Annotated in this window: 415 protein-coding genes, 3 tRNA genes, 4 pseudogenes, 2 riboswitches and 1 other annotated feature (1 of these 425 only partly in view); of the genes and pseudogenes, 233 read left to right on the top strand and 189 right to left on the bottom strand. The window is 42.6% G+C overall.

Annotated features, from left to right (window positions below; translation table 11 throughout):
• A protein-coding gene (locus KP803_RS02090; RefSeq protein ID WP_248007171.1) for a LysR substrate-binding domain-containing protein crosses the window boundary here: on the top strand, positions 1-201 show its final stretch. Its footprint begins 678 nt before the window's first position; 201 of the gene's 879 nt are visible here — the last part of the coding sequence; the start codon falls outside the window, past its left edge; it ends in the stop codon at positions 199-201.
• Positions 202-329: 128 nt separating this feature from the next.
• The gene (locus KP803_RS02085) at positions 330-506 is read left to right on the top strand and encodes a hypothetical protein (RefSeq protein ID WP_248007170.1); all 177 of its coding nucleotides are present in this window, start codon (positions 330-332) and stop codon (positions 504-506) included.
• Positions 507-531: 25 nt separating this feature from the next.
• Here the strand turns inward: KP803_RS02085 and KP803_RS02080 are convergent, their stop codons facing one another.
• The 3 genes from KP803_RS02080 to KP803_RS02070 form a co-directional block, all read right to left on the bottom strand.
• Positions 532-1,455, bottom strand: coding sequence for a YeiH family protein (locus KP803_RS02080; RefSeq protein ID WP_248007169.1), 924 nt, complete (start codon positions 1,453-1,455; stop codon positions 532-534).
• Positions 1,456-1,587: 132 nt separating this feature from the next.
• Complete coding sequence (locus tag KP803_RS02075) at positions 1,588-3,462, bottom strand: MFS transporter (protein WP_248007168.1); 1,875 nt, start codon at positions 3,460-3,462, stop codon at positions 1,588-1,590.
• Positions 3,463-3,477: 15 nt separating this feature from the next.
• Positions 3,478-4,068 carry a TetR/AcrR family transcriptional regulator gene (locus KP803_RS02070; RefSeq protein ID WP_248007167.1) on the bottom strand — a complete coding sequence of 197 codons (591 nt, stop codon included), beginning with the start codon at positions 4,066-4,068 and terminating at the stop codon, positions 3,478-3,480.
• 177 nt (positions 4,069-4,245) lie between these two features.
• Between KP803_RS02070 and KP803_RS02065 the strand changes: the two genes are divergently transcribed.
• Together KP803_RS02065 and KP803_RS02060 are read left to right on the top strand one after the other, a co-directional pair.
• Complete coding sequence (locus tag KP803_RS02065; RefSeq protein WP_248007166.1) at positions 4,246-5,139, top strand: Tim44 domain-containing protein; 894 nt, start codon at positions 4,246-4,248, stop codon at positions 5,137-5,139.
• Positions 5,140-5,287: 148 nt separating this feature from the next.
• On the top strand, positions 5,288-5,608 hold the full coding sequence (locus tag KP803_RS02060; RefSeq protein WP_248007165.1) for a DUF1244 domain-containing protein: 321 nt from the start codon (positions 5,288-5,290) through the stop codon (positions 5,606-5,608).
• A gap of 144 nt (positions 5,609-5,752) precedes the next feature.
• On the opposite strand, the gene KP803_RS02055 is transcribed toward KP803_RS02060, so the two are convergent.
• Both KP803_RS02055 and KP803_RS02050 read right to left on the bottom strand, forming a co-directional pair.
• Positions 5,753-6,397 (bottom strand): outer membrane beta-barrel protein, encoded by a 645-nt coding sequence (locus tag KP803_RS02055; RefSeq protein ID WP_248007164.1) that lies wholly within the window; start codon positions 6,395-6,397, stop codon positions 5,753-5,755.
• Between the two features lie 206 nt (positions 6,398-6,603).
• Positions 6,604-6,852, bottom strand: a complete 249-nt coding sequence (locus KP803_RS02050; protein WP_248007358.1) for a YkgJ family cysteine cluster protein — start codon at positions 6,850-6,852, stop codon at positions 6,604-6,606.
• Between the two features lie 162 nt (positions 6,853-7,014).
• Here KP803_RS02050 and KP803_RS02045 point away from each other — a divergent pair, with 162 nt between their 5' ends.
• Positions 7,015-7,452 carry a YcgN family cysteine cluster protein gene (locus KP803_RS02045; protein WP_248007163.1) on the top strand — a complete coding sequence of 146 codons (438 nt, stop codon included), beginning with the start codon at positions 7,015-7,017 and terminating at the stop codon, positions 7,450-7,452.
• A gap of 98 nt (positions 7,453-7,550) precedes the next feature.
• Here KP803_RS02045 and KP803_RS02040 read toward each other — a convergent pair whose 3' ends face one another.
• The 5 genes from KP803_RS02040 to gap all read right to left on the bottom strand — a co-directional run bounded on the left by KP803_RS02040 (position 7,551) and on the right by gap (position 13,157).
• The gene (locus tag KP803_RS02040) at positions 7,551-9,437 is read right to left on the bottom strand and encodes a BCCT family transporter (RefSeq protein ID WP_248007162.1); all 1,887 of its coding nucleotides are present in this window, start codon (positions 9,435-9,437) and stop codon (positions 7,551-7,553) included.
• Between the two features lie 134 nt (positions 9,438-9,571).
• A complete protein-coding gene (locus tag KP803_RS02035) occupies positions 9,572-9,919 on the bottom strand; it encodes a hypothetical protein (protein ID WP_248007161.1) in 348 nt (115 codons plus the stop codon).
• Between the two features lie 213 nt (positions 9,920-10,132).
• Positions 10,133-10,951, bottom strand: a complete 819-nt coding sequence (gene rlmA, locus KP803_RS02030; RefSeq protein ID WP_248007160.1) for a 23S rRNA (guanine(745)-N(1))-methyltransferase — start codon at positions 10,949-10,951, stop codon at positions 10,133-10,135.
• Between the two features lie 122 nt (positions 10,952-11,073).
• Positions 11,074-11,958 (bottom strand): D-hexose-6-phosphate mutarotase, encoded by an 885-nt coding sequence (locus KP803_RS02025; protein WP_248007159.1) that lies wholly within the window; start codon positions 11,956-11,958, stop codon positions 11,074-11,076.
• Between the two features lie 203 nt (positions 11,959-12,161).
• Positions 12,162-13,157, bottom strand: coding sequence for a type I glyceraldehyde-3-phosphate dehydrogenase (gene gap, locus KP803_RS02020; protein WP_248007158.1), 996 nt, complete (start codon positions 13,155-13,157; stop codon positions 12,162-12,164).
• A 335-nt stretch (positions 13,158-13,492) separates the two neighbouring features.
• Here gap and msrB point away from each other — a divergent pair, with 335 nt between their 5' ends.
• Positions 13,493-13,915 (top strand): peptide-methionine (R)-S-oxide reductase MsrB, encoded by a 423-nt coding sequence (msrB, locus tag KP803_RS02015; RefSeq protein WP_248007157.1) that lies wholly within the window; start codon positions 13,493-13,495, stop codon positions 13,913-13,915.
• A 46-nt stretch (positions 13,916-13,961) separates the two neighbouring features.
• Here the strand turns inward: msrB and KP803_RS02010 are convergent, their stop codons facing one another.
• Entirely contained in the window at positions 13,962-14,783 is an 822-nt protein-coding gene (locus KP803_RS02010) for a DUF2989 domain-containing protein (protein ID WP_248007156.1), read from the bottom strand.
• 99 nt (positions 14,784-14,882) lie between these two features.
• On the opposite strand from KP803_RS02010, the gene KP803_RS02005 reads away from it, so the two are divergent.
• Complete coding sequence (locus KP803_RS02005) at positions 14,883-15,185, top strand: YeaC family protein (RefSeq protein WP_248007155.1); 303 nt, start codon at positions 14,883-14,885, stop codon at positions 15,183-15,185.
• Between the two features lie 135 nt (positions 15,186-15,320).
• Here the strand turns inward: KP803_RS02005 and ansA are convergent, their stop codons facing one another.
• A complete protein-coding gene (ansA, locus tag KP803_RS02000) occupies positions 15,321-16,334 on the bottom strand; it encodes an asparaginase (RefSeq protein WP_248007154.1) in 1,014 nt (337 codons plus the stop codon).
• Positions 16,335-16,598: 264 nt separating this feature from the next.
• Positions 16,599-17,309: a purine-nucleoside phosphorylase gene (gene deoD, locus KP803_RS01995; RefSeq protein WP_248007153.1), complete on the bottom strand. Its 711-nt coding sequence runs from the start codon at positions 17,307-17,309 to the stop codon at positions 16,599-16,601.
• Between the two features lie 106 nt (positions 17,310-17,415).
• On the opposite strand from deoD, the gene KP803_RS01990 reads away from it, so the two are divergent.
• Positions 17,416-18,069 carry a Crp/Fnr family transcriptional regulator gene (locus tag KP803_RS01990; RefSeq protein ID WP_248007152.1) on the top strand — a complete coding sequence of 218 codons (654 nt, stop codon included), beginning with the start codon at positions 17,416-17,418 and terminating at the stop codon, positions 18,067-18,069.
• 119 nt (positions 18,070-18,188) lie between these two features.
• Here the strand turns inward: KP803_RS01990 and sppA are convergent, their stop codons facing one another.
• Positions 18,189-20,054 (bottom strand): signal peptide peptidase SppA, encoded by a 1,866-nt coding sequence (gene sppA / locus KP803_RS01985; RefSeq protein WP_248007151.1) that lies wholly within the window; start codon positions 20,052-20,054, stop codon positions 18,189-18,191.
• A gap of 616 nt (positions 20,055-20,670) precedes the next feature.
• Between sppA and KP803_RS01980 the strand changes: the two genes are divergently transcribed.
• The gene (locus tag KP803_RS01980) at positions 20,671-22,683 is read left to right on the top strand and encodes an NADPH-dependent 2,4-dienoyl-CoA reductase (RefSeq protein ID WP_248007150.1); all 2,013 of its coding nucleotides are present in this window, start codon (positions 20,671-20,673) and stop codon (positions 22,681-22,683) included.
• Between the two features lie 156 nt (positions 22,684-22,839).
• Here KP803_RS01980 and purU read toward each other — a convergent pair whose 3' ends face one another.
• The gene (gene purU / locus KP803_RS01975) at positions 22,840-23,673 is read right to left on the bottom strand and encodes a formyltetrahydrofolate deformylase (RefSeq protein ID WP_248007149.1); all 834 of its coding nucleotides are present in this window, start codon (positions 23,671-23,673) and stop codon (positions 22,840-22,842) included.
• Between the two features lie 196 nt (positions 23,674-23,869).
• On the opposite strand from purU, the gene KP803_RS01970 reads away from it, so the two are divergent.
• From KP803_RS01970 to KP803_RS01920, 11 genes are all read left to right on the top strand, one after another.
• Entirely contained in the window at positions 23,870-24,070 is a 201-nt protein-coding gene (locus tag KP803_RS01970) for a hypothetical protein (protein ID WP_248007148.1), read from the top strand.
• A gap of 117 nt (positions 24,071-24,187) precedes the next feature.
• Positions 24,188-26,125 carry a DNA repair helicase YoaA gene (gene yoaA / locus KP803_RS01965; protein ID WP_248007147.1) on the top strand — a complete coding sequence of 646 codons (1,938 nt, stop codon included), beginning with the start codon at positions 24,188-24,190 and terminating at the stop codon, positions 26,123-26,125.
• A gap of 15 nt (positions 26,126-26,140) precedes the next feature.
• Positions 26,141-26,848 (top strand): tRNA (adenosine(37)-N6)-threonylcarbamoyltransferase complex dimerization subunit type 1 TsaB, encoded by a 708-nt coding sequence (gene tsaB, locus KP803_RS01960; RefSeq protein ID WP_248007146.1) that lies wholly within the window; start codon positions 26,141-26,143, stop codon positions 26,846-26,848.
• A 71-nt stretch (positions 26,849-26,919) separates the two neighbouring features.
• On the top strand, positions 26,920-27,249 hold the full coding sequence (locus KP803_RS01955; RefSeq protein WP_248007145.1) for a chromosome partitioning protein ParA: 330 nt from the start codon (positions 26,920-26,922) through the stop codon (positions 27,247-27,249).
• Between the two features lie 61 nt (positions 27,250-27,310).
• A complete protein-coding gene (locus KP803_RS01950) occupies positions 27,311-27,868 on the top strand; it encodes a Slp family lipoprotein (RefSeq protein ID WP_248007144.1) in 558 nt (185 codons plus the stop codon).
• A gap of 8 nt (positions 27,869-27,876) precedes the next feature.
• The gene (locus KP803_RS01945) at positions 27,877-28,728 is read left to right on the top strand and encodes an alpha/beta fold hydrolase (RefSeq protein WP_248007143.1); all 852 of its coding nucleotides are present in this window, start codon (positions 27,877-27,879) and stop codon (positions 28,726-28,728) included.
• Positions 28,729-28,828: 100 nt separating this feature from the next.
• Positions 28,829-30,523 (top strand): long-chain-fatty-acid--CoA ligase FadD, encoded by a 1,695-nt coding sequence (gene fadD, locus KP803_RS01940; protein WP_248007142.1) that lies wholly within the window; start codon positions 28,829-28,831, stop codon positions 30,521-30,523.
• Positions 30,524-30,730: 207 nt separating this feature from the next.
• Positions 30,731-31,849: a ribonuclease D gene (gene rnd, locus KP803_RS01935; RefSeq protein ID WP_248007141.1), complete on the top strand. Its 1,119-nt coding sequence runs from the start codon at positions 30,731-30,733 to the stop codon at positions 31,847-31,849.
• A gap of 252 nt (positions 31,850-32,101) precedes the next feature.
• Positions 32,102-33,019, top strand: a complete 918-nt coding sequence (gene rimK / locus KP803_RS01930; protein ID WP_248007140.1) for a 30S ribosomal protein S6--L-glutamate ligase — start codon at positions 32,102-32,104, stop codon at positions 33,017-33,019.
• The gene (locus tag KP803_RS01925) at positions 33,019-34,038 is read left to right on the top strand and encodes a succinylglutamate desuccinylase/aspartoacylase family protein (RefSeq protein ID WP_248007139.1); all 1,020 of its coding nucleotides are present in this window, start codon (positions 33,019-33,021) and stop codon (positions 34,036-34,038) included. The genes rimK and KP803_RS01925 overlap by 1 nt, the downstream gene beginning before the upstream one ends.
• 143 nt (positions 34,039-34,181) lie before the next feature.
• Positions 34,182-34,625 carry an ATP-dependent zinc protease family protein gene (locus tag KP803_RS01920; protein ID WP_248007138.1) on the top strand — a complete coding sequence of 148 codons (444 nt, stop codon included), beginning with the start codon at positions 34,182-34,184 and terminating at the stop codon, positions 34,623-34,625.
• 138 nt (positions 34,626-34,763) lie between these two features.
• Here KP803_RS01920 and KP803_RS01915 read toward each other — a convergent pair whose 3' ends face one another.
• The gene (locus KP803_RS01915; protein ID WP_248007137.1) at positions 34,764-35,132 is read right to left on the bottom strand and encodes a MaoP family protein; all 369 of its coding nucleotides are present in this window, start codon (positions 35,130-35,132) and stop codon (positions 34,764-34,766) included.
• Positions 35,133-35,375: 243 nt separating this feature from the next.
• On the opposite strand from KP803_RS01915, the gene KP803_RS01910 reads away from it, so the two are divergent.
• Positions 35,376-36,263, top strand: coding sequence for a LysR family transcriptional regulator (locus tag KP803_RS01910; RefSeq protein ID WP_248007136.1), 888 nt, complete (start codon positions 35,376-35,378; stop codon positions 36,261-36,263).
• An 88-nt stretch (positions 36,264-36,351) separates the two neighbouring features.
• Here KP803_RS01910 and minE read toward each other — a convergent pair whose 3' ends face one another.
• The 3 genes from minE to minC are packed head-to-tail and all read right to left on the bottom strand — an operon-like array spanning position 36,352 to position 38,111.
• The gene (gene minE, locus KP803_RS01905) at positions 36,352-36,615 is read right to left on the bottom strand and encodes a cell division topological specificity factor MinE (protein WP_248007135.1); all 264 of its coding nucleotides are present in this window, start codon (positions 36,613-36,615) and stop codon (positions 36,352-36,354) included.
• A gap of 4 nt (positions 36,616-36,619) precedes the next feature.
• On the bottom strand, positions 36,620-37,432 hold the full coding sequence (minD, locus tag KP803_RS01900; protein ID WP_248007134.1) for a septum site-determining protein MinD: 813 nt from the start codon (positions 37,430-37,432) through the stop codon (positions 36,620-36,622).
• Positions 37,433-37,448: 16 nt separating this feature from the next.
• Positions 37,449-38,111 (bottom strand): septum site-determining protein MinC, encoded by a 663-nt coding sequence (gene minC / locus KP803_RS01895; RefSeq protein WP_248007133.1) that lies wholly within the window; start codon positions 38,109-38,111, stop codon positions 37,449-37,451.
• A 152-nt stretch (positions 38,112-38,263) separates the two neighbouring features.
• On the opposite strand from minC, the gene KP803_RS01890 reads away from it, so the two are divergent.
• Together KP803_RS01890 and KP803_RS01885 are read left to right on the top strand one after the other, a co-directional pair.
• Positions 38,264-38,539 carry a YcgL domain-containing protein gene (locus KP803_RS01890; RefSeq protein ID WP_248007132.1) on the top strand — a complete coding sequence of 92 codons (276 nt, stop codon included), beginning with the start codon at positions 38,264-38,266 and terminating at the stop codon, positions 38,537-38,539.
• Positions 38,540-38,566: 27 nt separating this feature from the next.
• Entirely contained in the window at positions 38,567-39,538 is a 972-nt protein-coding gene (locus KP803_RS01885; protein ID WP_248007131.1) for a lytic murein transglycosylase, read from the top strand.
• An 87-nt stretch (positions 39,539-39,625) separates the two neighbouring features.
• Here KP803_RS01885 and folD read toward each other — a convergent pair whose 3' ends face one another.
• Positions 39,626-40,486 carry a bifunctional methylenetetrahydrofolate dehydrogenase/methenyltetrahydrofolate cyclohydrolase FolD gene (folD, locus tag KP803_RS01880; RefSeq protein WP_248007130.1) on the bottom strand — a complete coding sequence of 287 codons (861 nt, stop codon included), beginning with the start codon at positions 40,484-40,486 and terminating at the stop codon, positions 39,626-39,628.
• Between the two features lie 198 nt (positions 40,487-40,684).
• Between folD and KP803_RS01875 the strand changes: the two genes are divergently transcribed.
• Positions 40,685-40,761 (top strand) — tRNA-Arg (locus KP803_RS01875).
• Between the two features lie 156 nt (positions 40,762-40,917).
• Here the strand turns inward: KP803_RS01875 and KP803_RS01870 are convergent.
• From KP803_RS01870 to parM, 4 genes are all read right to left on the bottom strand, one after another.
• Positions 40,918-41,670 (bottom strand): substrate-binding periplasmic protein, encoded by a 753-nt coding sequence (locus KP803_RS01870; protein ID WP_248007129.1) that lies wholly within the window; start codon positions 41,668-41,670, stop codon positions 40,918-40,920.
• 181 nt (positions 41,671-41,851) lie between these two features.
• Positions 41,852-44,227: an EAL domain-containing protein gene (locus KP803_RS01865; RefSeq protein WP_248007128.1), complete on the bottom strand. Its 2,376-nt coding sequence runs from the start codon at positions 44,225-44,227 to the stop codon at positions 41,852-41,854.
• Between the two features lie 235 nt (positions 44,228-44,462).
• Positions 44,463-45,212, bottom strand: a complete 750-nt coding sequence (locus tag KP803_RS01860) for a hypothetical protein (protein WP_248007127.1) — start codon at positions 45,210-45,212, stop codon at positions 44,463-44,465.
• The gene (gene parM / locus KP803_RS01855) at positions 45,205-46,251 is read right to left on the bottom strand and encodes a plasmid segregation protein ParM domain-containing protein (protein ID WP_248007126.1); all 1,047 of its coding nucleotides are present in this window, start codon (positions 46,249-46,251) and stop codon (positions 45,205-45,207) included. Before parM ends, KP803_RS01860 begins: the two co-directional genes overlap by 8 nt.
• 893 nt (positions 46,252-47,144) lie before the next feature.
• On the opposite strand from parM, the gene KP803_RS01850 reads away from it, so the two are divergent.
• From KP803_RS01850 to KP803_RS01810, 9 genes are all read left to right on the top strand, one after another.
• Complete coding sequence (locus tag KP803_RS01850) at positions 47,145-47,873, top strand: response regulator (protein WP_248007125.1); 729 nt, start codon at positions 47,145-47,147, stop codon at positions 47,871-47,873.
• 38 nt (positions 47,874-47,911) lie between these two features.
• Entirely contained in the window at positions 47,912-49,357 is a 1,446-nt protein-coding gene (locus tag KP803_RS01845) for an ATP-binding protein (protein WP_248007124.1), read from the top strand.
• Between the two features lie 159 nt (positions 49,358-49,516).
• Entirely contained in the window at positions 49,517-50,764 is a 1,248-nt protein-coding gene (locus KP803_RS01840; protein WP_248007123.1) for an ABC transporter substrate-binding protein, read from the top strand.
• 148 nt (positions 50,765-50,912) lie between these two features.
• On the top strand, positions 50,913-51,836 hold the full coding sequence (locus tag KP803_RS01835) for a carbohydrate ABC transporter permease (protein WP_248007122.1): 924 nt from the start codon (positions 50,913-50,915) through the stop codon (positions 51,834-51,836).
• On the top strand, positions 51,833-52,690 hold the full coding sequence (locus KP803_RS01830; protein WP_248007121.1) for a carbohydrate ABC transporter permease: 858 nt from the start codon (positions 51,833-51,835) through the stop codon (positions 52,688-52,690). The genes KP803_RS01835 and KP803_RS01830 overlap by 4 nt, the downstream gene beginning before the upstream one ends.
• 5 nt (positions 52,691-52,695) lie before the next feature.
• On the top strand, positions 52,696-53,808 hold the full coding sequence (locus tag KP803_RS01825) for an ABC transporter ATP-binding protein (RefSeq protein WP_248007120.1): 1,113 nt from the start codon (positions 52,696-52,698) through the stop codon (positions 53,806-53,808).
• Between the two features lie 887 nt (positions 53,809-54,695).
• Positions 54,696-55,691 (top strand): DctP family TRAP transporter solute-binding subunit, encoded by a 996-nt coding sequence (locus KP803_RS01820; protein WP_248007119.1) that lies wholly within the window; start codon positions 54,696-54,698, stop codon positions 55,689-55,691.
• Between the two features lie 76 nt (positions 55,692-55,767).
• Positions 55,768-56,505, top strand: a complete 738-nt coding sequence (locus KP803_RS01815; protein WP_248007118.1) for a TRAP transporter small permease — start codon at positions 55,768-55,770, stop codon at positions 56,503-56,505.
• Positions 56,506-56,508: 3 nt separating this feature from the next.
• Positions 56,509-57,870: a TRAP transporter large permease gene (locus KP803_RS01810; RefSeq protein ID WP_248007117.1), complete on the top strand. Its 1,362-nt coding sequence runs from the start codon at positions 56,509-56,511 to the stop codon at positions 57,868-57,870.
• A gap of 197 nt (positions 57,871-58,067) precedes the next feature.
• Here KP803_RS01810 and KP803_RS01805 read toward each other — a convergent pair whose 3' ends face one another.
• A complete protein-coding gene (locus KP803_RS01805) occupies positions 58,068-59,408 on the bottom strand; it encodes a sigma-54-dependent transcriptional regulator (protein ID WP_248007116.1) in 1,341 nt (446 codons plus the stop codon).
• Positions 59,401-61,230 (bottom strand): sensor histidine kinase, encoded by a 1,830-nt coding sequence (locus KP803_RS01800; protein ID WP_427916912.1) that lies wholly within the window; start codon positions 61,228-61,230, stop codon positions 59,401-59,403. The genes KP803_RS01805 and KP803_RS01800 overlap by 8 nt, the downstream gene beginning before the upstream one ends.
• 530 nt (positions 61,231-61,760) lie before the next feature.
• Here KP803_RS01800 and tig point away from each other — a divergent pair.
• From tig to pyrF, 13 genes are all read left to right on the top strand, one after another.
• Positions 61,761-63,068 (top strand): trigger factor, encoded by a 1,308-nt coding sequence (gene tig, locus KP803_RS01795; RefSeq protein ID WP_248007115.1) that lies wholly within the window; start codon positions 61,761-61,763, stop codon positions 63,066-63,068.
• Between the two features lie 102 nt (positions 63,069-63,170).
• A complete protein-coding gene (gene clpP / locus KP803_RS01790) occupies positions 63,171-63,797 on the top strand; it encodes an ATP-dependent Clp endopeptidase proteolytic subunit ClpP (RefSeq protein WP_248007114.1) in 627 nt (208 codons plus the stop codon).
• Positions 63,798-63,878: 81 nt separating this feature from the next.
• Positions 63,879-65,159: an ATP-dependent protease ATP-binding subunit ClpX gene (gene clpX, locus KP803_RS01785; RefSeq protein ID WP_248007113.1), complete on the top strand. Its 1,281-nt coding sequence runs from the start codon at positions 63,879-63,881 to the stop codon at positions 65,157-65,159.
• Between the two features lie 136 nt (positions 65,160-65,295).
• Positions 65,296-67,641, top strand: a complete 2,346-nt coding sequence (gene lon, locus KP803_RS01780; RefSeq protein ID WP_248007112.1) for an endopeptidase La — start codon at positions 65,296-65,298, stop codon at positions 67,639-67,641.
• A gap of 191 nt (positions 67,642-67,832) precedes the next feature.
• On the top strand, positions 67,833-68,111 hold the full coding sequence (locus tag KP803_RS01775; RefSeq protein WP_345791540.1) for an HU family DNA-binding protein: 279 nt from the start codon (positions 67,833-67,835) through the stop codon (positions 68,109-68,111).
• 172 nt (positions 68,112-68,283) lie between these two features.
• On the top strand, positions 68,284-70,140 hold the full coding sequence (ppiD, locus tag KP803_RS01770) for a peptidylprolyl isomerase (RefSeq protein WP_248007111.1): 1,857 nt from the start codon (positions 68,284-68,286) through the stop codon (positions 70,138-70,140).
• Between the two features lie 183 nt (positions 70,141-70,323).
• On the top strand, positions 70,324-70,584 hold the full coding sequence (locus KP803_RS01765; protein WP_427916918.1) for a ComEA family DNA-binding protein: 261 nt from the start codon (positions 70,324-70,326) through the stop codon (positions 70,582-70,584).
• Positions 70,585-70,755: 171 nt separating this feature from the next.
• Entirely contained in the window at positions 70,756-71,436 is a 681-nt protein-coding gene (gene cmk / locus KP803_RS01760; protein ID WP_248007109.1) for a (d)CMP kinase, read from the top strand.
• A 109-nt stretch (positions 71,437-71,545) separates the two neighbouring features.
• The gene (rpsA, locus tag KP803_RS01755) at positions 71,546-73,216 is read left to right on the top strand and encodes a 30S ribosomal protein S1 (RefSeq protein ID WP_248007108.1); all 1,671 of its coding nucleotides are present in this window, start codon (positions 71,546-71,548) and stop codon (positions 73,214-73,216) included.
• A 122-nt stretch (positions 73,217-73,338) separates the two neighbouring features.
• Entirely contained in the window at positions 73,339-73,620 is a 282-nt protein-coding gene (ihfB, locus tag KP803_RS01750; protein WP_248007107.1) for an integration host factor subunit beta, read from the top strand.
• 143 nt (positions 73,621-73,763) lie between these two features.
• Positions 73,764-74,039 carry a LapA family protein gene (locus KP803_RS01745; protein WP_248007106.1) on the top strand — a complete coding sequence of 92 codons (276 nt, stop codon included), beginning with the start codon at positions 73,764-73,766 and terminating at the stop codon, positions 74,037-74,039.
• 17 nt (positions 74,040-74,056) lie between these two features.
• Entirely contained in the window at positions 74,057-75,226 is a 1,170-nt protein-coding gene (lapB, locus tag KP803_RS01740) for a lipopolysaccharide assembly protein LapB (RefSeq protein WP_248007105.1), read from the top strand.
• A 182-nt stretch (positions 75,227-75,408) separates the two neighbouring features.
• The gene (pyrF, locus tag KP803_RS01735) at positions 75,409-76,104 is read left to right on the top strand and encodes an orotidine-5'-phosphate decarboxylase (RefSeq protein ID WP_248007104.1); all 696 of its coding nucleotides are present in this window, start codon (positions 75,409-75,411) and stop codon (positions 76,102-76,104) included.
• Positions 76,105-76,164: 60 nt separating this feature from the next.
• On the opposite strand, the gene miaE is transcribed toward pyrF, so the two are convergent.
• Both miaE and KP803_RS01725 read right to left on the bottom strand, forming a co-directional pair.
• Positions 76,165-76,923: a tRNA isopentenyl-2-thiomethyl-A-37 hydroxylase MiaE gene (gene miaE / locus KP803_RS01730; protein WP_248007103.1), complete on the bottom strand. Its 759-nt coding sequence runs from the start codon at positions 76,921-76,923 to the stop codon at positions 76,165-76,167.
• A gap of 63 nt (positions 76,924-76,986) precedes the next feature.
• Positions 76,987-77,751, bottom strand: a complete 765-nt coding sequence (locus KP803_RS01725; RefSeq protein ID WP_248007102.1) for a DNA repair protein — start codon at positions 77,749-77,751, stop codon at positions 76,987-76,989.
• Between the two features lie 304 nt (positions 77,752-78,055).
• On the opposite strand from KP803_RS01725, the gene cysB reads away from it, so the two are divergent.
• The 6 genes from cysB to KP803_RS01695 all read left to right on the top strand — a co-directional run bounded on the left by cysB (position 78,056) and on the right by KP803_RS01695 (position 84,752).
• A complete protein-coding gene (gene cysB / locus KP803_RS01720) occupies positions 78,056-79,030 on the top strand; it encodes an HTH-type transcriptional regulator CysB (RefSeq protein WP_248007101.1) in 975 nt (324 codons plus the stop codon).
• 53 nt (positions 79,031-79,083) lie between these two features.
• Positions 79,084-80,277 carry a methyltransferase gene (locus KP803_RS01715; protein ID WP_248007100.1) on the top strand — a complete coding sequence of 398 codons (1,194 nt, stop codon included), beginning with the start codon at positions 79,084-79,086 and terminating at the stop codon, positions 80,275-80,277.
• Between the two features lie 159 nt (positions 80,278-80,436).
• Positions 80,437-81,402, top strand: coding sequence for an ABC transporter substrate-binding protein (locus tag KP803_RS01710; RefSeq protein WP_248007099.1), 966 nt, complete (start codon positions 80,437-80,439; stop codon positions 81,400-81,402).
• A gap of 58 nt (positions 81,403-81,460) precedes the next feature.
• Positions 81,461-82,405, top strand: a complete 945-nt coding sequence (locus KP803_RS01705) for an ABC transporter permease (protein ID WP_248007098.1) — start codon at positions 81,461-81,463, stop codon at positions 82,403-82,405.
• Positions 82,402-83,196: an ABC transporter ATP-binding protein gene (locus tag KP803_RS01700; RefSeq protein ID WP_248007097.1), complete on the top strand. Its 795-nt coding sequence runs from the start codon at positions 82,402-82,404 to the stop codon at positions 83,194-83,196. Before KP803_RS01705 ends, KP803_RS01700 begins: the two co-directional genes overlap by 4 nt.
• 95 nt (positions 83,197-83,291) lie before the next feature.
• Complete coding sequence (locus KP803_RS01695) at positions 83,292-84,752, top strand: sensor domain-containing diguanylate cyclase (protein WP_248007096.1); 1,461 nt, start codon at positions 83,292-83,294, stop codon at positions 84,750-84,752.
• Positions 84,753-84,761: 9 nt separating this feature from the next.
• On the opposite strand, the gene dusC is transcribed toward KP803_RS01695, so the two are convergent.
• Complete coding sequence (gene dusC, locus KP803_RS01690; RefSeq protein ID WP_248007095.1) at positions 84,762-85,721, bottom strand: tRNA dihydrouridine(16) synthase DusC; 960 nt, start codon at positions 85,719-85,721, stop codon at positions 84,762-84,764.
• Positions 85,722-85,852: 131 nt separating this feature from the next.
• Here dusC and KP803_RS01685 point away from each other — a divergent pair, with 131 nt between their 5' ends.
• The 4 genes from KP803_RS01685 to serS all read left to right on the top strand — a co-directional run bounded on the left by KP803_RS01685 (position 85,853) and on the right by serS (position 89,951).
• On the top strand, positions 85,853-86,467 hold the full coding sequence (locus KP803_RS01685; RefSeq protein WP_248007094.1) for a YecA family protein: 615 nt from the start codon (positions 85,853-85,855) through the stop codon (positions 86,465-86,467).
• 108 nt (positions 86,468-86,575) lie between these two features.
• Complete coding sequence (gene lolA, locus KP803_RS01680; protein ID WP_248007093.1) at positions 86,576-87,190, top strand: outer membrane lipoprotein periplasmic chaperone LolA; 615 nt, start codon at positions 86,576-86,578, stop codon at positions 87,188-87,190.
• Positions 87,187-88,539, top strand: coding sequence for a replication-associated recombination protein A (locus KP803_RS01675; RefSeq protein ID WP_282437148.1), 1,353 nt, complete (start codon positions 87,187-87,189; stop codon positions 88,537-88,539). The genes lolA and KP803_RS01675 overlap by 4 nt, the downstream gene beginning before the upstream one ends.
• Positions 88,540-88,643: 104 nt before the next feature.
• Positions 88,644-89,951 carry a serine--tRNA ligase gene (gene serS, locus KP803_RS01670; RefSeq protein ID WP_248007091.1) on the top strand — a complete coding sequence of 436 codons (1,308 nt, stop codon included), beginning with the start codon at positions 88,644-88,646 and terminating at the stop codon, positions 89,949-89,951.
• A gap of 133 nt (positions 89,952-90,084) precedes the next feature.
• Here the strand turns inward: serS and KP803_RS01665 are convergent, their stop codons facing one another.
• The 4 genes from KP803_RS01665 to KP803_RS01650 all read right to left on the bottom strand — a co-directional run bounded on the left by KP803_RS01665 (position 90,085) and on the right by KP803_RS01650 (position 93,350).
• Complete coding sequence (locus KP803_RS01665; RefSeq protein ID WP_248007090.1) at positions 90,085-90,582, bottom strand: YchJ family protein; 498 nt, start codon at positions 90,580-90,582, stop codon at positions 90,085-90,087.
• A 182-nt stretch (positions 90,583-90,764) separates the two neighbouring features.
• A complete protein-coding gene (locus KP803_RS01660) occupies positions 90,765-91,973 on the bottom strand; it encodes an EAL and HDOD domain-containing protein (protein ID WP_248007356.1) in 1,209 nt (402 codons plus the stop codon).
• Positions 91,974-92,082: 109 nt separating this feature from the next.
• Entirely contained in the window at positions 92,083-92,814 is a 732-nt protein-coding gene (gene lpxH, locus KP803_RS01655; RefSeq protein WP_248007089.1) for a UDP-2,3-diacylglucosamine diphosphatase, read from the bottom strand.
• 41 nt (positions 92,815-92,855) lie between these two features.
• The gene (locus KP803_RS01650; RefSeq protein WP_248007088.1) at positions 92,856-93,350 is read right to left on the bottom strand and encodes a peptidylprolyl isomerase; all 495 of its coding nucleotides are present in this window, start codon (positions 93,348-93,350) and stop codon (positions 92,856-92,858) included.
• 200 nt (positions 93,351-93,550) lie between these two features.
• Here KP803_RS01650 and cysS point away from each other — a divergent pair, with 200 nt between their 5' ends.
• Entirely contained in the window at positions 93,551-94,939 is a 1,389-nt protein-coding gene (gene cysS, locus KP803_RS01645) for a cysteine--tRNA ligase (RefSeq protein WP_248007087.1), read from the top strand.
• Between the two features lie 112 nt (positions 94,940-95,051).
• Positions 95,052-95,630: a thymidine kinase gene (locus KP803_RS01640; RefSeq protein WP_248007086.1), complete on the top strand. Its 579-nt coding sequence runs from the start codon at positions 95,052-95,054 to the stop codon at positions 95,628-95,630.
• Positions 95,631-95,727: 97 nt separating this feature from the next.
• On the opposite strand, the gene infA is transcribed toward KP803_RS01640, so the two are convergent.
• The 3 genes from infA to aat all read right to left on the bottom strand — a co-directional run bounded on the left by infA (position 95,728) and on the right by aat (position 97,445).
• Complete coding sequence (gene infA / locus KP803_RS01635; protein ID WP_001040192.1) at positions 95,728-95,946, bottom strand: translation initiation factor IF-1; 219 nt, start codon at positions 95,944-95,946, stop codon at positions 95,728-95,730.
• A gap of 81 nt (positions 95,947-96,027) precedes the next feature.
• Complete coding sequence (locus KP803_RS01630) at positions 96,028-96,726, bottom strand: arginyltransferase (protein ID WP_248007085.1); 699 nt, start codon at positions 96,724-96,726, stop codon at positions 96,028-96,030.
• On the bottom strand, positions 96,723-97,445 hold the full coding sequence (aat, locus tag KP803_RS01625) for a leucyl/phenylalanyl-tRNA--protein transferase (protein WP_248007084.1): 723 nt from the start codon (positions 97,443-97,445) through the stop codon (positions 96,723-96,725). The genes KP803_RS01630 and aat overlap by 4 nt, the downstream gene beginning before the upstream one ends.
• Positions 97,446-97,712: 267 nt before the next feature.
• Between aat and aroA the strand changes: the two genes are divergently transcribed.
• Positions 97,713-98,993 (top strand): 3-phosphoshikimate 1-carboxyvinyltransferase, encoded by a 1,281-nt coding sequence (gene aroA, locus KP803_RS01620; RefSeq protein ID WP_248007083.1) that lies wholly within the window; start codon positions 97,713-97,715, stop codon positions 98,991-98,993.
• A gap of 79 nt (positions 98,994-99,072) precedes the next feature.
• Here the strand turns inward: aroA and KP803_RS01615 are convergent, their stop codons facing one another.
• Positions 99,073-99,321, bottom strand: a complete 249-nt coding sequence (locus tag KP803_RS01615) for a YciN family protein (RefSeq protein WP_248007082.1) — start codon at positions 99,319-99,321, stop codon at positions 99,073-99,075.
• 351 nt (positions 99,322-99,672) lie between these two features.
• Here KP803_RS01615 and topA point away from each other — a divergent pair, with 351 nt between their 5' ends.
• The 4 genes from topA to KP803_RS01595 all read left to right on the top strand — a co-directional run bounded on the left by topA (position 99,673) and on the right by KP803_RS01595 (position 106,622).
• Positions 99,673-102,315, top strand: a complete 2,643-nt coding sequence (gene topA, locus KP803_RS01610; protein WP_248007081.1) for a type I DNA topoisomerase — start codon at positions 99,673-99,675, stop codon at positions 102,313-102,315.
• 614 nt (positions 102,316-102,929) lie between these two features.
• Positions 102,930-104,147: a glucose-1-phosphate adenylyltransferase gene (gene glgC / locus KP803_RS01605; RefSeq protein ID WP_248007080.1), complete on the top strand. Its 1,218-nt coding sequence runs from the start codon at positions 102,930-102,932 to the stop codon at positions 104,145-104,147.
• Entirely contained in the window at positions 104,137-105,591 is a 1,455-nt protein-coding gene (glgA, locus tag KP803_RS01600; protein ID WP_248007079.1) for a glycogen synthase GlgA, read from the top strand. The genes glgC and glgA overlap by 11 nt, the downstream gene beginning before the upstream one ends.
• A 233-nt stretch (positions 105,592-105,824) precedes the next feature.
• On the top strand, positions 105,825-106,622 hold the full coding sequence (locus tag KP803_RS01595; protein ID WP_248007078.1) for an alpha/beta fold hydrolase: 798 nt from the start codon (positions 105,825-105,827) through the stop codon (positions 106,620-106,622).
• A gap of 114 nt (positions 106,623-106,736) precedes the next feature.
• Here the strand turns inward: KP803_RS01595 and KP803_RS01590 are convergent, their stop codons facing one another.
• The 4 genes from KP803_RS01590 to torD form a co-directional block, all read right to left on the bottom strand.
• Complete coding sequence (locus tag KP803_RS01590; RefSeq protein ID WP_248007077.1) at positions 106,737-107,429, bottom strand: TVP38/TMEM64 family protein; 693 nt, start codon at positions 107,427-107,429, stop codon at positions 106,737-106,739.
• 136 nt (positions 107,430-107,565) lie between these two features.
• Positions 107,566-108,156, bottom strand: a complete 591-nt coding sequence (locus KP803_RS01585) for a TfoX/Sxy family DNA transformation protein (RefSeq protein WP_248007076.1) — start codon at positions 108,154-108,156, stop codon at positions 107,566-107,568.
• A gap of 112 nt (positions 108,157-108,268) precedes the next feature.
• Positions 108,269-108,372, bottom strand: a riboswitch (cyclic di-GMP riboswitch).
• 140 nt (positions 108,373-108,512) lie between these two features.
• Positions 108,513-109,520, bottom strand: a complete 1,008-nt coding sequence (gene purR / locus KP803_RS01580; protein WP_248007075.1) for a substrate-binding domain-containing protein — start codon at positions 109,518-109,520, stop codon at positions 108,513-108,515.
• A gap of 259 nt (positions 109,521-109,779) precedes the next feature.
• On the bottom strand, positions 109,780-110,427 hold the full coding sequence (gene torD, locus KP803_RS01575) for a molecular chaperone TorD (RefSeq protein ID WP_248007074.1): 648 nt from the start codon (positions 110,425-110,427) through the stop codon (positions 109,780-109,782).
• 239 nt (positions 110,428-110,666) lie between these two features.
• Between torD and torR the strand changes: the two genes are divergently transcribed.
• Positions 110,667-111,380 carry a two-component system response regulator TorR gene (gene torR / locus KP803_RS01570; protein WP_248007073.1) on the top strand — a complete coding sequence of 238 codons (714 nt, stop codon included), beginning with the start codon at positions 110,667-110,669 and terminating at the stop codon, positions 111,378-111,380.
• 109 nt (positions 111,381-111,489) lie between these two features.
• On the opposite strand, the gene elyC is transcribed toward torR, so the two are convergent.
• A complete protein-coding gene (gene elyC / locus KP803_RS01565; protein ID WP_248007072.1) occupies positions 111,490-112,284 on the bottom strand; it encodes an envelope biogenesis factor ElyC in 795 nt (264 codons plus the stop codon).
• 114 nt (positions 112,285-112,398) lie between these two features.
• Here elyC and cmoM point away from each other — a divergent pair, with 114 nt between their 5' ends.
• From cmoM to mukB, 4 genes are read left to right on the top strand one after another with little or no spacing between them, the layout of a single operon-like run.
• The gene (cmoM, locus tag KP803_RS01560) at positions 112,399-113,178 is read left to right on the top strand and encodes a tRNA uridine 5-oxyacetic acid(34) methyltransferase CmoM (protein ID WP_248007071.1); all 780 of its coding nucleotides are present in this window, start codon (positions 112,399-112,401) and stop codon (positions 113,176-113,178) included.
• Positions 113,179-113,193: 15 nt separating this feature from the next.
• A complete protein-coding gene (mukF, locus tag KP803_RS01555) occupies positions 113,194-114,531 on the top strand; it encodes a chromosome partition protein MukF (protein WP_248007070.1) in 1,338 nt (445 codons plus the stop codon).
• Complete coding sequence (gene mukE / locus KP803_RS01550; RefSeq protein ID WP_248007069.1) at positions 114,512-115,249, top strand: chromosome partition protein MukE; 738 nt, start codon at positions 114,512-114,514, stop codon at positions 115,247-115,249. The genes mukF and mukE overlap by 20 nt, the downstream gene beginning before the upstream one ends.
• Positions 115,246-119,751: a chromosome partition protein MukB gene (gene mukB, locus KP803_RS01545; protein ID WP_248007068.1), complete on the top strand. Its 4,506-nt coding sequence runs from the start codon at positions 115,246-115,248 to the stop codon at positions 119,749-119,751. Before mukE ends, mukB begins: the two co-directional genes overlap by 4 nt.
• A gap of 312 nt (positions 119,752-120,063) precedes the next feature.
• Here the strand turns inward: mukB and KP803_RS01540 are convergent, their stop codons facing one another.
• The 6 genes from KP803_RS01540 to KP803_RS01515 form a co-directional block, all read right to left on the bottom strand.
• The gene (locus KP803_RS01540) at positions 120,064-121,041 is read right to left on the bottom strand and encodes an alpha-L-glutamate ligase-like protein (protein WP_248007067.1); all 978 of its coding nucleotides are present in this window, start codon (positions 121,039-121,041) and stop codon (positions 120,064-120,066) included.
• Positions 121,042-121,043: 2 nt separating this feature from the next.
• Positions 121,044-122,549, bottom strand: coding sequence for an inactive transglutaminase family protein (locus KP803_RS01535; RefSeq protein WP_248007066.1), 1,506 nt, complete (start codon positions 122,547-122,549; stop codon positions 121,044-121,046).
• Positions 122,550-122,559: 10 nt separating this feature from the next.
• Positions 122,560-123,303: an ATP-dependent zinc protease family protein gene (locus tag KP803_RS01530; RefSeq protein WP_248007065.1), complete on the bottom strand. Its 744-nt coding sequence runs from the start codon at positions 123,301-123,303 to the stop codon at positions 122,560-122,562.
• A gap of 126 nt (positions 123,304-123,429) precedes the next feature.
• Positions 123,430-124,401, bottom strand: coding sequence for a tRNA 5-methoxyuridine(34)/uridine 5-oxyacetic acid(34) synthase CmoB (cmoB, locus tag KP803_RS01525; protein ID WP_248007064.1), 972 nt, complete (start codon positions 124,399-124,401; stop codon positions 123,430-123,432).
• Between the two features lie 137 nt (positions 124,402-124,538).
• Complete coding sequence (cmoA, locus tag KP803_RS01520; RefSeq protein ID WP_248007063.1) at positions 124,539-125,267, bottom strand: carboxy-S-adenosyl-L-methionine synthase CmoA; 729 nt, start codon at positions 125,265-125,267, stop codon at positions 124,539-124,541.
• A 143-nt stretch (positions 125,268-125,410) separates the two neighbouring features.
• On the bottom strand, positions 125,411-126,277 hold the full coding sequence (locus KP803_RS01515; protein ID WP_248007062.1) for a DUF72 domain-containing protein: 867 nt from the start codon (positions 126,275-126,277) through the stop codon (positions 125,411-125,413).
• A gap of 289 nt (positions 126,278-126,566) precedes the next feature.
• Here KP803_RS01515 and aspS point away from each other — a divergent pair, with 289 nt between their 5' ends.
• The 17 genes from aspS (at position 126,567) to KP803_RS01430 (ending at position 143,495) form a co-directional block, all read left to right on the top strand.
• A complete protein-coding gene (aspS, locus tag KP803_RS01510; protein ID WP_248007061.1) occupies positions 126,567-128,342 on the top strand; it encodes an aspartate--tRNA ligase in 1,776 nt (591 codons plus the stop codon).
• Positions 128,343-128,469: 127 nt separating this feature from the next.
• Positions 128,470-128,991 carry a crossover junction endodeoxyribonuclease RuvC gene (gene ruvC / locus KP803_RS01505; RefSeq protein WP_248007060.1) on the top strand — a complete coding sequence of 174 codons (522 nt, stop codon included), beginning with the start codon at positions 128,470-128,472 and terminating at the stop codon, positions 128,989-128,991.
• Between the two features lie 125 nt (positions 128,992-129,116).
• A complete protein-coding gene (locus KP803_RS01500) occupies positions 129,117-130,568 on the top strand; it encodes a methyl-accepting chemotaxis protein (protein WP_248007059.1) in 1,452 nt (483 codons plus the stop codon).
• A gap of 80 nt (positions 130,569-130,648) precedes the next feature.
• Complete coding sequence (gene ruvA / locus KP803_RS01495; protein ID WP_248007058.1) at positions 130,649-131,266, top strand: Holliday junction branch migration protein RuvA; 618 nt, start codon at positions 130,649-130,651, stop codon at positions 131,264-131,266.
• Positions 131,267-131,292: 26 nt separating this feature from the next.
• The gene (ruvB, locus tag KP803_RS01490; protein ID WP_248007057.1) at positions 131,293-132,300 is read left to right on the top strand and encodes a Holliday junction branch migration DNA helicase RuvB; all 1,008 of its coding nucleotides are present in this window, start codon (positions 131,293-131,295) and stop codon (positions 132,298-132,300) included.
• 344 nt (positions 132,301-132,644) lie between these two features.
• Entirely contained in the window at positions 132,645-134,237 is a 1,593-nt protein-coding gene (locus KP803_RS01485) for a cytochrome ubiquinol oxidase subunit I (protein WP_248007056.1), read from the top strand.
• Positions 134,238-134,251: 14 nt separating this feature from the next.
• Positions 134,252-135,388, top strand: coding sequence for a cytochrome d ubiquinol oxidase subunit II (cydB, locus tag KP803_RS01480; RefSeq protein ID WP_248007055.1), 1,137 nt, complete (start codon positions 134,252-134,254; stop codon positions 135,386-135,388).
• Between the two features lie 11 nt (positions 135,389-135,399).
• Positions 135,400-135,510 (top strand): cytochrome bd-I oxidase subunit CydX, encoded by a 111-nt coding sequence (gene cydX / locus KP803_RS01475; protein ID WP_248007054.1) that lies wholly within the window; start codon positions 135,400-135,402, stop codon positions 135,508-135,510.
• Positions 135,511-135,709: 199 nt separating this feature from the next.
• On the top strand, positions 135,710-136,141 hold the full coding sequence (gene ybgC / locus KP803_RS01470) for a tol-pal system-associated acyl-CoA thioesterase (RefSeq protein ID WP_248007053.1): 432 nt from the start codon (positions 135,710-135,712) through the stop codon (positions 136,139-136,141).
• Positions 136,131-136,814, top strand: a complete 684-nt coding sequence (gene tolQ / locus KP803_RS01465; RefSeq protein ID WP_248007052.1) for a protein TolQ — start codon at positions 136,131-136,133, stop codon at positions 136,812-136,814. The genes ybgC and tolQ overlap by 11 nt, the downstream gene beginning before the upstream one ends.
• Positions 136,815-136,816: 2 nt before the next feature.
• Positions 136,817-137,260 (top strand): ExbD/TolR family protein, encoded by a 444-nt coding sequence (locus KP803_RS01460; protein WP_248007051.1) that lies wholly within the window; start codon positions 136,817-136,819, stop codon positions 137,258-137,260.
• A gap of 14 nt (positions 137,261-137,274) precedes the next feature.
• A complete protein-coding gene (gene tolA / locus KP803_RS01455; protein WP_248007050.1) occupies positions 137,275-138,321 on the top strand; it encodes a cell envelope integrity protein TolA in 1,047 nt (348 codons plus the stop codon).
• A 55-nt stretch (positions 138,322-138,376) separates the two neighbouring features.
• Positions 138,377-139,693, top strand: coding sequence for a Tol-Pal system beta propeller repeat protein TolB (tolB, locus tag KP803_RS01450; RefSeq protein ID WP_282437130.1), 1,317 nt, complete (start codon positions 138,377-138,379; stop codon positions 139,691-139,693).
• 34 nt (positions 139,694-139,727) lie between these two features.
• Complete coding sequence (gene pal / locus KP803_RS01445; RefSeq protein WP_248007048.1) at positions 139,728-140,267, top strand: peptidoglycan-associated lipoprotein Pal; 540 nt, start codon at positions 139,728-139,730, stop codon at positions 140,265-140,267.
• A 29-nt stretch (positions 140,268-140,296) separates the two neighbouring features.
• Positions 140,297-141,082 carry a tol-pal system protein YbgF gene (ybgF, locus tag KP803_RS01440; RefSeq protein ID WP_248007047.1) on the top strand — a complete coding sequence of 262 codons (786 nt, stop codon included), beginning with the start codon at positions 140,297-140,299 and terminating at the stop codon, positions 141,080-141,082.
• A 165-nt stretch (positions 141,083-141,247) separates the two neighbouring features.
• Complete coding sequence (nadA, locus tag KP803_RS01435; RefSeq protein ID WP_248007046.1) at positions 141,248-142,309, top strand: quinolinate synthase NadA; 1,062 nt, start codon at positions 141,248-141,250, stop codon at positions 142,307-142,309.
• A 151-nt stretch (positions 142,310-142,460) separates the two neighbouring features.
• Positions 142,461-143,495, top strand: coding sequence for a potassium channel family protein (locus KP803_RS01430; protein WP_248007045.1), 1,035 nt, complete (start codon positions 142,461-142,463; stop codon positions 143,493-143,495).
• Between the two features lie 121 nt (positions 143,496-143,616).
• Here KP803_RS01430 and KP803_RS01425 read toward each other — a convergent pair whose 3' ends face one another.
• On the bottom strand, positions 143,617-144,186 hold the full coding sequence (locus tag KP803_RS01425; protein ID WP_248007044.1) for a UPF0149 family protein: 570 nt from the start codon (positions 144,184-144,186) through the stop codon (positions 143,617-143,619).
• A 127-nt stretch (positions 144,187-144,313) separates the two neighbouring features.
• Here KP803_RS01425 and KP803_RS01420 point away from each other — a divergent pair, with 127 nt between their 5' ends.
• From KP803_RS01420 to KP803_RS01400, 5 genes are all read left to right on the top strand, one after another.
• The gene (locus KP803_RS01420) at positions 144,314-146,734 is read left to right on the top strand and encodes a hybrid sensor histidine kinase/response regulator (protein WP_248007043.1); all 2,421 of its coding nucleotides are present in this window, start codon (positions 144,314-144,316) and stop codon (positions 146,732-146,734) included.
• Positions 146,735-146,960: 226 nt separating this feature from the next.
• A complete protein-coding gene (locus tag KP803_RS01415; RefSeq protein ID WP_248007042.1) occupies positions 146,961-147,410 on the top strand; it encodes an L-alanine exporter AlaE in 450 nt (149 codons plus the stop codon).
• A 144-nt stretch (positions 147,411-147,554) separates the two neighbouring features.
• Positions 147,555-147,642: transfer RNA gene (locus KP803_RS01410), tRNA-Ser, on the top strand.
• A gap of 223 nt (positions 147,643-147,865) precedes the next feature.
• Positions 147,866-148,153 carry a hypothetical protein gene (locus KP803_RS01405; protein WP_248007041.1) on the top strand — a complete coding sequence of 96 codons (288 nt, stop codon included), beginning with the start codon at positions 147,866-147,868 and terminating at the stop codon, positions 148,151-148,153.
• 426 nt (positions 148,154-148,579) lie between these two features.
• Positions 148,580-149,002: a GNAT family N-acetyltransferase gene (locus tag KP803_RS01400; protein ID WP_248007040.1), complete on the top strand. Its 423-nt coding sequence runs from the start codon at positions 148,580-148,582 to the stop codon at positions 149,000-149,002.
• A gap of 145 nt (positions 149,003-149,147) precedes the next feature.
• Here KP803_RS01400 and KP803_RS01395 read toward each other — a convergent pair whose 3' ends face one another.
• The 8 genes from KP803_RS01395 to KP803_RS01360 all read right to left on the bottom strand — a co-directional run bounded on the left by KP803_RS01395 (position 149,148) and on the right by KP803_RS01360 (position 156,371).
• Positions 149,148-150,437 carry a phosphopentomutase gene (locus tag KP803_RS01395; protein WP_248007039.1) on the bottom strand — a complete coding sequence of 430 codons (1,290 nt, stop codon included), beginning with the start codon at positions 150,435-150,437 and terminating at the stop codon, positions 149,148-149,150.
• Positions 150,430-151,596, bottom strand: coding sequence for a YhfX family PLP-dependent enzyme (locus tag KP803_RS01390; RefSeq protein WP_345791539.1), 1,167 nt, complete (start codon positions 151,594-151,596; stop codon positions 150,430-150,432). Before KP803_RS01390 ends, KP803_RS01395 begins: the two co-directional genes overlap by 8 nt.
• Positions 151,597-151,756: 160 nt before the next feature.
• Complete coding sequence (locus KP803_RS01385) at positions 151,757-153,058, bottom strand: YhfT family protein (RefSeq protein ID WP_248007037.1); 1,302 nt, start codon at positions 153,056-153,058, stop codon at positions 151,757-151,759.
• Between the two features lie 9 nt (positions 153,059-153,067).
• Positions 153,068-153,427: a DUF2620 domain-containing protein gene (locus tag KP803_RS01380; protein ID WP_108100820.1), complete on the bottom strand. Its 360-nt coding sequence runs from the start codon at positions 153,425-153,427 to the stop codon at positions 153,068-153,070.
• 33 nt (positions 153,428-153,460) lie between these two features.
• A complete protein-coding gene (locus KP803_RS01375; protein ID WP_248007036.1) occupies positions 153,461-154,336 on the bottom strand; it encodes a phosphotriesterase family protein in 876 nt (291 codons plus the stop codon).
• A 12-nt stretch (positions 154,337-154,348) separates the two neighbouring features.
• Positions 154,349-154,726 carry a hypothetical protein gene (locus tag KP803_RS01370; RefSeq protein WP_248007035.1) on the bottom strand — a complete coding sequence of 126 codons (378 nt, stop codon included), beginning with the start codon at positions 154,724-154,726 and terminating at the stop codon, positions 154,349-154,351.
• A 60-nt stretch (positions 154,727-154,786) separates the two neighbouring features.
• Positions 154,787-155,683, bottom strand: coding sequence for a GntR family transcriptional regulator YhfZ (yhfZ, locus tag KP803_RS01365; protein ID WP_248007034.1), 897 nt, complete (start codon positions 155,681-155,683; stop codon positions 154,787-154,789).
• Positions 155,684-155,933: 250 nt separating this feature from the next.
• On the bottom strand, positions 155,934-156,371 hold the full coding sequence (locus KP803_RS01360) for a carboxymuconolactone decarboxylase family protein (protein ID WP_248007033.1): 438 nt from the start codon (positions 156,369-156,371) through the stop codon (positions 155,934-155,936).
• A 128-nt stretch (positions 156,372-156,499) separates the two neighbouring features.
• Here KP803_RS01360 and KP803_RS01355 point away from each other — a divergent pair, with 128 nt between their 5' ends.
• Positions 156,500-157,399 carry a LysR family transcriptional regulator gene (locus KP803_RS01355; protein WP_248007032.1) on the top strand — a complete coding sequence of 300 codons (900 nt, stop codon included), beginning with the start codon at positions 156,500-156,502 and terminating at the stop codon, positions 157,397-157,399.
• A gap of 340 nt (positions 157,400-157,739) precedes the next feature.
• Here KP803_RS01355 and KP803_RS01350 read toward each other — a convergent pair whose 3' ends face one another.
• The 3 genes from KP803_RS01350 to KP803_RS01340 form a co-directional block, all read right to left on the bottom strand.
• Positions 157,740-158,018: a type II toxin-antitoxin system RelE/ParE family toxin gene (locus tag KP803_RS01350; RefSeq protein WP_248007031.1), complete on the bottom strand. Its 279-nt coding sequence runs from the start codon at positions 158,016-158,018 to the stop codon at positions 157,740-157,742.
• Positions 158,015-158,299, bottom strand: coding sequence for a type II toxin-antitoxin system TacA family antitoxin (locus KP803_RS01345; RefSeq protein ID WP_248007030.1), 285 nt, complete (start codon positions 158,297-158,299; stop codon positions 158,015-158,017). The genes KP803_RS01350 and KP803_RS01345 overlap by 4 nt, the downstream gene beginning before the upstream one ends.
• 155 nt (positions 158,300-158,454) lie before the next feature.
• Positions 158,455-159,384, bottom strand: a complete 930-nt coding sequence (locus KP803_RS01340; RefSeq protein WP_248007029.1) for a LysR family transcriptional regulator — start codon at positions 159,382-159,384, stop codon at positions 158,455-158,457.
• Between the two features lie 172 nt (positions 159,385-159,556).
• Between KP803_RS01340 and KP803_RS01335 the strand changes: the two genes are divergently transcribed.
• The 5 genes from KP803_RS01335 (at position 159,557) to arsJ (ending at position 164,455) form a co-directional block, all read left to right on the top strand.
• Positions 159,557-160,591 (top strand): DUF1214 domain-containing protein, encoded by a 1,035-nt coding sequence (locus KP803_RS01335; RefSeq protein WP_248007028.1) that lies wholly within the window; start codon positions 159,557-159,559, stop codon positions 160,589-160,591.
• 623 nt (positions 160,592-161,214) lie between these two features.
• Positions 161,215-161,556: a metalloregulator ArsR/SmtB family transcription factor gene (locus KP803_RS01330; RefSeq protein ID WP_248007027.1), complete on the top strand. Its 342-nt coding sequence runs from the start codon at positions 161,215-161,217 to the stop codon at positions 161,554-161,556.
• A 53-nt stretch (positions 161,557-161,609) separates the two neighbouring features.
• The gene (locus KP803_RS01325; RefSeq protein ID WP_248007026.1) at positions 161,610-162,611 is read left to right on the top strand and encodes an ArsJ-associated glyceraldehyde-3-phosphate dehydrogenase; all 1,002 of its coding nucleotides are present in this window, start codon (positions 161,610-161,612) and stop codon (positions 162,609-162,611) included.
• Between the two features lie 12 nt (positions 162,612-162,623).
• Positions 162,624-163,115: a cyclin-dependent kinase inhibitor 3 family protein gene (locus tag KP803_RS01320; protein ID WP_248007025.1), complete on the top strand. Its 492-nt coding sequence runs from the start codon at positions 162,624-162,626 to the stop codon at positions 163,113-163,115.
• 119 nt (positions 163,116-163,234) lie between these two features.
• The gene (arsJ, locus tag KP803_RS01315) at positions 163,235-164,455 is read left to right on the top strand and encodes an organoarsenical effux MFS transporter ArsJ (RefSeq protein WP_248007355.1); all 1,221 of its coding nucleotides are present in this window, start codon (positions 163,235-163,237) and stop codon (positions 164,453-164,455) included.
• Positions 164,456-164,568: 113 nt separating this feature from the next.
• Here the strand turns inward: arsJ and cra are convergent, their stop codons facing one another.
• Positions 164,569-165,549 (bottom strand): catabolite repressor/activator, encoded by a 981-nt coding sequence (gene cra / locus KP803_RS01310; protein WP_248007024.1) that lies wholly within the window; start codon positions 165,547-165,549, stop codon positions 164,569-164,571.
• 297 nt (positions 165,550-165,846) lie between these two features.
• On the opposite strand from cra, the gene fruB reads away from it, so the two are divergent.
• The 4 genes and pseudogenes from fruB to fruA all read left to right on the top strand — a co-directional run bounded on the left by fruB (position 165,847) and on the right by fruA (position 169,775).
• Positions 165,847-167,019 carry a fused PTS fructose transporter subunit IIA/HPr protein gene (gene fruB / locus KP803_RS01305; protein WP_248007023.1) on the top strand — a complete coding sequence of 391 codons (1,173 nt, stop codon included), beginning with the start codon at positions 165,847-165,849 and terminating at the stop codon, positions 167,017-167,019.
• A 3-nt stretch (positions 167,020-167,022) separates the two neighbouring features.
• Positions 167,023-168,000 (top strand): 1-phosphofructokinase, encoded by a 978-nt coding sequence (pfkB, locus tag KP803_RS01300; protein WP_248007022.1) that lies wholly within the window; start codon positions 167,023-167,025, stop codon positions 167,998-168,000.
• A 38-nt stretch (positions 168,001-168,038) separates the two neighbouring features.
• Positions 168,039-168,281 (top strand): annotated as a pseudogene (locus tag KP803_RS22000) (PTS fructose transporter subunit IIB); the annotation flags it as partial.
• 24 nt (positions 168,282-168,305) lie between these two features.
• On the top strand, positions 168,306-169,775 hold the full coding sequence (fruA, locus tag KP803_RS01295; RefSeq protein WP_427916917.1) for a PTS fructose transporter subunit IIBC: 1,470 nt from the start codon (positions 168,306-168,308) through the stop codon (positions 169,773-169,775).
• Between the two features lie 88 nt (positions 169,776-169,863).
• Here the strand turns inward: fruA and KP803_RS01290 are convergent, their stop codons facing one another.
• Both KP803_RS01290 and KP803_RS01285 read right to left on the bottom strand, forming a co-directional pair.
• Entirely contained in the window at positions 169,864-170,100 is a 237-nt protein-coding gene (locus KP803_RS01290; protein WP_248007354.1) for a DUF1496 domain-containing protein, read from the bottom strand.
• A 67-nt stretch (positions 170,101-170,167) separates the two neighbouring features.
• Positions 170,168-171,076, bottom strand: a complete 909-nt coding sequence (locus KP803_RS01285) for a 1-aminocyclopropane-1-carboxylate deaminase/D-cysteine desulfhydrase (RefSeq protein ID WP_248007353.1) — start codon at positions 171,074-171,076, stop codon at positions 170,168-170,170.
• 445 nt (positions 171,077-171,521) lie between these two features.
• On the opposite strand from KP803_RS01285, the gene psrA reads away from it, so the two are divergent.
• From psrA to fabV, 3 genes are all read left to right on the top strand, one after another.
• On the top strand, positions 171,522-172,148 hold the full coding sequence (psrA, locus tag KP803_RS01280; RefSeq protein ID WP_248007020.1) for a TetR family transcriptional repressor PsrA: 627 nt from the start codon (positions 171,522-171,524) through the stop codon (positions 172,146-172,148).
• Positions 172,149-172,227: 79 nt separating this feature from the next.
• A complete protein-coding gene (locus KP803_RS01275) occupies positions 172,228-174,510 on the top strand; it encodes an acyl-CoA dehydrogenase (RefSeq protein WP_248007019.1) in 2,283 nt (760 codons plus the stop codon).
• Positions 174,511-174,765: 255 nt separating this feature from the next.
• Positions 174,766-175,968: an enoyl-ACP reductase FabV gene (gene fabV / locus KP803_RS01270; protein ID WP_248007018.1), complete on the top strand. Its 1,203-nt coding sequence runs from the start codon at positions 174,766-174,768 to the stop codon at positions 175,966-175,968.
• A gap of 82 nt (positions 175,969-176,050) precedes the next feature.
• Here fabV and KP803_RS01265 read toward each other — a convergent pair whose 3' ends face one another.
• Together KP803_RS01265 and KP803_RS01260 are read right to left on the bottom strand one after the other, a co-directional pair.
• Entirely contained in the window at positions 176,051-177,733 is a 1,683-nt protein-coding gene (locus tag KP803_RS01265) for an aspartate:alanine antiporter (RefSeq protein ID WP_248007017.1), read from the bottom strand.
• Between the two features lie 169 nt (positions 177,734-177,902).
• Positions 177,903-178,166 carry a GrxA family glutaredoxin gene (locus KP803_RS01260; RefSeq protein ID WP_248007016.1) on the bottom strand — a complete coding sequence of 88 codons (264 nt, stop codon included), beginning with the start codon at positions 178,164-178,166 and terminating at the stop codon, positions 177,903-177,905.
• Between the two features lie 301 nt (positions 178,167-178,467).
• On the opposite strand from KP803_RS01260, the gene KP803_RS01255 reads away from it, so the two are divergent.
• On the top strand, positions 178,468-179,700 hold the full coding sequence (locus KP803_RS01255) for an iron-containing alcohol dehydrogenase (RefSeq protein ID WP_248007015.1): 1,233 nt from the start codon (positions 178,468-178,470) through the stop codon (positions 179,698-179,700).
• A 48-nt stretch (positions 179,701-179,748) separates the two neighbouring features.
• Here KP803_RS01255 and KP803_RS01250 read toward each other — a convergent pair whose 3' ends face one another.
• From KP803_RS01250 to KP803_RS01230, 5 genes are all read right to left on the bottom strand, one after another.
• Complete coding sequence (locus KP803_RS01250) at positions 179,749-180,606, bottom strand: MurR/RpiR family transcriptional regulator (RefSeq protein ID WP_248007014.1); 858 nt, start codon at positions 180,604-180,606, stop codon at positions 179,749-179,751.
• A 267-nt stretch (positions 180,607-180,873) separates the two neighbouring features.
• The gene (gene panP, locus KP803_RS01245) at positions 180,874-182,526 is read right to left on the bottom strand and encodes a pyridoxal-dependent aspartate 1-decarboxylase PanP (protein ID WP_248007013.1); all 1,653 of its coding nucleotides are present in this window, start codon (positions 182,524-182,526) and stop codon (positions 180,874-180,876) included.
• Between the two features lie 118 nt (positions 182,527-182,644).
• The gene (locus KP803_RS01240; RefSeq protein WP_248007012.1) at positions 182,645-183,169 is read right to left on the bottom strand and encodes a hypothetical protein; all 525 of its coding nucleotides are present in this window, start codon (positions 183,167-183,169) and stop codon (positions 182,645-182,647) included.
• An 87-nt stretch (positions 183,170-183,256) separates the two neighbouring features.
• Complete coding sequence (locus KP803_RS01235; RefSeq protein WP_248007011.1) at positions 183,257-184,162, bottom strand: LysO family transporter; 906 nt, start codon at positions 184,160-184,162, stop codon at positions 183,257-183,259.
• A gap of 150 nt (positions 184,163-184,312) precedes the next feature.
• Complete coding sequence (locus KP803_RS01230) at positions 184,313-185,236, bottom strand: HDOD domain-containing protein (protein ID WP_248007010.1); 924 nt, start codon at positions 185,234-185,236, stop codon at positions 184,313-184,315.
• A gap of 345 nt (positions 185,237-185,581) precedes the next feature.
• Between KP803_RS01230 and KP803_RS01225 the strand changes: the two genes are divergently transcribed.
• On the top strand, positions 185,582-186,169 hold the full coding sequence (locus tag KP803_RS01225; protein WP_248007009.1) for a TfoX/Sxy family DNA transformation protein: 588 nt from the start codon (positions 185,582-185,584) through the stop codon (positions 186,167-186,169).
• 150 nt (positions 186,170-186,319) lie between these two features.
• On the opposite strand, the gene KP803_RS01220 is transcribed toward KP803_RS01225, so the two are convergent.
• The 3 genes from KP803_RS01220 to KP803_RS01210 all read right to left on the bottom strand — a co-directional run bounded on the left by KP803_RS01220 (position 186,320) and on the right by KP803_RS01210 (position 189,496).
• A complete protein-coding gene (locus KP803_RS01220) occupies positions 186,320-186,859 on the bottom strand; it encodes a hypothetical protein (RefSeq protein ID WP_248007008.1) in 540 nt (179 codons plus the stop codon).
• Positions 186,860-187,049: 190 nt separating this feature from the next.
• Positions 187,050-187,547 (bottom strand): response regulator, encoded by a 498-nt coding sequence (locus tag KP803_RS01215; RefSeq protein ID WP_248007007.1) that lies wholly within the window; start codon positions 187,545-187,547, stop codon positions 187,050-187,052.
• Between the two features lie 2 nt (positions 187,548-187,549).
• On the bottom strand, positions 187,550-189,496 hold the full coding sequence (locus KP803_RS01210) for an ATP-binding protein (RefSeq protein WP_248007006.1): 1,947 nt from the start codon (positions 189,494-189,496) through the stop codon (positions 187,550-187,552).
• Positions 189,497-189,669: 173 nt separating this feature from the next.
• Between KP803_RS01210 and KP803_RS01205 the strand changes: the two genes are divergently transcribed.
• From KP803_RS01205 to KP803_RS01150, 12 genes are all read left to right on the top strand, one after another.
• A complete protein-coding gene (locus KP803_RS01205; RefSeq protein ID WP_248007005.1) occupies positions 189,670-190,932 on the top strand; it encodes a DUF945 family protein in 1,263 nt (420 codons plus the stop codon).
• A 152-nt stretch (positions 190,933-191,084) separates the two neighbouring features.
• Positions 191,085-192,179: a 3-phosphoserine/phosphohydroxythreonine transaminase gene (serC, locus tag KP803_RS01200; RefSeq protein ID WP_248007004.1), complete on the top strand. Its 1,095-nt coding sequence runs from the start codon at positions 191,085-191,087 to the stop codon at positions 192,177-192,179.
• Between the two features lie 180 nt (positions 192,180-192,359).
• Positions 192,360-192,968: a hypothetical protein gene (locus KP803_RS01195; RefSeq protein ID WP_248007003.1), complete on the top strand. Its 609-nt coding sequence runs from the start codon at positions 192,360-192,362 to the stop codon at positions 192,966-192,968.
• A gap of 16 nt (positions 192,969-192,984) precedes the next feature.
• On the top strand, positions 192,985-193,353 hold the full coding sequence (locus tag KP803_RS01190) for a response regulator (protein WP_248007002.1): 369 nt from the start codon (positions 192,985-192,987) through the stop codon (positions 193,351-193,353).
• 12 nt (positions 193,354-193,365) lie between these two features.
• On the top strand, positions 193,366-193,671 hold the full coding sequence (locus KP803_RS01185) for an STAS domain-containing protein (RefSeq protein ID WP_248007001.1): 306 nt from the start codon (positions 193,366-193,368) through the stop codon (positions 193,669-193,671).
• Positions 193,661-195,850: a chemotaxis protein CheA gene (locus KP803_RS01180; RefSeq protein WP_248007000.1), complete on the top strand. Its 2,190-nt coding sequence runs from the start codon at positions 193,661-193,663 to the stop codon at positions 195,848-195,850. The genes KP803_RS01185 and KP803_RS01180 overlap by 11 nt, the downstream gene beginning before the upstream one ends.
• Before the next feature lie 102 nt (positions 195,851-195,952).
• Complete coding sequence (locus tag KP803_RS01175) at positions 195,953-197,887, top strand: methyl-accepting chemotaxis protein (protein ID WP_427916916.1); 1,935 nt, start codon at positions 195,953-195,955, stop codon at positions 197,885-197,887.
• Positions 197,888-197,896: 9 nt separating this feature from the next.
• Positions 197,897-198,427, top strand: coding sequence for a chemotaxis protein CheW (locus KP803_RS01170; protein WP_248006998.1), 531 nt, complete (start codon positions 197,897-197,899; stop codon positions 198,425-198,427).
• Positions 198,424-198,960 carry a chemotaxis protein CheW gene (locus tag KP803_RS01165; protein ID WP_248006997.1) on the top strand — a complete coding sequence of 179 codons (537 nt, stop codon included), beginning with the start codon at positions 198,424-198,426 and terminating at the stop codon, positions 198,958-198,960. Before KP803_RS01170 ends, KP803_RS01165 begins: the two co-directional genes overlap by 4 nt.
• A gap of 26 nt (positions 198,961-198,986) precedes the next feature.
• Positions 198,987-199,790 carry a CheR family methyltransferase gene (locus KP803_RS01160; protein WP_248006996.1) on the top strand — a complete coding sequence of 268 codons (804 nt, stop codon included), beginning with the start codon at positions 198,987-198,989 and terminating at the stop codon, positions 199,788-199,790.
• On the top strand, positions 199,783-200,859 hold the full coding sequence (locus tag KP803_RS01155) for a protein-glutamate methylesterase/protein-glutamine glutaminase (protein ID WP_248006995.1): 1,077 nt from the start codon (positions 199,783-199,785) through the stop codon (positions 200,857-200,859). Before KP803_RS01160 ends, KP803_RS01155 begins: the two co-directional genes overlap by 8 nt.
• Complete coding sequence (locus tag KP803_RS01150) at positions 200,856-202,493, top strand: bifunctional diguanylate cyclase/phosphodiesterase (protein ID WP_248006994.1); 1,638 nt, start codon at positions 200,856-200,858, stop codon at positions 202,491-202,493. Before KP803_RS01155 ends, KP803_RS01150 begins: the two co-directional genes overlap by 4 nt.
• A 49-nt stretch (positions 202,494-202,542) precedes the next feature.
• Here KP803_RS01150 and KP803_RS01145 read toward each other — a convergent pair whose 3' ends face one another.
• Entirely contained in the window at positions 202,543-204,867 is a 2,325-nt protein-coding gene (locus tag KP803_RS01145) for a YgiQ family radical SAM protein (RefSeq protein WP_248006993.1), read from the bottom strand.
• A 235-nt stretch (positions 204,868-205,102) separates the two neighbouring features.
• Between KP803_RS01145 and KP803_RS01140 the strand changes: the two genes are divergently transcribed.
• The 4 genes from KP803_RS01140 to KP803_RS01125 all read left to right on the top strand — a co-directional run bounded on the left by KP803_RS01140 (position 205,103) and on the right by KP803_RS01125 (position 211,254).
• On the top strand, positions 205,103-207,616 hold the full coding sequence (locus KP803_RS01140; protein WP_248006992.1) for an EAL domain-containing protein: 2,514 nt from the start codon (positions 205,103-205,105) through the stop codon (positions 207,614-207,616).
• A 76-nt stretch (positions 207,617-207,692) separates the two neighbouring features.
• Complete coding sequence (locus tag KP803_RS01135) at positions 207,693-210,215, top strand: EAL domain-containing protein (protein WP_248006991.1); 2,523 nt, start codon at positions 207,693-207,695, stop codon at positions 210,213-210,215.
• A gap of 67 nt (positions 210,216-210,282) precedes the next feature.
• A complete protein-coding gene (locus KP803_RS01130; RefSeq protein WP_248006990.1) occupies positions 210,283-210,963 on the top strand; it encodes a hypothetical protein in 681 nt (226 codons plus the stop codon).
• A gap of 90 nt (positions 210,964-211,053) precedes the next feature.
• Entirely contained in the window at positions 211,054-211,254 is a 201-nt protein-coding gene (locus KP803_RS01125) for a DUF4250 domain-containing protein (RefSeq protein ID WP_248006989.1), read from the top strand.
• Between the two features lie 74 nt (positions 211,255-211,328).
• Here KP803_RS01125 and metR read toward each other — a convergent pair whose 3' ends face one another.
• A complete protein-coding gene (gene metR / locus KP803_RS01120; protein WP_248006988.1) occupies positions 211,329-212,240 on the bottom strand; it encodes an HTH-type transcriptional regulator MetR in 912 nt (303 codons plus the stop codon).
• 258 nt (positions 212,241-212,498) lie between these two features.
• Here metR and metE point away from each other — a divergent pair, with 258 nt between their 5' ends.
• The gene (gene metE / locus KP803_RS01115) at positions 212,499-214,805 is read left to right on the top strand and encodes a 5-methyltetrahydropteroyltriglutamate--homocysteine S-methyltransferase (protein WP_248006987.1); all 2,307 of its coding nucleotides are present in this window, start codon (positions 212,499-212,501) and stop codon (positions 214,803-214,805) included.
• Positions 214,806-214,892: 87 nt separating this feature from the next.
• Here the strand turns inward: metE and KP803_RS01110 are convergent, their stop codons facing one another.
• From KP803_RS01110 to trpL2, 15 genes are all read right to left on the bottom strand, one after another.
• Positions 214,893-215,450 (bottom strand): VC2662 family protein, encoded by a 558-nt coding sequence (locus KP803_RS01110; RefSeq protein ID WP_248006986.1) that lies wholly within the window; start codon positions 215,448-215,450, stop codon positions 214,893-214,895.
• A 182-nt stretch (positions 215,451-215,632) separates the two neighbouring features.
• Positions 215,633-216,019 (bottom strand): GspS/AspS pilotin family protein, encoded by a 387-nt coding sequence (locus KP803_RS01105; protein ID WP_248006985.1) that lies wholly within the window; start codon positions 216,017-216,019, stop codon positions 215,633-215,635.
• A 1-nt stretch (position 216,020) separates the two neighbouring features.
• Positions 216,021-216,317: a YciI family protein gene (locus tag KP803_RS01100; protein ID WP_248006984.1), complete on the bottom strand. Its 297-nt coding sequence runs from the start codon at positions 216,315-216,317 to the stop codon at positions 216,021-216,023.
• Between the two features lie 104 nt (positions 216,318-216,421).
• Positions 216,422-216,811, bottom strand: a complete 390-nt coding sequence (gene yciA / locus KP803_RS01095; RefSeq protein ID WP_248006983.1) for an acyl-CoA thioester hydrolase YciA — start codon at positions 216,809-216,811, stop codon at positions 216,422-216,424.
• A gap of 273 nt (positions 216,812-217,084) precedes the next feature.
• A complete protein-coding gene (locus KP803_RS01090; RefSeq protein ID WP_248006982.1) occupies positions 217,085-217,336 on the bottom strand; it encodes a hypothetical protein in 252 nt (83 codons plus the stop codon).
• 96 nt (positions 217,337-217,432) lie between these two features.
• Complete coding sequence (locus tag KP803_RS01085; protein ID WP_248006981.1) at positions 217,433-219,955, bottom strand: ATP-binding response regulator; 2,523 nt, start codon at positions 219,953-219,955, stop codon at positions 217,433-217,435.
• Positions 219,948-221,141 carry an acyl-homoserine-lactone synthase gene (locus tag KP803_RS01080; protein ID WP_248006980.1) on the bottom strand — a complete coding sequence of 398 codons (1,194 nt, stop codon included), beginning with the start codon at positions 221,139-221,141 and terminating at the stop codon, positions 219,948-219,950. The genes KP803_RS01085 and KP803_RS01080 overlap by 8 nt, the downstream gene beginning before the upstream one ends.
• Positions 221,142-221,360: 219 nt before the next feature.
• Complete coding sequence (locus KP803_RS01075; RefSeq protein WP_345791534.1) at positions 221,361-222,665, bottom strand: dicarboxylate/amino acid:cation symporter; 1,305 nt, start codon at positions 222,663-222,665, stop codon at positions 221,361-221,363.
• 300 nt (positions 222,666-222,965) lie between these two features.
• On the bottom strand, positions 222,966-223,772 hold the full coding sequence (gene trpA / locus KP803_RS01070) for a tryptophan synthase subunit alpha (RefSeq protein WP_248006979.1): 807 nt from the start codon (positions 223,770-223,772) through the stop codon (positions 222,966-222,968).
• Complete coding sequence (trpB, locus tag KP803_RS01065) at positions 223,772-224,962, bottom strand: tryptophan synthase subunit beta (RefSeq protein ID WP_248006978.1); 1,191 nt, start codon at positions 224,960-224,962, stop codon at positions 223,772-223,774. The genes trpA and trpB overlap by 1 nt, the downstream gene beginning before the upstream one ends.
• An 11-nt stretch (positions 224,963-224,973) precedes the next feature.
• Positions 224,974-226,389 carry a bifunctional indole-3-glycerol-phosphate synthase TrpC/phosphoribosylanthranilate isomerase TrpF gene (gene trpCF, locus KP803_RS01060; RefSeq protein WP_248006977.1) on the bottom strand — a complete coding sequence of 472 codons (1,416 nt, stop codon included), beginning with the start codon at positions 226,387-226,389 and terminating at the stop codon, positions 224,974-224,976.
• 1 nt (position 226,390) lies between these two features.
• Positions 226,391-227,389, bottom strand: coding sequence for an anthranilate phosphoribosyltransferase (trpD, locus tag KP803_RS01055; protein WP_248006976.1), 999 nt, complete (start codon positions 227,387-227,389; stop codon positions 226,391-226,393).
• Between the two features lie 13 nt (positions 227,390-227,402).
• Positions 227,403-228,029, bottom strand: a complete 627-nt coding sequence (locus KP803_RS01050) for an aminodeoxychorismate/anthranilate synthase component II (protein WP_248006975.1) — start codon at positions 228,027-228,029, stop codon at positions 227,403-227,405.
• Between the two features lie 4 nt (positions 228,030-228,033).
• On the bottom strand, positions 228,034-229,599 hold the full coding sequence (locus tag KP803_RS01045; RefSeq protein WP_248006974.1) for an anthranilate synthase component 1: 1,566 nt from the start codon (positions 229,597-229,599) through the stop codon (positions 228,034-228,036).
• A 126-nt stretch (positions 229,600-229,725) separates the two neighbouring features.
• Positions 229,726-229,827, bottom strand: a sequence feature (Trp leader region).
• On the bottom strand, positions 229,780-229,884 hold the full coding sequence (trpL2, locus tag KP803_RS22045; protein ID WP_248006973.1) for a tryptophan operon leader peptide: 105 nt from the start codon (positions 229,882-229,884) through the stop codon (positions 229,780-229,782). It overlaps the preceding feature by 48 nt.
• Positions 229,885-229,966: 82 nt before the next feature.
• Between trpL2 and rnm the strand changes: the two genes are divergently transcribed.
• The 3 genes from rnm (at position 229,967) to rluB (ending at position 232,555) form a co-directional block, all read left to right on the top strand.
• Positions 229,967-230,842: an RNase RNM gene (gene rnm / locus KP803_RS01035; protein ID WP_248006972.1), complete on the top strand. Its 876-nt coding sequence runs from the start codon at positions 229,967-229,969 to the stop codon at positions 230,840-230,842.
• 30 nt (positions 230,843-230,872) lie between these two features.
• Complete coding sequence (locus KP803_RS01030) at positions 230,873-231,493, top strand: L-threonylcarbamoyladenylate synthase (RefSeq protein WP_248006971.1); 621 nt, start codon at positions 230,873-230,875, stop codon at positions 231,491-231,493.
• A 111-nt stretch (positions 231,494-231,604) separates the two neighbouring features.
• The gene (gene rluB / locus KP803_RS01025) at positions 231,605-232,555 is read left to right on the top strand and encodes a 23S rRNA pseudouridine(2605) synthase RluB (protein ID WP_248006970.1); all 951 of its coding nucleotides are present in this window, start codon (positions 231,605-231,607) and stop codon (positions 232,553-232,555) included.
• 554 nt (positions 232,556-233,109) lie between these two features.
• Here rluB and cydC read toward each other — a convergent pair.
• The 4 genes from cydC to KP803_RS01005 all read right to left on the bottom strand — a co-directional run bounded on the left by cydC (position 233,110) and on the right by KP803_RS01005 (position 238,797).
• Positions 233,110-234,831: a heme ABC transporter ATP-binding protein/permease CydC gene (gene cydC / locus KP803_RS01020; RefSeq protein WP_248006969.1), complete on the bottom strand. Its 1,722-nt coding sequence runs from the start codon at positions 234,829-234,831 to the stop codon at positions 233,110-233,112.
• Positions 234,824-236,611 carry a heme ABC transporter permease/ATP-binding protein CydD gene (gene cydD / locus KP803_RS01015; protein WP_248006968.1) on the bottom strand — a complete coding sequence of 596 codons (1,788 nt, stop codon included), beginning with the start codon at positions 236,609-236,611 and terminating at the stop codon, positions 234,824-234,826. Before cydD ends, cydC begins: the two co-directional genes overlap by 8 nt.
• A gap of 129 nt (positions 236,612-236,740) precedes the next feature.
• Positions 236,741-237,703 (bottom strand): thioredoxin-disulfide reductase, encoded by a 963-nt coding sequence (gene trxB / locus KP803_RS01010; RefSeq protein ID WP_248006967.1) that lies wholly within the window; start codon positions 237,701-237,703, stop codon positions 236,741-236,743.
• Positions 237,704-237,972: 269 nt separating this feature from the next.
• Entirely contained in the window at positions 237,973-238,797 is an 825-nt protein-coding gene (locus KP803_RS01005; protein WP_248006966.1) for a DUF2797 domain-containing protein, read from the bottom strand.
• Between the two features lie 276 nt (positions 238,798-239,073).
• Here KP803_RS01005 and KP803_RS01000 point away from each other — a divergent pair, with 276 nt between their 5' ends.
• On the top strand, positions 239,074-240,390 hold the full coding sequence (locus tag KP803_RS01000; protein WP_248006965.1) for a GGDEF domain-containing protein: 1,317 nt from the start codon (positions 239,074-239,076) through the stop codon (positions 240,388-240,390).
• 59 nt (positions 240,391-240,449) lie between these two features.
• On the opposite strand, the gene KP803_RS00995 is transcribed toward KP803_RS01000, so the two are convergent.
• The 3 genes from KP803_RS00995 to KP803_RS00985 all read right to left on the bottom strand — a co-directional run bounded on the left by KP803_RS00995 (position 240,450) and on the right by KP803_RS00985 (position 243,292).
• On the bottom strand, positions 240,450-241,238 hold the full coding sequence (locus KP803_RS00995; RefSeq protein ID WP_248006964.1) for a SanA/YdcF family protein: 789 nt from the start codon (positions 241,236-241,238) through the stop codon (positions 240,450-240,452).
• A complete protein-coding gene (locus KP803_RS00990) occupies positions 241,211-241,534 on the bottom strand; it encodes a DUF3392 domain-containing protein (protein ID WP_248006963.1) in 324 nt (107 codons plus the stop codon). Before KP803_RS00990 ends, KP803_RS00995 begins: the two co-directional genes overlap by 28 nt.
• Before the next feature lie 69 nt (positions 241,535-241,603).
• Positions 241,604-243,292 (bottom strand): NAD-dependent malic enzyme, encoded by a 1,689-nt coding sequence (locus tag KP803_RS00985; RefSeq protein WP_248006962.1) that lies wholly within the window; start codon positions 243,290-243,292, stop codon positions 241,604-241,606.
• A gap of 203 nt (positions 243,293-243,495) precedes the next feature.
• Between KP803_RS00985 and KP803_RS00980 the strand changes: the two genes are divergently transcribed.
• The 3 genes from KP803_RS00980 (at position 243,496) to KP803_RS00970 (ending at position 247,267) form a co-directional block, all read left to right on the top strand.
• Positions 243,496-245,841 carry a helicase-related protein gene (locus KP803_RS00980; protein WP_248006961.1) on the top strand — a complete coding sequence of 782 codons (2,346 nt, stop codon included), beginning with the start codon at positions 243,496-243,498 and terminating at the stop codon, positions 245,839-245,841.
• 219 nt (positions 245,842-246,060) lie between these two features.
• Positions 246,061-246,438 carry a transporter gene (locus KP803_RS00975; RefSeq protein WP_248006960.1) on the top strand — a complete coding sequence of 126 codons (378 nt, stop codon included), beginning with the start codon at positions 246,061-246,063 and terminating at the stop codon, positions 246,436-246,438.
• Between the two features lie 205 nt (positions 246,439-246,643).
• Positions 246,644-247,267, top strand: coding sequence for a porin family protein (locus KP803_RS00970; protein WP_248006959.1), 624 nt, complete (start codon positions 246,644-246,646; stop codon positions 247,265-247,267).
• Positions 247,268-247,354: 87 nt separating this feature from the next.
• Here KP803_RS00970 and KP803_RS00965 read toward each other — a convergent pair whose 3' ends face one another.
• Positions 247,355-248,545 (bottom strand): amino acid aminotransferase, encoded by a 1,191-nt coding sequence (locus tag KP803_RS00965; RefSeq protein ID WP_248006958.1) that lies wholly within the window; start codon positions 248,543-248,545, stop codon positions 247,355-247,357.
• 208 nt (positions 248,546-248,753) lie between these two features.
• Positions 248,754-250,202 (bottom strand): HD-GYP domain-containing protein, encoded by a 1,449-nt coding sequence (locus KP803_RS00960; protein ID WP_248006957.1) that lies wholly within the window; start codon positions 250,200-250,202, stop codon positions 248,754-248,756.
• A gap of 333 nt (positions 250,203-250,535) precedes the next feature.
• Here KP803_RS00960 and KP803_RS00955 point away from each other — a divergent pair, with 333 nt between their 5' ends.
• Entirely contained in the window at positions 250,536-251,624 is a 1,089-nt protein-coding gene (locus KP803_RS00955) for a GGDEF domain-containing protein (protein ID WP_248006956.1), read from the top strand.
• 155 nt (positions 251,625-251,779) lie between these two features.
• On the opposite strand, the gene asnS is transcribed toward KP803_RS00955, so the two are convergent.
• Together asnS and KP803_RS00945 are read right to left on the bottom strand one after the other, a co-directional pair.
• Positions 251,780-253,180, bottom strand: coding sequence for an asparagine--tRNA ligase (gene asnS / locus KP803_RS00950; protein WP_248007351.1), 1,401 nt, complete (start codon positions 253,178-253,180; stop codon positions 251,780-251,782).
• 190 nt (positions 253,181-253,370) lie between these two features.
• Complete coding sequence (locus KP803_RS00945) at positions 253,371-254,990, bottom strand: methyl-accepting chemotaxis protein (RefSeq protein WP_248006955.1); 1,620 nt, start codon at positions 254,988-254,990, stop codon at positions 253,371-253,373.
• Between the two features lie 302 nt (positions 254,991-255,292).
• Between KP803_RS00945 and queD the strand changes: the two genes are divergently transcribed.
• The 3 genes from queD (at position 255,293) to KP803_RS00930 (ending at position 257,971) form a co-directional block, all read left to right on the top strand.
• Positions 255,293-255,655: a 6-carboxytetrahydropterin synthase QueD gene (queD, locus tag KP803_RS00940; RefSeq protein WP_248006954.1), complete on the top strand. Its 363-nt coding sequence runs from the start codon at positions 255,293-255,295 to the stop codon at positions 255,653-255,655.
• 104 nt (positions 255,656-255,759) lie between these two features.
• Positions 255,760-256,425, top strand: coding sequence for a hypothetical protein (locus KP803_RS00935; protein ID WP_248006953.1), 666 nt, complete (start codon positions 255,760-255,762; stop codon positions 256,423-256,425).
• Between the two features lie 391 nt (positions 256,426-256,816).
• Entirely contained in the window at positions 256,817-257,971 is a 1,155-nt protein-coding gene (locus KP803_RS00930) for an amino acid permease (RefSeq protein WP_248006952.1), read from the top strand.
• Between the two features lie 82 nt (positions 257,972-258,053).
• Here the strand turns inward: KP803_RS00930 and KP803_RS00925 are convergent.
• The 7 genes and pseudogenes from KP803_RS00925 to KP803_RS00895 form a co-directional block, all read right to left on the bottom strand.
• Positions 258,054-258,167: pseudogene (locus KP803_RS00925) on the bottom strand (class I SAM-dependent methyltransferase); the annotation flags it as partial.
• A gap of 150 nt (positions 258,168-258,317) precedes the next feature.
• Complete coding sequence (locus KP803_RS00920; protein ID WP_248006951.1) at positions 258,318-258,668, bottom strand: putative quinol monooxygenase; 351 nt, start codon at positions 258,666-258,668, stop codon at positions 258,318-258,320.
• A 195-nt stretch (positions 258,669-258,863) separates the two neighbouring features.
• The gene (speB, locus tag KP803_RS00915; protein WP_248006950.1) at positions 258,864-259,784 is read right to left on the bottom strand and encodes an agmatinase; all 921 of its coding nucleotides are present in this window, start codon (positions 259,782-259,784) and stop codon (positions 258,864-258,866) included.
• Complete coding sequence (gene speA / locus KP803_RS00910) at positions 259,785-261,695, bottom strand: arginine decarboxylase (protein ID WP_248007350.1); 1,911 nt, start codon at positions 261,693-261,695, stop codon at positions 259,785-259,787.
• A 348-nt stretch (positions 261,696-262,043) separates the two neighbouring features.
• Positions 262,044-263,405, bottom strand: a complete 1,362-nt coding sequence (locus KP803_RS00905; protein WP_248006949.1) for an L-serine ammonia-lyase — start codon at positions 263,403-263,405, stop codon at positions 262,044-262,046.
• A 78-nt stretch (positions 263,406-263,483) separates the two neighbouring features.
• Positions 263,484-264,737: an aromatic amino acid transport family protein gene (locus tag KP803_RS00900; protein ID WP_248006948.1), complete on the bottom strand. Its 1,254-nt coding sequence runs from the start codon at positions 264,735-264,737 to the stop codon at positions 263,484-263,486.
• Between the two features lie 315 nt (positions 264,738-265,052).
• Positions 265,053-265,658, bottom strand: a complete 606-nt coding sequence (locus KP803_RS00895) for a CoA pyrophosphatase (RefSeq protein WP_248006947.1) — start codon at positions 265,656-265,658, stop codon at positions 265,053-265,055.
• A gap of 89 nt (positions 265,659-265,747) precedes the next feature.
• Here KP803_RS00895 and KP803_RS00890 point away from each other — a divergent pair, with 89 nt between their 5' ends.
• Together KP803_RS00890 and KP803_RS00885 are read left to right on the top strand one after the other, a co-directional pair.
• Positions 265,748-266,290, top strand: a complete 543-nt coding sequence (locus KP803_RS00890) for a heme NO-binding domain-containing protein (protein WP_248006946.1) — start codon at positions 265,748-265,750, stop codon at positions 266,288-266,290.
• Positions 266,291-266,300: 10 nt separating this feature from the next.
• Positions 266,301-268,028 carry an ATP-binding protein gene (locus KP803_RS00885; protein WP_248006945.1) on the top strand — a complete coding sequence of 576 codons (1,728 nt, stop codon included), beginning with the start codon at positions 266,301-266,303 and terminating at the stop codon, positions 268,026-268,028.
• 11 nt (positions 268,029-268,039) lie between these two features.
• On the opposite strand, the gene pabB is transcribed toward KP803_RS00885, so the two are convergent.
• The gene (gene pabB, locus KP803_RS00880) at positions 268,040-269,458 is read right to left on the bottom strand and encodes an aminodeoxychorismate synthase component I (protein ID WP_248006944.1); all 1,419 of its coding nucleotides are present in this window, start codon (positions 269,456-269,458) and stop codon (positions 268,040-268,042) included.
• A gap of 183 nt (positions 269,459-269,641) precedes the next feature.
• On the opposite strand from pabB, the gene KP803_RS00875 reads away from it, so the two are divergent.
• The 14 genes from KP803_RS00875 to KP803_RS00810 all read left to right on the top strand — a co-directional run bounded on the left by KP803_RS00875 (position 269,642) and on the right by KP803_RS00810 (position 282,777).
• A complete protein-coding gene (locus tag KP803_RS00875) occupies positions 269,642-271,156 on the top strand; it encodes a fumarate hydratase (protein ID WP_248006943.1) in 1,515 nt (504 codons plus the stop codon).
• 34 nt (positions 271,157-271,190) lie between these two features.
• Positions 271,191-271,376 (top strand): hypothetical protein, encoded by a 186-nt coding sequence (locus tag KP803_RS00870; RefSeq protein ID WP_248006942.1) that lies wholly within the window; start codon positions 271,191-271,193, stop codon positions 271,374-271,376.
• Positions 271,377-271,499: 123 nt separating this feature from the next.
• Entirely contained in the window at positions 271,500-272,876 is a 1,377-nt protein-coding gene (locus KP803_RS00865) for a YcjX family GTP-binding protein (RefSeq protein WP_248006941.1), read from the top strand.
• The gene (locus tag KP803_RS00860) at positions 272,873-273,934 is read left to right on the top strand and encodes a YcjF family protein (protein ID WP_248006940.1); all 1,062 of its coding nucleotides are present in this window, start codon (positions 272,873-272,875) and stop codon (positions 273,932-273,934) included. The genes KP803_RS00865 and KP803_RS00860 overlap by 4 nt, the downstream gene beginning before the upstream one ends.
• Before the next feature lie 102 nt (positions 273,935-274,036).
• On the top strand, positions 274,037-275,581 hold the full coding sequence (gene tyrR, locus KP803_RS00855) for a transcriptional regulator TyrR (RefSeq protein ID WP_248006939.1): 1,545 nt from the start codon (positions 274,037-274,039) through the stop codon (positions 275,579-275,581).
• Between the two features lie 42 nt (positions 275,582-275,623).
• Positions 275,624-276,205, top strand: a complete 582-nt coding sequence (rimJ, locus tag KP803_RS00850) for a ribosomal protein S5-alanine N-acetyltransferase (RefSeq protein ID WP_248006938.1) — start codon at positions 275,624-275,626, stop codon at positions 276,203-276,205.
• Positions 276,202-276,792 (top strand): HD domain-containing protein, encoded by a 591-nt coding sequence (locus KP803_RS00845; RefSeq protein ID WP_248006937.1) that lies wholly within the window; start codon positions 276,202-276,204, stop codon positions 276,790-276,792. Before rimJ ends, KP803_RS00845 begins: the two co-directional genes overlap by 4 nt.
• A gap of 12 nt (positions 276,793-276,804) precedes the next feature.
• A complete protein-coding gene (locus tag KP803_RS00840) occupies positions 276,805-277,278 on the top strand; it encodes a DUF2947 domain-containing protein (protein WP_248006936.1) in 474 nt (157 codons plus the stop codon).
• A 106-nt stretch (positions 277,279-277,384) separates the two neighbouring features.
• Positions 277,385-278,377, top strand: coding sequence for a GGDEF domain-containing protein (locus KP803_RS00835; protein ID WP_248006935.1), 993 nt, complete (start codon positions 277,385-277,387; stop codon positions 278,375-278,377).
• A gap of 125 nt (positions 278,378-278,502) precedes the next feature.
• A complete protein-coding gene (locus tag KP803_RS00830; RefSeq protein WP_248006934.1) occupies positions 278,503-278,694 on the top strand; it encodes a hypothetical protein in 192 nt (63 codons plus the stop codon).
• Between the two features lie 305 nt (positions 278,695-278,999).
• On the top strand, positions 279,000-279,596 hold the full coding sequence (locus KP803_RS00825; RefSeq protein ID WP_248006933.1) for a GTP cyclohydrolase II: 597 nt from the start codon (positions 279,000-279,002) through the stop codon (positions 279,594-279,596).
• Between the two features lie 120 nt (positions 279,597-279,716).
• Positions 279,717-281,303 (top strand): L,D-transpeptidase family protein, encoded by a 1,587-nt coding sequence (locus tag KP803_RS00820; protein WP_248006932.1) that lies wholly within the window; start codon positions 279,717-279,719, stop codon positions 281,301-281,303.
• Between the two features lie 179 nt (positions 281,304-281,482).
• The gene (gene mepK, locus KP803_RS00815; RefSeq protein ID WP_248007349.1) at positions 281,483-282,025 is read left to right on the top strand and encodes a peptidoglycan L,D-endopeptidase MepK; all 543 of its coding nucleotides are present in this window, start codon (positions 281,483-281,485) and stop codon (positions 282,023-282,025) included.
• A gap of 95 nt (positions 282,026-282,120) precedes the next feature.
• Positions 282,121-282,777 carry an MBL fold metallo-hydrolase gene (locus KP803_RS00810; RefSeq protein ID WP_248006931.1) on the top strand — a complete coding sequence of 219 codons (657 nt, stop codon included), beginning with the start codon at positions 282,121-282,123 and terminating at the stop codon, positions 282,775-282,777.
• A 64-nt stretch (positions 282,778-282,841) separates the two neighbouring features.
• Here KP803_RS00810 and KP803_RS00805 read toward each other — a convergent pair whose 3' ends face one another.
• A complete protein-coding gene (locus tag KP803_RS00805; RefSeq protein WP_248006930.1) occupies positions 282,842-283,525 on the bottom strand; it encodes a DUF2982 domain-containing protein in 684 nt (227 codons plus the stop codon).
• A gap of 212 nt (positions 283,526-283,737) precedes the next feature.
• On the opposite strand from KP803_RS00805, the gene KP803_RS00800 reads away from it, so the two are divergent.
• The 7 genes from KP803_RS00800 (at position 283,738) to KP803_RS00770 (ending at position 291,539) form a co-directional block, all read left to right on the top strand.
• The gene (locus KP803_RS00800) at positions 283,738-284,103 is read left to right on the top strand and encodes a MarR family transcriptional regulator (RefSeq protein ID WP_248006929.1); all 366 of its coding nucleotides are present in this window, start codon (positions 283,738-283,740) and stop codon (positions 284,101-284,103) included.
• A 388-nt stretch (positions 284,104-284,491) separates the two neighbouring features.
• Positions 284,492-285,586 (top strand): TRAP transporter substrate-binding protein, encoded by a 1,095-nt coding sequence (locus KP803_RS00795; protein ID WP_248006928.1) that lies wholly within the window; start codon positions 284,492-284,494, stop codon positions 285,584-285,586.
• Between the two features lie 215 nt (positions 285,587-285,801).
• The gene (locus tag KP803_RS00790) at positions 285,802-286,353 is read left to right on the top strand and encodes a TRAP transporter small permease subunit (protein WP_248006927.1); all 552 of its coding nucleotides are present in this window, start codon (positions 285,802-285,804) and stop codon (positions 286,351-286,353) included.
• Positions 286,354-286,357: 4 nt separating this feature from the next.
• Positions 286,358-287,644, top strand: coding sequence for a TRAP transporter large permease (locus tag KP803_RS00785; protein ID WP_248006926.1), 1,287 nt, complete (start codon positions 286,358-286,360; stop codon positions 287,642-287,644).
• Between the two features lie 125 nt (positions 287,645-287,769).
• Positions 287,770-289,125: a cache domain-containing protein gene (locus KP803_RS00780; RefSeq protein WP_248006925.1), complete on the top strand. Its 1,356-nt coding sequence runs from the start codon at positions 287,770-287,772 to the stop codon at positions 289,123-289,125.
• Positions 289,118-289,759: a response regulator transcription factor gene (locus KP803_RS00775; RefSeq protein WP_248006924.1), complete on the top strand. Its 642-nt coding sequence runs from the start codon at positions 289,118-289,120 to the stop codon at positions 289,757-289,759. The genes KP803_RS00780 and KP803_RS00775 overlap by 8 nt, the downstream gene beginning before the upstream one ends.
• Before the next feature lie 187 nt (positions 289,760-289,946).
• Positions 289,947-291,539: a BCCT family transporter gene (locus KP803_RS00770; protein ID WP_248006923.1), complete on the top strand. Its 1,593-nt coding sequence runs from the start codon at positions 289,947-289,949 to the stop codon at positions 291,537-291,539.
• Between the two features lie 136 nt (positions 291,540-291,675).
• Here KP803_RS00770 and KP803_RS00765 read toward each other — a convergent pair whose 3' ends face one another.
• Both KP803_RS00765 and KP803_RS00760 read right to left on the bottom strand, forming a co-directional pair.
• On the bottom strand, positions 291,676-292,386 hold the full coding sequence (locus tag KP803_RS00765; protein ID WP_248006922.1) for a hypothetical protein: 711 nt from the start codon (positions 292,384-292,386) through the stop codon (positions 291,676-291,678).
• Positions 292,365-294,143, bottom strand: coding sequence for an ABC transporter substrate-binding protein (locus KP803_RS00760; protein WP_248006921.1), 1,779 nt, complete (start codon positions 294,141-294,143; stop codon positions 292,365-292,367). The genes KP803_RS00765 and KP803_RS00760 overlap by 22 nt, the downstream gene beginning before the upstream one ends.
• A 170-nt stretch (positions 294,144-294,313) precedes the next feature.
• Between KP803_RS00760 and KP803_RS00755 the strand changes: the two genes are divergently transcribed.
• The 5 genes from KP803_RS00755 to KP803_RS00735 all read left to right on the top strand — a co-directional run bounded on the left by KP803_RS00755 (position 294,314) and on the right by KP803_RS00735 (position 299,036).
• Positions 294,314-294,532, top strand: a complete 219-nt coding sequence (locus KP803_RS00755; RefSeq protein ID WP_248006920.1) for a hypothetical protein — start codon at positions 294,314-294,316, stop codon at positions 294,530-294,532.
• A 199-nt stretch (positions 294,533-294,731) separates the two neighbouring features.
• Complete coding sequence (gene trmY / locus KP803_RS00750; protein WP_248006919.1) at positions 294,732-295,331, top strand: tRNA (pseudouridine(54)-N(1))-methyltransferase TrmY; 600 nt, start codon at positions 294,732-294,734, stop codon at positions 295,329-295,331.
• Positions 295,332-295,595: 264 nt separating this feature from the next.
• Positions 295,596-296,591, top strand: coding sequence for an ABC transporter substrate-binding protein (locus KP803_RS00745; protein ID WP_248006918.1), 996 nt, complete (start codon positions 295,596-295,598; stop codon positions 296,589-296,591).
• The gene (locus KP803_RS00740) at positions 296,591-297,934 is read left to right on the top strand and encodes a diguanylate cyclase domain-containing protein (RefSeq protein WP_248006917.1); all 1,344 of its coding nucleotides are present in this window, start codon (positions 296,591-296,593) and stop codon (positions 297,932-297,934) included. The genes KP803_RS00745 and KP803_RS00740 overlap by 1 nt, the downstream gene beginning before the upstream one ends.
• Positions 297,935-298,016: 82 nt before the next feature.
• The gene (locus KP803_RS00735) at positions 298,017-299,036 is read left to right on the top strand and encodes an adenosine deaminase (protein ID WP_248006916.1); all 1,020 of its coding nucleotides are present in this window, start codon (positions 298,017-298,019) and stop codon (positions 299,034-299,036) included.
• Positions 299,037-299,340: 304 nt separating this feature from the next.
• Here the strand turns inward: KP803_RS00735 and KP803_RS00730 are convergent, their stop codons facing one another.
• Positions 299,341-300,690: a DEAD/DEAH box helicase gene (locus KP803_RS00730; RefSeq protein WP_248006915.1), complete on the bottom strand. Its 1,350-nt coding sequence runs from the start codon at positions 300,688-300,690 to the stop codon at positions 299,341-299,343.
• Between the two features lie 412 nt (positions 300,691-301,102).
• On the opposite strand from KP803_RS00730, the gene KP803_RS00725 reads away from it, so the two are divergent.
• Entirely contained in the window at positions 301,103-301,999 is an 897-nt protein-coding gene (locus KP803_RS00725; protein ID WP_248006914.1) for a 1-acylglycerol-3-phosphate O-acyltransferase, YihG family, read from the top strand.
• 258 nt (positions 302,000-302,257) lie between these two features.
• Here the strand turns inward: KP803_RS00725 and cspE are convergent, their stop codons facing one another.
• The 11 genes from cspE to KP803_RS00670 form a co-directional block, all read right to left on the bottom strand.
• Positions 302,258-302,467, bottom strand: coding sequence for a transcription antiterminator/RNA stability regulator CspE (gene cspE, locus KP803_RS00720; protein ID WP_017033441.1), 210 nt, complete (start codon positions 302,465-302,467; stop codon positions 302,258-302,260).
• Between the two features lie 319 nt (positions 302,468-302,786).
• Complete coding sequence (locus tag KP803_RS00715; protein ID WP_248006913.1) at positions 302,787-305,615, bottom strand: Hsp70 family protein; 2,829 nt, start codon at positions 305,613-305,615, stop codon at positions 302,787-302,789.
• 51 nt (positions 305,616-305,666) lie between these two features.
• Entirely contained in the window at positions 305,667-307,622 is a 1,956-nt protein-coding gene (locus tag KP803_RS00710) for an Hsp70 family protein (protein WP_248006912.1), read from the bottom strand.
• A complete protein-coding gene (locus tag KP803_RS00705; RefSeq protein ID WP_248006911.1) occupies positions 307,622-308,254 on the bottom strand; it encodes a DUF2760 domain-containing protein in 633 nt (210 codons plus the stop codon). Before KP803_RS00705 ends, KP803_RS00710 begins: the two co-directional genes overlap by 1 nt.
• Before the next feature lie 633 nt (positions 308,255-308,887).
• Positions 308,888-309,181, bottom strand: coding sequence for a nucleoside triphosphate pyrophosphohydrolase family protein (locus KP803_RS00700; protein WP_248006910.1), 294 nt, complete (start codon positions 309,179-309,181; stop codon positions 308,888-308,890).
• A 27-nt stretch (positions 309,182-309,208) separates the two neighbouring features.
• Positions 309,209-309,889: an outer membrane beta-barrel protein gene (locus KP803_RS00695; RefSeq protein WP_248006909.1), complete on the bottom strand. Its 681-nt coding sequence runs from the start codon at positions 309,887-309,889 to the stop codon at positions 309,209-309,211.
• Positions 309,890-309,901: 12 nt separating this feature from the next.
• The gene (locus tag KP803_RS00690; RefSeq protein WP_248006908.1) at positions 309,902-310,339 is read right to left on the bottom strand and encodes a hypothetical protein; all 438 of its coding nucleotides are present in this window, start codon (positions 310,337-310,339) and stop codon (positions 309,902-309,904) included.
• A gap of 2 nt (positions 310,340-310,341) precedes the next feature.
• Positions 310,342-310,755 (bottom strand): hypothetical protein, encoded by a 414-nt coding sequence (locus tag KP803_RS00685; protein ID WP_248006907.1) that lies wholly within the window; start codon positions 310,753-310,755, stop codon positions 310,342-310,344.
• Between the two features lie 2 nt (positions 310,756-310,757).
• Positions 310,758-311,552 carry a hypothetical protein gene (locus tag KP803_RS00680; protein ID WP_248006906.1) on the bottom strand — a complete coding sequence of 265 codons (795 nt, stop codon included), beginning with the start codon at positions 311,550-311,552 and terminating at the stop codon, positions 310,758-310,760.
• Positions 311,553-311,713: 161 nt separating this feature from the next.
• Positions 311,714-312,172: a hypothetical protein gene (locus tag KP803_RS00675; protein ID WP_248006905.1), complete on the bottom strand. Its 459-nt coding sequence runs from the start codon at positions 312,170-312,172 to the stop codon at positions 311,714-311,716.
• Between the two features lie 10 nt (positions 312,173-312,182).
• The gene (locus KP803_RS00670; protein WP_248006904.1) at positions 312,183-312,509 is read right to left on the bottom strand and encodes a hypothetical protein; all 327 of its coding nucleotides are present in this window, start codon (positions 312,507-312,509) and stop codon (positions 312,183-312,185) included.
• A 477-nt stretch (positions 312,510-312,986) separates the two neighbouring features.
• Between KP803_RS00670 and KP803_RS00665 the strand changes: the two genes are divergently transcribed.
• Positions 312,987-313,712: a hypothetical protein gene (locus tag KP803_RS00665; protein ID WP_248006903.1), complete on the top strand. Its 726-nt coding sequence runs from the start codon at positions 312,987-312,989 to the stop codon at positions 313,710-313,712.
• Between the two features lie 238 nt (positions 313,713-313,950).
• Here KP803_RS00665 and KP803_RS00660 read toward each other — a convergent pair whose 3' ends face one another.
• The 3 genes from KP803_RS00660 to KP803_RS00650 form a co-directional block, all read right to left on the bottom strand.
• Entirely contained in the window at positions 313,951-314,418 is a 468-nt protein-coding gene (locus tag KP803_RS00660) for a hypothetical protein (protein WP_248006902.1), read from the bottom strand.
• Between the two features lie 117 nt (positions 314,419-314,535).
• Positions 314,536-315,042 (bottom strand): SRPBCC family protein, encoded by a 507-nt coding sequence (locus KP803_RS00655; protein WP_248006901.1) that lies wholly within the window; start codon positions 315,040-315,042, stop codon positions 314,536-314,538.
• 108 nt (positions 315,043-315,150) lie between these two features.
• Positions 315,151-315,801 carry a TetR/AcrR family transcriptional regulator gene (locus KP803_RS00650; RefSeq protein WP_248006900.1) on the bottom strand — a complete coding sequence of 217 codons (651 nt, stop codon included), beginning with the start codon at positions 315,799-315,801 and terminating at the stop codon, positions 315,151-315,153.
• Positions 315,802-316,024: 223 nt separating this feature from the next.
• Between KP803_RS00650 and KP803_RS00645 the strand changes: the two genes are divergently transcribed.
• A complete protein-coding gene (locus tag KP803_RS00645; protein ID WP_248006899.1) occupies positions 316,025-316,555 on the top strand; it encodes a 3'-5' exonuclease in 531 nt (176 codons plus the stop codon).
• Between the two features lie 76 nt (positions 316,556-316,631).
• Here KP803_RS00645 and KP803_RS00640 read toward each other — a convergent pair whose 3' ends face one another.
• Together KP803_RS00640 and KP803_RS00635 are read right to left on the bottom strand one after the other, a co-directional pair.
• Positions 316,632-317,078, bottom strand: coding sequence for a tellurite resistance TerB family protein (locus KP803_RS00640; protein WP_248006898.1), 447 nt, complete (start codon positions 317,076-317,078; stop codon positions 316,632-316,634).
• 131 nt (positions 317,079-317,209) lie between these two features.
• The gene (locus tag KP803_RS00635) at positions 317,210-317,575 is read right to left on the bottom strand and encodes a VC1380 family protein (protein ID WP_248006897.1); all 366 of its coding nucleotides are present in this window, start codon (positions 317,573-317,575) and stop codon (positions 317,210-317,212) included.
• Between the two features lie 69 nt (positions 317,576-317,644).
• On the opposite strand from KP803_RS00635, the gene KP803_RS00630 reads away from it, so the two are divergent.
• The 5 genes from KP803_RS00630 to KP803_RS00615 all read left to right on the top strand — a co-directional run bounded on the left by KP803_RS00630 (position 317,645) and on the right by KP803_RS00615 (position 324,148).
• Positions 317,645-317,788, top strand: coding sequence for a hypothetical protein (locus KP803_RS00630; RefSeq protein ID WP_248006896.1), 144 nt, complete (start codon positions 317,645-317,647; stop codon positions 317,786-317,788).
• Between the two features lie 118 nt (positions 317,789-317,906).
• The gene (locus KP803_RS00625) at positions 317,907-319,151 is read left to right on the top strand and encodes a MipA/OmpV family protein (protein ID WP_345791538.1); all 1,245 of its coding nucleotides are present in this window, start codon (positions 317,907-317,909) and stop codon (positions 319,149-319,151) included.
• A 175-nt stretch (positions 319,152-319,326) separates the two neighbouring features.
• Positions 319,327-319,452, top strand: coding sequence for a hypothetical protein (locus KP803_RS21880; protein ID WP_282437123.1), 126 nt, complete (start codon positions 319,327-319,329; stop codon positions 319,450-319,452).
• 131 nt (positions 319,453-319,583) lie between these two features.
• Positions 319,584-323,552, top strand: a complete 3,969-nt coding sequence (gene hrpA / locus KP803_RS00620; RefSeq protein ID WP_248006895.1) for an ATP-dependent RNA helicase HrpA — start codon at positions 319,584-319,586, stop codon at positions 323,550-323,552.
• Between the two features lie 110 nt (positions 323,553-323,662).
• Positions 323,663-324,148 (top strand): outer membrane beta-barrel protein, encoded by a 486-nt coding sequence (locus KP803_RS00615; protein WP_248006894.1) that lies wholly within the window; start codon positions 323,663-323,665, stop codon positions 324,146-324,148.
• Between the two features lie 89 nt (positions 324,149-324,237).
• Here KP803_RS00615 and KP803_RS00610 read toward each other — a convergent pair whose 3' ends face one another.
• Both KP803_RS00610 and KP803_RS00605 read right to left on the bottom strand, forming a co-directional pair.
• Positions 324,238-324,693 carry an exoribonuclease R gene (locus KP803_RS00610; RefSeq protein WP_248006893.1) on the bottom strand — a complete coding sequence of 152 codons (456 nt, stop codon included), beginning with the start codon at positions 324,691-324,693 and terminating at the stop codon, positions 324,238-324,240.
• Between the two features lie 101 nt (positions 324,694-324,794).
• Positions 324,795-326,048, bottom strand: coding sequence for a leucine-rich repeat-containing protein kinase family protein (locus KP803_RS00605; protein ID WP_248006892.1), 1,254 nt, complete (start codon positions 326,046-326,048; stop codon positions 324,795-324,797).
• 158 nt (positions 326,049-326,206) lie between these two features.
• Here KP803_RS00605 and KP803_RS00600 point away from each other — a divergent pair, with 158 nt between their 5' ends.
• The 4 genes from KP803_RS00600 to KP803_RS00585 all read left to right on the top strand — a co-directional run bounded on the left by KP803_RS00600 (position 326,207) and on the right by KP803_RS00585 (position 331,844).
• The gene (locus tag KP803_RS00600) at positions 326,207-327,565 is read left to right on the top strand and encodes an ankyrin repeat domain-containing protein (RefSeq protein WP_248006891.1); all 1,359 of its coding nucleotides are present in this window, start codon (positions 326,207-326,209) and stop codon (positions 327,563-327,565) included.
• 176 nt (positions 327,566-327,741) lie between these two features.
• Positions 327,742-328,845 carry a DUF1254 domain-containing protein gene (locus KP803_RS00595; RefSeq protein WP_248006890.1) on the top strand — a complete coding sequence of 368 codons (1,104 nt, stop codon included), beginning with the start codon at positions 327,742-327,744 and terminating at the stop codon, positions 328,843-328,845.
• Between the two features lie 243 nt (positions 328,846-329,088).
• Positions 329,089-330,516 (top strand): sulfatase-like hydrolase/transferase, encoded by a 1,428-nt coding sequence (locus tag KP803_RS00590; protein ID WP_248006889.1) that lies wholly within the window; start codon positions 329,089-329,091, stop codon positions 330,514-330,516.
• Between the two features lie 875 nt (positions 330,517-331,391).
• Entirely contained in the window at positions 331,392-331,844 is a 453-nt protein-coding gene (locus KP803_RS00585) for a hypothetical protein (RefSeq protein WP_248006888.1), read from the top strand.
• A gap of 99 nt (positions 331,845-331,943) precedes the next feature.
• Here KP803_RS00585 and KP803_RS00580 read toward each other — a convergent pair whose 3' ends face one another.
• From KP803_RS00580 to KP803_RS00560, 5 genes are all read right to left on the bottom strand, one after another.
• Positions 331,944-332,282, bottom strand: a complete 339-nt coding sequence (locus KP803_RS00580; protein ID WP_248006887.1) for a hypothetical protein — start codon at positions 332,280-332,282, stop codon at positions 331,944-331,946.
• 171 nt (positions 332,283-332,453) lie between these two features.
• Positions 332,454-333,830, bottom strand: a complete 1,377-nt coding sequence (locus KP803_RS00575; RefSeq protein WP_248006886.1) for a sensor domain-containing diguanylate cyclase — start codon at positions 333,828-333,830, stop codon at positions 332,454-332,456.
• Between the two features lie 158 nt (positions 333,831-333,988).
• A complete protein-coding gene (locus KP803_RS00570; RefSeq protein WP_248006885.1) occupies positions 333,989-335,269 on the bottom strand; it encodes an ABC transporter substrate-binding protein in 1,281 nt (426 codons plus the stop codon).
• 42 nt (positions 335,270-335,311) lie between these two features.
• Positions 335,312-336,757: an ATP-binding protein gene (locus KP803_RS00565; protein ID WP_248006884.1), complete on the bottom strand. Its 1,446-nt coding sequence runs from the start codon at positions 336,755-336,757 to the stop codon at positions 335,312-335,314.
• The gene (locus tag KP803_RS00560) at positions 336,747-337,454 is read right to left on the bottom strand and encodes a response regulator transcription factor (protein ID WP_248007347.1); all 708 of its coding nucleotides are present in this window, start codon (positions 337,452-337,454) and stop codon (positions 336,747-336,749) included. Before KP803_RS00560 ends, KP803_RS00565 begins: the two co-directional genes overlap by 11 nt.
• 244 nt (positions 337,455-337,698) lie before the next feature.
• Here KP803_RS00560 and ptsG point away from each other — a divergent pair, with 244 nt between their 5' ends.
• Positions 337,699-339,141, top strand: a complete 1,443-nt coding sequence (ptsG, locus tag KP803_RS00555) for a glucose-specific PTS transporter subunit IIBC (RefSeq protein ID WP_248006883.1) — start codon at positions 337,699-337,701, stop codon at positions 339,139-339,141.
• 242 nt (positions 339,142-339,383) lie between these two features.
• Here ptsG and KP803_RS21875 read toward each other — a convergent pair whose 3' ends face one another.
• Positions 339,384-339,608 (bottom strand): GDCCVxC domain-containing (seleno)protein, encoded by a 225-nt coding sequence (locus tag KP803_RS21875; protein WP_282437122.1) that lies wholly within the window; start codon positions 339,606-339,608, stop codon positions 339,384-339,386.
• 77 nt (positions 339,609-339,685) lie between these two features.
• Here KP803_RS21875 and KP803_RS00550 point away from each other — a divergent pair, with 77 nt between their 5' ends.
• A complete protein-coding gene (locus KP803_RS00550; RefSeq protein WP_248006882.1) occupies positions 339,686-340,132 on the top strand; it encodes a hypothetical protein in 447 nt (148 codons plus the stop codon).
• A 355-nt stretch (positions 340,133-340,487) separates the two neighbouring features.
• Here the strand turns inward: KP803_RS00550 and KP803_RS00545 are convergent, their stop codons facing one another.
• The 4 genes from KP803_RS00545 to KP803_RS00530 form a co-directional block, all read right to left on the bottom strand.
• A complete protein-coding gene (locus KP803_RS00545; RefSeq protein ID WP_248006881.1) occupies positions 340,488-340,946 on the bottom strand; it encodes a hypothetical protein in 459 nt (152 codons plus the stop codon).
• A gap of 123 nt (positions 340,947-341,069) precedes the next feature.
• Entirely contained in the window at positions 341,070-341,567 is a 498-nt protein-coding gene (locus KP803_RS00540) for a GNAT family N-acetyltransferase (RefSeq protein ID WP_248006880.1), read from the bottom strand.
• 92 nt (positions 341,568-341,659) lie between these two features.
• A complete protein-coding gene (locus KP803_RS00535; RefSeq protein WP_248006879.1) occupies positions 341,660-342,553 on the bottom strand; it encodes a hypothetical protein in 894 nt (297 codons plus the stop codon).
• 272 nt (positions 342,554-342,825) lie between these two features.
• Positions 342,826-344,277, bottom strand: a complete 1,452-nt coding sequence (locus KP803_RS00530) for a vanadium-dependent haloperoxidase (RefSeq protein ID WP_248006878.1) — start codon at positions 344,275-344,277, stop codon at positions 342,826-342,828.
• A gap of 259 nt (positions 344,278-344,536) precedes the next feature.
• Here KP803_RS00530 and KP803_RS00525 point away from each other — a divergent pair, with 259 nt between their 5' ends.
• The 5 genes from KP803_RS00525 to KP803_RS00505 all read left to right on the top strand — a co-directional run bounded on the left by KP803_RS00525 (position 344,537) and on the right by KP803_RS00505 (position 360,682).
• Positions 344,537-345,052, top strand: coding sequence for a GNAT family N-acetyltransferase (locus KP803_RS00525; protein ID WP_248006877.1), 516 nt, complete (start codon positions 344,537-344,539; stop codon positions 345,050-345,052).
• 27 nt (positions 345,053-345,079) lie between these two features.
• Positions 345,080-345,838, top strand: coding sequence for a helix-turn-helix transcriptional regulator (locus KP803_RS00520; protein ID WP_248006876.1), 759 nt, complete (start codon positions 345,080-345,082; stop codon positions 345,836-345,838).
• Between the two features lie 158 nt (positions 345,839-345,996).
• Positions 345,997-346,734, top strand: a complete 738-nt coding sequence (locus KP803_RS00515) for a transglutaminase-like domain-containing protein (protein WP_248006875.1) — start codon at positions 345,997-345,999, stop codon at positions 346,732-346,734.
• A gap of 387 nt (positions 346,735-347,121) precedes the next feature.
• Positions 347,122-360,270, top strand: a complete 13,149-nt coding sequence (locus tag KP803_RS00510) for a retention module-containing protein (RefSeq protein WP_248006874.1) — start codon at positions 347,122-347,124, stop codon at positions 360,268-360,270.
• A 199-nt stretch (positions 360,271-360,469) separates the two neighbouring features.
• Positions 360,470-360,682 (top strand): hypothetical protein, encoded by a 213-nt coding sequence (locus tag KP803_RS00505; RefSeq protein WP_248006873.1) that lies wholly within the window; start codon positions 360,470-360,472, stop codon positions 360,680-360,682.
• Between the two features lies 1 nt (position 360,683).
• Here KP803_RS00505 and KP803_RS00500 read toward each other — a convergent pair whose 3' ends face one another.
• Positions 360,684-361,298 (bottom strand): alpha-ketoglutarate-dependent dioxygenase AlkB family protein, encoded by a 615-nt coding sequence (locus KP803_RS00500; protein WP_248006872.1) that lies wholly within the window; start codon positions 361,296-361,298, stop codon positions 360,684-360,686.
• Between the two features lie 85 nt (positions 361,299-361,383).
• On the opposite strand from KP803_RS00500, the gene KP803_RS00495 reads away from it, so the two are divergent.
• On the top strand, positions 361,384-362,142 hold the full coding sequence (locus tag KP803_RS00495) for a RecX family transcriptional regulator (protein WP_248006871.1): 759 nt from the start codon (positions 361,384-361,386) through the stop codon (positions 362,140-362,142).
• A gap of 17 nt (positions 362,143-362,159) precedes the next feature.
• Here KP803_RS00495 and KP803_RS00490 read toward each other — a convergent pair whose 3' ends face one another.
• Positions 362,160-363,053, bottom strand: a complete 894-nt coding sequence (locus KP803_RS00490; protein WP_248006870.1) for a helix-turn-helix domain-containing protein — start codon at positions 363,051-363,053, stop codon at positions 362,160-362,162.
• A 165-nt stretch (positions 363,054-363,218) separates the two neighbouring features.
• Between KP803_RS00490 and KP803_RS00485 the strand changes: the two genes are divergently transcribed.
• Entirely contained in the window at positions 363,219-364,121 is a 903-nt protein-coding gene (locus KP803_RS00485) for a DMT family transporter (protein ID WP_248006869.1), read from the top strand.
• Positions 364,122-364,167: 46 nt separating this feature from the next.
• Here KP803_RS00485 and KP803_RS00480 read toward each other — a convergent pair whose 3' ends face one another.
• A complete protein-coding gene (locus KP803_RS00480) occupies positions 364,168-364,479 on the bottom strand; it encodes a hypothetical protein (RefSeq protein WP_248006868.1) in 312 nt (103 codons plus the stop codon).
• A gap of 173 nt (positions 364,480-364,652) precedes the next feature.
• Between KP803_RS00480 and KP803_RS21870 the strand changes: the two genes are divergently transcribed.
• The gene (locus KP803_RS21870) at positions 364,653-364,784 is read left to right on the top strand and encodes a hypothetical protein (RefSeq protein ID WP_282437121.1); all 132 of its coding nucleotides are present in this window, start codon (positions 364,653-364,655) and stop codon (positions 364,782-364,784) included.
• Positions 364,785-364,815: 31 nt separating this feature from the next.
• Positions 364,816-365,514: a class I SAM-dependent DNA methyltransferase gene (locus KP803_RS00475; RefSeq protein ID WP_248006867.1), complete on the top strand. Its 699-nt coding sequence runs from the start codon at positions 364,816-364,818 to the stop codon at positions 365,512-365,514.
• Positions 365,515-365,579: 65 nt separating this feature from the next.
• On the opposite strand, the pseudogene KP803_RS00470 reads toward KP803_RS00475, so the two are convergent.
• From KP803_RS00470 to KP803_RS00455, 4 genes and pseudogenes are all read right to left on the bottom strand, one after another.
• A pseudogene (locus tag KP803_RS00470) lies at positions 365,580-365,858 on the bottom strand (carboxypeptidase M32); the annotation flags it as partial.
• A complete protein-coding gene (locus KP803_RS00465) occupies positions 365,855-366,412 on the bottom strand; it encodes an ECF-type sigma factor (RefSeq protein WP_248006866.1) in 558 nt (185 codons plus the stop codon). The pseudogene KP803_RS00470 and the gene KP803_RS00465, both read right to left, overlap by 4 nt.
• 7 nt (positions 366,413-366,419) lie before the next feature.
• Positions 366,420-367,853 carry a hypothetical protein gene (locus tag KP803_RS00460; protein ID WP_248006865.1) on the bottom strand — a complete coding sequence of 478 codons (1,434 nt, stop codon included), beginning with the start codon at positions 367,851-367,853 and terminating at the stop codon, positions 366,420-366,422.
• Positions 367,854-367,870: 17 nt separating this feature from the next.
• On the bottom strand, positions 367,871-369,193 hold the full coding sequence (locus KP803_RS00455; RefSeq protein WP_248006864.1) for a serine/threonine-protein kinase: 1,323 nt from the start codon (positions 369,191-369,193) through the stop codon (positions 367,871-367,873).
• A gap of 139 nt (positions 369,194-369,332) precedes the next feature.
• Between KP803_RS00455 and KP803_RS00450 the strand changes: the two genes are divergently transcribed.
• Positions 369,333-370,664 carry a hypothetical protein gene (locus tag KP803_RS00450; protein ID WP_248006863.1) on the top strand — a complete coding sequence of 444 codons (1,332 nt, stop codon included), beginning with the start codon at positions 369,333-369,335 and terminating at the stop codon, positions 370,662-370,664.
• A 271-nt stretch (positions 370,665-370,935) separates the two neighbouring features.
• The gene (locus KP803_RS00445; protein ID WP_248006862.1) at positions 370,936-371,748 is read left to right on the top strand and encodes a thioredoxin fold domain-containing protein; all 813 of its coding nucleotides are present in this window, start codon (positions 370,936-370,938) and stop codon (positions 371,746-371,748) included.
• 125 nt (positions 371,749-371,873) lie between these two features.
• Here the strand turns inward: KP803_RS00445 and KP803_RS00440 are convergent, their stop codons facing one another.
• The 3 genes from KP803_RS00440 to KP803_RS00430 all read right to left on the bottom strand — a co-directional run bounded on the left by KP803_RS00440 (position 371,874) and on the right by KP803_RS00430 (position 374,511).
• The gene (locus tag KP803_RS00440) at positions 371,874-373,355 is read right to left on the bottom strand and encodes a carboxypeptidase M32 (RefSeq protein ID WP_248006861.1); all 1,482 of its coding nucleotides are present in this window, start codon (positions 373,353-373,355) and stop codon (positions 371,874-371,876) included.
• Positions 373,356-373,432: 77 nt separating this feature from the next.
• Positions 373,433-373,867, bottom strand: a complete 435-nt coding sequence (locus KP803_RS00435) for a hypothetical protein (protein WP_248006860.1) — start codon at positions 373,865-373,867, stop codon at positions 373,433-373,435.
• A 218-nt stretch (positions 373,868-374,085) separates the two neighbouring features.
• Entirely contained in the window at positions 374,086-374,511 is a 426-nt protein-coding gene (locus tag KP803_RS00430) for a glycine zipper family protein (protein ID WP_248006859.1), read from the bottom strand.
• Between the two features lie 249 nt (positions 374,512-374,760).
• Between KP803_RS00430 and KP803_RS00425 the strand changes: the two genes are divergently transcribed.
• Positions 374,761-375,408 (top strand): LysE family translocator, encoded by a 648-nt coding sequence (locus KP803_RS00425; protein WP_248006858.1) that lies wholly within the window; start codon positions 374,761-374,763, stop codon positions 375,406-375,408.
• Between the two features lie 62 nt (positions 375,409-375,470).
• Here the strand turns inward: KP803_RS00425 and KP803_RS00420 are convergent, their stop codons facing one another.
• The 4 genes from KP803_RS00420 to KP803_RS00405 form a co-directional block, all read right to left on the bottom strand.
• Positions 375,471-376,994: a DUF3369 domain-containing protein gene (locus tag KP803_RS00420; RefSeq protein WP_248006857.1), complete on the bottom strand. Its 1,524-nt coding sequence runs from the start codon at positions 376,992-376,994 to the stop codon at positions 375,471-375,473.
• A gap of 168 nt (positions 376,995-377,162) precedes the next feature.
• Positions 377,163-380,027 (bottom strand): ATP-binding protein, encoded by a 2,865-nt coding sequence (locus KP803_RS00415; RefSeq protein WP_248006856.1) that lies wholly within the window; start codon positions 380,025-380,027, stop codon positions 377,163-377,165.
• A 6-nt stretch (positions 380,028-380,033) separates the two neighbouring features.
• Positions 380,034-380,243, bottom strand: coding sequence for a hypothetical protein (locus KP803_RS00410; RefSeq protein WP_248006855.1), 210 nt, complete (start codon positions 380,241-380,243; stop codon positions 380,034-380,036).
• A 138-nt stretch (positions 380,244-380,381) separates the two neighbouring features.
• On the bottom strand, positions 380,382-381,758 hold the full coding sequence (locus tag KP803_RS00405) for an alanine/glycine:cation symporter family protein (RefSeq protein ID WP_248006854.1): 1,377 nt from the start codon (positions 381,756-381,758) through the stop codon (positions 380,382-380,384).
• A 117-nt stretch (positions 381,759-381,875) separates the two neighbouring features.
• A riboswitch (glycine riboswitch) is annotated at positions 381,876-381,988 on the bottom strand.
• A 347-nt stretch (positions 381,989-382,335) separates the two neighbouring features.
• Between KP803_RS00405 and KP803_RS00400 the strand changes: the two genes are divergently transcribed.
• From KP803_RS00400 to KP803_RS00390, 3 genes are all read left to right on the top strand, one after another.
• On the top strand, positions 382,336-382,494 hold the full coding sequence (locus tag KP803_RS00400; protein ID WP_248006853.1) for a hypothetical protein: 159 nt from the start codon (positions 382,336-382,338) through the stop codon (positions 382,492-382,494).
• Between the two features lie 88 nt (positions 382,495-382,582).
• Positions 382,583-383,323 (top strand): chromosome partitioning protein ParA, encoded by a 741-nt coding sequence (locus KP803_RS00395; RefSeq protein WP_248006852.1) that lies wholly within the window; start codon positions 382,583-382,585, stop codon positions 383,321-383,323.
• 299 nt (positions 383,324-383,622) lie between these two features.
• Positions 383,623-385,389 (top strand): putative bifunctional diguanylate cyclase/phosphodiesterase, encoded by a 1,767-nt coding sequence (locus KP803_RS00390; protein ID WP_248006851.1) that lies wholly within the window; start codon positions 383,623-383,625, stop codon positions 385,387-385,389.
• Between the two features lie 6 nt (positions 385,390-385,395).
• Here the strand turns inward: KP803_RS00390 and KP803_RS00385 are convergent, their stop codons facing one another.
• Positions 385,396-387,357 carry an ATP-binding protein gene (locus tag KP803_RS00385; RefSeq protein WP_248006850.1) on the bottom strand — a complete coding sequence of 654 codons (1,962 nt, stop codon included), beginning with the start codon at positions 387,355-387,357 and terminating at the stop codon, positions 385,396-385,398.
• A gap of 128 nt (positions 387,358-387,485) precedes the next feature.
• Between KP803_RS00385 and KP803_RS00380 the strand changes: the two genes are divergently transcribed.
• Positions 387,486-388,241 carry a substrate-binding periplasmic protein gene (locus KP803_RS00380; RefSeq protein ID WP_248006849.1) on the top strand — a complete coding sequence of 252 codons (756 nt, stop codon included), beginning with the start codon at positions 387,486-387,488 and terminating at the stop codon, positions 388,239-388,241.
• Positions 388,242-388,336: 95 nt separating this feature from the next.
• On the opposite strand, the gene ribA is transcribed toward KP803_RS00380, so the two are convergent.
• Together ribA and KP803_RS00370 are read right to left on the bottom strand one after the other, a co-directional pair.
• Positions 388,337-389,389, bottom strand: a complete 1,053-nt coding sequence (ribA, locus tag KP803_RS00375; RefSeq protein ID WP_248006848.1) for a GTP cyclohydrolase II — start codon at positions 389,387-389,389, stop codon at positions 388,337-388,339.
• 271 nt (positions 389,390-389,660) lie between these two features.
• The gene (locus KP803_RS00370) at positions 389,661-390,767 is read right to left on the bottom strand and encodes a M20/M25/M40 family metallo-hydrolase (RefSeq protein ID WP_248006847.1); all 1,107 of its coding nucleotides are present in this window, start codon (positions 390,765-390,767) and stop codon (positions 389,661-389,663) included.
• A gap of 459 nt (positions 390,768-391,226) precedes the next feature.
• On the opposite strand from KP803_RS00370, the gene hppD reads away from it, so the two are divergent.
• From hppD to maiA, 4 genes are all read left to right on the top strand, one after another.
• On the top strand, positions 391,227-392,309 hold the full coding sequence (gene hppD, locus KP803_RS00365; protein ID WP_248006846.1) for a 4-hydroxyphenylpyruvate dioxygenase: 1,083 nt from the start codon (positions 391,227-391,229) through the stop codon (positions 392,307-392,309).
• 16 nt (positions 392,310-392,325) lie between these two features.
• Positions 392,326-393,480: a homogentisate 1,2-dioxygenase gene (locus KP803_RS00360; protein ID WP_248006845.1), complete on the top strand. Its 1,155-nt coding sequence runs from the start codon at positions 392,326-392,328 to the stop codon at positions 393,478-393,480.
• Complete coding sequence (locus KP803_RS00355; RefSeq protein WP_248006844.1) at positions 393,477-394,529, top strand: fumarylacetoacetate hydrolase family protein; 1,053 nt, start codon at positions 393,477-393,479, stop codon at positions 394,527-394,529. Before KP803_RS00360 ends, KP803_RS00355 begins: the two co-directional genes overlap by 4 nt.
• 81 nt (positions 394,530-394,610) lie before the next feature.
• Positions 394,611-395,255, top strand: a complete 645-nt coding sequence (maiA, locus tag KP803_RS00350) for a maleylacetoacetate isomerase (RefSeq protein ID WP_248006843.1) — start codon at positions 394,611-394,613, stop codon at positions 395,253-395,255.
• Positions 395,256-395,279: 24 nt separating this feature from the next.
• Here maiA and KP803_RS00345 read toward each other — a convergent pair whose 3' ends face one another.
• The gene (locus KP803_RS00345; RefSeq protein ID WP_248006842.1) at positions 395,280-395,990 is read right to left on the bottom strand and encodes a glycerophosphodiester phosphodiesterase family protein; all 711 of its coding nucleotides are present in this window, start codon (positions 395,988-395,990) and stop codon (positions 395,280-395,282) included.
• A 180-nt stretch (positions 395,991-396,170) separates the two neighbouring features.
• Between KP803_RS00345 and KP803_RS00340 the strand changes: the two genes are divergently transcribed.
• Positions 396,171-397,040, top strand: coding sequence for a DMT family transporter (locus tag KP803_RS00340; RefSeq protein WP_248007346.1), 870 nt, complete (start codon positions 396,171-396,173; stop codon positions 397,038-397,040).
• Between the two features lie 216 nt (positions 397,041-397,256).
• Complete coding sequence (locus KP803_RS00335; protein ID WP_248006841.1) at positions 397,257-398,210, top strand: lactate/malate family dehydrogenase; 954 nt, start codon at positions 397,257-397,259, stop codon at positions 398,208-398,210.
• Between the two features lie 67 nt (positions 398,211-398,277).
• On the opposite strand, the gene KP803_RS00330 is transcribed toward KP803_RS00335, so the two are convergent.
• Entirely contained in the window at positions 398,278-399,705 is a 1,428-nt protein-coding gene (locus tag KP803_RS00330; RefSeq protein WP_248006840.1) for a serine hydrolase domain-containing protein, read from the bottom strand.
• Positions 399,706-399,960: 255 nt separating this feature from the next.
• Here KP803_RS00330 and KP803_RS00325 point away from each other — a divergent pair, with 255 nt between their 5' ends.
• From KP803_RS00325 to KP803_RS00310, 4 genes are all read left to right on the top strand, one after another.
• Entirely contained in the window at positions 399,961-400,731 is a 771-nt protein-coding gene (locus tag KP803_RS00325; RefSeq protein ID WP_248006839.1) for an MBL fold metallo-hydrolase, read from the top strand.
• Between the two features lie 137 nt (positions 400,732-400,868).
• On the top strand, positions 400,869-401,852 hold the full coding sequence (locus KP803_RS00320) for a glutathione S-transferase family protein (RefSeq protein ID WP_248006838.1): 984 nt from the start codon (positions 400,869-400,871) through the stop codon (positions 401,850-401,852).
• 135 nt (positions 401,853-401,987) lie between these two features.
• On the top strand, positions 401,988-402,800 hold the full coding sequence (locus KP803_RS00315) for a crotonase/enoyl-CoA hydratase family protein (RefSeq protein ID WP_248006837.1): 813 nt from the start codon (positions 401,988-401,990) through the stop codon (positions 402,798-402,800).
• A 184-nt stretch (positions 402,801-402,984) separates the two neighbouring features.
• Positions 402,985-404,508, top strand: a complete 1,524-nt coding sequence (locus KP803_RS00310; RefSeq protein WP_248006836.1) for an EAL domain-containing protein — start codon at positions 402,985-402,987, stop codon at positions 404,506-404,508.
• 28 nt (positions 404,509-404,536) lie between these two features.
• Here KP803_RS00310 and KP803_RS00305 read toward each other — a convergent pair whose 3' ends face one another.
• The gene (locus tag KP803_RS00305) at positions 404,537-405,055 is read right to left on the bottom strand and encodes a lipocalin family protein (protein WP_248006835.1); all 519 of its coding nucleotides are present in this window, start codon (positions 405,053-405,055) and stop codon (positions 404,537-404,539) included.
• Positions 405,056-405,508: 453 nt separating this feature from the next.
• Between KP803_RS00305 and nirB the strand changes: the two genes are divergently transcribed.
• The 4 genes from nirB to cobA all read left to right on the top strand — a co-directional run bounded on the left by nirB (position 405,509) and on the right by cobA (position 410,419).
• Positions 405,509-408,082, top strand: coding sequence for a nitrite reductase large subunit NirB (nirB, locus tag KP803_RS00300; RefSeq protein WP_248006834.1), 2,574 nt, complete (start codon positions 405,509-405,511; stop codon positions 408,080-408,082).
• Between the two features lie 2 nt (positions 408,083-408,084).
• A complete protein-coding gene (nirD, locus tag KP803_RS00295) occupies positions 408,085-408,423 on the top strand; it encodes a nitrite reductase small subunit NirD (RefSeq protein ID WP_248006833.1) in 339 nt (112 codons plus the stop codon).
• A gap of 121 nt (positions 408,424-408,544) precedes the next feature.
• Entirely contained in the window at positions 408,545-409,393 is an 849-nt protein-coding gene (locus KP803_RS00290; protein ID WP_248006832.1) for a formate/nitrite transporter family protein, read from the top strand.
• A gap of 261 nt (positions 409,394-409,654) precedes the next feature.
• Complete coding sequence (cobA, locus tag KP803_RS00285; RefSeq protein WP_248006831.1) at positions 409,655-410,419, top strand: uroporphyrinogen-III C-methyltransferase; 765 nt, start codon at positions 409,655-409,657, stop codon at positions 410,417-410,419.
• A gap of 71 nt (positions 410,420-410,490) precedes the next feature.
• Here cobA and KP803_RS00280 read toward each other — a convergent pair whose 3' ends face one another.
• From KP803_RS00280 to KP803_RS00255, 6 genes are all read right to left on the bottom strand, one after another.
• The gene (locus KP803_RS00280) at positions 410,491-410,958 is read right to left on the bottom strand and encodes an OsmC family protein (protein ID WP_248006830.1); all 468 of its coding nucleotides are present in this window, start codon (positions 410,956-410,958) and stop codon (positions 410,491-410,493) included.
• Between the two features lie 84 nt (positions 410,959-411,042).
• Positions 411,043-411,486 carry a GNAT family N-acetyltransferase gene (locus KP803_RS00275; RefSeq protein WP_248007345.1) on the bottom strand — a complete coding sequence of 148 codons (444 nt, stop codon included), beginning with the start codon at positions 411,484-411,486 and terminating at the stop codon, positions 411,043-411,045.
• Between the two features lie 156 nt (positions 411,487-411,642).
• Entirely contained in the window at positions 411,643-412,329 is a 687-nt protein-coding gene (locus tag KP803_RS00270; protein ID WP_248006829.1) for a DUF4336 domain-containing protein, read from the bottom strand.
• Positions 412,330-412,449: 120 nt separating this feature from the next.
• Positions 412,450-412,863: a GFA family protein gene (locus tag KP803_RS00265; RefSeq protein ID WP_248006828.1), complete on the bottom strand. Its 414-nt coding sequence runs from the start codon at positions 412,861-412,863 to the stop codon at positions 412,450-412,452.
• A 334-nt stretch (positions 412,864-413,197) separates the two neighbouring features.
• On the bottom strand, positions 413,198-413,623 hold the full coding sequence (locus KP803_RS00260; RefSeq protein ID WP_248006827.1) for a bifunctional diaminohydroxyphosphoribosylaminopyrimidine deaminase/5-amino-6-(5-phosphoribosylamino)uracil reductase RibD: 426 nt from the start codon (positions 413,621-413,623) through the stop codon (positions 413,198-413,200).
• A 36-nt stretch (positions 413,624-413,659) separates the two neighbouring features.
• Positions 413,660-414,076, bottom strand: a complete 417-nt coding sequence (locus tag KP803_RS00255; protein WP_248006826.1) for a bleomycin resistance protein — start codon at positions 414,074-414,076, stop codon at positions 413,660-413,662.
• A 263-nt stretch (positions 414,077-414,339) separates the two neighbouring features.
• Between KP803_RS00255 and KP803_RS00250 the strand changes: the two genes are divergently transcribed.
• A complete protein-coding gene (locus KP803_RS00250) occupies positions 414,340-415,296 on the top strand; it encodes an IS110 family RNA-guided transposase (RefSeq protein ID WP_248006825.1) in 957 nt (318 codons plus the stop codon).
• A gap of 620 nt (positions 415,297-415,916) precedes the next feature.
• Here the strand turns inward: KP803_RS00250 and KP803_RS00245 are convergent.
• Positions 415,917-416,582, bottom strand: coding sequence for a hypothetical protein (locus KP803_RS00245; protein ID WP_248006824.1), 666 nt, complete (start codon positions 416,580-416,582; stop codon positions 415,917-415,919).
• A gap of 291 nt (positions 416,583-416,873) precedes the next feature.
• On the opposite strand from KP803_RS00245, the gene KP803_RS00240 reads away from it, so the two are divergent.
• Positions 416,874-417,665 (top strand): substrate-binding periplasmic protein, encoded by a 792-nt coding sequence (locus KP803_RS00240; RefSeq protein WP_248006823.1) that lies wholly within the window; start codon positions 416,874-416,876, stop codon positions 417,663-417,665.
• 62 nt (positions 417,666-417,727) lie between these two features.
• Here KP803_RS00240 and KP803_RS00235 read toward each other — a convergent pair whose 3' ends face one another.
• From KP803_RS00235 to gntH, 11 genes are all read right to left on the bottom strand, one after another.
• Positions 417,728-418,354, bottom strand: a complete 627-nt coding sequence (locus tag KP803_RS00235; protein WP_248006822.1) for a LysE family translocator — start codon at positions 418,352-418,354, stop codon at positions 417,728-417,730.
• Positions 418,355-418,448: 94 nt separating this feature from the next.
• On the bottom strand, positions 418,449-418,901 hold the full coding sequence (locus KP803_RS00230) for an NUDIX hydrolase (protein ID WP_248006821.1): 453 nt from the start codon (positions 418,899-418,901) through the stop codon (positions 418,449-418,451).
• A gap of 8 nt (positions 418,902-418,909) precedes the next feature.
• Positions 418,910-419,449, bottom strand: a complete 540-nt coding sequence (locus tag KP803_RS00225; protein ID WP_248006820.1) for a hydrolase — start codon at positions 419,447-419,449, stop codon at positions 418,910-418,912.
• Positions 419,450-419,460: 11 nt separating this feature from the next.
• Positions 419,461-419,874 carry a GFA family protein gene (locus KP803_RS00220; protein WP_248006819.1) on the bottom strand — a complete coding sequence of 138 codons (414 nt, stop codon included), beginning with the start codon at positions 419,872-419,874 and terminating at the stop codon, positions 419,461-419,463.
• Positions 419,875-419,936: 62 nt separating this feature from the next.
• Complete coding sequence (locus KP803_RS00215; protein WP_248006818.1) at positions 419,937-420,410, bottom strand: GNAT family N-acetyltransferase; 474 nt, start codon at positions 420,408-420,410, stop codon at positions 419,937-419,939.
• A 114-nt stretch (positions 420,411-420,524) separates the two neighbouring features.
• On the bottom strand, positions 420,525-420,725 hold the full coding sequence (locus tag KP803_RS21865; RefSeq protein ID WP_282437119.1) for a CPXCG motif-containing cysteine-rich protein: 201 nt from the start codon (positions 420,723-420,725) through the stop codon (positions 420,525-420,527).
• A 27-nt stretch (positions 420,726-420,752) separates the two neighbouring features.
• On the bottom strand, positions 420,753-421,112 hold the full coding sequence (locus KP803_RS00205; RefSeq protein ID WP_248006817.1) for a nuclear transport factor 2 family protein: 360 nt from the start codon (positions 421,110-421,112) through the stop codon (positions 420,753-420,755).
• A gap of 88 nt (positions 421,113-421,200) precedes the next feature.
• The gene (locus tag KP803_RS00200) at positions 421,201-421,620 is read right to left on the bottom strand and encodes a VOC family protein (RefSeq protein WP_248006816.1); all 420 of its coding nucleotides are present in this window, start codon (positions 421,618-421,620) and stop codon (positions 421,201-421,203) included.
• Between the two features lie 265 nt (positions 421,621-421,885).
• Positions 421,886-422,395, bottom strand: a complete 510-nt coding sequence (locus KP803_RS00195; protein ID WP_248006815.1) for a hypothetical protein — start codon at positions 422,393-422,395, stop codon at positions 421,886-421,888.
• 127 nt (positions 422,396-422,522) lie between these two features.
• Positions 422,523-423,047: a hypothetical protein gene (locus KP803_RS00190; protein ID WP_248006814.1), complete on the bottom strand. Its 525-nt coding sequence runs from the start codon at positions 423,045-423,047 to the stop codon at positions 422,523-422,525.
• Between the two features lie 118 nt (positions 423,048-423,165).
• Entirely contained in the window at positions 423,166-424,785 is a 1,620-nt protein-coding gene (gene gntH, locus KP803_RS00185) for a guanitoxin biosynthesis MBL fold metallo-hydrolase GntH (RefSeq protein ID WP_248006813.1), read from the bottom strand.
• Between the two features lie 245 nt (positions 424,786-425,030).
• On the opposite strand from gntH, the gene KP803_RS00180 reads away from it, so the two are divergent.
• From KP803_RS00180 to KP803_RS00170, 3 genes are all read left to right on the top strand, one after another.
• The gene (locus KP803_RS00180) at positions 425,031-425,870 is read left to right on the top strand and encodes a LysR family transcriptional regulator (protein WP_248006812.1); all 840 of its coding nucleotides are present in this window, start codon (positions 425,031-425,033) and stop codon (positions 425,868-425,870) included.
• Positions 425,871-426,006: 136 nt separating this feature from the next.
• Complete coding sequence (locus KP803_RS00175; RefSeq protein ID WP_248006811.1) at positions 426,007-426,723, top strand: hypothetical protein; 717 nt, start codon at positions 426,007-426,009, stop codon at positions 426,721-426,723.
• A gap of 62 nt (positions 426,724-426,785) precedes the next feature.
• Entirely contained in the window at positions 426,786-427,223 is a 438-nt protein-coding gene (locus KP803_RS00170; protein WP_248006810.1) for a glycine zipper family protein, read from the top strand.
• Between the two features lie 111 nt (positions 427,224-427,334).
• Here the strand turns inward: KP803_RS00170 and KP803_RS00165 are convergent, their stop codons facing one another.
• Positions 427,335-427,760 (bottom strand): GNAT family N-acetyltransferase, encoded by a 426-nt coding sequence (locus KP803_RS00165; RefSeq protein WP_248006809.1) that lies wholly within the window; start codon positions 427,758-427,760, stop codon positions 427,335-427,337.
• 242 nt (positions 427,761-428,002) lie between these two features.
• On the opposite strand from KP803_RS00165, the gene KP803_RS00160 reads away from it, so the two are divergent.
• Complete coding sequence (locus tag KP803_RS00160) at positions 428,003-429,607, top strand: ABC-F family ATPase (RefSeq protein ID WP_282437118.1); 1,605 nt, start codon at positions 428,003-428,005, stop codon at positions 429,605-429,607.
• Positions 429,608-429,700: 93 nt separating this feature from the next.
• On the opposite strand, the gene KP803_RS00155 is transcribed toward KP803_RS00160, so the two are convergent.
• Positions 429,701-430,501: an acyl-CoA thioesterase gene (locus tag KP803_RS00155; protein WP_248006808.1), complete on the bottom strand. Its 801-nt coding sequence runs from the start codon at positions 430,499-430,501 to the stop codon at positions 429,701-429,703.
• A 251-nt stretch (positions 430,502-430,752) separates the two neighbouring features.
• On the opposite strand from KP803_RS00155, the gene trhO reads away from it, so the two are divergent.
• From trhO to KP803_RS00100, 11 genes and pseudogenes are all read left to right on the top strand, one after another.
• Complete coding sequence (trhO, locus tag KP803_RS00150) at positions 430,753-431,742, top strand: oxygen-dependent tRNA uridine(34) hydroxylase TrhO (protein ID WP_248006807.1); 990 nt, start codon at positions 430,753-430,755, stop codon at positions 431,740-431,742.
• 477 nt (positions 431,743-432,219) lie between these two features.
• Positions 432,220-432,963 carry a hypothetical protein gene (locus tag KP803_RS00145; RefSeq protein WP_248006806.1) on the top strand — a complete coding sequence of 248 codons (744 nt, stop codon included), beginning with the start codon at positions 432,220-432,222 and terminating at the stop codon, positions 432,961-432,963.
• A gap of 106 nt (positions 432,964-433,069) precedes the next feature.
• The gene (locus KP803_RS00140) at positions 433,070-433,549 is read left to right on the top strand and encodes an iron chelate uptake ABC transporter family permease subunit (RefSeq protein ID WP_282437138.1); all 480 of its coding nucleotides are present in this window, start codon (positions 433,070-433,072) and stop codon (positions 433,547-433,549) included.
• Positions 433,550-434,075: pseudogene (locus KP803_RS00135) on the top strand (iron chelate uptake ABC transporter family permease subunit); the annotation flags it as partial.
• A 94-nt stretch (positions 434,076-434,169) separates the two neighbouring features.
• A complete protein-coding gene (locus tag KP803_RS00130) occupies positions 434,170-434,976 on the top strand; it encodes a DUF3450 domain-containing protein (protein WP_248006803.1) in 807 nt (268 codons plus the stop codon).
• Positions 434,973-436,409, top strand: coding sequence for a MotA/TolQ/ExbB proton channel family protein (locus KP803_RS00125; RefSeq protein ID WP_248006802.1), 1,437 nt, complete (start codon positions 434,973-434,975; stop codon positions 436,407-436,409). Before KP803_RS00130 ends, KP803_RS00125 begins: the two co-directional genes overlap by 4 nt.
• Complete coding sequence (locus tag KP803_RS00120) at positions 436,409-436,960, top strand: MotA/TolQ/ExbB proton channel family protein (RefSeq protein ID WP_248006801.1); 552 nt, start codon at positions 436,409-436,411, stop codon at positions 436,958-436,960. The genes KP803_RS00125 and KP803_RS00120 overlap by 1 nt, the downstream gene beginning before the upstream one ends.
• Positions 436,957-437,361, top strand: coding sequence for an ExbD/TolR family protein (locus KP803_RS00115; protein ID WP_248006800.1), 405 nt, complete (start codon positions 436,957-436,959; stop codon positions 437,359-437,361). The genes KP803_RS00120 and KP803_RS00115 overlap by 4 nt, the downstream gene beginning before the upstream one ends.
• Positions 437,361-437,984, top strand: coding sequence for an energy transducer TonB (locus tag KP803_RS00110; protein WP_248006799.1), 624 nt, complete (start codon positions 437,361-437,363; stop codon positions 437,982-437,984). Before KP803_RS00115 ends, KP803_RS00110 begins: the two co-directional genes overlap by 1 nt.
• Positions 437,981-439,165, top strand: coding sequence for a tetratricopeptide repeat protein (locus KP803_RS00105; RefSeq protein WP_248006798.1), 1,185 nt, complete (start codon positions 437,981-437,983; stop codon positions 439,163-439,165). Before KP803_RS00110 ends, KP803_RS00105 begins: the two co-directional genes overlap by 4 nt.
• Positions 439,166-439,246: 81 nt before the next feature.
• Positions 439,247-439,474 (top strand): hypothetical protein, encoded by a 228-nt coding sequence (locus KP803_RS00100; RefSeq protein ID WP_248006797.1) that lies wholly within the window; start codon positions 439,247-439,249, stop codon positions 439,472-439,474.
• Between the two features lie 86 nt (positions 439,475-439,560).
• Here KP803_RS00100 and KP803_RS00095 read toward each other — a convergent pair whose 3' ends face one another.
• Positions 439,561-440,976, bottom strand: coding sequence for an aminotransferase-like domain-containing protein (locus KP803_RS00095; protein ID WP_248006796.1), 1,416 nt, complete (start codon positions 440,974-440,976; stop codon positions 439,561-439,563).
• Positions 440,977-441,115: 139 nt separating this feature from the next.
• On the opposite strand from KP803_RS00095, the gene KP803_RS00090 reads away from it, so the two are divergent.
• Positions 441,116-441,307 (top strand): hypothetical protein, encoded by a 192-nt coding sequence (locus KP803_RS00090; RefSeq protein ID WP_248006795.1) that lies wholly within the window; start codon positions 441,116-441,118, stop codon positions 441,305-441,307.
• A 133-nt stretch (positions 441,308-441,440) separates the two neighbouring features.
• Here the strand turns inward: KP803_RS00090 and KP803_RS00085 are convergent, their stop codons facing one another.
• The 4 genes from KP803_RS00085 to KP803_RS00070 form a co-directional block, all read right to left on the bottom strand.
• Entirely contained in the window at positions 441,441-442,325 is an 885-nt protein-coding gene (locus KP803_RS00085) for a radical SAM protein (protein ID WP_248006794.1), read from the bottom strand.
• A 126-nt stretch (positions 442,326-442,451) separates the two neighbouring features.
• The gene (locus tag KP803_RS00080) at positions 442,452-446,156 is read right to left on the bottom strand and encodes a response regulator (RefSeq protein ID WP_248006793.1); all 3,705 of its coding nucleotides are present in this window, start codon (positions 446,154-446,156) and stop codon (positions 442,452-442,454) included.
• A gap of 164 nt (positions 446,157-446,320) precedes the next feature.
• Entirely contained in the window at positions 446,321-447,376 is a 1,056-nt protein-coding gene (locus tag KP803_RS00075) for a response regulator (RefSeq protein ID WP_248006792.1), read from the bottom strand.
• 342 nt (positions 447,377-447,718) lie between these two features.
• Positions 447,719-447,943, bottom strand: a complete 225-nt coding sequence (locus tag KP803_RS00070) for a hypothetical protein (protein WP_248006791.1) — start codon at positions 447,941-447,943, stop codon at positions 447,719-447,721.
• 359 nt (positions 447,944-448,302) lie between these two features.
• Between KP803_RS00070 and KP803_RS00065 the strand changes: the two genes are divergently transcribed.
• From KP803_RS00065 to KP803_RS00050, 4 genes are all read left to right on the top strand, one after another.
• Positions 448,303-449,919 (top strand): ATP-binding protein, encoded by a 1,617-nt coding sequence (locus KP803_RS00065; protein ID WP_248006790.1) that lies wholly within the window; start codon positions 448,303-448,305, stop codon positions 449,917-449,919.
• Positions 449,916-450,602: a response regulator gene (locus KP803_RS00060; protein ID WP_248006789.1), complete on the top strand. Its 687-nt coding sequence runs from the start codon at positions 449,916-449,918 to the stop codon at positions 450,600-450,602. The genes KP803_RS00065 and KP803_RS00060 overlap by 4 nt, the downstream gene beginning before the upstream one ends.
• Positions 450,603-450,725: 123 nt before the next feature.
• Positions 450,726-451,490 carry a substrate-binding periplasmic protein gene (locus KP803_RS00055; RefSeq protein WP_248006788.1) on the top strand — a complete coding sequence of 255 codons (765 nt, stop codon included), beginning with the start codon at positions 450,726-450,728 and terminating at the stop codon, positions 451,488-451,490.
• A 27-nt stretch (positions 451,491-451,517) separates the two neighbouring features.
• Entirely contained in the window at positions 451,518-452,495 is a 978-nt protein-coding gene (locus KP803_RS00050; RefSeq protein ID WP_248006787.1) for a chemotaxis protein CheV, read from the top strand.
• 173 nt (positions 452,496-452,668) lie between these two features.
• On the opposite strand, the gene KP803_RS00045 is transcribed toward KP803_RS00050, so the two are convergent.
• Positions 452,669-452,854 (bottom strand): hypothetical protein, encoded by a 186-nt coding sequence (locus KP803_RS00045; protein ID WP_248006786.1) that lies wholly within the window; start codon positions 452,852-452,854, stop codon positions 452,669-452,671.
• Positions 452,855-453,067: 213 nt separating this feature from the next.
• Between KP803_RS00045 and KP803_RS00040 the strand changes: the two genes are divergently transcribed.
• On the top strand, positions 453,068-453,727 hold the full coding sequence (locus tag KP803_RS00040) for a DUF2726 domain-containing protein (protein WP_248006785.1): 660 nt from the start codon (positions 453,068-453,070) through the stop codon (positions 453,725-453,727).
• Here KP803_RS00040 and KP803_RS00035 read toward each other — a convergent pair.
• Both KP803_RS00035 and KP803_RS00030 read right to left on the bottom strand, forming a co-directional pair.
• Positions 453,724-454,821: a GGDEF domain-containing protein gene (locus tag KP803_RS00035; RefSeq protein WP_248006784.1), complete on the bottom strand. Its 1,098-nt coding sequence runs from the start codon at positions 454,819-454,821 to the stop codon at positions 453,724-453,726. The genes KP803_RS00040 and KP803_RS00035 overlap by 4 nt on opposite strands.
• Positions 454,822-455,091: 270 nt before the next feature.
• Positions 455,092-457,383: a glycoside hydrolase family 9 protein gene (locus KP803_RS00030; RefSeq protein WP_248006783.1), complete on the bottom strand. Its 2,292-nt coding sequence runs from the start codon at positions 457,381-457,383 to the stop codon at positions 455,092-455,094.
• A gap of 276 nt (positions 457,384-457,659) precedes the next feature.
• On the opposite strand from KP803_RS00030, the gene KP803_RS00025 reads away from it, so the two are divergent.
• The 5 genes from KP803_RS00025 (at position 457,660) to KP803_RS00005 (ending at position 461,281) form a co-directional block, all read left to right on the top strand.
• Positions 457,660-458,679, top strand: a complete 1,020-nt coding sequence (locus tag KP803_RS00025) for an AbrB family transcriptional regulator (RefSeq protein ID WP_248006782.1) — start codon at positions 457,660-457,662, stop codon at positions 458,677-458,679.
• Between the two features lie 244 nt (positions 458,680-458,923).
• Positions 458,924-459,000 (top strand) — tRNA-Val (locus KP803_RS00020).
• A gap of 745 nt (positions 459,001-459,745) precedes the next feature.
• A complete protein-coding gene (locus tag KP803_RS00015) occupies positions 459,746-460,048 on the top strand; it encodes a hypothetical protein (RefSeq protein ID WP_248006781.1) in 303 nt (100 codons plus the stop codon).
• Positions 460,032-460,583, top strand: a complete 552-nt coding sequence (locus tag KP803_RS00010) for a hypothetical protein (RefSeq protein WP_248006780.1) — start codon at positions 460,032-460,034, stop codon at positions 460,581-460,583. The genes KP803_RS00015 and KP803_RS00010 overlap by 17 nt, the downstream gene beginning before the upstream one ends.
• 113 nt (positions 460,584-460,696) lie before the next feature.
• Positions 460,697-461,281: a hypothetical protein gene (locus KP803_RS00005; RefSeq protein ID WP_248006779.1), complete on the top strand. Its 585-nt coding sequence runs from the start codon at positions 460,697-460,699 to the stop codon at positions 461,279-461,281.
• The last annotated feature ends 92 nt before the right edge of the window (positions 461,282-461,373 follow it).

Below are 461,373 nucleotides of genomic sequence, written 5' to 3'. Positions count from 1 at the left end.
GTTAAATGCGCTTTGAGTGATGTTGGTGTTTCCATGGGGCGCCTTCACTTTGTCAGTGACTATATAAATTCAGGTGAATTGGTGGCACCTTATCCAAGCATGGAGACGGATTTAGGCTATGAATTACTGTGCCCCTTAGGTACAGAGAAAAGACCGAAAGTACGAACTTTCATTCAGTGGATAGAAGGGCAGTTAGATTAACCATTGCTCATTGAATAATCTGGTTAGTTACTTTTGATATTAAATAGTCCAAAACAGAATTTCACACTATATAACGATAACTCATAATAGATGCAGTGCGTTAGACGGATCAAGTATATAGGTGAGTTATGAAGGCTCTTTTAATAACAGCGGTGGTTTTACTGATCGCATTAGCGATTAATACCGAAGGGTTAATACGCTCTTTAGCTGAACTTACGGCATTTCTAGGTTTAATTTGTTTCGTAGTAAGCGTCAAGTACAACAAACGACGCTCGTCGATTACGCAAGAGGCTAAAGAGTTGTAGCTCTCTAAAGCCTCTGTCGCTCAGCTTATGCTAACGTTAACCAAGCGAGTGAAGTGATGGAAATGATGCTCCAAAGAGCGACACCAAAGAGCAATGGTTTAGGCCCCGCCGCCTTTAATTTCTCAATAGAAATCCCACAGCCGATTAAAAACAGACAAACCACGAGCATCTGTTTTGCCACCGCAAAGACCCCGTTATAGAGCATTTCAAACTGTGGCAGCAAGTCACTTACGACAATAGCGACGCAGTAGAAAATAATGAACAGAGGAATAGAGACTTTTTTCGACTCGCTACTAAAGATAAATGAACTTATAAGAGCGATAGGAACGATCCATAAGGCACGAGCCAGCTTTAAGGTAGTAGCCGTTGTTAACGCTTCCTCACCATAAGCTGAAGCAGCCCCAACAACCGAAGAGGTGTCATGAATAGCGATGGCAGCCCAAGTGCCGAAAGTCTGTTGATCGAGCCCTAGGGTATGTCCTATCACTGGAAAAATGAAGAGTGCTATTGAGTTCAACACAAAAATAACGGCTAAAGCGAGTCCGGTTTTATCGTCATCTGCTTTGATCGCAGGAGACACAGCCGCAATCGCGCTTCCCCCACAAATTGCGGTTCCTGCTGAAATTAGATAACCAGTGACTTTATCTAAGCCAATTGCTTTCGCGAAAAACCATCCGATAACGAGTGTACTGGCAATCGTTGTGATAATGATGCCAATCCCATTGGATGTGACAGCAATTGCTTCTTCCAGCTTAATCCCAAACCCTAAACCCACAATTGAAATGGCTAATAATTTTTTCGTCATTTTTCCTATGGCGATATTGTTAGGAATTAGGCCAAAACTTGCCAAGAGGAAACCAATCACTAACGCGGTAGGTGATGAAGCGTAAGGCGTTAAACAAAAAAGTCCGGCTAGCCAAAAGGGAATGTGATGTTTTATCTGGTTCATATTCATGTTCATCGACGAAAAGAGCGCTCAGTGTATATGAAAAATAAGATCAGTCAGTCTTAATGTTTTTAACAGGCGTTCAGTAAAACTGAACAGCCTTAATTAAGCCCTCAACTAGTTTCTCTTAACTTGCTAGTAGAAGTCGCCACGTAAAAGGGACACTTTCTCGCGCATGTGTTTCGCAGACGCCTCATTAGGTGCGACGGGTTCACCCGCTTCAATTTCAATCTTAGACCAGAAACGATTAGGTAGCCCTTTACAGGCGCTCCCTTTATAGCGACTAAAGTAGCTCCCCCATAAGCCTTTAAGCGCCATAGGAATGACAGGAACAGGACTGCGTTTTAATATGATGTCCATGCCTCGCATAAACTCAGCAACCTCTCCGTCGGACGTTAAGCTACCTTCTGGGAAAATACAGACGATATGCCCTTCCTTCAATGAGGCTTCAACTTCTTGAAATGCCCGTCGGATGGAGGTTTTCCGACTGGCTGAAATTGGGATAACACCAGCACGATTTAGGAACTTTCTCAGGGGAGGTAAATTGGCATAATCTTCTTCCATTACGAAGCGAATTAATCGTGGGCAAACGGCACTAAGAAGTAGCGCATCCATATAACTGACATGGTTACACACGATCAGAGCACCACCTTCTTTAGGCAGGTGGTGAAGATTTTTATGCTGAACTCGATACATAGTGTGGGTCAAAATCCACACCAGAAAGCGAACAACAAAGATCGGCACTTGAATGCACAAGTAGATAGCAATAATAAAGTTCATTATCGCCAACATGGTGAATAGTTGAGGAATGCTGAGTTCTAATACTGATAAGAAAACAATGCCTAAAATGGCACTGCCTACCATAAAGAGTGAATTATAAATATTGAGAGCGGCGATCACTTGGGCTCTCTGTTTTGGTTTGGCCGTTTGCTGTAGAAGTGCATAAAGAGGAACAATAAAAATCCCCCCTGATGCTCCAAGTAAAAGCAGACAAATAAACACCGGCCAAAGAGGTTGATAAGACACAAATTCTAGAAAGCTGGTAAATAGGGGCAGTGATTCCGGAATACTCGAAATCATCAGGTAACCAAAAATAGTAATCCCAAGGCTACCAAGCGGCACAATACCCATTTCGATTCTATGGTTAGAAAGCTTGTCACAAGCCAGAGAACCAATAGCGATACCAACAGAAAAAAGTGCCAATAGAAACGAAACTGCACTTTCTTGACCGTTTAAGTGCAACTTAGTGAAATTAGGAAACTGAGTTAAGTATGTCGCGCCCAAAAACCAGAACCAGCTGATGGCCATGATTGAGATGAAAATGACTCTATCAGACTTAGCAATGGCGAGTGTTGATTTCGTCTGCTTAATAGGTTGCCAACGAAACTCGAGCTCCGGTGCTGTGGCTGGCGCACTTGGAATAGATCTACTCGCACAGTATCCAATAATGGCAGAGACGACAACGCACAGTGCGGCAATGTACTTGGCATGATCTGCGGAGGCGATGACTCCAGCGGCGAGTGTACCGAGTAAAATGGCAAGGAATGTCCCTGTTTCAACTAAAGCATTCCCAGAAACCAGTTCTTCAGATTTTAGGTGCTGTGGGAGAAGAGCATACTTAACGGGGCCGAAGAAAGCCGATTGAGTTCCCATTAAAAAAAGCAAGATCAGTAAGATGGTATAACTTTCGGTAATAAACCCTACTGCGCCCAAGCACATGATGCCGATTTCAAATTGTTTAATAATTCGAATAAGCTGAGACTTCTCATATTTATCGGCCAATACGCCTGCAGATGCTGAAAATAAGAAGAATGGAAGAATAAAAAGGCCAGCCGCCAAATTAATAAACAGATTACTAGAAAATGGCAAGCTCCCAACCGCAGCGAAAGCGACAAAGAGCAATAGAATATTTTTAAATATATTGTCGTTAAAAGCGCCAAAAAACTGAGTGACAAAATAGGGTAAAAAGCGCTTTTTTGTTAGTAACGAAGCCTGAGGATGCTCTGGCATTGCAGGTCCTTATTGTTACCAGTTAGTGAGGTAGTTAGACAGTAAGTTCTCGATAAGCTCTTTACCATCTATTGGTGTGGCTGCGAAGAACTTGTCATCAACACTTAAAAGTGTAATACCATGAACACCAGACCACAATACACGGCTTGCTTGTAATACTTCGCTTTCTGTTCTTTGAGGCGCAATAATGCGCAGTAAGCTTTCAAGCATACCCGTCATATTGTCAATTCGTTCAGATTGCCACTGTGGCAGTGTTTCACCGTTCATATTATGAGCAAAAATTAACTGCCAACGGTGGGGGTGTTTTTGTGCAAAGTCATGATAACAATAGGCGAGTTCATAAAGAGCCGACTGAGGGTCACTGCATCTTTCCATGACATTGTGAGCCTCTTCTCCCAACTCATCAAGAGTCTGGGCAACAGCGTGAAGCAGCAATAAATTGTAGTTACCAAAAACGTTTACTAACGTACTTGGAACATAGCCAATCAAGTTAGCGATTTTTCTTAGACTCAGCTCATGATGAGGCTGTTCCGCCAAAAATTCTTTAACAGTGTTAAGGGTAAGAGCAACAAGCTCTTCGCGAGTGTGATCGTTTCTACGGGCCATGGTAACTAACTAATTATGAACAACGTTCAATATTCTAGGGAAGCAAAGGCAAAGCGTCAACTAACTCACACTATATTTGCAATATTCTGATACACACATTCTAATTTGATAGTTTGCATAGTGTTACGAAGTCGTTATGATTAACGTGCTTCTATAATTATTTCCTTGAGGAAAAGCATGAAAAAGATTTTTTCACTGGTAGCGTTACTTATGGTATCAGTCGTTGTAGCTCCCCTTGCCGAAGCAAAAAGGTTCGGTGGTGGTAAATCATTTGGTAAAAGTTTTAAAACGGCACCTGCACCAAAACAACAAACAACAAATACTAGCCGTGTAAACCGAGACCAAGGCGCAACACAGAATACAAGCCTTAAAGGTGGCTTAATGGGTGGCCTGATGGGCGGTCTATTAGCTGGTGGCCTATTGGCTGCATTCTTTGGCGGTGCATTTGAAGGCATTCAATTTATGGATATCTTGATCATGGGGCTAATTGCTTTCTTAGCGTTTAAGTTTTTACGAGGCATGTTGGGGTCTAAGCAAGGCAGCATGAACCAGCATCGCCAGCAACCGGCATTTGGTGGAACAAATCAAAAATTTGAGCAGCCAAACGTTCATAACTTTGAGCAAAAAACAGAAACCCCAAATCAAAGCACAGCAAACGCTACTGGTGGTTTTGGTGCACAAAGTGATGTGCCACATAACTTCCCGCCATCATTTGACCAAGCGGCTTTTGTTAATGGTTCACGTGAACACTACCGTACCCTACAAGGTGCGTGGAATCATAATGAGTTAGATACGATTCAAGAGTATGTATCTCCAAGTTTGTTTGAAGACCTAAAAGCGGAACGTGCAAAAGCAGAAGGTGAACAACATACTGAAGTTATGTATGTCGATGCTGAGATTGTACGTGCCGATTACGATGCGACAAAAGCTCAATTGAGCCTTAAGTTCAGTGGTCGATACCGTGATGCAGCAGAAGGTGTTGAAGAAGACATCGAAGATATCTGGCACCTAGAGCGTGACTTGACTCAAGAAAATGCACCGTGGTTGATTGTTGGTATTCAAGGCTCTTAGGCCGAGAGATTACCTTCGCGCTAGGCAACACTAAATTTAGTTTAAATTAAAACGCTCAGATCTCGGTCTGAGCGTTTTTTTATTTAAGTTTTCAAACGAATTGAACATAATCAAACGATAAATAAAACAAGTAAGTAAGGATTGTAAAGTGGCTGAATTTAAATACAAAAACCTATCTCAACAAGATCAAGACAAATTGGATGCGGCGGTATTTCGCCGTCTTTTAGCTCATCTAGATGCGAATAAAGACGTTCAGAACATTGATCTTATGATTCAGGCGGGCTTTTGCCGCAACTGTTTTAGTAAATGGTATAAAGCAGAAGCTGAGCAGAACAACCTAGAGATTGATATTGATGACGCTCGTGAGCGCGTTTACGGCATGACTTACGATGAGTGGAAGCAGAACCATCAGCCGAAAGCAACACCAGAGCAGATGGCGGCGTTTGAAGCGAAGCAAAATAAAGGTTAATGCAAAAACTAGATAGCAAAAAGCCCGCCTAATGAATATTGGGCGGGCTTTTCTTATTTTTGCTTTGCTGGACTAAATAAAGAAAAAATAATGCCTAAAGTACACTCCCTATACTTAAGGCATTAGGCAGTAAATTGTTCTCAATTAGAAACGGTAATCTAGTGAGATAGTGAATTCGCTGTTGTTCGGGATAGAGTACTTAACTACATCATTAGGACCAGTTTCTGAGTATGACTCAAACATGTGACGGTATTGAAGATCTGCTGAAATCTCGTTAGTTATTTTGTACTGAACGCCTGCTTGTAAGCCATATACAAAATCACTTTCATCGCCACTTTCTTTAAAAGAGTAATCTGAATCATCAAAGTCCGTATGATCTATAGTTAATTTATTCTTAACCATTCCGATAGTTGCACCACCGAATACAGAAAACTTTTCATTTAGATTATGTATGTAGTCATATGAAATTAAGAATTCAGTTTGTGCGAGGTCAATATTGGTTTCCATGTCGAAACCTTCACCTGAAATATCATATACACCTGAATTAATGAGGTCATTGTCGCCAGTAAAGTTTATTGTACCAGTCACACGGTGGTTTTCAGCTAGGTAAGCACCGCCACGGATATGAAAAGCCGACCCCTTTGATTTTTTGTCTCTACTTTCCCCACCAGCTTTAATTTCTGTCGTAGCAGAATGATAACCAAGACCACCACCGACGAAGTATTCAGTAGCCATTACAGAAGGTGCAGCAAGAGTTGCAATTGTTAACGCTAAAAGTGTGTTTTTCATTTTGTATATCCAAAGGTTGGGAGCGAGTGAGCGCTATTATGCATATGCGTATGTTATGCAACCAATGACCAGTGGGTATATCGGTGTTAACCAATGGTTATGAGGTGTTACTGGATTGATGTTAGAAGGTGATTAAATCAGAGCGTTTTGGGCAAATGAAACGTAATAGTGAAGATCTGGAAGGCTTCGTGAGTATTGCTAAACAGCTAGGTTAGTCGCTCAAGTTCAGTGAGAGACTTCATAGCGTGTTGGTTGGTTGTGCCGCAAATATCAGGGCAGGCTTTGAACATATGACAAACCTTAGGCCTTTCTGGCTTACCAAATAACTTACACAGGTTTTGGTCATCAAGCTGAATACAGCGCTCTCCAGCAGGCTTGCCGTTGGGCATTCCAGGAATTGAAGAGGATATACTTGGCGCGATACAGCAAGCACCACAATGAAGACGACAATCCATAATGTAATTACACCAGAAGCAAAGGGGAGCGGATAATAGCAAACGATCGCCCATCAATACCAGTGAGATGATACATTCTATATCTGATAGGGCAAAATAACCTTGAAGTTTATAGGCAGTAACGGTATAAAACGCATCCATTTCGAATTGAAGATAAAAGCTATGACTTCTCCATTTTGGCAATCAAAACCTCTCCATGATATGAGCGAGCAAGAGTGGGAATCTCTGTGCGATGGCTGTGGAAAGTGTTGCCTGCATAAACTCATGGATGAAGACAGTGACGAAGTGTATTACACCAATGTGGCGTGCAGCTGGCTTGATGATAAAACGTGCTCGTGTAAAGACTACCCAAATCGCTTTAATTCGGGTGAAGAGTGTTTAAAGCTAACTCGCGACAAAATCGATGAGTTTCACTGGTTGCCCGATACCTGCGCCTACCGTCTTCTAGCCGAAGACAAGCCGCTTCCTGAATGGCATCCACTAATTACCGGTTCTAAAGCAGAAATGCATGCGGCAGGTGAAACCGTTCAGAATAAAGTGGTTTATGAGATTGATGTCATAGATTGGGAAGACCACATACTTAATCATCCAAATCGATAGCTGTTCATCGCTTATCTTCAAATAAAAAGGCTCACAATATCGTGAGCCTTTTGCTTATCTAGGAATAGTCCAAATTAATGGATTTTGTCATGGCTAGTTCAGGCCGTTGTTGGGTTAGCAACAACCAGATCGAACGCGATACGAGCTTTCTGAGCAAGCTCAGATAACTCAATTTTTCTCTCTTGCGCAGCTTTTAAGCTACTTTCTGCCGATTCAAGGGCTTGTTGAAGCTCTTCAGGCAGTTGATGAGTCTCACTCTCCGAACCTTGTTCAAGAACGTAAGCGCGTACCTGTTTTCTGACTTCCATCAGTGCGTTGTAGGCTTCACGTTCGAGTACTGCAGCCTCTTGAGCGGCATCTTTTTCCTTCTCAAATCGAGCTAAAGCGATGCCTTCAGTCGACCAAGGGTCCATCTCAGGCAAGTCTTCGATATTAATAGTTGGCTCGATGTAGTCGTCTTGATGACGCAAGTCTAAGGTTGTTGCTCGCACTGCTGATACCATTAACATAACTGAGATAACCAGCAATGGTAATCCCCCCACAATCGCGGCTGTCTGTAGGGTGTCTAATCCGCCCAAAAACAATAGGATTGCAGGAAGAAATGACAGCGTGAATGCCCAAAACATTCGGTTCCAACGCATAGGTTCTTCCGTGACATTATTTTGAACCACAGACGCCAAAATATAAGAGATGGAATCGAACGTTGTTGCGGTGAAGATGATACACAGCAACGTAAACACAGCAATAACGAGTGTGCTCATTGGTAGCTGGTCGAGCATCGAAAATATTGCTTTGGTCGCGCCTTCATCATTTAAAATCGCGACGATATCTAGTTGACCGGAAAGCTGCAATGACAAGCCATAGTTACCTAAGATCATAAAGAATAGGAAGCAGCCAAGCGATCCAAAGAAGATTGAGCCCGACACCATTTGTTTAATGGTTCTGCCTCTAGAGATTCGAGCGACAAATAGCCCCATGCTTGGTGCGAAAACTAACCACCATGCCCAGTAAAAGATCGTCCAATCTTGTGGAAAGTGCGTATTTTCAAACGTGCCATAGCCGCCAAATGGTTCGGCCCAGGTAGCCATAACAAAGAAGTTAGACAAAAGTCGTCCAATGGAGTCCAGCCCTGTTTCTAGCATAAAGATCGTTGGACCCGCGATGAGAACAAAGGCGAGTAACCCCATAGCACCCCAGAAGTTGATATTGCTTAAAATCTTAATGCCTTTTTCAAGGCCAGCATACGACGAGTAAGCGAAGATCGCTGTGCAGACGAACAACACGGAAATCTGAGTAAGGTTGTTTTTTGGTAAACCAAATAGATGGTTAAGTCCTTCGGTAATAAGAGGAGCAGCCAAGCCTAAAGTGGTTGCCGCCCCGCCTAATAAGCCAAAGATAAAAAGAATATCTACGGTTTTTCCGGCAATACCACGGCTTCTATGCTCACCGAGTACTGGCATTAAAGCGCTAGAAATTTTTAATACAGGCTGCTTACGGACATAGAAAAAATAAGCGATCGGAATCGCCGGAATTAGATAGATAGACCAAGCGATAGGACCCCAGTGGAATAAACCATAGGTGGCCGCCCAGCGCACCGCTTCTTCACTTCCTGCTTCTAGTTGGAAGGGTGGGGATTGGTAGTAGTAAGCCCATTCGATACAGCCCCAGTACAAAATGCTAGCACCGATACCGCCGCAAAATAACATAGCGGCCCATGATGCCGTGGTAAATTCGGGTTTCTCATCTGCTTCCCCCAGCTTTATCTGCCCCATATCGCTAAAGACAACGTAAACCATAAAGGCGCAGGCCGCTAAGCCAAGAGCTAGGTAGAGGAATCCAAGCTTGTCGGTCATGAATGTTTTGGCGATGGCAATCCAATCGGCACCCTCTGCTGGGAACATGATGAGTGGAAAGACTATCGTGAGTAGAAGTGCAATAGCACCAAAAAAGGTAGGTTTATCAATTAACTCAAAAGCGTTTTTCACGAGTGTAACTCCATAAAAATAGGGGGTAATTATGGAGTGAAGGTGTTTTACAGGACAAATCGAATCCTTTGTCTTGACGACAAATTGATTTGTTAGGCTATGCGTGAAGTAAGCCTATGTAGACAAGCTTAGAATTAAGCTAGCATTAATAGAATGCCACCAATAGTTGCCGCTGCGGAAAGGTATTGCCCCGCGGAGTAAGAACCGTCGCTTTCTTCTTTAATTTTGTCAGGGTGGTCCATTCCTAATGCGCCATGGGCGAAGGACTCAACCTTAGATGTTGTTGATTTATCCGTTTCAATTCCTTCTTTCTCTAGATCTTTTAGGGCAGCAAGCAATGCTTTGCCTTCGTCTGACAAGGTCACTTTATTCTGTTCAACTTTAAGAGGGGCTGGGCCCTTATCTACTGCTGCTTGGTTTCCTTGAGGCTTAACCTGTTGGGCTTGAGACAGCGAAGCTGGCCCCATTCCTACTGGTGTCATAGATATCTCCTTTATACGCCTTCGGTAACTGTATCGACCGAATTATGAAAAACTTGTATAAAATTATCCATAATTTGTATATCTAATGATTAAGCAAAAACTGAGCCTATTTTTAGGGGTAGTAATGCTGCAGTAGAGAATTGAGAGCAGGGTCAAAATATAGGAAGCAGTGCTAGGTAAGACACTGCTTTAAGTGACGAGCGTTAGGGGCTTCTAGCGTTTCTTGTAAACACGAAGCATAAAATCGGATTCACAATCGAATTGCTCGACGTTCGCGAGTTCTTTTTTTAGTTCGTCGCTGGCTTTCCATGCGAATGGTGTCATTTGTAGCAGCTGTAATGCATCGCCTTTGGCTAGGTTCATTGTGTAATTTAGTTTTTCTTGATGCACTAATTCAAATCCATCTAATTCTTCTGGATCCTCACTATGTAGATGTACGTCAGAGTATATTTTTTCTCGTAATTGATATAGGTGTCTTGCAGCCGGTGTCACTGTAATGACTTTACCATCACTCTTTAGGGTACGAGCCAGTTCATCCGCTTTGCAAGGTGCGTAGATGCGCAGGATGGCATCTAAGCTATGATCAGCGAAAGGTAGGCGGTGGCTAGAAGCTACACTGAATTCACACTGTGGGTATTGCTTTGCAGCGTAACGAATAGCGACCTTAGAGATATCTAGCCCGTAAACTTGAGCTTGGGGTAAAGATGCTTTTAAGGTGGAGGCAACTTGGTCCGTGTAATAGCCTTCACCACATCCGATATCTAGTAATTGAGCTTGCTCTGATTCGATATTCATTTTGCAAAGCGTCGCAACGGCTTGACGCATTTGGTCATAGTAACCCGTCTGTAAAAAGGCTCGACGTGCTTGCATCATCTCTTTGTTATCACCAGGATCTTTAGAACGTTTATGGTGCGCTGGCATCAAGTTCACGTAGCCTTCTTTTGCTAAATCAAATTGATGGTTGTTATCACATTTAAACGTGCGTTGTGAAAGCACAAGAGCCTGGTGGCAAAGTGGGCATTGGTAAGCCATAAAGACCTCTAAAGAGTAGCGAAGGCGGTAAGTGTATCGGGTCTAGGTGTAAATAAAAAGAGCAGCGATGGCTGCTCTTTAGAGTATCAATCGAAATGAAACTCGAATTGATATCGATCTTGTTATTTAGCTGAAATAGTCGTCACGAGTTGGTGGCTTTCACTCGGTTGAAGTGTTTTTCCATCTTCGATTGTTTCGGCGTTAATCGTAGATTCGACACATAAGAAGCCCAAGTAGCCATCATCAGACATATCACCCATAGCGGTTGCGCCTTCTGCCCAAGGGTTCCATAGAACTGCAGAATTGTGGCCTTGGTTTTCAACGGTAATAGAGCGCTGAAGTTTTAGGTCGTTTACTTGAATCAAAGCTTCAGGCTTGGTGTAAACGCGATCAATAGTATCGGTTAAAACTAACTCAGAACCACCTTCGCAAACTTTATTCGCTTGCAGGCTATCGATGTACTCGCTGCCCATTCCCACAGTTGAAGACTCTCGAACATCGCCTAGATTTAGGTAAGTATGCAGTGCACCAGAGAATGTCCAAGCGTGATCGTCAGTATTGGTGACATCAAGAGTGACTTTCAGTGTGTCGGTTATTTCAACATTCAAACGAGCTTCAAATTGGTGTGGCCAGATAGACAATGTGTTTTCGTTTGGTGCTAGGCCCAAGCTGATAATAACACCGTTGTCATTTTCACGATGTTCAACTAATTCCCACTCGCTTGAACGTGCAAAACCATGAGCAGGCGCTGCGATACGACCAAACCAAGGCCAGCAAATAGGAATTCCACCACGAAGCGCCGCTTTGCCATCAAAGGCCGCTTTGTCACTCATCCAGATAAGCTCTTCTTGGCCTTGTGGCTTAAAAGAAACAACATGACCACCATGTAGGGCGATACCTGCGGTTGCTTTTTCATGAATGACACGCACAATCTTAACGCCATCTTTTTCTACGATTGTTACGTTGTCTGAAAGTACGGTTAATGCGGGTAGGGATAATAAGTCCATTGATATGACCTCGGATGTTGAAATTACAGTTCAGTACTCACGTTGAGAGTAATAGAGCAGTACATAAGCAGTGAACTGGATATTCGTTATTTAGGTATTAGAGTCACTAGGCAAAATTTGGATAACAAAAAGGCGACTCAAGAGTCGCCTTTTTCACGATTATGTGTCAAACACAAGTATCGCTAATTGATTACAAATCTAAATTACTTAGAGATGTGTGCAATTAGGTCAAGAACTTTGTTTGAGTAACCGATTTCGTTGTCGTACCAAGATACAACTTTAACGAATTTGTCAGTTAGAGCAACACCAGCTTTAGCATCGAATACTGAAGTTTGAACTTCACCGATGAAATCTTGTGATACTACTTGGTCTTCAGTGTAACCTAGAACACCTTTAAGCTCGCCTTCAGATGCTTCTTTCATAGCAGCACAGATTGCTTCGTAAGATGCAGCCGTCTTAAGGTTAACAGTTAGGTCAACTACAGATACGTTAGCAGTTGGTACACGGAAAGCCATACCAGTTAGAAGGCCGTTTAGTTCAGGAAGAACAACGCCTACAGCTTTAGCAGCACCAGTTGAAGATGGGATGATGTTTTGAGAAGCACCACGGCCACCGCGCCAGTCTTTAGCAGAAGGACCATCTACAGTTTTTTGAGTTGCTGTAGTAGCGTGAACTGTAGTCATAAGACCAGATTCGATACCGAACTTGTCGTTAAGAACTTTAGCAACAGGTGCTAGACAGTTAGTAGTACAAGAAGCGTTAGAAACAACATCTTCACCAGCGTAAGTGTCTTGGTTAACGCCCATAACGATCATAGGAGTTTTGTCTTTTGAAGGACCAGTAAGAACAACTTTCTTAGCACCAGCAGTGATGTGCTTACGTGCAGTCTCGTCAGTTAGGAAAAGACCAGTTGCTTCAGCAACTACGTCTACTGCGATAGCATCCCATTTTAGATCTTCTGGGTTACGCTCAGCAGTTACACGAACTGTTTTACCGTTAACGATTAGGTTTCCGCCTTCAACTTCAACAGTACCGTTGAAACGGCCGTGAGTTGAATCGTACTTTAGCATGTAAGCCATGTACTCAACATCGATAAGGTCGTTGATACCAACAACTTCGATGTCATTGCGCTCTTGCGCTGCACGGAATACAAAACGACCGATACGGCCAAAACCATTAATACCTACTTTGATAGTCATTATAGTTGCTCCACAACTTAATTTCTGAATAAAGATAACTGGTAGTAAAATTACAAAATCCAGTTTGCATCTGCAACTGATAATCAGGCTTTACTTGTTTAATGTCAAAAAAAACTGTCGCTTTTTTTCACATTTTGTCGCAAATGATGATTTTTTGTACTTAATTCTGGATTGTCTGTAAGTCAGCTATCGAAAAATGCTTTAAAATACTAAAGCGATCAAATTTTTCGTAACTCCCTTGTTACGGCTAGAAAGTATGTGCTACAAAAGCTTGGTTTCGCAAGTCTTTAGGATAAAAAGATTGTTTAAAATATGAGAGTAAGAGAGATTTATTTATGAATAACGATAACGGTGAATTTGTTAACAAGTCCGATGAGAACTGGCGTGAGCAGCTCTCTGATGCGGAATATAGGGTTTGCAGACAAAGTGGTACAGAGGCTCCATTTAGCGGCGCTCTACTGCATAACAAAGATACCGGTGATTACCATTGCACCTGCTGTCAAATAGCATTATTTAACTCAGAGAATAAATACGATTCTGGATGTGGTTGGCCAAGCTTTGATGCCCCAGTTGATGAAGCCGCTATTCGCTATATTGAGGATCTAAGTCACGGAATGAAGCGAGTAGAGATACGATGTAGCCAGTGTGACAGCCATTTAGGCCATGTATTTGAAGATGGGCCAGCTTCTACAGGTGACCGTTATTGCGTAAATTCAGTGTCGTTAATTTTCAACAAAAGTAATAAAAGCGGTGAATAGTCACCGCTTTTTGTTTCATTGTTACATGATCATACAGGTGGTTCGTTTATTTCAGATCTGCCGGGATCGTACGTTTATTGAATTGACCTGAGTCGATGGCATCTTCGACGGAATCCGCGATGTTATTGAGCCGTCTATATTTATCTTGTGTGAAACCATACAGTAGTTGTATTTCTTGATCAGACGCGATAGCGATATCGTATTCTTTTGCAACCATCGCCCAAATGTAAGCTTCTTCTCTGTTGTCCAACCGATATTGAGTGCTCGCTAAGGTTTTCAATATCTCGGTATTTACCGATCCTGCAGGGGTTAGTTCTAATGCTTTATAAAGCAGCTCTACCGTTTTAACATGGTTGCGATTGGTATAAAAGGTCGCTAAGGCATACTGCATGTCAGCGGTTTCTAATTGTGGAGAACCTTCCATCTGAAGAAACTCTCTGCGAGCTTGGTCATCGCCAATTTGACTCCATAAGAAGTAGAGCGTTTCTGCTGAGCGGGATTTTTGTAGCTGAGAAACGATGCGCTCTAATTCTTCCCCTGAGTGCATTAAGGCATTAAATCGTCTCTGTTTGAGATTCGACTGATCGATAGGTTGAATTTGTGCTGCGAGTTCAAGACAGCGTCGATACAGACGAGCATATTCGTACTCCTGTATGACATTGGCGTCTGATGGGTCTTTAAAAACTTCATAACGGTGCCATATGAGGTCGGTACGTGGTAGACGACACTGTCCGTCATTCATATTAAGTAATTCACAACGAAGCTCGGGCGTCCCTTCACAGAGCTGGTCGGTATTTTGGTTGAACTCAAAGCACCCAGCTAAAGAGAGTGAGGTTAAGGTCATTATTGTGATTTTAGAAAATTTCATACGGTCGCTTGTGATCGGTTACTCTTATTCTTCTACCTAAACTTGACTCAATAGACGAGCGTTATATTTTATTACTGTTTTATAACGTAAGGATAGAACATGGATGCTGAAAATTTAATTGAAGCGATTACTCCTGAAGTTTATCAGCGATTAAACTATGCTGTTGAAACTGGAAAGTGGCCAGAAGGCGGTCGGCTTACTCAATCTCAACGAGACTCTTGTATGCAAGCAGTAATGCTTTATCAATCTAAGCATAATGTAGACGCGCCACATATGACAGTCGCAGCAGGCGGAGAGATCAGCTTCAAGTCAAAGTCTGAACTAAAAAAGCAGTTTAATAAGAGTGAAAGTGACATTTTACGGGTTAACCCTAACAAAGAGCAGGGATTAAAGACCAACTAAACTGGATAACAGTTGTCGGAACTGAATAACAAAAAAGCTATCTTAGTCAGTGACTAGGATAGCTTTTTTAATTTTAAGGCGGTTTGCGTTTGATACAGTGCGCTTAAAGCGGGATGTATTGAATCGCGTTTAACCTTATAAACTCATCTCACCATGCAATACTTGTTGCATCTGTTCTTTCACCTCTTCATACGTTAGCCCTTGGCTTAACAAGTAGTGAAGTTTTGCGAGCGCCGCTTCTGGAGTCATATCAAAACCGCTAATTACGCCAGCGTCTTGCAATGCGCAGCCCGTGGCATAGCCGCCCATATTGACTTTACCTGCGAGGCATTGAGTGAGGTTTACGACAATAACACCGCGCTCTGAAGCCTCTTTAAGGTGTGCTAGGAGTTCTGGGTTTTGTGGAGCATTACCTACACCAAAGGTTAGTAAGATCATGGCATTCACAGGCTGAAGTAAGGTATTTCGGATTACTTCATGGGAAATGCCAGGGTACATCGTGATTACCCCGATAGGCTGTGGCGTAATATTATGAACTTTAAACTCACCTTCAGGTTTTTGGTCAACAACCACACCATTGCTTACCTTAATGCTAATCCCCGCTTCAAGTAGTGCGGGTAGGTTAGGCGAAGTAAATGCGCTAAACCCGTCTGCATGAGATTTCGTACTGCGGTTACCACGCATCAATTGGTTATTGAAGAATAAGGTCACTTCATTGATAGGGTAATTGGCGGCAATGTGCAGTGCATTAAGTAGGTTCGCTTGGCCGTCAGAACGCAGTTGAGCTAATGGGATCTGAGACCCTGTCACAATCACTGGCTTCCCAAGGTTTTCTAGCATAAATGACAGAGCAGATGCGGTATACGCCATGGTGTCTGTACCATGAAGAATCACAAATCCGTCGTATTTATCATAGTTTGTTCGAATGTCGTCAGCAATTTGCTGCCAATCCATTGGGGTCATATCTGACGAGTCAATTAGCGGATCATACTCATGGATAGTATATTCAGGCATCTCTGGTCGATGAAACTCAGGCATACCTGCTAACTGTTTTTCCATAAAACCTGCCACAGGTATAAAGCCGTGATCAGATTTTTGCATACCGATGGTACCGCCTGTATAGGCGATATAGATGTGTTTTCTCGTCATGTTGAAAACCATATGATGAATTGGGAACAGGCGGCGATTATAGACCGTTGTCAGTATTAAATTCTATGCTTGATGTATATTTTGTAAGTTAAAGTTCTATTTTCTGTTCATCGTCTATTAGTAGGAAGAGAGCTGAATCAAAATCGAAGTTATTAATGGATTTTTTGAATGCTGAAAATTCCGCTATTTTTCAGCTTCATTAGATTCATCGAGTGAAATATAGATGTTTGACTCTTCCCACTGTACCTTTTCAAAAAGAAGCGGCTATTTCGAGTTAATAGCCGTATCAAGCGCCAATCGAATCATTTGATCAAAGCTTGCTTGTCTCTCTTCTGGCGACATTTCCCCGCCTTTCACTACGTGATCGGAGACGGTAAGAATACTCAGCGCTTGAATGCGTTTTTCCGCGGCGATGGTGAAAAGGGCAGACGTTTCCATGTCCATGGCAAGAATATTAAAGCGCTGCAGAGCGGGGAGTAAGGCTTCTGGATCATCGTAGAAGAAGTCGTTGGTGAAGATGTTGCCAAAGGTTGGCTTGATCTCTAATTGTTCAGCGCTCGTCCAACACTGCCTTAGAAGTTCAAAGTCCGGTGTCGCGGGGTAATCGTAACCAGCGAATTTGGCTCGGTTCATTGCGTTGGCGGTTCCTGCGCCTGTGACCACAATGATATCTTTTAGATCTAAGTGATCCGCAACGCCTCCACAACTTCCCACACGTATGGCTTTTTTTACTCCATACACAGTGATCAGCTCGTGAAGGTAGATGGAAATTGAGGGGGTTCCCATTCCGTGTGCCATGATTGAAATTGGGGAGCTTTGATACTCACCTGTGTAGCCTAGAACATTACGTACATCGGTGACTAGGCGTACGTTATCAAGGTAGTTTTCAGCAATGAATTTTGCTCGTAACGGATCGCCAGGCATAAGGACGGTTTCCGAAAAATCACCAATGGCTGCATTATTATGTGGGGTCATAGGTTGGTCCTTTTTACATCATAAAATGCTAGATTAATTTATCGATTTCAGTACCAATAGGACATTTGTCCGCTATGCATCGCGCGAACTCAAAGTTTGAGGAAATATGAACGGTATAAATACATTAGCGGCACAAGGGCTAAGTGCATTTTTAGCTGAACTGGATAAGAGGCCATTGACGTCGCTTCATCTTGAGCAGGGCGATGTGTTGCTAACACAAGGGCAAGTGGTTGAACGTTTGTATTGGATAGAGCTTGGTGAGTTTGGCCTCGAGTGCGTGGCTGAAAATGGAAGGGCGTACAGTCTAGGCCGTCATTTCGTTTCTCAGCATTTATTTGGTGAAGTTGAATTTTTGAGCCAAAAGCCGTGCCAATTTACCGTGGTGGCAAATGAGTCTGTTGAGGTGTTTATTCTCCCCATTACTGTATTTGAAACCATTTTGAGGGAGAGCCCTCAGATTTCATGGTGGTTAAGCCATTCCCTAGCTTGTCGATATCAAGAAGGGATGAGCCTGACGATGAAACGTTTTCTCCACCCGCTCATTTATAATATTGCGTGGGATATTAAACTGCGAGAGCAGGGGTTAACAGAGCCCGTTAACTTTTCACAGATCAATAAAGAAGCGACGCGATTTGGCTGTTCGGAACGAGTTTATCGTCGCGTGTTGAAGCAGTTAATCGACATGGATCTGCTTATTAAGCGAGATGGAGTGGTGGTCATTAAGGATCATCAAGAGCTAGAAAACTTTCTTTTGAATTAGAGTTGCTCACTAAACAGTGTAGATAAGAATAAGGCCAGCTCTAGAATGACAGCTGGCCTTAATTATTTATGGTTACCGTATTTTACGATAACAGCACTCTTTCTATTACTGCTTTCTAATTACTGTACCTGACAGTTTAAACAGAAGGCGTATTGCCCCTTAGGATCGTTAAAGCTATCGAGTAAAGAGATATCGGCGGCTACTTGATTCATCATTGGCTGCCATGTTGACGGAATCCAAGATGCTGGTAACCAGCTAGATACATCGATATTGAACTGCACATAGACTTGATTCATCATCTCTTGGAAGAACTTCTGAGCTGGAGAAAGCGGCTCTTCTACCCAATAGATGTTGTAACTCTCAATCTCGGCAAGTTCAGCGGCAAGAGAGATAGCATCATCAAAGTCACCCATTTTATCGACAAGACCATGCTCCATCGCATCTCGCCCTGTCCAAACTCGACCCTCAGCAATACGTTCAAGTGCTTCTAGAGAAATATCACGGTTTTCACTGACGAGCCCAACAAAACGGTTATAGCCATGTTCAACACCCATTTGGAATGCATCTTTTGCGCCTTGTGACATGCCCGTTGTGATACCAACCCCTGAGAATGGTGAGGTTCCGATACCATCACTATAAACACCGAGTTTATTGAGTCCTTTTTCGAAGGTGGTAATCACACTGAATATACCAATAGAACCCGTTAACGTTGTTGGTTGGGCAATAATTTTGTCCGCACTCATTGAGATCCAGTAACCGCCTGATGCGGCAAGGCTCGACATAGAGACGACTACTGGTTTGTTGGCTTCTCTTAGAGCGTCAATTTCATTACGAATTACTTCAGAAGCAAACGCACTGCCACCCGGGCTGTCGACACGTAACACGACCGCTTTAACGTTATCATCGTTACGTGCTTGGCGAAGAAGGCTTGCCGTGGTGTCACCACCAACGTTATTGCGCGATTGCTTACCGTCCATAATGGCACCACTTGCAACGACAACAGCGATGTCGTCAGTTTCAATGCTCATTTTAGGAGACATAGTCGTACGGTATTCGTAATAGCCCATCGCTTGGTAGCTATCTTTACCATCACTACCAAAGACTTCTGCTAGTCCACTTCGAACCTGTTGTCTGGTGGCAAGTTCATCAACCAAGCCTAACTTAAGTGAAAGCTCAGCTAAATTGCCGTCAACCGCTTTGAGTTGGGCAAGGAATTCATCCATAGAAGGATTGAGCGTCTTAGCATCCATTTGGCGATTCGTCGCTACGTCATCGACGTAAGCACCCCAATGTTGTGTTAACCAACGAGCAGCAGACTCTTTGGCCTCTTCAGACATATCTTCACGAATGAAAGGTTCTATCGCTGACTTATAACTACCCACTCTAAACACATGGGTGTTTACATCGAGTTTCTCTAGTAGTGTTTTGTAGTATAAAGAATAGGCACTATAGCCTTTTAACAGCACCGCGCCATCTGGTGAAAGGAATATCTTATTGGCGTAACTGGCGAGGTAATATTGGCTCTGATTGTAGATTTCACCCACAGCGTAAATCGGCTTTCCAGACGCTTTGAACTCATTGAGCGCTTTGGCGATGTATCTTAACTTAGTCAAGTTCGTTTCTGGCAGGCTACGAAGTGACAGAACCAGTCCTTGAATTTGATCATCTTCTTGAGCGTGTCGAATGGTGTCTACGATATCAAACAAGACATTCTCTTTAGGTAAGTCTTGGCCAAATAGCGATCCCGTTAGAGAGTCCATTGGGTTGTTATAGGTTCTCTGCTCAACAATCGGTCCAGAGAGGTTGAGTACCAGTGCTGATTGTTGTTTTACTTCTGGAAGTTCACTGCCAGTACTGGTGAATAGGAAATAAACAACCACAAGGCTGAGAATAAAAATAAGATTTGTTAATGCAAGACGAATAAAGGTAATAAGTTTCCAAATGCCTTTAAATATCAAACCAATAAATTTGAATAGTTTTTTCATCGAATCTTCACTGTAGTTGACCTAACAGAGTCCATGATGCAGTTTGAAGGGCTTTTCATATCCTACGTGATCTCCATATACCAAACAACCACAGTGTTATCCGGTGTTTTAGATAAGATTCAATGATTAAGACGACGCCCGATGTGCAAGGGTCTGTTGTTCTTCCGTGGTTAAGTTTTGTTCGAGATAAAATCGTTTTAGGCGCGGCAATGAGTTTGTAGCCTAGTTATTCTAAGCAAATATTCATTAACAAAGCATAAAACGATTTTAGCTGAACCCTTCGGGCGGCACTTGTTGGTCATTTATTCTGCGTTATCGGCTTATCAGGTAGAGTGACTACCTATCAAAACCTCTGCCTTGCCTAAATACCCAACAAGTTACCGCAAAAATCAGCACGAAAGATCAACAGACCCTAGGTAATTTTTTCTTGTCTATCAATCATTGGAGAAAAAGTACGATAAAGCAAAATGATCATGGTTGAAACGCTCGCCCTGCGTTCATCGTTGCTCACATTTACCATGAACTTGACCGGTGTTGCAAAAATGTAAACACCTGTTTGATTTATTGCTGAAGTGTGAATACTCTGGTCAGACCACGAATTATAAAAGATATAGTGATGTCAGCCATGTACACAAATTTATTGCAACCGCTTGACCTTGGGTTTACTCAATTACGAAACCGCGTATTAATGGGTTCGATGCATACGGGTTTAGAAGAAGATAAACAAGGCCTACATAAACTCGCCGCGTTTTATGAAGAGCGTGCGAAAGGTGGTGTTGGGCTGATAGTCACAGGTGGCTTTTCTCCAAATCTTCGAGGTCGTCTTACCCCTTTTAGTGCGGAGTTTAGTAAACCTAAACACGCGCAAGCGCATAAAGTCATTACAGAATCTGTGCATAAATATGGCGGAAAAATCGCTTTACAATTGTTGCATGCTGGGCGCTATGCTTTCCATCCTCTTGCACAAAGTGCCTCGGGTATGAAGGCGCCGATTGCCAAGTTTACGCCTAGCGAAATGAGTCCAAGGCAAATCAATAAAACCATTGGTGCATTTGCAAACAGTGCAGAGCTCGCTCAGCTCGCGGGTTACGATGGCATCGAAATAATGGGTTCTGAAGGTTATCTCATCAACCAGTTCATCTGTAAGCGAACTAATATGCGTTACGACGAATGGGGTGGCAGTTATGAGAAGCGTATGCGTTTTCCACTCGAAATTGTCCGCTCGGTGCGTAAAGCCGTTGGCAAAGACTTCATTATTATCTTTAGATTGTCGATGCTCGATTTAGTCGAGCAAGGCAGTACATTTGAAGATGTTGTATTACTGGCTCAAAAACTTGAAGAGGCCGGTGTTACCATTATCAATACGGGCATTGGTTGGCATGAAGCGCGTATTCCAACGATAGCCACACAAGTGCCGCGTGGCGCCTTTACATGGGTTACTGAGAAGGTAAAACCTTATGTGAGTATTCCCGTTGTCACTTGTAACCGTATTAATACCCCTGATGAAGCAGAGAAAATACTCTGTTCAGGCCAAGCCGACATGGTTTCCATGGCAAGACCGTTTCTAGCCGACCCAGAGTTCGTTTTAAAAGCAGAGCGAGACCAAGCTCAGTTTATTAATACCTGTATCGGCTGTAACCAAGCGTGTTTAGACAATGCGTTCAATCGGAAACGAGCAAGTTGTTTGGTCAACCCTCGTGCGTGTTATGAAACTGAAATTGTTGTTCAGCCAGCGACGAAAAAGAAGAAGATTGCTGTGGTTGGAGCAGGCCCAGCAGGGTTGTCTTGTGCCACAACGTTGGCACAGCGCGGGCATGATGTTGACTTAATTGAAAAAAATGATCGTATTGGAGGCCAATTTAGGCTTGCTATGCAGATCCCAGGAAAAGAAGAATTTAGAGAGACCATTCGATACTTTGCCAATCAAATTGATGCAACGGGTGTCAATCTACTACTGGATACTGAAGCCTCTTTTGACAATCTATCTGAATACGACGAGGTGGTCATGGCCTCTGGTGTTGAACCGCGCAAAGTGACGATCGATGGCATAGACAATAGTGAAAAAGTGGTCGACTACCAGACCTTAATTCGCGAGAAAACCCCGGTGGGTGAAAAGGTTGCGATTGTTGGCGCTGGTGGTATTGGTGTTGATATCGCCACTATGATCACAGAGCCAGAAGATAATACCCTTGATGATTGGCTGCATGAATGGGGAATTGATAAAGAGATCAGTCATCCGGGCGGGTTATATCCGTATCCAGCCTCTTTGAGTGAAAAAACTGTCTGGTTACTGCAAAGACGACCAGGACGCGTAGGAAAAGGGCCAGGGAAAACAACGGGGTGGATTCATAAGCGCACGTTGGAGAAACGCGGTGTGAATCTATTAGGCGGAGTCGAATATAAGAAGATTGATGACCAAGGTTTGCATATTGGTCTTAAAGGCAATGAGCAGCTGCTCGACGCGGATAAAATCGTCATTTGTGCCGGGCAAGAGTCTGTTCGCCCATTTGAAAATAAATGGCATGAACTGGGTGATAAACTGCATGTCATTGGCGGCGCTGATCATGCTGGTGAGTTAGATGCTGTGAGAGCCATCAAGCAAGGTGTTGAACTCGCAATCCGTCTCTAAGTTTTGTAATCGGTATAAAAATGGCGCTGGCTCTACTATTAATCAGTAAAAGCCAGCGCCATTTTTCTTGATAAGAATCTGTATTAGCTAGGTCATCAAGCAACTAGATAACTCTTTGAGGCATAAACAGTGTTGAAGCCAAAAGAATGCTGAAGTCTAAAGGATGACGGTTTTGTTGCCATATACAAAGACGTGGTCATTAAGAACTTTATTTAACGCTTTACTTAAAACGTTCTTCTCAACATCGCGGCCTGCTCGTGCCATATCTTGAGCACTAAAGTTATGATCAACAGGAATAACGTCTTGTTTAATGATAGGACCTTCATCGAGATCGTTAGTCACAAAGTGAGCCGTTGCACCGATGATCTTCACGCCACGCTCATACGCTTGTTGGTAAGGCTTAGCCCCAATAAATGCAGGTAAGAAGCTGTGGTGAATGTTGATGATCTTATGGTTGTACTTTTCAACAAAACCCGGTGTTAGTACTCGCATATATTTTGCTAGTACTAAGTAGTCAGCATCATACTGCTCAATTACTTCAAGTACTTTTTCTTCATGCTCTTCGCGGTTTAGCCCTTCATGAGACACAGCGTGGTAAGGAATATCAAAACGTTCAGTTAGACTTTGCAGTGTATCGTAGTTACCGACAACGGCTGCAATATCAACATCTAAGCTGCCATCGAAATTCTTCATCAAAATGTCGCCTAAGCAGTGCGACTCTTTAGTTACTAGCACGACAATACGTTTACGTGTTGAGTTTACTAAGCTTCGTTTTGTACCTTCAGGTAAGGCTTGGTCAAGATCAGCGAGAAGCGTTTGGTCGTTGAAGTAACCTTCTAATTCAGTACGCATGAAGAAGTGACCACTGGTGTTATCAACAAACTCATTATTGTGGATAATGTTGAGTTGGTGCTTATAACAAATATTCGTGATTTTTGAAATGAGCCCAGGTGCATCTTTGCAATGGGTTAGGAGTGTTTTTTTTTCCATTTGTGTATTACTTCCATGAATTATTTTTTTGGGCTTAAAACTAATTTCGGGTTACGTGAACGGTGACGTGACCCGCAATATACCTGCTATAATTAATCTATTATCGAGCATGTTTCAACAAAAGATCGTTACCATTAATCAAGGTTTGCTCATTTTGTTGTGGTTTCTGTAGTAAGAAGTATCAGAGGTGCTATATATGGATAAAGAACTACTAGCGCGAAAATTGTATGTAGAGCGAGTAAATAAGCTTGTAGGCGATCATGATGTTGATGAAGCAATGTTAACTGAAATGTGGGAGAACAAAGCCTCACCAAGTGACGCGGCGAAAGCCATACTCAGCGACGATAACGGATTTGATGGACCAGCTTGGCTATCTCGCTATTTAAACAGAAAATAACTCTCTAAGACGCTCACAAACTAAAACCAAACACCTCCGGTGCGGATCATAATCTGATTCGCGCCGGCTCACTAAAGCTGACATAATCCCCCCATCTTTTATTGCTAGTCTTCTCTCATGATCTTAAAAACCTTCTCTGCCGATGGAGCGTTAGGTAAAGCGATTCCAGGATTTCAACCAAGACAGCCGCAGCTGGATATGGCTCAGGCCGTTTATGATGCGATTGATAAACAGAGTCAACTGGTTGTAGAGGCAGGGACTGGAACAGGAAAAACATTTGCGTACCTTGTTCCCGCTCTCATGAGTGGCAAGAAAGTTATCATCAGTACCGGATCTAAAAACCTTCAAGAGCAACTTTTCCACCGAGACCTGCCGTTAATGGTCGACGCGTTAGGGTTTTATGGTCAAGTGGCACTATTGAAAGGCCGTTCAAACTATTTGTGTTTAGATAGGTTGAGTCGTCAAATGGTGGAAAGCCACACTAATACCGCTGATCCCACGCTGCTCACTCAACTCATCAAGGTACGCAGTTGGGCCTCTCAAACCAAAAGTGGTGATCTTGGCGATTGTGATGAAATTGCTGAAGATAGCCCAGTTATTCCCACGATTACCTCAACCAACGACAATTGTCTTGGGAAAGAGTGTCCAAGCTTTACCGATTGTTTCGTGTTAAAAGCTCGAAAGCGAGCAATGGACTCAGACGTCGTGGTGGTTAACCATCATCTCTTTCTGGCGGATTTAGCGATAAAGGAAACAGGCTTCGGTGAGCTTATTCCTGAAGCTGATGTCTTTATTTTTGATGAAGCTCATCAGCTCCCAGATATAGCAAGTCAATACTTCGGTCAGTCAGTCTCGAGCCGGCAGGTTCAAGAATTAGCTAAAGATATCGAAATTGCTTATCGGACGGAAGCGAAAGACATGCGTCAGCTTCAAAAGGTCGGCGACAGCCTTATACAGTCGGCCAGTGACCTGCGCATTATTCTAGGCGATGCGAACTTTCGTGGTAACTGGCGTGAAGCGATGAACTCACCAGCCGTTGCTCGTGAAATACAACGTTTGCAAGATTCAATAGATTTTGCGATTGAAGTGCTAAAACTTGCTTTGGGAAGAAGCCAACTGCTCGACACGGCTTTTGAACGAGCTAATATGATCAAAGCGCGAATAGAGCGAGTGTGTGACGTTTCAATCACCGGCTATTCTTATTGGTTTGATACCACGCCACGTCATTTTACCCTCCATATTACGCCTTTATCGGTTGCTGACAAATTTCATGAACAGATTGAATTAAAGCAAGGCGCATGGATCTTTACTTCGGCTACACTGGCGGTAAATGAAGATTTTGGTCACTTCACTGCGCGTTTAGGTCTGGTTCCAAAACAAAAACTCGCTCTACCGAGCCCATTTGATTATCAAACCCAAGCGAGATTATGTGTGCCGCGTTACTTGCCTGAGCCGAATAGCCCAGGCATGGCCGATATACTGGTTGATATGCTTGGCCCTGTGATCGAGCAAAACCAAGGACGCTGCTTCTTTTTATGCACGTCTCATAGCATGATGCGCGAGTTAGGTGAGCGTTTTAGAGAAACCTTGTCGATCCCCGTTCTTTTGCAAGGAGAGACGAGCAAGCAGAAAACCTTGGCTGAATTTATGGAGTTAGGTAACGCGTTGTTAGTAGCGACGGGCGCTTTTTGGGAAGGGATTGATGTTAGAGGTGACGCATTAAGCTGTGTTATCATCGATAAATTGCCGTTTACCGCCCCTGATGATCCGCTATTAAAAGCACGCATTGAAGATTGTCGATTAAAAGGGGGAGACCCATTTGCTCAAGTTCAGCTACCTGATGCAGTGATTACGCTAAAGCAAGGGGTGGGGCGTCTTATCCGAGATAGAAGTGACCACGGTGCACTGATTATCTGTGATAATCGCTTAGTAACCAAAGATTATGGGCGACTGTTTTTAGCCAGTTTGCCGCCGATTCCGAGAACACGGGATCTCAATACTGTACAGGCTTTTCTCAAACAGCTTGAACAGCCAGAAGTTAACCAAATTAATTAAAAGATAGAGATATCAATGAGTGTAAAAATCCTTGCTTTAGATACCGCGACAGAAAACTGCTCTGTGGCTCTGATTTCAGGCGATCAAGTTTTCGCAAGAAGTGAAGTTGCACCTCGCGATCATACAAAAAAAATCTTACCTATGGTTGATGAAGTCTTAAAAGAAGCGGGTTTAACCTTAGCAGAGGTTGATGCATTAGCCTTTGGCCGAGGCCCGGGTAGCTTTACGGGTGTACGTATTGGCATCGGTATTGCACAAGGTTTAGCGTTTGGTGCAGAGTTGCCAATGATTGGCATCTCAACGTTGGCAGCAATGGCTGAAGGAAGTTTCCGCAAACACGGCCACACTGAGGTTGCCTGTGCAATTGACGCGAGAATGAGTGAAGTTTACTGGGGACGCTTTAGTCGTCAAGAAAACGGCACTTGGGCTGAAGTGGATGCAGAGTGTGTCATTCCGCCAAGTGAGCTTGTTCAACAGATAGAAAAAGATCAATCTGTTTGGCATCTCGCAGGAACGGGTTGGGGAGCGTACCAAGAAACATTGTCGGAGCTTTCGTTAGATTTAGGTAGTAGTGAAAGTGATGTTCTTTACCCAGAAGCGATCGATATTGCTTACTTAGCTCAATTTGAGTGGGTAAATGGCAATACCGTAGATGCAGAGCATGCAAGCCCTGTTTACCTACGAGATAAAGTGACCTGGAAGAAATTGCCGGGAAGAGAGTAGCGTTAAACGCACTTAGCGGATTTTAACCGTGGAATTGGGTCAGTTCGCTGGCCCATTAATAAGGGAAGAGTATGGTCTCTATTAATGGCTTACCTCCTTCGATAGTTCCAGGTAGTAATAAGACTACTAAGACTAGCAAAGCGAGTAAAAAAAGTGAGGTAAAGAAAGGGCAATCCTCGACAGCAGTCGGGCAAACCGCTGTAGGGCAAACCACACAGGTTGCTGATGCCGTTTCTAATTCCATTCGTCATGTTAGTGAATCTGAAATTCACCGTGCTCAAGTCCAATACGACCTTCCAGAAGGGCAAAGTCGCAAAGCGATGCAAGAGTACCTTTCAGTGATGACTCAATCTAAACGAGAGGAACTTGCTAAGTTACTTGGTGTCGATATCTATATCTAGCGCCAACCGTCCTCGCTATCTTGACACTTTTTCTTAACTCCCTTCAATCTAAGAGCCGACTATGAATCTTTCACTCTTTAAAACTGCTTTTGTCTCCTTTGCCTTATTATTTATCAGTGCTTGCTCCTCACTACCTGAAGTACTTTCTTCAGATGATGAGCAGCTGATTTCCGATTACGCGACTTGGATTAACATTGAACCCAAAACAACGCCTCAAGTTCGTTTGGGCGGTGTTATTGCTAACGTAACGAATCTTGAAGATAAAACCCGAATTGAAATCGTAAACCTTCCGATTAGCTCTTCTGCTAAACCGGACATTAACCAACAACCGAATGGCCGCTTTGTCGGGTACGTAGATGGTTTCTTAGAGCCAATGGCGTATGGGAAAGGACAGCTTATCAGCGTGATTGGTCAAAGCAGTGGTACAGAAGATTTTAAAGTTGGGGAGTCAGAGCAAGTCGCCCCTGTGATGACAATTACAGGTCACCACCTTTGGAAAATTCAAGAGCGCGTTGTGATCAACGAAGTTCGACTCTACCCATATCCTTGCCGCAGTTTACACTGTCGCCAAGCGTATTTCGGCCCAACTGATGGTCGAGTCATTCAAGAAGTGAAATAAAGTTTAGTATGCGTGAAAGTACGATCTCTATCGCCACTAGCGAGATAGCAACACTTGAGATAGGCGAAGCTAAAAGTGCCCATACTACGGTCGTTTTTTTACATGGCTGGTTAGATAACGCCGCGAGCTTTAGTACGATCCTTCCTCAATTATTTAGCAAAGATGAAAACCTTCACCTTTGCGCAGTCGATCTGTCAGGTCATGGTTTATCAAGCCATAAAGGAGAGGGGTATTATTACCCTTTTCATGACTATATTGACGATCTTCACCAACTATTGACCGTTTTATCACCGAACAGACTGGTGTTAGTAGGACATTCTCTTGGTGCTTTGATAGCAAGTTGTTATAGTGCCGCGTTTCCTGAGAACGTCGCAGGATTAGTACAAATAGAAGGGTTTGGTCCTTTGGCTGAATCGGCTGATAAAAGCTTAGAACGATTACGAAACGGGGTGCTGAGTCGCCAACGATTGAGGCGAAAACCTGTGCGAAACCTAAATAGCATTGAAGAGGTATCGCAGCGCCGTGCTCAGCTCAATCACTTAGACGCCGAGCTAATCAAACCCGTTGTTGAGCGGGGGATGATTCATCGTAACGGAGACTGGTATTGGCGACACGATAGCCGATTGCAAAGTGATTCTTTGTATCGCATGTCATTTGATCATGCTCTGCAAGTGATTCAGCGAATCGAGTGTCCTCAAACCGTGATATTAGGTGATGAAGGTTACCGCTACTTAAAGCATTCACAGCGCAAACTGAATAGATTGTGTGAGGTAGTGACGATTAAGGGCGGACATCATTGCCATCTACAAGATCCTTCTAGTGTTACTGATCTGATATTTGGCGTGCTTAACAAAATTTAAACAAGTGTTTGAGTCTTTCGTGCTCATACGCTTTGGCTGTGCTGTAATAGACGAATAATAATAACGGTCAATCAGCTTGCCGATAACGAGGAGTAATACTGTGGAAAACCCTTGGCTCTCACGCTACCCAGAAGATGTACCAGCAACAATCAACCCTGATCAATACACATCACTTGTTGAGATGTTTGAACAATCGGTACAAAAATTTGCCGACCAACCCGCGTTTATGAACATGGGCTCGGTCATGACATTCCGCAAATTGGAAGAGCGTAGTCGCGCATTTTCTGCTTATCTTCAAAACGAATTAAAGCTTAAGAAAGGCGATCGTGTTGCGTTAATGATGCCTAACTTGCTTCAGTACCCAGTCGCATTATTTGGTGTACTTCGAGCGGGCATGATTGCTGTTAACGTCAACCCACTCTATACGCCGCGTGAACTAGAGCACCAACTTAACGACGCCGATGCAAAAGCCATTGTGATCGTGTCAAATTTTGCGAACACCCTAGAGCAAGTTGTTGAGAATACGCCAGTCAAACACGTTGTTCTTACGAGTCTTGGTCAAATGCTACCAAGAGCAAAAGGTACTATCGTCGACTTTGTGGTGAAGTATGTAAAAGGCATGGTGCCAAAATACAATTTACCCGGTGCCATTTCAATGCGTCAGGCTCTGCAGAAGGGACGCCGACTTCAATATGTGAAACCCCATATGTCGGGTGATGACATTGCATTTTTACAATACACCGGTGGTACAACGGGTGTGGCGAAGGGGGCAGTCTTAACCCACCGCAATATGATAGCGAATGTTATGCAAGCAAAAGGCGCCTACGGCCCTGTACTTGCTGACGGTCGTGAACTTGTTGTTACGGCATTGCCGCTTTACCATATTTTTGCACTGACGGTAAACTGCCTACTTTTCTTGGAAATCGGCGGCAGTAACTTGCTGATCACTAACCCAAGAGATATCCCTGGCTTTATTAAAGAGCTACAAAAGTATCAGTTTACCGCGATCACTGGGGTAAATACGTTGTTCAATGCGTTAGTGAATAACGAAGATTTCAACGAATTAGACTTTAGTAATCTGCGCCTTTCTGTTGGTGGCGGTATGGCGGTTCAACGTGCCGTCGCTGAGAAGTGGAAAAAGATCTCAGGTTGTTATCTTCTTGAAGGTTACGGTCTAACTGAATGTGCGCCTTTGGTGGCCGCATATCCGTACGATCTAACTGAATATAACGGGTCAATTGGTTTACCAGTTCCATCGACGGAAGTCCGTATTGTTGATGATGAAGGTAACCCTGTGGCAAACAGTGAGGTTGGTGAGCTGCAAGTTCGTGGCCCACAAGTAATGCAAGGTTATTGGCAGCGCCCTGAAGCAACGAAAGATGTGATTAATACCGAAGGTTGGTTGTCGACGGGTGACATCGTGAAGTTCGATGATGAAGGCTTCTTACATATCGTTGATCGTAAAAAAGATATGATTTTGGTATCTGGCTTTAATGTCTATCCAAATGAGATTGAAGATGTGGTTGCGATGCACGGAAAAGTGTTGGAAGTCGCAGCTATCGGTCAGCCTCATGAAGTTTCAGGTGAAATCGTGAAAATCTACGTGGTTAAGCGCGATCCAAGCTTGACCAAAGAGGAAGTCATTGCACATTGTCGTGAGAACCTAACCGGCTACAAAGTACCGAAGCTTGTTGAGTTTAAAGAAGATCTACCAAAAACCAATGTAGGTAAGATCTTACGTCGTGTATTACGTGAAGAGAACGACGCGGAACTAGCAAAACGCGAAAGTGCGTAGGCTTATGTCGTGCCGAATCATGACAAATAATGCGTTTCCGCCGTTCAATACATCCATCAACGATGCAAATTGAACAGTGGTGCAGAAACTAACGTGTGATTAGTGCTAGAATGCCGACATTAGTGTCGGCATTTTTGTGTCATCTTTATGGCTAGTAGACCTTATTACTAAGGTTGAATGGCCACAGAAACCATTAGCGAGCGTTTTGTGAATTATCAAATTATTACCGAGCAGTCAGATTTAGAACGTGTCTGCCATCAAGCCCAACAAACGGATGTCGTCATGCTTGATACGGAGTTTGTACGTATCCGCACTTTCTATCCTTTGCTTGGGTTAATACAGCTGTTCGATGGAGAAAACTTGTCATTGATTGATCCTACCGTCTTTGATGATATGTCTCCATTTGTAGCGCTATTGAAAGACACATCGGTGCTAAAAGTACTGCATGCTTGTGGTGAGGATCTGGAAGTATTCCAAAACGCATTCGGTTGTACGCCTTTCCCTATGGTCGACACTCAAATCATGGCGGCGTTTTTAGGCCATGGTTTATCAACGGGTTTTGCAAGTTTAGTTAGTGAATATATTGAAGTTGAGCTCGACAAGAGTGAATCTCGCACTGATTGGATGGCACGCCCATTAAGTGTTAAACAGCTAGAATATGCTGCCGCTGATGTTTTCTATTTGATGCCACTTTATGAAAAACTACTAGAGAAAGTGAATGAAGCAGGCTGGTGGGACGCTGCTCAGCAAGAGTCTGATCTATTAGTTAGTAAACGCATTAAAGATATTGATGCTAATAATGTGTATCGCGATATTAAAGGGGCATGGCAGCTAAAACCAAAGCAACTTGCGATACTAAAACCGTTGGCAACTTGGCGCTATAAAGAGGCGATGAAGCGCGATTTAGCGCTTAACTTCGTGTTTAAAGAGGCGGACTTACTGCTTGTTGCTCGTGACGCAATCAAAAGTTCACAACAAATGGAACAAGAAGGCATTGATAGCCGAGCTGTGCGTCGTCACGCAAGTCGAATCATTGCCATGGTTAAGTCAGCGCAGCAGACACCTGAAGATCAATATCCTGAGCAGATAGAGCGGTTAATGGATAACCCAGGTTATAAGCAGTTGTTCAAACACCTGAAAGATGAAGTGAAAAAAGCCTCAACAAAGTCAGGTTTAGCTACGGAGTTCCTTGCTTCTAAAAAACAGCTCAACCAATTATTAACGTGGGTTTGGAAAAAAGATCGCAACCCAAGTGTCTTGCCAGATGTGATGCAAGGGTGGCGTTTAGAGTTAATGGGTGAAAACCTCGATAAGCTAGTGAAGTAATCACCACGATTGTTTTTAAATTACGACACATGTTGCCGATATTATTAAGAGCCAAATAGCTATGCTGTTTGGCTCTTTTTTTATCCTTTGATTCCGACAAGCGCAAGAATGCAGTGACCTCCTTTATAACAAATATTTCTTATCGTCATGACTAAAACTATTCGTTGTATTTAAGCTGAAATAACTCTTAAAGTTCGCCCACTTTCCGACGGGCCGAACCGACGGGTTAATTCATCATAAGAGGATACTGCCATGCGCATTGCGATTTTATCACGCAACGAAAATTTGTACTCGACTCGTCGTCTTAAAGAAGCGGGTGAGGCGAGAGGCCACCAAGTAGATATTATCGATACTCAACAATGTTATATGGATATCACAAGTAATGAGCCAAAGGTTCGCTACATGGGTGAAAACTTACCTTATTACGATGCGGTTATCCCACGAATCGGTGCGTCGATTACCTTTTACGGAACAGCGGTAGTCAGACAGTTTGAGATGATGAACACTTTTTGTGTGAATGACTCTACGGCTATTACACGCTCTCGCGACAAGCTGTCGTCTTTACAGCTGCTATCACGTGAAGGTATTGGGCTACCAAGAACAGGGTTTGCTAGTAAGCCAGATAAGATTAAAGACGTAATTAAAAATGTTGGTGGTGCGCCAGTGGTGATTAAGTTATTGGAAGGCACTCAAGGTATTGGCGTTGTCTTAGCGGAAACCGATAAAGCGGCAGAGAGCATCATTGAAGCGTTCATGGGACTAAATGCAAATATCTTAGTTCAAGAATTTATTCAAGAAGCGAAAGGCGCGGATATTCGTTGCTTTGTTGTCGGCGGTAAAGTGATTGCAGCGATGAAGCGTCAAGCGGGTGAAGGCGAGTTCCGCTCGAATTTACATCGTGGCGGTACTGCGCAGTTGGTAGAGCTGACCGAAGAAGAAAATGCAACCGCCGTTAATGCGGCAAAAATTATGGGGCTTCATGTTTGTGGCGTCGATATTTTGCAGTCAGAGCGCGGTCCTGTGGTTATGGAAGTCAACTCTTCCCCTGGTCTTGAAGGCATTGAATCAGCGACAGGAAAAGATGTCGCGGGTTTGATTTTTGAATTTATCGAAACGCAAGCGATTAGTAATAATCGTTTAGATAATGGCATCGTAAAGGCGGTCGCATAATGACTAAAAAGTTGATCATTGCCGGAGTTGAAATCTACCCTGGTGAACGTAAAAAGATTGAGATTCCGGTAGCGAAACTTTACACCGACGCAGACATGAGCTTACCGATACAGGTAATTAGGGCGAAGAAAGAGGGCCCAGTCGTTTTTGTGAGTGCGGCTGTGCACGGTGATGAAATAAACGGCATCGAGATTATTAGTCGTTTAATTCAAGAAAATTTAAAGCTGCAAGCTGGAACATTGATATTAGTACCCATGGTGAACGTTTATGGCGTACTTAACCAAAGTCGTTATATGCCTGATCGCCGCGATCTTAATCGCTGTTTCCCAGGGTCAAAAACCGGCTCTTTAGCAGGACGATTAGCTTATACGTTTCTAAATAGTATTGTCGCTCATTGTGACTATGGTATTGATTTACATACAGGGGCGATTCATCGATCGAACTTGCCTCAGATAAGAGCCAATTTGGAAGATGCTGAAACCAAGCGTCTTGCAGAGGCATTTGCAGTACCAGTGCTTCTTAATGCCAACATTCGTGATGGTTCATTGAGAGGTGCTGCGGTCGGTAATGGTACTCGAGTGTTGCTTTATGAAGCAGGGGAAGCGCTTCGCTTTGATGAACTGTCTATTCAGACCGGCGTTAAAGGTGTGATTCGAGTGCTTAGGGCGCTTGGAATGATCCGTAAGCGAATGAGTAAAGTGAATATTGAACCGTTTGTAGCAAACAGAAGTGATTGGACGCGAGCAAATGCCAGCGGCTTTGTTAAAGAGTTTGTGTCACTGGGTTCGGTGGTGGAAAAAGGCGACATATTGGCGGATATCAATGGCCCGTTGGGTAATCATATTAGTCAGATTATTTCGACACGGTCGGGGATTATTATTGGAAAACAAAATATCCCACTCGTTCAAGAGGGCGAGGCGATGTACCACATCGCCTATTTTGGAGGCAGTGCGGACGATGTTCACGAACATATCGAGATGATGCAAGAAGCGATTGTCGCGATAGAACCGGCAAACTAGAGCTAGCGATGTGCTTGAAATGCAAGCGCTAGCAATCTGAAGAAACATAGACTCGTCTTATCGTTTATCTCCTAACGTTAATACCTGACGTTAATTCCTTAACGTTAAGGCGAGCCAAATAGTAAGAATAAAAAGAGACAAACATGCCAGATACATTTAAAAAGCGGATGATCATAGGGAACCTAGAACTATGCTCGCTACCGGACCTAGGTATCCATGATTTAGAAGTACGTATCGATACAGGGGCTAAAACATCCTCACTGCACGTGGATAACATTGAACGAATCGTTCGAGAAGGCAAACTCTACGTTCAGTATGATTTGCACCCAGATACGTATAAGTTAGAAGAAGTGGTGCGTTGCGAGTCACTCGTGTTCGACTCAAGACGCATTAAGTCTTCCAATGGAAACGTTGAGCAACGTGTTGTTATCGAAACAACTTTCCAACTAGGAAAGAAATCTTGGCCGATTCAACTCACGCTAAGCAATAGAAATGACATGACCTATATGATGTTACTAGGGCGAGAAGCAATGGGTAATAAAGTGTATGTTGACCCGAGTCATACCTTTTTGGTTGGCGAAGGGTAGAAGATTGGTTGACTAAGGCTAGAAGAAAAACGGAGTTTAAATGCATTAGCGCTCCATCGTTATTGGGGGTCAGATAGAGCGCTAATATATTGATGTATTGGCTGTGGAGCAGCCTGAATATTTGGATTCTATTTCTCGCTACGCAACTTCAATCACTTCGTCATCATTGACGGCATGATCAAACTCTTGCGACGAAATATGAAATTTCGTTCGGCTATTGAGTGTATGGAACGCGCGTCGGCCACGAGCTAAGTTTACGTACTTAAGCCAAATATGTTCAAGCTTGGTTTTTGCTTTGGCTGGGTGTTTTAATACTTTTATAAAGTGTTTCTCGTCAGAATTTGCAGGGCTAATCTCTCCGGTTTCTAGTGCTAACATCGTTTCGCCATAGGTCATCAAAATTTCATTCTCTATGAGAGTGAAATCACCTGATTTAGCAAAACCACGTGGAAATTTCACCATATCGTAGAAGCGCTTTTTACCGTGGCGAAATTGAGTGTCTATCATGGGATCCTCGATACGCAATAAAATTACAAAATGAAAACCACATTGGTGGTACCACAAGAGCTGTTATTACTCTGGGGTTAGAATAGGGCACAGACGCTTATCATAAAAACGAATAATTTTTGTCGCCAAGATAAAACTAATTTTGTTATTTATTAGGCCATTGCCCCATAATATAAAAGAAGCTAGGCCGTTGATTTCTCAGTTTCTAAATCAATCATTGTTGTATTGGAGTTAATCGAAAGAATGGACGTAAAAGTATTCCAGACTTTTTTGGAAGTCGCGAAAGAAAAGCACTTTGGAAGAGCCTCTGAAAATCTCTATATTACTCAGGCTGCAGTGAGCGCCCGAATTAAACAACTTGAGGAGCACTTTGATGTGCAGTTGTTTATAAGGCACCGCAACAATATACAACTGACTTCCGCTGGGCAGCGACTGCTTGGCTACGCTGAAACCATGGTATCGACACTTAAACAGGCTAGATTTGAGTTGTCTTTAGAGTGCAACAAAGTGATGCAGTTAACGATTGGTGGCACGCCCAATATCTGGGATGCCTATTTGCAGAATTGCTTGAGTGTTGTGACGGAGTCATTGGAAGGCTATGGGTTTAATGCAGAATCATTGGGAAGAGAGCAGCTCCATCGTAATCTTCTTGATCACTCTTTAGATATTGCTTTCTCGTTTGATCCGTTAAAACTTGATGAGTTTAAAACAGAACAGATTGCTGATCTAAACTTAGTATTGGTGTCGACTACGCCTGTTTCTGTAGAAAACGCGTTTGAAAGTAAGTATGTGTATATTGATTGGGGAACTCGGTTTACCTTTGAGCATGCGGATAGGCATCCTAATATTCCAGCGCCTTATTTAAGAACATCAACTGGTAGAATCGCCCTTGATTTCATCTTGGAGAAGGGTGGTTGTGCTTATCTACCTTATTCGCTTGTTGAACCATTTTTAGAGGCTGAACAACTGTATCGCGTTGATGGTGCCGAGGAGTGGTCGCGCCCGATCTACATTAGCTACCGTAAGAATACTCATGCGATTCAGTCTATTGAGAAAGTGAAGTCTCTTGTGGGAACTATTGAGCCAGCAAGCTCGTTCTTAGTTCAACAAGTGAGTGAAGGGATGGAGTGATTTGGGTCTTCTCCATTTTATTTAATAGAACGATCTAAAAGAGCCTCCTAGAGGCTCTTTTGTTTTATTTGAGGTAGCGGATTGAGCTCTACTTCTCTTCGTCTGGCAGTGTCACATTGAGCTCTAAGACAGATATATCATCGTCTTTGTGCTCAAAGCTAAGATCAACCATGGAAGGGTCAACCTCTACATACTTAGCGATAACTTTTAGAATATCGTCTTTAAGCTGAGGCAGATAAGAAGGTGCAGGATCATTGTGGCTGCGTCTCTCGGCAACAATGATTTGCAGACGCTCTTTGGCCAAATTAGCTGAGCTTTTTTTCTGCGGGCGGAAAAATTCAATTAATGACATGTGGTTATCCTCCAAATAATCGCTTAAAGATTCCTTTCTTTTGCTCAACTAAAAAGCGGAAATCCACTTTTTCGCCAAGTAAGCGTTCTACCGTATCATTGTAGGCACAACCAGCATCTGACTCATCATCAAAGATTACAGGTACGCCCTTGTTTGAAGCGTTAAGTACAGCTTGGCTTTCTGGAATAACACCAAGAAGTGGAATGTGTAGAATCTCTTCAACATCTTCAACGCTAAGCATTTCACCAAGGTTAACGCGAGCAGGGTTATAACGCGTTAGCAGCAAGTGTTGCTGTACAGGTGTTAGCCCTTCTTCTGCGCGTCGAGACTTAGAATCTAAAATGCCAAGGATACGGTCAGAATCACGTACTGAAGAGACTTCTGGGTTAGTTGTAACAATCGCTTCATCTGCAAAGTAAAGTGCCATTAATGCACCTTGCTCAATACCGGCTGGAGAGTCACAGATAATGAAGTCGAACCCCATGGCATCGAACTCATCAAAGACACGGCGTACCCCTTCTTTGGTTAAGGCGTCTTTATCCCGTGTTTGAGATGCAGGTAAGATAAATAGGTTTTCCGTTCTTTTATCTTTAATTAGCGCTTGGTTTAACGTAGCTTCACCATTGATGACGTTAACGAAATCGTAAACCACACGGCGTTCACAGCCCATAATTAAGTCGAGATTTCGAAGACCAATATCGAAATCGATAACAGCGGTTTTTTTACCTTTGAGTGCAAGTCCTGATGCGATGGCAGCGCTTGACGTCGTTTTGCCAACCCCACCTTTACCTGACGTGACTACAATAATTCGAGCCATGATTTTTCCTTTTTAATTATAGTGTTAGAGTTTCGATCTTGAGTGAGTCATCATCCATGTTGATCATGACTTTCTTTTGCCAAAACGTCTCTTCAATTTTGTCGCTTAACCAATAATTCCCAGAGATAGAAATCAGTTCAGCTTGTAAATCATTGCAAAAAATTCGAGCTTGCTTTTGCCCGCTTGCACCGGCAATAGCGCGGCCACGAAGCGTTCCGTGAATATGAATTGAGCCATCAGCTATGACTTCTGCACCAGCGCTGACATGGCTTAATATGACGAGATCGCCATCTTTAGCATAAACTTGTTGCCCAGAGCGAACAGGAGTACGGATGACTTTTACAGGCGCCATTTCTGCGGGCGCTTGCTGGCGAGTATTCGTTGCTGACATCACCGCAAAGCCTGCGTCTGTTGCTAGGTTCTGAAGTCGTTTATCTTTGCTGCCGGTAATTCCAACGGGAATCATTCCAATTTCTTCGATACCAGATTTGAGCGCTACAAAGTCGATATCACCTTCCACTTTCGCAATATTGATAACAACAGGCGCTGAGGTAAAGAAAGCGGGTGCTTGAGAAACTTTTTCTTTAAGAAATGTAACTGTTTTGGTGACTTCACTATCAGAAAGGTGTAACACTGACAAAGTGAAGCTGCTGCCTTTTAAGTCGGGAGTACTGGACATTTTATTTCGGCCTTTACTACATGGGCGTTGCCGGATGCTATGGATATCATGTTATATTCCATCACTATTAACGGCAAGCGCTGTGGTCGTTAATTTTCAAAACTTTAACGTTATTTTTCTGAATGACTCAACATTTAATCAAAAGGCGACTTATGCTTTGTTCTATATATAAAAGTTCTAAGAAAGAAGGGACTTATCTGTACATTCCGAAGAAGGACGATTTTTCACAAGTTCCTGACACCTTGATGCAAATGTTCGGTAAACCTATATTCGTTATGGTGATTAAGTTAGACAAGCATAATCTTGCTCAAGTGAATAAAGAAGTGGTTGTTAAATCACTAGCAGAAGAAGGGTTTTTCTTGCAGCTTCCACCACGACAAGAAAACTTGTTAGATGAGTACAAAGCAAGAAAAGCACAACAAAAATAGTCGAGATAATTGCTCAAGGAGGGCAGTTTGAAAAAAATTCTGTCAGTAATACTAGGTTTAGGGTTGTCATGTTCAGCGATCGCGAACGAAGTGAGCTTTGAAGAATATGTCGATGCGTTAAAACAGCAAGCATTAGAACAGGGCATTTCTCAGGACACTGTCAATCAGGCCTTTGAAGGGGTTACTTATCGACCAAGAGCGGTGAGTTCTGATAGGAATCAGCCTGAGAAGAAGCTGACCCTTGATGAGTACATTCCAAGAGCAGTTCCAGATTGGAAAGTCAAACAAGCTCGAGATTTGTACAACAAGCACTACACCGAATTAAAACGTATTGGTGATGAGTATGGTGTTCAGCCACAATACATTGTAGCCCTATGGGGTGTTGAAAGTAATTTCGGTGCTCTCACTGGTGGCTATAGTGTGATTGATGCGTTATCGACGTTAGCCTATGAAGGCCGTAGAGAAGCGTTCTTTCGCAAAGAAGCACTGGCTGCACTGACTATTTTAGATGAAGGGCACATTACGGCTGAAGCAATGAAAGGCTCTTGGGCTGGTGCCATGGGGCAACCGCAATTTATGCCTAGCTCATTTTTAGCCTACGCTGCAGACGGTAATGGCGATGGTAAAAAAGACATTTGGAATACCAAAGCGGACGTGTTTGCCTCTGCTGCAAATTACCTAAGTCAATCAGGCTGGGATGATACCTACACTTGGGGCCGTCAAGTTCAGGTGCCAGAATCCGTTGATATAAGTATGCAGGGCAGAGAAGCAGAGAAGGGTAAATATCTTCAAGAGTGGAGTAAACTCGGTATAACTCGATATGATGGCCGACCATTACCAAAACTAGATAATGATATTCAAGCGTGGCTCATTATGCCCGATGATCATCATGGCCGAACTTATTTGGTTTATAACAACTATAACGTTTTGATGAAGTGGAATCGCTCTTACTACTTTGCACTAGCGGTGAGCCATTTAGCGGATCGCATTAAGTATTAATAGCGCATTGTTGTTACTGTTGAAGATGCTTAAAAAAGCTCCGAATTCGGAGCTTTTTTGTATTTACGATTTATAACGATGAAATGGTTATTTTTTTGTGTGGTATTGCTCGCACGCAATCATCGTATTTTCAATAAGACTCGCTACGGTCATTGGGCCAACACCGCCTGGTACTGGAGTAATGAAGCTTGCGTTTTCTTTGGCAACGTCATATTCCACATCACCGACTAACTTTCCAGACTCTAAACGGTTGATACCGACATCGACCACGATAGCACCTTCTTTAATCCAAGCGCCAGGAATGAAGTTAGGTTTACCTACAGCTACAACAACGACATCAGCTTGGCGTACATGACCTTCTAAATCTTTTGTAAAACGGTGACAGGTTGTGGTTGTACAGCCTGCTAGTAGAAGCTCAAGTGTCATTGGGCGGCCAACAATGTTTGACGCGCCAACAACAACCGCATGCTTGCCTCTCAGATCGATGTTATAACGATCTAAAAGAGTAATAATACCCTTTGGAGTACAAGAACGAAGCTTAGGAATACGTTGTGCTAGACGACCAACATTGTATGGGTGGAAACCATCAACGTCCTTCTCTGGAATAATGCTCTCTAAAACGTGAGTCGCATCAATACCGGCTGGAAGTGGCAGCTGAACAAGGATTCCATCAATCTCAGGATCGTTGTTAAGTGTTTCTACTAATTCAAGAAGCTCGCCTTCGGTAGCCGTTGCTGGAAGGTCGTAAGATTTAGAAACAAAACCGACTTCTTCACAAGCGCGACGTTTACTTCCAACGTAAACTTGAGAGGCAGCGTCTTCTCCAACTAAGACAACAGCTAGTCCTGGCGCTCGTAAGCCAGCATTAACACGTGCTTTTACACGCGCAGCAACTTCTGAACGTACGGTTTGAGAGATAAGAGTTCCGTCTATATTTTGAGCAGTCATGACGTTCCTTGATTAGGATGGTTAATACTTATAAAACTATTGTCGCAGAATTTGTTAACAAACTCCATAAGCAAACGTTTGCGTCAAGGTGAGATCGTGGAAAAAAACGGCGTATGACTCTTTTTTAGGCACTTGAACTATAAACAGCAATAAACCCATTGCTTTACTCAATTCAATTCGTATAATTCTCTCCATCGCGCACCCTTAGCTCAGCTGGATAGAGCACGTCCCTTCTAAGGATGTGGTCGAAGGTTCGAATCCTTCAGGGTGTGCCATATTTTTAAAGCCGAGATAACTTAATAAGTTGTCTCGGTTTTTTCGTTTATATAACCATATAACTAATAGGATGTGCTGGAGATCGAGTAGCGGTTTCAGATCTGTATCAATAAAGGTTTTGGCTGATAAGCCTCCTACGTTTAACTGTTATGAAATTAGCGATTGTCTAAAAATGGCATGCTTTCGAATAACAGCTCATTATAACGACCACTCTTTTTTATATTCCTTAAGGCCTGTTCAAGCTTTGGCACTAAGTCGGCATGTGACTTATGGAGATAGGGGTAGGATAGATTGCTCCCCACTTCACCTAAAATAATAACGCCAGAGTCGGTGAGAGTATGATGTTCTAATGCTCTGCGGCCGACGACCTCCAATACAATGAAAATATCAGATCGATTGTTGATGAGTTTCATAAACCCTTGATGGCTTCCATCAACGGCCTTCAGATTTTTGGGCAGAATACGAGGTTCTAGGTATTGTTTGCTCCACACTGAACCTCGAAGGTAGTCAACTCTAAAATCAGTGCCATTTAAACTGTCTATAGTTTCTATTTTTATTGTAGGGTCAGTGGAGAAGGCTAAGGTTCTATTTTCAAATATCGGTTCCTCGACTCGAATTTGATTGGGGTTACGGTTTGCATAATCAAAAATACGTTGTGGCTCTCCATCTACTTCACCTAAATCTGCTTTATGAGATGCTCGTAAACTAGGGTACAGCTCATACTCAAATGCATAGCCAAGTTCAGTGAAAACCTCACTGTAGACTTTGAGATAAAAGGAATACTGGGGGCTGGTTGCAGGATCTTGGCTGAAGGCCATTATAAATGTGTTGGTGGCTGACACAGTTGACGTAGATTGAAACCCTACAAATACGAATAACAAGCTAAATAGTGATATGCGGTTTAACATATAGCCCCCTATTTTGTGCATTACGCCCTATTTAAATTTAGTCAGTTGTTTGGCGTATTCAAGTTGTATAGGGGGTTATCTTCGTATCAAATCAAATCAAATCAAATCAAAACAGTATTCTAAAAAGCCAATACTAAATGTCTTAATTTATTAGGGAGTGAGCGTAGGTGTTGAGTCATACTTAATTAATATGGATGACATTTTGCAATATTGATTGCTCTGTAATATAAGCAATCAGATCTTGGTCATTTAGTGGGTAGCTGTAGTAGTAACCTTGTATATAGTCACAGCTAGATCCTAACAATATGTCTGCTTGTGTTTGTGTTTCAACGCCTTCGGCGACAACTTTCAAATTAAGTGCGTGTGCGAGCTGAATAGTTTGAAAGATCAACTCACGCTCTGAGTCTGAGTTAGATATGTCTTGAACAAAAGATTTATCTATTTTGAGTACATTAAATTTGTACTTGTGTAGATAACTCAATGATGAATACCCAGTACCAAAATCGTCCATAGCAATGCTGATGCCAAGCTCATTTAGTTTATTAAATGAGTCTACAATTTGTTGGCTCCCTTTAATTAATACACCTTCAGTGATTTCAAGCTCTAGACAGTGATAGGGTAAATTTTCTTTCGCTAATAATGTGGTTATTTGAGGAATAAGTTCGATGCTTTCGAACTGAACAGGAGATAGATTTACTGCAAGGTGAAGCTCTGTAAACCCTAAGATATGGAGCTTTTTGAGCATAGATAATGACTTTTCTAATACGAATAATCCGATCGCTATTATATTTCCAGAGCTTTCAGCGATAGGGATAAATTCATCCGGAGACACGCTACCTAATAGAGGATTATTCCAACGAATGAGGGCCTCTAGTCCAATGGGCGATCCAGACGCGGACTCAATCTTAGGTTGATAAACCAATGAAAATTCGTTGTTATCAAGGGCTGAATGGATGTGTTGTTCTATTTCAAAGCGTCGTGAGACTTTTTTGGCCATGGAATTTGAATAGAATGCTTTTTGATTTCGCCCATTCTCCTTTGCAAAATACATGGCGGTGTCAGCATGTCTCAGAAGTTCAGAAATTGTTTTACCATCCTCTGGGTACGACGAAACACCAACAGTTGACGTTAACACAATGCCATGTTCACCGACGTTGATAGGCCCTTTTATTTGCTTGAGAAGCGTGTCGATGATGAGTTCTATTTCTGTTTGGGACTCTATGTTATAGAGAGAAATAAGGAACTCATCTCCTCCAAGTCGAGCAATCGAACCTTTCTCGGGGATATTTTCTTTCAATCGCTTTGCAAGTGCGATCAAGACTTCATCCCCTGCCTCATGGCCTAAGGTATCGTTCACTTTTTTGAAATCATCTAAATCTAAGAACAGAACTTTGACGTTAGTTTGATGGTGTTGCGCCAATTTGATCTGTTCAGACAGCTTAGTCATTGCTTGAAAACGGTTTGCTAGCCCTGTTAATGCATCATAATTTGCTTGGTATTTGATTTTTTCTTCGACTTTTCTACGGTCGGTGACATCTCTCAAGGAAGCAATAGCGAATAGTTCACCTCTGTTTCGAATGAAGTTAAGGCTTATCTCAACAGCTATAACGTCGCCATGTTTTGATTCAGCGGTTAAGTTTGTTCGATTAGACATTGCGACGTTGGTGGGTTGTTTAAAAGATTGTGCAACAAGGTTTTTATGGCGTTTTTTTAACGAGGCTGGAAGCAGGATATCGACGGGTTGATTTACTATTTCCTCAACGGTATAGCCAAATAGTTGGACAGTCGCTGTATTCACTCTCACGATGTTACCGTCTTCATTGATGATAACAGTGGCATCGGGTGCGGCATTTAATAGACTGTCTACCCACTGAGTTACTTTCTCGGTTTCTTTGTTTTGACTTCTGAGTTCTCGTAGCGTGGAACGTAATTTACGTATTGCGAAATAGGATGTGAAAAGAGCTAATAACGCACTGGAAATGATTAAAGAAATTAGGATTACTTTGGCATTGGCCTCTGATTTTAACGCTTGGTTAAGAAAGAACTTTGCTTTGTTGTCTGCAAAATCTATGAGTCTTTGTGTTTCGGCATTTAATAACTCAACATGTTTTGCACCTTCATGGCGTGTAATATCAGATGCCTCTTTATCTTTTCCTTGCTTTTTTAAGTGGATAACTTTGTCTCGAATGGCTTTCCAGTCAATAAATGCTCTATGAGCGGTTTCAATATCTTCCACATCGCCAAGGTAGCTTCGAAAAATGACATGAAAGGACTTAAACACGTCCTTTTCGTGCATATCAACAAGGCTTGAAGCCAACGCTATCAACTCTTCACTTTCTGCCAGCGCGACGTCTTTCATATATCTATGCATAGATATTAAGTTCATGTTGATCGTGCGTGCAGCATTTGAGACGGTATAGGGGTGCTTATAGAGTTTGTCGGTATTGTCAGCAATCTTGTGCAGATAGAATACCGAAAGAATGCCTTGAAATAGCAGTAGAAATATTATCAGGCCAAAAGACCAGCTTATATTGTGATAACTGTATTTTCCAATCATACCTAATTCAACTGTTACCTAGGTTCAAGCTTCCTTATAAAGTTAGAAGTGTTTTAAAAGTAATGCAACTTGTATTGTATGCATTTTATTTTATATCATTGGGGTGGTCTATGCTGAACGATAGTTTATGGTGGAGCTTTAATGTGCGTATTTGAGGCAGGGGGATAGTAATCTGCTCGTTTAGCCTAATCATCAGAATAAACGAGCATTTCTAGCTAGCAAATGATTCGTTATTTTAAAAAATACCTTTCTTTTTCACTTTTTGAACGTGAGCAAGGCGCTCATTGAGATCAATCACTGGTGACTTTTCGCTGTTCGCTCCTTGTAATTTTTTTTCTGCGAAACCTGCGCTATCTTTTGAAAGTAAATCAATCAATGTACCTTGTTTTACAAGCATTGACTTTAATTGCTCAATTTCTCTGTTTTGATCTTGGATCAACTCAATCAAGTGATCGTTTTGCCCTTTGGTTGCCATAATAATGTCGGAGTCGACACGCGTTTGGGTTTGAATATGTTCGCTTGAGTCGCTATTTCTCTGTATAGCAAGAGAGTCGAACCCTTCACGTGTTAATGCTGACTCTTTGCTTATTTGGTCTGAGATTGTCTTGGCGAGAGATTCGAACTGACTTTCGAAGGTCTCATGGTTGATCTCTGCTTGCTGATTTAAACTCCCATACCCAAGACCTTGCAAAGTGGTCGTTAAGGTAAATTCTGATATTTGATTTTCAGTTAATTGAGCGCTTAAACGTTGGGACAACTCTGGATTAATCAAGTATAGAAATAAACCACTCAGGTAGACATGCTTATGTACATTTCGAGCTTCATGCAATGCATGACTATCTTTATTCTCTGACGCTAGCGTGAGCTCAGTGAGCTTTTCCGCCCACTGGTGCAAAACCTTACTAGCGTATAAGTCTGCCGCGTTATTTTGTGGATCAAGCAGGATTGAGTAACTAATACGTTTGCGCTTTAGTCGATCAGACATTCACAACCTCTTGAACAGGAAGTTCTTGAGCTGGCATTTCAACGGATTCGCCGTCAGAATGGTAGAGGCACAGTTCACGCGCCAATGCTTCTTGAGGCTCATCGACTAAAACCACTTTGTCACCAAGTGTGCTATAAGCCGCTTTGATAGCAGGGTAGATTAAGCTTGCGCCGCCACCAACAAGATAGACACGGTTAGGGTTTTTCGCGAACTTTTTAGCTTCGTGCGCAACTTGTTTTCCTAGCTCTTCAATCTTGGTTTCAATCTTGTTGATGATAAGCGATATTTGGCTCTCGTCATTCACCACTTCTTGTACGAAATCAAGGTTATCACGCTGTTTGATTAACTCATTCGCGACAAGGTAGCTTGAGTCACTGTCAGCGGCTGCCAAGTATTTACGAGCGACATCAGTCACCATGGAAACGCCAATTTCGTTATTTCCGTAGATAGCAGAAACATCATCAAATTCACCGACAATGACACCCATATCAAGAGTTGTGCCACCAATATCAACGACTAAAGAACGGTTGAATTGACTAACAGACTGCATTAGCAAGGTAGAGAGAACAGCTGGTAAGCTTTCTGGCATGACTTCAACATCGGTGATGTCAAAAAGTTCGCCTTTGTTCAGCTCAATCTTTCTCATTAAGTTTTCACGTTTACGCTCAATTTTGTCTTCGTTTTTTTGGCAGTCTTCCGCATCGTAATATTCAGTGATTGGTAGAGTAACCACCAGTTTTACGGGGCCTGGTTTAATGCCAGTCTGAAGCAAAGCATGGTGGACAGAAAGGAGGTTTAGATCATCGTATTGGTAGTCAACATGAGTGGTCTCTAATGCTTTGTCAGACGTCATGTCGTAGGTGTATTTGGTTGAGTTAATGGTGTAGTTAAAGACCTTTTTGTCTTTTCTTAATGCGGCACTTTTCCAGTTTTTACGAAAAGAGTTTGGAGAAATGACTGTGCGAATTTCTCCGTTTTCAATCCAGCTGATTTTTACATTGGTTGAGCCATCATCAACAGCAAACTTTAATGGGGTCATGAGGTTCCTACTTCTATTCTCAAAGGGTATCTAACTTGAGGGCAGTAAATAAAAATCTTAAGACCTAAGCAAATTAATCAGGCAGCTTTTGAAGAAGTGCGACAGAACAGGGAGAATTCTCATTTTAAATTTAAGTTATTCTTTTCTTGGGTCGTAAGGGGCCTAGGTGGCTAAAAGGAGAGATAAATACAAATTATTACTCAGGCTGTCATAAAAAGTTAACGTTAATGTGGTTGAGAAATTTTTGTAAATTCATCATATTGTAATGACACTGTCACACAAGTTCGGAGCGCATATGGAACAACACCAAGAGATGATTCAACCTTCAAATTTCGGCCTAGTAAGTCGTACATGCCTGTTTTCACTATTATCTGTCATTACTATTCTTGTCGCTATCTCATAGTCAACAAGTCTTGTTATCAACATTGACAGTAAGCCAAAGATAAGGAGAAGCCTAATATGAATGCATTGTCATTTTAGGTATCTTCTCCCAGCTCTTTCTAATTTCTATACTCATTATTTATTAAATACCTCTGTCATAGACCTCTAGTTCACTTTTATAATTCCTGTTTCAGCTCTCTTCATCGGGTTTTCTCTTTTTCTGCTACTTGTTTGAATCGCTAGATCAATCCCTTTTCTTTTAAGCCATGCTTAAAGTCTTGAGCGTTGTTAGGGTAGTCAGTTCAAATTGCTACACTCATTTTGTTATGTTCTGAGCCGTCACTAACCGCGAAGATATAGCAATATAAATAGGGGGGATTAATTAATGATAAGAGTTTGATGAGTTGTGATCGGTATCTGTCACTCAATCAAATTTTATAGAAATATCAATAATGGCCACTTAGTCTAATCTATACACTATGTGAAGATTTTGTTGTATTTAGGTAGCAAGGATGCAAGTGAAAACCCATATTTTGGTGGTTGATGATGATCTGGAGATCCGTGAGTTATTGGATGAGTATTTGAGTAAATCCGGTTTTAACGTCTCCACGGTAGAAGATGGTGAGTCTCTCAATCAGTATATAGACCAACAAGGTTTTCCTGACCTGATCTTATTAGACGTGATGCTTCCCGGTGACGATGGCTTCACGTTATGTCAGCAATTACGTAAAAGTTCGAACGTTCCGATAATCATGTTAACGGCGGTTTCTGACGAAATGGATCAAATTATTGGTTTAGAAATCGGCGCTGATGATTACATTGCAAAACCGTTCAATCCTCGCCAGCTTATTGCGCGAATAAAGGCTGTATTACGCAGAGTGAATATCACTCAAGAGCCGACCCATGACACCTTGCCCAAGCAGATTCACTTTGGTGATTGGAGTTTAGATACGCTGGCTCATCGAATTGTTAACCGTGAGACTGACCAATCCCATGATCTTTCTGGCAGTGACTTTTCTCTGCTCATGCTGTTTTTAAACCGGCCCAATGAAGTTCTCGATCGTGACACCATATCAATCGCCACAAAAGGCAGAGAGTCGTTACCGTTTGAAAGAGCAATAGACGTTCAGTTAAGCCGATTAAGGAATAGGTTAGGGGACAGCGCAAAATACCCTCACTACATAAAAACCATGCGTGGTAATGGTTATATTCTGGCGGTTTCTGTTGAGCAAGAGCGTTAGGCTGCATAAATAGAGAAGAACTGAAAATTGAGTAAATTATGGGTTTAGAGCAGCGATTAAAACCAAACTCACTGGTAGCGCGTACATTGTGGCTAACGTTGCTAGCCGTGATTATTGCCCAAGGTATTGCGACGTCAATTTGGTTTGTTGAATCCAAGCAAAAAGAGGTGGAAGGAATTCATTCTGCGTCTTCAAGTATGGCGACTATGTTTGCCTCTACAGTTACTTTTTTTCAATCACTTCCGGTGAATTATCGTCACATCGTTCTTGATCAAATACGAAACATGGGCGGCACCCGCTTTTTCGTTTCGTTTAATAAAGAGAAATTAATTGTTGAACCGATCGCCAATACTCGCTTAAAAGTGACTTCTGTTAATGCTGTTACTGAGGTACTAGAAAAAAAGCTAAATAAGGTCACTTCAGTCTCTGTTAACTTTTCTCGTCCTGAGCATCTTAGACTATTAAAAAATGATATTTTTCTCAGTGATTTACCTAAATCATGGGCGCACCATACCTTAACGTTAGAACCTATAAATCCACCGATCCTGGTCGTTCAAATAGAGCTTGCGAGTAACGAATGGCTTTATATTGCCGCGCTGCTTCCCGCACCTTACGTCACATTAGATGACACGATTTTAGGTCGTGAACAGATCATCTTTTTGCTGTTATCAACGTTGTTACTGCTTCTTCTCACCTACCTATTGGTTAAACGGCAAGTAAAGCCATTAAAACGTTTAGCGAAAGCCGCCAATGAAATGAGCATGGATATTGATCAACCGGCTCTGCAAGAAGAGGGAGCAAGCGAGCTTGTGACAGCGACGCGAGCTTTCAACCGAATGCAAAGGCGTATTCGACGTTATGTCTCAGATAGAGACCATCTGTTTTCGGCCATCTCGCACGATTTAAAGACCCCAATAACTCGCTTACGATTGCGGGCGGAGTTGCTTGAGAGTGATGTAAAAAGAGACAAGTTTAATAAGGATCTTGATGAGTTAGAAATCATGGTTAAAGGTGCCTTACAGTGTGTGAGAGACACCGATTTACATGAGAATAACGCACAAGTTGATATTTCAGAGGTTATTCAGTCTGTGATTGAGTCTCATAATTATTATGAGACCAAAGTGACTTTTTATCCGATAGAGCTTGGTATTATCGTTGCTAAGCCCCTAGCGATTAAGCGTGTGTTGACCAATATTATTGATAATGCGGTTAAGTATGGTGAGCATGCCGAAGTGGTGACGACGCAAACGGAAGAGTGGATAAAAATCATTGTCACAGATAAGGGGAACGGGATACCGAAGGACAAACTTGAACTGGTATTTGAACCTTATTTTCGTATCGCAACGGACACTGATGGGCATGGGTTAGGGCTAGGGATTTGCCGTAATATACTCCATGGACATGGTGGAGATCTCATTATTAGTAATCAAGAAAGCGGTGGGCTAAAGGCTCAAATCTATATACCGCGGGGTTTGGAAGTGTAATGTAACGAAGTTGTTACCTTGAGGTTACGGTTTGTTTCAGTGTTTTAGAGCGGTTTGGATAGACTCATTATTGTTCGGGCATGAATGCTCGTCTGTTTATTCTAAGTTGAGCATAGCTCTTCGTTGAGTGACGTCTAATCCAATACATGGAAGATAATAATGAAAATTAATAAAACCCTACTTACCTTATCCCTTTTATCTGCTGCCTCATTTTCTCAAGCCGGTGAAGTTGAAGTTCTTCACTGGTGGACTGCAGGTGGTGAAGCGAAATCGGCTGCTGTTCTTAAAGAGATGCTAGAAGAACAAGGCCACAACTGGAAAGACTTTGCAGTTGCCGGTGGTGGCGGTGAAAGTGCGATGACGGTTCTTAAAACTCGAGCAGTATCGGGTAATCCTCCGTCTGCAGCGCAGATCAAAGGTCATGATATTCAAGAATGGGGTGGTTTAGGCTTCTTAACGACCCTAGAAAAAACCGCACAAGCAGAAGAGTGGGATTCAATTCTTCCTTCGGTTGTGACTAACGTGATGAAGTGGGATGGCGAATACGTTGCTGTTCCAGTGAATGTTCACCGTGTTAACTGGTTATGGGCTAACCCTGAAGTGTTGGAAAAATCAGGCGTTTCAGTACCGACGACGCTCGATGAGTTTTTTGTTGCTGCTGAGAAAATCAAAGCGGCGGGATACATTCCTCTCGCACACGGTGGACAACCTTGGCAAGACGCGACTGTTTTTGAGGCTGTAGCCTTAGAAGTCTTGGGTAGTGAAGATTACAATAAAGCGTTTGTCGATCTTGATATGGATGTTTTATCAGGCGATAAAATGACCCAAGTATTTACTAAATTTAAAAAGATTCGTGACTACATCGATTCTAACTCACCGGGCCGTGATTGGAATGTCGCGACATCAATGGTGATTAATGGTGAAGCGGCAATGCAAATCATGGGTGACTGGGCAAAAGGTGAATTCACTGCAGCGGGCAAAGTACCGGGTAAAGATTACATCTGTGCACCAGCTCCAGGTACAAATGGCCAATTCACATTTAATATCGACAGTTTTGCGTTCTTTGAGCTAGGCGATAGCGCGAATCAAAAAGCGCAGCAAGATTTAGCGAAAACCATCCTCACAAAAGACTTCCAAGAAGTTTTCAATCTGAACAAGGGCTCTATCCCGGTTCGTCTTGATATGGATATGTCTAAGTTTGACCAATGTGCACTGGATTCAATGTCTACCTTTAAAGCAAGTGCTGAAACGGGTGACCTTGTTCCAAGTATGGCGCATGGCTTGTCGACAACCAGCTACGCTCAAGGCGCAATCTATGACGTAGTAACAAACTTCTTTAATGATCCAAAAGCGGATCCTAAGGAAGCGGCAGGCAAACTTGCAAAAGCTGTGAAAGCGGCAATCTAACCTTTCCCTCTTAGTCTTGGTAATACAAGGCATATAGCAACACCTCCCAGCGTGGATAGGCTGTCATGGCCTATTCACGCTATATCAAAACGTTTTGTGTCCGTATAAACAAGAGCGGTTTTGATTGGTTATATAACAAGGAAACGTTATGGAGCATGTTTTGACTCAGTCAAAGAAAAAGCCTACCGTGAAGCCTAGCTTTGCCGATAGGCTACAACATTGGCTACCAAAGATTGTACTTGCCCCAACAGTGCTCATCACCGTGGTGTGCATCTATGGCTACATTTTTTGGACTGCTACTCTTTCATTCACCAACTCTCGTTTTTTGCCTAGTTTCAACTTTGTCGGTTGGGCGCAGTATGAAAAGTTGCTAGAGAACGATCGTTGGATTACGTCCATTACTAACCTAGGCGTATTTGGCGTGTTATTCATGCTGATCGCGATATTACTGGGTGTCGGTCTCGCCATTTTCTTAGACCAAAATATTCGTAATGAAGGTGCGATTCGAACGATCTACCTTTATCCAATGGCCCTGTCTTTTATTGTGACAGGTACGGCTTGGAAGTGGATTTTAAACCCAGGCTTGGGCATTGAAAAAATGATGCACGACTGGGGGTTCACCGATTTCAAATTTGATTGGCTTGTTAACTCGGAAATGGCTGTATATACCCTAGTTATCGCCGCGGTTTGGCAGTCGTCTGGTTTTGTCATGGCGATGTTCTTAGCGGGTTTGCGCGGTATTGATTCTTCGATCATCAAGGCAGCGCAAATTGATGGGGCGGGGCTACCGTCAATCTATTTAAAGATTGTTCTGCCTTGTCTGCGTCCGGTTTTCTTTAGTGCAGTGATCATTACTTCCCATATCGCCATTAAGAGTTTTGATTTGGTGACAGCGATGACTGCTGGTGGGCCGGGATATTCATCCGACTTACCTGCTTTGTTTATGTACGCACACTCATTTACGCGTGGACAGATTGGTCTAGGCGCTGCGAGTGCAATGATGATGCTAGCGGGAATACTTGCGATTTTAGTGCCGTATCTCTATTCCGAACTTAGGGAGAAAAAGTCATGAGTAATCAAATGAATATGGGTCGACTGTTTATCTATTCGACACTAATTTTCTTCTGTTTAGTCTATTTAATGCCGCTGTTTGTCATGGCGATTACGTCGTTCAAAACGTTGCCGGATATCAAAGCCGGGAACTTGATGAGTTTACCAAAAGAGTGGGTGTTTGATGCGTGGTACAAAGCGTGGGACAGCGCTTGTACGGGCGTAAAATGTGAGGGTGTGAAAGGCTACTTTTGGAACTCTTTCCAAATGGTTATTCCAGCGGTTGCTATTTCGACACTTCTGGGCGCATTTAATGGTTACGTTGTGACCAAGTGGAAGTTTAGAGGGTCAAACCTGTTCTTCAGCTTGCTTTTGTTTGGATGCTTTATTCCCTTTCAAGTGGTGTTGTTACCAATGGCGGCTGTTCTTGGCAAATTGGGTTTAGCGAATACCAATACAGGGCTAGTGTTTGTACATGTGGTGTATGGCATGGCGTTTACAACTCTATTCTTTAGAAACTTTTATATGAGTATTCCCGATGAATTAGTCAAAGCGGCAAAGCTTGATGGCGCGGGGTTCTTTACTATTTTCTTTAAAATTCTATTACCTTTATCAACACCAATCATCATGGTGACGGTGATCTGGCAGTTTACGGCTATTTGGAATGACTTCCTATTTGGTGTGGTTTATTCGGGGTCCGAAACACAGCCAATAACTGTTGCACTGAATAACTTGGTGAACACCAGTACAGGTATTAAAGAATACAACGTTGATATGGCGGCCGCCATTATCGCAGCGCTGCCAACCTTGGTAGTTTATGTTTTAGCAGGAAAATACTTTGTTCGCGGCCTAACGGCGGGATCGGTAAAAGGATAATTATTATGGCAACACTAGAACTGAAACAGATCCGCAAAACCTACCCAAAAGCGGACCAGGAAACATTGAAAGGGATTGATATTAGTATCGATTCAGGAGAGTTCTTAATCTTAGTTGGTCCCTCTGGTTGTGGTAAATCGACATTAATGAATACCATCGCTGGATTGGAAGGAATCAATGAAGGTGAGATCGTTATTGATGGTACCGATGTAGCAACCGTTGAGCCAAAAGATCGTGATATCGCAATGGTGTTTCAATCTTATGCCTTGTACCCAAATATGACGGTTCGTGGAAATATTGCTTTTGGTTTGAAGATACGAAAAATGCCGCAAGTGAAGATTGATGCAGAAGTGAATCGAGTTGCGGAAATGCTTCAAATTGAACAACTTCTAGATCGTAAGCCTTCGCAGCTATCTGGTGGTCAACGACAGCGTGTCGCAATGGGACGCGCACTGGCTCGTAGACCTAAGTTGTATCTATTTGATGAACCGTTATCTAATCTCGATGCAAAACTGCGCGTTGAGATGCGTCATCAAATTAAACGCTTACATCAAAAGCTCAATACGACCATCGTGTACGTTACTCATGACCAAATAGAAGCGATGACATTGGCGGATAGAATCGCGGTAATGAAAGATGGCGAGCTTCAACAGCTAGGCACGCCTAAAGAGATCTACAACAAACCGAATAATATGTTTGTAGCAGGGTTTATGGGCTCCCCATCAATGAACTTTATTAAGACAATCGTGGACTTAGATAGTGAAGATAATCCTATCATTCGTGTCACGGGCTCCAACGACCAAGAGCATCATATTCGTTTGCCACAATCCATGCGTGAACAAGATGGAAAAGAGATTGTGATAGGGCTAAGACCAGAGCACATTAGCGATTCTCAAGGCGATGACATTACGGCGTCGACTAAGCTTGATTTGAAACTGGAAGTGTTGGAGCCAACAGGCCCAGATACGATAGCAATGATCAAAGTCAATGATCAAGAGATAGCGTGTCGACTATCGCCGGAATTTGAGGTGACGGTTGGACAAACGGCTCCGTTACACTTTGACCTTTCTAAAGCAGTCTTCTTTGACGCCAATACGGAGTGTCGAATCGACTTTTAAGTCATCGTATTAACTAAACAAAGAGTTACAACGAAGGCTGGTCAATTTTAAATGACCTTCCTCCTTTCTAAAGTGCACCTTCAATTTGGGTTATAACCTATTCCTCAATGGGTTATAACCAAATATTCGGGGGAGTATTCAAGTTATATTGAACTTGAATGAAGGTGCACTTTATTTTTAATCTTACCCAACGCTTACCCATGTTCTCCCTTTCTAAAGTTAAGCTAATCGAGCAATGACAAAATAATCCTAGTGATAAAACTGTAAATAGTGCTATTACTATAAGGTGCATGAACAAAACGGTTGTACGTTATTATTCAATTGAAAATGCATAGAAGTTAAACGAAACGATTCGCAATTTAGCGTTGCTAAGAGTAGAGCAACATCATGAAAGTTAACGTGTAAACGAAAAATATTGTAAGGAGGGAAGGTGGTGATTACAGCTCTCTTAATGATTCTCTTGATTTTAAAACACAGTTTGAACTTGAAAGAGCAGTTCAAAATGAAGAAAACTCTTCAACTTAATGAGAAACCGATCGTTCATCTGGGCTGGTATTAGTAAAACAAAAAGTAATTAGATAAACATAATATCCATCAGAACTAGGTGAAAGCTGATACTCCTTCCCAGCTTTCACCTTTTTTGTTTTTCAGAAGCATCTTGTTTGTTGTGTGTCATTATTCCCCCATATACCCATTTTAAATGGGTCATTTCCCGCTCATTTAATGAGTTATTGGTCATTTACAGATTGCTGATCTTCCCCCCCTAAATGTGAACAAACCGTTATTGCTAAACGCTTGTAGCGTAAATGTTAAACTCTGGCTTATTAATTGCTCTTTAAGAAATATCAGCCCATAGATGGCGCTGTTTATAACTAAGGAGAATAATAATGTTTAAACCTCTTACCCTACTGTCTGTATCTGTTCTGGCGATGACAAGTTTTAATGCTGCTGCGAATTGTGACCCAGGCGAAATCGTGATCAAATTCAGTCACGTAACCAATACAGACAAGCACCCGAAAGGGATTGCGGCTTCATTGCTAGAAGAGCGTGTAAACACGGAGATGAATGGCAAAGCTTGCATGCAGGTATTCCCTAACTCGACACTTTATGATGACAACAAAGTGTTAGAAGCAATGCTGAATGGGGATGTTCAATTAGCGGCTCCCTCTTTGTCTAAGTTTGAAAAATTCACGAAGAAATTCCGCATTTTCGACCTGCCGTTCCTATTTGAAGACGTCGAAGCGGTTGATCGTTTTCAAAACTCAGAATCGGGTGACAAGCTGAAGAATGCGATGCAACGTCGTGGTCTTCAAGGTTTGGCGTTTTGGCATAACGGTATGAAGCAGATGTCGGCGAATAAGCCATTAACATTACCTCAGGATGCGGAGGGCCTTAAGTTCCGCGTACAGGCTTCTGACGTGTTGGTTGCTCAGTTTGAACAGTTAGGTGCAAACCCTCAGAAAATGTCCTTTAAAGAAGTGTATGGCGGCCTACAGACTAAAGTTATCGATGGTCAAGAGAACACTTGGTCTAACATCTACGGTAAGAAATTCTTTGAAGTACAAGACGGTGTTACTGAGACCAATCACGGTATTTTAGATTATCTAGTCGTAACTTCTAATGATTTTTGGAAAGGTCTACCAGACGATGTTCGTGACCAGTTAGGTACGATTATTCAGGAAGTGACAGCAACTCGTAACGCGAAGTCTTCTGAAGTGAACCTAGCAAATAAGAACAACATCATCGAAGCGGGTGGGGAAGTTCGTACGTTATCCGACAGCCAACGCCAAGAGTGGGTGACTGCGCTTAAGCCTGTGTGGAAGAAATTTGAGAAGGACATCGGTTCTGATCTTATTGAAGCCGCTTTAGCATCAAATAACTAAACTTTTGCGCCTGCGATTGTCGTAGGCGCTTTTTCTTGCCGCGAGTTTATGCGTGGCGAGTGTATGTCCTTATCTCATGGAACTGAACAATCTCATGGAACAGACTAATTTCGTAGAACCGACTCGGCTACAAAAAATCGGTAAAGTGACCGACATAATTGAAGAGTCACTTATTGCTTTTTTTCTTGGAGCAATGACATTGCTCACCTTTGCTAATGTCGTGTTTCGATACGCCTTTAACGACAACATTTTATGGGCACTGGAACTCACCGTATTCATGTTCGCATGGATGGTGCTCGTTGGCGCTTCCTATGGCGTTAAAAAGCATTTTCATATTGGGGTTGATGTCGTCATCAATATGGCCCCTGAAAAGCTGAGAAAAGTGTACGCCGTCATCGCCGTGGTTAGCTGTCTCGCTTTTTCTATTTTGCTACTTATCGGTTCATGGAATTACTGGTATCCGTTTGCTACGGAACGAGCGTGGTATGAAACCGATGATATTCCAATGCCTGAAATACTGCAGTTTCTCTCAGACTGGCTAAATGAAGGGGAGCGGTATGAAAAGCTTCCTAGATTTATCCCTTACATGGCGTTACCGATTGGGATGGCGTTACTCACATTTAGGTTCATCCAAATTGCTTATCAAATCTTAACTGGAGATTTAGATCGCATGATCGCCGGTCACGAAGCCGAAGAAGATCTCGAAGCGTTGAAGGCGGATGTACTCGCAGGCAGTGATGAAATGGCCACTGCGCCCCTTGATTCGAAAAGCCAATCACAATCTGAGACAAAACCTAACGGGAAGGAAGACTGATCCATGGCCATGTTATTTCTATTTTTAATGGTAATTGCGTTTATGCTGATCGGTGTGCCAATCGCAATTTCCTTGGGCTTATCGAGCATCCTTTTCTTGTTGATGCACTCTGATGCCTCACTGGCGTCGGTTGCCCAGACGTTATTTAATGCCTTTGCCGGTCACTACACACTACTTGCTATTCCGTTTTTCATTTTAGCTTCGAGCTTTATGTCAACGGGGGGGGTCGCGAAGAGAATCATCCGTTTTGCTATCGCAATGGTGGGTTGGTTTCGTGGTGGTTTAGCGATGGCATCTGTTGTCGCTTGTATGATGTTTGCTGCGCTTTCTGGGTCTTCGCCAGCGACTGTCGTCGCGATTGGTAGTATTGTCATCGCAGGTATGGTGAAAAATGGCTATACCAAGGAATTTGCCGCAGGTGTTATTTGTAATGCAGGTACATTAGGTATTTTGATCCCACCGTCGATTGTGATGGTGGTGTACGCCGCAGCGACCGATGTGTCAGTAGGAAGAATGTTCCTGGGAGGGGTCATTCCAGGCTTACTCGCTGGTGTAATGTTAATGATCGCTATCTACATCACCGCTTGCGTTAAAAAAATACCTGCTCAGCCTTTTGTTGGCTGGGGCGAAACATTTGCAGCAGCGAAAGATGCGAGTTGGGGATTGTTATTGATCGTCATTATTCTTGGCGGGATTTATGGTGGTATCTTTACTCCAACAGAGGCGGCAGCGGTCGCTGCTGTGTATGCGTTCTTTATCGCAAACTTTATATACAAAGACATGGGGCCGTTTGCAGATAAGAATAATACTAAGCCTGTATTGGTAAAAGCAGTTGAAACTTTAGTCCATAAAGACACAAAACATACGCTTTATGAAGCGGGAAAACTGACGATTATGCTGCTGTTTATCATTGCGAATGCACTGATTCTAAAGCATGTACTTACTGAAGAACGTATTCCGCAAATGATCACAGAGTCGATGCTTTCTGCGGGTCTTGGGCCAATAGCATTCCTGATTGTGGTTAACGTTCTATTGTTAATTGGCGGTCAGTTCATGGAACCATCAGGTTTATTAATCATTGTTGCACCATTGGTCTTCCCAATAGCGATTGCACTGGGTATCGACCCCATTCATTTAGGGATAATGATGGTCGTGAATATGGAAATTGGGATGATAACGCCGCCTGTTGGGCTTAACCTGTTTGTGACTGCGGGGGTGGCGAAGATGTCGATGATGAATGTGGTGAAAGCCGCATTGCCATGGGTAGGCGTGATGTTCTTATTCCTAATCATTGTAACTTACGTGCCATGGGTGTCGACATGGCTGCCAACCACATTAATGGGGCCTGAAATTATAACTAAATAGAGGGTTCTAAGTGCACAGAGGTTTATTTTTCTATCATTATGCACCTAGATAGCCATTCTCAAACTGAAAAAGCAGCCCTGCTCCGAAGTGAACAGGGCTGTTTATGTTACAGATCATAGTGTTTATTTAGGGTCTTGAGGAGGCAATGTTTGGAATATCGATTATTCCATTTTATGACGTTTACTGGGGTTCTTCAGTTAGGGTTTATATTCTTCTTTAACAAGCTGGTATCGCTGCATTTTGTCGTAGAGTGTTTTTCTTGGCAGTTCTAGTAACACCATGGTCTCTTTGATACTGCCATTGGTTTGAATCAGAGTTTGCTCAATCACTCCCTTTTCGAATTCACTAACTTGCTGTGATAATGAGCAGTTCGCGTCCACATCAATGGGCGCTTCCCCTAAGTGCCCAAGCTGCCCTAATAAGACAAATCTCTCAGCGGCATTCCTAAGCTCCCTTACATTACCAGGCCAATTGTGGGATAGAATTTTTGCAAGTTCTGAATTGGGTAACGTTGTGGCAGCTTTGCCAAAGCGGGCAGCAGCGACCAACAGAAAGTGGTGAAAGAGAGTTGGGATATCCTCTTTTCTTTCTCTTAATGGCGGTAAGTCGAGAGTCACAACGTTGAGGCGGTAATAGAGATCTTCTCGAAATGTCCCTTCCTTTGCAGCCAGTTTTAAATCCACTTTCGTTGCGGCTATGACACGGATGTTGAGTCCATGAAGAGTATTGGATCCAACACGCTCAAATTGCCGCTCTTGTAAAACGCGTAATAGTTTAATCTGGGCTTGCATCGGCATCGATTCGATTTCATCTAGAAATAGTGTTCCACCTTGGGCGTGTTCGAGTTTACCAACTCGCAGCGCTTCTGCACCAGTAAACGCGCCTTTTTCGTGACCGTAAAGCTCACTTTCGATAAGGTTCTCTGGTACCGCCCCGCAGTTAATGGCGACAAAGTTTTCTTCTCTTCTGTCACTTTGCTCGTGCAAAGAGCGAGCGATAAGCTCTTTACCCGTGCCGGTTTCACCAAAGAGTAAAATATCGGCCTGTGTATTGGCGATGTGACTGATTGTTTCTCTGAGTGCCTTTATTGCTTGTGTTTCACCAATTATGCGTGGACCTAAGGTCTGACTTGCCTTAAGCGTCCGCTTCAACGCTTCATTTTCTAGGGTGAGATTGCGTTTATCGATCGCTCTATTAATCGTCTCTATCAGTCTGGATGGAGAGAAGGGTTTTTCGATAAAATCGTAAGCCCCATTTTGTATTGCGGCGACGGCCATTGAGATATCTCCATGACCGGTAATGAGGATAACAGGAACATCTGAGTGCTGCTTTAGTACTGTTGAGAGTAAATTCTCCCCCGAGATACCAGGTAAACAGATATCACTGACAATGACTTTTGGGGCACCTTCCTCTTTAATTGCTAGTAAAGCTTCTTCGGCTGATGGAAAAAAACGAGCATTTATATCCTCTAGCTCGAAGCTTTGTTCAATTGCGGTACGAATATCGATTTCATCATCAATAAAATAGACGTCACTCATTCGAATTCCTTTCATTTGAATCGTTAGGTATTTCTTCTGTATCTGGCACAGGGAGTTGAATCGTGAAGCAAGCGCCCCCTAATTGGGAGTCACAATAGCTAAGAGTGCCATTCATGGCTTGGATTATCTGATTGGAAATGGACAAGCCTAAACCAAGGCCGTTTTTCTTAGTGGTATAAAACGGTTCAAAGAGCTGTTGAGCCTGATGCTTTTTAATGCCTAGACCATTGTCTTCTATTGTCATGATCAAGTGACGCTGAGTTGCTACTGTGTTTAAGAGAATCACTTTATCTTCTCGCCCCTCTAAGGCTTGGACAGCATTGGTTAATAGGTTAACGAGCACTTGTTCAAGTTGAATTGAGTTTATGGTCACCTTCGGAATGTCAGGAGAAAGGGTCTTTGACAGCGTGATCATATTGGATTTAATCTGTGGGGCCATAAGTTCAATGGAGGCATCAAGAACAGGTTGTATAGAGGCCAGAGATTGCTCACTTTGATCACTCTTTCGGGCAAAAGATCGCAGTTGATCGCTAATCTTAGCCATTCGCTCTGTCAAAGCGGATATGCGAGATAGGTTGTCATCTACTCTGTCGAGCTTCTCTTTGGTCAAAAATCGGCGTCCGTTGTCTGCAAAGCTACGTATGGCTGCTAGAGGATTGTTGAGCTCGTGACTGATACTGGCAGACATTTGGCCCAATACGGCAAGTTTCGCTGCTTGAATCAGCTCTTCTTGGGTGTGTCTGAGTACTTTTTCTGTTTTGACTCTCTCGCCTATTTCCGCTTGTAGCTCAGAGGTGCGAGTCATGACTTGAAATTCTAGTTTTTGCTTTGCTTCATTCTGTAATTGTTCGAGTTGTCTGTGCTTTTGACGTCGATTGTAAACCAATAAAGTGGCTAGATAGGCGATACAAAAAATCAAAGTCAGCACGGTAATAAAGCCAGTTGAACTCCATACGAGTTGACGCTGAGACGTAAGAACTTTGATTGTTAATGGCAACGTTCCTAGTGTTCGAGATGAGACAAGATAATCGGACAGCAAACCCGTTTTATGTGGGGTCGTTAGTATGCTTTCAGTATTAGTAGATTCATCTTGGAATCCAAGTGAACGTATAACGGTATCAAGGTACTGTCGACTGTTTTTGATACGATTCCGCTGCGCGTCACTTAACGTCGTTAGGCTTTTAAATAACCAGCTTGGCTGATTCGACATAAACACAACGTTGTCAGGGTCAGTGACCACAAAGAAATTGTCTTTTCCTCGCCAACTCTCTTCAATTAAAGATAAGTCCATTTTAACCACCGCGACACCAATAACCTCGGCGGCGACAATAATGGGGTAAGAGTAGTAGTAGCCACGTTGCCCCGATGTTGAGCCGAGCGCAAAGTACTGACTTGTCTCTCCTTCCATTGCTTCTTGAAAGTAAGGTCGCCATGCAAAGTTCCGCCCCACAAAAGAGCGTGATATGTTCCAGTTACTAGACGCTATCGTGGTTCCATTTCGATCTAATAAATAGGTGTCGGCGGCTTGAATGACACTATTAACCTGTTCTAAATAGCGATTAGTGATGTCAATTTGAGCACTGTTATTGGGTGAGATAAGCGCGTCTTGAAGTTCCCTGTCTTTAGAAAGAAGTTGGGGGATATGAGTATATTTATCGAGCTTGGACGAGATGTATTCAGAGAAACGATCCAGTTGTGCTTGATGAGAATCGTAAATACGTTGTTTTTCTGTGTCCCAAACCGTCGTTGAACCCATCGATGCAATGAGGGCAAAGGTGACCATGAAAGATAGATTAATGTTCCTTATTCTCACCGTACGCATCCTTGCTAAGCTGAAACGACAGGATAATTGTTGGTATACATAGACGCTCAAAAAGTTATCGATTCTGCGGTCTAAAACAGGAGCAAGATCTCTTTTTGGTATTTTTGCTAAAAAAAACCAAACATTCTCTTGAAAATGACCTAGTCAGCCCCACTTTATTCATAGGTGTAATTTCCGATGGTGGAAATTACAGCAGTCAGTTAAAAAATTAGACTTATGCATCATCCTGTAGCGGTGAACGGCTCGACAGTGTGCTCTTCGCCCGTTAGAATGCTGCGTCTAAAATTTTGTCCTGAGACTAATAGGAGATACCTTCTATTTGCTGAAGTGGTTGTTTCGACGTGTCGCATCCAATTGCAAATGCAAATGAAAGTGAAGATATCACTGATTAGTCCAACGCTAGATGATTCTAGTGTTGATGCTCAATTTAATTAAGTACGGTATCAATGTCGTACAAAGATGCAGCTACTTATAGATATATATGTTGGCTCACCTGCTCAGATTACTGAGCCACTTTTGAGGTTTAAAAAATGCAAGTTACTGTTGAAACGCTAGAAGGCCTAGAGCGCCGTCTTAATATTACTGTTCCTGCTGCGAACATCGAAGATGCTGTTACAGCTGAACTACGTAACATCGCTAAAAATCGTCGTTTCGATGGTTTCCGTAAAGGCAAAGTGCCTATGAAAATGGTAGCGAAGATGTACGGCCAAGCAGTACGTCAAGATGTACTAGGCGAAGTGATGCAGCGTCACTTTATCGAAGCTATCGTTAAAGAAAAAACAAACCCAGCTGGCGCACCTACATTTGCTCCAGTAGAAAACAAAGCAGGCGAAGACCTAGTTTTCACTGCAACTTTTGAAGTTTACCCAGAAGTTGAGCTTAAAGGCCTAGATAGCATCACTGTTGAAAAGCCAGCAGTAGAAGTTAACGACAGCGACGTAGAAGAGATGATCGATACTCTACGTAAGCAACAAGCTACATGGGCAGAAGTTGACACAGCTGCTGAAGAAGGCACACGTGCAACTATCGACTTCGTTGGTTCTATCGACGGTGAAGAGTTTGAAGGCGGTAAAGCTGAAAACTTCCCTCTAGAAATGGGCGCAGGTCGTATGATCCCTGGTTTTGAAGACGGTATCACTGGTAAAACAGCAGGTATGGAATTTGAAATCGACGTAAACTTCCCAGAAGATTACCACGCTGAAAACCTAAAAGGTAAAGCAGCTAAGTTTGCAATCAAAGTAAACAAAGTTGAAGCTCGTGAACTACCAGAAATCAACGATGAGTTCGTTTCTAAGTTCGGTGTAGCTGAAGGCGGCGTTGACGCTCTTAAAACTGAAGTTCGTAAGAACATGGAGCGCGAACTTAAGCAAGCTGTTAAGAACCGCATCAAAGAGCAAGCGATTGACGGTCTTGTTGAGCAAAACGACATCGACGTTCCTGTGGCACTTATTGACCAAGAGATCGTTACTCTACGTCAACAAGCTGCACAACGTTTCGGTGGTAACCCAGAAGCTGCTGAGCAACTTCCACGTGAACTTTTCGAAGAGCAAGCTAAGCGTCGCGTAGTTGTTGGTCTTCTTCTAGGTGAAGTGATCAAGTCTGAAGAGCTAAAAGCTGACGATGAGAAAGTAAAAGCAATCATCCAAGAGATGGCGACTGCTTACGAAGATCCATCTGAAGTTGTTGCTTACTATGAGCAAAACGAGCAAATGATGAACAACATGCGTAACGTAGCTCTAGAAGAGCAAGCTGTTGATGCAATCATCTCCAAAGCTCAGGTTACTGAAAAAGAAGTTGGCTTTAACGAGCTAATGAACCAGCAGCAACCTGCTCAGTAAGCAATATATTGCGTAGGTAGTTGACTTGATGTGAACTATTCTGCTAACAATGGTCCGTATGATATTCATCATCCGGACCATTTATTTTAGGGACATAAGAATATGAGCTTACAAGAACAAAATGCAATGTCACCGATTCTAAACGCGTTAGTGCCAATGGTGGTTGAACAGACTTCCCGCGGCGAGCGATCTTATGATATCTACTCTCGCTTATTAAAAGAACGCATCATCTTTTTGACTGGTCAAGTTGAAGATCAAATGGCAAACCTTGTGGTTGCGCAGTTGTTGTTCCTTGAGTCAGAAAACCCAGATAAAGATATTTTCCTATACATCAACTCTCCTGGCGGTAGCGTAACGGCGGGTATGTCGATCTACGACACGATGCAGTACATCAAGCCTAATGTTAGTACTGTATGTATGGGACAAGCTTGTTCAATGGGCGCATTCCTACTTGCAGGTGGTGCTCCAGGTAAACGTCACGTATTACCAAACTCTCGTGTAATGATCCATCAGCCATTGGGCGGCTTCCAAGGCCAAGCATCTGATATTCAGATTCACGCACAAGAAATTTTAACAATTAAGCAGAAGCTAAATAAACTACTTGCTGAACATACAGGCCAACCTTTAGAAGTGGTTGAGCGTGATACTGATCGTGACAATTTCATGTCAGCGGATCAAGCAGTAGAGTACGGCTTAGTTGATTCAGTATTATCACGAAATGCAGAGTGATTTAATCCTAAAAGCTCCACGCATTTCGAGTAGATTTGATATACACTCAAATATAAAGAGTAAAGGCTAAGAGGTTAGCGAATGACAGACAAAAGCAAAGAGAGTGGTAGCAGTAAACTGCTTTACTGTTCTTTCTGTGGCAAAAGCCAACACGAAGTTCGCAAGCTAATCGCAGGCCCTTCCGTTTACATCTGTGATGAATGTGTCGATTTATGTAATGACATTATTCGTGAAGAGATCAAGGACGTTCTACCTAAGAAGCAATCTGAGGCGTTACCAACGCCAAAAGAGATTCGTGAACACCTTGATGACTATGTAATTGGCCAAGATTACGCGAAAAAAGTGCTAGCAGTAGCGGTATACAACCACTACAAGCGTTTACGCAACGGCGATACAACGAGTGAAGGTGTAGAGTTAGGTAAGAGTAATATTCTTCTTATCGGTCCTACTGGTAGTGGTAAAACGCTATTGGCTGAGACTCTTGCCCGTTTCCTTGATGTACCATTTACAATGGCTGATGCGACGACATTAACTGAAGCCGGTTATGTTGGCGAAGATGTAGAAAACATCATTCAGAAGCTTCTGCAGAAGTGTGATTATGACGTTGCTAAAGCAGAACGCGGCATTGTTTACATTGATGAGATTGATAAAATCTCTCGCAAAGCTGAAAACCCATCGATTACACGAGATGTGTCTGGTGAAGGTGTACAGCAAGCGTTGCTTAAACTTGTTGAAGGTACTGTTGCTTCAGTTCCGCCTCAAGGTGGTCGAAAGCATCCACAACAAGAATTCCTACAAGTTGATACATCGAAGATTCTATTTATCTGTGGTGGCGCATTCGCTGGCCTAGATAAAGTGATTGAACAACGAGTTGAAACGGGTAGTGGTATTGGCTTTGGTGCGGATGTTCGCTCGAAAGATGAAACTCGTACTATCGGTGAGTTGTTTAAGAAAGTAGAACCTGAAGACTTAGTAAAATATGGGTTAATTCCTGAATTTATTGGTCGTCTTCCGGTAACAACGACTCTGACTGAACTCGATGAAGAAGCTCTGATTCAAATTCTATGTGAGCCAAAAAATGCATTAACAAAACAGTATGGTGCGTTGTTTGACTTAGAAAACGTAGAGCTAGAATTTAGAGAGGATGCGTTGCGAGCTATCGCGAAAAAAGCGATGAACCGTAAAACAGGTGCTCGTGGTCTTCGTTCTATTTTAGAAGGCGTTCTTCTAGAAACAATGTATGAGCTACCATCTGCAACTGATGTGAGTAAAGTTGTTATCGATGAAACGGTAATTAACGGGGAATCTGAACCATTGCTGATTTACAGTAATACAGATAACCAAGCAGCAGGCGCTGACTAAAGCATCTAGGCATTTGTTTTAAAAGGAGGTAATCAATTACCTCCTTTTTTTATTTCTGTTATTGAATCCCAACTATTAGCCCCCATATAATCATAATCAGTCATACGTTAAATATGAAAGCGGAAGAGAGAATAATATGAACTTGGAACGTTCCGAGCGTATCGAGATCCCCGTCCTGCCTCTACGAGATGTAGTGGTGTACCCTCATATGGTTATCCCTTTATTTGTGGGTCGTGAAAAATCTATTCATTGCTTAGAAGCCGCAATGGATAACAATAAACAAGTACTGCTTGTGGCACAAAAGCAAGCGGATACCGATGAGCCAGAGCAAGAAGACCTATTTACAGTTGGCACCGTTGCAACGATCTTACAGCTACTAAAACTACCTGATGGAACAGTTAAAGTTCTTGTGGAAGGGCAGCAACGCGCAAAAATCACAGAATTCAAAGAGAATGAGTTTTTCCTAGCGGAAGCTCAATTTCTTGAAACCCCCGATCTTGATGAAAAAGAACAAGAAGTGGTTGTACGTAGCGCGATCAATCAATTTGAAGGTTTCATTAAGCTTAACAAAAAGATTCCACCTGAAGTACTGACATCATTAAATGGTATCGATGAAGCAGCGCGTCTAGCTGACACAATTGCTGCGCATATGCCACTGAAATTAGACGATAAGCAACAGGTTCTTGAAATTCTAGACGTTATCCAACGCTTAGAGTTCTTAATGGGACAGATGGAATCTGAAATCGACATACTTCAAGTCGAAAAGCGTATCCGTGGCCGCGTTAAAAAGCAGATGGAAAAATCTCAGCGTGAGTACTATTTGAATGAGCAAATGAAAGCGATTCAAAAAGAGCTGGGCGAGACGGAAGATGGCGTTGATGAGTTCGAGGTTCTGAAGCAGAAGATCGAAGATTCAAAAATGCCTCAAGAAGCAAAAGAGAAGACAGAGCAAGAGCTACAAAAGCTTAAAATGATGTCTCCTATGTCTGCAGAAGCAACGGTTGTTCGTAGCTACATTGATTGGATGGTTGGTGTTCCATGGACAAAACGCTCGAAAGTTAAGAAGAATTTAGCAAAAGCTGAAGAGACACTTAATGAAGATCACTATGGTTTAGAGCGTGTTAAAGAACGCATTCTTGAATACCTCGCAGTACAAAACCGTATTAATAAGCTTAAAGGCCCAATCTTATGTCTTGTTGGTCCTCCTGGGGTTGGTAAAACGTCCCTTGGACGCTCAATTGCAGCCGCAACAGGGCGTAAATATACGCGTATGGCATTAGGTGGTGTTCGTGATGAAGCGGAAATCCGTGGTCACCGTCGAACCTATATCGGCTCTCTACCGGGTAAGCTTATTCAGAAGATGTCTAAAGTAGGGGTGAAGAACCCACTATTCCTTTTGGATGAAATCGACAAGATGTCTTCTGATATGCGTGGTGATCCTTCATCAGCGCTTTTGGAAGTTCTTGACCCTGAACAGAATAATGCATTCAATGATCATTATTTAGAAGTGGATTATGACCTTTCGGATGTGATGTTCGTTGCAACGTCAAATTCGATGGATATTCCAGGGCCTCTTCTAGACCGTATGGAAGTTATTCGTCTATCTGGTTATACAGAAGATGAGAAGCTAAATATTGCTAAGAGTCACCTGCTTGATAAACAAGTTCAGCGTAACGGTCTTAAAGCGAAAGAAATTACCATCGAAGACTCTGCGATCATCGGTATCATTCGCTACTACACGCGTGAAGCGGGTGTTCGTAGCCTTGAACGTGAAATTTCTAAGATTTGCCGTAAAGCAGTGAAGAACATCTTACTTGATAAAGATTTGAAATCTGTTGTTGTGACAATTGATAACCTAAAAGAGTATTTAGGTGTGCAGCGTCACGACTTCGGTAAAGCCGATGAAAGTAATCGTGTTGGTCAAGTAACGGGCCTAGCTTGGACTCAGGTTGGTGGTGATCTGCTCACTATTGAAACTGAGTCAATGCCGGGTAAAGGTAAGCTGACACAAACAGGCTCTCTTGGCGATGTCATGCAGGAATCTATTCAAGCGGCGATGACGGTCGTTCGTTCGCGTGCTGAAAAATTGGGTATCAATACCGATTTTTACGAAAAGCGTGACATCCATGTTCATGTTCCTGAAGGTGCGACGCCAAAAGATGGCCCAAGTGCGGGTATTGCAATGTGTACCGCATTGGTTTCGAGCCTAACAGGCAACCCGGTTAAAGCAGAAGTTGCGATGACGGGGGAAATCACGCTACGTGGTGAAGTTTTACCAATCGGTGGATTAAAAGAGAAGCTTCTTGCAGCGCACCGAGGTGGTATAACTACAGTCTTGATTCCTAAAGACAATGAGCGTGATTTGGAAGAGATTCCAGACAATGTAATTGCTGATCTTAAGGTAATTCCAGTGCAGTGGATTGATGATGTCCTGAAAGTAGCACTCGAAAGTGACCCTTCAGGCATTGAAGTTACCGCCTAAAAGAGTGATGTGTAGCAAAAATAAGTAAAAGATTACGCTGATTAGCTTAAAAATGCTTGTCAGCGTTTTTTTTGGACGCTAACGTTATCAACTAAGGCTCAAGCCATACATATCAAGGCTTAAGCTATATTCAAAAACGTAAATGGAACGGAAACTACCGACACAATAATAATCAGGTAGTACAAAGGGGAATCACAGTGAATAAGACACAACTAGTAGAACAGATTGCAGAGAACGCAGACCTTTCAAAAGCATCAGCAGGCCGCGCTCTAGACGCTTTTATTGAAGCAGTAGGTGGAACTTTACAATCTGGCGATCAGGTTGCTTTAGTTGGCTTTGGTACATTCAGTGTTCGCACTCGTGCAGCACGTACAGGCCGTAACCCAAAAACGGGTGAAGAGATTCAAATTGCAGAAGCAAAAGTACCAGCATTCAAAGCAGGTAAAGCACTTAAAGACGCTTGTAACTAAGCTTTGCAATCTAGGCTTTTGTAAAGCTTACTTTTGTAAGATTAAGTAATCGCTTTATAGACCATGATATTTATGCGCATCCTACTGATGCGCATTTCTTTTTCTGGTATCATCACGCAAATAATTTTTCATGTCGAAGCTTGGTGCTTCGTCTTCAGAGAGCAATTAAATTATGATGGAACGGTTTCGCGAAGGCGTGAATGGCCCTTTTGTTAAAATAGTCCTTGGACTTATTATCCTTTCATTTGTTTTTGCTGGTGTAGGTAGCTATATCATCGGCGGAAACGCAAATTCAGCAGCGACCGTTGGCAATACTGAAATTAGCCGCGGCGATTTTGAACAAGCTTATCAAAATGAACGCAATCGCATGCAGTCTCAGCTAGGTGATTATTTCTCTAGCATGCTTGCTGACCCAGCTTATGTTGAGTCGTTTCGTAAATCTGTGTTAGACAGAATGGTTAACGACCTACTTTTAGAGCAACACGCAGAGTCTCTTGGCTTACGTGTTAGTGATGCGCAAATTCGAACCATGATTTTAGAAATGCCTCAGTTTCAAAACAATGGCCAGTTCGATCAAGAGATCTACCAAGCAGCGCTTCGTCGTGCAGGCTTCTCTGCTGAAAGCTTCGCTCTTTATTTACGTCGTGATCTAATTCGTAATCAGCTTCTTACCGCACTGCAAAATAGTGACTTCTCATTAGAAGGTGAAGTACAAGCGCAAAGCGAATTGATCATGCAAAGTCGTGAGGTTCGTACTGTTACTCTTCCTGTTGCGGAAATGGCGAAGAATATCGAGTTGTCCGACGCTGAAATTGACATTTTCTACCAGGAAAACTCAGTTCGCTACACGCGTCCTGAACAAGTTAAAGTTGGCTATATTGAACTTTCTGCTGAGCAACTAAAACAAGGTGTGGATGTTTCAGAGCAGGACGTTGAACAGTACTATCAAGATAATATTAATAAGTATTCAACTGAAGAGCAGCGTAAAGTTAGCCATATCTTAGTTCAAGGTGATAAAGCGCTTGCGGACAGTTTGTTAGCTGAGCTTAATTCTGGGGCTGACTTCGCTAAGCTAGCAGAAGACAATTCTCAAGACTTTGGTAGCGCAGAAGAGGGTGGGTCTCTAGGCTGGATTGAACGTGACGTTATGGACCCAACATTTGAAGAGGCTGCATTCTCTTTAGCTAATGTTGGTGATGTTTCTGAAGTGGTGGAATCTAACTTTGGTTACCACATTATTAAACTCGACGAGCTTAAAGACTCCCAAGCACAGCCCCTGGCCGATGTAAAAGAGGAAATCGCTACTGAGTTGGCTGAGCAAAAAGCGGTTGATGAGTTTTATGAGTTACAAAATGAACTTGAAAGAGTTGCGTTTGAATACCCAGATTCCTTAGACGATGCTGCAGAAGCCGTAGCGCAACCGATTCAAGCAACGGACTTCATTTCTGCTCAAGATGCGCCAGAAGTTTTACGTTCTCAAGCTGTTATACAGGCTCTCTTAAGCCCTGAAGTGAAAGAGGATGGTCTAAACTCAGAGGTTATAGAAATCGCACCTGAGCATATTATTGTGGTTCGTGTTGATGATATTCGCGATGAAACAGTTCTGCCTTTAGAAGAGGTTTCACAACAAGTAGTTGAAGCACTTAAGCAGGTTAAAGGTGAGCAAAAAGCGGTTGAGCTTGCTGAGACAGTTCTTGAGGGGTTAGTAAACGGCGATAATAGCGTTCTAACTCAAAATGGTCTCAACTTTAGTGAATCAACCAGTATTGATCGTCGTGACCCGTTAGCTGAAACGGTTTTTTCTATGGCAAAACCTGTTGATGGTAACGCTGTATATGGTCAAGCTAAGGATTTTGAAGGTAACATCGTGATTGTTGCTCTGGATAAAGTTGAAGTAAACATCGACAACCAATTTGTATCTCAGGTTGACGCACAGCTTACTCAACTGAATAACCAACAAGACCTTTCTGGTATCTTAAGTATTCTTCGAGCAAATACTGATATTGATTACTACATTGTGTCTCAGTAATAGAACTACTGCTAAGTCACTACTTTCAATGTAATTGATAGTTTAGTTAAAACGGGTCGCATTAGCGGCCCGTTTTGTTTTTCTACTATTTCTAAAATAGTTGTCAGCTAGACTTGTACGCTAAAGGCATGTGAATAAAGAGGAGTGACACACATGCTAATACGAACACTTTTATTGACCTTAATGCTTTTCCTGGTACCAAGTAGTTTACTGATGGCCGCAGGGTCAGAAAAATATGAGGGCATAGAAATAACGGTTAACGTTAATCAAGCGAGTGCTGAAGAACTGGCTACCTTACTTAGCGGAATCGGTATGAAAAAAGCCCAGGCAATTGTTGACTATCGTAATGAATTTGGTGATTTTACTCACTTAGATGAGCTAACGAAGGTCAAAGGTATAGGTGAGTCGATACTAGATAAGAACCGCACTCGTATCGAACTCTAATTTAGATAAACGCTTCCTCTGGTTGAGTAAGCGTTTGGTTTTTCTCCCTTCCCACTAATAATTACTAAAAACTCCAATCGTAACTAGCACCAAACTACTATAGGCATTATAATTTTCGGCCGATAACGCTGATACTAAATTGTGTCGCGATGAAATAACGTGGAGTAAAATATGCCTCTTGAAACACCAGTCATAACGGTAGACGGACCTAGTGGCGCCGGTAAAGGTACCCTTTGTATGTTACTAGCCGAAAAATTAAGTTATCAGTTACTTGATTCTGGTGCGATATATCGAGTGCTTGCGTTAGCCGCGATTCACCATGGCTTAGACACTGAGTCTGAAGATGTTCTTGTTCCTCTTGCTACTCACTTAGATGTGCAGTTTATTGCCGAAGGTGATTTAGTTAAAGTTATCCTCGAAGGTGAAGATGTCTCGCACGAATTGAGAAAAGAAGAGACAGGTATGGCAGCCTCAAAAGTTGCTGCTCTTCCCCGTGTTCGAGAAGCACTATTGAGACGCCAAAGGGCTTTTGCTGAGAAAAATGGCCTTGTTGCTGATGGAAGAGATATGGGGACTGTCGTTTTTCCTAATGCCACAGCTAAAATATTTCTAGATGCAAGCGCTGAAGAGAGAGCGAATAGACGCCTTAAACAGTTGCAAGATAAAGGTTTAGATGTTAAATTTGGCGACCTTTTGAGCGAGATTCAAGAGCGTGATGATCGAGACCGCAACCGTGCGGTAGCTCCTTTGCGCCCCGCTGATGATGCGCTTTTGCTAGATTCGACGTCGATGTGTATCGATGAAGTGGTCGAAACAGCAATGAAGTTTATAGAATCTAAATTGGCTGAGTAGTCTATACTCAGTCAACTGAGAACGTTGGTCGCAAGGATGATGACTGGCGAATTTATCAACCCCATGCGGTAGGATACCCATGGACGTTTAATTAATTGAAGATTAAATAATGACTGAATCTTTTGCTCAACTCTTTGAAGAGTTTCTATCTGAAACTGAATTTAAACAAGGCAGTATCGTTAAAGGTACTGTAGTAGCTATCGAGAACGGTTTCGTTCTTGTTGACGCTGGTCTTAAGTCTGAGTCTGCTATCCCTGCTGAACAGTTCAAGAACGCTGCTGGCGAACTTGAAGTTGAAATCGGTGCTGAAGTAGACGTTGCTCTAGACGCTGTTGAAGATGGTTTCGGTGAGACTCAACTTTCTCGCGAGAAAGCTAAGCGCCACGAAGCTTGGATCGTTCTTGAGAAAGCTTACGAAGAAGCTGAAACTGTTGTTGGTATCATCAACGGTAAAGTTAAAGGCGGTTTCACTGTTGAACTAAACGGTATCCGTGCTTTCCTTCCAGGCTCTCTTGTAGATGTACGTCCTATTCGTGACACTGCTCACCTAGAAAACAAAGAGCTAGAGTTCAAAGTTATTAAACTTGACCAGAAGCGTAACAACGTAGTTGTTTCTCGCCGTGCTGTTATCGAATCTGAAAACAGTGTTGAGCGTGATGAGCTTCTTGAAACTCTACAAGAAGGTAGCGAAGTTAAAGGTATCGTTAAGAACCTTACTGATTACGGTGCATTCGTTGATCTTGGCGGTGTTGACGGTCTACTACATATCACTGATATGGCGTGGAAACGTGTTAAGCACCCATCAGAGATCGTTAACGTAGGTGACGAGATCCAAGTTAAAGTTCTTAAGTTTGACCGTGAGCGCACTCGTGTTTCACTAGGTCTTAAGCAACTTGGCGAAGATCCATGGGTAGCTATCGCTAAACGTTACCCAGAAGGTCACAAGCTTTCTGGTCGTGTTACTAACCTAACTGACTACGGCTGCTTCGTTGAAATCGAAGAAGGCGTTGAAGGTCTAGTACACGTTTCTGAAATGGATTGGACTAACAAGAACATCCACCCTTCTAAAGTTGTTAATGTAGGCGACGAAGTTGAGGTTATGGTTCTTGAGATTGACGAAGAACGTCGTCGTATCTCTCTAGGTCTGAAACAGTGTAAAGCTAACCCATGGCAGTCATTCGCTGAAGCGCAAGCTAAAGGCGATAAAGTTACTGGTAAGATCAAGTCTATTACTGACTTCGGTATCTTCATCGGTCTTGACGGCGGCATCGATGGTCTAGTACACCTATCTGACATTTCTTGGAACGCAACTGGCGAAGACGCTGTTCGTGAATACAAGAAAGGCGACGAAATCTCTGCAGTAGTTCTTGCAGTAGATGCAGAGCGTGAGCGTATTTCTCTTGGCGTTAAGCAAATGGAAAATGACCCGTTCAATGCATACGTTGCTGATAACAAGAAAGGTACTCTTGTAAACGGTAAAGTAACTGCAGTTGACGCTAAAGGCGCTACTGTTGAACTTGAAGATGGCGTAGAAGGTTACATCCGCGCTTCTGAAGTTTCACGTGACCGTATCGAAGATGCATCTCTAATCCTAAGCGTTGGTGACAGCGTTGAAACTAAGTTCACTGGTGTAGACCGTAAGAACCGCGTAATCAACCTATCTATCAAAGCTAAAGATGAAGCTGAAGAGCAAGAAGCAATGGCTTCTCTGAACAAGTCTGAAGACGGCGGGTTTGGTAATGCTATGGCTGACGCATTTAAAGCTGCGAAAGGCGAATAATAGCTTCTCGATAAGAGAATATTAGCTGTTAGCTAAGAAAGGAGCCGAAAGGCTCCTTTTTTTTTTGCTTAATTTCTCGATAGGTCTATAATTTCTAAAAAGAAAAGCGAACGAGGAAAACTATGACTAAGTCTGAATTGATTGAAAGACTCTGTTCTGAGCAAACACATTTGTCTGCGAAAGAAATAGAAGATGCTGTAAAAGATATACTAGAACATATGGCGACGACTCTAGAGAGTGGTGACAGAATAGAGATTCGCGGCTTTGGTAGCTTCTCGTTGCACTTTCGTGAGCCACGTGTAGGTCGTAACCCTAAAACAGGTGATAAAGTTGAATTAGAGGGTAAATATGTTCCTCACTTTAAACCGGGTAAAGAGCTACGTGAGCGCGTTAACGCGTCTTAAATAGTAAATTATAAGATTGTTAAGAAACGACTAACTTTCCTGTTGGTCGTTTTTTTTATCAGTAGAATGTTACTTATAGCCATGGTTTGTGAGGTGTTTTTCCTGCATAATCGTACCTGCTATGAATATTGGGGTAACTGATTATGAAAATAATTAAAATCATTGTAGTTCTTGCTCTTTTCCTAATTGCACTGGCTTTAGGATCTCAGAATCAGGCAGTTGTTACTTTTAACTATCTGCTAGCTCAAGGGGATTTTCACCTATCAACGTTGCTCGGTGTCGTATTTGTTAGTGGCTTTTCTTTGGCTTGGTTGATTTTTGGTAGCCTACACTTTAAGTCTCAGCTCCAAGTTCGTAAGCTAAACAAAAAGCTAAACAAACTCAGCCCAGAAACACCTGTTGCTCAATCCAAAGTATAAACGGTAGACTCTTTTAGATGTTAGAAATCCTTTTCTTGTTATTACCAATTGCCGCTGCCTATGGGTGGTATATGGGTAATCGTAGTGCCCAACAAGATAAGCAAAAACAGTCCAACCAAATATCTCGTCAATACGTTACGGGCTTAAACCTCCTTCTTTCTGATCAGTCAGATAAAGCAGTCGATCACTTTATCGAATTGCTTCAAGTCGATGATAATACGATCGATACTCATCTTGCTTTAGGCAATCTTTTTCGCTCACGGGGAGAAGTTGATCGAGCCATACGAATTCACCAGAATTTAATTTCTCGCTCTGGCTTAACGATTGATCAGAAAAACATTGCGCTTCAACAACTAGCTAAAGATTACATGGTTTCTGGTTTTTTGGACCGTGCCGAGAAAATCTTTGAACAGTTAATAGAAGAGCCTGATCACCGAGAAGCCGCACTTCAACAGCTTGTTTCGATTTATCAGCAAACAAGAGAGTGGGGCAAAGCCATTTATTTAGCAGAGCAATTAGTGAAGCTTGGCAAGCCAAGGATAAAGAAATCCATTGCTCACTTCTGGTGTGAACTGGCCATCCAAGAGAAGCAAGACGGTAATATCAGCAAATCCATACAGTATTATAAGCGAGCTCTTAGTGAGGACACTAAGTGTGTCCGTGCTAGTATACTGCTTGGTAAGCAGTATTTAGAGTCTGAAAACTATCAAGAAACGATAGAGCATTTAGAAAACGTTTTAGAGCAAGACAGTGACTTCGTAGGCGAAGTATTGCCAATATTAGCAGACTGTTACCATCACCTAGGTAATGAAAATGGGTTAGTAGAGTTCTTGAGACGTTGTATTTCTCAAAAATCAGGTGTGTCGGCTGAATTAATGCTAGCTCAATTAGTCGCACAGCACGAAGGTACTGGAGCAGCCCAAGACTTGCTAACGCGTCAACTGGTGAAAAACCCGACCATGAAAGGTTTCTATCGCTTAATGGATTACCATTTAGCTGAGGCTGAAGAGGGACCAGCGAAAAAGAGTTTAAGCACATTGCAGAAACTGGTTGGTGAACAGCTTAAAGTAAAGCCTCACTATCGCTGTCGAAAGTGTGGCTTCTCAACACATTCAATGTACTGGCACTGCCCCTCTTGTAAAGGATGGGGAGTCATTAAGCCTATTAAGGGCTTAGATGGCGAGTAGGCTGATTTGTAATAATAGTTAGCCTTCAATAAAAATACAGATACAATGGCCTCGCTTAATGCGAGGCTATTACAATCTGACTTTTGAGTGACGCTCTTTATTAGAGCAAACGATAAAGATGAAGGTTGTAAAAAGTAACAATAGAAACAATTAACAATCGATATTTATACTTAGGAGTTAAGATGAACGACCAAAAAGTGATCGTTGCGCTAGATTATGACAAGCAAGCAGATGCATTAGCATTCGTCGATAGAATCGACCCTTCCTCTTGTCGTCTTAAAGTTGGCAAAGAGATGTTCACTTTGTTTGGGCCTGATTTCGTTCGTGAGCTTCATAAGCGTGGTTTTTCTGTTTTCTTGGATCTGAAGTTTCACGATATTCCTAACACTTGCTCAAAAGCAGTAAAAGCAGCGGCGGAGCTTGGCGTATGGATGGTTAATGTTCATGCTAGTGGTGGTGAACGCATGATGACAGCCTCTCGTGAGATTTTAGAACCGTATGGGAAAGACCGACCGATGCTGATTGGTGTGACGGTGCTAACGAGCATGGAACAAAACGATCTGGCGGGCATTGGTTTGAATGTAGCACCACAAGAACAAGTCATTCGTTTAGCGACGTTAACTAAAAACTCTGGCTTAGATGGCGTTGTATGCTCAGCGCAAGAAGCTTCGATGCTCAAAAGTGAGCTAGGCCAAGAGTTCAAACTCGTTACACCAGGAATACGTCCTGTAGGCGCATCTGTTGGTGATCAAAAGCGTATCATGACCCCAGTAGACGCTATTCAAGCGGGCTCCGATTACCTTGTGATAGGCCGACCAATTACACAAGCAGCTGATCCTGCATTAGTGCTTAGCGAAATAAATAAGACGCTAGCATAAAAGTTCAGTTCAAATGGAAAGGTCAGCGAAATGCTGACCTTTTTTATACCTTGGATGTCCTTATAAAGGACACCCACTGTGGAATTTAAAATCTTGGTCGCTACTTGAAATAAGCTCCCCTTCAATTTCAGCAAAATATTGAATTCTATCTGATATATCTTCACCTGCGATATCCTCCGCTAATGTTAGATAATCCCGATAGTGCCGAGCCTCGGAGCGGAGTAGTGAGGTATAAAACCGTTCCATATCATGATCAAGGTGTGGTGCTAGTAGCGCAAATCGCTCACAAGAACGCGCTTCTATGAATGCCCCAATAATCAGTTTATCAACAAGAGTTTGCGGCTCATGGGTTGCGGCTTTTGATAACATTCCTTTTGCGTAGCGTCCTGCAGGAATAGGGCGATATTCAATTCCTCGCGCTGTCATAATTTCTAAGACTTGATAAAAGTGGTGAAGCTCTTCTTTGATCAAGAGAACCATTTTATCAATCAAGTCTTGAGTATATGGAGAGTTATCTTTTGCGATCAAATTTTTGTTAATTTGGCTCTTCCCTTTCAAACTCTCTAATGACCCACGCTTCTTATAAGCGAATTCTTCAAATGGTTTGAACCACTCTAAAAGTAGATCAGCACTTGCTTTATTAACGGCGTACTTTCGTAATAGGTACATGGCGGACTGTCCGGCCTTGAGCTCGCACAGTAGATGGTCTATCAAGATGACCTCTATGCTTTCTGGCTGCTTAGCTTGCTCAATCCAGGATGTTGGAGTCGGGCAGTGTAAAAACTTCAGTATTGGTTCTAGAAGGGCTTTGTTGTCCATGATCTTAATATCTACTTTAAATAAAAAAGGCCGCTTTGCGCGGCCTTAGGATAGAAACTATCTTTACCACTTTTTCTTTTCGCCAAATAGCGCATCCATATCGTCTTCTTTCTCTTTTTCTTCGATATGTTGTAGTTCTTCTGCACTCTTTGTTTGACGTTTTTGCTCTAGATCGTCATACATTTTTTGCAGCTTCTCACGAGCTTGGTTTGAGTACGCATCGTTTTTCGAACTAAGCGCATCAATCCCTTTCTTCAGTAGCTGGATCGCTGTTCCTGGCTGGCCACGTACGATCGCATCGTTCGCACGCTTAATAACATTTTCAATATTGATGCGCACTTGAATAGATTCTAATCTTGCATTTTCGGCTACGTAAGATTGTGTTTCGAAGCGTCCTTTGTTGTGTTCACTACGAATAGTATCGCGCAACCTCTTAACAAGTTTAAGCATGACGATCGCCTGCTTATCACTGCTTGGTACTTTGAAGGTTGTACTGTCACCGCCTTGGTAGTTATCTCGCAGTTGATTGATTTGTTGCTTCATATTTTCAACACGTTGCGCTAACTGTTTGTTCTTTGGATCGAGCTCTTGCATATTGTTAAGAGCATCAAGGATACGAGTGTTAAGGCAAATAAGAAGCTCTTTGCTAAAAGGCATATGGTGAGCATTACCAATAAGATCTTCAGTTGCATCTATGATGGCAATATAGCGAGCAGACTCTTGTTTCTTAGCTGTTTCAACTTTTACTTTGTATTGCAGCATGATGTTATAACCAAGCACTAACACCAGTAAAATAGCCACTAGAGCAATAATTAATCCAATATCCATAAATTCCATATCTTTGTGTTTTAGATGGCTATCCCTTTAGGATACACGAACCGACTCAACATCGGCACCTATATAGCAACACTTTATTATCACTGTTTGTAATTTGATTATTAACCAAAAGTTTGAATTAGCACAGTAATATGAGGGTTAGCTTGCAAAAAATGAGTTTGCTTCGGATGACAAATGAGCGAACTCGATGCGACTTTCCAATTTGTCTACCAATTGTAGCGCATTAGCGTTATAACTAATAATTATAAACTATTAGTGCCTACTAGACCGTCGGCAAGGATTTCGAGGTCATATAATGAAACTACAGCAGCTTAAATACATTGTTGAGGTTGTAAACCATAACCTAAACGTCTCAGCGACAGCAGAAAGCTTATATACATCTCAACCAGGGATCAGTAAACAAGTTCGTTTGCTTGAAGATGAGCTAGGAATAGAAATATTTGAGCGAAGTGGTAAACACCTCACCCAAGTTACACCCGCTGGTCTCGACATTATTCGAATATCTCAAGAAATTTTATCTAGAGTCGAGAGTATTAAAGCCGTTGCTGGGGAACATACTCATCCTGAAAAGGGCACATTGAATATCTCAACGACGCATACACAAGCACGTTATGCTTTGCCAGATGTTATTAAAGGGTTTACGTCTCGCTACCCTAAAGTGTCTCTACACATGCATCAGGGAACGCCAAGCCAAATGTCGGAAGCGATAGCCAAAGGCACGGCAAACTTTGCCATTGCAACCGAGGCTCTCCACTTATATCAAGATGCGATAATGTTGCCTTGCTATCACTGGAATCGCTCAATTGTTGTAACCAAAGATCATCCTCTTGCGGCTAAGTCTCACGTAACAATACAAGACTTGGCCAATTACTCGCTGGTGACATACGTATTTGGTTTCACTGGGCGATCTGAGTTAGATACTGCATTTAATAAAGAAGGGTTAACACCTAGAGTTGTCTTTACGGCGACGGATGCTGACGTCATTAAAACCTATGTAAGAATGGGGATTGGTGTGGGTGTGATAGCAAGCATGGCGATCGACAAAGAGATGGATGACGATTTAGTTGCTATCGATGCTAGTCATATTTTCGAAGCAAGTACAACGAGTATAGGATTCCGTAGAGGGACGTTCCTACGTACTTACATGTATGACTTTATGGAACGCTTTGCCCCTCATTTGACACGACCTGTTGTCGAAAGAGCCACATCGCTGAAGTCGAATGCTGAAATTGAGGAAATGTTCAAAGATATTGAGCTTCCAGTTCGTTAAAACCTTTCTAATAGTATGACTTCCTCTTAAACTACCAGATTATGGGGGAAGTCATGCAAAACCACTTTAAAGAACTCGACCAATTTATACTTAATCACCAGCAATTTTGGCGAACTGAACCATTTCATCACAGCTTTTGCTCGGATTATCCTTGGGATGACTCCCATCCGAATCTCTCAACATGGCTAGACTCATTAACAAATACAGAGATCGAAGCTTACAAAGTCGATACTTCAAAGCTTACTCACTCTCTGAGCTCCTTTTTCCCTGAGCTCAACAGCATTACATCATTGATATCGTTACCGGCATTAGAGGCTCACGAATTTGATTTCTCTTCGCACCTATTTCGTGGCATTCCTGGGCGAAAGCTAGAACAAATTCTAGCAATGGGACACGCTTCAGTTAACTCGCATTATGGTAGTGAGTGGCTTGAGTGGTGTTCGGGAAAAGGCTACTTGGGAAGAGTGCTTGCTGCGAGCAGCGGTCAGAAAGTAACAAGTTTGGAGTATCAAGGAGCATTGTGTGAGTCAGGGCAAAGGGGGGCAAACTCTCTCGAACTTCCTATCTCTTTTGTTCAAGGTGATGCGCTATCTGAGAAAGCTCTTTCCATTATGACCCCTGATCAGCATGCGGTCGCTCTACATGCCTGTGGTGATCTACATTCTAGCCTTTTGTACAAAGCCTCTCAGTTAGAGCTGCCTGCCATCACTATATCTCCTTGTTGTTATCATCTTATTCAAGGCGATCACTATCAGCCAATGTCGCAATCAGGGCAGTCTTCCCAGTTAACGCTTTCGAAGCATGATTTAAGGATTCCATTGCAGGAGACTGTTACTGGTGGGGAGCGCGTAAAGAGGCATCGCTTTCAGGAAATGTCTTATCGATTAGGCTTTGATCTTATGCTTCGAGAGTTAGGTTTAACGGATGAATATATTCCGATACCAAGCATCAAAAAATCCCAATTGTCGTTAGGCTTCGAATCATTTTGTAATTGGGCTACGAATCTGAAATTAATCGATTTGCCCGATGTCAATTTTGAGGAGTACCAGCTAAGAGGCGAGGCTCGATTTTGGCAAATGGAGCGAATCAGTCTGATTCAGCAGCTGTTTAGACGTCCATTGGAGATGTGGCTTGTTTTGGATAAAGCGTTATATCTACAAGAGAGAGGTTATCAAGTGACACTTTCTCAGTTTTGCCCACGAGAGATGACGCCAAGAAATATTTTGCTGCACGCGTACCGTAACTAAACTGTCTTAATGTCTCTTTTTTGTTGCTCTAATGTTAACGCTTTCTTCCCTTTGTTTTAAGTAACTGGTAATAATATTGACTGTGCATACTAAATGTACAATTAAAATAATAACCAAATACAACATCCACTACTAAGTTGCTTAAATCAAGGAGTTAAGATGAAGGCAGGTAAAATTCTAGCAGCGGCAGTTTTTGCCAGCGCTGCGCTACTCTCATCAACTGGAGTCATAGCAAAAACGGCAAAAGTTGCAGTTTCACAGATCGTAGAACACCCAGCACTGGATGCGACTCGACAAGGGTTACTCGATGGTTTAAAAGCCAAGGGCTATGAAGAAGGTAAGAACTTAGAGTTTGATTACAAAACCGCTCAAGGCAATCCAGCGATTGCTGTTCAAATTGCACGTCAATTCATTGGTGAAAATCCTGATGTACTGGTTGGTATCGCAACTCCAACAGCTCAAGCATTAGTCGCTGCTACTCGAAACATTCCAGTCGTATTTACCGCTGTGACGGATCCAATTGGAGCGAAATTGGTTAAGCAGTTAGAACAACCAGGTAAAAATGTAACGGGCCTTTCTGATTTATCTCCAGTTGATCAACATGTACAGCTTATTAAAGAGATCTTACCTGAAGCTAAATCGATTGGTGTTGTCTATAACCCTGGTGAGGCAAATGCAGTGACGCTTGTCGATCTACTCAAAAAGAGTGCTAAGGCACAAGGTTTTGTTGTGGTAGAAGCAACGGCTCTTAAAAGTGCTGATGTTCAATCAGCGACACAGGCCATTGCTGCAAAATCGGATGTACTTTACGCGCCAACTGATAATACAGTTGCAAGCGCAATCGAAGGCATGATCGTTGCCGCTAACCAAGCGAGCACTCCAGTATTGGGTGGTGCAACCTCTTATGTAGAGAAAGGCGCGATTGCAAGTTTAGGGTTTGACTACTATCAAGTAGGCTACCAAACAGCGGATTATGTCGCGGCAATATTAGCAGGCGAGAAACCGGGAGACCTTGATGTGAAAATTGCAAAAGGGTCTGATTTGGTTGTAAATGCTTCTGCTGCAAAACAACTTGGGGTCACCATTCCTCAAACCGTTCTAGATCGCGCAACAAGCGTAAAATAGCACAGGACTAAGCCAGTAATCGGATTACTGGCTTTTCTATAGCAGAAAGGGAGTTGTTATGTCTGCTTTTGCGTTTTTTGGTGCCCTTGAGATAGGGCTTTTATATGGCCTTGTTGCTTTAGGGGTTTACCTAACTTTTAGAGTTCTTGATTTTCCTGATCTTAGTGTCGATGGTAGTTTTCCTATGGGGGCTGCCGTTGCTGCCACGGCGATTGTTGCCGGAGTTAACCCTTGGCTTGCGACTGGTATGGCCGTTATTGCGGGAGCGATAACAGGTTGGGTTACTGCATTTCTTGCCGTGCGTTGTGGCATTCTTCATCTGTTAGCATCAATTCTGACTATGATCGCTGCGTTCTCCATCAATATTCGTATTATGGGCCGCCCTAATATGTCTCTATTAGGAGAAGACACGATCTTAACGCCCTTTGAAGCGCTAGGTGATGCAATGTATATCCGCCCAGTTGTGGTTGGTGTACTTGTTCTTATCTCGGCATGGGGCGTCGTACGGTTACTCAATAGTGACTTTGGCCTTGGGCTACGAGCCACAGGTGTGAATGCTCGAATGGTCTCTGCACAAGGAGGCAGTACCTCGTTCTATACCTATTTTGGCTTGGCGTTGTCTAATGGTTTTGTTGGGTTTTCTGGTGCATTGTTTGCTCAAACGAATAGCTTCGCGGATGTCACTTCTGGTGTAGGTACTATCGTCGTGGGGCTGGCAGCCGTGATCCTTGGACAGACCCTCATTCCTGGTCGGAAAATATGGGTAGCAGTCACTGCGGTTATTGTCGGGTCAGTACTGTACCGCTTAGCGGTTGCCTTTGCTTTAAGTAGCGGGATGTTTGGATTACAAGCGTCAGACCTTAACTTAGTGACGGCTGTTCTTGTTGCAGTGGCACTCATTGCTCCAAAAATAAAAGGTAATCTCAAGTCAAAAAAGTCCGTTAGGCCTGCTAGAAGCCAAGTATCATCTAAGCAGGGGAAAGAGTCTGGAGAAGTAGTATGATTCGATTAGAAGATATTCAAGTGACGTTTAACCCTGGGACTATTTTAGAAAATCAGGCGTTAAAGAGTGTCGGATTGGAAGTTCCAGAGCATCAGTTTTTGACGGTTATTGGTTCAAATGGTGCAGGTAAATCAACACTTCTTGGTGCGGTCACTGGAGAAACGCCAATGATAGGTGGCCGCGTTATTATCGATGAGTTAGATGTGACGAGGCAAACAGTTGACCAACGTGCAAAACAGTGTGCTCGTGTATTTCAAGACCCTCTTGCGGGCACATGCGCTGATCTCACCATTGAAGAAAATATGGCTCTTGCCTACATGCGTGGAAAACGGCGTGGTTGGAACCTTTCTCTGTCGTCGAAGAGGCGCAAACTTTTTCAAGATCGGATCAGTATATTAGGGCTAGGCCTTGAAGACCGTTTATCCGATAATATCGGTCTATTGTCGGGAGGGCAGCGCCAAGCGGTTAGTCTGGTTATGGCGACCCTGTCTGATAGTAAATTACTGTTATTGGATGAACACACTGCGGCATTAGACCCACGTATGGCTGCCTTTGTTATTGATTTGACCAAGACGATTATCAAAGAGTTCAACCTAACGGTAATGATGGTGACTCATTCAATGAAAGACGCCTTAGCATGTGGAGATCGAACTGTGATGCTCCATCAGGGTGAGATAGTATTGGATGTCTCTGGTGAGCAACGTGCTAATATGAAAGTACCAGATCTACTTGAGATGTTCTCAAAAGTCCGTGGTGAGGAATTGGCTGATGACAGCTTGCTATTAAACTAGACAGCTAAGTGTTGATATTCAGTGTTGCCACAGACGAGCCCATCGTAATGTACCAGTTGCGATGGGTTTAATTTTATATTGGGTAATTTATTTTAATGAAGTTACAGCGACGATTTAGCCTCCGGTTTGTATTTCTGATACCACTGCTTGTATCAGTCGTGCTCAGTAGTGTGGTGGTGAAAAGTCATTATGATCTCGTTAACCGCAGCATTTCAGCGGAGTACGATCGATTAAAAGAGTCGCTGTGGCGTTCATCGAAAGTGATATCAGCACTCGATTATAGTTTTACCAATTACTATAGAACGGGTGGCAATATATTGGTTAAGCACAACACATTCCTTGAAAATGATTTGTGTAAAATCTGGCCGATTGACGCAGTGCTTAGGACCGAAAGTAAATCGAACGGTATTTCAGCGGTTGACATCAATTACATGCTCGTTGGTAATGAAGAGCTTTGTGACCCTACGAGTCCCATCTATAAAAGAGCCTCTAGCCAAGTTGCTTTGGCGCCAGTCCTCTCCTTTATGCATGATCTGGATAACTATTTGATTGGTATCCACTATTCAGATAAAGAGGGGTACATCGTCTCTTCTCCCGATACGTTAGCGCAAAATGTAACGTCAGAGTATTTGGATACAATGAAGGCGAGACCCTATTGGAGAGCGACCGATCAAAATCGAGGGGAAATAACCGTTTCAGGACCTGTAAACTCGATGGTATTGGGTAAAGAGATGATGAGTTTAACCGTTCCAGTTCACAGCGAAGAGAGCTATGAAGGTTTAATTTCATTAGATATCGATCTTGATACCTTGTTATACAGTGGAGATAAGTTAAGCAGTAAAATTCGAATTATCGACCGTGCGCGAGATAGTGTCCCTGGTTCTGCTTTTTGGGTGAGGGAGTTGGTTTTTGAAGGGGTAGTGTTTAATCATACGATTTTCTATGACTTTGATTTGGAGAAAGAAGTTAAACAGTTCTTTAGCCAAGAAAAATACAGCTTACTCATTATTTTACTCGTCTATATATTCTCGGTTTTGGTTCTTTTTTATGTCAACACTAATGCTGAGAGAAGCCACTTTAGAGATCTCGCCGCAAAAGACCCGATGACGGGTCTGTTGAATCGCCGGGGCTTTGAGGCATTTTTAACTCAATCGACCCACGAACATACTTTTGCCGTAGCTGTGTTTGATATTGATAATTTTAAATCCATAAATGACACCTACGGACATGATGTTGGGGATGATGTCATCTGTTATATCGCCGATCAGCTAGAGAAAAATATTAGAGCTGATGATGCAGTGGCACGCTTTGGTGGTGAAGAGTTCGTCGTGTATCTAAAAGGTTATGACGAGAAACAGTTGATACGAAGCTTAGAGCGAGTACGAATTGCGATCAGCGAAAAGTCGACAGAGGTGATTGAGCAAGGCTTTACCGTTTCGGGCGGTGCAGAAATTATGGGGCCGACGTTCGACCTTGATTTCGTAGAGCTGTTTAAACTCGCTGATGAAAAACTGTATCAAGCAAAAACGTCGGGCAAAAATAAGCTTATTTATTAGCCTATTAATCTAAAAGGCTGATTCCAAGCACTTAGCCTGATACAGCTTTATATGCTCAACGATAGGCTCCGCGGTTTTAAAAGTACGAATTTCGCGGAAAAGGTCATTAGCTTGAGGGTACTGCTGTTTTAAATACGCAAACCACTGCTTAACTCTATTTGGATAGTACATTCCTTTGTCTCCAGCCATTTCATAGCGGGAATATGCAAGCAGCAGTTCAACGACCTCTGCCCAAGGTAGTGGTTGGTGGTTGTATTTAACAACGTTACCTAAGTTAGGAACGTTAAATGCACCGCGACATACCATTAAAGAATCAATCCCTGTCGTTTTAATGCAATTTTGCCCGTCTTGATAATTCCATACCTCACCATTGGCGATTAACGGAATAGAAGAACTCTTGCGGATTTCGTTGATGTATTCCCACTTAATTTCGCTGGCTTTATAACCGCCGGCTTTCGTTCTGGCATGAACGGTTAGCTCATCGGCACCTGCTCGTTCAATCGCTTCCACTATTTTAAAGCAATCGTCAGGATTCTCCCAACCAAGGCGGATTTTTGCTGATACTGGAATATCATCTGAAACCGCTTCTCGACACGCTTGAACAACATCGTGGATTAACTCCGGGTGTTGCAGCAGTGCAGCACCGCCTCTGCTCTTATTGACTAAACGCGCAGGGCAGCCAAAGTTGAGGTCAATTCCTTTTGCTCCAAGAGCAGCAGCTCGAATGGCATTTTTAGCCATCCACTTAGGATGTTGACCTAGAAGTTGGATATGGACAGGCACACCGGACTTGGTTTGAGAACCGGTTAACAGCTCAGGACATAAACGATGAAATACGTGATCGGGAAGTTCTTGTTCACTAACACGAACAAATTCGGTGACACAGAGATCGTAATCATTGATATCTGTAAGAATTTCTCGCATTAAGTGGTCTAGAACGCCCTCCATAGGGCCAAGAATGACACGCATACACTATTGCCTTTTTACACGGTTGTGGATTTGTTTTGCCGCGCGATTGTAGTGGCTCACGATTAGATTGTCACTAAACCCTTGCTTCAGGGTATAATAATCGCTGTTTTTCACTGAATTTATTAAATCACATGACCTATCAGTTTCTAGATCTCGATGCTTTACCAATTAAAGAATCACCTGAATACATGGAAGGCGCTATTTTAGCGGCCAATTTTGCCGTTAAACCCATTGCTCCTGAAGCATGGTTAGGTGAAGTATGTTCGGATGTAACACCAGAAATCGTTGGTAAGGTGACAGAGCAGATACATGCACAATTTAATCGCCTTCAAAGAAGTGAATATGAACTGCTCACGTTATTGAAGCTCGATGAGAGCCACGAGAAGCTAGCTGATTTTGCAGAAGGCTTCATGACGGTTTGGCCTGTGATTGAAACTCATTGGCAAGATATCCAATTAAATGATGGTTCATTGCGCATGCTTCAAGCTTTGCTCACGACGTTCATGTTGGCAATTGACCAAGAGCAGACACAGCAGCAGATGAAAGATGCTGGAATTGAAGAGCCGCCTGTATTGAATGACTTTGTCGATCAAATAGATCTCATGGTTGCAGAGGTGGCATTGGCCGCTGATGAAGCGCTATCTGGTGGAAAAAGTCAAAGCGTGAATCCGTATAAAGAGATAGGCCGTAATGATGATTGTCCTTGTGAAAGTGGTAAGAAGTTTAAACAGTGCTGTGGGAAATAACGCTTTTAGCGCAGCCACACTGAATTTAAATGGCAATAACAACGAACGTTTCAAGAATCCGTTGTCTATATCCCATATATCTGTATTAAAGCATTCTGGAGTAAATAAATGAAAAAATGGTGTTTTCTTCTATTAGTAAAATGTTCAATGCTAATGAGCTTTTCTGCTCTAGCTACGCCTAAGGAAGAGCTGAGTGCTCGTCTGGCATTAAATGATGGGTTTACTGCAAGTTTTAGCCAGCAAATTATTAGCCCTGATGGTGACATTGTCATGGAAGGGGAAGGTAAAGTAGAAATTGCTAGACCAAGTCAATTTCGTTGGGAAACAACTTACCCAGATGAAAACTCATTAATCTCAGATGGTGAGACGCTTTGGTATTACAGCCCGTTTATCGAGCAGGTCAGCCTTTACTGGCAAGAGCAAGCAGTAGAACAAACGCCATTTGTATTACTGACTCGAAATGTAGAGAGTGATTGGAATAACTATAATGTTTCTCAACAAGACGATCGCTTCACATTAACCCCAACTGCTGTAGATTCAACTCAAGGCCAATTTCAAATCGATATCAATAATAAAGGTGTCGTGAAAGGGTTTAATGTCATTGAACAAGATGGTCAACGCGGGTTGTTTACCTTTAATAACGTGAAGCTTGATCGACCAAGCCCTGAGCGTTTTACCTTTAACATTCCTGAAGGTGTTGAGGTTGATGACCAAAGGAACTGATCATGAGTAATCTGAGCTTAGATTTTTCCGGTGATGAGGACTTTCGCCCACTGGCAGCACGTATGCGCCCGACAACGGTTGAACAATATATCGGTCAGCAGCATATCTTAGCGCCAGGAAAGCCACTTCGAAGAGCGCTAGAAGCTGGCCATATTCATTCTATGATTCTTTGGGGGCCTCCTGGGACGGGAAAAACCACGCTAGCCGAAGTTGCCGCTAATTATGCGGATGCGGAAGTAGAGCGTGTTTCTGCGGTAACCTCTGGTGTTAAAGATATTCGTGCCGCTATCGATAAGGCTCGGGAAAATAAAATGGTTGGTAAGAGAACCATTTTATTTGTCGATGAGGTGCATCGCTTTAATAAATCTCAGCAAGACGCTTTCTTGCCTCATATTGAAGATGGAACCGTTACCTTTATAGGCGCAACGACTGAAAACCCTTCTTTTGAGCTAAACAACGCTTTGCTATCACGAGCCAGAGTTTACAAGCTCACTTCATTATCCAAAGACGAAATCTTACTCGCTTTAAATCAAGCGCTCGATGATAACGATAGAGGCTTGGGTAACGAGAAGGTTGAGTTTCATGATAACGTTCTAGAGCGATTGGCAGAACTGGTTAATGGTGACGCGAGAATGTCCCTTAACTATTTAGAGTTACTGCTTGATATGGCTGAAGAAGAGCAAGGCGTGAAGCAAGTGACTTTGCCTTTACTCGCCGAAGTAGCAGGTGAGAAGGTGTCTCGCTTTGATAACAAAGGTGACATTTGGTATGACCTAATTTCAGCGGTACATAAATCGATACGAGGCTCTAACCCAGATGGTGCTTTGTATTGGTCTGCACGTATGATCTCAGCGGGTTGCGATCCGTTATATATCGCAAGGCGTTTGCTTGCTATCGCGTCAGAAGATATTGGTAATGCCGATCCTCGTGCAATGCAAGTGGCATTGTCAGCCTGGGATTGCTTTACCCGAGTTGGGGCAGCGGAAGGTGAACGAGCTTTAGCACAAGCTGTCGTTTACTTAGCATGTGCGCCTAAAAGTAATGCCGTCTACACCGCTTGGAAGCAAGCCCTTCGAGATGCAAAAGAGTACCCTGAATACGATGTTCCTCACCACCTGCGTAACGCTCCAACCAATTTAATGAAAGATTTAGGGTACGGGGCAGAGTACCGATATGCGCATGACGAACCTGGCGCTTTCGCTGCGGGGGAGGTCTATCTTCCACCCGAAATGAGTCATATCCGTTACTACACACCCACAAACCGTGGCTTAGAGACAAAAATTGGCGAAAAGTTAGATTACTTGGCTAGTTTAGATACAAAAAGCCCACAAAAGCGCTATGAAAAGTGAGCGTTTTTGGATACATTTGTTCGATTAAAATTTCTCTACGTATCACGCCTTCAATAGGTGCAGTTTTGATGCGTTTTTCACAACTATAAGGCATAGGATTAGCAATGCTGGATTCTAAATTACTTCGTACTGAGCTGGATGCAACAGCTGAAAAATTAGCCCGTCGCGGTTTTAAACTTGACGTAGAAACAATCGGTCAACTTGAAGAGCAACGTAAATCCATTCAAGTAGAAGTTGAAAATTTACAATCCACTCGTAATTCCATCTCCAAGCAAATCGGCCAAAAAATGGCGTCTGGTGATAAAGAAGGCGCTGAAGAGATTAAGAAGCAAATCGGTTCTTTAGGTAGCGATCTAGAAGCGAAGAAAGCGGAACTTGTGGTTGTTCAAGGTAAACTTGAAGAAGTGACACTGTCAGTTCCTAACCTTCCAGACGATTCTGTACCAAATGGTAAAGATGAGAGTGAGAACGTTGAAATTTCACGTTGGGGTGAGCCGAAGTCTTACGATTTTGAAGTCAAAGATCACGTTGATCTTGGCGAACTAAGCGGCGGTCTTGATTTCGCAAGCGCAACGAAAATCACAGGTGCTCGCTTTATCGTTATGAAAGGTAAGTTCGCTCGCCTACATCGTGCTATTGCGCAGTTTATGCTTGATTTGCATACAGATGAGCACGGCTATACAGAAATGTACGTACCGTACCTAGTGAATGCAGATAGCTTGTTTGGTACTGGTCAGCTACCTAAGTTTGGTAAAGACCTTTTTCATACTGAACCACTTGTAGAAAAAGTCAGTGACGAAGAGCCTCGTAAATTGTCTCTTATTCCTACAGCTGAAGTACCAGTAACGAATATGGTTCGCGACACAATTTCAGATGAAGCAGACCTGCCACTTAAGATGACTGCGCACACACCATGTTTCCGCTCTGAAGCCGGTTCATATGGTCGTGATACTCGTGGTCTTATCCGTATGCACCAATTTGACAAGGTTGAACTGGTTCAAATCACTAAGCCTGAAGACTCAATGAACGCACTTGAAGAGCTAACGGGTCATGCTGAAAAAGTACTACAACTTCTGGAACTGCCTTACCGTAAAGTCGTTTTATGTACAGGTGATATGGGCTTTGGCGCTCGTAAAACTTACGATTTAGAAGTATGGGTTCCAGCACAAGAAACGTACCGTGAGATCTCTTCATGTTCAAACATGTGGGATTTCCAAGCACGTCGTATGCAAGCTCGTTTCCGTCGTAAGGGTGAGAAGAAACCTGAACTAGTACACACACTAAATGGTTCTGGTTTGGCTGTTGGTCGTACTATGGTTGCGATTCTTGAGAATAACCAAGAAGCAGATGGCCGTATCGCGATTCCAACAGTACTTCAAAAGTACATGGGTGGCGTGACTCATATCGGCTAATTAGCTGATTTGGAAGTCTTTATTATTGAAAAGCCGGCGAGTTGAGAAACTCGCCGGCTTTTTATCTAAATCGTATTTTTAGGTAGGAGTAAGGCAAGAGTTAGGTGTTAGGCTTGTAGGGAGTTATTACGGTCTAACCACAACACTTTTTAAACTTCTTTCCGCTACCACATGGGCACGGATCGTTTCTTCCTACTTTTATCTGTGATGAATTGTGATTCTGCTGTTCATCAACGACCCCATCGATATAGAACCAAAGCTCGTCTTGTTTAATAAAACGTGATTTCTCCTGCAAGCAGTACTGTTGACCGTTATCATTAAAGTAAGCTTTAAAAGAAACAAAACCTTCGGTATCGGATTCTCCGTCTTCAGTGTCTGTGACTTCGAGCATGCACCAATCACTATCAATCGATTCTGCAATGGCCTGTCGAGATTCTTCTGCCTGACAGTCAGGGTGATAGGTGGCGACAACAAAATCCACGAGCTTTAATACATGGGCACTGTAGCGTGAGCGCATTAATTGTTCTGGACGTTTAGCCCGAGCGTGATCTAAATGGATGGGCTCACAACAGGCTTGATAAGTACGTTTGCTCCCACAAGGGCAAGGTGAAGTGTTAAAGCTAGAAGGCATAGCTGTTTCCAAATTAAGGGTATGAGGCGCATTTTAAGGGGCTAAGTAAATGAAGTAAATCCGCAGGGAAGTGCTGCTGGAAAAATAAAACGCTGTAAGGGATTGGCTAAGGCTTTATTTTAATTAAATTAAAATAGGCCTTAAACAATGAGTCAAAGAGATAGTGAAAAGAACCTAGGTGATCAACTCGTGAGTAAGTCTGCAGTCCACTTAACTGCGTCATCGTAGCTTTGATTGATATTATCACTTGATAGGCCGAGTTGATTGGAAAGCTTTGTAACTTGATCCCAATCTGCTTTTTCATAGGCTTTCACTAACGCCAAAACGAGGCCTAACATGCCTTCGCCAGTACTTAAGGCAGCCTTAACTTCTTCTTCAATTGGCATTTCATCAACTAACACGTTGAGTGGTTGATCTAACAGGCTGTCTAGCAATGAAAACATGCCAGTTAGAAATGCACTGCCTTCAATACAGTTTGTCTGGTTACGAGCCGCAAGTAATTCACAAAATCGAGCTCTTTGGATGGAGAGCCCATATAAGTAATCTGGTTTTGACTCTTGGGTTGAAGCGATAGCCACTAAAGAGATAAATTTTCTTATCCGCTCTTTTCCTAGATAGATTAACGCCTGTTTGAACGACGCGATTTTGGTGCTTACTGTAGAAGAAGAGTTGACAAAAGTAAGCAGCTTATAGGAAAGCGAGATGTCAGTACTAATGAGTTCATCAATGGCTTTATAGTCAATATCTTCTTTAGCGACTTCTTTACACAGCTGAATGAGAGTCAGGACGGATGGTTCCAAAGCCTTGCGTTGGATAATCTCTGGTTTGCTAAAAAAGTATCCTTGAAAGTAGTCAAAGCCTGCGTCTTTTGCTTGTTGGAACTCTTCGTGCGTTTCTACCTTTTCAGCTAGGAACGTGATTCTGCCTGATGGTATTTTATCAATGAAGGTCTTTGCCTTTCCTATGGATATGATACGAATATCGAACTTGATAATTGAGACATAAGGTAAAAACTGTTTCCACTCTTTGCTAGGTACAAAGTCGTCCAAAGCAATTTTATAGCCTTGCTTTGCCATCTCTTTTATTGCGTCTAACAACTCGTCCGTTGGTGGGCAGTCTTCTAATACCTCAACAATTAAGTTGTTGGCAGGGAAGAGGGTGGGCACGCGGTTAATTAAACTTTGATAAGGAAAGTTTACGAACCCTAAATTATCGCCCAACGTTGAATAATGAGTTGATAAGAAGTGGTCTGATAATAGTCGGCTTGTCGCTAAGTCGGGATCTATTTCTGGAAAGCTATTATTGAGTCCATCACGAAACAACAATTCGTATCCGATAGTATTTTTATCCCGATCTAAGATGGGTTGACGAGCAACATAAGAATATTTCAAATTAGCCACTTACTTTCCGTGAGTTAAAATATCGATCATAGGTATATATCAAACACAGCTACATATCAATTGTAGCAATACAGTGCAATTTCCGTCTGGACAGCGCTTTTTAAGGATACTGAAACGGTTTTGATTTTAAGTTGAACCCATTTTCATCATAGACCAAAATTGATCCCTGAGTGTACCAGTCACCTAATACAATACGGGTTGAGTTACCCGATGATGTTTGTAATTCATGGATATTCGGTCTGTGCGTATGACCGTGTATCATTAAATCAACGTGGTGTGTATCCATCACAGAAATGACTTCATCGGGCGTAACGTCCATGATGTCGAGTGATTTGCTCTGTTTTTCTTCTTTTATATCTGTTTGTACTTTAGAGACGATTTTTCTTTTAATGAAAAAAGGGATTCGATTGAAAATCCACTGTAGCCAAGGCTGGTGGACAGTTTTTCGGTACTCTAAATACTTAACATCCAGTGTACACAGTGTATCACCATGCAGAATGACCGCTTTTCTTCCATAGAGGTCGATGACAGTTTCATCAGCTAAGAGCGTCATGCCGGTTTGCTTAGCAAATCGTTTACCCACAAGGAAATCGCGATTGCCTTGTGTGAAGTAACATTGAACGCCTAGTTGGGTTAATGCCTTAAACTCTTTTTGAATATGCATGGAAAAGTCAGAGTTGTCATCATCGCCAATCCAAAACTCAAACAAGTCCCCAAGAACATAGAGTTTGGTCGCATGGATAGCTTCATTTTTCATGAAATCGATGAAGCATTCGGTGATATCAGGACGAGAAGGGGATAAGTGAAGATCTGAAATAAATAATGTTGTCATAATAAAAAAAGGAGAGCATTTAGCGTGCTCTCCTTACTCTGTTACTCTTCGATTGTAGTACCAGTAATAAGTACTTCTTCTAGAGGTACGTCTTGGTGCATGCCCATAGTACCAGTGCTAACACCTTTAATCTTATTAACTACGTCCATACCTTCAACAACTTCCGCGAATACACAGTAGCCCCAACCGTCCATGCTTTCGCTACGGAAATCTAGGAAATTGTTGTTGTTAACGTTGATGAAAAACTGAGAGCTTGCTGAATGCGGTTCCATCGTACGAGCCATTGCTAATGTACCTACTTTATTGCTTAGGCCATTGTTTGCTTCGTTTTTGATCGTTGCACGAGAAGGCTTTTCACGTAAACCTGACTCCATGCCGCCGCCTTGAACCATGAAACCATCGATTACACGGTGAAATAGCGTGTTATCGTAAAAACCGTCGCGACAGTACTGCAGAAAGTTAGCACACGTTTCTGGTGCTTTTTCTTCATTTAGTTGGACTTTAACGTCACCGAAGTTTGTATGAAGAGTGATCATGATTATACCTTTGTTCATGTTTTTTGACTTTAGGGCAAGATTCTATATCAACTCTAATCAATTTAATACGTGGATTATCATAGAAACCGTTAATGAATTTACGTTTATCGCTGATTTTTCCCTTTGCTGGGATTACCTAAAAAGCCCTGACTTGATATACTGAGCCACTATTTTATTTCACCTAATATTAGATAGAGATCATGTTAAAGATATATAACACACTCACGAGACAGAAAGAGGAATTCAAACCAATCAATGCCGGTAAAGTAGGCATGTATGTCTGTGGGGTAACCATATACGATCTCTGTCATATCGGTCACGGTCGTACTTTTGTCTCTTTTGACGTGGTTTCACGTTACTTACGTTACCTTGGCTTTGATCTGAATTTTGTGCGTAATATTACCGATATCGACGACAAAATCATTAAGCGTGCTGCGGAAAATGGTGAGTCTTGTGATTCACTTACAGAGCGCCTTATTGCAGAAATGCACGCCGACTTTGATGCTTTAAACATGAAGCGCCCAGATGTTGAGCCCCGTGCTACGGAATACATTAAAGAGATCATTGAGCTGGTTGAAAAGCTGATTGAACGTGGCTTTGCTTACGTTGCTAGTAATGGTGATGTGATGTTTGAAGTGAAAAAGTATGACGAGTACGGTCGTCTTTCTGGCCAAGATCTTGAGCAGTTGCAAGCGGGTTCACGAGTGACACTTGAAGAAGCCAGTGTAAAACGTAGCAGTATGGACTTTGTGCTTTGGAAAATGTCGAAGCCGGGTGAACCGACTTGGGAATCACCTTGGGGCCCTGGCCGTCCTGGTTGGCACATTGAGTGTTCAGCGATGAACTCTTCTATTCTTGGTAACCACTTTGACATTCACGGTGGCGGCTCTGATCTTCAGTTTCCGCATCACGAAAATGAGATTGCTCAATCTTGCTGTGCGCACGGCACCCAATATGTGAATACTTGGATGCACAGCGGTATGGTAATGGTTGATAAAGAGAAGATGTCTAAATCTCTAGGTAACTTCTTTACTATCCGCGACGTTTTAAATCATTACGATTCAGAAACTGTTCGTTACTTCCTGATGTCTGGTCACTATCGTAGCCAACTAAACTACAGCGAAGAGAATTTGAATCAAGCGCGCGCGTCTCTAGAGCGACTATATACCTCTCTTCGCGGTTTAGATTTAACTGTTCCTGCCGCTGGTGGTGAACAATACGTTGCTCGCTTCTCAGAAGCGATGAATGATGATTTCAATACACCAGAGGCGTATTCGGTACTCTTCGAGATGGCTCGTGATATCAACCGTATTAAGACGGAAGACATACAAAAAGCGAGTGAGCTTGGTAGCCTGATGCGTGAGCTGGCTGATGTCATTGGCATTCTGCACCAAGACCCAGAAGCATTCCTAAAAGGTGATGCAGGCGATAACGACGAAGTGGCGGAAATTGAAGCCCTTATAAAGTTACGTAACGATTCTCGCGCTTCAAAAGATTGGACGAATGCCGACGTCGCCCGAGACAGGCTAAATGAAATGGGTATCGTTCTTGAGGACGGTGCAGAAGGCACAACTTGGCGCCGTAAGTAAGGATTGAAATAGGGCTAATTCGTTAGCCCTTTTTTATGGCTGGCTACGTCGTTTTAATTTTATTCTTTTACAACCTTTTTTATTTAAATAAATAGCACTGTAGGTACTTTCTGTGGCTCAAATGTACTTCTATTACTCAGCAATGAACGCGGGTAAATCAACAACACTATTACAATCTTCATTTAACTATCAAGAGCGTGGAATGACACCAGTTATTTTTACCGCCGCACTTGATGACCGTTATGGCATCGGTAAAGTGAGTTCGCGTATTGGCTTACAGTCTGAAGCTCAACTCTTTCGCTCTGAGACCAATCTCTACGAAGAAATTGCACATCTTAACGAAGCAGAAAAACGACACTGTATTCTAATTGATGAGTGTCAGTTTCTTTCCAAAGAGCAAGTTTACCAATTGACAGAAGTTGTCGATAAGCTGAACATCCCAGTACTGTGTTATGGCTTAAGAACCGATTTTTTAGGTGAGCTGTTCGAAGGCAGTAAATACCTTCTATCTTGGGCTGACAAACTCGTTGAGTTGAAAACAATTTGTCATTGTGGCCGTAAAGCGAATATGGTGATTCGTACTGACGAAGCGGGTAATGCAATTGCAGAAGGTGACCAAGTTGCTATTGGTGGGAATGATCGCTACGTATCGGCGTGTCGTCTCCATTATAAAGAAGCTCTGGGTAAGTAAAAAAGTATCAACTAAATAACAGACAACAAAAAACGGAGCATAAAGCTCCGTTTTTTGTTGTATTCGATTAATTCGGATTGCGCTAGGCAGTCAGAGATTAACGAGCACGGAAGACGATACGGCCTTTAGATAGGTCGTATGGAGTCATCTCTACAGTTACTTTGTCACCAGTAAGAATACGAATGTAGTTCTTACGCATTTTACCAGAGATGTGAGCTGTAACTACGTGACCGTTTTCTAGCTCAACACGGAACATTGTGTTTGGAAGAGTATCAAGGACAGTGCCTTGCATCTCAATTACGTCTTCTTTAGCCATTTAATCCTCTTTAGAAATTTGGCAATCTTAACGGGTATTAATCTCCGTTAAAATGGGAATTATGTAAAGTTGGAGCGTATTCTACCCTTGCCAACGTTGATTTACTAGCCTTTGATGACGATGAAATCGGACTTTATAGTTCATAGCTGGGCATTCATCGATTTGGTAGCCCAAATAGAGCCACTGTTTTCCTTGTGTGCGGCAGTATTCAATTTGATACAAAACCCCTAGAGTGCCTAGTGACAGTGGGATATCTGGCTCGTAAAAGGTGTAAAAGGCACTGGCGCTATTGCTCATCGTATCGGTCACGGCTATCGCAATAAGCCTATCGCCAGAATAGATATGTAAAAACTGTGTGTTTAGCCAAGCACAGTTAGAAAACTTAGAAAACTCTTCACCCTTTGGAGGATACATGCTGCCTTTTTGGTGACGAGCATGAATGTAGCGGGAGTAAAGCTCGAACCAGTTTTCATCCATTTCATCTTTCAGTACCCAGTGAAAGTCTGCAGCTTTATTTTTTAACCGCCTTTGACTTTTCGACAGAATAAAATCGGGTATCGATATACGCAGAGCATTACACGACTGGCAGTTATCGCAGTGAGGTTTGTATATGGAGTCACCGCTACGACGAAAACCGTTGGCAAGCAGTACCTCATAGCTAGAAGGTGAGTGCATCTGTGTATCGAGAGCGACAGCAACTCGTTCGTTTCTATTTTCAAGATAACTACAAGGGTGACTGTCTGTTAAGCCAATTCTGATTTGCTGAATATCAGAGCTCATTGATGTTCCTCTAAAGGAGACGCTAACCACTGCTTTCGAAAACAATGGGCATTAACCGTTTGATTCTTTAATAGTAGCAATGATTTAAAAAACTCGTCTCTTGGCTGCTCCGTTGCACCTAATGAGGCAAGATGAGGGTTCATGACTTGGCAATCAATTAACTTGCCGCCATGTTTTTGAAAGTGATGACAAAAATACCAAAGCGCGACCTTAGAAGCATTACTTTGAAGGCTAAACATGGACTCACCACAAAATAATTGGCCAACTTGAATACCATAGAGCCCACCAATGAGTTTCTCCTCTTCCCACACTTCGACAGAGTGGCAGTCTCCTTGCTTAGATAACTCTATATAGGCGTTTTGCATATCCGTATTCAGCCAAGTTTCCTCTTCTGGGCGTATCTGGCCACAAAATTGTATGACTTGCTTGGTCGCTTGGTTAATGGAGACGGTATAGTTATGTTTTTTTTGAAACTTCTTTAAACTTCTAGACGGGGTATAAGTGGCGGGATCGAACGTCGCTCGAGGTGCTGGGCTCCACCATAAAATAGGCTCTCCAGGGCCATACCACGGAAATATCCCTTGTTGATAAGCCGCATAGATACGTTCTTTCGATAAGTCCCCCCCAAAAGCGAGCAGTCCATTGGGGTCTTCCATCGCTTCATAAGGCGAGGGGAATGTAAGGTTGTGGGAAGACAATTCGGTAATGTAAATGGCCATAATAATAGAAGAGGTGGTATCAAACTAATCCAATAATGGTATTCATTTTTGGGTACGTTGTCAGTAAATGGTAGTAAATTTCGACCATTGCTTTATGTCAAGTGCATTGCGGGAATAAATAATTGTTTAAGTGTAAAAATATTCAAACGAATCACCGATTAGCTCTGGAGTTCGGCAATTATTTTGGTTAGTCTGCAAGTACTAAAAATATTCACCTTTGCTGCACTCGAGAAGTTGGAGCATGGAGAGCAAGGATACTAAAATTTAATGGAAAGTCTTACGTTACAACCGATCGAAAAAGTAAATGGCGTCGTAAATCTACCGGGCTCTAAGAGTGTTTCAAATCGAGCGTTACTCTTAGCCGCGTTAGCTCAAGGGACAACTCGCTTAACAAACTTACTTGATAGTGATGACATTCGCCATATGTTAAATGCCTTGGAACAGCTTGGTGTTCGCTATCAGCTGTCTCAAGATAAAACCGTCTGTGAAGTGACAGGACTTGGTCGTGCGTTTAACGTTGAGAAAGCTCAAGAGCTATTTCTAGGTAATGCGGGAACAGCAATGCGCCCTCTGGCTGCCGCGCTTTGTTTAGGTTCTGGTGAATTTGTTCTCACGGGTGAGCCCCGCATGAAAGAGCGTCCAATCGGTCACTTAGTTAACGCATTACGTGAAGCGGGCGCAAAGATTGAATATTTGGAAAATGAAGATTATCCACCTCTTAAAATCACGGGAACAGGCTTAGAGTCAGGCACCGTTTCTATTGATGGCTCCATTTCAAGTCAGTTCTTAACTGCGTTCTTAATGTCTGCGCCACTTGCTAACGGTGATATCACCATCAATATAGAAGGTGAACTTGTTTCTAAACCGTACATCGACATTACCCTTCATATTATGAAGCAATTCGGTGTTGAGGTGATAAATAACGATTACCAATCTTTTGTTATTCAATCTGGTCAAACGTATAAAGCACCGGGTGATTTTCTAGTAGAAGGTGATGCTTCTTCTGCTTCGTACTTTTTGGCTGCCGCTGCAATAAAGGGTGGTGAGATTAAAGTAACAGGAATTGGTAAAAACAGTATTCAAGGTGATATTCAGTTTGCTGACGCGTTGGAGAAAATGGGTGCAGAAATAGAGTGGGGTGATGACTATGTCATTTCTCGTTGTGGTGAGCTGAATGCGATTGATATGGACTTTAATCATATTCCTGATGCGGCAATGACGATAGCAACGACAGCCCTGTTTGCTAAAGGAACAACAGCGATCCGCAATGTTTATAACTGGCGTGTAAAAGAGACCGATCGTTTAGCCGCGATGGCGACGGAATTACGTAAAGTAGGCGCAGGGGTTGAAGAGGGTGAAGACTATATTATTGTTACCCCTACCGCTAACTTAAAGCATGCAGCTATTGACACTTATGATGACCACCGTATAGCCATGTGTTTTTCACTCGTCGCACTGAGTGATACACCAGTAACGATCAATGACCCTAAATGCACATCAAAGACGTTCCCTACCTACTTTGACAAGCTGTCTGAGCTAAGTGCTTAATTTATGGTATTATCGACTCAACATATAAAGTCGATAACGGTCACTTGAATTGAAAAAGCTTGCCCTAAGGCAAGCTTTTTTATTTTTCGACAGTGAATTCTTTTGAGAGTTGGTGCGCTAGATACTTAAACATATTAAAGACTGCGGTGGTGTTGGCCGTTGGTAACCCATTATCATCAAGAAAATAGTCACCTTTAAAAACCAGCACTTCATCTTTCTCTTCAACAGAGGTTGCACGCATTCCATCAATATAATCTTCATGTTCTTGAATGATTTGGTTCGCAATAAGAAGAAGATCAAAGGCTGCAATTGGTTTTTTTGTACTCATAATTTGTTTATGGTTCAAGAAATTGATATTTAGACTTAGTTTATGGAAGAAAAAACGAAATTCAATCAGAAATGTGTGAACAGGTTTTGTGATTTACGACTAAGTTTTATGAGAAGTACTAGAAACACGGGGACTTGGACGTTTAGTATGTGCCAACTTATTGGAGTAGGAATTGTATATTTCTAGCGACATAAAGCAAAAAACTGCTGAAATGTCGTCCAATTGAAATTATTTTTTTGAAAAAGATATTGATCTTCTAGTGTTCTAGCTCGATAGTAAAAAAAGAACACGCATTTTAGTATGTCATGCGATAAATTTTTGCGCAGCGATTAAAGGACATTTGAGTCAATTATGGGTAAATCACTCGTTATAGTGGAATCACCAGCCAAGGCTAAGACTATTAATAAGTACCTTGGAAAAGATTTCATCGTTAAATCTAGCGTCGGTCATGTCCGTGATCTTCCGACTGCCGGTCAAAGTACTGGTAAAAAAGCTGCAGCTATTTCTACGAAAGGAATGAGCGTTGAAGAAAAAGCGCGCATTAAGAAAGAGAAAGACCGAAAAGCTCTGATTAAAAAAATGGGTATCAACCCATTCAATGATTGGGAAGCAAACTATCAAGTTCTTCCTGGTAAAGAGAAGGTTGTAGCTGAACTTCAAAAACTCGCGAAAGATGCAGATTACGTCTATCTCGCAACCGATTTGGATCGCGAGGGAGAAGCTATCGCATGGCACCTTCGTGAGATCATCGGTGGCGATGAAGAGCGATATAAACGAGTTGTATTTAACGAAATCACCAAAAACGCTATCCAACAGGCCTTCGAAGCGCCTGGCGAACTGAACATGGATGGTGTTAATGCACAACAAGCGCGTCGTTTTATGGACCGAGTTGTTGGTTTCATGGTTTCCCCGTTACTTTGGAAAAAAGTAGCGCGCGGCTTGTCAGCAGGTCGAGTTCAGTCTGTAGCTGTTAAGTTGCTAGTTGAACGCGAACGTGAAATCAAAGCGTTTATCCCTGAAGAGTTCTGGGATATCCATGCAAATACTCTGACGAATTCAGAAACCAACTTCCGTTTACAGGTTGCGCAGAAAGATGGTGTTGCCTTTAAGCCTACCAATGAAACTGACACCATGGCGGCGGTGAGTACATTGGAAAAAGCGGCCTATGAGGTTTGCAAGCGAGAAGACAGACCAACGTCAAGCAAACCTTCAGCCCCATATATCACTTCTACACTGCAACAGGCAGCAAGTACACGCCTTGGTTATGGTGTGAAAAAGACCATGATGCTTGCTCAAAGGCTCTATGAGGGTGGTTACATCACTTATATGCGTACAGACTCCACTAATTTGAGTTCAGAGGCTGTAGAGTCTGTTAGAGACTTTATCAATAGTGAGTATGGCGAAAGTTACTTACCTGCTAAACCGTTAGTGTACGGAAGCAAAGAAGGTGCACAAGAAGCTCACGAAGCGATCAGACCTTCAAGCGTAGAAGTGAAAACTGAAGACTTACAAGGCATGGAACCGGATGCCCAGAAAATCTATACACTGATCTGGAATCAATTCGTTGCCTGTCAAATGACAAAAGCTCAATATGACTCGACGACAGTCAGTGTCAAAGCGGATGAATACACACTTAAAGCGAAAGGTCGTATTCTGAAATTTGATGGTTGGACTCGTGTTCAGCGACCTCTAGGTAAAAACGAAGATCAAATCCTACCTGCCGTACAAGTGGGGGATTCTTTGAAGCTAGAAACTCTTGAGCCAAAGCAGCACTTTACGAAGCCACCGGCTCGTTTTACTGAAGCTGCATTAGTTAAAGAACTTGAGAAACGTGGCATTGGCCGACCATCGACTTATGCTTCAATCATCTCGACGATCCAAGATCGTGGTTACGTGAAAGTGGATCAGCGTCGATTCTACGCGGAAAAAATGGGTGAAATTGTTACCGATCGCTTAGATAATAGTTTTGATGATCTGATGAACTTCGACTTTACCGCAAGAATGGAAGAGAAGCTTGACCAAGTTGCGGAAGGCCATACCGATTGGAAAGGGGTGCTAAATAACTTCTTTACCGACTTTACTGGCGATTTAGAAAAAGCCGATTTGGATGAAACTGAAGGCGGTATGAAACCAAATCATATCGTTGAAACGGATATTGAGTGCCCAACTTGTAACCGCTCGATGGGTATTCGTACCGCATCAACGGGCGTTTTCTTAGGGTGTTCAGGCTATGCATTGCCTCCTAAAGAGCGTTGTAAAACGACTATTAACCTTGGTGATGAAGAGGGCATCATTAACGTACTTGAAGAAGACGTTGAAACAGAGGCTCTTCGTGCTAAGAAGCGTTGCCCAATTTGTGAAACCGCCATGGATGCTTACCTGATTGATGAAAAGCGTAAGATGCACGTCTGCGGTAACAACCCGAACTGTGATGGCTACGTTGTCGAGTTTGGTGAGTTCAAGGTTAAAGGGTATGACGGACCACTTGTTGAGTGTGACAAATGTGGTTCAGACATGGTTCTAAAGAACGGTCGATTTGGTAAATACATGGATTGTACGAGTGAAACCTGTAAGAACACTCGTAAGATCCTTAGAAATGGTGAAGTTGCGCCGCCTAAAGAAGATCCTGTTCACTTGCCTGAGCTACCTTGCGAAAACTCAGATGCGTATTTTGTTCTTCGAGATGGCGCTTCTGGGCTGTTTATGGCGGCAAGTAATTTCCCTAAATCTCGCGAAACTAGAGCGCCACTGGTTGCGGAATTAGCGCGATTTAAAGAAAGATTATCACCTAAGTTTACGTATCTCGCAGACGCCCCAGCAGAAGACCCAGATGGTAGGCCAACAGTGGTTCGATTTAGCCGTAAATCGAAAGAGAACTATGTGCGTTCAGAAATTGATGGCAAACCATCAGGATGGACAGGGCTCTTCATCGATGGCAAATGGGAAATAACCGATAAACGAAAAAAGCCTAAAAAAGCCGACGCCAAGAAATAAAATAGAAGCAGCTCATTGAGCTGCTTTTTTTTGTTTTGATTTTGGACTTACAATCATGAACAAATGTAACATTCTATATATACATTGTTTTAGTGTTGTATTTTCTGGTCTGCGTCATTGTTAAATTGCGAAACCGTTGTTGGCTTAAAGCTTAACCAGAAAGGTAGTGTGGGCTACTCGTTTCAGTCATGTACAAGAGCAGAACTTTGTGCATATAAATGTAAGCTCAATAAATAACTATTACTATCGATTATCGTTGCATAACTATGTTATTACATTGTTGGTATTTCTATGTCTATTAATCATTCTGTCAGTTATAAGTTAGGTATAGCAAGGGCTGGTCATACCTTATAGGCTTGTGCAGTATTTGTTATCAACTTGTTTTTAAGCACGAAATATATGTGATCTAGGCGAAACTGTTCGAAGGAAGTTCTAGGTCAGCTAACGGAATTGCATATTTAAAATTGTAATAATTTGGGAAGCAGTTAACGTATATGCACTGATTTGTAAGGATTCTGCGATGGATGGAGTCTTTATAAGTTTAAGGATTAATGGCACCCCCCAATACTAATAAATAAGGTGTCAAATAAATAAAATAAAAAATGGAGAAAAAAATGGCTGGTGTTTTAGGAATGATTCTTGCTGGAGGCGAAGGTTCTCGTCTTAGACCTCTAACAGAATCTCGTAGTAAACCTGCGGTTCCTTTCGGTGGAAGTTATCGTTTGATCGATTTTGCACTGAACAACTTTGTAAATGCTGATTTGATGCGTATCTACGTATTGACTCAGTTTAAATCTCAATCGTTATTCCACCATATGAAAAAAGGTTGGAATATCAGCGGAATCACCGATCGTTTTATCGATCCTATTCCTGCACAAATGAGAACAGGCAAACGTTGGTATGAAGGAACAGCAGATGCAATCTACCAAAACTTAAGGTTTATTGAACTTGCTGAACCAGAGCACGTATGTATTTTTGGTTCTGACCATATTTATAAGATGGACATTAAGCAAATGCTTGATTTCCATAAGAACAAAGAAGCAGCTCTAACGGTTTCTGCCCTTCGTATGCCACTAGCTGAAGCGTCACAGTTTGGTGTTATTGAAGTTGATACAGAAGGTCGTATGGTTGGTTTCGAAGAAAAACCAGCAAACCCAAAACCGATCCCAGGTGATCCTGAGAATGCGCTCGTTTCTATGGGTAACTACATCTTTGAGGCGCAAAGTCTATATGCAGAGCTTATCGAAGACGCAGATAAAGAAGACTCTTCACACGATTTTGGTAATGACATCATTCCAAATATGTACCCACGTGGTGATGTATTTGTGTATGACTTTAGTACGAATAAAATTACCGGTGAAAAAGAAGAAGTTTACTGGCGTGATGTAGGTACGATTGACGCGTACTGGCAAGCACATATGGACCTACTTAAGAAAGATGCGCCTTTCTCTTTGTATAACCGTAAGTGGCCATTACACACGTTCTACCCAGCACTTCCGCCTGCGACTTTTACTGACTCAGATAATGGCCGAGTTCAAATCATCGACAGTTTGGTTTGTAACGGCAGCTATGTTCGTGGATCAAGAATAGAAAAATCAGTGCTTGGTTTTAGAAGTAACATCGCATCGGCTTGTGACATCAGCGAAAGTATCCTATTAGGTGATGTTAAGATTGGCGAAGGTTGTGTTCTGCGCCGTGTTATCGTTGATAAGAATGCTGACATTGCACCGGGCACGCAAATTGGTGTGAACTTGCAAGAAGATAAAAAGCGCTACCACGTTTCTGACGATGGTGTAGTTGTTATCGGTAAGGGCGCGAAAATTGGCTACTAAGAAACTTTCAATTTTATTTGTTGCTTCTGAAGTAGAAGGTTTGATCAAAAGTGGTGGCTTGGCAGATGTTGCCAAGGCACTGCCTGAATCGCTCTTAGGGTTAAAACAAGACGTACGATTAGCTATCCCAGCTTATAGTCAAATAGCCGGTATAGAAAACGCTGAAGTTTTGTTAGATACACAACTTGATACTGCGCCACATACTCAGTATCAAGTGGTTCAAACTGAAGTAGCAGGCGTTCCAGTTTACGCCATTCGTTGTGAACAGTATTTTGCGCGAGCGGAAATGTACGCGGAGAATAATCAAGCCTATTCAGACAACGCTGAACGGTTTGCTTTCTTTAGTGCAGCAAGCTTGGATATGCTTCCAAAGCTTTCTTTTCAACCGCAGATCATTCATGCAAACGACTGGCATACTGGGTTAGTTCCTTACTTTCTTAAAGTACGTCACCAGTCTGATGACTTCTTTAAATCGATGCGAAGTGTTATCTCAATACACAACGCAGTATTTAAAGGGGTATTTAGTTACGATGAGCTGCAAGCGTTTCCTGAATTTGCTACGCGTCATGTGCCTGAAGCTGCCGTCAGTGAGACACACGTTACTATGCTTAAAGCGGGCGTGATGTGTGCGGATAAAATCAATGCTGTGAGTCCTACTTACGCAGAAGAGCTTAAAACTGAGCTTGGAAGCCATGGTATGTCTCATGAGTTTAACACCCGAGAAGATGATCTAATTGGCATCCTAAATGGTTGTGATTATTCATCATGGAACCCTGAAACAGATACCTATTTGCCAAAGAATTATCGTGCAACGAAGCAAAGTATGATTCGTGGTAAAAAAGCCAATCGACAGGCGTTGCAAGATGAAGTTGGTTTGCCAGTGAAGGATGTCGCTGTTTACGGCATGGTTTGTCGCTTAACTCAGCAAAAGGGTGTGCACTATTTATTACCTATCCTAAATGAGTTTTTAAAGCATGATGTACAACTTGTTATCGTTGGCACTGGTGACCCTGTTTTAGCCGCACAGCTAAAAGAAGTGGCAGCCCTGCATGGTGAAAAGTTTGCATTTGTAGAAGCGTATAACAATAAGCTTGCTCACTGGGTCGAAGCTGGGTCGGATTTCTTTTTGATGCCGTCAGAGTTTGAGCCGTGCGGGTTAAATCAGATCTATAGTATGGCTTACGGTACACTTCCTATTGTAAGAGGGGTAGGTGGCCTTAAAGACAGTGTTAACGATTATGACGAGTGCCCAGAAAAAGCGACAGGTTTCGTCTTTACAAAGCCGACTTCTGACGCTTTGCTAATGACATTACTACGTTCATTGTTACTGCATGCTCAAGACATAGCTGAGGTTCGTCGTTTACAGATTGAAGCGATGAAGCAAAACTTCTGCTGGGACAAAGCAGCGGAACATTATCTTTCTATGTATCGAAGTGCACTGTAGCCGAACTCACTTTTTAAAGCGCCTAAGGGCGCTTTTTTTATCTGGTCAGATCAGAAAAACTATGCATATAAGTCTTTATATTGTATGTAAATATAGTAATCAACAGTTACCGACAGTCATATTTGGAAAACAAATTCGCCTATCTTTGACGGTCGTCGAATAGCAATTACTCTGTATTGTGGTAGGCTTCTAAGCTTATTTTGTCAGTTATTTTACCTAGGCTTAATTGAAAAATGTCACAAACTCTACTCTTTCATAAAACATATGAACACCCAACAAGTGATGAGTGGGTGGTCTTTGTGCATGGGGCGGGAGGGAGCTCGTCAATATGGTTCAAGCAGATAAAGGCTTATAAAGAGCACTTTAACATCCTACTGCTCGATCTTCGCGGACATGGTAAGTCAAATCATTTTATAAAAGATATCATTTCAAATCGTTACACATTTAAAGAAGTCACGCTCGACATACTAAAGGTACTGGATCATTTAAAAATTCGATCTGCGCATTTTGTTGGTATGTCGCTAGGGACGATCATTGTTCAGAATATTGCCGAAATAGCTTCGGAACGAGTGCATAGTATGGTCTTAGGCGGCGCTGTAACACGCCTGAATACCCGTTCACAAATATTAATTAAACTCGGTGACCTTAGTAAGCATATTATCCCCTATATGTGGTTATATCGCCTTTTCGCTTATGTTGTCATGCCGCAGCGTAATCAAAAAGAATCACGACACATGTTTGTTCGGGAAGCTAAAAAATTATGCCAAAAAGAGTTTAAGCGCTGGTTTATTCTCACGGCAGAAGTGAACCCATTGATGCGTTACTTCAAACATAGAGAGCTACCTATCCCAACGCTTTATTTGATGGGAGAGCAGGACTATATGTTTATCCAGCCGGCAAAAGAGATGGTCGCGGCTCATAACGATAGCCATCTTCTAGAGATTCCAGATTGCGGGCATGTCTGTAACGTAGAGCGACCAGAAGAGTTTAATCGCCATTCGATTGAATTTATTAAAAGCTGTCGTCGCTAAGGTTATTCATCTCTAGCTATTCAACTCAACAGGCTTGCATTTTTGCAAGCCTGTTTTTCTATAGACGTTAACTTATGCTAGGGCAAATCAAACAAACGATGCGGGGGAAGTTGATCATGCCTCGTTGTTTTTTTCTAGTGATGTCCGTTTCACTAAACCGATAACTTTCTTAGTAATGATAGGGAAAAGGCCCAACAGAACAAAAGAGAGAATAACGGGAAACGATACAATCCCAGATAAGTTATCGATTTGAGAAAGTTGCGTACCTGCGTTGAGGTAAACCGCGGTTCCTGGAAGCATACCTAGTTGACTAACGAGATAAAATCGAACTGCCGAGATAGGTGTAAGCCCCATCAATAAGTTAATTAGAAAAAAAGGTACAACAGGAATCAAGCGCAATGAGAACAGATAGAATGCCCCGTCTTTTTCAATTCCTTCATTAATCGTGTTGAGCTTTTCACCAAATTTATTTTGTACCCACTCCTTAAGCAAAAATCGGCTGCTTAGAAAAGCAAGAGTTGCACCTATAGTACTGGCAAATGAGACAAGCAGTAGACTCGTCCAGAAACCAAATAAGGCAGCCCCTAGAAGAGTGACAACGGCAGCCCCAGGAATCGATAAGGCAGTGATGACAATGTAGATAGCAAAATAACTAAGCGCGGCGAAAAGAAAATTGGCATCAATAAATTGTGCTAAAGACGCTTGTTGATGTTTTGCATTTTCAAGGGTTAATAGTTGCCCATAATTGATCGTAAGAAATACGATGATAGAAACGAGAAGGATGCCGATGAGCAGTTTTTTGTTCATAGTGCTGGAGCCTATAAAGTAGGGTATGCCTATTAAGAACAGCACTGATAGGAAAAAATTTCAAACAAGTTTTGAATCAGGGTGTAGGCGATCAAAAAAGCCAACGTATACACGTTGGCTTAGTAAGGTCTGAACTCTATCTTAGTCGACCGGAAAGCTCTTCTCGTCTCTCTTGAGGTACAACAGACCAATGCGTGCCTTTAATTGCGCCCTCTAGCGCCCAGAGAAGCTCTAAGCCAATATCTGAAGAATGTGATTGCTGGATCGCTTTATATGCCTCTACGGCACCTTTCTGCTCCAAGGTGCTAACAGAGTCAATGCCCGCTTTCTTTAGCATTCTTTCAGTGGCAAGCCTGAGATTAGGCAGATCTTTAAGGCGGTCTGGCTTTGCGGATGCTTGACTTGCCTTTTCTTTCTTCGCTATCTCTAAAGAGTTCTTTGCTTCTGATAGAGTAAGTTCAGGTTGACCATACCAATCGTCCGGCAAAGCATAATACTTTGTAACGACTGGGTGACCGCGTTTTTTATAGACGTACGGTTGATAGCCTTGTTGTTTAAACTTCTTAACAGTGATGCTATCGGCTCTTATGTGAAGTTTGTCGTTTACGACAAGTGCAAACATTGTGTCTTCAATAAAAATGCCAAAGCCGCCAAACATTGAACGAGATTTCACTCGTCCAAGCTGTTCAAACAGCCTCATTGAGTCTTTTAGTACTGGTTTATCCATGCTGTATGTTCTCGGTGTATGTTAAATACGCCACCAAATCAGGTCCGAGAGAGTAGCAAAACATGCAGAAACTGTGTCATTCGTAAGTAAACTTGTGTTTGCATTGTTTGCCATCGGCAACCCCGCTACCTATCAAAACACTGTGCTAGACAGAAAAATTGGTTTAGGCCGGAGGCTTTGCGTCCCACTCTTTCAAATGGTTTGCCCTGTGCGTGACTTATATATTGAATATATCGCTTATTGAATAAGTATCACAAAAAACACGTGCTTCTGTGATGCCCCTTCAATAATGCTGTCTCAATATTGAGTCTAAACTATATCACAAAATACGCAAGTTTCTGTAAATGATATATTTATTATTTACTTATATCGCGAACGGTATGTCTTTCCACTATTTCCGGGTGCATCTCGAAGACACGCTTTTCGTGATCTTTGTCTTTAATTCTCTCTAGTAGAATCTCAAACGCATTCTTACCAACACGGCGCTTAGGTTGGTGGACGGTGGTCAGTGGTGGTGAGAAGTATTCAGCAAGTTCGATATTATCGTAGCCAATGACAGAAATATCTTGCGGAACGTTAATGCCTTTTTGTCCAAGTCGGCTAATTAAGCCTAATGCCATTGTGTCGTTAAAACAAAAAATTGCCGTTGGTTTGTTATCCATCGCAACAATCTGGTCTGCAGCTAATACTGCTGTATCACACTCGAAGTTACCTTCTAGAATCCAATCTTCATCTATCTTCAAATCGGCTTCAGTCAACGCACGCTTAAAGCCAGCTATTCTTTCCTGGCATGCTGCTTTTTCGAAGTGACCACTTAGGCAAGCAATGTCTTTGTGACCTTTATTAATAAGGTACTTAGTCGCTAGGTATCCACCTTCTTCTGAATTATCTATGATTTTGTCGGCTTGAGATGATTCAGGGCCCCAGTCCATAACCACTTTTGGTATGTCTGCATGGCGATCAAGCATTTCTCTTAACTCTTCCGTAAGATCTGAGCACATAACGAGAATACCATCGACTCGTTTTTCAGCCAGCATTCGAATGTAGTCACGCTGTTTCTCGTAGATTCCACCCGTATTACATAAAATAAGGGTATAGCCTTGGCGATAGCAGTAGCTTTCAACACCGTCAATAACCTCTGAGAAAAACAGGTTGGTTGATTGAGTAACAAGCATACCAATAGTACGAGTTGTGTTACATTTCAAGCTACGAGCAACCGCACTTGGCGCGTAGTTCAATTCGTCTACTGCTTTATTGACCTTCTCCTGGGTGGTTTCTGCCACAAATCGAGTTTTATTTATAACGTGAGAAACCGTTGTTGTAGATACGCCGGCTAAACGGGCAACATCTTTAATCGTGGCCATAATTCTTGTCCTGTTAAGTACCGTACATTCAAAATGTACTTGTCACTGATGCGCTTTAAGTCACACGTGTAAGATTGCTACACGGTTGAGTGACTAAGAAACACAAAAACCGCCAAAAATAGCGGTTTATAGTCAATTTAATTGTCGTTATCGATACCAATTTTAGACCTCATACGTAGTACAAGCAACGAAAACTGGTTGTGTAGGCGTGATCTAAAACCACAATTCGACAATATAGTGGCAACTTTATGAAATTGGGCTATTCGCCAAGTAAATATCGACAATCAAGTTCTAAGAATGCACACAGTAGTTCAGAGACCGACGAGTAGAAACCAAACTCATCGAGTTGTTGGCATTTCTCATTGAACTGTGGCGTCCAAGATAGCAGGTACTTATTAATAAACTGTTGTTGTTCTATTAAGGCTTCATCTAAGTGTTTTTCTTGCTCTAATTCATTTGAACGTATGATTAGATTGCCTAAAAAATCGAGCTCAACCGCGAGGTGATCTGCTGGCTCATTGAGAGACTCTTCAACCGCTACACCGTGTTTAGCCATTAGCTCAGCAACATCTTTCGCAGGTGTATCGTTGAGCAGTCCTGATTTACCGATGTACATGGAAGCGTAAGGAAGCGCTGAATCTTTATCTGATTTTAAAAATAGGTCACAAAAGTCTGCAGATAGCTCTAGTTGTGCATCCTCACGGTCCAACAACCTATTAAGCGCATCAACGAACTTATCGATTGACGGCTTCAATGTACTGTTTTCGCCGAGCCCAGTTAAAAAAGAACGAATCTGAGGTGTTTGGTATTGAGCTAGATCTTTGTCAGTCAACTCTTTAGCAAAAAGACTTGATAACCACCAATAGATCTCAGCGCGTTTTTCATTAAATGTTCTTATTTCTTGCATTGTTGTTTGCCTTTACAGAAATTCTTATTTTAGTTTAACGAATAAAAGTGAATAGCGGTAACTATGAGTGTGACAAAAAATAGTCAAATAAGAGAACTTATTAACAGAAGTGTGGAGGTTGTTTTGAATCAATAAACGCTGATAAATTTCTCAATTCACCCGCCTAACGCTAGAATTATGATTAATTATGAATAGAATGATATGAGTTTATCATTCCAATTAATAGATATGTGGTGTAAATGACTAATCATGTACTGGTCGTTGAAGACGACGAGGTAACACGTAGCAAGCTCGTCGGCTACTTTCAAAATGAAGGCTATACAGTAAGTGAAGCTGAAAGTGGCGAAGAGATGCATGCAATATTGCAACAAGCTCCGATTGATCTGGTCATGCTTGATATCAACTTACCTGGGTCAGATGGTCTTATGCTGACACGAGAGTTACGCGGTCAGTCAGACATTGGGATTATTTTAGTGACTGGACGTACGGATAATATCGACAAGATAGTAGGCTTGGAGATGGGTGCCGATGACTATGTAACGAAACCCTTTGAGCTACGTGAACTGCTGGTGCGAGTAAAAAATTTGTTGTGGAGAATATCGAGAGCAAAAAATCCAGTTGTTGATGAAAACGTTGATGACTCAAATGAAAATATTGTCCGTTTTAGTGAGTGGACATTTGATATTCAGCGTCGTGCTTTAAGTCGTGATGGTGTTCCGGTTAAGCTAACGAAAGCGGAGTATGAGCTACTTGTGGCACTGTCTTCACATCCAAATCAAGTATTAACCCGCGATCGTATACTTAACATGATCAGCCACCGTGTAGACGCGCCTAATGATCGTACCATTGATGTGTTGATTCGCCGTATGAGAGCTAAAATGGAACACGATCCAAAGAATCCACAAATCTTTGTTACCGTGCATGGTGAAGGCTATATGTTTGCGGGCGATTAACTTTAAATAGCGAATATTGACGAGAATTAAAAAAGCCCGAGGTTAATTTTGAACTTCGGGCTTTTTGTTGTCTATTTTGCTGTCAATAAGACAGAAAAACTAAGGCGTATTATTCAGCACTGTCTAAAACGTTCTCTTCGTAGTTGGCAGCCTTATCTCGAAGCGATTGCCAAATGGTTCCTAAGGTTTCATGCCAATAACGTTCAGTCTGTTCTAAATAACGCGCCTTAGGTGTGTACTTTTCCCACGGTTGGTTGATATTTTGATGCGCCAAGTAGTTCGTTGGCGCAGGGATAGGCTTAATACCCGCAGAGTGAAACTCATTTAACGAACGTTGCATGTGGCTTGCAGAAGTGACCAGTATTAGTTTTTTCTGGCCAACAAATGCGGCCGCCTGGCGGGCTTCTTCCCATGTGTCTTGAGCGGTTTCAAGCAAGATAATATCTGATTTAGCGACCCCCAATGCTAGGGCAACTTTTGCCATCATTCTTGCATTACTAAACTCAGAGCCCCCAGCATAACCAGACAGAATCAATTTAGAGCCAGGGTACATACGTGACACACGAATACCTTCACTCAATCTCATCAGCGCAGTACGGCTTAACTCAGACGTTGGTGGAATTTGATCGTCAACCACATGGCCACTGCCAAGGACCATGACGTAATCAACAGGTTCGTCAATCGGCAAGAACGCCGAATAGCTGCGCTCCATTGGCATAAGTAGACGGGTAGATATAGGTTGGAAAGCGATAAGAAAAATACCACAAAGAGAGAACAATACGACAAAACATCCTGTTTTTCGCTTGGCGGTAAACATAATAAGCATTAAGCCTAAAAAACCAACAATAAGCATTGCAGGTAAAGGCATCAGTAACGATGAAACAATCTTTTTCAGCTCAAACATACGAAAATAGTCCGAAAAAACACCACTTGATAATAAAAATAAGAGAATCCTTCTCTATTCCTACCATTCCTATGACAGAATAGCGGGACAATCCTTTATGATAACCTAACTGCTGTGACTGAAGACCGTAATTTCGACGATATTGCCCACAAATTTGTAAAAAATATTTATGGTTCCGATAAAGGAGAGATTCGCCAAGTCATTGTTTGGGAAGACCTTCAAGATATCTTGTCACAGCTTAATTCCAATAATAGACCACTTACTGTGCTTGATGCGGGTGGTGGATTGGGGCAAATGTCACAAAAGCTCGCTAAGTTAGGTCACGATATTACGTTATGTGATCTCTCGTCAGAGATGTTGCAACTTGCCAAGCAGGATGTAGAGCGGAATGAGCTATCACAGCGATACCGTTTTATTCACTCCTCAGTGCAAAAAATCGAAGAACATCTTGAAGACTCTGTTGACTTGGTCTTGTTTCACGCCGTGATGGAGTGGTTAGGCGAACCCAAAGTCGCTCTGCAAAAAGTGCTAGAACAAGTTAAGCCAGGCGGCATGGCATCGGTCATGTTTTATAACCATCATGGGTTAGTTTATAAGAATGTAATTTGTGGCAATATTCCTCACGTTTTAGGGGGAATGCCACATAGGAAAAGATTCAAACTTCAGCCACAGAAAGGATTGAAGCCTGAAGACGTCTATCAATGGATTGAAGAGGCGGGCTTCGAAATCTGTGGTAAATCGGGAATACGTTCATTTAGTGACTACATAGGGAATATGGAATATATGGGCGATTACCAGTACGAAGATGTATTGGCTCTAGAGAAACAGTTGTGTCGACAAGAGCCATACCTCTCATTAGGCCGTTACATTCATGTATCAGCAAAAAAGAAATAGAAAACAGGATAAGAAATGAGTGAGATGACTCTCAATGTTGCGGAGCAGCCAATCGATGAATTGGTTGGCTGGGTAAAGCAGCACGATTTCTCATTAAACCTGTCTAATGAACGACTTGCATTTCTAATCGCATTAGCGGTTTTAAGTGACAATAGGTTTGATGAAGAACTAGGTGAAGGTGAATTGCATGATGCTTTTACCATCGTCACTCGAATGTTTGAAAGCACTGGTGAAGCGTCGGCATTTCGCGCGAATAATGCCATCAATGAACTTGTTAAACAGCGCCTAATTCGCCGCTTTACAAGTGAAGTAACCGACGGAGCGAGTATCTATCGCTTATCGTCGCTTGCTATCGGAATCACTGATTACTATGTGCGTCATCGAGAATTTTCAAAGCTTAAGCTCTCCATTCAGTTATCAATGGCGGCTGATGAAATGTCTAAAGCGTCTCAAGCAGCCCATGAAGGTGGCAATGACGCGCATTGGAAAAAACGCGTTTACGGAGTTTTAAAGTACTCGGTTGGTGAAATATTTGATCAAATCGATCTGAACCAACGAGTGATGGATGAACAGCAGCAGATCGTGAAGGACCAAATCGCAGAGCTTTTAAATAAAGATTGGCGAGATGCGATCAACAACTGTGAATCCCTTTTGTCTGAAACCTCTTCCACCTTAAAAGAGCTGCAAGATACACTGCAAGCGGCGGGAGATGAGATTCAAACCCAGATTCTTGATATTCAAGGGCTTATTTATAACGACTCCGAACGTGAAGAGGTTGAAGAAACACTTTTTAACCTTCAAACCAAGCTTGATCGTATCATCAGTTGGGGACAGCAGGCGATTGATCTATGGATTGGTTATGACCGTCACGTGCACAAATTTATCCGAACCGCGATTGATATGGATAAGAACAGGGCCTTTAGTCAACGTCTAAGACAGTCTGTTGCTGATTACTTCGATGCGCCTTGGTATCTCACTTATGCCGATGCCGAGCGACTCAGTGACCTTCGTGATGAAGCTCTTGTTCTTCGCGATGATGAAGTCACAGGTCAGGTTCCACTTGATGTGGAGTATGAAGAAGTTCAACAGGTCAATGATGAACTATCCAACCGTATAAGCTCAATGTTGAAAGTACATAAAGAGCAGGGTAGTGCGATCGATTTAGGTCTCGTATTGCGAGACTACTTGGACGCCCACCCACAGACACAACATTTTGATTTAGCTCGAATGGTTATCGACCAAGCCGTCCGTCTGGGGTATTCCGAATCGGATTACCGTGCGATACAGCCCGACTGGCAAGCGATTAACGATTTTGGTGCAAAGGTACAAGCAAATGTCATCGACAGATATTAATGAATACATGCCAGAAAACCTGGCGAAAGCGATCTCTAATCCACTCTTCCCTGAACTCGATAGCGTGTTGCGTTTAGGGCGTCATATTTCGAGTGAAGATCTTGATAAACACGCACTGTTAACGGATTTCGAAACGGAATTAGCACTCTTTTATCAACGTTATAATGTGGAGCTGGTGAAAGCACCAGAAGGCTTCTTTTATTTGCGCCCTCGCTCTACATCACTGATTAACCGTAGTGTGCTCACCGAGCTAGACATGCTAGTGGGCAAAGTACTTTGTTTCTTATATTTGAGCCCAGAGCGTTTAGCTCATGAAGGTATTTTTACTAACCAAGAGCTATACGAAGAGCTACTCAACCTCGCGGATGAGAAAAAACTGATGAAGTTTGTCACTAATCGAGCCACAGGCTCTGATTTAGATCGTGAGAAACTATTTGAAAAAGTGAGAACCTCTCTTCGACGTCTGCGCCGTTTGGGTATGGTCATCAACGTGGGTGAATCAGGTAAATTCCAGATCAGCGAATCCGTGTTTCGATTTGGTGCTGATGTCCGTATTGGCGACGATATTCGAGAAGCGCAGCTAAGGCTAATTCGAGATGGTGAAGCTGTTGTTCATACACAACAACCTAGCCAAGGTGAACTTTTACAAGATGAAGAGTCAGCGAATGAAGAGCTGACAAGTGAAGAAGAAAAGACAGAAACGGAAGGTAACGCATGATTGAAAGAGGTAAGTATCAATCACTCACTATGATCAACTGGAACGGCTTTTTCGCCCGTACCTTTGATATTGACGGATTGGTGACAACGTTATCTGGTGGTAATGGCGCTGGTAAATCTACCACAATGGCAGCATTTATCACGGCTCTAATCCCTGACCAAAGTCTGCTTCACTTTAGAAATACGACCGAAGCGGGTAGCTCTCAAGCTTCTCGTGATAAAGGCCTATACGGTAAGCTGCAACCAGGCGCTTGTTACGCTGCGTTGGATGTGGTGAACTCAAAAAATCAACGCCTACTCTTTGCTGTGAAGCTTCAACAAGTTGCAGGCCGTGATAAGAAAGTCGACATTAAACCTTTCGTTATTCAAGGCTTACCAAGCCACGTGAAACCAACGGATGTGTTGATTGAAAGTGTTTCAGACAATCACGCCCGCGTACGTCAAATTAATGAAGTAAAAGAGATCGCTGCTCAGCATGAAGGCGCGCACTTTAAAGCATTTAGTTCTATCGTCGATTACCATGCACAAATGTTTGAGTACGGTGTGGTGCCTAAGAAGCTACGTAATACTAGCGATCGTTCTAAGTTCTATCGTCTTATTGAAGCGTCACTGTACGGTGGCATTTCAAGTGCGATTACGCGCTCGTTACGCGACTACCTACTACCTCAAAATGGTGGGGTGAAAAAAGCGTTCCAAGACATGGAATCGGCGCTGCGTGAAAACCGTATGACGTTAGAGGCAATCAAAACCACTCAAGCAGATCGCGACCTGTTTAAAAATCTGATCATGGAATCAACCAATTATGTTGCGGCTGATTACATGCGTCACGCCAATGACCGAAAAAATAAACTCGATAATACGCTGGCACTGCGTTCAGAGCTATTTAGCTCTAGAGATACACTAATCAAGCAGCATGACCTGCTTAACAATGTGCAGCAAGAGTTGGAAGCGGTCATAGAGAAAGAGTCAGCACTCGAGCAAGATCATCAAGGTGCATCGGATCATCTTCAACTCGTTCAAACGGCATTAAGACAGCAAGAAAAAGTTGAGCGCTATCAAGGTGACTTAGAAGAGCTGAGTGAGCGACTTGAAGAGCAGTTGATGGTGGTTGAAGAGGCTCAAGAGCAGTTATTGAGTGTCGAGCAACAGACACATCTTGCCGAAGATGAAGTGGATAGCCTGAAATCACAACTGGCGGATTATCAACAGGCACTTGATGTTCAGCAGACTCGAGCGTTGCAGTATCAACAAGCGGTTGAAGCGTTAACTAAAGCAAAGCAGCTTCTTAATGATGAAGGCCTGACCGCAGATTCAGCGTCTTTGGCATTGCCTCAGTTAAAGCAGCAGCAAGAGCAGCAGACCACTAAGCTACTATCGGTTAAGCATAAACTGGACATGTCCTCTGCGGCAACTGAGCAGTTTGAATCTGCTTTAGCGTTAGTGAAAAAAATCAATGGCGAGACCGATCGTAATGAAGCGGCGTCAGTAGCAAAGAGTATTTTAAATACTGCACGCGACGCTGAGCAAACCACTCAAAATGAACAGCAGTGGCAAGCACAATTTCGAGAAGTAGAGCGACAAGTTGAACAGCAAAAGCAACTGAAAGAAACGATTAACAACTACCAAAAACAATATGGTGTTGAGCTCGTTGATGAAGTGACGTTAGAACAAGAGCGTGAACATCATTCTGAGCAGATCGAAAGCTTAGATTTTGCGATTGAAGAGATTCGCGAAAAACGCAGCGAACACCGTAACCAAAGACAAGTGGTGACGAGTGATATCAGCAGGCTCGAAAAAATCGCACCAAATTGGATTGCTGCCAACGATGCACTAGAGACACTAAGAGAGCAAAGTGAGAGTGAGTTAGAAGATAGCCAAGCGGTGATGCAGAAAATGCAGCAGGTGCTTGAGCAAGAAAAGTCGCTAACTCATGAGAAAGATAAGCTTGCTCAAAGAAGAGCGGAACTGGATACGGAAATAGAGCGTCTTGCCTCTCCTGGCGGTTCGAATGATCCTAGGCTAAAAGGGCTTGCGGATACATTAGGCGGTGTACTGCTCTCTGAAATTTACGATGACATCACAATCGATGACGCCCCTTACTTCAGTGCAATGTACGGCCCTGCTCGTCACGCGATCGTTGTGTCAGATCTAACGGGTATAAAAGAAAAGCTGGTTGATTTAGATGATTGTCCAGAGGATCTTTACATCATTGAAGGAGATATTGATGCCTTTGATGACAGCTCATTTAATGCCGATGAACTAGAAGGTGCGGTTTGCGTTCTGCTTAATGAGCGCCAAATGCGTTACTCGCGTTTACCTGAGATCCCACTGTTTGGTCGAGCAGCCCGTGAACAGCGATTAGAGCTATTACGAGAGCAGCGTGAAGAGGTGGTGGAAAATCACGCGAAAGCGGCATTCGATTCTCAAAAATTAGCGCGACTATATCAAAGCTTCAATCGTTTTGTAGCGTCACATATTCAAGTTGCATTTGAAAGTGACCCAGAGTTAGAGCTCAACAAGCAACGCGACACAGACTCAAAAATTGCTCGTGCATTGTCCGAACTTGCATCTAGCGAACAGCAAACATCAGCGCAACGTCAAGCAAGCAAACAAGCGCTAACGGTTCTTGATAAGTTGGCCCCTATGATCGCTCTGATTGAAGAGACAGATTTAGATGCTCGCTATCATGACTTAACAGAGAAAGTGTCAACAATTTCTCAAGCGAAAACATTTTTAAGTACTCATGGTAAAGATGTTCAAGCCTTAGCTAAAGTTATGACGGCACTTGATAGTGACCCAGAGCAGTTTGATGCATTGACTCAAGAGTATCAACAAGCTGACACAGAACTTCAGAAACTGAAAACCGATATCTTCGCTGTTTCTGATTTGGTTGAGCGTAAACATTACTTTAGTTACTCGGATTCAGTTGATCTACTCAATAAGAGCAGTGAACTGAATGATCAGTTGAAAGCTAAGCTGGTTGATGCAGAAAGAACTCGTACGCGTTTCCGTGAAGAGCAAAAACAAGTTCAAGGGCAAATGAGTCAATACCAGCAAGTTTTGGCATCGCTGAAAAGTTCGCATCAAGCCAAGCAAGAGACGGTACAAGAGTTTAAGCAAGAGCTCCAAGAGTATGGAGTAACTGCTGATGAAGCTTCATTAGAACGCTCTCAGCGCCGCAAAGATGAGCTTCACGAACAGCTACACGCGACTCGAAATAGAAAGAGCGAGTGTGACAGAACTATTACGTCAACTGAGCTCGAAATTAAAGGGCTCGCTAAGCGCTTAAGAAAGGTTCAAAAAGAGTACATTGAGCTACGTACTTTTGTGGTTGCAGCAAAAGCAGGTTGGTGTTCGGTATTACGCTTAGCGCGAGAGAATGATGTAGAGCGTCGCCTTCATAAGCGCGAATTGGCGTACTTGTCAGCGGCTGAGCTGCGTTCAATGTCAGATAAGGCGCTAGGTGCGCTTCGTTTAGCGGTGGCCAATAACGATGACTTGCGTGATGCGTTACGTCTCTCTGAAGACAATGCACACCCTGAACGTAAGGTTCTCTTTTACATTGCTGTGTATCAGCATCTGCGTGAACGTATTCGTCAGGATATTATCCACACCGATGATCCAGTTGAAGCGATAGAAGAGATGGAAGTGGAGTTAGCTCGACTTACCGAAGAGTTAACACTGCGTGAAAACCGGTTAGCTATTAGTTCAGATTCTGTTGCTAGCATCATTAAAAAGACGATCTTGCGAGAGCAAAACCGCATTCGAATGCTCAACCAAGGGCTATCCAATATTGGGTTTGGTCAGGTGAAAGGCGTTCGCTTGAATGTCAAAGTCAGAGAAAGTCATGAGATCTTGCTAGCTGGGTTATCAGAGCAACAAGTTCAGCACAAAGATCTGTTTGAAAGTATGCGCTTTACCTTCTCTGAAGCAATGGCGAAATTGTTCCAACGTGTAAACCCGCATATTGATATGGGGCAACGTTCACCGCAGGTATTAGGTGAAGAGCTACTGGACTACCGAAACTACTTAGAACTGAGTGTTGAAGTAAACCGTGGCTCTGACGGCTGGTTACAAGCTGAGTCTGGTGCTCTATCAACCGGTGAAGCGATCGGTACTGGCCAGTCAATTCTTCTAATGGTAATTCAGAGTTGGGAAGAAGAGTCACGTCGCCTGCGCAGCAAAGATATTGTACCTTGTCGTTTACTCTTCTTAGATGAAGCGGCGCGTCTTGATACTAAATCAATCAATACCTTGTTTGAGCTGTGTGATCGCCTCGACATGCAGCTGCTGATTGCGGCACCTGAAAACATCAGCCCAGAGAAGGGTACGACTTACAAACTGGTTCGTAAGATCTTTAAAGACCATGAACACGTGCACGTTGTTGGTCTTCGCGGCTTTGGTTCTGAAAAGAAGAAAACACCTATTGTGGATGGGCTTCTTGACTCAGTTGACGTAAATAGTGCTGCCAATCTTGAACAAGAGACCGAGAGCATCGATTAACTCATTCAAGATAAGTTGACGTTCTTTTTAACTACGAAAACGCTCACCATTGGTGAGCGTTTTTTATTACTTAATATTCATTAATGGCGCTTTTCCTGTCTTGGGAAGGTGAGGTTTGACTCCACTTACAAAAAGATATCGGAAGTTGGCATCGCCTGAATATCCAAGTCGTATAGGTTTGTATTGTCCTTTTAACGCTTTGAGTGCATAGCGTTAAAGAGTAAGCGATGGGAGTAACGTTAAGCTGAGGAAGAATATCTAACAAAAAGCCCGCGTAAAGCGGGCTTTTTCATGTAGTGAATCAGATAGGGTTTAGCCTTGTATCTCTTTAGCAAAGATACCGAACTGCTTAGCTGCGTATGCCACTCGTTCCGCTGGTTTTGGGTATTCAGCGGGCATGCCTAAACTTTCAATGTGCTGCAATCTAGGGAGTAAGCCCGCCCCGTTCGCAATTTGAATAGCCAAGCCAGGTCGAGCATTTAACTCAAGTACCATTGGGCCCTCTTCTTGATCGAGTACCATATCGGTTCCCATGTAACCAAGCCCCGTCATTTCCCATGCACTTGAAGCCAGAGTAAGCAGCTTTTCCCAATGTGGGACTTGCAGCTGACTTAACTCTTGGTCGGTGTCTGGGTGATGAGTAATTGGCTTATCAAATTGTACCGCGCGCACGGCACGACCTGTCGCGATATCAATGCCAATTCCAACAGCGCCTTGGTGAAGGTTTGCCTTACCGTCAGAAGCGGCAGTAGAGCAACGCATCATTGCCATAACAGGATAACCCTTAAAAACAATGATACGAACGTCAGGTACACCCTCAAAGCTATAGCCGTCAAAGCAAGAGTCGAACTTGATTAAGTTCTCTACGACGGCAACATCATTTTTACCACCGAGGGAAAATAGCCCAGCTAAAGCGTTACTGATGTGGCGTTCCACATCTTCCTTGCCAACAGTTTCACCAGAAGGCTTAGTATAAACGCCATCTTTATGAGAAATGATAACAAGAATACCTTTACCACCACTGCCTTGCGCAGGTTTAATGACAAAACCCGGCCAGTCAGTAACCATCTTGTGGATGGTTTTAACTTCGGCTTGGTGCCCAATAACACCGATTAAAGCGGGTGTGGTACAGCCAGCTTGCTCAGCGATAATCTTGGTCTTTAGTTTGTCATCAACCAATGGGTACTTTGAGCGATCATTGTAACGAGCAATATAGCTATGGTTACGCTGATTCATGCCCATAATACCTTTATGGCGTAACTTACCTGGGGAAGTAAACTGTGAAAACATAGTTAGTCCTCCGCAAGTGGTTTAAAGCGACGTAGTTCTGTTAAACGGTATCCAGTGTAGGTACCAAGCAATAAGATAGCCGCTAATACAATCAGCTGTAGACCAATAAAGTTAAAGGTTAAGTGTTGAACATAGCTATTAGTCATTGCTAGGTAAACAAGTACAGCGGTTAATAGAGAGCCACCACCTTGCAAAAGAACCTCTTTAGGACCTTCTTCTTCCCAGAGAATAGACATACGTTCAATCGTCCAAGATAGGATGATCATCGGGAAGAACGTAATAGATAGACCTTCTGTTAGACCAATATTGAACGCGATAACCGTAAAGGCTGAAATGATCATGATAACGGTAATAATCACCGCGGAGATCCGGGATACCAAAAGCAGGTTTAATTTGGAGAGATAACTACGTATCACCAAACCGGTACCAACAATAAGTAAGAAACCCACGATACCGGTGACCAGTTGCGTTTGAACAAATGCCACTGCGATCAGTACTGGCATGAAAGTCCCTGACGTTTTTAGACCGACAATCACACGCAGGAATACAACAAGAAGCGCACCAATTGGAATGAGCATGATGGTTTTGAACATCGCTTGCTCTTCGAGAGGCAGACTATGAATAGAGATGTTGAGTAAACCATCGGCTTGCACTTTATCATTGGTTGCTTGTTTTGGAGAGACGTCTTGCGCAATCATAGAGAAGTGGACTTGGCTGTTTTGTCCACCGACGATATCAAGAAGAGAAACGTTTGACTCATCCCAGATTAACAAGTTTTCTTTCGTTTCAGGCGTACCAGACGTTGGGTTAAATAGCTCCCACTTCTTGCCGTCCCAAACTTGGTTCATCTGCTGGATACTTTGACGACGTCGACCATCCTCAAGTTCAATAACACCAACCACTTTACTTGGTATTTGAGCATAGGCAAGAAGCTTATCTACCGCCTCTACCTTAGATAAACGATTGAGTACTAATGCAGAGTTTTGGCTATCGCCATCATTGAGTGTTTTGATTAGTTCACGAGTAAAAGTGACGTCATCTGCAGAGCGTTGATTTGCACGGGTAATAAGTGCATTAGCTGCCGCTTCCATTGGGCCATCAAACGTTGGCTTTATGATTTCTCCAGTGGGCTTTGAAGATTGAACGACGGCTTGAGGATCAACTAAAAATTGAGTTTTGTAATAAATCGTCTGAGAGCCACTTGCTTGGCGAATAGACCATTCAGCACGGCGACCTGCATCGGTATTTAAGTAAGAAACACCGTAACCCGGTGAGGACGCTGATTCATTAATAAGAGTGTAGCCAGCTTGAGTGAGAGGCGCGGCCAAAGAGGCTTTAACGGGCTGATTTTGAGCAGTGAACTCTACGCGAGCTTCAATATCCCAAACTTGACGAGTTTCACCTGGGGTCCAAGGTACGCCGTAAGTATCATGTCTTAAAACACTAAGCGCAATCCCTGCAACTATCAGAAAGGCGACTGATAGATAAAATGGTATTTTTGAAGTCATAAACTACCTATTATTTTTGTTTGATTTCCGTATGTATATATTTGCGGCTTATATCAACAAGTGCGATGTCTCGAATGAACTCTCGCCCTAGAAGAATAGGATGACTCATTTGTGACCTGTCTGCCAATGTAAACTGCGCTTTTTCATGAATTTTGCCAACTCTAACCCAAAGTTCTACAACCGCTCTTCTTTCTGAGCTCTCACTAGTGGATTGGCGAATTTTTACAAATCGTATAACAGGAAGTTCGATCCAGTTGTTGTCATCCAATGTTGTGACACCGTCTGAGAGGTGGAAGCGAACCCAATTTCTACCATTGCGCTCAAAGTGCTGAATATCAATAGCATTTAATGATGATGTTGCGGCACCTGTATCAACTCGAGCATCAAAAGTTTGTCCAATCGAGTCGATTTGAACATGCTCAATTTCACCGAGTACTATTTTTTCTGTGGATGAGGTTGGTAGCGATACAGGAAGAGGGGATGTCTCTTCCTCTTCTTCTATTTGTGGGGGATTAGATAGACTGATGGTAGCGTGTTCAATTTGCTCTTGTAGGAAAATAATTTCTGCTTCTAAACTGTCAACATAATCCGTCTGATTGCTAACAGATAGGGCGATATTGTTAAGCCTATTGGTAAGATGAAGGTTCGATTCTTGAATAGCTGAAATTGTTTCTTGATGTAGTTGTTCGCTATTGGTTTGTGCGCAGCCGGCTAAAAGGCCAAGGGCAAGGGCTGGGACTAATCGTTTAAACATTGAAAACCTTAATGCACTATTATTATTAAGTTGTTTAGTGACTATGAGAGATGCTTTTTGATGCATCTCTCCTATATCAGCGGAAGAATATCTCATTGCTTGAATTACAAGTTAGAGAATTGTCAATTATGGCTTGTTCGCCACTAATATTGCGCGGCGTGGCGCAGGGTGACCTTCACGAGTCTTTGTTGGATCATTTGGGTCTAAATAATCAGGTAAAGAATTGTGCGTCATCCACTCTGTGGTACGTTGTTCACCAATGGTGGTTGTGTTCTCATCAACAACTCTAACATTTTCAAAACCAACTTGCTCTAACCACACCTTTAATGCTAAAGCAGAAGGGAAGAAATAAACATTTCTCATCTGAGCATAGCGACCGACCGGAACCAGAACCGTGTTTTCATCGCCTTCAATAACAAGTGTCTCAAGCACTAACTCTCCGCCAGAAACCAGTTGATCTTTTAGCTGAATGAGATGATCAAGTGGGGAACGGCGATGGTATAAAACGCCCATGCTAAATACCGTGTCAAACGCTTCCAACTTAGGAAGTTGTTCGATACCGAGTGGAAGCAAGTGAGTTCGTTGATCATCGCCCATTAGTTTTCGAATCGCTTCAAATTGGACTAAGAAAAGGTGAGAGGGGTCGATACCGATACATAAGCGCGCTTGCTCTCCAAGCATACGCCACATATGGTAGCCATTACCGCAGCCTACATCGAGAACATTACGATTTTTTAAGGGAGATATATGGGGTAATACACGATCCCATTTCCAGTCACTTCGCCATTCGGTATCGATATGAATGTCGTGGACGGTATAAGGGCCTTTGCGCCAAGGGTGAAACGTCTTCAATAGGTTCTCTAGCTTCTTTACTTCACCTGTTACAAGAGGAGTAGTATTGGAAAGAGAGACAGATTCTTTCAAATCAATATTATCAGGTTTACCCGATTGGATTTTTTTGAGTGCGCGAAGCCAGCGATCAAAATCCCCATGTTCTGCATTTTGCCAATCCGTAAGCTGCTGAGGTAGTGTATTGAGCCATGGTTGTAGGCGGTCATCTTTTGCGAGAAGTTGGTAGATGTTTGCAAAATCGAACATTGATGTGTTCCTGTAAAAATATCTATTATTTTGTGCGTGTTCAGTACGGCTCTATAAATAAAAGAGTGGATAACTGAACACTTTAAGGCATGGCTGACGAACGAAAGTTCCCAACCCGCTAATAAAAAGTGGCGTTATTACTTAATGGCGAACATTGAGCCAAAGTTAAAACATTGAAACCAAACCTCGTTACTTGAAAATCCAATGTTATTGAATCGTTCTTTGTGCATTTGAATGGAGTCTGGGCGCATGACGTTTTCTATTGCACTGCGCTTTTGGCTAACTTCTAATTCGCTATACCCATTGGCACGTTTAAAATCATGGTGCAGATCGATCAAAAGCTCGTTGGCATTTTCATCATCGAAGACATATTTTTCGGAAAGAATAAGAATGCCGCCAGGGCGCAATCCAGCGTAGATTTTCTCAAGTAGGGCGTAGCGATCGTCTGGGGAAAGAAATTGCAGCGTAAAATTTAACACGACGATAGAGGCATCTTTGATTTCGATCTCGCGAATATCCGCTTCCATAACCTCAACGGGTGTGTCAGAACGGTAAGCGTTCACGTGAAGCTTACAACGTTCCACCATGGCTGCTGAATTGTCGACAGCGAAGATAGTACAGCCTTCTTGATGGATATGGCGACGCATTGACAGTGTCGCAGCACCTAATGAACAACCCAAGTCATAAATATTAGAGTGAGGCTTTACAAACCGCTCTGCTAGCATGCCAATAGCAGAAATGATGTTGCTATAACCAGGAACTGAGCGTTGAATCATGTCAGGGAAAACTTCCGCGACACGTTCATCAAAAGTGAAGTCACCGATCTTATCGATTGGAGCGGAGAAGATAGCGTCTTTGTTGCCCATAATGTTCTCTCATGGATGTTAACTTAGGAATGGAATATCCATACCCGATAAAAGGGGGCGTATTTTACGTAATTATCCTTGTTATGTCACGAAATCATCGATGCTCTGATTGTATGAATATTGAACTATAGTTTGTGGTGAATTTAAAACATTGAAATTTGGTTGTTGCCTTGCTGGGCAGGGAAAGCAGCAAGTTTTGGAAGATCTGTTTTTTCAGCCAGTTGTTTATACAATTTGTCAGCCAATTGAGGAGCTTCTACATTATCTGGCGTATGTATCATGACATACGGTTGCTTTCCTTCCTCAATCCATATTGGGAGCTTCTTAAGCCAAGGTTCAAAAAAGGCCAAGTTTGCTTCTTGGTCTGGGTGCCCGATAAAGCGAATCATGGGATTATCGGCGGTCGAAATAGCATGAACAGGGACTTTGGGTTTTTTCTGATGGGCATCGATCACCGCGGCACTCGTGGGAGGAGCAGAAAAAACAGGGCGACTATCCATGATGATTCGATTAATTCCATTTTCTACTAGCCAGTGGTTAAAACGTTTTTCTGAGTCACGCTTATTAAAAAATCCCATGTGACGAACTTCAACGCCAAGTTTCATCTCTTTTGGAAACAGCGTACAAAACTTTTTTAAAACCTCTAGTGATTGAGGTTCAAATTGATGAGGCAGCTGAATTGTCCATTGCCCAATACGCGAGTGAAGAGGGGCCATAACATTAAGAAAGTCGGTGAGCTCTTGCTGGCAATGCCTTAACTGCTGTTGGTGGGTGATGAATTTTGGGAGCTTGAATGTGAAATGAAAATCATCGTGTGTTGCACTGCGCCAGTTTTGCAATGTGCTAATAGAGGGCGTGGCGTAAAACGTGGTATTCCCTTCAACGCAATGAAATACTGACGCGTATTTTTCAAGCCGTTCAGCAGGTTTTGTCCCTTTTCCATAAAGTGAAGATTGCCATTCAGGATGAGACCACATGGTTAAGCCGAGACGTAAAGGAAAATGGTACATGAAAACCCTAAATTTCATTTCGATAAATGGATAAAATAGTACTGTACGAGAGTTTTGCTGAATTCGGTACTTTCGAGATATAATTAGCGCAATTTTTTTGGTTTTGCTGAATATTTACACGTTTGGTGGTTTAAAAAGCAGCAAAGCACGATAAAACACAATAAATTCGAGTGCGGAAGGTCGATTTTGAGCGAGTTTCCGCGTATAAATATTCCTTTGCTCTGTAGGGTGGAAATGTCCGCCTACAGCTTGGAAATTAGTAAACAATTAAGAGATTGGGAAATTCATTATGCGTACCCATTACTGTGGTAACCTGAACAAGTCCCTGGCGGGACAAACTGTAGAATTGTGCGGCTGGGTAAATCGTCGCCGTGATTTAGGCGGTCTTATCTTCATTGATATGCGCGATCGCGAAGGCATCGTTCAGGTTGTTGTCGATCCAGATATGAAAGATATCTTTCCAATCGCGAACCAACTGCGTAATGAATTCTGTATCAAATTGACTGGCGAAGTACGCGTACGTCCAGAAAGCCAAGTAAACAAAGACATGGCAACGGGTGAAGTTGAGCTTTATGCAACAGGCTTAGAGATCATCAACCGTTCTGAAGCACTTCCACTAGATTTCAACCAAACGAACTCTGAAGAACAGCGTCTAAAGTACCGTTACATCGATCTTCGTCGCCCAGAAATGAGCGACCGCATCAAGCTTCGTGCACGTGCTTCTAGCTTCGTTCGTCGTTTCCTAGATGAAAACCTGTTCCTAGACATCGAAACACCAGTACTAACTAAAGCGACACCAGAAGGTGCACGTGACTACCTAGTACCAAGCCGTGTTCACAAAGGCAGTTTCTACGCACTTCCTCAATCTCCTCAGCTGTTTAAGCAGTTGCTGATGATGTCTGGTTTTGATCGCTACTACCAAATCGTTAAATGTTTCCGTGATGAAGATTTACGTGCTGATCGTCAGCCTGAATTTACTCAAATCGATATCGAAACCTCGTTCATGTCTTCTCAAGAAGTACGTAACATTACTGAAAAGCTGGTTCACGATATGTGGAAAGAGCTTTTGGATGTTGAACTTGGTCAATTCCCTGTCATGCCATTCTCTGAAGCGATTCGTCGTTTTGGTTCTGATAAGCCAGATCTACGTAACCCATTAGAACTCGTGGACGTTGCTGACTTACTGAAAGATGTCGAATTCAAAGTATTCTCTGGTCCTGCAAATGACGAAAAAGGTCGTGTAGCGGTAATCCGTGTCCCAGGTGGCGCTAAGCTAACTCGTAAGCAAATCGACGGTTATGCTGAGCATGTAGGCATCTACGGCGCGAAAGGCCTTGCTTGGATGAAGGTTAATGACCGTGCTGCAGGCATGGAAGGTATCCAATCTCCAGTGGCTAAGTTCCTAAACGAAGACGTCATTAACGGTATTCTTGAGCGTACTAATGCTGAATCTGGCGATATCATCCTATTTGGCGCTGATAAAGCGAACATCGTTGCTGAAGCAATGGGCGCACTTCGTATTAAGCTAGGCGATGACTTAGAACTAACGGATAAGAAAGCTTGGGCTCCTCTTTGGGTTATTGATTTTCCAATGTTCGAAGAAGACGGTGAAGGCAACCTACACGCTATGCACCACCCATTCACATCACCACTTGGTGTGAACGCGGAAGAGCTAAAAGCGAACCCAGCAGCAGCTAACTCTGATGCCTACGACATGGTTATCAACGGCTACGAAGTTGGCGGCGGTTCTGTACGTATTCACAACGCAGAAATGCAAACTGCGGTATTTGGCATCCTAGGTATTGAAGAGCAAGAGCAGCAAGAGAAGTTTGGCTTCCTACTTGACGCGCTTAAATACGGTACACCACCACACGCAGGTCTAGCATTCGGTCTTGACCGTCTAGCCATGCTACTTTGTGGTACAGAAAACATCCGTGACGTTATCGCATTCCCGAAAACAACGGCGGCAGCATGTCTACTAACAGACGCGCCAAGTTTAGCGAACCCAGCGTCACTGGAAGAGCTTGCGATCGCAGTCACTGAAGCTAAGAAAGAAGCTGAGTAATTCGCGAAATTTGCTAATTGACTAATACATAAGCGCTAATTGATGATATCAATTGGCGCTTTGTTTTTTCTAATGCAAACTAATAAAGAGGCGGCCGTAATTGGTCAAATCATAATAAGAGTAATTAATGTCGATTATTTTAGGGATTGATCCAGGTTCCCGCATTACAGGCTATGGCGTTATACAACAGCAAGGGCGTCATCTCTATTATCTAGGGAGTGGCTGTATTCGTATGTCTGAAAAAGAGTTGCCCGGGCGATTAAAGCAAATCTATGCGGGTGTTTCAGAGATCATTACTCAGTTCCAGCCAGACGTGTTTGCTATTGAACAGGTGTTCATGGCGAAAAACCCAGATTCAGCGCTCAAGCTTGGTCAGGCAAGAGGCAGCGCTATTGTTGCCGCCGTGAATTGTGATTTGCCTGTGTTTGAATATTCCGCGAGATCAATAAAACAAGCGGTCGTAGGAACAGGTGGCGCAGATAAAGCGCAGGTTCAGCACATGGTTCAACATATGTTAAAACTGCCAGCGAAACCGCAAGCCGATGCGGCAGATGCGCTTGGTGTGGCTATTTGTCATGCTAACACCAATAAAACGTTAGCGGCGCTTGCAGGGAAGGCGACCAGTGCGAAAAAAGGCCGTTATCGCTAATTCATCTGCATCCTCAAAAATGAGACATATTAAGCAGTTTGGGTATCTTTATTTGTTGCTGAGTTGTTAGGTAAATATAGTGGTCGGAGGTCTAATTAGTCTCAACTAGTCAAGGATGATCTCCGATGAACCCTGCTAAACTATGGCGTGAAGCTTGTATGCCGAATGATCCACAATGGGATCGAAAACAACAACGCCAAGCCGATATCCTCTCTTTATTTACATTTATTGCCTTTCTCGTCGGTATCTATAGCTTCATAAAATGGAGCAAGTATGGGCACGACTCCCTTATTATGACGTCAATGGCGTTAATGGCTCTTGAGCTGATTTCAGCCATGAGTTTGCGATGGTTGAAAAGTCCGTTCATTGCCTTAAATATTGGCTTCACGGGAATGGCACTGCATGCGCTGAATATAATTTATCAAAGTGGTGGAGTGGTGAATTCAACCCAAGCATTTTGGGTTCCGCTCCTCATTGTTGCGTTCTTCTTGTCTGGCACAAGAGTGATGGCGCTAACGTGGAGCCTAGTTGTGATATCCCTGTCATCCGTCATGACCTATCAGCACATATCAGGTACGCCATTTCCTGTATTAGAATTAAGTGAATCAGCGACCCGCATTGAAATATGGTCTGGAACGGTTCTTCCGCTCATCGTTATTTGCATCGCTCAAGCATTCACAGCAAAGCAGCGTGACCACGCTATCGAGGTTGCCGAAAAGGCGAAGCAAAGTAGCGAGCATATAGCATCGAAGGCACAAAACGGATCAAACAGATTAGCGAGTGTATTAGAGCAGGCCACAACAAACTCAACTCAGCTTAAAAGTGTCTCTGAAGAGCTTGAATTGCAATCTAAGCAACTTGATGGACAGGTGAATCAACTCAATATTAATTGTGAATCGCAAGCGAGTGCCGCCGAGCAGATGAGCCAGCAAGTCCACCAAATGGCACTGGGAGTGGAAGAGTCGAGCAAATTTGTCGATGAGCTTCATTTTAGAAGTCAGCAGGTTCATCAGCAGGCAGCAATGAGTTCGGAGCTACTTGCCGCTTCAACATCGGCAATTGGCCAAATACTCAGTAGTCATGAAGAGATAACCAAAGTTGCAGATTTAATCACTTCAGTGGCAGAACAAACGAATCTATTGGCACTAAATGCCGCCATAGAAGCGGCGAGAGCAGGGGAACAAGGTAGAGGTTTTGCTGTGGTTGCTGAGCAAGTACGAGAGTTGTCTGGGAAAAGTAGTAACTCAGCTATAGAGATTCGTTCGCTGCTAGATCGTAGTGAAAATGAAGTGAAGCATGGCCAAGAGGTTGTGACATCAAGCGCTGAACGAATGAATTCCATTATCGAACAAGTGACCCAAATCTCCACAGATGTAAATGGGTTAACAGGTATCATGGCGCAACAAATGACGTCACTTAAAGAGCTCGATGAAACCAGTAGTGAGGTCGCGAGTAGTGTCGTGAGCACCAAATCTATTTCAGAGACCGTCGCTCGAAATGGCGATGCACTGAATAATCAAGTGGACTCAGTACGCCGTTTAACGCATCAGCTCGATCAAGTTGTGTCGAACATTTGATTCCAATTTGCATAAAGAACTGGATGTCTATCCAGTTCTTTATTATTCTTGTCGCAAATTGTTTTCTAAAGAGATCTCACGTGATTGGACGTCTTCGCGGCTTATTGATTGAAAAGCAGCCCCCTGAATTATTAATTGAAGTAAATGGCATTGGCTATGAAGTGCAAATGCCGATGAGCTGTTTTTATGAGCTTCCAGAATTGGGTCAAGAGGCAGTGATTTATACTCACTTTGTGGTGAGAGAAGACGCTCAGCTTCTTTACGGCTTTAATACGGTTAAAGAGCGCGCTCTATTTAGAGAAGTGATTAAAGCCAACGGAGTTGGCCCTAAGCTTGGTTTAGGTATCTTATCGGGTATGTCGGCGAGTCAGTTTGTGGCGAGTGTAGAGCGTGAAGATATTTCAACGTTAGTTAAGCTTCCTGGAGTTGGTAAAAAAACCGCAGAACGTCTTGTGGTTGAGATGAAAGACCGCTTGAAAGGCTGGGGCGAAGGGGATTTATTTACGCCTGCGACCGATGCTGCTCCTATCGATTCACCTGTAACTAACAGCCCGAAGCATGCGCAAGATGAAGCGGTGAGTGCGCTACTTGCGCTTGGCTATAAGCCTGTTCAGGCTTCTAAGGTGGTATCTCAAGTTGCAAGAGATGATATGACTAGCGAACAGATTATTCGCGATTCATTAAAGTCGATGGTTTAAGACACAACTAGGATTAAATACTCACTATGATTGAAGCCGATCGTTTAATTGCCCCAGATAGCCCAGTTTTTAAAGAAGAAGACGTTATTGATCGCGCCATTCGACCTAAAAAGCTAGCCGATTATAAAGGCCAAGATCACGTCAAAGATCAGATGGAAATCTTTATTAAAGCGGCGCAGCTTCGAAATGAAGCGCTTGACCATCTCTTGATCTTCGGGCCTCCAGGTTTAGGTAAAACGACACTGGCCAACATTGTTGCGAATGAGATGGAAGTCAATATTCGAACGACATCTGGCCCAGTTCTAGAAAAAGCGGGTGACTTAGCTGCGCTACTCACCAATCTCGAAGAGAATGATGTTCTTTTTATCGATGAAATTCACCGTTTAAGCCCAATGGTTGAAGAGGTGCTTTATCCGGCGATGGAAGACTATCAATTAGATATTATGATTGGTGAAGGGCCAGCTGCTCGCTCAATAAAGATAGATTTACCGCCATTTACCCTTATTGGGGCGACGACTCGTGCAGGATCATTAACGTCACCACTTCGTGACCGTTTTGGTATCACACAGCGTCTTGAATATTACAAAGTGGCCGATCTGCAAAATATCGTTATGCGCAGTGCCAATTGCTTGAATCTTTCAATGGAAGAGGAAGGTGCATTAGAGATTGCTCGACGAGCACGTGGTACGCCTCGAATCGCTAACCGACTGTTGCGTCGTGTGCGTGATTACGCAGAAGTGAAAGGTAATGGGCATATTTGTGAGAATGTCGCTGATAAAGCGCTCAATATGCTTGATGTTGACGCACAAGGATTCGATTATATGGATAGAAAATTACTTCTCGCCATAATGGAAAAATTTAGTGGTGGGCCAGTAGGGCTAGACAACATGGCCGCAGCCATCGGCGAAGAGAAAGACACGATTGAAGATGTCTTAGAGCCTTATCTTATTCAGCAAGGTTATTTGCAGCGGACACCACGAGGCCGAATTGCAACGGATAGAGCCTATCTGCATTTCGGTATTGATAAGCCTTAATTCTTTTAGGAATAACGCTCAAAAGCCAGGTACCACCTGGCTTTTTTGTATTTACTTATTCCTTAGTACGAATTCCATTCAACTATTTTTTAGTGTTCGCAAACAATATTTCCTAAATTTACAAAGATTAACGCTTTTAATTGAATTTAAATGCCCTAACCACTCAAATTATTTTGATAAGTTCAATTTTGAGGAGTACTATCATGGGGCTCTGCACCGTTACGGTGTAACACGGATTTAACAATAACACAAACTTTGCGTAACACCCTAAAGCGGCCTTTTAGTGCGTTAGGGGTTTTATTGTATAGAAGAAAGTGCCTTCAGCCGGCACAAAGGAGCTATCAATGTTCGATATCGATGTAGTTGATCTATCGCGATTGCAATTTGCACTGACCGCGATGTATCACTTCTTGTTCGTACCATTGACTTTAGGATTGGCGTTTCTGCTTGCCATCATGGAGTCACTGTATGTAATGACCGATAAAAAGATCTATAAGGATATGACAAAATTTTGGGGTAAGTTGTTCGCCATTAACTTTGCGTTAGGCGTTGCAACTGGTCTCACCATGGAGTTCCAATTCGGCACCAACTGGTCTTATTACTCTCACTATGTGGGCGATATATTTGGTGCACCTCTTGCTATTGAAGCGCTGGTCGCTTTCTTCCTAGAATCTACACTTTTCGGCCTATTCTTATTTGGTTGGGACAGACTTTCAAAACGTCAGCACTTAGCGGTAACTTGGTTAATGGCGATAGGATCGAACTTATCTGCGCTATGGATCCTCGTTGCGAACGGCTGGATGCAGAACCCAATCGGTGCTGAATTCAACTACGAAACCATGAGAATGGAGATGGTGAGCTTTGCTGAGGTGGTATTAAACCCGGTAGCTCAAGTTAAATTCGTACACACTGTCGCATCAGGTTATGTTGCAGGTTCAATGTTTGTACTTGCGATCAGCTCTTACTACCTATTAAAAGGTCGTGATATCGCGTTCGCTCGTCGTTCATTTGCAATCGCAGCATCGTTCGGTATGGCGTCGATTCTATCGGTAATCGTTCTAGGTGATGAATCTGGCTATGAACTCGGTGATGTTCAAAAGGTGAAATTGGCTGCTATCGAATCTGAATGGCATACTGAAGAAGCGCCTGCCGCATTTACTGTGTTTGGTATTCCAAATCAAGAGACGATGGAAACCGACTATGCGATTAAAATACCTTACATGATGGGTATTATCGCGACTCGTTCAACAGATACAGAAGTGACTGGTTTACGCGATCTGCGCGATGAACACATTGTTCGTATCCGTAATGGCATGCTGGCCTATGAAGTTCTTAATGAACTTCGCGCAGGAAACCGTACCGAAGAGAACCTCGCTAACTTTGAAGTATTAAAAGAAGATCTAGGCTATGGTTTGCTGCTTAAGCGTTATACCGACAATGTGGTAGACGCGACAGAAGAGCAGATTCAAATGGCCGCTGATGACTCTATCCCTACAGTTTGGCCTCTATTCTGGTCATTCCGTATCATGGTTGCGTGTGGCATGATCATGCTGGTCGTATTCGCAGCTGCGTTTGTACAAACGTGTCGTCAAAAAATTGAACAAAAGCCTTGGGTACTGAAAGCGACGCTTCTTAGTCTACCTCTTCCGTGGATTGCGATTGAAGCAGGTTGGTTCGTTGCTGAGTATGGTCGTCAACCGTGGGCGGTTGGTGAGATTTTACCAGTGCATGTAGCAGCTTCTGCGTTGACCGTAGGTCAGCTATGGACATCTCTAGGGTTAATCATCGGACTATACACCGTATTCTTAATTGCCGAAGTGTATCTGATGCTGAAGTATGCTCGTAAAGGACCAAGTAGCCTTAATACTGGTCGTTACCACTTTGAACAAGGTGAGCAATCCCTTGAAGATAAAGTTAACCGTCAAGTAGAAGCATAGGAAGGGAATAAAATATGTTTGATTACGAAACGTTACGTCTCATCTGGTGGGTACTGATTGGTGTCCTATTTGTAGGCTTCGCTATTACAGACGGCTTCGATATGGGTGTATGTGCCATGGTGCCCGTAGTCGGTAAAACCGATACAGAGCGTCGTGTCATGATTAACTCGATCGCCCCTCACTGGGATGGTAACCAAGTGTGGCTAATCACGGCCGCAGGTGCTCTATTTGCCGCTTGGCCGCAAGTGTACGCTACGTCATTTTCTGGCTTTTACTTTGCGATGCTTCTCGCTTTAGCCGCATTGTGGTTAAGACCGGTAGGGCTTGATTATCGCTCAAAGATTGAAGACCCAAAATGGCGTAAGTCATGGGATATCTGTATTTCAATCAGTGGTTTTGTGCCGCCGATAATCTTTGGTGTTGCTTTTGGTAACTTACTGCAAGGTGTGTCATTTCAATTTAATGACTTCTTGATGTCTACGTATCATGGGTCGTTCTTTGGACTACTAAACCCGTTTGCTCTTCTTTGTGGTGTCATTAGTCTACTGATGTTCCTACTACAAGGCTCAGCATGGCTACAGATGAAAACAACTGACTCAGTACGCACTCGTGCACGTGGTATTGCTCAGGTTGCTGGTATAGTTTTGGTGGCTCTATTTATTTCTGCTGGTGTTTGGGTTCAATCAATCGAAGGCTATGTTATTTCAAGTGTGATTGATACTAACGCGCCTTCAAATCCTCTAAATAAAGAAGTCATCCGTGAAGTCGGTGCTTGGATGAACAACTTCGAGACCTACCCGCTGATGTGGGCTGCGCCTGCGCTAGGTATTGTCGGAGGGTTATTTGCTTCGTTGTTCTCTCGATTGAACAAACCAGGTTTTGGCTTTGTATCTTCAAGTTTGGCTAACGCTGGTATTATCTTTACGGCAGGACTGGCAATGTTTCCATTCCTTATGCCGTCAGATTTGATACCAAACCATAGCTTGACGATGTGGGACTCGACTTCAAGTGAGTTGACTCTAAACCTGATGACGGCAGTGGCCTTTGTTATGGTACCAATCATTCTTGGTTACACGTCGTGGACTTATTACAAAATGTTTGGTCGCATCGACAACAAACATATTGAAGACAACAAACATTCACTTTATTAAGGAGCAGACTTATGTGGTATTTTGCATGGATTTTGGGCGTACTACTCGCTTGTGCATTTGGCATCATTAATGCTCTTTGGTTAGAGCACACTGAAATGATGGACAAAGACAGCAAAGAATAGCTTCAATTGCTGTGGTATCGGAGCAAGATTGTCATACATCGATACAATTTCATTGAAGAAATGATGAAATAATATCCAACTTAGCGCTGCCTCTTTGAGACAGCGCTAATTTTTTATCTGAGAGGCGACAAAACCGTTGATAGCACTTGTACTAATGGTGTTAAGGTGCGGTATAGTAGGTTCCAATATTGAATTGATAATGGGTATTATTTTGCATCCAAGTGACGTGATTTTTCACTGGCCAGTAACGGTCTATTACGAAGACACTGATGCTGGTGGGGTGGTTTATCACTCTAATTATCTAAAATATTTTGAACGAGCTAGAACGGAAATGCTTCGTAGTATCGGTGTGTCACAACACAGTTTACTAGAAGAGAATGTGGCTTTTGTAATTCGCCATATTGATATCGATTTTCTACAAGGTGCTCGCCTTGATGAACAACTGAATGTCGTTACGACTATTTCTAACCTAAAAAAAGCATCCATCACTTTCTGTCAAGAGATCGTAAATCTCGATGGCAAGATATTGTGTAAAGCATTGGTTAAGGTAGCATGTATCGATAACGTGAAAATGAGGCCTAAAGCGATGCCTCAATCTATAGTTTTGGAGTTTACCGAAAGTGACTGCTGATATTTCGTTTGTAGAGTTGATACTAGAAGCCAGTATTTTAGTTCAATTAGTTATGTTGATTTTGTTAGGGATGTCAGTCGCTTCTTGGGCAATGATTATCAAACGCAGCAAAGTACTGTCTCAAGCTGCAAAAGACGCCGAATCATTTGAAGATAAGTTTTGGTCTGGCACTGACCTTGCCATTCTTTACCAAGATGTAAAGAAAAGAAAAAATGACATTTCTGGCAGTGAAGAGATCTTCTATTCAGGTTTTACTGAGTTCGCTCGTTTGCGTAAATCGAACGCAGACTCGCCAGGCTTCATCATGGAAGGAACAGGTCGTGCAATGCGCGTCGCTGTCGCCCGAGAAGTTGATGATCTAGAAACTAACTTACCGTTTCTAGCAACGGTTGGTTCGATTAGTCCATACATCGGCCTCTTCGGTACTGTATGGGGCATTATGCATGCCTTTATTGCCTTAGGGGAAGTTAAGCAAGCAACACTTTCAATGGTTGCCCCTGGTATTGCAGAAGCGCTTATTGCAACAGCAATGGGTCTATTCGCAGCAATTCCTGCGGTAATGGCTTACAACCGATTTAGTAGTAATGTCGGCAAGCTTGAACATAACTACGCTACCTTCTCAGAAGAGTTTCACAGTATTTTACACCGCCAAGCGATGGCAGGTAGGGATTAACCATGGCTGGTTATCAACCAAAAAAACGTAAGATGACAGCGGAGATTAACGTCGTTCCCTATATCGATGTTATGTTGGTTTTATTAATCATCTTCATGGCGACATCCCCGTTTATTACGCAAGGTGTTGATGTGGAATTACCTAAAACGACCAGTGCGAAGCCTGCATCAGACTTAGCAGGCGAAACGGAGAGTAGCTTTATCATTGTTGAAATAGATCGGGATGGAAATCTTGGCTTGAGTGTCAACGACGAGGAAGTGCAACGTGGGATTTCATTGCAAGACGTTATTGTTCGAGTAAAGGCTGAGTTATCCATAAAGCCTGATTCACCAGTGGCCGTTGGTGGTGATGCCGCAACGCCTTATGCTGATGTTGTATTGGTGTTGGATGAGCTAAGCCGCGCTGGTATTCCGAAAGTTGGTCTGTTAACGGATATAAAGGATTAAGATCCGCATAACTCATGAAAGAAACTAACTCGAAAAAACAAGATTATCGAAATCCAGTTGTTATCTCTTTGGCGATGCATGCGGCATTAGTTGTCGCATTGCTTTGGGGGACGGATTTCACCATGTCGGAACCAGAGCCAAGTGGCAACCTAGTACAAGCTGTTGTGATTGATCCTAGCTTGGTTAGAGAGCAGGCTCAAAAAATTCGAAGTCAACGCGATGCTGCGGCAAAAAAAGAACAAGAACGTTTAGACAAATTAAAACGTGAAAGTGAGCAGCTTGAGAAAAACCGAAAAGCGGAAGAAGATCGCATTCGTAAGTTGAAAGAGCAGCAGGTTAAGGAAGCAAAAGCGGCTCGTGAAGCTGAGAAAAAACGTGTTCAAGTAGAGAAAGAGCGAAAAGCGCAGGAAGCTCGTGTTAAGCAAGAACGAGAGAAAGCGAAAAAACTTGAAGCTGAACGCAAAGTGAAAGAAGCTGAACTTAAAAGAGCGGAAGAAGAGCGTGTAGCAAAACAAGCCGCTATTGCAAAAGCAGAGAAAGAGCGTATAGCTCAAGAAAAAGCCGCGAAAGAAGCGAAAGAAGCGGCCGAGCGTGCAGAAAAAGCGAGAATAGCTGAAGAGAAAGCTGCGAAAGAGGCGGCAGAAAAGGCTCGTCAAGAGAAAGCTCGTTTAGAAAAACTAGAACGCGAGCGTAAAGAGCAAGAGGCAGCACTCAATGATATTTTTGCCGGCATGGAGAGTGAAAACGAAAGAAACTCTTCTGCTCAATCACAGTTTGCCCAATCAGAAGCCGCTCGTTACGGCGAGATATATAAGCAGATGATTAAACAGAACTTATTAGTTGAGGAGAGCTTTAAGGGAAAGTCTTGTCGAGTTAACCTTCGCTTGATACCTGCAGGCGACTCCGCGCTATTGGGTAATGTATCAGTTATTAACGGCGATAATCGCCTTTGCTCAGCGACTAAGCGAGCAGTAGCTCAGGTTAACGCGTTTCCACTACCTGCAAATCAACCGAGTGTTGTTGAGCAGTTGAAAAGCATTAATTTAACAGTCGAACTGTAACAGTAATAAGGAAAAGCGAGTGTTTAAGCGAATAATTTTAGGATGTTTGTTGCTAATGTCGAGCACTGTTCAATTTGCCAATGCGGCGCTTGAGCTTGTTATTACCGACGGTATCAATTCAGCAAGGCCGATAGCGATTGTCCCATTTAAGTGGCAAGGTGATAAACCATTACCTCATGATGTTTCCGCCGTGATTGCTTCGGATTTGCAGCGCAGTGGTAAGTTTAGCCCTGTAGCGACAAGTAATATGCCACAAACCCCTTATTCGGAGTCTGAGATTAACTTTGATGCATGGAGCGGAGTAGGCGTTGACTCTTTACTCACAGGCACGATCTCGAAAGGTGAAGGTGATAACTACATCGTTAATTATCAGCTAGTCGATGTTATTCGTGGTCAGTTAACTCAAGGGCAAAGTAGGGCGCTAAGCTCTGATGGTCAACTGGTACTATCAAAGGACCATGTTCTTTTTAATAAGAAAGCGACAGTACCTGGGCACCGACTGCGCGAGTATGCGCATCGCATTTCTGATTTAGTTTACAAAGAACTGACGGGTGAACGTGGTGCATTTCTAACTCGTATCGCGTATGTTGTTGTTCAAGATAAAGATCCGTATCCGTATCAGCTTAGAGTAGCGGACTATGACGGCTATAATGAGCGTTTGGTATTGCGATCGAAGCAACCTTTGATGTCACCAGCGTGGTCTCCTGATGCTAAACAGTTAGCGTATGTGAGTTTTCAAAATGGTCAGGCAGAAATCTTTGTGATGGACATTTATACGGGTAAACGTGAAAAGATTACGTCATATCCTCGTCATAATGGCGCGCCAAGATTCTCACCTGACGGAAGTCAGTTAGCATTGGTATTGTCGAAAACGGGTAGCTTACAAGTCTACACTTTGGACTTAAAGTCAAAGAAACTGACTCAAATTACCCGCGGCAGATCAAATAATACGGAACCATATTGGCATCCGGATGGAAAATCATTAATCTTTACCTCTGATAGAGGTGGTAGGCCACAGATTTATAACGTAAATTTGGCAGATGGTGCGACCAACCGTCTGACTTGGCAAGGCAGCCAAAACTTAGGTGGACAAATTACACCGGACGGCCGGTTCCTCGTAATGGTGAATCGTAGCAACACAGGGTTTAATTTGGCCAAACAAGATTTAGAAACTGGTGCGATGCAAGTATTAACAAGTACCTTGCTTGACGAGTCTCCAAGTATTGCACCTAATGGCGGTATGGTCATTTACAGTTCTATCTACAACGAAACGAATGTACTTTCGATGGTGTCGATAGATGGACGTTTTAAAGCTAGATTACCGGCGACAAATGGGCGTGTAAGAGCACCTGCTTGGTCTCCGTTTCTATAGCAAAAAATAAGTATTAATTAGTAAGGAAAATATAATGCAGCTTAATAAAGTTCTTAAAGGTCTATTGATTGCTCTTCCAGTATTAGCAGTGACGGCTTGTAGCTCTAGCGACGAAGCAACAAGTGCTTCAGGTACTGAAACTAACCAAACAACTTCTGGCACAGAGAACACTGTAGATACTACAGTAGTAACGCCAGTAGATTCATATGGTGAGCTTACAGAGCAAGAGCTTAAAGAGCAGGCTCTACGTGAAACTCAAACAATTTACTTCGCATTCGACAACGCAACTATTGCTGGCGACTACGAAGAGATGCTTGCAGCTCACGCCGCTTACCTAAGCAAAGATACTAGCCTAAACGTAACAGTCGAAGGTCACGCAGACGAGCGCGGTACTCCTGAGTACAACATCGCACTTGGCGAGCGTCGTGCACAAGCAGTTGCTAACTACCTGCAAGCTCTTGGTGTACAAGCTGAGCAAATCTCTATTGTTAGCTACGGTGAAGAGAAACCTCTTCTTCTTGGCCAATCTGAAGAAGTATACGCTAAGAACCGTCGTTCAGTTCTAGTATACTAATTCTCTTATGCCAATAGAGAGATAGCCTTATGTTCAGTAACTCAAAGCGAGTATTTACGCTTATGTTACTGGCAAGTGCAGCGAACACCTCGTTCGCTGCACCAGCTCCAGTATCGGACTTAAGCAGTACTACTCCCGCAATCACTTCTACGACAGCGACAGCAACCCGCTCAGCCAACTCTTCCGAGACAGACATTCAGCGTTTAGAACGATTACTTGAGAATCGAAATCGTGTTCAGCTGAATATGCAGCAGCAGATTGACGATATGTCGCTTGAGATCAGTGAACTTCGCGGACAATTAGAAAAAAATAGCTACGATATGCAGCAAATGTTGCAGCGTCAGCGTGAATTATTTATCGAACTCGATAAAGTTCGTGGTGAGATCAGAACCGCAGAAACCCCCGTTGTTGAAATAGATGACTCCCAGCCTACGGGCACATTTAGCAGCAACGTTGACGAGCAAACTGCTTATCAAAATGCGGTAGATTTAGTTCTAAAAGAGCGTGACTACGCAGGTGCCATTGTTGCCTTAAAGCAGTTCCAAGTCGATTTCCCAGACTCTTCATTCTCTTCAAACGCTCATTACTGGCTTGGCCAGCTCTATTTTGCTAAGAAGCAAGATAAAGAAGCCGTGAAAAGCTTTGCAGCGGTTGTAACCTATCAAGATTCTAATAAGCGAGCGGATGCCTTGGTTAAACTTGGCGACATCGCGAAAAGAAACAATAATCAAGCCACTGCGACAAAGTATTATCAGCAGGTTGTTGATGAATACCCTAACAGTGCTTCAGCAAAACTAGCAGAAAAAAACCTATAAACTATGTTGGTTGTCTATCGTTGAAGACTTCTAAAGGAGGCACATCTGTTGCCTCTTTTTCATTTCTTGTTCAACTTTGGTCAGGTCAGTTGAAACTCCTTTGATCCTAGCCATCGTTAAGGTGTACAATGCTCGGATTCATGGAAGTTGCATAGAGCAAGAGCAATGAGCCACATATTAGATACTGTAGATACCATATACCCATTTCCACCAAAGCCTGTGCCTTTGAGCGATGTTGAAAAGCAAACCTATATTGCTAATATCAAGTCACTGCTTGTTGAAAAAAATGCTGTTTTAATCGCGCATTATTACACTGATCCTGAAATCCAAGCGCTAGCAGAAGAAACCGGCGGATTTGTTGGCGACTCACTGGAGATGGCGAAGTTTGGTAATCGTCACTCAGCGAGCACTTTGATCATTGCAGGTGTGCGTTTTATGGGCGAGTCTGCAAAGATACTCACTCCAGAAAAAACCATTTTGATGCCAACGTTAGAGGCAGAATGTTCTCTTGATCTTGGCTGTCCAGCAGACGAGTTCTCGGCATTTTGTGATGCACACCCTGATCATACTGTGGTTGTTTACGCTAATACCTCAGCAGCAGTTAAAGCGCGTGCCGACTGGGTTGTAACATCAAGTATTGCCCTAGAGATTGTTGAAGAGCTAGATAGCGAAGATAAGCCTATTTTGTGGGGACCTGATCGCCACCTAGGCTCTTATATCGCGAATCAAACAGGCGCTGACATGCTGTTATGGCAAGGCGAATGTGTTGTACACGATGAGTTCTCTGCTGACGCTTTACGCAAAATGAAAGCTTTGCACCCTGATACAGCTATTTTGGTACACCCAGAGTCGCCAGCTAGCGTTGTTGAACTGGCAGATGCCGTTGGTTCCACAAGCCAGCTAATTAAAGCGGCGAAAGAGCTACCACAGCAAAAGCTTATTGTTGCGACAGACAAAGGCATTTTCTTTAAAATGCAGCAATTGGTTCCAGAAAAAGAATTGATTGAAGCGCCAACCGCTGGTGCTGGTGCAACGTGTCGTAGCTGCGCTCACTGCCCCTGGATGGCAATGAACGGTCTAAAAGCCATCGAGCAGGCGCTCAGCGAAGGTGGGGCAGATCACGAGATTTTCGTTGATGAAGAATTAAGAGTTAAATCATTGATTCCATTAAATCGCATGCTAGATTTTGCAGAGAAACTCAACATTAAAGTGAAAGGTAACGCGTAAGTCGCTGCAACTAGTGGGCAAGAACATCGCTAGCATTAGCATGTTATACGCCATATAGTTGACCTAATTCACATTATTGAAGCCAGTCCTTGTGACTGGCTTTTTTATATCTGTTATATCTATCGTAATCAGATTGATTTTAGGACGAATGATGACTCTTTGGCTACATCTAAAGAAATGGATTAACGCTAGCCTTTTTAAAATTAATAATCGCAACCTACTGATTCTATCTTTGGCTTACGTTGGGATCTCATGGCTTCTATTTTTTATCGCTGGCGAAGAGACTCTCACTGAAAACTTCACGACGTTTGCGTATTACTTAATGGTGACAGCCTCGACGGTGGGTTATGGAGATTTTTCGCCAACTACGGAATTAGGTAAATGGTCAGTAGTATTATTTATCATACCTGGTGGGTTGAGTTTATTTGCGGCGTTATTAGGACGTATCGCTGGCTCTGCCATTGAATATTGGCGAGCAGGTGTATTAGGAAAACGGAGAATGCGAGTGGAAAATCATATTTTGCTGTTGGGTTGGAATGGTCAGCGAACGATGCACTTGATCAGAATGCTTCAACATGAAGAACACGGAAAGCGACCAATAATATTGTGTAGCCGATCTGAGATAGAAAATCCGCTTCCGGGCGAAATTGGTTTTGTGAGAGTAACGAGCTATACCGATGGCCAAGAGATGGAGAAGGTCAATCTCAATAAAGCCAGTTGTATCATTGTTGATAACTTAGAAGACGACGTAACTCTCTCAGCAGCTCTATACAGCGCCAACACTAACCCCGATGCCCATTTGCTCGCTTACTTTAAAGACGAAGCGCTAAGTCACTTACTGAGCCAACATTGTCCTAATGCAGAGTGCATTCCGGCAGTAGGCGCTGAGATGTTGGCGAAAGCGGCTGTTGACCCAGGATCAAGTGTATTGCACCAAGAGCTACTGGCATCAACACGGGGGATGACTCAATACTCAACATTTTACCCAAACAGTCGTAGTGACACTAATGTCGATACGGTTTTCAGTTTTATGAAATCAAACCATGATGCCACTCTTATTGCTATGGATGTTGGAGAAGGCATTGAGCTAAACCCGCAACTTCAGCGAAAGATACCAGCGGGGGCTCAGCTTTTTTATATTGCGGACGAACGAATCGATAACTTTGACTGGGCAAAGATCAATTAGGTCGGGATAGCTATCGTTACTATAGTAAGCCGGTAGCCCATTCAAAAAAGCCTACCGATGGTTAAGTCGGTAGGCTGTTATATGAGCCTTCTGGGGATGAGGGCTAGGCTAAGCGATGAAACTATTGCTGCTCTACGAGCGCCGCTCCACGCTGGGTAAGACCGCAGAGCATGACCGGAATCGCATTAAATATCTCTTCAAATTGCTCTAAGCCTTCAATGCCTTGTTCTGAAAGAGTCGAGATAGACGTTTCTGGATCATAAAGCATACTCAGTGAGAGTAAGACACCGCCAAGCAATGCGTTGTCTTCACTTTGTTCTGGCATGATGGTTTCCCAATCATCGCGAGCTAGTTGCCACCCTTGTAGCATGCCTTCACAGAAATCACGAGTTTGAATGCTCACGATATCTTCATCATCAAGCTTGCACGTCAACGGCCATTCCCAGGTGCCGTCTAACAGCGCAGGGCGGAAGGCGTTCCACATTTGAATGACAAGCTCAATATAGTTCTCTAGTTGCTCACCATCCGAAAATGGCGCGACTTCATCACCGCCCCATAGGAAAGGAAGCCATTCTTCTGGCGGCAGAATGTTTGGCGCTGCGGCCATTGATGCAATAAACCCTTGTGTTCTTGCTTCATTAAGAAGCTTTCCTTCAAGCTCAGGTAAAGAGAGGATGTTTTCTAAAGTCAAAGTAGGTACCACTGCACGGAATGAATAATATTCCTATAGTAACAACTCACATACTAAGGAAAAAGAGTTGATGCGAGATAATATTCGCTATAATTTTTAACAAACAGAAAATAATTCAAGTAATTATATGGAAATAAGCTCTTCTCTTAAAAGAAAAAGTATATTGGCTCTTGGAGTCTATTTATGCTTTTTCATCGCAACGATAGGGACAGTCAGTTATCTCGTTGTTGAGCCACCTGTTCGAGAAAAGCTTGAGCAGAATCTCGATCTTAAAACCCAACTTCTAGCCGGACAAATTGAAGAGCCATTAAACAGCTCCATTGGCATACTTCAAAGTATTGTCAGTCTAGGCGAAACCAACCATTCGCAGAAGTTTCAAGCCCAATTGCTTTACTCGCTATTCAAAACCATTGATGGTGTGGTAGTTAGTGGGGGAATTTGGCCGCAACCCTATACCGTCGATCCAGATATCGCCTATAAGAGCTTGTTTTATAATCGAGCCAGTGATGGCCGAGTCGATAAGATCCTGTCTTGGAATAATCCGGCAGCAGGAGGCTACGATAAAGAAGCGTGGTATATCGTCGCAATAGACAAACCTGCTGGCAGTGTATTTTGGTCCGAAGTTTATATCGATGCTTATACTCACGTTCAAATGATTACGGTAACGTCTCCTTACTATCTCGACGATGTTTTTGCGGGAGTGGTGACCGTTGATCTGTCACTGGTGGACTTGGTTGACTTTGTTAGACAGAGTGCTATGGAGTCCGATCTCGGTGTTATTTTACGCGATAGTTTTAATGAAGTAATTACCGAGCATAACTTTAAGATACAGGAAAATATATATATCAGTCAGCATCAGTTTGGTGGCTTCAACTGGACTGTGGATGTCGTAAACGCTAAACGAACGGTCAACGACGAGGTTTATGACTTAGTGACTAATGTAGAGTTTGGGATAATCCCAATTCTTCTTCTCTGTGTCATGGTCGGCTATTACTTAATAAACCAATACCTTATCAAGCCAATTATCTTAATCGCCAAAAAGGTCGATGATTCTATAGAAGGTGGAATCATTGAAGTTAATTATCGGAGTAATGATGAAATTCGCCACTTGATCGATACTTTCAATGAGAAAACGGGTTTTATAGAAGCTGAAAAAGCTAAGGCACAAGCGTCAACTAAGGCGAAAAGCGCTTTTCTTGCAACCTTGTCTCATGAAATCAGAACACCAATGAACGGGGTATTGGGTACCGCACAAATTCTTCTCAAAGAGAATCTCACTCCAGATCAACGTAAGCATATGCATAGTTTGTATGATTCTGGCGATCACATGATGACTTTACTCAATGAGATTTTAGACTTTTCAAAAATCGAGCAGGGGCACATGGAGTTCGATCGTGCTGCTTTTCCGCTAGAGTCCATCATCGGCAGTATTAACAGCGTCTATCATACCTTGTGCACAGAGAAGGGATTGCAATTCAAAGTCTATTCTGAAATTCCAGTAGAACGTTGGTACTTCGCTGATAAAGCGCGCCTAAGACAAATTCTATTTAACTTGATTAATAACGCAGTGAAATTTACCTCTAGAGGGTTTGTAGAAGTCTACTTAAAAGAAAGAGTGATTGACGATGAGCTCCGTCTGTTAATAAAAGTAAGAGACACAGGAATTGGTATATCCAAAGAAGCGCAATCTCGAATTTTCAAACCGTTTGAACAAGCTGAATCAAGCACGACTAGGAGCTTTGGCGGAACGGGGTTAGGTTTAGCTATTGTTAGCCAAATCGTCGAACTTAACGGCGGGTCTATTGAAGTGACCAGTGAGGTAGGAATAGGGACGAGCTTTGACGTGTCATTAGTTATGACATCGACTGCCGCAGGAACGGTTGAGATGCCAATACATAGAAAGCTAAATTATGATGGCTTAAAAGTACTGATTGTTGAAGACAATAGGACCAATACCATCATCATTGAAACATTCATGAAATACAAAGGCTTTGTCTGTGACTGTGTGGAAAATGGAGAGCAAGCCCTACAAGCTGTGGCGAAAGAACAATACGACTTAGTCCTAATGGATAATCATATGCCAGTGATGGATGGCGTAGAGGCGACAACAGGAATACGGACAATGAGTAATTCAAACTCAGACATTCTTATCTTCGGTTGTACGGCTGATGTATTTAAAGAGACGAGGGAGCGCATGCTAGGCGCTGGAGTCGATTATATTATCTCAAAACCTATCGATGAATCAGAACTTGATGATGCTCTCTACCAATATGCAAGGAAACTGTATCAATACCACCCTGAGGTAGAGAAAGCGGACTCTAAAAAGCTGTCAGAAGAGATGTTGGTTCGTCTGTATATAGAGTTGGAAAACAACCAATACACAAGAGCGATGAGTGTCCTCGACGATATTATTGCTATGTTGGGCTCTCAAGATACGGTGTTACTTGAAAAATTGAATCATATTCGTGACTCCCTTGAACAAGAACAAGAGCCAGACTTTTCTGATGTTGACGTAATCACAGTCATGCTTGCTGAATACTGTAAGTAGATTACAGTATATTGCTTATAATTTGAACTTGAGCACGTTTTCTAGATGGAATATCTAGTTTTTGGTAAGAAATTAGTCATTTATTTACTACTTCTTTTTAACTTTGAAATCTAACACTACAAAACTTATGTTTTAATGGCCGAATAAACCAGTTACTAATAAGTATCTGGTTTATTTCGTTGTTTATTTGTGATTAAAGCAGTTAATTGTTTTGTGGATTGGTTAGATGAAAGCTCGCGCTCCTTTTTGTATCCGTCATGCCGCGGCAGATACGTTTGCCATGGTTGTTTTTTGTTTTGTGTCGGGAATGATCATTGAGATCTTTATTTCGGGTATGACCTTTGAGCAGTCTTTGGCTTCTCGAACGTTATCGATTCCGGTAAACATAGCAATTGCATGGCCTTACGGAATATTCAGAGATTTCGTATTAAGACAAGGTCGCCGTGTTTCAGACACTGGTTTAGTAAAGAATATTTCTGACCTAGTGGCTTACGTACTGTTTCAATCGCCAGTGTACGCTGCAATTCTATTTGTTGTTGGCGCATCCACAGATCAAATCATTACAGCAGTGACCAGTAATGCAGTAGTCTCTTGCGGAATGGGCGTACTTTACGGCTACTTTTTAGATATGTGCCGTAAGTGGTTTAAAGTGCCAGGTTATTATCAACAAGCGTAGAGCTTTGTTGAAAAAATGCGCTTTAATGTCAATTAGTAAGCACTTAGTCAGTGGTGGTGGATTTTTTTACCATTATCACTTGACCAAATAGCATAGAATCATTAAATTAGCGCCTCGTTAACGCAGAACGTTAACACACAATACGGTGAGTTGTCCGAGTGGCTGAAGGAGCACGCCTGGAAAGCGTGTATACGGCAACGTATCGAGGGTTCGAATCCCTCACTCACCGCCATATTTAAACGAATAAGCCCTTGATTATCGAGGGCTTTTTTGTGTCCGCTCAAAAGTAAATTTGGCATGATACGTACAGGTGATACGATCATGTTTCTACTCAAAGACCGCAATGCTACATATTACGCCCGTTATTACTTCCCTAAGGAGCTAGTGAGTCGGGACCTTCCAAACGAGCTACGCTTTCCCTTTCTACGAAACAACGCTCTATTGCTTTAGAACGAATGCTATTAGTCGTGGGTGCCATTCGAAATAACGTAAATCAATTGGATCTGAATCAGAGCGCTGATGCCGCAATGGAATCTATTAAAACGTTACTGAAACCAATTAGATTCAATGATTTTATTCAGAGTGACTTAGATTCTGGCACTAAACCGAACTCGTCAGTAAGCCAACACAAGGCAACAACATTATCGAACGTCAAACCATACCTAGAGTTAATAGACGAGTTTATCCAAAGTAATCGAGCTGAGAGAATCTCTCTGCGCAGTATTAATCAATTAGAGCTATAGCTAAAAACATTCGGCAAACATGTGTTGAAGGACGATGTAAGTCTGGTGACGATTAGAGACGGGTTGGCGTTTAAGCAAAGCATGCTTTAGGAGGGTAAGGCCGAGAAAACGACGAATGATTACATTGCAGCAAATCGTCAATTCTACTCGTGGCTCAAGATTCAAGAATATATTAAGAGTAATCCCTTTGACCTAGTTAGAGTGAAGAAGCTACCAAGGTTAGTTTCGGAGCACCGCAGTCGTCAGCCAAGTTCGGATAATCACTAGCAAGCTCTTCCCTCATCCCTGCTTTGAATCGATTGATAGCTCGCTTGACACGATAAGTATTTGACTTGATTTTCCTTATGCTTGTAATGTATTTGAGGAAGTCGAGGATGCCTTAGACTACTTGTTATGTGTGTTAGATAGCGTCAGGAGTCGTAAAGGGTGATTTCATTCCAACCAACAGTAGATTTATTATCTTCAGCGGAGGTTACTTTTGATAACATGCGCTCATACTATGAGCATTATGCCGTGGATTGGGAGTTACCCAACATACATGTGCAAATTTCAGGTTTAGAAAACTGGGACATCTTATATAAAGGATTAGTAATTGGTGCTTTTCGTTTGTCATTTGATAGTGAAGACTGTTACTTACGTGATTTCCAAGTCAGCGCGCAATACCAAAACAAAGGAATTGGTGCAGTTACGCTAGCTCAGATAGAACGGATAGCGAATGAAGAATGCTGCAAGCAGCTTAGATTAAGGGTGTTTAAAATAAGCCCTGCTCATAGTCTGTATAAACGAAGCGGTTTTGTCGTTGACAAAGAAGAAGAGCGATTTTATTACATGTCGAGATCCCTCACTTAATCTGAATTAGTCCTATGGTGAAGTTGTGATTAATAAAAATATGCTGACTCAACACATACCAGCCCTTTTCCATATTTCAATGGAATAGACACACTTCACCACAGTGATAGTTGACTCTAACTGTGTGGTCAAATTTACTCATTCACTACAAAAAATCAGACTCGTCTAATAGCTGAGTTATGCTTGTTCCATTCTCTGGTGGATCTGCTTGAAAAAAAGCACAGACAGTTGCCCCTATATCTGACATAGTTTCTCGCTCACCAAGATCTATTGCTTGCTTCCCTTTTTTATAGGCAAGCAAGGGCACTTGTTCTCTAGTGTGCTTGGAGTGGCCAATAAAGGGGTCATTTCCATGATCGGCCATCACTATCAATACATCCTGCTCTGTCATCTGTTCAATGACTTCTCCAAGTCCACGATCGGCTTTTTCTAAAATACGCCAATACTGCTTAGGGTCTTGCTGATGCCCAGCCAGATCCGTTTCTTGAATGTTGGCACAAAAGAACCCCGTATTTTCAATAGAAAGATCGAGGTTCAACAGGCGGAATACTTCGTCGGTATCCACCACTGAAGTGTAGGATTTCCCGTGTGCATTTTGGACGATATCAGCGACTTTTCCATAGAGCCAAGTCTTGATGCCGTGACAATGCAGCTGCCATGGAACTTGAGTCTTCGCATCAACACCATACCCTAAATGCGCCACTTGAAATCCGTTGTCGTAAGCGCCACTGTCTGGGGAATTCACGCCGATGTATATTGCCTTACCGTCAGTGTTGTTTTTGACTTCAATGGCGTTGAAAACGCGGTTCATCGCGACGTTCTTCTTAGGACCCTCACGATCACTGCTACTATGGTGCTCTACTTTAATGTTGCCGCCAAAGGCAATATTTCGGCTAACAGGATTAGAAGTGCGCACCACGGCGGCAATGCCTAGTAGCGTTTCGAAAGAGATAAGGTCAAAGTTGCAGGTGAGGTTATACACCTGGCCTAAATCGGCTTCTAGATTATCGCCAATGACAATGCCTTCATTCACCACTAGTACAGACAAGCCTTGCTGTGTATGACGAGAAACACTGTACCCTTGTTTTATCAGTTCAGCTTCTATCTCCGGTAGCGCCACCTGAAAAGGTTGAGTCAGTGGCGGCTTGGGCAGAGTCCCCATGATTTCTTGATGTCCCATAAAGGTATCACCGCCTTCATGAGCAAGGTTCGAGCGCCCTGTGTTCGCCAGCGGATTCGGCGTCATAATTGAGGCCTTGTTTGCCACGACATTTTGCAACCCGAGTTTTTCCAGAACCGGTAAACCCTTAAGAGGAAAGTGAGAAAGCAACTTTCCAGCCGTATCAGAGCCACAGTCTTGTGGCCTAACATCAGCAACATCGGGCATTTCGCCCACACCGAAACCGTCCAAAACCACAATGATAAATCTAGCCATTTTGCACCTCATTACCGAGAGAATCGTAAATACCCAGAAGCACTGGGGTCTGGGTTGATATGCCTTTGACGAGGGCAACATCACTACGAGTAACAAACACTTGTGTGCGATAAGCCATAATAATGGGCGCACCAATGGGGTAGTGACCAGGTATTCGCAGGTGGTAATCAATGCTGTCGGTTTCGTCGTTAAATACCGAAACGCGTTGATGCTCATTACCGTTATACACACTGGCGTTGTCGAGTAACCCTCGGCGATAATACCCACCACCAAAGCAGTAGCTGTTGTCGCCGTGGTAGTGCGATATTTCGCTGAGATAAAGCATGGCAAGGCGTTCTGTCTGCGGTTTGATTGCATTGGCGGGCGTGGTTCCGGTCAACGCGTGTCCCGGCTCACCATGCGTACACCCAAACTCAGCCAGCATCGGAATGGTCTCTGAGTTGGTGGACGATGGTGCATTCACTTGCGCGCATGGAATACCCAAAGCATTCAGTGCTCGTTTGGCTTCTAGTAGGGTAGTGAGATTGGGCGTTGGCTGCGTTTTTTGCGTGTGAGCGTCAAACAAAAAACATGGGAAATGAGTCACGCCCTCTATGTAAACGCCGGGCATCGCTTGTATGGCTTGTGCGACTTCTTCGATTAATGACAACGCGAAGCCTGATTCTTGATTAACGTAAAGCTTGTCTCTGTCGTGGTAAAACTTAAGCAACAGGGCCTGTTTTCTTCCCGCTTTCACCGCAGCGTCTGAGATCTGCTGCGCTTTCTCAAGGCTGTAGACCGTCATGACATGGGGTTTTACCTTCTCGACTAACGATTGAATCATATTCGTGGGCGGCTGAACCAAATGCCCCACATTTGCGATGGGTAAACCATGAGAGGCGAGGGCACGTGCTTCTTTAAAATCAACGCACACGATGCCTTCATAGCCACACTCTTCGATCAGTCGTTTGGCAATCTCAGGGTTTCGACCGATCTGTTTGGTCATCGCATAAAGCTGTATTCCATGTTCATCGGCGGTACGCTTCATTGATTTGGCGTTGTCGAGCAGTTGGTCTACGTCAATAACGGTTGTGTCGGGCTGCAATTTACCCTGTTTAAATAGAGCAAGTGTGGCATTAATTAAATTGGGATTTTGCTGTTCTAACGCTTCTAAAAACATATTCTCCCCTTTTTCAGGCATGAGCTAATCCGGCACATCATTTCTGATGTACTTGCTTAATAACGAGTGACAAATAAAAACTGGGTTTGTTATATAAAGCTGACGATCAGCTCAGTGCCATTTTCCTTAATAATAACAGTGGGTTAAATTTTGCGACTTATTACAAAGCAAACAGACCAACGACATGCAATATATTGAGAATAACACCGGTTAAAATAGCGGCGACAGCAGGTGCTGCAATTTTCAATATTGGTCGGCCTAATACTTCATTTAAGAAGAACAACATAGCGAAGATGGTGAAACCCGTGGTCGATCCCATTTTCATGACGGCTAAGACGCCACCAATTAACAGCGCGAATTCCATCAAGGTGTTCATGGAGTTTCGGATGTTATCAGACGCATTTCTGATGGATGGGAATTGCTCCAAGAATCGGCCAATACTGCGTAACAAGAAGACTTCGCCACAAATGGTAATCGCCCCCAGTAGTGCAGCGACGGGCATATTCGGAGATAAGTAACCGACAACGAAAACAAAGGTCATACCGACAACGCCATACACACCCGTTGCCAGAGCCGTTGTTGCAATCAATGGAATGAAGCCAAGGCCACGCATAAATTCAGACAACGCAACTTGCTTCATTGCGGCATCGTGCTCGGTTGGGTCCGTAATTTTATAGGCATCAGCCAGTGAGTAGATTGACACTTCTGAGCCTGCAAAGATCCCCACGTTTGAGACCGCAGCAATTAATGCACCTGTTACCGCTAGGAAGGGAAGGTTTTTTACGATCCGCTTGGTTCGCTCGTCAAACAGGCCGTGCAATCCAGACATATCCGGTGCTTCAATACCTTGTTTTCGGTCTGACAGATCTTTTCGAATGGCAAAGAGAACCAGCATTAACATACCAACAAAGATTTGAATCGATTCTGGGTAAATACCGGTGAACTTAATGATCATGAGGCGAGACATTAAAATAACCACGGCTGCAACGGCGCCTGCTCTCCAGCCAAACTGATAGAAAATAGCCAGCAGCGGAAACAGAGCGAACGCTGACATCACAGGCGTTCCAAGTTCACCCAGTGCGCCGAGTGCATCAACGGGCAAGCCAGTCAGTACCGCGTTAACGCCCGCCAGTGAAGTGACAACCAGTATGCCCCAAAGCCCACCTGCAGCGGCAGCTAAAAAGCGGCTTCCGATCATCACGCCGAGAATATCAGTGGGTAGAAAGAGTAACCAAGGATTGAGCAACCCAGTAGATAAGGTGAATGAAATACCAACAGAGGCGACGAAACCAATTGATAAACCAAACGCGACAGAGCCGGCGTCACGTCGAGTCATATTGCCTTCAACCAGTTGAGGCAAAATAGGTCGAATCCCATCGTGGAACACCGCGGCACTCATGTTGGCGATTAAAGCGGTCATTGCGCATAACGTGGCAACGAGTCCTATGTGCATAATATCCATATTAGTTTCCTACTTTTCAGCGAGTAAGCGTGTAAGCATAGGTACGGCATGCTCGATGTGTTCAACAGACAGGCCGAACGCGACGTATCCCTTCTCAATAAATTGCGCGACTTCGTCTTCTTTGGCTTTTATCGCTGGCTTAGCAATGGTGCAGCTTTGATTGAAACCAATGATGGCGATGGCCATGGCTAATGCGCCGCCCGCACCGGTGTTGCAGCAGCCAACAAAGTAGTCCATGTCTCCGGCTTTGACTTTCATGGCGGCATCCATATCGGTCAGAATATGGCATTCAAACGTGTCTGGCGCCGATGCTTCAATCTGATCTCGGATTTGCTCTCGTTGCAAACCTGCGATAGCGATTTTTTTCATGTTATGTCCTTTTATTGTTGAGCGTGTCGCTCTTTATCCAAATAAGCGTGTAGGGTTAGCTTGTAACATGGTGCTGATTTGGTGGTCAGTAATCCCATGCTGTTTAAGCAGGGGAAGAAACTCGTCAATGAGGTAGCTAAAACCAAGACCGCCATTCGCTTTTAAATGAGAGCGGCGGGTAATGTCCATGGACAGCATGATTTGCTCGGCGTAGCCTCTTTCACACAGAATTCTCAAAGATTCTGCACGGCGGGTATCTGGGTAATAGCTGTTTTTACCAATGGTATCGAACTGCACATAACAGCCTTGGTCGAGCATCCAGACAATATCGTCTAGGTTGTCTCGTAAGTCGCAGTGGCCAATGGTGACTTTGTTCATCGGCACATTGCAGCTTTGAAGTAACTCAATCTGTGCTTTGCCCATGGTGCTCATTGATTGGTGCGTTGAAATAGGTCGGCCTGTTTCTAAGTGAGCAATAGCGCCAGCGCGAAAGACCTTTTTCTCGGTATCTGTGAAGCCATTTTCGCTGCTTCCTATTTCGCCAATGACACTGGCTTTAAGTGATGAACCGTCGATACCGGTTTCTATTTCTTTGATCATCCCTTGGGCAATCTCTTCCACACTCATGGTGTACAGAGAGTCAGGGAAGAAGCCTTCTATGTAGAATCCGGTGGAAAGTAAGACGTTGATTCCGGTGTCGTTGATTAAATTTTCAATAAATTGAGGATTTCTACCCATAAAAGAATTAGTGACTTCTACGATGTTGCGTACACCGCGATCTTGAAGCGCGTTCATTTCATCGCATAGCAATTGGTATTGATCCAATCGGCAATCTACATCGCCTTTTTGTGGCGACAAATCGATGTGTAAATGTTCGTGGCAATAGGTGTAGCCTGTGCTGTCGATCATGGTGTGTGGTTCCTATTCTTGTGTTTCTAGGGAATGGCTAAGCTGATACAACGCGTAAACATTCGCAATCAAGAAGCCTTCTTCGTTCGCAGGGACGTTATGCAACGCCATCGAATCGAGCACCTTTTTGTGAAGGGCCATAATCGTTGCTGCTTCAGGATCTTGATAAATCTCATCAAGAATGTCGGCGTCTAGCCCTTCTTCTATCGCTTCATTTCGCCAAATACGGTCTGCAGCGCGAGACAAATGCGTGACCGCCATTTGGTACTGTTCGTTGTCATGAGGTAGGCCCAGTTCACTGTCCATCAATGTGATTGTTCGTAAGCAGTGGTCATGCGCTTGCTGGCTAATGGCTTTCGCTTGCAGCAAGAGTGCGAATCGTTGTTCCATGTTTATCCCTAAGTGTCATCAATTAATGAACGGTGGCTGATAGTCGTTAAGCGCTCACGTTTAATAACTCGGTGTAATATCGCCACTCACGACGGATTGTTGATGGCTTCGCAACTGCCCGGTGCTCAATAGTTTTCTCAATAAAATCGTAATGTGCGAAGACGTTCCATTAACCAGCATTACCGCTTCTGACGCGTCTCGGCAAGAGGGGGTATGGCTTAATGACTGTTCATCAAGGTCATATTTATCCATCTCAATCGCTTCGGGTAACCAAACTACCGCGTCAATGTCGCCATTGGTTAAGTGGGTCAAACTCTCTCCGTAGTGAATTTCAACGATTTCGATCTCTTTGTCGACAAAGGCTTCACTGGTTAGAATCTTTTGGTCTGGAGAGTCAGGGTCAACACCAACACGTCGAATATTCTCATAACGGCCTTTCTTAAAAATGAGTCGATGCTCGTGAGAGTACGAATGTGCGCCTAAATCAATGGCAGTAACTAGCCCGTCTGCCAATTCTTTAGCAGCTAGTTTCGACATAATCGCAATGTCATAAGTGCCATTTCTTAAACACTCGGCTCGCACACTTGCGCCACGCATATGAGCAAAATATAGAGGTAAGTCACCAATCTGGTCTTTTAGTCCACTGGCTAAGCCTTCGTAGTGGCGTGTATAGGGCAGTGGCATGGCGCAAACAACATTGTTTAGCCCTGCGCAGGCAACCAACTCACGATAGTCTAATTGAGTGATAAAGGTTCCGTTACGACCTTGCTTTGACAGTATCACTGCGCCACGCTGCTCTATGGTTGTCAGTGCTTTTTGAATGAACCCGACAGAGACTGAAAATTCATCAGAGAGTAAATCAATCGTTCTTAGTCGATCGCCTTCTGCGGTTGTCATCAAATATTGGGCGACATTCATGATCGCCGAGCCTTCTTTGCTGATGTACTGTACAGTCATGATTAACTTATCTTCATTATTTTGAAGATAAGTTAATCATTAATTGAGTCAATAGAAAGAGGGCAACGGAAGAAGTGTGACTAATGTCAATAATATAGGCACTTAGAAATTAGTGAATAGAGTAAGACTATTGCAATTGAGCAAGTTAACATCAAAAAGTGGTTCTGCACTGTTAGCGGGTTATAAAGAAGAGATTGGCCCAGAGAGGGCCAGTACCTTTTTAAGTCGTAGTTGGTACTCATTCAAACCATTACGAATGGGTCATCTTGGTTGCAAGTGCAAATCGATTCCATGCATTAATCATAATGATTTGCATCATTGATTGTGCAAGCAACTCTTCTCCCAGCAAGTCTAAGCATTGCTGATAAGTCGTATCCGAAACACCGGCATTGGAAATCATTGTCATTTCATCGGTTAATTCTAGTAGTGCTCGCTCCGCTTTATTGAACAGTGGCGACTCTTGCCATGCAGAGAGGGCAAATAGTTTCTGTTCTGAGATATTTTTCTTTAACGCTTCGGTCGTATGCATTTGGATACAATAAGCGCATTTGTTGATGATTGATGCCCTGATTTTAATTATTTCTTTCAACTCGCAAGATAACGCTGTGTCAGATAGATAATTTTCTATAGATAGCATTGCAGTTAAAGCGTTAGGTTGAATTTGATCGAGATCAATACGTTTTGACATTGTTTTTACCATTAATTTGATTGAAGGATATCGCGAACATTGCGATAGGGTCATTATGCTTGAGTCGATATATGGGCGGAATACGTATAGAATCTGTACCAGTTATGCATAAATCGCAAAGGTGGGGCGTGTTAGCGTTAATTAAAGTATTTGACCAAGTCGTAGAGTCAGGCAATTTCTCACAAGCAGGCAAAGCTCTGAATATGGCGCCATCTTCTGTGGCCAGAAATATAGATAGCCTTGAAAATAAGCTCAAAGCCTCGCTTTTTAAGCGCAGTACAAGGCAGTTGATGCTGACTGAAGAGGGGCAGTATTTCTATAAGCAATCAGCCAAGATTCTACAAGATAGCGAAAGACTGTTAGCTGAAATGAGAGGAGAGCATGGTGCTCCAGAGGGGATATTACGAATTTCAGTTTTTGAGAGCTTTGGTAACTTGTGCCTTACACCATTAATTCCAGAGTTTTTGGAACGATACCCGAAAATCCAAGTCGAATTAGAGTTAGATAACAATGTGGTCGATTTGAATAGTGAAAATATAGATGTAGCGATTCGTATAGGAATACCACAAGATAGTCGACTCAAAGCTCGCCATTTATTAACAAACTATACGTCACTGGTGGCTGCGCCTTCTTATATTCAGAAGCAAAGTCCTATCGTAAATCCCGAAGATTTACAGCATCATAACTGCTTGCTGATTAGCCATGAAAGACAAAGAAACTATTGGTACTTTAGGAAAGGTACAACTAACAAAAAAGTGTTAGTGACCGGAAATTTGATATCAAAAGGCGGTTCACCTCTTTTGCATGCTGCACTGAAAGGAACGGGTGTTCTTCTTTTATCTGACTGGATGTTAAAGCCATATCTGGAAAGTGGACAGTTGAAAGAGTTGATACCCAATTGGACCCCAATGCATAGCGAGCAAGGAAGTGGTGAAATATTTGCAATATATAAGAACAATCAATATCCGAGGCCTCATATCCGTGCCTTCGTTGATTTTTTAGTTGAGAAATTGAAGCCAGTAAAATGAATCCACCCACCTTAGCTTGGCTCTACATCAAAATGTTGCCGATGCGCTGTGTAACTCACATTTGTGCATCTTAGAACTAGTCTTGCCTGTGCTAACTTACTATTGTCGGGTGGACGACACTTGTTGCCAAGTGCCGTCCACCCGACAAAATCGGCTTCACCAAGATAAATTGGTTGGCGCGCATTACCTCTAGAAGTGACATGGTACAAGTGCCCACACATATTCTATCCGTAGTGGTCTACTCATTGTTTTCTCTAAATAAAAATGGTCAAGCTAAAAACTAGAGCATCCTCATCAAAAAAGCAAAAGGCAAAACTTTTTTAGTTGCCTAGTGATAACGTTAATCTGTCGGGAATTTTTGTTTCTGATGTAGAACACGCATAATGCGAATAATGTCGCCTTCAACCCAATATGAGACGATCATTGAAATCTCAGGAATGATAAGTAGCCTGCCTCTAACCCCATCACGTCTGAATCCCATAAGAGGCTGAACCGCCAAGTTTTCAACTTTAGCTTCTATTAGTTCGTCGGTTTTTTCAGCAGCTTCAGGGTTGAAATCGTATAGAAACTCAAATATTTTTTCTCGATCGTTAAGGGATTCTTCCTCCCACAAAATCATAGCTTGCCTCGATTGCGGATTTTAGCCTTGCGCTCAGCCATTAGTGACTTGGCTGATGCGTGATCAACAAAAACCGCTTTTCCTGTATCAAACTTCTCAAAAGCTAAGTTAACTTGTTCAGTTAACCAAACATCATGGGATAGTGTTTTTCTCTGCTGTTCGGCTAGTTGTTCAGTAAGTTCTCGGCAAGCGTCACTTAACGTTCGACCTTGGCTTTCAGCCATTTGCTGAGCTAGGCGTTTAGTTTCTTCATCTACACGAAACTGAATTCTTGTGTCCATAAGCTACTCCTTACTATCTGTGCGTACAAATGTTAGCACTACACTTAAGTTTGAACAACTAATGAAAAAATGGCCAAGCTAAAAACTAGACAACTCTTATCAAAAAGGCAAAAGGCAAGACCTGACCCTGTTAGTTTGCTTTGAGGACGTTTTTGTTAGTTGATTGGGTTAGGGAAGCTTTTCTTTATTTGCTCGATTAGCCATTGATGCTTTGGAGAGTGTCGATTTCTTCTATGTACATACAGGCTGACGGGGTACGATGCTATATCGAGTAGTTCAACAAAATCAATACTCTTGAGTTTATCTGGATAAAGTTTAATGAGGTGCTTAGATACAGGGCAAACCATGTTGGAGGCACAAAGTGCACCAACAACGGCTTCAATGGAGCTTGAAGCAAATTGTGGATTAAGTGTTATCCCTAAGTTCTTTTTTACCTCGTTGACAAAATACCAGCGTTTGCCTGCTTCTTGAATGTTCAATTCAATCATGGCGATGCCATGTTCTACCATCTCTTCAATATGCGCGGTTGGCTTTGTTATTGGATGATCCTTGCGAACGGCCATGGCCAACGGAATTCGTTCTAAAGGCACTTCTAGAATATCCTGAGGCGTATTTACCCTCGCGTATTCAATGCCAATATCTACATCACCGGTTTGGAGTTTCTCCAATGTCCCGTCAGAAAATCCATTGAACGTCATTGTGGTTTTAGGCGCAAGATTTTGAACTTGCTGGAATAGTTTGGGAGCGAACCAGCCAATAAAGTGCTGGCTTAAATCAATGTTGACACGCCCTGTGAGTTCGGCAGGTTCAAAGCCTTTTAGGCTCACGATCTCTGAGTGCAGTTGATTAAGAAGCGGTTCAACTTTTTTATAAAGATTGTCTGCGAGTGCAGTGGGCTCGAATCCTGTTGGTACTTTAATGAACAGCGTCCCCCCAACTTCATGTCTTAATTTGTTTAGCTTGATACTGATCGCAGGGGCAGTGACATAAAGCCTCTCAGCGGCACGTTTTAGGTTGCGCTCTTGGTAAACAACCACGAAGGCTTTCAAGAGGTTCAAGTCGACATTTGATAGTAGTTCACTCATGGTGTTTAGATAATTTAAACTCAATGGTTAGTTTTGTTAAATATACCTAATCATTTGAGGTTGGTAAAGTAGTTGTCAACAGGATGAAAGAACAAGATTAAAGGAAGCTATCGATGGATGCCTTACCGAAATAAGTAAGGCGAAAATGAATAGACAACTTAATGAGCCAATTATGAAAAAGACAATTCTAGCAACTTTACTATCACTGACTTCTATCACGTCTTTCGCCGGCGAGCCTGCCGAAGTAACAGAACAAAACTATTCAACAGCTATGTTTGATATGGCTATGAATGTAGAAGCGAGTAACGGCGGTCTTCAAGACTGGAACCACCACCGTGCTCCAATGAAGCTTGACGAGCAGCCAGCACCGATGATGAACCGTGATACCTTGTATTCTTTTGTGGTAGCGGATGCAAGGTCAGACATCAAAGTAACCTTACCAGAACTGGATGGGCGTTATTTATCGGTGCACGTAATGAATCATAATCATGATACTGCCTATGTATTTTATGGGGCGGGCGATCATATTATCAAAGCTGACGATACAACTGACTACATTGCGTTTTATGCACGCACACAAGTAAATGCTGCAAGCCCAGAAGACGTTAAAAAAGTGAACGAGTATCAAGATGCCTTCAAGTTCGAGTATGTCGACAGCACTTATGAGCCACAAGCATTTGAAGCGACAAAATGGGATATGGCGACTTTCATGCCTATTCATCAAAAATGGATCGAAATTGCTCAATCGCAAGGTATTGCAGATGCAATATCTGATTTGGAAGCGGGTGTAATTGTTAGCCAAGATGATCGAAACCGTGGTGTTGCGATTTCAACAGGCTTGTTACCAGATGCTCACGCGAGCTACAAAGTAGCAGAGTACCACTTGGACAAAAACACGTGTTATGTGGCGACCTATGATGCGCCAGAGATGACGGATGAAGAGCTAGGCTTCTACTCGATCACTATGTACGACGATAAGCAATATTTAGCCACTGATGAATATTCAATTATCACAAACCAAGATATTGCGTTTAATCAAGATGGTACATTCACGGTGCACTATGGTAACGCTGAAACTGCCTCGTGCGGTGAGGTCGATAACTTACTGCATGTACCGACGGATGCGATTTCGATCAATATGAGAATATACCTGCCAAATATGGATAAGATTGACGCTTATACGCTTCCTGAGTTACAAGCACTATAATCCACTTTACTTAAGAAAACGCCCTCGACTTGAGGGCGTTTTTGTTGTAATAGGGAGATTTATCTATAAAGCATAAATTTTGGCTTAGCTATGAGTTACAAGGCCGCTTTCAGATGTGTGATCACCAAGCAATTCTGTCGTATCGTAATGACCAATTTTTACTGTAGAAAAGAGGTTGTTTTCGACACATAAAACTGACGTACAAAAAATGTCTATTACCGCATTTGCAAATATACCAATGAGCTGGGCAGTTATTGACCCCCCACTTTCTGCAAAGTTCTTTGCCGCTGATAATTGGTCAGAATTTCGAACAGCTTTTGCAATGACACATTCAGTTCTCATGCTTTTAGGTGTCGGCTCCCAGCATGCAAGTAATGTATAGTTGAAACTGCGAAAGTCAACGACCTTATCCTCTATGACTACATGGTCAAGTGTATGCAGTAGCGAAAGTGGGCCCTGATATCGATGCGCTCCTACCTCGAAACTTCAAACACTAGAAAATCGCCCTGTGGATTTATGGGGCGGATACGTTTTATTAAAGATTTATGACAGTCGCTTTCTCGCTATTGACGTCACCATTTTAAAAGTTAACATATACGCATATCCATATATGAGTATGTAATATGCTTCCTCACCAGTTTTTTAAATTGCTATCTGATGAAACTCGTGTCCGTTGTTTAATGTTGACGGTTCGCCAGACTTGCTTGTCGGTTGGTGAGCTTACCCATGCACTGCAAGAGAGCCAGCCTAAAGTATCACGTCACCTTGCACAGCTGCGTGCTAGTGGCATTTTGGTTGATGTTCGCCAAGGGCAGTGGGTGTTTTATCGTTTAGCCGAAGATTTACCTGGTTGGATGCGGAAGTTGATTGATGACCTCATCGCATCGAACTGTTTGAAAAAAGAATATCAACAAGATATTGAGCGCCTAGAAGCGATGGACTCACGCCCAACGTGTTGCGTTTAATCTTACAATGAATAAATAACTTAGGTTTCACCACTAACTGAGAGATAAAGAGAATGACAGTTAAAGTAGGTATTAATGGTTTTGGTCGTATTGGCCGTTTAGCACTTCGCGCTGCTTTTGATTGGGAAGAGCTAGAATTCGTACAAATCAACGATGTCGCAGGAGACACAGCAACGCTTGCTCATCTGCTAGAGTTTGATTCAGTTCAAGGCCGATGGAGTCACGAAGTGACCTACGAAGGTGATGTGATGATCATCAATGGTCAACGAATCAAGACGACTCAAGAGCGTGATATCGATGCGATTGACTGGTCTAGCTGTGATGTGGTGATTGAAGCGACAGGCGTTCACCGTAAGACATCATTATTAAATAAATATTTAGATCAAGGCGTTAAGCGTGTTGTGGTTTCGGCTCCAGTGAAAGAAGAAGGCGTTGCTAACATTGTTGTTGGTGTGAACGATGAGATCTTTGACCCAACAGTACATAAAATCGTAACAGCGGCGTCTTGTACGACTAACTGTATTGCGCCAGTGGTTAAAGTCATTCATGAAAAATTGGGGATTGAGCAATCTGCATTTACCACTATTCATGATTTAACCAATACGCAGACTATTCTAGATGCACCACACAAAGATCTGCGTCGTGCACGTGCTTGTGGCATGAGCTTAATTCCAACCACAACAGGCTCTGCAACGGCGATTGTTGAAATCTTCCCTGAGCTTAAAGACAAGATCAATGGCCATGCGGTACGTGTTCCTCTTGCGAATGCATCATTAACGGACATTATTTTTGATGTTAAACGTGATACTACGGCTGAGGAAGTGAACGCATTACTAAAAGAAGCGTCTGAAAGTGAGCTAAAAGGCATTCTTGGCTTTGAAGATCGCCCGTTAGTCTCTATCGATTATAAAGGTGACCAGCGCTCTACGATTGTCGATGCTCAATCAACCATGGTTGTTGGCACTCGTATGGTGAAAATTTACGCTTGGTACGATAATGAAATGGGTTACGCAACACGTACCGCTGAGCTTGTGCGTACCGTTGGCTTGGCATAAGGAATTCGAATAATGACTCACCCAACATGGCAATTAAATTTAGACGCTGGAGCTTTAGTGTTAACACCTTGCCCTGGTACTAAGGGCGTTGAACTTGATGCTTCACTCGCTCAGCTAAAAGAGCAAGGCGTTCAAGCAATCGTCACAGCCTTAGATAGTGCAGAGCTAGCAAGTAAAGACGTTTCGGCATTAGGCGAGAAAGCACAAGCGTTAGGTATGCAGTGGTTCCAAATTGAGATTGAAGATGACTGCGCACCAGGTGAAGATTTCAATACAAAGTGGAAGGCGGCGAGTCCGACACTTCACAACGTTGTTGATAATGGCGGCAAAGTAGCGATGCACTGCATGGGTGGATCGGGTCGTACGGGTCTATTTGCCGCTCATCTATTGTTAGAAAAAGGCTGGAAGTTAGAAGATATCATTCGCGACGTTCAAGCGCTTCGTCCAGGTGCTTTTACTAAACCAGTACAGGTCGAATACATCAATGGTGTTGCTTCTGCTTAACCGATTGCGGTAAGCAGAACATTGAATATAAAGAGCTTTTGGTCGATCTTGCTTTCTTGTAGTAAGACCAAAAGCTCTTTTAGTTTGAAAAGTAGAGATTTGGTATGTTTTCTATCCCTTTGTTCGCAAATTTAAGTAAGAGTGTTCGCCAATACATGTTGGTGACCTTCAATTACTGGAACTTTACGATCACTGACGGCGCGTTACGCATGTTGGTGGTATTGCATTTCTATGGGCTTGGCTACAGTTCGTTAGAGATAGCGTCACTGTTTCTTTTCTATGAATTCTTTGGTGTGGTAACCAATCTTATCGGAGGATGGCTAGGTGCGCGTCTTGGCTTAAATAAGACCATGAACCTCGGTTTAGGCATGCAAATCGTTGCCCTTGTCATGCTAGCCGTACCAAGTGCAATGCTGACGATTCCATGGGTAATGGCGGCGCAAGCATTATCGGGTATCGCAAAAGATCTCAACAAGATGAGTGCCAAAAGCTCCATCAAGACATTAGTGCCAGATGAGCAGCAGGGCGCCTTGTATAAATGGATAGCCATTCTTACTGGTTCGAAAAATGCGCTTAAAGGGGCTGGGTTCTTTGTTGGCGGATTACTACTTTCACTGATTGGTTTCAAATATGCGGTACTCTCGATGGCGGCTGTACTTTCTTTAGTCTTTATTGGTAGCGTATTGAGCTTGGAAGCGAACATGGGTAGGGCTAAAAGCAAACCTAAGTTTAGCGAGTTGTTTTCGAAATCAGAGTCGATCAATATTCTTTCCGCTGCTCGTATGTTCCTGTTTGGTGCGCGTGATGTGTGGTTTGTTATTGCGTTGCCGATCTATTTAGGCAGTGTCTTTGGTTGGGATCATTCATGGGTCGGTGGATTCCTTGCTATTTGGACGATCGCGTATGGTTTTGTTCAAGGCATAGCGCCGAAAATCACGGGTAAAGCGCAAGGTAAAGTACCTGATGGTAATGCTGCATTCAAATGGGCGGCTGCACTCGCCATTGTTACTGCGGCAATCGCGTATGCAGTACAAATTGATTGGCAACCAGAGTTGGTGATCATTGGTGGCTTGATGCTGTTTGGTGCCATATTTGCCGTTAATTCATCATTGCACTCTTACCTTATCGTAAGCTATGCAAAAGGGGATGGCGTATCTTTAGACGTGGGCTTCTACTATATGGCGAATGCGATGGGGAGACTCATTGGAACCATACTTTCGGGGTGGGTGTTCCAAATGGCAGGTTTAGCCGCATGCTTATGGGTCTCTTTTGCTTTCCTTGCCCTGACTACTGTTATCTCATTAAAGCTGCCCAGATTAGTCGAAGCCAAAACCGCTTAGTCGCTTAGACTTTCCAAGGTAGATTAGCCGCTCCTAGTGACATACTGGGAGCTGCTTTTTTTTTTTATTTTAAACAAACAGAGTTAAAAATGAATGCTATTAAGTAGAGGTAATCATGCCCGAATGATTATCTTCCTTGATACTAATTCTACTCCCGGGTTGTAGCGTTTTTGTGATGCGTTAAGAGCCTGCTCTAACGCGCTGTCGCAGATCAAATCAAACTGTTGAGGTAGAGAGTTAATCTTAAATGGTAAGAAGTCTAGCAGGCGATTGTCACCAAATGTCCCCAATTTGATTTTATTCACCAGCTCTGGTTTTTCAGACAGCATATCAAGCACGCCTTCCAAAAGAGTATATGACGTCGTCACTATCGCATCAGGAAGAGTATCTGACTCAACCCAATGAGCTATCTGCCCGTAGCCATCTTGACGATTAAAGTGCTCACCATAAGCATGTAGCGTTTTGATGTTGCTCTTCTTTGTTGCAGATTCAAAGCCTAGTTGACGTTCTTTGGAAATATTTAAATCAGGGAGTGCGCCGATAAGCCCAATAGTTTTCGTATTTGAATCAATCACCGATTGAGTAAGTTCAAAGGCGGCGCTGTAGTCTTCACTGACAATACAGGCGAAGTATTCATCGTCTAAAGGTCGGTCAATGGCAATGACAGGTGTACCAGAGTTTTGAATTGCCAGATAAAATTCATTGGCATCGGGTAGGGCGCTCGCTACAAATAGAGCATCTATGCGGCGTGATACTAAAGCGTCGGTGACTTTTTTTTCGGTTTCTGGGTCATCGTCAGAGCACCCGATCAAAATTTGGTAGCCCGCTTTACGAGAGTTTTGCTCTAAAATTTTAGCAATACGTGCGTAACTGGTGTTCTCCAGATCAGGAATGATCAAGCCAAATGAGCGACTATTACCGGCACGTAAAGAAGAAGCTGCGTGATCTGGACGGTAGTTATGTTCTTGAACAACCGCAATGACCTTCTGCTGAGTTTTTTGTGAAATACGGTATTTTTGTGCTTTGCCATTAATGACATAGCTTGCTGTGGTCTTTGATACGCCAGCTAGCTTGGCAATTTCATCTAACGTCATTTCTGATCCTTTTTGTGTCATTGATCATATAAATAAAAACCGACGATCATCATGGCTTGCATTATACGCTGAATCGATTCAGTATAAAAGCTGAAAGGATTCAGCAAGGTTCACAAAAAGAGATATTGATAAGTTTTTATCTTTTCCTAAGCCTTCTGTTTATTCTCCTGACATCGAGGTAGCGTAACTTCGTTGTTAGTTTTTTTTAATTAATTGCTGAATCGTTTCAGCTTTTAAGCAAAACATTATTGGATATCGTGTGCTCAGCGTTATCACTTTCTATTGAGGCAAGCAGTTATGCTCACATTGACAACAAACGACATTACTTTGAATCAGTCTTTTAGCGACAAAACAGAGGCTATTCGATCGATCGCTTCCGATCTGTCCGCGAAAGGCTACGTTAAAGGTGGCTATGTAGAAGGTATGCTGGCTCGTGAAGCGCAAAACTCTACCTATTTAGGGAATGGTATTGCGATCCCCCATGGCACGACACAAACCCGAGACTTAGTGAGTAAGACTGGTGTTACTCTCTATCATTTCCCAGAAGGTATTAACTGGGGAGATGAAAATACGGTCTATGTCGCAATTGGGATCGCTGCGCAGTCAGATGAGCATTTAGGCATTTTAAAGCAGTTAACTAATGTGCTTTCTGGCGATGATGTAGAAGAGCAACTGCGACAGGCGAAAACTGAGGAGCAACTGATTGCGATTTTAAATGGTGAAGCGCAAAGCAAGCTTTCTATTTCCCCGGCTCATATTCAGCTTCAATTTCCAGCAACCGATATGATCCAAATGAACGCAGTCGCAAGCGGTCTCTTGCGTAATCAAGATTGCGTTGAACCTGAGTTTATTTCCAACGTGATAAACAAAACACCGACTCACCTTGGTAGTGGGGTGTGGTTAGTCAGCAGTGAAAGTGCGGTAAAGCAGACGGCCATCTCTGTGGTGACAACCTCTCAACCATTTAATATGGATAACACGCCAGTGAACGCTTTGATTGCTGTTTCGGCTTGCAATCAACTTCACCAGTCTGCGCTTGAAACGCTGACTGAGCTGGTATTCAACAAGCAACTGGCAACCCTTCTTTCAAAATCTGAAGAGCAGTTAGTCGCTCTATTTTCTAATAACGGTTCAAAAGAGACTCAATCAAGTGCTGTAATCGGTTCTGATTCTAAAGACAGCGATAGCGGACTAATTAGCCGCGGCGAATTTAAAATAAAGAATGCACATGGGCTACATGCAAGACCAGGTGCAATGCTTGTCGCGGAAGCAAAAAAGTTCGAATCAACGATACAGGTATCAAACCTTGATAGCGATAGTGCGCCCGTGAATGCTAAGAGCTTAATGAAGGTTATCTCGTTAGGTGTTAAGCACGGTTATACCCTGAAGTTCACCGCAGATGGTCAAGACTCGAAACAAGCGATTGAGTCAATTGGTAAGGCAATTGAATCTGGCTTAGGAGAGGGCTAATCAATGATCAATCAAAGTACATTTCACACCGCTGGAATCAATAAGACAACAAAAGTGGTCACTATCACGCTTAACCCTGCGCTTGATTTAACTGGGCACCTTCCTTGTATCAATAATGGCGGCGTAAGCCTGGTTGATAAAGGCTCACTACACGCTGCAGGGAAAGGCGTAAATGTTGCCAAGGTACTTGCAGAGCTTGGTGCTGATGTGACCGTGACAGGCTTTCTAGGAACAGATAATCAAGAGCTGTTTTGTCAGTTGTTTGAGCAGTTGGGTGCGACAGATAAATTCATCCGAGTTTCTGGCTCTACCCGTATCAATGTGAAGCTTGTTGAGCACTCAGGAAGTGTCAGTGATATTAACTTTCCTGGTGTAGAAGTCACTCAAAACGCCTTAGTTGAATTTGAAAAAACGCTGCTCTCTCTTGCTGATGCTCATGACTATTTTGTCCTTGCTGGAAGCCTGCCGCCAGGCGTCTCTGCTGAGTTGTGTGCCTCTTGGATCAAGAAGCTTCGTTCGCTCAATAAGAAAGTAATTTTTGATAGCAGTCGAACCGCATTAATGGTTGGTGTCGATGCGCAACCTTGGCTTATTAAGCCTAATGAAGAAGAGCTTTCACAATTGATGGAAATCCCAAAAACCGACGCAAGTGCGTGTAAGCAAGCCGCAGAGGAACTCGCGCATAAGGTTGAGAATATTGTGGTTTCCATGGGCGCTGATGGCGTGATGTGGCTTAACCAAGGCCAGTGGTTGCAAGCTAAGCCGCCAAAAATGGAGGTCGTAAGCACGGTTGGCGCTGGAGATACTTTGGTTGCTGGCTTGTGCTGGGGTCACATGCAAGAGATGAACAAAACCGATTTACTTCAATTCGCAACGGCGTTATCTGCACTTGCAGTCACGCAGGTGGGGGTTGGAATAGCATCATTAGAACAATTACATACTCTACAAAAACAGACACAGATAGACATTATAAGCCAGTAGCTAAGTGCTATAGGTCAACAAGGAAAAGGGTCAACATTATGAATATTGCCATCATTACCGCTTGTCCAAGCGGTGTTGCCAACAGTGTGATAGCTGCCGGTTTATTAAAAAAAGCCGCCGCTGAACTCAATCACACCGCGACCATTGAGTGCCACTCAAGCGTCATCGATAATCCTGCGTTAACTGAGCAGCAAATAGCGGACGCTGATGTTGTGGTGATTGCTGCAAATACACCTGTTGATACGACTCGCTTTATTGGTAAGCGTGTATATCAGGCTAGTATCACGCAGTGCGCACAAGATGCCGTGGCATTTTTAACCACCGCAACAGCCGAAGCAGCAGAGCTTAACTCAGCGCATGCAATCAGCTTACAGGAAGAAACTAACACTGACTCAGTGAAAAAAATTGTGGCTATTACGGCTTGCCCAACAGGTGTGGCGCATACTTTTATGGCTGCTGAAGCCTTAGAGAAAGAAGCGGCTAGGTTAGGCCATGATATCAAGGTTGAAACGCGCGGCTCGGTGGGTGCTAAGAACCAATTGACTGAGCAGGATATTGAACAAGCTGATCTCGTTATTATTGCGGCGGATATTGAAGTACCACTTGATAGATTCAATGGCAAAGCACTATATAAAACAAGCACAAGCCTCGCACTGAAAAAGACAGAGCAGGAAATCAACAAAGCATTTGCTGAAGCCACGCCTTATCAACACAGCGGCAACACAGCTCAATCTGGTGCAGCCGAAGAGAAAAAAGGCGCATACAAACATCTAATGACAGGTGTATCGCACATGCTACCGGTTGTCGTAGCAGGCGGTTTGATCATCGCTATCTCATTTATTTTTGGCATTGAAGCGTTTCAAGAAGAAGGCACGTTAGCTGCGGCATTGATGACGATTGGTGGCGGTTCCGCATTCGCTTTGATGATTCCTGTTTTAGCTGGTTTTATTGCTTTCTCAATTGCTGACCGCCCAGGTTTAGCACCTGGTTTAATTGGTGGCATGTTAGCGAGTTCAACAGGCGCAGGTTTCTTAGGTGGTATCGCAGCAGGTTTTATTGCAGGTTACTCAGCGAAGCTGATAGCAGACAAAGTCTCTCTTCCTCAGTCAATGGAAGCGCTTAAACCAATTTTAATTATTCCATTTATTGCGAGCTTGTTTACTGGTCTTGTGATGATTTACATCGTTGGTGGGCCAGTTTCCGGAATTATGTCAGCAATGACGGATTTCTTAAACAACATGGGCTCGACGAACGCTGTTCTGCTTGGAATTATTCTAGGTGCAATGATGTGTTTCGATCTCGGTGGTCCAATTAACAAGGCAGCGTACACATTCGGTGTTGGCTTACTTGCATCGCAAACCTACGCTCCAATGGCTGCTATTATGGCCGCCGGTATGGTTCCTGCGCTAGGTATGGGCCTTGCGACTTGGCTTGCTAAAGATAAATTTGAAGCGGGTGAACGTGAAGCTGGTAAAGCGTCATTCGTACTTGGTCTGTGCTTCATCTCTGAGGGTGCGATTCCGTTTGCAGCGAAAGATCCGATGCGTGTGATTCCAGCATGTATGGCGGGTGGCGCCTTAACAGGGGCACTATCAATGTTATTTGGTGCACAGTTAATGGCACCGCATGGTGGTTTGTTTGTGCTACTTATTCCTGGGGCAATCTCACCTGTTCTAATGTACCTAGTCGCCATAGCGGCAGGCACCGCGGTAACAGGTTTTGGTTATGCGTTCTTGAAGCAAAGAGAGCAAGCGAAAGAAGTCGCTACCGCGTAATACATCAGATTTAACTCGATGTAATCCCTCCTATACCCCCTAAAGAATTACATCACGGCGTTACTTCGGTAGCGCTTTTTTTGTTTTGTTATTGTGGTGTTTCAAGGTGAACCCATTTAAGCGCGCCATTGGTTTCAAAGTCGTTCGCTTCTTTACAGACCATATAGTGCTCACCAACTTGAACAATCGACCCTAGTGAGTAAGCTTGATCTTGGTAGTAACAAACTCGCTTAGCTATGCTCCCTGCATTCACACCAATGATTGCTTTGCCGGGTGTTGAAATCACTTTATTCGACGTTGAAACGACGTTAGCACTTAATGGCATTGCTACAGCGGCTAATAGAACCACGAATGAATACTTCATAATATTCCCTTGCTATCTGTTTGCTTAATCAGTGTGCTTGATCCCATTTACGTTGGTAACGAGGTAGCATACTCTCATTACCTAAAATCCCGCCTTGATGAACGTAAATCAACGTCTTACCTTCAAAGTAATGTTTATGTTCAAGTAGACAGCGCCACATCATTGGATCGTAGAGTAAATCGAACTCCACGTAGGTGTCTTCCAACAACTGTTTCCAGATAACGTAATCTTCTTGATAAAGCCGACCAAAATGGTGTTTGTCTTTTAAGGTTAGTATCTCAGGATGAGAGTTTTCATCTAATTCATTAAATTGTTCGGTTAGGTAGTCAGCACCACCGACACAAGGACATGTAACGACATTGATACCATGCGGCTTAAGAACCTTGTTTAAATAGAGTGACGTCGTTCCCGTTCCCGATGGCAGTGCGACGACAAAATCTTGACCTGATTCATACTTTGTCCAATGTAAGATCTCTTCACCTAGCTCTCTAACACCAAATTCAGCCATGGAAAAGCGGCCTCCTTCTGGCACACGAATACAATCATTACTCGGCTTGCGTATTGTCTCAATAAAATCTTTTGGGTGAATAGGCTCTAGGGAAAGTTCACTAACGGCAATGACCTTAGCACCAAGATCGAGTGCACCTCGGTAATTACCAATTGGTTTTTCTTTAAGCCAATTAGGAATGTGATCAACATAGAACTCCAGTTGCCAGCCTTTGATACAAGCAAGAGAGGCAAGCGAGTATAATGAGTTTGCCTGAGCTGAACCGTAGCCAATAATGGTCGTAATCTCTGGGTTTTCGATGTTCAGTAATTGTTTGAACTTTCTGGCTTTATTTCCACTGAACTGACTGTGGAGCTTATCATCACGCTTAAGGAAGAATTCGATGTCTTGAAAACGATGCTGAGTAACAGGGGAGTTATTGAGGATCATGATTGGCTTCACACAGTAAACACCATTCGATTATATCAATTTAGATATGGCTTTGCCCAATTGATGTTTGTAAGCGAACATTTTGTCAGAAGTGTAGGAAAAAGAATAAAAAAAGCCCAGAACAATCAGGTTCTGGGCAGATACAAACATAGGAGTTAATATGAAAAAGCAGCTTAATTTGTAGGAGTAGTAACAATACAAGTTTGACGGCCAGAAAAACTTTTAAAACTCTACTTTCTACACTTAATAGGACACGGCTTTTTCTAAACAGTTCCGTAATTCTTTCAAAAAATAGCAAATAAATACCATTTTCTTCAATTTCAGAGCCTTAGCGGCAATGCTATTCATCTGGTCAGACCAAGTTTAATAAATGTGATGTTAAGCACTTGTTAATCTTGTGTGTCAGTCGTATATTTCAAACAGGTGTTTAATACGAGCGATTGAAATGGCAGCCAAGAACGATACAAAAAATAAAATTCTCGATGTGGCTGAAGTGCTTTTTTCGGAGCAAGGTTTTAACGATACGTCGTTAAGAACGATAACTAGTAAGGCGGGAGTAAACTTAGCGTCGGTGAATTATCACTTTGGTGATAAGAAAACGTTAGTGAGAGCGGTACTTGATCGTTACCTAGAAGCCTTTATGCCTGCGCTAAAACAGTCTTTAGAGTCTTTGAATCAACAAAAGCATTTTGAAGTATCTGATGTGTTTGAATCTTTACGTCAGCCACTGCGTTCGCTTAATAGCGTGAGGCCAGATGGAACTGCGAAATTCATGTTGTTGATAGGTCGTGGGTACACTGATGTTCAAGGGCACTTACGCTGGTTTATTACGACACGTTATCAAGATGTATTGTCGCTATTCACTCAATCTATTTTAAAAGCGAATCCTAATTTAACCCCAGAACTGCTGTTTTGGCGTCTTCACTTCACGCTAGGTACTTGTGTATTTACTTTAGCATCGAGTCAAGCATTAGCTGAAATTGCAGAGAATGATTTTGGTAACAAAGTGGATACCAAAGCCGTCGTTGACTTACTTATCCCTTATTTATCAGCTGGCGTCGCAGCGGATTGACTAAACTTAAGTTACATAAAAAACGAAACAAAATAATAAATATAAAACCACACTAATACGTGAACAAAAGGATCTGAATATGTGCTCTCTAAGAAGAAAATGGGTAAGTGACCCTGCTTTCAAGTTTTTTAAGAAAGTTCTACCACCCTTGTCTGACACAGAAAAAGAAGCGATGGAAGCGGGAAGTGTGTGGTGGGATGGAGAGCTATTCTCTGGTAAGCCTGACTTTTCTAAACTTCATCAATACCCAGCGCCAAGCCTGACGGATGAAGAACAAGCGTTCATGGATAATGAGCTAGAAACACTATTATCGATGCTTGATGACTATCAGATCGTTAAGAAAGACCGAGATTTGCCAAAAGAAGTCTGGGATTTTTTGAGAAAAGAACGCTTCTTTTCACTCATTATTTCCAAGCAGTATGGTGGTCGCGAATTCTCGGCATTGGCAAATTCAACCATCGTCTCTCGCATTGCAACACGAAGTATTAGTGCGGCTGTGACGGTAATGGTTCCAAACTCACTTGGCCCCGGTGAGCTTATCTCTCACTACGGAACTCAAGATCAAAAAGAGTATTGGCTACCTCGTCTAGCCGATGGTACTGACATTCCATGTTTTGCCTTAACGGGCCCAGAAGCGGGATCTGATGCGGGTGGTATTCCTGACCAAGGCACCGTTTGTTATGGCACTCACGAAGGCAAAGAAGTCCTTGGTATTCGTCTTAATTGGAACAAGAGATATATCACCTTAGCCCCTGTATCAACCGTTCTAGGTTTGGCTTTCAAATTGAACGATCCAGAAGGGCTACTTGGCGACAAAAAAGAGCTAGGCATTACTTGTGCACTCATTCCAACATCTCACGAAGGCGTACAAGTCGGTGAGCGTCATGACCCTATCGGTCTCGCGTTTATGAACGGTCCAACTCGTGGTCATGATGTGTTTATTCCGATGGAATGGCTTATCGGTGGTCAAGAGTACGCAGGTAAAGGCTGGAGAATGCTGGTGGAGTGTCTATCAGCGGGTCGTGGTATTTCACTGCCAGCTCTGGGCACTGCGATTGGTCACCTTACTTCCCGAACCACAGGTGCCTATGCGTATGTGCGTAAGCAGTTTGGTATGTCGATTGGTAAGTTTGAAGGGGTTGCAGAATCGCTTGGTCGAATTGGCGGTATGACTTACTTGCTTGAGGCGACTAGAACATTAACGACGACCTCTCTTGATATGAAAGAAAAGCCAGGCATTGTCACGGCGATTGCGAAATATCATATGACGGAAATGGCGCGGACCATTCTCAATGACTCAATGGATATTCACTCTGGTCGTGCGATCCAAGAAGGCCCAATGAATTACCTGACTTCGGCGTATCTGGGTGTGCCAGTAGCGATTACCGTAGAGGGTGCAAACATCTTAACGCGTAACTTGATGATTTTCGGTCAAGGTGCCACACGCTGTCATCCCTATGTATTGAAAGAGATGGAAGCCGCAGGAAACCCTGATGAGAAAGAAGGGGCAAAAGAGTTTGATAAGTTACTGTTTAAACACATCGCTCACGCGACAGGGAATACCTTTGGGGCGTTTGGCGCGGCATTAACCGGTTCTCGTTTTATCAAAGCTGATATGAGTGGACCTACTCAGGTTTACTACAAAGACTTAACCCGATTGAGCCGAGCGCTAGCCGTAAGTGCAGACTTTGCAATGCTAACCCTTGGTGGTGATCTTAAACGTAAGGAGATGATCTCGGCGCGTTTGGGTGATGGGCTAAGCTACCTTTACATGGCGTCAGCTGTCCTCAAAAAGTATGAAGATGAAGGCCGTCAGCAGCAAGATTTAGATTACGTTCACTACGCAATTCAACACTGTTTCCATCAAGGTGCGAAGTCATTGCAAGAAGCGTATCGTAACTTCCCGCAGAAAATGGTTGGGCGTTTATTGAAAGTGCTCGTGTTCCCATTAGGTAATCACTTCAATAAACCCAGCGATGATCTAGCGGTGAAAATAGCAGAAAGTATCATGACACCGGGAGCTTGCCGAGATCGCTTAACGCACCTTTGTTATGTGGGTGACAGTGAAGATGACAGCGTAGGCCTGATGGAGAAAGCGTTTTTGGCGATGTATGACATTAAGAGCCTAGAGCGAAAAATCAATAAAGCGGTAAAAGAAGGTAAAGTTGTCAGAAAAGCGCCACTGAACACTCGCTTAGAGCAAGCACTGGCGGCAGAGGTATTAACTCAAGATGAGGTGGATACGATCATTGCAGCCGACAGATTGCGCTATAAAGCGATTCAGGTTGACGACTTTAGCCACGACTACAGTGAAGTTCGAACGCAGAAAAACTTGGCACCGAAGTTAAATAGCGTTGCCTAGTTCCGTAGGCCAATGATATTTAATTGAGGTACGCAGTAAAATTGCAGTACGAACTATTTATGTTTAAAGGGTCTCTATAATAGAGACCCTTTTTATTGCGTGAACTGTCAGGAATCTCCGATTGAGCAAAAAATTGAATCAGCATCACCGTTTAGTGATCCAACCACTTGTCTATTTTCGGTAAATTTGCAGAAATTAGATGCGATTTGGTCGTGAACCTTTTATTCTACGGGTGATTTTTTAAGGAACTTGAATATGATCATCAAACCTCGAATTCGTGGATTTATCTGTACCACAACACACCCTGTGGGCTGTGAAGCAAATGTAAAAGAACAAATTGCCTACACTAAAGCGCAAGGTCCAATTCAAAATGCACCAAAACGTGTATTGGTGGTTGGTTCTTCAAGTGGCTACGGTCTATCTTCTCGCGTTGCGGCTGCTTTTGGCGGTGGTGCTTCTACAATCGGTGTTTTCTTTGAAAAAGAAGGGACTGAAAGAAAAACAGGTACAGCGGGCTTCTATAACGCAGCAGCTTTTGACAAGCTAGCTCGTGAAGAAGGTCTGTACTCGAAAAGCCTTAATGGCGATGCGTTCTCAAACGAAGCTAAACAAAAAGCGATTGACCTGATCAAAGAAGATCTTGGCCAAATCGATATGGTTGTTTATTCATTGGCATCTCCAGTTCGTAAGCTACCAGAAACAGGTGAACTGATTCGTTCATCTCTAAAGCCGATTGGCGAAACGTACACAGCAACCGCTGTTGATACGAACAAAGACCAAATCATTGAAGCATCAGTTGAACCAGCAACAGAAGAAGAGATCAAAGACACAGTAACCGTGATGGGCGGAGAAGACTGGGAACTTTGGATTAACGCTCTTTCTGATGCAGGTGTATTAGCAGACGGTTGTAAGACTGTTGCTTATAGCTACATTGGTACTGAGTTAACGTGGCCAATCTACTGGGATGGCGCACTAGGTAAAGCAAAAATGGACCTAGACCGCGCAGCAACAGAGCTTAACGCGAAACTTTCAGCAACAGGCGGCAGCGCGAACGTTGCGGTACTTAAGTCAGTAGTGACTCAAGCAAGCTCAGCGATTCCTGTTATGCCTCTTTACATCGCGATGGTGTTCAAGAAGATGCGTGAAGAAGGTGTCCATGAAGGTTGTATGGAACAAATCTATCGCATGTTTAGCCAACGTCTATACAAAGAAGATGGCAGCGCAGCAGAAGTTGATGATAAGAACCGCCTACGCCTAGATGACTGGGAACTGCGTGAAGACATTCAAAAGCACTGTCGTGAGCTATGGCCACAAGTGACTTCTGAGAATCTAAAAGAGCTGACTGATTACGTTGAGTACAAAGAAGAGTTCTTGAAGCTATTCGGCTTTGGTGTCGAAGGTGTTGATTACGAAGCTGACGTAAACCCTGCGGTTGAATCAGATATTATCGCTATCTAATCATTACCATGATTAGGAATAGCTACTAAAAAGGCGCTCACAGAGCGCCTTTTTTATATTCGAGACAAAACTAATTCAACTCTTAACTAATAATGATCAAGATAGTCCCAGCGAGTGTCATAAGAATATTCGCTATGGCGTAAGTACCTGCATAGCCTAGCGCAGGAATCGTCGATTTAGCGTAGTCGTTTACAATATCCATAGCTGGTGCACAGGTTCTCGCACCAATGATAGCGCCAAACAGAAGGGCTCTGTTCATTTTTAGCACATAGGCACCAACTAAATAGGCCAATACAACAGGTACAACACTCACAATAAATGCTAGGCCAATGACTTGTGCGCCCACTTGGGTTAAGTGTTCAAACATCTTCCCACCCGCACTCAGGCCGATACCCACCATAAAGATCATTAAGCCCAAGTCTTTGACCATGTTAAGGGCACCTTGTGGCACATAGCCAAAGGTAGGGTGGTTGGCTCTTAAGAATCCAAGGGTAATCCCTGAAAGCAGTAATCCAACCGCATTACCAAGACCAAATGACACCTGACCAAACGTCATAGTAATGAGACCAAACATTAGCCCCAGAATGAAGAAGCTACAAAACGCAAGTAGATCGGCTATTTGACTGTGAATTGAGATAAAACCGATTTTTTCAGCTAAACCGTGTACTCGGCTCTTTTCACCACTGACTTGCAGTACATCGCCCTTGGCTAGAACAATATCGAGATCCATTGGCATCTCTATTTGTGCTCTTACTACACGATTTAAGAAACAGCCAAATTCAGAGAGGTTAAGTTCAGATAACCGCTTTCCTACCATGCTATCGCTTTTAACAACGATTTCTTCTTCAATAATTCTCAGATCGAGTAAATTTCGGTCGAATACTTCTTTACCATTTCTAAAACTAGGGTCTAGACGGGCGTGGCTGTCTGGGAAGCCGACTAATGCTATTTCATCACCTTGCTGTAAGATAGCGTCACCATCTGGATGGGCCAAAATGCCATTTCGACGAATACGTTCAATATAGCAACCTGTTTGACGATAAATACCAAGCTCTCGTAGGTTTTTCCCATCTGTCCAATCGATTAACTCTGGGCCAGCTCTGTAAGCTCGGATGATTGGCAAGTAGACTTTTCGCTGACCTGAGCTGCCTATACCTCGTTCTTTTGCTATTTGCTGAGCGGAGTCTGATAGATTCTGTTTTTGTAATTTTGGTAGCAGCTTTGCAAACGCAATCATACTGATGAGGCCAACCAAATAAGCCATTGCGTACCCAACAGAGAGGCTTTCCATCACAAGGCCTAAGTCCATATTGCGAGGGAGGGTAGCAAGCCCGCTCGTCAGTGCATCTTGTGCACCAACAAGCACAGGGGTCGCCGTTAATGCGCCCGCCATCATCCCGGCAGAAAGCCCAAAATCTAAACCAAAGTAGTGGCTAGCTAAATAAGTAATCCCTAACGCGCTCGAGAGAACAACTAAGCTAAGGATAAAGTAGTGCTTTCCATCTCGGAAAAATATCCCAAAGAAGTTGGGGCCTGCTTCAATTCCGACACAATAAATAAACAGCATAAAGCCGATAGTGAGTGCCTCAGGGCTAAAATAAAAACCGAGATGACCTAATATAAGTGAGGTAACTAATACACCGATAGAGCTTCCAAGTTGAAATCCGCCTAAGCGTATCTTTCCAACGGCAAGTCCAGTCGCTAATGCGACGAAAATGAGGAGGATTGGATTTTGTTCAAGCAATTGTATGACGTTTATATTCACGATTGGCTCTTGTTGCCAGAGTAGAAGGGATTAAGTGGGGCGAATTGTAGCGGATCGTATGCAAAAAATAAGTGAGTTTTTTTATAATTTGCAATTAGTTCACATAAGGCAAATAAAACAAAACCTGCCACATGAGCAGGTTAAGTTTTTAAATAAATGAACCGTTTAATTAAGCGAATAAGCCTAAGTGTTCTTTTGCGTACGCTTCGAAGTCATCACAGCCGCCAATATGGTCTTGGTCGACGAAAATTTGTGGCACAGTTTCAACTGGCTTGCCTACCGTTTTTTCTAAATCCGCTTTGCTAATACCTTCAGCATGGATATCTACATAGCGATAGTTAAAGTCATCACGCTGAGCTTTTAGCGTTTCTGCGTGTTCTTTAGCACGAACACAAAAAGGGCAGGCTGGGCGACCAAAAATAACTACGAACATAACTTTCTCTCCTTTAATCTGATAGCTGCAACTATGCCCCAATCTATTGTGGAAATAAAGTAGCAATTACCTCTTGTTCTAATAGGTGTAACCTATCTTGACTTATAATTAATAGCTTAAGTTAATAATGATTACTTTTTCATCGCAGTTTACTGTTTTGTTTAAAACAGACAGCGTGATGTGTCGCATAAAACGCTTACTTTAAGTGTGGCTATTTTAAGCAAGTTGCACTGGGTCAAACAAATTTGACTTGGTTAAGTGCAAGCTAAAACAAGTGAATATTAAAATAGAGGGATGAAGTATGTTTCAATTCATGACATCAACTCGAATCATTTTTGGAGAAGGAGCTCTTCAGTCATCACTTTCAATACTCAATCAGTATGGTTATAGCGTCTTATTAGTGACCGGCAAAGATCAGTCTCGTTCAGAGCCCATCATTTCCTATTTGAAAACTCAAAAAATGCGCTATCAGCATGTCAGTATCTCTGGTGAGCCAAATATTACCATGATCGAAGAAACCGCTATTGTCGGGCGAAAGTTTAAGCCTGATATGGTGGTGAGTATTGGCGGTGGAAGTGTTATTGATATGGGGAAGGCGCTTGCGGCTATTATCCCTAATCAAGGTGACGTTTATGATTATGTCGAAGTCGTTGGACGCAATGTACCGATAAAGACGACTCCTATTCCATTTATTGCGATACCCACCACGGCGAGTACTGGCTCTGAAGTTACGCGTAATGCAGTACTTCGCTCTGGTCAAGATCAAGTGAAAGTCAGCTTGCGAAGCCCCGATATGTTAGCTGATGTGGCCATTGTTGATCCAACGCTAACTTATGGAATGGATGTCTATACCTCAGGAAGAGGAGCAATGGATGTGTTTACTCACTTGATGGAAGCTTACGTATGCGGTGATCCTAATCCATTGACCGATATGGTTTGTGAGGAGGGGCTGCGAAAGTTATCGGGTTCTATCGTTGCTGCTTGTCGACATGATGACTATTCTGCGAGAGCGGATCTTTCGTTTGCAGCAATGCTGGGTGGAATGGCGACAAACAATGCAAAGCTTGGTGCTGCCCATGGCTTGGCTTCTGCTTTAGGTGGAAAGTTAAATGCGCCGCATAGTGTTATCGCCGGACAACTTGCCCCGCACGTCATGAGGGAGAATATTGCAGTCGCGAATGAATTTGGACGTAAAGATGTCCTTGAACGTTATTCTCGTATTGCACAGCTCGTAACAGGTAGAACAAACGCACATGTTGAGGATGGTGCTCTTTGGGTTCAGATGATGCTTGATAAACTGGAGTTGCCAAAGCTGAGTGAATTTGGGGTGTGCAGTACTTCATTTGAAAAGGTAGCAGAAGACGCGCTTATGTCGGTGGCAATAAAAGGTAATCCACTACCATTAACAAAAGCTAGGCTTATCTATATCTTGGAGCAAGTGTGCCAGTGCGCTGGACATTGTACTGATGAGAGAGAAAGCCAAGTAAGCCGTGTTGAGATTTTGACTGATTCAATTGAAGAGAACCAAATGTAAACGGTTCAGAGTTTAAGATTAAAAAACGGAGCGCAATGCTCCGTTTTCTTATTGGTATTGACTCATCTTATCGAATCGAGAATCTTTAAGTGCATCTTTCACACGTCTTAAGTTTTCTCTAAAGCCAGTACCGCGACGTAGTGTAAACCCTGTCGCGAGTACATCAATAACCGTCATTTGAACAACGCGGCTTGCCATTGGCATGTAAACGTCAGTGTCTTCAGGTACATCAAGTGTAATTGAAAGAGAACTAGCTTTATCCAGTGGCGAATCTTTGGCTGTAATAGATATAACCGTCGCGCCATTCTCTCTTGCTAAATGTGCAATTTCTACCAGACTTTTCGTTCGGCCCGTATGCGAGATCAGGACGATTACATCGTTGTCAGAGCTATTGATACAGCTCATTCGCTGCATGACAACGTCTTCGAAACAAGTGATCGGAATATTAAAACGGATAAACTTGTTTTGCGCATCTTTAGCCACAGCTGATGACGCACCTAAACCAAAAAACGAGATGCGTTTTGCTTGGGTCAAGAGATCGACAGCGCGGTTTACTTGCATTGAATCTAAGCTATTTTTAGCAACATCTAGACAAGCCATTGTTGATTCGAAGATTTTGTGTGTGTAGGCATCAGGGCCATCATCTTCTTCGACGTTTCGATTTACATAAGGCGTTCCATTGGCCAGACTTTGCGCTAAGTGAAGCTTAAAGTCAGGAAAGCCTTTAGTGTCTAATCTGCGACAAAAACGGTTTACAGTTGGTTCACTAACATCAGCCATTTTCGCAAGCGTAGCAATACTAGAGTGAATAGCAGTTTGTGGAGAAGCCATAATAACTTCGGCCACTTTGCGCTCTGATTTGCTGAAATTTTCTAAGTTTTTTTGTATTTTTTCTAATGTGTTCATAGTGTTCACGAGGGCTAGAGAACAACTCGCTGATAAAGCTTCAAAGGATATCTCACCTATTAAAACCATAGCTCAGCGCCATAAAATTAGTATAAACCTAAGCAAAAGGTTTATTTGCTTACAATTGGTGAGAATATGACAAACCTCAAACTAAATTTCAATTTTTGAATAAAATTTAAAGGAAATTTGAGTGTTTAAGCTAATAAATAGCCAAATTTGACAAGCTAGCAACAATAAGCAGAAATAAATTTTCAGTTTACAAACAATCTAATTGTTAGTTTGACATATTTCTTCTGTCAATAAATTGATTTGATTCATCAATTTAGGAGCTTGCTTGGCTATTTCTCTCTGCTCTGCAAGAACGGACTCTAGAATGTCATAAGTTGTTAATGGGTTAGCAAGGACAACTCGGAATACAATCGTATTTTGATGATGCATCTCACCAGGATTTAAGCGTGTTCGAGAAACAAATGACTTTCCGGTTTCCCGCTGGCGTTTCTGAATAAACTTAGTGAGACCATTGAGTAAGTCATTAATCTGGCTTGCTTGCGCCTTAGTTGCCACTTTCAGTGCCGCGATAGTCTCTTTTGGCGTATAGCGATAGGTAAGAAGACATAGCTCTGGCTTTGAAATAAGTTGGAAGTCGTCTTGTTGGTCGATCAAGTTCGCGAAATACTGCGCTTTTTCAATGCTCTGATCAATCAAGAGTTCGTAACCCGGACGGCTAATAATGTGCATGCTTGCGTATACGAGCATAGCCATGCCAGAACGAGACCCTTCTAGGGTATGTGTTCCTAAGTCTTTCGAACCTTTACGCAAGATATATTGGGCGTGATGTTCAATAGAACTCATTGCGTCAGGATTTTTAAACAGAACCATACCTGCCCCCATAGGGATGTATAGCTGTTTATGGGCGTCAATTGTGACAGAGTCGGCGAGTTCGATACCCGCTAGCATATGGCGATGATTATTCGACATTAAAGTGGCACCACCCCATGCTGCATCAACATGAAAATGACAAGCTTCTTGCTGACAAATTTCTGCAATGTCCGTTAATGGGTCAATGCTGCCGGTTTCTGTAGTACCTGCTACACCAATGACCGCGAAAGCTTTAATGTTTTGCTGTTTGAGATGAGCAAATTTAGCTTTTAAGTCGGTAGGACACAAACGGTTATTGTCGTCTGTTTTAACTGAAACGAGGCTCTCTTGACCAATGCCTAATGTATCTGCAGCTTTTTTTAAAGAGTAGTGACCCCGTTCTGAAACTAGTATCGCCAGACCTTCATAGCCATAGTGCTTCATAGCTTTAAATAGCCCTTCTTTCTCAACCCCTTTAAAGTTACCTTCGGCTTTTAATGCGTTATTACGTGCTACCCAAAGCGCGGTGATATTTGCAATGGTCCCGCCAGAACAAAATGCGCCCAGTGAGTGACCTGCACTGTGCATCCAGTGAGAGTAAAAGGCGTCATCTTGGCTGTAAATTAGACGATGAAGCATACCCAATACTTGGCGCTCCAATGGCGTGAATGCCTTGGAGGTCTCGATCTTGACCAGGTTTTGGTTGAGCGCAATCATGATTTTTGAAAGCGGCATCAAGAAGTAGGGCAACGCAGAGGTCATGTGCCCGATAAAGCTTGGTGCAGAGGTGTGAACTGACTGCGCAACGAGCGTATCCAGTAAGTGCTGGGTATGATCGGAAACAAACTCAGGCTGTTCTGGAATGATAGGGTTAGAGAAATCTTTTTCAATGTCTCTTAAGGGTTTCTCTTCAGCAACGATGTGTTCACGCAAAAATTGATTAAGGTTCTTTGAAAGACCGTCTTCTATCTTTGTCAACGTTGAATCTGGCCCTTCAGGCACGGTGAAGATGCGGAGTAAACTATCAAAGTTTACATCAACTGTTTTCTGTTCTGATCCCATACAGCTACGTTATATTTCTAATTTCCATTGCGAACGGCACAATCTAAACGAAAACGGAACTAATGTCCCGTCTTTATTTAGAGGGTATATTTATCATTCTTCTAGCAAATGATGAGCTTTATTTCAGGCAATCCATTGCTTCTAGAGCTTGGATGGATTGATTGTATTTCTGTAATACTGTATCGATCTGTTTTGGGTGACTTAACAGATCGGCGAACGCTGAACGCAGTTCATAGTTCTTTTCGTGAGGCGTTTTTTGTCGGTCATTAAAGGTCAGCTTAGCGGCTTGGCCCAATTCATCATCACGTTCAGAAAGCACTTTTACATCGTGTTGTTCAAGCTGTAGCCAACCTTCAACTGACTGTTCAGTGGCAACTTTTGATTTATCGTGATCTAGGTAGTAATGAACGGCTGCTCTGTTTAATTCAAAGTGATTTTTTCGCCCCTGTAGAAACCATTGGCTCACTTCTGAAAGTTCAGGGTAACGCTCAGAAGTGAGTTGTGTTAGGTCTTGATACCAAGTGAGAGAGGCGTCAATGTAAGCGTCATATTTTTGGGCGAGGCATTGAGAGTTCTCGGCAAATGCTGACCCTGAAGCCAGTGTAGAGATGGTTAGTAATGCGGCAAAAGCTATGCGTTTCATGATAAATCCTTTATAGCACTTTCGTGTGCTTTTATTTTATTGGCTTTAGTTTGTAATTACTGCGATTCGGATAAAGCGTCAGCAATTTTATACTGCTAACGAAACAAAAAACAGCATCAGTATAGGGACAAGTAAGCTGAGAATAAATCCGCTGACTATCGCAATCGGTACACACCTTACACCACCCGTCGATTGAATTACAGGAAGAGTAAAGTCCATGGCTGTTGCCCCAGCGTAGCCTATGGATGTACATGGTTTAATTCGAATAAGCATTGGGATCATAATGAGCGCCACCAGTTCTCTAAGGAGCTCAAGCATAAAGGAAGCACCGCCGTAAACAGGTCCAAATGCATCCCCCATTAAAATCCCAGCCAGTGAGTACCAGCCAAAGCCTGAGGCCATAGCGAGCCCACGATATAGATCGATATCGAGGATATAGGCTGAAATGACACCGCCTATTAATGAACTGCCGACGATGACAAGGGCAATGAGCATTCCTTGTCTATTGATTAAGATCTGTCTTAGAGTCAAGCCGCTATTACGTAGCTGAATACCAATAAAAAAGAGTAATAAAAATAAAATCCACTCACTAGCGGTATCCACCCAGTCAAGATCCATTCCGGCTAAAAGCCCTGCAATGAGCCCACCACCAACCACGAGAATAAGCCTTGCAGATTCTAGGGCCATACTGGCCAATGGAAGCTTGGATGATTTATTGTCGGTGTGAATTGGGTACAGTTTATCGATCAATGGCAATACGGCTAGATTACATAAACTAATGCAGATAAAGAATGTTGCTGTAAATTTGATAATGAGTTGTAAGTTTTGACCAAGATTATCTAGGGCAGCAAGACTTAGCCCCATTAAGAACAAAATGACGTAGATAAGGTACGACGTCATTTTGTTAATTGTTTCTAATGCACTATTTTTAGATATAGAAATTAAGTAGCCCACAACAAGTGGGGCAAAAATAAAGATCATCCCTGAGAACATTTAAAATCCTATCTTGTTCTTTAATGCGCGTTGGTAACGCGCATTCTTATTTACATATTTTTTTATCGATACAATGGCGAGAGTAGATACTAATGCAAAGGTATTGAGTTTAGTGCATGCGTAGCGTGCGGTTTTATGAAGAGAGCAGGGTTATAAACCACTGGCATTAATCACGGCACTTATCTGAGAATTAAAGTCAAACTCGCTTAAGTTGGAAAGTTTAAATAATACGTCAGCCCCGGTTGTATCGAATTCGACAAAATGATCTTCAATGGCATCATCTTGGCGTCTAAATAGCAATATATGGTTAGCTATTCGTGCAATGTCGAGATAATTCACCGGCTTGTCATCATTTTGACCCTGTTCTTCATTCGTCGCGACACTAATAAAATCGAGATCAAAGCCCCAGCTGGTTAGAACAAGTCGACTAGAATCTGAACATTGTGAGTCAAATATTTGAAGCGCGATATTAATGTCGAGGTAGTTACCATTTTCTAAGTATTGATGGTACTCGTTCACCATACAAAACAGCCCGATATCTGCGATCAAGCCAGACAGCAGTGCTTTCTCCACTTCCAGGTATTTATAGGTTTTAGGTTGAATTTCCTTAAAGGATTTTGCAACCATAACCATAGTTGCCGCAAGCTCTCTGGAAGTAGCAGCACTTCGTACTAAAATTCGATTACACTCTTTGCTAAGACTAACCGTATGCTTTAATTGCTCAATCGCTTGAGCCGTTACGATATCTCTCACTCTCAGGATACCAAGTCTCGACACTGCAGTGAAAAGATCGGTACAGGTAATATTACGTCGATTAAAAATAACAGAATTAGCTACACGAATAACAATTGCAGCAAGCCCAGGGTCTTCGAGAAGACAGTCTGCTATGTCGATGATTTCAGTAGAATCTTTCGTACAAAGAGATTGAATGCGTAAAACGACTTCTGAAATGGGTGGCAAGGTAATTTTGCCAGTGCTTACTGAATGTGCAATAAGGTCGGAAAACTCGCTCTCAATACTTTTAAGAAGCGCCTCCTTATTGTCAGGAAGCCAATAGAACGATAAATGATTCATAGCCGGTCACCAAAGGAATACTCCTTACAGTGTAACTAATTGGTATCTAGATTAGCAACAACTTACATTAGTAGTTTCATCGTATATCACTATTGATATACTCATCATAACGAATTAAGTCGTAAAGACTCATTGTTTGTGATTTTAGTCTCATAAATTGAGGATTCTATAGTAATTGATGTGAAGTCTGAACAGACTTATTTTTTAACGTGAACTATCATTTATTTACTAACTAAGGCAATCAAACTTAAACAATAATATAAGCCTTAGTAGCAATAAACTTTCGCTAAAAAAGCTGCTATCTGGTGATCACCAATAATCGGGGTAACATGATTAGAAGGATCAATGGATATGACAGAACAACTATTTATGGACTATGTAAGTGCATTTTGTGACTTTCAAAAGCGTTCAATGTTTGGCGGTATTGGGCTTTTCAAAAACGAGGCGATGTTTGCTCTATTAAGTGGAGAAAAGATCTTTATTCGTGGTGGTGAAGAGTTAGATACAAAATTGAATGCACTAGGTTGTGAAAAGTACCGTCATGTAAAAAAACAGACAACAGCAACTGTTAACTATTATGATATAACTCAACTATTTACGGAGAAGCAAGACGCGCTTAGTGAGGTGATTAAAACATCAATTAAACTGTCAGTTGATCAGCGACAATTTCAGAAATCGTCAGCGAGTCGTCGACTACGAGACCTTCCAAATATGCAATTGACGCTAGAGCGGATGGTTAAAAAGGCAGGGGTTGATGATGTTGAAACCTTTATGAATCTTGGTGCCGCAGCAGTGTATTCGAAAGTGCGTAACACATATGGAACAGACGTAGATGTTAAGCTGTTATGGAAATTTGCTGGTGCTGTAGAGGGGATCCATTGGAAGTTAATTCAAGAGCCTAAAAAGCGTCAACTATTGGCAGGCTGTCACTAGTTAATTTTTATTAGATTAAAAGAAAACCGCTCAATTTGAAATTCAAATTGAGCGGTTTTTTATATGCTGTTTAAATGAGGCTGTTCTATTGCCAAGCTCTTACTGCGTTTTTCAATATCCAATGTTTACCAAAAGTAGTTTCGTCAGAAATTAAAACTTGAAGCGAGCCGTCATCATCGCTTGTTCACCGTAGGTATCATTGATACGAAGTTCCGCACCGACAGAGAAGAGCTCTGTTGAGTGAAAGCGAATATGCGCAGAGCCAATCCAGTCTTCATTTTTATCAATTGAAACGTAACCAGCTTTTGCGCCTACTTCGAGCTGTGGACCAAGCCATTGACGCACGCCTAGATTCACTTCAATACCCGTTTCAGTGCTACCCACATCTTGAATTCGAAATAGCATTTCACCCGTGAAATCAGCCCAGTTGTTTACTGGTGCGTGAAATCCGAAACCAGTAGCTGCGTCGTAGTCCCCTTCAAATTCAGAATCGATACGCCCGAGAAAGTGTGCATTAGGGTGGATTGTTTTACTGAAAGCACCACCGAATGTCACAGGGCTAGCACCAATACGAGCCTCGAAGTAGTCGTAACTGAAGTTACTCATAACAGAAGGGCTATTTGGATCTGTCTCTGCAAATGACTGACCCGACGCGAGCAATAAAGCTGTAGCAATGATTGTTTTACGCATAGTTACGATGAACCTATTCCTAGTTATTTCCGTTGTCCTAAGCAGTGGAACTGCTATGACTCTGATTTATCACGACATGATAATGCATCCGTGCTTGTTGGCACCATTAAAAAATGTCATTCTTTTGTCGTAATTGCAAAAAACACGCAATTTTAGTGCCTAAATATGTCGAGCTATTGGCAAATCAGCTCTATTCTCCAAAGCTGACTCTATTATCGGCAATGGCATTGAAGATTTTTTCCGTATCTAGAATTGATGCCCATGGCATCAAATCTGGCTCATTCTCTATCATAAACTGGGTTAACTGCTCGGTAAGTACTTCCCTCAGTTCATTTCCCTTCCAGGGTTTAGCGATAAAATAATCGAGGCTTGAATGATTGACCGCTTCAACCGTATCGTCTAAGCCTGCTTGTCCGGTGAGTAGCACCTTACGACTTGTTTTCGTTTGCGCTTCTTGGCTAAGCTCAATAAGAAAGCTGATTCCCGTTTGCTCTGGCATGATGTGATCGCAGAGTATTAACGCCAGTTTAATGTGGTCTTCAATACTATTTGAAATGATATTTTTGGCTTCTGCGACAGACTCTGCGGCTTCAACGATGAAGTGCTCCTCAAAACAGTCTAAATCTTGAATAACTCCATCAAGGACATCGCGTTCATCATCAACACATAAGATAAGGTATTTGTTCATATTTACTCCTTGCTATTTGACTGAGGTGACTGGATAGGAAGCCAAACAATCATTTTGGTGAATTCGCCAAGTGTTGAATCCACTTCAATTCTGCCATCGTGTTGGTTAATGATCTGCTGGCAAACGGACAAACCAATGCCAAGACCAAAATGGCCTTCTCGTTTGGTTGTGAAGTTAAGAGTGAAAATTTGTTCTTGTAAATCCGTTGCGATACCACTGCCATTATCTTCAAAGCAGAGCCTAACCCAAGGTTGCTCTTCAATAGTTTCCAAGGTGGTTTGTATTCGTAATTGACCATGAAGAGGTAATGCGTCAATCGCATTGGAGATTAGGTTTGTCCACACTTGTTGGAGTGCAATGGGTTGGCATTGAATATTGGGAAGTTCACAGTACTCTTTAACAACCGTGTGATGTTTCAAGCGATTTTCGAAGATAACTAACGTGTCCTCAATGCCTTCGTAAATATTACTAAAGCGGAAAACCTCATCGTCAGGCCTAGCGTAACCTTTAAGGCTTTTAACCATATCAGCGATGCGTTGCGCACAGACATTAATAGAGCGGAGGGTACTTCCTGTTGCATGGTACACTTCATACTTGTTGACGAGTTCCAACGCTCTATCTGGGTCTTGTTTCGCTAGCCGTTTGAGAGGGGCATCACTGTCGAGGTGAAGCTTTACCATTTTCTTTGCCAACAGCCGATGTTTTACTTCCGCTTCGACAATTTTAGATTTAGCTCTCTCTTCAGAGGTGGAGGAGGGTGTCGAGATGAGTGCATGCTCTAAAATGGCCTTTCCTTTTCCGTCGTTTGCACCTGTTGCTTCTATCTCAATGAGTTGTTTCAGCTTTTCTGTCAGTGTATCCGTTCCTCTTAATATCGCGGCGACGGGGTTGTTCAATTCATGTGCGACGCCAGCGACTAGCTGCCCTAACATTGCCATTTTTTCGCGTTCTATAAGCTGCTGATGAGCTGACTCTAAAGATTCAAGCGTTTCTTGTAGTTTAAGCTTGTTATTAATACTTCGCTGTAAGCGTCGATTGAAGTGACGTAATAAGAGGTTGGTAAAGAGTGGCAACAGTTGAGTATCTGAATGCATCACCTTGGTAAAAACGTCTCGGTCAAGTTTAATGACTTTGGTTGTACTTAAGGTGAGTGCTGTAGAAAATGAGGATTCGCCGGTCACAAAAGACATGCCGCCAACAATATTCCCTTTTTCATAACGTACGACTTCACGTTGCCGGCCAAGATCATCTTTTTTATAGAGTGCTACCTTTCCTTCGGTGATAAACCATAGAAACTTATTCTCTTCTCCCTCTTTGGTTAACAGGTGATCGGCAGAATAAGTTCGACACGCTAGGTTTTCATCTTCCTTTGAGAAAAATAGCGCTAATGCAGAGATGACTTGTTCGGCTAAATCAGCGTCTGAGAGGCTGTGATGTTCAGAGATAAAACCCTCTTGATAGCGCTTCATTTTTGCATCAATGTGAGCACGAAGTAGGTGCTGCTGATCAAGAATCAGACTGTAGGAGAGCAAGTTATCTTGGTCTTGCTCTACGACAAATGTAGTGAGCTCTTTTTTTACCGTTTTATAGACCAAATTATCTTGTAATGGCTTCGTAAGGCAATGATCCAAACGCCCTTCATTAACGGCTGAGAGGATCGCTTGAATATCTTGTCCGCAACTTACAAGGATTTTCCTAGCACTTTTTGTATGGGATGATTTGTCTAATTGAATGAGAAACTCAGCACCATTAAAGTGGGAGTGGTGACTTGCGATAACGAGCGCAACAGTTTGCCCCTGTTGTTTACAGAACGCCAACGTACTGTGTGCATCTTCAATACTTTCGGCAGTATGGATATCAAAACGTGTCGAAAAGTGGCTTAGCTCAGTGCGTAACTGCTCTACACTGATCGGGTTATTGTCAAGGTACAACAGGGCAAATGAGTTCACTAAACGCTCTCAAGCAAATGGATCTGAGAAAACTGTATCAATTATCTACAATATGTAATGGGAGCTAGGTTTTAGAAATTTGCTCTTATCAAAAATAAAAGCAATACTCTGATTTAACTCAAACTTTGTTCTTGCTTGAATGGCTTTAAATACTAGGTGGAATGCCAAATATTATGAATCAACTTAAAAAAATGGGCGCAATTGGCGGCTCTATATTACTTGTACTTTGCTGGCCTTTAGCGGTTGGGCAAGTAGGACAAAATGTCATTACTGATGGTGTTACGCATTTAGGAAACGATTTTTTAAGTGCTGAAATTGTAGATTATGATCGCGGTTACTTAAGCTCCAATGTACAGACTCGTTATACTTTACAAGATCCTGAACTAATTGCTCAATTCCAAGCCGATAATTTGCCAACAGAGTTTGTGGTTAATAGTGCTGTGAGTCATGGCCTATTGAGTTTAACCGCGCATTCTTCATTACAAGATACTGAATTCCCATTAACTATTGATACGGTGACCCAGCTAAATGGAAATACTGATTATTCGATAGATCTAGCGAGTTGGTATTATAAAACGCAAGATGGGGAAGAGCTGGCTATATCTGTTTCACCATCAAGTATTAAAGGTGATGTCAGCGTTTTAGGTCAATTAACCTATCAACTTGATATGCCGTCAATTGAGCTGGACTTTTCTACTGGTGAAAAAATTGTTCTTTCTGGTATTGAAGGCCAAGGCCAAGGCAAGCAGGATAACGGGTTTTGGTTAGGAGATCAGTCCATCTCAATAGAGCGCTTTGCTGTATCGAGTACCGCCACCTCAAGTGCTGAGATTGAGTTCACTCAAGGGCATTATCACTTTAGTTCAGAGTTAAACGAAGAGCAGAGCCGATTAAACAGTAACCATGTTGTGAATATTGGTTCCATGTTGACTCCTGACGGGGTAGTAGAAGAGTTTAAAATGGATTTCTCTATGGGTGATATTGATAGTGTGGCTTTTGAAAGCCTGATGTCTATGTATCAAAGTAACCCGATCATGACTGAGAATGAAATCGCCCAAGCTATTCCGTATGTTGAGTCGCTATTTTCAAAGGGCTTTTATCTTGCGATGAACACAATGTCATTGAAAGTGGGACAAGGTGAGTTTGAATCACAATGGAAAATTAGCATTCCAGAAGGAACAAACGACATTTCACAAGACCCTGGGAAAATTCTGCCTGCGATGACTGGTAATCTGAATACTTACTTCTCTAATCAACTAGTAACTGACTTTCCGTTTATCAAGCAAGGTATCGACGAAGCGATCGTGATGGAAATGATGGAGCAAACCGAACGAGGTTATCGTATTAATGTTGAGCTAAAGAATGCCAATATCGTATTTTCTAGTGGGCAAGAGATTCCACTCATGGCGCTACTCATGCCAATGCTAATGCAGTAATGACCTTTTTGGTTTAATCCGCATTGATGTAAATGATCAACAGAAAAACAAAAGAGCTCCTATGAGCTCTTTTGTTACTTTTTATCCTCAAAAAAACGTGCTATTAATCACAGTCAGTGTATATAGCAATTTGATTAGGAGTAAGGAAACAGATGCAGCCTAACACGGACAATGTATTCAACTTCAGTGCTGGCCCTGCTGGCTTACCAAAGGCAGTCATGGAGCAAGCTCAAGCAGAGTTTGTTAACTGGAATACTCTCGGAACTTCAGTGATGGAAATCAGCCATCGTAGTAAATCTTTTATTAAGGTTGCTGAAGAAGCAGAGCAGGATCTCCGAGATCTTTTGAATGTTCCTTCAAACTATAAAGTATTGTTTTGCCAAGGTGGCGCTCGAGCTCAGTTTGCTGCCGTACCAATGAACTTACTTGGGTCGAACACCAAGGCGACTTATATTGATGCGGGTTACTGGGCTGAAAGTGCCATTATAGAAGGCCGCAAGTATTGTGAGATCGATGCTTTTGACGCAAAAACGACGCTTGATGGAAAAACGGCGGTATTGGATGCAAAAGAGTGGGTTATTGATAAAGACGCGGCTTATGTTCACTTTTGCCCAAATGAAACCATCGATGGCATCGAAATCAATGATCTCCCTGTAACTGATAAGCCAATCGTAGCCGATATGTCATCGACTATATTGTCGCGTGAAATTGACGTATCTAAATATGGGGTTATTTATGCAGGCGCTCAAAAGAATATTGGACCAGCAGGGATCTGCATTGCAATAGTTCGAGACGATTTACTTGACCTTGCATCTGATGTTCTACCAAGTTTTATGAACTATAAAGTCTTAGCTGAAAAAGAGTCGATGTTTAATACGCCTCCGACGTTTGCATGGTATTTATCTGGCTTAGTCTTTAAATGGCTTAAAGCTAAAGGTGGTGTAAAGGCGATCGAGCAGATCAATCGAGAAAAAGCGGCGCTTTTGTATGATTACATTGACTCCTCTAGCTTCTACAAAAACGGTGTTCACCCAAACAACCGTTCATTAATGAATGTCCCGTTTCAATTAGATAAACCTGAACTGGACGGTGAATTTCTAAAGCAAGCTGAACAGCGAGGCTTGGCGGCTTTAAAAGGGCATAGAGCGGTAGGTGGTATGCGAGCATCTATTTATAACGCAATGCCAATTGAAGGTGTTAGAGCGCTTGTTCAATTGATGGAAGAGTTTGAGCAACAGTACGCTTAATTGAAACTGCATCGAGTAGTGTGAAGACAATACTTCAATAGCGTTATCTTCAACAATATGGAAAGGCCCAATCATTGATAGTGATTGGGCCTTTTTTCTCTTGTTAGAAGTTAAAACACCTCACAGTACTAAATATGGACTAGGCTATTTACTAGGTTGTTAGTAAAAGGAAACTTCTACGTGAGTTGGGTTCGTCGAACATTTCAAATGAGTGCAGGGGTGCTAGTAACGTTACTCGCCTTGTTTGGTGTTGTTTGGAGCACCTTGATTGCAACCTTGATTATCGCGGCTCTAATCGCTTGGTTTAACAAACACATTTCTATGCAAACAGAAGAGAACCTAGATCAATCTGCATTAGGCTCCACGTATAGAGTGTTCTTACCTAAGCTAAATAAACAACTTCAAAAGTCCTATCAAGATTCAAACCAATCGATTAATCAAATCACGTTACTGTTCTCCCAACTAGCCCTGCTTGTTAAACAACGAAATACATTGACAGACGATCACAAAACCGAAGAAAAACAGGTGATCGAACAGCAAATGAATGCAGCGTACAACGAACTATTAGAACAACTGCAACACGGTGATAGAAACTTACAAAGGCAGGCAGGTGTCATGGAAGGAATTGAGCTGTTAATAGAACAATTACGTCTCGTCGAGCAGGGGAGAAAAAGCTGGGATGAAAGCAGCTTGGCTAGTGAATTTAGCCGAATTACCAATAGAACAGAGCTAGCAATGGCCGAAAAAAAGAACAATAGCCAATCTGATGACGGCATAACTTACTTCTAATAGGAGAAATAATGCGATGAAGAAAACAATTCTCATTGTTGATGATTCCGAATCACTGCGTCAGGTAGTGAATATCGCCCTAAGTGGAGTTGGTTTCGATGTTATAGAGGCGAAAGATGGGGTTGATGGCTTAAGTAAATTAGATGGAGCACGTGTCCATCTCATTATCAGTGATGTCAATATGCCGAATATGAACGGTATAGATTTTGTTAAGCAGGTAAAAACACTCAATAAGTATAAATTTACACCGATTATTATGCTTACTACTGAGAATCAAGAATATCTTAAAGAGGAGAGCAGAAAGGCCGGCGCCAAAGCTTGGATGGTCAAGCCCTTTAAACCAGACCAAATGTTACAAGCGGTCTCAAAGCTACTATCAAATTAGAAGGTGGTTTGTGTGAAAGTCTATTTATTGCCTCAAGAATTGACCATTTATGAAGTCGGTGACGTTCATCGAGAGCTCAATGAGTTGGTGGAGTCTGACCCGGAAATTCAGCTAGATGCCTCACAAATTGAGGAGATCGATACTTCGGGGTTGCAGCTGATCCTTTGGTTTTCGAAACTATCAAAACAGTACCACGAGCACCCACCGCTATGTTCGCTAAGTGATGTGGTGTCAGACTACGTTCGTTTGCTTAATCTCGAAACCCATTTGTTGGCTGGCAGCGATGGTCGTTCATTGAGTGAGAACTATGAGTACTGATATCAGCAAAGCTCTCACTACCTTTATCATGGAAGCGGAAGAGCTTACTGGTGAGATGGAGCAGCTCTTACTCGATAACGAGGGTAAAAATAGCTATACAGATATTGAATGGTTACATGAAGTATTTAGAGCGATACACACGATAAAAGGCAGTGCTGGTCTGTTTGGTTTGGAAGAGTTGGTTAGCTTCACACATCTACTAGAGTCGCTATTAGAGCGCCTTCGAGAACAAGACCTAGACAACGATGTCACCATCATGGCAATGATGATTGAATCAACTGACGTAGTGAAACTGCATATTGACGCAATTGGATCACCGTATTCAGATAACCTTGCCGCTAAAACCAGTGAACTGGCGAAGCAGATCCTTTTTTACTTGCCTGAGTTAGACAATGAAAATGGAACGTTTGAAGACGCTAAGCAAGCTAAAGAATCCTCAACAGATGAGTTGAGTGCGGTAATACCGCCACAAAATGGTACTTGGCACATTTCATATCATCCTCATCGTCATGTCTATCAAGATGGTTTAGACCCCGTTTCATTTATTCGTTATTTGTCCACGTTAGGCGAATTACAATCAGTACATCTTATTGATGAAGCCATGACATCAGCAGACTCATTTGATCCAGAAACGTGTTACTTGGGTTTTGAGATCCGTTTGAACGCGAGCGTGAAACGACAAGCAATACTCGATGTCTTTGAATTTACGCTTAATGACGCTGAGTTACTGATCATACCGCCTGATAGTGAAGTCAGTGCGTATATTGAGCTTATCCATAACCTTCCAGAATCAAAACAAAGATTGGGAGAGATTTTGGTTCAAGTCGGTGCGCTGAGTCAAGACGAGCTAAATCGAGGGCTCAGCATTCAAAAGCAACTGGGTACTTCACATCCTCCTGCCCCTCTTATTGGCAGCTTACTGGTCGATAAACAACAGATCCCAAGCGATATCATTAAGGCGGCAGTTAACAAGCAGCAACCGAGTATCGGTGTCACCAAAACGTTGCGAGTTGAAGCTGATAAGCTTGATCAGCTTATCGATCAAGTGGGAGAAATGGTCATTACAGGCGCCAGAACCAACTTACTCGCTCATGAAACGGGAAATGAGATGTTGATTGAGGCGATGGCGCAGCTAGAGAGGTTGGTTGAGAATATTCGAGATAGCTCACTACAGCTTCGCATGGTCCAAATTGGAGATACGTTTAAAAAGTACAAACGCGTTGTGCGAGATATCGCCTCAGAGCTGAACAAAGAGGTTGATCTTGTTATCACCGGAGCAGAAACCGAGTTAGACAAAACATTTGTAGAGAAGCTAAGTGATCCTCTGACTCATCTAATGCGAAATGCGATGGACCATGGCATAGAGAGTCGAGAAGAACGAGTGCTCGCAGGAAAATCCCCTAAAGGAATGATCCGCCTTAATGCATACCACGATTCTGGCTCAATAGTTATCGAAGTATCAGATGACGGAAAAGGGATAAACGAAGGGCATATTTTATCAACGGCAAAAGCAAAAGGTCTGATTGCTTCTGGAAGCGAACTCGCGTCTAGAGATGTTCAGCGCCTTATTTTTGAACCTGGTTTTTCGACTAAAAAGACGGTCAGCGATCTGTCCGGGCGCGGCGTAGGTATGGATGTCGTGAAACGCAATATCGAACAGCTAAGGGGGACGATAGAGCTTGATAGTGAATTAGGTGTGGGTTCACGTTTCATTATTCGTTTGCCCCTAACGCTTTCAATAATCGATGGGTTTATGTTTCAGGTCGCAGGCGCAAATTACGTTATCCCTCTCGACAATGTGGTTGAGTGTTTAGAGCTGAAAGAGATCACGACTCAAGAGGCGATACGAAATAAGCAGTTTGTTGATTTGCGTAACGAGACATTGCCTTTTATGCGTCTTTGCGACTGGTTTGGTATTGAATCAACCAGTTCGTTTCATCAGGAAGCACTAGTTATTGTTCAATTTGGCTCATTTCGAGCCGGTTTGGTTGTTGACGCATTAAGTGGCGAATATCAAACGGTTGTAAAACCCTTAGGCCCGATATTTGAAGGCCTTAAAGGTGTTAGTGGCGCGACCATATTAGGCAGTGGAGAAGTCGCCATCATTTTAGACATATTTGCATTGATTCAAATAATACTGAGTCAAAGTGATGCAGGTATATCAGAACGTTTTACTTAGCGTATCCGAACACCTTTCAAAGGTACGGTTTGTAAAGCCTAGGAGAAGAACATGATTGGAAAGTTGTCGATCAGAAACAAAATCATCATTGCAATGTGTACGATGGGACTGTTACTGCTGATCATTGCCATTTCGGTGCAGATCAAAAACCGCACTATTGAATCTTATGCGGTGAGTGTTGGGCAGGGCGATATTCCTGCGGCAATTTTATCCTTGAGTATGCTCGACGAGCTAGGAGATATGAACTCAAATGTACTCGAGTTCATTACGGGTGAAGCAGAAGAAAAAGAGGATTTTGTCGCAAACTACACCGAATTTGTCACCTTTTTTGAACAGCTGAAGCAACTCAATTCAATTGAACCGGTGTTAATGCGTCAGATTGAAGACCTGTCGAAGCGATATTATGACGATATGGAATCGCTGGTTTTTCAACGTTTTGATCCAACATTGGAACTGAAAGCTGTCGAGCAGTATAAATATTTAATTAAGAACTTTTCCGAACCGTTAGAGCGACTTCTTGATACGTTAAAAGAAGAAGAAGTGGCGGACGCAGGGCAAGGTGATTTTGATGAAGTTCTCAATGATGATCTTCCAGGAGTACGTTATTACTTAGAATTAATTGACGAGCAAGGCGACATGATGTCGGCGCTTAATGACTATATGCGGGGCGAGCTCGGCGCAGTTGATGCATTTGAAAATGAAGCGAGAACCTTTGCAAGCTTTTTAGCACAGATAAAACCTCTAGAACGTAAACCGAGTGAAATTCAGAGCTTAAGCGAAGTTGAGCAAATGTATGTGGAAATCTACAAGGGAGGAAAAAATATATTTGATACCTATCGCCCTAGAGACAAATTAGAAGCGGCGATTCAGATTGATAAATTGGAGCATGAAGTCTTCAGTAAACTCGAAACCATTCTTGATGATATTAGTGCAAGTGCAAACGCTCAAAGTACGGAATCACTGAACAATTTAGTCGATGCAGCGCGAGAGAGTATTACGCTTATCTGGAGCTTACTCGGGCTTGCGGTTGTATTGGCATTTATCATCGCTCTATTTCTCATCAAAGGGATTGTTATTCCCATTAGAGCGTTGGCCGAAGCGGCTGAAGATCTGCGTTCAGGAGAAGGGGACCTAACCAGAAGGATCCCTGATTTTGGTTCAGATGAAGTAGGGGAAACCGCTCAGAGCTTTAATGGATTCATCGATAAGCTACAAAACATTTTGCTTGACATACAACGCTCGGTTGAGTCAATCGCACACAGTACCAATGAGGTGACAACCACCTCTCAAATGTTGAGCAGCACGTCTAGCCAGCTTGCCGCCAGTGTAGAAGAAACCAGTGCTTCACTGGATCAAATGAGCTCTTCAATTTCAATGAATACGGATAACTCCAAAGTCACTAATGGAATCGCAACGCAATCTAGCTCTGAGGCCAATGAAGGCGGACAAGCAGTAAATGATACGGTCGACGCCATGACGGCGATTGCTGAGAAAATCGGAATTATTGAAGACATTGCGTATAAAACCAACCTATTAGCGCTCAATGCGGCGATCGAAGCAGCCAGAGCGGGTGAGCATGGTAAGGGGTTTGCTGTGGTTGCTGATGAAGTGAGGAAGCTGGCGGAACGAAGCCAAGTCGCCGCTCAGGAGATCAGTACACTGGCAGATAACAGCGTGAAAGTGGCTCAACATGCCGGAGACATGCTTAACCGAATGGTTCCTAACATTCAAAAAACCGCAGATCTGGTTCAAGAGATCACCGCGGCGTCAACAGAACAGAGCACCAGCGTTGCTGAGATAAATCGGACGGTTTCACAGCTTGATGAAATTGCTCAACAAAATGCTTCGGCTTCAGAGGAATTAGCCTCAACCGCCGTGATGGTTCAAGAGCAGACCAGTGAAATTAGGAAAACCGTTAGCTTCTTTAAACTGACCTCCAATCGAGATAGCTCATATAACACAACGAATAAGGAACGAAATTGGAGTAGTAAAGGGGCTGCGCAATCAGAATCTGGTTATGTACCATTCAAAGATTAGGAGCATAGAGTGATAGAGCAAACTATAGAGAGGCACCATCATGACAAGTATTTGGAGTTTAAAATAGGCCCCAGGTCATTTGCCTATCCGATCTCAAGAATTAAAGAGATCATGGAGTTTCCTCAAGTCGAGCCTATTACCGGAGCGCCCAGTTCTGTTATCGGTGCGATGAACCTACGTGGCCAGATTGTCCCTGTTTTCGAACTCTCTATTTGGTTAGGAGTGGAGGCTCTTGAACTGACTCCCAAAACATGTGTAGTGGTGACGGAGCTTACACATAATGGAAACCGTTACATTATTGGTAATAAGGTGGATCTTGTTACGCAGGTTATTGACATTAACGATTCACAGGTAGAGCCAATGCCTGATTTAGCTGGCACGCTTACTAATCCTATATTGATGGGGTTAGCTAAACTGGATGAGCGTTTACTGACCATCATCGATGTCGACAAACTATTGCATAGCACTCAATGGGAATGGCTAAAAGAGAATGAAACACCCCCCTTGCGTTCAGCTAATGTTTTAGGAGATTTGTCTTGACTGAATTACTCGATTATCAGATGACTGAACAAGATGATATCGGCTTACTCTTTGTGGATATCAGCACAGAAATCTTTGCAATCCCAATACATTCAGTCAAGGAAGTGATTGAACTGACTAAAATTACCAGCGTTCCAATGTGTTCCGATGTTATCCATGGCGTGATCAACGTTCGTGGCAGTGTTATTCCAGTGATTGATGCCGCTACTAGACTAGGGCTACCACAAGAACAAAAGTACGACAAATACAGCTGTATTGTGCTCTATGAACATGAGCAGGAGACCGTACAAGATTTGGTGGTTCTAGGTTTAATCGTCAATCGTGTGCGTTCGATAGAAATGATGGCAATCAATATGCAAACGAATAAGCCAGCCTTTGGTTCGCATGTGCCTGAACAATTCGTTTCCAAAATGATGCGCATTCAAGATCGAGTTTACCCGGTTTTAGATATGCCAGTACTGCTTGATAGCCAAGTGATTAATCAGGAAATACTGAATCACCAGCAGTCGCTATTGCGGTACAAAGAGCAGTAAAGCCGAACCGAGGAGAGCCGCCCAATATGAAAAGGATGAATGATAACCAGTTTGGTCAGATTCGGAGGTTAGTTGAGTCTCATACTGGTATACATTTGGCCAATCATAAACGGACGATGATAGAGAGCCGGCTAAAGATCCGTCTCGTAAAAAATGGTTTCAATAGTTTTGATGAGTATATCAGTGCTCTATTAGATCGCAGTACCCAAGGGGAGTTTCGTCACTTTATTGATAAAATGACGACCCACGAGACGTCGTTTTTTCGTGAAGATTATCAATTTGAGATCTTGATGGATTTGCTACAAAAGTCTTCTATTTCAAAGCCTATAAAAGTGTGGAGTGCGGCTTGTTCAACAGGAGAAGAGGCGTATACCATAGCCATGGTTTTACAAGATATGCTCGGTACTGGTCACTGGTCATTGTTGGGCTCAGATGTCTCGGAACTATCGATAGAGAAAGCGAAATCATGCCAATATGATTTGTCATTGTCGGAAAAGATCCCCAGTCACTACCGGCGAGCCTATTGCCTTAAGGGCATAGGCGGGTATTCCGACCATTTTACCTTAGTGAAATCGCTTCGGGATTTCTGCCATTTTCAAACGCATAACCTGCTTAAACCAATGGGCCAAAGCCTCTTTGATGTTGTATTTTTGCGCAATATTTTAATCTATTTTTCATGGACCACCCAAAAACAGATCGTAAATCATGTCATTACTGCACTGAATGATGGAGGGTTACTCTTTTTAGGACATAGTGAGAATATCCTTCGAGATCACCCAAGTGTAGAGCTCGTCGATAACTGTATCTATCGTAAGGTGAATAGTGAATAGCACCCCATTCAAGGTTTTTATTGTTGATGACTCTGCGGTCATGCGCCAAGTACTTGGTGAGGTTATCGATGCCGATAAAGATCTCACGTTAATAGGGGTGGCCCCAGATCCGTTGCTGGCAATTAGAAAAATGAATCTGCAGTGGCCAGATGTCATCCTACTTGATATAGAGATGCCGAAAATGGATGGTATCTCTTTTTTAAAGCAGATCATGTCTTCCCATCCCACACCTGTTGTGATCTGTTCATCAAAAACGGAAAGTAAGCCCAAATTGAGCTTAGAAGCACTCTCGTCCGGTGCGATAGAAGTGATTAATAAGCCGCAAAGCAGCCTCTGTGAATATCTGCATTCACAAGAAGTCTCTGCAATCCTAAAAGCGCTAAAAAAAGCGGCAACGATTAAGGTAAAAGCACTTAAGTATCTGGGAGAGGAGACATATCGTGAGAAAAATACAGCGGATGTGATGTTAAAGGTCACCAACAAAAAAGTGACGTCTAACGATCGTGTTATCGTCTTAGGGGCGTCAACTGGGGGGACGGATGCTGTTCATCAGTTTTTGGACAAAACCCCCGCGGGTAGTCCTCCTATCGTTATTGTTCAACATATGCCAGCCAAATTTACGAATGCATTTGCAGAGCGTTTGAACCATGAAACGGTGCACAATGTTGTCGAAGCTAAAGATAAGATGCCTCTGCAAATGGGGTTTGTATATATCGCCCCCGGGGGAATACATGTGATGATCGTGTGTCACTCTGGTCATTATTATCTAGAATTAAAAGATGGCCCATTAGTCTCAAGGCACAAACCCTCCGTTGATGTTTTGTTTCGCTCGACTGCACAAGTTGCCGGTAAAAACGCGACGGGCGTGATTCTCACTGGGATGGGAAGCGATGGAGCTCAAGGTATGTTAGAGCTACACCAAGCAGGGGCGAGTACGTTTGCTCAAGATGAAGAGACAAGTTTGGTATTTGGCATGCCTAAAGAAGCGATAGAGAAGGGTGGAGTTGGAGGGGTCTTTTCATTGCAGGCGCTACCCTATCAAGTTCAAAAGACGTTGGTGAAAAAATGAGTAGATTGAGTGAACAGTTATTGGCATTAAATATCGCTTTTATCGTGACAGATAAAAATTTGCTGGTTGAAGCTCTCTCCACTGAAGCGGAAAAGTTGTTTAGGGTGGAAGTTGGTAAACATCTATTTTGTGGAGACATTGGATTTGTTGATGACCAATATCATTCAATCGATCTTCGTTCACTTCTTGAAGGGATGATTTCCTCACAAAAAGAGGGAGATCTAGAGGTTGGGATTAGTTACCCAGATAAAAATGTAGAGTGGGTGAAAATTTCGGTTCTCCATCAACAAGGGCAGTGTGTTTTGCATGCGGTCGACCAAAGTGAATTGATCACTACTCGTCGCTTAAACAGACAGTTATCTATGTTAGACCCTCACACGGGTCTTCTATATCGAGAGGCATTTCTAGCGAAGATCGAGTCTGATTATGGTTTGGGTTTAGTGTGTTGTGTACGTATTTGTAATTACCAGCGAATCAATGAAATTTGGGGTACGGCTGTCGCGAATCTCGTTTTCATGGAGATTTTGGCAAGGGTAAGTAATGAAATAGAAGGAGCTATATGTAGTAAGCACTCAACCGATAGCTTTAATATTTTTATTCCCCCGGAAACCCCATTTGATGTAGAGAGTTTCTACAGTGTGCTCAACGCACCATTTCATTTTAATGGACGTCACTTTTTTAGCAATGTCGCCCTTGGTTACTACCAAGAAAAAGAGGGCGATTCTCATGCCCAGAGCCTCAATAAGGCGGAAATGGCAATTCTCGATGTACTGTCTGAACGCGTTCGCCTTGCTGAATTTCAAGAAGATCTCGCAAGACAGATTGAGCACCAAAACAATCTTGAAACTGAGTTTCGCGCCGCTGTTGCGCAAGACGATTTAGGAGACTCTTTCTATGTGGTTTTTCAGCCTGTGCATGAAACGAATAGCCAGAATGTCATTGGCGCAGAATGTTTAATCCGTTGGACGCTTAACGGGAAGATGGTTTCGCCCGTTGAATTTATACCTATTGCCGAGAAAATTGGAGATATTGGTGTATTGACGCAGTTTAATATCCGCAAGTTACAAGAATTAATTATTGAGTTAAAGAAAAAGGGCGTTGATTCAGATGCATTACTGTTTGCTTTAAATATTAGCGTAGTAGAGATATTGGATGTGGATTTTGTCGACAAGTTGCTTGTCGCGATAAATTCAGCTCAGCTGAACCCGAGAAATATTAAGCTTGAGCTTACTGAATCCGCATTAATCGATAATTTCAATTATGTAAACCAAGTGCTCGAACAGTTGCAAATGCTTGGGTTTAAAGTCTCAATCGATGATTTTGGAACTGGGTTTTCTAGTTTGAGTTATCTGTGTCGGCTAAGTTTTGACGAAATTAAAATAGATAGGGCTTTCGTAACTCACGTTGTCGATGATATTAAGTTGCAAACGGTATTCAATTCAATCGCGTCTTTGGCGACTAACATGGACAAACCTGTTGTGGCAGAAGGGGTAGAAACACTAGAGCAGTTGAATTACGCAAAAAAGAAAAATGTTCAATACATTCAAGGCTATTACTTTAGCAAGCCTTTGGATAGTGATGACTTTATTGCATACGTAGTAGATAAAACAGCGGATGGAGGAAATAATGGCTAGTCGATACTAGCCATTGGTATTTACTTAATCAATAACAAAGAGCGTGATACTAACGTCTTTTAGGCTTTCTGTTACCGCCATTTCCTCGGTTATCACCGTTTGCCTTTCCTTGACCAGCAGGCTTCCCTGCACGGTTAGGTTTTTTATTTTGAGATGGCTTTCCGCCATTGTGAGTATTTTTCGAGTTACCGTTGCCTTGTCCTTTATCACTGCTTTCATTACTACTTTTACTTTGTGAAAAGCCGTGTGAAGAACGGTTAGGGCCGAAATGCGGTTGATTCTTGGTATGCTTAGTTGCGAAGCGATTTGCACCATGGCGACCCGATTTTCTACGTTGAGCCGGTGTTTGTGCTTCAATATCTTCAGCCGGAACCAAGCAGTTGGCTTTGTCACCAATCAGGTGTTTCTTACCCATATTGATTAACGCTTCTCGTATGATCTTCCAGTTATCTGGATCGTGGTAACGCAGTAGCGCTTTGTGTAAGCGGCGTTGACGGTCGCCCTTAGGTACTGGCACATCTTCACGTTTTTTATATTTCACACGCTTTAGCGGGTTTGTCTCAGAGTAATACATCGATGTCGCATTACACATCGGTGACGGGTAGAAGTTTTGTACTTGGTCACACTCGTAATTGTGCTTTTTTAGCCACATTGCAAGGTTGAGCATATCTTCATCTTCAGTGCCCGGGTGAGCGGAGATAAAGTATGGGATCAAGTACTGCTTTTTACCTGCCTCTGCGCTGTATTTCTCAAACATCTCTTTAAAGCGGTCATAAGTACCCATGCCCGGCTTCATCATCAGATCCAACGGCCCTTTTTCCGTATGCTCTGGAGCGATCTTCAGGTAGCCACCAACGTGGTGAGTAACAAGCTCACGGACATATTCTGGTGATTCGATCGCTAAGTCATAACGAACGCCAGACGCGATCATGATTTTCTTAATCCCAGGAACTTTTCTTGCTTCACGATAGAGATCAATTGTGTGCTGGTGGTCGGTATTCAGCTTTTCACAGATTTTCGGGAACACACATGATGGACGACGACAGTTGATTTCCGCTTTAGGGTCTGAGCAGCCTAAACGATACATGTTCGCTGTAGGGCCACCTAAATCTGAAATGGTTCCTGTAAAGCCTGGTACTTTCTCTTTAATGTCTTCGATTTCATCTAAAATCGATTCTTTCGAACGGTTTTGAATGATACGGCCTTCGTGCTCTGTGATAGAGCAGAAAGAACAGCCGCCAAAACAGCCACGCATGATATTCACCGAGGTCTTGATCATGTCATACGCTGGAATTTTTGCTTTTCCATACATAGGGTGTGGAACACGCTGGTATGAAAGGCCAAATACGTAATCCATCTCTTCTGTTGAGAGGGGAATGGGAGCCTGGTTGACCCATAGTTCACGATCACCATGGCGTTGAATTAATGCGCGTCCAGAGTATGGGTTTGTTTCTAAGTGAAGAATTCGGCTAGCGTGTGCGTACAGAATTCTATCGTTATTCAGTTTCTCAAATGCAGGGAGCCGGACTGCTGTCGTTTTTGCATCATGACGAGATGGACGAACTGTAATCGGTTGTGCCTTAGGCTCTTCATCTTTTTTGGTTTCGCATTGCGTCTCTATTTCGTATGGGTTGACAGGAACATACGCTTTATTTGGTTTTTCGATGCGAGATGAATCAATGATCTTAAAATGTTCAGGCGCAGCAGCAAGGCTAACTGCAGTACCTCTAACATTGGTCATCTCAGAAATCTCTTCACCGTCAGCAAGACGGTGAGCTACTTCGACTAAGGCGCGCTCGGCGTTACCAAATAGTAGAATGTCCGCTTTTGCATCAAACAATACTGAGCGACGAACTTTGTCTGACCAGTAATCGTAATGCGCGACACGGCGTAAACTTGCTTCAATACCACCAAGAACAATCGGTGTACCCTTATAGGCTTCGCGACAACGTTGTGAGTAGACAAGAGTTGCACGATCCGGTCTTTTTCCGCCTTCATTGTTTGGCGTATAGGCATCGTCGTGGCGAAGTTTCCGATCGGATGTATAGCGGTTGATCATGGAATCCATGTTACCCGCAGTAATACCAAAAAAGAGATTTGGTTTACCCAGTTCCATAAACGCATCTTTGTTGTTCCACGCGGGTTGCGCAATGATACCAACACGGAAACCTTGAGCTTCTAGTAATCGGCCAATAATCGCCATACCAAAACTAGGATGGTCAACGTATGCATCTCCAGTGACAATGATGATGTCACAGCTATCCCAACCGAGACGATCCATCTCTTTTCTGCTGGTAGGAAGGAATGGAGCGGATCCAAAACACTCTGCCCAGTACTTTTTATGTTCAAAAATTGGGGTTATTTTGCTGTGCATATTTTGACCTCTAGAAATGCGAGGGCGAAGTATAGCGACTTGTAGAGAGAGTATCTAGTTTAGATGAGAGTAAGCTCAATTTTAGCGTAAATAACACTGGTTTTTTTCTTGAACACTACAGAGCTAAATAGACCCGATTCAACTATATTCATAAGAGGTCAATGTGTTCTAAATGTTATTTAGATTTATAGAACCATAGAACCATAGAACCATAGAACATGGAGTGAAAGGTCAAATGATGGAGAGTCCGGGTATGGGTACAGAGAGCGGAATATTAAACAGTGATGTCTCAGACGGTAGCACCTTAGATACGCGTTCCATACTTGAGACCTCGCTGGCGTACGAATGGTATTTGGATCTTGATAAGCGGAAGTTTGATTTTGATAAGGATGTTATCGAGCAGCTTTTGGCAGCGAAAGGGCAGGTTAGCTCTTTAGATGATATTTTGGATTATATGCCTCCCCATCAGCGTGATGAGGTTAAGAATGCTTTAGTCCGAGTTCTACGCTCAGGTGATAGTGAGAGTATTACCTGTACCTTGATGCCGAAAAGCGACGGTTTTATCCAATTAGAAATCAGTATGGAGAAACCTAAGAAAAATGCGGTCTGTGGGACATTCAGACCCTTGATAGGCTTGTCTAATATCAAGGATATCTGTGAAGTATTTCAGGCTTTATTTGAGAACAAATATCAGGGCATCATCATCACAGATGCTGAGACTCGTATATTAAGTTGTAACCGCTATTTTGAGCAATTAAAAGGGTTCAGCTTAAATGAGGTGCTTGGCTTAAAAACGAATATATTCAATTCGGGAAAACACTCGGGTGACTTCTTTAAAGCAATGTGGGCTAGCATTTCAGAACATGGTTACTGGAATGGCAATATCTTAAGTCAAAATGCAGCAGGAGAGGATGCACCTCAAGAATTGACCATTCAAAAGATCTCCCTTAGTGATGGACGAATCTATTATTTGGGGTTGTTTATTGATTTATCTAAACAGCTTGAGAGAGTCGCTGATAAAGGGTCTGGAGGGGTAGAACTGTTAACGCAGTTGCCTACTAGAGAAAAATTCATTGAATTACTTGAAGAGAGTTGCGCGTCAAATTTGGTAGAGAATCATAAAATAGTGATGGCATTGCAACCTGGTTTTGATTCGAAAGTGTTGCTCGACTATCGCCACTCATTCTCAGATATATTGTCGCGTAGTCGAACTAGCCATATTTCTGGCTATCTATCCAATGGCATATTTGTTGTCTGTATAGAAAGCCATAATCAAAATGACATAAGTGATCAACGAGCTATCATGAACGCCATTAGGGACTTCTTTCAGGAAATAAAAGTGGAAGTTGAGAAGGAGATTTATAAAGGTGTTGTTCATGGTCGTATCGGAGTGTCAATCATTGGTTACGATACGAATACCCCTAAGCGAGCAGTTACGCATGCTATGCAAGCGATGATGGAAAGCCAGCAGTCACAGGAACAAATGAATATTTGCTTTTTCCATAGTAAAACCCACCAAGCTCTGGAGAGAAGAAAGCTGCTGGAAGTGATCGTAAGGGGGGCAATAGAGAATCAAGAATTGATGGTTCATTATCAGCCAATCATTAATGTAACAAGCTGGGAAATATCAAAATTTGAGGCACTGTGTCGTTTTACCCCAGTTGGGGCCATCGACTTTACGACACAGGAGATGATCTTGATAGCTGAGGATTTGGATCTTATCCCAGAGCTTGATAGTGCGGTTGGAATTATTGCTTTAGGTAATCTCAATAAAATAAGGGAGATTTGTGGGGAACATGTCGGCTTAACCATTAACCGTTCACTGAACACTAAAATAGGAACAGATAAAACGCTGAAGGCGACGGCGGAGATGCTGAGCCAGCATGCTGAAGATCTAAATGGCGTGACAATAGAGTTAACTGAAAGTGCCTATTTTGAAAGTAGCCCAACACAAGGGTTTGCAATTCAAAACCTTCGTGATATGGGGGTTAAAATCGCTATTGATGACTTTGGTACGGGGTATTCTTCATTTAGTTATTTGCGTGACCGCCATTTTGATATCCTAAAGATTGATCGAGATTTTGTTCAAAACATTAAGGAAGGGTCGGATAAGTATCACATTGTAAAAATGATCTCTGACTTATCCCATACTCTAGGGATTCAAGTTGTCGCGGAAGGTGTTGAGACTATTGAAGAGCTTAATATCTTGAAGTCTATTGGTATTGATTATATGCAAGGGTTTCTATTTTCGAAACCGTTACCGATTGAGAATATTGCGAGTGCTGATGATTATAAAATACGAATGTCCAAAGAACTTGAGAGCTTCCATTCAGTACAAAAAGCTCAATCTTTAATGGCATTGGCTTCTTTGGATCTGACACCGTTTAGCCCTGACATTCCTCTTTCTCGAGTAAACGATACTATCACTGAGAAGCCGCAGTTTACTTATCCAGTCCTTGTTCATAAAAAGTGTGTCGGCATTGTCTCTAGAAGTGAAGTGAATTTGCACATGACACCACAGATGGGAACTGACCTAGAAAGCAATAAAGAAGCGGCGATCTGGAAGCGACCAGTGAATCAGTTAATGAGCACTGAATTCGAAAAACTCGATTTCAATTATCCATTGGAGGAAATTGATCGGCTCTTCGAAGAGAAAGTCCCTTTTCCTTGGGTATTAACCGATGAGGAGGGGCACTATAAAGGTATTGTCGAGGCCGCTACCGTGATGGATTATTGGATTCAGCTATAATGTTATTAATATAACTGTCAGTTACTCAGTTTTGTCCTAGGGTTAAAGTACCTTACGTCTATTTATAGGTGTCATTTTGGATAAGCCTTCGATAGGAGCTCGATCATCTGTCAACCAGGGTAGCGTTCAATCGGCCATTAGTGCTATTCCAGATCTTGCTTCCTCACGCCCCGAGAACGTCTTACCGCACGTAGAGTGGCAGTGGCACATTAATGAACAAACATTCGAAGTTGATAGAGATCAGTGTGAGAAAATTTTTTCATCTCGATTGCCTCCCCTAACTCGAAGTGGCTTATTGTCGTGCTTGAGCTTTGAAGACCAAGAGCATCTCTTTAAGAAGATTGAGCGTAGCTGTCGTCATCACTCTACGGAAAAACATGCTTGTAGCTTTTCTTTAGATAAAGGCAAGGTTTGCTACGCAGAGTTTCAGATTTTCCCAAGCAATGGAAAAATAGTACAAGGGAAGCTATTTCCACTACTGTCCATTCCATCAACGGGCCAAACCTTTGGTTCATTGTTCAAACAGATCCTAGACAATCCTCACCACGGTATTGTTATTACCGATAGTGAACGCTGTGTACTCCTCGTAAACGAATACTTTGAACAACACACCGGATATTCAAATCTTCATTTAGTTGGTAAGCCTATCAACAATATCAATTCAAAAAAGCACAGTGAGCAGTTTTATCAGTTGCTGTGGAAAGAGGTAACAGAGAATAACTTTTGGACCGGTGTTGTGCTTATAGAGACTGCGGATGGTCATATAATTCCTCAGGAACTTACGATTCAGCGAATAGTGATACGAGAACGAGTATTTTACTTAGAGTGGTTTGTTGACTTATCGACGCATTTATATCGAGTGGCTGACATTGAACATGGCGGTGTAGAGCTGCTTACCCAGTTGCCCACTGAGTCTCAATTTGTGCAACGTGTCGCGAATCACTGGATGGATTGTGCCGAAGAAAAGATTGTGATGGCACTCGCCTTTGTACCGAGTTTTCATCGTGATGAAGAGTTTGAAATGAAATCACGTTTGTCTGAGGAACTGGACAAAAATAGACAAAGTTTCTTGGTTGGTTATCTAGGGAATAACCATTTTGTTGCTGCTTTAGAGTGCGACAAAGTAACAGGTCCGAGTCAGGTTCGGCTTATTCATCAAACTATTAGGCAGTTTTTTAGCTCAATGAACCAAAGCGCGGGAAAAGAGATCCATGAGGCGATCATTCAAGGCAAGGTCGGAGTGTCGGTACTAGGGCATGATACCTATAATCCGAAACTGCTTGTGCCACATGCTATCCAAGCAATGTTAGAGAGCAATACACAATCAAAAGGGATGATCACCTTTTATCATGGCGCGATTCATCGAGAGGTTCTACGAAGAAAAGAGTTAGAAGATTTGCTAGTTAGTTCGATTAAGCAACAGCGCATTGAAGTGTTCTATCAACCTATTGTTGATACTCATAACTGGGACATTGTGAAATTTGAAGCATTATGCCGATTTCGTGACGAGAAGGGCCAGTTAGCCAATACTCAAGAAATGGTGGCGATTGCTGAAGATATGGGATTGGTCGCGGATTTGGATTGGTGTGTTGGTAAGCGAGCGCTACAAGATTTGGTCGGTATACAGCAACGCTTTGGCCCAAATATTGGTCTAACGATAAACCGTTCGCTCAATACTCAATTAGGGGCGGAAGCCGTACTAAAAAGTGCCGAAGTTATGATCGAGGAGTACGCAAAAACGCCTAACCTAATCACTATAGAGCTAACCGAGAGTGCGTATTTTGATAGTGAATCCAGTCAGTCATCGCTGATTAAAAATATTCGTCATCATGGCGTGAGTGTTGCCATTGATGACTTTGGTACAGGGTACTCATCGTTTACTTATTTAAGCGACTGTAACTTTGATCTTCTGAAAATTGATAGAGAGTTTGTCACGGGAATAACCGTCGGGTCGCACAAGTACCATATTGTAAAAATGATCGCGGAGCTTTCTCATACTCTTGATGTAAAAGTGGTGGCGGAAGGCGTAGAGACAAGACAAGAGCTAGAAGTGTTGTGTGGTATTGGCATTGACTACATCCAAGGTTACTTTTTCTCTAAACCACTTCCTCTTGATACCCTTCACGATGCATGGGGCTATCATTCTCAGCTAGAGGATTTTTTGAGCCGCAAGTCCAGTGTACGTGGTGTTGGAATACTGAGCCTATCTCAACTGCATGTACCGACATTAGGGCCTCAAGACAGCATCAAAAAGGCCAAAGAGTACTTTGATTCACATCGGCTAAACTTAGAGGTTCTGCCGATTGTCGACGGAGAAGTCTGCGTTGGGTTAGTTGACCGAGAAAACCTCAATTATTACTTATCCCCTACGATGGGAACGAAGATTGAAACGACAAAAGATCTCGCCATATGGAATAAAACCTTAAATCAAGTAATGAGAACCGATATGTTCAATGTTCCGTACGCTACAAAAGTGGCCGATATCGGGGGCATACTCTCCCAAGGTGCTCAGCCCCCATGGGTGGTGGTTGGAGAAAGGAATGCTTATTTAGGGGTTGTGACCCATCAAGATCTACTTAAGTTTTTCGCGAGTAGTTAAATATTGGAATAGGTCTGTTATTATCCTCCGCAATAGAAATACATACTGAATTTGAATAACGGATATTATGGTTCATCATCTACTGACTCTCTTTCCTGCCATGCTCTTGGGCGCTCAATTATTGTTAACCCTCATTTTATTGAAAGGTGATATTTGCCCAGGGCAACGAGGTCGAATTTTTAAAGTGCTACCTGCGATTGGTGTGTTATGGCTTGCGGTTGCTTCATTAAGAATTGAAGTGTTTATGGTGGTCTTTGCCATCTTTTACTTTTATTCCCGAGTACAAACTGGAAAGACACGTGATAACGGGCCTATTTGGGTTCTGTACTTAGCCAATGGCTTTGCACTATCGTTGGTGGGTATTCAGATCAGTCAGCAGCCTGATATAGCACAATCGGTCGCTTACTTCGTGTTGGTTTTTTTACTGGGTGCCAATTTCTCTCACTTACTACTTACGATTGCACGTACTCGTCTACAAGCATTCCATAGAATCCTTCCGGTAACGGGTGTTTTATCAGCCATGGCATTCGTTCTTTGTGCATTAGGAACCTTTTACAACGTTGATGAAGCGATACTGGCAACGATGCTGACACCGTTAGTGATTAGTTTTATGTTGATGTTATTTGCGGTCGTCGTTTCTTGTCTTCATCTGCTCAGCGCAAAAGAGGTGAATAAAGCGCAATTGACCGTCAGTCTACTTTCTCTATTGGGCGCTGGAACGATTTCATCCAGTTTAATGACAGTTTAGATCTGAATCACTTCTACTTTGGAGATTTGAAGCTACGCTTAAGTAAACAGGAGCGTAAGCTTAGTTAATCAGCCTATGGGAGGTGTCGCTATGGATCTTAGCAATGTAACTCGTTTTGATAGTGTTATTCTTCTTGGAATCGTCAATGAGAAGCTGCGTTTAGAGTGTGACAGCTTCGAAGAATTGGTGAGTATGTATGAGATGGATGTCGAAAGCTTAATTGGGAAGCTCGATGTATTGGGCTACCAATATGACCCTCTAACAAACCAGTTTAAGGCATATCAACGTTAATTTGTGACCCTGTAGCGTTTGTTCTATAACCTTTGGTTGTCGAATACCTGACCAGCTCTGGGGTCATAGGTAGCTTAAGCCATTTTGATTCCATCAAGGTGGCTTTTGCACTGCTGCCTTGCGGTTGAAAAGAACGCCTGAAGATATCGCTTATCCTTTTCAGAATTTCGTGTTGCGGCGAATAACCTTCTCCATAAACCATCACCCAAAGGCTTACTCGTAATCAACCCTTGTCGCGAAAACTCGCTAATCGCCCAGTTTGGCAGTGCGGCGACTCCTAAACCTGCAGAAACCATTTGGACGAGCATTAGGGTGTTATCTGCCTGTTTCCATTTCTGTGGCTCGACATTAGCAGGGTGTAAAAAGTGTTTCACGATATCTAGGCGCTGCTTTTGTACTGGGTACGACAGCATGGTTTGATCCGCAATATCCGTCGGCTCAATAAAGTCTTTATTTGCTAGAGGGTGACTAGTTGACGTGATCAGGCGCATTTCAAAATCAAACAGTGGCTCATAGTGAACCTCAGAGCGAGGCTGAATGTCTGAGGTGATGACCAAGTCAAGCTCGCCGGCCATTAGCGCGGGCAGTGGTTCAAAGCCAAAGCCAGATGAAAAATCGAGGGTAACGCTTGGCCATGCGATTTGATACTCCTTTAACGCAGGCATTAGCCACTGAAAGCAAGAGTGACACTCAATAGCCATATGCAGGCGTCCGTTCACGTCTTCTTTTAGGCTTGCTAACTCATTTTCAGCTTTTGCTAATTGTGGCAATACTTCATTGGCGACCTTTAACAAAATTTCCCCTTCAGAAGTGAACTTCACAGGGCGTGTTTTACGCAAAAAAAGTTGTCCACCAATCCGAGATTCAAGATCTTTTATTTGATGAGATAAGGCAGATTGCGTCAAATGCAATGCGGTTGCCGTTGCGGTTAACGAACCTGTTTCCCTTAACGAGGTGAGTGTCCGCAAATGTTTTAGTTCGATCATGAGTTCCTCTCATCTTCCTTGAATCGTCATTAGCACCATTAATCTACCCCTTAACGCTAGATGTGTAAACATCTAGATGGCTAAATAAACTTAGATTCATGAATATTATTAATAAACAAGTTGAATAATTGGAGGTTGTTCATATTTGTGAAAGGCGAGATAGTTTAGCCATCCAGAGCTCCTCTAGTGCATTTTTAAGAATGAGTTCGAAGGAAAATCAAATTTCAGAATGAAAACATCATCAGAAGGATTAGGGAAATGACAATCACTCATATTTTAGGCTACCCACGTATTGGCGAGAAAAGAGAACTCAAGTTCGCACTAGAACAGTACTGGCGCGGAGAGATAGACCAAAAAGCACTGAAAGAAGTCGGCACGACTTTGCGTCATAAACACTGGCAAGTCCAGCAAGATGCGAATCTAAGCTTTGCTACTGCGGGCGACTTTGCTTGGTATGATCACGTACTGACGACAACGCTGTTATTAGGGCATACGCCAAAGCGCCACCGTGATGGATTTCCAGATCTTGATACATTATTTAAAGTGGGACGAGGTCAGTCGCAAACTCAATGTGGTTGCAGCTCGGCTCATGAAAAAGACGGTAATGCCGCGTCGGATATGACGAAATGGTTTAACACCAACTATCACTATATCGTTCCTGAATTTAGCCAAGACGATAGCTTCGAAGTCAGCTGGCCTCAACTTTTTGAAGAAGTGAATGAAGCGGTTAAGGCGGGTCATAAAGTTAAGCCAGTACTGCTTGGCCCACTGAGCTATCTTTATCTCGGTAAAGAGGTCGAAGAGGGCTTTGATCGTTTCTCTCTATTACCTCGTCTGTTAACGGCCTATCAAGCGATTTTATCGAAACTAGCAAGCCTAGGTGTTGAGTGGGTTCAAATTGACGAGCCTATCCTGTCTCTAGAGCTGGAAAGTAAATGGCTAGATTCATTCAAGCTCGCGTATCAAGTGATACAAGGCGATGTGAAGTTGCTGTTAACGACGTACTTTGACTCGGTTTTGGATACTATCGATAAGATTATTGAGCTGCCTGTTCAGGGTTTACACGTCGATTTATCCGCAGCGCCAGAGCAGCTTGATATTGTGGTATCAAAACTTCCGCCAGGCTGGGTGCTATCGGCTGGTGTTATCAATGGCCGTAATGTATGGCGTGCCGATTTAAGCACTTGGCTTGAACGCTTAGAGCCGGTAAAAGCGCAGCTTGGTGAGCGATTATGGATCGGTTCTTCTTGTTCACTGCTGCACAGCCCTGTTGATTTAGAGTTGGAAGAAGGATTAAGTGAGGAAGTACGTTCATGGTTCTCTTTTGCTAAACAGAAAGTCGATGAAGTCACCTTACTTGGCGCTGCTTTAGATGGTGATGAAAAGGCTATTTTGGCCTGTGACATGTACAGTCAGCCAATTATAGCGAGATGCTCATCAACTGAGGTGAATAAACCCCAAGTAGAGGCTCGCGTTAACAGCATTACGAAAGCGCTTGTGGATCGAAGTGAAGAATATGTCACTCGTGCTGAACATCAAGCTAACGTATTGGGCTTGCCTTTGTTGCCAACCACGACAATTGGATCCTTCCCACAAACAGGTGAGATCCGCGCGCAACGTAGCGCCTTCAAGCAAGGCCAATTAACAGAGGCACAGTATCATGAGGCTTTGAAAGGGCACATTGCTGACGCGGTAAAACGACAAGAAGCGCTTGATCTCGATGTACTTGTGCACGGTGAAGCTGAGCGAAACGATATGGTAGAGTATTTTGCGGAAAACTTAGCTGGGTTTCAAACCACGAAGTTTGGTTGGGTACAAAGCTATGGCTCTCGTTGTGTTAAGCCTGCGATTGTTGTTGCGGATATCGAGCGTGAAAAGGCCATTACGGTTGATTGGACCACGTACGCTCAGTCTCTGACTTCAAAGAAGATGAAAGGCATGCTGACAGGCCCTGTGACGATCTTATGTTGGACATTCCCCCGTGAAGATATCTCTCGTAAGAAGATTGCTCAGCAGTTAGCCTTTGCCCTGCGTGATGAAGTTTCTGATTTGCAAGATGCGGGGATTAATATAATTCAGATTGACGAGCCAGCAATTCGAGAAGGTCTGCCGTTGAAAAAGCAAGATCACAAAGAATACTTAGAGTGGGCGGTGGATGCATTCAAAATTTCTGCGGCTAGCGCTAAGCCGGAAACGCAAATCCATACTCACATGTGCTACAGCGAGTTCAATGAGATTATTGATTCTGTTGCCGCGTTAGATGCAGATGTCATCACTATTGAAACGTCTCGTTCGAACATGGAATTATTGCGTGCATTTGAAGAGTTTAATTACCCAAATGAAATAGGGCCGGGTGTGTACGACATCCATTCACCTAATATTCCTTCGGAAGAGTGGATACAAGATTTATTGAAAAAAGCGGCTGAGAAAATTCCAGCAGAGCGCTTATGGGCAAACCCAGACTGTGGGCTGAAGACACGTAACTGGCCGGAAACTGAAAAGGCGTTAGCAAACTTAGTCTCTGCGGCGAAAACTTTACGTAAAGAGTGGGCCGAGCCTGCTTAAAGGCAATGTTAGAATGAAAAATGCCGCTCATTGAGCGGCATTTTAAGTAATATCTAGCAATTAACTAACGTATAAACCGTTAGAGGATTACTTTGCGAAGTTTACAATTGGGAAGCACTTGAAGAAACCATTATCAGCACAGTTGATTAGACCAATCTGAACGCCTTCGATTTTTGCTGTTTTGTTGAAGATACCCACTTGAACCGTTGATGTTTTAGAAAGGTTAGCTGCGCCAACATCAACCATAGTGTTGCCTTCTGAATAGTTTACAAAACTCACGTTTGCACCCTTTACATCGTTTGTCACGTTTACGGCACCAATATTGGCGCCTAGTGTTGATCCCGTATTCCAGTTAAAGAAGCCGAGAGAAGCACCTGTCATGGATTCATTGACTTTTGACGCACCAAAGATGCCAAGGTTAACACCGGTTGTGTTATTCGTTTCAGAAAGGCCGACAATAGCCAGATCCACACCTTTAAGCTCGTCAACTTGACCGTAAAGGGCTGCAACACGTACACCGCCCACTGCGCTTTGGTCAGGCGCATTAAAGTTGTTGATAGATGAGAACATAACAGGGGTAGATGCAACCGCGACCGATGAAGAAAGAGCGGCAGCCACTGCAATAGCTGAGATTATTTTTTTCATGGAAACTCCAAAATTAGAATATTTATTATTCATTTGACTCTCATGGAGCAAGGGTCAAAAGTTGAGAACTGACTCGCATACTGTATATGCGCAATATGGACTATGCAAGTATGGCATCGAATTAGATTGCATGCGCATCACAGATGAATTAACCAAGCCGGTAACAGTTAAAGCTTAGCTCATCATTGTTCGCAGGTTGCATTATTGATGAGTTGATCAATCATTAGTTGCCCACGACTATTCCGTATTTTGATCTGGTAGCTCAGTCCAACCTCTAAGTTACTCTTTACTTCTGGGCTTGCGCAGTAACTATTGACGCTCATTTGCATGACTTGTTGGACAGGTTTAGCTCCGCGCGCATCATCGTTGTACACCATCATGATCTCGATGGTGGTGCCTTTGGCGTTGGCCCGTATTATTGAAAGTGGCCCATGCTCTAGTGGTAGTTCGGCACTTAGAACACTGGCGCGATTGTTCGCTAGGAGCTCTAGATGCCTTTGTTGCTCGGCATTTGATGAGCAGCCAAATAGAACGAGTGAAGAGAGTAAACTTATGAGGATCTTACGCATATTAGAATACTTTTTTGAATGGCTTCACAACGACATTAGCGTACACGCCTGCGTCGATATAAGGATCTGCGTCAGCCCAGGCTTGTGCATCTTCGAGCGAGTTAAACTCTGCAATGACGGTGGAGCCAGTAAAGCCTGCTTCTGCCGGATTTTCTGAATCAATGGCAGGCATGGGGCCAGCAGTAAGGAGGCGACCTTCATTTTGCAGCGCTTGCAAACGCTCTAGATGCTGAGGGCGAACAGATAAACGTTTCTCTAAAGAGTTTTCAACGTCGGTTGAGAAAATAACGTACCACATAGTATGTCCTTATAATATTTAACTAAATATATTGATTGAGAGCTGAAAACTAATGTACCGAAAGTAGCAGGATTTTCCAGTAACAATGTAATAGGAATGTGAGTTTAGGATTGAATGATGGCCCTTGGCTTACCATTCGCATCAATTGCGACATAGTTAAATGTGGCATCGCAAACCATAAAACGTTCACCAACACCATTTTCCTTAACTGGTTTTACCCAGACAGCAAGGTCGATACTCATAGACGTTCGGCCAATCTTAGTGCATTCCCCATAAACGCAGACGACATCGCCAACCTTGACTGGTTTTTTAAAGGTGATACTAGAAACGGAGACCGTTACAATTCGGCCACCAGAGATCTCTTTTGCTAAAATGCCCCCTGCTAAATCAAGCTGAGACATGATCCAGCCACCAAAGATATCACCATTGGCGTTACAGTCACTTGGCATAGCGAGTGTTCGAGTGAGTAGTTGACCGATAGGAGCGTCTGACATTTTTTTACCTGTGTATTATGAGTGGAAGAGCTTTAATGCGAAAATACTGTAGCGTCAAATGTTTAGTATGAAGTTCAAACAAATCAGCGACCATATAGGTCGCTGATTTAAGTATTTTATACTGAAACGATGCCATTATATCACTAACTCTTGGCTCTACAATTTTGAAGAGTTAGGTTTTTCTTTCATCGCATATACCACTGTTAAGAAGTGCCACTGTGCTGATGGAACTGTTAAGCGTATTGAAGTGTACTTAACTTGCGACCACTCTTATTAATGCTCTAGTCCTGAAGTCTGTAGTTTTGGAATTATCCTTTTCATATCTTCTAGGTAACCTTCATTTCTGAGGTTATCCACTGCAGACCTTAACTCAGCATCGCTCATTGAAAAGCAGCACGACTTTCCGGTCATTAAGCTCAAATATTCGTGATATTCCATCTCGGTAAAGTGGCCAAGCCTATCAACTAATAGTGATTTAATTCCATGATGGATCAGACCGTAGTATGTGTGTCGATGAATGTCCATAATGATTACTCCAAATATTCGCTGTTTCAAAAAATTGGTGGGAGCCAATAAATTGCCACTGCAACGTTATAGGAGTTAAAGCATAATGGGTGCCAACTAATGCACCAATTGAGATTCTTGACTCTTATTTAGCCATTTAAGCACTTTCTCTTCTAAGGCCTCCTGCCCAGCAGGCTTGCAAAGATAGTCGTCCATTAACTGTGTGATCATAGAGAGTTCTTTTTCACCGGATTCCCCAGATAACGCGATAATAGGGGTAGTGGGGGATATTTTTTTAAGCTCAATTGAGGCATCAAATCCATTCATTACAGGCATTTGTACATCCATGATCACAAGATCTATAGGATTGCTTTTAAAGATATCGATAGCGGTTTTACCGTTGTTCGCTTGAATAATATTTAGGCCTAAATCGAGCTGCTCTAAGTACAGTGTGACAAGCGCTCTTTGGACTTCTTTATCATCGACGACGAGAATATGTTTATGACTAAAAGGTTGTGTGTCAAACGAGGTCACGATATTTCGGTAATCTTGTTTATTTTCAATGGGCTTATCTTTGGTGTTGGCCATTGCAATTGCGGGAAATAACAATTGAAACTCAGTAAATTCCCCTAGACTTGACTGACACTGTATCGTGCCTCCAAAAGAGTTCATGACCCTTTGGCAATAACCTAGACCTAAACCGCTTCCGCCGCTCTTATTGTGGGAGAAAAAATCATTAAATATGTGAGTTTGTATCTTTTCAGGAATACCAGGTCCTGTATCTCTCACGATGACATGGTTTTGGGTGTCTTTTTGCATAACTGATATTTCAATTTGACTGTCAGGATAGGAATCAAAGTAATGAATAGCATTACGCAGCAGATTGAAAATGACAAAATTGAATAAAGTTTCGTTTACTTTTACATAGAAATCACTGGAAATGGAAAGTTGGACCCGCTGCTTGTGGGCTTTGCTTTCAAATCCATATTGTTCAATGGAAGCATTGAGCAGTTGTTTAACTGAGTATGAAGATGAAGGTTCATCGTCCAATGATGCGGTATTGACCTCTCTTAAAATAATATCGATGAGTTGTTTTCCACGCTCGACAGCACTCTTACCACACTCTATTTCCTTTTCAAGGGTATGAACGCCAGAGTTGCTATCAATTTGTGAACGTAACTTTTCAAAATGAATCAACACTTGAGCAAGTGGGTTTCGCATTTCATGAGCGATGGTGTTGGCCAATGCCTGAGACTGACGAACTTTACACTCCATATTTATATAGCCTTGCGTTTTCTTTAACATTCTTTGTAGTGCAAGTATTTCTTCTTGGGAGAACAGACGGCCACTATTTTTATGGGGGGAGACGAGAAAATGCGTGACGTCTTGGCTGTCACCAAATAGTGGCAGCATCATTGCAATGTCAGTGTTATTCATTTTGGCGTATAGCTTCTCAAGTTCGCTAGAGTGTTCAGTTGTAGAACGATCCATTTGATCTTTAATTTCGTCAAAAATCAGAGCATTACCGTATTGATGAATTTGTTTTGTGTAAACTTCATCTTCATCGCTGGTTTGTATAAGCTGTATTTTCGAATGAGGGACATCCAATAACTTTGACAGCTTAGCCATAGCGACAGAGGGTGAAGACTGAAATTCAGAAACGAGAGAATTGATGTCATCTAATGGTGTTTGAGTGGATTGATACACGACGAGGCTGACGTAACACTTAATTTTATTAAAGACGTAACGCCACGTCACACCAATGAACATGCACCAGATAATGGCATTGATAGCAACCTGAGAGGGCGTTAAGAGCTGAGAAAGCCCTAAATATAAGAGAGTGTATACACTACTTGTTAAAAAGAGTGTGAGACTAAAAAATAGAATATAACGACCACTGAAAAAACGTTGAGTAAGCAATGCATAACCGACCATTAACATTTCGCTGATTGATAGTGCTGGTGGAAGCCATGTTAAAGAGAAGTCGTTAAGTAAATACGTAAAGCCTAGTTGTATAACGGCAGTCGAAATCATAAAGATTGCGATCCCTAAAATCATATAAGTGATTCTAGCTTGGCCAAGTCTGTTCGCACTGCGTCTTATGTGGAGAAGGTTAATTAAAGTTAATGCGACTAAAGACATTAGGATGATGAAGAACCCCTGTGTGTGTTCTCCAAAGACAATGATAAAGTTACTAACCCCTTCGACATGGACATCAACTATGGTTAGGTCGGGAATAATGTTAATCGTAAGCGCATAGATTACGCAGAGCCCTACGATTACGTAATACACTCTAGGGATGGACGCTTTCGATATTTCAGAACGCAATTGGCAGGTAAACAGAAAGGCAAAGGTAAAAGCCAAAAAACCAGAAATATTGGCAAATACAGCCATAAAAATAGCGACTTTATTAGAGAAAATAACCAACAATTCAGTATGGAAGTAGGCGTTGCTTACAATCCAAAAAAATAAACCTATCGAGTAAAGGATGTAAAATCGAAAGGTTTTGAATTGATTCGTTCCAGCTTTTTTATGTGATGAGATGATGAAGTAGCTTAGCCAGAACAGCATAAGGAGAGCCGTGCCGATAAGCACTACCGCCTTGGAATAAATTATTGGAGAAGTGAGTAGATCAAACATAACGGTTCTCTTTTGATTCCTTCATTTTGCTTACAACGCGACGCTTGTACGTTTGGTATCCTATTTTTTCGAGCTCATAGCGTAAGCTTGGAATAACCCAAAAACCTTTGTATGTGTTGTGTCTAGAGTTTTCCAGTAATCTGAAACTGCTATGAAAATAGCCACCATATTTGAGAGTTTCGTAGAAATGGACTATCCAAGGTTGCTCTGTGATGGTGTAAGCTAGCTTGAAATTTTTCATTTCTAAATGGGGCATGATCCGCTTTTGCGCTAAAAAGAGAAAGAAAGCCCCTTGACTTGCCGTGCCACTAACGGTCAAGCGTATCACTTCACAGACTTGGCTTTTGTCTAAGATGTGTGAACTGAAACTGTGTTCAAAGCTTTGGTTACAGTTACCTTCGTAACTGAATTGTTTGTCAAACAGTCCAGTATCTAAACAACGTTCCCTTAGGTTGCTTGGTAGACACATCTTCCAGTGCTTATTTTGGAAAAACGGGTCAAAGTGGAGCCAATTTTGAGCATCTTGCCAGCTTTGAACTCGCAGTGATGAGACAATAGTTGAAGGCTGGCCTCTACTTTGGTTATTTGGATAGGTTAATAAAAAATGACACCCTTGACGTGAAATATTCAGTGTTAGCAAAATCTCATACCACTTATTAATAAGTACAAGTGTTGATAGATTTATTAACGCAAGAGCATCTGTAAGTAGCATCGGTGATTGATGATATAGCGTTTGATATAACGATATGGAGTCTTGTACATCATTGATTAGACAGGAGTGATAGCTACTCTCGTCAATGGGCAAGTGAATCGGGCGTAAATCAAGTCGATAAGGATAACGCTGCCTAATATTGTATATTTCATACTCACACCAGAATCTTGCCCAGTTACCAAAGCTCCTAATTGCGAGAGTTTCAATTTGTTTATATTCTTCTGGCCAAGCGGGTATATCGGCGTTTAGTGCTTTTAGATACGCTGAACTTTCAATACAAGAAGCGATACTTAAGGAGCGAGTTGTAGGGTCTAACAAGTAGGTGATTGAAAGCCGCTTGTTTAAAATATCAGAGCAAAAAGACGAAGAAAATTTGGCCTCAATAGCGTGTGCGAGATAGAAACATTTTTCTTGTGACGAGGAGCAAAAATGATCAGTATTTATGTTTTGTAAATGATTGATTTCAGCTTCCACGCGACCACTTCCTAGTATCAATAACTTTTTCCATAATATGGCTGTAGTAGCATAGCAATACTAATTGCTGTGATCGAATGCATATTGATTGAAGCGTGCGATGGATCTCGCAACATTTAAACAAAAAAGCCCTATGATTTTCATCATAGGGCAGACATATATCAGATTTAAGAAGGTAGTGTTACTTAAGAACGATTACCACCTATAACCTATATGCGCTTACGCTTCTTGCTTTTGAAGCTCAACTTCAATTTCTTCATCTTCAATTAGAGAATCAACGATTACCGCACACGCAGCATCACCAGTGATGTTAAGCGCCGTACGAATCATGTCAAATACACGATCAAGAGCGAACAGAAGTGGTAGACCTTCGATTGGGATACCAGCGGCAAGTAATACAGCGACAACGAGGAAAGATGGACCTGGTACACCCGCTTGGCCAACAGCACCTAGTGTTGAAGTTAGGATGATTGCAATGTACGCGCCCATGCTTAGATCAATACCAAATAGCTGAGCAAAGAAGATAGCGACTAGACCGTAGTAAATTGCGTTACCAGACATGTTAATTGTTGCGCCTAACGGCAGAACAAATGAAGCAGTTGAGTTACGAACACCTAGCTCTTTCTTAACCGTATCCATAGTTACTGGAAGTGTTGCCATTGATGATGCCGTTGAAAGGGCAACAGCTTGTGGCTTCTTCATTGCAGTTAGGAATTTCTTCGCCGATGTTTTTGTGAAAATCTGAATCATTAGTGGGTAAGCAACAAAGCCGAAGATAAGAATCGCAGCGATGTAAACCATGAACAGTTTGAACACGATCATTAGTGCCGCAAAACCAAACGTACCCACTGCTTCAGCCATTAGACCAAATACACCAATTGGAGCAATGATCATTACTTTGTTGATCATCCAAACCATTGAATTAACGATAGTGTTTACACCGTTAATGATTGGGTCACGCTTTTCAGCCGCTTGTTGAGATAGAGCAACACCAAAGAATAGACAAAATACTAGGATTTGTAGGATATTTTCTTCGTTAAGTGAGTTGAAAATGTTCGTTGGGATCATACCAGTAATGGTCGCCCAGAAAGTAGGAAGCTCACCTTTAGATGCTAAATCGCCAACAGAAAACATACCTTCTACAGCTGAAACATCAATACCAATACCCGGCTTGAATATTTCGCCCATAATAAGAGCAAGTGTAACTGCTAACGCTGAAGTAATACCGAAGTAACCTAATGTTGTTAGGCCTACTTTACCGGCTGATTGGCTGCTACCTAGACCCGCCGCACCTGAAATAAGGGCAACAGCGACCAATGGAATAACAAGCATCTTAATTAATGCGATGAATATTGCACCTAGTGGAGCAAACACAATCGCGCTTTCTCCCATTAAGCCACCAATAACCGTACCAAGAATCATTGCGATAACAACTTGCACGCCAATGTTGCTTAGTAAATTCTTTTCTTTTAACACTTGTGTTACTCCTGTGCTACTTAAATGTAAAATCCCAACATTACACACTAATAAATGAATATTTATTAGATTAATATTTCGTTGTGCTTTTTACACTTATATACAGGTATTAGCAACCTACTAAAGGGGGATTGAAAGACTTAAATAGTTTTTTTTGACCTAAGTTTACTTTTTGTTATTAATTCGCAAACGATTGCCGTTCATGAGATCAATGTTGCTGCGTGCTTTGATTTGTTGTGTGATTGTTTTGACAGTTTTGCTGCGTGAATTAATGGTGGAACTGAAACTAAAAAAGCCTTCAACTATTGATTGAAGGCTTTTTGATATTACGGATGATTCAGCTGAGCGCTATTGTTGAGTGGCTTGTTTCATTTTGCTAACAAACTCTTTAAGTGCTTCTAGCATCAGAGCTGGGTTATCGACATTGCTTTCGATTATTTTCACAACCGCTGAGCCAGATATTGCCCCCGCAGCACCTGCTTTTACTGCTTGCTTCACTTGCTCAGGTTGAGAAATTCCAAAGCCCAGCAGTGCTGGAGGTGCGTCGTACTGATTTAATCGGCTCAATAGTGTATCGACGGGCATATTCGCTTTTGTTTCCGCGCCCGTAACGCCTGAGCGAGACAGTAGGTAAGTGTAGCCACCACCCAGTTTAGCAACTGATGCTAACGTCTCATCACTGGCTGTTGGTGGTGCAATGAAAATTGGATGGATTCCGTGCTTTTCAGCAGCCGCGACAAACTCAGCGCTTTCATTGGTTGGCACGTCAGCAATCAATACTGAGTCTATACCTGCTTTAGCACAGCGCCCATAAAAGTTATCAATCCCTCGAGAGTAAACCAAGTTTGCATACATCAATAACCCAATTGGTAGCTCAGGGTACTTAACTCGAATCTTTGCAATGAGTTCAAAACAGATATCTGGGGTTACTTTTGAGTCCAAAGCACGGATGTTCGCCCCTTGAATAGTAGGGCCATCGGCCAATGGGTCAGAGAAAGGAATGCCTAGTTCTAAAGCATCTGCCCCCGCTTCAACCAACGTTTCCATAATTTTTAATGACTGCTCAGCGTTTGGGTCACCAACGGTGACGAAAGGAACGAAGGCACCTTGGTTTTTGTCGCTTAGGCGAGCGAACAGTGTTTGGTAGCGATCCATTATATTGCTCCTTTCTCTTGTAGGATGTCATGAACAGTGAAGATATCTTTATCTCCACGGCCAGAAAGATTCACCACTAATAGCTGCTCTTTCTCTGGTTCGTCTTGCGCCATTTTTAAAGCGTGAGCGAGTGCGTGAGCTGATTCTAGCGCAGGGATGATACCTTCTTTACGAGCAAGAATTTGGAACGCTTCTAACGCTTCATCATCAGTAACGTTATCGTATTCTGCGCGGCCAATGGAATTTAGGTGAGCGTGCTGCGGGCCAACAGATGGGAAATCAAGACCAGCAGATACAGAGTAAGATTCTTCGACTTGCCCGTGCTCGTCTTGCATCAATGGTGCTTTCATACCAAAGAAGATACCTGTTTTACCGTGTTTAAGTGGTGCGCCATGTTGATCAGTATCGATACCTTTACCAGCCGGCTCTACACCAATGAGGCGAACCTCTTTTTCTTCGATGAAATCTGAGAACATACCAATCGCGTTAGAACCGCCACCAACACAAGCGATAACCGCGTCAGGTAAACGTCCTTCACGTGCCAGTATTTGGTGTTTCGTCTCTTCACCGATCATGTGTTGGAATTCTCGAACAATTGTCGGGAATGGGTGAGGGCCTGCAGCGGTACCGAGCAGGTAGTGCGCGTCTTCGTAGGTTGCAGACCAATCACGTAGGGCTTCGTTACACGCATCTTTAAGCGTTGCAGAGCCTGAATGAACAGGGATAACTTCTGCGCCCATTAGCTTCATTCTAAAGACATTCGGGCTTTGACGTTCTACGTCTTTTGCACCCATGTAAACACGACATTTTAAATCAAGCAGAGCACAAGCTAGTGCAGTTGCTACGCCGTGCTGACCAGCGCCTGTTTCAGCAATGATCTCTTTTTTACCCATGCGCTTAGCAAGTAGTGCTTGTCCCAATACTTGGTTGGTTTTGTGCGCGCCACCATGAAGTAGATCTTCACGTTTTAGGTAAAGCTTAGTTTTCGTACCTTTGGTTAAGTTGCGCGTCAGCGTTAGCGCTGTCGGGCGACCTGCGTATTCTTGCAGCAGCGTCATGAATTCAGCGCGAAACTCAGGATCTTCTTGAGAATCAATGAACGCTTGCTCTAACTGGTCAAGTGCTGGAACCAAGATTTGTGGAACGTATTGTCCACCGTATTCACCAAAATAGGCGTCAAGTTTTGCCATGATAATAATCCTTAGTAATCTCTGATTGCTGCAAACGCTCGTTGCAACTTATCGGTATCTTTTTTACCTGCTTGGTATTCAACGCCTGAGTTTAGGTCAAGGCCTAAGCATCCGATCAGCGAAGCTTGCTGTGCATTTTCTGCACTGAGTCCACCAGCGAGCATAATTTGTTGTGTTTGGTTAATTAAATCCCAGTTAAACACTTTTCCAGTTCCACCTGATTGTTCACCGATTTTGGTGTCCAGTAGGTGACGGTCGATATTCTTTTCTAGCAATACAGGAATAGAAGACGAAACGCCATACGCTTTCCATATTTCAACAGTATCAGGAAGCTGTGCTTTTAGTTCATCAACGAATGCTTGGTCTTCATCGCCATGAAGTTGTATTGCTTTTAATCCCAATTGAGAAACGATTTTGGTGATGGTATCGATGCTACTATTTTGGAATACACCGACATAGTTAAGCGGCGCACCACTCATCGTCAATCGAGCCGCTTCAATATCAATATATCGCTTGGATTTCTCAACAAAAATTAGACCGCCAAATACAGCACCTGCATGGTAGGCTTTTGCTGCATCGTCAGGGTGAGTTAAACCACATACTTTGTTTTCACCTAAGATGACACTTCGAGCGGCTAGCTCTAGATCGTCTTCAGCCATTAACGAGCTACCGATCAAAAAGCCTTTAGCGTAAGGAATAAGATCTTTCACTTGTTGATGAGTGTATATCCCTGATTCTGAAATGATCACCGCATTAGGAGCTAGCTCTTTGACAATAGGAGCCAACTCTTTGGTTCGGTTGAGGTCGGTCGATAAGTCACGCAGGTTACGATTGTTAATACCGATGACTTTCGCGTTAAGAGCCACTGCTCGATGAAGTTCCTCTTCATTGCTTATTTCAGTCAGTATGCCCATGCCTAACGAGTGTGCGACATCTGCTAGCTCTTTGTACTGTTCGTCGTTTAAAACCGATAGCATAAGAAGGATGGCATCTGCGCTGTAGTGGCGAGCTAGATAGACTTGGTACGTATCCACCATGAAGTCTTTACACAAAATAGGTTGTGTTGCGATGGAACGAACCTTAGGTAAAAATTCGAAATTGCCTTGGAAATATTTCTCATCAGTCAGGACAGAGATAGCACTCGCATGGCGGTTATAAACCGTCGCAATTTTCTCCAGGTTGAAATCATCTCGTATCAAACCTTTAGAAGGAGATGCTTTTTTACATTCAAGAATGAACGCGGTTTTCCCTTGCTCAAGGGCTTGATAGAAATCACGATCAGATGATTGTAATTCTGATTTGAAATCATTCAGTGGTTGAACTTGTTTTCGTTCTTCAACCCATAGGTATTTGTCTTTGACGATTTTCGCTAAGACTTCCGCCATTTCCGTTTCTTGCAGTGAAACGTGTTCAGAAAGTTGTGTCATCTTAACCTCGACTCGCTAGTTGCTGCACGAGTTCATAAGCTTTACCCGAATTCATCGCTTCGATGGCTTTTTGTGTATTTGCTTTCAAATCTTCTTGGCCGAATAAACGCATTAATAAAGCCACGTTCACGGCAACAGCACCTACTTGAGCATCTGTACCTTTACCCGTCAATATATTCGTAATAATGGCTCGGTTCTCTTCTGGAGCGCCGCCTTTGATCGCTTCAAGAGGGTGGCTAGTTACGCCAAAGTCTTCAGGTGTTAATGTGTATTGAGTAATCTCACCGTCTTTGATTTCTGCAACGGTGGTTGAGCCATGAATCGCGACTTCGTCTAGCCCACTACCATGAACAACGGCCGCGCGCTTCATACCCATTTTCAACATTGTCTTAGCGATTGGCATAACAAGCTCTTCGCTGTATACACCCATCAACTCGATATTTGGACGAGCAGGATTAATGAGTGGGCCAAGAATATTGAAAATAGTGCGTGTTTTCAGTGTTTGGCGAACAGGCATTGCATGACGAACACCGCCGTGATATTGCGGTGCAAATAGGAAAGCAACACCGAGGTCATCGACCGCTTTGCGTGTGTCTTCTGCGCTCATCGCTAAGTTGATACCAAAAGAATCAAGCAGATCAGAAGAGCCTGATTTTGAAGACACGCTGCGGTTACCGTGTTTCGCGACTTTTAAACCACACGCAGCTGCAACAAATGCCGCGGTAGTTGAGATATTAATCGTGTCGTGTCCATCACCACCCGTACCAACAATATCAGCGAAATCATAATCAGGGCGAGGGAATGGGTTTGCGTTAGCTAATAGTGCTTTGGCTGCGCCGGCGATCTCTTCGGGTGTTTCGCCTTTAATTTTTAGTGCAGTTAACGCCGCCGTCATCAAAATAGGGTCTAGCTCTCCACGAATAATGACATCAAACAGTTGTTGACTCTCTTCTTCACTAAGAGAGCACTGTTCGTATAGCTTATTGATAATATTTTCCATAGTAATGTCCTTATTAAGCCAATTTTTCGTGGTTAGATGGATTCTCTAGTGCCCACTCTATCGCATTGCTAAGTAGTGTTGCACCGTAAGTTGTCATAATTGACTCTGGGTGAAATTGAAAGCCACACACTTTGTCTTGTTCGTGCACGACGGACATCACCAAGCCATCTACTTCCGCAGTGACAGTAAGCTGATCTGATACATGCGTTGCGACCAAAGAGTGGTAACGGGCAATCGCAAGTGGAGACGGTAAGTTTTGATAGATCGCGTGTTGTTGGTGGGCCATCATCGACACTTTGCCATGAATGATTTCACCAGCGCCTGCTACCGTACCACCGTAAGCTTCGACAATCGCTTGGTGCCCTAGGCAAATACCAATTATAGGGACTTTGCCTTTTAAGCGTTGAATGAGCTCAGGCATAGAGCCCGCTTCTGATGGTGCGCCAGGCCCCGGTGACAATAGTACAACCGGGTTGTCTAGTTGACCGATTGCTTCTTCAACAGCACTCGCTTCAATATTGTTTCGATAAACGGTGACTGGGTAGCCAAGCGAGCGAAATTGGTCCACTAGGTTGTAAGTAAAAGAATCGAAGTTATCGATAAAGACGATATTTGCTGATTTCTCTGTTTTAGTCGTCATATCGTTACTCCTTATGTGCTGCTTGAATAGCTGAAATAACCGCTTGGGCTTTTCCACGTGTTTCATCTGCTTCAGCTTGAGGGTCAGAATCGAATACGACACCTGCGCCAGCTTGAACTTGAGCCACGCCATTTTCTACGTAGGCAGAACGAATCACGATACACGTATCGAGTGTGCCTTCTCCGGTGAGATACCCCACCGCACCACCATAACTACCACGGCGTGCTTTCTCGACATCACGAATAAGTTGCATTGCACGAATTTTTGGTGCGCCTGTTAAAGTGCCCATATTCATACAAGCTTGATAGGCATGAAGGGCATCTAAATCCTCACGCAGTTGACCAACAACTCGGGAAACTAAGTGCATTACATGGCTATAACGGTCAACTTTTAGTAAGTCAGCTACGTGGCGGGTACCGGCTTCTGAGATACGAGCAACGTCATTACGAGCAAGATCGACCAGCATCATGTGCTCTGCGTTCTCTTTTTTATCGGTACGAAGTTCAAGTTCAATGCGGCTATCAAGGTCGAAATCAATCTCACCGTTCGGGCGCTTGCCACGGCGGCGTGTTCCCGCAATCGGGTAAATCTCGACTTGATTAGTGTCGGTTTCGTATTTCAATGCGCTTTCAGGTGACGCACCAAATAGAGTAAATAGCTCATCTTGCATGTAGAACATGTAAGGGCTTGGGTTACTCTGTTTCAGCTCTTTATAGGCAGCAAGTGGTGAAGGGCATGGAAGTGTAAAGCGGCGCGAAGGCACGACTTGGAAAACATCACCTCTGATAACGTACTGCTTTAAATCGCGTACTGTTTGGCAAAAAACGTCGTCGGAGATACTAGGAACGACATCAACGCTGGTTAGCTTCTCTGCTTTAACACTGACAGGAGGCAACTCACACTGTACTTTGATATCACTTAAACGTTGCTCCAGTTGAGTTTTTACTTTCGGATCTTGGCTAAAGTTACTCGCGTGCAAGTGGCCCTGTTCCATTTGGTGATCAAAGCGTAATAGCGTTTCAGCGACGTAGAAGACGTAGTCAGGGCACTGATTGGTACTTTCTGCGTCCCCTAGTGGTTCAAAGTTTGCAACTAGATCGTAGGCAAAAAGACCAGCTAAAAACAGTTCCAATTTCTCTTCTGGGTTGTTTTTATAGCTGTGTTGAACAAGGCGAAGAGCATCAAAAGAAGAAGGTTCGCGAAGGCGAGAGTCTTCGTCGATGGTATCGCAGGCCTGTTTAAATGTAAGTACAAGCTTCTCAGGACTGAACGCTGATTCAATCTCTTCTTTTACATTGGCGTGAATATGCTTAATCAGGCTTTGGCCATTGGCCGTTAACGCTTGAAAGGTTACTTCATGACCGTAACAGATGATTCGAACTGCCGAGTCAATAAGAAGCATACTCTTTAGGTTCTGTTTAGAATCTATTTCGGCAGACTCTAGCAATAAACTGTCGCGTTTATTTTCACAAATTGTGTGAAATAGCTGAGTAGGGTCTTGGGAGTATGGGACGGTAGTATTGATGATTTCAATGTTTCCCAACTCTTTAATATCAATGGTCTTATTCACAAGACGTCCTTTTAATTTTTCGTATCTTCCTGTCGTACATACTCGCATAAACTGCATAGACACCCAATGAACAATATTGCCTATTTGTTGAATTGTTAGTCAGTTGAGTGTGAGATGGTCGACAAAATAAAAAAGCCCGCTAAATTTAGCGGGCTTAGTGAAACAATTTGGTTTGTTTACTTACACATTTACCCACTTAGAATATGTACAAGTACGCCACCAACCAAGATCACTACGAATAGCAGTAACTTTATCTTTATTCAGTTGGTTTAGTTCTAGTAACATAGTGAGCCTATTGAATGCGCTTGTATTTGTGTACTAGTTAACTAGTATGGGCGAGAGAAGTCAACCAAAATGAATAAAAAAGATGAAAATTGATCTACACAGTCACACGACAGCTTCAGATGGAAGACTCACACCTCAAGAGCTCGTTGATAGAGCGGTCAGCTTTGATGTCAAAGTGCTTGCTATTACTGACCATGACACATTGGATGGTTTAGAGTTGGCCAGCACTCACATCGCAGAAAATGATTTACCCATCCAATTGATTAGTGGCATTGAGTTTTCAACGGTTTGGCAAAATAAAGACATTCATATTGTTGGCTTAAATGTCGACTCTAGTGATGAACGCATGTTAGCGCTTATTGAACAGCAGAAAACACACCGTAACGAACGAGCAAAGTTAATCGCTCATCGCCTAGAAAAAGCGACTCGTGAGGGTATTTTTGAAGAAGTTCAACTGATTGCCGGCGATGCGCCGATTACCAGAGCGCACTTTGCTAAGTGGCTTGTCGATAACGGGTATGCAAAAACCATGCAGCAGGTGTTCAAAAAATACCTGACCCGAAATAACCCTGGTTATGTTCCGCCAAACTGGTGTTCAATGACCGATGCGGTGGAAGCGATCCATAGCGCTGGCGGCGTGGCGACACTCGCTCACCCTGGTCGTTATAATTTAACCGCGAAATGGGTTAAGCGCCTTTTGTCTGCCTTCTGTGAGGCGGGTGGGGATGCGATGGAAGTTGCGCTGCCTCAACAAGCGCAACAAGAAAGACGCACCCTTGCTGATTATGCTATACAATACAAACTATTAGCCTCTCAAGGCAGTGACTTTCACTATCCATCTCCTTGGACGGAGCTAGGAAGAAACCTTTGGTTACCTTCCGGTGTTGAGCCCGTTTGGAAAGATTGGACTATGATTTCATCATCGACAGTAAATGAAGATAATGATCTAACAATATAGAGTCGAGAGACTCGATAATGAGGAATGACTATGAGCCAGTTCTTTTATGTACACCCAGATAACCCACAGGCTCGCTTGATTAATCAAGCCGTAGCAATTATACGTAATGGCGGTGTCGTGATTTATCCGACTGACTCAGGCTATGCATTGGGTTGCCAACTTGAGAATAAACAAGCCTTGGATCGTATCTGTCAGATTCGTCGTTTAGACAGTAAGCACAACTTCACGCTGCTATGCCGTGATCTTTCTGAAATTGCGCTGTATGCGCGCGTTGATAATACCGCATTCCGTTTATTGAAATCGAATACGCCGGGGCCTTACACCTTTATCTTTAAAGGAACCAAAGAGGTACCAAGGCGTTTAATGAATGCCAAGCGTAAAACCATTGGAATTCGTATCCCAGATAACAAAATCGCACTCGATTTACTAGAAGCGCTGGGTGAGCCTTTGATGTCTACCTCGCTTATCCTTCCAGGAAATGAGCATACCGAGTCTGACCCGGAAGATATTCGTGACCAGTTAGAACATGCCGTTGATTGTATTTTGAATGGTGGCTACCTAGGAGAGCAACCAACAACCGTTATTGATTTTAGTGATGACGAAGCGGTCGTTGCACGTGTTGGCTCTGGTGACCCTTCTCCTTTCGAGTAATCGAAAATTGATGCTTTTGGTACAATAATTTGAGATACTACGCGGCCGCGATTTTTGGTCGCAACTATATTCTTTCGACGTCTGTGAAGACGACAATTACTAGGTAAATAAATGAGCGAAAAACTACAGAAGGTTTTAGCACGCGCAGGGCATGGCTCACGTCGTGAACTGGAAACTTTAATCAAATCTGGCCGTGTAAGTGTAAACGGTGTGGTAGCGAAACTAGGTGAGCGCCTAGAAGATGAAAGTGCCGTTATTCGTATTGATGGGCACACCGTTTCAGCGAAAGTATCTGAAGAGGTTGTTTGTCGCGTACTTGCATACTACAAGCCTGAAGGTGAATTGTGTACTCGTCACGATCCTGAAGGTCGCCGTACGGTTTTTGACCGCCTTCCAAAGATCCGTGGTTCACGCTGGATCTCTGTTGGTCGTCTTGATGCGAACACTTCTGGTCTACTTTTATTTACCACAGATGGTGAGCTTGCAAACCGTTTGATGCACCCAAGCCGTCAGGTTGAGCGTGAGTATTTGGTTCGCGTATTTGGTGAAGTTAACGAAGATAAAGTGAAAAACCTTGTGCGTGGCGTTAAGCTTGAAGACGGCATGGCTCGTTTTGAAGATGTTGTTTATGCCGGCGGTGAAGGTATGAACCATACTTTCTATGTTGCGATTAACGAAGGCCGTAACCGTGAAGTTCGTCGTTTGTGGGAATCGCAAGATACAACGGTAAGCCGTCTAAAACGTGTTCGTTACGGTGATATTTATCTTGATAAAAAACTGCCTCGCGGCGGTTGGACTGAACTAGATCTGAAAGAAGTAAACTACCTTCGTGAGTTGGTCGAACTTGCACCTGAGAAGAACACTATGCTTGATGAGTCGAAAGACAATACATCTCGTAAACGTGAACGTTCTCGTAGTCAAAAGATTCGTCGTGCTGTTAAACGTCATGAAGAGCGTGTAAGTACACCATCAAAAGGGCGAAGCAATAACCCTTCTCGCAGCAAAAAGCCAACGAAAAAGTCGGCAGGCGAGCCTGGTGCACGTAATAAGAACCGTCGTTAATTAATCTGGTTTGATAAAAATTAATGAGAAAGCTGATAGGGAGACCTATCAGTTTTTTTTTTGGGAAAAATCCCAATTTGAGTGGATGATCGGAGAGAAAAATCGCTGTTTAGCTCATTTACATAAGTATATTTTGAGAGTCAATGTTAGCCTCTCCTCAAAATAAGTGTTATTCCTTGCTCTTAAGACTTATTCGTATATAGTTCGCTAAAAATAAATAGTTTTATAATATTAAACAACACCAGTTAGGCTTATAAATGAACGAAAATACTTTCCAGCTTCTTAAGAATACGACGCGTGGTAAGATAATCAACATAGATAGAATCCCACCGTGCAGTAAAGAATCACTGTTAGATGCCGTCGAAAATGTAACTGATATCAATGATATGATTCGTATAAATGATGCGATTAAAAGACTTGTAGCAACAGAGACTTCACCGACGGCGTAGTGCTATCGAACAAATGGAGCAGACCTTTACAGGTTGAAATGATCGGATAAAAAGTATGACTCTACTCTCAACTAAGAGGGAGTAGAGTCATACTTAAATTCAAGTTTAAAGTGTTTGAGTCAGTTGGAAGTAGCGACCTCGTTTAGCCAGAAGCTCTTCATGGCTACCCAATTCAACAATGTCACCTTGCTCAATTAAGCAAACCTTGTCCATCTTATGCAAATTAACTAATCGATGAGTAATGAACAAAACCGTTTTGTCCGCAAAGTGGGATTCAAGTAGCGTCATTATTTGTTGTTCAGTTTGCTTGTCTAATCCTTCTGTAGGTTCATCTAGCAATAGGATAGGAGCGTTGTGCAGTAATGCTCGAGCAATCCCGATACGACGTTTTTCACCACCAGAAAGTTGTCGTCCACCATCACCTAGCCAAGTATCAAGCCCTAACTCTTCAAGAAGCTTTTCCAGCCCTACATTGGTAAGCGTTTCAGCTAACATTTCGTCATTTGCTTTCGGCTCTGCCATTAGAAGGTTATCTCGAAGGGTTCCATTCAGGACATCGACACGTTGACTCACGACTGAAATCGACGAGCGAAGTTGGCTTTCGTTCCACTGTGCTAATGATGAACCTGCTATGGATACTTGCCCTTGTTGCGGATCCCAATAGCGATTGATGAGTTGAAGTAGGGTCGATTTCCCTGATCCTGTTTGCCCTACGATAGCGATTTTTTCTTTGTCAGCGATACTCAGATCTATATTTTTTAGCACCGGTTGAGAAGAGTCGGGATAGTGGAAAGTCACCCCTTTAAAATCAATACAGTGAGACTCTACAGCGTCAGCGGTATTTTGAGTGAATACGACATCGGGTTCGGCCATCGTTACTTCATTGAGTCTTCTGGCTGAGGTTAACGTCTGTCCTAAGAACTGGAATGCACCGGCGATAGGCATTAATAGCTCGAAACTTGCCATAGTGGCAAATGCGACAAGGGCGATCATTGGGTCTGGCGGATTACCCCCGACACCGTCAGCGGACAACCAAAGAATGAGGACTAACGTCCAGCCATTTGCCAACATAAGAAGCGCTTGAGCTAAACCTGAATAGTGTGCATTAACAAACTGGTTATTGATCAGTTTATTTTGTGCCTCGATTATCGCATTTCGGTATCGTGCTTCTGCACCAAACAAGGTGAGCTCACTATACCCTTCGATCCAATCAAGTGTTGAGATTCGAAATTTGGACTTGTTCTCAGTCAGTTGCTGCCCGTTACGCTTACCGAGTTTGTAGAACAAAATCGGCCAAATAATGAGAAGGGCTAAGAGAATTCCCCCTAACGTTAAGCCAAGGGTGAGGTCCCACCAACTTAGGAACGTGGTGAGAGCAACAATACCGAAAAAACTTACAACAACTGGGCTTAATAAACGCAAGTAAACGTGATCCATCGCGTCAACGTCGGCGACTAATCGGTTGAGCAGATCACCATCTCTCAGTGTCGAGATTTTCCCCGGAATCAGTGGCGTTAGCTTTTTGAAAAAGAAGATTCTTAGGTCGGTCAAAAGCTTGAAAGTAGCATTGTGGCTGACAACTCGCTCACCCCAACGGCCAGCGGTTCTTGCCATTGCAAATCCGCGGACGAATGCGCCAGGAAGCATGTAATTAAAGGTTTCGCGAGCGATAGTCAATCCAGCAACGGCGGCTGCCGAAAGGAACCAACCAGAAAGGGTTAATAGTCCAATTGAGGCAAACACAGTGGCGAAAGCCAATATCATTCCGAGTGACAGGCCGAACCAATGTTTTTTATAAAGCTTGAAATAAGGGAGCAAATCACGCATCTAGGTTCCCCTTATTAGATTGGTTTAGAGCTTGGTTTGAAGCGAGCATGCTTTGAAATAGCCCATCATTGTTTTCTAGTTCATCGTAACGACCACTTTCCGCTATCAGGCCATCTTTCATCACGAGGATTTGATCCATATTTTTCAAAGGTTCAAGCTGATGAGTCACCATGAGTGTTGTTCGATTGTGAGTTTGGCTTTCTAGACCTTGGGATACAAGACGTTCACTGCGAGCATCAAGACTGGCGGTGGGTTCGTCTAGCAGCCAAAATTTCCCCTGCTGTAGCATAGCGCGTGCAAGTGCAATACGCTGAGCTTGCCCTACCGATAATCCACCAGAACGGTCGGAAACTTGATAATCGAGCCCATGCTCATTAACAAATTCCGCAGCATACGAGTCTTTCAGAACTTGAGTGATTTTTGACTCTGATACTGACTCATTACCCAGAGTGACGTTATCACGAATAGTGCCGTGGAGTAGTAAAGGGTTTTGACCGACCCAGCTAATGCATTGACGCCAACTCTCATGGTCAATCTGATTAAGCTCGATACCGTTAATTGTTAAGCTTCCTTGATAGGGCATAAAGCCTAAAATAGCATTGACCAAGGTTGTTTTACCTGCACCACTTGGACCAACGAGAGCCGTGCTTGTTTGTGAACTTATGGTAAATGAGATTGGGCCAACAAGCTCTTTTCCATCAGGACTCAATATTTTTAAATTGTTGGCACTAATCGTGATGTTATCGTTCTTACTTACTTGAGCATCACCTGATTGCACTGAACTGATGTCTGTTTCCAGAAACTCAACAATACTTTCTGCTGCGCCTACTGCTTGTTGCTTGGCATGATAATAGGTGCCTAAATCTCTCAGCGGTTGGTAGAACTCAGGAGCTAGAATAAGAATAAAAAGACCGGCAAAGAGAGTAACGCCAACACCATAGTGACCGAAGTTAAGTTCTCCAATGAAGCTAAAGCCAAAGTAGACGGCGGTAATTGCAATCGAAAGGGAAGTAAAGAACTCAAGTACCGCTGAAGAGAGGAAGGCAATCTTAAGAACATCCATGGTACGTACTCGGAATACTTCCGACGCTCCTTTTAGTACTTCAGTTTCAGCATCGGCGCGGTCGAATAAACGAATCGTCGTCATGGCCTGCAAACGATCGTAGAAATGGCCGGATAAACGTTGCATCGCTTTAAAATTCTTTCTATTTGCATCAGCGGCTTTCATGCCCACCATAGCCATGAAAAGAGGCACTAAAGGCGCAGTAATAACGAAGATTAATCCCGCAGCCCAGTTAATTGGGAATACAACCACAAGAATGACAAAAGGGACTAAAACCGACAAAGACATTTGTGGTAGGTAGCGAGAGAAGAAATCCTGCATATCTTCAACTTGTTCAAGCAGCAGCGTTGCCCATGCTCCAGCAGGTTTCCCCTTGATATAAGCTGGCCCAAGAGTGTGCAACTTATCAAGTATTAGCTGACGGATATAAACACGAATTTGCTCACCGCATCGAAAGCCCGAGATTTCACGCCCCCAAGAGCAGAGGGCACGCACTGCAATGGTTGCCGCGAGTGCAACAAAGTAAGGAATGAGTTCATTTTTATCTGCTTGCTCAATAATGAGCTGGCTTAGAATGGTCGCGAGGAGAGCCGCCTGAGCCAATAGAAACACACTTGATAGGACACCTAATCCAACAGTAATCATTAGCCAGCGTTTAGCAAGCTTACTCTGTTGTTTTAGCCACTTATTCAAGTCGCGTTGTTTTTTCTTATCCATTTGAAAACTTAATGATAATTATTATGAATTTTATGAGCGTATTATACAAAAGAAAGCCCAAAGGGAATACCTTTGGGCTATGGGGTTTTGAACTAAATATTAAAACTTAGTTTTAGGCAGGACAAATCGTTATGATTTATCGGCTAACGCATCGAGGTAGCGCTCTGCATCGAGTGCAGCCATACAGCCTGTTCCCGCTGATGTGATCGCTTGACGGTAGGTGTGGTCCATGACATCACCAGCGGCAAAAACGCCTTCAACACTCGTTTGTGTAGCGTTGCCATTTAAGCCTGATTTAACAACGATATAGCCGTCTTTCATTTCCAATTGGTCTTGGAAGATTGCTGTGTTTGGTTGGTGCCCAATAGCAATGAACGCACCCATCACTTCTAGGTCTTCAGTGAGATCAGATTTCGTGTCTTTAATACGAACGCCCGTTACACCCATATCATCACCCAGTACTTCTTCAAGGGTGCGATCAGTGTGTAAAATGATGTTACCGTTTTCGACTTTGTCCATTAATCGCTTAACTAGAATTTTCTCAGAACGGAAAGTATCACGACGGTGGATCAGGTGAACTTCAGAAGCAATATTGGATAGGTAAAGCGCTTCTTCAACAGCAGTATTACCACCACCAACAACGGCAACTTTTTGATTTCGATAGAAGAAACCATCGCAGGTTGCACAAGCAGATACGCCACGACCTTTAAACGCTTCTTCAGACTCTAGACCTAGGTATTTTGCTGATGCGCCTGTGGAAATGATCAAAGCGTCACAAGTGTATTCGGCACTGTCGCCTTTTAGTTGAAATGGGCGCTGGTTTAAATCCACTTCGTTAATGTGATCAAACAGCATTTCTGTTTCGAAACGTTCAGCGTGCTCTTTCATGCGATCCATAAGAGCTGGGCCGGTTAATCCTTCAGGATCGCCGGGCCAGTTCTCTACTTCAGTTGTTGTGGTTAATTGACCACCTTGCTGCATGCCCGTCACTAAAACTGGGTTGAGGTTTGCACGAGCGGCATAAACTGCTGCTGTGTATCCTGCTGGGCCTGATCCTAGAATCAAAAGATTACAATGTTTAACGTCGCTCATTCTGGCTCCAATACTGATATTTGAATGCTAATTGGGATGATTGTAAGGAAGATATGGGGGCAAAAAAAGGGCAAACAAGTGTCAAAAAGTGAATAAAAGGGAATAGGTTAGAACTAAATTTGTCTGAGTTGGAGGTCTTGTTGAGAATAGGGAATGACGTGGAAATATCAATTTGATACAGAGTCTGTAGTGTTCGTATTTAGCGATGACCTCTTCATATTGACAATGAAGAGGCCTTGACACTTAGGTTTGTAGGTCAAGTCTGAACATTAAACCTCAACTTCAACCTCATAAGAAGTGAATTTTCGGATGTTAATAACTCCGGTATCTAAAATCAGGTATTGACCTTTGATACCTTGAAGTACTCCCGTTACTTCTGGATTCTTATCAAAGTTGTGCGAAACAATTTTTGTTGGGTGTTGAGTGACAGGGTAGCTAATTGGTGTAATGTCGCTCGCTAACAGCTCAATAGCATCCTCACCAAAGCGTTGTTTAATTTCTGCAATTTTATCTTCTACGAGGGGAAGAAGTTCAGCAAAACGTTGTTCTAAGGGTATATCTTCGCCATCTTCTTTAAGTAACGTTCTCCAGTTGGTTTTATCTGCGATGTGCTTTGCAAGCTCAACTTCGATTAACCCAGAGATTTGACGAGTCTTCACTTTGAAGATGGGTAGTCCTTGAGTAGCGCCTTGGTCTATCCAGCGAGTTGGGATCTGAGTATGACGAGTAATACCAACCTTCATGCTTGATGTGTTGGATAGATAGACAAAGTGATCCACCATGCAGTTATCTTCACCCCACTGCGGCTCACGGCAAGTGCCTTGATCATAGTGACAAGTTTCTGGCTTCATGATGCACATGTCGCAGCTTGCGAGTTTTCTCATACAGACAAAGCAGTGACCTTGAGAGTAGCTTTTTTTGCTTTTTTTCCCACAAGAGCTACAAAAGATATTACCCGTATGCGTCAGTTTTATTGATTTACCTATTAGCGGATTGAGTTCGATAAACTCATTACCTACCGGTAATTTATAGCAAACTTCCCCTTCTAAAGTGGTTGACATTTTTTTTAGTGTACCAAGTACGGTTTGTGACATGACTTCGCTCTACTTTTTATAATTTGTCGATCAGTTTAACAAATAAAATGTGTTGAAATAACATGTGATTTATCAATAGTGTTTTATACTTCTATTAACTGTTGCATCGCTCCTATCGTGATGTAAGCCGTAAATATATGCGTGCCGATGGAGCTTGGGATTAAAAAGGTGGAACCAATACCGCTCTAGTCTCAAAATGAAGCAATGAATATAGTGATTCTCTTCTATTTGCGGACATGTGGCTTCGCGGGTTAGCTTTGGAGCGTTTATAACAACATGAGTTTTATACATAGATCTGTACTTTTCATGGTTGTTATCACCATATTAACTGTTCAACTCTACAGAATGTATGGTGACAGTCGAGTCAAGGTGATCCCTCCTCATCTTTATAGCTATTTAGCGACAACTGACACATACAATGGTGGGCTTTCTACGGCTAGTCTTGATGTTAACGGGAAAGAAGTAACGTTGACTTGTGAGTTAAAAGAGAGTGATTACGCTTGGCCATACTGTGGTATTTCAATTCACCTGTATCCTGAAGCAGAACGAGGCCTGGATTTTTCTAGCTATCACACGGTTAGGCTGAACGTTGATCTGACAAACCTCGCTGATAATTCTCATCCAAGAATGCGTTTTTATATGCGCAATTATAACCCTGATTATTCAGTGCCTGATAATGAATACACCCATAAGTATAATGGCATTGAATATTCACCTGCGGAAGGACAAGGACTACTTGAGATCCCGCTATACAGTCTTCAAGTCATGACTTGGTGGTTGGTTGACAATAATATTCCCATAAAACACTCTGCCCCTGAATTTTCTAACATCAATAAAATCGAATTTGCGACTGGGTCGGGTGCTGGGCCCGGACACTATAAAATGGAAATTAAAGAAGTGTCTCTGGTAGGCACTTATATCCCCGGTGAAACGCTGTTTATGTCGCTACTTCTTATGTGGGTTGTCGGCGGAAGTGTACTCTTGCTTGGGGAGATACGTCGAAATCATCACGTTATCAATCAATCTGCGACTAGGCAGGAGCACTTACGCAATATAAATCGATCACTACGTGCGCAGAACTTCCAATATGCCGAACTGGCCCATCGCGATGCGTTAACCGGAGCCATGAATCGACATGCAGTTAGAGATTGGCTGAAAGTACAACAAGAAAAATGTGTTAGTGAGGGATGTACGGTTGCTATTCTATATTTGGATATTGATTACTTTAAACAGGTCAACGATCAATATGGGCACGCGATAGGTGACGATATATTGCGAGAGTTTGTTATGGTGATCTTCAGTATCATCAAACAAGATCACCGTTTGGTTCGTTGGGGAGGAGAAGAATTTATTGTCTTTTCTCCCGGTTTGGATAAGGAAGAGGCAAAAGAGCTTGCTGAACACATTAGACATGGCGTTGAAAACCACATTTGGGTACATGGTGACCCACTGACCTGCAGTATTGGTGTTGCAATATTAGATACTGAACGTTCTACGGAAGCGATAGCCAGAGCTGATGAAGCGCTGTATATGGCTAAGCACTTGGGACGAAATAGAGTTCAAGTGAACGAGGGAGAGTCACATGATAGTTAACTGGAAATAGTGACCACTTTCTAATGAGTGCGTTATTGGCCTAATAGAGATTGTTGAACTCATTCAGCAGAAATGAGCTCATCGTTTGGCGTATATTCTATGTGACTTGGGTTCTCTGGTGGCCCCTCAAGAACAGACTGTTTAATAATGGGCTCTTTGGGACCTAAAAATTTTGGCTGAGTATTGATGATATAAAGATCAAGAAAGGCTTTAGCCCGAGCGAACACTTCTCTAAGTCGAACCTTATACCCTGAATGATTCTTTGGCCCTGAAACGGCTAAACAGTGCGCGTTAATATCGTGATGTTTAGCGATAAAGAGCGCACGTTCACAGTGAAATCGCTGTGTAATAATCAAAAAGTCATCACTTTCAAATATCTTCCTTGCCCTAATGACAGAGTCTAACGTTCGAAAGCCCGCATAATCGAGATAAATGTTTTCTTCAGGGACATTGGCTCGTAAGAGATCCCTTTTCATTGTCCATGGCTCGTTATAAGAGCGGTGGGCGTTATCGCCGCTCAATAGAAAATCATCCACTTTATTTTGTTCGAATAGTTCTATAGCGGCATCGATTCTGTGTTGGTAATAATCGTTAAGTGTTCGGCCAAGGTACTTACTTGTCCCAAGAACAACCGCCACATCATAATGATCAATTAATTGGCTGTCAGAGACTATGGAGTCTGACGTTCTCCAACTTACCCAACGATCAATGACCACTAAAGTTAAGATAACGATGAGAAGAGAAATTAAGGCAACCCGAGCCGCTTGAAAGCAGTGCTTCCAAGTCCAGCGAGTATGTATCTTATCGATTAGCTGCAAGACTAAATTTGTCGATTTCGTTGAGCCCATAATCCAATAGCGATGAAACTGGTTAATACAATGACAAACATCATACCAGAGTTAAGCCCATTAAGTGTTCGAGAAAGGTAAGGTGTTGCTTTAACAATAATTAAACCATAGCCAAAGGCATTGACCAATATAAATACAACAGTGCGAATAAGAAAGTGTTGGCTACGCATTGCTTGCCGTAATATGCGGTTGATCTCTCCACCAAATACGACCAGTGAACACGCTATGAGAGCGGTCGAAATTTCCAACATATAAGGATTAAGATAGCGTCCAATAGGCGCTAGTAAATCTAACATAATCACCTCATGAGAAAGCCCTTATCGAAGAGAGATAAGGGCCATAGTTTCAGATTACTTGGAACAGTTTTAGAATGCAGTACGTTTGTAACGGCGATAGACTGGTTGCCAGAAGTGCTGTTCAATCGCCGCTTCTAGAGCTTCATCGGTAATTTCAAGTGCAACGCCTTGTTCAATCGCTTTTTTAGCAACGGCGAAAGCTATTTTTTTCGATACTGAATGGATTGATTCCAGAGGTGGAAGTAGAGCACCTTGACCGTTTATTGCTAGCGGTGAACATTCCGATAATGCTCGGCTTGATTCCATTAACATTTCATCAGTCACTCGTTTTGCACTGACGGCAAGTACACCGAGACCAATACCAGGGAAAATGTAGCTATTATTACATTGAGCGATTGGGTAGGTTTTACCATCGTGTACGACAGGATCAAACGGGCTGCCTGTTGCAACCAGTGCCTCTCCGTTAGTCCAACGAATAATGTCGTTTGGTGTTGCTTCTACTCGACTTGTTGGGTTCGATAGAGGGAACACAATTGGACGCTCACAATGTTTGTGCATCTCCTGAATAACATCTTTGCTAAATAGACCCGGAGCACCAGAAACACCGATAAGAACCGTTGGCTTGGCATTGGTCATCACATCAAGCAGCGAGAACGCACTGCCGTCGGTTTGCCAGTCTTTAGTGTCGGCATTTTTTTGAACCAAACGTTGCTGGAAATCTAATAGGTTTGGCATCCCTTCTTGTAATAAGCCCCAGCGGTCAACCATAAAGACTTGAGAGCGAGCTTGCTGATCGCTAATACCTTCGGAAACCATTTGCGCGATAATGGCTTCGGCGATACCACAACCAGCAGAACCTGCACCAAGGAAGGTAACGCGCTGCTCAGAAAGTTTGCTACCGGCTGCTTTACAGGCGGCCAACAAAGATCCGACGGTTACTGCCGCAGTTCCTTGTATATCATCATTGAAGCAACATAGACGGTCTTTGTATCGCTCAAGAAGTGGCATTGCATTTTTTTGTGCAAAATCTTCAAACTGAATTAACGCATCTGGCCAACGACGTTGAACAGCCTGCATGAACTCTTCAACAAACGCATTGTATTCTTCACCCGTGATCCTCGGGTTTCTCCAGCCCATGTACATTGGATCGGCAAGGCGTTGAGGGTTGTTTGTCCCTACATCTAAAACAATGGGTAGTGTGTAAGCTGGACTAATACCACCACACGCCGTGTAAAGCGCAAGTTTACCAATTGGAATCCCCATACCACCGATACCTTGGTCACCAAGACCTAAAATACGCTCACCATCGGTTACTACGATAACTTTTACGTTATGGTTGGTCGCATTATTCAAAAGGTCATCAATACGCTCTCTGTTCGCGTAAGAGATAAATAGGCCACGCCCACGACGATAGATATTAGAGAAATTTTCACACGCCGCCCCAACGGTCGGGGTGTAGATGATCGGCATCATCTCTGAAATATGGTTCTGAACAAGGCGGTAGAATAGGGTTTCGTTGGTGTCTTGAATGTTACGAAGGTAGATATGTTTATCCATATCACTTTCAAAGCTGGTGTATTGCTGATAGGCACGTTCAACTTGTTCTTGAATGGTTTCAGTACTTTCAGGAAGTAGACCTTCTAGGTTGAAAGAGCTGCGCTCACTGGCGGTAAAGGCGCTGCCTTTGTTTAGTAGTGGCGTACTAAGAAGAGCTGGTCCAGCGTAGGTAATATAGAGGGGGCGTTTATCGTTTTTCATTGTTTGCCTATTGTAGGGTGGAGAGACAGTTAAAATGATAGGGATAAGTTATGTTATTGTAAATAGAACACTGACCGCAGAGTCATGAATTAAATGGTGTTTATGAATAATATAACCTTTAGTCGGAATATTGCCGTTTGAAATGCCTAGATTTCTATAACTTAGGTATAATTTGACCACTCAACTTCATTTTACGGCTCGTCATGCAATCGCTTCCCATAGATGCCATCAAAACCACATTTCTCGCACAGCTTATAAAACACCACTTGGTTGTAGAAGCTGAAACAGGCTCAGGAAAATCAACCCGATTGCCGCTATGGGCGGCTCAACAAGGCCGTGTCTTAGTGATTGAGCCAAGACGAATCGCTTGTATTTCGTTAGCTCATTACTTGGCGAGTCAAAAAACAGAGACGACGGGAGAGTCGGTCGGCTACGCGATAAAACTTGAGAATCGATACGGCCCCCAAACTCAAGTCGTTTTTGTCACGCCAGGTGTGGCGCTTCGTTGGTTTGCTGAAGACCAATTGAAGTCATTCGATGTCATCATGATTGATGAGTTTCATGAACGCCGATGGGATACCGATTTACTGGTGTCGATGTTGAAAGAGTCTAACCAGCATCGAATGATCATCACGTCTGCCACCATTGAAGGCGAAAAGCTAGCCAATTACATCGGTGGGACAAGGTTACAAGCTCAAGGCCGTTCTTACTCCGTCTCTCTCACTCATATTGCTCGTGATTCAGCACATTTACCAAGTTCGAAGAATCTCGAAAAAAGAGTATGTGAGCAAGTTCTTGAAGAGTTAACTGACGCACAAGGGGACATCCTTGTCTTTCTGCCCGGCAGAAAAGAAATTGCTCAGTGTCAGTCAATATTGAAAAACAAAACGTCCGTTATTGTTGTTGCTTTGCACGCCTCCGTTGATGACGAAACTCGTCAGTTTGCATTAGAGGCCCAAGATAAGCAAAAAGTTGTTCTGGCGACCAATGTGGCAGAAACATCATTAACCATTCCCAATATATCGACCGTGATTGACTCCGGTTTAGAGCGAAGAACGGTGCAACGAAATGGCCGTACAACGCTCATACTTACTCATATATCAAAAGCCAGCGCTAAGCAGAGAATGGGGCGTGCGGGACGCGTTATGAATGGTCGCTGTATTCAACTTTATGGCCAACATGCTGCATTGGAGTTAACGACTCCCCCAGAGTTTCAGCGTGAATCTTTAGTTGAACCTATGCTCACTGCTTCAATGTGTGGCTACCGATTAGAACAACTCTCATGGTTAGATGCGATTCCGAGTAAGTCTCTTGATTTGGCGCGAAGTACGTTGCTCTCTATGGAGGCTATCGACGGTAACGGGCGAATTACTGAACATGGCGAGAAACTCTATCCTCTACCTATCGACGCTATGCACGCCGATTTGCTGACTCGGATTACCAAGAAGCCATTGAAAGAGGCGATGATCGACTTAACTGCCGCTATGTCAGTGCCAAGCTCGCTTTATTCGATGAACAGCAATCGTGATTTGCTTGAAGAGCTTAATCAGCAGGAGGTGTTAGGCTGCGATGCCAACCTGCTGATTAAGATCGTAAGAGATGAGCCGCTGTCGGCAATCACCTTGAACCCTGATGCGGTAAAAGAGGCAAGGGGGTTAGCAGAGCAAATGAGGGTGCTATTTGAACTGCCTATGTTAGAAGTTGCTTCACGTTACAACCACCAAGACTTGGCAAAGCAGATTGCCCGGCTAAATGCAGAACTGATTTTTATTCGGCGAGAAAAACGAAGGGGTGCGTTGGGCAATGGTAAGATGGAAGTCATGCCAGCACGAAATAGTCGATTCTTTGATAAGTCAGAAGCGGCAATAGTTTTAGACCTCCATAGTTTGCCGGGGCGAGGCGTAAAGCAGACTCTTAACTTGGCAACGGTAATGATGCCCATCTCAATTGCCGATATGGTTGAGATCGAGTTGGGAGAGTGGCGTCAAGGTGATACTCTGATAGAAGATGATGTTGCTTATAGTCAAATGAGCCTCGTTTATGCGAATCGAATACTCACAACCCAAAAAACGGCCGCAATAGGAGAGCTTGCTAGTAAGACTATCCTTGATGAAGTGCATGCCGAAAGAGCACTTCCCGGTTTTGCGCAGATTAGATCGGATGAGATAAAGCTGTGGAAATTGTATGTAGAGTTAGGTCTTTCCGAAGCAGATGGCCATGAAAATGTCACCTTTGACTCGTGGTTTTCTCTGCAGCTGAAGGAGTTAGAGCTAGAATCGATTCAAGAGCTTGCATTATTTGACGCTGATGACTTTAAGTTTGATGGGATCCCTTACTGGGAGGAGAATGAATTTTCACAACAATACCCTTTTTCACTGTGCTTAGGTGATCTGAATCTTTCTGCCAGTTATGAAGTGAGAAAGAAACTAGTGACTGTCACATATCAAAGTGGGTTGCGAAAAGGCGACCCTAAGCGTTGGGAGCTACCGCGTTGGAAGGGTTGGCGTGTACGATATCAAAAGGCCAGTCGTATTATCGATATTAAGTGATTTATCGATAGGCAGGTATGTTTAATTTTATCTGTAAAATATTAACTACTACCGCATCACTTGCTTTGTTGTTGTGCATCATTTGTTACATAACTGGTTTTTATATAGCTTTTTAACCTCTCATTTAGCTATAACAGACTATTGTTTTATATCCTATTGATATATCCAGCGTATTGCATGATATTAGTTTCTTAAGATGAGCAACCGATTGAGAAAGTGATGGATAAACCGCAAAAGCAGTGCGTAGTTTTTGACTATACGTCTTTTCTTGGTGCTTCTTGTGCTAAAAAGTGGACATTTTTAGAAGCCATGAGTTCGATGGTTCCTGGGGTTAGCCATCTATTAGCGAACCGACCTGAAAAGCCTGTCCCCGTTGAAGAGCGCTTATGGACCTCAGCATTAAATTCACTTTCTCCAAGTTATAGTGATGAGGTGAATTTACTGACCTTGGTAGGCATAGCGAAAGACGAAGGTATTGATCAACTAAAAGTTGTCATGCCATACTCGTTAGAGCAAAAGCAGATTGATGCGATACAAAAGCAGTGTGACTTTGCTATTGATAGCTCACATCAAGAGGAATTTACCGTCCACTTATAATGCCTTCATTGTTACTGATAAATTGTTTCATTTCTTTCACTCTGAACGTGTTATTAGTGATGAATTCATCAATATGATGATTTAACTAATTAATTTCCTTAAAAGGGTTCTAATTAGTCTATTCTCAATAGAACAGCAACTTGATTGTTCATGAGGTTAGATAATGATAAAGCGATGGATAGCTTTCCCCTGTTTACTCCTGTTAATGTCCTCTCATTTACATGCCCAAAATACCCAAGAAGCGACGGCTCCTCAATCGTCACAGGCAGGTATTAACCATGATTACTTTTATGCTGACTTAAGCTCCGGCTCTTACGATGAAAATATTGGTGTGAACAGTAATGTGACGGCACTTGCTGTCGGGTTTAGTGCTGACTATCGTGAAAATTGGTTACTTGGCTTTGATTATGCCGCTCGCTTTGTGCATAGAGACGTCGGTACTCAAGAGTTCACCAATGAATATTATGTCATGCAGCCCGCCGTGGGTTATCGCTTTCCTTTAGCTGAAAAGTTTGAGCTCGCTCCTAGAGCAAAGATTGGGTTTAAGCGGCTCAATATTGTCGAGAAAGATTCTGATGAGCGAATCCAACGTGAAGATGATTTTATTTATGGCTTCGATATTAAGGCCATTTACCGGGCAACCAAAAAGCTGGAGCTAGCGGCAATTGGAGAGTTAGTGAGAAGCGAAAGTTTTGATGAAAATGTACTAGTAATCCGTGGAGATTATCATCTGTCTAAGAATTTTTCCCTAGGTGCTTTTTATACGCATCGAGACATGAATGATAATACGACTAACGAGGGGGGAATAGCGCTACGCTATTATTATTAGTGCCTTACAATGACTTCTTTGCTAGCAAGTATAAGATACAAAAAGAGCCAGCGTAATGCTGACTCTTAATCATGGTTTTAATGATGCTTAAAGTACAGCAGCAATCCCTTTACATAGAGGGCCCATATTTGATTTTGTCATGCCAGCAACGCTAATGCGACCTGAGCCAACGATGTAGATCGCAAACTCATCTTTTAGGCGAGTTACTTGCTCTTTAGATAGACCAGAGAACGAGAACATACCATTTTGTCGTTCAATAAAGCTAAAGTCTGCATTCACGCCTTCTGCTTTTAATGTCGCTACAAACAATTCACGCATCTCTTGAATACGGTCTCTCATCTCTGCAACTTCACCTTCCCATTCAGCACGTAGGTCAGCATCGTTTAGAATGTGAGTCACGACAGCACTACCGTGAGCTGGTGGGTTAGAGTAGATTGAACGAATGATTGCTTTTACTTGAGAAAATGCCGTTGTTGCAATTTCTTCAGATTGAGCGACTAGCGTAAATGCGCCTACACGCTCGTTGTATAGTCCAAAGTTCTTAGAGAACGAACTAGCAACTAAAATTGATTGGTTGTACTTAGCAAAGGTACGTAGACCGGCAGCGTCTTCTTCAACACCTTTTGCAAAACCTTGGTAAGCAAAGTCAAACATTGGTAGAAGGCCTTTATCAGCCACTAATTTTGCTAAGGTTTCCCACTCTTCCGCTGTTGGATCAATACCTGTTGGGTTGTGACAGCATCCGTGAAGCAGTACAACGTCACCTTCAGAGGCATTGCTTAAATCTGCAACCATTGAAGCGAAGTCTTTGTCTTTCGTTTCTGCGTTGTAGTAACCATATTGAGCCGTTTCGATACCAGCAGCAGCAAACACACCGTTGTGGTTTGCCCAAGTTGGGTTACTTATCCAAATTTTCACATCACCAAGTTGGCGCTTAATAAATTCACCAGCGACGCGAAGTGCGCCTGTACCGCCTGGAGCTTGTGCTGTTTTAGCCAGTTTTTGAGTAACGATCTCTGAATTGTCACCAAACAGTAGCTTTTGTACAGCTAGACCATACTCAGCAGTCCCTTCAATGGTTAAGTAAGATTTTGTTTTTTCATTTTCCAGCAGTGCTGCTTCTGCTTTCTTTACTGTTGCAAGAACTGGGGTTTCACCGCTCTCATTTTTGTAGATACCAACGCCTAAATTAATTTTTTCAGCGCGCGTATCTTTTTTAAATTCTTCAGTAAGGCCAAGAATAGGGTCTGCAGGAGCGGCGACAACTTTTTGAAACATAATCTTCATCCATGTTTAATTAAAGGGGAATATTGAACTCCTTCTTTTATACCTTTGTGAGGCTTTTGAAACAACCGAAACAAAACAGAAAAGCACAAAAAATTGTCACTGTTGATAATTTATGGATGGAAACGTTATTTTACCGACCTTAGGTCATCAATTATCTCAACTTATAGCGACTTTTATGAGGCTGGTGTTTATTCTATGCTCAATCTTGAAAGTGAGCCGCTATTTCGATAAATCGGCCTTCAATAGCTGTAAATGCATCGACGACTTGTGGGTCGAAGTGATTACCTTTTCCTTTCAATATGATTGAAACAGCTTTCTCATGACTAAACGCTTCTTTATAGACCCGTTTTGAAATAAGCGCATCATACACATCAGCAAGAGCCATGAGTCGGCCAGATAGAGGGATGTTTTCTCCTACTAGTTGGTTTGGGTAACCGCTACCATCCCACTTTTCATGGTGAGATAACGAGATCTCTTTTGCTAGCTGTAAGAATGTGCTCGTTCCAAGCTGTTTCTCGGCCATAGAAAGCGCTGTTGCCCCAATCTCAGGGTGTGTTTTCATTATTTCAAACTCTTCTGGTGTGAGTTTTCCTGGCTTAAGCAGAACACTGTCAGGAATACCGACTTTACCCACATCATGGAGTGGGGCAGATTTGTATAAAAGTTCGATGTAATTGGGTGTTAGCAGAGTTTTGTATTTATCGACGTTACTTAACTCAATGGCTAACGCTTTTACGTATTCTTGGGTACGTAAGATGTGAGCACCGGTTTCATTATCCCTAGATTCAGCAAGTGCTGAGAGACTGACAATAGCTACGTCACGAGTAGTTTTTACTTCATCTTGCGAGGATTGAAGGCTGTCGAGCATTTGATTCGTTAACGAGGCCATCGAGCCTAGCTCATTGTGTTCAAATATAGGAAGGCGCTTGTTTAGCTCTCCCTGGGTGACTTCAATAAGCGTACGTTCTTGGCTAAAAAGAATCTTTTTCATTAACTTTGTCCAAAGGACGAGTATCGCTCCTGCGTAGCCGCCTAAGACCAAAGTAATGTAGATGAACTCTTTGATGACACTGATTTGTCCAGAACCGTCAAGAAAGCGCTCTGGGTTATGCTCTAGCCAAAAGATGTCTTTGAGCGCAACCATCATTAACATGGAGGTTAACGTGATGAGAAGTAGGCTCATCATCATGATCATTTGTTTCACCATCGATTGGCGCTGACCAGATAAGATAACGGAGGCATCTCGATTATCTTGCCAATGATCAAAATATTCTAGTTTCGCGTAAAGTTGCAAAATAGTGCCACTAAAGAAGCCAAACAGTGCCATGCCAAAGAGGATCTTGAAGTTACTTTCTAAAGGGAATTCGTAACTAACGTTATAAAAGATGGCGAGGGGAAGGCTAAATATGAGTCCAATCAAAACATCAAATCGAACTAAATTGCTCAGACACCATGAATTGCCACTATTGGAGATAAGGTGACGAAAAAACCAAAGAATTGAGTAGGTAACACCAACATGAAGCATGATTTCATTGGTACTCAAGGTTTCGAGCATAGGGCAAACTCGCCCGCCATAAGTACCAAATATAATCCCTGCAATAATATAGAGTTTGAGGGTAAGAGGGGCATTATAGTGATAGTTTGTCATTACCTAGCCTTACTGAGTTTGTTCTTATTATTGTCACGTTTAGTTTAATACGTTTGATTTGTATTCGCTGAGATAGACCGCTTTATTTGCTTAATGATTTCAAAAAGTAGAATTTAGTAGGAAAGTGCCTTTACCGTATGCTGATTTAGTTATCCAGTTGTAATGTGGAATAACAAACCAGTTAGCCTATATGGTGTTTTATTATCTATATCATGGCATATATTGGGATTTGTGACTTATCGACGTTTGACGATGTAGAATTGATGTTAATATCACTGTTAACAAACGCATATTTATACCTTTGCCAATTGAATTCAAACTGAGATTTTAGTATTGCCATCAAGAACCCACAATTTCATTGCTGAAAAGCTAGTTGAAGTCGTTGAAGATAAACATCGCCGCCAGAGAATGATGGTGAATACACTGACCGTGTTAGGTCTGTTTTTTCTTGTGTCATTCAGTCTGTTTAACTATAAAAATCAAAATAATACACTAGGCAATATACTGCTGTTTTTCTCATTCGCTTCAGTTGTTAATATCTATGTGTTAAGCCGGTGGAGGTACGCAGGGCTCATCGGGCTGACAGCGATTATTTATTCATTGAGTATCATTCTTGTGGTTTCCGGTGGTTATCAAAATACTGGCATGCTATGGGTTTACCCTCTGGCGGTTATTGCCATATTTATCAACCACTTCCGTACAGGCGTAGTGCTAAGTTCCATTTTTATTACGATATTATCTGTTTTGTTAACGAATGATTGGCTCATTGCTTCATATAGTGACGTGGTGAAAGTGCGGGTTATTATTACATTATTTGCGTTAAGTGGGATGTGCCATATTTTGATTTATTTTCAAAGTAAGGCCGATGACTACATTTTAAGGATGCATGAAGAAGACATTCATAATCTGGCTTATTTTGATGGCCTAACTCAACTTGCTAATCGGTCAACGTTTCGTTCTATCCTAGATCATACAAAACAGTCTTCATCTAGCCGTTCTGCTTTGATTTATATTGATTTAGATAATTTTAAGCAAGTTAACGATGATTATGGGCACGATTCTGGTGATGACGTTCTTTCAGAGTTTAGTTACCATCTAAAAGAGATCGCTCAGCAGCACATTGGCAATGAGCTAGGGCAATATGATGTGGCGCGTTTAGGTGGCGATGAGTTTGCGATATTTATTGAGCATTCACCTCATGGGGATGAAAGAGCGATAAACCTAGCAAATGACATTATTGCTCTATTTAACAATAATGTCCTTGAATCGTTATCGGATATCACCCATTCAATGTCCGCTAGCATTGGCATCGCTTTTACATCAGATGGTTCTACTAACCTACACGATAGCTTAAAGTTGGCGGATCAAGCGATGTATGAAGTCAAACATGCTAATAAGGGGCAGGTGAGGATCGTTGCTTAGAATAATGCGCCCTAAATTAAAGAATAGTTACCCAGAGATATTGGGGTAAATCAGCCCCGTTAACAAAATGGCACCTTCAAATACAGAAGCGCATAGAACTAAAAACGGGAGCCTATATGGGCTCCCGTTTTTCATATTTAACTTAGCATTAGAGCTTAGAAGTTTGCAGAGCGTGGTGTACGTGGGAATGGAATCACGTCACGAACGTTGCCCATACCTGTTACGTAAGACACTAGACGCTCAAAGCCAAGACCGAAACCAGCGTGAGGCACTGTGCCGTATTTACGCAGATCGCGGTACCAGCTCATGTGCTCAGGGTCGATACCCATAGCAATCATGCGCTCGTCTAGAATGTCTAGACGCTCTTCACGTTGTGCACCACCGATGATCTCACCAATGCCTGGTGCTAGAACGTCCATTGCTGCAACTGTTTTGCCGTCGTCGTTTAAGCGCATGTAGAAAGCTTTGATGTCTTTCGGGTAGTTCTTAACGATAACAGGCGCTTTAAAGTGCTCTTCAGCTAGGTAACGTTCGTGCTCTGAAGACATGTCGATGCCCCACTCAACGTCAAATTCAAATTTCTTACCAGAATCTAGTAGAATTTGGATTGCGTCAGTGTAGTCAACCTGTGCGAAATCAGCGTCTACGAATTGCTCTAGACGAGTGATTGCTTCTTTGTCGATGCGAGAAGCGAAGAACTCAAGGTCATCGCGGCGCTCTTCAAGAACAGCAGCGAAAACGTACTTAAGCATGTCTTCAGCCAGTTTTGCAGCGTCATCAAGATCAGCAAAAGCAATTTCTGGCTCAACCATCCAGAACTCAGCTAGGTGGCGACTGGTGTTTGAGTTTTCAGCACGGAACGTAGGACCGAACGTGTAAACCTTGCTTAGTGCACAAGCGTAAGCTTCCGCATTAAGTTGACCAGATACTGTAAGGAAAGTTTCTTTACCGAAGAAATCTTCGTTGTAGTCAACGTTACCTTCTTCAGTGCGAGGGATGTTTTCCATGTCTAGTGTAGATACACGGAACATTTCACCAGCGCCTTCTGCATCAGATGCAGTGATAAGCGGAGCTGACGTCCAGAAGAAGCCTTGCTCGTGGTAGAAACGGTGAATCGCTTGAGAGAGACAGTTACGAACACGTGCTACTGCGCCAATCACGTTAGTACGTGGGCGTAGGTGAGCAACTTCACGAAGGTACTCAATTGAGTGACGAGTTTTCGCCATTGGGTACGTATCCGCATCTTCAACCCAACCCACAACTTTTACATCAGTTGCAGCAAGTTCAAAATCTTGACCTTTTGCAGGAGACTCAACAATCTTACCTGTTACTTCAACAGAGCAGCCAGTAGTTAGCTTTAATACTTCGTTTTCATAATTATTAAGATTATTAGGAACCACGGCCTGAATCGGGTCGAAACAAGAACCATCGTAAATGGCAAGGAAAGAGATTCCAGCTTTGGAATCACGACGTGAACGGATCCAGCCGCGAACAGTTACTTCACTGTCTACCGCTAGCTTGCCGCCAAGAACGTCTGTTACAGGCGCGTAAGTCATGTTGGTTATATTCTCCATTGAGGGACAAAACACCTAGTGCAATTTTTTGCTTATCCATTGATTAAGTGAAATCTTAAACAAATAAGTTGCTGCACTAGGCTAGTAAAAATTTTCAATCAATAGGACATATTACCTGTCATATCGTTCGCTTCAACCTTTATTGTCCTATAGTTGGCGAATATTTATCCATTCATGAAGTTTTCTTTACGGAAAGGGTAAATTGATTTAACAATGCTTCTAATCTCTCCGACAATCGCTCAAGATTTACACTGATTTCTCGGGTTTGAGTGGCTGAACTTGATGTGTCATCAGAGTGTCGAGTAATAACCTCAATTTTGCTTTGTATTTGTTGGTTTATCTGTGTCGTAATTTGGCTCTGTTGTTGAATACTGTCTGCATGGTTAAGTGCTTGTTCCATCTCTGAGACAACACCATTCATTGCCGATGAGAGTGCGTTAATAACGGTTGAACGTTGATGAGCTTGTTCACAGACATTATCAACAGAATTTAATGAGCTTTCACTGTTGGTTTGCAGCTGGGCAATGATACTTTCTATACTTCCTGTCGCTTCCGATGTTCGGCTGGCAAGCTGTCTCACTTCATCAGCAACGACCGCAAATCCGCGACCTTGTTCACCTGCTCGAGCTGCTTCAATCGCGGCATTTAAAGCGAGTAGGTTAGTTTGGTCAGCAATCCCTTTAATCACGGCTAATATACTCGAGACTTCATTCGTTTGATTGTTGAGCTCTAGAATATTGCTTTTAACACCCTCTATATCGCCAACAAGGTTTTTAACCCCGTCACTGGCTTGGTGTGCTTGAGATGCGCTCTCTTGAGCAATTCGAGTCGTGTGCTTGATCAGTGATGAAGCGTCAATTGTCGCTTGCTCGACTTGGTTTTGTTGAACTTGCATCTGTTCGATGCTTGCTTGGACATCAGAGGTTTCTTGTTTTTGATTGTTTGCAGCATGATCGGTAATTTTGGCAACATCAATCAGCGTGGTCGCAGACTCTGCTAAATTGTGAGAGGTGTCTTGAACTTTGCTGAGGCTGTCGCTGACTGTACACATAAAAGAGTCAATCGCGTGAGAGAGATGGCCAATCTCGTCTTGGCTTTTAGTGTTCAGACGCAGTGAAAGGTCTTTGCTTTGACTGACGGACTGCATAAAACGAGACGTTCTTTGGATAGGGCGGACGATAATCTTCCTGATGACAATAACTGTGATCAGAAAGCCGACAAAAGATATTAACGCGGTAATACCAAGCGCAACGATGGTTTGTTTGTCGATAAGGCTATTAACGTGATTTAAATTGTACTCTAGCCTAATAGCCCCAAGCACTTCGCCTTCTGCGGCCAAATGGCAAGATACACAGTTGGTGCCACGGTAGTTTTCACTTGATTTCATCGGTAATGCAACGACGATACCTTGCCCCCAGCTACCTTCAAAAGGCTCGATCACGGTTTCACCAGCCAGTGCTCGTCGATCTATGTCATCAGTAGGTGCTTGATTCTCTTGGCCTGAACCGTAAATTTTACTCACAGCATCGGCACGCAATACTTTTACATTTTCAATACCATCTTGAGCGAGTGCTTTTTCTCGTAAGGTTTCTTTTTGAGCCATGGTGCCGGTAAGCATCATCATGTTTAGGCTATCGAAGTAGTTGCTGGCTTTTTCATGCAGTTGTTCACTGAGAACGGAGTTAATTAGATTCCGTTGCTGGATATATTGATACCCCGTTGATACGGAGAGCACCAAAGCAGAAACAGAGATAAGAGTGATGAGTAGTTTGACGCTGACGGTTAGTTTCATGATTTTTTATTGTTTTGTGGTGGACGGCGCTAATATACCTTGTAAGTTATAAGGGTAATATATGAGATGTGTTTGTAATGTGATGTTTAACAAGTTGTTATTTAGTAACTGTGAAGTGAATACTCTGTGAGATTGCGGTTGGCTTTGACATTTCTCTGACATCGGTAAGAGTAGGGCTTGGGGCGTTAAAAATTGAGTCGAGTCGCTTAAGTTCTTAGATGATATTATTTATATCAACTAAACTTGTCACATCGTTGTATATTCCTTACTATTGCGCGTCCTTAAAAACCTTGAGATAGAAAATGAAAGCTGAATTGTATAAAGAGTTTATGTTCGAAGCCGCACACCACCTGCCACATGTCCCTGAAGGGCATAAGTGTGGTCGTCTTCATGGGCACTCTTTTTTAGTTCGTCTTTTTGTTGAAGGTGAAGTTGATCCGCACACGGGTTGGGTTATCGATTTTTCGGAAATTAAAGCCGCATTTAAGCCGATCTATGACCGCCTTGATCACTACTACTTAAATGACATTAAAGGGTTAGAGAACCCAACAAGTGAAGTCTTAGCAAAATGGATTTGGCAAGAGCTGAAGCCAAGCCTTCCTTTATTAAGTAAAGTAGAAATCAAAGAAACGTGTACGGCAGGTTGCATTTATATCGGTGACTAAATTCACCGGATACTAATTTTTAAGAAGCGAAGTCTAACTTCGCTTTTTTTATGTCTTAAAATCAGGTTAGTATGAGGTAACGACCCAATAAGGAAAGGGATTTTATGATGGCACGTATTTCAATTGTTATTCAGTGTGTATTAGCCGTGTCTATTTTTTATTTGGGCTATGCCATTCATAGCTTTACTTCAAAAGTGGGGGAGGTTGTCGATAAATATCCGCAAATGCTTACCGATATTAGCAGCGTCACAGAGACACTGGAAATTAAAGAGTGGTTAGAGTTCGCAGAACATGTCGAAGTCATGGTTCCGCAAGTGTTAGGCACGGTCGATAACGTGAATCAAACGCTGGTCGATGTTAATCGTACCGTCGTATCATTGGATAAGAAAATTCCTAGCATTGTTTCTGAAATCACCGCTTATCGTGAAAATACAATTCCTTCAGCACTTGCCGAGATTAAGCAGTATCGTGTTGACGTGATTCCAAAGGCGGTCAAAGAGATGGAAAGCTATCGCGTTGATGTTATTCCCCCCGTCTTGGTTGAAAGCAAAGCTTACCGAACCACACTTGTCCCGTCAGTTATTGCAGAATCGACGAGCTTGCGCAGTGACATTCCTCCGATGCTAGCTAAAGCTGATGTTATCGTTGATAAGACTCAACAAATCGCGGCGGAAGCGACTCAAGGTGCGGTGAAAGGGGTGGTTCTATCACCTATTAATCTACTGCGGGATGCGAGTAATGAAATCAAATCTAAAGTGCAGACGGAGTAGTGGATAGTAAAAGAATGGTGACCAACCTGAGATTTTTGATTGTAATACGATGATCAATCAGTAAGATGATTCCATCTCTACACTGGAGATGGATTAGCGTATGGATTGCTAATTATCGAAACAGCGGATGTCACTTATTGGTCAAATAAATGAAATTCAAAATCACCACACCTATCATTGAACCAACTGAAGGTTCACCACACGCGTCATTTGCACATTTACTTCCTCTTTGCTCTTCTATGTTGAACACTTCCTTCGCTCATCTCTATCGTTTTATCTCGCCTGCTAGGCACCTCTTTATTCAAGCTCGTTATTGTTATTGATCTCCCGAATCAATTCTCTCGCCTGTTAGGCAATTTACATGACGATTTACAAATAAGTGCTTGAAAATATGAATACTAAATTATTGGGGAGTTCCCTAATTATCTCTGGTACCGCTCTTGGTGCCGGTATGCTGGCCATTCCTATGGTGTTGGCTCAATTCGGTCTTTTGCATGGAACGTTGCTGATGCTTCTGATCTATGCAGGAACCACTTACGCTGCTCTTTTACTACTTGAAGCAACAATTAAAACAGGTGATGGTCTAGGGCTGAACTCCATCGCACGTATGGTGCTTGGTAAGAGTGGTCAAATAGTGAGTAATGCGCTCTTGTACGCCTTGCTTATCTGTCTTCTCATGGCCTATATACTGGGCGCAGCCGATTTTGTTATCCAAATATTAGGTAGTGTTGGTGTCTCGCTTACTGCTGTACAAAGCCAAATTTTGTTTACCCTTGTTGCCGGTGCTGTTGTCGCCCCTGGGACGACATTGATTGATCGACTTAATCGAATTTTCTTTTTGGTCATGCTGCTAAGTCTGGCGTCGTCACTACTACTGTTAGCGCCAAATCTATCGTTTGAAAGTCTATTTCAAGTAAGCAATAGCGATCAGATAGCGTTAATTAAAACCAGTGCGGTATTATTTACGAGCTTTGGTTTTATGGTCGTTATTCCAAGTCTTGTTGCATACAATCAAGAAGCAACGGATAAGCAGCTTCGTAATATGGTGATTATTGGTTCTACCATTCCTTTAATCTGTTACTTGTGTTGGCTGTTTGCCGTGGTTGGCAATCTACAGCTTGACCAATTAGGTAACTTTCATAACGTGTCTGATTTAATGCGTGCATTTGAAGCTCACTCACCATGGATCAGTGGCATTTTATCGGTCTTTACAGGACTCGCTTTGCTGACATCATTCTTTGGTGTTGCCATGGCGCTATTTCACCAAAATACCGATACATTCAGACAAAATAAATTCGTGACCTATCTCATCACGTTTATCGCTCCATTGATTGGTGCGCTATTGGCTGCTGAACAATTCTTATCGATATTGAGTTATGCAGGGATTATTTTGGTTTTCCTTGCGGTCTTTGTGCCTTTGCTATTGGTTTACAAGTTACGTGAGAGGGAAGTCAGTTCAGATCGGTATTCGGCTGAGGGTGGGAGAGCGATGTTGATCATTACTCTGTTATTTGGTGTGTTCTTGTTAGTTTCTCAAATTATTTAGATTACGTACCAAGAGAATAGAGACAAACCTATCAAATAATGAATAAAAGGCCCTAATAGAAACTTAGGGTCTTATCATCAGCCTATTGATCAGACTCTAGATGCCGAATAGTACAGCCTCGTTTCATGAATAAGTTCAAAAAACCGTTTGTGCCAAGCGATGAGTAATAAACTTGTGGGACCATGAACTTATCGCTTTGTGAAAGGTGAGTGACTTGGTGATACGCTTTTCCAATATCGGAAGGCTTCACATAATCGTCTTTAATTTGGTTGCTACATTAGATTACCCGTGAACATTTGTCACGGGCATGAGCGGGGCTCGTTGTCTTTGCCCTAAAAGTTGCAAATTACTCGTAGATTGGCGCGTCGTAACCTTCGCCTTCATCAGTGTAAGCTGTGACGACAGCATCAGCGACTAAGCCAGTTTCAGCTTTCACCTGAGTTTCGAAGAAGTGCTGAATTTGCTTTCTTCGACCATGTGCAGACCAAGACTCTGCATCTTCCCAAATTTCATTAAATACAATTGGGTATTCGTTTCTAGAGGCACTTGGGTGGTCGATCTGGCGAGTCAGCATGTATTGAATACAGCCTTCCTCTCGATAAGCGTCTGGTTCTAGAGCTTTGAGTACTTCAAATAACGCCGCTTCTTTCCCTTCTTTTGGCTTAAACTGAGCTAAAACATAAACACGACTTGTCATGGTTTTTCCTTTTTATTTACGAGCTTTATCAGGGTGATAGAAGAGTATAGGAGAAAAAGGAATGTGAAACTAGGCACTCTTACCTGAGAGGATAAAAGCTTTGGCCATGAGTGAGAAACAGTTCAATTTTTCGTGTCATAGAGTGAGTTTGGAAAAGTGCCCTAGGTAAGGGCACTATAATTAAGCATTAGAACATCATTTGGATTGTGACGCCCAAACATACAGCAGTTCAAGTGCAATGGTTGCACCTGCTAGAGCCGTGACATCGCTTTGGTCATAAGCGGGCGCGACTTCGACCACATCCATGCCAACAACGTTTATGCCCGCTAGGCCACGTAGTATTTTTAAGGCCTTGTCTGTATTTAACCCACCACATACAGGTGTACCAGTTCCTGGTGCAAATGCTGGGTCAAGGCAGTCAATATCGAACGTGATATAGACAGGCTTATCGCCAATCGTCTGCTTAATCTGGGCAACAATCTCTTCAACACTCATGTCGTTTGCTTGTAAGGCGTTAATGACATTAAAGCCGTGATCGTCATAATCATACTCAGTACGAATGCCGACTTGTACTGAGTGCTTAGCGGAAATTAACCCCTCATTTGGCGCATGGTAAAACATGGTGCCATGATCGTATCGACTGCCATTAGCGTAAGTATCGGTGTGAGCATCAAAGTGGATCAGTGCCATCTCACCATGGTGTTTCGCATAAGCTCGTAATATTGGCAAGGTGATGAAGTGATCTCCTCCCAACGCTAACAGGGTTTTGCCACTTTTTAAGATCTCACCAGTCGCTAATTCTAGTCGATAGGTGAGATCTTCTGTGTCACCACAATCAAATACCAAATCACCAGAGTCGATGATTTTATTCTCTTTAAACAGATCAAATGTCCATGGGAATCTTTTACCTTCCCACGCCAAGTTAACCGACGCTTTACGAATGGCATCAGGGCCCATACGAGCACCTGGGCGACCAGACGTTGCCATATCTAAAGGCACGCCCAATACCACCACATCGGCATCGCAACTCGTTGGATCTTTTACAAATGGACGACGCACAAATGTCATCGCATTTGAATAGAGTGAATAATCCGTTTTAGTAAACAAATCGTTCATTTAGAAATCCTCTAAATAGGTGTAGCCCGTTAACCCTTGCTCAAGTTCCTGTAGAACTAGAGACTGCTCATTTTTATCAACGTAGCGATCAACCAGTTGACGGTAGTTGCTGCGAATCATGTCTACATCGATATGAACATAACGCATCATATCTTCGACTGAGTCACCCTCATCAATGGACTCAAAAACTGTTTTTCCGTTTTCATCAATCGTTACAACTGCGCTGTGTGTGTCACCAAACAGATTGTGCATATCACCTAAAATCTCTTGGTAGGCACCCACTAAGAAGAAGCCCATAAGGTATGGCTTATCTTTATTCCACTCAGGAACCGCAAGGGTAGTTTCAATCCCTTGACCTTCGACATAGTGGTCAATAGCGCCATCTGAATCGCAAGTGATGTCTAACATGACTGCACGTTTATCTTCAATATTCTCCAATCCTGATAGAGGTAAAACAGGGAAAACCTGATCGATACCCCAAGCATCTGGTAGCGACTGGAACAGAGAGAAATTAACGAAAAATTTATCCGCTAAGCGGCTGTTAAGTTCATCTAAAATCGGGCGATGAAAACGATTTTTGTTGCTCATTAATTGTCGTAGCTCTGCGTAAATACGTAGAGATAACTGTTCTACCCAAGCTCGTTGCTCTAGATTGATCACGCCGGTAGAAAATGAAGCGTGAGCTTCCCCTAAGTCACTTTGGGTATCATTGTAAATTTCAATCAGTGCACGCGCATCCGTTCCTTCGCTTAGGTTTTGCCAGTTGTTCCACATATTTTGTAGAAGTGCTGGTGCATCAGTTTCTGGCTCTTCAATGCTCTCGACGGCATAGCTCTCTGTTCCTATCACATTGGTGATCAATACCGCGTGATGCGCAGTTAACGAACGGCCTGATTCAGAAATAATGACAGGCTTAGGCTGTTGGTAATCGTTGCAAACATCACTCACAGTACTAACAATATTTCGAGCGTACTCTGCCAAGCTGTAGTTCATCGAGTTAGATGATTGGCTGCGTGTTCCGTCATAATCGACTGCCAACCCACCACCAATATCAAAGTAATCAAGTGGTGTGCCTAGTTCACGAAGCTCGCAATAAAAGCGTGCGGCTTCATTCACTCCGTTTCTAACATCGCGAATGTTGGCCATTTGCGAGCCTAGGTGGAAGTGCACCAATTGCATCGCTTCTAGTTGGTCTTCTTGTTTCAGGCGATCAATTACCGTCAGAACTTGCGAGGCTGATAAACCAAACTTGGACTTTTCACCACCACTCGCTTGCCACTTACCGGCGCCTTGAGAAGCAAGGCGAATACGTAAACCTAATCGAGGTTTTACGCCCAAATTTTTCGCTTCTCGCAGCACAATATCAAGCTCAGACAGTTTTTCCAGAACGATGAATACGTTATGCCCTAATTTCTCTCCAATCAAAGCAAGGCGAACATATTCACGATCTTTGTAGCCGTTACAGACAATTACAGAGCTCGCTTGTTGAGCCAGCGCGAGTACCGCTAGAAGTTCCGGTTTGCTGCCTGCTTCTAGGCCGAGTTGTTTGGTTTCAAGTTGCGCCTGACTAGCCAGTATTTGATCGACCACTTCTTTTTGTTGGTTCACTTTAATTGGGTAAACCAGCAGATACTTGTTATCGTATTGGTACTCTTCAATCGCTTGGTTAAAAGCGTCACAAATGTTGTGTACGCGCTGATGAATGATTTGAGGAAAACGTACCAAAGCCGGTAGGTTTAAACCCTTTTGCTCTAATTCATTCGCGATAGACACCAATGGAACTGGGTGTTGCTTGTCGCTTCTTGGCGATACAAAAACCTCACCACAGTCGTTGATGCCGAAGAAATCCTGGCTCCAGTACTGCACGTTGTAATCAGCACGGATGTTGTCTAGTTTAGATTTACCTGTCACGGCTTTATTCTCATGTATTGATGCTATGGCATCATTCTTAGCTATTAATTCGTGACCCTCTTCCGTGACCATCACGCCATTTTTTTCGCATATTTTGAATTTGATTTCGGGTGCGATTTGGAGCGTATTAACGGATAAATTTGGCGCTCTGTCTAACAAAAGAATTTTGTCGTGAGGATTAAAAACTATAAAAAATACGCAATGATAAAGGCGGTAAGGAGAGGGGGGGGGAATATTGGGTTTAAATTGTAGATACCAAAAAGCCCGAGCAGTTGCACGGGCTTCAATATGTTGTCAGGTGTTATTCAGTCAAAGGCTGATTAGCAGACAGCTAGTTTGCAAAAACTCTTAACAAACAACTTTAATAGCCAGTCCACCTTGAGAGGTTTCACGGTATTTCGCGTTCATGTCTTTACCGGTTTCTAGCATTGTTTCGATAACTTTATCTAAAGAAACGGTTGGTGCAGACGAACGGCGAAGTGCCATGCGAGTCGAGTTAATAGATTTCACAGCAGCGATACCATTACGTTCAATACAAGGAACCTGAACTTGTCCCGCAACTGGATCACATGTTAAGCCTAGGTTATGTTCCATTGCAATTTCAGCGGCCATACACACTTGCTCAGGGCTTCCACCCATAAGCTCAGCAAGACCTGCTGCTGCCATAGAACACGCAACGCCGACTTCACCTTGGCAGCCGACTTCAGCGCCAGAAATTGAAGCGTTACGCTTGTATAGACCACCGATAGCACCAGACGCTGCAAAATAGCGAATGTAATCTTTTTCAGTAACGGTCTGAATAAACTTGTCGTAGTAAGCCAGTACCGCTGGAATTATGCCACACGCACCGTTTGTTGGTGCCGTCACAACGCGTCCGCCAGCGGCATTCTCTTCATTGACAGCAAAAGCAAACATGTTTACCCAATCAACAACCGCCATTGGGTCATTAGACGTTTTTTCTGAAGTAAGCAGTTGTTGGCGAAGGGCAGCAGCGCGACGAGGTACGCGAAGTGGCCCTGGAAGAATACCTTCAGTATTCATACCACGGTCCATACATTCACGCATAGTTTTCCAAATTTTAGCGTAGTACGTACGAGACTCTTCGTCTGAACGCAGTGATTTTTCATTCTCAATCACCAGCGTACTAATTGATAAACCGCTCTCTTTACATTGATTAACAAGCTCTTCAGCAGATGTAAATTCGTAAGGCGCTTTAATTGGGTTTTCGTCTTCTTTACCAAAGTTTTCTTCGTCGACGATGAAACCACCACCGATAGAGTAATAGGTTTTTGAATAAGCCACTTCATTATCTATCCATGCGTGAATTTGCATGCCATTTTCGTGAAGTGATAGGTTAGAAGTGTGGAAGTTCATTCCGCCTTCTTTTGGAAAAGAGACGGTATGGCAGTGCATTCCAACAGGAAGACGTTCTGTTTCTTCTACGCGAGCGATGAAACCTGGAATAGAATCGATATCCACTTTCTCTGGCGTATTACCCGCAAGACCCATGATGATAGCGATATCTGTGTGGTGACCTTTCCCTGTCAGTGATAGTGATCCATATACGTCCACGGTGATTTTAGTGATGTCGCGCAATTTTCCCATTGAGCGTAAATCATCAATAAATTCTTTACCCGCTTTCATTGGTCCAACTGTGTGTGAGCTTGATGGACCAACACCGATTTTATAGATGTCGAATACACTGATCATATTTGAAACCTCATTAGAAAAGGCTCCTAAAATGGAGCCTTATTTTAGTTATTATGTCTAACCTAGATTAGATTCGGCTTAGAATATACCGTTAATCGCAGAAGTTACAGCAGCTAGTCCACAAATTGCAGTGAAGATTTGAGCAGCTTTAGAAGTTTTGAACTTCGCCATTGCTGGAACCTTGTTCATTGCGAAGATAGGAAGCAAGAACAGGATAGCAGCAATCATTGGAGCACCAAGGTCTTCAATCATACCAAGGATATCTGGGTTGATGATTGCAACAGCCCAAGTAGTAAGAACGATGAACAGTAGAGCACCTTTCTCAATCTTAGTTTCAGAAGCTTTAGTGCGAGACTTAGCAAGACCAACTAGACCTTCTTGAGCACCTAGGAAGTGACCGAAGTAGCTTGAACAGATTGCAGCGAAAGCAACAACAGGGCCTAGGATAGAGATTAGTGGAGACTCATGAATGTTTGCTAGGTAAGACAGAACACTGATGTTTTGTGCTTGTGCTTCAGACAGTTGCTCTGGAGATAGAGACAGTACTACTGAGAATACGAAGAACATTACAAAACCCATCAGCATCATTGCCGCGCCGCCAGTGATAGCGTCAGTTTTCTTAACAGCGTTGTCACCGTGAGTAAGACGTTGCTCTTTAGTGAATTGGCTGATGATTGGGCTGTGGTTGAATGAGAAAACAATCATTGGAAGTGCTAACCAAATCATAACTGGCATTGCGCTCCAGTCAGGGCTAACAGCGATCATTGATGTATTCCACTCAGGAATAAGGTAGAAAGATAACGCTAGAAGGATTGCTACTAGTGGGTAAACAAGTGCTGATGTTACTTTCAGCATCAGTTCTTTACCAAACAAGATACCCGCCGTCATCATTGCAATCAATGAACCAGACAGTAACCAACGTGGAATAGATTCCATGCCGATTTGATTCACTAGGAATGAGTCAACCGTGTTAGTGATACCAACACCGTAGATTAGAACGATTGGGTAAATAGCGAAGAAGTAAGCGAAAGTGATAAGGTTTGCGCCAGTTTTACCGAAATGTTCTTCTACAGTTTCACTGATGTCTGCATTTGGATTTTTTGAAGACAGGATGAAACGAGCTAAAGATTTATGTGCGAACCAAGTCATTGGGAACGCGATAAGAGCGAGAATTGCAAGAGTCCAGAATCCACCTGCACCAGCACGGATTGGAAGGAAAAGGACACCGGCACCAACAGCTGTACCGAAAAGTGATAGACACCAAGTGAAATCTTTATAAGTCCACTTAGAAGTAGTTTGAGCAGCCGTAGCTGTAGTAGTTTGTGTAGTCATAATTGTACTCATTTGGGAACAGGAAATAAGTTGGGTGCATTGTGCATAGATTTGTTGCACAAATATTAGATCTAGATCATGTATTTACCTAGATTATAAAACCATCAATAAAAACTTGTTCTAGGTCACGTAATTTACGTGCTACTCATTAACTGAGCTGTTATCACGGATTACTTTTTCTAATGGATGGGGTGTGTAGGTTGTTTTGTATGCGTTATGTAGGGTAAGGGTGTGACGCAAACGGTTGCGAAGCGTTTGGTGTTAATTTAACTAATGTTATTTGGGTTCAGATACCGTTTGGAATTACTGAGTATTTTAATTGGTAGCCATAATATGTTGCTGCATCGCTTGAATTATTTGCGCTGTCATCCCCCAAATGAAGTGATTTTTATAGGGCAGAGCAAAAACTCGGTGGCTGTTTTGGTTAATGGTAAAAAGGTGGCTGTGTAGCTGCTTTTTATCAAGCATAAAACTGACGGGTATTTCAAACGCTTCATCCACTTCATTTCGGTCAATGGACATGGAGTAACTTGGGCTAATAAAAGCAAGGACGGGGGTTACAGAAAAATGACTGACGGTGATGAGTTCTGGCATTTGACCAAAAATGTCAATGTGCTCAGGAGAGATCCCGACCTCCTCTTGCGTTTCTCTAATGGCGGTGTAGAGCAGTGAGGGGTCACTCTCTTCATATTTACCGCCAGGAAAACTTATTTGCCCTGGGTGGTGTTTTAAGTGCTTCGCACGTTTTGTTAACACAACAGAAAGGCCCTGAGGTCTTTCGATAAATCCTACTAATACCGAAGCCTTCCTTAATGGTTGATTAGCCAGGTGAGAGACCCGTTTTATGGATTCCGCATGGTAGCTAACAGGCTGTTGAAATTGAAACTTTTGAATTAGGTCGTTTTTTTTAAGCTCAAACAACGTATTGCCCCTCGCATTTGATTTGTAAAAGAATCATTTTTAGATCATGCTTTTATCTATATTGCTTAATATAAGGGTAGTTCATAAAGATGAAAGGAATTATTTTTACTGAATTTATTGAATTAGTTGAGAGAGAGTTTGGCCTTGATGTCCTGGATTCTATTTTAGAAGAGAGCAAGGATAGTGGTGTTTACACCTCGGTTGGTAGCTATGACCATAAAGCACTCGTTTCTCTTATTGTATCACTAAGCAAGAAAACAGAAATTTCTGGAGAGCAGCTCCAGCAGGTTTTTGGTAAGTCAGTATTTAAGAACTTGCTTAAAACCCTTCCTGCTCAAGCAACTTTAAATCGTTGCAGTAACACCTTTCAATTTATACGGCATGTAGAAGACTACATTCATATAGAGGTCAAAAAGCTTTATCCCGATGCCAAGCCACCCTCATTTGAGTTTATATCAGAAAATGAAACTCAGATGGTCTTTGATTACAAAAGTGCTCGGTGTCTATCTAATGTCTGTTTTGGTCTTATTAAAGGGTGTAGTGACTATTTTAATGAAAATATTGAGATATCGACAGAAAACCAAACTGAGGATCAGTCCCATGTTCGATTTTCACTCATGTTAAGCACATAGGAAAATTGAGATGAATGAAAACTCGCCTTCAGAAAAAACGTCTCAAGAAAACGCTCTTCTATTAAGAAAGCTAGCCAGAGAAATTGCTTCTCGAAAGGAAGCGGAACAGCTATTGGAACAAAAAGGGCTAGAGTTGTATGAATCCAATATGCAGTTAAGTCTAGCGCTTAAGCAACTGGAAAAACAATCTCAAAAAGACATGAGGAAATTTGAATTTGAACAGCAGATAGACGAAGTTCTGATTCAATTTGGCCGAGCCTTTCTATCTCGTCGACTGGATGATGCATTACTCTCAAGCTTCCTAGATGGCTTAACCCGTAGCAACGTAATTAAGTCAGTATTTCTCAACGTATCATCCACCCAGTTACCTGCACTAAATATCGACGAATTCGAGTGCATCGAGCATAAGCGTTTAGAAGCGATAGTGACCAACGTCACCTGGCAAGGTGATCAACTCTACGTGCCTTTAAAAATGGCGAACAGTGCCGTGGGCGAATTGATTTTCATTACCATTCCTGGTGAGGTAAATAAGGATTTTATTGTTAGCCAAGTCCGACTCGTTGGTGAGCTACTATGCAGTGCATTGAGTCGTCAAATCATGATTAACGAGACCATTGATGCGAGAACGCGAGCGGAAGAGTCAGAGCGTTCAACCAAAGAGTTTGTCGCTATGATCAACCATGAACTTCGTACGCCACTAAATGGATTGCTAGGCAGTGCCGAGCTTATGGCTGATACGACTCTTAATGATGTTCAAAGTAGCTACCTTGGTAATTTAACTCAATCTGGCGAATTACTCAGAACCATCATCAATGATCTGCTCGATTTTAGTAAAATGAATGCGGGAATGATGGAGTTAATCCCTACTCAGTTTAGTTGGAAAGAGCTTGAACAAATGGTATTGGGTATATTTACACCAAAAGCGATGGAGAAACGAATCGAGTTTAATATTTCCCTTGAATCCGATATTCCACAGGGTCTGATTGGCGATGTAGAGCGAATCAGTCAGATTTTAGTGAACTTGGTAGGTAATGCGATTAAATTCACCTCTAGTGGGAGTGTGTCGTTAATCGTTAACTGGGTTGCCGGGCGGTTAAGCTTAAAAGTGGTCGATACTGGTATTGGTATTGCGAAAGAGAATCAAGCGAATCTATTCGATCCGTTCATCCAAGCGGATAGATCAAGCAAGCGAAACTTTGAAGGAACAGGGCTTGGCTTAGCTATTTGTAAGCAGCTTGTTGACTTGATGGGGGGAGGTTTAAAACTAGACAGTGAGATTGATAAAGGGTCGACATTCACAGTGTTACTTCCGTTAGAAATCGCGGTTGGTACAGACTCTGAGTCCATCGAGGATTCTAAGCAGGAGAGTGAGAAATCAATAGAAGGACTATCAATTCTGGTTGTTGATGATATTAGAATGAATCAGATCATCATTAACCAAATGTTGAAGAAATTTAATCTAGCCGCCGATATAGGCAATAATGGCATTGAAGCACTGGATGCCGTTGAAAAAAATAAGTATGACATTATTTTTATGGATTGCCGTATGCCAGAGATGGATGGCTTTGAAGCGACGGCGATATTGCGAAAAGACGGTTATAACAAGCCTATTATCGCGCTGACTGCAGGAACAACACTATCGGAGCGCGATAAGTGTATAGAAAGCGGTATGGATGATATCTTAACCAAACCGTATACCGCTTCAGGGCTACATCAAATAATCACCAAGTGGATTTAACCACTCATCTGTTACTCTGAATTGCTCTCTAATACAGGGAGTATTCTACTTAGCTTATCGAGCGTCTCTTGATATTCGGAATCACATTCACTATCCGCGACTACGCCGCCGCCCGCCCATGCATAAAGCGATGAGTTCTTTGCAACCAATGTTCGAATCGTGATGCTAGTATCCATGGTACCATCACGACTGATATATCCAATACTACCGCAATAAGCACTGCGTCGATGGGGTTCCAGTTCTTCGATGATCTCCATTGCTCTTACTTTAGGCGCTCCGGTGATAGATCCCCCAGGAAAGCAAGCTTTAAGCAGGTCGGCATTACTGTATTGCTCATCGAGGTTTGCCCTGATTGTACTTACTAAATGATGTACAGCAGGGAAGCTCTCAATATCAAAAAGTTTGGGAACATTGACACTACCAGGAGTCGCAACACGGCCAATATCGTTACGCAGTAGATCAACGATCATGAGGTTTTCAGCTTGATCTTTTTCTGCGTTTAAGAGCGCTTCAGCATTTGCTTCATCAATTTTCTCATCGCTCGAGCGAGGTCGAGTCCCCTTAATTGGTTTGGTCTCGATGACTCGGTCCACAACTTTTAAGAATCGTTCCGGAGAGACACTTAAAATTGCCCCCTCACTAGTTCTAATAAAGGCAGAAAATGGAGCAAGATTATAGGACTCCAGTTTTTTATACGCTTGCCATTCACAGCCTTCATAATTTGCTTGGAAACGCTGCGCAAGGTTGATTTGGTAACAATCACCGGAAAGTAGGTAATCCTGAACCGAATTAAACTTATCTGAGTAACTCTGCTTGGTCATGTTTGACGACCAAGGTGAAGTAAGCTGGAAAGGCGTTGATTTTGGCTCGTTGTTCACCTGAGACTGTAATTGTTGCCAATGTTCAGATGCTCGTTCTCCGACGATATACGCACTACTTGTTTTATGATCAACCAGTAACGCCCATTCGTATAAGCCAACCACCATTTCAGGCATACCGATATCATCACTGGCTAAGTTTGGTAGGGTTTCAATCCGACGACCTAAATCATAGGAGAAGTAACCGACAGCGCCACCCACAAAGGGTAGGTTTAAGCCTTCATCTCGCTTGGAGGATGACGTGCTTTCAGAGATGGTTTTAATATCTGGAAGGTATTGCTGTTGAAGTGTCGCTAGCAGATCGAACGGGTCTTTTTCGCTATCAAAATCGCCGTCAGGTGTCATCACTTGAGTTATCGTTTGTTTCGTCGTGAGCGTCACAACCGGATCAGTCACTAGGATATCGTAGCGACTATCGACATGTTCCTTTGAAGAAGAGTGCAAGAACATCGCCCAAGGCTTATGCTGAATGTGATTAAACACATTACTAGCAAGGTCTTGATGGTAGTCGATAGGGGTGATTTGGATAGATTTATGCAGGTTTTTGTTCATTTGTATAATTTGTGACGAAGAAAACGATCACTTCATAGCGCCTAAAGGAAAGCAAGAGTATCATAAAAAACAAATCAAAAGTTGCTACTTGATTGTATTGTCGATGGAAGTTGTTACTGGTAGAGCATCGACTCTTTCTATAGAGAGTAGTGAGATGGAAGAATAACTATAACGAGGAAAGCAATGACGGTCATTCGTAAACAAGATGTCATCAGCAGTGTTGCTGACGCACTTCAATATATCTCTTATTATCACCCGCTCGATTTTATCCAAGCACTTGATGCTGCTTACCAACGTGAAGAGAGCCAAGCGGCGAAAGACGCGATTGGTCAAATCCTAATTAACTCTAGAATGTCGGCAGAAGGCCATCGTCCTCTTTGCCAAGACACTGGGATTGTGACGTGTTTTGTTAACATCGGTATGGACGTTAAGTGGGAAACGGATCTCACTGTTCAACAGATGATTGATGAAGGTGTTCGTCAAGCGTACAACAACCCGGATAACCCACTTCGTGCTTCCATTTTAATGGATCCTGCAGGTAAGCGTATCAATACCAAAGATAACACGCCTGCAGTTGTTCATATTAACATGGTACCTGGCAGTAATGTTGATATTCAAATTGCTGCGAAAGGTGGTGGTTCTGAAAACAAAACTAAAATGGTTATGCTAAACCCTTCTGATGATATCGCTGAATGGGTAGAGAAAACATTGCCAACGATGGGCGCTGGTTGGTGTCCACCGGGTATGCTAGGCATAGGAATCGGTGGTACTGCTGAGAAAGCGGCGGTATTGGCGAAAGAATCATTAATGGAGCATATTGATATTCAGGAGCTGATTGATAAAGGCCCTGAAAACGCAGAAGAAGAGTTGCGTTTAGATATCTTTAACCGTGTTAATAAGCTGGGTATTGGCGCACAAGGCCTTGGCGGTCTTACGACCGTGGTTGATGTGAAAATCAAAACGGCACCGACACACGCAGCTTCTAAACCCGTTTGTTTGATTCCGAACTGTGCGGCGACACGTCACGTACATTTCACGCTAGACGGTTCTGGCCCTGCTGAACTAACACCACCTAAGTTAGAAGATTGGCCTGAAATCACTCAAGAAGCGGATGAAAATACACGTCGTGTGAATCTTGATACGGTTACGCAAGAAGACGTTCAAAAGTGGAAAACCGGTGAAACAGTATTACTCACAGGTAAGATTCTAACTGGGCGTGATGCTATGCATAAACGTTTACAAGGCATGATTGAGCGTGGCGAGAGTTTACCTGATGGCGTTGATCTAAAAGGTAAATTTATTTATTACGTTGGCCCTGTTGATGCAGTAGGCGATGAAGTCGTAGGACCTGCTGGCCCAACAACATCGACTCGTATGGATAAGTTCACAGACATGATGCTCAACGATGTTGGTATTATGGGAATGATAGGTAAAGCAGAACGTGGGCCTGCAACCGTTGAGTCAATCAAAAAACACAAAGCGGTTTATCTTATGGCCGTTGGTGGTGCTGCGTATCTTGTTGCAAAAGCAATTAAGAAATCACGTGTTGTCGCATTTGAAGACCTGGGTATGGAAGCGATCTACGAATTTGATGTTGAAGATATGCCAGTGACCGTTGCAGTAGATTCAACGGGTGCGAATGCGCATCAAATTGGACCTGATACATGGAAAGTTAAAATAGCAGAAGCGAACTCATAGCGTGTTAGCTTGCTAAAGAGTAAAGGAGAGTAGAGTGCCTCGATTTATACAAATATTACAAATTGCGATTGCGATTGTTATCGGTAGCTTTGTTGGCTATGACCTGATTTTACATGGTATTAGTATTTTCGACGTAAAATACGTCACGATTACCTGTGTTTTGTTTGTGATGTTAGAGCTTGCACTGTTTGTTATCTATAAACTGATAGAAGACGATTAGCCCTAGCTAAAAGACACAAACGATTATCTAAGCCTCTGAATATATTCAGAGGCTTTTTTTATTCATGTACGATTAAGATTAACTCATATAGATTATTGATATAGGTGTAGTAAGAGAGTAGCAATGAAGAAATTAACCCAAGAAGTCAATGATTTTCTCTATCGTAGTATGGACTCTCATGTTCGTATTGCCGTCACTGGCTTGTCCAGAGCGGGAAAAACAGCGTTTATTACCTCAATGGTCAATCAATTACTGCATACCTCTACGCACGATAACTTGCCACTACTTAAATCAGCGCGAGAGAAGCGTATTGTCGGGGCAAAAAGAGTCCCGCAACACAACATGATGGTGCCGCGGTTTGCCTATGATGATGCGATGGAACAGTTACATGCTCACCCGCCTGAGTGGCCAATTCCAACTCGGGATGTGAGTGAAATTAGGCTTGCGCTAAAATACAAACCAAAACAGCGTCATAAAAAAATACTCAGCCCTACTTCAACACTGCATATCGATATTATTGATTATCCGGGTGAGTGGTTGTTGGATTTACCATTATTGAATATGGATTTTGAAGAATGGTCGAATTCTCAGATTGAAGCACTGAAAGGACAGCGAAAAGAGCTAGCAGGTGAATGGCTTACTCAGTTAGAGACGTTAGATCTTGATGCGGAAGCTGACGAAAAAAAACTCGAACATATCTCATCGGTTTACACCAAGTACTTACATGGCTGTAAGGAAGTGGGCCTCCACTGGGTTCAACCCGGACGCTTTGTTTTGCCTGGTGATCTGGCTGGTGCTCCCGTTTTGCAATTCTTCCCTTGCATTACAGGTTCCAATTCGAAGCCTAAGAAAAATAGTAACTTAGAGATGCTGAGTAAACGGTATTCTGAGTATCAGGAAAAGGTGGTGAAAGCTTTCTATAAGCAATATTTTTCTACCTTCGATAGACAACTCGTACTCGTGGATTGTTTATCCCCCTTGAACGCGAGTCATGAAGCTTTTAATGACATGAGTGTTGCACTTGAACAGATCATGCACAGTTTTCGTTATGGAAGAAGTGGTCTTTTAAAGCGCCTATTTTCCCCTAAAATTGATAAGATTTTGTTTGCGGCGACCAAAGCGGATCACGTCACTCCTGAGCAGCACTCAAACTTGGTCTCATTGTTACAGCAGTTAGTTCATCCTGCTTGGCAAAATGCAGCGTTTGAAAATATTGAGATGAATTGCATTGCCATGGCTTCGATTCAAGCCACGACTGCAGGTTTTATCAGTGATGGAGAAGCGACGATACCTGCAATTCAAGGGTCAACATTGGAAGGCGAGCCAATGACTCTTTTTCCCGGTGAGGTTCCTCAAAAGTTACCAAACTCAGACTATTGGGAAAAAAGTGGTTTTGAATTTAGCAACTTTGCCCCTAAAGCAAAGGTCGATTATGCCCCGATAGAACACACTCGAATGGATAAAGCACTGGAATATATTATTGGAGACAAACTGAAATGAGCGATTTAAAAAAGAAGCGCGTCTTTAATCAAACATTAGAAAGCGGGTCCCCATCTAATGACAGTGTCAAACACAAAGGGGCAGTTGACTTAACTGCGCAACAACTGCTCGATGGTCAACGAACCTTCGAGCAGAGTGACCTGTTCATTCCTAGTAAGGTAGAAGAAGAGAAACCAGAAGCGGATTTAGAGCGGATAATCCGACCGACCAAAAAATATCGAGGTGTCACCACAGCACTGTTAATGAGTTTTAGTGGTCTGCTTGGCTGGCAGGCCATTGATACGGTGATGACAGCGATAAGCGCTTCCGATTGGCTTGCGCTTGGTTGGGCGGGATTCATAGCGACAATATCAGCATTAGGTATTGGCGCAATAGGAAAGGAGTTGTGGAAGCTAAGGAAACTTCGCCATCATTTTAGCACTCAAGAGCAGAGTGAAGCCTACCTTGAGCAAGGCGGGGTTGGAAAAGCGAAAGTCTTCTGTAAAGAGCTTGCGGCGAAAAGTGCTATTTCAGAGGAAAATCCACATTATGACCGCTGGGTAAATAGTGTGACCGACTCTCATTCGGATGCTGAGGTTATTGAACTGTATGAGTCCATCGTCGTCAGTCAATTTGACGAAAAAGCGGCCGAAATTGTCACTAAACACGCCAGTGAATCTGCGGTGTTGGTTGCTGTCAGTCCACTTGCTGCTGCCGATATGGCATTGGTGGCATGGCGTAATTTCACAATGATAAACTCACTCGCTACCTTGTATGGTGTGGAGCTTGGCTATTGGTCACGACTCTCTTTATTTAAGTCAGTTTTAACAAATATGGCGGCTGCTGGGGCGAGTGAACTAGCGATTGATGCCAGTATGGATCTCTTATCAATGGATCTTGCTGGTAAGCTTTCTGCTAGAGCAGGGCAGGGTATTGGCGTTGGTATTTTATCAGCGAGAGTTGGTCTTAAGGCCATCGCATTATTGAGGCCGATTGCTTGGCAAAAAGAGAATGCATTAACGCTATCGACGATACGAAAGCAAATCGTTTCTAAAGTCGCTGCTATTTCACTCAAATAGATGTCGTTGTCGTTGTATTCTCACTAGATTTCTTGACGCACTAAAAGTCATGAGCGAAACTAGTGTCAACTTTTTCTGACACCGTTCAATTAGGATTTCTTAGTGCGTCTTGAAGTGTTTTGTGAAGATAGATTAGGTCTAACTCGTGAGTTGCTTGATATTTTAGCCTCAAAGAGTATTGACCTGCGCGGCATCGAAATTGATGTCAGTGGTATTATTTACCTTAATTGTCCTGATATTGACTTTGATACGTTCAGTGAGTTAATGACAGAAATACGCCGTATCGCTGGTGTAAAAGACGTACGAAAAATCCAGTTTATGCCAATTGAACGACATAATACGGAATTGATTTCTCTTCTAAATAACCTCCCAGATCCTGTCTTGGCGATTGACCTAAAAGGTCATGTCGATCTTGCTAACCACGCTGCGGTTGATCTGTTCAAACAAGCGGATGCTGACATCATTGGTCAGCAGATTTCATCTTTATTACCCAGCTTTGATTTCTCTCATTGGTTTGAAGGGAATATCACTCGTCAACGTGAAAATATTGTTATTGATGGTCTTGATTATGCAATGGAAATTATGCCGGTCTATATTACCGGTGAATCCAATGAATCTAGCTTAGCAAGTGCAGTAATGATTATCCGTTCTGGCAGCAATAAACCGCAGTTTGACGACAGTCTTCCCCTCAATAATAACTTAGGTTTTGAATATTTTGTCGGGGTTTCTAATCGCCATAAAGCGTTGATCAGTCAAGCTAAGAAATTATCGATGCTTGATCAGCCACTCCTCATTGAAGGGGAAACGGGCACTGGTAAAGAGATGCTCGCTCGCGCCTGCCATAATCGTTCAAGTCGAGCAGCTGCGTCGTTTTTAATCTTGAGCTGTGCTTCAATGCCAGATGATGTTGCGGAAACAGAGCTGTTTGGTCATGCGCCAGGTTCATTTAACCATGAGCAAGGGCACAAAGGGATTTTTGAGCAAGCCAATGGTGGTACGGTTTTCTTAGATGAAATTGGCGAAATGAGTGCCCATTTACAGATTAAGCTGCTTAGATTCCTACAAGACGGTACATTCAGACGTGTTGGTGAAGAACATGAAGTACATGTAGACGTTCGTGTTATTGCATCGACAAGGCATAAGCTTGCTGAGCTGGCTGAGTCAGGTGCCTTTAGGGAAGATCTGTTTTATAGACTCAATGTTCTGACATTACGTATTCCCCCTCTTCGTGAGCGAACCAATGACATTGGGCCGTTGTTAGAGTTGTTCGTTGCTAAATATGTTTCGCAACTCGGGATGAGCAAACCAGAATTCGCTGATGAACTTGTCGATGGTTTATCGAATTATCAGTGGCCAGGAAATATGCGCCAACTTGATAATATGGTTCTAAGAGCGTTAACGGAATGGCAAGATGGTCGTTTAGACGCTTCATTGTTCCACCTGCCACAGCTAGAAAATGTCTCATCAGGATTACCGAATGTGAACCTAGATGGCTCACTTGATGAGATAATGAAAGAGTACGAATCACAAGTGCTTGAACGCTTATATCAGTCGTTCCCATCGAGCCGAAAATTAGCGAAGCGATTGAATGTTTCTCATACATCCATTGCCAATAAGTTACGCGATTACTCTATCCGTAAAAGCTAATAGAAAATACGCGTCATAAAGTGAATTGAAGATATTAAGTTAATGAATAAAGTAAACTCGCATCGAAGTGTCTACGTGGCTGATACTGATTTTGTTCTACGCACCGCCGAAATTGATGATGCGCAGAGAATCACAGACTATTTCAAGCGTAATCGTTCACATTTAAAAGCATGGGAACCAAGGCGAGAAGAGGCATTTTTTACCCAGTCAGGTTGGGCGACAAAACTGGTTAAGCTTCATGAGCTGCACGCCTTAGGGCTAGGCTACTATTTAATTATTCTTAACTCAGATGAATTGAAAGTTCTTGGTACCGTTTCCTTTAGTAATCTCTCTCGATTCCCTTGCTACACCTGTACCGTTGGGTATTCACTTGATGAAAACTCTCAGGGCAAAGGCATTATGTCACGTGCGTTAAAGCATGCGGTGAATTATATGTTTACCTACCAATCTATGCATCGAGTTAATGCGGCTTATATGCCAAATAATGAACGAAGCGCTGCGGTATTAAAACAGAATGGCTTTGAGAAAGAGGGCTTTGCTAAACAGTTTTTATTGATAGATGGACAGTGGCAAGACCATATTTTAACGAGCTGTATCAACCAAAATTGGAAAGCCGTGAAATGAACGAAAGACTAGTTAAGCAGCTATCACTCATCATTGAACTTGATCAGTTAAAATCAGTACTACGCCGAACACGAGTAAAAAGTGCAGATGGGCGTTTAGAAAATAGTGCGGAGCACAGTTGGCACGTTGCTCTGATGGCGATTTTGATGGAAGAACATGCTAACGAGCCCGTTGATATCTCTAGAGTGGTTAAAATGCTGCTCCTGCACGATATTGTTGAGATCGATGCGGGTGACACTTTTGTCTATGACGTAGCTGCCTCCCTAGAGCAAGAAGAGAAAGAACTCGCGGCTGCGAATAGACTATTCGCCATGCTACCGACGGATCAAGGTGAAGAATTAAAAGACATTTGGCTTGAATTTGAATCTGCGCAAACTCCGGATTCGAAATACGCCAAAGCACTTGATCGTCTAATACCAATGCTACTCAACTACCATAATGATGGGCAGAGTTGGCAAGAGCATGGGGTGACCCAAGAGCAAGTGCTCAACATTAACAGTAAGATTGGGCTTGGTTCGCAAACATTGTGGGACGAAGCTAAAATAATGATAGAGCAAGCCGTCAAAAACGGTTGGCTAAAAAAATAACGAGGAAAATGAATGTCGTATTTGCCTTTGGATCAATACCAAAGAAAATGGATCTTTACCCATCAATCTATGCCACTTCCACCAGAGGATCTTGAGAAAATCAAACCGATGGATGCAGCAAGAGCTTCACAGCTTTGGAAAGAGAATATCAGTCCGTTAAGCCCTGATGCTGATCGCTTTAGTAGCCAAGATTGGCCGCGCAAAGAGAGCAATTGGACACTTGAAATCGATTGGATGGCGAATTGGGAAGACGACGATCAAGGTATGCCAGAAGAGTTACTAGAGCAATTAGACTGGCAAGATGATGTGACGGTTTATTTTTGTTACGAGAAGTACAATATTCTTGAAACGAAGTGGTCAGTGTTCAAAAAGCATTGGAAGAATTTTTTGTTCTATGATGATGGGCCGATACTGTTAGGCCGACGTCGAAAAGAGGCGTTGTGGTTTAGCTCTAAAGGGACAGTAAAATTTGGCACAAGAAGTTAATCTATAAGCCGAATACAGAAAAGCAGCGATCATCGCTGCTTTTTTATGCCTGACTTACCATGAACTGCCTATACTCAAATTAATATCACCAACAAATAGGTGAAAGATGAGTGTAGAGCAGAAAATACTCCAGCTGGTCGTAGAGATCACTGAGCAAACGAATTCTATATCGTTAGCGCATTGCGTTATTGCGACATTGGCGGAAATGGCTCCAATTAAGAGCATCCATTTGTTTCACTATATTGGTCACCATTCGCATTTAATAGCGGCGGTTAGAAGGGAAGAAAAACTGGGTGAAGAGCCTGAATTTCATTGGTTACAAGAGCAAGATCAAGAATTAGCAGACGATTTTGACCATGAAATGAGTGAGACGGTGGTCGAAAAGCGTGCGGAAGATGAGCACTGGTGTACCTTTCCGATTCAGATTGATGACACTAGCTCAGCTCGTTTTATCATTGTAATGACAGGGCCTCCACAAGAATTTGAACTGCTTATCAACGGGTTCTGCCAGATATATAAAAACTACTTAATTATATTGCACGAGAGTGAACGAGATGAACTCACTGGCCTTTATAATCGTAAAATGATGGAGCAGAAGTTAACTCAAAGTTACGAGTCTTTATCTAACGGTGAGTTTAATGAAGAGTACTCCCCAAGGGTTGCGATATTAGATATTGATAAGTTTAAAAGTATCAATGACACGCATGGGCATTTAATTGGAGATGAAGTGCTTCTTACTTTTTCTCAGCAAATGCAGCAGTACTTTAGTGGAGAAGAGCTACTGTTTCGATTTGGTGGCGAGGAATTTGTTGTTCTATTTCCCCGCACCAAACTCAATGAAGCAGAGGAAAAACTAGAAGGATTTCGTCAACATATTGAACAATATAACTTCCCGCAGGTTCCGTTCGTCACTTTCAGTGCGGGGCTTTGTTCTGTGCTACCCACAGACTTTATCCCTAGCATTTTAGATCATGCAGACAAAGCTCTCTATTACGCAAAAGATAATGGGCGAAACAAAGTCTGCAATTATCATCAGTTGAAACAGGAAGGTATTTTTAATGACGATGATGACAGTGATAGTGACGTAGAGCTGTTTTAACTATCAAGTAACGTCAAGTGCTTATGTGTGATTGTTATTCCATATTTTGTGGTCAAAAAAGACACGTTACCATCGTATGGTATTCTCTATTAATATATTGATATCACTATTAATTGAGTGTTTGCATGCCAGGAAGCGCAGTGGAAAACCTGATTTTACAACTTAAAAAGGACTTTTACGCAAAGCTCGGCTTCATTCATTCAAACGATTTTGCAGAGAGTGATCCAACCTTATCACTGTTGACCGACGAGGAGATAAAAGTTATTGAATCGGCTTGGGTTGAACTGGCAATTTGGAAGCAAAAGCAGAGCCGTTAATGGGTTTGAGCAATCGCTATCAGTATCTCCATTTTCTATCACTAACAATGTACTGTATTGGATAGCAATCTCTACGTTACTCGCCAGACTATATCGAACGATTTTCCCTTCCGTGTTAATTTAAGCTTTTCGAGTTTTCGTCGTTTTATCTTTAGTGTGCTTGAAAGCCCTCTCTGAGTATAAGGCGATATTTTCATTTCCAATCAACTATTGAAAAAAGCCCCAATAGTCCCCATAGTTAGTTTCAATAGCGTGCGACAGGTTTCTGTCATAGGCACTAAAGCAAACATTGAATGGGTAGTAATATGGCGGAAGTACGTGCCAGAGTTGGTCTTAAAGTTGGTTCCCAAAGTAATATTGATGCAGAAATCCTCTCTTTTAGTGGTTTAAAAACAGAAAAAGAACACGTAGCGATTGTATTTAAAAAAGCGGATATGGGTAGTGATTCACCCTTGGTTAGAATGCACTCTGAATGCCTTACTGGGGATGTTTTTCATTCGTCACGTTGTGATTGTGGTGAGCAGCTTGAAGAAACCATCAATAAGATGGGAGAAGAAGGTGGAATCATACTTTATTTACGTCAAGAGGGGCGTGGAATCGGTCTGTACAATAAGATCGACGCTTATCGTTTACAAAGCGAAGGTATGAATACCTATGAGGCAAATAATCACCTAGGCTTTGGTGATGATCTCAGGGACTTCACTGAAGCAGCCCAAATGCTTAATGCTCTGAGTATTAATAAGATTCGTCTAGTGACGAACAACCCTAAAAAGATTAAAGAACTGCAAGAGAACGGTATTGAGATTGCTGAGATAGTTAATACATCGGCTCACGTGAAGTCAGGTAATGAGAGTTATCTTCAAGCGAAGGTCTCTCACGGCAAACATAATCTAAAGCTCTAGTTTTTAGTGATTTGTTGTGAAAAGCCTCTATACGTAGAGGCTTTTCTTTTTGTATGACTCCAACATGCGCTCGATTTTCTGCCATACTTTTATTTACTGGAAGCGAGAGAGTGTATGACAATGAAAAAAAGAGTACTGTTTTTATTACCACTGATACTTTTATCGCTTCCTAGTTATGCTTTAGAGCGTTTTGAGGAGTTGACTTGGTTAGCACCTGACTCTAAAACTCATCAATTAATTCATTTCCCTCAGTTACTTAATCGTATTTATCGCGAAAATGACGACCAGCTTATCTGGTTAGACGTCGAAGAGAGCCGAAAATTAGAGCTGCAGCTAGAGATGATTAAGCAAGCGGGCTTTAGCCCTTTGTTCTCATCTCAACTGGCGTATTTAGAAAAGTTCAGAGAGCAAAATCGATGGTTTGAATATGACTTACTCGCGACAGATACACTGCTTCTCTATATGAGTTATGCAGAGCAAGCCCCTGTTGTTGGGGAGTCATGGTTTTTTAATCAACCTCTTTCTGAAGTATTACCCCAGCCGAGTAAAAACTCCCTAAATTCGTTGCTGATTGCCGTTGAACTTCATCAACTTGAAGAGCTTATCGACGAATATACGCCCTCTAATGCTGAGTATCGACAAATCATTGCTTCATACCAACATTTGAAAAAATTTGAACAAGTGTCGCTCCCTACTTATCATCAAAATGCTCTAAAAAAAGTAGGGGATAAGCTTTCCCATCGAGATGAACTCATTCAGCGACTAAACGTAGTGAATGTGAATACGAAAGGGGTTCGTAACGATGCGAGTTGGTATGACGCCACACTTATCGAACCAATCAAGGAGTTTCAGCGTATTCATGGTTTGAAACAAGATGGCATCATTGGAACCCAGACAATGAAATGGCTAAACATGAAGCCCTCGCAAAGACTCGCGATGCTAGCATTAAATGCTGAGCGCTCTAGGTTGTGGCCAATGCAGCGAGATACGTTGATTTTAGTGAATGTACCAAGCTTCGATATGACTTACTGGTATCTGGGGGAAGAAGTCTTTCAATCAAAGGTTGTTGTGGGAAGAACGACGCGAAAGACGCCTGTCATGCAGGCGAATTTGGATTCGTTGATTCTTAATCCAACTTGGAATGTACCTAGAAAGATCATGGTGGAAGATATTCTCCCGCAAGTTCTGGTCGATGAAAATTATTTACTGAACAATAAGATCGAGATTGTAAAGCGATGGAATACCCCCTCAACAGTGAATCCCAGTGACATTAATTGGTCGGAAGTTAACCCTAAAACGTTTCCCTACAAAATGCGTCAACAGTCTGGTGATAGTAATGCGCTAGGCCTCTATAAATTTAACACGCCAAACCGGCGCGCCATTTATTTGCACGATACTCCCAGTAAGCACTTATTTGAGAAAGATATTCGTGCCTTTAGCTCTGGTTGTGTGAGAGTAGAAAATGCAGATCAATTTGCCAATACGTTATTACAAACGCAGGGGCTTGAGGTTATCGATGCAGATGAAAACGATCATTCAACCACTCAGTCTATAGCACTAAAACGTCGAATCCCTGTCCATATTATCTACCAAACCGTTTGGGTTGAATCGGGGCAAGTTCATTATCGAGATGACGTCTATCAATACGACAGCTACGTTCAACATAATAAAAAGGGCAAAGCGACGGAAATTCACGGCAAAGGATAGCCTTGACGAATTTTTGACAATTCAATCATTAATAAAACTTTTCTTTGCTGCTCAAATAGTAAGCGGTTGATTCCTGCTTTTTGGGTGGTTCTAGCACGATTTATGCATTTGAACTTCACAAACGAGTTAGGTAATGTCCATGCTTAGATTATTGGACACGGTATGTGAAGGTTAAAGTTTTGGTTTTTTCTCGACGTCATTTTTTAAAATTAGCGGGTGGTAGTCTTGTTATTGCAAGTGGAATCCCTTCCATTGCTCAGGCGTCTTACCCCGATCGCCCTCGTCATTTAGTCATGAACAACCTTCATACTGGAGAAAGTGTTGAAGCGAGTTACTTTAACGGTGTTGACTATGTTGAAGGCGAGCTCGATCGACTTAACTACTTATGCCGAGACTTTCGTCGAAATGAAGTCCACCCAATGGATCGTCGTTTGTTTGATAAAATATCAAAAATCCAAACCTTGTTAGGAACCGAGGCTGAAGTGCAGATCATTTCCGGTTTTCGTTCTCCGGCAACGAATGAAGCATTACGCGCAAACTCCAATGGCGTCGCCAAAAAGAGTTTTCATATGCTAGGTCAAGCGATGGACTTCCGACTCGAAGGCGTCAACTTAAAACAGGTTCGAGATGCGGCACTTAGCTTGAAATCAGGTGGCGTTGGCTACTATCCAAGAAGTAACTTTATCCATATTGATACAGGACCTGTAAGAAGTTGGGCATAGCAGTAATATCTGCTTAGTTGTCTTTCTGAGTCATTGAAAAACAAGCTTGGTAATGTCATAGTTCGGGCTGTTTCGATAGTGATCAAGGTAGAAATATGTCCCTTCAGTACCAAATAGTCCCAGTAACTTCTTTTGCACAAAACTGTTCAATCATCTGGTGTGATGAAACCATGGAAGCTGTGGTTGTTGACCCAGGTGGTGATGTTAATCAGCTTGTTATGATAATTAAAGAGTTAGGTGTCAATGTTGTACGTCTTGTCCTAACTCACGGTCATCTTGATCATGTTGGTGGAACAGAGCCATTAGCGAAAGAGTTGGGTGGTATTGAAGTAATAGGTCCACATATTGGTGATAAATTTTGGTTAGATGGACTACCAAACCAGAGCCAAATGTTTGGCTTCGAACACACCAACGCTTTTCTTCCAAATCAATGGCTATTAGATGGTGACGTTGTCATTATTGGTAAGCAATCTTTGAACGTTATTCATACACCTGGACACACGCCTGGTCACGTTATTCTGTTTAGTGACTCTGCTAAATTGGCATTTGTAGGCGATGTTCTGTTTGCTGGAGGTATTGGTCGAACAGATTTCCCACAAGGCGATCACGCCACTCTTATCTCATCGATTAAAGAGAAACTCTGGCCTCTAGGTAATGATGTGACCTTTATTCCTGGGCACGGGCCAACCTCTACATTTGGCAAAGAGCGAGTGTCGAACCCGTTTGTTGCGGACGAAATGCCATTGTACTAAGTAGATTTAGCAAAGCTGGCTTACCTACTTGGGTCGTTGTTACTAAGATCGCCAGATATTAGGTTTAATTCTCTTGTTCTCGCTCGGCGGCCGCTAAATATCGCCGAGTAAGACCAATAAAACTGTCTTCATCTCTATCTAAATCATTGATTGAAATAAAAATATCATAGTCAAAATAGACTCTTTGATAACTCATTCTATTCGCTAGCATTGCTCGAAGCCCTTTATAATTCAATCCAGGTTCACCTTTGTACGTGTGGGAGTCTAATACGACGTCCTCGAACTCTTTTGATTGATTATTTTTCCGATGATTGTGGTGTCCGATATAGAGTAAAGATCGTTGGCTTAATAATATGTCTGTCGCAACTCTTGGGCATATATTATCGAGATAAGGAGCATAGTTTCTTAGCTTGATACCAATCCAAGGTAGGGGGTGTCTCAAGCCATCTTGGTTTAGTTCGCAAAGACCAATACGTTCTATGTCTGTCCATTTTACCACCCAGCCTCCGTGATAGAGGTGCTGCTGAAAGTGGGTCGCGGTTAGTGTATATGATACTTTTGAACGAAGAACAATGAGGTAAATAGCAGTAAGGGTCATCAGCGCCAATGCTAATATTGTAGTCGCTAGTTTGACATCAAAAAAGTTATAGATAGCTGCCAGAAAGATTAGAACGACCATATAAAGCGCGGGCTTAAACTGGTTTAAAAATACATCTAAATTGAGATTTGATAATTGTAAACTTGGCATCTTGATTAGTAACCGTTGGCATATGTACAAATACTCAGTTCTTATTTTGATTGAGTAATTCCGTCTGATTAAATTATAGTCATCATTGGAGTTTGAGCCCATTTTTGAAGGGAAAAATGGCCGTTCCCCTACAAATGAGGGCGTTTTTTTGGTATAAATCGCGCTTCAAATTTTCACCACTGCCGCATTGCAGTGAAATGGAGAGATACTCGATGAGACTTGCTCATAAACGTAAAGTGCAGATGAAATTGCAAAAGCACATTAAAGCGACTGTTGCGACTGTTAAAGCTGCACCAAAAGCGAAACCTGTTGCTAAAAAAGAAGCAGCACCAGCAACAGTGAAAGCGGTTGCCGCTAAGAAAGTGGATGTAGCACTAACACCTAAGCAACAACAAGTTTTAGATATCGTTGTTAGCAATGCCGAAGGTATTAACCCTAAAGGTATCGGCCTGGCCGCTGGTCAAGAAGAAGCGAAAGCAGCGTCTTGGGCGACAGGTGCGCTGAAAAAGCTACTTGAAGAAAACCTAGTTGAGAAAGAGCAGTTAGCAGGTAACAAAGTTATCTACAAATCAGTTTAATTAACTGAGACTCTTAGGTTTAAACCTCGCAAATGCGGGGTTTTTTTACGCCCGAATAATCTTGAATTTTTTATATATCCAAGAATAGGGTGGTTGTTGACCCTTGGTGCATATACGAGAGTCACACTTCTTGAACATTGATGCAACTTATTGATTCGGTAGTTACGTGCGTAATTTCCTCATTCTTTTTTATCTGTTTTCACATAACTATCTGAAAGTATTAGTTGTTAAATTTTTCTCCTACGTATTTATACGTAATTCAAAAGTCTAAGAGATGACAAGTCGCGTATTTATATTGCGTGTTCTCGCTGATTCAATTCATACAATTTTGTTTGATGCTAACTATTGAAAGCGCCTTAATGGCTACCATCAAACAAAGGACGTAGATATGAGTCTTATAAAACGCTCCCTAAAGAGAGTAATGAAAAATAGCGCTGTTATTGCCGCCACTTGCTTGGCGATGATGGCAACTTCCGTTACCGCTGCAGAAAAAGTGTACCGTTTAAAGCTGGCTGAAACTTGGGGACCAAACTTCCCAATTTTTGGTGATGCGACAAAAAACATGGCGGCAATGGCAGAAAAAATGTCAAACGGTCGTTTGCAGATCCGTATTGACTCATCGAACAAACATAAAGCGCCTCTTGGTGTATTTGATATGGTCAAATCTGGTCAATACGATATGGGGCACTCTGGCTCTTACTATTGGAAAGGTAAGGTGCCAAACACCCTTTACTTTACGTCTATGCCATTTGGTATGACACCGGCTGAGCAATACGCGTGGTTCTATCATGGTGGTGGTATGGAATTGATGGAGCAAGTTTACTCTCCACATAATCTCATGTCTTTCCCAGGCGGTAATACTGATATTCAAATGGGGGGCTGGTTTCAAAAAGAGATCAACTCTGTCGAAGACCTTCAAGGTCTGAAAATGCGAATTCCAGGCTTTGCTGGTGAAATATTAGCTGAGCTTGGTGCTAAGCCAACTAATATTGCACCGGGAGAGCTCTATACGTCTCTAGAGCGCCGTACAATCGATGCGTTAGAGTGGGTTGGTCCTTCGCTTGACTTACGAATGGGTTTCCACAAAATTGCACCGTACTACTACACAGGCTGGCATGAACCTGGATCTGAGCTTCAGTTCCTCGTAAACAAACGTAAGTGGGAAAGCTTGCCAGAAGACCTTCAAGAAATTCTTCGAGTCGCTATGCGAACCGCTGCGTACGACATGTACACACAAGCAACACATGAGAGTGGTAAAAACTGGTCAACAATCCAATCTGAATACCCTGATGTGAAGGTAAAAGACTTCCCTGCTGAGGTAATGGTTGCTCTAAAAGAAGCGAACGATCGACTTTTAGCGAAGCATGCTGAGAAAGATGCATTAGCCAAAGAGATTCAGGCTTCTCAAGCAAACTACCTAGACCAAGTGCGCTCTTGGACTGATATTTCACATAGAGCTTACTTAAATAGCCAAGCAAAATAAGAGTCGTTCGACTTAATTATAAAGCTCAGTAAAAAGGCGAGATGGCTGGACACTGAAAATAACCAGCCACTCGTCAATGAAACGCAATACCTAATTAATATGAGAGTCCCCCCTTGATTCTCTAAGCCCAAGAAAGTTGTTTTTGATCTCAAGACAGCAATTTAGGCTCTGCTAGTCGTCCCCTATACGGCTTTGCGGAGCACCCAAAACGTTCCATGGAGTCGGGAATGAGAAGTCTAATTTATATTGAACGTATCTTTAACCGTATTGGAGATTTCTTCGGTTGGTTATCCAGCATTCTGTTCATTCTACTGCTAGCAAATGTCGTTTATGACGTTGTGATGCGCTATGTATTCAACGATGTATCGATTGGTTTTCAGGAAATGGAGTGGCACTTATTCTCAGCGGTATTTCTGCTTGGTGTACCGTACGCAGTCAAAGCGGGTGGGCATGTTCGGGTCGATATATTTTATGAGCGACTTTCTTTCAAAGCACAAGCGATCATTGATCTACTCGGTACGTTTGTCTTCCTTCTTCCTTTTTGTTTATTAGTTGCATGGTTTGGTATGGACTTTGCGAAAGAAAGCTATTTACTTGGTGAAACGTCGGGCGACCCTGGTGGCTTACCTTATCGATGGATCATCAAAGGACTCATTCCATTCTCATTTTTCTTTATGGCCGTTAGCGGTATTGGTCTGGTGCTTCATTCTTTGAATAAAATCTTCAACCCTCACTTAATGCACCTTAATTCAAACAATAAAGGATAGAGTTATGATCGGAATAGTGATGTTCTTTGTTGCGTTGTTTGCGCTACTACTGGGATTCCCAGTTGCCTTTACGTTTGGCGGAATTGCTCTTATTTTTGGTGTCTGGGCGGAAGGCGTAGAGATGTTCGCTTTCATGCCTTATCGAATCCAATCCATAATGGAGAACACCGTATTAATGGCGGTTCCTCTGTTTGTATTTATGGGGCTGGTGCTACAAAAAACACGTCTAGCTGAACAGTTGCTAGAGTCAATGGGACGCCTATTTGGTGGAGTCCGTGGCGGTATCGCCATTTCTACCGTTCTTGTTGGCGCACTGTTAGCAGCGTCGACTGGCGTTGTTGGAGCATCAGTTGTGGCAATGGGGCTAATCTCATTACCAGTGATGTTGAAGTACAATTACGATAAAGGGCTGGCCTGCGGAACAATTTGTGCGTCAGGTACGTTGGGACAAATAATACCGCCATCAATTGTTCTTATTTTATTGGGTGATGTCTTAGGTGTGCCTGTTGGTGATCTCTTTGGTGCCGCTATTGGGCCAGGGCTGATGTTAGTTGGTGCTTATGTTGTCTATATTCTAATATACGCAAAGCTTAACCCTGCTGCTGCTCAACCGATTGAACGTGATGAATCCATCAGTAGAAAAGAAGAAGTACTGACTGCACTTAAAGCGGTAGTTCCACCTCTTGCTCTGATTATCGTGGTACTTGGGTCCATCTTTGCTGGTGTTGCTACGCCAACTGAATCTGCCGCTTTAGGTGGAGCGGGGGCGATTTTACTCGCTATTCTTTACCGCCAGTTCAGTTTTTCGATGGTCTATGATGCTGCAAAAGAGACCGTAAAAGTCACGGCAATGGTATTTGCTATTTTGCTTGGTGCAACTGCGTTCTCTATGGCGTTTACTTACACTGGTGGTGACTACTTGGTTGAAGAGTGGATGCTACAGCTACCAGGGGAAAAGTGGGGCTTCTTGATCATAACTATGTTGGTCATTCTCATTCTAGGCTTCTTCATCGACTTTGTTGAAATCTGTTTTATTATCGTACCGATAATCGCACCAGTGGCTGAATTAATGGGTATCAACATGACATGGTTTGCCATTTTGGTGGCAATGAACTTGCAAACCTCTTTTTTGACACCGCCATTTGGTTTTAGTCTATTTTATCTCAAAGGGGTTGCTCCTAAAGGTGTAACCACAATGGATATCTATCGAGGTGTGATTCCATTTATCGCAATTCAAATTGTGGTATTAATGTCACTGCTAATTTTCCCTGAATTTTATGGAATGTCATGAGTGGTTAGTAATGAGACAGCGCTTAGGACAAATAGTGTGATCACTTGAACTAAACCAATTTCATTGAACTGATACAGTAGAACGGCTTGTCAATATTTGGCAAGCCGTTGTTTGTGAGGAAAGGAATGCCTCTAAAAGCCAAATTATTAATATTGACGCTCATCCCTCTTTTGTTAGTGACGGCCAGTATCAGTTGGATCTCTATCTATCAAGCTCAAACTCTTGGAGAGAAAGAGGTTGAGATCTTTCATGGCAGTTTGATTGAGGCAAAGGAGAGCGCACTTAAAGACAGCTTAGACTTGGCTTTTGACGCTATCTTTTATGTCTATAACGATCCAGATCTCAGTGAAAATGAAGCAAAAGCGGAAGTAAAAGCGATCCTAACGCGTATGCGATATGGGTCTGATGGCTACTTTTTTGCTTATGATCAAGGTGGCGTTAACCTCGTTCATCCTATTCAGCCTCAGCTCATTGGACAAAATCTACTGCATATTCAAGATAGTGATGGCGACTATTTAATAGAGTCACTCTTGGCAAAGGCAAAGTCGGGTGGTGGTTTCCACCAATATCTATGGCAAAAACCATCTACGGGTGAAATTGTCCCCAAGCTAAGCTACGCCGCGTGGTTAGATAAATGGGATTGGATGATTGGAACCGGCCTTTATATCGAAGACATCACCAATGAAGTCTCGGCTATGCAATTAGCGGTGAGCACCAATATTGAAACGACATTCTTTTCTGTAATCGTAATATTGGCAGTCACGGTAGCAGTGATTATCGTACTGACCCTCGCGATTAATTTAAGGGAGCACAGGTTAGCCGATAAAAATCTAAAAGAGCTTTCTTATCAGACAGTAATGTTTCAAGAAGATGAAAAAAAACACCTTGCTCGAGAGCTTCATGATGGAATTAATCAATTATTAGTTTCAAGTAAGTGCCACCTAGAGTTGCTGGGTCACAAGCTACAAGATGATTCACTAAAAGTACACGTTGAAAAGTCGCAGGATTCATTGGTTTCTGCCATTTATGAAGTCCGCCACATCTCCCATCAGCTAAGGCCAAGTGCGTTAGATGACATCGGTTTGGAGGCTGCACTTTCAGCGCTATTAAAAGATTTTCAGTCTCATTCAGGTATCGAGATTGATACCCTGTTTGATACTCAGAAAGGTAAGCTCAAATCTGAGGCGGCAACAACGTTATATCGTGTGACACAAGAGTCGTTAAATAATCTCCAAAAGCATGCTCAAGCGACCAAAGTGACGGTCGTTCTCCAACAGATGGGGAATATGCTCCAGCTAATGGTAAGGGATGACGGGGTAGGCTTTGTCGTTAATGATGTTCTAAAAAAGCGGGGGATAGGGCTTCGAAATATGCGAGAGCGGGTCGAATTTCTTGGGGGTGATCTTGAGCTCATGAGTGAGCCTGGTTTTGGCACGGAAATAATCGTATTACTGAATTTGGATGGACTGGTTGATGAGTAAATTAATTAGAGTTGTAATTGTTGATGACCACCAAGTTGTGCTGGATGGATTTATTGCTCGATTAGAGCTAGAGCAAGATATTGAGGTGATTGGAACGGCAAGCCATGGGCTTGAAGCGATAGAAAAAGTACGAGAGCTAAAACCAGATGTCACTCTTATGGATGTCAGTATGCCGCTGATGAATGGCATTGATGCAACGCGTCTTATTCGTGAAGAGTTTCCTGATGCTAAAATTCTAATGCTGACGATGCATGACCAACGTGAGTATATTATGAAGGTGATGCAAGCGGGGGCCGTAGGCTACATGCTTAAAGAAATTACCGCCGAAAAAATGGTTCAAGCCATTAAAACCGTGGATCAAGGCTCGACTTACTTTTGTGAAACGGCAACTCAAACGCTATTTTCTCAGGAAGTTCTCCCTTCAAACACTTCGAATATTAGTCCACTTAGCCGTCGAGAAGAGTCCGTTTTAAAGCTCGTTGCGCAGGGAAATAGCAGTAAAAAAATAGCAAGTTTACTGGATATTAGTTGTCGAACCGTTGAAACACATAGACAAAATATTAAGCATAAATTGAATTTAAATTCGACAGCAGAGCTTGCAAAGTATGCATATGAAAAGGGAATTATTGAGTAATTTAAACAAACTTCCGTACAGTTTAAATTGTGATGTACGTCGATTAAATTTGGTTTTACAACCATTTGCTGTTAACCTCTCTCGCGAAAACTCATAAGTACATTGATGTAATTTGATTAGACCACTAAGGAAGTAGTGGTTTTTTTATTGCATAAATTTGGATGTACGCAGTAACTTGAGAGGGAACATGGCACAAGTTAAAGATAAATATAGTATCGAAAACACCGACTATACGGTTGGTCAGGACAACACTCAAAAGTGGGGGTTTGATGTCCACACTCCCGTGTTTATGATTAGTGCAGGACTCATTCTTCTATTTCTTTTCGCACTTCTGGTTATCGAACCAAGCACTGCAAAATCTTCTTTAGACTCCATAAAATGGGCCATCATTGACCGTTTTGACAACCTTTTCATGTGGTCAGCCAATATTTTTGTTATTTTCTGTATAGGCCTTATTTTTACACCATTTGGTAAAATTCGTATTGGCGGTCAAGACGCTAAATCAGAACATTCCAATCTTTCTTGGATCGCTATGCTATTTTCAGCTGGCATCGGTATCGGCTTGATGTTTTACGGCGTCGCTGAACCAGCCGCTTATTTCACTGATTGGTATGGCACACCACTTGGCGTGGAAGCCTACACCGAAGAAGCTGCAAAACTTGCACTGGGTGCGAGTATTTTCCACTGGGGTATTCATGGTTGGGCAATTTACGGCATTGTTGGGCTTTCTTTAGCTCTGTTTGCATTCAATAAAGGTCTGCCTTTGTCGATGCGTTCGGTTTTCTATCCGCTACTGGGTGATCGCACTTGGGGATGGTTTGGTCACATGATCGATATCATGGCGGTATTGGCGACACTCTTCGGTCTTGCAACTTCATTGGGTCTAGGAGCTCAGCAAGTCACTAGTGGTATCAATCATGTCTTTGGTACTGAAGGTGGGCTAGGTTTACAGATGGCGGTTATCGTATTCGTTACGTTATTCGCTATTGGTTCTGTCGTTCGTGGCATTCATGGCGGTGTTAAGGTTCTTAGTAACATTAATATGATCATGGCAGCGGCACTATTATTGGCCGTCGCACTCATTACACTGTCAGTATCATTGTCTACGCTACCAACTGCTCTTATGGGGTATGCGGAAAACATCATCGCAATGAGTAACCCTACGGGGCGCGAAGATGAATCATGGATGCACGGCTGGACAGTATTCTACTGGGCGTGGTGGATTTCATGGTCTCCATGTGTTGGTATGTTTATAGCTCGTGTATCTAAAGGTCGAACGGTAAGAGAGTTCTTAACGGCTGTTATCATCATCCCTACCGCGATGACTTGGGTTTGGATGTCTGTATTTGGTGGCGTTGCGATTGATCAAATTGCAAATCAGGTGGGTGAGTTAGGTGCAAATGGTCTTACGGACATTTCATTGGCCCTATATAGCACATTCGATGCATTACCAATGGCAAACATATTGTCTATCTTCTCCATTGTACTCATCATGGTTTTCTTCATAACGTCATCCGACTCTGCGTCGTTAGTGATAGATAGCATTACATCGGGTGGTAAGGTCGATGCTCCGGTACCACAACGTATTTTTTGGGCAATTATTGAAGGTTCAATTGCCGCTGTTTTGCTATGGGTAGGTGGTACCGAAGCTATTCAAGCGCTGCAAGCCGGCACGATCTCAACGGCACTGCCCTTTACGTTTATCTTATTGGTGATGTGTGTGAGCTTAACACTAGGGCTTCGTACCGAGCTTCCACAATACCGTCACGCGACGGCATAACTTCTATACAACTCGAAATTTGTCGTATTACGTCATTATCGGTGTTGATAACAAAAAGGAGCATATGATTGCTCCTTTTTGATTTGGATTTGATTAGGCTTGAATTGATTTTTTTGGCCGTTTTGGGGCATGGGATCTAATCATTTAAAGACATACTGATCTCGCCGTTTGATAGCATCTCATTTATCTCTTTCTGCAGTGAATTCACATCCTCAATTTTAATTTTTTTGTTACAGGCAAGATATTTTATGTCAGTAAGGAAGACAAAAGGGTTCGAAGTGAGAGGGATATCCAGTTCGTTTGAGAGTGACTTAGCAGAGCGAATATCCGAGAGCCAGAAATCAATTCCATCTCTTCTAAGCATTCGTATACCGTCCTCCAACTCTTTTGTCTGCATTAGATTGTAGCCCTGTTTCTCAAGTTCTTTAGTAATTGCGTAGTCTTCGTAAGCGACAATTTTATGGTATACGGCATCACGAATCGAAAAGAGTGAATGGTTTGAGGACTCTTTGCTATACAAAGCATACTGGCTAATAGCCACTGGTCCTATCCAAACAAAGTCCGCTTCAATCAGTTGTGACCGAGTAACTGGGAATGAGCAGGTGTTGAGCCTAAGTTTTGCCGTTTTTAGCGCTCTAGGTTTAGGAGTAAATTGTAGGTCGTAGTCAACATTAGCTCGATGAAATATCTCAGTAATGGTGTGGTGAGTTATACCACTGTTTAGATCGCCTTCTTTATTGACCATTGGCGGAGAATAAAATGTATTGAGCTGAAGATCCGCAGCGTGACTAGGCATGCTGTACAGTAATAGAAGCAAGATGGTTCCTAACGATTGTCTGTATTCCATCGTTTATAAACCTCTGAAAATGGAAGAGTGACCCCTTTTTGTTCCTTAGTTATTTCTTTCCAAGGAGCGCCTAGGCGGCTGAGCCATAGTTCTGGATCTGAAATCATATTTAACTCTGGCGCGCATTGGTGATCGGATGTTTTTGACAGTGTTTGCATATGTTGATCAAACTTTCCAGCCAGTTTAAAGAGTGTTTCTCTAGCGCTGATATCACCATAAAGATATTCGCCAATATGTTGCCACCACATGGCCGCCATTGCTGAATAGTCTGGAATATTCACACCAGAAGGTGTCCAGACATTCTTTGCATCACTCTGGTAGAATTCAACCAGTCCCCCTAAACGTGTTTGCATATAGGTAAAGGCTTGTGACTGAATATCTGAATGTCTTATTGGCGTAAAACCATTGAGTAACTTGTCAAATGATACGGTTTTGGAAACCGTAAACTGAGCATAGAGCCATGCAGCTTCTTTTTGTTTGTCGGGTGTTGAGTGAAGAAAAGTCCAAGACCCGGCATCTTGATACCCTGACTTCATACCTTCTTGCCAGTATTTACCGCGAGGTGAGGGAGCAAGACGCCATAACGGATCTCCGTTCTCATCGACAACTTTAGATTTCTCATCTAAAAGAATAGGAACAAAGGCGCTGTACCAAAATATCTGTTGCGCGACACTACCTTGAGAAAGAAACTGAGCAGCCGTTCGAAAGGTTAACTGTTTTGATTCAGGAGGCGCATAGTTTTCAAGCCAAAACTTATACTTTTCTAGGGCGTAAATGGCAGCAGGGCTATTTAGAGCACCGCCCCTAGAAACGCTTGCGCCCACGGGAGTACACTTTTCAGCTCGAATTCCCCAGTCACCAACGGGGAGTCCGCTAGGTAGACCTACATCATTAACCCCCGCCAAACTCAACCAAGAGTCTGAGATTCGCCAACCCAAGGAAGGCTCATACTTCGCATAATCAAAATGTCCCCAAATACGTTTGCCATCGATTTCTTTGATATCAACTGTGAAAAACTGAGCAATATCTTCGTAGGCCTGCCAGTTCTGGGGAACAGCCAACTCGTAGCCATACTTCGCTTTGAATTTATCTTGAAATTCAGGGTTTGAGAACCAGTCATGGCGATACCAGTATAAATTGGCAAACTGCTGATCTGGTAATTGATAGATAGTTCCTTGAGCATCCTTAGTAAAATTAATGCCAATAAAGTCATCAAAATCGAGTGTTGGAAGGGTTATTTCTTTCCACTCATTAGTAACAAAGTCAGACAGTGGCACGACGTGGTCAGAACGAATGTGAGTCCCAATAAAATCACTGTCATTAATATAACCATCATAGATATGAAGCCCCGACGTCATTTGAAGTTGGAGGCGCTTGACGAGATCATCCTCCCCGGTAATTTCATGGCTAACTTGTATTCCGGTGAGCTGAGTAAATATTTTGGCTAAGTATTGAGATTCGTATCGATGAGTCGGGATGTCTTCTGAAATGACTGTGATCTTTATTCCTTTATAGGGAGAAGATGCCGTTTGAAACCAATCTAGTTCCGCTTTTCGTTCATTTAGACTGATAGAAGAGTTAATGAAAAACTCTGCTATGTCGTTGATATATATTGAACTAAGTTGTTCGGTGGGTTTTAACTTTGTTTGGCTAGATTGAGCCGTGAAAGGTAGAAGTAGTATAAATAATAGCGAAATAAAGAAGGGTTTATCGATCGTTACTAAGGCTCTGCTAGATGCCAAAAGGTATCGTTTCATGCTTAATTAAACCTCGATTAACTCCCAATCAATTTAGTTTAGTACAGATTAATTGGAGCAAGGTTTAGGTCTAGATTTGATTTTACTGGTTTTTTATACAGTAAAAACTTGTGTATCTAGATTTTGCGCATATACTGATTATACATACAGTGTTATTTTTGAGGTGAAATATGTTGTGGGAAACCCTAGAACGAGTCAATCGTTTACGACAAGAAGCTTTGAGTAACCAAGCATTTGTCGATTCAGCGAAAGAGCATGAACAGGCTTTACAAGAAAACGACGGTTTAGAGACGAATAAACGCCGACGGAAAAAAGCGCGAACTAAATCACTCTCACAAGTGTATGAGCAAAGTGAATTTGGTTTTAACCCTTCGGGTGTAGAGCATTAAGCGCGCGATCTCGTTCATCTGAGGTGATGCCTCCTATTTATAATGGGAGGCGATGCCGAGAGTTTCTTGTTTTAAACTCAATCCTATCGGTTCTATTCTGGTGTTTTAGATTATTCTCTGTATGGTATCCTCTTTTCTTCCTGTTCATCAGATGATGAGCGACAATCTTTGTTGTTTGAATAAGTTAAAGAGTCCAAATATGAGAGCCTTTGTTGTACGAGCCCGAGCTGCTTCAACGGATAAAAATACCTTCCTAGCCTCAGTAGGAGAAGAAGCGCACACTGAAATACTTGCTCATGTGCTAATGAATGCCATTTTTACCGCTCAATCACACCGAGACGATGTTGAAGTTTATTTAGTTATTGAAAGTACAAAAGACTTCTCTCGAACAGTTCGTTTCCAGTCGAGTGAACTGCGCAATATTGGTGGATTTCATGAGCAAGCATTGATCAATAAAATTGCGAATGCGCTTGAGTTCTCGGCTGGTATGGAGAAAGAGCAATTACGAGATGTTGAATCTGGAATTACTGTTGAGACGGTGAGTTTTGAACGTTTAGTACAAAGATTATCGGAAACGTATCAGCTTTATCTCATGGATAAAAAAGGCGACTCAGTAAGAGATATTGAATTGGCGCACGATGCTTGTTTTCTGCTGACTGACCATATCCCTATGCCTAAGAAGTCCTGGAACAGTTTGAAAAGATTGAATACTCAAAAAATCAGCCTGGGGCCGAAAATGTTATTTGCTTCCCAATGTATTGTGTTGATTCAAAATGAGTTAGATATTCAATTTAGTTAAGTTCAAGGTAATACATACCAACACGATCAGAGCCCGCCTATCGAATTACTTGCAGTAATATACCTTCACTGCTGGCGTTGTTTTAATGCTAAAAAGTTCACTTTTATAAATGGACTTTTTAGCAAGTTGACTTAGATCAGATTCACTCTCATTCTTCGACGATACCGCTCCATTTTCAATGCAATGAACTATATTTAAATGAACTAGTTAGGTTTACTTGATCTTTTAGTTCCATTGCTAATATGGATGAATAGGTTTATACATATGAAAAATATAGTGGGCGTAGGTATCGTTTTTTGCTTAGGTGTCATTGGTCTATTTTATTTTCACCCTTTAGAGTTAGCAAATGACTCTGGAAAGCCTAGTGTTAGAATAAAAATAGCTGTGTCCCAAACCCCTCTTTCTTCGCCGTTTATTGTTGCCTCGCATTTCAATCTTTTTGAAAAACGAAACCTCAATATTGAAGTCGTCCCTTGTTTTGGAGGGGTTGCTTGTGCTGAAGCACTGCTTAATGATGAAGTTGACTTTGCGACAGCTTCTGAGTCTGTCGTAATGTTTAAGAGCTTTGAGTATCAAGACATAGCGTTGCTTACCTGTTTTGTTGAGTCAGGCAGTGATTTGAAGCTGTTGACGAAATCTATAAGTAATATTCGTTCAGTGAGTGATTTAAAGGGGAAACGAGTTGGAATAGTGAAAGCAAGTGCAAGTGAGTTTTATTTTGACTCTTTGCTTATCGCTAACAATTTAAAGGCGATGGCACTAGAGCGGGTCTATTTACCTCCTCAAGAGTTGAATCGGGCATTATTAGAAGGACAGGTCGATGCGGTTTCTGTATGGGAACCCTACGGTTATTTGCTCATGTCTACGTCTGAAGAGATCCTAAATCTAAGCTTAGATGGCATATATCAGCTGACTTTTAATTTGTTGACTAGAGATGCAACTGAAGCACAATTAAGCGATGAAACGGTAGAGATTTTGACTGTACTTGAAAACTCGATCGAGTGGATGACGAATAACCCCAAACAAGCACAAGACATTGTAGCAAAAGCTCTCGATATCCCTAGCGCTCAATTAGCGTGGCAATGGGAGGATTACACATTTAGACTTTCAATAGGAAACGCTCTTTTATCTAATTTACAGCTACAGTCTCGTTGGGCAATTGATTCAAACTTAGTCGAGGGAAGTGTGCCGGACTTTCGTCAAGTGTTATCTCCTAGAGCTCTAGAGCAAGTATTACATAGCCAAGTCAGGCGTCCATAATGAATTCCATTCTCAGTAAATTAAAATTATTAATAGTGAGTGTTGTGCTGCTCGCTGTTGTGGTCACCGCTTCACTATGGAATCTAAAGCGAGAACAGCAGTTAAATAACTATCGTCTTGAGCGCATTATCCTTATTCAATCAAAAGTTGATCTTTTGCGAAGTCAATTGTGGGTTTTTCTACAATACGCTGATAAAAATAGTTTAGAGGAGGTTTACATTGCACAGCAGAGTTTATCAACGAGTCTAAATACTCAATTTAAGTCGTTGTCTTATATTAAAAACTTGCAGCAGATGAATCAAAGCTTAGCGGTACTTTTGCTTAAAGAGCGGTCACTTTATCAATCTAAACAGGGTATTTATGAGCACTCTAGGAATAATGAAAGTTCTAATGGAGAAGCTCTAGCATTGTTACATTCGCGTTATAATATGATTGCTCAGAGTATGACTGAAGAGTTGTACCACTTACAAAAGAGTGTTCTTACTCAAAATCAAAGAAATCAAGAGTCTGACTTGCTGGCAATGACAGTGACTATTTTTCTATTTACCTCATTTGTGGTGGTGCTAAGCTTGCTTATTTATAAGCAGTTTAAAGTGGGTTCAATCTTACTCAAGGCGGGAATACACAGCTTGTCGACTGGTGATTTATCGAGTCGAATATCCACTCCAAAACTTGATAAAGAATTTTTAGCAATAGCGAATTTTTTTAATGAAATGAAAAGTTCATTGCAGCAAAATATAATTACAAAAACGCAACTTGAAAATGAAATTGACTCAAAGACTTCTTTTCTAAAGCAGCAAAAAGACAGACTTAAATACCTTTCTGAACATGATCCTTTAACTGGTGTTTTAAATCGTCGTTCACTTTATATTCAACTGGAAAGTGAAATTAATGGGTTAAACCGTACAGACCTTATGGGAGCGTTATTGTTTCTTGACCTAGATAACTTTAAACAGATAAACGACACAAAAGGTCATCATGTTGGAGATAAAGTTCTCGTCACTTATGTTTCAAGGTTAAAGGATAATACACGCCCTACCGATTTCATCGGGCGGGTTGGTGGCGACGAATTCATTATCTGTATGAACGCATTGCGCAATACAGAGGCGATCGAGTTAAAATTAGAGAGTTTGCTGAATATATTAGAGCAACCAATGGACATTGAAGGAGAGAGCTTTTCCGTTATGTGCAGTATTGGTGTTAGCCTATATCCGCAACAATCTTCACAAATAGATGAACTATTGGAGATAGCTGATCAAGCAATGTATAAAGCGAAGCAAAAGCAAGGCTGTACCTATTATGGCGTACAATTAGTGGAGCCTTCAGAGGATAAAGCGAGCTAAGGTATTATAAAACTAATCTTTTTTTATTTTCCTTTTATGAAATCATTCAAATAAGAAATATAATCAAGAAATAGGGGTGATAATGGATCAACAATCTTTTATTCAGAACTTACCGAAAATAGAGCTGCATATGCACATCGAAGGTTCATTAGAGCCTGAAATGATGTTTGAACTTTCGAAGCGCAATAATATCTCTCTACCTTTTCATTCTCCCGAAGAAGTAAGAAAGGCTTACGAATTTGATGACTTACAATCCTTTCTCGATATCTATTACCAAGGTGCTAACGTTCTAATTCACGAGAAAGATTTTTATGACCTTACGTGGGCATATTTGTTACGTTGTAAGCAAGATAACGTGATTCATACTGAAATATTCTTCGATCCCCAAACCCATCTCGAGAGAGGTATTGATTTTGGGGTTGTGGTTGGTGGCATTGATCGCGCCTTAACTGATGGGAAAAAAAAGCTTGGTATTTCGAGTCAATTAATTATGTGCTTTCTACGTCATTTAGACGAAGAATCTGCGTTTGAAACTCTTGCTCAGTCTTTGCCTTATAAAGACAAAATTATCGGGGTAGGATTGGATTCTTCAGAATTAGGCCATCCACCAGAGAAGTTTCAGCGTGTATTTGATGAGTCTCTAAAGCATGGCTATAAAACCGTTGCCCATGCAGGCGAGGAAGGCCCTGCTAGTAATATCACCAATGCACTGGTATTACTGAATATTTCCCGTATTGACCATGGCGTTCGTTGTGTTGAGGACAGTGTCTTAGTCAATCAATTGATTGAATCCCGCATGCCATTGACCGTGTGCCCATTATCTAACGTAAAGCTGAAGGTCTTTGAGTCGATGGAACAGCATAATATCGTTGAGCTATTGAAAAAGGGATTATGTGTCACCGTTAATTCAGATGATCCGGCTTATTTTGGTGGATACATGAATGATAACTTCAATGCAATCGCACGCAGCCTTTACGTTACTAATGAACAGTTAGCTCAGTTTTCGTTTAATGCAGTAGAAGCAAGCTTCGTTGACGATATACACAAAACGGAGATGAAAACACAGATCACGGACTATTTAGTTCAAAGTGGCGTGATTTAGTCAGTATTAATAAGGACTAGCTTGAGTAGCAGTTATAGAGTGAGGTTGAATTCACTCTATACTCCTTGCACCCTAAGCCAGTTGAAGTGATTGCCCATGAATCTGGTTATGGGGACATGAGTTTATTTCATCGTCATTTTAAACGGTATCGCAAAGTGACCCGTTGAGTCATCGAAACCAGAGTAAGTGAACAGCAGTTATAAAAAAACGGTGAGAAATCGCACCGTTTATTATTAATCTAATCAAACCTGACCAAAGCTAACTTAAGTTAAGCAAGGGCTTCTTAGCTAGGTTTATTACTCTGTTATGGCTTTTTGAACTGACGGCGCTTTGGTTTATTTGCTGCACCGCCTTCAGACTTATTGCCCCCAACATGGCGCTTATTTTTTCCTGCAGGTTTGTGTCCTCGCGCATTCTCACCAGAACGTTGACCGTCTGCATGCCCAGTTCTTGGCTTCTTAGGTTTTTTCGGTTTCTTTGGCTTAATAGGACGCGTATCCAGTCTTGATTCCGGTAGAACGTTTTGCGGCTTAAAACCTTCCAATTCGTGGCGAGTAAGTAGCTGTTGAATCAAGCGCTCAATGCCAAACAGATCAGCAGCTTCATCAGCGCAAACCAGTGAAATCGCTTTACCAACTTCGCCAGCACGGCCAGTACGACCGATTCGGTGAACATAATCTTCCGATATGTTTGGTAAATCAAAGTTCACAACTTGAGGTAGTTGCGGAATATCGATACCACGAGCGGCGATATCAGTTGCGACTAATACGCGAATTTCACCCGATTTGAAGTTAGCTAACGCTTTTGTTCTTGCTCCTTGGCTTTTGTTGCCATGAATAGGGGCAGAAGTAATCCCTTGATCGTTGAGATAATGAGACAGCTTATTTGCGCCATGCTTTGTTCGGCTAAAAACAAGAACTTGTTGCCAGTTTCCATCTTTGATGAGCTTAACCAGCATGGGTGCTTTCTGTTTTTTATCTGCAGGGAAGATGCATTGTTCAACCGTTCTTGCCGTTGAGTTTGCAGGGCTCACTGAAATTTCTACGGGGTTGTTTACTAAACCTTTTGCTAAATCTTTAATCTCATCCGAAAAAGTCGCTGAAAACAGTAGGTTTTGACGCTGTTTAGGCAGTAAATTTAGGATTTTTCGAATGTCACGAATAAAGCCCATATCAAGCATACGGTCAGCTTCATCAAGAACGAGAACTTCGAGTTGAGAGAACTTGATTGCTTTTTGGTTAAAGAGATCGATAAGGCGACCAGGCGTGGCAACAAGGACATCACAGCCCTGACGCAGTCTCATCATCTGAGGATTAATCTTAACACCACCAAATACAACGGCTGAACTTAACGGCAGGTGGCAGCTATATTTTGCTACGTTCTCATTAATTTGAGCGGCGAGTTCTCGTGTTGGCGTTAGTATAAGAGCTCGAACATGATTGCTTTTCACTCGCGGACCATTTGTTAGCCCTTCAAGGATTGGTAGCGTAAAGCCTGCTGTTTTACCTGTTCCCGTTTGTGCTGCTGCCATAACGTCTTTTCCTTCAAGCACAGCTGGGATCGCTTGTGCTTGAATAGGGGAAGGTGTGTCATAACCTTGTTCTTTAATTGCTTTTAAAATTGGAGCAGAAAGACCGAGTGAGGTAAAACCCATATATTTGATTCTCAATTAACAATGAAAGTAGCATCTCAGCCGCGTACTTATCGAAACACGAACAATCAACACTCAATAAGAAGCTAGTGCTAAATAGAGTAATTAGCAAAAATTCAGTTTCGTTTCGAGTGTGTATTCATCGTTTTGATGAACGTGTTCAGTACGGTGGAAATGCTCAAATGAGGAAGCTTGGTGTTTAAGACAAACTGCCTAATAGATAAAAAGTGCGCCATTTTGAGGCTTTTGGTCGCTAACATCAACCGATATTTAACGATCTAACAAAACAAGGTTTTTTTACCAGATTGTGCGCATTTATTCTAAATGCTAACAATTGTTGAAAGGTTTATTAAACTGTTACGAAATCAACCCATTATTGGTTATAATAGAGGTTTATTCCTTAGAAATTGAAGTAATGTTAGAAAATCTACGTCTTGTATTATTTGTCACCTTAGTCACGGTGAATACGGCAATTACGGCTATTGTTGTTGGTCTATTTGCACTGGTCAAAATCCTGTTACCACTTCGTATTGTTAAAGTCTTTTTTACTCGTTTAGCTAATGGCCAATTTTGGCTTTGGGCAACGTTTAATTTATGGATGCTTAATACAAATAATAAAATAGAATGGAAAATTGAAGGGCAGGAGGCACTTTCAAGAAAAAAGTGGTACTTGATGATGTCGAACCATATTAGTTGGGCGGATATTGTTATCGTATCATCAGTATTGAAAAACGAAATACCGATGACCAAGTTCTTCTTAAAACATGACTTACTTTATGTTCCTTTTGTTGGGCTAGCTTGCTGGGGTTTAGACATGCCGTTTATGAAGCGCCATTCTAGAGAGTACTTGATCAGGCACCCAGAACGTAGAAACGATGATTTTGACGCGATTAATAAAGCGTGTGAGAAATTCAGCAATGTACCTACAACCTTAGTGAACTTTGTAGAAGGTACACGAGCAAATCAAGAAAAGTTAGCAACGGCTAAAACTCCTTATCAGCATCTTCTCAAACCTAAAACGGGTGGCGTAGCCTTTGCGTTAAACGCGATGGGTGATCTTCTTGATGGTATTGTTGACGTTACCTTAGCTTACCCTGAGAACCAACAATCTCCATTTATAGACCTGCTAAAAGGTAAGCTGACGAAAGTCGTTGTGCATGTAAAGGTTCATTCGATGGATGACAATGTGTCTGGGGATTACGTTAATGATAAGGCGTTCAAGCGACGTTTTCATAAATGGTTGAATGTTCAGTGGCAAGAAAAAGACGAATACTTGAAAACAGTCTATCAAAAGGATAAGTCGGCGAAATAGCGAGTTAAGCTAATCAACAATAGCGATTAAAAAAGCATTTATACGGTTTGGAATAAGTATGATTAGAAGGTCAGGTTACGATGAGTAGCTTGGCCTTTTTTATTAAACAAAGACAGTGCGGCTTTATTAAGAAACAGCGACAGAGGGCTTTAATAAGGTCATGTTTTGGAATGCTTTAGAGAGAATGGACTCATGCAACAGAATAAAAAAAAGCAGGCCTAAGCCTGCTTTTTCAATATTCTGTCAAAATCGACAAGCTTATAGACAAACAACGTTTGCAGCTTGAGGACCTTTTTGACCTTGTTCAACGTCAAAAGAAACCTTTTGACCTTCAGCAAGAGTCTTGAAACCGTCAGAAACGATTGCACGGAAGTGAACGAATACGTCAGCACCGCCGTCGTCTTGAGAAATAAAACCGAAACCTTTAGTTTCGTTGAACCATTTTACGTTACCAGTTGCTTTAGACATGATGTCTCCTTAATTTTCAAAATAATTCGCAAATAATGCAGTTGTAGCCAATAGAATTATTTATGTGGTGTTGCGATATATGGAAGGAAAGACTCCATGAACAAGCTGGTAAGCGGATGCTCGAGGATTTTCAAATACATAACACGTCATTCATATAAATAGGTCTGATATCAGGCCGAGACGAATACTAGCACACTAAAAAATAATGTGGAGCGTTTCTTTGAAAGAAATGGCAAAAAGCGTTTTGAGTGCTGTGATAATGGGCAGTTGCGTAATGTTTGGCCAAAATAAAGAGGCTTTATTTTGGCCAAATCTACTCTTATTTTAGTAGTCGAAGTCCATGGGGAAGAGCATCGCCAAAAACACGTTTTGTTTCATTCTCAGAGAGCTCTGTAACGTCGTTGACAAGCGCAATCCAAGACTCCGGAACCTTGCTGGTTTTTAGCTTATTGAGAACCTGAGCTCTAAAGTCATCTGAGATGTCAAACTGACGATCACCTGTTTTACGACAAATCATTACTGACGCAAATGCGATCATTGGCTCTTTTTGCCAGTTTTGCTCAAGCAGTGTTGGTAACCATTGTTCCGCTTGCTCACGTGGAATGACGGTGTGCTGGCTTCCATAAAGCGGTGTTCGCGATGCCAAGCGCGCGACGGCCCACCAATGAGCTTGTTCAAACTGACCATGATTCATTGCTTTACTAATAAACCAGTTCGTCAGTAGAGCTTTATCTTCAACCTCTAAATGTTCTAGAGAGGCAGAAAGGCGCACCATCGATTCATAGCCATGATCTTGTGCCACTTGAGCGGTTTTAGGGTTTTTCATCGCACCTGGGTGAAGGTACTTTGCAATATCCGCCAGAATCGTCTCTTGCTGTTCTTGGCTCAGCCCACCAGCGACTCGTCGCCAGAATACCCACCAGTCAGTCCAACCTTGATGGTTTTTAAACTGTATATTCTGTTGGTACAAAGGCCATATTTGGTCCATTCGCCACGAATCTGTTGCGTCACCAAAGCCGGGTCTCATCGAAAATCCAGTAAGTCTTAACCAATTCTTTTCATGCGCTTCTGAGCGTCTTCGGCGTTTTTTACCTTGAGCTAAGCTGTCAAACAGATGTCTAAGCGTAGAAAAATCCCATTGGTCTCGTTTCCCTAACGCTTTTTCAAGACTTTTAGTCAGCGTCTTGATCTCTTTGCTATCCGCTGTTTTTTTGTTTCCGCTGTATAGGCGCGTAATTAACTCTTTCGATTCCAATAACCTTGGCGAAATCGTGTTTTCTTCGTTCTCTCCCGCAGATTGGTTGCGTACTTCGAACTCCAAGTTCCAACGCTTACTGTTTTCCGTAGCAACGCATTCTAGCTGTAGAGTACCAACCTCTGTTAACTGGCAAGCGAGCTGTACTTCGACACGTTCTTTTTGGTTCTCGTGTAACGCATCCGTTTGCTCGCCCTCTAGCGTTGTGATGTAAGGGGGCAGTGGAAAAAACAGATCGGAATCCACATCGACCAAGACACCATTTTGAACTTGTGTATTGTTAGCGAGGGTGTCGTGAGTAGAGGTGAGCAGATTAAAGCGTACCGGCTCGCCAAGCGTTAGTGAGAATTTACGACCGCTTAATCGGATCTCTTGTCCTTCTTCAGTGCCTTTAGCTAGAAGACACAAGGCTTGATTCTGCTTGCTCTTTTGCTCTAGATGCAAAAAGTAGGAACGCGCGGAACCACCTCCAATCTTAAGTTGAGCACCGCGTCTGGCTTTGGCAAATGCCACCGCACCTAGCGCTACTGATAAATCAGGGTGTGGATTATCAAGCAAGGTGATTGAATCGCCTCGCCATTGATCCAATAGTGACGTCATTCGTTGAGTGACCAGTTCACTATTAAAGACACCACCATTTAGTAGTAACGCAACAGGAATGGCGGGTTTAGAATCTGAGTTTACTTCCTGGCTAGAGTCACAACGGGCCAGAGCCGATCGTGAAACTTGCTGATGTTGAGACAAGAATTGCGCCAAGTGTTTACTCACCGCAGGGTCTGAAACGTAGGGTAGACCGAATTCAACGACCGCGCTGCGTCGTTTATCAGGCGTTTGCGAAAACTCACTGAGTGGGAAGAAGCCATCCAGTGCGATTTGATGAACTTCTTGCTTCGTCAGGTTTACGCTTTTGGTTCCACCTAAAAGCTTTGACCCACTGCCAAGCATAGTAATTTTCATTTCTTCAGGAGCATCGGCTGAAAGAAGTTGCTCTTTTGCTCTGCGTGTCTGTTGAATTAATTTGGTTAAGCTAGCAGCGGTAAGTTTCTTGGACTGATTGAAACGTTGCTCGGCTAGGTGAGCTAAGGCTAAGTCAAGGTTATCTCCCCCAAGCATTAGGTGATCGCCAACGCCAATACGGTTTAACTCAAGCGGGGCATCATTGGCTAACTTTGCTTCAATAAGACTAAGGTCAGTGGTACCACCGCCGACATCACAGACTAGGATAAGTGGGAGTTCTTTCAGCTCTTCGTCCGCTGTTTCTTTGTGTCGAGAGTGCCAGTCATAGCAAACGGCTTGAGGCTCTTCGAGTAAAATGATTGAATCCAATCCAGCCAGTTTAGCGGCCTCGATGGTGAGCTTACGAGCAGATTCATCAAATGACGCTGGCACCGTTACCACGACATCTTGGTTCTCAAGTGGGTTACTTGGGTTGCGGTGATTCCACGCAAGACGAATATGATTTAGATAACTGGCACTCGCAATAACTGGCGAGACCTTTTCCACGTCTTGAGCCCCCGCCCATGGGAGAATGTCAGATTGACGATCAACGGCTTGATGAGACAACCAACTTTTAGCACTGGCAACTTGTCGGCCTTCTACTTTTGCGCCAAGGTCTCTGGCCCATTCGCCAATAATGACTTGCTCTATGTCACCTTCAACTAGGCTCTCTTGCCAAGGTAATGTTAAGTCCGAAGTGGATATTTGACCTGCAGCAGGGTGATAGCGAAAAGAGGGAAGGAGAGGTTTTCTAACGACTTCTCCGGGGCCAACCAGCTGGTCGATTTCAAACAAAGAAACGGGAGCTTGCTCTAATTGGTCGCCATTTTCACAATAAGCGACGACGGTATTGGTGGTACCTAAATCAATACCGACAAGAAAACGAGAGGATGCCATGTGCACACCTTAGATTGAAAAAACGGCATCCTATTAAGATGCCGATTGAATTTACACAGTTAAGTCATTTGAAGCAGTGTCTTCTCGCACGTCGAATTCGACATGCCACTTTTGCCCATTATCTGTCGCAATCGCTTCAAGGTATAAAGTGCCGAGTTCAGTCACTCTTGATACTAGTGTAACGGGCACAACTTCACCTTCACGGCGCCCTTCAGAGACGGGAAGTGTCACTTGAATCTCTGGAAGCTCTTCAAGATCACTCGGTGCCCAATGATCAAGGTGTGTTCCTGCTTCGTCATCTCGTCGAGTGGTAGAGCCAAAGAATTGGAAATGAACCGGTTGACCAATAACTAGACCAAACTCTTGACTTGGAACCTGTGCTACTGAGCCTTCTTCCATGCCAAACGGAGCAATACAGAGTGCTTCAAGTGGAGGAGCCATACCTGGAATAGCTGGCATCGAGCTTTCAATTCCGACGTAGTAACTAGACGCGATGCCACCACGAATACGGACACCTTGGCCGTGGCGAACACAACCGTAGTAAGCTGCACCACTGGCTACGGCAAGGTCTAAGTCCAATCCAGACAGTGATTTTGCTTGTGCCTGTTCAGCAGTCGTTAACCATGCATTGATGGTATTGCGAAGACGATCAGCAAGTAGTTGTGATTTTAAAACGCCGCCGTTAAATAAGATTGCCGTAGGCTTAATAAAGTCTTGAGCAACAGGCGCACTTTCCATTCCCGGCATTCCCGCCATATTGGCGAACGGATCAAACGCTTGCGCTGCAGGTTGATTCACGTGGTCGTTTTCACCGCTAAGCGCATTGGCTTGCTTAGTTAAAAACGCGGCAATATGGCGCGTAATACCCGCATCTTGTGCGTAAGGCAGACCCATCTGAGTAAGTGCGCCGCGAGGTTTTTGTACTGGGTGCTCAGAAACGTGAATGCTTGGGAAGAAGCCATCAACCAGAGTTTGTTGTACTTCTTGCTGTGTTAGCTCAGTTTTTAAAGTTGCACCAAGAAGCTTAGAACCTCGGCTTGGTACGACGATTGGCACAGATTGTAGCTCTGCATCGTTAAGAAGCGCTTCTTTAGCGTCGCGGCAAGCGTGTGTCATCGCTTGAACCTGCCAAGGAGCAAGTTCTTTACCTTGTTGAGCGAGTTTCATTTTTAAGCGATAGGCGAGGGCGAGATCCATATTGTCACCGCCAAGCAAAATATGCTCACCAACAGCAATACGATTAAGTGATAGGTTGCCTTCATCTTCGGTAACTTCAACCAAAGATAAATCCGTTGTACCGCCACCTACATCGACAACAAGAACAATATCTCCAACCGTAACTTGATCACGCCAGGCATCACCGTTGTTGTTGATCCATGAGTAAAGCGCGGCTTGTGGCTCTTCTAAAAGCGTTAAGTGCGCGAAGCCAACATTACGGGCGGCTTCTGCGGTGAGATCTCTTGCCGCAGGGTCAAAAGAAGCAGGAACGGTAATCGTAACGTCTTGCTCTGATAATGGTGATTCAGGATGAGTATGATCCCAAGCCTGTTTCAGATGTTCTAAATAAAGTTCGGTAGTACGAAGCGGTGACACCTTATCGACATCTTCTGGGCTACCCGCAGGCAGAAACGCGTCACGTCGGTTTACACCGCCATGGCATAGCCAAGATTTCGCGCTCGCAACCAAACGAATTGGCGTTTTTGATCCTAGGTTGCGAGCAATCGCACCGACAAGGGCGGTTGGCTCTGTTGACCATGGAAGTACACGTGATGCCGGGTTCATTTCATGCTCATGAGGCTGATACAAAAATGAACCTAACTGGTCTTTAGATTCAACCGTACCAGGTGCGGTTAGCTGAGCAATCGGCAGTACCTTTACTTCTGGCTGTGCACTTGGATCATTTTGATCGGTATTTTCTGTGTAAGAAAGCACGCAGTGGGTGGTACCTAAATCGATACCAACGCTAAACTTGGTGTTTCCTTGTTGCGTTTGTTCTTGGTTTTCCATTACAGCTCAACCTCTGCAGGAGCAATAATTGACGCATCGTAGTTTTGAGCAAGCTTAGGCAGTGTCATATCAGTGGCTTTCCAACCTTTATGGACTAGAGTGCCTGTGAATGGCGCAGAGCCTGTCACGTTGCCTGTTAAACGGACTTGTTGAGCGTTGAAGCCTTCTTCAATGGTAATGCGAGTCTCTTCTTCTTCACTGCGGATAGAGGTAAGAGATACGTAGTCGTTCAGCACTTTTTGGCCACCGGTATGAATAACACGAGCGGCAGCGCCTACTTCTTCATCCGAGAACGAAGTAAGATCTTCTTTTAAGAAATCGATTAAGCGAGCTTCTTGCTGCATGATTGATAGCAATTGCATTGCAGAGTCTGTTGATGCAGTCGCAAGCTTTGATTCCACTTCAACGACTTTCTCTACTACTTTTTCAACTTCGACAATCTTTTCGATTTCAACGATTCTTTCTACTGGTTTTTCAACTTCGACGATTTTCTCAACCGGTTTCTCTACTACTTTTTCAATCACTTTAGATTTACGAGAAACAGCGATTAGCAGTAATAAAACACTCGATGCAGCAAGACCTGTATGCAGCATGTCGAAAGTTTGAGGAATCATATTAATATCAAAGTTCATAACGAATTCTCTTTGGTGGTTATATTTAAGGTGACACTTTCACCTTTGGCCCTTGTTACCCTTACCGTTCTATATGTTTAACATTAGTAGGTTAAACATAATCGCGTTTCTAACATATTACGTAAGGGTAGAATCATGCCGAATGTATGTAGTTAATGGTGGCGGATATTATCACATTCAAGCTTTTTGGCGCGACAAAACGCAGGATAGACCAGTGATTCGAGCTTAGGTGGTGGGTTTTTAATCATTCAAGCGGTAAGAATCAACTCAAGTTAGGGTGCTTGCCCGTCGTAAATAGGAGATCATTGGCTTGAACTTGACGAATACTGAAGGCAGCTAACAGAAATGCAGACTACCAATCGGGAGAAGAGTTCTGGTTTACGCTGATGGTATGTACGTCGAGTTCGATAATTTGCGAGGGACACTGGCAAACATTCCTATATTGATGGCGTGGAACACGAATGAACATAAACACAATGGCGGACTCTTTCGACAATCTTCCAAATTAATCTCGTACAGTTTTTGATTTCGTCGTCATTGCGCCAGTGCTGTTTTTCAAGAGCCCTGGCGTTTTTGTTTTTACTGGGTAATCAGAGTTGGATTAATGGCTAGAGCCAAGGTTAGCTGTGAGTATCAGATATCATCAGTGAAATTACGTTTGTGGCTATCTATGTATTTTTCTAGGCGAACAAGCTTTTTAAGTCTAATGTCGTCCACAAGTGTTTCACCGACAATTAAACGAAGTTGATCTGCCATTAAAGTTACGTTTGCCACTTCTTCTGCGACTCTCTCGATAGTTCCTCGGTTATAATTGTAATAACGAGACAAAGCTTGGATCAACTCTACGCAGTCATTTTTTGCTTTCTCTATCTGGACTCTTTCGCCGTAGTGTTTAGTGGCTTTTTCGATTATCTCTTTACTGCTCATCTGGGTGCTTAGATTGTTGTTCATAAGTTAGTTGAATTTATATCCAATGGTAAAAGTTAGGCCACTAAGATCCACGTTTGGTACACGGGAGTCTTGAAATGCAATATCAAACTCACGCAGTTTGATCTCGCCAAATACTGCACGGTCACCCGTGGTTAGCTCTGCTCGAACGCCAGTGCCCACTGAATACCCGATCCCGCTTAGATCTACGTGATCCAGGATTGCATAAGTTAATCCATAGGAGTGTGCCGCAATACCACTAATCGAGCCTTCACTTGCAACGACACCTGCTGTGCCAAAGGGTTTAATTTGTAGGTTACCGAAATCCAATGCATAGCCGACCTCTCCTTCTATATTGAGGGCCCCACCATCTACTTTTAAGCCCGTGGCTATGTCCCCTGCGTAGGAATCGTCACTCCATCGGTATGAACCATGAGTTGTGCCACTGGCTTTATGGTTAATCCATTCTATGTTTAGCCCTACAATGTGGTTAATATCGTACCCGTAGGTAAAGTTCACCGCGTCCCCTTTAGCGTTGGTGGTTATTGGCTCCAATGCTTCTTCGCGGGTTCCGTCTGAAATGATAGGAGTAAACGTGTGCGTGGCATCGATTCCGTTAGAAAAGCCAATACTTATCCTATGCCCTGAAAAATCTTCGGCATGAAGGTTAAACGTTGTTAAAAGTGCTAATGCTAGTATCTTTCTCATGGTTTGCCCCTATCAGCTGCAGACGTGCTGTGCAGAGTAAATAAATTCACCTTGATCATCGTGATAGTTGTAATCAACCCGCACTATATCGATGCTACTCAATGCGCTTATTAACTGCTCCCATTCAATATCTAAGCAAAAGCTTTCTAGTTGATACTGTAGAAAATTGATAGAAGATTGCAGTTTGATGATCTCTTGTATGGTGGTACCAGTGCTTGCCATTACAATTTGGTTGTCAATGGTGGCGCTAAGGGTAAACAACAACGTTGAGTCTTCCTTTATAACGTGCAGATCATCTAGGTGAGTGATGCTATCTACTTGTCCTCTGTTGTCCGCTAAGACCGAATTCATGTATTTAACTTTGCTATCAGCTGCATCAAAATCTGATGGATTACTGTCTTCGCAGCCGGCAAGAACTAGGGCGATAGGTAGTGCGATTAATTTTTTCATTGTTAGCTCTTGAGGGGGTCTAAGGTTTCTGCCGATGCGCATGATTGAGTCAGTAACCCTCTGCGTTTGTTGTAGTGGCTAATATCATTTTGAATTGAACGAGGTGTTTCTAGAGAGAAGTCGCTTTTACGCACTCTGCCGTCTAAAAACATAAGCTTGCCTGATACATGTCGTTGGAACGTATCTATGACAACATCAGGTGACAGACCGTAGTTAACAGCTTGTCGATAATGGTCCACATGCTTTTGAGTCCAAATAGCCGCTTTTTCTTTGTCATTGAGCGAACGCTCAAAAGACAGAGCGATAACGCCTGCTTGATTCATGCAAGATATTGACTTGTCAGCTTTATCTAAATCCAGAGCAAAGATCGGGAACGACGGCAGAGTGAGTAGTGATAGTACGATTAGTTTTCTCATGGTTAGTCCTGGTTTTCCTGAATAGTTGCGTATCTCAGTGCTTCTTTTATGTCGTCATATGCACGGCCATCGCGATAGGTCATGAACTGCCTGTTTCGAATCAGGTTAGGGTGAATATCCACAAAGCGGTTGCCGTTACTGTCTCTTCTAATGCTCAGGTTTGAGATGGTTCCAGCATCGCTGTAAATCTCTCCTCCGTAGACATCGAGACAGCGAACACCAAGTATTACCACCGGGCCTTCATTTAATAGCTCAATTGAGCCGTCAGGAAACATCAAGTAACCCACATCGTCATCATGCTCCCCATAGCCATTAAAGGGATACTGGTTAACCTCACACTTGTGGGCATGAGACATGATCCAATCTTTTCTCGGTAATGTGCCTGACCAGCGCTCTATCTGACGAACTTGTGTTGCATCGTGATTTGCAAATGAGTATTGAGAGAAGGTTCTTGTTAAACCCTCTGACTTAACCACAAAGTCTGGGAAAACAGGCTCAATAGTGACGTTTTCCTGCGCATACCCACCAACACTTGCAGACTCAATACCGTTACAGGCATTCACTAAGAATTCATAACTAACGCGGTAGTACTTCTCGCCATCTCTATTGGGCTGGTCTTCCCACTGACCAGTACGCTTTACAATACTGTTGTTAGAGCAGTGGTTAGGGTTTGGTTTTGCTGGTGCTGTAGGCGTCGTGGGTGTAATGCTTTTCTTGTGAGAAGGAGTAGATTTCGCGCCACCACAGCCAGCAAGAGTTAGAGCTACAACCATTGATAATACGATTCGTTTTTTCATTGTTTTAGCCTCAGTACCGCACATGGACGGTTAGTTCATTGTTCATTGGAAAAAACGGCCTTCGCTACGAGATACGCGGTAGACCATCCGCTTTTACCGATCAGTCTCGCCATATTCGCTAATTCGATAGGACGGTGTTGTGGCCGATTGATGTCCAGACTTTAATAACCATTGTCTTCCCCGGCTTTTATCCACTTGTGGTTAGGTATTGAGATACGAACGCTGCAATCACCTTCTACCACGACACTGCTTTTATTCACGCTGAGTACTCGGTATTCATCACCCTCAGTGAAGTGAGTTACACCGTTCTCTTCGTGCTCAGCGATAGCGGTGATTAAGTCACCGAGTTGAATGTGGCCTTCAATTAATGCCAATCCATCTTCGTAGTTGCCTGAGTCGTATTGATTGAGAATTAAGTCCTCGGTTTCGTCGAATGAATCATCAATATCGACTTGAATCGCGACGTTGAATCTCATGTCGAGAACATCATCAATCACGTTGACTGTGACGATATTGCGCCCATCTTTAATGGTTTCCACTTTTGCAATTTGACATCTAAGGACTTGAACCGTTTGGTAAATACGGCCTGTTTCTATGTTGAATGTGTCGTTTACTTGCATCACATTTTCCTCACAGCATTTTGATAAGGCTGATTAGCGAAACAACATTCATCGCAATAAAAAGGGCGAGGTAAACGCGTTTAGCACCGGCACCTATTCGAGTCTTTGATACTGAGGTGGTCAGTGCACCAATGACGATAATCGTCCAGGCGATTAGTGCAGTGATGCCTAAATTAAGGGTTTGTTTTAAGCCAAGATAAACTTCCATAGCATTATGTAAGGGGGAGGCAGAGATCCCCCAAGCAACGTTGACTGAAAGAACCATGAGGATTCTTGATAACGTCCTGTCGTGCCAAGGAATTGAGTAATACCGCTCTTTTCGCTCTTGGGAATTCATATTAGTTAGTCTTAACCTTTTGTATTTAATTCTATTTTTGGTATTCAGCTTTCGTTTTTATCGACTAAAAGCTCTTGTTTGATGGGCAATTTAAAGCAGACGAGAGATGTGAACGAGTTAGAAACTATTCGATATGGATATAGGTAAGGGGTGTTTGTGGGAGTTAAGTTTTTAAGATCACAATAAGCGTAATGAAAGGAAAACTAAGACGAGATAGGAAGGTTCGAAGAGAAAATATGCCACGTCTCTGAAACTTTGCTTTGTCCGAGAAAGGTGAAATCTACGGTCTAGGATCAATGGAACGAACGATAATTATTACTTTATTGTATCTCACTGAGTGTAAGTGTTTGATTTTAAATTCTCATGATGACCTATCCGAAAATCGAATAGGTTCTACCTTGAGACAATATGGAGGACGAATATTATGCCTAGCAACTCCTAAGGGGAAACCCCCACAACTAAAAAGGCATATAAACAATGAAGAAATCAATTCTCACATTATCGCTACTCTCTATTTTCTCTTATAGCGCTATTGCAGATGATTCGACACAAAGTAAATGGAACTCAGGCGTAGAAGTGGATCAGAAATTCCGCACCTCTACTGACAAAGATGATAACACCAAGAAAGCAGGTGATGCTATTGGCGCAACGGGTCTTAAATTATTCACATCATTTGATATTGAAGATGCTGGAACTATTGGCGCTTCTTATAAGCGTGCAGGGGATAATAACGAACTAAACCTGAACTACACGCACGGCTTTGAAAACTTCTGGGTTAAAGGTGAAATTGAAGATGTCTATAACAAGGATAAAGACCATACGTTTAAGGCAGGTCTAGGTATTGGTACGTCTTTGGGGGCGTTTGACCTAAATACTCGATACCGTCGTGATTCTGGTTACGACGATAGCAAAACCGGCGGCGAAGCATTCAAAGATGGCTCTAAAATCGACCGCTTTGACTTTGGTGCGGGAACACAGCTAACGGAAAATGTGTACTTAAAAGCTAACCTTATAGACCAAACGCAAAGGAATAAATCTCATGTTGGTGCAGGTGCGAAAGACAACTTCCAAAACTTTGAACTGCGCGCAACATTTGGTGGCAGCAAGTACATCCAGCCATACGTAGAAATTGCGAATGAAGGGAACTTTGCTAACGACAAACGTGAGGACTCAGCCAAGATCGGCTTTGTTCTTCCGTTCTAGTACCGCGAGCACTACTTTTTTCATAACTGCTTTTTCAAAGGCCTCTCGTAGTTAGTGAGAAGGCCTTATTTTCCAGAAAATTCATTCTATACCGCCATTTGGCAGCCCCTTTGAACTTTAGGGGCTTTTTTTGCATCAATGAATTTAAGAGAAACAGCGGATTCGTTGGAGCAATTGCCCAAGAAAGCTTACCCACTATAGTGTAAATGGGCAGGCTCTGTATTGGGTTACACCTGAGTTATTTAGGTAGTTTCAGTTCCAAAACAGGTCGTGATAATTTAACTTGGTCTTCACTTGCAGTTGGCGCAAGCGATGGATTACTAGGGTATTGCCTGCCATCGAATTTCATTAAAACAAATCCTTTTCCACGCGTTCTTACGATCAAATCCTTCCAACCATGGTTTTTCGTTTCAGTGACACTGATAGGTGCGCTTGTGATGGTGCTTCTTGATAACAACGTATAGCTTTCCACTTTGTTTTCAAGAATAAGAAGTGTACAGCCACCAGAGCCACACCAATTAATACCTTTAAGCAGTACGATAGCTTCATCAACACCATTGTCATTGAGATCGGTATATACATAATCGTACTCAGGGTTACCGTCTCCAGTAATACCGATGATCGATTGCTTTAGGTCATGTTGCTTGTTTTGAATGGATGTGCAGCCCACAAACATGAAGAATAGGACGAGCCATAGATACTTCATTCTTTATCCTTGCTGTGTAAATTTCATCGTTGGAGTCATATTATGGTGAGCAACCGAATTATCGAGATCTCAACATCAATAAAACAACGCTGCTTTTTGGGGCAGTGTTAATAGGGTTCAACCTAGTACAACCGCCTTTAGAGCGTCGGCTTCGGGCAGATCTTTATCAATACTCTTTCCGGTAACACAGTGATAGGCTAGCCCGCTGAGCACTTTGTTAAATACCCCTTTCATCACTGGGCGCATAATGAACTGACCCATTAACCACCCAAATGGCCCACCTTTCACAACAAATTCTGAAGACATGTATATTTCAGAGGTGTTTTCATCGATGGCTTTTACGCCCATTTCAGCGAGCATACTTTTAAGTGGCAGAGAGTATTCAGATAGTTCCATTTTGTAACTTTGACCGTCATGGTATTCAGTGATCTCTTCTACAAGGCTTGAACCATCTTGAAAGGTACACAGACGCCTAGCACCCACTCCTGACTTGACCTCACTAATAATAGGAGAAGAGTCTATTGTTACTGCGAACTTTTCAATGCTGCTAAAGTCGGCGAGAACTTTCCAGACTTGTTCTGCAGGGATGTTCACTTTGATTGATTTGTCTGTGTAATGTGCCATGAGTAAATTCCTTCTTTAGTTTCAATGGTTGCTAGCTCTACATACGGTTGGTGACTAGCTATTTTTGCTGTTGACTAACAGTGTTATTTGCAGGGTAGTGCCTCTGAGCTAATCACTTGCTTTTAGTCCTTTAAGGATAATTTCTAGCGCAGCGATAAGGTCTGGTTCAAAATTGGGCTTCATCATCATGAATTCCTCTTGCTGGTATATTTTTAGCAATGCGTCATTTTGAGACTTTGCCGCCCAACTGTTAGACATAGTCGCGAAGCTGAGGTTTAGGAACTGAAATGATTTCTCTCCTTGGAATTCTGGATAGACATTGCTGATTTCGGTCGATAATCGAAAGAGCAAATCTTTGGATAACGTTTTAAATTCAAGTAACTGTTCGTAAGAGCTGTTCTTTTCAAGCGCGATAAATAGGAGCGGGGTTAAATCCATAAATTGAGGGTGGTTCTTTATTACCTTGACCCAGCTTTTTGAGAAATCTGCGATGCTTGGGTTTTCACCTAGGCGATGAAGCTCTTCGCAGCAATCAGTAAACCAACCTTCGAATAGTTCAGCAAAGATATTCAAAAAAATCTCTTCTTTAGAGCTGAAGTATCGGTACATATTTGACTTGGTAAACCCTGCTTCATTGGCGATGCCGTTGAAGCTAACGTTGTCGTATCCTTTTTGCTTAAAAAGGGTAAATGCTGCGTGAAAGATCGCTTCTTTACGTTCGTTCTTCTTGTCGTCAGTTCTAGCGCGTTTCCAGTTCATACTTGTTTCCAGTTCATGCTCGCTTCGCGTAAAAATAATTTAAGTGTCCATCGGTCTCTTATTTTTAGATTAAGAGACCAGTGGTCTTTTGTCAGTGTGTAATTTGCATACAATGCTATTAGGCTACGTATTCCATGCTCTACATTTATGTATAAATGCGATAGAATCTGGCGCTTTCGCGAAAGTGAATAAATTAATAATTAAATGAGTAGTAAGGCTGGCGATGAACTATAACCGTGTCGTGTGTTTCGATTTAGAGATGTGTTGTTGGAACGTAGATGGCGTAGGCACTACGGGCGAAATCATAGAAGTAGGATTAGCTGAGATTGATGTCGCATCGGGTCAAATAGTGAAACGCGCACAATATTACGTGAAACCAGAGCGTGATGAAGTCTCGCTGTTTTGTGCTGAACTGACCGGAATTACACCTCGAAAGATTGAAAAGCAGGGACGCCCATTGAAGGCGGTGATGCAGTCGATGCAGAAAAACTTTGGTGGCCCAAATAAAATTTATGCCTCATGGGGGCGTGACGACCAGATCTTGTTCAATGAGTGCCGTGAAAAAGGGTTAGATATACCTTTCAAAGAGTTTGTTAACCTTGCCACGCTATATCGCATTCAAAATCGCCTTAAAGATAAACGTATTGGTCACCGTGCAGCGCAAGAAGCAAAAGATATTGAGTGGGAAGGGCGTCAGCATTCGGGCTATGTCGATGCGTATAACCTTGCGAAACTCGCGTTAACTATGCTCTAGCTTGTCGTGCATTTTGAAAACTTCAGAAATAAATAAGGCTCCTTTTTAAGGAGCCTTATTTATTATAGTTAGGTGATCACTTATTAATTACTGAGAGCTTGGCTCGGATAAATTCACTGTGATCAACGTATAATAGCTCAGCGGTTTTACGAATGACCGAATCTTCGAGTGGATCAATCTCACCGTCGGCATGAGCCACTTCCCACATTGCTTTAATGAGCTCAAAGCGAGTCTCTTGTGATAACTCTCGTAGTTGAGAGGTAAATTCATACAACGATGCTGCATTTTTTGCAGCTTCTTCAGCTTGAGTAAGCAAGGTATTGGCTTCTTGCTCATTAAGCTCAAGTAAACGCTCAACCAAATGATGCTTAGCTTCTCGTTCAACTTGGTTAATTTGGTTATCGGCTCCGGCAACTTCACATAAGAGAGAGGCGATTGCAAGATTAGGGTTGTAGCTATTCTTGCCTGATAAATCTTCACCTTCAAGAAGTTGCTTAAATAGTGAAGTGATTGCATTGAACATAGAGCTACCTATAAGTTTACTTGGAGCATGATGATTAAGTAATAGGGGCGAAGGGATGAAATCACAAGTTAAAATTGTGTCAGAGCTGATATATCTAAGGCAATCGAATTAAGAAAAGTGAGGAATTAGAGTCATGATGTTGGTTCGTCAGGAACATCAGGGTCTTCCAAAATCTCGATGATCTCTGAACTGGAATGTTCATGTCCCATTAAAAATAGAGAGACCATAGCATCCGCTTTGGTTTTAGTATCTGAAGCGTCTTCGATGATCTGTTCAAATCGGTGACGAATCATATCTACTTCATGTTCGACAAACCCGCGAGCCTCTTCATCACCTTGATTTTCTTCTGGTGCGTTATCAAATTCAAGAAAAAGCAATTTTCCATCAACTGTCGCTTTGATCAGCCGCTCTGGCAGCCACTCTTCCCCCATCACGATATCAGGGTCGCTACTTTCCGGTAAGGAGTCTAGAATTATTTTTAAATCAGATACTTTCACATTTCTGTCATTTCGGAAAACATATATACTATTGTAACGGTGAAATCCCATGAAACATAAGAGTTCCTAATGAAAATAATATCATTTGGTGATATTGAGCAAGGAACGAGAGAAAATAAACAAGATGAAGAACAACAGTACGTGGTTAAACAAGGAGATGTCAGCTATGGATGGACAAAGCTCGTTTACCGTTTCGGAAAAATTGATAAATAGGTTAATTAATCGGGCGTTACCTATAGCCTTTATGGGGTTATGTCTGCCCGCAGTTGCAGATTCTGAGCCAAATAAAAGACCAGCTACTGAGGCCGACAAAACGGTCGAAAGCACGGTAATGGCTGAGCAAGAATGGGGAATTGCGGCGATGACGCGCATTGCGACCATTCCTTATGACGATCCAAATGGGACTGACACCGTTGGTAGCTTTGTACCCATGCTGTTTTTTGAGAATGATTATGTGTTTTTTAGAGGCACAGAGTTTGGTGCACATGTCTATAAATCTGAAGAAAAACCGTTAGAGCTGAATGCGATCGCTAGAATGCGCTTTGTCGACATACCAGCGTCACTTCAAAATGGTTATGAAGGGGATACTGGCGATATAGGAGCTCAACTGACCTACCACATTAACGAAACGTGGACTGCTGATTTTGAATTTATGTCAGACAGCCGTTTTAATTGGCACAGCAATGCGACGATTGGTGGTGTCTTTGAGTCTGGTGATTGGGAACTAAAACCGACCGCAACACTTCGCTATAAGAGCGAAGATTTTAATAGTGTCTATTACGGCTTCTCGAATTATGAAGGCGGATATCATGTTGATGCAGGTATTGATGCCACTGTAGGTATTGAAGCTCGTTATCATGTGATTTCAAACCTCTATTTACTCGGTTCAACAGCAGTAACAAGGCTTGATGAAAATGCTTACGAGAGCGAAGCGGTGCAAGACCGCTATCAAGGAGAGTTCTACTTAGGCTTTGGATTCTTTAATGATAGAGATAAAGCGCCTAAGTCTGAATTGAGTAATAAGCGTTATATTCGAGTGGCACATGGTTGGGCTACGCCATCTAATATTGGTGAGATTATTAAGTTCAACACCAGAACCGACGAATACAATAACCAGTTAAGCTCTGTTTTTTATGGTCACCCTTTAACCGATGAATTGTTTGGTTTCCCTTTAGATATTTACTTAACGCCAGGGTTAGTTCATCACTGGTCGTCAGATGTACAGTCATCAAGCACGGAATATGTCGCCGCAATTAAAGCGTATTACACGGTTAACTGGCCTGTTAAATGGCGTTTTGGTGTTGCCGAAGGTCTTTCGTACATTGATAGCATTACTTACATTGAAGGAAGTGAGTTGGAAGGAAAAGGTTATGAAAAGCCAAGTAAGTTACTCAATTACTTAGATTTCTCTTTTGATGTGAATATCGGTGATTTGTTTAATAAGAATGACTTAAATAATATGTGGCTAGGTTATTCCATTCACCATCGCTCCGCTATTTTTGAAAAGTCGTCACAGTATGGCCGAATCAAAGGCGGTAGTAACTACAACACGATCTACCTTCAATTTGATTTTTAGTTGAACCATCGCCTTTAGGGCGTACAGATGAAGTAAGCCTCGTCTAGGTGCTTTGTAAATCGGAATAAGCCTCAATTCATTTGGAGGCTTATTTTTTACTTGGCGCTAAATGGTAAATTTGTCTGATGCTGTCACTGTACTCTAGTCTTATCAAGTATGTACAAGAGAGAAAAAGATGACGATCAACTTCACCGCTTTTGGCCGATCTAAATCAATGAATGCAAGCCATATGTCCGTTGCCTACATTGAGACACTTATTGCTGATTTTGGTGGTTATATTAGCCACGAGGCTCAATCCTAAATCAGCTATCTGAGAACAAAGGCCCTATCAGGTTTAAAACTGATGGGGCTTTTTTGTTTTATTTTTTCTCGAAACCGGAAAAGTGCTACAATCCGCGCAGTTTTATCTGCTTAGTTTAAATAGGAATTGCTTTGACCTCGTCTCAGCCTAAAAAAGAATCCCAATCTCAGCCTGCCGACAATAAGTCTGCAAGCCGTCAGTCAGCAAATAATGCTCAATCACTGCGAAAAGCATTAAATGAGTGCATGCTACGAGATAGATTTCGTCTTAGTAAACGTATTAGCGGCGCAAGCAAAATAAAAAAAGAAGCGTCCCGCAATGCTGTTTTTGATGAAATCGCTTTAGATATCGCCAAATCAATGATGTCGGTTCAACAGCGCATTAACTTTCAACCGACTATCGAATACCCAGACATTCTCCCAGTCAGCCAAAGGCGTGATGATATTGCTGAAGCCATTGAAAATAACCAAGTGGTTATTATCGCAGGTGAAACGGGGTCGGGTAAAACGACACAGATTCCGAAAATATGTGCGGAGTTAGGTCGTGGTAAGTATGGCTTGATTGGTCATACGCAACCTAGACGTTTAGCAGCACGTTCGGTCGCGAATCGTATTGCCGAAGAGATGAAAACACCGCTTGGGGAGTTTGTCGGCTATAAGGTTCGATTTAACGATCAAATCTCTGATAATACTCAGATCAAGCTGATGACTGATGGTATCTTGCTGGCTGAAATTAGCCATGATCGTTACCTCAATCAGTATGATACGATTATCATCGATGAAGCGCACGAACGAAGCCTTAATATCGATTTTATCTTAGGTTATTTGAAAGAGTTGCTGCCACGTCGCCCTGACTTAAAAGTCATTATTACCTCGGCGACCATCGATCCTGAACGATTTTCAAACCACTTTAGCGATGCACCAATCATTGAAGTGTCAGGCCGAACCTACCCAGTAGATACCCGTTACCGTCCGTTAAGTGGTGACGATGATACCGATAGAGATCAATTAGAAGGCATCTTCGAAGCGGTTGATGAACTGTGTGATGAAGGCCTTGGCGACATTCTGATTTTCATGAACGGTGAGCGAGAGATTCGAGATACCGCGGATGCTCTTGGAAAACGTAACCTTCGTGATACAGAAATTGTTCCGCTTTATGCGCGTTTGTCATCCACTGAACAGAACCGAATCTTTCAGTCTCACTCTGGCAGACGCATTGTTCTCGCCACGAACGTAGCAGAAACATCGTTAACGGTTCCTGGCATTAAGTATGTTATCGACCCTGGTACCGCTCGTATCAGTCGTTATAGTTACCGAACTAAAGTTCAAAGACTTCCAATTGAAGCGATATCTCAGGCGAGTGCGAATCAGCGTAAAGGTCGCTGTGGTCGTGTGACAGAAGGTATCTGTATTCGTTTGTATTCAGAAGAAGATTTTGAATCACGCCCAGAGTTTACCGATCCAGAAATTCTACGTACTAACTTAGCGTCAGTTATCTTACAGATGACGTCTCTTGGCTTAGGCGATATTCAGGCATTCCCATTTGTAGAGGCGCCAGATAAACGCAATATCCAAGACGGTGTTCGACTGCTCGAAGAGCTTGGTGCGATTGATTCTGACAGTAAGAGCAGCAAACACGGTGGAAGTGATAAAAAACGTCTGACGCCAATGGGTAGGAAACTGGCTAAGCTGCCAATCGACCCTCGTTTAGCTCGTATGGTATTAGAAGCAGGGAATAGCGGCTGTTTGAAAGAGTTGATGATCATTGCCTCTGCGCTGTCGATACAAGATCCTCGCGAACGCCCTTCAGATAAAAAACAAAGCTCTGATGATAAACACAAGCGATTCTTCCACGAGGAGTCAGATTTTCTAACGTTCGTTAATCTTTGGGATTACATCAAAAAACAACAGAAAGATCTAACGGGCAATCAGTTCCGTAAACAGTGTAAGAAAGATTTCTTAAACTACTTACGTGTACGTGAGTGGCAAGATGTTTATTTCCAGATTCATCAGTCGATGCGTGAAATGGACTTTAAGCTCAACGAGCAAGAGGGTTCATACCAAAACGTCCACAGCTCTATTTTAGCGGGTTTGCTGTCTCATATTGGTATTAAAGACCAAGAGAAAAGTGAATATCAAGGTGCACGTAATGCGCGTTTCCATATTTTCCCAGCGTCTGGGCTATTTAAGAAGCAGCCTAAATGGATCATGTCTGCAGAGTTGGTGGAAACGTCGAAACTGTGGGGGCGAATCATTGCCAAGATTCAGCCTGAATGGATTGAACCATTAGCGGGTCACCTAATTAAGCGCAGCTATAGCGAACCTCACTGGTCAAAAAAACGTGCTGCGGTTATGGCGCACGAAAAAGTGATGCTGTACGGAATTCCAATCGTACCTAAGCGTCTGGTTAACTACAGCCAGATTGATGCCACAATCAGTCGAGAAATTTTCATTCGCAGTGCACTTGTTGAAGGTGAGTGGGAAAACAAACATCCGTTTTTCAAACAAAACCGGAAGTTGCTAGAAGAAGTGGAAGAGCTTGAGCATAAGTCTCGTCGTCGTGACATCTTGGTTGATGATGATGAACTGTTCGACTTCTATGATCAGCGTGTTTCTACAGACGTAGTGTCAGGGCGTCACTTTGACTCGTGGTGGAAGAAGGCGAGTAAAGAGAATAAAGAGCTACTGAACTTCGAAAAAGAGATGCTGTTCAGAGGCGATGCGAGCCATATTACCGACTTAGATTACCCGAACTTTTGGCATCAAAACGGCTTTAAGCTCAAGCTTAGCTATCAGTTTGAGCCAGGTGAAGACAGTGACGGTGTCACGGTGCATGTACCACTCCCGATACTGAACCAAATTGAGCAAGCGGGCTTTGATTGGCAGATCCCAGGATTACGTCATGAATTGATTGTTAGTATGATCAAAGCGCTGCCAAAAACGCTACGTAAAAACTTCGTTCCAGCGCCTAATTATGCTGATGCATTTTTATCGCGAGCTACTGCGTTGGAAGCACCATTGCTTGATTCACTCGAGAAAGAGTTGCGTCGAATGACTGGTGTAGAAGTACTGCGTGATGATTGGAATCTCAACCAGATCCCTGAGCACCTAAAAGTGACGTTTAGAGCGGTGGATCATCGTAATCGTAAGTTAAAAGAGAATAAAGACTTACATGAACTTAAAGAGAGTCTCAAAGACAAAGTTCAAGAGACACTTTCTAAAGTCGCCGACGATGATATCGAGCAAAAAGATCTGCACACCTGGAGCTTTGGCGAGTTACCAAAAGTGTATCAGCAGAAACGTGGTGGTTTTGAAGTTAAAGCATACCCAGCTCTTGTTGATACCAAAGACAGTGTGGAGATTAAGCTATTTGAAACAGAGCAAGAACAAGAGCTTGCTATGCGTGCAGGCCAACGCCGCTTAGTGCTACTTAACGTCCCTTCGCCTGTAAAGTATCTACATTCAAACTTGCCAAACAAGTCAAAACTTGGCCTTTACTTTAACCCGTACGGACGAGTACTGGATCTGATTGATGATTGTATTGCTTGTGGTATCGATAAACTGATTGAAGAGCAGGGCGGTCTTGTATGGCAGCCTGAACAGTTTGAAGCGTTGAAGGAGCATGTTCGAGCTGAGCTGGGCGATACGGTAGTGGATGTGGCTCAACAAGTCGAAACTATTTTAACGACGGCATTTGCCATCAATAAGAAGCTTAAGGGTAAAGTGGACTTTACCATGGCGTTTGCCTTGTCTGATATTAAGGCTCAGGTAGAAAGTTTGATCTTTAAAGGCTTTGCTACTGAGTGTGGATGGAAGCGTCTCCCTGATATTCTTCGCTATATGAAAGCGATTGAAAAGCGCATGGAAAAGCTGCCTATCGATCCAAATAAAGATCGTTTGCACATGCTAAAAGTGGAATCAGCAACTAATGATTACAAAGAGTTACTGAATAAGATACCGAAAGGCGTTACGATTCCTGACAATGTTAAAGAAGTTCGTTGGATGCTTGAAGAGTTGCGCGTTAGCTATTTTGCTCAGCAGCTTGGAACGCCATATCCGGTATCAGACAAGCGGATCAAAAATGCAATTGATGCATGTTAATTTTCGGTATAAAGCTTGCATGATATAAAGTTAACTTTATAATTCGCACACAATACGGCAACGGCATGCCACAGGGAACCGTTGTGGAAAACAATCAAAAAAGGTTAGTTATGAAAAAGACATTATTAGCACTTGCGCTTATTGGCGCATCAACAACAGCAATGGCTGACTCGTTCATTTATGGTGGCGCTTCTGTAGGTGCTTCTAGTCTAGGTAGCGAAGACGCGACGTCTTACAACATCCACGCGGGTACTGGCATCCTTCCATTTATTGGCCTTGAAGCGGGTTACACGGATCACGGTAAATTTGAGTTTGCTGCTGGCGATGTAAAAGCGTCTTCTGTTTACTTTGCTGTGAAGCCAAGCATTAACTTTGGTCCACTACAAGTGTATGCAAAAGGTGGACTTCACTCTTGGGACATGACTGGTAACGGTTCTGAATTCAGCAATGATGACGATTACGACCTAATGTACGGTGTTGGTGCTGACTACGCAGTCTTTGGCCCAATCTCATTTGGTGCAAACTACATGAACTACGTAGTGGGCGATGAAGATATCGGTACGTTCTCTCTAACGGCATCGTTCAACTTTCTATAAAGCCTAGCTAATGACTTTATAGAACTAAGTCGTTAAATAGTCAGAAAAACGCCAGCATTCATGCTGGCGTTTTTATTGAGAATTGTTAGTTACTTCTGGTTCTGTTCTGCATTGATAGTGGCGTACGTGTGAAGAAGATCTGTCAGAATCTTCACCCAACCGAACGCATCAGATGGCGGGTTAACTAAAAGTTTCTCTACTTGTTCACAATGCGTTTCAAGTGTAATTGCTTGCTCTAGGTTGAAAGAGATAGCATAAAAGTGCCAGAGCACTAATCGCGTCATTCTAACGCTGTTCTGTTTTGCATTCTCTGAATCATCAAAGGCTTGTTGGATTTCACTTAACGCAATGGCCGTCATACGAAGTGTGGCATCAAGTTGCGCGGACATCATACGCTCTTCACTGTCGACTTCTTCTTGTTCAAACGTAAACAGCTCGCTCATTACGTCTTCTGGAACCATCTTACTGATCATTCGTACGCTGAACTCTTCGAGCTCTTGGCGTGGCATAGTGACAAGGCAGTTAAAGGTATAATCACGAAGCATAGGGAAATCGCTCTAATTAAGGGGTCTATTGAATTAAGGTTATGTTAATTAAGCACGACAAGATGAGTCCTCAGTGCTTATCGTAAAAAACAAATAAGGTGTTAATGATTAAATGCTTCTTCAGCAATGTGTTTAATCGCTTGGTAGGCGTCACTGTCAATATCGACAGGTTCACAGATACTCAACAAATCATCTATAAAGAAGCTTAATGCACGAGACTCTATCGCTTTAATTTTTTCTTGTTGGTGAGACGGGAGATAGTCGTACGTCGATGCTGCGCCAAAATCACCGAAAATCATATGATTATCACTGTTTATAAGCACGTTATGAGCATATAGGTCACCATGACAAACCTTGTTTGCATGCAGGTGATTAAAGACATCAATCATTTGCAATACGATGGCTTTGATTTCCGCGATACCAAGTGTGAACTCTGGCTTGAAGGTGTCTCTGGTACAAGATTGCAAACTAGGAGCAAGACCCAAGTTAAAGTAGTTCTCAGGGATGAGTTCCATCACTAGTGCAAGATAATCTTTCTCGCTCACTTGAGCAATCGACTTAACAAGGTTTGCGTGAAAGCCTGTTTGTAAGCAAGCGTGTAGTTCATCTTGCGGGTAGCCATCGCTTGTCACAGCGCCTTTGAAAACTTTAACTGCGACATGTTCTGGGAAATCATAATCGTCATTTAGCCAGTCAGCGTGGGAAATAATGCCAGAAGCACCTTGGCCAAGAACTTGGTTAAGTTTATAGCTAGAAGACGCCACTTGAGGTACTTGAGACTCTAACTCATGGTTTTGGCAAAACGGATTGCCTGCAAATGCGAGCCATGCAAGGCGAGGCAAGCTGAGTAATTGTTGTGGAAACTCAGTTAACTGATTAGCTGACAAGCGAATAAGTTCAAGATTACTTAACTGAGAGACAGATTCAGGAAGATGAGTGATTTTGTTGCCGGCAAGAGCCAGTTTCTGAAGTCGAGGTCTCTCACCCAAAGAGTTTGGTAGCGTCTCAATTTCATTGTCTGTCAAAATCAACCAGCGAAGTTGCGCAGGTAACGACGCGTCGGAAATGTCTGAAATTTGGTTATCTTTAAAACCAATCATCTCTAGCTTTGGGCAGGTACCAAGAACCTCAGGAATATGGGTAAATTTGTTTTGCGACGCGAATAAGATCTTCAAGTTGATCAATTGTGAGATTTCACTGGGGAAATCACTTAATTGATTGTTAGAAAGGTCTAAGATTTCTAAGGTATCAGCAAGTTGCAATATTTCTAACGGAAATTCAGTTAATTGTTGTGAGATTGTTAGGCGGGTAACACCCTTTAACTGACCATTTTTTAGCTGTTCTAATGTATGCAAACTTAAACCTTACTGATGCGAACCAAATTTGAAGCGCGTAGTTTACGTGGTGTCATAGTGAAAGACTAGGGCGCAAAGGAAATAAACATAGCACGTCCTTTATCGGCGTTTATGTAGGAAGTGTAGCTAACAATTATTATCGGAACATAGGAAAATCAATGACCACGCTCTTTCATTTGTCTTCTGCCCACACCCCAGAAAGTGACCCGATTGGTTTGTATAAAATAACATCGGCAAATTATTTGTTTCGCCATTGGCGCATAGGGCAGCGCATCTTACATGAGGTGCAATACCGTGAATCTGATGTTTGTGAATACCATGAAGATGGTCATCATGATTTTGTTTCTAGTTTTAGCTTTGATGAGTACTTTCTGGTTTCAACCGTGTTCATTATTAATAGCTGGGATTTAGGAAATGAAAACGACCTGTTCTCATTACTTAACGATGGCTTTCAAGAGAAGATGCGGGCCGGCCTTATTTCAAACCCTAGTGGTTTCTATGCAGCCGTTATTTTAGCGGTTGATGATGATGCGCTACTGACGAAGTTTTCTGAATATTGCGATCTAATCAATTATCAAACCTTAACAACATTAATGCTGGATCATAATGAAGCATTTAATAAGTTAATTAGTCGAGTATTCATTGACGAAGAGACACTCTACCTCCTGATTAAGCGAAGCTTTGATTGGGAGACTATGAGTAACCGAGAAGCAAAATACATACCTCTGTGGGGACGTGATCAGCAACACTGGCAGCTCGGTCATGAAAAAGGTTTATTGGATTTTGTTATTGGCCAATATATACCCTCGGGTATAGACACCATAACTAAGTATGTTCAACCTAGTTATGAACCACTCCGTAGGTTGTTATTCGAGATGGCTATCACAATGCATTTTTGTCTAGAGCGCATCATCAACTTAGATGACACCTACACACTTAATTCCGATTTCGCCATTTACTTAATTCGTTCAGAAAATACCAAGCATTTATTAAACGCATTGGAAATCATTAAAACCGTTGAGTTTGACTCTAAAGTTGAACGCTTAATAGATAGGTGCGCTGTGTATGGTGAACAGCGGTTAGCGGAAAAGATCATCAACCTGTCAGGTAATGGTTCTTTAGCGTGTCGATATTTTAGCTCTCTGTTTGCCATTCACGGTATTGATAACGTAAAGACCTCTTTTGATCATAGTCAGCTATTTAAATGGCAACGAAGCAAAGTAATCGATTCTCCTAAAGAGGCTTTTGGAAAAGGGTTGCTGTTATTAACGAATGAGGCTTTATCAAGTAATGAATACTCAATGCAAGATCTAAACGCTGCCATAGTGCTAGCGGCTGAACATGGATACTGTCGTATTGTCGAACAACTTCATAGTAAAGGGGCCTCATTGGCAGCTGGAGGACGTTGGCCTATGAAGTATGCCAATAAGTACGGATATATAGAGCTAAAAGAGTACCTGCTAGAGCAAGGAGCAACAGAGGCGGAGTTCAATGGAAGTACTATCGATTTAGGTTAGCGTCGGTTTTGTTCGAATATGAGCCTGTCGATACTTAAAAATGAGTTTTGAAACCCGTTAAAGTATTTCTAAAGCAAGAGAGGGATGACCCAACCAACAATATGAAGGCAAGAGCGAAAGCTTCAACCGATGGGATGTTGGATAACGTGTAACGAAAACGATAACGGGTATTTCAAATGAAAAAATCAATCTTAGCAGTATCACTATTCATCACAATGTCAGGCAGCGCACTCGCACAAGGTAAATTCGCGACGTTGGGCGAGCACCTTCCAGAAAAAGGTGAGCCGACTGAGTTCCAAATGCAATACAGCGGGCCAATTGAAGTCAGTAGCGATAATTTCATACTAGCGGAGTCGGACAAGTACTTCTTCGAGCAGCAAGGTGAAAGTGAGATGAATACCTTTAAGCACGCTGATACTTTAATTACACCAGATAACCAAACCGTCGTTCGTCAAAATAGAGATACGCTTTACTCGAAAGGGATTTTTGATACCAATGGTGGTGTAACGTTTGAATTGCCAAAAATAGACACTTACCAAAGCCTACAAGTGATTGATGAGCAGCATAGAACCATAGGTGTTATCTACTCTGAACAAGGAAAAAATAGCCTAACGGTGACACCAGATATGCTCTCTTCAGGTGAACACGTATGGGTGGTGATGAGAACTCAGGTTAAATCAATGGCGGAGCAAGACCTTGCGCTTGGTCGTGAACAACAACGCATGGTTAAAGTGTCGGCTAATTCCTCAAACCCATATATTGCAAAAGGATTTGAACAGAAAAGTCGCGAGACAACGAGACTCGATCAAGAAAAGAGCATTCTAAAGATTGATTTGGCACGCTCATTTGGTGCACCTGGATCAGAAGTAGTGCGCGAGTTCGATGCAAAAGTAGCGACAGCAATGGGCTTTGGTGGTTTACCTTCTAAACATGCTTACTACAAAGTGTTAATCGCAGAAGACCGCACTGGGTCTTGTCAAAGCATGACATTTGAAAAGCCGCCAATCAGAGAAAAAGGCTTCTTCTCAGTAACGACTTATGGGCCAGACGGCTATATCCACGCATACAATTACGCAACATCTAGTCGTGAAATAACGCCAAACCAAGATGGTTCAATCACGGTTAACTTTAACTGTGAGGGGGCGAAGAATAACCTTGACGTAGCATCCGGCTGGACAGGTATCTTGCGTATGTACGTGCCTAACAGCGTTGAAGAAATTGTCGAGTACGGTAGAACCGTTGAGATGCCACATACCGTGGAGAGCTATGCGAAAAAGTAATGTTCTCATTACGGGGGAGCTCAACTAGATAGCTCCCCTAGAAAGGAAAGATTAACGCAAGGCTAATTACGTTAACCTAGATGCGCCTTTTTCTTTCGACTTCGTCATTCTCTTAGGACGATGCCATAGGAGTTCAAAGTGGTAACATTATGCGATTGAGTGTATACCTAAATAAGGATAAACAATCCCAAAGATTGATAAACCAAACTTTTGATTTAAATGGACTTAAATGGAGAGGCAAAAATGTTTAAACGAATACTACTTGCCAGTGCACTGACGGCGTCCTGTAATGTAATGGCGGCAGAGAAACCTAACATCGTTTATTTATTAGTGGATAATTGGGGATGGGGTGACCTCAGCATTCAAGGCAGCACAATACAAACACCAAATATTGATGACTTTGCCCAAGAAGGGCTCAGGCTCACGAATTTCAATGTACAAAATCAATGTACTCCAACTCGGTCAGCGCTGCATACAGGCCGTTTACCTATAAGAACGGGTAACCAGAAAGTACCAGCTCCCGGTGAACCTGATGGGCTAGCTAAATGGGAGTACACGTTACCAGAGCTGCTATCTGATGCGGGTTATAGTACGGCGCTGTTTGGAAAATGGCACGTTGGCGCAAGTATAGAAAAATTACCGAACTATCAAGGGTATGACTACTTTTGGGGAACAAATGAAGGAACCAATGCGGCATCCTATACGTCGACCCCGCAGTGGGACCCTGAGGTAGCAGAAACCCCTTATATTTGGGAAGGGGTGAAAGGCAAGCCTGCTGAGAAAGTAAAACTGTTTGATATTCCTGCCAAGGTTACGCTAGATAGAGAAATTACTGAACGTACGATTGCTCATATTCAAGAAAAGGCTAAATCGAATAAACCATTTTTTACATACGTCGGTTTCACTCACTTTCACCCGCCGTTCACTGTACATGAAGATTTTAAAAACAAGTCAAAGTCGGGTATTTATGCCGATACGCAAATGGAAGTAGACTACAACATTGGCCTAATATTGGAAGCGATTAAAAAAGCCGGAATTGAAGAGAATACCTTAGTGATTTTAAGCGGTGATAATGGTGCGGGTAACTTCCCTCAAGGTTCGGCACTCGCGGCTGGTGAAATTGGTGGTGGCGGTAACAATGGCCCTTGGCGTGGTGGTTTGAGTACGGCGTATGAAGGTGGTTTGCGAACCCCTGCAATGATCCGCTTTCCAGGACAAATAGAAGCTGGACGAGTGTCGGATGAAATCGTGGGTGACATTGATATGTATACCACCATCGCAAGTTTTGCAGGAGCCGAAAAACTTGTGCCAAGTGATCGTCCTATCGATGGCGTTGATCAAAAAGCGTTCTTCCTTGGTAAAGAGCAATCTAACCGTGACCACTTTATTGTATTTGTGGGTGATGAACTCTTTGCAGTGAAGTGGCGTAATTTTAAAATGCACTTCATGGCGACAGAATCGACTCACTCTCCCGTTGCAACGAAGTTTACCTTCCCTCAAGTGTTTGATATTAAAAACGATCCAAAAGAGGCGTATGAGTTGCTAGGTAACGAAGGCTACTCTCACACTTGGGTGTTTGACCCAATTATGAAAAAAATAGGAGACCTTAAAGGCAGCATGAATAAATACCGAAACATTCAGCCGGGCGAAGAGTTCAAAGGTTACGATTAGTAGTGTGACTTAAGACCTCTAGAGGGAAGCTTGCTTCCCTCTTTTTGTTATTTTTTAGGGAGTAACAAAGAGGTTGGGATATATTGATTTAAATGGCCTTCTCTTTATTAGCGCTATGTTTACTCACTCACAAGTGCTTTTTTTACAACTCAATAATAAAACCGTTAAGCTAGCCGAGATGAGAAAGTTCATCGCTGAGAATGAAATTGCCTATATGAGTGGGATGAGAGCATTAAGTCTAACAACTAGGTTGGAGAACAAAAAGGCGTAACCGAGTAAGATCAAACATGCAGGAAAATACTTCATAATATACCCCTTTGCGTCTATTCAATACCTCCACATTACCAGAAAACCCTTGCTTCCTTAAATGCATCGAGGTGTTATGTGACCTTATAAATGTAAAAGCTTTTAGTGTTCATTAAGCCAACATTTTTCCTTACTGTAACTCAGATTATGCCGAACTGATGTCGAGGTATAGGTTATTACAACTCGCTTTAGTATCTCAATATGCTCTTTCTTAAGTAGCTTGAGCTATTAACTGCCACTTCTCTTTAATTTTTCTTATATAACGTCGTTATATAATTCATATCAAAATAATGAAATATCGAATCGATTTTTCGTTATGCCGCTTTATTCCTTATGTCTTGAAACACAGTTGATGCATCTTTTATTTTTGGTTGCGTCACTAGGGTCTGTTGATCTTTCGAGCTAATTTTTTACCGTGACTTGTTGGTTATTTAGGTAAGGGAGAGGCTTTGATAGGTAGTTATGCTACATGATAAGCCGATAACGCAGGGTAAATGACCAACAAGTGCTGCCCGAATAGGTCGGCTAATATGCGATTAAAAAAATTGGATTTATATGGATGTTTATTAATGAAAGCACAAACCATTAGCCCTCCAAAGTACGCTTGTTGTCGTTTGTCATTTGTTCTGTGTTTCTTAGTCACTCCTATTGAAGTTGTTGCCAGTATTCCGCTTTTGGGTATTCAGAATGACTCTGCGCTGGGCGTGACGGGGAGCTATGGCACTTCATTAGGGAAAAGTGCTCCCTCAGGCTACAGAGGCGCCTACATTGAAGGAAGCATCGGGCGATATGGGCAGGGTTTAGATGTCGGTATTGGTGAAGGATTAATTGCCAAAATGAGTTATGGTGCTAGTGTCTCGTATAAGCGTATTTCAAGTAGTAGCAGTAATTTTGAGAAAGACGACTACTTAGGTATCGCTGGCCGTTTTTCCATGGTTGGTGTTTTAGTTAAGGTTGGAACTTATCAAGGATTGGATTTGGATGAACAGAAAGTCAGTTTTTCTGTTGGGGTTGGATTTTAATTTATAACGTTCTGCCAAGTTCCTCCGGTTCTAGTCTCAATTGAACGTCTTGCCGTCGGTCATTTGGCAAAATATGAGAGATTTGCTTAATGTGTTTCTCTAGCTTGCTACCTGGAGCCTTTTCATTGCGCATTTGCAGATGCCATTAGTCAGAGCAGGACAGCGCTTACAAGGTGGATTTTTAAAAGGACGAAAGATGACGGGTGTGCTGACTTGAAGAGAGTAAGGAATTTGGTTTGGAACTGGGATGATCCTTTGCTCATTTAGATTTGATTGAGCGTTTGTTTCTGTGCACTTAGTAAAGCGAGTCGCGATTTTTTTGACTGAGCTCTTAGCCGACTTCTCTTTTTCTTTTACGTCTTTATACTCTCTCTTAAGAAGTTTGAGCTGTTTCTCTAACTGCTTAATCTCTTTTTTTAATGCTTTTCTGTTTGCCATACCACGTTACAACTCAGCCAAAACTTACCTCTCTTCATCGTATTGGTAATCACTATCATTTGCAATCGCAATTTTGGATATTTGAGTTGAAATGATAATGTGGTTAAAGAGAGTTTCTAAATAGTATCCAAGTTCAAAAAGCAGTATCTGGAGTAGATGAGGGGGATGGTTTTAATTATTATCCGCTAAGGCCATCTCTGGATGATAGAGCACCACGGTGTTTCTTCCATTATCTTTCGCTTTATAGAGCGCGATGTCAGCTTGTTCAATTAGTGTGTCGAAGTCGGAAGTGTTATCGAGGACTGCAACTCCGATACTAACCGTCATGTTGATTTGTGTTGCGTATACATCGAATGGGTTATCCACTAATAATGTTCGTATTCGGTTTGCTACCGTAAGTGCTTTGTTGGCATCGGTATTCGGTAAGATAACGGAAAACTCTTCGCCGCCAATTCGACCAAAAATATCCGACTCCCTAAGCCCTTGATGGCAAATTTGCGTGAAATGTATCAGCGCTTTATCTCCAACACCGTGACCAAATTGGTCATTAATCTCTTTGAAGTAGTCTATATCTAAAACGACAACGCTTAATGAATTACTTTCATTGCTGTATAGGGTGAACTCCTTTCTGCCTATATCTAAAAAGTATCGTCGATTGATGATTTTAGTGAGTGAGTCTTGAGTCGCTTCTAAGAAGAGTTTTTCTTCGTAGGCGGCTCTATTGGCTTGCTCTTTCTTCAGTATGAACCGAGTAACGAAAATCGTGACCAAACTAAAGGTCACAACAATCATGGTGACATAGGGAAGAATATCTTCACTTGGTCGATGAGGTCGCCATGAAAACGATCCAATTCGTTTACCATTGGGCGTATAAATGCCAGATCCGTATTTAGGCTGAACGCTATCAAAACTCAGCAATAGCTGCGGTATTTGATGATTGATTGAAAATTCGCTCAACAGCTCTGTATCGATTTTAGTGCCTAAAGCCAGGTATGTCCCTTCACGAACAGATCCTGTTTCTTCGCTTAACAATGGGCCGCCAACAACAATATATAGACTGTCGTTAAGCAAAAAGTAACCAGTAGAGGTTTTCGTTCTTGTTGCGAGCTCATTGGCGCTTTCCACCATATGGGCAAGCCCTTTCCGCATCAGTTCATCGAATCTAGGAGGAATGATCGCTTCGTTGCTCACAAGGTACGCGCTTTTCTCACCTTGTTCGATGGCAAGACTAAAATCAAACCCTTTATTATCAATAAGGTAGCCACCCGTGTTGTCTTCCACCCATTGCTCATCTTTTTCTACAATGGCCTTTTGATACGTGGTATCCCAATAAGTGTATTCCTCAATCAAAGACTCTTTGTGCTGATTTTCAAGCTGTAGAGCAAGCTCCATACGTTGGCTTAGTTCTAGTGTGGCTTGATTATCTAAGGAATTTAAAAAGTAACTAAGAATGCCGACAATGGCGATGGCCATTGTAAAAAATAGCCAAGATATAATGGTTATAACTGACTTGGCAGAAATGAATTGCTGAGAAATGAACTTCGACATAGTAGTGGACTTCTAATGTTAAATAGTGACTCCAAAGTGATACGGCTAAATCGCCATTGGCAATCTTATACAGTTAAGTGTAGCTGTATTTTTGGAGGCGCTACCGGTTTCACTTTAGTCGACGCAAAATGATTCAGCAGAACATAACTCAACAGGCCCTAGTTACTCTCAGCAATAGAGATAATGCGCTTGATGACCTCGCCTTCAGTCACTGAACTATCTCGGTAATAGCGAAAAATTTCCGAGTTGATCGCTTGTTGCGCCATAGGGTTAACGGCCATGGAGTCGGTCATGCTTGGTGCAGCAAGGCCATGTTCGATCGCGTAATTGAAATCTTTGTATGACTGAATCTGGCAAGGGTTAAATGAGGACAAATCAATATCAGAGCGAACAGGAATAGATCCTTTGACTTGGTTGAATCTGGTTTGAAACTCTTTGTCTGCTAGGGCATTGGCCAGTTGGATGGCATCATCTTGTGTGAAGCTTTTACTCTTCATGAAGATAAAGCTGTCCATATTATAGAGAAAGATATTGTGTGACTGCGGCGCGGGGTAACAGCCGATATGAGAAGGAACAGAGATGTTTTCCGCTAACAGTTCACCAAGTATCCAATCGCCACCTAACTGAAACAGGGCTTCATTATTCGCCAGTGCTGCTGTTGCTGTGTCCCATTTCTGATTGGAAAGCTCTGTGCTATTTACACTCTCTTCGCTAACTTCAAGTAGTTCACTTAAACGACGAAACTGCTTTAACGCATGGCGCATCTGGTCTGAATCAATATTGTTTTTGTTTAGATCGACCAATACGGTGTTATAAAAATCAACACCGCCAGAGGCGATCACCAAGCTTTCAAATAGTTGAGCGATTTGCCAAGGCTGCTTACCAATCGCAAGTGGCATGATGCCTTCTTGTCTGGCTTTTTGCATAGCATCAAACATATCAGGCCATGTCTTAGGCGCTTCCAGTCCAAGCTTGTTTAACAGTTGGTGGTTTACCCATAACCAATTTAAGCGATGCAACGTTAAGGGTAGGGCAACATAGCCATTTTGGGTTCTATTAATATCAATAGTGAGAGGGTAGAGCACATCATCCCATTGGTGCTGTTTCGCAACGGCATTAATGTTGTGCAGTATGCCAATGGCATCCCATGACTTAATGCTTGGGCCTTCAATTTGAGCAAAGCTTGGGGTATTCCCCGCTAAGGCGCGAGCTTGAAGAACGGTCATTGCACTGTCACCTCCGCCCCCCAAAACAGATGATGTTGAGACACTCAGTGATGAGTGAATTAAATGTTCATCAAGCACGGAAAGTGCTTTGCGTTCACCGTTTGATGTCCACCAATGTAAGAACTCAACCTCACCAACAGCCACAGCGTTGAAGCCTAGCAATGAAAGCAGCAGAGCGAGTTTGGTTCTATGCCTGTGTAGCGATTGAGTCATGCATTCTCTCTTATGAAAATCGTAAATTTCTTATAAAAAGGGTTAGTCTCTTGGGAAAAACAGTGTTGCACGCAAGCTGCCATGCGCTGTAGCAGTGAGTTCAAGGTTGCCCCCATGAGCTTTAATGATGCTTTGTGAGATGGTTAGCCCTAAGCCATTGCCTTCTTGGGCATCACTGGGGTTAGCTCGAAAATAGGGCTCACAGAGCCTATCAACCAAATTGGCATTTAGCTTGGTGCCTTGATCTTCAATAACAACAGATAGTTGTTCATCGCTATCGATGACGGAAATGTCTGCTCGGTCTCCATATTTAATGGCGTTATCGACAAGGTTTTGAATACAGCGTTTTATCGCTAACGGTTTGCCAATAAATGGCGAATGTGAGACGCCTTGAATCGTGATTCTGTTGTTATCTAGGCTGACAAAAGAGGCGATGTGATGGAGCAGCTGGTCGATATTAATAGGCTCAATCTCTTCGTGAATGTCGGTCTCTTTAATGCATTGTAATGCGCCTTTCACCATTAAATCTAAGTCGTTAGTGATGCGTGAAAATCGCTCTCGTTCTTCGTCGTCTTCAAGCATTTCTGAGCGTAGCTTTAAACAGGCTATTGGTGTTTTCAAATCGTGCGAGATGGCCCCAAATAGCATCTCTCTGTCTTTAATATGGCTATCAATTCGACGGTTCATTTTATTGAAGGCTCTTACTGCCGCTCTTAGTTCGGCGCTGCCTTCTTCTTTTACCTCAGGCACCTTCAATCGACTCGACATCAGAGTTGCCGCCTTGGCCAATTGGCGAATTGGGCGTATTTCTCGACGTACAATAAACCAAGTACAAATAAGCAGTAATACAGCAGAGAGAAGTAGCGTAAACCACTCTCTAAGCTCAAAATAGTTTGTCTCTAAAGCGACATAAGGCGCGGGAAGAACGGCGGCCAAATAGAACCACTCTTGGGGGGCGACCTCAATCTGCATGACTAAAATCGGCGGGTTGATATCGCCATAGGAAAGAGAATAGTGTGCCCACAACAGTGGCAAGCCATCAATGGAGAGTTCATTGTTGAACACTCGTAAATCATCACGAAGAGTGAACTCCACCTTGATGTTCGGGTCACCTTCTAACTCGTTATACAGTACTGACTCAACTTCATTGATGACTAGAGTTTTTCGTTCACTTTGCGGCAGTGGTTTTACGGCAATTTCGTGGTCATTAAGTGAGACAAAAAAACGCGTCCCGCCCATGCTGCGCAGTTGGTTTAGTACAAGGTGGCGATATTCAGGCGGCAAGCTTTGAAAAAAGGAAATAGTCGAAGAGGCGCTTCTTGCAAGGCTATTTACAGTGGTGGTTAGCCCCTGTCTATCACGTTCACTGGCGTGTTGATACCAGATAGTACCCGCTAATACTTGCGCTAAAATGATAACAAAAAGCAGAAAGAGGCTGGTTCGTAATGCGAGGGAGTTTGACCAGATCTTGGTTCTGTTAACTGTCATAAGTCACGCTCGTAGTTAGCATATAGCCCTTATTACGAACGGTAATGATCAATGATCGATCTTTGTCTTCTAAGTGGTGACGTAATCGGCTTATTTGCACGTCTATCCCTCGCTCTAATGGATCGGCGTCTCTTCCCCAGATTTCTCGCGCAATATCATCACGAGATAAGATTGACTCGGCATTGCCAATAAACAGGTTCAGCAAGGTTAAGTCTGCGCCACTTAGCTGTTTCGTTTCGCTACTGGGTGTATGAATCAGTTGGCGAGTGACGGTATCAAGTCGCCAATCAGCGAAGAGAATCTTTCGTGCTTGTTTTGGGTGAGTTGAGATATGGCTGCGACGAAGAATGGTTTTAATTCGAGCAAGCAGCTCTCTAGGACTAAACGATTTGGTAATATAATCATCGGCGCCCATCTCTAACCCTGCGACACGATCGGCTTCTTCGGTGACTGCAGTTAGCATGATAATCGGTACATCAGAAAGGCGGCGCAGTTTTTGGCAAAGGGTAAAGCCATCGTCTCCGGGCATCATAATATCCAGAATAATCAAGTCCGGTTGGTGGGCGTCGAGAAGGCGCCACATCATCTCGCCACTCTCTGCGCCAAGGACTTCAAAGCCTGCGCGACCAAGATAGTCTGAAAGGGCATCGCGCAACTCCTGATTATCATCGACCACCAAAATCTGCTTACTGTCCATAGTACTTACCATTCCATCCGTCCCTTTTAATCGTATCAATATCATGCATCGACACATTGACGAACTCAATTCCAGTCGATGTAATTTGCTACTTACAAAGCACTATTTTTGTAAGGGTTCACTTACAAATCCCTATCCATTTGTAACCTTCAAGGAATTATTCCTCGATACGATAGTGAGGCTTTAATTAACCTTGAAAAAACCAATTGTGGAATGATGAACAGTCTCCAATTAGGAGGGAAAAATGTTAGGAAATATCTTTGGACAACTACAAAAAATAGGGCGCTCATTAATGTTGCCTGTTGCGGTGTTACCAGTCGCGGGTTTAATGTTGGGAATAGGTAATGCAGGTTTTGCGTTTATTCCGGATGCGCTAAGTAAGATCATGCTGGCAGCAGGTGGTGGTGTGTTTGGCAACATGCAGCTGATGTTTGCTGTGGGTGTCGCGCTAGGGCTATCAAAAGGAAATGATGGCGCAGCCGCTTTAGCGGGCTTGGTTGGGCTTATTATCATGAACGCATCACTGGGTATTGTCACAGGACTACGTGGCCTAGAAACCGATGCGATAATTATGGGCGTTTCAACACTGCAAACAGGGGTGTTTGGCGGGATTATTATCGGTGCGTTTGCCGCGATGATGTATAACCGCTTCTACAATATTCGCTTGCCCGAATATCTAGGGTTCTTCGCCGGAAAACGTTTTGTACCCATTATTACCGGTGTAACGGCAATTCTAGTTGGAGCGTTATTAGCATTTCTATGGCCGCCCGTGGGGCAGCTATTGGATACCTTCTCCAATTGGGCGGCGTATCAAAACCCAGTGATGGCATGGGCGATATATGGAGCGGGTGAACGTTCACTGCTACCCGTTGGTCTTCACCATATTTGGAATGCACCGTTCTTTTTTGAAGTGGGTAGCTATATTGACCCAGATACCGGTAAAGAGATTACAGGTGAACTGACTCGATTCTTCGCTGGTGATAAAACAGCTGGGTATTTGTCTGGTGGCTTCATGTACTCAATGTGGGCACTTCCAGCGGCGGCATTAGCGATTTATCATTGTGCAACACCTGAGCGTAAGAAGGTCGTTGGTGGCTTAATGTTAACGGCGGCGCTTACGTCATGGCTAACCGGTATTACTGAACCGATTGAATTTACCTTCTTGTTCGTTGCTCCAATACTGTATGTCATTCATATCTTCTTAACGGGTATTGCCTTTGCATTGACCGCGTTTTTAGAGATTAAGCACAGCACCGACTTTGCACACGGTGCGATCCAGTTCTTCCTCTACTACCCAATGTCGACAAATGCGTGGATGTTCTTCATCATTGGTCCTATTTGGGCATGTCTGTACTACAGCCTGTTCCGATTGTTAATCACCAAGCTTGATTTGAAAACCCCAGGCCGTGAGACGAATATTGCTGAAGTGAAGATAGCAGGACAGCCTGATGAAATAGCGACAGATATTGTTGCCGCTTTAGGTGGGAAAGCGAACATCAAATCGGTGGATGCGTGTATTACTCGTTTGAGAGTGAGTGTTAAAGACATCGCTCATGTAGATAAAGCGAAACTAAAGCACCTTGGCGCTCGTGAAGTGTTAGTTATTGGCGATAGCTTGCAAGCGATATTTGGTACACAGTCAGACAGCATCAAAACGGAAATACATGGCGTACTTGCAACAAGTTAATTGAAATGTGCTCCTGATCTTACCGCCCCCCTATATGTGTAAAAACATGTGGTAAGGTTTCCAGCCAGCCCTTTGAACGTAGTTCTTGTGGGTTGGCTTTTTCGTTATTCGATGGATACTCGTTTCATTCTATTCTAAAGGCAGGGCAGATCATGGCAAGTTGGTCTGATTTGGAATGAGAGTAAAACAAGCTCGCTGTTGGAACGATTTGTGTGCTACCTAAAAGAAACCGCATTATGAGTTCAGCAACAGCTTTTATCACCTTCAGTTTGGTTCAGTTGTACTGGTGGGCATGGCACCGTGCCATACGAGCAAAAAACACAGCAGTCTTCAGCCAAAGGTTTTAATAGTTGATGGCACCTTTCACATTCGTAAAAATATTGGCAGGCGTTGGTGGGCATGCTCTCAATTTTCTTATGCCCGCAATTTGGGCAGGTTATTTCTGATATTAAGGTAAAGGTATTCATTTTTCGCACCTCGCTGGCTATTTAAATTGTACTAGTATTCAAAGTAACTCAGTGGATTATTTTAATTAGGAGTAACAATGAATAAGTCGGTATTAACCCTCACTATTTTTTCTTTAACGTTAATCGTTGCGCCTTTTAGTAGTGCTAAAAAGCCTGAATGGGCGGGGAAAGGCAAGCCTAATATAGAAGAGGTGGCTAGTGTCTCAGACGCAGAAGCATTGGAAGGTGAGATAGAGCAGCGGCAAGAAGAGGTAGACCTTCTCATCGAAGAAAAAAAGAAAAAGGCAAAGCAATCTGGCAAGGCGAAAGATAAGAGGAAGCTAGAAGAGGAGCTAGAGTCTCTTGAAGAGGAGAAAGAAGCACTTGAAGAGAGCCAAGAAAATCTTAAAGAGAAAAAATCAGGTCTTGAAAAACAGAAAGATAAGAAAGCTGACCAAAAACGTAATGAGCTAGATAAGGGCTCTGAACAAGGCCAGCAGAAGAGAGAAGAACACAGTAAAAAATGGTGGAAGTTTTGGGAGTAAGTTAGCTTAAACCTGCCACAGTGCGTGTTCAATAGATCCTAAAATGTAGATAGCGAATGTGCCTTTTGTCGGGATTTCTAGAGGTGGAACAGCAATTTCAGCGCCCTGTGCTTTTACATCCGAGATCGCCTGCTCTATGTCGTCTACGAGTCAGTATGGGCGCACCACTGGCGTTTCAGTTCCTCGCAAAGGAGGCCTAACACCGACATGGCTGCCATCAGTAGTTAACACACATGTTTTTGCTCCACCAAGAAATTCATCGGGTTTGGAAAAACAGACCTACTGTGCGGCTTCATACGCTTACAGATGAAATCAACATCTGAAGAAACAATTTCTAAATAGTGTACTTTCATGGTTAATCCTTAAGTCGCATGTGTTTAGCTATGTTCGCGTATAAAAAGATAGTCCAAAGAATATACATGAAAACTTCTAATGGGCTAGTAGTCAAAATATCACTCTCACTTCTAAATTCGATATCGTACACAGTGAGTAGAACAACCATAGGAATGAGTAGGACTGAAAATCTGATGGTGACAACGAAGCCTATACTGAAATACCGTCCTAAAAAATCTTGACCATTTTCACCACCATTTGCTTTATAAATCAGGTAAGTTCCAATAAGCACAATGGCAATATTCGCCATCGCTTCAAATTGGTTCCAGTCATTTGAATGTTCAACATGTCCACTAAGCAAGTATTCGAATGCAATTGTATAAACAGAAAACTGGATGAAGGCGTAAATAAATCTATCTTTCTCAGTGAGCTTTTCTCCAATAATATCTTTCTTTAGTGCTTTAATATTCCAGAAGTACATAGCTTGTCCCTAAGTGAAAATGACTAACATAGGGTATTACTATTTTATCCGTGGCATACATGTAACTGCGTATCATTTGCGAGAGGTAATGCAGTTTCTAATGCTTTTCTGGCACTGGGGTTTTTACTTGGCCTCTAATTTTAACTGCCAATAGCTCACCGACACTTCTTTCCCAAATTTGATGCCAATACGGTCAAATTCACCGACTTTCTTGAATCCCATTCTTTCATGTAGCGCAATACTTTTCCGGTTTGGTAATGCAATGACGGCAATAGCATTTTTAATATTATTACTTTCTAACGTCGTTAATAGGTGAGTATAAAGTGCTTTGCCTATCCCTTTTCCTGCGCTATTAGGTGACAAGTAGATAGAAGGTTCGACTGTGTATTTGTAGGCAGAGCGAGCATTCCATTGACTGGCATAAGCATACCCTTGAACTTCACCTTCTATTTCAGCAACGACCCACGGTAGACCCGTTTCGGAGATTCGTTTAATACGCTCTTTTAATGTTGAGACTGAAATGGCTTCTTCTTCGAATGAGATAGTTGTTGATTCAACATAATGGTTATAAATCGCTACCAATTGTTCCAGATCTGTATCGTTAACCTTTCTGATTTTCATACACCCTCCTTGATGCATTGAATTTGATTTGAAAAACGAACTCGTATCTCTAGCCCTAAAATGGCACAGTCTCTAGGTAGTTGCCATCGAGATTAATTAAACGCATTGATCACCTTATGAAAGGCGGCTTTCAGCACCATTAAAAACGCGATGGGCAGTAGGATGGACTTAAGAAGAAAGAGAGCAATTAAGTTCATGAAGTCCATAATATAGTTATTGAAAATGTCAGGTAGGTTTAATATCTGATCTTGTTTGTTTGCTAGTGATTGCGATAACCCTTCAAATGCACCCTTCGTCTTGCTCCAAAAACCTTCACTATCTTCTGCACTCATTTCGTCATCTAACGATAAGCTTTCAATGTTGTTGGTTAGCTCATTGGATCGTTGAATCGATTGGTCAATTTGTGGGTCGATAAATGCTTGGTCGATTAACGCGTTGGCACCAAGCGAAATTGCGAGAGAGAAACGTACGAATACAGTGAAGATGAACAGCGATTTAGCTCGACTTTCATAACGATTGAAGCGTTTGAACCAAACTGAGATTAAGTAGACACTGGCAAAGAAAAGTAAGATGCCGTTACCAAGGGAAGAGGAAAATATCATGAGCAGCATCTTTTGCAAACCCAATGACGCAAGCGCAGTCATGATGATGTGGCTGGTATAGACGAGTGTTTCGTTAACGGGCTCTAACAATTCCCCCAGTCGAGTGGTGACTAACCCGACAGAAAACTCCACCCCTTTGGCCGCTGAAATTCCCGTACTCAGGGTTTTTACTGAAGCATAGGCCACCGTACCGTGCACAATCGATTGGTTAACCTTTTCATGCGTATAATCATCAAGTAACTTAAAGGTGCCTATTACGCAAAGTAGAATAATCAATAAGGTTTTCAGCCACTTAATGAGTGGTGAGGTTGCGTAGCTGGAATGCTTAGAAGACGTTGCTTCGTTCGGCTGAGGGAGTTTGGGTTCGAGAGTGGTATTTTCCATAGAGTATCGACTTAAGCTAAAAGATCCTACATCGAGTGTAAACGTCACTTATGTCAGTAGATAGAGGGTAAAGGTAAAAATAGATTCAGAAAGTGCGGAAGTGGGGAATATTGTTGAACCTATTCCAGTTTAAACAAAGTGAAGAGTGCCACGCACGATAATATTTAAGATTGGCCAAGCTGCAGATCTTCGACCATTTAACAATAAAATGCCTACAGCGTTCGCAGGCATATATAAGATGCACTCACCTGATGTTAAATATCGCTTACCTGTTAATTTGCACCTGATGGGTTAATCTTCGCCATCACAAATTCATAGGCGATTTGACCGATTTCTCGGCCAATATCTTGTCCTGCTGGAACCGAAGCGGGAAAGTGAACACCAGCCCATACTCTGCTTTGACCACATTTATCCTCTAGGTCTGTCCAGGTTTCGAATTCCAACTCAATTGGTTGAGAAGGGGTAATATCGGGTTCTACTTTCGATGAACCTTGATTCACAGGAACCACGTAACCAAGCTCATCAGAACCAAGATACAAACGACTGGTTTGTGCATGAGCAGCGCAAAAACTCGCAGAAGCTGAAGGATACTCAGGGTGATCAGCGACATTGAGGTAGCTTGTCCATTGTGAAGCAGGGATGTCTGTTACCGTGCCTTGTCCAATGCCACCCCAAGCTGTGACAGGGTTATCTCGGTAGATAAAAGCAATAGCTGAAAATGGCCTTACTGCATCGTGTTTATACTTTTCTTTCCAGATGGCAATGGAAGTATCGAATGCAGCGACATTAGTAAGAAAGTCGTAATGGATAAACTCAATTAAGCTGAGGTTATTAACTTGTGAAGCGTATAAAGCTGAGAATCCTAAACTGAAGATTTTGTCATCAAAGAACTCGGCATACATCTTCTTATGATCATCTAAGTTAGCGGATTCTTGTAAGACTTGATCGGCTTGTTCCACATAGGCTGACCAGTTATAGACTTTACTTGCAGAAGGTCTTGGTGAACGAAAAGCATGCACACTGTCATAAGTATAAGGCAGGGTTTTTCGGTGTTGAGGTGTGACAAACTGCTGAACACGGTACAACCCGTGGCCCGTACTAAGGATTGCAGGTTGCCAAGCGGAAGGGTTAATTAGTCGATAAGCCGTATTTTTAGGTTTGTATCCAAGGTAGTCTTGGTAAGGCATTCGGTTGTGGACTTTTCCTCCTTCATCCCCTAGTTGATTCATTCCATCATGCTCTCGTACTTCAACAATGGCTTGACCAGCAACGTTTCCGATACCAATTGGGCTGATGATATCTGTTGATGCATTATGCGGGTCTAGACCGAGATTGCTCAGCATTGCTTCCCATTCAGATGAGCGATGCGGGTAGAGGCTCTTCAATATATGTTGTGAGGCATATAGAAGGGCGATGTTGATGTTTTCATTATCTTCGTTTTCATTGGCAGGGCGTCGCTCTATAGTTGAGTAGACCCCGACAGCGGTTGGGTGATAGGGAGCTGAAGCATCAAACCATGCATTGGTAAGTAGCGTCGTTGCTCTCAATACCAAAGTGGCATCGCCTCCACTTGGTGAGGCTTCAAAAATTGCACCGATGGCACTGGGTATCACCACCTCGGCTGCTGCATTACCATTTTTCAAATCGATAGCTAAGCCATTGAAACTAAATAAAAGTGATAGCCCGGCTATCAATTTTAGTGGCATTCGTTTAAGTAGAAACATAGGGAGAATCCTTGGATAATTAGTCGCGTGCTGACAAGCTAAATATAGTTAACCTCAGGTGTATTTCTTGCGAATGGTAGAGTTTGGAAGTGGCCTCTAATCTTGAAGGGTTAAGCGATGAAAAAGACACTGAGTTTTGGAACGAATGTGTAAGAGCGTAAGACTTTTATGAAATACCGTTTATTTAAAGGTGTTCAGGTGTTTATACGCCCGGAACCTTGCTAATGTGGAGTATAAATAAAGGCTTAGGTAACTTGATATGATTTATCAATACATTGAAGACAAGAACGTAACACCTGAAATGGATGAAAAGTTGAGAGGGTTGCTGAGTGCGAGTTTTCTGAATCGAAATGATTCAGAGATATTCAGCCGTCAACGATTTCTTAAAGAGATGCCGCAACATCGATACCTATTTTGGGATGACGAAACATTGATTGCACATATCGCTGTTCACGATAAACAAGTCATGATTGATGAGGTTTCTTATCCAGTGTGCGGTATTGCAGAAGTTTGCGTTCATGCTGATTATAGAAAGCAGGGTCTTGTTAAAAAGCTACTAAATCATGTGCATCAAGATGGGCTGGCGTCAGGCTATGCTTTCTCAATTTTGTTTGGTGATGAAAACGTCTATGGCTCAAGTGGGTATCAACATGCAGATAATTTAAAACTGTTTGGCTTAACTAAAGAGTGGGTGTCATTGGATAATTTGCTGATGCTGGCACTTAATAAGCAGTGGCCAGAACAGGAAGTGAGGCTCAGTGGCATTCCGTTCTAACTCTTAACGCAATTCAGGAGGAATTGAATGTCACCTAATGTATGGATAAGAGCGGGCATTGTTATTATTTATGGTTCATCTATTGATGCGAATGCACACAAACACCATGCCATACAGGTTGTGTGGCCTAAAGAAGGGGATTGCTGTGAGTTTAATGGAGAGTCACTTTCATCCCCTTTAATCATCGATTCTAATGTTGAGCATCAATTGCAACTTGATGAAGGTTGGATACTGCTCGTGGAGCCAAGCAGCGTATTAGGTGTCACGTTATCTGAGCGCTTAAACGGTCTGCCTTTCCATATATTAGATACGTTAGAGGCCTATAGCGATCTAGCGCAGTTTAGTGTGAGTGATGAGGTTAATGAGTTGCTTTCCCCACTGTTTAAGGCACTTATCTTACCAACCCAGTCACTGCTATTTAACGAAAGCCAAGTATCTGACGAACGAATTAAAAAACTCATCGTTGAGTTGCATGAATGTTTGGATGGCGATTGTATTAAACCGACTCATTGGCGAGCGTCTGAGGTAGCGGAATCTCTGGCGTTGTCAGAAGGGCGTTTTCTACATCTGTTTACTCAAGAGATAGGCGTTCCTTGGCGGCCCTATCTATTATGGTGCCGAATGATCTGTGCAGTAAATTCGATATTAAAAGGCGAATCCGCCACTCACGCGGCGTATCAAGCAGGGTTTTCTGATAGTGCCCATTTAAGCCGTACCTTCAAGAACACCTTTGGCATTACCATTCGGCAGGCCAACAGCATTTTTCAATTAAAGAAACGAGGTTAAAGTGTCATCCAGATCTCCAATGACAATAATTTCCTAAATTCTAGATTTCTCAAACTTTTTATCTCTTAAACATAGCCAGTTTATTCAATTTTTAACCTATCGCTCCCGTTATTCTCTCAGTACCAAATAAGAACAAAGCCTAATGAGAGGAACAACCTATGAGCGAATTACGTATGAATGAATTGTCTACAGAGTACCTACAAACCACGCCAATGCTGGATTTCAATCACCCAGAAATCCAGACCCTAGTTGAAAAAAGAGAGTGGCGATCACTATCTCAATACGATGCGATCGGTGCTATATATCACTTTGTCCGTGATGAAATAAAGTTTGGCTACAACAGTGATGACCGACTTCCAGCAAGCCAAGTGCTACAAGATGGCTATGGTCAGTGCAACACCAAAGGTACGTTACTGATGGCGCTGCTTAGAGCGGTAGGGGTTTCAACGCGTTTTCACGGTTTCACGATTTATAACGAACTTCAGCGAGGCGCGATTCCGAATTACCTGTTTGTGGTGGCGCCACCACGAATCATCCATAGCTGGGTTGAAGTGTATCAAGATGGCCGCTGGGTAAACCTAGAGGGGTATATTCTAGACAAAGCCTACCTAATACAAATTCAAGCTCGCTTTGCTGACAACAACGAATCGTTTTCTGGTTACGCTATTTCCACCAAATGCTTGTCTAACCCTAATGTCGATTGGAATGGCCGTGATACCTACATACAGAGTGAAGGTATTGCAGATGATTATGGCGTTTACACGCAGCCGGATGATTTTTATTCTAGTTATGGGAGTAATTTATCTGGCGTGAAAAAAGTGTTGTTTCGATACGTTCTACGTCATTTGATGAATCGAAACGTTGAGCAAATTCGCCTAAATGGTATTTCTGGGTGAGAATTCTTATTAAGTAATGGTTCTTAACCAATGGATTTCCGTGTCTAAAAAATTTTTTATAGAAACCAGCAAAAAGCGCTACTATCGATTGGTGAGCGTAGCAGGGCTTTTTAGTCGGTCTGCTTTGTTAATAGCGTGCACTACTATTCTTCTTACACTTTCAGTTAATTTTTTCTTGTTCTTATCCAAAATGAGACAAACTTGCCTCTACTCGTAAAAATTTTTAAACACGGTATAGGCATGCAATATGCTGGAAACAGTCTTTAATACAAACCATAAACCTGACGTGGCTCGCATTTTTTGTTATTTTTATTTATACAACTATAAATTTGTAACAAATGATTTTTTTTGCCATTTCGAATTGTAATTGGCTTGCTCGGGGTGTTTATGGACGTAGATGTAATTCGTCAAGATGTATTGATTAAAGATGTCGCTGGCGATGTTGTTGTATTCTCTGTGGATGGTAGTGGTAAAAAAGCGCACATAGGCGATACCATCACCCAAGGTCATATTGTTATCACGGCGAATAACTCAAGTATCACGCTGGTTAACGCTAATTCCGAGCTAAACTTGAATGCCAACTGTGTAGCGTGTGGGGACGCTGACGGAGGCTGGGGCGTTGCGCCTGTAGCAGGTGAAGTCAACTTTGACCTTGAACAGCTCAATAATGCTGATATTAGTGAAGAAGATCTCGCAGCCATTCAAGAAGCCATTCTAGCGGGCGCCGATCCAACGGAATTATTAGAAGCAACCGCGGCTGGTGGTGCTGGCGGATCAGCGAATGCGGGTTTTGTGACGATTGAGTATAATGGTGCGTCAGTTCTCGCGAGTACTTTCTTTGAAACTTCGACGATTGTTCGTGAGGAAATAGAAACGGCCGATGATGAAAATCGCCCTTTATCATTAGCCACCGGTGGTGAGGGCGTGACTGAGTCTTTATCTGAAGGTTCGCTATCCCTTAATTCTTACTCTCAAACGATCACTACGTCTATTACGGTGTCTTCTGGTGATCTATCGCTTGACCCAGATAGCTTTGTACCTGAAACAACATCACTTTCTTCACTACTTAATGAACTAAACTCTGATATTACGTCTTCAGGTGAAGCGGTGTTGTTTCGCTATGACGAAGTACAAAATGCCATCATTGGTGAAAATAGTGAAGGTGTTGTTCTTCGCATTGATATTAATGCGGTACCGACAGGTAACGATGTTTCCCTTGAGTTGACGACAACCATAAGCCAGCCAATCGATCATCTGTCATCAGTAGGCTCTGGTCAGGTTTCAATTTCAGATGATCAGATTACGCTCTCTTTTGATATACAAGGTGCAGACTCTGCCGGTAACGCTCTTATCACGCCTATTAATGCAGAAGTTATCGTTGAAGATGGCGTGGACGCTACGGTGACCACCGTGAAATTCCAATCGGTAGAGTCCGACAGTAATATTCTTGAAGGTGAACTGGTTCAAATTGGAAGCGATTTTCTATCGTCTGCTATTTTTGACAATACTGCATTGGCGCAATTTGATGGGCTACTCAGCGATAATCAAGAAACGGTTGCGAGCTTGTCTGGTGATAGAACAGAGCTTACTCTTTCGTTAGTTGGCAGCAACGAGCCAATACTGACGGTGACTATTAATACCGATGGGCGCTATACCTATCAGCAGTTCAAACCATTGGAACATAATGATTCTGATGAGGTTTCCTTATCACTACCCACCATCATTACAGATTTTGACCAAGACTCGGTAACTAACTCGATTGATATCGTCATTACTGATGGAAATAATCCTGTGATCACAGGGGTATCGGCACTTGATCTTGATGAATCTGGCGTTGATGGAGGCGCTAATGAAGGCAATGCTAATACATCGGGGACAGGCCAGATCACTTATGAGGCAGGTAGCGATGCCATTGACCACTTTGAATTAGCGCCGGATGAATTTAACAGCGATAACTCACTGACCTCTCAAGGGCAGGCGATACAGCTTGAGTTGATTACCTTAGACAACGGCGTTCGTAGTTATGAAGGCTTCATTGAAGTTGAAGGCAACCGAATTCCGGTATTTGAAGTTTCTGTTGATACACCAGCACTGGGTGATTACTCGTTTACCTTGCTAGAGCAAATTGATCATCTTGGTGCCGATGATTTATTAACCGTGATTAACTTGCCGGTGTATGCGGTTGATACGGATGGCGATCGTTCGAGCCTTTCACAAGGTGAGACCAATGCACAAGCAGCGACGATTCAGGTTACGGTACAAGATGATACTCTTGAATTGGTAGACAATAGCTTTTCTGTCACTGAGCCAACGCAAGCAGGTGATACATCAGTCTTTCATAGTCTGTTTAATTTTGAAGGGGCTGACACCGCAACTATTCAGTCGTTTACTTACTCTGGTAGTCAATACACTCTTGATCAGAATGCATCTGATGACACAATGCAGCGTTTCGATTTTGCTGAAGGTACGCATTCTATTTCGCTCAATGGCGAGTTTGAGTTTGTTGTCGCTCGCGATATTGATCATTCAGCGAACGAAACCATCGACAAGCAATTTGTATTTACAGCAAGAGATGCGGATGGAGATGAAGATACAGCAACCGTTGACCTGCAAATTTCTGATGGTGGCGATCCAACAATCAATGTTGTACCAAGTGTGAGTTTATCAGAGTCAAACCTAAGCGATGGTTCGGCTCCGAGTAGCTCGGTTGTGAGTATGACCCAATCGATTGATTACAGTGAGGGCAGTGACGATGTTAACCATTTCAGAATAGCGACGGATGAATTCAATACGGATGATGCGTTAACCTCAAACGGATTAGTCGTTCAGCTTCGTGAAGAGCCTGACGATTCTGGCCAGTACTTAGGGTTCACCACCAATGTACTCGGTGAAGAAACAGCAGTGTTTACCCTTACGTTTAACCATCATGGTCATCAACTCAGTGACGATAAAGGACAATATACCTTTACTCTGATTGAAGCACTTGACCACGCCGATGGTCTTAAAAACAATAGCTTAAGTTTTGACTTGCCCGTGTACGCAGTTGATACCGACGGTGATGACTCGGCGATGAAACCACTATTGGTGAGCATTGAAGACGATGTTCAATCCATGCTAGATGGCGGTTTAACCATTACAGAACCAAGTGTTGCAGACCTAGCGGCTGGAAATCCAACCACAGATTCGATCAACCTGTTTGATACACCAAGTGCCGATGGTACGACAATCACTCAGTTTAGCTACGATAGCGGTGACCCTATTGCGCTTAACCCTGCTATTACAGGTGAACAAGCGTTTGATGTGGCTGAAGGGACCTTATATATCACCATCACAGGTGATGTCCGCTTTGAACCGAGTCGAGATCTTGACCATTCTGCAGGGGATATTGTTAAATCACTCGTTGTAACGTCAAGTGATGGAGATAACGATACATTATCGTCGACGGTTACTTTAACCATTCAAGATGGTGACATTCCTCAAATAGAATCAGTACCGACGGTGAGTTTGTCTGAAGCGAACCTTGATGACGGTTCTGATCCAAATAGCCCTAACGCTAGTAACCCTAATGTTAGTCGTACTCAGTCCATCGATTATACGGTTGGCAGTGATGATATTAGCCACTTTCAAATTGCTGTTAATGAATTCAATACCGACGAAGCGTTAACCTCAAATGGATTAGTCGTAAAGCTTCGTGAAGAGCCTGCCGATTCTGGACAATACATAGGCTTTACCAAGGACAACAGTGATAAAGAGACGTCCATTTTTACCATCACGTTTAATAACTTTGGTAAACCGTTAAGTGACGATAAAGGCCAATATACCTTCACGCTCATTGAAGCGCTTGATCATGTGGATGGTTTACAAAATAATACCCTAAGCTTTGAGCTACCGATTTATGCGGTCGATACCGACGGTGATGATTCGATAATGAAACCACTATTGGTGAACATTGAAGATGATGTTCAATCCATGCAAGACGGCGGCTTGAGCATTACAGAACCAAGTGTTGCAGATCTAGCGGCTGGAGCACCAACGACGGAGTCAATTAATCTCTTTGATTCGCCGAGTGCGGACGGCGCAGTGATTACCCAGTTCAGTTATGAAGGTGGTGATCCTATTACGCTTAACCCTGCTATTTTAGGTGAACAAGCATTTGATGTCACTGACGGAACTTTGTATATCAGCATTGCTGGTGACGTGCGCTTTGAACCTAATCGAGACCTCGATCATTCAGCGGGAAATATCGTTAAGTCGATCGAAGTTACCTCTAACGATACCGATAACGATACGTTGTCATCGATCGTTACTGTAGCCATTAAAGATGGTGAGAACCCACACATCGATTCAGTGCCAGCGGTGAAGCTGTCTGAAACCAATCTCGGTGATGGGTCAAACCCTGACAACTCAAGTGTCACGGCTACCCAGTCAATTAATTACACAGAAGGCAGTGATGATGTTAGCCACTTTAGAATTGATAGTGAGAATTTCAATACCAACGAGGTATTAACGTCAAATGGATTAGCCGTACAGCTTCGTGAAGATCCTGCCGATTCTGGTCAGTACTTAGCCTTTACCATGGATAGCAGTGATAAAGAGACCCCCGTTTTCACCATCACGTTTATTAATTTTGGCAACCCATTAAGTGACGATAAAGGTCAATATACCTTCACGTTAATTGAAGCACTTGATCATGAGGATGGATTAGAAAACAACAATCTGAGCTTTGAGTTACCGGTTTATGCGGTCGATTCCGATGGTGATGATTCTACGATGAAGTTGTTATCGGTGAATATTGAAGATGATGTTCAATCCATGCAAGACGTTGGCTTAACTATTACAGAGCCAAGCGTTGCAGAGCTAGCGGCTGGAAACCCAACCACAGATCCGATCAACGTGTTTGATACCCCAAGTGCTGACGGTGCAACAATCACCCAGTTCAGTTACGACGGTGGTAACCTTATTACGCTTAACCCTGCTATTTCAGGAGAGCAAGCGTTTGATGTCACTGATGGAACTTTGTATATCAGCATTGCAGGTGACGTTCGTTTTGAACCAAGTCGAGATCTCGACCATTCTAAGGGAGATATTGTTAAATCAATCGTTGTTACATCCAGCGATGGAGACAACGATACACTGTCGTCAACGGCCACTTTAACCATTAAAGACGGTGATAATCCCCAAATAGAATCAGTACCCGCGGTGAACTTGTCTGAACTGAATCTTGATGATGGGTCAAACCCAAACGGCTCCAGTATCAGCACCACTCAGTCAATCGGTTACACAGAGGGCAGTGATGACGTTAGCCACTTTAGAATAGCGAGTGACGAATTCAATACGGATGACGCGTTAACTTCGAACGGATTAATCGTACAGCTTCGTGAAGAGCCTGTCGGCACTGGCCAGTATCTAGGCTTTACCGTTGATGGTAGTGATAAAGAGACATCCGTCTTTACCATCACGTTTAATAATTTTGGCAATCCATTAAGCGACGATAAAGGTCAATATACCTTCACGCTCCTTGAAGCGTTTGATCATGTGGATGGATTACAACACAACACCCTAAGCTTTGAGCTACCGGTTTATGCGGTTGATACCGATGGTGATAACTCGGTCAAACAATCACTCTTAGTAACGATTGTTGATGATGTTCCGGTTATTGACGGAATCATTGATACGAGCGTGTTTAGTGTTAATGAAAGTGGATTAAGTAGTGACTCACCTCAGGCATCTGGGCAGTTTGTTACGACTGATGGGGCTGATGGCGTGGTCTCGTATGCGTTACAAAATACGTCAAATACTGAAAGTGACCTTTATTCAGGTGGTAATAAAGTCTCCATCGACGAGGTTTCTGGGGCGGCGAATAGTACGACGTATCAAGGCGTGGCGAATGGAAAAGTGGTCTTTACATTAGCGTTAACCAACGATGGTGCGTATACATTTACCCTACTAGAGCCTTTAGACCACCTCAGTGGTTCTGATTTGCTCTCTATTCCTTTTGATGTGGTGGCCATTGATACCGATGGTGATATTTCAGAGGGCATCTCATTACCAATCGACATTGTAGATGACAAGCCAGTACTGTCAGGGACAACCGGTGAACGCAACGTTGATGAAGATGACTTAGGAGGAACAGGATCAGATCAAAGTGATGATACGAGCCTATCCGGTTTCTTTACTATCAGCGAAGGCGCCGATGGTGTTGTGGAGTATGAACTGGTTAACGCTGCAGAGACACTTGATGGGCTCACGAGTGGTGGTGAAGCGCTAGAGTGGGGAGACGTATCTCAAAATATGTCCCCAAGTGGCACAACCTTTACTTATACGGCGCAGACGGAATCTGGCACACCGATCTTCACGATTATTTTTGATACCCAAGATAACAGCTATCAGTTTGAGCTATTGGGTGTGCTCGATCACTCAATTGCTAATAGTGAAGATTCAATTCAACTTGAATTCACGATTGTTGCCAATGATTTCGATGGGGATGTTTCCAATCAAATTACTCTACCGATAACCATCATCGACGATGTTCCATTAGTGAGTGCACAGTCGATTTCTAGAATTGAAGGACAAGGCTTTAGAAATAGCAAAGTTTCTATGTTTGATGCTACGACAGATGAAGGGGCAGATACCGCATCGTTAACCAAAGTTGAAGGAACGACTGAAAACGGTGCGACAATTGTTTTTGGTGGCCCGAGAGGCAGCTATTTAGATTCAGTTGATCTCAACGATGGACGCCAAAATATTCGCGTTTATGAGCAAACGGATAATGGCGCTGGTGGAACAGAAACCAGACAGCTTGGGATTTTAAGGGTGAACTCTAATGGTGATATTGAGTTCCGCGCTAACGGTAATCTTGAACACGATAGTGATGAGATTAACTTCTCTATCAATGTAACAGCTACCGATGGGGATTTAGACACGTCGACAGCGCCACTTGAGATCTCCATTAGTGATAAAGAGTCGAGACCTATTTCACTTAAAGTGACTACGTTTGAGGACTCAGGGCGTGACGTTTCGATTAAGTATGCAGCAGGAGAAGAACCAGAAACGGCAAACATTCAAGATAATCAGTCTGGTTTAGCTGATCGCCCTGCACAAGTGTCACTTCAGGTGAATTTGTTTGACTCGGATAACAATGAATCTATTGGTGCGTTAACCATTAAAGATGGAAATCACCAAGGGACTTTCTATTACTTAAAGGATGGAGAGTACCATAAGCTTGAGGCTGACCCTGTAACAGGCAGTATCACTTTTGATGGTGCTTTAATACAGCAAAGCTTCAGTCAAAGTGGCAACAACACCATCGCAACGATTGATAACCTCTTTTTTGTTCCTGACCGTAACGTCTCAACGGGCAACGGTGGTGTGAAAATTCATTATCAGCTAGAAATTGACAATGACGGTGTGGCCGATCATACCATGGATTCAAACTTTAGAATTGAAATTGAAAGTGTTGCCGACATAGCACAGTGGAATGATAGTCGCAGTACGTATCAATACGAAGTAGGCGAAGATGATAGTAATGTACGATTGCAACTACGTGCGGAATCTCAAGATACAAGCCGAGCTGAAACCCTCACCTATGAACTAAAAGTTATTGACGGTGAAGGCGAGTTTGAACTGCTGGATCGTAACGGCGATGTTCTGACGCCAATCAATGGGGTCTATATTATTGCGGCAAACGATATCAACCGAGTTGAAGTCAACCCCATCGACAACTTTTCGGGTCAAATTCGTTTTGAAGCGACAGCGATAACAGAGGAGCGTTCGAACTCATACAATGATGGTGTCAATGATAAATCTGACGCGCGCTCTCCATCTCAAGAGATTGTTATCGATGTTACCCCGAGTGCGGATATGGGTAGCTTCCGCGTTCAACGTGCCCAAATTAACGAAGATAATATTGATAATCCGGATTACTACGGTGATGAGCCTAATTACAATGCGTTCACGTTAGATGAAGTGATCACCATGACCCCTTCAGCGGACAGCGATGGCTCTGAAGCGTTATTTGTACGTATTTCGGACGTAACTGAGAACGCGACATTAGAGTGGATTGGTTCGGGCGATAGTCAGATTGTCGAAATGACCATTGATGGGGTGACATATTATGAGATCCCTTATGAGCAATTGTCGAGTGTCGATGTCGTTCCTGAAAAGCACAGCAATGAAGACTTCTCGTTTAAGGTAACGGGTGTAGTCAAAGACAGCGCTGAACTTTCTGACGGCAATATTCATGTTGATGAGCAAATACTGGGCAGCAAAACTGTTAATGTTGAAGTGAAGGGGGTAGCCGATGAAGCGGTAGGCGCGACACTCGGTTCACATTGGAGTGACTTTGTTGATGGCGATGTTCAGGGTGTCGAAACGACGATTACTGAAAGCCACAACGGAGATAGCTTCGCAATACTTGATTTTACGATTATCTCTGGAGAGCGAGTAGACAAGCCGCTTGATGATTCGGAATCCGTCACAGTATTGCTATCGAATATTCCTGAAGGAGTCGTTATTGAAGATAGCGATGGCACGCAGATTGACCTCAACTTTGTAGGCTACGATGGTAACGGACAGCCAATATACGAAGCGAATATTACCGGAGCTCATAACACATCCGGCATTGTTGTTCGTCCGATTGACTCTTCGACTGATAACATCCACGTGACGGCAAGCGTCATCGTGACTGAAAATGATGGTCATGTTCATACTTTCGATCAAGAGGTAAGAATCAATGTTGAACCTGTGATTGATACCTCTGAAACCTACAGTAATAGCGCCATTGGTAACGAAGATCAGCCGATCAATATCGACTGGCACCCTGAAGGTACAGATTATATTGATAGCGATGAACACTTTACCTCTATCACACTAGAAGACATTCCGTTGGATGCTCAGGTCATCGTTAACAACGGCTTGGTTAACGTCAAGGTAACAGTGTCAGCGGATGGCCTTTCTCAGGTGCTCGAAATTGAACCTAATGGCATGACGCCTGAAGCGTTTACTCAAGCTGCTCTGAAGAATAATTTTATTCAAATCGTACCACCTCAAGATTCAAGTTCTGACTTTAACTTGAAAGCGATAGTAGAGATCGAAGAGCGTGACCACGAATACACTAGCGATGATATTGTCGGTGAAGGTGGCCGAGTGACAGCGACACTTACTGGTGATATCAGCGTGGTTGTACGTGCTATTGTTGAAGCAGAAGACAGTGACAACAAACTCGGTGTAAGCGATGAAAACGGCTTTGTGGACTTCACATCGATTACCGCAGACAGCCAAGGTGTGATTCGATTTACCACCAATAGTGACAATCAATCGGTCGACCTTAATGGTGATGAAACATGGGATGGTGAATACGTCATCCATTATAACGAAACCGATGCCTCTTCCGTTGAAGTGGTTAGTGATGTCATCATTGAGCTAACGCATACCGACGGCAGTGCGCTAGATGCATTGGTAATTAGTCAGTTACTGGTTACAGGTGCTGCCTATGAAGGGAATGGTCGTTGGGTGATTACCGATGAAGACGCTTTCAGTGTCAGTGCGCCGCAAGGGCTGGATCTAACTCCTCTCAATCCTAGTGATTCAAGTGCCTTCAATAATATAAAGATGTCGATTGAAACACTCGTTCAAGATAAAGGTGAAGATGCGAATGAGCGATCCCCAAATGCGTTCCGAGAAAGTTCTATAACGCTATCCTTCCCTGAAACCGTGGTTGCAGGGGACGAAGTCGCCGCCGAGATTGCTATTACAGAAGACAGTCTGGTTAGCGCGACAGAAGACACTCCCCTTAATCTTGGTCAGCAGTTAGATTCGATCATAAGCTTTACTGGCGCAGATGACTCGGCGGATGAAATCACCATCGTTCTTGATAATAAAGTAACGATTGATGGAGTGACCTACCCAATCTCCATTTCAGGTGCAGAGGTAGATTTCGTCAATGGACAGTTTGTTTTCCAAGCTAATATTTCCGATTTAGGCGTAGTTGAATCTCTTGATGGGCTTACGGTGACTCTACCGAAAGACTTCTCTGGTGACTTTAGGTTACCGATTAAAGTCATTACCCAAGACACAACATCAGGTGACACCAATGTTGCGCAAGGTAATGTGGTGATCAATGTGAACCCTATTGCTGACGTGGGCGGTGATGTACCAACCATTACGTTAGAAGTGACAGGGTCGCTTGATGACAACATGACCGCGATTGATCAAGATGGTGTTTCAGGCGCGGATAGCGTTGGGTATGAAGACAGCTATATTCAGCTGAATATAGGTCATGAATTGGCAGATAAAGTCACGGGTGTGGAAGGGGGGCAAGAAGCCCTTTCTTCTATTAGATTGACGTTGGCAAAACAAGATGTTGGCGCGTTTTATGACAGTGATGGCAATAACTTAGGGACTGAACTGTTCTTTAGTGAAAGCCAAATCAGCGCTGGTGCGTTAGACAATATTTTGTTTAGAGCCAAAGAGAATTACCCAGGTGATGATGACCAGAATGAAGTGACCATTAATATCTCGGGAACGGTCACTGACACTGCGACATTTGATGAGTTTGCTACTCAAACGGCAGAGCATTCAGCTGATTTCTCAACCAGTGTGAGTTTCGATGTTGTGCCTGTGTTAGATAAGGTGGAAGTCACTGGGCCAGGAGATAACCCAAGTGAAAGTATTGAGATCACCACCAATGAGGATACGTCGGTTTCATTGGGGGATCTTGCACCTGTCACAATCTCACTGACTGACCTTGATGGGTCTGAGCAATTTGTCTCGCTTAAATTCGTTGATGTTCCAGATGGTTTCTTACTTTCTGCAGAGTCAGGCTATACCGTTAAAAATAATGGCGACGGTGTGTGGAGTGTGCAAATACCATCGGATGCAGGAACAACGCTCAACTTAGGGGCGATTTCTATTCAACCACCGAAGAACTTTAGTGGCAGCGCTGAGTTTGGCGTTACTGTCTTTACTCAAGAGTCACTGCTCGGTGTACCAACCGAAGTGGAAGGTTTGCCAAATTTTGTGCTAAATGTGGTGCCTGTGGGTGACAGTGTTGATGTCGATGCGACAGATGCGATAACTGGGCTAGAAGGTCAGAATATCGATATAGAAATCGATGCATCTGTTATTGATAGAACCGACGCGGTTTCGGGGCATGGCATGTATTCAGAAAACAGTGCCGAGGTGTTAAGAGTTGAAGTGACCAATGTGCCTCAGGATGCGTCTATTTATCATCCAGATGGCATCACTCAAGCAACGTATAACGCGGTTACTGATACGTGGACGCTGGATATTGACGCCCAGCATTTGGATAAAATTGTTTTTAACTCCGGTGAACACAACTCTGGAGCGAATAATGGTGGTACCAGTAATGTCATGGGGATTGATAGCCCGTTGACTATTACCGTGCAATCGGTCGACAAGGACGCTGAAGGGAATGAATACCTAGGGCCACAAACCAGTTTTGATGTCGAGCTAACGATCGACCCCGTTAACGATCAGCCAACCTTTGTCAATGTCGTCAATCTAGAAACACAAGAAGATATCAATGTTGCCATTGATAGCTTTAGCATTGCTGATATCGATGCCACTTTTGATGATCCCGATGCGGACTACACCTTAGCGTTAAGTGTTGACAAGGGGGAGTTGTTATTTTTCGATGCGACGGGTGTGGACTTTTCATTAGATGCTCAAGGACACCTCTCTTTGTTCGGTAGTGTGGCGGATATCAATGCGGCGTTAAGCTCTGGTAAAGTGGTATTTAGCCCAGATGAAGATAGCAATAATGATAACTCTTCAGGCTCAGTCATTGTTACCGCTTCTGTTGACGATGGGGGTAATAATGGGGTTATTTATCTCAGTGACGTAACAACGTCACCAACAAATCAGACAACGTTTGAAATTAAAGTCACCGAAGTGAACGACCAACCTGAAGCGAATAATCTTGATTATGGGATTATTCTCGAAGAAGGGCAGATCATCATTTATGCGCAAGATCTTATCAACGCAACCGATGATAAAGAAGGCGATATAATTCAAGTCACTGGCGTCTCGGTCGCAGAAGGTCAAGGCGAATTAGTTCAAAGTGATGATGGCACATACTGGACGTTTACCGCCGCTGATGAGTTTAATGGCGACGTGAAATTAAGTTATACCGTTGTAGATAACGGAACGACAAATACCACCCCAGACCCTCTACATGACAGTGCCGAAGTTAGCTTTACGGTGCAAGGCGTTAATGATGAACCCGTGATTGATGGTTCTCATGTTACTCATGTGGTTAGTGAGGCCGATAGTCAGTTAATCAGTGGCATAAATATCAGCGATCCAGATTACGTTGGAGAGTACGCTGATGACTTAATGACGGTGACGATTACGGTCACAGAAGGTGTGTTGTCAGTCGTTCTTCCAGATGGTTCAAATGTCTCTATTACGGGAGCTGATAGCCAAAGTATCGTCTTAACGGGGTCGCTATCGGAACTGAACGCAGTGATTGATACACCAGTGAACCCAAATGGCATGTTCTTAGATGCGAGTGACGTAACCAGTAGCAATATTGGCCTGGATGTGGTGGCGCGAGACAGTGGTTGTCCGTCGGGTATCGTGATAGAGACAGACCCATCTCATTATGACATTACCGTTACTCCCGTTGCTGACACTCCGACTTTAAGTGTCGATCCTGCAATGAATTACATTAAAAACATGACAGCAAGCCAAACCGCGAGCAACAACGGAATTGCCATTGTAGGGCTGTTAGCAACACTGACAGACACTTCTGAAACGTTGAGCTTGCGACTAACAGGGTTACCTGAGGACGTAAACGTAACCAGTGATGCTGGTCTAATTGACTACTCGTCGGGTGTTTGGATTGTCTCTTTTGAGGCTATTGACTCATTAAAAGTGGACAGTGTTGAAGTGGGTGAATACTCCGTGACGGTGACGGCGGTGTCTGAAGAGTCTAACGGTGGACAGGCGCTGTCAGCACCGATAACCTTACAATTGAACGTGGTGTCTGACGAAAGTATTATTGGCTCCGCTGATAAGAGTGAGGATCAGTACTTGTTCGGTGATGGTGAGAATAGCACCATGAACTCAGGTTCCGGTAACGATCGATTGGAAGGCGGCGCTGGAGATGACTCACTTTCTGGTGGCGATGGAAATGATATTATTGATGGCGGGCTAGGGTACGATGTTCTTACTGGTGGTACTGGAATGGATACGTTTGTTTGGCATGAAATTGATAATGGCGTAACCGATACCATTACCGACTTCCATGTCGATGAAGGTGATCAAATTGACTTGAGAGAAGTATTACCAGAGTTGAAAGCCGAAAATGTGGATCTGGATACTTTATTGGGGCATATCGATGCGACGATTGAAGGTGATGATGTTGAACTGCATGTTCACCCTCATGGTGTTGGGCAAGAAGAACAGACGATTTTGGTTGAAGATCTCGCGCCTCAATTATCTTTGGTTGGCTCTGAGTCTAACGAGATTATCAGCGCGTTAATTGACCAACAGATCATCATCCACGAAATCTAACAATACAGAGCGCTCTAGAGCTTTTCTAGGGCGCTTTCTCTATGTGTATTTTACCTGCCTTGTTTGTTCCTGACTTTTACCTCTTCTAATCTGCGCCTTTAAACTCGGTTCGTGTTAAAGTTGAACCAATGAAATAGATTCACTATAAAACCTCTTGTTTTTGGTGAAACTGTTGTACGTTTTTGAATGGATGGGAAAAATGAGCCTAATTAGCTTACAGCTAGATACGAAAGCACAGGACTTAACAAGCGAGTTGATAGAAGGTTTAGAAGATAACGATGGTTGGCTAATCATGAATACGCGGCTTGCGGCCCAAATAGATTCTGTATTAACTGAAAATAAGTATGTTGGTACGGTGCATTGGTACAGTGAGTCAGACTTTATTGAAAAAGAGATCCACTATTCAGCATAAGTCAGGTTTGATCATGTATAAACCGATAAGTGAGGTTTACTCTTTCTGATTTAGGCTTCTTGGTTTTGGGTACGGTATGAAGCCAATATGATTGCGTTTCACCCGCCATAATGAGTAGGCTTCCAGCATTGAGCTCAAAGGTGTATTTCTGTTTGGTCTGTTTGTGTTTTAGATGAAACAGGCGAGATTCACCAAGGCTAATGGATGCAATAATAGGCTGACGACCAAGTTCCGGTTCATTATCACTGTGCCAGCCATTTGAATCATTGCCGTCTCGATATAAATTGGCCAATACCGAGTTAAATGGAGAGTGAGCGACTTGCTCGCAGCGGGTTTTTAATTCGAATAAATCGGGCAACCAGGGTTCTGGCGTCAGGGTTAGATTAGAATACCGATAGCTCGCGTCTCCGTACCATGCTTGCCTTCTCGGTATTGGCATGGTTTTGCCAAATAGAGTGATACTATCGTCTCGCCATGCCACTTGCTGCTTTAAACGTAGGAACAAGTGATCCGCCTCTTCAGCCGGAACAAAGTTTGGGTCCCAATATATCGAACCATTGGGTATTTGGTGCCATTGTTTTGGCTGACAGAGTTTTGGCTGAAAGTTTGAGTCCATTAACCTTGAACCTTGATAAATTTAAGGAAACCCTTTGTACCAAGAAGACAATCGCATAAAAAAAGCCACGCGTATAGAAAGCGTGATGAATTCTGCCATGTGGCATCTAGGCCAAAGAGATCTGACTGAAAGTGAATTGGTTTCGAAGCTTCGTGTTAAAACTGACAACGAAGAGTGGATAGCCGACACTCTGGAAAAGCTACGCGGCTTTGGTTATTTAAAGTCGGACGATGATTTCGCTGAGAAGTTTGTCGAGCGTGCATTTTCTAGTGAATATGGCTCAGGTTACATTTTAGAAAAGCTGAAAAAGAAGGGCATCACAGACACAGTCATTCGAGAGGCGATAGTCAAGGTGACTGAAGAGCTTCAAATTGATGAGCAAACTATCTTGATCGATCGCATTAACAATACCTATGAAGAGTTCTCGATCAGTAAAGAGAAGTTAGTTTCCACTTTGCAAAAAAGAGGCTTTAGCTACTCGCAGGTTAACGAAGCGATCAAGCAGCACAAATGTTACGAGCAACTGCAGAGCAACCTTGAAATTAAAGCCGCGAAAGCGGACGTAGAAAAGGAAGTACTGAAATACGTTCGAAAGGGAAAAGGGATGACGGTGATTCGACAGGAGTTACGTCAGAGAAAAATTGATACTGACGAGCTTGATACGATTGTCGACAGGTTAATCGCAGCAGAAGAGATCGATTTCTATTCGTCTTGTTTAGAGCAGTTAGAAAAGAAAAACTATGATTTAAAAACGCACAAAGAGCGCAGTAAGACGTATGCGATGTTAAGCCGAAAAGGCTTCTCTTCGGAAGAGATTAAATTTGCTATGAGTGAGGCAGAGTAACACTTGAAATGACAGTGTCAGCTTTGCTCGCGACGAAAAACTGAAGGCGTTGAGCCGACTCTTGTTTTAAATTGCGAAGAGAGGTGCTGCTGAGATGAAAAACCACACAATTGGGCAATCTCGGCCAATGACCCTGTTGATTGAGTCAGTAATTGCTTTGCTAACTCAATACGTCTTGTCAGCACGTATTGATGAGGTGTGCATTGAAAGCTCTCTTTAAACATCCGAGCAAAGTGAAAATCACTTAAGTTTGCGAGTGTGGCCAGATCGTTTAGAGTGAAAGAGCGAGATAAATTCGCCTCAATAAAATCGATCACTCTATGACGGTTCGCTGCTGATAACCCGCCCGTGCTAAGCGACTTGGTGATAGAGTGCTCACAATAACGACGCACAAGGTGCAGCAGCAACATTTGCTGAGCATGGGAAAGCATGAGCTTATCGGTAGAGTCTTCCCAATTCTGATTTAACATGGTTTGACGAATCAATTGGCTGACGAAAGGATCATCAACGAAGGTTCGCTCATTTAACTCAATGTTTCGTCCTTCTTTATCAAAGACTTGTTCAGCGAAGTTTTGTAAGTGTGATTGTTCGAAATAAAGATGAAAGAAAGAGAACGGAGCGGAAAAAGCCCACTCTGAATGATGATCCTTAGGCATTAGGCACAGTTTATCTATACCACCATTCAGGTTTCCAGAGTTCATTATACGCTGGGTATTATGGCCCCCTTGTAAGTAGAAACTTAAGGTGTGATGCCCCGGCTTATTGTAGCGTGCACTGCCGTTGTTGTTGCTCCAAACAGCAGAGCCTATGCCGTTATCAAGCCATAGATCCTTATGTAATGTCGCTGTGTTATTTGAAAGGACATTATAAACATCTTGTCGTTTGTCCTTTTCTTGAGGGCTTTTCTTCAACGCTATCTCCTTGACTGCTACACCTAATATACATATTTACAACAACGGTTAAACCCTACCCAAAAAGAAAAGCGCAAGAATCTATAAAAACCGCAGGATTAGAAACGATCTTCTTTAACTGTTTCTTTAAGCTGAACAATCAGTCCGTTTAGAGAGGGAGATCTAATGAACGCTGTTCTTTATACCGTTACCGTTTTTATATGGGGTTCCACCTGGCTAGCAATCGCATTCCAGTTAGGCGATACGCCTGTTGTTGTCTCTGTAGGCTGGCGCTTTGCTATTGCTTCTATCGTATTACTTGTCTTGCTCAGGATTAGGAATGCTTTGCCTCAACTTTCTATTGAGAATCATAAAATGGCTGGGTTGTTGGCTCTCTGTCTGTTTTCAAATAACTTTCTGTTCTTTTACGCTGCAACGGAATACCTTCCAAGTGGGTTAAATGCGGTTGTCTTCTCGTTAGCACCAATCTTTAATTCAATTAACCTGTGGATACTAGAAAAACGCAGGCCGTCGAGTGCATTTATTCAAGGCGCATTAACTGGGTTCATTGGTGTAGTTCTGCTCTTTTCTTCACAGTTCTTAAGTGCTGATATGGATATCACCATCTTCTTGGGGCTAGGGCTAAGTTTTATGGGAACGTACTTTTTCTCCATGGGGAATATTGTGTCAGCGAGAGCGCAAAAGCAGGAGATGCCACTCTTGCCAACTACGGCGTGGTCGATGGGTTACGGTGCGTTGTATTTACTTATTATCGCCTTGGTCATGGACCTTCCTTTGGCAATACCTGAAACCCCAACGTATTTAAGCGCGTTAATCTATCTCGCGATCATAGGTTCGGTGATTGGGTTTAATACTTATTTGGCGCTAGTAGGCCGAATTGGCGCGGCTAAAGCGGCGTATTGTACAGTTCTGTTTCCCTTAGTTGCGCTGTCACTCTCAACGCTATTTGAAGGGTATGAGTGGACTTGGTTATCAGCTGCAGGAGTGATTCTCGTGTTTTCAGGCAACATGAGGGTGTTTGGCTTTCATGAGCCAATTGTACGGTGGTGTCGCTCTTACAGCAGTTAGTTATGGGATCTATCTAATAGCAATCAAAATACAGCTGTCTAGAAAGCTAAGGCCATGCGCGCTTTTTAACGCCACTACCGTTTACCTTAATCAGCTCAATGGCTTTTTTAGATTTGTCTTCGATAGATTTTAAGCTTTGCGTTACCTTGTCTTGAAACTCACCATTATTTCCTAATTGGTCTGTTGATGAGTTTTGAGCTGGTTTCATTTTAAGCATCATTTGTTCAAGCTTTTTATTCTGATTTTCCAGCAAGCCTACTTTAGCCGTTAACTCGCGAATCATCCCATTTTGCTCTTGAAGCTTGGACTCGATGCTATTAAATGCTTGGAGTATTTGCCCAACATTTTGATCTGACATTGAAATAACCGATTTTTAAGCACTGACGTTATTAAAGTATAGGCAAAACGTTCGATTTTACTTAGTTGATTGCAGTGTAACTATTGATATTAGAAATCTTGTTTAGTGGATTAGCGACCCTATGTAACTTCATTTACGCTATCGCTGGTGGTTGGCTGTTTAGTAATCCAAGAATGAGTAGATACACTCGAGCGATTGAAGGCTTATCGGCGCTACTGTTGGTCAGTTTAGCGGGTAAAATCGCATTGAGTCGAGAGTCGCAAATGAGCTTAGAGGGGGCTATTTGTTTTCTTTCAGTGTTATGATTGCGGTTTACTTTAGATTAGTGGGCTTAACATGTCAGAGATGTACATAAAGCATGCGGATAAATATGCAAAGGTTGTGAAAGATAATATTTATAACGCGTGCCTAGAGAGACCTTCAACGCTCGCTTTACTTGATGACGTGACCGATAAAAATGTCGTCGATATGGGGTGTGGTACTGGCATTTATGCGAAATGGTTTATTGAGCATTCAGTTAAACAGTTAACCTGTGTCGATCTCTCCTCTGAGATGGTTGATATAGTGAACCGTGAGTTTGGTAGTGCTGTGAAATCCTACGCTCAAGATGTCTCTTTAGGTTTACCTGCTGAACAAGACAACAGCGCGGATATCATTATTTGCCCTTTGGTCCTGCACTACGTCGAGGACTTAAAGCCAGTCTTCAACGATGTTCAACGGGTTTTGAAAAAGGGTGGGTATATGGTGTTTTCAACACATCACCCTTTTGCTGATTTTGAATGCACAACCAGCGGTAACTATTTTGAACGAGAAACCGTCCAAGAGGAGTGGGATACCATTGGCACTCCCGTTTCTGTGCGTTTTTATCGTCGCTCGTTATCTGAAATAATCAATGCGGTAACGGCTTCAGGCTTAGTGGTGTCAAAACTGAGCGAAGGTGATGTCGACGAAAAAGCGAAAGACATTTGTGAGTCGACTTATATTCGCCTTAAGAACAACCCGAACTTTCTCTTTGTTCGCTGCGAAAGAATCTGAAGATAGGTATGAGGCGATGCTCTGCCTAGTAAAAAGGAGCAGCATTGTCGCTGCTCCTTTTTGTGTTATAAGTAACGACTTCTTAAATGATTTTGGAAGTGTTTTGCGTTCAGTGTTTCACCCGTTGCAGATTTCACCAGCTCATCTGTGTTCATTAAGCTACCTTTACTCCAAATATTATCTGATAGCCATGTAAAGATCGGCGATAAATCACCGCTTTGAATCGCACCATCAACATCCACGGTCTGCTCCATTGACGTCATAAACTGAGCGGCGTACATAGCCCCTAACGTGTAGCTTGGAAAATATCCAAATGCGCCATCGGTCCAGTGAACACTAGTCAGTGTCTCTGATACTGGATCCGAATCCAGCTTTTTGAAAAGCTTATGTCTTTTTCAATTTTACTTACGCTACTTAATAGAAGTTCACTGATTTCACTAACACTTAAACCTAGAAAATACTTCAGTTTAATAACCTCTCCTTGAGCGGGGTATTTCTTACTGAATGAATCAACAACTTGATTGAGCTCTAAGATATTGTCAATGTCGTTAACTTCACCGGTATCGTCGCTACTTTGACGCTTGAGGGCACCAAAGTAGCGATATTGATCCACTAAGATTTGGCGAATAACCTTGCTCACCAACAAATAGAACTGTTTTCTGTTTTTAATATCAGAATCTGTTGATTGACTGATTCTGATATAAGCTTCATTTATCAATGCTGTGGTGTTATTCGAGAATTCATTAAATACTTGATTTTGTTCTCCAAATTTAAGGGAGTTTCTCGCTCTTTCTTTCTGAGCAATTGTTTTCAAGTGTTCGTAAGCAAAAAGGTAAAGCCTCTGTTCAACCTCTTTATCGCCTGCTTGCCACCTTAGAATTAGGTCAGTGAGTTCCATCTCTTCCTCACAGCTTAGTTAATTCAGAAATGTGTGAAGTCAGTAGTGATTGAGTCTGCATGTCTAGCGTTTGCTGATAGCGGTAAACTATTCCGTCGTCGAGTTTCTTGCTAATAGGGAGATATTCCCATGTTGTATAGTGTTGTGAGCCTTGTCCGTCTTGCCACATGACGGGCATGTTTAGATGGTAAAAATAGAGCGGTTCGTTGAGCTTGTTAAGCCACCACATATCTTTAAATTGATCACTTACATTGTTATAGCTAGACACATTCCATTTACTACAGCGCTTGTCTTTAAAATCTGTGGCCCATACTTCATTACTTTTAATTTTTAAGCAGCGATACTGGACGATGTTTTTATGTATCTTTTTCTCTTGCCATTGTCCATCAAACGACAGTGGTGATACCGCATCCGTTGCAAAGGTGAACCAAATTATCTCTTCGTTATTGGCACCGATTATTTTCTTATGCTCACCTAAGCCTTGTTTTTTATTCAGTAAGATCTGCGTCGTTGGATTAAATGAAATGGCATTAGCTCGGTATTTATAGCTGGATCCTGAGTCGTAATCTTCTACAACATAACCGCTAAGATCTGTGCGGCTACACCCTTTAATTGCGCAAGCAAACAATCCCGACCAACCGCTAAAATCAGAAACAGAATGGAATTCCTCGGTTTCTCTACGAGCTCTTATATCGATATTACAGCTGGAGACGTTCTTGTCGGAACTGCCGTATCTATCACCGTAATCAGGGTATTCGTATATGCCTTTGTTGGTGATTTTATACGTGGTTTTCCCTAACGGGCCAATGTAATCAGGATTACTTGTTTTTGATAGATCATAAAAGCAAAGTGTATTGTTAGAGTCTCTGGTTTTAATCAAAATATCTCGTAACTCTTTATCTTTTGGTGAATAAACAATGTCTTTAGAGTCAAACGTATTTTTAATGTATTCATAGCTAGATTGCAGGTGTAAAGCGGCTTCACCAACCGTCGGAAGTTCAATACTGTAATGTTTAGCGACAGCGTCTAATTCAAACAGATTAAGCCCACTTAGAAAACCTTGAACCTGTGTTTGGTTGAGCTTGTTTTCGTCAACAATAAGTTCATTTTCCTCAGGATCGAATTCACTCATCGCGAGGAGCAGCCGAGTCATATTGATTGTAAGCGTTGGCTTCACGGTCATAGAATTTGGAGAAACCCACTCTTCAGCAGAAACAGCAGCAAGATGGAAAGCATGCGATCCCGTGCCTAAAAAGAAGTCTACTGAATCTCCAGGATTGTATGTGTATGCTCCTTTGTTGGTTTCACCTTCTACCCCTGAGCTTGTTATATATTGGATGCCAGTAATTGGAGCATCAACAAAATAGCCGACACTTTGTGATGCGATGACGTTAGTGGCGAACAGTAGTGTAGTGCTGAGCACGAGTGATATTTTTTTCATTTTTAGGAAAACCTATACTATTTACATGAATCTTGGAGTGAACAATCAAGAAGAGAGAGAGGTTTTTTTTCGGGTTCGACGAAGTCACTAAAAAGAAGTTTGTGGCGAATATCTTCAGGTAGTGAGGCGTTTGATAACAAGCGTTTTTTTGCTACTTCAATAATATTTTTTGTCACGATTGGGTTACTGCTTTCATAATGGAAGATGGACGTTAGCTCGAGTAATATCTTTTCAACGGTTTCTTTCTCGCTCTCTAGTTTCTGATTTGAAATGGCGAGCAGCGTAAATAGGGAAATCGTTGAAAATAAGGTAAACAGTGATAAAGAAGATAACAGTGGACGGCGTTTAAAGAATAATAAACACTGCTGAGTCGATGATCGGTTTAGAGACGTTGGAAAATGATCTGAATAGCAGCGGATATCATTGGCGAGTAATTCGACAAACTGATAGCGCTCGGTGGGCTCATTCTGCGTGGCTTTGTTGATAATGAGCTGTAGATCTTGATTCACAAAGCGGCTCAGTAGCTTATTAAGTATCTTACCCAATGCATAGATATCACTGGTATTTGTGAGATATTTACCCTCAATTTGTTCTGGTGAAGCGTAGACAGGGCTTACGGCAAGTATTACTGACTCTTCAGTATTTTGCTGCACTCTTTGCAGCATGTTGAAGTCAATGATCTTAGGCGTACCATCTTTCTCGACTAAAATGTTTTCAGGTTTCAAGTCAGCATGCACGGTTTGGTGCTGATGAGCATGAGCTACTGCGGAACAAATCTTTAGAAACAGAGTTAAACACTGTTTTTCATCGTAGGTGATCTCTGTTAAAAATTCATTCAAGTTTCGACCGCGCACTTGCTCCATGACTAAGTAGTTAATGCCTTGATAATTCCCACCGTCAAATACCTTTACAATATGAGGGTGATTGAGGCGGGCGAGCATTTGAGCCTCATTAAACATCGTGGAGTTATCAAGGAGTCGATGTAACGATTGGCGAAAAAATTTTATAGCGACAGATTGTTCAAATGTTTTGTTCTCTCGTTCGGCACGGTAAACCACACTCATGCCACCTTCACCTATTTTCTCTCCAACCTTAAATTTATCGACGGTATGGCCTTTGAAGTCGGGAACTGAGTCGATATACCGAGTTAAATGTTGATCAACTATCGATGTGAACGCTAAATCGTTTTTCTCGTGGGCTGTAATCAAAGGTTGAATATTGTTGTATTCAATTAGGTTGGATTCTTTTAGGTCATTTAACCAAGCTTCTTTATTCTGAACATCCAAATAGTCGTAGAACAGTTGCGTACTGTTCTTGTGAGCAGTCCCATATTTTTTCATAAACTTCGAATTATATTTACGGGTTTCATTGAATTATTCGTCCCTTGAATGAAATTGTGTCGATCCATATTGTGGCGGTGATTTTACAAAATTCTCTCGCTAAATCAAGGAGAGAGGAACCGTTATAGGAATGGAAATAATGAAACGAACAAAAGCATTTTTGGCAATGTCAGCGGTACTAGTGCTTGGGGGTTGTAGCGACGACGATAACTCAGAAGTAAACACTCAGTCTCAGGTAAGCACTTATAAAGCGATTGACGGTTACTTGATTGATGCCGATGTTTATGTAGATAGAAACAGTAATGGTGTTCCCGATAGTACTGAGTTGTTAACAAACAAAACGGATGACAACGGTGAGTTTACATTACAAGAATCGGACAAAAACTACACGGTCATCATTAAGGCAATTGCTGGCCAAACTTATGATTCTGATAAAGGCGGAAGGCTTATTGAAGACTTTGAGTTTATAGCGAAGCCAGGTGTTGACATTATTTCTCCATTTTCAACTATTGCACACAATGAAAACCTCTCTCTAGACGCACTTGCCACTCAGGTTAATTTGCCTAGCAGTGTGATTAGTGGTGATTATGTAGAGCAAAAGAGCGATTCAGAGTCTGCTGATTCTGCGGCTCAAGTCCATGCGTTGGCGAGAGCATTGACGCAGGTAATTGGAGACAACTCTTCTTCTGAACTGATTACCATCGCACAAAGTATCAAGAATGAAATTGACAGTGATCTGAACGCTGGAAAGGACTTGAACAAGCTGCTCTATACAGTGGGGAGCGGCGGCATAATTTCTACCGTTGCGATGCCTAAAACGTTAAAAGAACACTTCTTGGATGAGACATTTTATTACGTACACACCAATAAATATCAATTTATTGATGAGGGGATAATAGCCGTCGATTTCTATGAGACGACACAGACGTTCACTGTCGGTAACAACGCGCCGAGAACGGCCTCAGTTAAATATTATGCCAAGGGCTTTAAATCTGGTTCAGACAGCATGGATGAGGTCATCTATATCAGTGATGATATTACCATCCTAGTGGCAGGTTACGGTGAACTAGGCTTTATGACCAAGAAAGACGTAAAGAATGCCTACGCGAATACGTATCAAGATGTGGTCGAGGCGGACTATCGAGGAAAAACTTTTTACCACTTTTGGGATGATTCATCTGTAGCGGTAGTACGACCTTCCTACGTTGAATTAAGCTTTTCGGCGCAAGGAAATACAGTAGACCTAACCGAGGACGGATTAACGAGAACACTAAATTGGAGTATTCAAGATAATGACTTAGTTGTTCAATCTGCACTAGACGGCAATGACTGGACGATCTCTAGAACAACGATAACGAGTGACGATTTCATTATTTTCAATGCAGGGAGAGAGGGCACTTTAAGCGTTCCGTATTTTATGACTGAACACAAAGCACTTGCTGAAGCCATCTATTGGGAATGGACAAAGTAAATGTTTAATTAATGCCAAAATAGTCATAGTTAGTTCGCGGGTAGTATTGAGAGTGTATTGCTTAATACACCGCTTAATACACCGCTTAACACATGGTTTAATACATTGATTAATAGATGGCTTAATACATTGGTGTAACGGTATTAGATACATCCTCAGTGGATTATTCAAACTCCTGCCTTAGTTCTATATTAAATGATTTATAGAACTAAGGCTTAGAACTGCAACTATTTATGGCTCTCTTAAAATCAAAGAGCGACAGAGATGAATTATGAACAAATGGGTGTACTTACTGGCTTTATTCTTGTTTTCGCCATTGGTTAGCGCAGGCCTAAGTGAAGATGAGAAATATGCTATTGCGCAATACCAAACATTTTTTGATGGAAAGATAACTGGCTTTGGTGCCACATTGGTTCCTGGTTTGTATGCGTTTCAGGTTAACAACGACAAAAATATTTCTGTTATGGCAAAAGATGGCTCGACCATACTATGGAACCCGAAACTGGTGAGTTCACTAGAGTTTGACGCGAAGGGTAATCCAGTGAATCAAATAACCTTTGATAGAGAGAAGATGTCGGCCTTAAGGAATGAAATATTTTTCAAAATAAAGAAAGAAGACTTAATTACGGTCAAATTAGGAGAGGGTAAAGAAAAAATGTATTTATACAGCGCTGTTGATTGCCCAGCTTGTTATAAACAGGAAAAGGCATTGGCAGAACGTGCGGCTGATTTTAACGCGACAGTCTATATACTGCCTTACTCCTTGGATAGTAATAATTGGAACATTGTGAAGAAAGTAATGTGCAGTAAAAATAGAGCGCAGGCTTGGAAGAAATATTGGGAGACGAGAGTTATCCCGGAAAATAATGGCCAGTGCCAGTGGTCAAAATCTTATATGCGTCAATCTGTTTCTTTTCTAGCGCAAACAATGGGTATAGGTGCTGGAACGCCAACCGCCATCTTAGCTAATGGGAAGATTATTAATCCTTCATTTTCTAATCCAGTCCCACAGCTAGGCGAACAATATCCAATTAATAACGGAATTTTTGGCGAAGACACCATAAAAACGAGTTATTTTGATTAATACAGTGTCGATTAAAAGTAATGGTTGTAGTCTCATATAATCATTACAAATATCTTGGATCCACTGCGTGTTAAAAAGACTCGGCATAAAGAAAGTCTATGCCTGGTCCAATGGGTAGGGTGCGTTTATAAATAGCGAGCTTTTAAGTGATCTTGGAAAAACTGAGCGTTGAGTGTTTCACCTGTAGCTTGCTTAACCAACTCATCCGTCGTTAATAAGCTGCCCTTACTCCAAATATTGTCGTCTAGCCAAGTGAATATTGGCGACAGGTCACCAGACTCAATGGCGCCATTTACATCAATGGTTTTAGTCATTGACATCATAAACTGAGCGGCGTACATAGCCCCTAACGTGTAGCTTGGGAAATATCCAAATGCGCCATCGGTCCAGTGTATGTCTTGCATACAACCATTTTTGAAGTTCCCCTCAGTGGATAGCCCAAGTGATTGCTGCATTTTTAGATTCCAAAGCTCAGGCACATCAGAGTGTTTGATTTTACCGTTGATGAGGTCACGCTCTATCTCGTAACGCAAAATCACGTGAGCAGGGTAGGTTAGCTCATCAGCGTCAACACGGATGAAGTCTTTCTTCACACGAGTATAGAGCTTTTGAAAATTATCAAAGCCAAACAGTGCAGGGTCGTGTGAAGTGAATTGTTTACCCGCTAAGCTTGAAAGGTGCTGAATAAACGCATCACTACGACCAACTTGCATCTCAAAAAAGAGCGATTGTGATTCGTGAATGCCCATTGAACGCGCTTCACCTGCAGGTTGGCCAGCAAGTGATTTAGGCAAGCCCTGCTCGTATCGAGCATGACCGGTTTCATGAACAATACCCATGAGAGACTGCACAAACTCAGAATCGTCGTATCTGGTTGTTATTCTCACATCCGATGGTACGCCACCACAAAATGGATGAATACTTTCATCGAGTCGACCGTGTTCAAAATCAAACTGTAAAAGCTTCATGACTTCTAGACCAAGCGCCTTTTGCTGAGCGGTCTCAAACTGTCCTGTTGGGGTAATAAAGGATTCCGATTTCTGCTTCTCAATCGCGTCATCAATTAAGCTTGGAAGCCATGTTTTTACATCAGAGAATAGTGTATCTAATGACGCTGATGTGGTTCCTGGCTCGTAGATATCAAGCATCGAGTCGTAAGGGGATAGACCTGTCGCTTCAGCTCTAATTTGAGCCTCTTCCTGTGATAATTTTACGACCTCAGCCCAGTTCTTTTCGAATCCAGCCCAATCGTTTTCTCCACGCTGAGAGCGCCATGCATGTTCACACTTAGAGCCTGCGAGTGATTTGGCTTGAACCAGTGATTCAGGGAGCACATTTGCTTGCATCCATTGGCGTTTTAGTTCGCGCAAAGAGGCCTTATCGTTAGCATTAAGGTTTTCAGACTCAGCACTAGAGAACCACTCTTCTAGTTGTGGTTGGGTGAGTAATCCATGAATATGTACAGAGAGCTGTGCCATCGCTTCAGAGCGAGCCTGATTACCACCGGAAGGCATCATGGACGCTTGATCCCAGCCACAAATGGCTGCTAAGTGATTAAAGTTAGAGATAGTTTTTGAGTGAGCTACTAATTTTTGGAATGCGGTCATTGGCTAGCCGTCCATGACAAGTAAAAGATAAGTCAGTGTAGCAATCTTTAATTGATACTCAAGGTAGCTTAACGAATTTATGGCTCAGAAAGGGTTTCAGATAAGTGCCATTCCTCAGAATAATGGTTGAAGAGCTCTTGGCAGAAGTTGATTTTTTCGGCTTCGGTAAGATCTAACATAAATTTATGAGTGGCATTTTCGCCGAGTAATAGAAATTCGTGATCGATATGGGTAGCGACTTGATCGTAGTCTGGAGGAAGTTGGCTTCGTAGCGCAAAAATATCAAATAAGCCATCGTCCACCTTTTTAAAAGACTCCCCTGATAGTAATGAGAGTCCGCAGGCGACAAAGTTCCCTCGGTAGTACGAATAGGCCTGTTCATGGGAAAGCTCATTAATGGGGGATTCTTGAAAGTAGCGTTTTGGAGGGAGATCTTGGCTCAAGCTTGTTGCCGCAATGAGTAATGACGCAACGGAAGCGATAGAAAGCAGTATTTTTAAAGCGCTGTTCATGAGCATAACCCTAGAGGATATTGAGCTTTTTCAGTTGTCGTGTTTCTAGCCGTTTGATAATGACTTAACAAGCGAAGTGGGGGAGCTCTGCTTGTTAAGCCTCATCTTTATTATTTTGCTTCTAGATTGTGACCGCTAATTGTGACGTTGTTTTATAATTTCGCTATTTGCGTTTAATTATTTGAATACTGGCTATGTAAACACAGCTTTTGGGAATATTAGTTTAGTGCGACAAAGTGTTTGTCTGTCATGCAGTTTCTTAATACCGTTTGATAGGCTTGTTGATTGTTTTGTTTTGACGCTTCAGCTGCTCGGTTTCCTTTGACTCGCCCGCTAACTAAACCAATAGTTGCCCCGGTTTTAGCGGCGTCTGAACCTGAGTTACCACTGATTGCGCCCACTGCTGCTCCAGCTGCCGCGCCTTTCGCTGCGCCTGATACCGCTGAGCCTTTATTTGATGCTTCTTCCGTTTGAGTGGTCATAGCAATGTCTTGACACTCATCCAGTTGTTCGATCGCTTCCTCTTGAGAGATATTATCGTAATCAAAAATCAAATTAGTTGAAGCGTCAGTCACGACGCCACCTTCTGCGAATGCGGTAGTAGAGAGTAAAAGCAACGTAGCGGCTAGGTAGTGTTTTTTCATTTTTGGCTTCTCAATCGTTAGGACGATGTAATTAAACCAAAGTAATGACACGATTTTTGAGACTGGAAAGTATCATATTTGAGTCTGAACTTTTTGCCCAACTTATAATCGTTTTTTAAGATTTTATAAGGAGACTATTACTTAGCCGTTTGATTAGAAGTGGGAATGAGAGTGATTTTTCGGTAGCTATTACGTTATGAAGTCGCTATTTTGATTGGCAGACAACATCGAAAATGAACTGAATTGACCATGCTTATTCAAAATATTGAAGCGTTTATTATCGCTATTACAATACTGACACTTACACCAGGTCTTGATACGGCAATGGTAATCAGGAACACCTCTAGGGGTGGCTTAACAGACGGGATGACTACAAGCTTTGGTATATGCAGTGGATTATATGTGCATGCCATGTTCTCTGCTATTGGCATTTCTGCGGTACTGGCACAGTCTGCCGAACTCTTTCAACTGGTTAAGCTTATAGGTGCTGCCTATTTAATTTGGTTAGGCATTAGTAGCTTGTTAGCGGCGAGAAACGTTGGGTCATCATTGAATGTAACTGGCAGTGTGAAAACGAGCCAACTCGATGCTATTCGTTCGTTTAGAGAAGGCTTTTTGTCGAATGTCCTTAATCCTAAAACGGCAGTGTTTTATCTCGCTTTCTTGCCTCAGTTTATTGATCCTCAAGGCTCAGCGTTAATTCAGTCACTGTTTATGGCTTCAATCCACTTTGTTATTGCCATGCTTTGGCAGTGCAGCCTCTCAGGCTTGTTGTCGAAAGCGAAATCATTGTTGAGCAATCCCCGCTTTTTGAAATGGATGGAAGGGACGACGGGCGCAGTGCTTGTACTGTTAGGTGTTAAGTTAATTCTAGAAAAATCGCCAGTTAGTTCCTAACAGGCACGGGTAAATGAGTATGGCTTTGTTAATCTGACGTTAAATTCTAGCCATTGTTAAACTTAGCTACTGCTGTATTTGTTATTGATTTCCAAGGCTACATCAAGGTTATCAAGCAGAGTATCGACAACATGTATATCAAGGTGGGTACCCTTAGATTCATTGAGCACATTGACCACATCTTCAATCGGCCAAGCAGGTTTGTAGCAGCGCTCATGAGTTAGAGCATCAAATACATCGACGGCCGCAATAATTCTCGCTTCGATGGAGATCTCATCGCCTTTGAGCCCTTGAGGGTAGCCCGTTCCATCGATTCTTTCATGGTGCTGGTGAGCAATGATAGCCGCGGTTTGCAAGATTTTTCGTTTCGAACCCGCCAGTATTTTGTACCCGATTTCGGCATGCTGCTTCATTATTTCCCATTCATCGGCATTTAACTTTCCAGGTTTGAGAAGGACAGCATCAGGGGTGGCGATTTTACCCACATCATGCATGGGTGCGGCTTGTTTTAGTAGTTGTGCTCTGTCTTCAGAATAACCAAGTAGCAAACATAATTGGTAGCTGAGTTCTGACATTCTGCGAACATGATTACCCGCTTCATGAGAGCGAGATTCAACGACATCACCGAGACGATAGATAAGCTCACCTTGGGTATCGATGATTTCTTGACTGAGGAATAAGTTTTCAAACGCCAAGCTAACACTGTATGAGAAGATAGTTAGCAATTGGCTTTCAAGCTCGGTGATTTTTCTTACACCTTTAAGGTATAGAAGACTCACTGCGCCAGAGCTGGTCGAGAAGTACCCAACAAAAATATCATCTTCAATGATGCTATTTTTTTCTTTGAGCGCTTTCTTTAAGTAGCCCTTTACGTGTTCGTCTGTCAGTTCTTGTCCTTCGCCACCAATTTGTGCAAGGACTCGAAATTCTTCCTGTCCTTCCATAATCGTTGTCATACCACGTACGCTGACTAGCATACTCTGATCATTCATACGCAGTAAGGAGAGTACTTGTTGCAAAATACCATTGGAAAAGGTGCTTAATGTATTCTGTTGAAAGATGACTGCTGTTGATTGAATCACCCGTTCTAGGCCGTGTCGATAATTAACTTCGAGCTGTCTGGCCTTATCAATTTCGACAATATCTCGATAAGAACGAATCGCGGTGTAAACGGTGGTAAATAGTTTTTGGCTAGTGAGTTCCGTTTTTTCCTTATAATCATTGATATCATATTCAGAGACAACGGTGTGCTCGGGTGCTTGCCCTGGTTGACCTGTTCGTAGAACGATACGAGTTTTATGATTCCCCAAATCTTGCCTTGTCCAGCGCGCAACGTCTAATCCAGCCTCATCTGTCTCCATAACGACATCGAGGAATATGAGAGCAATATCTTCTATAGTCGAGAGTTTTTCCTTCGCTTCCGCTCCAGAGTGAGCATGATGAAACTCCAACGGGCGGTCATCGAGTTTAAATCGTTTTAATACCAAGGTAGTGACTTGATGAATATCAGGGTCATCATCAACAATTAGAACTTTCCATGGTGGGAGGCTTTCTTCGTCCAACTCTCGGAGTAGTTTCAAAGGCATTGTAAATACTCCTCAAAAAATTAAGTTTCTTATATGTGTATAGGCAAAAACTTATTTAATTACAAGTTACTCAATAGTCAGCGAGGTGAAAAATTAAAAAACAGTATTTTTTTATATTGGCTAATAGCAAAAGCTATCGCTACTGCCATTCTCTATTAACTTTAACACTCAGCTATTGATTGGTTTTTTAGGGATCTCCATTGCAAAGTGAAGACCCTCACCTAGAGCCGTCTCGATTTTGACTTTTCCCTTTAACTTTCTTGTAATAAGAGTGTGGATTAAATGCGTACCAAGCCCACTACCACCTTGATTACGTTTGGTCGTAAAAAACGGGTCAAATAAACGTTTCGTCGATTCTTCATCTAGCCCCATTCCGTTATCACTGAAATCTAAGTAAAAGGCATCGCCATTATTCTTTGCAACGAGCTTTATTTCACCAACTTGGTCAACTTTAAACGCGTGAATTAAACTATTCATAATTAGGTTGGTGACCACTTGAGAGAGCGCGCCAGCGTAAGATGAACAGTATATATCGTCAGGACATTCTATAAGCAGTTTATGTGGCGATTTTTTAAGCTGGGGTCGAAGGGAAAGCAAAATTTCATCAATATACTCTTTAAGGTTAAAGTCTCTTAATTCATCACTTGATTGATCAACTGCTATCTGTTTAAAACTTCTGATTAATTCAGAGGCACGTTCATTATTTTTATGAATGATAACGGCAGACTCCTCACAGAGCGCAAAAAATTCGAGTAGATCTTTTTCGCTAAGCTTTTCGCTATCATATGCCTTGGTTAAGAGTTTAACTTCTTCTTGAAGGTTAGAAGAGGCTGTAACACAAATACCGATAGGGGTATTTATTTCATGCGCAACGCCTGCGACGAGCATGCCCAAAGAAGCTTGTTTTTCTTTCTCTACTAATTGGGACTGTGTTTCTTGAAGCTGGGTCATTGCTTTTTGAAGCTCAGATGTTCGCTCTTCAACTAAGGTTTTCAATTGTTCGTTGTACGTGGTGGCGAGATTCTCTTTTTCTTTTGCGTAGTTTAATTGCTGGCGCAATTGATTGGGGCTAATTTTTAGCTGTCCAAGTAACTGGGTGTATGTATGTTCTAATTGCTGTTTCTCATTCTCATTGAATAGTAACGATTCTTGAATGATAACGTGTGCCATTGCTGAGCCCGTTGCACCGCTAAGTTGACGCTCAGCGGCTTTCTCTAGGTTAGCCAGTTCAAGAGTGGTTACGGTGGGCTTATCTTTTAGTTGAGTGGTTTCGAGTACCTTCTCGGTTTTTTTCAACGCATCAGCGATAGAATAGTATTGACCAAATATTTGTACCAATATTTCAAGTTTAGGTTGTAGTGGGATATTTGATGGCAGGTCAAAATTTCCGTGTTCGTCCTCCTCCTGGTCACTGATCATATTTTCAATAAACTCGGCATTGTACCGATTCTCTTCTTTGCTCTCTTTAAAGAAGATACTGCCTAAAACAATCCCAGAAATGTTTGCGATGATAGACCAAAATGCGCCGTGACTAATTCTGTCCATTGTTGAGCCAAACAGATGTTCAGGGTGGAGCCATTCAATGCCCCAAAGCCCATGCTCCAATAGAGAAACATCAATCCAACCGCTTTTTATGATGGCAGGAATGAACAAACAGTAAGCCCAGACCCCGAAACCTACTGAGATACCTAATATTGCGCCTTTCGCGTTAACGTCTTTCCAAAAAAGGCCTGTGATAACCAGTGGTAGAAACTGAAATACAGCACAGAAAGAGATCATCCCCATGTTTACGAGCATGTAGGATTCACCAAGAAATAAATAAAAAGCCTGACCTGCGCTAAATACAAGGAAAACAGCGAACCAACGAATTTGCAGCAGGTAATTACCAAAGTTGTTATTAGGTGCAATCTTTCTCAGGATGGGCAAAGCTAGGTGGTTACTGAACATTGTAGCAAGTGTCATACCTGATACCATTAACATGGCCATGGATGCTGAAAAGCCACCAATGAAAACTAAGAGAGTTAATGCATTCTGGTTCTGGCTTAATGGCAGAGTGAGCATATAAGTATCGGGGTTTTGAGGGCCGAGTAGCAATAATCCCGCGGCGGCAATTGGCATGGCAAACATGGTCATTAAAAATAGGTACACAGGCAGCATCCACTGTGTTTTTTTAATAAAGCTGAGGCGAGCGTTTTCGACTACCATAACGTGAAATTGTCTTGGAAGCATGAAAAATGCTGACGCCGCTAATATTGTGTAACTTGCCCACGTCATGAAGGTTGGTGGGGTTGCCATTTGACTAGCGGATGCTGGGATCTCTGTCGTCAACTTGGAAAAGATATCGAAAGGACTATCAAATAAGATAAAGCAAACGAAGAGTCCGACAGCAAGCATTGCGATCAGTTTGATTAGCCCTTCAACGGCTAACGCAAGCATCATTCCAGGGTGACGTTCCGTAGGGTCAATGTGGCGAATACCAAATACGATGGTAAATATCCCAACGCCAAGCCAGATTAGCCAAGTGACGCTGCCTGATCCTACTGACGTTACAGTATCAATCGGCGTCGCTGCCCCGTTTACTGTGTCGCTTCCAAGCAGAACATAGATAGATTTGTTGATCGCTTTAAGTTGCAGTGCAAGGTAAGGGATGATGCCTATCATGGCAACAATGGAACACAACCCTGCGAGGGACAAACTTCGATTAAAGCGCGCTGAGAGAAAATCAGCGATGTTATTAATATGGTAGGTTTGTTTAATTCTAAGGATTCGCTTGAGTATTGGGTACAGCATCAGCATTAGTAATGTAGGGCCAAGATAGATGGTGTAAACAATAATGCCGCTACGCGATGCCAAACCTACGCTGCCGTAGAAAGTCCAGCTCGTACAGTAGACTGCTAGAGAGAGAATGTAGACATAAACGCTTGAAGAAATAACTTTGGCTTGCCTACTGCCTGACTCCGCCCAATTCGCGATAAAGAAAAGTACCGCGACATACGTGAGTATAATTAAAATTAACGAGCCTACACTGATCATGTGAAGCTACCTAGTGAGCCACTTCAGAGTAAGAATCACCACGAGCCAACTGATTAATAGTGAAAGGGTTAGCGCTGCGACAGAGAATCCAATATCGGCGACGATTGGCCATGAAATCAGGATGAACACCAAAAACAAGAGCAATATTCTAAGCGCAGTATTACTGTGCAGGTTTGTCAGCATACCAAGTACCTCTCTAGGTCTATGGCTGAACATCTATAGTCTTTAGCATAGGACAATTTTTGCTGATGATTGGCACGATTCATTGTTTCATAGAGACTAAAAAAGGCAAGCGATTGAATACGCTTGCCTTTTGGTTTAGTCACCTAAATAAGTAAACGATACCTAAATGGGCTAACCCGTTACTTCAGTTTTGATGGGTTGAAGTGCAGCGCCTGAAAAGTATCGCTTGGTCTCTTCAATAACAACATGTCGAAGTGCGATTAAGCCGATTAGGTTTGGTATTGCCATTAAACCGTTGACAATGTCAGCGATGATCCAAATAAGATCCAGGTGTAAAAATGCACCTGAAGCGACTAGGCCGATGAAGATGATTTTGTAAGGCAGTACGGCTTTAGTACCTAGTAGGAAAACCACACAACGTTCACCGTAGTAGTTCCAACCTAGAATAGTCGTAAAGGCAAAGAACATAAGCCCAACAGACACTAGCATTGGGCCTAGCGTGTCTGAACTTAGCCCTTGAGCAAACGCATGTGTAGTCATTGCGGCACCGGAGAAATCACTTTGCCACGCACCGGTCAAAATAAGCGCAAGCCCTGTCATGGTGCAGATAATGATGGTGTCAAAAAACGTCCCGGTCATCGAGATTAAGCCTTGTTTTACACATGAATCTGTTTTCGCGGCAGCAGCAGCCATCGGTGCGCTACCTAACCCTGATTCATTCGAGAAAACACCACGTGCAATCCCTGATTGAATGGCGAGCATGATGCTAGCCCCCAAGAAACCGCCACTTGCTGCGGTAGGCGTAAAGGCTGAAGTAATAACAAGTGCGAACGCATCATAAAGTTTGTCGGCATTGATAATGATGACGCTAGCACAAGTGACCACATAGAAAACGGCCATGACCGGAACGACTTTACCTGCGACTTTCGCGATAGATTGAATGCCACCTAAGGTTACGCAAGCAACGAGAATCGTTAGTATAGGAGCGGAAATCTCACGAGAAACACCAAAAGAAATTTCGCTAGCGTCTAAAATGGCGTTTACTTGAGGGAAAGTTCCGATACCAAAACAGGCAACACCAAGTGCGGAAATCGCAAACATGATGGCTAACGCTTTGGAACCGACACCATATTGCAAGTAATACATTGGTCCACCGATCATTTGGCCATTGTCATCTACTTTTCGGTATTTTACGGCAAGTAAACACTCAGCATACTTGGTCGCCATTCCAAAGACAGCCACAAGCCACATCCAGAAAAGAGCACCGGGACCACCTAGCTTGATTGCAGTCGCCACACCAACAATATTACCGGTACCGATAGTGGCAGAGAGGGCAGTACATAGCGCAGCAAAACTTGATACGTCTCCCTTGCTCGATGAGCTTTTGTCTTTCGTGAAAACAAGCTTAAGCGCAGTAGGCAGGTGTCTAAATTGGAGTAATCCTAAGCTGAAAGTGAAGTAAATACCGGTTCCAACTAATAAAATGAGTAAAGGTGGGCCCCAGACGAAGCTGTTGATTGATTGTAATGCAGATTGAATATGGTTCATTATTTCCCCTTAAAAAAACAAAATATAAGGAGAAGAGGGAAAGGGCGTGCAGATCGAGCGATACATCACACAAGAGTCTAACCATAATACTGATTAGAAATTCTATACGTTGGTTCTTTCCACTCCTCTGTCCTTTTGCCTGAGAGTTTCACTCTGATATGTACAGAGCTTGCTCCTTCGGCGACCGATTTCTACAGCAAAGTAGTACGGTTCTCTCCAGAGGTTCCTCCAACAACAGTCCACGCTTTTCTAATTTTCATTAGTACAAAGCACCTGAAAGATTTACTTCTTCGGTGGGTAATACTAACCATGTGTTAATGAATGGTTAATTTACCGCTCTCCTGCAGTCTTCATCGGAACAATTACCCAAATGGATAATTTGCGAAGGCGATGTTACTGAAAATGAATTGCAATGTCACCTATGTAATATCTGTTTGCACAATTATTCCTCAGTTGGGCGTTTAGGTGTCCAATCTAGTCTCAATCTCTTTGCAAAATAGGTTAAAATAGAGTGACATGCTGAGCCTCTGTATAAAGAACAATCTGTTCGAAAAGAGGCGTTGACGAGGAAAAGGGAATGACAAGGTTAGTAGCGATTGTTTTTATTTCTGCATTAGCATTTCTATTAATTCGGTATCGAACTAATGAAAAGATACAAAAAGGCATTGTCGTGACATTAGTGGTGAGCTTTTTGATTTATACTGCGTCAATCATGATCGCAGAGCTGGCGCGATAAATGCTTTAATTTAGGCCAGTGCTTTAATTTTATGACTGTATTGTCGCGTTAGACGTGGATATATAGGTATGGTCTTCAGGAGAAAGATTTGAACAAGCAAAATGATACTGAACAATTTGAAGGTGATGATGTTGTCGTCGTTGAAGAGCGAGATAAACGAACCTATACCTATATTATTATTGCTTGTTTACTTGGGCTTGCTTTAGGTGGGCTTATTGGCTCAGCGACGACGGCAAAGAAATGGGAAGAGACCTATCATCAACTTGAAGCGCAGTACCAGCAGCTTTTAAAAGATAAGAAACAGCTGGTTATCAGAGTTGAAGAGAAAGTGGCTAAGGTTGATGAGCAGTTAGCTGAGAAATTGGAAACAGAGTTGACCGAGCAAAAAGAGCAATACAAGCAAGATATTGAGAAACTTGAAGAGTTGGTCGCTGAGTTAGAAAAAGTGAACCTTTCGTTAGAGTCTCAAGTTGCTACTCAAGTCGAGACAATTGCTAATGCTGATAGCCAAAACAGCCGCTTAAATCGTCAAGCAGACATGCAAGCAACGATGTTTGAGCGATCACGAGAGTTATTCCAAAAAGAGCTTCGAATTCAACAAGAAGTTGAGAATCTAGAAAAAGAGAAAGAGCAGTTACTGTCTATTATTGAATCATTAAAAGTACAATGCGATACCTATTTGGAAGGAACATCTTGGGATGCGAAATCGGACTCTTGTGATAGGCAAGATGAAGCAAACTCACGCTTAAGTCAGATTAACCAGATGCTTCAAGTGCACCGTATGGATCTTAAGCAAATTGAAGCGTTATCAGATGAACTAGGTCTTTAGCTTTAGGGCTGAAAGTTGTAATCAATAGACGTTTAAGAGGTGGCCTTACAGTAGTAAGGTCATTTTTTTGTGTAGAAGGTTCACGGTGAAATGTGTGTATCGCATCTAAGTTTTTCATTTTCTTATTAATAACCACTATTCTTACTCTTTCCTAACCTATACTTTTAGTTATTGATAGCTGATATAATTGGAATGATGTACGGTTTGTTGTAGCATGCCGTTTATGGCATGATTGAAAACGACATCATATAACCAACAATATAACCAACAGCTATAAGTTTGATGAGGGGGGGAGTGGTTTGGCAAACGTACAGCGTATATGTTCACGTGTGTTTAGTATTGACCGAGCTATTCAGCTAGCCTTTGTTTTCGCTATTGCTGTTGTTACTCGTACATTGTTCGTTGAGCATGACGTTGCTCGTTGGGTCTATTTACTCTTCCCAGTTTTAATGTTTGTTGCTTACTTATCAAAGAACCGAAAGGTCAAGGTTGTCAGCGCGATAGGATCGTTGGCATTAATACTTGTTGGTGGGCTAATTGAGCCCCTAGAGCTAGACGCCATTGAAGAGAGTTTTATTCTCTTACCTCTTTGCTACATTGTTATTTTCCCTGGCTCCCTCTGGCCGATTGCATCCTCGTTGTTAATTATCCTAAGTTATCTTCATCATCTTCCTGCTGAAGAGTTTGAAGAGTTTATTGAAGATGCTATTGAGATCTTCTTGATTACTTCATTCGCGACAGTCATGACTTACTATCAGGTGCGATTACGTTATCAAATGCTGCGTTATAAAAAAGACAGTTTGACGGATTTGTTGACGGGATTACCTAATCGCAAAGCCTTCTTTAATGATCTAAAGGATATTGAGACAAGACCTGATATTGACTATGCATTATTTCATATCGATCTAGATGGTTTTAAATCGGTCAATGATAGCTTAGGGCACAGTCAGGGGGATAAATTACTAAAGGCATTCGCGCAGCGGGTATCTGGCCTACTGTATGATTTTAATGATTTGTATCGCTTAGGAGGCGATGAGTTTGCCATCATTGTACAAGGTCAAAATGATCTAGGTGATCGAATCAGTGATACAGAGCATCAATTAAGGAATAAGTACACGCCAAGATTTATGATCGATGCCATCCCTTATAAGCTCGGCTATAGCATTGGTGTTGCATTACTCGAAGATGCAATGCGAGATACGGATTTATGGTGTAAAAATGCAGATATCGCTGTGAATAAAGCAAAGCTTCAAGGAAAGAATTGTATTCAATGGTACGACGCTGACATGCTCGATGAGACCATTAGAGAGCACCAGATTGAAAAAGAACTCAGCCGAGCAACTGAAGAGAAGCAATTTGTGCTTGTTTATCAGCCGAAGGTAGAGTGCGACAGTAATAAGGTTATTGGTGCGGAAGCTCTGATTCGATGGATTCACCCTGAGCTAGGCATAATCTCTCCATTAAGCTTTATTCCTATTGCTGAAAAAAGTACCTTAATTATTCCAATTGGACGCTGGGTTATACGAGCGGCGTGTATCCAAGCTAAAGAGTGGTTGGATTCAGGCCATCGTTTATCGGTGTCGGTGAATGTTTCAACGGTTCAGTTTGTTCATGATGACGTTTATAAAGTGGTTTCGTCAGAACTTGAGGGCGCAGGCTTACCCGCTGAGTTACTCGAGATAGAAATAACGGAAACAGCGTTAATGACTCAACCTGAGCGTGTTATCTCTACGTGTGAAAAATTAAGAAAGCTTGGGGTGAAAGTCGCTATTGATGATTTTGGTGTGGCTTATTCATCTTTAAATTACTTAAAACAATTGCCGATCGATATATTGAAAATAGATAAGTCATTTATAGACGATTGTGTCACGCAACACACCGATCGTATGTTGGTGAGAACCATTATTCAAATGGGCCACAACTTAGGTAAAGTTGTTGTTGCTGAAGGTGTTGAAGACCAAGAGCAACTTGCACTATTGAAAGAAGAGCATTGCGATATCTATCAAGGGTACTTGTATTCAAAGCCACTGTATCAGGACGAGTTTAATCTCCAATACATCAACTAGTTTTGGTCAATGTTCTTTATGCTGTTTCTGCGGGGCTTGTTTCTCTTTTTCTAAGTCAGGTAAGTACTTAGACAATACGTGGAAGAGATGGGTTGGCGTAACGGGCTTAGAAATAAAATCGTTCATTCCAGCATCGTAGCACTTTTGTCGGTCTTCACTAATCACATTGGCAGTGAGTGCGACGATAGCAACGTCTTTTGACCAGTTACACTGTTTTCTAATTTTCGCTGTCGCTTCATAACCGTCCATTTCTGGCATATGGCAATCCATTAAAATAAGTGAGTACTCCTGTTCATGACACATATTGAGCGCTTCTAGTCCATTATTAGCAATATCAACACTGAGCCCAATGTTCATTAGCATGACTTTTATAACCTGTTGATTGACCACTGTATCTTCTACAAATAACACTTTCTTTAGTGGCTTGCTTAACTCACCAATGTTTATTGTATTAGGGGTTATCGTCAATGAATCATCCGAGGTTGAATTCGGAAAGTCACAGACATTTGGCACGCTGTTAGTACTAGGTGCAATGGTTTGTGTTGAGACGTTGAGTGGGAGCTCAAAGAAAAACTGGCTTCCGAGTTCAGGCTCACTAATTACCTGTAAGTCTCCCTTCATAAGATGAACAATGTTTTTACTAATGGCTAGTCCTAAACCAGTACCACCAAACTTTCGAGTAGTGCTGCCATCTGCTTGTTGAAATTTGTCAAAAATATCGGTTAACTTATTTTTTTCAATACCAATACCCGTATCTTTAACCATGAAACTTATGGTTACCTGATCTACTTTGCGCTTAATCAGCTTTACATCTAAATGAACAGATCCTTTCGGAGTGAACTTAATTGCATTGCTTAACAAGTTATTGATGACTTGTGTCAGACGTACAGAATCTCCTTCAAGAACTGGTGGTATAGATTGATCGATATGGCAATCAAACATTAAACCTGCTTGTTTTGCTTTAATACTATAGATATCAGCTTGCTGTTTTATTAATAAGTTTAGATTTAATGGCCTAGTTTCAATGGTGAAATGACCAGCTTCTATTTTGGAAAAGTCTAAAATATCGTTGATAATATTGAGAAGGTTCCTAGAAGAAGTATCAAGGACACTCAGGTACTCTTTTTGTTGTGGGCTAGTGGTGAGATCCTGCATTAGAGCCGATATACCGATAATTCCATTCATCGGAGTGCGAATTTCGTGGCTCATATTAGCTAAAAATTCGCTTTTCTTCTGATTCGCAATTTCGGCTTTTTTCTTTGATTTCACTAACTGATGATAATTAAGATCTAAGTGATCGATACAAGCGTTGTAGTTTTTGGACAATTCTCCGACTTCATCATTAAATAGTCGTTCTTTCTCTTCAATCCGGCTCGGTAAGGGGCCATTATTAAAGTCGGCCATTGCAGTACTGATCTTTTTTAGAGGGCGGACGACAAGTTTGAGTGCAATGAATAAGATGCAAGTGACGATGAGAAAAGCCTCAACGGCTTTCATCACTAGTAGTAAGATGAAACTATCGGTCAATTGTGCATAGATTGGAGCCAGTGACGTTTGAATGTGAAGCGTACCTAGATGGTACGTTTTTGAACCTAGTTTATAATTTAAATCCCACTTTGTATCAATAAAATCGCCGGTGACGTTATTGCCAAGCTCCAATATGGTTTCTATTTCTTCACCTTCGACAGGCTGAACACCAATGATATTGATGTAACTAACACTTGGGTGTTTAAGAAGCCCTGTTGCCAGTACCGAGAGTTGTTCTCGATCTTCCACCCATAGGCTGGAGCTGAAACTGGACAGGTTTGTTTCTTCAAGTAATTGGATATCTGCGTTTAGTTCCTGCAGTTCACTTTTAAAGGAGAGGTAGGAATGTATGGTTGTATTAATTAAAGCCAAAACAATGCTCACCAAAATGGTGTACATAACTAATTGTTTATCAATACCTAGATGACGTTTGTTCTTCAAAGCCCACCTCTTTTTAATCACGTGCATAAGAAAGTTGTTTGTATGCGAAAGGGTGCTAGTTTTAAAGATAGTCCTTATCAGGGAATAGTAAATAGGATGAATGTAGAGTTTATCGAAAAGGAGTCATTATGAAGTCCGTATTATGTTTTATTTCAGTACTTTATTTCAGTGCGAGTTTGGCATTTGCTGCCCAACCGGTGAACTATTATGTCATTGCAGAGCAAGCCCAACCATTTCAGATTGAAGACAAAGCAAACGAGCATTCTGGAATTGTCACCGATATTGTAAAAGCGATATTTGAGCAATCAGAACATGAAATTACCTACCATACTTATCCGTTCAATCGGATGATCTCTGTGCTTGAGGCTGGTGGAGAGAAGAACTGGATTACGTATGGAAGCCCAAACTGGGGGAGTGTTCAGGCTGAAAATCTTTCAGATATTCCTATTTATACAGTGAAACATGCCATTGTCATGAGCAGTATGAACCCTGTTAATTTTGTGGGCATGCACTCGATAGCTAACAAGGGCGTTGTTCTATTACGTGGTTTTGATTATGCAGAACTACAACCTTACATTGATGAGGGAGCGGTTAACGAAGTTCGTGTTAAAGATTATCAAGCGGCGTTTCGTGTGGTTAAGAGAACACCGGGTGAGATGGCGTTTATAGAAATGGAATCACGAGTTAAATATAACCTTGATAAACTGGGTCTAGATTCCGCTAAGTTTGATATTCAACCTTTTAGTAATGTCATCGCCGATTATCCTATTTATCTGGCGTTTTCATCTGAAATGGATCCAGAGCTTCAAGCGTTCATTAATCAACGCTTGACGACACTAAAAGAAGAGGGGAAGTTAGAGAGTATTATCTCTAAGTACATTTGATTCTTGAAAGTGAGTGGTAGATAACTAGATCAGAAACACCTTCTCTTTATCCGCAAACTGGCAGCTAAAAGGAAGGTGTTATACGTTTTCGTCCGCTATTTAATAAAGGTAGCATCAAACATGTGCCCAAGTTTCTCGGCTTTGGTTTTTAAATAGTGGTGGTTATGTGGGTTATTTCCCTCTTGCAGTGCCACACGTTCAACGACGGTAATATTTGCCCCTTCCAAAGCTTTCACTTTTCTTGGGTTATTGGTCATTAGCCTTACCGAAGTAATACCAAAGTACCCGAGCATCCCCTGACAGAACGCATAATTCCGCATATCCGCAGCAAAACCCAGGCGTTCGTTCGCCTGCACGGTATCAGCCCCTTCATCTTGTAGGTGGTAAGCTCTGACTTTATTAGACAGACCAATCCCTCGACCTTCTTGGCGTAAATAGAGCAACACCCCAGCGCCTTCGTTAACGATGTTTTGTAGAGCACGTGAAAGTTGGAATCCACAGTCACAGCGAGCGCTGAACAGAGCATCCCCAGTTAAGCACTCTGAATGGAGACGAATGAGTGGGGAGCTCACTTTATGAATATCACCGTAAACCAGTGCTAAGTGCTCTTTTTGTGTGCTGTGCTCAATGAACGCGTGCATCTTAAATTCGCCCCACTGAGTAGGGAGTTTAGCGGCGTCGATAAAGGTAACGAGATTAAAGGGCGGTTGATTGTTTAGCTCGCTACGAACGTTCATTAATATACGGCCAAGTTCGTTACTTCCACGCCCATCGCCACCATCTCCCCAAAAATCATCTTTATGAGAGTGCTCTTTCAATTCGGTTTCGCCGGTATTGACGAGATGAAAAGCGAGCTGAGTATGCTGAGTAAATTTTTGTTGAACGATGTACTCCATCACGGACACGCGACTCTCAAGCCAATCGTCTCTGACTTCGTCTTGATACTTGCGGCTCAACTGGAATGCAATGTCAGGTGTTTCTGCTAAGCGTAGCTCTTCTTGTCGCTCTTTAGATTGAAACTTTTGCGCTTGGTAATAATGTTCGCTTGAAGGCCAACTTACTCCCGCAACGTCGATGTTGACCGGAAAGAAGTTTGAGAGAAAACCGTTAGAATCGAACGGTTCGTAAAATAAGATAGGTGTGCCCATAATTTAGCTCCTGACGTATTTACTCATGATGCAAAGACTCACGATTAATGGGTGTAATGACACTCACTGAAATCACATGACTATGCATCGACATTAGTAAGGCTAGTTAGGGTAATTGGGTTCGTCAAACCCAAGTAGGGCGGGCTTTGAGAGGTGTTATGCAACTTTGTTAGTAATGATGTAAAAAATCCGACAGTTAACTGTCGGATTTTTAATCGGTTATCTTAGTTCCAATTTGCGGCAATTAAGATAATAAAATTATCAATAATTTTTATGCAGTCAGGTAGTGTTTCATGAATCGAGTGATGTTAACTAAATCTTCAACAGTGATGAACTCTTCTGTTGTATGAACTTTTGCCATACCAGTAGATAGGTTAACAGTTGTTAGACCTTTCTCATTGAAGTTGTTTGCATCACTACCACCACCAGTCGGTTGTGTTTGAGGCTCTAACCCTAATGCCTCAAAAGAGTGTTTGATAGAAATGATGTGTGGGTGATCTTCAGCGATAACGTAAGCGTTATAAGCACGTTGAGAGTCTAGTTCCATCTCAGCGCCATGGTGATCAACAGCCGCTTGGAAGGTTTCAACCATATGATTGACTTGTTTTGCTAGTTTATCAGCGTTTAATGAGCGAGCTTCTGCAACAACGCGAAGTTCAGGCATAACGATGTTCGTTGCTTGTCCACCTTCAACGATACCGATGTTCGACGTTGTTTCTTCATCGATACGTAGTAGGTTCATTTTAGTGATGGCTTCTGCAGCTACCCCAATAGCGCTGATGCCTTCTTCCGGAGCTAAACCTGCGTGTGCTGGTCGACCTTTGATGGTGAAAGCCATCGATTGCTGACCAGGTGCGCGATTAATGATCGTACCGATAGGGCCGCCTGAATCTAGCACAATCGCTTTATCTGATTGTATGTAAGACATGTCGAAATTTTTAGAACCTTGTAGGCCACCTTCTTCATGCACAGTGAACGCAATTTCGATTGTTTTGTGTTCTTCATTTTCTGCTTGAATACAGCGAACGGCTTCCATGATTGCCGCGATACCAGATTTGTCATCGCCGCCTAGAATCGTGTCACCCTTAGAGCGAATTACGCCGTCTTCGATGATTGGTTCAATACTGTTACCAGGTGCAACGGTATCCATGTGACAACTTAATACAACGCTATCTTCCAACTTGCCTTCCAAGCGAGCATAAAGGTTGAAGCCGTTAGAGATCTCTTCTGAAACAGGTAACTTATGGACTGTGAAACCGAGCTCACCTAGTTGCTCTGCCAAAGTTTGTGCGATTTCTAGCTCGAAGCGAGATTCACTATCGATTTTGATGAGTTGGCAGAAGTGTTCAACCAGTCTTTCTTGGTTAATTTGAGTCATTGTAATACCTCGTAGGGAACAGGAGGTGGTTACCTTATCCTTGAAGCACGTCGAATAACACTGAGGTAAATCAATAAAAGTTCCTAATGATTAGATAGTAATCATTAATAGCTGTGCTTATTGTGGGTTGTAAATAAATTGTTGCAAAGCGCTTGTGTGAATATAAGTTTTTACACTTGGTTTTGAAAGCGCTGACTACGTATGTTCTGTCCTATAGTTTATATTAGCCCTTTAATTTCATATGTTTATTTTGTTATTGTGCTTTTCTTATAGAAAAAATTTAGCTGTCCAAAATTTGCTGTAACATTTTGATTACATGTTGTGTGGTGTGCTCAAGCGTTGGTTATTTTTGTAAGAAATTTCATTTTTATGTGTGTTTCATCTTAAGTTACTAAAAGCACGTAGGTTATTGGTTCATTCCCTTAATTGATAAAACTGAAATAACGCAAGGAGCGACGCATGATTGATAAGAATAATCCATTAGGTACAGATGGGTTTGAGTTTGTTGAATACACAGCGGCGGATCAAGAAGGTATAGAAAACTTAAAACTGTTATTTAGTTCGTTAGGTTTTGCTGAAATAGCTAAGCATCGTTCGAAAGAAGCGTGGCTGTACCGCCAAGGAGACATCAGTTTTATCGTTAATGCCGAGCCGCATAGCCAAGCTGAAGCGTTTGCTAAAATTCACGGCCCATCCGTGTGCGGTATGGCGTTTCGAGTACATGACGCAGCGAAGGCGCTTGAACATGCGACGAAAAATGGTGGCGAAGAGTATAAGACGGAAATAGGGCCAATGGAGCTAAGCATCCCTGCTATTTACGGCATTGGTCATAGCTTATTGTATTTCGTTGATCGCTATGGAAGCCAGAGCATCTACGACGTCGATTTCGTTTTTTACCCACATATGGAACAGCGATTAAAAGAGAAAGATGTCGGCTTGTATGAAATCGACCATTTAACCCATAACGTGATGCAAGGAAAAATGGACGTTTGGTCGGGATTTTATGAGCGTATCGGCAACTTTAAAGAGATTCGATACTTTGATATTGAAGGTAAGCTTACTGGGCTAACTAGCCGAGCGATGACTGCGCCTTGTGGGAAAATTCGAATCCCTATTAATCAATCTTCCGATGACAAATCTCAGATTGAAGAGTATTTGAAAGAATACAAAGGGGAAGGCATTCAACATATAGCGTTAACCACTGATGACATTTATGAGACCGTGAGAACACTGCGTTCACAAGGTATGGACTTTATGCCAACGCCAGATACCTACTACGATAGAGTCAATGATCGAGTCGTCGGGCATGGTGAAGATCTTGATAAGTTGAGATCACTTAAAGTGCTGATCGATGGCGCTCCCGAAAAAGATGGCATCTTGCTGCAAATATTTACCCAAACGGTGATTGGACCTGTTTTCTTTGAAATCATTCAACGTAAGGGCAATGAAGGGTTTGGAGAAGGGAACTTCAAAGCGCTGTTTGAATCGATTGAGGAAGATCAGATTCGACGCGGTGTTCTAAATACTGAAGACGTGAAGTAAGAAAAGGCAGGCTTGGATGAACAAATGGATTACGTTTCCGCACAAAGAAGGCATTACCTCCAAACAGGCGCATGCTGATTTTCCTGAGCAAGGTATTTATGAACGAGAAGCGGGGCGAAGCGGTTTTTTCGGCCCTGCGGCTCACTTTCACCATCAACACGCGCCAACGGGTTGGCAAGAGTGGGATGGCGAGTTAAAACCAAGAGCATTCAATCTCAATGATATTGATGAAGCGAAACAAGGAAGCCCTTGGTCTGTGCCTGCGGTACTTCATAATGCTCAATGCAAAATACGAGTGTGGCGGCTAGAGCATTCAATGGAAGATCTGGTCCGAAATGCAGACGGTGATGAACTGTTGTTTGTTCATGGCGGAGCAGGGAAGCTGTTCTGTGATTATGGCCACCTTGATATCAGCGAGGGGGATTATGTGATGATACCTCGTTCCACCATGTGGCGTATTGAAACCAGCGAACCTCTGTTTTTGTTGATGATTGAAAACAGTGATGGCGCATACTCATTACCTGAAAAAGGCATAGTAGGGAATCACGCGTTGTTTGATCCTGCGGTGTTGGAAGTGCCGTCGATCAATGACGAGTTTAAGGCTCAATACTCTGAGCAGGCAACGAAAGTGCAAGTAAAGCGTCATGATAGTTTGAGTGTGATTACCTACCCGTTTAACCCTCTAGATGCCATTGGTTGGCATGGCGATCTTTCAGTGGTTAAGCTTAATTGGCGTGATATTCGTCCTCTGATGTCTCACCGTTACCATCTTCCTCCTTCTGCACATACAACCTTTGTCGGCTGTGGGTTTGTTGTTTGTACCTTCGTACCAAGGCCGATAGAGAGTGATCCCGGCGCGTTGAAAGTGCCGTTCTATCACAATAACGACGACTATGATGAAGTGCTGTTTTACCACCAAGGTGACTTCTTCAGCCGTGACAACATAGAAGCCGGCATGATGACGTTCCATCCTGCAGGTTTTACTCATGGTCCGCACCCAAAAGCGTTTAAGGCGGGGCAAGAGAATAAGAAAAAGTTCACTGATGAAGTCGCTGTGATGATTGATACACGCCATGCTCTACACTTTACTGAGCAAGCACAAAGCGTTGAGAACAAAGATTACGTGTACAGCTGGAGAGCAGCGCCAAACAAGGAAGAGGGACAGCCATGAAGTTAGCCACACTAAAAAATGGAAAACGCGATGGCATGCTTGTTGTCGTTAGCCGAGATCTTACGCTGTTTACAGCCGTAGCCGAGATTGCGCCGACTCTGCAATATGCGCTGGATGAATGGACAAACGTTAGTGAACAACTTCAGGAGGTCTATCAATCGCTGAATGACGGAAGCGATAAAAACGCCAAGGCTTTTGAACCTTCGATGTGCGAGTCACCATTGCCAAGAGCTTATCACTGGGCGGATGGTTCTGCTTATGTGAATCATGTGGAGTTAGTTCGACGAGCACGCGGCGCTGAGATCCCTGAAAGCTTTTGGACGGATCCCTTGATGTATCAAGGCGGGTCGGATGCGTTTATCGGGCCAACCGATGATATTCCCGTTGAAAGTGAAGCGTGGGGTATCGATTTTGAGGCTGAAGTGGCTATCGTTACTGGTGATGTCCCCATGGGCGTTTCAGCAGAAAATGCAGCAGGGGCGATCAAACTGCTCATGTTGGTTAACGATGTCTCTTTGAGAGGGCTTATCCCCGCCGAGCTAGGTAAAGGTTTTGGTTTCTATCAATCAAAACCTTCATCCGCTTTTTCGCCCGTCGCCGTGACCCCTGATGAACTAGGAGGTGCGTGGGATGGCCAAAAGCTTCACTTGCCATTGAGATCGAACTACAACAATGAGCCATTTGGTTGCCCCAATGCCGGTGTTGATATGACCTTTAGTTTTCCTCAGTTGGTGGCTCACGCAGCTAAAACAAGACCCCTAACGGCAGGAACCATTATTGGGTCAGGAACCGTGTCGAATAAGCAAGGTACTGAGCATGGCAGCGCGATATCTGAAGGTGGTGTGGGCTACTCTTGCATCGCGGAAGTGAGAATGATTGAAACTATCCGAGATGGTGAGCCAAGTACTTCATTCATGCGTTATCACGACACCATAAAGATAGAGATGCATGATAAGCAGGGCGTGAGTATTTTTGGTGCCATTGATCAAAAAGTGATCCCTTATGAACCCATTTTAGATAAGTGGTTTGATGAGCTAGGTAATGGTTAGTTATCGAGCGTGCTGCAAATTTTTGCAGCACGATTTTTCTAGCAAAGAACAAAGTTAAAAGAATCCAGATAGGAGAGTACAGTGACAGAAAGAACCTTATATGGGTATTGGCGATCATCGGCCGCTTATCGTGTTCGTATTGCTCTAAATTTGAAAAAGCTGGATTACCAACAAGTCTCCGTTAACTTGATTAAAAATGGGGGCGAACAGCACCATGCCCACTATAGTGCACTTAACCCCAGTGAACTTGTCCCAGTCTTGATTGACGACAACTTGAAGTTGACTCAATCGCTGTCGATTATTGAATACCTTGATGAACAGTATCCTCAGTGTCCACTAATACCCAGTGAGACGGAAGCAAAGTATCGCGTTAAAGCGTTAGCTCAAGACATTGCCATTGATATTCATCCCATCAACAATCTACGAATTCTGCAATATCTAGCCGGTGAGTTAGAACTGACTGACGTAAAAAAAGCGGACTGGTATCGCCACTGGATAGAAGTAGGGTTTCACTCTTTAGAGAAGAAGCTTGCTCAATCGTCCGGTCATTACTGTGAAGGAGACTCCCTCTCTTTAGTTGACCTTTGCTTAGTTCCTCAAGTCTATAATGCAAACCGTTTCAATGTTGATATGAACGCCTTTCCAATTATCGAACGAATCAATAATACATTGACGATGCATCCTGCTTTTATTGCTGCCGCTCCTGAGAATCAACCTGATGCCTAAATTACAATTACCTAGAAAACAGCACTATATAAAACGCTGTGGAAAATCGCTGAAAATGGCGTCCAAATGGTTAAAGTGTTTTAGCTTTCTCGGGTTGTTAACCGTATAGCTCCAGACTTGATACCCCGCTTGTTGCAATTTAATACTCTGAGCCTTACTCATCCAGCGGAAGTTCAAGTGACAGCTAAACGCGTTAATCTCATCCAGAAGCCGTTTATCTTTAGATGTGAGCCTGTCAGTGATGACGCCTAAACGATAGTCTTGGCAATGGTTAGCAAGGTTGCGCATGACCTCATGACTAAAGCTTGATAACAGCAGCTGCTCATTGGCAATGTTACTCTCATCCAACTGCTGTTTGAGCTGGTGTACAATAGCCGAAACATCATGTTGCGCATCCACTTTGACTTCAATGTTAAGACATAACCCAGTTTGAGTCGCAAGAGAGAGGAGCTCTTCCAGTGTCATGATGGCTTCACCTTGAAAATCCAAATCGAACCAAGCACCAAAGTCTAATGCTTTGAGCTGTTGCAAACTGAGCGAGTCGACGCGCCCTTGCCCGTTGCTACAGCGATCGACAGTATGGTCGTGGCACACGACGAGCACATTGTCTTTACTGGGTTGAATATCGACTTCAACCCATTGTAGGCCCATATCTATTGCTGCTTGAATACTCACGCGACTGTTTTCTGGATAACACCCTGAAATACCCCGATGGCCCACGATCATTGGTGACATAATTGACTCTTTTAGCGGTTCAAATGAATGACGTTAACCTAGTTTAACACTCTGATTTTCCATTTAGCGATAGAGAAATGACATTCATTGGTATTAGTTTTTGTTAAGTTCTGGCATCATCCGCTTTTCATGGTCTCGGATTGTAAAAATCTGATCTGCAAACTAAATAAGTGAAGTCCTATCGTGAATGCTGAACGTAAATCTGCTTTGATCCTTGTGCTAACGACCATTCTCGCTGCGTTTGGTTGGATTTTTTCCAAAGAAGCGATTCAAGGGCTTCCCCCATTTGGCTTTATCGGTTTACGATTTTTGCTTGCTTCGTTGTGTCTGCTACCACTGTGTTACAAATATCTCCTTAAAACCGAACTAAAAGATGTTGGTTCTGCTGCCATGGTTGGGTGTTTGCTTGCAGGCGCGATCATGAATTGGATATACGCTATTTCCATTAGCGATACATTAGGTGAAGGGGCGTTTATCGTTAGCCTGTCTATGCTTATCGTACCGCTCGTTGGGTGGGTGCTATATAAAGAGCGTCCACAACGATCATTTTGGTTATCTCTGCCTGTCGCCATGATTGGCCTAGGTTTTTTATCGTTATCGGGTAGTTGGCAGCAATCAAGCAGTCAGTTCTTTTTCATTGGTTGTGCCACGATGTTAGCGATTCACTTTAATGTGAATCGAAAGTACGCCCAAAAGTTACCTGTTTTGCTTCTTACCACTATTCAACTGTTTACGGTTGGCTGCTTAGTTACGTTACTTTCATTGCTTACCGAAGACTTCCCAGAAGTGATAGCGCCTGCTATTTGGGGTTGGTTTGCGTTAAGTGTGGTGTTGGCGACGAGCCTTCGATATGTCATGCAAACACTCGGTCAAAAAGGGGCAGCAGCAGGGACTGCAGCTCTGATTATGATTCTTGAGCCTGTTTGGACTGTCATATTGAGCATTCTCTGGTATGGCGAACAGCTGTCTTTTGGCAAAGTTGTAGGCTGTGGTTTTATCTTATTGGCGCTGGTTTTGTATCGTACACAAGGAAGAATTTTTAAAAGATAGTGTTAACGGAAACTCGAATTGCTAACAACAGACCTTAGTAATGTGTGGCTTCACATCTAGATTTTTTGTCTGTGTGAGTTTGAATTATTTCATTATTTATTTCTAAACTAGTAGATAATGCTTAATTTTAATTGTTCAGTAAAATAAAGTTGGCGTTGATGATAAAGGTATTAGTAGACTAAATTTAGTTGTAATACTTTTTATCAAGGAATGAATATGAAAATCGGTGTGATTGGTGCAGGTTCAGTGGGTGTCGGCATCTGTAATTATCTACTTACTCTAGGAAGCGTGAGTGAGCTAGTGGTTCTCGACCAAAACTTGGATCGCGCTGAAGGTGAAGTGCTCGATTTTAGACATACCGCAGCATTAACATTTTCTAAAAATACACACATCTTAGGCAGCGATGACTACCTCTCTTTAATTGGTGCTGATATTGTTGTGATTACCGCGGGTGCTCAGATTAAACAGGGCCAAACACGCATGGATCTAGCGGAAATCAACGCAAATATCGGTGTGGATATCGCGCAAAAGGTAGGGCGTGTAGCGCCAAATGCCACCTTAATTATTGTAAGTAATCCGTGTGATATTGTCGCGCATTTCATCGTTAAAAATACCAACTTTCCGCCAAACAAAGTCATTAGTAGTGGTTGTGTAATAGATACTGCACGATTGATGTCCATTGTCGCAAACCGAGTCAATCTCGACCCTAAAAATGTATTTGGTTATGTGCTTGGCGAACATGGTAGCAACTGTTTTACCCCCAAGAGTTTGATCAGTATTGCAGGGCAACCTGCTGACTACTACTGCGATACGAATCATTTGGCTCGAATTGACGCCGATGAGTTGTTGGAGTCAGTGAAGCGTGCTGGTTATGAAATCTTTAAACGTAAACACAACACCACTCATGGCATTGCTGCGAGTGTGTTTAGAATCATTCAAGCGATTAAGATTGATGAACGTTCAGTGTTGCCTATCGCGACCATGATTGACGGTGAATACGGTCTAAAAAATGTAGTGATGAGCTTACCGACAATTGTAGGGAAGAATGGTCGAGAGTCGGTATTGACTCACCCATTTACTCAAGATGAGTTATCGGTTCTGCAAGATATTTCAGTTAGCATAGCAAAAGATGTTGATTTCGTTGCGAAGGTGACAGGGTTAACACGTTAGGTTAAAGGTGTTCGATTTAAGATGCTAGGGGCGTGTTACCCCCTAGCGATTGGATTTTAAAAGACGATTACTGTCGATAAAATTCCAGCTCCCAGCCTCTTTGGTAAAGGGTGACTTGTCGATAATTGATCTTACCCGAAGGGAAGGTGACAAATTCTAATACAATGCCATTCTCTCGGCTTTCAAACTCGGTTTCCGTTAGTGCTTGGAAAGCGATAGATTCTTGGTCGTCCCACTTGCCCATCAGTTGACCATCTTCTAAAAACAGCTCACCTTTCAATGGCATTGCATCCGTTTTATAGTGGCCTAGGTACTTTTTAAGTTCAATTGGGGCAATGGAAATGAACGGACGGTTATAATCGGGAATCGTTACGCTTTTATCAAAATACAAACCGATGATGGTCGTCATGATCTTTCGTTGGCTTTCATTAAGCCCGTTACCAGTGAAGGCAAAAGCAACTTTTTCGCTATCGAAATATACGAGCTGCGATTGAAACCCCTCGATTGAGCCATTGTGACCCCACGCCGTTTTATAGAAGTAAGGCATGTTCCAAAAGCCTTTACTGAAGCCAGTATTAAGCGCTTTCATTACCTCTATTGTTTCTATCGAGACCAGCTCGCCATTAAATAGGGCATCCATAAAAATACCGAGCTCCGTTGGCGTTGAAATGAGGCCACCTGCTCCGGCGGTAATAGACGGGTGCCACACGGCTTGCTCAAACCATTGTTTATTCCAAAACGCGTAAGATTGAGTATTGAATTTACAGTGGCTGTAATCACGGCAGAAAGCAGTATGACTCAACTGGAGCTTATCAGTGATACGTTGCTTGAGGTTTTTTTCATAACTTTGCCCAGTTACATCCTCAATGATGAGGCCAAGTAGGTAGTAGCCAGTATTAGAATATTGCCAGCCAGTTCCAGGTTTAAATTCGTTAGGGTAAGAGTAAAACCTCTCTAGCATTTTCTCGTTACTTTGATACTGAGTGTAATACTGAACGAATTCCGGAGAGTTCGTATAGTTATAAATCCCACTTTGATGAGACAAGAGATGATCGATAGTGATGTCATTGGATTGATCAAACTTGGGGTAAAACTCACTCAGCTTCGTATCAAGTGACAACTTGCCTTGCTCAATGAGCTGAAAAATCATTGTTGCGGTAAACGTTTTTGAAATAGATGCGATGGTATAGCGAGTATTTTCATCTGGTGAGATCGGTGTGTTATTAGAGTTTTCCGTATAAGCATGACCAATTTGATTTTGGTAAACCACCTTACCATCATCAACGATCGCCAAGCTAAACATCGCTTTTTTGTTTGAGTCAATGAGCTCGATATATTGATCGATGGCAGTTAAGTGTGTTTGCGAAGCGAAGGTAATCGGTGAAGGAATGATTAATAAAAGGGTAGCGACAAGTACCCCAAAAGATTCTATGAAGACGTTTATTTTATGTTTTCTAAACTGGACTTTGTTGATGAACAACACATTTAAATTCATGAGGTTACCTTATACATCTTTAGGGTTCTAATCATGATATACAGCTGTGTGTCTTAAAACTAAAACAAACATCATTGATATTTATGAATTGATTGCATATTTGAAGTAGGTCGACTTTTTAAAGTTGTAAACAACGTGTCACAGAGTTTTTAACAGGTTTTGTTAGTCGACAAAAAGAGTGCTAAGTTTAAACTGGTCTGACAAGGTTGAGATTTAATAGATAGAAAACCAGAGAAAACATAACAAGGATTGGTTGTGAAAATTCATACGGTGCAGGGATATATACAGGCCATCTATTTGGTTGAGTATCCAGATAAGTTAATGCTTTTAGATGGCGCCAGTCGAGCGGACATACCGCTTATAAAAGAGTTTATTCAGGAGCGGCTTAAGAGGCCGTTAGGTGCTTTAAAAATTGTGGTTGTTACACATATGCATCCTGATCACGCAGGTGCTGCTCAACTTCTTCGAAAGCAACTCGGCTGTAAGTTGGTTTCGGCAGATAGAGAGAAGGATTGGTATGCTGGATTAGATGGTGTAGCGATGCACTTAACCGACCTTGCTCTCGCTAAATGGATGGCAAAGCGCATGGGAGCGAAGAAGACGAGGCTTTGGTATCCTCGAAGATTGAACCCTGATTACACGCTTTCTCATGGAGATGTGATTCCACATTTTGAAGACTGGCAAGTATTGGAAACCCCAGGGCACACAGACCGCGATCTTTCGGTTTATCATCTTGAAAAAAAGTTGGTTTATGTTGGTGATTTGATGGTCAGTGTCAAAAACAAACTTATCGCCCCATTTCCTATCTTCCACCCAAATCAATACCGAGATTCTTTGAAACAGATCTATGAACTTGAGTGTGATAGCGTTTTCGCGGCGCACGGTGGCCTAGTTCAATTTGACTCAGATGCCTATGAGCATCTTATGAATACCGCCCCACGTCGGCCAATTACACATTGGCGTGTTACAAAGATAAAGTTCAAGGGGTTAATCAGGTCTGTTTTTAGAATGAACAGTAAGAATTAGTTACTTCAAAATATTTGAACGTGTTGGTCAGGTTTGGCTGCTCTTTATTCCCTATGCTTGTAATTACAATGACTTTAATGAATGAGTTAAGACAAACAAGGTTGCACACATAAGCGTGTTGTAAAAAGGGGTTTGAAATGAGCAAAGTGAAATCAAGTTGGAACAGCAGCATCAATGATGGCGAGTATCGTCGTAAAGAATCTCAGTTTAGAAACTGGATCACCGCCGATGGAGAAGCGGGAGCGAGTGGTGTCGGTGGCTTTCAAGCTGAAGCTGGCCGCTATCATTTATACGTTTCATTAGCTTGCCCATGGGCGCACCGCACTTTAGTGTTCCGTCAACTCAAAGGGTTAGAAGAGATCATTTCGGTCAGTGTTGTTCATCCTGATATGCATGAAAACGGCTGGAGCTTTATGCATGATGAAGAATCAGCGTCTGAATACGGCACCACTGGGGATGAGCTTTATGGTAGTGCATTTCTATCTGAAAGATATTTGCTCAATGCGCCAGACTATAAAGGAATCATTAGCGTTCCGGTATTGTGGGATAAAAAGCAGCAGGTCATCGTAAACAATGAATCCTCAGAAATTATTCGTATGTTTAATTCCGCTTTTAATGAGATTACGGGTAATCATGACGATTATTACCCAGAATATTTACGTTCCGAGATTGACGAGGTCAACGAGCTTGTTTATCACAACGTCAACAATGGTGTTTATAAATCGGGTTTTGCGACAACACAAAAAGCGTACAGTAAAAATGTAACCAAGCTTTTTGATACGCTGCAGCAACTCGATGACCGACTTGCCACGAAACGCTATTTAGTTGGTGATACATTGACGGAAGCGGATTGGAGATTGTGGACGACATTGATTCGATTTGACTCGGTGTATCACACGCACTTTAAGTGTAATTTGCAGTTACTCAAAGAGTTTAGCAACGTGTATAACTATATGTTAGAGCTTTACCAAATGCCTAATATTGCCAAAACGGTTCACGTTAATCATATTAAGCGCCATTACTACGCCAGTCATTTAGCGATTAACCCATATGGCATTGTTCCTTTGGGCCATAAGCAAGACTGGATGGCACCACATCATAGAGAGTTGATTGGAAAGTGATCATTGGAATAAGCCTCGCTATCTGTGCCGATAGATTGGCTTGTTCTAAACCGTCATCTCATTCTCAATATCTCAGCCTTTCAACTTGTTAAATTATTGTTTACGGTAGTGGTGTGACCACTGCCGGAAACTAAGATGACAACTCAGCCTCGTATTACCTGTGAAATCGATAATAATCACATCGCCACTGTCACGTTAAATCGTGCCGATAAGCTTAACGCTATTGATATGGAAATGTTTCGCCAAGTGAATGCGTTAACCAGACGGTTAAAAAAAGATAAGCATATTAGGGCGGTTATTGTGCGGGGTGCGGGCAGTGATTTTTGCTCTGGCTTAGATGTAAAGTCACTGCTAACCAACAAGGTCGATGCCGTTAAGCTTCTGTTCAAATGGTGGCCTACATTGCCTAACAATGCGCAACGTTTCTCGTTGTCTTGGCGTGATATTCCTTGCCCTGTCATATTTGCAATTCATGGGCGGTGCTGGGGAGGCGGTTTACAGCTAGCAAGTGGAGGCGATTTTAGAATAGCATCTCAGGATGCAACCTTCTCCATTATGGAAGCGAAGTGGGGTCTGATACCAGACATGGGCGGCGCTATCGCTTTTCGAGAAATCATGCGACAGGATCATACGCTTGAATTAGCCATGACCGCGAAAGTGATTGATAGCGATGAGGCACACAGAATAGGGTTAGTAACGAAAGTGGCTGAAGACCCTTTTAGCACAGCTTATGATTTCGCCTTAGAGTGTGTCAATCGCTCACCCGATGTCTTGGCAGCAAACAAAAAACTGTATAACCAAACGTGGTGGTCGAGTGCTGGTAAGGCACTATTTCTTGAAACTTGGTATCAAATTAAAGTCGCCTTAGGGAAAAACCGAGCTATCGCGATCAATCGAGAACGAAAGCCAGATGCCAAGCGCAGTTATTTACCTCGTCAGTTTAGATAATATATTATTGTTGGTCATTTTCGACGGGCGTAGTGGTTATTGAATGGAGAGTTTAATGACTAAAAAGCAAAAGTTGAAGTAGTCATCCTTCCTTAATTTTTAATTTATCAATAACTTTGCCAGTTTACTCTGTTTTCAACTAACTTTAGTAGTAAAGCAACTTGGAGTGTTGGAGAAGTTAGGTTTGAAGAGTGACAGCCTGGTAAAAAGCTTAACCGTTACCGTCATTATTTCGTTTGCTACCTTGAGCCTAGTCTGGCTGAGTTTCCTCAATGAAAAAGAGAAGTCTGCCGTTCAAGCGCAGAAACTCCTTGCTAATGTACAAATTATTGTAGATGAACTAAATCGCTCATTTGGAAAGCTAAATGCTCTTGAACCTGCGGAGTGTGATGATTCATTATTAGTTGCAATGAGAAAATCTGTTTTTGATTCTAAGTTCATTAGAGATATCGGCTATTTAGAAGGCCATGATCTTTTGTGCACCACAGGGTTAGGCAGACTCGATACCCCTTTTTTTGATAATCGCCCCCCTGATTTTAAGTCAGGGTTTGGGCTCGAATACTGGTCTTCTGTGAAGTTAGTGCTCTTTGACCAAGCGTATGACGGCATTGTGGTTAGACGCAACAAATTTAATGCGGTGCTTAACCCAAAAGATATAAACGATATTATACCTATCAACTATAACTGGGAAATAGTGTTAAGGGTTGAAGATAGTTATAAGGTTCTAGAGTCGAGCGATGGGGCATCGGGTCATATTCACGACCAATTTGAACTGCACAATTGGCAATCTACATTAGCCAAAGAGTGTAGTAATGACAAAGAGATTTGTGTATTGGCGAGTTCCAAATCAAAGGTGAATTTGTTTGGTAGTCCCCTTTATTTGTTCTTGTTTTCCATCATTGCGGGGCAGTTATCCTTTCTTGCTATCAAAGGGGTTAACTATTACTACCGTAGAAAATCGAGTAATAAATATCGTGTTGCGAAGGGCTTGGACAACAAAGCATTCAGCTGCGCGTATCAAACCATCGTTGGTATGAAGAGTGAGGACATTGTGGGTGTTGAGCTATTGGCTCGATTTGAAGACAGTATTGGAATATTAACGCCTGATGTTTTTATTCCTGAGATTCAAAATCAGGGGCGTTCGTGGGAGTTTACTGAATTTCTTGTTACTCAGGCTGTGCAGGAGTTAAAGGATAAGTTTGGCGAGGCGGCACTTCCTAAGTCATTTAAGCTAAATATCAATGCTTACCCTTGTGATATATCGGCGGGGAAAATGTCTGTTTTGCAATGGAAAAGGGCACTTAACATCAATTATGTTGTAGAGGTGATTGAAAGTGAAGCTTTGGAAGATGTCCCCGCGGCCCAAACGATCCAAAACTTGAAAGCCGAGGGGGCATTGATTGCCATCGACGATTTCGGTACAGGCTATTCAAACCTTTCATCTTTAAAACAGATACAGGCCGATATTCTCAAAATAGACAAAAGCTTTGTAAAAGATCTCGATGAGGGAGCCATTCGTTCAGCGCTAATTCCGCAGATAATCGAGATAGCTCGATCTGAGCATTTAAAAATTGTAGCGGAAGGCGTCGAAACCCAGGAGCAGCATAAGAAATTGGCCGCAATGGGGGTCGATTTCGGTCAAGGTTGGTACTATTCGAAGCCTGTATCAATTGAACTTCTTAGCCTTAAACGTACCGACGATTTATAAGTGTAGGTAGCTCAGATCGTTATGTGAGTTATTCAAATGGAAAGATCATCTGTTCTGGGCTAAATCCAGCTTGTTCAGCAATACGTAGATATTTTTCCATTTTATGCTCAGGCAACGTATTGGTTCGAGAGAGTAGCCAAAACTGATCCACGCCACTAGCGACCATCGCGGTTGAGTAATCATCTTCTAGATAAAATACAACGTAACTTCCATAAAATGGGCCAGAAAAGGAGACGTGCAAGTGGCCAACGTTTTCCTCTTTCGCTAGCTTCGCTCTGCCAATGGCTTCTTTCCACTGGTGGCTCTCTTCACTCCAGCCACTGTTAATCACTTTAATACTGCCATCATCGTCGACTGAATATTGAGTTCGAGTGTGGGTTAATCCGCGCTCAAAGCTATTATCCAGCTTGGCCACTTCATACCAAGTACCTAAGTAAGCGGCAAGATCAAACTCATCTACCGGCAATAGATATCGAGTGATACTGCCGCACCCGACCGAGAAACCTAGGATTAAACCGATAACTGCTGACTTCATAACATGTCTCATGATGCGTTCCTTTGCCGGGTAGTGAAGAGTGCTAAAACCCATGCATTAATAGCGCCATGTTTATTGGTTATTTGAACAACTTTATGGTTTGATTCTCTTTGTTATTTTAGGAACAAAAATCGTTAGAATATTACGCAAAACCATCCGATTCGTTGGGATGTTACGTTTTGTTTGATAGATGTAGGAAATGTAATTTAATTAGATACAACTGTTGTAATTCCTCAGTATAAAAAGGGCTATTAGGCCATTTTAGGCGAAATTGATGACCTTTTAGGCTAATGGTCTACCCCTTAAGGGTAGTTCGAAACTGTAATTGATTTACATCATGTATTAATTTTCTTTCACAAATGACAATATGCTCAGTTAAGCAGCCTACTTTGTTGATGTGTAGTGTGGATATCAAACATTACGAACAAAATCGGTTGCTAAGAAAATTAACCGTCAGGAATTTTTATGAGCAAGTTGAAGCTAGTCGTAATTGGTAATGGCATGGTCGGCCATCGCTTTATTGAAGATTTAGTCGAAAAGACCGATGTTTCGAATATGGATATTACCGTGTTCTGTGAAGAACCTCGTGTCGCTTACGACCGTGTCCACCTTTCTTCTTATTTCTCTCACCACACTGCCGACGAACTTTCACTTGTTAAAGAAGGCTTCTACGAAAAACATGGCATCAATATCTTAATTGGTGAACGTGCAATCAACATTAACCGTGAGAAGCAAAACGTTTATTCGAGCACGGGCCGTGAGATCCATTACGACAAACTGATCCTTGCAACAGGCTCATTCCCATTTGTTCCACCAATCAAAGGTAATGAGAGCAAAGACTGCTTTGTTTACCGCACCATTGAAGATCTGAAATCTATCGAAGCAACCGCTAAGAACAGCAAAAGCGGTGTAGTAATCGGTGGTGGTTTACTTGGTCTTGAAGCGGCAGGTGCATTAAAAGCATTGGGCGTTACAACGCACGTTGTTGAGTTCGCACCAAAGCTAATGGCAGAGCAGCTTGACCAAGCGGGTGGCGATCAACTTCGTCAAAAGATTGAACGCATGGGCGTGCAAGTGCACACCAGCAAGAATACCCTTGAGATTACTACTGATGGAACAGAAGCGCGTAACGTCATGCGCTTTGCTGATGGCACTGAACTAGAAACTGACTTCATTGTTTTCTCTGCAGGTATTCGCCCTCAAGATAAATTGGCTCGTCAAATGGGCTTAGGCATTGCACCTCGCGGTGGTATCGAGATCGACAACCACTGTCGTACCACTGATGAAAACATCTATGCGATTGGTGAGTGTGCTTCTTGGAATCGTACTTTCTACGGTTTGGTTGCTCCAGGTTACAAAATGGCGACAGTTGCCGTTGACCACCTAGTTGGTAACGAAAGCGAGTTTGAAGGCGCTGACATGAGCGCTAAGTTGAAATTGCTTGGCGTGAAAGTGGGCTCAATTGGTGATGCGAATGGTCGCACACCTGGTTGTAAGAGCTATGTTTACCAAAACGAAGAACAAGAAGTGTATAAGCGCATTATCGTTTCTGAAGACGGTAAGAAACTAATTGGCGCAGTAATGGTTGGAGACACCTCTGACTACGGCGATCTACTTCAGCTTAAGTTGAACGAAATTGATCTTCCTGAGCACCCAGATACGCTGATTCTTCCTGCTCATGCGGGTGCTGAAAAGCCATCACTGGGCGCGGATTCATTGCCAGAAAGTGCGGTTATCTGTTCATGTTTTGATGTGACTAAAGGCAAAATCGCGCAAGCGGTGGCTGATGGTAACCACACTATGGCTGACATCAAAGCGGTGACTGGCGCAGGTACAGGTTGTGGCGGTTGTATCCCACTTGTAACTTCTGTACTTAATGCTGAATTGGCTAAGTCAGGCGTTGAAGTGAAAAACGATGTGTGTGAGCACTTTGCTTACTCTCGTCAGGAGCTATTCCACCTCATTCGCATTGAAGAGATCAAAACCTTTGATGAGTTGCTAGAAAAATATGGCAAAGGCTACGGATGTGAAGTATGTAAACCTCTAGCGGGTTCAATCCTTGCTTCTTGCTGGGGTGAGCACATTCTTAAGCCTGAGCTAGTGAAGCTGCACGATACCAACGATAACTTCCTAGGTAACATGCAAAAAGACGGCACTTACTCTGTTATTCCACGTATGGCGGGTGGTGAAGTAACGCCGCAAGCGCTAAGCGTTCTGGCGGATGTGGCAGCAGAATACAACCTATACACCAAGATCACGGGTGCTCAACGTATCGGTCTATTTGGTGCGCAAAAAGATGACTTACCAGAAATCTGGAAGAAGTTAGTTGCAGCAGGCTATGAAACAGGCCAAGCGTACGCAAAAGCACTTCGCATGGCGAAAACATGTGTAGGTTCAACTTGGTGTCGTTACGGCGTACAAGATTCAGTTGGCCTTGGCGTGATGATCGAAAACCGTTACAAGGGCATCCGTACTCCTCATAAGATGAAGTTTGGTGTGTCTGGTTGTACTCGTGAGTGTGCTGAAGCGCAGGGTAAAGACTTAGGTATCATCGCAACTGACGCAGGTTGGAACATGTATGTATGTGGTAACGGTGGTATGAAGCCGCGCCACGCTGACCTACTGGCAACTGATTTAGACCAAGAAACACTGATCAAATACATCGACCGTTTCATGATGTTCTACATCCGCACAGCAGCGCCACTACAACGTACGTCTGTATGGATGGAGAACCTAGAGGGTGGGGTAGATTACCTACGCGAAGTGATTGTTGATAACAAGCTAGGCATCAACGATCAACTGGAAACTGACGTAGCAAACTTGGTTGGCAACTTCAGCTGTGAGTGGACTGACACGATTAACGATGAGTCTCAGCTAAAACGCTTTGCACACTTTGTTAACTCTGACCTACGTGATGATAACGTGGTGTTTGTTAAAGAGCGTGCCCAGCATCGCCCTGCAACATACACAGAAAAGCACCCTGAAGCGAAAGGTGACATTTTACACGTCACTCTAACTGACACAGTAGCGGAGAAATAAGCATGGCTAACAATAAAGCAACCTTTCAAAAAGTGTGTGACATCGCTGACATCATCCCAGGTACTGGTGTGTGTGCACTGCTAAACGGTGAGCAAGTTGCAGTTTTCCGACCAACCGCGGCTGAAGAAGTCATGGCGATCAGCAACCAAGACCCGTTTGCTCAATCGAACGTGTTGTCTCGCGGCCTGATTTGTCAGCACCAAGATGAGCTTTGGGTTGCAAGCCCACTGAAAAAGCAGCGTTTTAACTTAAAGACTGGCGTGTGCATGGAAGACGAGAGCTTTAGCGTGAAAGCGTACAAAACTCGCGTTGAAAATGGTTCAGTTGAGTTATCAGCGTAATTAGAATCCACTGAGATTCGATAGTTCAAGGGCTTCTGGATAGATAACAGAACGTAATGTTCAGGAGCCTTTTCCTATCCAATTTTAATTTTTAACTTTATAAACCTTTAGGGACACAAACATGAATGATCTAAAACCTGCTGAATTCGTTCAAACCATGATCGACGTTGGTGAAGCGAAAGTAAAAACCAGTACTCGTGATCTGATTTTACGCGGAATCATGGCGGGTATTATTCTTTCTTTGGCGGTTGTCGTAGCGATTACAACGATTACTCAAACAGGTATTGGCATTGTTGGCGCACTGGTATTCCCAGTTGGCTTTTGTATTTTAAGCTTGATGGGTTATGACCTAGTAACGGGTGTGTTTGGTTTAGCGCCATTAGCTAAATTTGAAGGTCGCCCAGGCATCACATGGGGACGCGTTTTACGTTGTTGGGGTCTTGTTGGTCTAGGTAACTTAATCGGCTCTTTGCTTGTTGCTTTCCTTATCGCACTTTCTTTTACAACCAACTTTAGCGTAGATCCTGGTGCAGTAGGCCAAACTTTCATTAAAGCCGCTACAGCGCGTACGGTTGGCTTTGAAGATGCTGGTGTGAATGGTTGGATCACTTGTTTTGTTCGCGGTATTTTATGTAACCTAATGGTGTGTCTAGGCGTGATCGGCAACATGACAGCACGTACCGTTGCAGGCAAGATCGTAGCAATGTGGCTGCCAATCTTCATCTTCTTCGCATTAGTATTTGAGCACGCGGTAGTGAACATGTTCCTATTCCCACTTGGCATGATGCTAGGTGCAGACTTTGGCGTATCAACGTGGTTAAGCTTCAACCTTATCCCAACTATTCTTGGTAACTTGGTTGGTGGCTTGCTGTTTACTTGTATTCCTCTTTACTTAACGCACGCTAAAACGGCACCAGCGCTAAAAGATGAAGACGTGATGAATACAACACCAGCGTTTGAAGCAAAATAATTACTCGTATTAAGAGAGTAATGTGATGTTAACGATAAAGCCTCAAGTGAATGAACTTGAGGCTTTTTCTTTGGCTCAGATAGCCATAGATTGTTTTGTTATAATTATTTCTTTCTTTGTCCTAATTAAAGGTGATGTTTTTTCGCAACACCTGATAGTCTTAGTTTCATAAGTTGTAGGGGCTTTATGGAATTGAGCCTCATGATAAGAATTAGGTTCATACTAGCTTCACAACAGTAGAACCATTGCTCGGAGCACAGCATGTCAGATGTATCTCATACTATTCAGCCATCAGGGTTTGTTTCATTAGTCGGTTCAGGGCCGGGTGATCCCGACTTACTGACAGTAAAAGGGCATCGAGTTATCTCACAAGCCCAAGTGGTCGTATATGACCGTTTGGTTTCTCCTGAAATTCTCGCTATCGCAAATGACGATGCTGAAATGATTTATGTGGGTAAAAAGGTCGACTTTCACTACGTACCACAAGATCAAATTAACCAATTGCTGGTGGATAAAGCACTTGAAGGCAAGCAGGTTGTTCGCCTAAAGGGCGGCGACCCATTCATTTTTGGTCGTGGTGGTGAAGAGCTAGAAACGCTTGCTGAAAACGGTGTCAAATTTGAAGTGGTTCCAGGTATTACCGCAGCTGCAGGGGCTACGGCGTATGCGGGTATTCCACTTACACACCGAGATCATGCTCAAAGCGTTCAGTTTATTACTGGCCACATACAAAAAGACGGAACAGAAATTCACTGGCCAACGTTAGCACGCAATAACAATACCTTAGTGTTCTATATGGGGCTAAAACAGTGCTCTCACATTACACAAAGGTTGATGGAAAACGGTCTTTCGGGCGATACCTCTTGTGCCATTATTGAAAACGGCACACGTAAAGAGCAGAAAGTGTTTACCGGAAAACTCAATGAGCTTGCTGAACTATCTAAACAAGCGGTTAGCCCTGCATTGATTGTTGTGGGCAGCGTGACAGACTTACACGATAAGTTGAAATGGTTTCAAGAGTCCTAACCTAAAGTTCTTACTAAAATGCAGTGTCTTATGACGCTGCATTTTTTGTTTAGTCGCTTCGGAACAGTTCATTAGGTAATAATTTCTGTGATTATCTCTGTCTTTACTGAGTTTGCTATAAAACAATTTTCGTGTGACAGGTGATGTAACTTTTTTAGTTGTTCTCGATCTGGTGTACGATCTCCTGAAAACGTAATATCAGGACGAAGTATCACCTTTGTAACGGCCATTTTTCCCTCTTCGTTTTCACTAAGAGTTCCCACAGCACTATCAATGTAGCTCTCTACCACATACTTTCGCTTGGCCGCGATTGAGAGAAAAACAAGCATATGACAACTAGACAGAGCCGCTATAAAAGCTTCTTCAGGATCGACATTTTCTTCAACTGACAGCGGTAAAGGAACAACATACGGAGACGGCGAAGCTGGAACGATAGCGCCACCATCAAACTCCCAAGAGTGCTCACGGCTATACTGATTGTCGCTAAATGGTTCATTTTCCTTACGCTTCCAACGTACTATTGCTGAGTGTTCTGACATGCATTCTCCATGATTTTTCCCTTTGTATATCGCCGATTAAGTCGTGAGCAGAACTGGCCTCAACTTAAGCCATTTTATTTACGTCTATAGTTGCAAGAAGTAATGGTACGTCCCTGATTCCCTTTCATAACCTAAAGATTCATACAGTTTCTGAGCATATACATTACTCTCTGCTGTCTCAAGAGCGAGGCCCTTAACGTTGTCTTTTAACCCCATATCTTTCGCTGCATCCATTAGCTTCTTCGCTACTCCTTGTCTTCTCGCGGTGTCTGCAACAAACAAATCATTAAGGACCCAAGTTCTTACTGCGGAAACTGATGAAAAGCTTGGATACAGTTGAGTAAAGCCTAAGCCATTGCCTTGTTCATCAAGTGCTAGAAATATGACTGATTCATTGTTTGTTAAGCGTGACTTAATAAATTCACGTGCAATATCGAGGTTACTTTCTTGACCATAAAATACTCGATAGGAATCAAAAAGAGGGGAGATTACATCTAATTGTTCAATTCTTGCTTTTACTATTTCCATGTATTTAATCCATTTTTTGCAGTAAGAATAACGCTTTGCTAGGTAGTTGTTACCATAAACTTTACCACGCTCACCAGACTCAAAAGCGAGAATGCGCTGTGTCTTTAAAACATAAAACTCAGCTAGAGAATAAGAGTTCAAACTTATCTCTCTTGATTAAATTAGCCACTTAAATGCACGATCTAAGAACACATCCGCATTTTCTTTGATAATTTCACCATGAGACATGACCAATATTTGTGGGTTCCAATCTATTATTTGGGCAAAGTGCTTTCGCGCATCTTCTTTACCAAACATAAAACTTAAGCGCCAATCCAGTGGCATTTTTCCGTTAGGAGCAAGGATCCCAACACCTTTCGCAACCATTCTCTGCCAATAGTTAAACTCTTGTCCTGAAAAATTCTCGACTAAGTCGGTAACAATGAGCGTTTTCGAGCTGTTATGATAAAACACACACTCTTCCATTAATGGTGAGCCACAAAATAACACATGCTTTATCTCAGATTCCCAAGCCCAATTTTGATGGTTATTGAGTGAGCCATTAAAAGAAAGATCACTGCGTTTTTTTATCACCTCGCTCGTACCGTACACTTCAGCGTTAGGGAAAGCTGTAATCCATTCAGGTAAGAACAAGTGATGTAAATGATTGGGTGCAATTAGATATTTCACGTAGCCTAAGCTTTTTATTTGCGTAGCGATAGGTTCAGAGAGTGTGATTGGGCTATGAACCCAAAGGTCTCCATTACCTAACCGAACAACCGTCATTCGAGTAGAAAAAGGAAGCCCTAAAAACCGAACGGTATCACCATCAAATATCCATATGTTTTGCGCTAGATTTTCCATGTCTCTCCAACTTCAAAACGCGTTACACTCATTTTAGTATTGTGACTTAAGTAGAGCGCGTAAACTGTGAGTGAAGCGACTTAAGCGTTAGGAATCCCAGCTAAACAATGAGTTAGCGGCCTACTCGCCACTTTCAAAGTGGGCAAAAACTTCTGCACCCGTCATATTTTGCGTTTCATTCTTAAACTCGTAATATTCTGGTTTTTCGTCAATGAATATTTGATGAGTTAACTTGTGGTTATCACCCGAATTCAATAGACCAACAGGAAGATGGTATTGATTATTGGGTACTAAAAAGTAAAACAAATGCGTCCCACATTTTCCGCAGAAACCTCTCTCTGCCCAATCTGATGACTGGTATCGAACAACATGTGACTCACCTGATATTTCAACAGAATCAGCGCAATCAATCGCTAGCATTGGACCACCAGACCAGTTCCTACACATACTACAATGACAAGCCGCCACCTCGTTGCTTGCATACTCTACTTTTAACGTAACAGAACCACATAAACACTGACCTTTACTTTTCATAGATCCTCCAACCTTTGTAGGTGTGTGAAACTTGATAATAGTTAACGGGCTACAACGCGATGCCACTTAGCTCAAATATTCTGCCTCAAAAATGGAGCGTAAACTGTGAGTTGAATACGCCAAACATAAGGAAACCTAGTTAAGTAGATTGTTGTGTATTTTTTAAGACACTTAAAACGTTCAATGCGAACCGTCCCATTCAGGAGCAGTGAAAGCGATGCTTTTTGGGGCTTTTACTAAGTAGCTGTGAGCACTAGTTTTAACGAACATATTAGGCATCAAACCGAGAGTGCGGATCGTATTAGATTCCAGTAAAACAGTGTGTTCTATGACGTTATGCATGGCCTAAATATGGAACCAAAAATGAGCTGACTTGATCGCTGCATAAGCCAATAGTTACTTCTATGCCTGCTTGTTCAAGGACTTTGATACCTTTGCCATTGTTTCTAGGGTCAGGATCTAAAATTGAAACAACCACGTGTTTGATACCAGACTGAACCAGTGTTGTTGCACAAGCTGGTGTTCTTCCAATAAACGAGCATGGCTCCAAAGTGACATAGGCAGTCACACCTTCCATTGGGCCTGAAAATGAGTTTATCGCTTGAACTTCCGCGTGGTTACCACCGACTGCTTGAGTAAACCCTTCTGAGACAATAACGCTATTCTTTACTAAGACACAGCCAACGGGTGGGTTAGGGGTGCAATTTGGTAAAGCCTGTTTAGAGAGTTCTAAAGCTCGTAACATGAATCTATCTGACATATTTAGTCCTCTCTTTTTATGCCATATAGCGCCTTATTATACGGCAGAGTCATCGTAGCAAAATCTGAATAAGTAACCATCTGGGTCTTGAACGATGAATTGTTTTTGAACAGCAACGTAATCGGCACACTGGTATTCCTTTACTTCCATTTCTAAGTAAATGGACTCTGGCGCTTTAGTTTGAACTCTTTCATAAAGCTCATCGATGTTTTTCACATCCCATTGGAAATTGACACCTCGCCCAAAGGGTCTTTGAAGATCTTCAGTTAACCAACGGCGACCGACACCATTAATGCCCTCAGCCATGATATCAACGCCATCCAACGTGAAGTAGGCAAACTCTTCCTCGATGCGTTCGTATTTGATTTTGAAACCGAAAACCTCCACGTAGAACCTTTTGGTTACATTGATATCTTGGCAATACAATTCTGGAACTAGTTTGAAATTGGACATCCTATCCTCTAAACATGATTTGGTGCATAACGGTGTGAACAACGCTTAAATGTGTTGTATGGATAATAAGCACTCCAATCGGGTAATGTGAGACCCAGGCTTTAGCTGCAACTAAAGCTTTCTATGTAGCAGTTCGTTTAAATGCTGGCTCCTCTATCGAGAGACCGATAACAAACATGAACGCTACGTAGGACTCCAAGCCTAAACCTCGAATAGTCGACTGGGTCTCGAACTCGCATTACGCAAGCAAGAGTTAGCTTATTATGAATACGAACATGAATCAAAACATCACAGTAGGTGTTGATACAGGTAAAGCACAATTAGATATCCACATCAGGCCACTAGAGCATTTTTTCTCTGTAGAGAATACAGAAAAAGGCATTAAAGCAGCACTCAAGATAATTAAGAAGCACGACCCAGTTCGCATTGTTATTGAAGCAACAGGGCGGTTAGAAATGCCCTTTGTACTTGCATGCGCCGAAGCACAGCTACCTATCGTTCGAGCCAATCCTGTGCATATCAAAAGGTTCGCTGGAGCCATCGGGCGACGTGCAAAGAATGATCGGCTTGATGCAGAGCTTATCGCTCATTATGGCGAAGCGATTCAGCCAAAGCTTACTCAGATTAAGCCTAAAAATATTCTTTTAATTAGTGACTTAGTCATTCGTAGAAACCAATTACTCTCAATGCAAACGATGGAGAAAAATCGCCTTCAGATATTACCGAAAGAATTGCATTCATCCATCAAACCAATGCTGACAGCAATGAAAAACCAAATCACCAAAATAGAAGAAAAGCTCTTAAAGCTAATCGAAGAGTGCCCAGAGTATCAGGCCAAAAATGCTCTTCTGCAAAGTGTCCCTGGTATTGGGAACATAGCAGCTACGTCAATCATCAGCAACGTACCGGAACTAGGCTATATCACCAATAAACAGGCGGCTTCACTAATTGGTGTGGCACCAATAACTCGAGAAAGTGGGCGCTACAAAGGTAAGCGATCCATACAAGGAGGCCGCTCCCAAGTTCGCACCGTTCTCTACATGGCGATGATGTCAGCCATGCAGTGTAATCCTGTTTTTAAAGCGACTTACACTCGGCTAGTTGAGGCAGGAAAACCGAAGAAAGTCGCCATCATAGCGTGTGTTAGAAAGATGGTAGTGATATTAAATTCAATGTTAAGAGATTGCGTCATGTGGGATGAAAACACGGCTAAAAATTAGTTATTGACGCCATAGTCGTTTGTTATATGCATTTACTTAGCATTAGATTCCAATCTTGTATCGATATTTGGTTCTGTCGAACATTGACTCGATAATATCCATTTTTCGTTAATGACGTAATTTCGATATATGGCTGTCCAAACAAACCTTTTTTAAGGTATAAAGTTGACTTGATACTACGGAGGTAGAAAACGCCATTATCCTCAGTTAAGTATTTCTCGTGCTTAACCTTAAACAGGATATAGAACCCTAAATAGAATGAAGTAAACGTAACAAAACTTTGAAAGTTAAATTCAAGCGATTTTCTCCATGAAAGGAAAGCGCTAAAAATTAGATAACACGACAATGTAAATATAATTACAGACCAGTGATGTCGTTCAGAAACAAACTTGATATTTCTACTCATAACCTCCTCCTTGGTTTCTAATCATCTTGAACAGGAAGAAAATAAAGTAAAGTGTGAACAATTAGCAAACTCGATGCATATCACATTGAAGTGCATATAACGCCCGCTTAAGTTGTGAGTGACGATCCACTGAACTTAACTTGGATACCGTAATCACATAAGCCTAAATAGACGCCAAAAGTGCCGAGCGTTACGAATCGACTTGAAGCGTTTGTTAAGTTTCTTTTTCCACTTCACTATTCAAACTTTTGAGCTTTTTAGTTGTCGTATACCAAGATGTTCCTACAATAGAAATTAAAATACCCAAAAAAGCTAAGATTGTATAAAAAAGGTTCGTCAAAAAACTCAGCTCACGTGCGACCACATCTTTATGCACGTAACTGCTTATGCTTTCTTTTAACTCCTTGTAATCCCGCTGAAGTGTTTTTAGCTCAACTAAATCTGTAGGGTCTGTAAACATGTAGGAATTTAATACTTCGAAGTCTGCTTTTAACTTTTGTAATGTAGCTACTTCAGTAACATCAATATCACCAACTTCAATTGATTTCTCAATGGTAGCTATCCTACTTTCGATAGATTTACTTGATAATGATACAAGCTGTTTTTCTAACACATCTATTTGGTTTCTAAGATCCGGGAGCCGCTCCATTCCTGAAGCTTCAGCCGCTAGTATTCTCTCATACTGAGTCATTAGTTTTTGCGCTGGTTCTACTAACATCATCACCATGAACAAGAAAATCATAGGAACTAATAACTTTGGCAATATGTTGAACATCCTCTCTTGACGCTCGAAGAGATCTTTTCTTCGTAAAAGATAAGCGTCTTTTTCCATTCGCTCCATTAAATACCTTTCTTTATCGTTCATCATTCTTTCTTGCATGAGTACTCCATATTACTGATAGAAACTTAACGCTTTATAGGCGGAATTTTTCCGTATTATCTATCCGTCTATATTGCGCTAGAGTTTTATTAAACTCAAATTATATCAGTTTGTTATGTGACTATAGTGAGCTCATAGCGGGTATGTTACGGATTTAATCCGTATAGAACACCAAGCCTATTAGGGCAGCCTAGCGAGGTTACGAATCGATAGAGAGTAGGCTTCCTCTATCTTGCGTTTTCATCTTGGCAGACGATACTTTATGAATGCAAATTTCTTGGGGCGATAAAGATGAAAAGAGAATGGGTCAGCTTTGGTATGAGCAAAGGTTTTCTCATATCGTTCATTTTCTTGCTTGTTCCCGCGACGACTAGTGCCGAGCCCTATACCGTTGGGAGCTATTATATTCCCGGTTTAGTGATGGAAGATGGGAGCGGTTTGTTCCTTGAACTGCATGAAGAGATACTGCTTCGGGCAGAGTTAGATGTGGAGACAAAGATTCATTCAACCAAACGAATCCAAAAACTGTTTAAAAACGATGCGTTGCTGGCTTACTTCCCAGAGCTATGGGAGAACGTTCCTAAAAAGAGAGAAGAGGTGATTGTCACCGATCCCATCTGGTTAAAAAGAATCGTTTTATATTCGCTAGAAGATACGATGAACATGACAGTCAGCGAATTGGAATACATGAGTGTCGGGGCTGTAGAAGGGTACAGCTATGGTGAGGAAATCGTCGGTAATGAAGCAATAAAAATAGAGTACGCAGATAACGATGATATTAATGTCGATAAACTGTTGAAGGGGCGCATCGACATTATTGTTGGGGATGATACATCCACTCTTAATGCCATCAAAGATCACCCTAAAGGACACTTGATTAAATATGATGTTAACTACCCAATATCCGTGTTAGATGTATTTTATGTCTGTCAAAACACCTCACGAGGCATGGCGCTCTGTGGTGAGATATCGAGTGCCATTCAAAGCGTAATGCAAGATGGTATCTTGCGGCTCAATAAACAGACTGGCGAGAGTATTATTGATGTCAGCAACCCATATTGGCGCAGTATGGCTATCGATTAAATAGCTCTGTATTTAGGCCATAGCTTATTTTTAGGAATACGAGTTTCTCAGTAACGTGAAACCTAACGCTGCTTCATCAAAGCAACCGCCAATCCTGATGATATAAACGTGATACCCGCACCAATATTCATTCCCGAGACTAATTTTGGCTTGTTGGTTAGCCATGTTGAAATCTTAGATGAGAAAACACCCATTAAGCTAAATCCAATTGCAGTCAGTATTGCGAACCATACGCCATAACCAATCATTTGCACGGTGACTGAACCTAAATTCTGATCAACAAACTGAGGAACAAAGGCAAGCACGAACATGCCGGGTTTTGGGTTTAACGCCGCAGACAAAAAGCCTGTAGAGAAGATGGTTTTGATCGACTGTTTTTTAGCAGGCTCTAGTGAGAACAAGTTTCTAGAGCGCAGCACTTTGATACCAAGCCAAAGCAGATAAAGCGCGCCGATAGACTTGACGACATAAAAGGCCAGTTCCGAGGTTTGGATTAAAAGCGTTAACCCAAATGTTGCAGCGAATACGTGAAATAGGATTCCCGTTCCTGATGCAACACCAGAGGCGATGGCTGCGACTTTTCCTTGGCTCATACCGCGCCCAATTGCTAATAGGTTATCTGGGCCAGGGGAAATAACCAACAGAAGGCAAGCCAACGTATATGCGATAAATACTTCTAATGGAAACATCTAAGCTCCTTGTTATTAAACCATATTTACTACTAACGCCTAATTAAGCTGTCTGCTTGATAAGGCTGAGTAGATTTTTAATTTGCCACATCAATTAACCGAGTTCTATTTTTAATCGCTCGTTTGGCTTATTGTCTACAAAGTAAGACCATATGTGCCTATAAACATCGTGCTGACCAGGGTAGGGAGTAAGCTCAATCGCTTCTTCCAATGAGCACCATTTGTATTCAGTATGCTCATCGTTCAGTTCCACTTTTTGGTTATCAGGGCAGTAGACCGCGAAAACCGGAATCAACTGCATTACGTTGACGTGAGGTTCGTAAAATCGGTCGATGAAGTGCCCGTTGTACAAGCATTGAACGTCGATGTTGGTCTCTTCTTTGAATTCCCGAATGATGGCTTCCCATCCATTCTCATCGCCTTCAATAGAACCGGCTACATGGCACCAATACCCCCCTTTGGTGCGCTTCATCAGAAGGATCTTAGTGACGCCATTAATGTTTGAAATAGCGACACCAGAAACAATCGCTGTACTGAGTGGTATCATGAAAGCCTCTATTTGATTAGGTTAAGTATCGGTTTAAAAGAGTTTGAGCGGCTGTCTTTTACCAGTTCATAAAAGCACATCTCTAGCCCTGTCGATTGCACACCTAATCGGTTTAATTTATTGATGGCTAACGCTTTATTTTCAGGCGTTCTCGAAGAAACACAATCGGTCACTACTTCCACATTAAAGCCCATCCCTTTTAGCATGGCAGCCGTTTGGTACACGCAAATGTGCGCTTCGATACCACAAATTAAGAATGAATCGACACCTGCGCTTTTTATCGCGTCTAAGAAGCGGGGTTCATCACACGCACTGAATGTGAATTTGTCGATGGGTTGGTGGTCGGGCAGCAGTGAGTTAATTTGTGGAACGGTAGCGCCAAGTTTTTGTGGAATTTGTTCTGCCCATACAATTGGAAGATCTAACGCTAATGCACCTTTAACCAGTGTGGTGCAGTTGGCTATCAACGCTTCGTTCTCATGAACCGAATGAGCGAGTTTTCCTTGTACATCGATGATGATCAGCCCGGTATTGTTTTTTTCTAGCATACTCGTCTCCGTTACTTTGGGTTGGGGAAGCCATCGACGGTTACGGCTTGTAAACCAACCTTATGCCAGTCGGTTTTCTCGGCGCAGAATATTTGTGCGTCCAACTGTTTAGAAGGCTCTTCATTTAAGCTGCCTGCTGGAACAATAAGGAATTTCCCATTTTTCGATTGAAAAGGAAGGCCCGAACCACAGTCGGTACAAAAGACTCTCGCGAACGAGCGCTCTGGGTGCTCATATCGCTTGGTTTTATCACGGCCTTTGTTCCACTTAATGTTGTCTGGTGAAGTAAAAAGGTTTGATGCGTGTGCAGAGCCAGTTAGCTTTCGACACTGCTGACAGTGGCAAAAGAAGAAAAGCTTAAAGTCATCTTCGACAGTGTACTCAACACTGCCACAACAGCAGCTTCCTGTTAGTAATTTACTCATGTTGACTTCCTTGTGATGGTTTAACGTAAACGGACTGATTGGTGATTGTTTACTGTGTATGCTTAAGGTTTGATTTGACCTCTCATGATGGTTTGAGGGCCAGCAGCACCGCCAAGGTACAGCTTTCCAGTGTCTTCAAATCCGCCTTTCAGGTAACACGCTTTCGCGCTTGGGTTCTTGCAATTCACCGTTAAGTAAATGGAGTCGAACGAAGCGTAGTGGTTTTTCAAGTATGGGAACAGGGCTGTCACCGCTTTCGTACCGAGCCCTTTACCTTGTTGTTTGTTATCAATAACAAAGGCTCTTAAACCTAATCCACTGCCAGGGCAAAAGTCATGGCTAGAGGCGTAGGCAGTATCCAATTTAAAGAAACCAACAATGGTATCTTGGTCTTTGATGATATGAAGGTGGGTGGTATCACTCCCTTGAGATAAGAAATCATCGGCCGTACCTGCAAACTTGATTTGCTCGTCGGCTAGCGTTATAAGACGAACGGCATCAAAATGTGACTTACACAGTTTTTCTATGTTGATCATAGACTCGCTTTCCTTAGCTACATTAAATCGACTGGCTGGTATTCAAGAATAGTATTCATGACCAAGCACTATCGTTATATGTCATGATTTGGCTTATTGTTCAAGCGAGGTGGCTCAGTTATAAGTGTCGTCTTCACGATAAACATTGACGATTAGGGCCTCATTAACTCCTTCAGAAATAACAAAAGAGATAGGGCGGCAGCATACTTGGCAATCTTCAATATAACTTTGGTTCATATCACTTAAGTCTATGGTCACGCCAATTTTTTCATTGCAGTATGGGCAAGTAATGGACTTTTCTTCTATTAGGTACAATGCGTTCTACGCTCCTGTGAGGGGTAATTAAAATGCGCTCAACCATTGGTTGGTATCAATAAACCATCGCTCTTCCGTTATCTTTTCATCGGTAAACTTAAACAATACCGTGAGTTGAGAGTCGTGTACTTTGTTGGACTTCCAGTTAATGATTGAAATAACTTCACTGCCACCTTGCATATGCCTTAGGCCAGTGATTTCGAATCCGGGTGGGAGAATCTGTCCAAGGTTATCAAGTGCGGTTCGAAAGGCGCTTCGTCCTTTTAAAACGTTTGATTGGCCGGGCATGATAAATACCATCTCTTCAACGTAATCGTTGACAAGCGTATCAAACTCACCTGCGCCAACCGACTCCCAACCTTTTTGTACAATCCCAATTAAACTCATGGCGAATTCTCCTATAGCTACTGCCCTTAACTATAGAAGGTGAAATTGTGGTGTGGGAATTATTTGTACGTCTCGATTGTCTAGACGTTTAGTTTCGAGATGCCAATGAGTGGTTAATATTGAGTTCCAGTAAATCCCATAAGTTGCCATAAAGATCTTCAAAGACAGCAACGGTTCCGTAGTCTTGCTCTTGGGGCTCTCTGATAAACTTAATCCCTTCAGACACCATTAGGTTGTAGTCGCGCCAGAAATCATCGGTGCTCAAGAATAGGAATACTCGGCCGCCAGATTGATTGCCAATGAAATTGTTTTGCTCAGGCTTTGAGGCCTTGGCAAGCAATAACGTCACGCCATTAGAGCCGGGGGGAGAAACCACAACCCAACGCTTATCCTGCTCTGGTTGGTAAGAGTCTTCGATCAGTTCAAATTTGAGTTTATTGACATAGAAGTCGATGGCTTCATCGTAATCATTGACGACTAATGCGATATGAATAATGGACTGCTTCATTAACTTTACCTTATGGGTAGGGTGTAACCATTATTGAGGTCTATAGGATAAAAAAATTGAACTTAAGCGCATGGTTTGTTTTGAGGGCATCGGCAGAAATAAGGGAAAAACCGAAGCTTTTCCCCTATTTAGGTGGAATCGTTTTTATTGGAACAACTGTGTTCCGCATCGTCTTAACTTAAGCATTAAGCATTAAGCATTAAGCATTAAGCATTAAGCATTAGTCACTAACCAATGTTTTGCGTCGTGAGCGACGGCTAGACGACTATTGAATGCTGAGCAGTCGACCTTGCTGAATGTCATGCTCTAACGTCTCTGCTGATACCTCAACATGTTCGCCGTGGCTGTGCCTGTGACCGTGGCTATGACCATGATCATGGGAATGGTCGTGTTGTGAGTTTTTCGTTTTCGCCAGTTGATCTGTATCGAGATACCGTTGAGTTAAATCAGAGCAGTAGTCTACTGTCCAAAGAGCTCTTGCGTTTTTGTCACTCATGATTTCTTCCGCTTTCGGCCCTAGCTTATCCATGTAAAACAACCCTAATTCTTCCCCTGATACGTCAGCATGACTGATGAGGTTGGTAAAAGCGGGCTCTTGCTCTTCATCCGACAAGTAACCGTTTTTGTAGCAAACCGTTAGCCCAATGATGTCATTGCCTAACTGCTCTAACGCTGGGTTGAAGTGATTATGGCTATGATTGTGTTCTGCGGAAATCGCGGCCATTGGCGCCATGAGTGAGCATGTAAGAATAAGATATTTAGTGATGTTTTTCATAGAATAGACCTTGCGTAATTTGTTAGTTTGTCAGGGATCAACCGAGTGTTGAGCTGATCCCTTTGCTTCCATTCCCTTGTGCCAGTGAAAACCTTTGTGTGAGTGAAAAGCCAGTGATCGCGCTCGATTAATCGATGCTGATTCTTGCTGGCGCGATGGTGTAAGTCATTGGTTTCTGTTCCCACTCATCTTTAGCCTCAAGTGCGATGGCCAGTGCCTGAGCGTCTTTACATACGTTGGCTGGCTTGCTGTCTGCCCAGTATGAAGGGCCCGATGTGTAGCCGCACATCACTGAGAATGCGTTCTCTCCATTTTTTGTGGTGTAATCGGTCATGATGACGCCACCTTGACCATGAGTGATTTTCAACGAACCTGCGTCAGCTACGTGTCGATCATCGCCTGGATTTGGCTTTTCATATGTTGAATACGTTCCCTTCTCAGACATGTAAGGGTTGTCGTACATGGTGTAGCCTTCTTTCTCTGACGGCATGGTGAGTTGGTAGTTTGGGTCAATGTCTCCAAGGCGATCTTGATTGTTAATAGCGCCTGGGTGGTAGTCTTGAGCGTTTGAAATCGTTGTTTCTTGAGCGCTTGCAAATGCAGTGCTAGACACCAATGCCAAAACGACCGTTGCGATGATTGATTTTTTCATGTTGAACTCCAATAGTGAGTAAATACAAAATGTGATAGATAAGTAAGCGTAAGTTTGGTTAGGAGAGGGCATGGCTCGCGGTATTGCGTTTAGCCCTCTCGTTCAGTGATGTTTACCCTTAGTCTGTTGTGACCGCTTCACCGGGTTGGGTTGGGCGAGTCACTGACTGACGCTCCAAACCGTGGTGTTCACGTACTCTATCCATGTACTCTTGCTTCGTGTTCATACCATCTTTCATCGATGCAGGGATTTGTTCTGCTGGCATGACAATATCGCGGTCGACCGGCCATTCTGTTAATAACTCAGGCATGTAGCCTTCTGGGTAGTACAGTTTAGGGTCTAGCTCTAAATCACGTATCTCTTGCTCTTGAATGTCTTCACGGCTGTTTTTCGGCATTGGAATTCTGAACTCTGAGCCATCAGCCATATCAAATTGTGGCGCTCTTGCGTTCGGGAAGTCTGGAAGTATGCCTTCACGAACCCAAGCGTTGTCTTTGGTCATGTTCACGACAATGCCGTCTGGCGCACCGAAGTGGTAAGGGCCTTGCCAGTGGTGACGAACTTCCGCGACCGTTTCTTCGTTGAGGTAAGGGTCAAACGTCATGTGTGTTGTCATAAATAAGCGCGGCTGTACTTCGTTTGCCACATAACCCGCCGCGTAAGCTGGCGTATGGTGTGTATCGACCGTGTATCGTGCTAGGAACGGTGGTACACCTTGAATGATGGATGAAACACCAAACGTTTCTGTTTGCAATTCAGTAATAAACAGATCCGCACCTTTCGCGTATTTCAGGTCGAGTTCGGTTGGTCGGCCGTCACCTGTCCATACGAACGACAGCACGCGTCCATCATCTTGAGTCCAGTTCAAACGGTAGCCAGATGCCCCATCTTTAGCGTGGCTGCGTCGCCAGTGAATCACTTCCACGTTGTCTTTGTCGTAAATCACGCCGCCGTCATCTCGGAAATCGAATTCATGAACCACAATGTCGTTGCCGGAAGGAAACACATCAAACGCATCTGTGTGCCAGTTCAGCATTTGTTGCATGCCTTCAACCATGTGTCGCGTACCGTATTCCGGTGTTGCGCCACTTGGCCCATAGATGTTTAGTGGCTTTTCCCAGCGGCCATTCCAACCACCAAATTGGTACAAGTAAGGCAGTGAGCCATAGTGATCAACGTGCAAGTGAGTGATGAAGATGTGGTCAAGCTCGTTCATTGCGACCCCCGCGGCGACGTAGTTCGCGATTGATCCTTCACCAAGGTCGAAGACAAAATTAGATCCGTTGCCGAGTTCGACATAGATAGATGTGTTGGCTTGCCCTGGGCGAATCATTGGTGACGTACCCATGAAGGTGACGCGCATTTCGTCAGGTTGAACTTCTTCAGTACGAGGGAACCAGTTAGCGCCAGACACCATGTGGTCACCATACGGTGCGATGCCTTCAAACATTAACCCTTCTTTCCAGCCAGTGTTGGTTTCTTTACGGTAGTCGCCGTTGTTTACGCCGCCCATTAGAACCGCCAATACTTCTTCTTCAGACGAATACAGGTTTCCTTCAGGTTGCGTTGCTAAATATTCTTCTAATGTTTCACCATCGTGATATTCGAATTTTTGAAGTTTCTGAATATCAGAATTGGTTTGCTTCGTGTTGTATTCCATCATTGGGTCAGCCGCGAAAGCCGTTGTTGCAATAATCATTGCTGTAGAGATAACGGATAATTTTGCGTAAGTTTTCATAGTTCCACCTATCGGTTTGAGTCTTTAAAAGTTGAAATGAAGTTCCTTCCTCACTCCGATGCAAACAAGTTTATTGATAAATGAAGGTTTGTTATATAGAGTGAACTATGCTTTAAACATAAATTGAATTTATGTTTCATGGTTGATATTGCCACGCGTGTTTCGTTATTGATGAGCAATAAACAGTGCCTGTGATGATCCATTGATAATGTGATGATTCACGATAATAAAAGTGAGAGACAGAATTGGACTTGAATCTACTGACGACATTCTTAGCGGTGTACAAACACGGCTCCATTACGGCAGCTTCTGATCAGTTAGACCTGACTCAACCCGCGGTGAGCGCAGCCATTAAGCGACTTGAATCGGTGGTGGGGAAAACCCTGTTTGTTCGAGAGGGGAGAGGCATTGCACCCACAGGGGCGGCGGTGTCGCTCGCGAACAAAATAGAAGATCCTCTGAATATCATCGGTACGGTCGAACAGCAGACGAGCAATTTAAATGTGTATTGCACCGAGAGCTTGCTGCATTTCATTAGTGGTGTCGACGGAGTCAATTTTACCGAAGCCCCGTTAGAAGAGAATGAGTTGTTTGACGCGCTGATCGCTCAGAAAGTGGATATTGTGGTGGATGTTGTTTCCAGTAAGAAACACTCTTTGATTGAAGAGGTCTTGTTTGATGAAGAGCCCGTCTGCTTAACTCGTATTGATCATCCACGTATTGGCGAATCAATAACGAAAGAAGAGTATTTTCAGGAAGAACATATCGCCCTAAAAATTCGACGGGCAGAGATGGATACCGTGGAGTTCTTGTCTGATAGCGATATAGAGCCTCGTAAAATTCGAATAGAAACCAGTTCGATCTCAAGCATGCTTATGTTGGCAAGCTCGACCGACTATATTGCTGCGTCGACGCGTTCGTTGGCTGAAAAACTCGCTCCTGCACTAAACCTTAGGGTGCACACGTTCCCCATTAAGCTAAGACCAATTAAGTTCAGAATGCTCTATCATCGACGCTACGCAAAAGACGAGCAACACATGAAAGTACGTGAATCACTAAAGTCGGCGCTCACGAAAAATAGGTGAAGTGAATCTAAGTGTCTAGAAACGCTCAGTCATAAATAGAATTGATATATTATCTAAAGTTTACCGCCTTAATTAAATGAAATTTACGTTTCATAATCTCCAGCAGCTAATCAAGCTCAACTGTATTGGAGAAATCATGAAAAAAAGAACCTTAATTGCCCTATCTCTGTCACTGGCAAGTAGCGCCGCTTTTGCCAGCTCTACTCAAGTTTACGTGGAACAAAATGTGGCGTCGAACGCCGCTGATAATGGTGTTTACACAACAGAAGCAGGCGCGCTGATTGACACGTCTGACAATGGTCAAGTCTATATCGGTTTTGATGATCAGGGTTGGTTAGCTGCGGGTTATGGCCATGACTTTCAGATAAACGACTCGCTCACATTTAATCTTTATGGCGAACTCGGTAAGTGGGAAACAGGCGAAGAAATTTTGGTTGAAGGTATTCTCGACTACCAGTTGACTGAGAGCCTTTATGTACTCGGTGGCTTGGGGTACAAGCAATCTGGTCAGATATTGGAAAACTTGAGTGATACGAGTATCAATACCAACAAGTTTTTAGTCGGTGCAGGTTACTCACATGATGGTTGGAGTATAGATTACCAATACACCCATGAAAATAGTGATGGTTCTAACGGCTATATTCATTCTTCTATCAGCGGTGCATTCACGCAAGGTGAATACCGTACCAATGAACATGAGTTTGTTCTTTCTAAAACGATCAATGACTGGACGCCATACGTGAAATACACCTATTTCAATACCAACGAAGGTGAGCTACTTATCAACGGCTCGTCAATGGGCCCAATTGACAACGACAATGTTGTCACGCTTGGTCTTTCTTACGATTTTTAATCACTTAATCACGACTACTTAATCGGCAGACGGATTTGCCACCTTTGTGAAGGGGCAATTTTATGAAAAACGAATCTCTGCGCAACCGAATCATTAATACAGGGGCCGCGATTGGAGTATTGCTGTTTGCGGCTATGCCGACGTATGCCAATGCTCATACCATTATTTTTGATCAGTCTCAGTACGACACTACCGAGTTCAATGATGATCATCAGCAGTGCTATCATTTACTGGATAATGTTGGTCACAACGAGGGGCAAGGTGCCGTTGAACAGGGAGTAAAACGAGGCCTACGTGGTGCCACTGCGGGCGCGATAGCGGGCAGTGTGTCTGGAAATTCTGGAAGTAGCGCAGCAAAAACGGGCGCCGCAATTGGAACGACAATTGGGATATTATCGGGCAGAGGGTCAAAAAATACCGCCGCGTCGGCCAATCAAAAGGAGCGTGACGATCTCATGCGTAACTGTATGCAAGGGCGAGGGTACATCGCACTCAACTGATCACTATCGCATTCAAAATGATTCGCCCTAATTGTAACCCTGCTATGTTTCCATGTTGGGCTCGTAGGGCGTTAACAAAAAACGGAAATTATAGAGCCAGTTATTAGGTAGCTATAACTGGTAAATATTTGGCGTCCAAATCTCCATCATATTCTCTGGAGTCGATAAAGGCTTAAAGTTGTTTTGAGCGTATAAGCCGTGTGCGTCCCTAGTGGCTAAAACGATTCTTCGTAATCCTTGTAAATCTGGATGTTCTAACACCGTGTTAATTAACCATTTACTCAGTCCTTTTCCTCGGTGATGTTCAAGAATAAAGACGTCTGCCAAATACGCGTAAGTCGTGTAATCAGTGATTGTGCGAGCGAAGCCAATTTGATTCTGATTTTCATCAAACACACCAAAGCACAGTGAGTGATCAATCGCTTTCTGCATGGTTGCTTTGGGTATCCCTTTCGCCCAATAACTTGTTGAGATAAAAGAGTGTATGACGTCGATATCCATCTCATTTGACTGTGTACTTATTCGATACCCTTGCATGGTTCTCCTCCTTGAAAACGTTTGTATATAACATGTTTGTGCTCACTATTGGCGTGAAGCGTCTAACGGTGGGCTATGTTTCACCTTCTAGAGCGAATTATAAGGTGTGACTTACGTCTCACATCTGTTCTTTGTTCAATAAATCTGTATAATTCGCCGCCTACAAACTTGTTGTTTACATTCAGTCGATTCGGCCTATCTTTAAACGTGAATAGCCAATCTTAATATCTAGGAATATTTCTTTGATTTCAACCGCAAACATCACCATGCAATTTGGCGCAGAGCCTTTATTTGAAAACATTTCAGCTAAGTTCGGTAATGGTAACCGTTATGGCTTAATTGGCGCCAACGGCTGTGGTAAATCAACCTTCATGAAGATTCTTAGTGGGGCATTGACGCCAAGCTCAGGTAACGTATCAATCACTCCTGGAGAAAAGCTTGGCGTATTGAGCCAAGATCAGTTTGCGTTTGAAGAATATAACGTTATTGATGTCGTGATCATGGGTGACCGTAAACTGTGGGAAATCAAACAAGAGCGTGACCGTATCTATTCATTGCCAGAAATGAGCGAAGAAGATGGAATGAAAGTTGCCGACCTTGAAAGCGAATTCGCAGAAATGGACGGTTACACCGCCGAAGCACGTGCGGGCGATATCTTGATTCAAGCGGGTATTGAAGAAGAGTTCCACTTCGGCTTAATGCAGCAAGTTGCGCCGGGTTGGAAGCTGCGTGTGTTATTGGCTCAAGCACTGTTCGCGAACCCAGATATTCTGCTTCTTGATGAACCAACCAACAACTTGGACATCAATACCATCAACTGGCTTGGTGAAGAGCTGAATCAACGTAAATGTACAATGATCATTATCTCACACGATCGTCACTTCTTGAACTCAGTCTGTACGCACATGGCAGATATCGACTACGGTGAGCTTCGTATCTACCCAGGTAACTACGAGTATTTCCTTGAAGCATCAGGTCTAATTCGCGAACAGTTACTTTCAAGTAATGCTAAAAAGGCCGCTGAAATCAGTGAACTTCAAGACTTCGTTAACCGTTTTGGTGCGAACGCGTCTAAAGCGAAACAGGCAAGCTCACGTGCGAAGAAAATGGACAAAATCAAGCTAGACGAAGTGAAGTCATCTAGCCGTGTTAGCCCGTCTATCGATTTTGGTGAAGGTAAGAAACTGCATCGATTAGCACTTGAGTTAAAAGATCTAGGGCACGGATTTGAAGAAGGCATGCTGTTTGAAAAGGGTAACTTGCTGTTAGAAGCAGGTACACGCCTTGCGGTTATCGGTGAAAACGGTGTGGGTAAAACAACGTTTCTACGCTGTCTAGTGAATGAGCTAGAGCAGAAAGAAGGTGTGGTGAAATGGTCAGAAAATGCAACATTTGGGTATTGCCCACAAGATAGCACTGCTGACTTTGACAACGATTTAAGCATCTTCGATTGGATATCACAGTGGCGTACCACTAAACACGATGATTTGATGGTTCGTGGAATTTTAGGTCGTCTGCTATTTACTGCTGATGATGCAAACAAAAAAGCGAAGAACTGTTCTGGTGGTGAAAAGAACCGTCTGTTGTTTGGCAAGCTAATGATGCAAGACATTAACGTTCTTGTTATGGATGAGCCAACCAACCACATGGATATGGAAGCAATCGAAGCACTCAACAATGCTTTGAAGGATTACCAAGGCACGCTGATTTTTGTGAGCCATGACCGTGAGTTTGTATCATCACTGGCGACATCAATCATTGATGTAAAAGACAAGAAGCTTGTTAATTTCCAAGGGACGTACGACGAATATCTAGCGCACCAGAAGAAGGCGTTAGCGGCGTCATAGACTTTAAAAAAATAGTCACAAGTTGAAATCATAACTGCCGAGATCGTTTAACGACTCGGCAGTTTTTATATAGGGTTAATGGAAGCCTAATCGTTAACTGAACACGGCCACGCTTTGTCGGCTAATCGCAATAAGGTCTCCTTCATCGTTCCAGATGTCAGCTTCTAGGTGGGCGTAGCCATTCGCCGCTTGTCGAGTTATGGCTTTATAGGCAAACCAATCTGTTGGCTCAACAGGCTTGTGCGGATGAATGAACTCAAGGTTCCACATCATGGTACTGGCTGGTGATGGTTGTTTCATCATCTGCAGTACGGCAGGCGGCCAAGCGTCAATTAAGCAGATTAAGTGAGCGTCGGTAATTTTCTCTGGTGGGTGTTTAAAGCGCATCCATCCATTTAAATGGGATTGCTGCGTACCACTGTAAGGCATTGCGCCGTCATCAATGGCCAGATCCATATTGGCAATAAAGTTCGGTGTAACCGATGGAATAACAGGGACTTGGGGCAATAACTCTGGCGATTTCAGTTCGTGAGAAATAGAATTGCCCACTTCCACTTCAGAAAACCTTTCTATGCCAAAACTGGCTTGCTGTATGACGGCGACTTCGTTGTTTTGAATAATTCGGCCAGTTAACTGTGACGCATTCTTTCCTTCTCGCAGAACTTCAATTTCAAAAGAGAAAGGCATGTCGACGATAAGGGGCCCTACAAAGTTCGTGGTAAGAGAGCGTAAAGGGCGATTGTCGGCCACTTTGGTTTTTATTGCGGTATATAACAGTGCTGCCGAAATACCACCGAATGCGGTTCTTCCTTGTGTCCAGTTATCTGGAAATGTCATTGTTGAGTCGTTGACTGCGCATTCTTGAACTTGGTGAAGTAGGGTATCAATGTGCATAATGAAACTCTGTTATTGAAGTGTGAAATTAATGTTAACTGGTCAAACCAGGTAAATCAATTTTGATATCGCCTAAAGAGATCCCGTACCACTTTTTTCGCGTGGCTATTAACCCTGTTTATTTAAAGGATAAATAGCCCTGTTTTTGGTTGGTTTTTGTGAAGCCTATGCTTAGTTATACTTCGCGTGATTTTAAACCGTCTTTAAAGACACGCACTGGATTTACGTTCCAGCTCGCAGAAGGAAAAACCATGTCTCAATATGTTGTATGCGCGTTATACAAGTTTGTAACGCTTGAAGATTACCAAGAAATTCGCCAGCCCCTCACTGAACTCCTCGAAGCGAATAATATTCGCGGTACTTTGCTGTTAGCCAGCGAAGGAATCAACGGTACGGTAGCAGCCAAGCGCGAATCCATTGATGCGTTGCTAGAGTGGTTCAAACTCGATTCTCGCCTTGCTGATGTGGTTTACAAAGAATCCTTCAATGCAGAGCAGCCTTTCAATCGCACTAAAGTGAAATTGAAAAAAGAGATCGTCACTATGGGTGTTGAAGGTATCGACCCGCTCAACGTCGTAGGAACCTATGTTAAGCCTGCTGATTGGAATGCACTGATTTCGGATCCTGAAGTACTCCTTGTTGATACACGTAACGATTATGAAGTAGACATCGGTACCTTTAAAAACGCCGTTAATCCAAACACTGAAACGTTTCGTGAATTCCCGCAGTATGTTGCAGATAACCTAGATCCTGCGAAACATAAAAAAGTGGCGATGTTCTGTACTGGTGGTATTCGCTGTGAAAAGTCTACTGCCTACATGAAAGAGCAGGGCTTTGATGAGGTTTATCATCTTGAAGGCGGTATTCTTAAATACTTAGAAGAAGTGCCAGAAGCAGAGACTATGTGGGAAGGCGATTGCTACGTATTTGATGGTCGCGTCGCGGTTAACCATCAATTAGAGAAAAGTGGTTACGATGTTTGTAACGCTTGCCGCTTGCCTATTACCGCTGAAGATCAAGCGTCTGAGCATTTCGAAAAAGGGGTGAGCTGCCCTAAGTGTATCGACAAGCACAGCGATGAGCAAAAGGCACGATTCCGTGAACGCGAAAAGCAGGTACAGCTGTCAAACGCTCGTGGTGAAACCCATGTTGGTGGTGAAGCTGCAAACCTAATAGAACAACGTAAAAAGCAAAAGCTTGCGATGAAAGAACAGCAGCGTTCTGGTAAGGAAGCAAAGTAGAAGATATTCAGTGGTGAATAGCCAGTATTTATTCTAAAGCCCATTAAAATTGAACGCCTCCGACTCGTCGGGGGCGTTTTGATTTTTTACCACACCAAGAATCTACCGCTTAAGTTTGATCTCTTATAACTTGAACGTTCTTTCACACCTAAATTTTCAACAACCTCGATATTTAGAGTGTTGGCTAATCATTCGATTAATTCCATTAAAACACGTTTTCTTTAAGCCCGAATTTATTGGTCTATTTTTTATTAAAATAGATTTTTCAATGACTTATTTCCTGTTCGTAAGAGTGGGTAACAACGTCTCAATATTGATTTATATATTTTTAGTTGAGAATGTATTGTTATGTTATAACATAATTTTTGTTTTAGAGGCACGTTACATATATCCACTAATGAGCGTCTAGTGATTCTGAAAAAGTCACTCGCATACCGGTGGCTTTCTCGTTACTACTGTTCCAATCAAGGTTATAAAATGAAAAAAACAATTATTGCACTTCCTACAACTGTGGCTACGCTGCTTTCATTTGGGGTTATGGCCCATGGCAATGTTGATGTTTCCAAGGGAAGTCAAATTGAGGTTTTTACCGCATTTGAAGATGAAGCGAATCACGGTAAAACTAAAACTGAGCAAAGCTATGGTTTTGAAGCTATTTATATGAATGCTCACGGTACGTTCGTTTATGCTGAAGCTGAAGCGGGAGACCATGAGTTTTATCAGGTTGGTGTTGGTCACTACATGAATGTGACTGACGATGTTGGTCTATTCGTTTACGGCTCCTACGCTGATGGTGGTGTCGGTGACCAAGAGGTTCGCGCTAGAGTTGGTACGGACTACCAAGTTATTGGGGACTTAACGCTAAGTGCTCGTGTTGGCTATGACCACGGTACCTCTTCTATGGACAAATCTTCGTACCAAACGGGTCACAGTCATGGGCATGCTCATAACACGTATAAATCTCAGGTTGGTCGAGTCGACCTTGGCTTTTCTTACGAACTGATGCACATGGCTGAATTATCTTTCAATTATGTAAATCAAAAGCAATTTGAAGATGGGCTAAATAATGACCGCGATGTGAATCGTCACTACGAAGCTCGTGTGTCTTACGTGGAGACTGCGATTCAGCCTTACGTAGAGTTCCGTAATACCACGGCGTCATTTATTGCTGACCACTATGAAGAGCAAGCGTTCCAGTTTGGCGTCTCTTACGCATTCTAATTATACGTAGAACCAGTTAATTAGAACTTGGTGATATTCAATCGTAGTTTAAATACCCGATGTAGAAATACATTGGGTATTTTGGTTTTGGAATAGAGAATATTGACTGCCTCATGGGAACGAAGACAATTACAAGTTAGTATCAGCGGCTATCAGTAGGGTTGGAGTAATGAGTTTTATTGGCCTACTATCTCCTAATATTGCACGGGCAATAGACGCAATAACCCCAAAAAGTGAATTAATGATAAGTACCATTTTAGGTGCAGTGTTATTGATCACCGTTGATTGGATTACCATGTTCATTGGCAGTCACACCTTGGACATTGTCCCAAGTGGCACTGCTGTGGCGTTGATTGGTGTGTCTGCTTTGATCTTTTTTACAAGGCGTAAGCTGAAGGCTAAAGACCAATTCTCGATAACCCTGCCTAGGGCAAAAGCAATATTGAATCGTTTTCAATATGTTAAGTTAATGGTATTGTTTATCATTATCATCTTGGTGGCGGTTTTTGTCACAAGAAATAATGTGGATGGTGCGCTGGAGTGGACTATTCGTTGGCCCGATGAATTTGCATTGAGTTTACTTTAGCCTCGTATATTAACTGCTATTTGCGTTGGTGTAGGGCTTGCGACAGGTGTGTTACTACAACGACTTATATACAATCCATTGGCAAGTCCTGATATTCTTGGCTGAACATCAGGATCGACATGTGCCTTAGTGGCCGCCAATATTATTCTTGGCGTTAATGACGAACCGATGGTAAGCCCTGCTGTCCGCTGGGCGACTGTTTGCGAAAGCGAGAGGGGTGAATGTTCCTGTCGCGTTTACCTGCCTATTTGTGCTCGTTGCCCTTATTTGTGCAGTTACGACGGCAGTGATGGGGCCTGTAGGGTTTTTAGGGCTATTAGCACCTCATATGGCCATTATGTTAAGTGCTAAGAAAGCGAAAGAGCAGTTAATCGTTTCAATGCTACTTGGCGCTGTATTGTTATTAGCCGCGAATTGGTTAGGGCAGAACCTTCGATACCCTGCTGAAATTGCGGCAGGTATGATAGTTTCTGTTATTGGTGGTAGCTATTTTTTACTGCTGTTATTAAAAGGTCGGAAATCGTAGTCTACAGCTTATGTAACAAGCTATATGGAGCCACAGACTCATTTCGAACCACTTACTTATTTAGAACATAATGATTTTAAAGTGAATACCAGTGATGAAATTATTTAAAGCGTGCAGTTTAGCTGCGGTAGTGACGATGTCGTGTTCTAGTGTGGCATCGTCATTGTCTGATGCAACAGCGATACAAAAAGATACCCATAAGAATGCAGCCAACAGCCAAAAGGTGATCGATAAGAGTTTCGATTCCTCGCAACAATTGAGAGCTGAAATTGAGCAACTAGAACAAGAGTTGGCGAATCTTGAAGTGTATCGCGATCACCTAGAATCGATGGTGAATAACCAGAACCAAGAAGCGTTAAGTATTGAATCACAGATCGATCAAATTCACGATACGAGGCAGGGTGTCGTACCGTTGATGTATCAAATGTTGGATGGATTAACGCAGATTGTTAAGTACGATAGTCCTATTCGTCAGCAAGCGAGATTGGAACGTGTAGAAAGGCTACAAGCGATGATGAGCCAATCTGATGTCAGTGATGCTGAGAAGTATCGTCGCATTTTGGAAGCGTATCAATTAGAAGTGGATTACGGTACCAAGCTTGGCGTTTATGATGGTCAAATAGCATTGGCTGGTGGTGAGACTTTTGAAGCTGAGATCTTCTATTTAGGTCGAATCTCTCTGATTGCTCGAAACCGTTCGGGTTCTCAATATTGGTCGTGGAATCGAGCGAGTAACGAATGGGAATCGGTTAACTCTTCTAGCTTTAATAATCTCGATAGCGCTTTTCGTATTGCGAATAATCAGGCAGCACCGAGCTTGCTAACCGTACCTCTATCGTTTGAAACCCAATCATCTGATTACTCTTTAAACACCACCAATGTAACGGAGGCGCATAAATGAAAGCTTTAGCACTCACTACATTGATGTTGGCTGGCGTATTAGGTTCAGTGTACATCGAGCCAACGTACGCGGCTCAAGAACCTGTTCAAAATAGCCTGACCAAAAAGGCACAAGCGGATAATGCCAAGCAGAAAAAAGAGAACGCTCAAAGGCAGTTAACCTTTATCGAGACAGAAGATAAGCTTAAAAAGAGAAAAGCGGAGCTAGAAGCTAAGCGAAACTTTGTACAAAACCAGACTGACGAGTTAGCGAAGACTTTCAGTAGCAATGAAGACAAATTGGCGCGTTTGGAAGAAAACCTTCGCCTTGAAACAGGTAGCCTGGGTGAGCTGTTTGGCGTTGTAAGACAGGTTGCCAAAGAGCTAGAACCTCAGGTTGAAGAGTCAGTAACAGCGATTGATGCCAACGCACACTCTGCTTATGTAGACTCGATCATTAAAGCGCGCACATTACCCTCAATGGATGAGTTGACCGGTTTGTGGCGTAGCTTGAACGAACAGATTAAAGCCAGCGCGCAATTATCCCCAGTGGATGTCTCCATCGTGAATTCAGATGGCAAAGCGACATCGCAAAGTGCGTTTCGTATCGGCTCATTTGCGCTTGTGGGTGACCTAGGTTATTTAAAGTGGAATAGCGCTCGTGATCAAGCGGTGTACTATGCGAACCAGCCAAGCCAAGTTCCTGATATTACAACCCTAACTCTGTATTCTCAGGACGATGAACAACAATCCACTGATAATGCAAAGTCATGGCAGGTTGATCCTTCTCGTGGTGTTATCTTAAGCCAAAGAGAGCTAGAACCAACACTGAAAGATCGTCTAGAAGCTGCGGGTGTGGTGGGTAAAGTGATTCTAGGGCTGTTAGCGATTGGCTTATTCATTGCCCTGTATCGCGGTATTACGCTTTCTGTGGCTCAGGTGAAAATTCGCAAGCAGTTGAAAAAGCCTCAACAAATAGGCAACAACCCATTGGGACGTATCCTTTCTGTTTACAACAAAGAGAACACTCGCACGGTTGAAGCGTTAGAACTTCGCTTGCTTGAAGCGGTCGTCGATGAGCAAACACACCTTGAAAAAGGTTTGTCGATGCTCAAATTGTTTGCGGCACTTGCGCCGATGCTTGGTCTGCTAGGTACGGTGACGGGCATGATCGAAACCTTCCAAGTGATTACTCATTTTGGTAATGGCGATCCTAAAGTCATGGCGGGTGGTATTTCTATGGCATTGATGACGACTGTGCTTGGTTTAGTTGCTGCGATGCCTTTACTTCTTGCTCACAACTTATTGAGTACGCAAGCAGAAAATATCCGAAACATTTTAGAGAAGCAGGGTATTGGTCTCGTCGCACAGCAAGCTGAACGTGACGATACGATTGACGTTTTCTCGAAGCAACCTGTTGCCCAAGACAATGTATTGACTGAGAGCCCAGCGTAATGGCAAATGTGCTAGCAAATATTCAATTAAATGCTGTGCTTGATTTTATGGATTTGTTCAGTTTCATGGAGCAGGGCGGGCAGGTTTTATGGTGGCTAGCGGCGGTTGTAGTGGTAACTTGGCTTTTCGTTGTTGAGCGAGTGATCTATTTTGTCTGGTCTTTTCCAAAAGAAAAAAAGCAGTGGATAGAGGCATGGCAACAACGTAATGATCACGCCTCATGGCACGCCTTAGCCATACGAGATGGTTGGTTATCAGAAGCCAAACAAGCGCTTTATCAGCATCTTAACTTCATCAAAGTGCTTGTTGCTATCTGCCCAATGCTTGGGCTACTTGGTACGGTAACAGGTATGATTTCTGTGTTTGATGTGATGGCAAACCAAGGCAGTAGCGACCCTAAGTTAATGGCTTCAGGCATCTCTTTAGCAACCTTACCAACAATGGCTGGCATGGTGGCGGCGTTGTCTGGCGTATTTGCCCATTCGCGCTTAACCAAGGCGTGCCAGCGAACCCAATTAAAATTGGAACAATCTTTAAGGAGCCAACGATGAGGTTAGGCAGACGTCAATCAAAACAAGAAGATGCACAAATCGATATGACATCGATGTTAGACATCGTCTTCATTATGCTGATCTTCTTCATTGTCACCAGCTCATTTGTTCGCGAATCGGGTGTGGAAGTCAATCGCCCTCAAGCATCAAACGTCGTGAGCCAAAAAGACGCAGGCATTTTTGTTGCGATCACCTCGGAGAACGATATTTTTATCGACAAACGGTTGGTGGATGCTGAACGAGTTCAGGCAACAATCGAACATTTGTTGCTTGATAAACCTGATGCTTCTTTAGTCATACAAGCCGATGAACGTGCGTACAATGGTACGGTAGTGAAAGTAATGGACGCCGCGAAAGGCGCGGGTGTGGTGAATATTGCTTTGGCTGCGGAGAAGTCTTAATGCCTCGTGTCATTATTGCTATCCCCATTGCCTTAATTGTCGCGTTAGGTCTGTTTAGTTTTATGGCGTGGATGGTGCAACCCAAGTACACCGAGAAAGCGGAACAGACTGAACCATTACGATTCGACATGGTCATGGTGGAAGAAGAGTCGTTGACTGAGCGAAGAAGACGGGCGGTTCCTGAGCCACCAGAGCCTCTTGAGCCACCGCCTCAAGTGCCAACCTCTAGACAGCAAGTTCAGTCTCAAGATATGTCACATACGGCACTTGAAATGCCTACGCTCGAAATGGAAACGTCGGTGCAAGGGTTGCAGATTTCACTGCCGTCGATCGGAGATGTCAGCATGGATCAAAATGCCATGCCGCTTCATCGCGTGGAACCAACTTACCCGGCTAGAGCATTACGACGTGGGCTAGAAGGTTACGTTGTCATGCATTTTTCCATTGATGAACTGGGTCGCCCTACCGAAATCGAAGTGGTTGAAGCTAACCCGCCGAGGCAGTTTGAACGTGAAGCGATACGTGCGCTCAAGCGTTGGAAGTACCAACCTAAAGTGGTGAATGACAAAGCCGTGGTACAACAAGGACAATCCGTGAAACTAGAGTTCAAGTTGCAAAAATGATGAATATTTCGAAGAAACTCCTCGTTAGCTCAATCATTGCATTAGCTAGTTTAATTCCGATTCAATCCGCGTTGGCGAATGAACTGAGTCAATCAACGGCGCAACGTGTACAAAGAGCACACACTCAATCATTAGATGGAGAACTAACCAAAGCCATTGAGCTTTTGGAAAGCGTCTCCACCAGTAGAGCCTACGACAAAGCATTTGTCGCACGTATGCTGGGAGTCTTTTATTGGCAAAATGAACAAATTCAAGCGGCTATCGATCAATTGAAATATGCCGTTGATAGTGGCTTATTAGCCGATGAGCAGTTTGTCGATACGACTCGTATGCTTGCGGATCTCTATCTATCAAACGTCCAATATAAAGAGGCACTTAGCTATTACCTTCGATTAGTTGAAGAGGGGCATGGCAATGCACTGGTTTGGCTTCGTGTTACTCAAACTAACTATCAATTAGCGCGCTGGCCTGATGTTCTGGATTCAGTAAAGCAATATCAAACGTTTGAGCCAACGCTTGATGTTGCCATGCTTTCACTGCGATTGGGCGGTGAATTTCAATTGAAAAAATGGCCGGATGCGTCAAAAACGTTAGGTCGATTAATCGAACTTGAGCCAGATAACGCACGTTGGTGGCAACAATTGGTGAGTATTGAAATTCGTAGAGAACGCTCTAATCAAGCGTTGAACGTATTGACTCTCGCAAAGCTACAAGGCATTCCGCTGAGCCAACAAGAAATACGAATGCTGGCTCAGCTTTACGCGGACCAAGGTATTCCGTCTAAATCAGCGCAAACGCTCGCATTGCTGGATGACGCCAAGACCGATCTTGGCATGATCGTTCGTCAAGCTCAGTTGTGGCAACAATCAAAGCAATGGGATACCGCGATTGAGTATTGGCAATTAGCTGCAAAGAAAGACAGTAAGTACCATTGGCAAGCTTCACAGCTGTATTTAAGTCAGCGTGATTATCAACTCGCTTTACAGGAACTTAATGAGATTCCAGAGAGTAAACTCACCTCTTCTATGCTATTCGCTAAAGTTCAATCGGCTTATAGAACCCAACAGCTTAGCTTGGCGTTACAATATGCTAAGCAAGCGAATAAGGTAGAAGAGACGTCAGAAGGTGATCGTTGGATTACTTATTTGAATAAGCAGTTAGAAGATAGTCACAGTTATTAACTATATTAATAACTGTTTTCACACCCATTTCAAACGGTTATATTTAATTCTTCAAATGATGATGTGTGTGGTGTTGATTAAATGATAACCCAGAAAGAGAACAATTATTGTAAGCGGTGTGAGGATACGACCTCTCATATCGTTGTTTTAGTAAGGGACGAACCTAAAGAGAACAAGCTAACTGACTTCTTTAGTGGAATGTTTAAAAGCGCAGCAGTTGGAGCGTTTGAAGCCTCGATGGATGATTTTTCTCGACATAGCATTTGTGAACAGTGCGGTACTAAAACCGTCAACGACAATCTTACATAGTTAATGAAAGATCGCGTTTTGAATTGATAAAGGCAGCTCATGTAGCTGCCTTTTTGTTTTTCTATCATGCTCGTTTTTCTATTGCGTTAAATGAGCTTTGTCATTAATACGCTTAATCGCTTTAAGGCTCTTTCTACTTTTTCAGAGATCTCAAGCGATGCATTCAGTCTAAAGCAATGGTTAAATTGTTGATTGGTTGCAAACATTTCTCCCGGAGCAATGCTGATGTCTTCTTTGAGCGCCAATCGATAAAGTTCAGTCGCATTGATATGAGTTGGCAGCGCAACCCATATAAAATAGCCGCCAGTCGAGTAATGGACATCAACTTCTTTAGGCATAGTACTTCGCAGTAATTGCCATGTTTGAAACTTTCTTTGCTCGAGCTTTCGTCTAAGTTGCTTTAAGTGGTTTTCGTAATGCCGAGTTGATAGATAATTAGCGAGCGTAAGTTGTACTGGAGCGCTGGTTGACAGAGTACTCATGAGTTGCAGTTTTTGGATTTTCAGCGCATTCTTTCCCGCCGCCACCCAACCAATACGAAAACCCGCTACCAGTGACTTTGAAAAAGAGGAGCAATGTAAGGTCATACCTTTGGTATCAAATGCTTTTGCGGGAAGTGGTTTGGTATTTCCATAATAGAGCTCGTTATAGACGTCGTCTTCAACTAAGTAAACCGAATGAGCGCTAAGTAGCTCTATGAGCCGTTTCTTTTTTTCATCGGAAAGGGTAAACCCCAACGGATTTTGAAAGTTGGTCATCAACCAGCACGCTTTTACTGGATGAGTGCTTAATGCCTGTTCGAGCGCGTTAAGGTCTATGCCATCTTTGGGGTGAGTCTTAACAAAGAGTGCGCGTAAATTGAGCCTCTCTAAAGCTTGAAGTGCGCCATAGAAAGCAGGGGATTCTACGACTACCCAGTCGCCCGCTTGGGTTACTGATTGTAGACTTAAATTCAGTGCTTCCAGGGCACCCGCCGTAATGACGATCTCGTCTGGATTTACGGTGATACCTTGAGACGCATAGCGCTTGGCGATGATCTTCCTAAGGGTCTCATTTCCTGGAGGAAGGTTATCTAACGCATGAGAGGTGGGCATTTCCCGCGCTGTTTTCATCAAGGATTTGTTGACTCGGTTTTGCGGATAAAGGGTGGCATCAGGGTAGGCAAAGCCAAAGTTTGTCACGCTTTTCTTTCGGCTCGCTTGCAAGATATCAAACACGAAATCATTTATATCGATGGACTCAGATATTTGAAGTTGGTTTTGGTGATTAGCTGCAGGGGCTATTGAATCTGGGACTTTGGGGGCAACCACGTAGCCAGAGCGAGAGTGCGATACCACCCAACCTTGGCTTTCCAATAACTGGTAGGCATTCATCACGGTCATTAAACTAAACCCTGACAACTCCGTTTGCTTTCGTAAAGAGGGAAGCTTGCAACCAATTTCCCAAACATCGTTTCTTATTTGATCTTTAATTTGCTCGGCAAGCTCTACATATTTAGCCAATGACAATCTCTTTTATCTTGCGTGTGTAAGGTGTTACTCCATCTGTTATAGATAATAGTCTTAAACCTGTATCTATTATAGGTGGAGTGATCACAAGTATGATGACGATAACTTAAAAGAGTGAATTGGAGTTGATACGATGAGTCGAGTTAAAAAAGAGATCTTACTGTGCACTGTTGCCATAGTACTTGTGTTGCTAAACGTAGTAGCGCACCTCCTTGGCGGGAAAATGTTTGTTGAGTTACCTCTAGCAGAAGTGACCGTTGCGTTGACTCCGTTGGTAATGATATTTCTCGGTGTAGTTGGGCTTAAGGTGGCGGGAGAGCAGTAATGCCGTTCAGGCCATGGCTCAATTTTTTCAGTTTACAGAAGCTCAACGAAGAAAATTCGATACAGCGCTCTCTTTACTTGAGAAAATGAATATATTGGCCGTGTTCGCATCATCACCTTATTCAGAGGCGCTTTTATAAGCCTCGTTGCCACTCTTGGCGCAGTGGAATCATACTTGGCTGGCTTATAGCGAGGTCAACTTTGTCTATAAGCTTTTGTTTATCTTTGCCAAGAATGCCTTTGAGGACAAGATAATTAGACGCGTGGTCAGAACGAAAAATGGTTTTATTTAATTCTAGGTTTTCTAATAGCCATCTTATCTCTTGAAACAGCTCGGGTTGATTTAACTGACGAAACTCTCCGTTGAAACCCTTAGCAAAACGTTCTTCACCAAGGGGAAACGAAACGACCAGTGTTGAAAGATAATCAGGCTGAGCAGCGTTCATTAGTTTTGCGGAATTAATGGCATGCTGGTGGCTAAGTTTCGGGCCACCTAAGCCGTTTAAGATCATAACCGAGCTTTTCATGCTTGCCGCTTTAATTTTATTCAGAGCGATCAATGAAGATTCGAAGGTTTCACCTTTCTCAACCTTATTTAGGACTTTGTCATCACCACTCTCACATCCTACATACATGAGTGATAGCCCTAGGCTTTTGAGCTCTGATAGTTGCTCAACGGTTTTATTGGTTAGGTTTCTTGGCAGGCAGTAACTTGATATACGTTGAACGTTAGGTAAGTAGTGGTTAATCAGTTCGCAAATTTCTTTTAGGCGGCGAAAGGGTAGCGTCATGGCATCGCCATCCGCGAGAAATACCCGGTGAACCTGTGCCCCTGATTTGGCAATCATTTGAAGTTCTTGCTCAATCTCTTCCATTTTCTTTGGACGGAATTTCTTTTGAGGTTGTGTATACATGTCGCAAAAGGTGCAGAGATTGTGACTACAGCCGTTAGTGACTTGTAGAATCAACGATTTCCACTCAGAAGGTGGGCGAAATACAGGTTCGATGTAATCGAGCATGGCGATTCACTTAGTTTTATTATTTAGGGCAAATGTTATCCCATTTCGAGTTCAGGGAAAATGATAGTGCTCTTACTTCGCTATGTGCCCCTATGGAATAGGGGCCAAATGTTTAAAATATCGATGCTACGCTGTCGTACTTCTGGTCGCTAATATTTCTTGCGCAGTGTCAAAATCAAATTCTTCTAACGCGCTCTTTAGTTGTATTAGCTCTGAATCTGATATGCCGATGACGTGGCTATTGTCTATTTCATCAACAAGGCTAAGTGCATCGGTATCGTTCGCATCAATGGTGAGTTTAAGAGCGTCGAAGGTGGCTTGGTCAAAGAGCTTTAAACCTAAAGACTCTGCTACTTTTCCATTGGTTTTATCAGCCTCGGCTTCAAAGCCACCATCGCCAGTTTGTGTATCTACACCGAGTACCTGACTTGATTTAACGTTGCTAATGGCTAATTCAAGCTCATCCGTCATCTGTTTCGCAAGACTGCCCACTGGCGTGTCGGTACCAATCGCTGCCTCTAAAGCAGCACAAGCGGTGTGTAGTGATTGAGCACCTATGTTGCCCGCAACGCCTTTGAGACTATGCACATAACGTTTTATCTCTTCCTCAGAAGAGGCGTTGAGTGAGTCTTGAACTTTGTTTGTATCTTGATAGCTGTCTACAAAACGTCTTAATAGTTTCTTATACAGGTTTACGTCGTTGTTCGCTCTGACTATGCCTGCTTCTGTCTCAAACCCTTCAATAAGAGGTAAAGATTGCGACGTGTTTTCTGCATTATGTGAGCTACCAGTTAGCGCAGTATCGGCTTGGAACGTAATAGGGGTTTTAGGCGTTACCCATTCTGCTAAGGTACTAAACATTGCTCCAACGTCGATTGGCTTAGCGATAATGTCATTCATTCCACACGCTTTGGCTTTTTCTTTGTCTCGCTCCATGACATTGGCTGTCATCGCAATGATTGGAATGTCATGATCGTCTAACTCTTCTCTTATCCAAGCGGTGGCTTCGTAGCCATCCATGATTGGCATTTGGCAGTCCATCAAAATCCCATCGAATTGATACTGTTGGTGCTTCTCAATGGCTTCTTTTCCATTTTCTGCAATGGTGACAGAAATCTGCTGGCCTTCAAGTAACTCAACAGCCAGCTCTTGGTTAATTTCATTATCTTCAACCAGAAGCAGTTTTGCGCCGGCTAAATGCTGAATATTGGCTAACTGAGTCTGCTCTTGAACATCACTACGACTAACACGCTCTGAGTCGATGCCATAAAGGCCAATAATCGCATCATACAAATGAGATGAAGTAATTGGTTTGTCTAAAATATTCAGTGTAGGCAGGCCGCGCTTATTGAGCGCTTCGCCGAGTTCTTCTCTGCCGTATGAAGTTAACATTAAAATCTTAGGCGCTTTTTCGAACGTGAGTGTGTTAACTACGCTGTCAACGAGGTCGATACCGTCTTTACTTGGCATCTGCCAATCGGAAATAATGAGATCGAAAGGCTGAACGCCTGATTCGCTAGTTTGTGTTAATTGCTCAATGGCTTGATCAACGCTCGATACGGATGACGATTGAAAGTTTAACGAGCTTAGTACTTCGGTCACGATGATACGTGCACTGGCATTATCATCAACCACCAACACATTGAGTTGGTCGAGGGTAGGGGGAACTGTGATTGTATCTTGCTTAAGGCTATTACTTACCTGCATTTTGCTTGAGAAGGTGAACATTGAACCTTTGTTGACTTCGGTTTCTACTGAGATTGTTCCGCCCATTAAATGAGTTAGCTCTTTACTTATCGCAAGGCCAAGCCCCGTCCCACCGTATTTTCGAGTCGTTGAGCTATCAGCTTGTGTGAACTTATTAAATAGCTTGCCAGCTTGCTCTGGGGTCATCCCTATGCCGCTGTCTGATACATCAAATTGGAGGGTGATACCGTCACTGTCTTTATCACGTTCGAGTACTCGGATAGCGATCTTGACTTCACCTTTCTCGGTGAACTTAACGGCGTTGTTCGCCAAATTGATGAGGATTTGGCTGAGCCTTAAAGGGTCGCCAACTAAGGTGGTTGGTACGTCTCTATCAATGTGGATAAGTAGTTCTAGGCCACGCTCTGAAGCTCGTAACCCAACTAAATTAGAAATATTATCGAGTACATTCTCCAAGTGGAAATCCACGTTTTCGATATCGAGCTTGCCCGCTTCGATTTTAGAAAAGTCTAAAATGTCATTGATAAGCCCAAGGAGTGAGTCCGAAGAGAGCTTCACTTTTTGAATGTAATTACGCTGTGCTTTGGTGAGGTCGGTTTTCAGTGCAAGGTAACTCATACCAATAATCGCGTTCATTGGCGTTCGTATCTCGTGGCTCATATTGGCCAGGAAGTCAGACTTCGCTTGGTTAGCGGCGTCTGCATCATCTTTTGCGATGGCTAGGCTCTTTGCTAGGCGCTCTAAAGCAGAATGAGATTTATTGGCTAAGAGCCCTAAGAGTAACAAAGTCACGAGAAATATAACGCCACCAATGGCGAGGTAAGTCGTTATGTTTCCAGACTTTGAAACGATGGAGAATTGCTGTTCGAATGAAGGTGAGAGGTACGCTTCAAATAGAGTGTGTAGTTCATCTAGTGTTGAAACTAACTCGGTGGCTGACTCTTTTTTATCAACAAGCTGACGAAAAAGCGCGAGATACTCCTGAGTGTGGGCAAGTATCTGTCCGGTATTTTCGTAGTGAAGTGATGTGTTAGATTGAGAGTCGATGGATTCTAACAATGATATCGTTGAGGTGAGTTCATCGATAACTTGGTTTGAAAGCGTGTCTTTCGCTTGCAGTGATTTCGCCATTGAATAATCGCGATCGTGCTGCTGTGCACGATTAAGAATGGCTTGTAAGTAAAGTATGTTGGCACCAACGGCAAGGTTTTTACTGATGTATTCCTGAGTGTCGTTTACCTTGGTGTGGCTTAACGAAAGCTGTTTTTCTATGTCAGATCTAGCGGCGTTGGCGGCTTGTATCAATGAAAGCGCGGATCGTTCAAGCTGTGTAACGATGCTTTTTCTTAAAGTGCTTTGTTTGCTTACGCCTCTTAGCTGAAAGAAGTATGTCATGTACTGGTTCTTTTCTTTTTCAACTTTGAGTAGTAGTTCATCATTTTGAAAGAGCGCTTCAGGACCTTGTCGAGATAGAGCGACTAAGGTCTGTTCGAGTAATTGGATTTGATTTTGGAAATTAGCGAAGTCGTGAGGGTGTTGGCTGATTAGATACTGTTTTTCAGCGCTCTGGGCCGAGGCGATCAGGCTCAACGTTCGATGCGTTAGAAGAGCGATCTCAGATATCTCTTCTGTCATTTCTCGCTGTTGCTCTAATAAAGCTAAAGCGCTCTGTTGTTGGCTGTCGTACTTATCTAGCGTCTGACCAATGAACAGTGACGCTTGTTGCGCTTCCTTATTCATCATTTGACGAATTGTGGAGACCTCTTCGTCGACGCCTATATAGTGTTTAAATTGATCTTGGTAGTTAGGCACTAACTGTTGAAGCTGAGATTTTAGCTCAGCGTCGTCGGTTTTCTCGATAAGCTTCTGAGCAGTAGTGATCTCACTGAATAAGCTATCAGCCGTTTGCGGTTCTGGGCTATGGATATAGTGTTGTTCAAGAACGTTTATATGATCAAAGGAAGCGTTTATTTGTGCAGAGTTGGCGTATTGATCAACCGTCGCAAAACGGGTGGTGAGGCTATACCAACCTAGTGTACCTGCAATAACGAGTAAACAAGACGCGAGAATGAACCCTAGAAGGATACGTCGCGAATCTAATGTAAAGTTAGTAACTGAGAGCATTTATTTAGCTTCCCTTTATAAATCTTTCTTGAAACAGCCACGCTACCTTTAGCGTTAAATTTCAATGAGAACAATGAATAATCACGGGTTTATTTCCCCCGTTTTGTTCGTCATAACATGTCTTCATCTATCGTAGAGGGAGGCTGTCCTTTACGTAAAAGAGTCTACTCTTGAGCTTCAATGACATGATCGTCGGTGAATGACTCTTTAATAATAAGTGCTTGGTCAAGTTGTCCTAGAAACACGTCCACTAAGTAAGGGTCAAAGTGTTTGCCTGCTTCTTCTTTAATTAACGTTACCGTTTTTTCAATTGACCACGCCTTTTTGTATGGGCGCTCACTGGTTAAAGCATCAAATACATCAGCAATGGCAACGATACGGGCACTTAATGGAATGTCTTCACCCTTGGTACCATGCGGATAACCACTACCATCCCATTTCTCGTGGTGAAAAAGCGCGATTTCTCTTGCCATTTGAAGAAGCAACGAGTCACTATCACCTATTATTTCCCCCCCAATTTTGACATGCTGCTGCATGGTATCCCATTCGTCTGAGTCCAGCTTTCCGGGCTTTCCTAGTACTTTATCTGGAATACCGATTTTACCAATGTCATGCATAGGTGAGGCTTGAAAAACGAGTTCTTTCCAACGTTCGTTTACATCGAGTTGTTCGGCAATGATCCTTGAGTAGTGGCTCATTCGAATAACATGCATGCCGGTTTCATTGTCTTTGTATTCTGCCGCGCGGCCAAGGCGTTGGATAATCTCTAACCTTGTTTGTTCAAGCTGTTCGGTGCGTTTTTTGACTTTAACAGCAAGTTCAAGGTTCTGATTGTGAAGTGCTATATGAGTTTGAACGCGGGCTTTCACTATTGGGGGGCTAATGGGTTTAGTGATGTAATCGACAGCCCCCATTTCAAATCCTTTTTGTTCGTCAACAATCTCTGCTTTAGCGGTGACAAAAATGATTGGAATATCAACCGTCATCGGGTTGGACTTGAGTTCCTGGCATACCTGGTAGCCATCCATTTCTGGCATCATGATGTCTAATAAGATGAGGTGAGGCTTAGGCGTGGTATTGGCGATCTGGATGGCTTTTTTACCGTTTGTCGCTGCTTTGATCTTGAATTCATCAGAAAGAATACCTGATAAGGTGTGAATATTATCCGGTATATCATCTACAACGAGAATGACGGGCTTTTGAGCAATGTCGCTTTGCATGCGTGTTAAATCCTTTTAACTGCTTAACTGAGTGTGTAATTCACTATTAATGAGTTTGTTGAGTTGCGTTCACTACCCTTAAGAATAATAGTTATTTTTAATATCAATACGAACTTATATTGATCATTGTATTGAATTTCAGGTTCGATCCCAAATTTGATTGGTTGGTTTGGACTATTGGTGAAAATTTGTAGGACGTTGTATAGGGAAGTGCTTAAGTTTGTGACTTAACGAGGCTATTAGTATTGGCCAGAATGAGAAACACCCTCAACGAAGTCATTGAGGGTGTGCTACACAGGGGAGAATCGCGCAGACTTTAGCCGATTTGAAGCTTTGTCTGAGCTATTTCATAACGTGGCAGCTAAACTCAGCTCGCCATAAGAGTTCATTTGAATCTCGCATGGTGCTGAGAACTTCTTTACCTGAAAGTTGAGGGTAAGCTTGCATTACTTTTACATCACTATTTTTCTCTAGTGACTGATAAGCCCTCACGTGAGTAAAGGTAGTATTTAAGTTATTTGACAGCATGGATTTTGATAGGCAAATCCCAAAAACGTCCTTTTTCATCGTACTTTCCTCTGTACTTATCCTAGCCGGATAACGTTATTTACAATCAAAAGCAGTGTAGGTTTTATTGTTTGCTTTTGATGTTCTGAGCCTAACCAGAGAGTTTAACCCTTAAGGGTTGTATTTGGCCTAATAGAAGTATACTCAAATAAATGAGGGGTGCACAAAAAATAACCTAAAATTGATGTGACTAAAGTCAAAATTTAAAATGCATTTAGTTTTATATGTTTTCACCTTTTTGTTCATTCAGCGTATTAGAAATAACCACTGGCGTTGCTTCCTCACAGATATGAAGGGCTATTATCTTCTTTTTGTTAAATAAGTGTTATTTTTATCAGAATAATCAAGGAGTGAAACGTATGAAGTGGAGCCGAATTAGCTTTCGTAAACGAATGCTAATTATTATGACGCTATCGGGTCTGGTAGAATTGCTGATTCTAGTCGCAGCGGGTTTTGTCTACGTAAAGCATTCTCAGGAAAAAGAGATGGGCGAAAAGGCGTTAGGCGTGGCTTCTTTTCTCGCTAAGTCTCCTTATGTTCAAAGTGTGATTTCCAACTCCGATACAAAGCATCAACAGCGCTTTCGAGACTTAACCACCATGATTGGTGCAGCTTTTATTGTTATTGGAGATAAGCAAGGTATTCGCTTGATTCATCCCATTGATGAGCGTCTAGGTCTACCAATGAAAGGTGGTGACAATATTAGAGCGTTGACAAACGGTGAGGCCTATATCTCCTTTGCTCAAGGCTCACTTGGTCACTCTGTTCGAGGAAAAACCGCGGTATTTGACGATGACGGAAACATTATCGGAGTGGTATCCGTTGGTTATCTTATTGATCGTTTGCAAGACAGGGTTGAGCCATTTCTTGCGTTTTTACTGGCAATGGCACTATTGGTTGTTATCGCTAATGCCATTATTTCAAATTATGTCTCTCGTCGTTTCCAGCGCGCTATTTTAGGTTTTGAGCCCGAAGAGATTGGGCGCTTGTATGTTGAGCTAGACGTTACCATGAGTACCTTAAAAGAGGGGATATTAGGAATTGATGCAAGAGGGAACCTTCGGTCAATTAACAAAAGTGCATGTGATATTTTAGGGATAAATAAAGAGAAGTCGCTCAATAAGCCGCTTTCAAAAGTGATTCCAGATAGTGATCTTTCCGTTGTTTTAGAAACGGGTGAGACAGATACAGATATTGATATATTCCTAAACAACAAACGATTAATTGCTAACCGAAGTCCAATTGTTGTTGATGGTGTCGTGGTTGGCGCTGTATCGAGTTTTCGACTGCGAGATGAAATCAACGTGTTAAGTGAGCAGCTTTCTCAAACCAAGGCGTACGCTGAAATGTTACGTTCACAAACCCATGAACACCGCAATAAGTTAAACAGTATTAGTGGTATGGTTCAAATGGGTGAATTAGAAGCCGTTCAAAAGCTCATTGGTCAAGAGACCGCGCATTATCAAAGCTTAATTGAGTTTTTACGAGAAACGATACGAGAGCCTTTAATAGCGGGAATGTTGCTAGGAAAAACGGAACGTGCCCGTGAATTGGGGTTAGAGCTATCCGTTGAAGAGGGATCAAGGCTAGAAACGCTCCCAGAACGGATTAACCCAAGTGACGTTGTCACTATTATTGGTAATTTAATAGACAATGCGTTTGATGCCACCATGTCAGCTATCGGTGAGAAAGACTTTATTCAGAGCTCTAGAAGGGAGATAGAAGTCTCTGTGAGTGACTATGGCAGTGAGATTATATTGGAGGTATCCGATCAAGGCGTTGGCTTACCACGTGATATTTCTGGTGAACAGTTATTGGAGAAGGGGATATCAACCAAGGCTAGCCAAAATAGGGGGGTGGGTCTTCACCTCGTTAATCAGCTAACGTTAAAATATTTTGGTCAATTAGAAATGAGCGACAATAAGGAGTTTGGAACAAGAATGACAGTCTATCTACCTAAGGAAGAGCAGAGATGATTGAGCAAACGCGAGTGATGATTATTGAAGATGATGTCGGCATTGCTGAGTTACATCATCGTTATTTGATTCAGATGGGAGGGTTTGAAGTTATCGGAATTGCGACCACCCAAACAGAAGCCGAAATGCAACTCGACATATTAAAGCCCGATCTTGTACTTCTAGATGTGTACCTGCCCGATGGAACTGGATTGGATATATTGCAAAAAGTTCGCGGAAGTAACCAAGGCTGCGATGTGATTTTGATCACTGCCGCTCGCGATGTCGACACTCTTCAACAAGCGATGCGCGGTGGTGTGGTCGATTACTTGCTTAAGCCTGTCATGTTTCCTCGTTTAGAAGCAGCGTTGAAGAAATATCAAGCTCAAAAGAGCCAGTTAGACACGACTGATGATTTAAACCAGAATTTAGTTGATAAAATGCTTCAATCAAGTGCCGCGACCGAGACCAAAACACAGCGCTTACCAAAAGGTATAGATGGCGTAACTCTAGATAAAATACGTAATCTATTTTCTGAGCCAGTTAGTTTAACCGCTGATGAAGCGGGAGAAAGTATTGGTGCGAGTCGAACCACAGCAAGGCGTTATTTAGAGTATCTCATTAGTTCAGGCGAGCTAGAAGCCGACCTAAATTATGGTACCGTTGGAAGGCCAGAGCGATGCTACAAAAAATTGGCACGCTAGATTAGAAAAGAGTCCTGAAGTCGCCAAGAGTATTTCAGTTAGAAAGAGCAATAAGAACTAGACGATACCATTTTCGCTACCTACCTTTAATGATAGATGTGTTAATTACATATAGGTGCAACCATGCGTGCTATACAACGTATTGCGTTTCTATCATTGATCTTTTTCTGCAGTGTTGGCAGCGCATCAGAACTGAATGACCTTAATTTTCTAACAGAAGAATATCCGCCTTATAATTACTCCAACGGCAATGAAATTCAGGGGATTGCCGTTGATTTGCTTATTGAGGCCTCTGTAATCGCTAAAAGTGAAATCCAACGCAAACAAATAAGCATGAAACCATGGGCGAGAGCCTATCGCACGACACTGATCACTGACGATACCGTGTTATTTTCAACCACTCGAACCAAACTTCGTGAGCACTTATTTCAGTGGGTAGGCCCTGTAAGTACAACCAAAATCGTCGTTATCGCAAAGAAAACGAGCAATATTGAAGTGACTGAGGCAACCGATTTGATCCAGTATCGCATCGGTGTCATTAGAGATGATGTTGGTGAACAGCTATTAACAGAGTTAGGTGTCCCAAGAGATTCGCTGCAAGAGAGCTCTTACGCTAGAACGATTGCAGGCCAATTAGAGAAAGGACGAATTGACCTTTGGGCCTATGAAGAGAATGTCGCTAACTGGTGGATATCTCAAGCGGGTTTTAATACTGATGACTATGAATCGGTATTTGTGTTGCAAGAAGGCGAGCTATACTACGCTTTCAACAAAGATGTCGAAAATATCCTTATCGAAAAGTTGCAACAGGCCATTGATAAGGTTAAAACTAATGTGAATAACGATGGACTGACTCAATATGATGCCATAGTTAATAAATACCGATAACGATAATTCAAATATAGATGTGATGACATGAGCCAAAGCAGCAGTACGATATTAACCGAGAGTGGTACCAATGAACTTGAAATTATTGAGTTTCATTTAGAGAAGCAGTTACCTGATGGTAGTACGAAAACATGTTACTACGGAATTAATGTCGCGAAAGTACGTGAAGTGATCCAAGTTCCTGATACAACGGATTACCCGAATGCTCAGCCGCATATGGTTGGCGTGTTCTCCTCGCGAGATATATTAACGCCACTTGTGGATCTTGCTGGTTGGTTAGGTGTTCCTACTAAAGCTGAACTCGAAAAAAAGTTTGTTATTGTGACCGACTTTAATCGAATGACCAACGGATTTCTTATTGACAGTATTAGCCGTATTCATCGTATCTCTTGGAATGATGTAGAGTCACCAAGCCAGTTCTTAGAGGCTGGAGAGCAAGACTGTGTTGTTGCGGTAGTTCGTAAAGACAAAAATCTCATTATGATCTTGGATTTTGAAAAAATCATCGCTGATATCAACCCTGAACTGAGTATGGAAAAATATGATGTGAAGGTCGATCGCAACGTAGATCTTAACCAGAAGATGGTGACTAAGCGTAATGGCAAAACGATTATGGTGGTAGATGACTCAGCATTTATACGCAGCCTGATACAAGATACTCTTAGTTCAGCAGGGTACAACATCATTGCTTGTAAAGATGGTGGTGAAGCTCATGAAAAATTGATGGAAATAGAGCAAGTCGCAACGACTGAAAATATGTCGGTTGATGAACTTGTTAATGCAGTTGTTACTGATGTGGAAATGCCTCGAATGGACGGCATGCACCTTCTTAAACGATTGCGAGACACGGCAGTGTATGAGAGCACACCAATCGTTATGTTCTCCTCATTGATGAGTGAAGATAATCGCTCCAAAGCCTTAGCGTTAGGCGCTAACGATACCATTACGAAGCCTGAGATCGGAAAAATGGTCGCTATGATGGATAAATACGTTTTTGGTGAATGAGTTAATACGAATAATAAGATAAAACAAAGCCCTATACTTCTAACTTGAAAGAGTTTCGAGCATAGGGCTTTGTTCTTATATCCTATTTAGCGCAAGGCTTAATTCTTGGTTGTTTGTTATAAATATGTAACTTAAGTTTAGTGCTGACTATTTTTTACTAATAATAGCCCTAATTAATTGTCAATTCCTCTAAGCAGTTCAATGAGCTCATTTTCCGTTTTTGGTTCTCTTGCCAAAGTAAGCTCAGGTGATGAGCCACCCTTTAAAACGTAAGCTCGAGTGCTGCAGTGGTCATAGTGGTACCAGTAGCCATCAACACAGACATCAGTATAACAGCGAGGATCTTGTTTTAATTCCATATGCCTTTCTCCATTTACACTTGCGTAACACTTAAGACCATAAACGATTACAAATTATGTAAAAATGATCTATATCAATAAAGTTGGATAAGTGTTCTTTGTTTGTTATTCAAATGGATCTGCTTTATCTCCCAGAATTCGTACATTTAATGGCGATTAGGATAAACTTCATTTAATAATTAAGAGGTTAACGATTTTAGAGTCTGATTAGTAATGGAAAATATTTTTATAGTCGTTGTAATACTGGTTGTGTTTTTCATCTTTGTACAAAAGCGCTTGGTAAAGGATGAATCGATAAAAGACAGTGCATACAAGCGAAAAGGGCCGTTGCTTAATATGCAAGAAACCGCGATCTATAATGCGTTGGTCTCCGCTGTTGGTGTGCACGGTGTCGTTATGTCTAAAGTTAATCTATCGAATGTACTCGCTCCTGTCGCGACCGATAAAAAAGGATGGTTTGTTGCTAATAATCGCATCGCGAAAAGTTATTTTGATTTTGTTATTTGCGACCCACGTACCTTAGAAGTTCGTGTTGCTATAGAGCTTGATAATGGAAGAGAGCTTGATAAAGGAAAGGTAGAACGACAAAAGTTGCTAATGCATGTATGTAAGTCAGCCAATATTCCATTGATTGGCACGTCTATAAAGCACAGTTACCAAGTGGGTCGATTAAGACGATTGCTTGCTGCTCACATTGATCTTATTGAACCGTCCAAAGAGGTTCGTTTTTGTAAAAAATGCGGTAGCCCAATGGTGATTAAAGTTGCTAACCAAGGGGACTTTAAAGGCAGGCGTTTCTTTACGTGTAGTCGACAGCCTCAATGTACCTATACCGAAAACTATAACGTGGTATTTGATGAAGGTGAAGGTTAGTCAGACTCTGCTGACTGAGTAGGATGCGATGAAGCGGTTAAAGTGGTGTTTTTAAATGCTAACGAGATCGCTTCTTTCTTTTGCTCGGAGCATACCATCACTTGATTTCTACCGTTTTTCTTTGCTCGATATAACTCACTATCGGCCTTAGCAAGTACCTCGTCGAGATTAATAGCAGGGCTGCACTCACAGACGCCAATACTCACCGTCAGTTTTAAGGGTTGAGAGGATAATTGAAATGTGTGTGTGGCGATTGTTTCTCTAAGCACTTCAGCTAAACGCTCTGCCTGAATAAGGTCTGTGTGAGGCAGAGTAATGCAAAACTCTTCTCCACCAATTCTAAAGACTTGCGATTCACCAATATTCTTCTTTAATAGCTTGGTTGTTTCTACAAGCACCATATCACCAACAGAGTGGCCATATTGGTCATTAACCTGCTTAAAGAAATCAATATCAAGAATGAGCAAGCTCAGTGGCGCGTTCTCTGCTCTTTGTAAAATAGGGTATTGATGAGTCAGCGCTAAACGGTTGTAGGCATTTGTTAAGACGTCTTTAGAAGCGAGAACCGATAAGCTTAACTCTGATTTCTTACGGTTTGATTCAAATAAATGTGCAATCAACCAGATGGCAAAATAGCTAGTTGATAAATTTAATAAAATCATGATATTAAATTCAATGCCTGTTAGGCGCATCTTGAACGTGATTATGGCGATTTGGAGAGCGAAAAATACAGCCGAATTGACAGAGCCGTACTTCTGACCAAGAAGAAGATAGAAAAAGAGAGGGAAAAAACAACTCCATACAAAGACGGCATTTTCTAGTGGCAAAAGAAATGTCGCTAAATTAACGATTGATGCAAGCATTGTGGTGAAGACGAGTATTGAACGGTAGGTGTGCTGAAATTGTCTAGAGCGTAGAGACAAATAGAGTGAGTAGAGAGCAAAAACCAAATGACATACAGCCAGTAAACTTTCATTAAGGATAGCAAAGTTATAGGCCGAAAAAATAAATGAGGTTATGCCTAATATTAAACTCAGCCAGGTAATGACAGCAGCACGAAGCTTGTGTGAGTTACTGAGTACATCCGCATCCATTACACTTTCCCAACAACGGGCTAATCCCCTAGTATTTAGGGGTGAATGATAGGCATTTTTACTAAGGATGCAATTAAAAGTGGAATGAATATCACAAAAATGTGAACCTCATAAGAGACCAGTTGCTAAGTTGTTGTGTTTGTTCGCGAAATAGATTGAGTTAAGAATATGCAACTCTTTGCTCATTAATGGTGTGATTTCATCATTATGAAAAAATAAAAAGGTGACGGGATGCCACCTTTCAGTACACAGCAATATGAAGATTGCGTGCTAAATATCGAGGTTACCTTCGTCTAATGCTGTGGTTAACCACACTAATGGGGCATTCCAGTTAATGGTGATCTCATTCATTGTCCACGCTCCTATCTTATCGACAAAGCATGTTTGTCCAATACAGTTACCCTGCATCCCCGATGCTATTGGATCACTAAAACTGGTTGAGTTAGGACCACCAATGAGTGCCCCCGGCGCGGGTTTAGGAAAGCTATCACTCGCCACGTTTGCCCAAAAACGGTGATGAGGTTGCTCTACGGAATACTGCCCATAACCTGTTACATAGGAAATATTGAGTGGATTGCCACCAAGAATATAGTCCATGCCATTAGCCGCCGCTTTAATGAAAGCAACATCGCCACTGTAGTCGTAACCATAAATGAGGAAAATACCGCGATTTGCTAGGTTGGAGTTGGATCCCCAAGGGTACTCTTCAACAGAGTAGGGGATAGCGTAACCCTCTTTGGACACTTGCTCCTGATACGCTTTAGCTGTGGAAATGATATTTTTGCGAGCTTGGTTAATCTGTGATTTATCAAGTTTATTAGGGACTAATGCAAGACTGAGCGTTGCAAGAGGCGAGGTGTATTGCCAAAAAATATCACCCGTTGTTTCAATATTCCCTTTAGGGGTGTCTAAATGAAGCGGAGAATTTTCGACTTCATCTTGGTAATGCTTCTCTCCCGTTGTAATAAATAACTCAGCCGCGGCCCAGTAAAATTCATCGGCTAACTCCAAATCATCATAAGGGCCAGAGCCTAAGAAGTTATTGTAGGCATAGATCTCAGGATTATTGTTCGCCGCTTTCCAGGCATTTTCCGCCGCTTTTAAACACTGTTGTGAAAAGGCGCTATCAATGGATTTCCAAATTCGAGCACATTGCGCGCCAATTGCAGCCACATTAAGCGTTGCGGCCGTACTCGGTTGGCCTACATGTCGATTCTCTTTATCTTGATGCGGAGCAAGTGGAATACCCGTCCAAGATTCGTCTGCTATTTTATGAAACACAAGATTAGAGGCATCGATTTCTGACAGTGACAGTTTTTCGGATGCCGATTGATTACCGACTGGCGCGAAGACTTTTTTACCTTCTGGAATTTGCATTGAGAGCATAAATTCAATGTTCCAACGTGCTTCATCGAGCAGATCGTTAACACCGTTATTATTCTCAGGAATTTGAACACTACCATCAGGAAAAGGAACATCGACATGATCAAGCCAAATGCCACGTTCATAGAGATTAAGAAGTGTCCAAGTGGTAATCCCGCTATTTACCGTGTATTTCCCGTGATCGCCGGCATCGTACCAACCGCCTGTTACATCGATTTCGAAATCACATCCCGGCCATTTGTTTCCCCAAGCGTCTGTTTTATCAAAGCACGAAACCACATCAGATGGGTGACCAGCAGGCCTTGCTAAGTTATTTCGTTGCACGTATTTTGCGTCTATTTCGATCCCGCTTCGGTTTTGATAAAAGTAAGAGAGCGCATCATGTTTCATTTCAGCGTAAATAGAAGGGCTAATATCGAACGTAAACGACTCAATATCATCGATTTTGAGTTTTAATCCTTGCTGTTCCGTTTTTAGGTAGCTCAGGTCGATATGATGAACCATTTCCCCTGATGCTTTATTAAAGCCAAAAGGAATAGTGCGGCCCATATCAATATTGATTCCATTAGAATCAAGCAGTTTCCACCTTAAAGGTTCGCTCGAGTCAGAAGCAAAAAATGCTTTTTTGTCGGCTAGCGGCAAGAAACCGACTTGGTTTACTCGTAAAGGAGAGACACTTCGGTCTTCCACATACGGTTCTCCATTAATGGAGACGTTTTTCACACATACGACCGCTTCTTTTTGTGCGCCCATTTGAAATTGAAACTCTGCCCCTGCATCGTTGGGTAATTCTTGATTAAACTCGTATGAGTAAGATTGCCATTCTGGTGCCAGTTTGGTCTGTGTGACAAAATAATGTGTATAGGGAGGGCCTTCATGCTGAATCAAGGTTTTTACTTGCGTAGGGATGTTTGCCTTTGCTTCAAACGAAATATGATAATCATTACCTTGAGCAAGCCCAATATTGGCATGACCTAAAATAACATCCCACGGGTTGCTGCCTGCACTTGAAATGGTTGCACAGGCTTCCGCATTATTCACACTCACCGACGTACCCGCTACCCACCAATGTGCTAGCTCTTTTTCGAAGTTTCCGTTGGTCAACATTTCTTGACTGGCGTGACTTTGGGAAGTGACACCTAGTAATAATAGGGGAAGAATAATTGTATTTATTTTCATCGACTTCTCTCTTTATATTCCTTGTCTGATTACCGATAGAATGAAAAATGAACGATATAACAACAAGGTTGAGCGAGGAGTTTCGTGATCCATTAGTCAACGAAATCATAGAATCGTGATTGATAGATAAACATGCAAGTGGCGTATGAATGAGTTTCATCACTAAAAAATTCGTTCCTCTATTTTGATGATTTGAAGCCACTTCTGACACATGTAGCAAGCAGACAGCTGATAAATTCCTATACAATATGGGGATAACAATAGAAGGGAATTTGAATGTTTAGAACGATAAGTATCGCGCTAGTAGGCTCGGTTGTTGGATATTTGTTGGGCATTCCAATGGGAGAGCTGTTTGGTGCGGTCATCGCGATAGTGTTTGCTAGTCACTTTGGTTGTAACGCGCTGTTACTGCCTAAACATACGATCGTATTTATTCAGACTGTTCTGGGTATGAGTGTAGGTTCTGTCGTTTCTTTTGGCGTTATTACAGAACAATTTAACCCGGTCTTGTTGGTTGCGTTGATTTCTTGCTTAGCAATACAAACAATGAGTGCTTATTTATGGTTAAGAAAGCGGGAAGGGTGGAGTGACATAGACAGTTTTTTAGGTGCTATTCCTGGCGCATTGGCAGCAATCTTGTCGATGGGGGACAAATATGCCAACGCTTCCCCAAAGGTGATATTTGCTCACTCGGTTCGTCTGATTATTTTAGTGACGACGGCGGCCATCGTTTCTTATTTTACATCATCGAATATAGCCGAAACTACAAGCAATCCAAATTGGACGTTAAATGTTGGAATAGTCCTTTTAATTGTTAGCTTACTTAGTCTTACGTTTGGTCGATTAGCAAGTAAAGTCGGTATTCCTGCACCTTATATGGTGATGGCCTTACTGGTTTCGGTTGTAGCAAAAGAAGTACTACCGCAGGGTGGTTTCATTGTTCCGACAGTATTGGTTTCACTTTCAACCATGGCGTTAGGGGCATTTCTTGGATTGCGCTTAACTGAAGTCGCGATAGAACATGTCATGAGTTATGTTAGGGCTGGTGTACTGGTGACATTTATTAGCTTGTCTGTGACTGTTCTGTTTTCTTACGTCATGAGTATAGTCACTGGTGTTGAGTGGATTGTGTTGTTGTTATCTTGGGTCCCAGGAAATGTGGAAGCGATGACTGCTGTTGCACTCATGTTAGGGTTAGAGCCCGCGTTTGTTATGATTAACCATGTTGTGAGGTTAGGGGTTTTACATACGCTTCCTCTGTTCTTCCGACGGTTCCTTATACAACAGAAGCAATAGAGTGAAGAAAAATAGAGTTCTTTCTTGGAATACGTTATTTGAGCTTTTAAATGCATAAATAGTGACGACTTGTTAATCAAGTTGTTGAGTTAGTGAGCAAACGCACTCAATGGTACGAAAAAATGCATTATCAGAGTTGACGGGTGCGTAATGAATAGTTAATATCTATCTCGTTCTCAAGGCAAAGTAACTTCTAAATAATGCGTTGATTTATAACGAATTAGATAAAGCCTTAAGGAAAAATGCCCGCTTAGCTCAGTTGGTTAGAGTACTTGCATGACATGCAAGGTGTCACTGGTTCGAGTCCAGTAGCGGGCACCAAATTCGTTCATTATGAACAAGCAAAAAAGCCCACCTAGTGTGGGCTTTTTTGTGTCTCAAATTTCTTGTTTTATTAGTCACTTTTCTATTCATTACTCTAGCAAAGCTAACAACCCTCTCAGTAGTGCTTTTTCAGTTTAGTTTTAAGGTGAGTTGGTCAAAGCTTTTCGTTATCAGTAAAAAGTTAACTGTCCATTTAAACGTAACAAGCTAGCCGTTACAAGGAGCAGCTGTTAGATGGATTTTTTCAGTATTTTGTGATGGCTAGTGAGTTTGGTTGATTTTAATACACTGATTTACATAATTAAATGGATTAGTATGGTTATATTCTAAAAAACTAGACGGCGGTAGCGTGGAAGACTATCTGGAAAAAATCCGTCTAAAAAGCGTTAGTCGTTTAATGCTTTGAAAGGTTTTAAGGTTAAAGTTGGTTCAGTAACTTTCGGCCTATTGTTTTACTGGCAATGTTTTTTGGCGCTACTGGATCGCATGATGTTAATGTTCAATTTAGGGCGCTTCGTTTGGCCGAGTTAAATGCAAAGCCTTGCACTATGTAGGTTCTACAAATGTCGTGCACTGGTTTTAGTAACGAGAGCTTGTGCTAATAATCAGCATTCAATGGCAAAGCCACCGACTAACAAGTTAATCAAGTGGTCTTATCAACGCTGGGCACTCTCGGCTTGAAGTCTGATAGGCTTGGTAAAGTGCGTGGTAACAGCCACTTATTAAAGCGTTAGGTGTAAATTTGACATTAGATATCTATCAAAAAATTGAAAAAGATTTCGGTGACGATGCAATTGAAGTACATGATGCATTGAAGGTTTTAGATGCTAAGACAAAAGGGCTTATTAGTAATAGGCTGATTCGAGCAATTATCTTTTTAGCAAAAGGTGATGTAGAAGCATTTCATCAAAAGGTTAAATTAGCTCAGGTAGATTATAGAGATGTTCTGTATCAAGCTGAATATAATTACCCTGAAAATGAGAGAGTTCGAGATTTCAGTCAAACTTTCTATCAACTTGGTTTACTTAATGGTAAATCCACCTAACAAGCTGTTCAACTTGACAAAAAAACAGCGGGTTATTTCGCTTCGCTCAATTTTAGCCCACTGCATTTTGCAAGTTAACAAGGGCGTTAAATGGCAATTGAAGGTGAACATGGATTACAATGAATATTACAATATAGTTTTTGCCCCCATAGAAAAAGAGTATGGGAAGTTTGACGAAGAAACTATGACTTCAATAGTTGGATTTTCTATGGGAGGGCCTGTGTCTATGTCTTCGATAAACTCTAAGAGGTTATATGCTTCCTGTGAGTTATCTGTTTACCCTGAACAAAAAAAGTCAACGGATGGCTACAACTTCGAGTTTTTGTCCACTGGCCATTTCAATGCGGAGACATGTCAAAGCATATTTACTGCACTAGGTAATTTATCTTTCAATGCAAAATTAGGCAACGGACATACGGTTGATGTATCTGGTGTTGTTGATGATGAGTCTGTTAGCTTAGTTAAGCTTTCTCTGTTTAGTTGTTCTGAATACTTGAACGAAAAAATCGCTATATATGAAGTAAGTCCTGCGTAGCCATTTAACAAGCGCTTTAAACGGAAGCAAAAACGCTGGCTTTGCTCCTCCGTCGCTGAGTATGGCCAGCAATTTTGCTCCGCTTAAGCGGGCGTTAGGAATAAGGAGTATTCATGAAGCACATTACAATCGTTCTTTTGGCATTATTTGCCATAACAGGATGTACTTCCGCATTGTGGGAACCTCCTACCTTTACAGAAAAGGTGACTGGTTACTATGTCGTTCCGGACAAGGATCTACTGATCATTGGTGGTGATAGATATAGTTATATTTTCAATATTTCTGAAGACTTCAAAGATATTCTATCAGCAAGTCATGAATTTGATTTTCAGCCAACGTACGATTATTTTAAAATTAATGACAATAATACGGTAACTGGAGTGCTGAAGTTGACCACGGATGTTGCCAGTGATTCATTAAAAGCAAAAGTTCTTTTAGGGTTAGGTTTTACAAAAGCATCAAACGGGCTTGCATATAAAACTCGACTGTCAGGCAAGTTGTATCAGATCGAAGGTGAGCTCCAGGTTACTTCCTTCGATAAGGAACAACTTATTATAGTGGAGGAGCCTGAAGGCGGAATTTCAAAAGTAGGGAAAATTGTAGTTACCCCTGTTGCCGTCACAGCGGATGCCATTGCTGTTGTTTCTGTATTGTCATTGCTGACAGTCGGTTATTATTCAGCGATCGTCTCAGAATAATTCCTAACAAATTGTTCAACTGGATTCCAAAACGCGTGGCAACTTTGTAATGGTCAGCTTTTGTGATTAAGGTGATCATATTGGGTTTGGTA

This window comes from Vibrio amylolyticus, assembly GCF_023145695.1.
Taxonomy (GTDB): domain Bacteria; phylum Pseudomonadota; class Gammaproteobacteria; order Enterobacterales; family Vibrionaceae; genus Vibrio; species Vibrio amylolyticus.
The sequence above is the reverse complement of the archived record's forward strand: the minus strand, read 5'-3'. Positions and strand labels throughout refer to the sequence as shown.

Coding starts and splice junctions, on each gene's coding strand:
- KP803_RS02085 (WP_248007170.1), top strand. CDS start 330: ATGAAGGCTCTTTTAATAACAGCGGTGGTTTTACTGATCGCATTAGCG.
- KP803_RS02080 (WP_248007169.1), bottom strand. CDS start 1,455: ATGAACCAGATAAAACATCACATTCCCTTTTGGCTAGCCGGACTTTTT.
- KP803_RS02075 (WP_248007168.1), bottom strand. CDS start 3,462: ATGCCAGAGCATCCTCAGGCTTCGTTACTAACAAAAAAGCGCTTTTTA.
- KP803_RS02070 (WP_248007167.1), bottom strand. CDS start 4,068: ATGGCCCGTAGAAACGATCACACTCGCGAAGAGCTTGTTGCTCTTACC.
- KP803_RS02065 (WP_248007166.1), top strand. CDS start 4,246: ATGAAAAAGATTTTTTCACTGGTAGCGTTACTTATGGTATCAGTCGTT.
- KP803_RS02055 (WP_248007164.1), bottom strand. CDS start 6,397: ATGAAAAACACACTTTTAGCGTTAACAATTGCAACTCTTGCTGCACCT.
- KP803_RS02050 (WP_248007358.1), bottom strand. CDS start 6,852: ATGGATTGTCGTCTTCATTGTGGTGCTTGCTGTATCGCGCCAAGTATA.
- KP803_RS02045 (WP_248007163.1), top strand. CDS start 7,015: ATGACTTCTCCATTTTGGCAATCAAAACCTCTCCATGATATGAGCGAG.
- KP803_RS02035 (WP_248007161.1), bottom strand. CDS start 9,919: ATGACACCAGTAGGAATGGGGCCAGCTTCGCTGTCTCAAGCCCAACAG.
- rlmA (WP_248007160.1), bottom strand. CDS start 10,951: ATGGCTTACCAATGCCCACTTTGCCACCAGGCTCTTGTGCTTTCACAA.
- KP803_RS02025 (WP_248007159.1), bottom strand. CDS start 11,958: ATGGACTTATTATCCCTACCCGCATTAACCGTACTTTCAGACAACGTA.
- gap (WP_248007158.1), bottom strand. CDS start 13,157: ATGACTATCAAAGTAGGTATTAATGGTTTTGGCCGTATCGGTCGTTTT.
- msrB (WP_248007157.1), top strand. CDS start 13,493: ATGAATAACGATAACGGTGAATTTGTTAACAAGTCCGATGAGAACTGG.
- KP803_RS02010 (WP_248007156.1), bottom strand. CDS start 14,783: ATGAAATTTTCTAAAATCACAATAATGACCTTAACCTCACTCTCTTTA.
- KP803_RS02005 (WP_248007155.1), top strand. CDS start 14,883: ATGGATGCTGAAAATTTAATTGAAGCGATTACTCCTGAAGTTTATCAG.
- ansA (WP_248007154.1), bottom strand. CDS start 16,334: ATGACGAGAAAACACATCTATATCGCCTATACAGGCGGTACCATCGGT.
- deoD (WP_248007153.1), bottom strand. CDS start 17,309: ATGACCCCACATAATAATGCAGCCATTGGTGATTTTTCGGAAACCGTC.
- KP803_RS01990 (WP_248007152.1), top strand. CDS start 17,416: ATGAACGGTATAAATACATTAGCGGCACAAGGGCTAAGTGCATTTTTA.
- sppA (WP_248007151.1), bottom strand. CDS start 20,054: ATGAAAAAACTATTCAAATTTATTGGTTTGATATTTAAAGGCATTTGG.
- KP803_RS01980 (WP_248007150.1), top strand. CDS start 20,671: ATGTCAGCCATGTACACAAATTTATTGCAACCGCTTGACCTTGGGTTT.
- purU (WP_248007149.1), bottom strand. CDS start 23,673: ATGGAAAAAAAAACACTCCTAACCCATTGCAAAGATGCACCTGGGCTC.
- KP803_RS01970 (WP_248007148.1), top strand. CDS start 23,870: ATGGATAAAGAACTACTAGCGCGAAAATTGTATGTAGAGCGAGTAAAT.
- yoaA (WP_248007147.1), top strand. CDS start 24,188: ATGATCTTAAAAACCTTCTCTGCCGATGGAGCGTTAGGTAAAGCGATT.
- tsaB (WP_248007146.1), top strand. CDS start 26,141: ATGAGTGTAAAAATCCTTGCTTTAGATACCGCGACAGAAAACTGCTCT.
- KP803_RS01955 (WP_248007145.1), top strand. CDS start 26,920: ATGGTCTCTATTAATGGCTTACCTCCTTCGATAGTTCCAGGTAGTAAT.
- KP803_RS01950 (WP_248007144.1), top strand. CDS start 27,311: ATGAATCTTTCACTCTTTAAAACTGCTTTTGTCTCCTTTGCCTTATTA.
- KP803_RS01945 (WP_248007143.1), top strand. CDS start 27,877: ATGCGTGAAAGTACGATCTCTATCGCCACTAGCGAGATAGCAACACTT.
- rimK (WP_248007140.1), top strand. CDS start 32,102: ATGCGCATTGCGATTTTATCACGCAACGAAAATTTGTACTCGACTCGT.
- KP803_RS01925 (WP_248007139.1), top strand. CDS start 33,019: ATGACTAAAAAGTTGATCATTGCCGGAGTTGAAATCTACCCTGGTGAA.
- KP803_RS01920 (WP_248007138.1), top strand. CDS start 34,182: ATGCCAGATACATTTAAAAAGCGGATGATCATAGGGAACCTAGAACTA.
- KP803_RS01915 (WP_248007137.1), bottom strand. CDS start 35,132: ATGATAGACACTCAATTTCGCCACGGTAAAAAGCGCTTCTACGATATG.
- KP803_RS01910 (WP_248007136.1), top strand. CDS start 35,376: ATGGACGTAAAAGTATTCCAGACTTTTTTGGAAGTCGCGAAAGAAAAG.
- minE (WP_248007135.1), bottom strand. CDS start 36,615: ATGTCATTAATTGAATTTTTCCGCCCGCAGAAAAAAAGCTCAGCTAAT.
- minD (WP_248007134.1), bottom strand. CDS start 37,432: ATGGCTCGAATTATTGTAGTCACGTCAGGTAAAGGTGGGGTTGGCAAA.
- minC (WP_248007133.1), bottom strand. CDS start 38,111: ATGTCCAGTACTCCCGACTTAAAAGGCAGCAGCTTCACTTTGTCAGTG.
- KP803_RS01890 (WP_248007132.1), top strand. CDS start 38,264: ATGCTTTGTTCTATATATAAAAGTTCTAAGAAAGAAGGGACTTATCTG.
- folD (WP_248007130.1), bottom strand. CDS start 40,486: ATGACTGCTCAAAATATAGACGGAACTCTTATCTCTCAAACCGTACGT.
- KP803_RS01870 (WP_248007129.1), bottom strand. CDS start 41,670: ATGTTAAACCGCATATCACTATTTAGCTTGTTATTCGTATTTGTAGGG.
- KP803_RS01865 (WP_248007128.1), bottom strand. CDS start 44,227: ATGATTGGAAAATACAGTTATCACAATATAAGCTGGTCTTTTGGCCTG.
- KP803_RS01860 (WP_248007127.1), bottom strand. CDS start 45,212: ATGTCTGATCGACTAAAGCGCAAACGTATTAGTTACTCAATCCTGCTT.
- parM (WP_248007126.1), bottom strand. CDS start 46,251: ATGACCCCATTAAAGTTTGCTGTTGATGATGGCTCAACCAATGTAAAA.
- KP803_RS01850 (WP_248007125.1), top strand. CDS start 47,145: ATGCAAGTGAAAACCCATATTTTGGTGGTTGATGATGATCTGGAGATC.
- KP803_RS01845 (WP_248007124.1), top strand. CDS start 47,912: ATGGGTTTAGAGCAGCGATTAAAACCAAACTCACTGGTAGCGCGTACA.
- KP803_RS01840 (WP_248007123.1), top strand. CDS start 49,517: ATGAAAATTAATAAAACCCTACTTACCTTATCCCTTTTATCTGCTGCC.
- KP803_RS01835 (WP_248007122.1), top strand. CDS start 50,913: ATGGAGCATGTTTTGACTCAGTCAAAGAAAAAGCCTACCGTGAAGCCT.
- KP803_RS01830 (WP_248007121.1), top strand. CDS start 51,833: ATGAGTAATCAAATGAATATGGGTCGACTGTTTATCTATTCGACACTA.
- KP803_RS01825 (WP_248007120.1), top strand. CDS start 52,696: ATGGCAACACTAGAACTGAAACAGATCCGCAAAACCTACCCAAAAGCG.
- KP803_RS01820 (WP_248007119.1), top strand. CDS start 54,696: ATGTTTAAACCTCTTACCCTACTGTCTGTATCTGTTCTGGCGATGACA.
- KP803_RS01815 (WP_248007118.1), top strand. CDS start 55,768: ATGGAACTGAACAATCTCATGGAACAGACTAATTTCGTAGAACCGACT.
- KP803_RS01810 (WP_248007117.1), top strand. CDS start 56,509: ATGGCCATGTTATTTCTATTTTTAATGGTAATTGCGTTTATGCTGATC.
- KP803_RS01805 (WP_248007116.1), bottom strand. CDS start 59,408: ATGAGTGACGTCTATTTTATTGATGATGAAATCGATATTCGTACCGCA.
- KP803_RS01800 (WP_427916912.1), bottom strand. CDS start 61,230: ATGCGTACGGTGAGAATAAGGAACATTAATCTATCTTTCATGGTCACC.
- tig (WP_248007115.1), top strand. CDS start 61,761: ATGCAAGTTACTGTTGAAACGCTAGAAGGCCTAGAGCGCCGTCTTAAT.
- clpP (WP_248007114.1), top strand. CDS start 63,171: ATGAGCTTACAAGAACAAAATGCAATGTCACCGATTCTAAACGCGTTA.
- clpX (WP_248007113.1), top strand. CDS start 63,879: ATGACAGACAAAAGCAAAGAGAGTGGTAGCAGTAAACTGCTTTACTGT.
- lon (WP_248007112.1), top strand. CDS start 65,296: ATGAACTTGGAACGTTCCGAGCGTATCGAGATCCCCGTCCTGCCTCTA.
- ppiD (WP_248007111.1), top strand. CDS start 68,284: ATGATGGAACGGTTTCGCGAAGGCGTGAATGGCCCTTTTGTTAAAATA.
- KP803_RS01765 (WP_427916918.1), top strand. CDS start 70,324: ATGCTTTTCCTGGTACCAAGTAGTTTACTGATGGCCGCAGGGTCAGAA.
- cmk (WP_248007109.1), top strand. CDS start 70,756: ATGCCTCTTGAAACACCAGTCATAACGGTAGACGGACCTAGTGGCGCC.
- rpsA (WP_248007108.1), top strand. CDS start 71,546: ATGACTGAATCTTTTGCTCAACTCTTTGAAGAGTTTCTATCTGAAACT.
- ihfB (WP_248007107.1), top strand. CDS start 73,339: ATGACTAAGTCTGAATTGATTGAAAGACTCTGTTCTGAGCAAACACAT.
- KP803_RS01745 (WP_248007106.1), top strand. CDS start 73,764: ATGAAAATAATTAAAATCATTGTAGTTCTTGCTCTTTTCCTAATTGCA.
- lapB (WP_248007105.1), top strand. CDS start 74,057: ATGTTAGAAATCCTTTTCTTGTTATTACCAATTGCCGCTGCCTATGGG.
- pyrF (WP_248007104.1), top strand. CDS start 75,409: ATGAACGACCAAAAAGTGATCGTTGCGCTAGATTATGACAAGCAAGCA.
- miaE (WP_248007103.1), bottom strand. CDS start 76,923: ATGGACAACAAAGCCCTTCTAGAACCAATACTGAAGTTTTTACACTGC.
- KP803_RS01725 (WP_248007102.1), bottom strand. CDS start 77,751: ATGGATATTGGATTAATTATTGCTCTAGTGGCTATTTTACTGGTGTTA.
- cysB (WP_248007101.1), top strand. CDS start 78,056: ATGAAACTACAGCAGCTTAAATACATTGTTGAGGTTGTAAACCATAAC.
- KP803_RS01715 (WP_248007100.1), top strand. CDS start 79,084: ATGCAAAACCACTTTAAAGAACTCGACCAATTTATACTTAATCACCAG.
- KP803_RS01710 (WP_248007099.1), top strand. CDS start 80,437: ATGAAGGCAGGTAAAATTCTAGCAGCGGCAGTTTTTGCCAGCGCTGCG.
- KP803_RS01705 (WP_248007098.1), top strand. CDS start 81,461: ATGTCTGCTTTTGCGTTTTTTGGTGCCCTTGAGATAGGGCTTTTATAT.
- KP803_RS01700 (WP_248007097.1), top strand. CDS start 82,402: ATGATTCGATTAGAAGATATTCAAGTGACGTTTAACCCTGGGACTATT.
- KP803_RS01695 (WP_248007096.1), top strand. CDS start 83,292: ATGAAGTTACAGCGACGATTTAGCCTCCGGTTTGTATTTCTGATACCA.
- dusC (WP_248007095.1), bottom strand. CDS start 85,721: ATGCGTGTCATTCTTGGCCCTATGGAGGGCGTTCTAGACCACTTAATG.
- KP803_RS01685 (WP_248007094.1), top strand. CDS start 85,853: ATGACCTATCAGTTTCTAGATCTCGATGCTTTACCAATTAAAGAATCA.
- lolA (WP_248007093.1), top strand. CDS start 86,576: ATGAAAAAATGGTGTTTTCTTCTATTAGTAAAATGTTCAATGCTAATG.
- serS (WP_248007091.1), top strand. CDS start 88,644: ATGCTGGATTCTAAATTACTTCGTACTGAGCTGGATGCAACAGCTGAA.
- KP803_RS01665 (WP_248007090.1), bottom strand. CDS start 90,582: ATGCCTTCTAGCTTTAACACTTCACCTTGCCCTTGTGGGAGCAAACGT.
- lpxH (WP_248007089.1), bottom strand. CDS start 92,814: ATGACAACATTATTTATTTCAGATCTTCACTTATCCCCTTCTCGTCCT.
- KP803_RS01650 (WP_248007088.1), bottom strand. CDS start 93,350: ATGATCACTCTTCATACAAACTTCGGTGACGTTAAAGTCCAACTAAAT.
- cysS (WP_248007087.1), top strand. CDS start 93,551: ATGTTAAAGATATATAACACACTCACGAGACAGAAAGAGGAATTCAAA.
- infA (WP_001040192.1), bottom strand. CDS start 95,946: ATGGCTAAAGAAGACGTAATTGAGATGCAAGGCACTGTCCTTGATACT.
- KP803_RS01630 (WP_248007085.1), bottom strand. CDS start 96,726: ATGAGCTCTGATATTCAGCAAATCAGAATTGGCTTAACAGACAGTCAC.
- aat (WP_248007084.1), bottom strand. CDS start 97,445: ATGGCCATTTACATTACCGAATTGTCTTCCCACAACCTTACATTCCCC.
- aroA (WP_248007083.1), top strand. CDS start 97,713: ATGGAAAGTCTTACGTTACAACCGATCGAAAAAGTAAATGGCGTCGTA.
- KP803_RS01615 (WP_248007082.1), bottom strand. CDS start 99,321: ATGAGTACAAAAAAACCAATTGCAGCCTTTGATCTTCTTCTTATTGCG.
- topA (WP_248007081.1), top strand. CDS start 99,673: ATGGGTAAATCACTCGTTATAGTGGAATCACCAGCCAAGGCTAAGACT.
- glgC (WP_248007080.1), top strand. CDS start 102,930: ATGGCTGGTGTTTTAGGAATGATTCTTGCTGGAGGCGAAGGTTCTCGT.
- KP803_RS01595 (WP_248007078.1), top strand. CDS start 105,825: ATGTCACAAACTCTACTCTTTCATAAAACATATGAACACCCAACAAGT.
- KP803_RS01590 (WP_248007077.1), bottom strand. CDS start 107,429: ATGAACAAAAAACTGCTCATCGGCATCCTTCTCGTTTCTATCATCGTA.
- KP803_RS01585 (WP_248007076.1), bottom strand. CDS start 108,156: ATGGATAAACCAGTACTAAAAGACTCAATGAGGCTGTTTGAACAGCTT.
- purR (WP_248007075.1), bottom strand. CDS start 109,520: ATGGCCACGATTAAAGATGTTGCCCGTTTAGCCGGCGTATCTACAACA.
- torD (WP_248007074.1), bottom strand. CDS start 110,427: ATGCAAGAAATAAGAACATTTAATGAAAAACGCGCTGAGATCTATTGG.
- torR (WP_248007073.1), top strand. CDS start 110,667: ATGACTAATCATGTACTGGTCGTTGAAGACGACGAGGTAACACGTAGC.
- elyC (WP_248007072.1), bottom strand. CDS start 112,284: ATGTTTGAGCTGAAAAAGATTGTTTCATCGTTACTGATGCCTTTACCT.
- mukF (WP_248007070.1), top strand. CDS start 113,194: ATGAGTGAGATGACTCTCAATGTTGCGGAGCAGCCAATCGATGAATTG.
- mukE (WP_248007069.1), top strand. CDS start 114,512: ATGTCATCGACAGATATTAATGAATACATGCCAGAAAACCTGGCGAAA.
- mukB (WP_248007068.1), top strand. CDS start 115,246: ATGATTGAAAGAGGTAAGTATCAATCACTCACTATGATCAACTGGAAC.
- KP803_RS01540 (WP_248007067.1), bottom strand. CDS start 121,041: ATGTTTTCACAGTTTACTTCCCCAGGTAAGTTACGCCATAAAGGTATT.
- KP803_RS01535 (WP_248007066.1), bottom strand. CDS start 122,549: ATGACTTCAAAAATACCATTTTATCTATCAGTCGCCTTTCTGATAGTT.
- KP803_RS01530 (WP_248007065.1), bottom strand. CDS start 123,303: ATGTTTAAACGATTAGTCCCAGCCCTTGCCCTTGGCCTTTTAGCCGGC.
- cmoB (WP_248007064.1), bottom strand. CDS start 124,401: ATGTTCGATTTTGCAAACATCTACCAACTTCTCGCAAAAGATGACCGC.
- cmoA (WP_248007063.1), bottom strand. CDS start 125,267: ATGGGCAACAAAGACGCTATCTTCTCCGCTCCAATCGATAAGATCGGT.
- KP803_RS01515 (WP_248007062.1), bottom strand. CDS start 126,277: ATGTACCATTTTCCTTTACGTCTCGGCTTAACCATGTGGTCTCATCCT.
- aspS (WP_248007061.1), top strand. CDS start 126,567: ATGCGTACCCATTACTGTGGTAACCTGAACAAGTCCCTGGCGGGACAA.
- ruvC (WP_248007060.1), top strand. CDS start 128,470: ATGTCGATTATTTTAGGGATTGATCCAGGTTCCCGCATTACAGGCTAT.
- KP803_RS01500 (WP_248007059.1), top strand. CDS start 129,117: ATGAACCCTGCTAAACTATGGCGTGAAGCTTGTATGCCGAATGATCCA.
- ruvB (WP_248007057.1), top strand. CDS start 131,293: ATGATTGAAGCCGATCGTTTAATTGCCCCAGATAGCCCAGTTTTTAAA.
- KP803_RS01485 (WP_248007056.1), top strand. CDS start 132,645: ATGTTCGATATCGATGTAGTTGATCTATCGCGATTGCAATTTGCACTG.
- cydB (WP_248007055.1), top strand. CDS start 134,252: ATGTTTGATTACGAAACGTTACGTCTCATCTGGTGGGTACTGATTGGT.
- cydX (WP_248007054.1), top strand. CDS start 135,400: ATGTGGTATTTTGCATGGATTTTGGGCGTACTACTCGCTTGTGCATTT.
- ybgC (WP_248007053.1), top strand. CDS start 135,710: ATGGGTATTATTTTGCATCCAAGTGACGTGATTTTTCACTGGCCAGTA.
- KP803_RS01460 (WP_248007051.1), top strand. CDS start 136,817: ATGGCTGGTTATCAACCAAAAAAACGTAAGATGACAGCGGAGATTAAC.
- tolA (WP_248007050.1), top strand. CDS start 137,275: ATGAAAGAAACTAACTCGAAAAAACAAGATTATCGAAATCCAGTTGTT.
- tolB (WP_282437130.1), top strand. CDS start 138,377: ATGTCGAGCACTGTTCAATTTGCCAATGCGGCGCTTGAGCTTGTTATT.
- pal (WP_248007048.1), top strand. CDS start 139,728: ATGCAGCTTAATAAAGTTCTTAAAGGTCTATTGATTGCTCTTCCAGTA.
- ybgF (WP_248007047.1), top strand. CDS start 140,297: ATGTTCAGTAACTCAAAGCGAGTATTTACGCTTATGTTACTGGCAAGT.
- nadA (WP_248007046.1), top strand. CDS start 141,248: ATGAGCCACATATTAGATACTGTAGATACCATATACCCATTTCCACCA.
- KP803_RS01430 (WP_248007045.1), top strand. CDS start 142,461: ATGACTCTTTGGCTACATCTAAAGAAATGGATTAACGCTAGCCTTTTT.
- KP803_RS01420 (WP_248007043.1), top strand. CDS start 144,314: ATGGAAATAAGCTCTTCTCTTAAAAGAAAAAGTATATTGGCTCTTGGA.
- KP803_RS01415 (WP_248007042.1), top strand. CDS start 146,961: ATGAAAGCTCGCGCTCCTTTTTGTATCCGTCATGCCGCGGCAGATACG.
- KP803_RS01405 (WP_248007041.1), top strand. CDS start 147,866: ATGCTATTAGTCGTGGGTGCCATTCGAAATAACGTAAATCAATTGGAT.
- KP803_RS01395 (WP_248007039.1), bottom strand. CDS start 150,437: ATGGCTAGATTTATCATTGTGGTTTTGGACGGTTTCGGTGTGGGCGAA.
- KP803_RS01390 (WP_345791539.1), bottom strand. CDS start 151,596: ATGTTTTTAGAAGCGTTAGAACAGCAAAATCCCAATTTAATTAATGCC.
- KP803_RS01385 (WP_248007037.1), bottom strand. CDS start 153,058: ATGGATATTATGCACATAGGACTCGTTGCCACGTTATGCGCAATGACC.
- KP803_RS01380 (WP_108100820.1), bottom strand. CDS start 153,427: ATGAAAAAAATCGCTATCGCAGGTTTGCAACGAGAGCAAATCCGAGAT.
- KP803_RS01375 (WP_248007036.1), bottom strand. CDS start 154,336: ATGATCGACAGCACAGGCTACACCTATTGCCACGAACATTTACACATC.
- KP803_RS01370 (WP_248007035.1), bottom strand. CDS start 154,726: ATGGAACAACGATTCGCACTCTTGCTGCAAGCGAAAGCCATTAGCCAG.
- yhfZ (WP_248007034.1), bottom strand. CDS start 155,683: ATGACTGTACAGTACATCAGCAAAGAAGGCTCGGCGATCATGAATGTC.
- KP803_RS01360 (WP_248007033.1), bottom strand. CDS start 156,371: ATGTCAAAACGTATTGATCTCGATCAAATTCAACCTAACGCTTTAACT.
- KP803_RS01350 (WP_248007031.1), bottom strand. CDS start 158,018: ATGATTTTGTGGGAGGAAGAATCCCTTAACGATCGAGAAAAAATATTT.
- KP803_RS01345 (WP_248007030.1), bottom strand. CDS start 158,299: ATGGACACAAGAATTCAGTTTCGTGTAGATGAAGAAACTAAACGCCTA.
- KP803_RS01340 (WP_248007029.1), bottom strand. CDS start 159,384: ATGAGTGAACTACTATCAAATGTCGACTTGAACCTCTTGAAAGCCTTC.
- KP803_RS01335 (WP_248007028.1), top strand. CDS start 159,557: ATGAAAAAGACAATTCTAGCAACTTTACTATCACTGACTTCTATCACG.
- KP803_RS01330 (WP_248007027.1), top strand. CDS start 161,215: ATGCTTCCTCACCAGTTTTTTAAATTGCTATCTGATGAAACTCGTGTC.
- KP803_RS01325 (WP_248007026.1), top strand. CDS start 161,610: ATGACAGTTAAAGTAGGTATTAATGGTTTTGGTCGTATTGGCCGTTTA.
- KP803_RS01320 (WP_248007025.1), top strand. CDS start 162,624: ATGACTCACCCAACATGGCAATTAAATTTAGACGCTGGAGCTTTAGTG.
- cra (WP_248007024.1), bottom strand. CDS start 165,549: ATGACGTTAGATGAAATTGCCAAGCTAGCTGGCGTATCAAAGACCACA.
- fruB (WP_248007023.1), top strand. CDS start 165,847: ATGCTCACATTGACAACAAACGACATTACTTTGAATCAGTCTTTTAGC.
- pfkB (WP_248007022.1), top strand. CDS start 167,023: ATGATCAATCAAAGTACATTTCACACCGCTGGAATCAATAAGACAACA.
- KP803_RS01290 (WP_248007354.1), bottom strand. CDS start 170,100: ATGCCATTAAGTGCTAACGTCGTTTCAACGTCGAATAAAGTGATTTCA.
- KP803_RS01285 (WP_248007353.1), bottom strand. CDS start 171,076: ATGATCCTCAATAACTCCCCTGTTACTCAGCATCGTTTTCAAGACATC.
- psrA (WP_248007020.1), top strand. CDS start 171,522: ATGGCAGCCAAGAACGATACAAAAAATAAAATTCTCGATGTGGCTGAA.
- KP803_RS01275 (WP_248007019.1), top strand. CDS start 172,228: ATGTGCTCTCTAAGAAGAAAATGGGTAAGTGACCCTGCTTTCAAGTTT.
- fabV (WP_248007018.1), top strand. CDS start 174,766: ATGATCATCAAACCTCGAATTCGTGGATTTATCTGTACCACAACACAC.
- KP803_RS01260 (WP_248007016.1), bottom strand. CDS start 178,166: ATGTTCGTAGTTATTTTTGGTCGCCCAGCCTGCCCTTTTTGTGTTCGT.
- KP803_RS01255 (WP_248007015.1), top strand. CDS start 178,468: ATGTTTCAATTCATGACATCAACTCGAATCATTTTTGGAGAAGGAGCT.
- KP803_RS01250 (WP_248007014.1), bottom strand. CDS start 180,606: ATGAACACATTAGAAAAAATACAAAAAAACTTAGAAAATTTCAGCAAA.
- panP (WP_248007013.1), bottom strand. CDS start 182,526: ATGGGATCAGAACAGAAAACAGTTGATGTAAACTTTGATAGTTTACTC.
- KP803_RS01240 (WP_248007012.1), bottom strand. CDS start 183,169: ATGAAACGCATAGCTTTTGCCGCATTACTAACCATCTCTACACTGGCT.
- KP803_RS01235 (WP_248007011.1), bottom strand. CDS start 184,162: ATGTTCTCAGGGATGATCTTTATTTTTGCCCCACTTGTTGTGGGCTAC.
- KP803_RS01230 (WP_248007010.1), bottom strand. CDS start 185,236: ATGAATCATTTATCGTTCTATTGGCTTCCTGACAATAAGGAGGCGCTT.
- KP803_RS01225 (WP_248007009.1), top strand. CDS start 185,582: ATGGATATGACAGAACAACTATTTATGGACTATGTAAGTGCATTTTGT.
- KP803_RS01220 (WP_248007008.1), bottom strand. CDS start 186,859: ATGCGTAAAACAATCATTGCTACAGCTTTATTGCTCGCGTCGGGTCAG.
- KP803_RS01215 (WP_248007007.1), bottom strand. CDS start 187,547: ATGAACAAATACCTTATCTTATGTGTTGATGATGAACGCGATGTCCTT.
- KP803_RS01205 (WP_248007005.1), top strand. CDS start 189,670: ATGAATCAACTTAAAAAAATGGGCGCAATTGGCGGCTCTATATTACTT.
- serC (WP_248007004.1), top strand. CDS start 191,085: ATGCAGCCTAACACGGACAATGTATTCAACTTCAGTGCTGGCCCTGCT.
- KP803_RS01190 (WP_248007002.1), top strand. CDS start 192,985: ATGAAGAAAACAATTCTCATTGTTGATGATTCCGAATCACTGCGTCAG.
- KP803_RS01180 (WP_248007000.1), top strand. CDS start 193,661: ATGAGTACTGATATCAGCAAAGCTCTCACTACCTTTATCATGGAAGCG.
- KP803_RS01175 (WP_427916916.1), top strand. CDS start 195,953: ATGGGACTGTTACTGCTGATCATTGCCATTTCGGTGCAGATCAAAAAC.
- KP803_RS01160 (WP_248006996.1), top strand. CDS start 198,987: ATGAAAAGGATGAATGATAACCAGTTTGGTCAGATTCGGAGGTTAGTT.
- KP803_RS01150 (WP_248006994.1), top strand. CDS start 200,856: ATGAGTAGATTGAGTGAACAGTTATTGGCATTAAATATCGCTTTTATC.
- KP803_RS01145 (WP_248006993.1), bottom strand. CDS start 204,867: ATGCACAGCAAAATAACCCCAATTTTTGAACATAAAAAGTACTGGGCA.
- KP803_RS01140 (WP_248006992.1), top strand. CDS start 205,103: ATGATGGAGAGTCCGGGTATGGGTACAGAGAGCGGAATATTAAACAGT.
- KP803_RS01130 (WP_248006990.1), top strand. CDS start 210,283: ATGGTTCATCATCTACTGACTCTCTTTCCTGCCATGCTCTTGGGCGCT.
- KP803_RS01125 (WP_248006989.1), top strand. CDS start 211,054: ATGGATCTTAGCAATGTAACTCGTTTTGATAGTGTTATTCTTCTTGGA.
- metR (WP_248006988.1), bottom strand. CDS start 212,240: ATGATCGAACTAAAACATTTGCGGACACTCACCTCGTTAAGGGAAACA.
- metE (WP_248006987.1), top strand. CDS start 212,499: ATGACAATCACTCATATTTTAGGCTACCCACGTATTGGCGAGAAAAGA.
- KP803_RS01110 (WP_248006986.1), bottom strand. CDS start 215,450: ATGAAAAAAATAATCTCAGCTATTGCAGTGGCTGCCGCTCTTTCTTCA.
- KP803_RS01105 (WP_248006985.1), bottom strand. CDS start 216,019: ATGCGTAAGATCCTCATAAGTTTACTCTCTTCACTCGTTCTATTTGGC.
- KP803_RS01100 (WP_248006984.1), bottom strand. CDS start 216,317: ATGTGGTACGTTATTTTCTCAACCGACGTTGAAAACTCTTTAGAGAAA.
- yciA (WP_248006983.1), bottom strand. CDS start 216,811: ATGTCAGACGCTCCTATCGGTCAACTACTCACTCGAACACTCGCTATG.
- KP803_RS01090 (WP_248006982.1), bottom strand. CDS start 217,336: ATGGACATTCATCGACACACATACTACGGTCTGATCCATCATGGAATT.
- KP803_RS01085 (WP_248006981.1), bottom strand. CDS start 219,955: ATGTTTGATCTACTCACTTCTCCAATAATTTATTCCAAGGCGGTAGTG.
- trpA (WP_248006979.1), bottom strand. CDS start 223,772: ATGGATCGCTACCAAACACTGTTCGCTCGCCTAAGCGACAAAAACCAA.
- trpB (WP_248006978.1), bottom strand. CDS start 224,962: ATGGCAAAACTTGACGCCTATTTTGGTGAATACGGTGGACAATACGTT.
- trpCF (WP_248006977.1), bottom strand. CDS start 226,389: ATGACACAACTTTCTGAACACGTTTCACTGCAAGAAACGGAAATGGCG.
- trpD (WP_248006976.1), bottom strand. CDS start 227,389: ATGGAAAATATTATCAATAAGCTATACGAACAGTGCTCTCTTAGTGAA.
- KP803_RS01050 (WP_248006975.1), bottom strand. CDS start 228,029: ATGACGACTAAAACAGAGAAATCAGCAAATATCGTCTTTATCGATAAC.
- trpL2 (WP_248006973.1), bottom strand. CDS start 229,884: ATGTTACTAGAACTAAACCAACTGAATAAAGATAAAGTTACTGCTATT.
- rnm (WP_248006972.1), top strand. CDS start 229,967: ATGAAAATTGATCTACACAGTCACACGACAGCTTCAGATGGAAGACTC.
- KP803_RS01030 (WP_248006971.1), top strand. CDS start 230,873: ATGAGCCAGTTCTTTTATGTACACCCAGATAACCCACAGGCTCGCTTG.
- rluB (WP_248006970.1), top strand. CDS start 231,605: ATGAGCGAAAAACTACAGAAGGTTTTAGCACGCGCAGGGCATGGCTCA.
- cydC (WP_248006969.1), bottom strand. CDS start 234,831: ATGCGTGATTTGCTCCCTTATTTCAAGCTTTATAAAAAACATTGGTTC.
- cydD (WP_248006968.1), bottom strand. CDS start 236,611: ATGGATAAGAAAAAACAACGCGACTTGAATAAGTGGCTAAAACAACAG.
- trxB (WP_248006967.1), bottom strand. CDS start 237,703: ATGAGCGACGTTAAACATTGTAATCTTTTGATTCTAGGATCAGGCCCA.
- KP803_RS01005 (WP_248006966.1), bottom strand. CDS start 238,797: ATGTCACAAACCGTACTTGGTACACTAAAAAAAATGTCAACCACTTTA.
- KP803_RS01000 (WP_248006965.1), top strand. CDS start 239,074: ATGAGTTTTATACATAGATCTGTACTTTTCATGGTTGTTATCACCATA.
- KP803_RS00995 (WP_248006964.1), bottom strand. CDS start 241,238: ATGGGCTCAACGAAATCGACAAATTTAGTCTTGCAGCTAATCGATAAG.
- KP803_RS00990 (WP_248006963.1), bottom strand. CDS start 241,534: ATGTTAGATTTACTAGCGCCTATTGGACGCTATCTTAATCCTTATATG.
- KP803_RS00985 (WP_248006962.1), bottom strand. CDS start 243,292: ATGAAAAACGATAAACGCCCCCTCTATATTACCTACGCTGGACCAGCT.
- KP803_RS00980 (WP_248006961.1), top strand. CDS start 243,496: ATGCAATCGCTTCCCATAGATGCCATCAAAACCACATTTCTCGCACAG.
- KP803_RS00975 (WP_248006960.1), top strand. CDS start 246,061: ATGGATAAACCGCAAAAGCAGTGCGTAGTTTTTGACTATACGTCTTTT.
- KP803_RS00970 (WP_248006959.1), top strand. CDS start 246,644: ATGTCCTCTCATTTACATGCCCAAAATACCCAAGAAGCGACGGCTCCT.
- KP803_RS00965 (WP_248006958.1), bottom strand. CDS start 248,545: ATGTTTCAAAAAGTTGTCGCCGCTCCTGCAGACCCTATTCTTGGCCTT.
- KP803_RS00960 (WP_248006957.1), bottom strand. CDS start 250,202: ATGACAAACTATCACTATAATGCCCCTCTTACCCTCAAACTCTATATT.
- asnS (WP_248007351.1), bottom strand. CDS start 253,180: ATGACTTACGCGCCTGTAACAGACGTTCTTGGCGGCAAGCTAGCGGTA.
- KP803_RS00945 (WP_248006955.1), bottom strand. CDS start 254,990: ATGAAACTAACCGTCAGCGTCAAACTACTCATCACTCTTATCTCTGTT.
- queD (WP_248006954.1), top strand. CDS start 255,293: ATGAAAGCTGAATTGTATAAAGAGTTTATGTTCGAAGCCGCACACCAC.
- KP803_RS00935 (WP_248006953.1), top strand. CDS start 255,760: ATGATGGCACGTATTTCAATTGTTATTCAGTGTGTATTAGCCGTGTCT.
- KP803_RS00930 (WP_248006952.1), top strand. CDS start 256,817: ATGAATACTAAATTATTGGGGAGTTCCCTAATTATCTCTGGTACCGCT.
- KP803_RS00920 (WP_248006951.1), bottom strand. CDS start 258,668: ATGACAAGTCGTGTTTATGTTTTAGCTCAGTTTAAGCCAAAAGAAGGG.
- speB (WP_248006950.1), bottom strand. CDS start 259,784: ATGAACGATTTGTTTACTAAAACGGATTATTCACTCTATTCAAATGCG.
- KP803_RS00905 (WP_248006949.1), bottom strand. CDS start 263,405: ATGATCAGTGTATTCGACATCTATAAAATCGGTGTTGGTCCATCAAGC.
- KP803_RS00900 (WP_248006948.1), bottom strand. CDS start 264,737: ATGACTACACAAACTACTACAGCTACGGCTGCTCAAACTACTTCTAAG.
- KP803_RS00890 (WP_248006946.1), top strand. CDS start 265,748: ATGAAAGGAATTATTTTTACTGAATTTATTGAATTAGTTGAGAGAGAG.
- KP803_RS00885 (WP_248006945.1), top strand. CDS start 266,301: ATGAATGAAAACTCGCCTTCAGAAAAAACGTCTCAAGAAAACGCTCTT.
- pabB (WP_248006944.1), bottom strand. CDS start 269,458: ATGAACAAAAACCTGCATAAATCTATCCAAATCACCCCTATCGACTAC.
- KP803_RS00875 (WP_248006943.1), top strand. CDS start 269,642: ATGACGGTCATTCGTAAACAAGATGTCATCAGCAGTGTTGCTGACGCA.
- KP803_RS00865 (WP_248006941.1), top strand. CDS start 271,500: ATGAAGAAATTAACCCAAGAAGTCAATGATTTTCTCTATCGTAGTATG.
- KP803_RS00860 (WP_248006940.1), top strand. CDS start 272,873: ATGAGCGATTTAAAAAAGAAGCGCGTCTTTAATCAAACATTAGAAAGC.
- rimJ (WP_248006938.1), top strand. CDS start 275,624: ATGAATAAAGTAAACTCGCATCGAAGTGTCTACGTGGCTGATACTGAT.
- KP803_RS00845 (WP_248006937.1), top strand. CDS start 276,202: ATGAACGAAAGACTAGTTAAGCAGCTATCACTCATCATTGAACTTGAT.
- KP803_RS00840 (WP_248006936.1), top strand. CDS start 276,805: ATGTCGTATTTGCCTTTGGATCAATACCAAAGAAAATGGATCTTTACC.
- KP803_RS00835 (WP_248006935.1), top strand. CDS start 277,385: ATGAGTGTAGAGCAGAAAATACTCCAGCTGGTCGTAGAGATCACTGAG.
- KP803_RS00830 (WP_248006934.1), top strand. CDS start 278,503: ATGCCAGGAAGCGCAGTGGAAAACCTGATTTTACAACTTAAAAAGGAC.
- KP803_RS00825 (WP_248006933.1), top strand. CDS start 279,000: ATGGCGGAAGTACGTGCCAGAGTTGGTCTTAAAGTTGGTTCCCAAAGT.
- KP803_RS00820 (WP_248006932.1), top strand. CDS start 279,717: ATGAAAAAAAGAGTACTGTTTTTATTACCACTGATACTTTTATCGCTT.
- KP803_RS00810 (WP_248006931.1), top strand. CDS start 282,121: ATGTCCCTTCAGTACCAAATAGTCCCAGTAACTTCTTTTGCACAAAAC.
- KP803_RS00805 (WP_248006930.1), bottom strand. CDS start 283,525: ATGCCAAGTTTACAATTATCAAATCTCAATTTAGATGTATTTTTAAAC.
- KP803_RS00800 (WP_248006929.1), top strand. CDS start 283,738: ATGAGACTTGCTCATAAACGTAAAGTGCAGATGAAATTGCAAAAGCAC.
- KP803_RS00795 (WP_248006928.1), top strand. CDS start 284,492: ATGAGTCTTATAAAACGCTCCCTAAAGAGAGTAATGAAAAATAGCGCT.
- KP803_RS00790 (WP_248006927.1), top strand. CDS start 285,802: ATGGAGTCGGGAATGAGAAGTCTAATTTATATTGAACGTATCTTTAAC.
- KP803_RS00785 (WP_248006926.1), top strand. CDS start 286,358: ATGATCGGAATAGTGATGTTCTTTGTTGCGTTGTTTGCGCTACTACTG.
- KP803_RS00780 (WP_248006925.1), top strand. CDS start 287,770: ATGCCTCTAAAAGCCAAATTATTAATATTGACGCTCATCCCTCTTTTG.
- KP803_RS00775 (WP_248006924.1), top strand. CDS start 289,118: ATGAGTAAATTAATTAGAGTTGTAATTGTTGATGACCACCAAGTTGTG.
- KP803_RS00770 (WP_248006923.1), top strand. CDS start 289,947: ATGGCACAAGTTAAAGATAAATATAGTATCGAAAACACCGACTATACG.
- KP803_RS00765 (WP_248006922.1), bottom strand. CDS start 292,386: ATGGAATACAGACAATCGTTAGGAACCATCTTGCTTCTATTACTGTAC.
- KP803_RS00760 (WP_248006921.1), bottom strand. CDS start 294,143: ATGAAACGATACCTTTTGGCATCTAGCAGAGCCTTAGTAACGATCGAT.
- KP803_RS00755 (WP_248006920.1), top strand. CDS start 294,314: ATGTTGTGGGAAACCCTAGAACGAGTCAATCGTTTACGACAAGAAGCT.
- trmY (WP_248006919.1), top strand. CDS start 294,732: ATGAGAGCCTTTGTTGTACGAGCCCGAGCTGCTTCAACGGATAAAAAT.
- KP803_RS00745 (WP_248006918.1), top strand. CDS start 295,596: ATGAAAAATATAGTGGGCGTAGGTATCGTTTTTTGCTTAGGTGTCATT.
- KP803_RS00740 (WP_248006917.1), top strand. CDS start 296,591: ATGAATTCCATTCTCAGTAAATTAAAATTATTAATAGTGAGTGTTGTG.
- KP803_RS00735 (WP_248006916.1), top strand. CDS start 298,017: ATGGATCAACAATCTTTTATTCAGAACTTACCGAAAATAGAGCTGCAT.
- KP803_RS00730 (WP_248006915.1), bottom strand. CDS start 300,690: ATGGGTTTTACCTCACTCGGTCTTTCTGCTCCAATTTTAAAAGCAATT.
- KP803_RS00725 (WP_248006914.1), top strand. CDS start 301,103: ATGTTAGAAAATCTACGTCTTGTATTATTTGTCACCTTAGTCACGGTG.
- cspE (WP_017033441.1), bottom strand. CDS start 302,467: ATGTCTAAAGCAACTGGTAACGTAAAATGGTTCAACGAAACTAAAGGT.
- KP803_RS00715 (WP_248006913.1), bottom strand. CDS start 305,615: ATGGCATCCTCTCGTTTTCTTGTCGGTATTGATTTAGGTACCACCAAT.
- KP803_RS00710 (WP_248006912.1), bottom strand. CDS start 307,622: ATGGAAAACCAAGAACAAACGCAACAAGGAAACACCAAGTTTAGCGTT.
- KP803_RS00705 (WP_248006911.1), bottom strand. CDS start 308,254: ATGAACTTTGATATTAATATGATTCCTCAAACTTTCGACATGCTGCAT.
- KP803_RS00700 (WP_248006910.1), bottom strand. CDS start 309,181: ATGAGCAGTAAAGAGATAATCGAAAAAGCCACTAAACACTACGGCGAA.
- KP803_RS00695 (WP_248006909.1), bottom strand. CDS start 309,889: ATGAGAAAGATACTAGCATTAGCACTTTTAACAACGTTTAACCTTCAT.
- KP803_RS00690 (WP_248006908.1), bottom strand. CDS start 310,339: ATGAAAAAATTAATCGCACTACCTATCGCCCTAGTTCTTGCCGGCTGC.
- KP803_RS00685 (WP_248006907.1), bottom strand. CDS start 310,755: ATGAGAAAACTAATCGTACTATCACTACTCACTCTGCCGTCGTTCCCG.
- KP803_RS00680 (WP_248006906.1), bottom strand. CDS start 311,552: ATGAAAAAACGAATCGTATTATCAATGGTTGTAGCTCTAACTCTTGCT.
- KP803_RS00675 (WP_248006905.1), bottom strand. CDS start 312,172: ATGCAAGTAAACGACACATTCAACATAGAAACAGGCCGTATTTACCAA.
- KP803_RS00670 (WP_248006904.1), bottom strand. CDS start 312,509: ATGAATTCCCAAGAGCGAAAAGAGCGGTATTACTCAATTCCTTGGCAC.
- KP803_RS00665 (WP_248006903.1), top strand. CDS start 312,987: ATGAAGAAATCAATTCTCACATTATCGCTACTCTCTATTTTCTCTTAT.
- KP803_RS00660 (WP_248006902.1), bottom strand. CDS start 314,418: ATGAAGTATCTATGGCTCGTCCTATTCTTCATGTTTGTGGGCTGCACA.
- KP803_RS00655 (WP_248006901.1), bottom strand. CDS start 315,042: ATGGCACATTACACAGACAAATCAATCAAAGTGAACATCCCTGCAGAA.
- KP803_RS00650 (WP_248006900.1), bottom strand. CDS start 315,801: ATGAACTGGAAACGCGCTAGAACTGACGACAAGAAGAACGAACGTAAA.
- KP803_RS00645 (WP_248006899.1), top strand. CDS start 316,025: ATGAACTATAACCGTGTCGTGTGTTTCGATTTAGAGATGTGTTGTTGG.
- KP803_RS00640 (WP_248006898.1), bottom strand. CDS start 317,078: ATGTTCAATGCAATCACTTCACTATTTAAGCAACTTCTTGAAGGTGAA.
- KP803_RS00630 (WP_248006896.1), top strand. CDS start 317,645: ATGAAAATAATATCATTTGGTGATATTGAGCAAGGAACGAGAGAAAAT.
- KP803_RS00625 (WP_345791538.1), top strand. CDS start 317,907: ATGGCTGAGCAAGAATGGGGAATTGCGGCGATGACGCGCATTGCGACC.
- KP803_RS21880 (WP_282437123.1), top strand. CDS start 319,327: ATGACGATCAACTTCACCGCTTTTGGCCGATCTAAATCAATGAATGCA.
- KP803_RS00615 (WP_248006894.1), top strand. CDS start 323,663: ATGAAAAAGACATTATTAGCACTTGCGCTTATTGGCGCATCAACAACA.
- KP803_RS00610 (WP_248006893.1), bottom strand. CDS start 324,693: ATGCTTCGTGATTATACCTTTAACTGCCTTGTCACTATGCCACGCCAA.
- KP803_RS00600 (WP_248006891.1), top strand. CDS start 326,207: ATGACCACGCTCTTTCATTTGTCTTCTGCCCACACCCCAGAAAGTGAC.
- KP803_RS00595 (WP_248006890.1), top strand. CDS start 327,742: ATGAAAAAATCAATCTTAGCAGTATCACTATTCATCACAATGTCAGGC.
- KP803_RS00590 (WP_248006889.1), top strand. CDS start 329,089: ATGTTTAAACGAATACTACTTGCCAGTGCACTGACGGCGTCCTGTAAT.
- KP803_RS00585 (WP_248006888.1), top strand. CDS start 331,392: ATGAAAGCACAAACCATTAGCCCTCCAAAGTACGCTTGTTGTCGTTTG.
- KP803_RS00580 (WP_248006887.1), bottom strand. CDS start 332,282: ATGGCAAACAGAAAAGCATTAAAAAAAGAGATTAAGCAGTTAGAGAAA.
- KP803_RS00575 (WP_248006886.1), bottom strand. CDS start 333,830: ATGTCGAAGTTCATTTCTCAGCAATTCATTTCTGCCAAGTCAGTTATA.
- KP803_RS00570 (WP_248006885.1), bottom strand. CDS start 335,269: ATGACTCAATCGCTACACAGGCATAGAACCAAACTCGCTCTGCTGCTT.
- KP803_RS00565 (WP_248006884.1), bottom strand. CDS start 336,757: ATGACAGTTAACAGAACCAAGATCTGGTCAAACTCCCTCGCATTACGA.
- KP803_RS00560 (WP_248007347.1), bottom strand. CDS start 337,454: ATGGACAGTAAGCAGATTTTGGTGGTCGATGATAATCAGGAGTTGCGC.
- ptsG (WP_248006883.1), top strand. CDS start 337,699: ATGTTAGGAAATATCTTTGGACAACTACAAAAAATAGGGCGCTCATTA.
- KP803_RS21875 (WP_282437122.1), bottom strand. CDS start 339,608: ATGAATACCTTTACCTTAATATCAGAAATAACCTGCCCAAATTGCGGG.
- KP803_RS00550 (WP_248006882.1), top strand. CDS start 339,686: ATGAATAAGTCGGTATTAACCCTCACTATTTTTTCTTTAACGTTAATC.
- KP803_RS00545 (WP_248006881.1), bottom strand. CDS start 340,946: ATGTACTTCTGGAATATTAAAGCACTAAAGAAAGATATTATTGGAGAA.
- KP803_RS00540 (WP_248006880.1), bottom strand. CDS start 341,567: ATGAAAATCAGAAAGGTTAACGATACAGATCTGGAACAATTGGTAGCG.
- KP803_RS00535 (WP_248006879.1), bottom strand. CDS start 342,553: ATGGAAAATACCACTCTCGAACCCAAACTCCCTCAGCCGAACGAAGCA.
- KP803_RS00530 (WP_248006878.1), bottom strand. CDS start 344,277: ATGTTTCTACTTAAACGAATGCCACTAAAATTGATAGCCGGGCTATCA.
- KP803_RS00525 (WP_248006877.1), top strand. CDS start 344,537: ATGATTTATCAATACATTGAAGACAAGAACGTAACACCTGAAATGGAT.
- KP803_RS00520 (WP_248006876.1), top strand. CDS start 345,080: ATGTCACCTAATGTATGGATAAGAGCGGGCATTGTTATTATTTATGGT.
- KP803_RS00515 (WP_248006875.1), top strand. CDS start 345,997: ATGAGCGAATTACGTATGAATGAATTGTCTACAGAGTACCTACAAACC.
- KP803_RS00510 (WP_248006874.1), top strand. CDS start 347,122: ATGGACGTAGATGTAATTCGTCAAGATGTATTGATTAAAGATGTCGCT.
- KP803_RS00505 (WP_248006873.1), top strand. CDS start 360,470: ATGAGCCTAATTAGCTTACAGCTAGATACGAAAGCACAGGACTTAACA.
- KP803_RS00500 (WP_248006872.1), bottom strand. CDS start 361,298: ATGGACTCAAACTTTCAGCCAAAACTCTGTCAGCCAAAACAATGGCAC.
- KP803_RS00495 (WP_248006871.1), top strand. CDS start 361,384: ATGAATTCTGCCATGTGGCATCTAGGCCAAAGAGATCTGACTGAAAGT.
- KP803_RS00485 (WP_248006869.1), top strand. CDS start 363,219: ATGAACGCTGTTCTTTATACCGTTACCGTTTTTATATGGGGTTCCACC.
- KP803_RS00480 (WP_248006868.1), bottom strand. CDS start 364,479: ATGTCAGATCAAAATGTTGGGCAAATACTCCAAGCATTTAATAGCATC.
- KP803_RS21870 (WP_282437121.1), top strand. CDS start 364,653: ATGAGTAGATACACTCGAGCGATTGAAGGCTTATCGGCGCTACTGTTG.
- KP803_RS00475 (WP_248006867.1), top strand. CDS start 364,816: ATGTCAGAGATGTACATAAAGCATGCGGATAAATATGCAAAGGTTGTG.
- KP803_RS00465 (WP_248006866.1), bottom strand. CDS start 366,412: ATGGAACTCACTGACCTAATTCTAAGGTGGCAAGCAGGCGATAAAGAG.
- KP803_RS00460 (WP_248006865.1), bottom strand. CDS start 367,853: ATGAAAAAAATATCACTCGTGCTCAGCACTACACTACTGTTCGCCACT.
- KP803_RS00455 (WP_248006864.1), bottom strand. CDS start 369,193: ATGAAAAAATATGGGACTGCTCACAAGAACAGTACGCAACTGTTCTAC.
- KP803_RS00450 (WP_248006863.1), top strand. CDS start 369,333: ATGAAACGAACAAAAGCATTTTTGGCAATGTCAGCGGTACTAGTGCTT.
- KP803_RS00445 (WP_248006862.1), top strand. CDS start 370,936: ATGAACAAATGGGTGTACTTACTGGCTTTATTCTTGTTTTCGCCATTG.
- KP803_RS00440 (WP_248006861.1), bottom strand. CDS start 373,355: ATGACCGCATTCCAAAAATTAGTAGCTCACTCAAAAACTATCTCTAAC.
- KP803_RS00435 (WP_248006860.1), bottom strand. CDS start 373,867: ATGAACAGCGCTTTAAAAATACTGCTTTCTATCGCTTCCGTTGCGTCA.
- KP803_RS00430 (WP_248006859.1), bottom strand. CDS start 374,511: ATGAAAAAACACTACCTAGCCGCTACGTTGCTTTTACTCTCTACTACC.
- KP803_RS00425 (WP_248006858.1), top strand. CDS start 374,761: ATGCTTATTCAAAATATTGAAGCGTTTATTATCGCTATTACAATACTG.
- KP803_RS00420 (WP_248006857.1), bottom strand. CDS start 376,994: ATGCCTTTGAAACTACTCCGAGAGTTGGACGAAGAAAGCCTCCCACCA.
- KP803_RS00415 (WP_248006856.1), bottom strand. CDS start 380,027: ATGATCAGTGTAGGCTCGTTAATTTTAATTATACTCACGTATGTCGCG.
- KP803_RS00410 (WP_248006855.1), bottom strand. CDS start 380,243: ATGTTCAGCCATAGACCTAGAGAGGTACTTGGTATGCTGACAAACCTG.
- KP803_RS00405 (WP_248006854.1), bottom strand. CDS start 381,758: ATGAACCATATTCAATCTGCATTACAATCAATCAACAGCTTCGTCTGG.
- KP803_RS00400 (WP_248006853.1), top strand. CDS start 382,336: ATGACAAGGTTAGTAGCGATTGTTTTTATTTCTGCATTAGCATTTCTA.
- KP803_RS00380 (WP_248006849.1), top strand. CDS start 387,486: ATGAAGTCCGTATTATGTTTTATTTCAGTACTTTATTTCAGTGCGAGT.
- ribA (WP_248006848.1), bottom strand. CDS start 389,389: ATGGGCACACCTATCTTATTTTACGAACCGTTCGATTCTAACGGTTTT.
- KP803_RS00370 (WP_248006847.1), bottom strand. CDS start 390,767: ATGACTCAAATTAACCAAGAAAGACTGGTTGAACACTTCTGCCAACTC.
- hppD (WP_248006846.1), top strand. CDS start 391,227: ATGATTGATAAGAATAATCCATTAGGTACAGATGGGTTTGAGTTTGTT.
- KP803_RS00360 (WP_248006845.1), top strand. CDS start 392,326: ATGAACAAATGGATTACGTTTCCGCACAAAGAAGGCATTACCTCCAAA.
- KP803_RS00355 (WP_248006844.1), top strand. CDS start 393,477: ATGAAGTTAGCCACACTAAAAAATGGAAAACGCGATGGCATGCTTGTT.
- KP803_RS00345 (WP_248006842.1), bottom strand. CDS start 395,990: ATGTCACCAATGATCGTGGGCCATCGGGGTATTTCAGGGTGTTATCCA.
- KP803_RS00335 (WP_248006841.1), top strand. CDS start 397,257: ATGAAAATCGGTGTGATTGGTGCAGGTTCAGTGGGTGTCGGCATCTGT.
- KP803_RS00330 (WP_248006840.1), bottom strand. CDS start 399,705: ATGAATTTAAATGTGTTGTTCATCAACAAAGTCCAGTTTAGAAAACAT.
- KP803_RS00320 (WP_248006838.1), top strand. CDS start 400,869: ATGAGCAAAGTGAAATCAAGTTGGAACAGCAGCATCAATGATGGCGAG.
- KP803_RS00315 (WP_248006837.1), top strand. CDS start 401,988: ATGACAACTCAGCCTCGTATTACCTGTGAAATCGATAATAATCACATC.
- KP803_RS00305 (WP_248006835.1), bottom strand. CDS start 405,055: ATGAGACATGTTATGAAGTCAGCAGTTATCGGTTTAATCCTAGGTTTC.
- nirB (WP_248006834.1), top strand. CDS start 405,509: ATGAGCAAGTTGAAGCTAGTCGTAATTGGTAATGGCATGGTCGGCCAT.
- nirD (WP_248006833.1), top strand. CDS start 408,085: ATGGCTAACAATAAAGCAACCTTTCAAAAAGTGTGTGACATCGCTGAC.
- KP803_RS00290 (WP_248006832.1), top strand. CDS start 408,545: ATGAATGATCTAAAACCTGCTGAATTCGTTCAAACCATGATCGACGTT.
- cobA (WP_248006831.1), top strand. CDS start 409,655: ATGTCAGATGTATCTCATACTATTCAGCCATCAGGGTTTGTTTCATTA.
- KP803_RS00280 (WP_248006830.1), bottom strand. CDS start 410,958: ATGTCAGAACACTCAGCAATAGTACGTTGGAAGCGTAAGGAAAATGAA.
- KP803_RS00275 (WP_248007345.1), bottom strand. CDS start 411,486: ATGGAAATAGTAAAAGCAAGAATTGAACAATTAGATGTAATCTCCCCT.
- KP803_RS00270 (WP_248006829.1), bottom strand. CDS start 412,329: ATGGAAAATCTAGCGCAAAACATATGGATATTTGATGGTGATACCGTT.
- KP803_RS00265 (WP_248006828.1), bottom strand. CDS start 412,863: ATGAAAAGTAAAGGTCAGTGTTTATGTGGTTCTGTTACGTTAAAAGTA.
- KP803_RS00260 (WP_248006827.1), bottom strand. CDS start 413,623: ATGTCAGATAGATTCATGTTACGAGCTTTAGAACTCTCTAAACAGGCT.
- KP803_RS00255 (WP_248006826.1), bottom strand. CDS start 414,076: ATGTCCAATTTCAAACTAGTTCCAGAATTGTATTGCCAAGATATCAAT.
- KP803_RS00250 (WP_248006825.1), top strand. CDS start 414,340: ATGAATACGAACATGAATCAAAACATCACAGTAGGTGTTGATACAGGT.
- KP803_RS00245 (WP_248006824.1), bottom strand. CDS start 416,582: ATGCAAGAAAGAATGATGAACGATAAAGAAAGGTATTTAATGGAGCGA.
- KP803_RS00240 (WP_248006823.1), top strand. CDS start 416,874: ATGAAAAGAGAATGGGTCAGCTTTGGTATGAGCAAAGGTTTTCTCATA.
- KP803_RS00235 (WP_248006822.1), bottom strand. CDS start 418,354: ATGTTTCCATTAGAAGTATTTATCGCATATACGTTGGCTTGCCTTCTG.
- KP803_RS00230 (WP_248006821.1), bottom strand. CDS start 418,901: ATGATACCACTCAGTACAGCGATTGTTTCTGGTGTCGCTATTTCAAAC.
- KP803_RS00225 (WP_248006820.1), bottom strand. CDS start 419,449: ATGCTAGAAAAAAACAATACCGGGCTGATCATCATCGATGTACAAGGA.
- KP803_RS00220 (WP_248006819.1), bottom strand. CDS start 419,874: ATGAGTAAATTACTAACAGGAAGCTGCTGTTGTGGCAGTGTTGAGTAC.
- KP803_RS00215 (WP_248006818.1), bottom strand. CDS start 420,410: ATGATCAACATAGAAAAACTGTGTAAGTCACATTTTGATGCCGTTCGT.
- KP803_RS00205 (WP_248006817.1), bottom strand. CDS start 421,112: ATGAGTTTAATTGGGATTGTACAAAAAGGTTGGGAGTCGGTTGGCGCA.
- KP803_RS00200 (WP_248006816.1), bottom strand. CDS start 421,620: ATGAAGCAGTCCATTATTCATATCGCATTAGTCGTCAATGATTACGAT.
- KP803_RS00195 (WP_248006815.1), bottom strand. CDS start 422,395: ATGAAAAACATCACTAAATATCTTATTCTTACATGCTCACTCATGGCG.
- KP803_RS00190 (WP_248006814.1), bottom strand. CDS start 423,047: ATGAAAAAATCAATCATCGCAACGGTCGTTTTGGCATTGGTGTCTAGC.
- gntH (WP_248006813.1), bottom strand. CDS start 424,785: ATGAAAACTTACGCAAAATTATCCGTTATCTCTACAGCAATGATTATT.
- KP803_RS00175 (WP_248006811.1), top strand. CDS start 426,007: ATGAAAAAAAGAACCTTAATTGCCCTATCTCTGTCACTGGCAAGTAGC.
- KP803_RS00170 (WP_248006810.1), top strand. CDS start 426,786: ATGAAAAACGAATCTCTGCGCAACCGAATCATTAATACAGGGGCCGCG.
- KP803_RS00165 (WP_248006809.1), bottom strand. CDS start 427,760: ATGCAAGGGTATCGAATAAGTACACAGTCAAATGAGATGGATATCGAC.
- KP803_RS00155 (WP_248006808.1), bottom strand. CDS start 430,501: ATGCACATTGATACCCTACTTCACCAAGTTCAAGAATGCGCAGTCAAC.
- trhO (WP_248006807.1), top strand. CDS start 430,753: ATGTCTCAATATGTTGTATGCGCGTTATACAAGTTTGTAACGCTTGAA.
- KP803_RS00145 (WP_248006806.1), top strand. CDS start 432,220: ATGAAAAAAACAATTATTGCACTTCCTACAACTGTGGCTACGCTGCTT.
- KP803_RS00130 (WP_248006803.1), top strand. CDS start 434,170: ATGAAATTATTTAAAGCGTGCAGTTTAGCTGCGGTAGTGACGATGTCG.
- KP803_RS00125 (WP_248006802.1), top strand. CDS start 434,973: ATGAAAGCTTTAGCACTCACTACATTGATGTTGGCTGGCGTATTAGGT.
- KP803_RS00120 (WP_248006801.1), top strand. CDS start 436,409: ATGGCAAATGTGCTAGCAAATATTCAATTAAATGCTGTGCTTGATTTT.
- KP803_RS00115 (WP_248006800.1), top strand. CDS start 436,957: ATGAGGTTAGGCAGACGTCAATCAAAACAAGAAGATGCACAAATCGAT.
- KP803_RS00110 (WP_248006799.1), top strand. CDS start 437,361: ATGCCTCGTGTCATTATTGCTATCCCCATTGCCTTAATTGTCGCGTTA.
- KP803_RS00105 (WP_248006798.1), top strand. CDS start 437,981: ATGATGAATATTTCGAAGAAACTCCTCGTTAGCTCAATCATTGCATTA.
- KP803_RS00100 (WP_248006797.1), top strand. CDS start 439,247: ATGATAACCCAGAAAGAGAACAATTATTGTAAGCGGTGTGAGGATACG.
- KP803_RS00090 (WP_248006795.1), top strand. CDS start 441,116: ATGAGTCGAGTTAAAAAAGAGATCTTACTGTGCACTGTTGCCATAGTA.
- KP803_RS00085 (WP_248006794.1), bottom strand. CDS start 442,325: ATGCTCGATTACATCGAACCTGTATTTCGCCCACCTTCTGAGTGGAAA.
- KP803_RS00080 (WP_248006793.1), bottom strand. CDS start 446,156: ATGCTCTCAGTTACTAACTTTACATTAGATTCGCGACGTATCCTTCTA.
- KP803_RS00075 (WP_248006792.1), bottom strand. CDS start 447,376: ATGCAAAGCGACATTGCTCAAAAGCCCGTCATTCTCGTTGTAGATGAT.
- KP803_RS00070 (WP_248006791.1), bottom strand. CDS start 447,943: ATGAAAAAGGACGTTTTTGGGATTTGCCTATCAAAATCCATGCTGTCA.
- KP803_RS00065 (WP_248006790.1), top strand. CDS start 448,303: ATGAAGTGGAGCCGAATTAGCTTTCGTAAACGAATGCTAATTATTATG.
- KP803_RS00060 (WP_248006789.1), top strand. CDS start 449,916: ATGATTGAGCAAACGCGAGTGATGATTATTGAAGATGATGTCGGCATT.
- KP803_RS00055 (WP_248006788.1), top strand. CDS start 450,726: ATGCGTGCTATACAACGTATTGCGTTTCTATCATTGATCTTTTTCTGC.
- KP803_RS00050 (WP_248006787.1), top strand. CDS start 451,518: ATGAGCCAAAGCAGCAGTACGATATTAACCGAGAGTGGTACCAATGAA.
- KP803_RS00045 (WP_248006786.1), bottom strand. CDS start 452,854: ATGGAATTAAAACAAGATCCTCGCTGTTATACTGATGTCTGTGTTGAT.
- KP803_RS00040 (WP_248006785.1), top strand. CDS start 453,068: ATGGAAAATATTTTTATAGTCGTTGTAATACTGGTTGTGTTTTTCATC.
- KP803_RS00035 (WP_248006784.1), bottom strand. CDS start 454,821: ATGGATGCGGATGTACTCAGTAACTCACACAAGCTTCGTGCTGCTGTC.
- KP803_RS00030 (WP_248006783.1), bottom strand. CDS start 457,383: ATGAAAATAAATACAATTATTCTTCCCCTATTATTACTAGGTGTCACT.
- KP803_RS00025 (WP_248006782.1), top strand. CDS start 457,660: ATGTTTAGAACGATAAGTATCGCGCTAGTAGGCTCGGTTGTTGGATAT.
- KP803_RS00010 (WP_248006780.1), top strand. CDS start 460,032: ATGGTAAATCCACCTAACAAGCTGTTCAACTTGACAAAAAAACAGCGG.
- KP803_RS00005 (WP_248006779.1), top strand. CDS start 460,697: ATGAAGCACATTACAATCGTTCTTTTGGCATTATTTGCCATAACAGGA.